This window comes from Streptomonospora sp. PA3, from assembly GCF_009728995.1.
Classification (GTDB): Bacteria; Actinomycetota; Actinomycetes; order Streptosporangiales; family Streptosporangiaceae; genus Streptomonospora.
In genome coordinates this window covers 57356-518728 of record NZ_VTZW01000010.1, presented here as the reverse complement: position 1 = coordinate 518728, position 461373 = coordinate 57356, and the positions used below count along the sequence as shown (strand labels likewise).

The window sequence follows — 461373 nt, the reverse complement described above, 5'->3', positions numbered from 1 at the left end:
GCCGGTGGTGCTGTGTGAGCGGGCCGGAGGGGCGCGGTGCGGTCTGGACCGACGAGCCCGCGGAGCGAGGCCCTGAGCGGGTCGGAGGGGTGCGGCGCCGTCTGGACCGACGAGCGCGGGAGCGAGGAACGAGCGACTGAGCGAGGAGGGAAGACGGCGCGTCGAAGCACCCCGTAGACCCGCGGGAAACAGAGGATCGGCGTGCCTGAGCGCGGTCCCCGCCGCCTCCGGTGGATACTTCGCGGGAAGGCGCATCCGCAGAGCGCTCGGACCGCTACGTTCGGTTGTGCGGGGTCCGCCCGCCCCGGCGTCCGGCAGCGGGCGCTCCCGCGGAGCGGCCGCCCCGGGCCGCGCCCGGGCGGGACGAGGGAAGGGGTTGACAGGCGTGGGGGCTCCCAGCTCGATGAGGCTGTACGTGGCGGGAGGCGCCGCCGCTCTGCTGGCGTCCACCGGGTGCGGCGTCGACTTCGTCGGCCGCTTCGGCGGCACGGCCGACCTCCCCGGTGAGGAGGGGGCCTCGGCCACGCTCAGCGTGGACGACGGCACCCTGGTCGGCGCCGTGGTGACCGACTCCGACGGCTACACGCTCTACAGCTACACCCGGGACAGCGCGCGGCCTTCGGAGTCGGCGTGCATCGGCGAGTGCGCCGAGCAGTGGCCGCCCGCGCCGGCGAAGGGCCGGATCTCCACGGACGGCGTCGACAAGAGCCTGGTCGGCCGGCTCAAGCGCGCCGACGGCGGCACCCAGCTCACCCTGGCCGGCTGGCCGCTGTACCGGTTCTCCGGCGACGTCGATCCGGGAGACGTCCACGGCCAAGGGGCCAACGGCACCTGGTTCGCCGTGAGACCGGGGGGCGGCCGCGCCGACGCCTTGCCTTACGGCACCGACGAGGGCACCGGCGGCCTGCACGAGGAGTAGGCCGCGGGGCGGCCCGGCAGGGGCGGCCCCCGGTACGCCACTGATGTGACACGAATCATGGCGCGCGGCGATCCGGTTTCGCGCCTGGGGTGCGGCGGCCGGGACCGCCCCTGGGGCAACCGCTTTCCGGCGCCTGGATGCGGCGGTCGCCGCGGCCCCCGGATGCGCTGCGGATCGTCGAAGAAATCGGCTGTGTCCAGGCGATATCCGTCCGCTTCGGGGTAGGCGCGCGGGCGGATCGCTCCCGCCGGCGGCGGTGCCGAGCCCCCACCGGCCGCGGCACGCCCTTCCGCGGGTTCGCGGCGGCGCGCACGGGAGTGGTCCGGGCGCCGCGGCCGCCGCTCGCCGATACGGGATTCCAGGTAGGGCGGGGCTGCCGCGAGAAAATAAACCATTGGTCTAAACCTGCTGTCTAGGCCAACTGGCCTGATCGCGGGGGCGTCGACGATGATGCGGACCTGACGTTGACGAAGGAGCCGCTGTGTCGCAACAAGTGACTGGCCCGAATGTGGCCCCCACGGACCACAAGGAACTGACCGACTGGGTTCGCGAGGTAGCGGACCTGACCCGGCCCGACCAGGTCGTGTGGTGCGACGGCTCGGAGGCCGAGTGGGAGCGACTCACCGGTCTATTGGTCGAGCAGGGCACGTTCGTCCGCCTGAACCCCGAGCTCCGGCCGAACAGCTTCTACTGCCGGTCGGATCCCAGCGACGTCGCGCGGGTCGAGGACCGCACCTTCATCTGCTCCGAGCGCGAGCAGGACGCCGGTCCCACCAACAACTGGGTCGACCCCGCGGAGATGCGGGCGACCTTCGCCGACATCTTCGACGGCTGTATGCGCGGCCGCACCATGTACGTCGTCCCGTTCTGCATGGGCCCGCTGGGCGGCAACATCTCCCAACTGGGCGTGGAGATCACCGACTCGCCCTACGTCGTCGTCTCCATGCGCATCATGGCCCGCATGGGCGAGCCGGCCCTGCGCCTCATCGAGGAGCGCGGATCGTTCGTCAAGGCCGTCCACTCCGTCGGCGCCCCGTTGGAGCCCGGCCAGCAGGACGTGCCCTGGCCGTGCAACAGCACCAAGTACATCTCGCACTTCCCGGAGACCCGCGAGATCTGGTCCTTCGGCTCCGGCTACGGCGGCAACGCCCTGCTGGGCAAGAAGTGCTACGCGCTGCGCATCGCCTCGGTGATGGCGCGCGACGAGGGCTGGCTGGCCGAGCACATGCTCATCCTCAAGGTCACCCCGCCCCAGGGCGAGCCCCGCTACATCGCCGCGGCCTTCCCCAGCGCGTGCGGCAAGACCAACCTCGCGATGCTGATGCCGACCATCCCCGGCTGGAAGGTCGAGACGGTCGGCGACGACATCGCCTGGATGCGCTTCGACGACGAGGGCCGACTGCGCGCCATCAACCCCGAGGCCGGGTTCTTCGGCGTCGCGCCCGGCACCGGCGAGTCCACCAACCTCAATGCCATCAAGGCGCTGTGGGGCAACAGCATCTTCACCAACGTCGCGCTGACCGACGACGGCGACGTGTGGTGGGAGGGGCTCACCGAGGAGCCCCCGGCGCACCTGACCGACTGGAAGGGCCGCGACTGGACCCCGGAGTCCGGCGAGCCCGCCGCCCACCCCAACGCCCGCTTCACCACCCCGGCCGGCCAGGCGCCGACCATCGCGCCGGAGTGGGAGGACCCCGCGGGCGTGCCGATCTCGGCCATCCTCTTCGGCGGCCGCCGCGCCACCGCTGTGCCGCTGGTCAACGAGTCCTTCGACTGGCAGCACGGCGTGTTCCTGGGCGCGAACGTCGCCTCGGAGAAGACGGCGGCGGCCGAGGGCACGGTCGGCGAGCTGCGCCGCGACCCCTTCGCGATGCTCCCGTTCTGCGGCTACAACATGGGCGACTACTTCGGCCACTGGCTGGAGGTCGGGCGTCAGACCGACCCCGAGAAGCTGCCGCGGATCTTCTACGTCAACTGGTTCCGCAAGGACGACGACGGGCGGATCGTCTGGCCGGGCTTCGGAGAGAACAGCCGGGTGCTCAAGTGGATCCTCGAGCGCCTCCAGGGCGCGGCCGAGGCGCGGCGCACGCCGATCGGCAACGTGCCCACACCCGAGTCGCTGGACACCAGCGGGCTCGACCTCTCGCGGGAGGAGCTGGACTTCCTGCTGTCGGTCGACCCGGACACCTGGCGCGAGGAGGCCTCGCTGATCCCGGAGTTCTTCAAGACCTTCGGCGACCAGCTCCCCGAGGAGCTGTGGGACGAGTACAACGCACTGGTCAAGCGGCTGGACCGATGAGAGCGCGGCCGGGCTCTCCCCGTCCCGAGTCGGCCGACCGGGACGGGGCTGCCCGGCCCCCGCAGCCGGCAGGGCCCCAAGCGCCGCACCGCCCCCGGCGGTGCGCACCAGGGGTGGGGCCGTGCCGCGCCGGGACGGCCCGGCCGCCCGGATCCGCCGCAGTGAAAACGGCCGGTGCGAACCGGCGGGGCGCCGCCCTCCGGTTCGCACCGGCCGCCGTACTCGGCGACGCCGGCGCGGATCCGCGAGGATCCCGCGCAGTGTCGGCGTCTGGCCGTAGGCTCGGGGGCGATGACCGCGCGCCGATCCGCGGCGGCGGCCGGCCCGAGGAGGCCCGATGGCCGATCTGTACTTCTCGATGATCGCGTCGCTGGACGGCTACATCGCCGACCCCGAGGGCCGCTTCGACTGGGCCGAGCCCGACGCCGAGGTCATGGCCTTCATCAACGACCAGGAGCGCCTGACCGGCACCTGCCTCTACGGCCGCCGCATGTACGAGACGATGGCGGTCTGGGAGACCGACCCGTCCCTGGCCGAGCACTCGCCCCTCATGCGCGACTTCGCGGACATCTGGCGGGCCGCCGAGAAGATCGTGTACTCCACCACGCTGGAGGCGCCCGCCACGGCCAGGACCAGCGTCGAGCGGAGCTTCGACCCCGACGCGCTCGCCCGCCTCAAGGCGCAGGCCGACCGCCCGCTCAGCATCTCCGGCCCCACCCTCGCCGCCCACGCCATCGCGGCCGGCCTGGTCGACGAGATCCGCCTGTTCCTCGTCCCGGCGATCGTGGGCGGCGGCACCCGCGCCCTTCCCGACGGCGTCCGCCTCGACCTCACCCTCGAAGAGGAGCACCGCTTCACCGGCGGAACGGTCTATCTGGGCTATACCGTCCGCAAGCCCTGAGGCGCCCGGTGTTCCGGGCCGGCCGCGGCGCGGGCGGCGGGATCGGGCCCGTCCCTACGCGGGCGGCTCCTCGTCCCCCTCCAGCTCGATGCGCTCCCTGCGGCGCTCACCGCGGACGGTCCGGTCCTCGGTGACCTCCTCCTTGCGGGCCCGCACCCGCTCCACGGGCACGGACTCCTTGGAGACCGTGGGGTGCTCCTCGTGCAGGACGATCTCCTCGTCCTCGGCCTCGATCCGCCCACCGGGCTCGGCGCCCTCCACGGGTTCGCGTTCGACCCTGACCTCCTCGTGCGTGACGGGGACCGTCTCCTCGAACTCCTCGGTCTCGACATGCTTGCGCAGGTGCACTCGGCCGCTCTCCGCGCGTTCCGAGCCGACGCTGACCCGCTCTTCGTACCGCGTCATCGAGACCTCGTCGGTGTCGGCGCCCGGCGCCTGGGCTCCCGAGGCCTCCTGACGGGCGGTCCCGCCCTCCTGCGCCCGGCTCTCCTCGCCGCTTGAGCGCGGTTCCGGGACGCCGGGGTAGGGGGCGTTGTAGTGCTCGTAGATCCGCCTCTCCTCATCGGGGGAGATGCGCTGGCCGACGTCGAAGTGCGGTGCGTCCTTGATCTCGTGCTTGCTGTAGGGGACCTGGACGTCGTCCTCCACCGTGTGCGCCCCCTGCAGCGGCACGAAGCTCTCCCGGTTGCCGAAGAGGCCCGTGCGAACCGTGACCCACTTGGCCTCGTTGGAACGATCGTCGTAGTAGACCTGGCCGATCCTGCCGACGCTGCTGCCGTCGCTGTCCAGGACTCGGCGGCCGACCAGCTGCTGCGACTCCATATTCATCGCCATGGCCTGTCCCCCCATTCGCTGTGTGGCGGCGGCACGCCCTACCGAGCGTGCCCGGAGTGCTACGGACTCCATAACCGCCCTGAACAGCGGCAATTCAGACATTGTGTGAGTAAAACCAACATTGGGGATGCCATTGAGGTGATCCGTGCCCGGGTCACAGCTGCGAGGACGGGCGTCAGGTCAACGCCGCCGCCATCGCCGCGGCGTTCTGGTACTCCCGGCAGTGGACGATGCGGCCGTCTCGGACGCGCAGGACCATGGCGAAGGCGCTGCGGAGAGTTCTGCCGGTGGCGACGTGCTCGGCGGCGAGGGAGTACTCGGCGACGGCGACCTCCGGGTCGGCTGTTTCGTGCAGGGTCACGTCGTGGACGCCGGTGAACCGCACGGGCAGCGCCGCGCGGCCGGCTCGGGCGAAGCGGAGGAACGCCTCGCGACCGCGGACGTCGCGCACGCCGCCTTCGGGGGCGAAGGGGAACTCGACCAGCACGTCTTCGGCGAGCATGTCGCCGGTGAAGCCTGCTCCGTCGTTGGCGAGCACGAGGCTGCGGAATCTGGCGAACGCCTCGGCGGGGCCGTCGAGCGGTCCGGTTCCGGTTGCTGTGGACATGCGGGCTCCCGTATTCGTCTGGCACCGGCCGGACGCGCCGGCGTGGGTAAGATGAGCGTCGACTCACGATGAGAATATGAGTGGACACTCATCTTGTCCAGGGTTTCTGTAGTCACCACCGCGAGAGGCACGATGACCGGCGGCGATCCCTCCTCCTCCCCTTCCTCCACGGGCAGCGGCGGTGCCGCGGACGGCGGCAGGCCGCTGCGCGCCGACGCCCGGCGCAACCGCGCGCGCATCCTGCGGGCAGCCGAGGAGGTCTTCGCCGAACAGGGCGCCTCCGCCGCCACCGAAGAGGTCGCCCGGCGCGCGGGAGTCGCGGTCGGCACCGTGTTCCGCCACTTTCCGACCAAGGACGACCTGCTCGCCGCCATCATGAAGGAGGCCAGGCGGCAGCTCGCCGACGAGGCCGACGCCTTGCTTGCCAGCGGTGACCCGGCCACGGCCCTGTTCGCCTTCTTCTCCCGGGTGCTCGCCCAGGCTTCCGCCAAGCGGACGGTGGTCGGCGCCCTCGCGGATGCGGGATCCCCCATCCGGGTCGCCGACCAGGTCGACGAGCTGCGGGCGGCCGTAGCGGCCCTGCTCGCCCGGGCGCAGGAGGCGGGCGCCGTCCGCCCCGACGCCCGGATCGACGAGGTGATGGCCCTGCTGACCGCCACCACCCAGGCCGCCGTCCAGTCGGCGTGGCCCCCCGACCTCCAGAGCCGCACCCTGGCCGTCATCGAAACGGGGCTGCGGCGGGAATGACGGCGGCCGGGCCGCCCATCTCCTCCGGGCGGCCCGGCCGATGTGCACGGGGGCTACTCCGTGCTCAGGGAGAACCCGCTCAGCCGCAGGTCCGCGGTGAAGACCAGGTAGACGTCGCGGTGCCGGCCGCCGGCCTTCTCCAGGTCGGCGGTGATCTGCGTGTACTCGTACTTCCCGCCGGTGGCGGGGACCTCGGCGGTGCCCAGCAGGCGGCCGTCCGGGGAGCCCAGGCGGATCTCCAGGGCGGCACCGCCCTCCTCGGCGCGGGCGGTGCGGGCGGTGAACGCAGTGAGGCCGCGCAGGTCGGAGTCGTCGAACGCGATCCAGCCGCCCGCCGAGCCCGCGACCGCGGTGCCCTCGGTCTTGCTCTCGTCGACCAGCTCGACACCCGCTGAGTAGCGGTCGAAGTCGGCGGCGCGGACGTCACCGGTGAGGTCGCGCGGCGGGATGCGCTCTCCCTCGACCTGGATGCGCGCCCGGTGCCGGATGTCGGCGGAGGAGGCCCCGACCAGCACGTCGTGGCCCGCCCGCTCGACCACCATCCTGCCGCGGGTGACGTCCCAGAACGCCAGGTCGGCGGCCTCGACCTCCAGTTCCACGGTGACCGTCTCGCCGGCCTCGATGTGCACCCGCTCGAAGTCGCGCAGCTCCTTGATCGGCTGCTCCACCCGCGAGCGGTTCTGCTGAGTGTAGAGCTGCACCACCTCGTCGCCGGCGCGGTCGCCGGTGTTGGTCACCGGTACCCGCACGGTCACGCTGCCGTCGGCGCCGATCCGCTTGCGGTCCAGCTCGGGCCTGCCGTACTCGAAGTCGGTGTAGGACAGCCCGTGCCCGAACGGGTACAGCGGCTCGCCCGGGAAGTACTGGTAGGTGTGCCCCGAGTCGATGACGTCGTAGTCGCGCATGTCCGGCAGGTCCTCGACCGAGCGGTACCAGGTCTGCGGCAGCCTGCCCGCGGGGTTGGCGTCGCCGAAGAGGACCGCGGCCAGCGCGTTGCCGGTTTCCTGCCCGGCGTGGGAGGTCCACAGCAGCGCCGGAACGTGCTCCTGGGCGCACGGCACCGCCTGCGGATAGCTGGACTCCAGCACGACGACGGTGTTCGGGTTGGCCTCCGCCACCGCCTGGACCAGCTCGCGCTGGGCCGCGGGCAGAGCGATGTCCTCGCGGTCGTCGGTCTCGCGCCCGTTGATGAAGGGCATGTTGCCCACCACGACCACCGCGGCGTCGGCGCCCGAAGCCGCTTCGACGGCCTGCTCGCCGCCGTCGGCGAGCGTCTCGACCTCGAAGCGGGCCGCCTCCTCGGGGGTGTCTGCGCCGACGGTCAGCGCGCCGTCCTGCCCGATCGACACGTACTTGCGGTTCCAGGTGTCGTATCCGTCGTACTTCAGCACCACCTGGCCGCCGCCGACCTCCTCGAAGCGGAACAGCTGCTGGACGAACCACCCGTTGGGCTGGTCCTGGTCGTTGAACAGCCGGTTGCCCTCGCCCAGGCCGACGACCTTGCCGTTGGCCTCGGTGCGCAGGGTGACCACACCCTCGCCCCACTCGAACACGCTGATGGCCTGGTCGCCGGCGCTGCCGCCGTCCTCGACGCGCAGCACCCCGCCGTCTTCGGCGGAGGAGGCCGTGACCGCGCCGCCGCCGGGCGTGGTCAGCCGGATCCGGTCGGCTCCGTCGGCCGTGGTCACCGAGCCCGCGTCGCCGAGCCGGTCGGCGATGCCCGAGGCCGGAGTCGCCTCGTAGGGCATGGTGCCGCTGTACCAGTCCTCGTACAGCGTGTCGGCGAGCGGCCCGACCACCGCGACGTCGGTGTCCTGCTGCGGGTCCAGCGGCAGTGCGCCGTCGTTCTTCAGCAGCGTCATCTGCGCGGTGGCGGCCTCCTGCGCCAGCTTCCGGTGCTCGGGGGAGTCGATGGCCGCGGGCGTGATGTCGGCGTAGGGGTTGCGCGAGTCGGGGTCGAACTCGCCCAGCCGGAACCGGATCGACAGGCTGTGGCTCAGGGCTCGGTCGATGTCGGCCTCGCTGATCAGGCCCTGTTCCAGCGCCGCGGTGACGGCCTGGATCGTCAGCGAGGAGTCGGTGCCCTGGTCGGTGAAGCTGTCGATGCCGGCCTTGAGCATCGCCGCGTGCGACTGCGCGTGGGTGTCGTAGTAGCCCTGGGTGTCGACCACGTTGGAGGGGCCGTAGGCGTCGCTGACGATCATGGCCTCGTGGTCGGACCAGGACCGCACGTCGTCCAGCAGCGGGGACAGGTGCGCCGGCCGACCGTTGATCAGGTTGTAGGCGGCCATCACCCCGGTGGCGTTGCCCGCCGCGATGGCCGGGCGGAACGCCGGGTAGACGTACTCGTGCAGCGCGCGCGGCGGGACGGTGACCGAGATCCGGTCACGCTTCTCCTCGATGTTGTAGCCGGCGAAGTGCTTCAGCGTCGGCGCGGTCTTGAGGTAGAAGTCGTGGTCTCCGCGCAGCCCGCCGGTGTAGGCGGTGGCCATCGCGCCGACCAGCGCGGGGTCCTCGGAGTAGCCCTCTTCGTTCCGCCCCCACCTGGGGTCGCGCAGCGGGTCGGCCACCGGCGCCCACACGTTGAGCCCGTGCGCCGCGGGGTCCTGGACGTGGAAGCCGCGCATCTCGGTGCCCACGGCGTCGCCGACGCGTCGCACGAGCCCGGTGTCCCAGGTGGCGCCCAGGCCCACCGACTGCGGGAACACCGTCGCCTCGCCCAGCCAGGCGACGCCGTGCAGCGCCTCGGTCCCGGTGCGGAACGCGCCGATGTCCAGCCGCGGGATCGCCGGCTGGTACTGGTGCAGCATCGCGATCTTCTCGTCGCGTGTCAGCCGCCCCAGCAGGTCGGCGACCCGCTCGTCGACGGGCAGATCGGGGTCGCGGAAGGGCAGGTCGTCGGCCGATGCCGGGGATGCAGCCGCGCCGGCGGCGAGCATCGCCGCAAGGACGAGCGCGGCCCCGCGCAGGGCGCGGGCCGCCGTTGCCCGCAGGGGCCCGATCAGGCCCGCGCGGGCGCGCGCGGGCGCGGAGGGGCGCGGGGGAGGGGAGGCGGAGGTCGGGGGAGGCGGATGGGGGATGCTCGGGTTCACCGTGCTACCTCGCTTCTTCCGGGGACGTTCCGGGGGTCGTGTCCTGCTCGGCTTCCATTCGGGTCGGGGTCGGGGTCGGAGGGCCGGCGGCCCGCGGGCCGCCGGAGGAGGCGCGCGGCCGCCGGAGGAGGCCGGCGCCCGCGCACCCGGTTCGGCCGTCCGCAGTGCGTCCGGCCGGGGATCGGGCCGGACTCAGCCGGCCACGGGGACCGAGGCCCCCGCGCGCACCAGCACCGGCACCCGGTCCAGCGGCGCGGCCAGGCGCACCCGGATCCCCCCGGGGAGCACGTCGCCGCTGTAGGGGTCCTCCCAGCGGGTGCCCTCCGGCAGGTACACGTCCTGCTCGCGCGCCCCGTACTCGGTCACCGGCGCCACCAGCACGTCGGGTCCGAACATGAACGCGTCGTCGACGTCCCAGGCGCGCTCGTCGCCGGGGAAGTCCACGAAAAGCGGGCGCATCGGCGGTGTGCCGCGCTCGTGGGCGGTGCGCATCTGCTCCATGACGTAGGGGCGCAGCCGCTCCCGCAGGAACAGCAGGCTGCGCAGGTGGCCGTAGACCTCCTCGCCGTAGGACCACACCTCGTTGGGCCCGCCCGACATCTGCGGGTGGAGGTGGTCGACGAAGGGTTCGCGGAACCCGTGCAGGCGCAGCAGAGGGCAGAACACCCCGTACTGGAACCAGCGCACCAGCAGTTCCCGGTACTCGGGGGAGTCCTGGTCGCCGCCGTGGAACCCGCCGATGTCGGTGGTCCACCACGGGATGCCCGACATCGCCACGTTGAGCCCCGCGCGGATCTGGGTGCGCAGCGACTCGAACGTCGCGGCGATGTCCCCCGACCACAGCGCGGCGCCGTAGCGCTGGCTGCCCGCCCAGGCCGAGCGGCACAGGGTGACGACCTCGCTCTCCCCGGCCTCGCGCATGCCCTCGTAGAATCCGCGCGCGTGCTCGGCCGGGTAGATGTTGGCCACCTCCTCGCCCGGCCCGGCGCGGTAGTGCAGGTTGTGCTGGTGCCCGGGCTTGATCTCGGGCTCGCAGCCGTCCAGCCACCACACCCGCACGCCCAGATCGTGGTAGTTGCGCCGCACCCTGTCCCACACGAACGCGCGCGCTTCGGGGTTGGTCGCGTCGTAGAAGGAGACCTGCACCTTGCCGTCGACGCCCTTGTCGGCCCAGTCGGCGTGCACGGGCGGCCCCTGCTCGGTGGCCACCAGCAGGCCGCGCCGCAGCATCTCGCCGAAGTTCTCCGACAGCGGGCTGACCGAGGGCCACACCGACACCATCAGCTCGGTGCCCATCTCGCGAAGCTCGCGCACCATGCCGGCGGGGTCGGGCCACTCGTCGGGATCGAACCGCCAGTCGCCCAGGTGGGTCCAGTGGAAGAAGTCGGCGACGATCACCGACAGCGGCAGGCCGCGGCGCTTGTACTCGCGCGCCACCTCCATCAGCTCCTGCTGGGTCTTGTAGCGCAGCTTGCACTGCCAGAAGCCCGAGGCCCACTCCGGCAGCATCGGCGCGTGGCCCGTGGCATCGGCGTAATTCGCCATGATCCCGGCCGGGTCGGCGCCGGTGGTGATCCAGTAGTCGATCTGGCGCGCGCTGTCGGAGACCCAGCGGGTGCCGTTGCCGGCCAGCTCCACCCGGCCCACCGCGGGGCTGTTCCACAGCAGGCCGTAGCCGCGCGAGGAGAACAGGAACGGGATGGAGACCTCGGCGTTGCGCTGCACCAGGTCGACCACCGCGCCCTTCTGGTCGAACAGGCCGTGGGTGTGCTGACCCAGGCCGAACACCCGTTCCCCGTCGTAGGCGCGAAAGCGCTGCTCGATGCGGTAGTAGCCGTTTCCGGTCGAGGTGTAGGCGCGCGGGCCCGGCCACCAGAAGTGCGCCCGCTGCTCGGCCAGCAGTTCACTGCGCGAGGAGGTGCGCAGGAACCGCAGCATGCCGTCGTCGCCGACCTCGGCGGTGATCTCTCCGTTGACCAGGTGGGCGGTGCCGCCCTCGATTCGGGGCTTGGCCGCGGTGTGGGGGCGTTCGCCCAGCGCACCGGGGATGTCGGAGCGCAGGCGGTAGAGCCCGGCCCGCACGCGGACGCTGTCGGCGCCCCAGGGTTCGACGCGCACGACCTGGTGGCCGCCGTGCCATTCGACGCCGCCGTCGATCTCGTGCAGCACGCGTTGTCCTTCCTTTTCGACCGGCTCGGCAGGAGCCGCCCCGGTCCTCGTCGTCGCGGGGCGGGTTCGTGGTTGGTGGGCGGTGGTCGGGCCCCGCTGCGGCGCCGTCCGGCGCCGCAGCGGGGCCGGCGGTCAGTCCTTGAGCGCGCCTCCGGTGACGCCGGCGGCGACGTAGCGCTGGGCGACGACGAGCAGGACGGCGGCGGGGATGGAGGCGATGACCCCGGTGGCCATGACGGCGTTCCAGTCGGCGGTGTGCGCGCCGATGAAGCGGTAGATGCCGACCGTGACCGGCATGACCGCCTCGTCGGAGTTCAGCGTCACCGCGAAGAGGAAGTCCGCCCACGAGAACAGGAACGCGAACAGCGCCGCCGTGATCATGGCGTTGCGGCTCACCGGCAGCACCACCGACCACAGCACGCGGCCGTGCCCGGCGCCGTCGACCATGGCCGCCTCTCCCAGTTCGGCGGGGATGGTGACCATGAACGCCCGCAGGATGAGCACCGCGAACGGCACGGCCACCGTGGAGTCGGCCAGGATCAGCGCCGGATAGGTGCTCAGCAGCCCGGTCCGGTTCATCACCGCATACAGCGAGTTGGCCATCACGATGCCCGGCACCATCTGCACCAGCAGCAGCGCGAACAGCAGCACGCCGGTCCCGCGCATGCGGAACCGGCTGAGCGCGTAGGCCGCCGGCACCGAAAGCGCCAGGGTCAGCGCCACCGTGCCCGCCGCGATGACGATGCTGTTCAGCAGTGGCCGCCCCTGGCTGGCGAGCGCCTGGCGGTAGCCGTCCAGGGTTCCGCCGGCGGGGAACCAGCGCGGCGGTGTCTCCAGCAGTCCGGTGGCCGGCTGCAGCGAGGCGTTGACCATCCAGTACAGCGGGAACAGCAGCACCCCCACGATCACCAGGGCGGTGACCGTGGTGAACGCGGTGCGGACTCTGCGGCGCACGGCCACGGCTACCTCCCCTTCCGCGCGGGCGAGGCGCCGAAGGTGCGCAGCCCGCGCAGGTAGAACAGGGCGAACACCAGCGCGATGATGATCAGCAGGTTGCCCACCGCCGCTCCGAGGCCGAAGTCCAGCTCCCCGAACGACAGCGAGTAGGACCACGTGGTCAGGGTCTGGGTGGCGTTGGCCGGCCCGCCCTGGGTGAGGACCATGATCACGTCGAAGACCTTCAGCGTGTAGACGAGCCCGAGCATCAGCACCACCGCGCTGACCGGCCGCAGTAGCGGCCAGGTGACGTGGCGGAACCGCTGCCAGGGGCCGGCGCCGTCCAGGGCCGCCGCCTCGTACAGGTGGGCGGGGATGCTCTGCAGCCCGCCGTAGAGGATGACCATGTTGAACGGGATGCCGACCCAGATGTTGGCGACGGTCACCGACGGCAGCGCCATCGCGGTGCTCGACAGCCACGGCACGGCGGAGTCGATCACGCCCAGTCCCAGCAGCGTCTGGTTGAGGACTCCGTACTCCTGGTCGAAGATCCACCGCCAGACCGTGCCCGAGACCACCAGCGGCAGCAGCCAGGGGATCAGCAGCAGCGACCGCAGAACCCCGTTCAGCGGGAAGTGCCGCTGGAAGAAGACGGCCAGCGCGAGCCCGATCCCGAACTGGAACGCCAGTGAGGCGGCGGTGAACACCGCCGTGTTGGCCATCGCCGTGCCGAAGACCGGATCGCTCAGCACCGCCGCGTAGTTCGCGAGCCCGACGAAGGGCGCCTCGCCGGTGTAGAACGACGCGGCGGTGTACTCCCGCATGGCCATCGTGATGTTGGCGACCAGCGGGTAGCCGAAGAAGGCGGCCAGGTAGACGACGATGGGTGCGAGGAACCCGATCCTGGCCGCCATCAGGCGTCCGGGACCGACTGCTGCGCCTGGGCCAGCGCCTCCTTCGCCGTGCCCGAACCGGCCAGGGCCTGCTGGATCGCGTCGGCGATGGCGGAGGAGACGTCGGGGTAGTGCTCGCCCAGTTCGGCGGTGCGCGCCCGCGCGGTGGGCACCGACTCCACGAAGGGGGCCATCTGCGGGTTCTCCTCGGCGAGCGCCCGGGCCAGGTCCTCCTTGGCCGGTACGTAGGCGTTCAGCTCGGCCCACTGGCGCATGTTGTCGTCGCTGAGCAGGCACTGCAGCACCTCGACGGCCTTCTGCTCGCGCTCGCCGCCGTTGCGCGCGATCGCCCAGACTTCGCCGCCCATGGGCGTGGCGGGGTCGGCGCCGGCCTCGGGGACCGGCAGCGGGACGACGTCGTAGTCGATGTCCTGTTCGTCGAGCACGGGCAGCTGCCAGGAGCCGTTGATCATCATCGCGGCCCGCTCACCCAGGAACTGGTCGTTGACGTCGGCCTGCGACCAGTTGACGACCGACTGCGAGACCGAGCCCTCCTCGACCAGGTCCGACCACAGCTCCAGCGCCTCGACCGCCTCGGGGGAGTCCAGCTCGGTCAGTGTGGCCCCGTTGCTCCACAGGAACGGCTCGAAGGTCCAGGTGCCCTCCTCGTGGCCGATGGCCGAGAAGGCGAACCCCTTGGTGTCGCCCCGGGTGAGCTCGGCGGCCGCATCGCGCAGCTCGCCCCAGGTCCGCGGCGGCTCGACGCCGGCGTCGTCCAGTACGGCGGTGTTGGTGAACAGCGCCAAGCCGTTCACCCCCGGCGCGATGCCGTAGAGGGTGTCGTCGTGGGTGCCGACCCGCAGCACGCTGGGGTAGAAGCCCTCGGTGCCGAAGCCGGCCTCGTCCAGCGGAAGCAGCGCCCCGGTGGCCGCGACCTGCGGCAGGTCGGGGTTGTCGATCAGCATCAGGTCGGGCAGCTCCTGCTGCGAGGCTCCCTGGAGGAGCTGGGGCATGAGCTGGTCGCGGGGCAGCGCCTCGCGTTCGATCTCCACCCCCGCCTGCTCGCCGCATTCCTGGAGCATCTTCTTCGTGGTGCCGTTCTGCGGCTCGGCGAGGTTGTAGTCCATGGCCGTGAGGGAGGTGACCTCCCCGCCCCCTCCGCCGCCGCAGGCGGTGGTGAGGGTGAGCAGGCCGGCGGCGGCCAGGGCGGAGGATCCGCGCAGGCGGTGCGTGCGGTGACCGGTGGGCATGGGGCGCTCCTTATGCGTGTCGAAGCGCTTCGACTGCGCTGACGGGCGGGAATGGGGACGGGGACGGCCGGAGCCGGCGAGCGGGGATCGGGGGTGGGACGGCTGGTCGGAGGTGGGCGGGGTCGGCGGCGGGTCGGGACGGGTCGACGTTCGGGTCAGGACGGGGCGGGTCGAGCGGCGGCGCTCGCCCGCGGCACGAGGCGCGGCGGAAGGAGTGTCACTTCCGGCGGGTCGATGTCGTCGAGCTTGTCCATGAGCAGCGAGACGGCGCGCCCGCCCACCTCCTCGGCGGGCAGGCTGACCGAGGTCAGCGGGGGCGAGACCTCCGTGGCGAGGTCGTCGGGTGCGATGGCCACCACCGACAGGTCGGCGGGGACCTCGCGGCCCAGGCCGCGCACGGCCTCCAGCAGCGGTGCGACGGCCGGCTCGTTGTGCACCACGATCCCGGTCAGCCCGGGGCGTTCGCGCAGCAGCCGGGTGACTGCGGCGGTGACCGCCGCGGGGGCCGCGTCGCAGGGCACGACGGTGTTCGCGACCCCGCGCTCGCGCGCTTCGGCCTCGAATCCGGCGACCGTGCGCTCGGCGAAGCCGGTGCGGCGCTCGTAGACCGAGGGCGGCTGCCCGATCAGTGCGACCTCGCGGTGGCCCAGCGCGGCCAGGTGGGCCACGCAGGCGCGCCCGGCCGCCTCGAAGTCGAGGTCGATGCACGTCAGCCCCTCGGTGTCGGCCGGGACGCCGATCAGGACCGAAGGGTGGGACAGCGAGCGCAGAGTGGGGATGCGGGCGTCGTCGACCTCGACGTCCATGACGATGATGCCGTCGACCATCGAGGTGCCGGCGACGCGGCGCAGCCCGCTTTCGCCCTCGGCCTGGGTGAGCAGCAGCACGTCGTGCTCGCGATCGCGGGCGCTGGTGACCACCGAGACGGCGAACTGCATGGCGACGGGGACGTGGATGCCCGGCCGCAGCGGGACGACCAGGGCGATCACGTTGGAGCGGTTGCTGGCCAGGGCGCGGGCTCCGGCGTGCGGCTGGTAGCCGAGCGTCTCGATGCTCTCCAGGACGCGTTCGCGGGTGGCCGCGGAGATCGAGCGCTTGCCGCTGAGAACATAGGAGACCGTGCTCGGTGACACCCCGGCGTGCCGGGCGACGTCGGAGATACGCACATCGGCCTCCTGAGTCGAACCGCTTCGACGGCCTGGATGTTACGCGTATCACACAGCGGGCGCAATGGGGGGAAGCGGGCCGATGGTGCGAAGCGGATCGGTGGGGTGAAGCGGATCGGCGGGGGAGCCGCTTGCTGCGTTCGCCGCGCCGCCCCGATGGGCGCGCGTCGGGATGAAGAGGCCGAGGCGGAATCCCGCAGGGATCCGGGCCGGCGGACGAACGGCCGCGTGCCCGGCCGTCGATCGCCGCAGCCGTAGGACGCCTTTCCGGATCGCGGACGGGGAAATCGTGGCGGGAAATGACCGGGAATACGAAGGACTTTTCCATTCGCCGACTGAACGGCGATTCGCCGCATATCCGGAGTCCACCTGGCGGCCAGGTCGATGCGCGCTGACATCCCTGCGTACATCGAGTCCGGCGGTCCCCGGTGAGCGGGCGAGCGGAGCGAAGTGACCGGAATTCCCGCGGCGGCCCGTGTTCGCCGAGGTGTCGCGATTGGAGCGCGCCTAGAACAGGCCACCGGCGACGGCCGGATCGCGGCGCCGCCGCGCGCCCCGGATTCCGCGAACGCGCACGGGGCTGAAGTGCCGCAAAAGCCGATGGTAAAGCATGAGCCGTCCACGCCGTTTTCGAATCGCCGATAGCCATCCGGTGCCGCTCGGCTCCGGTATCCCGAAGCCGGAGAACGGGAGAGCCAATGACAGTCAGCATCCTCGTGGTCTTCGTCGTCCTCGCCCTACTTCTGGTCGTCGGCATAGTGGTCGCGCGCAAGTTCGTCATCTCCGCCGACGACTCCGAAGGCCCCATCGGCATCCTCATCGCACCCTGCGTCCTGTCGATCTACCTCATTGCGCTGGCGATGGGCCTGGTCATCGGCTGGGAGAACAACCGCGGGGCGGCCGACGCCGCCGTCGAGGAGGCCGGCCACGCCACCGCCCTGTACTGGAACACCGCCGCCTTCCCCGCCGAGGAGGGCGCACGCGTGCGCGCCGACGTGCGCGACTACGTCCGCGCGGTCGTCCGCGCGGACTGGCCGGCGATGCGCGAGCGGCGCGAGCTCGCCCCGAGCGCATCGGCCGCGCTGGACCGCCTGCGCATCAGCGTGAACCGGGTGCCCTCGCAGGACCCCGCCGACGCCCTGGAGAAGCTGCAGGCCCGGCAGAACATCACCGACCTCGTCCAGGCCCGCGTGCAGCGCGCCGACTCCGCGGCCGACCACGTTCCCCGCTTCGTCACGCTGGCCACGGCCGTGAGCGGGCTCGCCGTCGTGGTGCTGCCCTTCGGCATGCAGGTGAGCCGGTCGCGGGCGCGGCTCTTCTGGGCCCTCGTGAACCTGGTTTTCGTCGCGGCGACGCTGGGGCTGCTGCTCTTCCTGGACAACCCCTATTCGGGCGTCCTGGCCACCGACTCCGGCGCGTTCCAGGACGCACTGGCGGGCTTCGACCGCATCGACGCCTCGGCAGCGGGCGGATGAGCCGCCCGGATCCGGCGGCCGGGCGGCCGGAGGCCAGCCGGCGCGGATCGGTTCGGGTGCCCGCCGGTCGGGCTTGCAACGGGGCGGCGATGGCCGACGGGGGTTGGGGTCGGCGGTCACCGGTTGCCGGCGGCGGACGGCGGGCCACCCGACGGGCGGCGACGACAGCGCAGGGCTTGGCCCGTGCCCATCGGTCCCGGTGCCCGCCGGTCGGGCGTGCGACGGTGCGGCGATGGGCGGCGGGGGTTGGGGTCGGCGATCATCGGTTCGGGTGCCCGCCGGTGGCCCATGCGACGAGGCAGCGACGGCCGACGACGGCTGGGCCGAGCGATCACCGGTTGCCGGCGGCGGTGGGAGCCGCCGACGTCGTGTTCAAGGAGTCGGTCACCACAGGAGGTTGCGGCAATGGGGCTGTGATGCGCGAAGCGCGGTGCGCCAGCTTGCCGCCGAGCGCACGGCGCACCTTTGCGCCGGAGGCCCGCCACCGGTGGTGCGGTTCCACCTGGGAAGGACTGCGTGCGCTCGGCGGCAAGCTGTGACCGCGCTTCGCGGGGCGCACCCATTGCCGCAGCCTCGGTGGTGGCCGCCCCAGGGGGTGCCCGGTGGGTTCCTGCAAAGCGGCCCCCGCCGTTCTTACACACCGCCCGGGCGCGGACGTTTCGGGCATTTCACTCCGGGTGGGGCCACGATGCCCGCCGATGGCGCGCGGTGGGTGCGTGCGGCGCACCCCAACCCCGGATCTTCCGGGATGCGGAAGGATACCGGGGTGGTTTGCCCGGAATGTCGGGCTGTGGCGGGGGTGGAGGCGGCCGGGGTGCCGCGAGGTGCGCGTTTGGATCGCTTCGGGTGCGGATCCCCGGTCCAAATGCCATGATCATCGCCGATCCGGGTCGTGCGGGCCGCCCCGGCGCCCCCGTATACCGGACATCGCGGGAGGAGTCGACGTCGCGGACGGCCCTCCGCGCGGCCGGAGTTCGCCCCGGCGGTCGCGGGGCGCGCCTCGTCGCCCCGCCGCCGCCCCGAAGGTGCCGAATGTCGGGGTTCCGTGTCCGGTTCCCGCGTCGAGGGTGTCGGTGGGGCCACACTCGGCGCCGAGTGTGGCCCCGACACCCTCGACGCGAACCGGGGGGCGGTCCGGCAGCCAACCCGGCGGACGAACCGGGACATCGGAGGCAACACCTCGCGGTCGGCGCTCCCAGCGGCGGCGATCTTGTACCTGCGGTCATTGTGAGCGTTCACAAGTGACCACAGATACAAGATCGCCGTTGGGGAGTTAGATTAAATCGGGCGTTCCGGGTTTCGGGGCGGACGCGTTGGTTGGTGGGGCGTACCGGAATGCTCGCCGGTCGCGCCGCCCGTCGCGCGCGCCACCGGCGCCCACCGAACCGATCCCCGCGGGCCGAGCCACCCGCCGACCTCGCCGCCCCCGTCGGGCGACCCGCCATCCGCCTCCAGCAGCCGGTGACCGCACAGCCCGAACCCCCGCTGCCGTCGCCGCCCCCCGTTGCCCACGGTCACCGGCGGGCACCGGGGCCGATCCGTGCGGGCTGAGCCCTCCGCGGTCGTCGCTGCCCCCGTTGCTTCCCGTCACCGGCGGGCATCCGAACCGACTCGGGCGGGCCCAACCCTTCGCCGACCTCGTCGCCCCCGTCGCTCACCGTCACCGGCGGGCACCCGGTCCGATTCGCGCGGGCTGAGCCCTGCGGTGTCGTCGCCGCCTTGTCAGGTGATCGGCCATGCACCGTCCTTGGCCGGTGGTCGCCGGCCCGAACCCCCGCCGCCGTCGCCGGCCCCCGTCGCTCACCGTCACCGGCGGGCACCCGGACCGTTTCGCGCGGGCTGAGCCCTGCGCTGTCGTCGCTGCCGCGTCGCCCGCTCGCCGTCCTCGCCGGGCGTTCCACCGGCGCTCACCCGCTCCGATCCGCGAGACGTGCCGAACGGGACCCGAGCCACGGGAGAGCTGACGAGCTAGCGGCGCGCGCTTGAGGCTCCGACGCCGGCTGCGACGGCGATCAGGACGGCGATCACCATGATCTGCAGCGGCTCGAACCCGTCGGGGCCGTCGCGTTGCGTGCTTTCGATCAGCGGGGCGCCGACGAACTCCGCCTCATCGGTCGGCCGCGGCCGGACCGGAACGGGCTCGGGTGACTCCGGCGGCTGCGGGGGCGCGGGGACCGGGGCCGGCGCCGCCGCCTCTTGGATGGCGGGAGCCTCCGGTTCGGCGGGCGCGGGAGGATCGGGCGGCGGCGGAGGCGCGGGCACCTGCGGCGGCTCGGGAGGCTCCTGGGGCGCCGGGGGATCCGGTTCCGGCGGCTCCGGGGGAAGCGGAGGTGCGGGAAGCGGAGGAGGCGAAGGTTCCGTGGGGGCGGGCTCGGGCGGTTCAGGGCAGTCCGGCGGCAGCGGCGGCTCCGGCGGGTCGGGAGGTTCCGGCGGTTCCGGTGGCGGGGGCGGTTGGGGAGGTTCCGGCGGCACGGGCGGGTTGGGCGGCTTGGGCGGCGCCGCCGGAGCCGGGGGATCAGCGGGGTCGGACGGTGGGTGCGGGCCGTGCTGTGCGGGCAGGCGCGGAGGTTCGGGTGCTGCCGGCGGCTCCGGCCGTGCCGGCGGCTCCGCGGGAACTGCGGCTCCCGCAGATGATGGCGGGGCGCCCGTGGCACCCGCCTGCTCCGTGTCCGCGGCGGCGGCTGGCTGTCCGCCGAGCGTGGAGCCGAGGGCGAAGACGGCCAGCGCACACGCGCACAACCGCGCGCGGCGCCGACCGCCGATGCGACTGCGTCCTGGGGCCATGGGCGTCGGATCCCCTCGTCCGGGCGGCTCTGGCTGGCCCTCTTGTAACACGCGATCGCAGGGACCGGCGGGGCCGCTGGGTCGGACGGTGCGCCCCGGCGGCGCCCGCACCGGCGATCCGACCGCTCGGCAGTGGACTTTGGCACCGGCCCGAAACAGCCTGACGTCGAAAGCCCCACGACAAAGCCGCCACACCTGCGGTAACCGCGTCCGATTCCCCGCACATCCCGAACCGGTCGATCGGCGCCCGACCAGGGGGCCAGGTCGGACACCGGCGGAGTGCCCGGCCCGCTCGCGGGCGACGTTGCGCCGCCCAGTCGGGCGGGTAGCAAGCGGGCATGGAACCGACCGAACCATCCACGCCCGCGACGGACACTCCCCGCGTCGCCGTGCTGGGCACCGGAATCATGGGCGCGCCCATGGCCCGCAACATCGCGGCCGCCGGCATCCCGGTAAAGGTGTGGAACCGCACCGCGGCCAAGGCCCGGCCGCTGGCCGACCACGGCTGCACCGTCGCCGAAAGCCCTGCGGACGCCGTCGCCGACGCCGAGGTCGTCGTCACGATGCTCACCGACGGCGACGCGGTCGAGTCCGTGATGGCCGGCGTCGCGCCTCCGCGGGGCGCGGTCTGGGCGCAGACCACCACGGCGGGCCTGGCCGCCACCGAGCGGCTGGCCGCGCGCGCCGCGAAGCTGGAGCTGGAGTTCGTCGACGCGCCGGTGCTGGGCACCCGCGCCCCTGCCGAGCAGGGGGCGCTCACCGTGCTGGCGGCGGGATCCGAACGGGCGCGCCGGCGCGCGGCGCCGGTCTTCGACGCGATCGGCTCGCGCACCGTCGCTCTGGACGAGATCGGGGCGGCGAGCCGGCTGAAACTCGTCGCCAACAGCTGGGTCCTGGCGCTGACCTCGGCAACCGGCGAGGCACTGGCGCTCGCCGAGGGCCTGGGAGTGGACCCGCGCAGCTTCCTCGACCTGGTTTCGGGCGGCCCGCTCGACAGCGGGTACCTGCACGCCAAGGCCGACGTCATCCTGGGCGGCGACTACACGCCCAGCTTCTCGGTCGCCAACGCCGCCAAGGACGCGCGGCTGGTGCGCGAAGCGGCCGAAGGCGTCGGCCTGCGCCTGGACCTCGCCGCCGCCACGGAGGACCGCATGCTGCGCGCCGCCGATTCCGGCCACGGCGGCGACGACATGGCCGCGGGGTACTACGCGAGCTTTCCTCAGGGGTAGCGCCCGAATCCGCGCCGCGAATCCGCGCTCGCCGCCGGAAAACCACGGCGGCGGCCCCGGCGGCGCCCGGCGGCCGCGGATGCGTCGTACGCGCGGAGGGCTCCGGGAGGCAGGACTCGGGCGCCTGTTACGGCCGTGTTCGCGGGCGGCCCGCCGGCCTGCTCGCCCGGCGGGCGGCGCACGGCCGCCGCAGCCGGGGCGCGCGAGCGGCGAGCCGCCGGACCGGCCCCTCCCGCCGACTACGCCGACTGGCCTGAACCGGCCGCGCCGGGCCGGTTTGGCGGCACGAGGATGCGGTTGCGCACGGCACAAACCCCGCTCAGCCAGCCGCACGGGCGCGTTCCGCGGTCGCTCACCGTGCCGAGGGGTGTCCCCGCTGTCATGGCCGGGTCATGTGCGGGTAAAAGGCGCCCATGGACGCACACATGTCGGGCATCCGTGTTCAATGCACCAGAATCGCGGCCTGTGCCGCTGCGGCGGCCGTCGCCGCGGCCGGGTGGAGCGCGACGGCGCACGCCGCCGCTCCTCCCGCGGCACCCCAGGCGGTCCAGGCCGCCCAGGCGGAGGAGGGCGCGCGGCCGCTGCTCAGCCTGGGCGACTCCGGTCCCGCGGTCCGCGAGGTCGAGCGGCGCCTGAAGGAGCTGGGGTACTGGCTGGGGCCGGTCGACGGCGAGTTCGACGTCCGCACCAGCCAGGCCGTCTTCGCCGTGCAGAAGGCGGCGGGAATCGCGCGCGACGGTGTGGTGGGCCCTGACACCCGCGCCGCGCTGGAGGAGGGGCCCCGCCCCGGGGCGGCCAGTTCGGCGGGCGAGGTCGTCGAGGTCGACCTGGACCGCCAACTGCTACTCGTGGTCCGCGACGGCGAGGTGCGCCACATCCTCAACACCTCCACCGGCTCGGGCGAGACCTACACCTCCCAGGGCCGGACCAGCGTCGCCGTCACCCCCGCCGGCGAGTACAGCGTCTTCCGCCACGTCGACGGCTGGGACGACGGCCCGCTCGGCTCGCTGTACCGGCCGGCCTACTTCAACGGCGGGATCGCCGTGCACGGCTACTCCTCCGTGCCGCCCTACCCCGCATCCCACGGCTGCGTCCGGGTGAGCATCCCCGCCATGGACTGGCTATGGGCCGAGGGCCACGTCGACAACGGCACGCCGGTCGTCGTGCGCTGATACGCGGCCTCTCGCCGGTCGCGGCGCCCGCGGGCCCTGTGGACCGGCGGGATGGGGCCCGCGCCTCGCATCCGCCAGAGTCCCGGTCGCCGCGGTGAATCGTTTCGATTCCGTTGCCGCAGGTCGCTCTGCGTATCCGATAAGAGACCGGTCGAGGCGGGTTGCCACGGTGTGTGTCCGTTGTCATACTCGCGGGCACCGGTAAGCGCTTACCAAGCGGTCCCACTGCGGTACTGCTCCCCTCCCCCTACCGACAGGAGTGAACGATGGGACTCCACAGCGCACGATCCGGCGCGCGCGCCAAGCCGGCGCTGCTCGCCGGCATCCTGGGTGCGACCTGCGCGCTCGCCCTCGCCGCCGCTCAGGCCCCCTTCAGCCCGGCCCCGGCCGCCCATGCCCAGCACGCCGGCTCGGCATCGGCGGCCCAGGCCGCCTGCGGCGACGGCTCCTACGACGCCGAGGCCGTGCACAGCGGCGGCACCTGGACGGCCCGCAACGGCGGTGAAACGGTTTATATCGGCGGCAGCATGCTTGCGGCGATGCGCGCCGCCGTGGGAAGCCTGACACCCGGACGCAGCTCGACGGAGGCCGTCGTGGTCCGCGGCTCGGGCTCGATGAGCGCCGGGCAGTCGCTCGACCTGCCCAGCTACACCTCCCTGGAGGTCTGCGGCACCATCGACGTGACCGGCACCCCGCGCGGCGACAACGCCGTGGTGCGCGCCCGCGGCGTACACGACGTCTCGGTCCCCCACCTCAGCGTCACCGGCGCGCCCTACTTCGGCATCTTCGTCCGCAACGGCGAGAACATCCACCTCGGCCGGATCGACCTGCGGCTCTCCGGCGGCCTGGGCGTCCGCATCGACAACCACAGCGACCGCAGCCGGCCCACGCGCAACGTCACGATCGACCACGTCTACGTCTCCGGCACGAACAACCACGGCGTCGAGACCTACGGGGTCGACCAGCTCGACATCGGCACGGTGATCGCCCGCGACACCGCCTACTCGGGCCTGCTGCTCAACGACACCACCAACGCCGATGTCGGCACGGTCGACGCCGAGGGAGCCGGCACCGGCACGGGCTACGCGGCCTTCCGCATGGCCAACCGCAACGGCCGGATCGGCGACTCCTACCCCACCAACATCCGCGTCGGCGAGGTGATCGCCCGCGGCGGCGGCCGCGGCGTGTTCTGCGTCTCGGAGAGCGGCGGCGCCGTGATCGACCGCGTCGACATCGCCGACACCGGCAGCAACGCCATGCTGCTGGAGAACTGCTACAACGTCACGATCGCCGCCGAGTCGGGCACGGTGTCGGGACCGGGCGACATCCGCATCGCCTCCCGCGACGAGTTCCCCGTCTCCCGCGACATCACCCTGCAGAACCTCACCATCAACGACTCGGCCATCAATGAGCGCCCCTGCGGCGTGAACATCACCGTCCGCAACAACACCTTCAACAACAGCAGCCGCAACGTCTGCTGACCCGCATCGGCGGCCGGGCCGCGCGGAACCGCTCCGCACGGCCCGGCCGCGCAGCAGGCGCGCAGGCGCTCCTGTCGGTGGGCCGTGGCAGGATCGGTGCCATGCGGACGCGCTTGCCGCGCCCGAACGCGCACAGACAGGGGGCTTCGCCCGTGTCCGACGACCCGCAGGTCTACGCACCCCGCCTGGCCGATGATCCGCGCGCCGACCCGCTTGAGGCGGTCGGCGAGCGCACGACGCTCACCGGGTTCCTCGACTGGCACCGCCACACCCTGGAGCTCAAGTGCGCAGGGCTGGACCCGGCCGCGATGGCTGAGCGCGCCGTGCCGCCGTCGGCCCTGTCGCTGCACGGGCTGGTGCGCCACCTCGCGGCGTGCGAGCGCTGGTGGTTCCGCATCCAGTTCGCCGGAGAGCAGGTGCCCAACCTCTACTACAGCGACGACGACCCCGACCTCGACTTCACCGCCACGGACGGCGACCCCGCCGAGGCGCTGGCCGTGTGGCGCGGCGAAGTCCAGCGCGCCCGGGAGATCGCGGCGGCGGCGCCGCTGGAGGCGACCGGAATGCGCAAACGCACCGGCGCCCCGGTCTCGCTGCGCGCCGTGCTGGTGCACATGATCGCCGAATACGCACGGCACAACGGGCATGCGGATCTGCTGCGGGAACGGTTGGACGGAACCACCGGAATGTGAGGACGAAACGGCCGGTCAGCCGCACGGAAATCATTTCGCCGGGTGGGCACGCGCTTTGCCGCGGGACCGGTTTTCACAGCAACGCTTAACGGCCCCGCAGGCTTCACATCCGGCGTGCGGAATGCGTCGTCCGGCGTTCGGAAATTCGCGGCACAGCGCGCGAGCGGCCCGCCCGGGTGCCGCCGGGCACCCGGACGGGCCGCGGAGCCCGCGAGGGGGATCAGGCGGCGCCGACGTTGACGTCGACGCAGGCGTAGAACGCGTTGGCGGTGTCGGCGACGTTCCACACCGCCAGGACCGTCTGGTGGCCGCTGTAGCCGCTCAGGTCGACATTGTGGGTGACGGTCGCCGGCGGCCGGGCGCCTCCGTCGTTGAAGGAGGCCAGCAGGTCGTTGCCGATGTAGTACTCCCAGGTCGCCGTGGCGTGCTGGGCGGTCAGCGACCAGGTGAAGTCGACGCTGCGGCCGACCGGCGTGACGGCCCAGCCCTTGCGGTCGTCGTCGAGCTCGGCGAAGCGGCTGTTACCGCCGCTGCAGCTGGTGAGGCCCTTGGGGCCCTCGACGCTCTGCGGTTCCCACTTGATCTGGCCGCAGTCGACCGTTCCCGCCGCGCACTGGGCCTGGCGGCTGGGCGGCGAGGAGATGTAGCCGTGCGCGCTGGCCACCCCGGCGGGCAGCAGCGCGAAGATCAGCGGGGTGGCGGCCGCGACGGCCGCGGTGGAGAAGCCGGCCTTCTTCAGGTTCATGGAAGCAAGTCCTTCGTGTCGGGAGGCGCCCCGCGCGGCCGGCCCGCAGGCCGGGCATCGGGTGGTCGGGGGCGCCGCCGTAGCGGGGTGGTCGGGGCGGGAGTACCCGATGCGGTTCTCCGCGCGGCGGATATTCCGCTGCGCGGCGGATTCTCCGCCCTCGGCGGCGAACGGCACCGTCCGGCGAATTCCACCGGCACAGGATGCGGATGGAATTCTCGTCCGCCGAGTGGTTCCGACCGTAAATGGCGCGGCACACGGCGTCAAGGAGCCGCCGCACCCGGTGACCGCACGCAATTCACGGTCGGTTTCCCGGCGTTTTCTCGGGCGGCGCACCGACCGGTATTGTCCGCCGGAAATTCGGAATTCGACTCCCAACCTGCGGCGGTGCGGCCGGTGGGCGCCAGCCGGTCTAGACCGCCCGTGCGGACCGGTCCGCCGACGCCCCTTCGGCCCGCCTGGCGCTGGGGTAAGGATGTTGTAACCACACGGTTAGCCTGTTGCCGCATCAGCGGGCAGGTAGACAGGAGAGGAAACATTTCCGGCGCGATGCCGTCCGCCATTCGGCGACCGCAGGCCGCCCGACACTCCCCGCCAGGCGCCCCGCCGATCGGGCCGCTCAGCTCCCCGTACCGACAACGGTGAAGCCGGTCGCCGTCCGATGCCGCACGGATGTCGCCATGGGAGGCCCGGGAGGTGCTCGGCGCCGTCCGGGTGTCGGCCGCGTGCGCCTGGTCGGCGGTCTTTCGACGGGAGGGGGAGGAATTGGCAAGCACGATCGGATCCGGAGACGCCGACGGCATCGAGACCGACGGCATCGAGATCGGCGGCATAGAGCAGCCGAGCGTCGACACCGCGCTGGTCGGCGCAGACGACCGGGCGCTCGCCAAGGCGTTCGCCGAGTACGCGCGCGACCTGCTCGCCCAGGACACGGTGCAGTCGACGCTGGAGGAGATCACCGCGCTCGCGGTCTCGGAGATCGAGGGCTGCGAGCATGCGGGGGTCTCCCTGGTGGAGAGGAAGAAGCACATCTCCACCCACGCGGCGACCTCCCCGCTCGTCCACCAGGTCGACGAGATCCAGTACAGCACCGGCGAGGGCCCGTGCCTGCAGGCCATCTGGGTACGCGAGGTGTTCTCCATCGACTCCTTCGAGGAGGAGACCCGCTGGCCCCGCTTCACCGCCCGGGCCTTTCCCCTCGGCGTGCAGAGCATGTGCTCGTTCCAGCTGTTCACCCACGACGACATCCTCGGCGGGCTGAACCTGTACTCCTCCAAGCCGCGGGCGTTCGGTGTCGAGGCCTACGAGATCGGCCAGATCCTCGCCGCCCACGCCGCCGTGGCCCTGGCCAACGCGCAGACCCAGTACAACCTGAAGCGGGCCGTCCGCACCCGCCAGCGCATCGGCGAGGCGACGGGGATCCTGATCGAGCGGTACAGGATCACCGACCGCCAGGCGTTCTCGCTCCTGGCCAAGGCGTCGCAGAACCTCAACGTGAAGTTGAGCGCGCTCGCCGACGAGCTGGTGGAGACCGGCAGCTTCCCCGACGGCGGCTGACCGGGTCCGCGGACCGGTCGGCAGGCTCACCGGCCCGTCGGCGGCGCGACCTCGATCGCGCGCTCGGTGGCCGCGGGGGTGGAGAACGCCAGCACCCCCGCGGCCTCGGCGCGCAGGTCGGACTCCTCCTCGGGCGCCAGGCGCCGGAACGGCCGCACGGTCAGGACCGCGCTGCGCTGCCGGACCGCGATGCGCCAGCCCGCTGCGGCGAACCCGTCGATCAGCACCAGCCCGGGGTCGACACCGTTCCTCGCGCCGAACCCGTGGTCCCGCAGGTCCACCGCTACCAGTCGGCCCAGGTCGGCATAGGACCAGCGCAGGTTGTCGAACTCGTAGAGGAAGCGCACGGGCGCCGGCGTGTCGGAGTCGGGGCGCGGGGCGCCGGGCAGGTCGAACAGCTCCCGCCCGTCCTCGGCGCGGAACACGGCGAGCCGCGGCCGCAGCGCGTCGACGACCTCGCCCAGGCGGGTCAGCCCGCACCACTTCTGGACGTCGAGCACCGACGCCGGGCCGAACGCCGCGAGGTAGCGCAGCACCAGCCGTTCGAGCGGCGGGTCGGCGGCAGGCGTGCGGCCCGGCCAGCTCTCGATCGGGGTGTGCGCGGCGCGGCCGCTGCGCCCCCATTGCCCCCGCGGCGGCACCTGCACCAGCGGGGCCAGCACGCGCACCCACTGCGCGAGCGCCTGCGGGTCGCGCTCGCCCCACCCTGCCGAGCGGCCGTGCTCGGCCAGCCTGCGGCCCAGTTCGCTGAAGGTCAGCGGCCCCTCCGCCAACGCGGCCCGGCCGGCCTTCTCCACCTCCGCGGGATCGAGCCCGGCCGTCTGCCGGCCGTAGGTCGCGCGGTAGCCGCGCTCGTGCACGGGCTGCACCAGGGGCCGCAGCCACAGCGCGTCCTCGGTGTTCACCAGGTGGAGGGTCGAGCGCATCAGCGACATCCGCACGGCGGCGCCGCTGCCCAGCAGCGCGGAGACGGCTTCGGCGGAGAAGCCCGCCAATCGCGACCACAGGCCCAGGTACCAGGTGTGCGTCGTCTGCGCCTGAAGGCCGACCAGGCGCTCCAGGGCCTCTTCGGGCCCGATGGCCGCGCGGCGCAGCAGGAGCTGGCGGGCCAGGGTGGCCCTGTTCAGGCTGCGGTGGTCGAGCACCGCGGGTCCGCTCACCGCATCAGATTACGGACATACGTGGCGAACCGGAAGGCCGGTGGCCTGCGGGCGCTTCGGCTCCCGCACGTGCCGCGCCGCTCAGGACTCCGAGTCGGCCGAGCGCTCGCGGGCCGCGGCGGAGCCGACCGCGTCGGTGACGATGGCGACGTCGGAGTCGGACTCGCGCAGCCGCCGCATCCGGTCGATGAACGCGCGCTTGCGGTGGGCCAGCCGCCGCTTCGTACTCACCCGCGCGTAGCGGGCGAGGTGGCCGGCCGACGGGCGCGGCGTCCCCGACAGCTCGTAGCCGTTCTCGCGCAGCCGCTTGGCCAGCACCGTCTCGGCGAGGGCGGCCTCCCACGGCTCCAGCCGCTCCTGCCAGGAACCCGAGCTGGCGGCGTTGACGTCGCGGCGGGTGTTCTGGTGCCAGGTCTTGAACTTGGGTACGGCCTTCTTGGCCACCCGGCGCGGCTCGCACATGACCGGGTCGAACTCCTCGCCCAGGAAGTCGCACAGCGCGGACAGCTCCCGGGCCGGATCGGCGACCAGGTCCTCGTAGCGCAGCTCGTAGAAGGTGTCGGGGCCGAGCCTGCGGGCGGCGGCGCGGCCGTAGTCGATCGCCTCGGCCCAGGTGGAGATCGCGTGGTAGACGGTCTGCTTGTACCACGGCATCTGCTTGAGGGAGCCGACGCAGTCGCGCCCGTCGCGGATGAGGTGCACGAACTGCGCATGGGGGAACATCCGCCGCAGCTCCTCGACCGCCTGGTAGTAGCCCGGCCGCTTGTCGCCCCAGCGCTCCTTGCCGAAGCGGCGCGCGTACTGGCGGAAGACGGTGCCCACCGCCGAACCTACGGTCGGCGGGCCGCCGACGATGGCCGCCACCGTCTCGTCCCGGTCGAGTTTCAGGTCGCGGTAGCGGGTGTTGCGCGGTCCCACGATCGCCTCGGCCAGCTTGCTGCGGTTGGCGGCCTCGCGCAGGTCGCCGAACTCGGCGCGGCGGCGGTAGACGTCCAGCGCGAACCGCGTCTCCGGCGGGATCGCGATCCGCGGGTGCGCGTGCAGCATCAGCTGCAGCAGCGTGGTGCCCGAGCGCGGGCATCCCAGGATGATGATCATCCGCTCGCCGGAGGAGGGCCAGCCGTCCACGGGTGAGCCACCGCCCATCGTTGCGAAACAGGAGTACGGGTGTGCTGCGGATCCCGCCCCGCCGGGCGGGGCGATCAGTTCACCCTATCCGTTCGCCCGTCCGCGGAGTGGAAGCGCGAACGCCGTGCCGCCGGCGCGGAAGGGGCCGCGGACCGAGCGTCGGGCGCCCGCAGGAAGCCGCGCGGCGGCGCCGCTCGGCATGGTCGCACACCTGCGGGCAGCGCGGAGCCCGCTGCCCCGGGACCCCGGTGCGTGCAGCGCCCCCGAACCATTCGGCGCCCCGCGGCATCTCCCCGGAGAGTCGCAGGCCGGGACGGAAGAAGCGGAGGCCGTGGTGGCGCGCAGGTCGATTGAAGGCGGTGCACGGTGACGGGTAGAACGCGGGAGGCGCGGAGCGTTCACTCCGCCGGCGCGACGGTGCGGGCGGCCACCCGCGCCGACTGGTTCAGCCTGCCGCAACTGCTGCGCTTCGCCTGGCAGGAGGGCCTTTCCTGCCTGTTCGCGGTGTGCCTGTTCGCCGGACTCGCGGTCTCGTCGCTGGTGCCGCTGCCCATCGCCCGCTACGACGCGCTGCTGCTCTACGGCATCGCCCTCACCGCGCTGTTCTGGGCCACCCGGCTGGAGACGGGGGCCGAGGCGGTGGCGGTGGCCGGGTTCCACGTGGTGGGACTCGTGTTCGAGCTGGTCAAGGTGCATATGGGGTCGTGGAGCTACCCCGAGGAGGCCCTGACGAAGTTCGGCGGCGTGCCGCTGTACAGCGGCTTCCTCTACGCCGCGGTGGGCAGCTACGTGTGCCAGGCCTGGCGCCGGTTCGACCTGGAGTTCGCCGGCTACCGCCGGCTCGCCACGGCCCTGGTCGCCGCCGGCATCTACGTCAACTTCCTGACCCACCACTGGCTGCCGGACCTGCGCATCGTGCTGGCCGCCGCCATGGTCGCCGCAACCTGGGGGGTCATGGTGCGGTTCACGGTCGGCGGGGTGCGCTACCGGATGCCGCTTGCGCTCTCGTTCGTGCTGATCGGCTTCTTCCTGTGGGTGGCCGAGAACATCGCGACCTTCCTGGGGGCCTGGGAGTACCCGCACCAGGCCGATGTGTGGCACCTCGTCCACCCGGCGAAGTTCGGGGCCTGGGCACTGCTGGTCACGGTGGCTTGCGTCATCGTGGCGACCTGGAAGTACGGCACCAGCCGCCGTCCGCCGGCCCGCTGAGCGCCGCGATCGCCGCCCTCGCGGCGGCGCGGTAGATTGCCCGGCGTGCGAACGAGCGGAGAGCAGGCCGCCCAGGGGCGGTCGGTGCAGATCTATACCGACGGCGCCTGCGCGGGCAACCCGGGCCCCGGCGGCTGGGGTGCGGTGCTGCGCTACGGCGAGCATGCCAAGGAGCTCTACGGCGGCGAGGCCGAGACGACGAACAACCGCATGGAGCTCATGGCCGCCATCATGGCGCTGGAGGCCCTCAAGCGCCCGCTGTCGGTGAGCCTGCACACCGACAGCACCTACGTGCGCAACGGCATCACCTCCTGGATCCACGGGTGGAAGCGGTCCGGCTGGATGACGCGCGGCAAGAAGCCGGTCAAGAACGCCGACCTGTGGCGGCGCCTGGACGCCGCCGCACTCAGGCACGACATCGAGTGGCACTGGGTCCGCGGCCACAGCGGGGACCGCGGCAACGAGCGCGCCGACGCCCTTGCCTGCCGGGGCAGGGACGAGGCCCGCCGGGCCTGACCGCGGGGCGCCGCGGGGCGCGGCTCTCTCCGGTGCGGCGGACTCCCGGCGCCCACTAGGATGCCGCGCCATGACCCCCCACCGCCGCAAGGCCGTCTCCCTCGCCGTGCTCGCGCCGACCGCCCTGATCGCGCTCGGCTACGGAATCGCCTGGGGCGGCCTCTTCCCGATCGCGGGTGTGGTCGGCGGGCTGGCGATGCTGGCGGCGGCCTGGCTGCTGGTCCACGCCGTCCTGCCTGGTATCGACGCGCGGAACGGACTGCCCGCTGTCTTCGTCCTCGGCTGGGGCGCCGTCACGCTTGCCGCTGCGGTCGGCGCCGCGTGCGCCTCCGTCACCGACAACGAGCTGCTCCAACGCAGCGGCACGGAGACGGCGTGGGACCGGTTCGAGGACGGGGACCCGGCCGCCCGTCCGGGCATCAGCATCACGAGTGCCGCGGAGTACCAGGATTCCGCGTCCTCCACCGCCTTGGTGGGGGTCGACTACGGCACCTCGGTGGTGCCCGACGGCACCGCCGCGGGCGCGCTGCTGACCGGTTGGCTGGCCGGCTGTGCGGGAGCCGCCGTCTATGCACGGACCCGTCCCAGCACGGCCTCGGCGTCCGCCGGCGGCGGAGGGGATGCGGGCGAGCCGGACGGGCCGGGGCCGGGACAGCGGAACGCCGCGAAGCCGGAGCGGCCTGACAGCGACGGGGACGAGAAGGGGTGGGGGGCGGAATAGGCCCGCCCGTCACCCGCCACCGCCCCAACGGAGACGCTTCGCGCCACGTGCCTGCTTGCCGCCGAGCGCACGCGGAACCTGTCGGGCGGAGCCGTGCCACCGGTGGCGAGACTCCGGCGCAAAGGTGTGCCGTGCGCTCGGCGGCATCGACTCGATCGAGCACGTGACGCGCAGCGTTGCATCCGGGTGGCGGTGGGTTGACGGGTGGGCGTACGGCGCTTCGCGCAATCCAGCCCCAGTGCCGATCGACGCAGCCGCTATGGTGTCCGGCTTCTCAAACAGGACGCAGGACCCGTACCCGTCAGGCGGAACCGCCTTCTGCGCTGCCCTGCTCGGCCGTGCTCTCCTGCTCCACCGCGTCCTCCGCGAGGGCGCGGTGCTTGCGGGCGACGACCACGGCCACGGCCGGCGGCACCGCAGCCAGCGCCGCCAGGCGCATCCACGGCCGGTCCAGCGCGTGGCCGGTCAGCTGGTCGAGCGACAGCCGGCCGGGGCCCTGGGCCACCAGCGCCATGGCGCTCAGCGCGATCAGCGCCGGATACTCCAGGCCGCCCTCGGTGTTGAAGAAGCCGTTGGGGGAGTGGGTCTCGGCCGCCACGCTCATGGCCCCGGCGACGGCCGCGCCGCCGGCCGGCGTCCCCAGGCCCGCCACCAGCGCCGCGCCGCCGGCCGTCTCGCACAGGCCCGCGACCGCGGCCATCTGCCTGCCGGGGCGGTAGCCCATGCTCTCGAACGCGCCGCCTGTGGCGTCCAGCCCGCCGCCGCCGAACCAGCCGAGGAGCTTCTGCGTGCCGTGGGCGAACAGGGTCGCTCCCAGTCCCGTGCGGATGGCCAGGGCGGCCACGTCCTTCGCCGTCACGCGTCCCATGGTGTGCACCTCCACGCGTCCTACTGCTGCGAGCCGTGAGCGGACCCGCCGGGCGCACGGGTCGGGTCCGCGCCTCCTCTACCCCTTTCCGCAGGTCCGAAAGGTGACGGCGAGTAGGAGGCGGGCTGTGCGGGGCCCCGGGCGAGCAGCGGCTGCACGCCGACCGGGAATGCGCTACCGGGCACGGGCGGGCGCGGTGGCCTCAGAGCGCCGCGGCGATGACCGCCAGCAGGGTGGCCACCGCGGCGAAGACCAGACCGAAGGCCACCGTCAGGATGGGCGCCAGCAGCAGGCGCGTCGGTCCGCCCACGGTGAACGATCCCGGGTCCGCCGGCTGGTAGGCCACCTCGACCTGCTGTCCGGGCCGATTGCGGTCCGAGGCGGGTTCGTCCGGCGCGCGCCGGTGCACCTGGCGGCCGTCGGGCAGGGCGAACCGGACGGCGTAGGGGTGGACGCGGCGCGTCGAAGGGCCGTCGTCGTTGGAGGAGCGGCGCACCTCGGTCCAGGTCTGGGTGATCACACCCGTCGCGGTGGCGGCGGTGCGGCGCTCGCGCATCCGCGCGGCGAGGCCGAGCAGACCCGCGCCGGCGACCGCCACCGCGGCCGCGTAGAACACCAGGCCGCACCCGGTGAGCATGGCGCCGGTGTAGGCCGGGGAGTCGGGCGGGTAGCCGGTCGCGGCCACGGCGATCAGCACGATCCCCCACACCAGCAGTACGGCCGCGGCGGCGACGACCGCGCCGACCAGCCACCGGCGCCGGGGCGGCGGCGCGGGCCTCTCGGCGCCGGCGACGCCGTGCACGTGGGGGTTGCCGGTGATCTCGACGTTCTCGGGGTCCTCCGGGTCGAACAGCACCTCCACCTGCCACCCCTCGGCGGGGACGATTCCGCCGAATCCGCTGGTGAACCGGCGCTCGTGCCGCCGCCCGGCAGGGTCGGCGAAGACCAGCACGAAGGGCTGCTCGGACCCGCCGCGGCCTTCGGGGATCGCCGGCTCCACCGCGGCCACCCTGGCCTGGGCGCGGATCCCGTGCTCCTCGCGGCGGAGCCGGCGCCGCCGGCTGCGGACGCCCAGCACGGTGAAGAGCACGCCGAAAAGCGCGAAGGCGGACGTCAGGGCTACGGCGACCACAACTCCGACGGACAAGCCGATCCCCTTCCCCAGCACCCGCGGACAGTAGGCTCCGGGCACCATACCGGTCGGCGCGTCCGGTCCCACCCGCCCTCAGCGGCGTGCGCGCGGGCCGGAGACCCCGCGCGGCGGTCGATCGCCGAACTCCGAGGCGGGTGCGGGACGGCCCGATCCGGCCACGCGGAATCCCGTGCCGCCGGCCCTCACCGCCCGGCGGCGCCCCCTCGTGCGGCGGCGTCGACGGCGTCGAGGACGTCGCGCCACGGCGGAAGCCGGTCGTCGGCCGGGGCCTCGGGGTCGTAGAGGACGCGGGCGCCCATGCTCCGCAGCGTCCGGATGCTCGGATCGACGGCCGGATGGCGCGCCAGCGGCGGGTTGAGGTGGGGGACGCAGACGGTGGGCACGCCGTAGCCGAGCATCTCGCAGACGAGCGCGACCGCCATGGTGTCGGCGAACCCGGCGGCGATCTTGTTCAGCGAGTTGAACGTCAGCGGGCACGCCAGCAGCGCGCCCGGCGGCAGCAGACGCTCCCCGGTTCCCGGCCGCCGGAAGTCCACGCGTACCTCGTTGCCGCTGGCGGAGGACAGCTCGCCGACGGCGTGGAAGCGTGTGCCCATCGGCGTGCAGACGACGGTCACCGCCCATCCCCGTTCCCGCGCGGACCCGATGAGTCCGGCCACGTTCTCGCGGGGTGTCGCGGCTCCGGTGACCACGAGGTACAGCGTGTGCTCGTCCATGGGCCGAGTCTAGGGACCGGCCCGCGCCGGCACGCTCGGCCGGAGGAGCCCCGCCCGAGGCAAAAGCGGCGCTTCAGGGCGGCGGATGCATCGTGAACCGGGACCGCCGCCTGCCGGCGGCCGTGTCGCACGGCTCGGCGCGCGAGCGGGGCAGGTCAGCCGCCGCCTCGCGGGCCCCGAGCGGTCGTGCGGCTTGGCCCCGGCGGTCCGGGCCGCGGCGAACCAGGAGGCGGCGCCGCCCGTCCGGCGCCCGGTCCCGTGCCGGAGAGCGGCACGGGACCGCATCCGCGGGACACGGGCGGACGCGGCGGAAGCGGTGCCATGCCGCAGCGCGGCCTCGCCGCCCGGGGGCCGCGTCTCCGCCGGCCCGCGGGCGGCCGAGGCGGCGCAGGCACGCCCTCACTATGCTGCGGGAGGGTCCCGGTGACCGACGCGGCCGTGATCGGTGTCCGCGGCGCGGCGCACCGGCGGCACCGTCCGGGCCGGCGGGGCCGCCGAGGACGGGCGCCGGGCACAGAGCCGACGGCCCGCCGCGGATCGGCCCGCGCCGGACACCGCTGCACACCGCCCCGGCCACCGAGCGAACGACGAGGGAGAACGATGGCGGACAGCACGCGCGCCGGTGTGACGGTGCACGAGACCCTTCCATGCCGGGTCCTCGTCGGACTCGGCGCCCGCCGGGAGATTCCGGGCGAGGTCGAGCGGCTCGGCGCCCGGCGGGTGCTGCTGATCGAGACCCCCTCGGCCAAGCCCGCCGCCGACGAACTCGCGGCAGCGCTGGGCTCCCGCCTGGCCGCGCGGTTCGACAGGCCCGTCGTGCACACCCCGGTGGAGGTCACAGCGCGGGCCATGGAGGTGGTCGACGACGCGGGCGCCGACTGCGTGGCGGCCATCGGCGGCGGCTCGGCGATCGGGCTGGCCAAGGCGCTTTCGGCGCGTACCGGCCTGCCCCAGATCGCCGTGCCGACCACCTACGCCGGATCGGAGGTCACCCCGACGCTGGGAGAGACCGACAACGGGGTGAAGACCACGCGGCGCGACCCGCTGCTGGCTCCCGGCACCGTCGTCTACGACGCCGAGCTGACGCTCACGATGCCCCCCGGCCTCACTCTGACCAGCGCCTTGAACGCCCTGGCGCACGCGGTGGAGGCGCTGTGGGCCCGCGACGCCACGGCCGCGACCGACGGGCTGGCCACGGAGTCGATCGACGGAATCCTCACCACGCTGCCGGCGGTGCTTGAGGACCCCGCCGCCGTCGCGCCCCGCGAGCGCCTCCAGGCGGCGGCCTGGCTCTCCGGCATGTGCCTCGCGCAGACCACGATGGGGCTGCACCACCAGTTGGCGCACGCGCTCGGCGGGGCCTACGACCTGCCCCACGCCGAACTACACGCACTGCTGCTGCCGCACGTCATGGCCTTCAACCTGCCCTCGGCGCCGCCTGCCGCCGCGCGGCTGACCCGCATCGCCGGCGGCGATCCGGTCGAGGCCGTGTCCCGGTTGTCGCGCAGCCACACGGGAGCCACAACCCTCGGCGCGCTGGGCGTGCCCCGCGACGGCCTGCGCGCCATCGCCGAGCGCGTCGCGGCCAAGCCCTACCCCAACCCGCGGCAGCCGGACGCCGACGCGGTCACCCGGCTCCTGGACGGCGCCTGGTAGAGCCGGTTTGCCGGGGCCTGGCCCCTGTGACCGCTCGGCAGGCTCCCGGCCACGGGCGAGGCGGGGCGGGGCGAGGCGGGTCCGCGGTCGGCGGCTCGCGCACGCGGGCGGCCGTCGCGGCTGTGCGGGGAGGGAGGGCGGGGCGACGCCGGGCGCGGCGCGGCTCGCCCTTTCGCGCGGACGCCTTTCGCCTGCCGTGGCGGGGAGCGGCCGCGGTGGGGAGCGGAAAGTCGCTCCCCGCCGCTTCCAACGAGGCGCGGGGTCGGGCCTGCGCGGATCGGTTCCGGTGCTCGTCGGCTGCGTTGGGCGGCGTGGGCAGCGAGGACGGCGGGTGGCCGGGCCGGGCGATCACCGGTTGCTGCGGGCGGATGGCTGATCGCCCGGCGAGGCGGCGACGGCAGCGGAGGGCTCGGGCCGCGTGGATCGGTTCGGGTGGGCGCCGGGTGAGCATGCAGCGAGGGGCAGCGAGGACAGCGCGGGGTTCGGGTCGGCGATCATCGGTTGCCGCCCTCGGATGGCCGGTCACCCGGCGAGGCGGCGACGGCGGCGAAGGGTTGGGCCCGCGCGAGTCGGTTCGGGTGCTCGCCGGTGTCGGTGAGCGACGGGGGCGGCGAGGACGCCGGGGGTCCGGGCCGGCGACCACCGGCTGGTGTGGGCGGATGGCTGGGCGTCCGGCGTGGCGGCGAGGTCGGCGGGTGGCTCGGCCCGCGGGGATCGGTTCGGTGGGCGCCGGTTGCGCGCGCGACGGGGCGGTGCGCCCCGGTGGCGTTCCGGTGCGCCCTACCCACCCACGCGCTCGATCCGAAACCCGGAACGCCCGATTTAATCTAACTCTCCATCGGCGATCTTGTATCTGTGGTCACTTGTGAACGCTCACAATGACCGCAGGTACAAGATCGCCGCCACTGGGAGCGGCGATCCCGAGCATTTGCCTCCGATGTCCCGGTTCGTCCGCCGGGTCGGCTGCCGCACCGCACCCCGGTTGCGTCGAGGGTGTCGGTGGGGCCACGCTCGGCGTCGAGTGTGGCCCCACCGACACCCTCGACGCGGGAACCGGGCACGGAAACCCGACATTCGGTGCTTTCGGGGCGGCGGCGGGACGAGGAGACGCACCCCGCGATCGCCCGGGCGGGGTCCGGCCGCGCGGAGGGTCGTCCGCGGCGTCGAATCCTCCCGTGATGTCCGGTATGCGGGGGCGCCGGGGCGGCTCGCGCGGCCGGGATCGGCGATGATCATGGCGTTTGGACCGGGGATCCGCGCCGAAACCGCTCCAAACGCGCACCTCGTGGCACCCCGGCCGGCTCCACCCCCCGCCGCATCCGGGCATTGCGGGCAAACCACCCCGGTTTCGTTCCGCATCCCGGAAGACCCGGGGTTGCGGTGCGCCGCACAGGCCCACCGCGCACCATCGGCGGGCATCGTCGACCCAACGCGAGGCGATATGCCCGGAACATCCCGCCCGAGCCGTGTCTCAGAACGGCGGGGGCCGCCTTGCAGGAACCCACCGGGCACCACCCGCGGCGGCCACCATCGGGGCTGCGGCAATGGGTGCGCCCCGCGAAGCGCGATCACAGCTTGCCGCCGAGCGCACGCAGCCCGTCTCAGGTGGAGCCGCACCACCGGTGGCGGGCCTCCGAAACACAGGTGCACCGCCGCTCGGCGGCAAGCTGGCGCACAGCGCTTCGCGCAACCCAGCCCCATTGCCGCAACCTCCTGTGGTGACCGACTCCTTAAACCCGACGTAGGCGGCTCCCACCACCGACCTCGCCGCCCCCGTCGGGCGGCCTGCCATCCGCCGCCGGCAACCGGTGATCGCTCGGCCCAGCCGTCGTCGGCCGTCGCTGCCTCGTCGCAAGCCCGACCGGCGGGCACCCGAACCGATCCGCGCGGGCTGAGCCACCCGCGGCCCTCGCCGCCCCCGTCGGGCGGCCCGCCGTCCGCCGCCGGCAACCGGTGGGCGCAGGCCCGAGCCCCGCGGACCTCGCCGCCCCGTCGCAAGCCCGACCGGCGGGCACCCGAACCGATCCGCGCGGGCCAAGCCCACCTCCGCCCTCGCCGCCCCCGTCGGGCGGCCCGCCGTCCGCCGCCGGCAACCGGTGGGCGCAGGCCCGAGCCCCGCCGCCCATCGCCGCACCGTCGCAAGCCCGACCGGCGGGCACCCGGACCGATCCGCGCGGGCCAAGCCCACCTCCGCCCTCGCCGCCCCCGTCGGGCGGCCCGCCGTCCGCCGCCGGCAACCGGTGGGCGCAGGCCCGAGCCCCGCCGCCCATCGCCGCACCGTCGCAAGCCCGACCGGCGGGCACCGGGACCGATGGGCACGGGCCAAGCCCTGTGCTGTCGCCGCCGCCCGTCGGGTGGCCAGCCATCCGCTTCCACCAACCGGTGAGCGCCGACCCGAACCTCCCACCGTCCTCGCCGCTCCGTCGGGTGGCGCACCGGGGGGCATGAGTACCGACCCGCACGGGTCGCGCTGTCCGCGGCGCTCGCCGCCCCGTTGCGTGTGCAACAGGCGGGAAGCGGATGCGGTGGGCGCGGATTGACCCTGTGAGATGTGGCCCTTGCCGAACCCGTCCGAGGGCGAACCGAACGGCATAGGGGTGAGGATGTGAACCGGCGTCTGATCGATCAGGTCACCGCGATCGGGGTCCGCTACGGCTTCGGCGAGGGGCACGAACCGCTCGGGCGGCGGATGCCCGACGTGGAGCTGAAGCGGGCGCCTGCACGAGCTGCCGCACGGTGGCCGCGGGCTGCTGCCCGACCAGGCCGGACGGCTTACGGCGGCAGGCTGGGCGGACCGTGCCGACCACGCCGTCGACACCGCCGCGGAGCTGAACACCGTCGTGGTCTTCCTGCGGCCGGACGGCCACGTGGCGTGGGTCGGTGGGTCGGTGGGTCGGTGGGTCGGCGAAGACCAGCGGGACCTGCTCGGCCGCCTGCCCGCATGGTTCGGCGCCGCCGGCCGGATCGCGGAGGTCGCCCGGCGCGCGGCGGCAGTCTCGCCGCCGGTGAATCGGGTGGCCCCAGGAGGATTCGAACCTCCGACACCCACTTTAGGAGAGTGGTGCTCTGTCCCCTGAGCTATGAGGCCGGAACCGGGCCCCAGCCTAGCGGAGGATGCGGCCGCGGTGTGCCGGGATCACGGGGGCACTGACTTGTACCCTTACTGGCGTTAAAGTTGCCATGGCCGAGGTGTGGCTTTGCTCACTATTGGTCTGAGGTGTGCTTTGTGGAGATCTTGGCGTTATATGGCGCCTAGCCTGGTACGCGTAGTTGAACACCCGGTGACCTGCCGTTTCGCATGGGCGTCGGCCCTGCACCGCGTTGCTCGACCCCTCGTATCCCCCCGTGTCCGCCCGGCCGATCCAGCTCGGTCGGTCCGATAGTGGACATGTAGTAACTTGCGATGCGGCTACGCGCACCACCGATTTACTCGCAACCGGAGGACCCTCGTGCCGTTTACTCTCGATTCGTCGCGGCGATGTGACCGCGTGCCGCGAATCGGGTCCTCCTCGTCTCCGTTGACGAAGCTTGCCCGCTTTGGCAAGCATGGCGGGCTCTCGGTGATCACCGTCCTCATCATCGCACTTCTCGTGGTGCCCGGTGTGCAGACGGCCTTTGCTCCGGTGACTTCTCCCGCCTCCGCCGACTCCGATCTGGAGAAGCTGAAGAAGAAGGCGGACGAGGCGAAGGAGGAACTGGAAAAGGCCACCAAGCGCTACACCGAGCAGGAGGAGGAGCTCAACGACGCGCAGGACGAGCTCGTCTCCACGTTGCACGACCTGCAGCAGACCGAACTGCGCCTCACGGAACTGCGCGAGCCGCTGGCCGAACTGGGCAGCACCCTCTACATGCAGCCCAACGCGGGCGTGCTGGGCATCCTGACCTCCGGAAAGCTCAACCAGGACCTCCAGGTCGAGTCGCACGTGCTCAAGCTGTCCGACGACCGCGAGGCGCTGCTGGAGGAGGCCAGCGATCTGCGCGAGAAGCAGACCGACCTGGCCACGCAGGCCCAGGAGCTGCAGACCGAGACGCAGCTCAAGCGCGTGCAACTGGAGGAGGACCTGGAGGACCTGCGGGCCAAGTCCAAGGAGAGCACCGAGGAGCTGACCAACGAGCTCGAGGAGCGCGGGCTGGACCCCGAGTCCTACTTCGCCGGCATCGAATGCGACCCCTCGATCGCGGACAACGCCGAGGGCTATCCCAACGGCCTGCTGCCGCAGAACGCCCTGTGCCAGCTGCACCTGGAGGGCGAGTCGCTGCGTGCCGACGCGGCCGTGGACTTCCTGAAGATGAACCAGGCCTACACCGAGCGGTTCGGCGAGAGCATGTGCGTGACCAGCTCGTACCGCAGCCTGTCCAAGCAGCAGTCCCTCTACGCCACCAAGCCGCCCGGCATGGCGGCGGTCCCCGGCACCAGCAACCACGGCTGGGGTCTGGCCGTCGACCTGTGCGGCGGCGTGCAGAACCAGGGGAGTCCCCAGTTCAACTGGCTGGAGGCCAACTCCCAGAGGTGGGGCTGGTTCCACCCGCAGTGGGCCTACTCCAACCCGTTCGAGCCCTGGCACTGGGAGTACGAAGCGGCCCGGTAGCCGCCGGACCGTCCGGGGGCGGCCTCGCAGCAGAGGCCGCCCCCGCATGCTCTCCTCTTCCGCACCCGGGAGACCCGCGGACAGGGCGGGGCGTTCTCCGGGCGCCCCACGGAGGCCGGTCGGGAGGCCGCCGCGATGGGCCGGGGCTGCGAGAACGCGCCGTGCTCTCCATTCGGAGCCGCGCCACCGGCCTCAACGCAATGCCACCGAGAGCCGCGAGGCGGCGGCGTGGCCCGCCAGCGCTCTTGCCTCGTCCGGGCGCACGGCCAGGACGACCAGGGCGCCTTGGGTGCCCGCGGCCGCATCGGGCTCGGAGACGGTGATCACCGGCCGGTCCTCGACGACGGTCCGCGCCGGCGGAGCCCCGCCGCCCAACCCGGCCATGTCCGCGTCGGGCGCGGCCAGGACGTCGATCCGGCTGCCCGGATGCAGCAGGCGCGGTGGCAGGGCCTGGGGCAGGCGCACGGGCGCCGCCACCAGTCCGGGGCCGTAGCCGCGTGCGGGTGGTTCGGCGATGCGGGCGCGGGTGATGACCTCGCCGCGGGCGACCGGCCCGGTGAGCGATCGTCCTGCCGGATCGTCACCCGGTCCCAGCGCCTGCTGGGGAACCGCGTCCAAGGGCAGCGCCCGCACGGCGAGGTCCCCGGGCGACAGCGGGGAGAGCGCGTCCAGGCTCCGGGCGGCGACCAGCACCTCGACGGAGGGTGCAGCCGGCGGCCGCAGGAGCAGGACCGCACCTGTCAGGGCGAGCGCGGCGCAGACGGCGCCCAGCGCCCGGCGGTACCGGGAGAGCGCGCGCAACGGGGCGGCGGTGCGCCCGGTCATGGCCCGGCCGCCGGGTGAGGACGGACCGCCGGCGAAGGGGACGGGGCGGTGCCGCGGGCGGCACGGGCGTCAGGAGAAGTCAGCTCGGCGCGGTGCGCCTTTCGCGCCGCTGGCCGAGGGGAACCAGGGGCCGCGGCGCCCAGCGTCTCGGTCGCGGGCGATGGCGCGCTACGGATGGTGCGCGGGGTGGCGCGGAGCGTCTCGGTCAGGGGTGGTGGCGGGTGACGGGTGATGAGGGGGATGGCGCGGAGCGTCTCGGTCAGTGGTGGTGGTGGGCGACGGGTGATGGGAGGGGTGGCGCGGAGCGTCTCCGTTGGGGGCGGTGGCGGGTGACGGGCGGGCAGGTAGGCATCCATACCCGTACCGTAGAGTCCCGCCGCGGCAGCGTGCGGTGGTTGTCCACAGGCGCCGGGGGTCGGTACCGAGCGGAGCGCGCGAACCGATCGGAGGTGGCCGGAAGCGCCGCCGCGCGCAGGGAGGTCCGCTTGCGCTCGGGGCGGGGTGTGGCGCCGATCGGGTGAGGCGGCCGGAATGCCGCCGCGCGAGCAAGGGTGCGCGCGCTCGGCGCCGAACGGGGTGCGCGGTGCCGACCGGGAGAGGCGAACTCGAACGCCGCCGCGCGAGAATGGGCGCGCTCGCACTCGGCTCGCGCGGCGATCGCGGCGGGGCCGTACCGCAAGGCGCCGCCGTCCGGCGCCGGCCCGCGGCCGGACCCTCGCCGATGCCGGATGACCGCCGCCGCGGCGCAGCACGACCCCCGGTCGGGGGTGCCTGCTCGGCAGTGCCACCCGAGGGCCTGCGTGATGGGCGGGAGCGCGTTCGGTGTCCGCGGCGGACGTCGAGGGGCGGGCGAGTTCTCCCGCCCCGTATCAGGCGTGTACCGCTGCAGCGGCGGGCGCCGGGCCGGAAGGAACCGCGGCGCGGGGAGTCACCCGTGAGGGCGACAGGCGGACCTCAGCTGCTCGCGGCGGCGGCGCCGGAGCCGGCCGGGGCCTTGCTGCTGCTCTTGCTCTCTGCCGAGCCGCTGGAGGAGCTGGAGGAGGAGTCCGACTTCGCCGGCGCGGAGTCCGAGCCGGAGGAGGCCGACTCGCTCTTCGCCGAGCCGTTGGAGTCGCTGCTGGAGCCGGAGGCCGCCGTCGAAGAGCGGTCCGACGAGGAGTTGCTGTCGGTGCGGTAGAAGCCCGAGCCCTTGAAGACGATGCCCACGGCGGAGTACACCTTGCGGAGCCGTCCCTGGCACTCGGGGCAGACGGTCAGCGAGTCGTCGCTGAAGCTCTGCACGACCTCCATCTCGGAGCCGCACTCGGTGCATGCGTACTGGTACGTCGGCACTGGGTCCTCCTTGCTGGCACTCTCACCCGTCGACTGCCAAATATTATGCGCTCGGGCAGCACAGCCGCGACATCGGGGGTGCTGCGCCGCAGAGATCCGGCGATCGCGCTGCCGACATGCTGCAACACCGCCCGGGTACCGGGTGTTCCCCCCGGGCCCCCGCGGGCCGCTCACGCGCCCGCGAGCATTCGTAGGCCCCCGCCCGGTGTCACCACACCGCCCACCGGCCGGTCATGCGGCTCGGCCGGAACGGACTCCACCAGCTCTGTGTCGTAAATCACCGCCAGGGTGAGCGTGTTTGGCCCCACCCGCGCCAGCGCCCTGTCGTAGCAGCCGGCCCCTCGGCCCAGCCGCAACCCCCGGCCGTCGACCGCGAGCGCCGGGCACACCACCGCAGCGGCCCGGCGCACCGCGTCGGGGCCGTAGCGGCGGCCGACCGGCTCCAGCAGGCCGTGCCGGGCCGGCTCCAGGCTGTCGGGTCCCTCATAGGCCGCCCAGTCCAGCTCGCCGCTGTCGAGGAACACAGGCAGCAGCACGTAGGTGCCGCGCTTCCACAGCGTCGCGATCAGCTTGCGGGTATCGGGCTCGGTGCCCACGGAGTAGTAGACGGCGACGGTACCGCCCGTCGTGAGCAGCGGATCCTGGCCCAGCGCGTCGCGGATCGCCGACCCGGCGGCCGCCCGATCGTCCTCGGGCATGGCCCGCCGCGCCGCGACGATGCGCCGGCGCATGTCCTGCTTGGTCTCCTGTGCGGTCACGGCACAGCAGTCTCGCAGGTCCGGGCGCGGCGCGCGGCGGCCGGGCGCACCCGGCGCCTCCGGTAGCAGGGGGACGCTCCCGCGGCCCCGCTGCACCCGCCGGGAATCGGCCACGCGCGCCGGACGCCGAGCGCCCGGCCGGTGTCCTAAAGTGCCGACATGACAGATACAGACCGCCGCTCCGGCGTCGCCAAGGCCGTCGTACCCGCGGCCGGGCTGGGCACCCGGTTCCTCCCGGCCACCAAGGCGACGCCCAAGGAGATGCTGCCCATCGTCGACAAGCCGGCCATCCAGTACGTCGTCGAAGAGGCCGTCGACGCCGGCCTGGACGACGTGCTCATGGTCACCGGCCGATCCAAGCGCTCCATCGAGGACCACTTCGACCGCGCCTATGAGCTGGAGGAGGCGCTGCGGGCCAAGAGCGACACCCAGCGCCTGCACTCCGTGCGCGAGTCCAGCGAGTTGGCGCAGGTCCACTACGTCCGCCAGGGCGAGCCGCGCGGTCTGGGCCACGCCGTGCTGTGCGCCTCGGCCCACGTCGGCGACGAGCCGTTCGCGGTGCTGCTCGGCGACGACCTCATCGGCAGGCGCGAGGCCCTGCTGCGGCGCATGATCCAGGTGCGCGACACCTACGGCGGCAGCGTCGTCGCCCTCATGGAGGTCGAACCCGAGCAGGTCTCCCTCTACGGCTGCGCCGCCATCGAACCCACCGGCGAGGACGACGTCGTCGCCGTCACCGACCTCGTCGAAAAGCCCGCACCCGACCAGGCGCCCAGCCGCTGGGCGGTCATCGGCCGCTACATCTGCGACCCCGCCGTCTTCGACGTCCTCCGGGAGACCCCTCCGGGGCGCGGCGGCGAGATCCAGCTCACCGACGCCCTGCTGGAGCTGGCCCGGCGCAAGCCCGCCGACGGCGGCCCGGTGCACGGCGTCCTCTTCCGCGGCCAGCGCTACGACACCGGAAACAAGGCCGACTATCTCCGGACTGTGGTGGAATTCGCCTGTGAGCGCCCGGACCTGGCCGCGGACTTCCTGCCGTGGCTGCGCGAGTTCGTCGACCGGCACTCCGCCGACGAGCGGGCCTGATCCCGCCGCCACCGCCTCCGCCGCGGCGGGACCGCGGCATTCTCCGGACAGTGGGTGAGGGAGCACGATGAAGACCGTCGAGCAGCACATCCGAGACGTCCTGGACCTGGTCGAGCCGCTCGAACCCATCGAGCTGGACCTGCTGCGCGCCCACGGCGGCGTGCTCGCCGAACCCGTGACGTCGGCGGTCTCGCTGCCGCAGTTCGACAACTCCTCGATGGACGGCTACGCGGTGAACGCCGACGACCTCGCCGGCGCCTCCTCGGACACCCCCGTGCGGCTGCCCGTGGTCGCCGACATCCCCGCCGGCGACGTGTCGCCCACCGCCGTGCGCCCCGGCCACTGCGCCAGGATCATGACCGGTGCGCCCCTACCCCGGGGCGCCGACGCGGTCGTGCCCGTGGAGTGGACCGACGGCGGCCAGGCGACGGTGGCCGTGGACCGGCCGGTGCGCCGCGGCAACGCGATCCGCCGGGCCGGCGAGGACGTCGAGAAGGGCTCCACCGTCCTGCAGCGCGGTGCGCGCCTGGGCGCCGGGGAGCTCGCGGTGCTGGCGGCCGTGGGACGCGCGTCAGCGCCCGTGCACCCCCGTCCGCGCGTGGTCGTGCTCTCCACCGGTGCGGAACTGGTCGAACCGGGCTCGCCGATCGGCCCCGGCCAGATCTGGGAGTCCAACAGCTACATGCTCACCGCCGCGGCGCTGGAGGCGGGCTGCGCCGCCTACCGACGCGGCTTCGTCGGCGACGACCCGGCCACGGTCCTGGAGACGATCGAGGACGCGCTGGTGGAGGCCGACATCGTCCTCACCACCGGCGGCGTGAGCATGGGCGCCTACGACGTGGTCAAAGAGGTGCTGTCGCGCCTGGGCACGGTGCGCTTCGACAAGGTCGCCATGCAGCCGGGAATGCCGCAGGGCGCGGGGACCGTGGGAGAGTCCGCCACCCCCATCCTGACCCTGCCCGGCAATCCCGTCAGCTCCTATGTCTCCTTCCAACTGTTCGTGCGGCCCGCGCTGCGCCGGCTGCGCGGACTGCCGCCCGACCCGCTGCCGGTCGTGCACGCCCGCCTGACCGCGCCCGTGCCGCACTCGCCCCGAGGGCGGCGCTCCTACCTGCGGGCGGTTCTGGAGTACGACAGCGGCGGCGGTTCCACCGCCTACACCGCGCAGCCCGCCACGCGGCAGGGCTCGCACCAGCTCTCCGCACTCGCGGATACCAACGCGCTGGTGGTGGTGCCCGAGGCGGTCACCGAGCTGCCCGAGGGCAGCGTGGTGGAGGTGCTGCAACTGCCCGCCCACCCGTGACCGAAGGCTGTACGACCCCGCCGAGGAGGACGAACCCATGGCAGAGGACCACCCCTCCGGGCTGAGCCACCTGGACTCCGCCGGCGCCGCGCGGATGGTCGACGTGTCGGCCAAGGCCGTCAGCGCCCGCACGGCCACCGCCACCGGGCGGGTGCGGTTGTCGGCCGAGACCGTCGCCGCGCTCCGCGGTGACGGGGTGCCCAAGGGCGACGCGCTCGCCGTCGCCCGGCTGGCCGGCATCCAGGGGGCCAAGCGCACCCCCGACCTGGTCCCGCTGTGCCATCCCATCGCGATCCACGGCGTCGACGTGGCGCTGGAGGTCGTCGACGACGGCGTGCTCATCAGCGCGACAGTGCGCACCGCCGACCGCACCGGGGTGGAGATGGAGGCGCTGACCAGCGTGATGACCGCCGCGCTGGGCCTGGTGGACATGGTCAAGGCGATCGACCCCGAAGCCGTGGTCACCGACGTCCGGGTGGAGGAGAAGACCGGCGGCAAGACGGGGGACTGGAGGCGGTCGCGGTGAGCGGCGGAGTGGAAGGCGCGGCCGATCCGCTGGCGCCCCGCTACCGCGTCGCCGTGATCACCGCCTCGAACCGCGCCGCTGCGGGCGTCTACCCCGACCGCTCCGGCGCGGTGCTGCGCGAGGAGTTGGTGCGCCTGGACGGCGTCGTGGTCGAAGGGCCGTGGGTGGTCCCCGACGGGCCGCCGGTCGGCGACGCCCTGCTGCGGGCCGCCGGCAAGGGGTGCGATGCGGCTCTGACGACGGGCGGCACCGGACTCAGCCCCACCGACGCCACCCCCGAGGCGACCCGCCCCCTGCTGGCCTACGAGATCCCCGGCATCGCCGAGGCGCTGCGCGAGGCGGGGCGCGCCAAGGGCGTCGCCTCCGCGGTGCTCTCCCGCGGACTCGCCGGGGTGGTCGAGCGCGACGGCCGGCGCATGCTGGTGGTCAACCTGCCCGGATCCAGCGGCGGAGTCCGGGACGGCATGGCCGTACTCGGCCCGATCCTCGCCCACGCCCTCGACCAGCTGCGCGGCGGCGACCACCCGGTACCCGGCACCTGACGGCGCGCCGACGGTGGTGGAATACTGGAAGACACAGAACGGGACACCACACGTTTCCCGCCCGTTTCCCCACGGGAGCGCAGACCGCACCCGTCGGCCCGCCACCGGATGCGCCGGGGGCCGGAGGCGCCGGAAGGACGCGACGTGAATCGGATCCGCGGGTGGCCGATCACCCTGACGGAGGGCCCGGTCGGCCTGCGCCCTCTGCGGCTGCGCGACGCCGCCGCGCTGCGCGAGACGCGTACCCGCAACGCCGAATGGCTGCGCCCGTGGGAGCCCACCTATCCCGAGATGCCGCTGCACACCTCGGGGCTCTCGCCGTATGTGGCGATGCTGCAGGCGATCCGCCGCGAGGCCCGCCACGGCGTCTCCATGCCCTGGGCCATCACCTACGACGGCGTCTTCGCCGGGCAGCTCACCATCAGCGCGATCGTGTGGGGCTCGGCGCGCTCGGGGCAGGTGGGCTACTGGATCGACCGGGCTTGCGCCGGTCGCGGTGCCACGCCGACCGCGGTGGCGCTCGCCGTCGACCACGCCTTCTTCACCGTAGGGCTCCACCGGATCGAGGCCAGTATCCGGCCGGAGAACCAGGCGAGCCGGCGGGTGGTGGAGAAGCTGGGCTTCCGCGAGGAGGGGCTGCGCAAGCGCCAGCTGCATATCGACGGCGCCTGGCGCGACCACATCTCCTACGCGCTGACCACCGAAGACGTCCCCGGCGGCCTGCTCGCGCGCTGGCGCCGCCGCCGCGGCCAGGTGGCCGGCTCGGACAGCGCGGCCGGCGGATCGTCCTAGCCGGGGGTCGGCCGCGGCTGCGGTGGTCGCGGCCGGTGTCGGCCGCTGCGACGGTCGGGGTCCGCAATTCGGTGTCGGCCGATCGCCGTTCGCGGGATAATCGCCGATACCCGGCCGGAAAACGTCGCCGGCGCGGCGTTCGCGCCGCCTTCGGTCGGCGTGTCCGGGCACCGGGCGGCGGCCGCGCCGTCCGGTACCGGGCGTCGATGCTGCCGCGCGACGCATCCGGTGCGTGACGTTTCCGGTGAGGCGCGTCGCGGGAGCGCGTGAACAGGTCTGTCGCCTGGTGCCTCTTTCGACGGTGGTGGTGGGTGACGGGCTGGGATTGGGCTCGGCGCGCAGCGCCACCGTTAGGGGTGGCGGTGGGTGACGGGCTGGAGAAGGGCTCGGCGCGCAGCGCCACCGTTAGGGAGGTGGTGGGCGACGGGCGGGAAGAGGAAAGACTGTAATCTCACGACACTCCGGTCCGAATACTGCGCATTTATGGACACCTGGTCGTACGGTGCGGAACGTAGACGCACCAACGATGCAGGCAACACGTGCATACGGCGCATGGGGGGCGGCGCATGACGAGTGGCACGATGTACGGCTCGGGCGCCGGATCGTGACCTCGGGGCGGTCCGCCGAGAGGCCGCCACCCGCCATGGGCCGTGAACGGAACTTGCCGCCGGAGCGTCTGGGGCTGTCCTGTGGTCGGCGGTACGAGGAGGGGTCATGAGCAGCTCTCCTCTGTATCTCGCCATCGTCGTCGTCTGGCTCATCGTGCTGGTGCCGATGCTGCTGCGCCGCGACGCCGCAGTGGACCACGAGGACGGCGCGGAGCTGGACGCCGACCTCGATGCCGACCTCGGCGCCGACCCGGACGCGGACGCCGCGGAGGACGCCGACGGCGACCCCGCCGCGAACGATGCGGACCCCGCGGACACCGAGCGGACCGGGACGGGCGCCGGCGCGCCCGAGGGCCGCGGCGACGCGGTGCCGGAGGCGGACTCGATGGAGCGCAGCGCACCCGTGCGGGAGCCCGAGGAGGACTCCGAGTACGAAGAGACGGCCGTGTACTCCGCAGCGCCGCCGCCGCGGCCGCGGGTCAGCCGCGCCAAGGTCATCGCGCGCCGCCGGCGCCGCACGTTCGGGCTGACGGCGCTGCTCGTGCTGAGCGGCGCCGGCGTCGCCGCCGGCCTGGGGCCGTGGTGGGTGCTGGCGCCGCCGGCCGTGCTGCTGGCGGGCCACCTGGTGCTCCTGCGCGAGGCGGCCAAGGCCGACGCCGAGCGGCGGGCCGCCGAGGCGCGCCGCCGCAGGCGGCTGGCCGAGCTGCGCCGGGCTCGCGAGGAGGCGAGAGCGGCGCGCGAGGCGCAGGTCATCGAGCTGATGGAGCGGCGCAACCAGGTCTACGACCAGTACACCGACGCCCATCAGCGTGCCGCGGGCGACTGAGCCGTGCTCGGTCGCCCGCGGCGGCCGCGCGGTTCGGACCACGCGCGCGAAGCTGCTAGTATTTGGAGCGTTGTTCAGGGGCTGTGGCGCAGTCCGGTAGCGCACCTCGTTCGCATCGAGGGGGTCAGGGGTTCAAATCCCCTCAGCTCCACACATATCGCGGATATCCGCCGAATCCGCTCTGGATCGGCGGAAGTCCGAATCAGATTAGTAAGGAGACCGCAGCGCGGTCTCCTTTTTGTGTGCACCCCATCTGTGTCGGCGACAAACCCGGTCAATGCGGACATGTGGTGACCTGGGGAAAACCGCGGCACACCCGGCCGGATGCGGGTATTGTGTGTGCAGGGGATTCCGGTGCCTCGCTGTCTGCCGCCCCGTCCGGCGATCCGTTCGGCGTCGGCGACTCTCGGCGGCTGTGCATTGCATTGGCTATCTTCCACTAAAATGGTGAACTCGATCAATGGCGGTCCGGCTCGTCCTCATTCGCGGCCCGCGGTCGGACCCCGGAATTTTCGACGGCGCGAGAATTCGCAGGTGGGGGTTGTTTCGAGGGCCCCGGCGCGCATGGGCCGCGCGTGTGGGATGCCTGCAGGAGTGTCCTGGGAGGGGCTCCTGGCTCTGCAGTAGTGTGTTTTTCCTGGTCAGGGCCTGGTTGGCGGTGAATCCGCAGGCCGCAGCCGATGTCGGTGGCCGACCGAGTGGGGTGGGGGCGGCGCCGACGGGTTCGGTGGCGCGGTGCATTGTTTATGCGTTTTTCCGCACTATAGACATATATAGCCGGTAGAAGCCTGGTAAACCCTGGTTTGGGGCTTGCGCGAAGTGTGGCCGGTGGCTTATCTTACGTTCCGGGGATGGATGATGATGCAATGGAAAGGTGCACTGTGTTAAAGAAGACCTGCGCGGTCATCGCACTCGCTGTCACCGCGGTTCTCGCGCCTTCGATTCCCGCCGCCACCGCCGACACGGCCGAGGCGGCGACTGCCGGCTTCAACTGGCTGTAACAGGCTGCCCGTCCACCGGTAGCCGAACGATTCGGCAACGCCGTTTCCCGGTACGTGCCCCCGGGCCGGGAAACGGCGTTTCTATGCGCTCTTTCGCCTGTCCTGCCTGGTCTTGCCGATGCGCTCGCGCGAACCGGCGCCGCGGGCCGCGGGGCGGGAGCACCGCGGCGGCGATCGGCGCGGCGCGGGGTTGCGGTGCGGCGCTTGGCGGGTAGGCAACAGAGAGTGATTCCGGGCCAGCGGCAGAAGGACGGCGAGACCCGTGCCCGACTATCCGGAGCAGCCCTCACCCGAACACCCTGCGTCGACCCCGCGCCCTGAGCGCGGCCGCTATCCGGGCGGCAGCGAGTTCCCGCCCGGCCACCACACCCCCGGCGGCTACCAGTTGCCCGCCGACGCCGCCCAGCCCGCGTGGCCGGCCGATCCGCAGCCGCCACCGCAGGAGCCCGCGACCGAGCCGGCCGGCGACGAGCGTGCGCCCGTGGCGGCAGAGCGGTTCCGCCGCGCCGAACGCGCCCGCCGCAAGGCAATCCCGGCGTTCGATCGCAGGAGGCACTGGCGCCTGTGGATATCCACGGTGCTGTTCGTCATGGTCACCGCCGGATCGGCGGACTACATCACACCGGCGACGCGTGCCGGGTGGCACGTGGCCTTCTGGGCGCTGCTGGGGCTCGCGGCCGTCGCGGCCGTGTTCCGGGAGCGCCGCAACGGCTGGGAGCCGTCGCCGCGCTGGCCCTGGCCCGCCGCCGCGGTGGCCGGCACGATCGCCGCGGAGGTTCTCGTGGCCACCGTCGGCTCGCCCGCTGTGATCGCGGGATCCGTCGTGGTCGGGGGAATCGGGCTGTTCCTGGTGATGATGTTCGGCTGAGGGCGGACGTGCGGCGTTCGCGGTCGTCCGGCTCCGGGTATGCCGACCGGCGGCCGGTGCCTCGCCGCCGCGACGGGCGGGCGCTGGACCGCGGCCGGCTCTCAGGTGGCCTCGCTGTCGAAGGGCGGCCGCTTGCCGTTCAGCCGAGCGGCGGGCCTGCGGCGGTCGGCGGGGTCGTCATCGTCGTCGGCCTCCCAGAAGTGCTTCTGCACGAACCGCCGCGGATTGAGGTCGTCGACGTCGAAGTCCTTGAACTCCGGCCCGAGGCCCTTGCGGATGTCGTCCTTGGCGCTGTCGGCCATGGTACGCAGCTGCCGCAGCACCCGCCCGATCTGCGCCGCGGCCTTGGGCAGCTGATCGGGGCCGAAGATCACCAATGCGAGCACGGCGAGTGCGATGAACTCGCCGGCCCCGATGTTGAACATGCGCGGGTCCTCCGATGGCCTGTGGTGGTTTCTCCGGCCTTCTAGCAGATTAACCGCTGTGGCACCGGCCGTGGGCAACGGCGGGCGGCCTGTGGATGACGACTGGCGGCCCACGGGCGCCCGCGGCGGCCCGACCCGGCCCTCCGTGCGCGGCATGGCCGAGCGCTATCGTTGTGGCGGTTGGCGATCAGGGGGTGGAGGGTGCCAGTGAGGTCCGCGGCGCGCAGCGCCTCCGCTGGGGACGATGGCGGGCGCACGGGCGGCAACCCGCTGCGCGGCTGGGCGCAGAGCGTCGTCGGCACCCGCTGGTTCCAGACGGCGATCGTGGGGCTGATCCTGCTCAACGCCGGCACGCTGGGGCTGGAGACCTATGTCGACGGTCCCCTCGCGGGTGCAGCGGGCCTGCTGTACGCAGCCGAGGTCTGCTTCGTCACCGCCTTCGCCGCCGAACTGGCGCTCAAGGTCGCCGCCTACGGCCGCGGCTTCTTCCGCGACCCCTGGAACTGGTTCGACATGGTCGTGGTCGGGATCGCGGTGGTTCCGGCGTCGTCGGGCTTCTCGGTGCTGCGGATGCTGCGCATCCTGCGGATCCTGCGGCTGGTCAGCGTTGTGCCGCAGATGCGCACGATCGTCACCGCGCTGTTCCGGTCGGTGCCCGGCATGGGGACGGTCATCGGCCTGCTGCTGATCATCGTCTACACGGCCGCGGTGCTGGGCGAGCGGCTCTTCCACGACATCGATCCCGAGCACTTCGGCGACCTGGGCACCACTCTGTACACGATGTTCGTGCTGCTCACCACCGAGGACTGGCCCGAGGTGGCCCAGCCGGTGATGGAGGGGCACCCGATGGCGTCGCTGTTCTTCATCGGCTACATCGTGCTGACGGCCTTCATCATGCTGAACCTGGTGATCGGCGTGATCGTCACCGCCCTGGAGCAGGAGGTCAACGCCGAGCGCTGGCAGGAGGACCAGGAGCTGGAGCTGGTCCAGCACCAGTCGGTGATGCGGCGGCTGGAGGAGCTGACCGAGCAGGTGAGCCGGCTCAGCGAGCAGGTGCGCTCCTTGGGCGCGGTCGGCGAGGCCGAAGGGCGCGAAGCGGAGGCCGCGCCGGCTGAGCGGGAGGCGGCGGAAGCGGGGGCGGGCCACACCGCTGCCGCGGATTCCGGACCTGCCGCATCGAACCGGCGACCAGACCAAAGTCCAGCGATGTAACCGAAAAAGGGACGCGCCCCGCACGCCCGCAGAAAACGGCAGCCCTTCGCCCGAAACCGAGCGAAGGGCCGAGAAAGGATTCAGGCGACGTCAGAGTGCGCGCACGTTGGACGCCTGCGGGCCCTTGGGGCCCTGGGTGATCTCGAACTCGACCGACTGGTCCTCTTCCAGGTTCCGGAAGCCGGTACCCGCGATCGCCGAGTAGTGCACGAACACGTCCGGTCCACCGCCCTCAACGGCGATGAAACCGAAACCCTTCTCAGAGTTGAACCACTTCACGGTGCCCTGAGCCATCTGCTCTCCCTTTGGGGACTACTTCGGGGCCGCACCCTGCTGGCCCCGGGTCGCTGAGCGCCCGCCCCAGGGAGTTTCCGCCCAACCGACAAGCGCCCACGTGAAGTTCCGTGAGGCGCCTGGGCCATCAATGGAAACTACAACCGCAACCGGATCATGAGACTACCAGGCGTGCACACGCTTGCCGAGCCTTTCCGGTGGCGGAATCAGTGTTCAACTTCCTGTCATCGAGGGGTGTCGCAACCGTCGATTCCGCCGCCCGCGCGTGTTTCCCGCGGGTGCGCGGGGCGCTTTGAGGCGCCGTCTTCCCTCCTCGCTCGGGGCCGCCGGGCGCCGCCGATGGCCGCGGCGACGCCCGGCGGCGCGGTCAGTCCGCGCCGCCGTTGCCGTAGATCCAGGTCTCGAACCACATCCGCTCGGCCCAGGAGTCGTAGGGGATCGTCTCGGCGCTGAGAACCGGGTACAGGTAGGCGAAGTTGGCGATCACCAGCAGCAGCACCACACCGAAGACCACGCCGCCGGCCACCCGCGCCCAGGGCGAGTACTCCGGGCGGGTCTCGCCCGCGCCCAGCGCCAGGCCCAGGGCGAGCACGATCGCCAGCACGACGAAGGGCAGCATCGGCAGCGCGTAGAAGACGAACATCGTCCGCTCGGGGTAGGCGAACCACGGCAGCCATCCGGCGGCCACGCCCAGCAGCACCGCGCCCGCGCGCCAGTCCCGGTAGGTCAGCCACCAGCTGAGCATCACCACCACGGCGATGATCCCCAGCCACCACACCGCCGGCGTGCCGATGCTCAGGATCGTCGTGGAGCAGTCGGGAGCGCCGCATGTGGAGGGCTGGTCGTCGTAGTAGAAGGCCACCGGGGTGCGCATGATGGGCCACTCCCACGGCTGCGACGCGTAGTCGTGGGGCTTGGACAGGCCGCTGTGGAAGGAGTACATCTGCTGGTGGTAGTGCACCAGGCTGCGCAGCCCGTTGACGGGCGCCTGCACCAGACCGGGGAGCCCCTCCAGCCACGCGGGCATGTGGGCCGCTCCCCAGCCGCGGGCGTAGCCGCCGGAGGTGGCGAACCAGCCGCTCCAGGTGGCCAGGTAGGCGAGCGCGGCGACCCCCACCGTCTGAAAGAACGCCGGGACCGCGTCGAAGGCGAACCAGCGCAGCGCCGTGCGGTCGTGCGCGGCGCTGCGCCGCGCGCCGTAGTCCCAGGCCACCGTCAGCAGCCCGAACGCCGCCAGGTAGAACAGCGCCGACCACTTGCACCCCACGGCCAGGCCCAGGCACACCCCGGCGCCGATCCGCCACCAGCGCATCCCCAGCCAGTTGGCCGCACCGGCTCCCTGCTCGGCCTTCTCTGCCAGCCGCAGCCGGGTGCGGTCGCGGTCGATCACCAGGCACCCCAAGCCCGCCAGGATGAAGAAGGTCAGGAAGATGTCGACCATGGCGATGCGGCTGAGCGTGAAGTGCAGTCCGTCCAGTGCCATGATCAGGCCCGCGGCGCAGCCGAGCAGCCACGACCGCGTCATGCGCTGGGCGATGCGCACCAGGAGCAGCACCGACACCGCGCCGAAGACCGCCGATGCCAGCCGCCAGCCCTCGGGATCCACCCCCGCGGTGCCCGGCAGCAGGCGCCACAGCTGATCGCCGGCCGCGATGAGCCATTTGGACAGGGGCGGGTGGACCACGAAGTCGGCGCCGCCGCTCCAGATGTCGCCGTTGCCCCGCGCCAGCATCGAGTCGGCGTTCTCCAGGGTCTCGTGCTCGTAGCCGAAGACCCACATCGACAGGGCGTTCTTGGCGTAGTAGGTCTCGTCGAAGTAGATCTCGCCCGGTCTGCCCAGACCGATCAGGCGCAGCGCTCCGGCGAACAGGGCGAGCGCCACCGCGCCGACCCACCCGGCCCAGGCGGGCCGGGGCATGGGCGGCACCAGGCGGGAGCGGACCGAGGCCCGCCAGCTCGGGTCGGGGTCGACGGTGGCTTCGGGTGCGGTGGTGGTCATGTCGGCTCTTAAGGTTGGGGCACGGGTGGACGGTCTTCGGATACCTCGCGGCGGAGCGGTGCCGATGGTGCCGCGCGGCCGTTCCGGCGCGCCGTCGGCCGGGCGGGCGCCGCGACCCGCCGCCGGGGCGGGGGTGCGCGCCGGTCCGGGCCCATCCGCGGAACACCCTTACCGTAGCGTCTAGGAAGCGGGTGCAACGTGACCGCAGGGCCGAGCGGGGCCGAGGAGCCGCGCGCCGCGCAGGCGCCGGGGACACTGACGCTCGCGGGGCTGCCCATCGGCAACAGCGACGACGCCCCGCCGCGGCTGCTGCATGCGCTGGAGGGCGCGCGGATCATCGCCGCGGAGGATACCCGGCGGCTGCGCCGGTTCGCCGCCCGCGCCGGTCTCCGCCTGGGTGGCGATGCGGGCGCGCGCGTGGTCTCCTACTTCGACGCCAACGAGCCGCGCCGGGCCGAGGAGCTGCTGGCAGAGCTGCTGGCGGGCCGCGACGTGCTGGTGGTGACCGATGCCGGCATGCCCGGCGTCTCCGACCCCGGATACCGGTTGGTGGCGGCCTGCGCCGACGCCGGGGTGCCGGTGACGGCGGTGCCCGGACCGACCGCGGTGACCACCGCCCTGGTCCTCTCCGGGCTGCCCACCGACCGGTTCTGCTTCGAAGGGTTCGCGCCCCGCAAGGGCCGGCGCGGCTACTTCGGCGCTCTGGCCGATGAGCCCCGCACCATGGTCTTCTTCGAGAGCCCGCACCGCCTGGCGGCCACGCTCGCGGCGATGGCCGAGGCGCTGGGCGCCGACCGTCGCGCGGCGGTGTGCCGGGAGCTGACCAAGACCTACGAGGAGGTGCGCCGCGCCCCGCTGGGCGAGCTCGCCGAGTGGGCCCGGGGCGAGGTGCGCGGGGAGATCACGGTCGTCGTGGCCGGCTCGGCGCCGGCGGAGGTGCCGCGCAGCCCCGAGGACCTGGCGGCCGCCGTCGCCGAGCGCGAGGCCGAGGGCGCCTCGCGCAAGGACGCGATCCGCGAGGTGGCCCGAGCGCTGGGTGTGCCCAAGCGCGACGTCTACGACGCCGCGCACCGCTGAGCGGCGGCGGACGGGGGTCCGCGCCCCCCGGCGGCCGCGGCGTGCGCGGAGACGAGAAGGCGGGGCCGGGCGCTGCCCGGCCCCGCCTTTCGGGGTCCGCCGACTACCGCGGTGGAGCTAGACCACGGCGCCGTCGCTCTGCTCGCGAGCGGTGCGCAGCTCCTTGCGCTGCTTGGTGCGCTTCTCGCGGATGACGTGCGGTGGAGGGGTCTTGTCCCACCGCTGCAGCCACGCCGCCAGCGGCGCCGCCACGAACACGGTGGAGAAGACACCCGATATCAGCCCGACCAGCATCGCCACGGAGAAGTCCCGCAGCGAGGACCCGCCGAACACCGCCAGCGTGGCCAGGATGAACACACCGCCGATCGTGGTGTTCACGGTCCGCGGGATGGTGTGCAGGATGGCCGTGTTGGCGATCCGGGCGAAGCCCGACTTGCTGTCGTTGGCCCATTCGTCGCGCACCCGGTCGAACACCACCACCGAGTCGTTCACCGAGAACCCGATGACGCTGAGGATGGCGGCGAGGAACACGCCGTCGATGGGCCGTCCCAACCAGCAGAAGAGGCCGATCACCAGGGTGATGTCGAAGGCCAGCGCCAGCATCGTCGACAGCCCGAAGGACCAGCGGAACCGCCAGGCCAGGTAGACCATCTGCAGGGCCAGGGCCGCCACGAGCGCGATGAGCGCCCGGTTGCGCAGCTCGTCGCCCATGCTGGGGCCGATCTTCTCGTCGGAGAGCAGCTCGGCGCCGCCCGCCTCATCGGCCAGCGCGTCCTCGATGGCACCGGCCTCGGAGTCGCTGATGGGGCCGGTGCGCACCGCGACGTCGCCGTCGCCCGACTCCTGCACCACCGCGTTGGGGAACCCGGCCTCGGTGACGGCGTCGCGGGCGTCGGTGACGCTGATGTCCTGCTGGGTCGTGTAGTCCATGACCCGGCCGCCGGTGAACTCCACACCGAAGTTGGGCGTGCGGATCAGCACGCCGGCCACCGCGGCGACGACGATGACGGCGGCGATGCCCAGCCACAGGCTGCTGCGCGACATCAGGTCGGGGTTGCGGCTGATCAGCCAGCTGCGCACCGCGCTGATCTTGGAGATGCCGGTGACGGCGGGGTGGTTGCGCACGACCCTGCGGCGCACCGCCCACTCCACCAGCACACGCGCGATGACCAGGGCCGAGACCATCGAGGCGATGGTGCCCAGGCCCAGCGTGACGCCGAAGCCGCGGACCGTGCCCGAGGCGAAGAAGAACAGCAGCGCCGCGGCGATGAGCGTGGTGATGTTGGTGTCCAGCACCGCGCTCCAGGCCTTCTGCGTGCCGGAGAGGAACGCCTTCTGCAGGTTGGGCGGGATCGCGCGGCGGCGCCGGCGCGAGAGCACGCCGGCCTCGGCCTGCTCGGTCTCGGCCTCGGTGGCGTCGACCATGCCCGCGGACTTGTTGGCCTTGTAGACCTTCTCCTGCTGCTGGTACTCCTCGCGCGCTCGTTCGAATATCAGCACGTTGGCGTCGATGGCCATGCCGATCGCGAGCACGAAGCCGGCGAGGCCCGGCAGGGTGAGCGTCGCGCTCAGCGCCACCAGCGACGCGTAGGCGATCAGCGTGTAGCAGGCCAGCGCCACCGCGGCCAGGAGGCCGACGAGGCGGTAGGCCACGATGATGTAGGCGGCGGTCAGCAGCAGGCCGACGGCACCGGCGATGAAGCTGGCCTTGATGGCCTCGGCGCCCAGGGTCGGCCCGACGGTCTGGCGCTGCACCTCGGCGACCGGCAGCGGCAGCGAGCCGCCCTCGATCAGCACCGCCAGGTCCTGCGCGCTCTCCTGGTCGAAGGAGGAGCTGGTGATGGTCGTCGAACCGCCGGTCTGGCCGACGTCGCAAGCGGTGTCCTGGTTGACCTCGGGCGAGGAGATGACCTCGTCGTCCAGGACGATGGCGATGCGCCGCTGCGGCTGGCCGGGGTCGTGGCAGGCGGCCTGGCCGGTGAGATTGGCCCAGGCGTCCTGGCCCCCGCCCTCGAACTCGACGTTGACCTGCCACTGGGTGTTGGTGGTGGGGTCCAGCACGGCCTCGGCGCTGGCGACCTGGTTGCCCTCGATCTTGGACTCGCCGAGCTGGAGCCGGTTGCCCTGCTCGTCGGGCAGCGTGCGGACGACCTTGCTGGGGTCCTCGGCCGGCTGGCCGGCCCCCGCGCCGCCCTGCTGCTGCAGCAGCTGCTGGAGCTGCTCCTGGGACATGCCGCCGGAGCCGCCTCCGCCCCCGGAGCCGCCTCCCTGGCCGCCCGAGCCGCCGCCTCCGCCGGAGCCGCCCTGGCCGTCGGTCGGAGCACGGGCCTCGTCGGCCGGCGCGTTGGCGAAGTCGCCCGAGGGCGCCTGCACACCGCTGCCCTGCGCGGGCGCGACGCCCAGCACGGGGTGGAAGGTGAGCTGCGCGGTCTGGCCGAGGATGTCGGCCGCCTCGGCGGGGTCCTGCACACCGGGCAGCTCGACGATGATGCGGTTCTCGCCGGACCGCGACATCGTGGCCTCGCTGACGCCGAGGCTGTCGATGCGCTCCCGCAGGACCTGGATCACCTGGTCGGTGTTCTCGGCGTTGGCCTCGGTGCCGTCAGGACCGTCCTGGGTCTCCAGGACGATCTGCGTGCCGCCGCTGAGGTCGAGCCCCAGCTTCGGCGGAATGAACCATGCGGCGCCGAACGCGCCGACGACGATCAGCAGGGAGACGATGCCGCGCAGCCAGCGCGTTCCGGCTCCCGATTGGGTGGACAATTGCTTACCTCTCACGAACGGGTCATGCGGCCTCTGCGGCAGGGCGGGGCGCCCTGCCGGCGGTGTATCGGGTCACACGTGTTCAGTGAGCGGCGGCGCGCGGCCGAAGGGCAGCGCGAACGCGTCGTCGAGGCGCGGGGCCTCGATCGAGCCGGGGGGCGGCACCCGCCCCCACGGGCCGCCGATGTCGCCCATCCAGGGCAGCACCGGGGTGTAGGCCTCGGGGAGGTCGCGCACGGGCGGCCGGTGGTCGGTGCTCCACCCCGGAAGGGCGACGGCGACCGCGCCGGACTCGCGTTCGACCAGCAGCGCCCGGTCGGCGCCGGAACCGTCGTGGGCGGAGCGCTCCTGCTGCCCAGCGGCCACGGCCAGCGGCGCGTGCGGGGGCGTCGGGGCGCTCAGCGCGGTGGCGCCCGGCGACAGCGGGGCACCGACCAGCAGGAGGGCCAGCACGGCGAGCGAGGCCAGGGCACGGGAAACCGTGGTGACCACCGCCTTCGTCGAACATGGGGCCGCGCCGGCCGCCTGAGGGGCCCGGAGGGGATCCGGGCGAGGGCTTACTCGGGTCACGAGCCTAGGTTCAAACACTACCGATGCGCGAGACCCGCGCGGTCCCTGTGAATACGCCGGACCGCCTTGTGGGCCCAACACCCCGGCCCCCGCGCGGTAATCCACAGGCACGGGAAAGAGGGTGAATCGGCGCCGCGGCCCCCTTAGGCTTGTGGCATGTCGTCGAAACGCCACATCCTGACCGCGGTGGCCTGGCCTTACGCCAACGGTCCCCGCCACATCGGGCACGTATCCGGGTTCGGGGTCCCCTCCGACGTCTTCGCGCGCTTCCAGCGAATGTCCGGGCACGAGGTCCTGATGGTCAGCGGCACCGACGAGCACGGTACGCCGGTGCTGGTCCTGGCCGACCAGGAGGGCGTCAGCGCGCGCGAACTCGCCGACCGCTACAACCGGGTCATCGTCGAGGACCTGGTCGCACTCGGGCTGTCCTACGACCTGTTCACCCGCACCACCACCGGCAACCACTACGCCGTGGCCCAGGAGCTGTTCACCGGGCTATACGAGAACGGCTACATCTTCACCCACACCACCAAGGGCGCCATCTCGCCCTCCACCGGCCGCACACTGCCCGACCGCTACATCGAGGGCACCTGCCCCATCTGCGGCTACGGCAACGCCCGCGGCGACCAGTGCGACAACTGCGGCAACCAGCTCGATCCCGTCGACCTGATCGAGCCGCGTTCCAAGGTCAACGGCGAGACCCCGGACTTCGTCGACACCGAGCACTTCATGCTGGACCTCCCGGCCTTCGCCGAGGCGCTGGGCTCCTGGCTGAAGTCCAAGGGCGGCCAATGGCGGCCCAACGTCCTGAAGTTCTCGCTGAACCTGCTCGACGAACTCCAGCCGCGCGCGGTCACCCGCGACCTCAACTGGGGGGTGCCGATCCCGCTGGAGGAATGGCGCGACAACCCCAACAAGCGGCTCTACGTGTGGTTCGACGCGGTCATCGGCTACCTCTCGGCGGCCGTGGAGTGGGCCCGGCGCACCGGCGACCCCGAGGCCTGGCGCCGCTGGTGGCAGCACCCGCAGGCCGAGGCCTACTACTTCATGGGCAAGGACAACATCGTCTTCCACTCCGAGATCTGGCCGGCGATGCTCATGGGCTACAACGGGCAGGGCGACCGCGGCGGCGACCCCGGTTCGCTGGGCGCGCTGAACCTGCCCACCGAGGTGGTCTCCAGCGAGTTCCTGACCATGGAGGGGCGCAAGTTCTCCTCGTCGCGGCGCGTGGCCGTCTACGTCCGCGACTTCCTGGAGCGCTACTCCGCAGACGCGCTGCGCTACTACATCATCGCGGCCGGCCCCGAGACCCAGGACACCGACTTCACCTGGGCCGAGTTCGTCCGCCGCAACAACGACGAACTGGTCGCCACCTGGGGCAACCTCGTCAACCGGTCGATCTCCATGGCCGCAAAGTACATCGGCGAGATCCCCGAGGCCGGCGAGTTCACCGACGACGACCGCCGCGTGCTGGCCGACTCCGCGGCCGCCTTCGAGACCGTCGGCGAGCACCTGAACCACTCCCGGTTCAAGGCGGGGCTGCAGGAGGTCATGCGCACCATCGCCGAGGCCAACAAGTACATCTCCGAGCAGGCGCCCTGGGCGCTGCGCAAGACCGACCCCGACCGCATGCGCACCGTGCTGCACGTGGCGCTGCAGCTGGTCAGCGACGCCAAGACGCTCATGACGCCGTTCCTGCCGGAGTCCTCCAACAAGGTCTACGCCATGCTCGGCGGCACCGGGGTGTGGACCGCCATGCCCCGGATCGAGACCGCGACCGACACCATCGGCGGCGACCCCGAGCCGTCGGAGTACTCGGTGATCACCGGCGACTACGCCGGCAACGAGGCCGAGTGGCGGTCGACGCCCATCCGGCCGGGCACCCCGCTGTCGGCCCCCACCCGGCTGTTTACCAAACTCGACCCCGCCGTGGCCGACGAGGAGCTGGCCCGCCTGGAGCAGGAGGCCGCCGGGTAGCGGCGCGGCGGCGAGCGCCGCCGCGCGCACGAGCGCTCGGCGGGCGCGCCCGCGGACCCACCGGCGGGTCGCCCGAGCGGCGGCCCGCCGCACCCGTGTCCGCCTCCGTCCGCACCCGGGGAGCCGGCCGGCCGGGCCGCGCGACCCGCGCACCAGCAAGCAACAGGGAGACCGCGATGGGCAAGCGAAGCGGCAGCGCCGTGCGCAACCGGAACGCGCAGACGCCGCCGGAACCGCCGGAGCCGCTGCGTGTGGCGGTCGGCGACAGCCACACCCACATGGACATGCAGACGCCCGACGTGCCCGAGATCATCGCGGCCGCCGAGGCGGTGGGCGTCACCCCATTGATGCAGGTGGGAGTGGACGTGTCCTCCTCGCGATGGGCCGCCGGGATCGCAGCCGAGCACCCGTCGGTGTGGGCGGCCGCGGCCCTGCACCCCAACGAGGCACCGCGCATCGTGCACGGCGACGGCGCGCCGGGGGTCGAGGCCGACGACACCGACTGGGCCGGCAAGGCCCGCCCGCCCCGCGGCCTGGCCGGCCTGGAGGACGCGCTGGCCGAGATCGACCGCCTCGCCGCGCTGCCCCAGGTCCGGGCGGTCGGCGAGACCGGCCTGGACTACTACCGCACCGGCGCCGAAGGCGTCGCGGCCCAGCAGGAGTCGTTCCGGCGGCACATCGCCATCGCCAAGCGGCACGGCCGGGCGCTGATGATCCACGACCGCGACGCGCACGAAGACGTGCTGCGCGTCCTCGCCGAAGAGGGCGCACCCGAGGCCGTGGTCTTCCACTGCTTCTCCGGCGACGCCGAGATGGCCAAGATCTGCGCCGACAACGGCTACTTCATGAGCTTCGCGGGAAACGTCACCTTCGCCAGCGCCGACCAGCTGCGCGAAGCCGCCGCGCTGGCCCCGCCCGAGCTGCTCCTGGTCGAGACCGACGCGCCGTTTCTGACCCCCAAGCCCTACCGCGGCCGACCCAACGCCCCCTACCTCGTCCCCTACACCCTGCGTGCCCTCGCCGCCGCAAAGGGACTGCCCGAGGACGAACTGGCCGCCGCCGTCGCCGCCAACGGGCGCCGTGCGTTCGGACTGGACTGACCGGCCGGGCCCGCCGCGGGGCGGACCACCGCACCGCCTGCTCTCCTCGCCGCTCGGCTCGGCCTGCGTGTTCCCTCCTCGCTCAGGTCGTGTTCCCGAACGGCGGAGGCGCGGCTTTCCAGGAACCCACCGGGCACCACCTGGGGCGGCCACCATCGAGGTTGCGGCAATGGGGCTGGAGTGCGCGAATCCCACCCGTCACCCGCCACCGCCCCTAACGGAGGCGCTGCGCGCCACGAGCCCATCGTGCCCGTCACCCGCCACCGCCCCTAACGGAGGCGCTTCGTGCCACGCATCTATTCAGAGCCGGCTTGCCGCCGAGCGGCGGTGCACCTTTGCGTCAACGGCCCACCACCGGTGGTACGGCTCCGCCTGACAGGTGCAGCGTGCGCTCGGCGGCAAGCCGCGGTCGCGCTACGCGAGACGCGCCCATTGCCGCAACCTCTGTGGTGACCGACTCCCCAGACACGACGTCGACGCCCCGCCTACCCGCTCGTTCCGGGATCGAGTCCCCACTCGGCCAGGGTCTCTTCCAGGGAGGGCGCGGGGAAGTCGGGGTCGCGGGTCGCACGGCCGGGGGTGCGGTCGAAGCGGGGAGCCGGGCCCGGGAAGAGCCGGCCGTCCTTGCGCACGATGGAACCGCGGGCGCGCACGTGCGGGTGGTCGGGCGCCTCGGCCATCGACAGCACCGGCTGCACGCAGGCCTCGGAATCCCCGAAGACCTCGGCCCACTCGTCGCGCGTGCGGGTGCGCAGGACCTCGGCGAAGCGCTCACGCAGCACCGGCCAGTTCTCCCTGTCCCACTGGTCGGGCAGATCGGCGCCGGAGAGCCCGACACCCTCCAGGAACGCGGCGTAGAACTGCGGTTCGATGCAGCCCACCGATACGTGGCGGCCGTCGGCGCACTCGTAGACGTCGTACCAGGGGGCGCCGGTGTCGAGGTAGTTGGTGCCGCGCTCGTCGGACCAGGCGCCGCGCTCGCGGTCTTCGTAGACCATGGACATCAGCAGTGCGCTGCCGTCGACCATGGCGGCGTCGACCACCTGGCCGCGCCCGGAGGACTGGCGCTCCACAAGGGCGCTGAGGATGCCGGTGACCACGAACATGGTGCCGCCGCCGAAGTCGCCGAGCAGGTTGACGGGCGGAACGGGCGGTCCGCCGCTGCGGCCGATGCTGTGCAGCGCGCCGTTGAGCGAAATGTAGTTCATGTCGTGCCCGGCGACCCGGGCCAGCGGCCCGTCCTGGCCCCAGCCGGTCATCCGGGCGTAGACCAGCCGCGGGTTGAGCTCCAGGCAGTCGTCGGGGCCGAGCCCGCGCCGCTCCATCACCCCGGGGCGGAACCCCTCCAGCAGCACGTCGGCCGCCGTGACCAGCTCGCGGGCGGTGGCCCGCCCCTCCTCCGACTTCAGATCGACCCCCAGCACCGGTCGCCCGGCGCTCATGTGCGGCCGCTCGCCCTGCCGGGCCGCCGCTGCGGCGGTGGGCCGATCCAGCCGGACCACCGACGCGCCGAGGTCGGCGAGCAGCATGGCGGCCATGGGACCGGGGCCGATCCCGGCGAACTCCACGACCCGGATTCCGTGCAGGGGACCCATGGGCGACCTTCCCGAGTGGACCGGTGCGACGGGCGGGAGCCGGTCCGCTCGCCGGGCGCGGGTCTGCGTCCGGCCGGGCCTGCCCGTGCGCGTTTCGGACATGAAACGAACCGCGTTCGGTTCTAGCGCTCATTCTGGTGGCATCCCGCCTGCCGGCGCCAACCCGCCGGCCGATGCGGCGGCGGGCTTCGCCGCCGAGGCGCGGCGCCGCCGCGCCTCGGCCCCTCCGGCCGATCCCGGCCGGGCGTGCGGATTCGGTCAGGACTGAAATCGGGCCGCGGGGGTGTGATAGCTTCCCGTACGCAGCCGTGGTCGGATGAGGCGCAGCCGCCCCCGACCCGCCGCGAGCTGCGCGCCGGAGGACTTCCCGCACCCCCCGGCCCGCTCGCCTGATACCCACCCCTTTCCGTCCGTGCGCGATCGCGAAGGCCGAGACCAACGTGCGTAGTCCGTCCAACCGCGGGTCCCACCGCGGCAGCCGCAGGGCATCGAACAACCCGGACCGCTCCGGCCGGCCGGACGCCCCCCACAACCACGCCCACGATCCCTACGCCCACCCCGGGGCGCCATCATCGGGCGGCCCCGGTGCCGAGTACGGCCGGACGGCCGCCATGCCCCCCGCGCCCCCGGGCCCGGCCGGCGCCGGGCACGGCCAGACCGCCGCCATGCCCCCCGCGCCTCCCGCGGGCGGGGGGCGCGGCGGCCGCGGAGCGGGCTCCGGCGGGCGCTCCGGCCGGTTCGCACTCCCCGCCCTGCCGCTGCTGCGCTCGCGCGGCGTCGTGATCGGCGCGGTCGCCGCGGCGGTGCTGCTCGTGGTCGGCGGGGGCACCGCCTTCGCCATGGACCAGCGCATCACACTCAGCGTCGACGGCGAGCGCAGCACCGTGCACACCTACGGCGCCACGGTGCAGGACGTCCTCGACTCCGCGGGAGTGACCCTGGGCGAGCACGACGTCGTGGCGCCCTCCCTCGACACGGAACTGGACCGCGGCGACAACGTGCTGGTCCGCTCCGGCCGTCCGCTGACCCTCACCGTCGACGGCAAGTCGAAGAAGCACTGGGTCACCGCGCTGACCGTCGGGGAGGCCCTGCAGCAGATCGGCAGGAACCCCGATTCGCTGAAGCTCTCGGTCTCCTCCGACAAGGCGATCCCCGAGTCGGGACTGGAGGTCGAGGCCACCGCCGCACGCCGGGTCGTCATCCTGCGCGACCGGGTCCGCATCGAGACCGCGACCACCGCGGAGACGGTGGCCCAGGTCCTTGAGGACAACGGGATCGACCTGGGCGAGCACGACAAGGTCAAGCCCAAGCGGGACGCCGAGCCCACGGACGGCATGGTCATCGAGGTCACCGAGCTCCTCACCGAGCCCAAGACCGAAGAGGTCCCCATCGAGGCCGAGGTCGAGGAGCGGGAGAACCCCGACCTGCCCGCGGGCGAGGAGAAGGTCGTTCAAAAGCCCAAGGACGGCGTCAAGAAGGTCACCACCGCCATGATCATGAAAGAGGGCGTGAAGACCGAGTACGTCGTCAAGGAGGAGGTCGTCAAGAAGCCGGTCAAGGGCATCACGGAGATCGGCACCAAGGAGGAGGCGGCGACGGTCGACACCTCCGCCGAGGCCTCCAGCCTCAACTGGGCGGCCCTGGCCGAGTGCGAGTCCGGCGGCGACCCCACCGCCGTGAACCCGGCCGGTTACTACGGGCTCTACCAGTTCTCCATGTCCACCTGGCAGTCCGCCGGAGGCTCGGGCAACCCGGCCGAGGCTCCCGCCAGCGAGCAGACCATGCGCGCTCAGAAGCTCTACGACATGGTCAACGGCAACTGGCAGAGCCAGTGGCCCGAATGCGGCGTGCACCTGTTCGACTAGCTAGGTCGTGTTTAAGAATGGCGGGGGCGCCGCTTTCCAGGAACCCACCGGGAACCGCAGGGAAGCCGCCACCACCGAGTTGCGGCAATGGGCGCGCCTCGCGAAGCGCGGACGCAGCTTGCCGCCGAGCGCACGCAGTTCTTCCCAGGTGGAGCCGCACCACCGGTGGCGGGCCTCCGGCGCAAAGGTGCGCCGTGCGCTCGGCGGCAAGCCGGCTCTGAATAGATGCGTGGCGCGCAGCGCCTCCGTTAGGGGCGGTGGCGGGTGACGGGCACGATGGGCTCGTGGCGCGCAGCGCCTCCGTTAGGGGCGGTGGCGGGTGACGGGTGGGATTCGCGCAACCAGCCCCATCGCCGCGACCTCCTGTGGTGACCGACTTCTTAAACAGGACGTAAGGGCGATGCCGCCCCGGCCGGCCCCTGGTGGGTTCGGCCGGGGCGGCGGGGCGGGCCCGCGAACCGCTGGGCACGGGCCGACCCCGCGCCGCCGTCGCCGCCCTTGCCGCATGCCATGCCGGCATGCCCAGCCATCGGGCACTCCGCACCCGCCTACGGTGCGACCGTGCTGGCACAATGATGCGGGTGACCGAATCCGCTCCCTCCGGCGACGCTCGCCTGCTCACCCCTGCCGACGTACGGCGGCTGGCCGAGCGCACCGGGATACGGCCGACCAAGACGCTCGGCCAGAACTTCGTCATCGACGCCGGAACCGTACGGCGCATCGTGCGCACCGCCGAGGTCGGCGCCGACGACGTCGTGCTGGAGGTCGGTCCCGGTCTGGGCTCGCTGACGCTCGCGCTGCTGCCGCACGTGCGCGCTGTCACCGCCGTCGAGATCGACCCGCGCCTGGCCGAGGTGCTGCCGGACACGGTCGCCGAGTTCGCCCCCGCCCGCGCCGACCGGCTGCGGGTCGTCGCCGCCGACGCCATGCGCATCACCGAGATCCCCGGACCCGCACCCACGGCGCTGGTGGCCAACCTGCCCTACAACGTCGCCGTTCCGGTGCTGCTGCACCTGCTGGAGCTGCTACCGAGCCTGCGCCGCGGCCTGGTCATGGTCCAGGCCGAGGTCGCCGACCGGCTCGCGGCCGGGCCGGGCAGCCGCACCTACGGAGCGCCCTCGGCCAAGGCGGCCTGGTACGCCGAGGTGCGCAGGGCCGGATCGGTGGGCCGCAACGTGTTCTGGCCCGCCCCCAACGTCGACTCGGGGCTCGTCGCGCTGCACCGCAGGAGCGCGCCGCCCGGTGCCTCCACAGGCCCCGGTCCCGCCGGTGCCGAATCCGCGCGCCCCGACCGCCGCGCGGTGTTCACCGTCGTCGACGCCGCCTTCGCCCAGCGGCGCAAGACGTTGCGCGCCGCCCTGGCCGGGTGGGCGGGATCGGCGCCGGCGGCCGAGCGCGTGCTGCGGGCCGCCGGGATCGACCCGAGCGCGCGCGGGGAGTCGCTCGACATCGCCGCCTTCACCCGGATCGCCGCCCACGCCGACCGCGCCGCGGACCCGCCGCGGTAGCGGCCGGGACCGGGGCGCCGAGCCAGGGCTGCGAGGGCACCGATCCCCGGGTACCGGCGAGCGCGCCGGGCGCCTCAGCCCGCCGCGGCGATGTCGGCGACCTCGATGACGGCGGGGGAGCCGCCTCCGCTGCTGAGGTGCAGCGCGCCGGACCGGGCCTCGGCCTCGTCGGCCACGAGGAACACCAGCTGGCCCTCGGCCTGCTCCCCGGCGGGGATCGAGCGCCACAGCGGCGCCTGGCTCTCGGTGACCGAGGGCTCCGACGCCGACAGGAACTCCTGCTCGCCCAGTGCCAGCCGCTGCTCGTCGTGTTCGAGCGTGATGCGGTCGGCGCTGATGTTCTGCACGCTCAGCGCGAAGACGCAGTAGGTGCCGTGGAGGGCGGTCGAGCGTCCCTCGACGTCGGGCGAGCACTCGTACTCGCGCACCTTGAACACCATGCGGCTGTCCTGGGCGGTGCCGGGGGCGGCGGTCTCCTCGGACTTCTGGCCTTCGGAGCCGCCGGGCGCGGCTTCGGCGCCCTTGTCGCCGGAACCGCCGCCGGTCTCGCCGCCGCCGTCGGAGCCCTCGGCCGCGCCCGGCCAGATCAGGTTCTGCACACCCAGCAGGGTGAGCGTGGTGAACAGCAGCAGCGCGAGGATGACGGCGGCCACCGCGGTGATCGCCACCCAGCGCTTGCGCCTGCCCGGCTGCATCGGCCGGTGCGGCGGCAGCGACGCGGGCGGCACGTAGGGCTGCGCGCGGGGCGGCGGGTTCTGGCCGCTCTGGTCGGGTCCGGGCGGCACCTGGGGGATGGGGCCGGTCTGCTGCGGCGAGACCGCCGGGAACTCGCCGGTGTGGCGTGCTTGCCCTCCCGGCGGCCCCTGCGGTGCCTGGTGCTGCTGCGGGGCGGGCGGTCCGCCCTGGCCCTGCGGAGGGCCGGGAGGGCCCTGCGGCGCCGGAGCGCCCTGGTAGGCCTGGCCGCCCTGGGGCCCGATGCCCGCCGGACGCGGCATGGGCTGGCTGTGGTGGGCGGGCTGAGCGGGCATGGGGGCCGGCTGGGGCGGCCCGTAGTGCTGCTGCCCGGGAGGTCCGCCGCCGCGCAACGGGCCGGGAGGGGCGGGCGGAGCCGGATGCGGCATCCCCGTGGCGGTCTGGTGCGGATTGGGCGGCGGGCCGGGCGGGGGCATGGGGGCCATCGGCGGGAGGTTGGGCCGCCAGGAGTTGTGCAGCGCGTGGCTGACCATCTCGTTGGCGTCGCCGCCGCCGGTGGAGACCTCCTCGCCGCCGGCCAGCTCCAAGAGCAGGTCCTGGGCCTTGGGGCGGCGGTCGGGCTCCTTGGCCAGCGCTTGGGCGACCAGCCGGTCCAGCGGGCTGTCGAGGTCGCCGATCTGCGGCTCGGCGAACAGCACGCGCTTGCCCAGGGTCATGGCGTCGCCGTTGCCGAAAGGGTGGACGCCGCTGCCCGCGAACGCCACCAGGCATCCCCAGGCGAAGATGTCGGCGGAGGTGGTGACCTTCTCCTCCAGCAGCTGCTCCGGCGCCATCCACCCGGGGCTGCCCATGACGATGCCGGTCTGGGTGTGGTTGGTGGCGGTGTTCATCGCCCGCGCGATGCCGAAGTCGATGACCCGCGGCCCCGACAGCGAGAGCAGCACGTTGGCCGGCTTGAGGTCGCGGTGCACCAGGCCGGTGCGGTGGATGGCCGCCAGCGCGGCGGCGACGCCGAGCGCGAAGCCGTGCAGGGTGCTGGAGTCCAGGGGGCCGTTCTCGGAGACGTGCTCGGCCAGCGCCGTGCCCGCGATGTACTCGGTGACCATGTAGGGGCGGCCCTCGAAGGTCCCGTGGTCGAGCACCTTCGCGGTGCAGAAGGAGGCGACCCTGCGGGCGTTCTCCATCTCGTCGCGGAAGCGGGCCCGGGTGGGTTCGTCGAAGGCGAGCTCGGGCCGGATGACCTTGATCGCGACTTGGGCACCCTTCTCGGGGGTACGGCCGAGATAGACCGTCCCCATTCCACCGCTGCCCAGGCGACCGGCCAGCACATAGGGCCCGATGGTCGCCGGATCTCCGGCAGCCAACGGTTCCAGGTTCTTCGGGAGCCCATCCGACGGCAAGCGACCCTCCCCGACGGTGTCCTAACTCCGCCTGGCCCCAAGGTAGCGGTGATCGAGCCCGGATACCCACCCGGGCAGGCCACGGCGCCCGCATCCGGACAGCCGGGACCCCGGCAGGGGCGTGAGACCGCCGACAAGCCGCCCACCGCCGTCAGCCGGCCGCACCGAGCGCAGGGGCGTTCGCGTGACGGCGGTTCACAGGAGCGGGGGTTCCTCTACGATCTAGGACTCGTGACCACTACGACCGCCGTGACCGTTCGGGTCCCCGCGAAGGTGAACCTCCAGCTGGCGGTGGGGCCGGCGCGCGAAGATGGATACCACGATCTGGTCAATGTCTTCCACGCAGTAGCGCTGTTCGACGAGGTTACCGTCACCGGCGCGCGGACGCGCGCAACAGGGGGCGCGGCGGGCCTCACCGCGGAGGACGCGAGCGGCGGCGGCCTGGCCTCCCACCTGGCCCGGGTGCCGCTGGACTCCTCGAACCTCGCCTGGCGCGCCGCCGATCTGCTCGCCCGCGAAACCGGAGCGCAGACGCCGGTGCACCTGCACCTGCGCAAGGCCATCCCCGTCGCCGGGGGGATGGCCGGGGGCAGTGCGGACGCCGCTGCGGCGCTGGTGGCCTGCAACGCCTTCTGGGGCAGCGGACTGGACCGCGCAGCGCTGCTGGATCCGGCCGCCAGGCTGGGCAGCGACGTGGCCTTTCCGCTGATCGGGGGCACAGCGGTGGGTACCGGTCGCGGCGAGGTGCTGAACCCGGCGCGCTGCTCGGCACGGCTGCACTGGGTCTTCGCCCTGTCGGAGGGCGGGCTGTCCACCCCCGAGGTCTTCGCCGCCTACGACCGCCTGCGGCCCGACGCGCCCGAACCCCAGGGCGATCCCGCGCTGATGGCGGCGCTGGCCGAGGGCGACGCCCGCGCCGTCGGGGCCGCGCTGAGCAACGACCTCCAGCCGGCCGCTCTGGCGCTGCGCCCGGTGCTCGCCGAGACCCTGGAGGCCGGGCGTGCCGCGGGGGCGCTGGGGGCCTTCGTCTCCGGTTCCGGACCGACGTGCGCGTTCCTGGCCGAGTCCGCCGAGCACGCCGAGCATGTGGCGGCCGCGGTGCGGACGGCGCCCGACTGCGCCGAGACCGTCACCGCCCACGGGGAGGTCCCGGGCGCGACCGTCCTCTGAGCCCGCCGGGGCCCCCGCGGCCTGGTAGCGGGGGAGTGCGGCATGTCACATGCGTGCTATCGGCGGGTGTGCGGGGCGCCGGCCCGCTCAGGGCCTCGCTCCTCGCTCGTCAGTCCAGACGGCGCCGCACCCCGCACACCCGCTCAGGGCTCGCTCCGCGGGCTCGTCGGTCCAGAGGGCGCTGCGCCTCTTGGGTCCGGGCCGGCGGGGTATTGACCTCAACTTCGGTTGAAGTATGAGGCTTGGGCCATGACGACAGCACCGCCACTGACCAGATACGCCGACCTGCCCGCTTTGATCGGGCTCATGACCGGGGACGAGAAGCACCAGATCGCGGCCGAGTCGACCCGCGAGGTGCTGTGGGTCCTCTACGACCGGGTCCTCGACGTCTCTCCCGAGACCGCCGACGACCCCGACCGCGACAGGTTCCTGCTGTCCAAGGGGCACGGCCCGATGCCCTACTACGCCGTGCTGGCCGCGAAGGGATTCATCGACCTGGCGACCCTGCGGAACTGGGCCGAGTTCGACTCACCGCTGGGCCACCACCCCGACCGGGTGCTGGTTCCCGGCGTGGAGATCAGCAGCGGGTCGCTCGGCCACGGCCTGGGCCTGGGCGTGGGCACGGCAATGGGGTTGCGCGCCCAGGGCCGCACCCGCCCGCGCGTGTTCGTGCTCCTGGGCGACGGCGAACTCGACGAGGGCAGCAACCACGAGGCAATCGCCGCCGCGGGCCGCCTGGGCCTGGACAACCTCACCGCCGTCGTCGTCGACAACGATTCCGCCACCCACGGATGGCCCGGCGGGATCGGCGGACGCTTCGCCCAGGAGGGCTGGGAGGCCCGTTCCGCGCCCGGCCGCGACCAGCCCGCCCTCTACGACGCACTCACCGACCCGCACCCCGGGCGGCCGCTCGCCGTGGTCGCCCGCGTCCGCCCGAAGGGATGACCGCCATGACCGCCGCACCGATTGAGCAGGCCGCGCCCGTGGTCGCGCAGCCGATGCGCGAGACGTTCACCGACCACGTCAGCGCCGCTCTGGACGCCGATCCGCGGTTGGCCGTCGTGCTGGCCGACATCTCCTCGGACCGCTTCGCGGCGGCCGCCCGGCGCCACCCCGACCGCGTCGTCAACCTCGGCATCCGCGAGCAGCTGATGATCGGGGTGGCCGGAGGCCTGGCGCTGACCGGCATGCGCCCCGTCGTCCACACCTTCGCGCCGTTCCTCGTCGAGCGCCCCTTCGAGCAGGTCAAGCTCGACCTCGGCCACCAGGGGGCGGGTGCGGTGCTGGTCAGCTCCGGAGCCTCCTACGACGGCTCCTACTACGGCCGCACCCACATGGCGCCCGGCGACGTCGCGGTGCTGGACTCGCTGCCCGACTGGACCGTGCACGTGCCCGGCCACGCCGCCGAGGTCGTACCGCTGCTGGATTCGGCGCTGCGCCAGGACGGCAACGTCTACATCCGGCTCAGCGAGCGCGGCAACGCCGCCGCCCGGCCGGTCGGGCCGGGGCTGGAGATCGTCCGGTCGGGGTCGGGGCGCTCCAGCGGCGTGGTGGTCGCCGTCGGCCCCATGCTGGACCGGGTGCTGGCCGCCACCGCGGACCTCGACGTGACCGTCGCCTACGCCGCCACCGTGCGCCCGTTCGACCGCGACGGGCTGAGCCGGCTGGCGGCGGGGGCCGGACAGGCCGACGTGCTCGTGGTCGAGCCCTACCTGGAAGGGACCTCGGCGCACGAGGTCGCCGCGGCGCTGGGCGACCGCCGCCACCGCCAGTGCTCGCTCGGCGTGCGCCGGGACACCGAGGTGCGCGGCTACGGAACCCCAGCCGACCACGACCGCGCCCACGGGCTGGACACCGCGGGCATCGCCGCCCGGGCGCGCGACTTCTTCCTCGTGTGATCCCCGGCCCCGCCCGGACGGGGGCGGGGCCGGCCCGGCCGCTGTGGACACTGGTCGCGGCAGCCTCCGCGGGCCACCACAATGGATTGCACGATGACGAATCTCGTGAACCTGCAAGACGTGTCCCTGGCGTACGGCCCGCTCGTGCTGCTCGACAGGGTCTCCCTCGGCGTCGACGAAGGCGACCGCATCGGCGTGGTCGGGCGCAACGGCGGCGGCAAATCGACCCTGGTCTCGGTCCTGTCGGGCCGCACCGCACCCGACTCCGGCCGGGTGGTGCACAGCCGCGGCCTGCGCATCGGGTTCCTTCAGCAGCGCGACACCTACCCCGAGGCCACCGTCGGCGGGTTCGTCCTGGGCGACCTCGCCGAACACGAGTGGGCGGGCGACGCCCGGGTGCGCGACGTGCTGCGCGGCCTGCTGGCCGGGTGGGACCTCGATGCGCCCATGGCCACGCTCTCCGGCGGCGAGCGCCGCCGCGCGGCGCTGGCGCGGCTGCTGATCGACAGCCACGACCTCGTCGTCCTGGACGAGCCGACCAACCACCTGGACATCGAGGCCATCGCGTGGCTGGCCGAGCACCTGCGCGGCCGCCGCGAGGCGCTCACCGTCGTCACCCACGACCGGTGGTTCCTCGACGCCGTCACCAACCGCACCTGGGAGGTCGTCGACGGCCGCGTCGAGCGCTACGAGGGCGGCTACGCGGCCTACGTGCTGGCCAAGGCCGAGCGCGAGCGGCTGGCCGCCGCGGCCGAGGAGCGGCGCCAGAACCTGATGCGCAAGGAGCTGGCCTGGCTGCGCCGCGGCCCGCCCGCCCGCACCTCCAAGCCCAAGTTCCGCATCGAGGCCGCCAACGCCCTGATCGCCGGCGAACCGCCGCCGCGCAACACCGTCGAGCTGGTGCGCTTCGCCAGCTCCCGCCTGGGCAAGACGGTCATCGACACCGACGACCTCACCCTCACCGCCGACGACACGGTGCTCATCGACCGCCTGAACTGGCAGCTGGGACCGGGCGACCGGATCGGACTCGTGGGCGTGAACGGCTCGGGCAAGACCACGCTGCTGCGGGCGCTGGCGGGCGAGCGCGAGCCCGACGGCGGGCGGGTGCGCCACGGCAAGACGGTCAATCTCGCCCACCTGTCGCAGAGCCTGGCCGAGCTGGCGCCGGACCGCAGGCCGCTGCAGGCGGTCGAGGAGGTGCGCCGGCACATCTCGATCGGCGGCCGGGAGTTCACCGCCAGCCAGATGCTGGAGCGCTTCGGGTTCCGCGGCGAGCGCCAGTGGACCCCCATCGGCGACCTCTCCGGCGGCGAGCGGCGGCGGCTGCAGCTGCTGCGGCTGCTGATGAACGAGCCCAACGTGCTGCTGCTCGACGAGCCCACCAACGACCTCGACATCGAGACCCTCACCGAGCTGGAGGACCTGCTCGACGGCTGGCCGGGTTCGCTGGTGGTGGTCAGCCACGACCGCTACTTCCTGGAGCGCATCTGCGACCGCGTGATGGCGCTGATGGGCGACGGCGACCTGCTCTTCCTGCCGGGCGGAGTCGAGGAGTACCTGCAGCGCCGCGCGCGCCAGAGCGACTCCGGCGCCACCGTGCCGGGGCGCGGCCCCGAGCCGGGAGCCCCCGCCGAGCCCGAGGAGGCCCCGGCGCTGTCGGCGGCCGAGCGCCGCGCCGTGCAGAAGGAGGCTCAGCGCATCGAGCGCCGCCTGGACCGCATCGGCACCCGCGAGGCCGAACTGCACGAGCAGATGGCCCAAGCCGCAGACGACTACGCCCGCCTCGCCGAACTCGACGCCGAACTCAAGACCCTCCAGGCCGAAAAGGAGGAACTCGAAGAACTCTGGCTCGCCGAGGCCGAGAAGATCAGCGACTGATCCGGAGCCGGCCCGGCGGCCCGAGAGCGCAGCGGCTTACGGTCTCCGCACCGCGACTTCGGCCCGTTTGGTGAATTCGGCGGGCGACAAGATGGCTCTGCCCTTCCCCCCCCGACGCCGCCCCAAGGAGAGCAGGTCGCTGTCGTTGCCGGCGATGACCGAAGCGCCGGAACAGTCGGCCGGATCGTGGTCGTTCTCCGGATCGCAGCAGTCGTGCCGGGTGCGGGGGACGCCCTCGTGGCAGTCCCCTCCGCAGAGTTCGGCCAGGTCGCAGCCGAGGTCGAGGCAGGAGCCGGCATCGGCTTCCCGCCGGCGGCTGCGCATCGCGAAGGGCACGCCGGTGCCGCGGTCCGGCGTCCCGACGGTGAGCGCCCTCTACAACGGCGCGCTGTTCGCCCTCCTCGCCCGACCCGCCGACCGGATCGACCCGGTAGCGGTCCGCGACCTCGCGGGCGCGATGGTGTGCGGAGTGGGCCAAAGGGCGGCCGGGCCCGCGGCCTGATCCTCGCCCGCGCCGTGTCCGAGAAGGCCGGAGCGCCCGGAGGGACGCCGGCCGGGGCAGGAACCTGCGCCTCGCCGCCGCGGCTTTCCGGTCGGCGCTAGGCCTTCACCTGTTCGGCGAAGGTCTCGGCGATTTCGGTGGCGCCCGCCTGGTTGGTGTGGATGTCGGGGCCGCGGGCGGTGTTGCACATCCAGGTGTAGTCGCAGATGCGCTGGACATTGGTCGGCATGCCGGTTTCGCTGTCCTCGGGGACCTCGGAGTCGGAGGACTGGAACGCCTCGGCCACGTCGGCGACGTCGATGCCGGCCTCGGTGTAGGACTCGGTGATGACCGCGTTCATCTCGGTGAAGACGCCCGTGGCGTAGTCGACCAGCTCGCTTTGCGCGCCGCCGCCGCCCGATTCCCCGCCGCTCTGCGCGCCCTCGCCCGGCGACCCGCCGCCGGCGGCGCCGTCCTCCAGCAGCAGGGCCGCCAGGAAGGGGTTGTAGTAATTCATGCCGATGATCTGCACGTCGGGGCCTGCCGCGTCGCGCAGCCGCGCGGCGATGACCGGCATCTCCGCGCGGAGGCGCCGCATGCCCTTGTCGACGCACTCGCGGTCCACCTCCAGGCGCTGCGCCGGCTCGGGCCCGCTCCCGGAGGCGGCGTCCGAGTCGCCGTGGCCGGAGCCCTCCCCGTCGGACTCCTGCGCGCCATCGGTGCCCTGCGCCCCGTCGAGGACGCAGCCGGTGAAGTTGTTGGCGCCGATTCCCACCGTCACCAGGGACGTGTGCGCGCGGTTGCGCCGGAGGAACCGCTCGGCCTGGGCCAGCTGCGAGCCCTCCTCGTAGCGCTCCGCGCAGCGCTCCAGGTTGCCGTGGACGAACGATGTGGTGTCCTCGCCGCCGCATCCCAGCCGCTTGTGGGCGAGCGTGGAGTCGCGGTCGTAGAGGATGCGGTAAAGCGCGTCGGGGTAGCCCTGCGACGTCTGCTCGGGCGTGCCGTCGGCCCGCGGCTGCACGCCCACGGCCAGCGAATCGCCGAGCGAGACGTAGAAGCGCTTGCGGGCGGCCTCCTGCCCGCCGTCGGAGGAGCAGGCCGTCAGCGTGCCTGCAAGGGCCAGGGCCGCCGCCGCTGCGGCGGCCGAACACCAGCGGTTGTCCACGTCGTCAACTCCGTCTCTCGCCCCCGGAACCGGCCGCGCCACAGGCGGCATCCCGGTGAGAACGGGGCGGATACCGCCGGGTAACAAGAGTGGCCGATGCGGCGGCTAGTCGTCGAGGGGGGACAGCACCGATCGGAGCAGGCCCGCCAGTGCCTGGCGGTCCTTGCGGGTGAGGCCGGCCAGCAGGGACTCCTCGTAGCTGAGGAGGGCCGCCAGCGCGGCGTCGACGCGCTCGCGCCCCTCGGGGGTGAGGCGCACCAGCACCCCGCGCTTGTCGGCGGGGTCGGGGCCGCGGCGGACCAGGCCGGCGGCGGCCAGCCGGTCGATGCGGTTGGTCATGGTTCCGGAGGTGACCAGCGTGGCTCGCAGCAGCCGCCCGGGGCTGAGCTCGTAGGGCGGGCCCGAGCGGCGCAGTTCGGCCAGGACGTCGAACTCCCAGGGCTCCAGCTCGTGCTCGGTGAAGACGGCGCGGCGCGCGCGGTCCAGGTGCCGGGCCAGTCGGGAGACCCGGCTGAGCACCTGAAGGGGCTCGATGTCGAGATCGGGGCGCTCGGCGCGCCACGCCTCGACCAGACCGTCGACCTCATCACGCATGCGCTCAGCATATCTCTTGATATCAAGATAGCCACGGCCCCGTGCGGAAGCGGGGTGCCTCCGCACGGGGCCGTGCAGTGGACCGGTCGGCGCCGGCCGCCCGGTCCGGGCGGACACCCACGGTCCGGCTGGTCCTGTTCAAGAAGTCGGGTGGTACCCGGCGGGTTCCTGGGAAGCAGCGCCCCCGCCGTTCTCGGGCACGGACCTAGCCGTCTCCCCGCCCGCGCCGGCCGTGGTCGAGCCGGGGCCGGGACTCCAGGTTGGACAGCCCGTTCCAGGCCAGGTTGACCAGGTGGGCGGCCACGATCTCGCGTTTGGGCTTGCGGACCTCCAGCCACCACTGGCCGGTCAGGGCCACCATGCCCACCAGCGACTGCGCGTACATCGGGGCGAGCTTGGGATCGTAGCCGCGGGCGCGGAACTCCTCGGCCAGGATGTGCTCGACCTGTGTTGCGATGTCGCTGATCAGGCTGGCGAAGCTGCCGGTGCCCGAGGCGGCGTGGGAGTCGCGCGCCAGGATGCGGAAGCCCTGGCTGTACTCCTCGACGTAGCGCAGCAGCGCCAGGGCCGCGTTCTCGATCTTGCCGCGCGGGGTGTCCGCGGTCAGCGAGTCGGCGATCATACCCAGCAGAGTCTGCATCTCGCGGTCGACGACGACCGCGTAGACGCCCTCTTTACCGCCGAAGTGCTCGTAGACGACGGGCTTGGACACGCCCGCCCGCGCCGCGATCTCCTCGACCGACGTGGCGTCGAAGCCGCGCTCGGCGAAGAGCTCGCGTCCGATGTCCAGGAGCTGCTCCCGGCGCTGTTTGCCGGTCATGCGCCTGCGGCGCGACCGTGTCTGCTGCTCGCTCTCGCTGACCGCTCCCATGATGGAAACTCACTCTAACTGTCAGCGCCGACGCGTTTGGCGGCCAGGCGCTCGGTGTTGGGCCACCGGACCTTGCTCGCCCAGCCGAGCTTCTCGAAGATCCAGATGACGCGTGCGGAGATGTCGATCTGGCCCTTGAGCACGCCGTGCCGCGCGCAGGTGGGGTCGGCGTGGTGCAGGTTGTGCCAGGACTCGCCGAAGGACGGGATGGCCAGCCACCACACGTTGCGCGAGCGGTCGCGGACCTCGAAGTTCTCCTCGCCGATGGTGTGGCAGATGGAGTTGATCGACCAGGTGACGTGGTGCAGCAGCGCGACCCGCACCAGGCCGGCCCAGAAGAACGCGGTGAGCGCGCCCCACCAGGACATGGTGGCCAGGCCGCCGATCAGCGCGGGGCCCAGCAGCGAGAACGCCACGATCGGGCCGAACCAGTTGTCGACGCGGCGGATGTCGCGGTCCTTGAGCAGGTCGGGCGCGAACCGCTTGGGCGAGGTCTTCTCCTCGTCGAGGTAGAGCCAGGCCATGTGCGCGTAGTACAGGCCCTTGGCCACCGAGCGCCAGTCGTCGCCGAAGCGCCACGGGGAGTGCGGGTCGCCCTCGGCGTCGGCGTACTTGTGGTGGCGCCGGTGGTCGGCCACCCACTTGATGACGGCGCCCTGGATGGCCAGGCTCCCGGCGATCGCCAGCGCGATGCGCAGCGGGCGGTTGGCCTTGAAGGAGCCGTGGGTGAAGTGCCGGTGGTAGCCGACCGTGATCCCCAGGCCGCTGACGATGTAGAAGGCCGCGCCGATCGCGATGTCGGTCAGCGTGAGCCCCCACCCCCAAGCGAAGGGCACGGCCGCGGCCAGCGCCAGGAGCGGGATGAAGACGAACGCGAAGACCGTGTAGCGCTCGACCCTGCCGCGGCCCTCGGGGTCGAGTTCGGGTTCGGGCGTGCGCTTGGTCGCCTGAGTGGGCGTCATCTCCGGTGCTGCGGTCATATGTCCACCTTGTTCGTGGGCCTTACTGCGGAAATCGGCGCGGAGTGGATCCCCGGCCGCACGACCGCAGGTCGTTCACCGGAACCCCTAACCTTCACCTACGTAACCGTAACCTACGGCCTCGTAAGTTCCAAGGAAAGCCGGGAACCGATCGCGGCCCCGCCGCCGAGCACAGGCGCGGATGTGCCGACGCGGCGGCGGAGCCGCTATCGTTGGCCTGCGGGCCGCGTCGCCCTCCGCAGGCGGCGGCACCGTCCATCCCGGGTGGTCTAATGGCAGGACACAGGCTTTTGGTGCCTTGAGGTGAGGGTTCGAATCCTTCCCCGGGAGCCGTGCTAGGGCAGGGGCCGCACGCCGCGGCCGCGGCGGTCCCCGCCGCTGAGACGCCGTGCCGCCGGGATCCCCGGCGCTCATCGGGTATGTCACACCCGCCGCTGCGCCGCGCCCCCCGGCACAGCGCCGAACGCACCCGCCGCACCGGGCTCGGCGGCGCGGTGCGCGCCCTGTGACGCGCGGCGCGGGTGCGACCTCCGCAGCCGCGCCGAACAAGGGCCACATGTATCCTTCCCATGTCGGCCCTGCACGTGCTGTTCGCGATTCCGTCAGGTGCCGTCAGCCGAACGGACACGTCGCGTCTACCCCGCCTCGCCCGCGGGGGCTCGGGCCGCGCCGCGTCCGCGCCACCCGCCCGCGCCGCCGCCGGCGCGGGGATCATCCGCATCCGCCAGCGACATGAGGAGTCTCCGCCAGTGAGCGTGAGCCGTCCGGCTGCCGTCATCGTCCTAGCGGCGGGCGAGGGCACCCGAATGAAGTCCCGGCTTCCCAAGGTCCTGCACGAGATCTGCGGCCGCAGCATGCTCGGCCACGTGCTGGCCGCGGCCGACGAGCTCGGGCCCGAGCGCACCGTCGTGGTCGTCGGGCACGCCCGCGAGCGGGTCGTCCAGCACCTCAAGGACACCGCGCCCGCCGTCTCCACCGCCGTCCAGGAGCAGCAGAACGGCACCGGCCACGCCGTTCGCATGGCCGTGGAGGAACTGGCCGCCCAGGGCGTCTCCCTATCGGGAACCGTGGTCCTGGCCTACGGCGACACGCCGCTGCTGCGCGGGCGCACCCTCGCCGACCTGGTCGAGGCCCACGAGTCCGCCGGCAACGCCGTCACCGTGCTCTCCGCCGAGGTGCCCGAGCCCGCCGGCTACGGCCGGGTCCTGCGCGACGCCTCCGGGGAGTTCACCTCCATCGTCGAGCACGCCGACGCCACCGCCGAGCAGCGGGCCGTCGACGAGATCAACTCCGGCATGTACGCCTTCGACGGCGCGCACCTTGCCTCGGTCGTGCAGCGCCTGTCCACCGACAACGCCAAGGGCGAGGAGTACATCACCGACGCCGTGGCGATCCTGCGCGGCGACGGCCACCGCGTCGGCGCCTCGCTCGCCCGCGAATGGACCGAGATCCAGGGCGTCAACGACCGCCTCCAGCTGGCCGAGGCGCGGCGGCTGCTCAACGACCGGCTGCTGGCCGAGCACATGCGCGCCGGGGTCACCATCGTCGACCCCGCCTCGACCTGGATCGACGCCGAAGTCGAGATCGGCCCCGACTCCGTCGTGGAGCCGCAGACCCAGTTGCTGGGCCGCACCAGCGTCGACGAGGGCGCGGTGGTGGGACCGGGCTGCCGCCTCGACACCACGCGGGTCGGCGCCGAGGCCGTCGTGCGCCACGTGGTCGCCGACGACGCCGAGATCGGCCCCGGCGCCTCTATCGGCCCCTACGCCTATCTGCGCCCCGGCACCGTCATCGAGCCGGGCGCGAAGATCGGTGCGTTCGTCGAGGTGAAGAACTCCGTCGTCGGCGAAGGCTCCAAGGTTCCGCACCTGACCTACGTGGGCGACGCCGACATCGGCGCGGGCGTCAACATCGGCGCCTCCTCGGTGTTCGTCAACTACAACGGTGTCAGCAAGAACCGCACCACCATCGGCGATCACGCCCGGACCGGCAGCGACAACACCTTCGTCGCGCCCGTGCACGTGGGCGACGGTGCCTACACCGGTGCCGGCACCGTGGTCCGCGAAGACGTCCCGCCCGGTGCGCTGGCGGTCTCGGCCGGAAAGCAGCGCAACATCGAGGGCTGGGTCGGGCGCAAGCGCCCCGGCACGGCCGCCGCCGAGGCGGCCGAACGGGCGCAGGGCGGGCGGTCCGAGCCCGCCGAGCGCCGCGATGAAGAGTGACTGCGTCAGTGTCTGTGGGGGATCTCTGAAGTGACCGGCATGAAGGCCGCGGGTCAGAAGAAGCTCATGCTGTTCGGGGGGCGCACGCACCCCGAACTGGCGGAGCAGGTGGCCGATCAGCTCGGCATCGAGGTCGCGCCGACGAAGTTCCAGGACTTCGCCAACGGCGAGATCTTCGTGCGCTACCTGGAGTCGGTGCGCGGGTGCGACGCCTTCGTGCTGCAGTGCCACTCCGACCCGATCAACGAGTCGATCATGGAGCAGCTGATCATGGTCGACGCTCTCAAGCGGGCCTCGGCCAAGCGCATCTCCGTCGTGACCCCGTTCCTGGGCTATGCCCGCCAGGACAAGAAGCACCGCGGCCGCGAGCCCATATCGGCGCGGCTGATGACCGACCTGTTCCGCACCGCGGGCGCCAACCGGCTGATGGCGGTCGATCTGCACACCGACCAGATCCAGGGCTTCTTCGACGGTCCGGTTGACCACCTCTTCGCGCTGCCGCTGCTGGCCGACTACGTGCAGTCGCGGGTGAGCGGGACCGAGGCGACGGTCGTCTCGCCCGACGCCGGCCGGGTGCGCACCGCCGACCGCTGGGCAGACCGGATGGGCGCGCCGCTGGCGATCATCCACAAGCGGCGCGACCCCGACGAGGCCAACGAGGTCAAGGTGCACGAGGTGGTCGGCCAGGTGCGCGACCGCACCTGCGTGCTGGTCGACGACATGATCGACACGGCGGGGACCATCGTCAAGGCGGCCGACGCGCTGTTCGAGCAGGGCGCCCGCGAGGTCATCGCGGCGGCCACGCACGGCGTGCTGTCGGGCCCGGCCGCCGAGCGGCTGCAGAACTCGCGCATCTCCGAGGTGGTGACCACCAACTCGCTGCCGGTGCCCAAGGACCGCCAGTTCGAGAAGCTCACCCAGCTGTCCATCGCCCCGCTGCTGGCGCGCGCCATCAGCGAGGTCTTCAGCGACGGTTCGGTCACGAGCCTGTTCGAGGGCTGAGGCGCCCGTTTCGGCGGGCGCGCCGGTCGCGCCCGCCGCCCGCGGTCCGAGGGGCCCGGCGGAGCCATTAGACTGGGTCGGGTGTCCCCAGCTCCCGCTGGAACGGGTTGGCATCAACGGACATGTGGCCGCACCGCCGCGGCCGGTGCGGCGCCGTCGGCGAGTATTCGCGCCCGGGCGGGTGCGCTCCACGCGGTCCGCTCCCGCCGTCGGCAGGCAGCGCCCTGAGGACGTCGCCGTCTACGCGGGAGCCGTTTTTACAGAAGTCGTGTTCCCCGCCCAGCGGGGACGATCCCGAGGAGTTTTGTCGTGTCCGAGGTACGCATCGCTGCCGAGCCGCGCACGGAATTCGGCAAGGGCGCCGCACGGCGCGTCCGCCGCGCGGGTAAGGTGCCGGCCGTCCTCTACGGCCACGGCACCGACCCTCGCCACATCACCCTGCCGGGCCACGAGCTGATGCTGGCCCTGAAGACCCCGAACGTGCTCCTGCGCGTCGACGGCCTCTCCGGCTCCGACAACCTGGCGCTGCCCAAGAGCGTCCAGCGCGACCCGATCAAGGGCTTCCTGGAGCACGTCGACCTGATCGTGGTGAAGAAGGGCGAGAAGGTCAACGTCGAGATCTCGGTGACGCTGACCGGCGACATCGCGCCGGGCGGCGTGCTCTACCAGGAGCTGGTCACCGTCGAGGTCCAGACCGAGGCCACCCACATCCCCGAGGGCGTCGAGCACAGCGTCGAGGGCCTGGAGGTGGGTGCCCACGTCACGGCCGGCGACCTGAACCTGCCGCGGGGCACCGAGCTGGTGACCGACCCCGAGGCCACCGTGCTGACGATCGCCCCCGAGCGCAGCGACGAGGAGGTCGAGGCGCTGGAGACGGCCGAGGCCGACGTCGCCGCTGAGGCGGCCGAGGAAGCCGCCGAAGAGGCGGGCCAGGCCGAGGAGCACGGCGGGTCCGGCGAGGGCGAGTCCTCCTCCTCGCAGTAGGCGACCGGCGGCCGGCCGGTGCGCCCGCTCGGAGCGGGCGCACCGGCCGACCCGGTGCGCCGTGCGCCCGCGGGCGCACGGCGCGCGACCCCAGGAACGGATGGCGGACGGCGATGCGCGCTCTCCTGCGGCGGATCCTGCCCGGCGGCGCGGCGCCGTCCTCCGGCGCGGCCGCGGATCCCGCGGCGGCGCCGGCCGAGAATCGGAGCGGTGAGGTGGCCCCGGTCGAGACGGAGCGGTGGCTGGTGGTGGGGCTGGGCAATCCGGGCCCCTCCTACGCCGGCAACCGGCACAACATCGGCTTCATGGTCGCCGACGCCCTGGCCGAGCGCGGCGGGCAGCGGTTCAAGGCCCACAAGTCCCGCGCCGAGGTCGCCGAGACCCGGATCCAGGGCGTGCCAGCCGTCCTGGCCAAGCCGCGCTCCTACATGAACCTCTCCGGCGGGCCCGTCGCGGCGCTCAGCCGCTTCTACAAGGTGCCCCTGGAGCGCATCCTCGTCGTCCACGACGAACTGGACATCCCCTTCGGCGCGCTGCGGCTCAAGCGCGGAGGCGGCGCGGGCGGGCACAACGGCCTGCGCTCGATCACCTCCTCGCTGTCCGACCCCGGCTACCTGCGGGTGCGCGTGGGCGTGGGCCGCCCGCCCGGCCGGATGGACGCGGCCGCCTACGTGCTCAAGGACTTCTCCGCCGCCGAGCGCAAGGACCTGGGCGTGGTCGTCGAACGCGCGGCCGACGCGGCCGGGACCGTCCTCACCGACGGCCTGGAGAAGGCGCAGAACACCTTCCACTCCGCGGCCTGATCCCAGCGGCGAGTGGGAGGCGGCGCCTGCGGCAACGGGTTCTGGAGTTCCCGGTCCGCGGGTTCCGTACCATGGTCGCCAGGGCGGAGCCCCCACGGGGCGGCGACCCGGACGTCCAGATCCTGTGGAAGACATGGTCAGCAGTTGTCCGCGGAGCGGGAGCGTACTAAGGCCGGTGAGCAGCATCCGAAACGATCACGAAGTGGCGCGCGACCTGGCGACCGAGGCGGGGCAGCAGTTGCTCCGGCTGCGGGCCCGGCAGGGATTCGACGAGCCCGAGGTCCTGCGCACACTCGGCGACCGCACGTCGCACGAGTTCCTCTTCTCCAGTCTGGGCCGCCTGCGCCCCAGCGACGCCGTCCTCTCCGAGGAGGGCGCCGACGACAAGGCGCGGCTGAGCGCCCGGCGGGTGTGGATCATCGACCCGCTCGACGGCACCCGGGAGTTCGCCGAGTCGGGCCGCACCGACTGGGCGGTGCACGTGGCGCTGTGGGAGAACGGAGAGCTCGCGGCGGGCGCGGTGTCGCTGCCCGCCCAGGGCACCACGGTCTCCACGGTCGACCCCCCGTGGCTGCCCGACGAGCGTCCCACCGAGCAGCGGTTGCGCATCACCACCAGCCGCACGCGGCCGCCGGAGTTCGTGCAGCGCCTGGCCACCCAGCTGGGTGCCGAGATCGTTCCCATGGGCTCGGCCGGCGCCAAGATCTGCGCGGTGCTGCTGGGCATCGCCGACATCTACGTGCACGCCGGCGGGCAGTACGAGTGGGACAGCGCCGCCCCGGTGGCGGTGGCGCACGCGGCGGGGCTGCACACCTCGCGTATCGACGGCAGTGAGCTGTCCTACAACAGGACCGATCCCTCGCTCCCGGATATCCTTGTCTGCCGTCCCGAATTGTCGAATATGTTGTTGGCTAGTATCCGCGGCGTTGCCGAACGCGACGGCGCGGACCCACACGCGGCGGGTTGAGTCCACAACCGCCCCTCGTGGGCGTCCTAGGAGCGTGAGGCGGGTTCATGAGTCAGGCCAGTACGGCACCGCTCGGCAGGTACCAGCTGTCCCAGCTGGACTTCCTGGAGGCCGAGGCGATCTACATCATGCGCGAGGTGGCCGCCGAGTTCGAGCGGCCCGTGCTGCTCTTCTCGGGCGGTAAGGACTCCCTCGTCATGCTGCGGCTCGCCGAGAAGGCCTTCTGGCCGGGCGCGATCCCCTTCCCGGTGATGCACGTCGACACCGGGCACAACTTCCCCGAGGTGATGGAGTTCCGCGACCGCCGCCTCGCGGAGGCGGGCGTGCGGCTCGTGGTCGCCTCGGTGCAGGAGCAGATCGACGCGGGCAAGGTCGTCGAGCCCACGGGCCGCTGGGCCAGCCGCAACCGGCTGCAGACCGCGGCGCTGCTGGAGGCCATGGAGGAGCACGGCTTCACGGCCGCGTTCGGCGGTGCCCGGCGCGACGAGGAGAAGGCCCGCGCCAAGGAGCGCGTGTTCTCCTTCCGCGACGAGTTCGGGCAGTGGGACCCCAAGCAGCAGCGCCCCGAGCTGTGGAACGTGTACAACACCATGATCAACCCGGGCGAGCACATCCGGGTGTTCCCGCTGTCCAACTGGACCGAGCTGGACGTGTGGGGCTACATCGCCCGCGAGCAGCTCGAACTGCCCGCGATCTACTACTCGCACCAGCGCACGGTCTTCGAGCGCGACGGGATCCTGCTCTCCGACAGCCCCTACATCAACCGCGGCGAGGACGAGGAGCTGTTCGAGGCCACCGTCCGCTACCGCACCGTGGGCGACATGACCTGCACCGGAGCGGTACGCTCCTCGGCCACGACGCTGGAGGAGATCATGGCCGAGATCGCCGCCACCCGGATCACCGAGCGCGGGCAGACCCGCGCCGACGACCGCTCCAGCGAGGCGGCCATGGAAGACCGCAAGCGCGAGGGCTACTTCTAAAGCCCCCTGCCTCCTGTCCCACACCCTTGGAACGCGTGCATATGAGTACAGACATTCTGCGGTTCGCCACGGCCGGCTCCGTCGACGACGGAAAGTCCACCCTGATCGGCCGCCTCCTGTTCGACTCCAAGTCGATCTTCGAGGACCAGCTCGACGCCGTGGAGCGCACCAGCCGCGGCCGCGGCGAGGAGCAGACCAACCTGGCGCTGCTCACCGACGGCCTGCGCGCCGAGCGCGAGCAGGGCATCACCATCGACGTCGCCTACCGCTACTTCGCGACGCCGCGGCGGACCTTCATCATCGCCGACACTCCCGGGCACATCCAGTACACCCGCAACATGGTCACCGGGGCATCGACCTCCGACCTGGCGGTCATCCTGGTCGACGCGCGCAAGGGCCTGCAGGAGCAGAGCCGCCGCCACGCCTTCCTGACCACCCTGCTGCAGGTGCCGCACCTGGTGGTGGCGGTCAACAAGATGGACCTCGTCGACTACTCCCAGGAGCGCTTCGAGGAGATCAAGCAGGAGTTCACGGCGTTCGCCACCAAGCTGGACGTCAACGACCTCACCTTCATCCCGATCTCCGCGCTGCACGGCGACAACGTGGTGGACCGCTCCATCAACATGCCCTGGTACGACGGCTCGTCGCTGCTGCACCACCTGGAGAACGTGCACATCGCCTCCGACCGGAACCTGATCGACGCCCGGTTCCCGGTGCAGTACGTCATCCGGCCGCAGCGCGCCGCCGACCCCGAGCTGCACGACTACCGCGGCTACGCGGGGACGGTCGCGGGCGGCGTGTTCAAGGCGGGCGACGAGGTCATGCACCTCCCCTCGGGGCTGACCACCCGCATCGCCAAGATCCTCACCGCCGACGGCGAGTTGGACGAGGTCTTCCCGCCGATGTCGGTGACCATGCTGCTCGAGGACGAGATCGACATCTCGCGCGGCGACATGCTGTGCCGGCCCAACAACCAGCCCGAGGTCTCCCAGGACATCGAGGCGATGGTCTGCTGGATGGCCGAGAGCCGCAAGCTGACGCCGCGCTCCCGGCTGGTCGTCAAGCACACCACCCGCACAGCCAAGGCGGTGGTGCGCGACGTGCGCTACCGGCTGGACGTCAACACGCTGCACCGCGACGAGGACGCCTCCGACCTCGCGCTGAACGAGATCGGGCGGGTGAGCCTGCGCGCCACCCAGCCGCTGTTCGCCGACGAGTACAAGGACAACCGGCTGACCGGCGGCTTCATCCTGATCGAAGAGGGCACCAACACCACCGTCGGTGCCGGGATGATCGTCCGGGCGGAGTGATCCGGCGCGGGGGCGCGGCGGTCACGCGGGGTCTGCGATCTCGCGGGCGGCGCGGTCCCGCAGTCCGGCCAGGGCCGGCAGCAGCCAGTCGTCGACGGCCGCCGGGCTCCCGCCGGCCTCGGCCTGCCGGTCGTGCAGGTAGCGCGTGGCCAGGTCGATCAGGTAGAGGGCCATGACCGCGGCCTCGGTGCCGGGCAGCAGGCCGGTGCCGGCGATCAGCGGGTCGCGCAGCAGGCGCGCCCCGGTGTCCAGCCAGCGGTGCACGCCGGGGTGCACGCCGCTCTGCACGCACTCGTTGAGCTCGTAGTGGAGCGCGTCGAAGCCGACGGGGACGCCGAAGGCGAGCCGCTCCCAATCCCACACGAACGCGCGCCGCGGCGTACCGGCGATGTTCCACCGGGTGAGGTCGCCGTGCCAGGCGCCGAAGGGCAGCCGGACATCGGGTAGCGCGTCCAGCGACGCGCGCAGCGGCGCGCTTTCGGGCCGCTCGCCCAGTGCGGCGATCCGATCGGCCAGCGCCGACCGGTACGGGCTCTGCGACAGCGGCAGTACCCGCACGGGCTCCAGGGCGCTGATCTGCACCACGCAGCGCAGCAGCTGGCGCCGTGTGGGCCGGTCGGTCTGGCGGCCGACCGGGAGCGGGTCCTGCACCAGCAGCGGGTGGCCGTTCCACTCGCCCTCGTGCAGCAGCCGGGGCACGGTGATGTCGGGCAGGCGGGACTCGGCCAGCAGGGCCAGTGCGCGGGTCTCGGCGCGCACCAGGCGGGAGGTGAGCTCGTTGACGCCGAGCTTGGCGTAGCCCACCGACCGCCCCGCCGGGGTGAGCACCAGCAGCACCGGTTTGCGGTTGGCCCGCGGCGGGCCGATGTGCACGGCGATGACGACCCGGCGCTCCAGCGCCTCCGACAGCTCGTGTTCGATGGTGCGGCCCGGGCCCACGTGCAGCCGGTCGCGCAGCAGCAGCGGCGCCAGCCCGCTCGCGAAGGCCGCGGTTAGCCCGGCCGCGCGCAGGCGATCGCGCAGCGAGTGCCGCTGAGCGAAGGCGGCGACGCCCCGGGCGGCGGCGTAGCGGTTGGCGGCCGGCAGGATCACCCGCGGATTGTGCGCGGAGGGGACGGGCAGGTACTCGCGGACGTCCCCGTCGCCCGCCGGAGAGGCTTCGCGGCGGAGGGTCCGCGCCTCGCCGCGCCCCAGCAGTCCGCCGCAAGGCCACAGCACCTCGGCGAGGCCGGTCAGATACGTCGTCTCGCCGTTCAACAGTCACCCCCCGAGTACTCAGCGTAGTCGTCGGGGAGGTGTCGGCGGCGGATCCACACGCGCCGCCGCCGATCGTGCCGCCGGGCGCACGCGAGCGACCGCCCGGCCCTCTGCCCGGCGGCCCGGCCCCGGCCGATCGCGCGGGCCGCTCTCCGGCGGGGCTCAGGCCGAGGCGGCCGCCCCCTTCTTCGCGGGCTCCAGCACGGCCTCGACGAGCTCCTGGCACCAGGTCAGCAGCTCCAGGTCGCGCAGCTGGCGGCCGCCCAGCCCGCCGGCCTTGGGCGCCGGCACGAGCAGGGTCTGCGCAGGCTCCTTGTAGACCGCCTTGGGGTAGAGCCGCCGCAGCCGCAGCCGCTGGGACTCGCGCAGCTCGACCGGCGCGAACCGGATCTGGCTGCCCTGCAGTACGACGTCGGTGAGCCCGGCGCTCTTGGCCAGCACCCGGAACCGGGCGACGGCCAGCAGGTTGTCCACCGCCTCGGGCGGCGGGCCGTACCGGTCGGCCAGCTCCTCGCGCGCGGCGGCGATGTCGGCCTCGCTGCCGACGCCGGCGATGCGCTTGTAGGCCTGCAGCCGCAGCCGCTCGCCGGGCACGTAGTCATGCGGGATGTGGGCGTCGATGGGCAGCTCGACCTTGGTCTCGGCCTCCTCGCCCGCGCCCGCCTCGGCGCCGCCCTTGAGCTCGCGAACGGCCTCGCCGACCATGCGCACGTACAGGTCGAACCCGACGCCGGCGATGCTGCCGGACTGCTCGGCGCCCAGGATGTTGCCGGCGCCGCGGATCTCCAGGTCCTTCATGGCGACGTACATGCCCGCGCCCGTCTCGGTGTGCTGGGAGACCGTGGCCAGCCGCTCGTAGGCGGTCTCGCTCAGCGGCTTCTCGGGCGGGTACAGGAAATAGGCGTAGGCGCGCTCGCGGCCCCGGCCCACGCGCCCGCGCAGCTGGTGCAACTGGGACAGGCCGTAGGTGTCGGCGCGGTCGACGATGAGGGTGTTGGCGTTGGGCACGTCCAGGCCGGACTCCACGATCGTGGTGCAGACCAGGACGTCGTAGTTCTTCTCCCAGAAGTCGATCATCACGCGTTCGAGCTGCTGCTCGTTCATCTGCCCGTGGGCATAGGCCACCCGGGCCTCGGGCACCAGCCGTGAGACCGACGCCGCGACCTTGTCGATCGAGGCCACCCGGTTGTGCACGAAGAACACCTGGCCCTCGCGCATCAGCTCGCGGCGGATGGCGGCGGCGATCTGCTTCTCCTCATAGGGCCCGACGAAGGTGAGCACCGGGTGGCGCTCCTCGGGCGGGGTGAGGATGGTGGTCATCTCCCGGATGCCGGTCATGCCCATCTCCAGCGTGCGCGGGATGGGCGTGGCCGACATCGCCAGCACGTCGACCTGCGTGCGCAGCCGCTTCAGGGTCTCCTTGTGCTCGACGCCGAAGCGCTGCTCCTCGTCGATGATGATCAGGCCCAGGTTCTTGAACTTGGTCTCGCTGGAGAGCAGCCGGTGGGTGCCGATCACGACGTCGATCTCGCCCTTGCGCAGCCCCTCGCGGGTGGCCTCGACCTCGCCGTCGGTCTGGAAGCGCGACATGGCCCGGACGGTCACCGGGAAGGAGGCGTAGCGCTCGGAGAAGGTGGACATGTGCTGCTGGACCAGCAGGGTGGTGGGCACCAGCACGGCCACCTGCTTGCCGTCCTGCACCGCCTTGAAGGCGGCGCGCACCGCGACCTCGGTCTTGCCGTATCCGACGTCGCCGCAGATGAGCCGGTCCATCGGAACCGGCTTCTCCATGTCCTGCTTGACCTCCTCGATCGCGGCGAGCTGGTCGGGGGTCTCGACGTAGGGGAAGGCGTCCTCCAGCTCGCGCTGCCAGGGGGTGTCGGGGCTGAACGCGTGTCCCGGCGAGGCCTGGCGGGCGCTGTAGAGCCGGATCAGGTCGCCGGCGATCTCGCGGACGGCCTTGCGGGCGCGGCTCTTGGTCTTGGCCCAGTCGGCGCCGCCCATCTTGGACAGGGTGGGCGCCTCGCCGCCGACGTAGCGGGTGACCTCGTCGAGCTGGTCGGTGGGCACGAACAGCCGGTCGCCGGGCTGGCCCCGCTTGGTGGGGGCGTACTCGATGACCAGGTAGTCGCGGGTGGCGCCTTGGATGTTGCGGCTGACCATCTCGATGTAGCGGCCCACGCCGTGCTGCTCGTGGACCACGTAGTCGCCCGACTTCAGCTGCAGCGGGTCGACGGTGCCGCGGCGCCTGCTGGGCATGCGGCGCATGTCGCGGGTGGAGGAGCGCTGCCCGGCGAGGTCGGTCTCGGTCAGCACCACCAGGCGCACCGAGCGCCATACGAACCCGTGCTCGATCACTCCGGTGGTGACCGTGGCCACGGCCGGCTCGGGCGCGGCGTCCAGCGCCGGGCGCAGCTGCGCGCCCAGCCCGGCGTCGCGCAGCATGGACACCAGCCGCTCGGCGGGGCCGTGGCCCGGAGTCAGCAGCACCACGCGCCAGCTGTCGTGCAGCCAGGACTTCACGTCGGCCAGCGCGCGCTCGGTGTCGCCGCGATAGGTGTCGGCGGCCGCGGCGCCCAGCTCCAGCTCGGTGCCGCCGCCGGTGTCGTCGTCGGCGGCGTCCTCGGGGGCGGTCGCGGCGGCGCCGGAGTCGAACGGCGAGATGGACCACCAGGGCAGGCCGCGCGCGTCGGCGTCGGCGCGCACCTCGGCGATGGACTTGTAGGCCGAGCCGCCCAGGTCGATGGGTGCCTCGCCGCCCGATGCGGCGCTGATCCAGGAGGCGTCCAGGAACTCGCGGCTGGTGGCCTCCAGCTCCAGGGCGCGGGTGCGGATGCGCTCGGGATCGCAGCCGACGATGTGCGCGCCTTCGGGCAGGTAGTCGAACAGCGGCTCCATCCCGTCGGCGAGCACCGGCGCGAAGGCCTCCATGCCCTCGACCGAGACGCCGTCGGCGAGCTTGTCCAGCACCTCGGCCAGGGCCGGGTACTGCTGGGCGAGCTCGCGGGCGCGCTCGCGCACCCGCTCGGTCAGCAGCAGCTCGCGGCACGGCGGAGCGAACAGCCCGGAGGCGGCCTCGGCCTGGGCGCCCTCGCCGATCGAGCGCTGGTCGGCCACCTGGAAGTAGCGGATCTCCTCGATCTGGTCGCCCCAGAACTCCAGGCGCAGCGGGTGCTCCTCGGTGGGCGGGAACACGTCGAGGATCCCGCCGCGCACGGCGAGGTCGCCGCGCTTCTCGACCAGGTCGACGCGGGCGTAGCCGGCGTCGACCAGCGACTGCACCAGCTCCTCCAGCTCGACCTCGTCGCCCGGGCGCACGCGCACCGGGGTCAGCTCGCCGAGCCCCGCCACCAGCGGCTGCAGAACGCTGCGTACCGGTGCCACCACGACACGCAGCGGTGCGGTCAGCGGGTCGGCGGGATCGGGGTGGGCCAGGCGTCGCAGCACGGCGAGCCGCTGGCCGACAGTGTCGGAGCGGGGCGAGAGCCGCTCGTGCGGCAGGGTCTCCCAGGCGGGGAAGAGCGCCACCGAATTCTCCGGCAGCAGCGTGCCCAGCGCCTCGGCGAGGTCGCCGGCCTCGCGCTCGGTCGCGGTGACCGCCAGCACCGGCCGCCCCGCGCCCTCAGGGGCATCGGCGGCCAGCGCCGCGATCACGAGCGGGCGCAGCGACGGCGGCGCGACGAGGTCGAGCCGGGGGTCGTGGCCGGCGCGGGCGGTCTCGACCGCCCGGCCGAGAGCGGGGTCCTCGGCGACGACCGCGAGCAGCCCGGACAGGGCGCCGCCGGAGGCGTGCGCGTCGAGGGCGCCGGGAGGCGCCGGGGTGCCGCCGCCACCTGGGGCGGCGGAGGACTGGGCGTTGTCGCCACGCGAAGCGTGGCCCTTGTGGGCGTCGGCGGGCGACGGGCGGGAAGGGCTCATATCACCAGAGGGAAGGCTGAGACAGGGTTTCGGCCGTGCTGTGCTTCGCGGCGCGCGGCCGTCGTGCGGCGCGCGGTCGGGGGAGCGGGCGCCCGGCGGGTCCGGCGGCCGGCCGCGGCGCACCGGCTGCGCGCCGTCGCTGCCGGATCCCCGGCCCGCGGATCGGCGGGCTGCTCCCCGTGGGCAAGCCTACGCCGCCCGCCGTCCGCGGGTGCACGGAGTGGCGTATCCGGGGTGTGTCCCAGGTCATGTCCCTCCTTCGCCCCGGGCGGCAGGCGGCGCCAGCGGGCGGAGCGCCGGCGCGTGCTTGGCGGGGTGAGCGGTCGGATCGGGCGGGCTGCCGGGGGCGCCGAACGGCTTCCGGCGCGGTGCCCGGGCGCGGCGCGGACGCGTCCCGCCGAGGCGGCCGGTGCGGCTTTCGCGACGTCACCTCTGGTAACGCCCTGCCCTCCCGGGGTGTTCCCGGGCGCGCCTGCGGCCGCGGCCGGAGCGGTGCCGGGTCTTGCGCCCGCACCGGGCGTGCCGGTGACCGGGTACCGGCGAATACGCTGTTGCGCAGGAAGTGGATGGCAGCAGAGGCGAGCATGTCGGGGAGGCCGGGTTGAGCGACAGCAGGGACCGCAGCGGGCACGAGGCGGCACCGGTGTTCGCGCCCGATCCGGTGAGCCTGGCCCACCTGGAGCTGATCCTGAGCGGCGCCTACCCCCTGGCCGGGTTCATGACCCGCGAGGCGACCGCCGGCGTCGTCAAGCACGGCCGGTTGCCCGACGGCTCACCGTGGCCGGTACCGGTCACCCTCCCGGTGCCCGACGAGCTCGCCGACGCCGACCGCCTGGTCCTGACCGATCCCGAGGGGGCTCCGCTGGCCGAGCTGAGCGTCGGTCAGCGCTGGTGGTCCGGTTCCGAGGGCGACGCCGACGACGCGGGCGCGCCCGGTCACCGCCTGGCCGGGGAGGTCCGCATCGTCCAGCCGCCCGTCTACGGCGCGCTGCGCCATCTGCGCCTGTCCCCCGAGCAGTTCCGGGGTCAGCGCGAATTCGCCGGCGACGGCGGGGCACCGGTGCTGGCCGTGGTCACCGGCCGGCCGCTGCACCACCGCGAGCTGCACCAGATCCGCGCGGCGGCCGACGAGCTCAGCGGCGAACACCGGGCCGAGGTGCTGGTGATCATCGACGCCCCGCTGGAGAGCGCGGGCATGGCGCCGGTGGTGCTGGCCGCCGAGCCGCTGCTGCCCGCCCCGGCCCGGTTCGTCGTGGTGAGCCTGCCGGGCGCCTGCTCCGAGGACTCCACCGCGCTGTCCCGTCAGCGCCGCGACCTGCTGCGCGCCCACGTCGCCCGGTCCTACGGGGCCACGCGCCTGCTCGTCGTCGACGGACCCGGCTCCGCGGCGGCCGAGCCCGCCGCCGAGGACGCGCCGATCCCGATCGTGCGGGCCCCGGAGTGGGTCTACGACACCACCGAGGACCTGTGGCGGCCGGCCGGCGAGGCGGCCCCGGAGGCGGCCGCCGCACTGCCGGGCGAGGCCGAGGTCGAGGAGATGCTGGCGCTGGGGCGCGGGCTGCCCGCCTGGTTCACTCCGGCGCGGGTGGCCGCGGAGCTGGCGCGCATCCGGCCGCCGCGCACCGAGCGCGGCCTCACCGTGTTCTTCACCGGGCTCTCGGGCTCGGGCAAGTCCACGATCGCCCGCGGCGTGGCCGAGGGCATCCGCCGGTCGGGGCGCACGCTGACCCTGCTCGACGGGGACGTGGTGCGCCGCATGCTCTCGGCGGGCCTGACGTTCTCGCGCGCCGACCGCGACCTCAACGTCCGGCGGATCGGCTACGTGGCCGCCGAGATCACCCGCCACGGCGGCGTCGCCGTCTGCGCGCCCATCGCCCCCTACGACGCCACGCGCGCCGAGGTCCGCGCGATGGTCGAGGAGGTCGGCGACTTCTTCCTGGTCCACGTGGCGACACCGCTGGAGGTGTGCGAGGCCCGCGACCGCAAGGGCCTCTACGCCAAGGCCCGCGCCGGCGAGATCCCCGAGTTCACCGGGATCTCCGACCCCTACGAGGAGCCCCGCGACGCCGAGCTGGTGCTCGACACCGCGGACCGCTCCATCGGCGAGTCGGTCGCCCAGGTGCTGGAGGCGCTGCGCGCGGGCGGCTGGCTGCCCGCCGAGTCGGCCTGAGGGCCCGATCGCAGGAACGCGCGCACCGGCGGCGGGGTGAGCGGCTCCGTGCGCCGGGCGGCGGTGGTGGGGGCCGACAGGCAGGAGCGGAAAGGGGATGCCGATGAGTACGGACGGCGGGGCCGGCGGCCGGGCCGAGGGCGCCGGGGGCGACCGGGTGCGGGGCAGCCGGGTCCTCGACCTGGTCGAGGTGATGGACGTGCTGCGGCGCGAGTGCCCGTGGGACGCCGCCCAGACCCATTCCTCGCTGGCCAAGTACCTCATCGAGGAGGCCTACGAGACGCTGGAGACCATCGAGCAGGGCGACCTCGACACGCTGTGCGAGGAGCTGGGCGACGTGCTGCTGCAGGTCGTCTTCCACGCCCGCGTGGCCGAGGACCGCGGCGCCGACGGGTTCACCGTCGACGACGTCGCCGCCGCCATCGTCGACAAGCTCACGCGGCGCCACCCGCATGTCTTCGGCGGGGTCGAGGTGGAGGGCGCCGACGAGGTCCGGGCGAACTGGGAGACGATCAAGGCGGCCGAGCGCGCCGAGAAGGGCGGCGGCGACTCGGTCCTGGAAGGGGTCCCCTTCGGCCAGCCCGCCGCCCTGCTCGCCTACGAGCTGCAGAAGCGCGCCGCGCGCAACGGCGTTCCCGAGGACCTGATCGGCGACGACGGCCAGGGCGGCGGCGCGCTCTTCGCCGGTGTCGCCGAGGAGCGCCGGGGCGGCGCCGATCCCGAGCTGGACCTGCGCGCGGCGGCGCGGCGCTTCGACGCGCGCGTGCGCGCGGCCGAGGCCCGAGCACGGTCCGAGGGGCGCGACCCGCGCTCCCTCACCCCCGAGCAGTGGCGGGCCTACTGGGACGGCTGAGCGCCTCACCGCGGCCCGAGCAGGGGCGGGCCCGCCCGGTGGGCGGTGTCGGGCATCCCGGCGGAGTCGCGGGCGGGCGCGGCGGGGCTGGGGCGGCGGGCGGCGTCGCTGAGCCGCAGCCACAGCCCCACGATCATCCACGTCGACACCAGCGAGGACCCGCCCGCCGACAGGAACGGCGTGGTCATGCCCGTCATCGGGATCAGCCGCGTCACCCCGCCCATCACCACGAACGTCTGGAAGGACAGCAGGAACGCGCTGCCCGACGCGGTGAGTTTGGCGAAGACGTCGCGCGAGGCCAGGGCGGTGCGGTAGCCGCGCTCGGTGAAGAGGACCAGCAGGAGGGACACGGCCGTCAGCCCGACCAGCCCGAACTTCTCGCCGATGGAGATGAGGATCAGGTCGCTGTCGGAGGCGAAGAGGGTGTCGGTGCGGCCCTGTCCGAACCCGGTGCCGGTCAGGCCGCCGTCGGCCAGCGCGAACAGGCCCTGCACCAGCTGCCGGCTGCCGCCGACGGCCCGGTAGACCTCCGGGTCGAAGGGGTCGAGCCAGATGGTGACGCGCTGGCGCACGTGCCAGAAGACCGCCCACGCCACCGCGGCCCCCGCCGTGAACATGGCCAGGCCGATGCCCACCCAGGACTTGCGCCGCGTGGCGACGTAGAGCATGGCCAAGAAGACGCTGAACAGCACGAGGGAGGTGCCCAGGTCCCGGGTGCCCACCAGCAGCAGGATGGCCACGGCCCACGCCGCGGTCATGGGTCCCAGATCGCGCATGCGCGGCAGGCTGAAGACCTTCACCGGTCCCACCCGCAGCTGGCGGGCCGCCAGCGCCAGGGCGTCGCGCTTGTGGCCGAGGTAGCCGGCCAGGAAGACGATCAGCAGGATGCGGGCGAACTCCGAGGGCTGCACGGTGTAGCCGCCGAACCCGATCCAGCGCCGGGCGCCGAAGACCTCGATGCCGATCCCCGGCAGCATCGGCAGCATGATCAGCGCGAGCCCGGCGGTCAGGGTCAGGTAGCGGTAGCGCTGCAGGCGCGGGGGACGGCGCACCGCGGCCAGGACGGCGGCGCAGGCGGCCGTGCCCAGCGCCGTCCACAGCAGCTGCCGGTCCGATTCGGCCGGGCCGTCGCCCGCGGCGGTGTGCAGGCCCCAGATCATGGTCAGGCCGATGCCGTTGAGCACGGTGGCCAGCGGCAGGATCAGGGGGTCGGACCAGGGGGCCAGAAAGCGCACGGCGATGTGGGCGGCGGTGGCCAGCCCGCCGAAGACGCAGGTGTAGAGGGGGAACCGCGCGGGGATGCGCCCCTCGGTCTGCAGGCCCGCCAGGCACAGGCTCAGCGCGAACACGCCGACCGCGAAGAGGGTCATCGCCAGCTCGGCGTTGCGGCGCCGGGCCGGGACGCTCGGCCGGGGAGCGTTCGCGCCGGATGCGAGTGTGGCCATTTCCGTCTCGCCTCGGACTCCTGGAACTGACTCGACAGTCGCCGGTGGGTCCCGCTCCGCGCGCCGGCGGCAGGACGAATGCCGCGGGGTGAGCGGGGCGGCGGGTCGCGAGGGACGGGCACCGGTCGGTGCGGATGGTTCAGGGCACTATAGGCGGACGCGGGTCCGCTGCCCCGCGGCAGGGAGCGGAAACTCGGCTTCGGGTTCCGCCGCGGCGGCACGCCCCCTCCTCGGACCGCCGCCCTGCTGCGCCGGGCCTGCCGCTTCGGGTCAGTCCGCGGCTTGGGCCGCGGCGAAGTGCTCGGGCGCGGTGGCCGCGAGCCGGCGCTCCCGCCGCTCCGCGAAGTGGGCGCGCAGCGACCACGCGACGGCACCCGCCCACACCAGCGCCACCAGGATGTAGACGGCCAGGGAGACGCCGGCGGAAGCGCCGACGGCGTCGCTGGTCAGCAGTACGCGGGTGTTGGTGAAGATGATCAGGCCGCCCACGGTCGAGCCGAGCATGCGCGCCGGGACCCGGCTGGCCAGCCACGCGGCGAGGGGCGCGGCCAGCAGGCCGCCCAGCAGCAGCACCGCCACCCAGGTGATCTTGATGCCGCCCAGGCCCAGACCCAGCGCGAACCCGATGCTGCCGGCGATCACCACCGCCGATTCGCCCACGCTGATGGAGCCGATGACCTTGCGCGGTTCCAGCCGCCCGCTGGCCAGCAGCGCCGAGGTGCCCACGGGGCCCCAGCCGCCGCCTCCGGTGGAGTTCATGAACCCGGCGAACAGCCCGACCGGGGCGAGGAAGCCGGCTCGCAGGGGGCGGCTGAGGTCGGGGTGGGGCAGTTCGCGGAAGGTGAATCGAGCCAGCAGGTAGCCGCCCAGGATGAGCAGGATCGTCGACATCAGCGGGCCGGCCGCCTCGGTGGAGAGCCGGCTGAGGAAGACCGCGCCGACGAAGGCGCCCAGGGCGCCGGGCACGGCGATGCGCCACACCACCGCCCAGTCGACGTTGCCGAACCGCCAGTGGGCGAACCCCGAGGCGATCTGGGAGCCCACCTGGGAGAGGTTGACGGTGGCGGAGGCCAGCGCCGGGGCCGTGCCGATCGCCAGCAGGGCGCTGGTGGTGCTGATGCCGTAGCCCATGCCCAGGCTGCCGTTGATGAGCTGCGCCAGGAGGCCGACGAAACCCAGGAGGACGAGGGTCTGCATAGCGGGCGGCCTTCCAGGTCCGGGTGTGAGAGCAACACCTCTATTTATACCTCTTTAGTAGGGATATGCGCCACGCATCCGCAGAAGGGCTGTCCGAGCGTGTTCCTCCCGGCCGATCCGGCGGGCGTGTCGCGGTCCGCTGCACCGGTCGTACCCGGTGAGGAGGCCGCGGGGCGGCCGTCCGGTGTGGACTAGACCAATTTCCGGCGGCGGGCACGACCCCGCCGCCCCCTACTCGCTAGGGTGGCGGGTGGACGGGCGCCGTACGCGCCGCGCACCGCGGGCGCCGCTGGAACGGGCGGCCGGCGGCACCGGCGGGCGCCCGCCGCACACGCCCGCGGCTCGGGCGGATCGCAACGGGGCGCGGGTGGGGCGCCAGGAGGCCGCACCTGCCATGTCCCATCCGCGTAAGGCTTGAGCCGGGTCCGCACGCGAAACGAAGGAGTTGCAACGTTGTCGTCGATCGAGGCAGTGCAGGCGAGGGAGATCCTCGACTCCCGCGGTAACCCCACGGTCGAGGTCGAGGTCCTCCTCGACGACGGGACCACCGCTCGCGCGGCGGTTCCCAGCGGCGCGTCGACCGGGCAGTTCGAGGCGGTCGAGCTGCGCGACGGCGGCGACCGCTTCGGCGGCAAGGGCGTCGAGAAGGCGGTGACCGCCGTCAACGACGACATCGCCGACGAGCTCATCGGTTTCGCGCCCGAGGAGCAGCGGCTCATCGACCGCTCGCTGATCGAGCTGGACGGCACCCCCGGCAAGTCCCGGCTGGGCGCCAACGCCATCCTCGGCGCGTCGCTGGCCACGGCCCACGCCGCCGCCGACAGCTCGGGTCTGCCCCTGTTCCGCTACATCGGCGGCCCCAACGCCCACGTGCTGCCGGTGCCGATGATGAACATCCTCAACGGGGGCGCCCACGCCGACACCAACGTCGACATCCAGGAGTTCATGATCGCGCCGGTGGGCGCGGCGAGCTTCCGCGAGGCCGTCCGCTGGGGCGCGGAGATCTACCAGGCGCTGAAGTCGGTGCTCAAGGCGCACGGCCTGGGCACGGGTGTGGGCGACGAGGGCGGGTTCGCCCCCAGCCTCGACAACAACCGCGCGGCGCTGGACCTCATCATCGAGGCCGTCCAGAAGGCCGGCTACACCCCGGGCCGCGACATCGCCCTGGCCCTGGACGTCGCCGCCACCGAGTTCTGCACCGACGGCGTCTACAACTTCGAGGGCAAGTCCCGCAGCGCCGAGGACATGGCCGCCTACTACAGCGACCTGGCCGACGCCTACCCGCTGGTCTCCATCGAGGACCCGCTGGACGAGGACGACTGGGACGGCTGGGCGAAGCTGACCTCCACCCTGGGCGCGCGCCTGCAGATCGTGGGCGACGACCTGTTCGTCACCAACCCCGAGCGCCTGCAGCGCGGCATCTCCGCGGGAGCGGCCAACTCGCTGCTGGTCAAGGTCAACCAGATCGGCACGCTCACCGAGACCCTGGACGCCGTCTCGCTGGCACAGCGCAGCGGCTACACCGCGATGATCTCGCACCGCTCCGGCGAGACCGAGGACACCACCATCGCCGACATCGCGGTCGCCACGAACGCCGGGCAGATCAAGACCGGCGCTCCCGCACGCAGCGAGCGCGTCGCCAAGTACAACCAGCTGCTGCGCATCGAGGAGGAGCTGGACGACGCCGCCCTCTACGCCGGCGTGTCGGCCTTCCCCCGCTTCCGCCCGCAGGGCTAGCCTGACGGCTTATGCCCGAGGTGCCGGAGGACCCCAGGCGGCCGCGCCCCGCGAAGGCGCGGCCGCCGTCCTCTGGCGCCTCGGGCGGCGACCGCGGCGGGCAGCGGCGCACGGTCGGCGCCGGCACGGGCAAGGCGGCAGCGGCGGGCACGGCCGCCAAGGGCAAGCGCGACTCGGCGGTGGTCCCGATCGACTCCGCCCCCTCGTCCAAGGGCCGCGGCGGCGCGGCCAAGAGCGGTGGGACCAAGACCGGCGGCGTGACTAAGACCGGCGGGACCAAGACGGGTGCCCGAAGCGGTGCCCCGGCCAAGGCCGCCTCCCGGACCGACCGCGGCGGCGGATCGGATTCGGGCTTCCGCCCGCCCGGCGGGCGGGGCGGCGGCCCGGCGGGATCCGGGGGGACCGGGGCCGGCGGCGGACGCACCCGTCCCGCACTGACCAGCCGCGCCGCGATCCTCGCCCTGGTGATCTGCGTGATCGCGCTCAGCCTGGCCTACCCGCTGCGGGAGTACCTGGCCCAGCGGGCCCGCATCGCCGAGCTGCGCGAAGAGCAGGCGCAGACCGAGCAGGCCGTCAACGAGCTGCAGCAGCGCCGCGAGGAGCTGCAGGACCCCGCCTACATCGAGCGCGAGGCCCGCACACGCCTGCACTACCAGTATCCGGGCGAGCGCGCCTACGTCGTCGTCTCCGACGAGGACGAGAAGGACGCCGGCGCCGACGCCGAGTCCACCGAGCCGTGGTTCACCCGGCTGTGGAAGTCGGTGCTGGAAGCCGACCGGCCGCAGGAGGCCCAGCAGATCCCCGAGGCGGAGCCGACCGGCTGAGCGGCCGCGCGGCGGAGCGGTGCCGCGGTTCAGCCGGCGATCTGCGCCTGCGGCGGGCCCTGGAGCGTGTGGAAGCCCGGAGTGGCGGCCACGAGCACCGTGCCGTCCCACAGCCGCCCGGCGCTCTCGCCGCGCGGCACCTCGGAGACCACGGGACCGAACACGGCGGCGCGCGTGCCGTCGGGCGCCGTCGCGGCCAGGACCGGGGTGCCCACATCGCCGCCGACGAGCCCGAAGCCCTCGTCGTGGGAGGCGCGCAGAGCGGCGTCGTAGGCTTCGGAGAACCCCGCCCGCGCCAGGTCGGCGGGCAGCCCGGCCCCCGCCAGCACCTCCTCGAACCCCGCGACCCAGTCCTCGCCGCCGCGCTCCCGGGACTCCCACAGCGCGTCGTAGAAGCGTCCCAGCGCGTCGTGCCCGTGCTCGGTCTGCACAGCGGCGCAGATGCGCGCGGGGATCCACAGGTAGCCCTCGGGGTCGCCTTCGGGATCGTCGTCGCGGCCCTCGTTGAGCACCGCCAGGCTCATCACGTGCCAGCGCAGGCTGATGGGGCGCACCTGCACCGCCTCCATCAGCCAGCGGGCGGTGAGGCGGCTGTAGGGGCACGAGGGGTCCACCCACAGATCCGCGGTCCAGGTGTCGGCCATGGGCCCATGCTAGGCGCGCGTGGTCGTGTGTGGCAGGCGGGCGTGCGCGGGCGATCACGCCGGCGGCTACTCTGGGCCGCGATGACTCCCGCCGAACAACCGTCCTGCGCAGACCGCTTCTCCGCCGCCGACGCCGCGGCGGTGCGCCGGCAGCTTGGCCGACCGCCGCGCGGTCTGCGGGCCGTGGCCCACCGCTGCCCGTGCGGCCTGCCCGATGTGGTGCGCACCGCGCCGCGCCTGGAGGACGGCACGCCGTTCCCCACGCTGTACTACCTCACCTGTCCGCGCGCCGCCTCCGCCATCGGCACCCTGGAGGCCGGGGGGGCGATGCGCCGGATGCAGGACCGCCTCGCCGACGACCCGGAGCTGCGCGCGCGCTACGAGCAGGCGCACCGGGACTACGTGGAGGAGCGCGCCGAGCAGACCCGCCGCGACGGCTCCGCCCCGCTGCCCGAGGGCATGCAGAGCGCCGGCGGCATGCCCGAGCGCGTCAAGTGCCTGCACGCGCTTGTCGCTCACGAACTGGCGCGCCCGGGGACCAACCCCTTCGGCCGCGAGGCGCTGGATTCGCTGCCCCGGTGGTGGGCAGAGGGGCCGTGCGTATGCGCCGGCGACGGGGGCGCGCACGCCGGCGCCGACGGGCCCGCGGCCGCGGGTGCGGGGGCGCCGGATCACGACGAGAGCGAGGGGACGACCAGGTGACGACCGTGGCGGCCGTGGACTGCGGCACCAATTCGATCCGGCTGCTGGTTTCGGCGCTGATCGGGGTGGAGGACGAGGAGGTCCAGCTGATCGACCTCGAACGGCGCATGGACGTGGTGCGGCTGGGCCAGGGCGTCGACCGCACCGGCGAGTTCGCACCCGAGGCGCTGGAGCGCACGTTCGCCGCGCTGCGCGAGTACGCCGACCTGATGCGCGAGAACGGTGTCGAGCTCGGCCCGGAGTCGGTGCGCATGGTCGCCACCAGCGCGACCCGCGACGCCGGCAACCGGGACCGGTTCGTCTCCGGCGTGCGGGAGATCATCGGCGTGGACCCCGAGGTGATCACCGGCGACGAGGAGGCGGAGCTGTCCTTCATCGGCGCGACCGCCGAGCTGGAGGAGGCCGAGACCGGCTTCGACACCCCGTTTCTGATCGTGGACATCGGCGGCGGCTCCACGGAGTTCGTACTCGGGTGGCCCGACCCGCAGAACGCGCCCGCCGGCGCCGGGGCCGTGCGCGCTTCCCGCTCGGTCGACATCGGCTGCGTGCGGCTGGCCGAGCGCCACCTGGCCGGCGACCCGCCCACGGCCGCGCAGATCGCCGCGGCCACGGCCGACATCGACGCCGCGCTGGAGGAGGCCGCCGCCACGGTGCCGCTGTCCGAGGCCGCCTCGCTGGTCTGCGTGGCCGGCACCGCCACCACGGTCGCGGGCATCGCGCTGGATCTCCCCGAATACGACCCCGAGCGGATCCACCACGCCTGGGTGCCGGCGGCCCGGGTGCACGAGATCGCCGAGGAGCTGCTGGCGATGAACCACGAGCAGAGGGCGGCGATCGGCGTCATGCACCCCGGCCGGGTCGACGTCATCGCGTCGGGCGCGCTGATCCTCTCCCGCGTGGTGGCGCGCACCGGTGCGCCCGGGTTCGTGGCCAGCGAGCACGACATCCTCGACGGCATCGCCTGGGGGCTGTGCCTGGGCGCCCAGGAGCGCGCCGCCGACGGCGCGGCGGACGGCGCCGCGGACTCGCTGTAGGCGGGGGCCTCGGCCGGGCGGGCGCGAGGCCGTGCGCTGCGGCGGAGCCTCCCGGGACCTGTGACGCCGGTCAGCGGCCCCGGTGAGACGCATCACCCGGCAACCGGCGCGTGAATCCCTTCACAAGGGCCCTGACCTGGACAAACGTCCGCCGAAGCGGGTCTATCATGGTCTAAACCTTTCCCTTGTCTCCCTTTAATGTTACGAGGGGCTTGTGAAAGAATGCACAAGCAAGGAGAGGGCGACCCCCTCGGCTCACCTGGCAAAGAAGAGCGTTCTTTCCTCTGAAAGCCGACCGGGAACATGCCAGTAAACGAAGAATTACCGATCTTGGCGCCCCGGACCGGGGGCGTGGAACGGGAACCAAGGGCGGATGCGCGATGACCGAAGGTAGGAACTACCGCCTGGTACACGGCGGCGGTGACGAGGCAGAGATCCCCCACGTGCTCATCGTCGGCGGTGGGTACCTCGGGATGTACACCGCGAAGCGGCTGGAGAAGAAGCTGGGGCCGGGCGAAGCCCGCATCACCGTCGTGGACCCCAACTCCTACATGACCTACCAGCCGTTCCTTCCCGAGATCGCGGCCGGCAGCATCTCTCCGCGCCACGTCGTCGTTCCGCTGCGCAAGGTCTTCGACCGCGTGCGCGTGCTGACCGGCCGGGTCATCCGCGTGGACCACGCGTCGCGCTCGGTCGACTTCGAGCCCGCGGTCGGCGATCCCCGCAGGATCTCCTACGACTACATCGTGATGGCCACCGGCGCCGTCTCCCGCACCCTGCCCATCCCCGGGCTGGCCGAGTGGGGGATCGGCATCAAGACCGTCGAGGAGGCCGTGTTCCTGCGCAACCACGTGCTGGAGCAGCTGAACGTCGCCGACTCCACCGACGATCCCGAGATCCGGCGCAAGGCGCTGAACTTCGTCTTCGTCGGGGGCGGTTTCGCGGGCGCCGAGGCGATCGCCGAGCTGGAGGACCTGGCTCGCGACGCCACGCGGCTCTACCCCTCCATCGGCGTCGACGACCTGCGCTTCTACCTGATCGAGGCCGCCGACAGGATCCTGCCCGAGGTCGGCCCCGACGTCGGCGAGAAGGCGCTGAACCAGCTGAAGCGGCGCGGGATCGACGTCCGCCTCTCCACTTTCCTGGAGTCGGCCGTCGACCAGCGCATCAAGCTCAGCGACGGCACCGAGTTCGACGCGGGCACCCTGGTGTGGACCGCCGGCGTCAAGCCGAGCCCGGTCGTGCAGGCCGGCGACCTGCCGCTGGGCCCCAAGGGCCACATCGACACCTCGGAGCACCTCACCGTCAACGGCGTGGACAACGCCTTCGCCGGCGGCGACAACGCCCAGGTGCCCGACGGGCGTGGCGGCTTCTACCCGCCCAACGCGCAGAACGCGGTGCGCCAGGCCCCGGTGCTGGCCGACAACGTCATCGCCGCGCTCCGCGGCAAGGAGATGACCCGCTACTCCCACAGCAACCTGGGTGCTGTGGCCGGCCTGGGCCTGCACAAGGGCGCGGCGCAGCTCTTCGGCAAGATCAAGCTGACCGGTCGGCTCGCCTGGTACGCCCACCGCTCCTACCACCTCTACGCGGTGCCGACCTTCAACCGGAAGGCCCGCGTGCTGGCGGACTGGGTCGTCGGCTTCTTCCTGCGGCGCGACTTCGCCGCCCTGCCGGAGATGGACGAGCCGCGCCAGGCGTTCGAGGACGCCAGCAAGCCGCAGGTGGAGAACGGGCAACTGCTGCGCCGGGTCAGCTGAGCGCGCGGCCAACCGACCGACGGCCGGCCCCTGGCGGGGGGCCGGCCGTTTTCGTCGCTACGCGGAGAGCCGGCGCGGGGGCGCCGGGCGGGTCGGGCGACCGCGCGAAGCGGTGTCCGCCGCCGGGCGGATCGGCCGTTTCGCCAGTTGGCAGGCCGAAGCGGTGCGAATCCCGCTGAAACGGCCGACCCCGGTATGATGGTGCCGCCCTCGTAGCCCAATGGTAGAGGCAGGCCCCCTAAAAGGGTCACAAGTGTCGGTTCGAATCCGACCGGGGGTACCGCCAGTCCGCCCGCCGGAAGCGGCCTCCGGTCCCGGTGCCCGCTGCGGTGGGGCGGCCTCCCACCGGGCCTGCTTCGGCGTCTGGTCGGCCGCGTCGCCCCTTTTCTCCATTGCCAGCGGCATCCGCTTCCGCCTGCGCGGCCCTGCCTATTCCCGCACGACACGCCCGGCCGGCCCGATGGCCGAAGGCGGTCGGCGCCGTTGACAGCCCCCTGTGCCTCGGATTGGATTCTTCGCGTGCCGATCGCCGCTGGGGCCGAATGCAGCGAGCGGGCGGCACCTGAGCGCCGAAGGGGATGATGTCGTGAGCCGCCGTTTCACAGAGGCCGTCTGAGCCGGCCCTGCGCGTCGTCCCGGCCTCCGGCCGCCGCCCTCGCGGATCCCGTCTTCCGCGCGCATCGGCCGCAGACGCCCGCATCCGCGCCGCGTGCGCGATCCCGCGCCCGGTCCGCCCGACCGTCCGCGCGGCTCCGCCGGCGTGCCGAGCCATGATCCCGCCGCGCCGCGCCGCGACTCGTCGGCGCCGTGCCGACGCGCCCTGCCGATCACCTCTTCCCCGCGCGCCCGCTCCGGTGAGTCCGGGGCCGGTCCTGCGCGCCTTCCGCCGCGACCGCAACAGCGCGAGAGCGCGTTCACCATGCTTGGAGCAATCGCCTTGAGCGAAGAGACCGTCGATTTCAACCAGTCCGTCATCGAGGAGTTCCGCGCCAACCGCGGCCGGGTCGGCGGCATGTTCGAAGGAGCCCGCCTCCTGCTGCTGACCACCACCGGCGCCCGCAGCGGCGAGCGCCGTACCGTCCCGCTGGCCTACCACCCCGACGGGGAGCGCACCGTGGTCGTCGCCTCCGCGGGCGGAGCGCCCGGCCACCCGGCGTGGTTCCACAACCTGCGCGCCAACCCCCGGGTCACCGTCGAGAACGGCGTCTTCACCATGGAGGCCGACGCGGTGGTGCTGGAGGGCGCGGAGCGCGACGAGCTGTTCGCCCGCATCGCCGAAACCGACCCCGCCTGGAACGAGTACGCGGCCCAGGCCGGCCGGACCATTCCCGTCGTCGCCCTCGTCCCGGTCGGCGGCGAGCCCGTCGAGAAGCGGATGGGCGACGGCCTGGTGGCGGTGCACGACGCCTTCCGCCGGGAGCTGGCCCTGATCCGCACCGAGATCGCCGGCGCGGGCCCCGCCCTGGGCGCCCAGCTGCGCGTCAACTGCCTGACCGTCTGCCAGGGGCTGGGCTTCCACCACACCATGGAGGACAGCGGCCTGTTCCCGTCGCTCGCGGAGTCCCACCCAGAACTCGCCGGCGTCATCGCCCGCCTGTCCGAGGAGCACAAGCGAGTCGAGGCCCTGCTGGAAGAGCTCCGTGCCCGGCTCGACGGCACCGCCCCCGGCTCCGCCGAGGTCCGCACCGAGGTCGACCGCCTCATCACCGAACTGGAGGCCCACCTCGACTACGAGGAGGAGCAGCTGGTGCCGGTCCTCAACGCCATGGCGGACTAGGCTACGAGCCGCCCCTGCGGCCGCGGGGGCGGAACGCGTTCACACCGGGAACACCCGGGTGCCGTGGTCGTGCAGCGCCGCCAGGTAGGCGCAGACGTCGTCGGGATCGCTGGTGAAAACGACGGCCTCGATGTGCTTCATCGCAGTCCATGCCACCGAGGCGTCCACGGCATCCGGGCGCTTCTTCGGCGGCAGCTCGGCGGTTCCCAGAGCCGCGCCGATGCGCCGGATGTCCTTGACGTCGGGCGCGGTGGAGCAGGCTACGCAATCGAACCTTCCGGCACTTGTATGCCGAAGAGGCGGAGGCGACGACCTCGCCAGGGGCACTGTGCAGTCCTTCAGCAATGTGCTCAAGGAATGAGCGAGCCGCGGGGCGGGACGCCACGCTTGGGCGAGGACGAGGGCGGGGATGATCGGGCGGTGCACGGACCTGTCGCGTATGCCCCGGTGGATCTCCCGCGCCTCGGCCTTGCCCGAAGCCAAGGCGATGAGCATTCCCGTGTCATACACCGCGACGCGTTCGGTCACGCGGCCGCGTTCCCGGGCGAAGCGTCGTCCTCTGTTCCCAGCACGAGCCCCACGGCCGTCTCGACGCGACGGCGCTCGTCCTCGGTCAGTGCCGCGGAATCGGCGCCGTCGTCGGAAGGCTGCTTCAGTTCGCGGCCCTCCGCCTCCACGCTGTCGATGAGCGCGTCGATCTCACGGAACTTGTCCTCGATCGCCTCGGTTTCGGCCATCTGGCGCGTGGCCGCGTTGACGAAGTAGGCCGAGACGTCCATGCCGGCTCGCTCTGCATGTGCCCTGATGCGTTCAGCTTGCTCAGGATCGAGGCTGATACTGATCCGTACTTTGCTCACGTCCCAAGTATAATACGGGTATTACGTCTCGTCAGGCGGTTCGCGGCTCAGCGGCGTCGCGTCGGACCTGTCTTCTAGCTGTCCAGGTCCTCGAACATCGCGCCGATGTCGTCATGGGCCGTGGTCTTCCCGGCGGCGATCTCCTGGGAGGCCTCCCGCTCTCCCCGCTGCCACTCCTCGGTCCAGAACCACCGCTGGTCCGCCGGGATCCCTTCGGGGCCGGGAGGTGTCATGTTCCTCGCTCCATGAGCAGTTGCAGGTGGGTGAACAGCCGCTGCGTCGGGTCGGCCAGGTCGATGCCGCTGACCTGCTCGGCGCGGCGGACGCGGTAGCGCAGGGTGTTGGGGTGGATGTGCAGGCGGGCGGCCGCGGTGCGGACGTCGCCGAAGTCCTCCAGGTAGGCCAGCAGCGACACGACCAGCTCCGAGCCCTGGGCGGCGTCGTGCTCGGCCAGGGCGGTGACGCGCGGGTCGCGCAGGGCGGGCGTGCCGCGCAGGTAGGCCAGGGTCTCGCTGATGAGCACCTGCGTGCGCACATCCGGCATCGTGGCGACGTCCCGGGCCAGGTCGCGGCCCATCGCGTCCAGGATCCGGTCGGCCTCGGCGCGGGAGTCGGGGATGGCGGCCAGGGAGTCCACCGGCGAACCCACGGCGCCCTGCACCGCCACGCCCAGGGTGGCGCGCGCGGCCTCGACCGCCTTGCGGGTCAGCGCCAGCACCGACGACTCCGCCGAGCGGCGGGCGGAGCCGCCCGCGGAGTCGGCTCCGCCGCCTCCCGCTCGGGCCAGATCGGGCAGCAGCACATAGATCCGCCCGCCCACGGCCGTGACCAGCGACGTTCGCCGGTAGGCCGCGGTATGCACGGTGATCAGCTCCACCAGCCGCCGCCGGTTCAGCTCCCGGCCCGAGCGGTCGGCCTCCTCCGGCCGCCCGCCTTGGGACCGGCCGCCCGCACCTGCCGGCGACAGCGCGAACGCCACCACCAGCGCCGGCCGGTCGGCGGTGACCTCGATGGTGTCGGCCAGCGCCGCCGCCTCGATGCGCCCTTCCAGCAGACTGGCCAGCAGGTCGTCGCGCAGGCGCAGCCCCACCGCGGTCTCGGTACGGTGGCGCACCATGTGCAGCGCGGCCGTCCGCGCCGCGCCCAGCAGGGCCTCCTCGGCGCCGCCGGCGAGCGGCTGGGAGCCCTCCTGCACCCAGATCGTGCCCAGCGGCTGCGACCCCGCGTGAATGCCCACCGCCAGCCGGCGCCGGATCCCCAGCTGCGGGTGCTCGTCGATGTGCACGACCTCCTCGCCCGCGCGCAGCCGGGAGAACACCCCCCAGTCGCGCAGCAGCGCGAGGTACTGCTCGGGCCCCCGCCGCCCCAGCACCGAGAGCCGGCGCAGCTCGTCGACCTCCTCGCCGCTGGAGTGGGCCAGCACCCGGCTCGCCGAGTCCTCGATGGTCACCAGCCCGCCGGTCAGGGCCGCGATCGTCTGCGCCAGCGAGTACAGGTCGCCGCCCGACTCGTCCAGGTCGGCCGCGGCGGTCAGCCGGGCGTCGTCGAGCACGCTGCGGCACAGCGACTGCAACTGGTCCCAGCGCACCTCCGGGCGCACCCCCAGCAGTGCCACCCCCGCCTCGCTGGCCTCGCTGCGCAGCAGCGCGACCTCGTCCCCGCCGCGCCGCACCGGGGGAGCGCCCCAGCCCTGCGGCGGCGGGTAGGCGGGTTCGTCGGAGTGCACCTTCACCGCCACGGCCGCCGCACCGCGCCGGGCCGCGGCGCGCACCAGGTGCCGGGCGGCGCTGCCGCGCGCGCCGATCAGCAGCACGAGGTCGCCGGCGAACGCCTCGGCCTCGTCCTCGGGGTCGACGATGACCACGTTGTCCACCCGCACATCCAACCCCGCCGGAGCGGCGAGGACGTCCACGAGCGGGTCGCCCACCGCCAGCAGCAGCCGGCGCAGCGGGATGCCCGCGCTCTCACCTGCGGACTCGGCCGCGGCGGGCGCGCCGTAGGGTTCCGATGGCACGTCCATGGACGTCCATTGTGGCCCATCGGGCTTTGTCTTATCGGCCAACGGCGGCGCGCGAATCGTGGCTTCCGCGACAAGGCAGCGCCGGGGGCCGGTCTTCTAGGTTTGTCCGGTTCCAGCAGGACGGATCGAGGGAGGGCCCATGGACGCCGTGACGAACGTCCCCGCACCGGTGAACGAGCCGGTTCTGACCTACGCGCCCGGGAGCCCGGAGCGAAAGGAGCTGACCGCCAAGCTCACCGAGCTGGCCGAGGAGCCCGTCGAGCTGACGATGACCATCGGCGGTGAGCGCCGCATGGGCGGCGGCGCGCGGGTGGACGTCGTGCAGCCGCACAACCACGCCCACGTGCTGGGCACCCTCGGCACCGCCACCACCGACGACGCCCGCGCGGCCGTGGCCGCCGCCAAGCAGGCGGCGCCCGCCTGGCGCGCCATGCCCTTCGACGAGCGCGCCGCGATCCTGCTGCGCGCCGCCGACCTGCTCGCGGGCCCCTGGCGGCAGACCCTCAACGCCGCCACCATGCTCGGCCAGTCCAAGACCGCGATCCAGGCCGAGATCGACGCCGCCTGCGAGCTCATCGACTTCTGGCGCTTCAACGTCTCCTACGCCCGCAAGCTCATGGCCGAGCAGCCCTACAGCCCCGCAGGCCAGTGGAACCGGGTGGAGCAGCGCCCGCTGGAGGGCTTCGTCTACGCGGTGACGCCCTTCAACTTCACCGCCATCGCCGGCAACCTGCCCACCGCGCCCGCGCTGATGGGCAACGTCGTGGTGTGGAAGCCGGCCGTCACCCAGCAGTTCTCAGCGCACCTGCTGATGCGCCTGCTGGAGGAGGCGGGCATGCCTCCCGGCGTCATCAACATGGTCACCGGCGACGGCAAGGACGTCTCCGAGGTCGTCATGGCCGACCCGGATCTGGCGGGGGTCCACTTCACCGGATCCACCCGCGTCTTCCAGCAGTTCTGGCGCACCGTCGGCGAGAACATCGAGAACTACCGCTCCTACCCGCGGGTGGTGGGCGAGACCGGCGGCAAGGACTTCATCGTCGCCCACTCCTCGGCCGACCCCGACGTGGTGCGCACCGCCATCGTGCGCGGCGCCTTCGAGTTCCAGGGGCAGAAGTGCTCGGCCGCCTCGCGCGCCTTCATCGCCCGCTCGGTCTGGGAGCGGATCCGCGACGACCTGGTCGCCGAGGTCGAGGCCCTGCCCATGGGCGACGTCACCGACCTGGGCAACTTCCTGGGCGCCGTCATCGACCGACGCTCCTTCGACAAGCTGGCCGGCGTCCTGGAGCGGGCGCGCACCGACGAGACGCTGGAGGTCGTCGCCGGCGGCACCGCCGACGACTCCACCGGCTACTTCGTGCGGCCCACGGTGCTGGTGGGCACCGATCCCGGCAACGACGTGTTCCGCACCGAGTACTTCGGCCCGATCATCGCCGTGCACGTCTACGAGGACGGCGACTACGAGCGCATCCTCTCCGTCGTCGACCGGGGCTCGCCCTACGCGCTGACGGGCGCGGTCATCGCCACCGACCGCGAGGCGATCACCGCCGCCCACGAGGCGCTGCGCTTCGCCGCGGGCAACTTCTACGTCAACGACAAGCCGACCGGTTCGGTCGTGGGCCAGCAGCCCTTCGGGGGCGCCCGCGCCTCGGGCACCAACGACAAGGCCGGCAGCGCGCAGAACCTCGCCCGCTGGACGAGCCCGCGCTCGATCAAGGAGACCTTCGTCCCGCCGAAGTCCTCGGCCTACCCCCACCAGGGCTGATCAGGCGCACCCGCCGGCGCGCGCGGCCCGACCGGTCGCGCGCGCCGGCGGCCCCGCTCCCGCCGAACCGCCGGACGGCGACCCCGGCCCGGCGCGCACGAACCCCAAGCGAGGTCACACATGCTTCGTACGACACTGCTGGCCGCCGCGCGGTCGAGCGCCTGCCGCACGCTCGTGGAGCGCGCGCCCGTGACCCGCGGGCTGGTGGCCAGGTACGTCGCCGGCTCCACCCTGGACGCGGCGCTTCCGGTCGTCGATCGGCTCGCCGCCGACCGCCTGGTCACGCTGGACCACCTGGGCGAGGACACCGCCGACGCCGACCAGGCCCGGGACACCGTCGACGCCTACACCCGGCTGCTGGCCGAGCTGGGGCGCACCGGTCTGGCCGAGCGCGCCGAGGTCTCGGTGAAGCTGTCGGCGGTGGGCCAGTTCCTGCCGCACGACGGCGAGAAGATCGCCCTGGAGAACGCCCGGCGCATCTGCGAGGCCGCCGCCCGCGCCGGCACCACCGTGACCCTGGACATGGAGGACCACACCACCGTGGACTCCACGCTGTCGGTGCTGGCCGAGCTGCGGATGGACTTCCCGTGGGTGGGCGCGGTGCTGCAGGCCTACCTGCGCCGCACCGAGGCCGACTGCCGCGACCTCGCCGGCGCCGGATCGCGCGTGCGGCTGTGCAAGGGCGCCTACGACGAGCCGGCCTCGGTGGCCTACCGCGACAAGGCCGAGGTGGACCGCTCCTACGTGCGCTGCCTGCGCATCCTCATGGCGGGAGAGGGCTACCCGATGGTCGCCTCGCACGATCCGCGGCTGGTGTCCATCGCCGGCGCGCTGGCCGAGTCCTGCGGGCGCGGACCCGAGGACTACGAGCACCAGATGCTCTACGGAATCCGCGACGGCGAGCAGCGGCGCCTCGCGGCCCGGGGCCGTCGGATGCGGGTCTATGTCCCCTACGGCGACGAGTGGTACGGCTACTTCATGCGCCGCCTGGCGGAGCGCCCGGCCAACGTCGCCTTCTTCGCGCGCTCGCTGCTGACCCGGGGCTGAGCGCCGGCGCCTGCCTGCGGCCGCGGCGGCCGTCCTCCGGCGCAGCCGCAGGCAGGCGCACGTCCGCGGGCGCGGCGCGAATCCGAGCTGTGATATGGAACGGGAACGCGATCGCCGCGTCGTGCGTTAAGTTGACGGCAGAAACGTTCCGCCCTGGAAAGGCTTGCGCAGACATGCGGATGAGGAGTTCGAACCCCGTTCTCAAGCGGGCGATGCGGTCCGGCCAGGCCGGATACGGCCAGGCGCCGTACGGCCAGGGCGCCCCCTATCAGGCGGGTTACGCCCAGCCCTACGGCCCTTCGCCCCAGGCCGGCTACGGCTACCCGCAGCCCGGCTACGCCCCCCAGGCACCGGCGGCCGCCGACCGGCTGACCATCGACGACGTGGTGGTGCGCACCGCCATGACGCTGGGCCTGGTCGTGCTCACCGCCGTGCCAACCTACTTCCTGGCCGTGTCGGGCAACCCGCTGGGCTTCGGCCTGGCGCTGGTCGGCGCCCTGGGCGGGCTCGTGCTGGGCCTGGTCATCGCGTTCCGCCAGTCGACCAACCCGGTGCTCATCCTGCTCTACGGCGCCCTCGAAGGGCTGCTCGTCGGCGGCCTCAGCGGCGTCTTCGAGATGTCGCTGATGGCGCAGAACGGCACGGCCATGGGATCGCTGGTGACCCAGGCGGTCTTCGGCACGCTCTTCGCCGCCGGCTCGGTCCTGGCGGTCTACCGCCTGCGGATCATCCGGGTGACCAACACCTTCGTCAAGGTCGTCACCGCCGCCGCGCTGGGCCTGCTGGTGCTGCTGCTGGCCAACTTCGTCGCGGCGCTGTTCATCCCCGGCGGCTTCGGCCTGCGCGAGCCCTCGCTGCTGGGCCTGGGCATCTCGCTGCTGGCGGTCACCCTGGCCGCGGCCATGCTCATGATCGAGTTCCGCCAGGTCGAGGACGCCCTGAACATGGGGCTGCCGCGGAGGTACTCCTGGCAGCTCGCGTTCGGCCTGACGGTCACGCTGGTCTGGCTCTACATCGAGATCCTGCGCCTCCTGTGGATCCTGAAGTCGATGTTCAGCGAGTAGCGGAGTTCCGTACGATCCCGCGCCCCTGCGCCGCGGACGCCGAAACAACGACGCCCCGCCCGGTCGGACCGGGCGGGGCGTCGCCGTGCTGCGGCAGCCGGCGCGGGCGCAGGGGTGCAGCGGTCATCAGGTGGTGCGCTGGTTCGGGATGGGCGTACGGTTGCGGCGGCGCCGGTCGTATTCCTGGACGATCGCCTGGGCGTAGCCGTGGCTGAGGTTGTACTCGTCGGCCAGCCAGTTGGTGCGTTCCAGGCATCGGGAGAGACCGGGGCCCTGTTCCAGAGTGTCGAACCACTCGCTGAGTTCGCGGCCGGTGACGGTCGGGATCCGGGCGATTAGCTGCGCGTGCATCTCCGGCGAGTGGGTTACCGACATTGGCACCTCCGTAGTTGGGTGGCACTTACCTGCGACACTGCATCAGGATCACGGTTTGGACAAGACCTTGAGACGGTCTTTTACGCCTGGTTTTGTCGGTGCACCGTCCCGGTTCCGTCACTCACCGTTGACCTGCGCGCCACCCCGGCGCCGTCTGCGCACGCAGGCCGCGGCGCCGCCCGCCGCGGCCGGGGGCCGCGCGCCGCCCCCGGCCGCGCCCGGCGCTCCCGCCGGCCGGCGCGCTCAGCTGAGCCGCTCGAAGACGGCCGCCATGCCCTGGCCGCCGCCGACGCACATGGCCTCCAAGCCGAAGGTCTTGTCGTGGAAGCTGAGCCCGTTGAGCAGGGTGCCGGTGATGCGGGCGCCGGTCATGCCGAAGGGGTGGCCCACGGCGATCGCGCCGCCGTTGACGTTGAGCTGGGAGTCGATGTCGATGCCCAGGTCGTCGGCCGAGGGCAGCACCTGCGCGGCGAAGGCCTCGTTGATCTCGACGAGGTCGATGTCGCCGATGCTCATGTTCGCCCGCGCCAGCGCCTGGCGGGACGCCTCGACCGGGCCCAGGCCCATGATCTCCGGCGAGAGCGCGCTGACGCCGGTCGAGACGATGCGCGCGATGGGGGTCAGGCCCAGCTGGGCGGCCTTGGTGTCGCTCATGACGACCACAGCGGCGGCGCCGTCGTTGAGCGGGCAGCAGTTGCCCGCGGTGACCGTGCCGTCGGGGCGGAAGACCGGCTGCAGCTCGGAGACCTTCTCGTAGGTGGTCCCCCGGCGCGGGCCGTCGTCGGTCTCGGCCACACTGCCGTCGGGCAGGGTGACCGGGGTGATCTCCCGGTTCCAGAACCCGTTGTCGATGGAGCGCTCGGCCAGGTTCTGGGAGCGGACCCCGAACTCGTCCTGGCGCTGCCGCGAGACGCCGCGGAGCTGGGCGACGTTCTCGGCGGTCTGGCCCATGGCGATGTAGATGTCGGGCAGCCGCCCGTCCTCGCGCGGGTCCCGCCAGGTCTCGGCGCCGCCCTCGGCGCGCTTGGCGGTGCGCTCCTCGGCCTCGCCGAAGACCGGGTTCTTGGTCTCGGGCAGCGAGTCGCTGTTGCCCTTGGTGAACCGGCTGACCATCTCCACGCCCGCCGAGACGAAGACGTCCCCCTCGCCGGCCTTGATGGCGTGGTAGGCCATGCGGGTGGTCTGCAGCGACGAGGAGCAGTAACGGGTCAGCGTGGTCCCGGGCACGCCGTCCAGGCCCAGCTGCACCGCGACCACGCGGGCGAGGTTGTGGCCCTGCTCGCCGCCGGGCAGCCCGCAGCCCAGCATGAGGTCGTCGATGCTGGAGGGGTCCAGCTCGGGCACCTTGGACAGCGCGGCGGAGACGATCTGCGCGGTGATGTCGTCGGGGCGGATGTCCTTGAGCGAGCCTTTGAATGCGCGTCCGATCGGGGAACGCGCGGTTGCGACGATGACGGCTTCGGGCATGTCCGCGGCCTTTCTGGTACGAGTCTGGCACGAGGCGGTTACCGACCAGTAGGTCGGTCGCTGTGATACCCGACGTTAACCTGTCGCGGAGCCTTCGCTCATCTCCGGGGCCGGATTGCCGGGCGGGTCCTGACCGCTACCCGCCGGCGCGGCTGCGCTACCTTCGTCCGCCTGCTCCGCGGCCGCGGAATCCGCGCCGCCGCGCTCCTCGGAGCCGGGCCGCCACGGCCGCCGGATGAACGCCGACCAGCGTCCCCGCGGTCCCCGCTCGCCGCCGGCGCGGCTGACCTCGCTGCCGCCCTCCTCGGCGGCCGCGGCGGCGGCCCGGTGCACCGGCAGCGCGCCCTCGGCGAGCTCCGCACCGGGCTGCTCGGCCGGTTCGGGCATCAGGCCCAGGGCCGCGCACGCCGAAGGGAGCACGGCGGCCGAGGCGTAGGCGTATCCCTCCGCCGACGGATGAAAGCGGTCGGGCCCGAAAAGCTCCTCTGGACGAGCCAGAAAGTCGGCGGCCAGGAGGTTGCCCAGCGACACCGTCCTGCCGCCCTCCTCCACGACCGCGATCGTCTGGGCGGCGGCCAGCTGGCGCGAGGCACGGCGGGCGATCGAGCGCAGCGGCTGGCCGATCGGCTGGACGGTGCCCAGGTCCGGGCAGGTGCCGACCACCACCGCCGTGCCAGCGGCGACGAGTTCGCGTACGACCTCGCGGAGGTGGCCCACCGAGTCGGCCGGCCGCAGGCGGTGGATGACGTCGTTGGCGCCGATGAAGATCACCGCGAGGTGGGGCGGGCGGCCGCGCAGCTTCTCCAGCTGCGCGGGCAGCTCGGCGGAGGTGGCGCCGATCCTGGCCACGCGGCGCAGCCGCACGGGCCGCTCGGCCACAGCCGCGATACCGGAGGCCAGCATGCTGCCGGGGGTCTGCGCGGCTTCGGCGACGGCGAAGCCGACCGCGGTGGAGTCGCCCATCATCGCGAAGGTCAGCGGCTCGCCCTCGCCGCGTCCGTAGACGCCGTTGACCTTGGGCGCCTTCCAGTCGGTGAAGCCCACGGCCTTCACCGCCAGGCGCGCCTGCAGGTACAGCAGTCCGACGGTGGTGGCGCCCAGCAGGGTCAGCCCGCCTCCGCCGAAGGCCGTGGCCGTGGCGATACGCCTGGCGCGTGCGGCGCGCAGCACCATGTCCGCCTCCTCGCGTCGCGCGTTCGGTTGTCGCGGCCCGCCCGGCGGATGCCCGCACCGGCGGTGCGGGTCGCCGAGCACCGCAGCGGGCGTGCGCCCCCTGCGGCGGGCGGGCGTCCGCGGCGTCCGCCCGCTGAGGAAACGACCGCTCCTGGAACCGGTGTTCCCGCTGCCGGAACCGTTCACATCCCGTGCCGCGCCCCGCTTCCGGCGTGTCACCGCCCCTTCAGCCGGGTAGCGGGAAAGCCCCGCGGCGGCCGGCGCGGGCGGGACCGATTCGCCTGGTCGGCCGGGGCGCGCGGCGGCGCGGCCCGTTACAGTCGGGGCAGCGGCCGACGCGCCCCGATCGGGCACGCGGCCGGGTGAAGGCGCTGCACGTGAGAGGGGCTCGGCAATGCGGGTGCACAACACACTGATCGACCTCGTCGGGGACACCCCCCTGCTGCGGTTGAACAAGGTGACCAGCGCGGTCGCGCCGACGGTCCTGGCCAAGGTCGAGTACTTCAACCCGGGCGGATCGGTCAAGGACCGCATCGCCCTGCGCATGGTCGAGGAGGCGGAGAAGAGCGGCGCGCTGCGCCCGGGCGGCACCATCGTCGAGCCCACCTCGGGCAACACCGGAGTGGGGCTGGCCATCGTCGCCGCGGAGAAGGGGTACCGCTGCGTGTTCGTGTGCCCCGACAAGGTGGGCAACGACAAGCTGGCGGTGCTGCGCGCCTACGGGGCGGAGGTCGTGGTCTGCCCGACCACGGTGGCCCCCGACCACCCCGACTCCTACTACTCGGTCTCCGACCGCATGGCCCAGACCATCCCCGGCGCCTGGAAGCCCAACCAGTACGCCAACCGGGCCAACCCCGAGTCCCACTACCGCAGCACCGGCCCGGAGATCTGGGAGCAGACCGAGGGCCGCATCACCCACTTCGTCGCCGGCATCGGCACCGGCGGCACCATCACCGGGGCCGGGCGCTACCTCAAGGAGGTCTCGGGCGGGCGGGTCGAGGTCATCGGCGCCGACCCGGAGGGCTCGGTCTACTCCGGCGGCAGCGGGCGCCCCTATCTGGTCGAGGGCGTGGGCGAGGACATCTGGCCCGAGACCTACGACCCCTCGGTCTGCGACGAGGTCATCGCGGTGAGCGACAAGGAGTCCTTCCTGATGACCCGCCGCCTGGCCCGCGACGAGACCCTGCTGGTCGGCGGCTCCTGCGGGCTGGCTGTGGTGGCGGCGCTGCGTGTGGCCGAGCGGGCCGGCCCCGACGACGTCATCGTGGTCCTGCTGCCCGACGGCGGCCGCGGCTATCTCGGCAAGATCTTCAACGACGAGTGGATGGCCGACTTCGGCTTCCTCGCCGAGGAGACCGAGGAGCCCACCGCGGGCGACGTGCTGGCGGCCAAGGGCCGCGACCTGCCGGAGTTCGTACACATCCACCCGCACGAGACCGTGGGCACGGCCATCTCGATCATGCGGGAGTACGGGGTCTCCCAGCTTCCGGTGATGAAGGAGGAGCCGCCGGTCATGGCCGCCGAGGTCGTGGGCGCCATCGCCGAGCGGGACGTGCTCGACGCGCTGTTCAGCCGCAGGGCCGACCAGGACGAGCCCGTCGAGCGGCACATGAGCCGGGCGCTGCCGGTGGTCGGTTCGGGAGAGCCGGTCAGCCGGTGCGTCGAGCTGCTGCAGCAGGCCGGTGCGGTGGTGGTGCTGATGGACGGCAAGCCCTCGGGGGTGCTGACCCGCCAGGACGTGCTCAAGCACCTCTCGGGCTGACCCGCAGGAGCAGCGGGCGCGGCGGGCGGCGGTCGGCCGGGGCGCGCGTTTCTCCGGTCCGAGGGCAGTGGATAAATTGGGACACCGCTTCGTTACCGATCAGTAGATGTGGGGATGCGGGTGTCACGACTGGTGTCCTGGATGCTGCGCGGGCTGTGGTCCTGGGCGCGGCGCCACGCCGACGTCCGCTCCGGATCCCGGGCGGCGCGCCGCTTCGCCGCCTACGGACCGGGTACCTCGATCGCCTTCCCGCCCGCCACGATCTTCGGTGAACCGTGGATCGCCCTGGGTGCGCACACTCTCGTGGGCGCCGACATCACGCTCACCGCGGGGATGGTGCCCGGCCAGCAACTGGGCGAGGCCGGGCCCGTCATCCGCATCGGCGACGGCTGCACGATCGGGCGGGGCTCGCACGTGGTCGCCCACCGCTCCATCGAGCTGGGCGACGACGTCTTCACCGGCCCCTACGTCTACATCACCGACCAGAACCACGTCTACGCCGACGTCGAGGTTCCGGTGGGCCGCCAATGGCCCGCCGACGACCCCGTGCGCATCGGTGACGGCACCTGGATCGGCGCCAACGCCGTCGTACTGCCCGGAGTGCGGCTGGGCCGCAACTGCGTGGTGGCCGCCAGCTCGGTCGTGCGGCCCGGCGACTACCCCGACCACAGCGTCGTCGCCGGCGTCCCCGGCCGGATCGTGCGCCGCTACGACCCCGAGGCCGGCTGGGTGCCGCCGCTGCGCAGCGGCGAGACCCCCCGCGGTGAGAACGCCTCAGCGCACCTGGACGGCGGCAGCATGGCGCCGCCGGAGGTCTGACGGCCCACGCGCGTACCGGCGAGCGGAGCAGCGCGGCCTCAGTGCTCGGCTGAGCAGCCGGCGTGCGGCCAGGCTCCCTCGCGGACCAGCGCCAGCACCAGGGCCGCGATGTTCCAGGCGTCGTCCGCGCCGCGGTGGTGGCGGCCTTCCAGCGGAAGCCCGGCGATCTCCAGCGCCCGATCCATGCCCGGCCGCGTGCGCAGGCCGCGGGCCCGGGCGAAGACGGCCTTGGCGTTGGTGTGCCGCCGGCCGAAGGGATAAGGCACAGCGGTGGCGCGGCACTGGCGCTCGAACTGCTTGCGGTCGTAGTCGCCCCAGCTCGCCCAGGGGCGCCGCCGCGCGTCGTGCTCGGCGGCGAGTCGGCGGCACGCCTCGGCGAAGCCGGCGCCGCGCTCCACCTGTTCGGGGGCCAGGCCGGTCAGTTCGGTGCAGAAGGCGCTCACGGATGAGCGCGCTGGACGGACCAGGATGCCGCGGCGCTCGACACGTTCACCGGCGCTGAGGTCGACCACTGTCAGCCCGATCTCGATGATCTCGCTGGTCTCGCCTGGCGGCGGTTCGCCTTCCCAGCAGGTGGCCTCGACGTCGACGACGTTGAGCAGGTGTCGCGGGGAGTCCACGGCCCCAGTCTAGATTCCGCCGCTTGCTGATCGCGCCGGGAGGCGGACCGGGGCCCGCCCGAGATGGCGTGCCGGCGGTCGCGGTGCGCCGTCATCCCGCCGGGTGCCCCTTCGCGGCCGCGGACGAGCGGGTGGCCAGCAGGGCGCCGCCGGCCCACAGCAGGTCCGCGGCGGTCATCAGCAGCCGCGACAGCGCGGCCACGATCAGCGCGGAGCCGGGGTCGAGGACCGGAGCCAGGCCCACCACCAGCACCAGTTCGCGCACGCCCAACCCTGCGGGAGCGAAGACCACCAGCACGCCCAGCGTCCAGGCCAGCGCATAGGCTCCGGCGGCAGCCGGCAGCGCACGGGCGTCGCCGCCTGCGCCCGCGGCGGCCACCAGCACCCACACGTGCAGCGACAGCGGAACCCACGCCGCCAGCGACCAGCCCAGCGCACCGGCCATCCCGCGTCCGGAGACGCGCTCCAGCTCGGGATTGTCCCGCAGCGGCCGGGGGCCCGCTGGGCTTCCCGGATCCCGGGCGCCGCCGTCGGGTCCGCCGGAATCCCCTCGGCTCTCCGCGCACTTCCCCCGATCAGGGCCGGGCGCTACGCGGCGCGCCACCCGCTGGGCCGTGTGGATCAGCGCGGTCACCGCGCGCGGGTGCAGCAGGGCCGGCAGCACCGGAGCCAGCGCCAGCACCCACCACCACCGGCGCGCGGCATCGGCGCTGACGAAAGGCAGCGTGGCCGCGGCCACCGCCAGGTTCACCGTCAGCGTCACGGCCACGGCGAGTACGGTCGCGGCGATGCCCCGCTGCCGCGCCACGTCGTGGTCGCGAGCCAGCTCCACCTGGGCGACGAACGCCCACACCGACCCCGGCAGGTACTTGCCGAGCTGGCCCAGGAACATCACCCGCGCTGCCGTGCCGACCGGCAGGCGCGACCCCAGGTCCGCCAGCACCGCGCGCCAGGCCATCATCTGGGCGCCCAGCCCCGCCAGCGCGGCCAGCCCCGATCCGGCCACGGCCCAGGGAGACAGCGCCGCGAGCGCGTCGCGTGCCTCCCCCCACCGGCTGTACAGCGCGGCACCGGCGCACGCCAGCACGACCAGCACGATGGCCAGCCGCACCCACCGGTTGGCACGAAGGCGGTTCAGCACCCGGCCAGCCTAGGTCGTGTTTGGTGGGTTCGTCCGTAGCGAGCGGCGCACTCGTGTGCGCCCCGCGCCCGATGGCGCGAAGCGCCGCCCTGGTGCGGGGCGTTGCGATAGGGCCTCCCCTGCGCCCCTACTCGGCGGGCTTCGCCATTATCGCCGAGCGGGGGCCCTGGCGGGCTTGGCCATTATCGCCGAGCGGGGGCCCGGTGCCGCTCTCGCAAGGCCGAGGAAGGAGTTCCCCTACTGCGCGGGCTCCGCAGGCTCCGCATCATCGCGCAGCGGGGGCCCGGGGCGGGCCCCTGCCGACTGCCCCTGACAGGCGGCTTCGCCATGGTGCCTGTCAGGGGCCCAGAGAACGCAGCGAGAGCGCGAAGCCCACCCGTCACCCGCCACCACCCCGGCGGCCGCGCAGTAGGACAGCGACCCACCGAACACGGCCTGGGCCGACCAGCCCTTCCCGGCCTCCATGCACGTCCTGAAGGCGCCGATCCTGCTGCCGCCGCCGCGCTCGCCGGCGTGCCGCGGCGGTAACTGCACGATCCCCGGGCGGACCGGACCGCCGCGGCCGGTGCTCCGCGGGCTTACCCGGCGATGCCCTCCAGGAAGGACTCGATCGCCTCGGCCACGGCCGCGGGGCGGGTGACGTGGGCAGGGGGAGGGGCGTCGAGTGCCCGGACGGTGCGGCGGGGACGGGGTGCGGCGAGTTCGTGGGCGGCCTGGGCCGCGAGCATCGCGCTGAAGCGGGCGGGGGCGCCGGGGATCGGCGGCAGAGGGCGGCAGGTGACCAGTGCCAGCGCCGGGACGGGAAGGGCGCGGGCCGGCGCGTCGGTGTCGTAGCGGTCGAGGTCGGCGCACAGCGCCCGAACCGCGCGCGGACCCGGGCGCAGCGAGACCAGGCGGTCGTCGCGCAGCGCCGCCCGCAGCGCCATCGCCTCCAGCACCGGTCCGGGGAGGCCGAAGGCGCCGGCGCGGAAGCTCGCCAGCTGCCGCTCGAAGACCTCGGCGGGCATCGGCGAGCAGGCCGCCGCGAACTGGTCCAGGACGAAGGCGCGGGCGGCCCCCACATTGGCCGCGGCTTCGTCGGGCCCGAGCCCCAGCCGCTCGGCGACCACGCCCGGTCGCGGCCATCCGTAGGCGTCGATGCCCACGGCGGCCGAGGCGCCGCCGTGCCGGGAGGCGAAGAGGGTGGCCACGAGGCCGCCGAAGCCGTGACCCGCCACCACCGGTGCCCGCAGGTCCAACCGGTCGAGCACCCGGCCGAGGTCGGCCATGTGGCCCTCGACGGTCCAGGCGCCGTCGGCGGAGCGGCCGTGGCCGCGCAGGTCGAAGGCGTAGACCGGGCGGCGCGGCGCGAGCCGGTCGGCCAGCGGCTCCCACTCCTCCACGGTGCCGCCCAGCCCGTGCACCAGGACCAGGGGAGCACCGGCGCCGTCGCGGCCGCGAACGGCCAGGTCCGGGGCGTGTGGACCGCCCTCGACCACGGTCTCCCAGGGCGGCGCTGTCGCCGTCGCCATCGCACACTCCCCGATCGCAGGCGCCGCCCGCCACCGGCGGCACTTCCCGGAAGGCTAGGTGCCGCCGCTGCCGGAGCCCTGACAGATCGCTGATGCGGTGCGGACCGCAGCGGGGCCGCGGGCGGCCCCGCTGCGGTCGGAACCGGTGCACAGGCGCCTTCCCGTAGGCTGTGGCGCGTGGGAATGCCTGACGTCGTCGCCTTCGCCGGTCACCAGGTCCATGTCTGCCGCTACCGCGAGGCCAACACCCTGCTGCGGTGGCTGGGCTCCGACCTGCACGGCAAACGCGTGCTGGACGTCGCCGGGGGCGACGGCTACTGGGCCGGCCAGGCCCGGCGGCGCGGAGCCGACGCCGTCTCCGTCGATCTGGCCCGCGGCAAGATGCTGCGCGGCGCGAAGCTGCGCCATGCGCCCGCGCTCGTGGAAGGCGACGCGCTGCGGCTGCCGCTGCGCGACGCCTCGGTGGACAAGGTGCTGTCCATCTGCGCGATCGAGCACTTCGACGACGGCCCCGCGGCGCTGGGCGAGATGGCGCGGGTGCTCAAGTCCGGTGGCGAGCTGGTGATGTCGGCCGACTGCCTGTCCCGCCGCGACCGGTGGCCGCACCTGTTCGCCGCGCACAGCCGCCGCTACCACGTCAAGCGCACCTACACCCACGAGTCGCTCGCCTGCCTGCTGGATGCGCAAGGGCTGGAGGTCCTGGAGCACAGCTACCAGTTCCGCGGCCCGCTGGCCGAGCGCACCTACCTGTCGGTCTCGGCCCGCGGCGGCCGGGTCGGCTTCAACGCCGCCGCACCGCTGGTCCCCCTCATCGCGCTGGGCGACGCCCGCAGTCCCAACACCCGCGGCAGCATCGTGCTGATCCGCGCCCGCAAGCGCGGCGCCGCCTGAGCCGCCGGGGCGGGCCGTCACCCGGCGGGAGCCCCGTCCAGCGCCTTGCGCATCAATGTGCACACGGTCTCGTATCGGCGGACGCTTCCGTCCGCGTCCTGGACGTCCCACGACTCGGGACGGGTACCGCACGGCGTGTACCCCAGGCGGGCGTAGAGCGCGCGGGCCCGGTGGTTGTCCTGCTCCACGCTCAACCGCGCCCAGCCGCGGTTCCGGGCGCGGATGCGCTGCTCGGCGGCGCCGACGAGCCGCGTGCCCAGGCCCAGCGAGCGCAGCGCGGGATGGACGGCCAACTGCCACAGGGTGCCGGCGTCCGGATCGGGTGCGTAGTCGACGCCGCCGATGGCCACGGGTAGATCCGAAGGCGGGCACACGGCCAGGTACTCCACGTCGCCGCTGCGGGCGCGCTCAAGCGCCGCGCGAACCGCCTCCAGATGCGGGGGAGCACCCGACCACCCGCAGTAGGCCAGGTCGGCCTCGCTCAGGTCGCGCACCCGCACGGGCACGGTGATGCGACCCGCCTCCGCCACCGCATCCCCGCCCTTGTGCGGCCCGCCCGGCCGCTCGACCGCGTCTGCCGACCTTCCGCGTCCCCCAGCTCTCCACGGCACCGCTTCTTCGCTCATGCGGTCATCATGCCGCGCCCGTGTCCCGCCGCCCCTTGCGCAGAGCCCGGCGGTGAGCCCGGGCGCGGCCGCCTGGTGCGGTACGGCGGGTCCGCCCCGACGGCATCCGGCGCGCACCGAGGACGCAGACCACGGCGCCGACCGCGCGTTGCCCGCCGCCGGCGGGCCTGACGCGGGCACCCGCGGGTTCGGGCACACCCGGCGGGCGCGCGGCGGGGCGGACCGAGCGGCGCCCGGGCGCCGCCGTATCGTGCGGGCCATGACTCGTGCCGGACACCGGAACAGCGAAACGACCGAATCCGTCCCCGCACCCTCGTCCATGCGCCGCGCGCTGGCCCGGGCCCGCGACGGCAAGACCCTGGACCCGGCCGAAGCCGAGGTCCTGCTGCACGCCCGCGGCGACGACCTCGACGCCCTCCTCGACCACGCCGGCCGGGTCCGCGACGCCGGGCTGGAGGCCGCCGGGCGCCCCGGAATGATCACCTACAGCCGCAAGGTGTTCGTCCCGCTCACCCGGCTGTGCCGCGACCGGTGCCACTACTGCACCTTCGCCACCGCCCCCGCCCACCTGGACGCCCCCTACCTCGAACCCGGCGAGGTGCTGCGGATCGCCCGCGAGGGCGCCGCACTCGGCTGCAAGGAGGCCCTGTTCACCCTCGGGGACCGCCCCGAGGACCGCTGGCCGCAGGCCGCCCGGTGGCTGGACGAGCGCGGCTACGAGGACACCCTCTCCTACGTGCGCGCCATGGCGATCATGGTCCTGGAGGAGACCGGCCTGCTGCCCCACCTCAACCCCGGGGTGCTGAGCTGGTCGGACTTCCAGCGGCTCAAACCCGTCGCGCCGTCCATGGGCATGATGCTGGAGACGACCTCCCGGCGGCTGTTCACCGAGCGCGGCATGCCCCACTACGGCAGCCCCGATAAGGATCCCGCCGTGCGGCTGCGCGTGCTGGAGGACGCCGGCCGCTGCACCGTGCCGTTCACCACCGGCATCCTGATCGGGATCGGCGAGACCGCCGCCGAACGCGCCGACTCGGTGTTCGCCCTGCGCCGGGCGTCCCGCGAGTACGGCGCAATCCAAGAGGTCATCGTGCAGAACTTCCGGGCCAAGCCCGGCACCGCGATGAAGCACCGGCCCGACGCCGAGATCGCCGAACTGGCCGCCGCCGTCGCCGTGACCCGCCTGGTCCTGGGCGCCAAGGCGCGCGTGCAGGCGCCACCCAACCTGATCGGCGACCAGTACGGCCTCATGCTGCGGGCCGGGATCGACGACTGGGGCGGGGTGTCCCCGCTGACCCCCGACCACGTCAACCCCGAGCGCCCCTGGCCGCAGATCGAGGAACTGGCCCAACGCACCGCCGAGGCGGGGTTCCGGCTGCGTGAACGGCTCACCGTCTACCCGGAGTACGTCCGCCGGGGTGAGCCGTGGCTGGACCCGCGGGTGGCCGGCCACGTCGCCGCGCTGGCCGAGCCCGGCACCGGCCTGGCGCGCGAGGACGCCGAGGTCGTCGGCCGGCCCTGGCAGGAGCCCGAGCCCCAGCAGGCCGCCGGCGGCCGCACCGACCTGCACACCGCCATCGACACCGAGGGCCGCACCGCCGAGCGGCGCGGCGACTTCGACGCCGTCTACGGCGACTGGGAGCGGTTGCGCGAGCGCATGTCCCGCCCCGCCCTGGGCACGGGCGCGCCGCGCCGCTTCGATCCCCACATCCGCGACGCACTCCGGCACGCCGAGCGCGACCCGGCCGGGCTCGGCGACGAGGAGGCGCTGGCCCTGCTGCACGCCCACGGCGAGGAGCTGGAGGAGCTGGCGGCCCTGGCCGACGCGGTGCGCCGCGACACGGTCGGCGACGCGGTGACCTTCGTCGTCACCCGCAACATCAACTTCACCAACGTCTGCTACACCGGCTGCCGCTTCTGCGCCTTCGCCCAGCGCCGCACCGACGCCGACGCCTACACCCTGTCCCTGGACCAGGTCGCCGACCGCGCCGCCGAGGCCTGGGAGGCGGGCGCGAGCGAGGTCTGCATGCAGGGCGGCATCCACCCCGACCTGCCCGGGACCGCCTACTTCGACCTCGCCCGCTCGGTCAAGGAGCGTGTGCCGGACATCCACGTGCACGCCTTCAGCCCCATGGAGGTGGTCAACGGCGCCGCCCGCACCGACTCGTCCGTGCGGGCGTGGCTGGAGCGGGCGCGCGAGGCGGGCGTGGACTCGCTGCCGGGCACCGCCGCCGAGATCCTCGACGACGACGTCCGCTGGGTACTGACCAAGGGGAAGCTGCCCGCATCGGCGTGGATCGACGTCGTCACCACGGCCCACGACCTGGGCATCCCCACCACCTCGACGATGATGTACGGCCACGTGGACACCCCCGAGCACTGGGTCGCCCACATCAGGCTGCTGCGCTCCCTGCAGCTGCGCTGCCTGGAGCACAACGGCCGGCCGGGCTTCACCGAGTTCGTCCCGCTGCCGTTCGTGCACACCAGCGCGCCGATCTACCTGGCAGGGCTGGCGCGCACGGGACCCACGGTGCGCGAGAACCGGGCGGTGCACGCGCTGGCGCGGCTGCTGCTGCACGGCGCGATCGACAACATCCAGTGCTCGTGGGTGAAGCTGGCCGAGGACACGTGCCGGCAGCTGCTGGCGGGCGGTGTCAACGACGTGGGCGGCACGCTGATGGAGGAGACCATCAGCCGCATGGCCGGCTCCGACAACGGCTCGTTCAAGACCATCGGCGACATCCGCGCCCTCGTCGAGCCCACCGGCCGCCCGCTGCGGCAGCGCACCACGCTGTACGGGGAGGTTCCGGCCGAGCGCCGCGCGGTAGCCGAGGCCAACGACGGAGTGGCCGCGAGCATCCGCGGGACGCGGCTGCCGGTCGTCTGAGCGCCGAGGGCCGCGGCCCGCCGTATCCGGCCGCAGGCTCCGGATCCGGCGCCCGGCTGCGGCCCCCGGGCGCGGTCCCTGATCCCGTCCGCGGGACCGCCCGCGACCGGCGCCGGTAACGCCTCGCCCCCCGGCGGCCAAGTACCCGTGAACGCAGGCGGAAGCCGACGAGGATGCTGAGAGAGGCGCCAAGTGGCAGGTGAGAGCAGACGCGCGGGCCCGCGGGAGGCGGCGCGCGACCCGGATGCCTTCGAGGAGTTCTACCGGCGGCACATCGACGCGGTCACCCGGTTCGTGGCCCGGCGGGTCGACGACCCGCACACCGCCGCGGACCTGACCGCCGACGTGTTCCTGGCGGTGATCGACTCGGCGCGCACCTACCGGCCCGAGTTGGGCAACGAGTCCGCCTGGCTGTTCGGGATCGCGCGCAACGTGGTCTCGGCCGAGCGCAGGAGGGCGGCCCGCGAGGCCGACAGCGGCAGCCGGGTCGCGGGCCGCAGGCTGCTGGAGTCCGACGACATCGGCCGCCTGGAGGACCGGATCCTCGCTGAAAACGAGGGGCGCAGGCTGCTGGAGTCGCTGGCCGACCTGCCCGAGGGCGAGCGGCAGGTGCTCGAACTGGTGGCGGTCGACCAGCTCACCGTCACCGAGGCCGCTGCGGCCCTCGGCATCCGCAAGGTGACCGCCCGCGTGCGGCTGTACCGGGCGCGCAAAGCCCTGCGCGCCCGGGCGCAGCGCACGGCGGAGGCGTCCGCGGACCTCTCGGCCGCCGACCGGCAGGCCGCCCCGGCCGGGACACCCGGGCAGAGCCCGGTCCGGATGGCCGCCTACGCACGCCAAGCACACGGAGCACAGGGAGAGGCATGACAACGGACAAGACGGCACGGTTCGAGGACCGGCTGCTGAGCGAGCTGCAGCGGGAGGTCGCCCTCAACGCGGCCGAGCTGGACGCGGAGGAGCGCGCGCCCGCCCCCCGGCGGCGCCTGTTCACCGCCCCGCGCCTGGGGCTGGCCGCGGCGGGCGGCGCGGCGGTCGCCGCGGGGTTCGTGCTGGTGCCCGGGGCGATGGCGCCGCCGGCCTACGCCATCGAGGAGAAGCCGGACGGCAGCGTCCAGGTGAGCATCCAGGACCTGACGCTGGACAAGGAGCAGCAGCAGGAACTGGCCGCCGACCTGCGCGCGGCGGGGGTGACCGTCGAGACCCGGAGTCCGGATCCGGGCATGCGGTGCACCGCCGACCTGCGGGTGGGCAGCTTGACCGTGCTTCCCGGGAAGAACGGCGACGGCGTGTTCACGGTGGGGAGCGCCTACTCGCCGAAGCCGGGTTCGGTCGACGCGCCGGAGCCGCCGGGGGACGTGGGCTCGAAGGTGCCGTGGTCGTTCGCGGTGGACGCGGAGGACTCCATGGTCATCGAGAACTACGTGCCCAAGGAAGGCGGGCAGCACCGCACGTCGTTCTACATCGCCCAGGGCGAGCCGGAGCCGTGCGAGCCCGTGCCTGCCGACCAGTGGTGACACGGTGACGCGGTGATGCCGGCCGCGCGCTGACCGCGGCGGGCCGGAGGAGGCCGCGCCGGAGCACCGGAAGAAGAACGGGAAGAGAGGGTGCGGCGCCAGGGGATGACCGGCGCGCCGCACCCTCTCGGGCGTTCCCGGTCCGGGTGGGCCGCCGGTGCGGCCGGCGGGTGGAGGACCGGGAGGGATGGCGAACAGGGGAGGGGCCGTGTATCGGCGGTGTGGCGGTGGCCGGCCCCGGCGCGTGGAGCTGCCGGGACCGGCCGCCTCCTCCGGCGGGGTCAGGGCCGGACGGCCCGCCCGCGCCCCGCGCGGCGCCGCGGATGCGGCTGATCGGCGGTGCGGCCGATCAGCCGGTCCCCAGCCGGGCGCCGAGCGCGTCGGCGAAGGCGTAGCCGTTCGTGGCGTCCCAGTTGATCGACCACGTCATCGCGCCGCCGATCGGCCCGTAGGGCTCGCTCGGGGTGAAGGCGCCGCAGTTGCGCCCCTGCTCCAGGCAGTCCAAGGCGCGGATGACGTTGGACGCCGGCTGGTAGCCGCCGCCCGCCGCGTCGGGGGTGGCGGGCAGCCCCAGCCCCACCTGGTCGGGGCGCAGTCCCAGCTCCAGCTGGATGCAGGCCTGGGCGGTGAGGAAGTCGACCGTGCCCTGCGAGTAGACCTGCTGGTCGCAGCCCAGCATCGAGCCGGAGTTGTAGTACTGCATGTTGACGATCGTCAGGATGTCGCCGATGTTCTGCGCGAGCTGGTAGTAGGCGTAGCTGGGGGCCTGGAAGTCGATGGTCTGCGGCGCCATCGTGATGATCAGGTCCGAGCCGGCCTTGGCCCGCAGCGACCGCAGCGCCTCCTCCATGTACCGGGCGTTCATGCCGTGTTCGAGGTCGATGTCGATGCCGTCGAACCCGAACTCCTGCATCAGCGCGTAGGCGGAGTCGGCGAAATTGGCCGCCTCGGCGGAGTCGGTGACGTCGACGTGGCCGTTCTGGCCCCCGATGGACAGCACGACCTTGCGGCCTTCGGCCTGGACGGCGGCGACGTCCTCCTTGAACTGCTGGTTGGTGTAGCCGCCGAGTTCACCGCCGGCGACGTCGAAGGTGATGCCGCCGGGAGTGCCGGCCTTGTTGCCGGCGAAGGCCACGGCGATGAGGTTGTAGGCGGAGGGGACCTCGCTGATCGGCATCGTGGTCGAGCCGTTGTCGAAGTTGTGCCAGTACCCGGTGAGCCACCGGCCCTCCGCCGCGACAGGGGATGCGGAGGCGGCCTCGGGGCCCTCGAGCACAGCGGGGGCGGCGGCCGCCGCCATGCCGAGGGTGGACAGCACGGCGGCGCCGGCCAGTGCCGCGGAGAGCCGCGGGAACCGGGCGAAGGGGCCGGCGAACCGGCCGCGGCGGCGGGTGTGTCGGGGATGTCGGGGAGCGTTCACGAAAGGGGGCTCCTTCCAGGTGTCCGTGCGTCCATGAGCGGGGAAAGGACGCAAACCCGGGTGCATGCCGACCGGGTTCGCTCTCAGTGTTCGGATCCGCACCTGAAGTGTTAAGAAACCTAAGAGTTGCCGTCCGGCCCGTCAACCCGATCTGGAAGGAATATTTTCAAAAACTCGGCGTCCCGGACCGGAAACGCTGCGCAAGCGCGCGCCCCTGCCCAGGTGGGGGCGAAGGTGCGCGTGAGGCGGGTGAGCGGGGCTCGCCCGGTGTGAGGTGTCCGACACCAAAGATCGGTCCGCCGGAGTAAGGCTTCATCCGGTGCGCGCCGGGGGAAGCCTTTCTTCATCGCCCCGGAGGCGGTTCCGGACTCCCCATCAGGGGAAAGCTGCCGCCATGACCCTCCCCACAGAAGCCCCGCGGCAGCGTCGCCGCATGAGCGGGTCCGGCCCTGCCCAGGGCGGCAACCGCACCGAAGCCGCCGAGGTCCTCGACGCTTCGCCGTTCCGCTTCCGCAAGTCGAGCTACTCGTTCAAGGAGAACTGCCTGGAGGTCGCTGAGGGCCCGGGCGCCGGCGTCGCCGTCCGCGACTCGTTGAACACCGCAGCGGGGCACCTGGTGTTCACCGCCGCCGCGTGGGCGGCCCTCCTCGGCCTCGTGAAGGCGGGGACCCTCTAGCGGGCGAGCCGCTCACATGTGGAACGGCAGGTGCCGCCACGGACTCTGGGGGTGCGTCATCATCACGTGGTGCACCTCCAGCGGCGTCGTGTACCAGTGGCCGAACTCGCCGTCGTCGAAGTGCAGGCACCGGCCCAGGATGTAGCCCGCGGAGAAGTCGGCCCAGGTGGGGTAGTACCGGCGCGCCTGGGCGCCCGCCCGCACGGCGTACCACTGCGCCGTCTGCATGTCGGTGTAGCCGCACTGCACGCCCCAGCGCGCCATGTTCGCGCCGCGGCCGAAATCCCAGGCTTTGATCGCGTAGACGACTCCGCCGGGCGGCAGCAGGCCGTCGGCCGCGAAGCGCTTCTCGTAGTGCAGGATCATGCCGGCCAGGGCGACGAACCGCTCGTAGACCGCCTGCTCGATCCCGCGCTGCCGGCACATCCGCGCGATGGCCTCGCGCCACAGCCCGGGCTCGACCGGCCGCCCGATGGCCTGCGAGGCCGCCTTGCGCAGGTCCAGCAGCACGCCGGCGGCGGGGTTGCTGTCCTCGTCGTCGATCAACGACTCGGTCTGGCGCCGCCAGTCCGCCGCGGACTCGATCCCCCAGTCCTCCCGCAGCCCGGCACGCTTCTCCTCGGGCGTGCAGCAGGAGCAGCCGCCGGGGCTGTTCCACGCGGCGTCGTTGGCGACCTGGATGTGCACCGCGCATGCGTAGGCGTGGGCGAGCGGACCGTGGAAGGGTCCCTGGGGATCGGCGTTCAATCCGAGTCTGCTGCCCTGCACCGCGGCTCCCTGCCCACCGGCCGCCGCCCACCGGCCGGCGGCACCCGTTCGTCGGTCGAAGGCCCGGTATACCACGCCGCGGCCGCCGCCGCAGTACCGAATCAAGCGTCGTCGGGGAACAACCGGAACGCCTTGTGCGGGGAGGCGGCGACGGGAGCCAGCCGAGTCGGAGCTGCGGAACCGCGCCCGGCCGTGCGCGGGAAGGGGAGGCGCCGGGGGAGTTCTCACGACAGGCGGACCCGCCCGGTGTCGAGGGAGTAGTAGCCTCCGGCGACGTCGAGCGCCCCTTGGTCGATCAGCGGGGCCAGCAAGGCGTCGCGCTTCAACGATTCCACGGTGCGGCGGCTGTTCGCGCGGATCATCCGGTCGACGCGGTTCGGGCCGCCTCGGCCGTCCACCTCGTCGTAGGCCGGCCGCAGCGCCTCGGCGATGTCCTGCAGGTGCCCGGGCAGCGGCTCGCCTTCGCGGAGCGCGGCCTCGGCCGCCGTCACCGCACCGCAGCGCTGGTGGCCGAGGACCACGACCAGCGGCGTGCTCAGCTTGGCCGGCCCGTACTGCACGCTGCCCGTCGCGATCGCGTCCAGGAGCTGTGCGGCGGTGCGCACGACGAACAGGTCGCCGATTCCGGTGTCGAAGATCAGCTCCGGCGTGACCCGGGAGTCGATGCACACGACCACGACGGCGAACGGGCGCTGGCCCTCGGCCACCTCCTCCCGGCGCTCGACCGACTGGTGGGGGTGTCTCAGCCGTCCTGAGACCCAGCGGGCGTTGCCCTTGAGCAGCCGCCGGCGTGCGCCCTCGGGGGTGTAGACGCCGCGGTCGTCGTCGTCGAAGTCGCGGTCGTCGTCGGAGCCGCGGGCGCTCGCGGGTGCGGCGCCCAGCAGAGACAGCCCGACCCCGCCGACCGTCGCTCCTCCACCGCGGAGCAGCCCTCGCCTGGTCACCCCCGGAGGCCGGGAGGAGGCCGGGGCGCCGCCGTCGGTGCGGAATCCGTCCTGTCGCATGGGGACACCTATTCCTCGATGGATACTGGATTCTGTATACAGAGCCGAATCCACCGGGTAAAGGTGTCAATTTCCTGGCGCCGACGGCTATGGACACGCTCCTGGGCAGCTCAGGACCGGCGTCCCGGTACCCCGGGGCCGCGGTCACCACGTGGGACTCCGGTGGGCTACCGCCTGAGAGGGCCAAGTCGTTGATCCATTGCCATGGCCGCCTCATCCTTGGCGCGTATACTGGTACCAGTCTAGGTACCAAGGGAGGTGTGGGCATGCCCGCACTCAACATCGAGTTCACCGCCGAGGAGATGGAAGAGATCCGTCAGGCGGCTGCTGCTGAAGACACCAGTGTCAAGAAGCTGGCTCGGGAAAGTGTCCTTGCGAGTATTCACCGGCGTCGCGTCATGGAGGCGGCAGCCAGGGTCACACAGGCGTCCGCCGGGCTGAACGAGCGGCTCGCCCGGTAGATGCCAACTGCGAACATCATCTATCTCACCACGGACTTGGTGGTCGACATCACCGCTATGGCGCTTCGGCAGAACGGCCAGTACCAAGTCGTGGTCCGCGATTACGGCCTGTTGGAGAGCGCGGTGCACCGACCGCGCTCCTCAACTTTCGGCGTGGAGCACTACCCGGGTCTCTTCGACAAAGGCGCGGCACTCATGCAGTCCCTGGCGCGCAACCATGTCTTCGTCGATGGGAACAAGCGTGCCGCCTGGAACTGCACCGCGGTGTTCTTAGAGGTCAACGGGGCGCCCTTGAGAACTCCCGTCGACGAAGACCGAGCCGAGCGCTTCGTTCTCGATGTGACGACGGGAGCTGAATCCACCGTCGCCGCCATCGCGACCAGACTGCAGGACTTCCACGGCGATACCTCGCATGCTTAGAGCCGGTGCACTGCCGTGGAGCTCAATCGGGCCCCCTCCGCGACTCAGCATTCGATCACGTTGACCGCCAGCCCGCCCCTGCTGGTCTCCTTGTACTTGTCCATCATGTCGCGGCCGGTGTCGCGCATGGTGCGGATGACCTTGTCCAGGGACACGAAGTGGCTGCCGTCGCCGCGCAGGGCGATGCGGGCGGCGCTGATCGCCTTGACCGCGGCCAGGGCGTTGCGCTCGATGCAGGGGACCTGGACCAGGCCGCCGATGGGGTCGCAGGTCAGGCCGAGGTTGTGCTCCATCGCGATCTCGGCGGCGTTCTCCACCTGGGCCGGGGTGGCGCCCAGGGCCTCGGCCAGGCCGGCGGCGGCCATGGACGACGCCGAGCCGACCTCGCCCTGGCAGCCGACCTCGGCGCCGGAGATCGAGGCGTTCTGCTTGTAGAGGATGCCGATCGCGCCGGCCGTCAGCAGGAAGCGCACCGCCCCCTCGTCGCCCGCGCCCTGGGTGAAGTGGGTGTAGTAGTGCAGGACGGCCGGGACGATGCCCGCCGCGCCGTTGGTGGGGGCGGTGACCACGCGGCCGCCGGCGGCGTTCTCCTCGTTGACCGCCAGGGCGTAGAGCGTGATCCAGTCGGTGCCGCGCATCGGGTCGCCCGGGTCGCCGCGGCCGGGCCCGGCCAGCCCCTCGGGGTCGCAGTGGCCGCCGAGCTGGCGGTAGAGCCGGTGCGCGCGGCGGGGGACCTTGAGGCCGCCGGGCAGGGTGCCCTCGGTCGTCACGCCCCGGCGCACCGACTCGCGCATCGCCCGCCAGATCTCCAGCAGGCCCTCGCGGATCTCGGCGTCGGTGCGGCCGAACGCCCGCTCGTTGGCGAGCGTGACCGAGCTGATGGACATGCCCGTCTCGCGGCAGGTCTCCAGCAGCTCGGCGGCGGTCGCGAACGGATAGGGCTGCGGGGTGTCGTCGGAGGTGATCCGGTCGGCGCCCACGGCCTCCTCGTCGACGACGAAGCCCCCGCCCACCGAGAAGTAGGTGCGCGAGCGCAGCTCGGTCCCCTCGGCGTCGAAGGCGGCGAAGCGCATCCCGTTGGGGTGGCCGGGCAGCGTCTCCTTGCGGCGGAAGTCCAGCTGCGCCTCGGGGTCGAAGTCGACCTCGTGCGTGCCGCCCAGCGCCAGCCGGTGCTGCGTGCGCACCCGCTCCACCATCGCGGGAGCGGCGTCGATGTCGACGTCCTCGGGCGTCTCGCCGAGCAGCCCCAGCATCACCGCGCGGTCGCTGCCGTGGCCCTTTCCGGTCAGTGCCAGCGAGCCGTACAGCTCGGCGCGCACGGCGGCGGTCTTCTCCAGGAGCCCGGACTCGCCCAGACCGGTCGCGAACATGCGGGCCGCCCGCATCGGACCGACCGTGTGCGAGCTCGACGGGCCGATCCCGATCGTGAACAGGTCGAAAACACTGATTGCCATGTCCTGCCCTCCTTAGCGGGCACAGGAGCGATGTTGGTGTTCGGTGCGGCCGGACGCCAGCGCGACGCGCGGCCCGGCCGCACCAGGAGGGCAGGGTCCTGCCCTCTACAGCTCCGGGTAGAGCGGGTTCTTGCGTACGAGCGCCTCGACGCGGCCCCGCAGCGCCGCGGCGTCGTACTCCGGCTTGAGCGCCTCGGCGATGACGTCGGAGACCTCGGCGAAGTCCTCGTCGCCGAACCCGCGCGTGGCCAGCGCGGGGGTGCCGATGCGCAGGCCGGAGGTCACCATGGGCGGCCGCGGGTCGTTCGGCACCGCGTTGCGGTTGACCGTGATGCCGATCTCGTGCAGCCGGTCCTCGGCCTCCTTGCCGTTGAGCTCGGAGTTGACCAGGTCGACCAGTACCAGGTGGACGTCGGTGCCGCCGCTGAGCACCCGCACCCCGGACTGCACGGCGTCCTCGCGCATCAGCCGCTCGGCCAGGATCTTGGCGCCGGAGACGGTGCGCCGCTGCCGGTCGGCGAACTCCTCGCCCGCGGCGACCTTCAGCGCGACGGCCTTGCCGGCGATGACGTGCTCCAGCGGGCCGCCCTGCATGCCGGGGAACACCGCGGAGTTGATCTTCTTGCCGAACTCCTCCTTGCTCAGGATGAGCCCGCCGCGGGGGCCGCCCAGCGTCTTGTGGGTGGTGGTGGTCACCACGTCGGCGTGGGGCACCGGGCTGGGGTGCAGCCCGGCCGCCACCAGGCCGGCGAAGTGCGCCATGTCCACCATGAACAGCGCATCGACGTCGTCGGCGATCTTGCGGAACCGCGCGAAGTCGAGCTGGCGCGGGTAGGCCGACCACCCGGCGACGATCATCTTCGGCCGGTGCTCCCTGGCCAGCGCCTCGACCTCGTCGTAGTCGACGGTGCCGTCCTCCGGGCGCACATGGTAGGCGACCGCGTTGAGGATCTTGCCGGAGTAGTTCAGCTTCATGCCGTGGGTCAGGTGGCCGCCGTGCGCCAGATCCAGGCCCAGGATGGTGTCGCCCGGCTTGAGCAGCGAGAAGTACACGGCCGTGTTGGCCTGCGCGCCCGAGTGCGGCTGGACGTTGGCGTGCTCGGCGCCGAACAGCTCCTTGGCCCGGTCGATCGCCAGCTGCTCGACGACGTCGACGTGCTCGCAGCCCCCGTAGTACCGCTTGCCGGGGTAGCCCTCGGCGTACTTGTTGGTCAGGACCGTGCCCTGGGCCTCCAGCACCGCCTGCGGAGCGAAGTTCTCCGAGGCGATCATCTCCAGGGTGTCGCGCTGCCGGTTCAGCTCGGCCTGGACGGCGGCGGCGACCTCCGGGTCGAGCTGGTCGAGGGTCTGATCGAGCAGATTCCGCTGAGAGGGCATGTGATTAACCTTCGCCTTCGGTCAACTGCGTGTACTGCTCAGGGCTGAGCAGCTCGGACGGTTCCTCGGTGACCTCCACCTTGAAGAGCCACCCCTGGCCGTAGGGATCGGTCCCGATGACCTCGGGGTTGTCCACCGCCGCCTGGTTGACGTCGACGACCTCGCCGTTCACGGGCGAGTACAGGTCGCTGACGGACTTGGTGGACTCCACCTCCCCGCAGGTCTCGCCGACGGCGACGGTGGTGCCCGTCTCCGGCGGTTCGACGTAGACGATGTCGCCGAGCGCCTCGGCGGCGAAGGCGGTAATGCCCACCGTTGCGACACCGTCGCTGATCGCCACCCACTCGTGCTCGCTCGTGTAGTTCAGCTCCGCGGGAACGCTCAATTCAACTCTCCAGGAGGTCGTCGTTGTCCGGGTACGGCGGGCGCCGTCGCGCGCGGCCGCCCGACCTGTTCGGCGTGTGGACCGCCGGCGGTTCCACCTCGTCGAATTCTGCCGCCTCGGCCTGCGGGCCCGCACGCGGTATGCGCGGTTCCGGCTGCCGGGGGAGTCAGCGCTCCCGCCGGTAGAAGGGCAGGTCGACGACGTCGACGGCCTCGGCGCGGCCGCGCACGTCGACCGCCGCCTCGCCCGCCCCGGGGTCGGCCCCGCTGTCGATGTAGGCCATGGCGACGGGCTTGCCCAGCGTGGGCGAAGGCGCCCCGCTGGTGACCGCGCCCACGGGCGCGCCGTCGAGCAGCACGGTGTTGCCCTTGCGCAGCGGGCGGCGGCCGCGGGAGACCAGGCCGACCAGGCGGCGGCGCGGTCCGTCGTCGGCGACGCGCTGCAGGGCCTCGCGGCCCACGAAGTCGCCGGGCTTGTCCAGCTTGACGACGCGGCCGAGGTTGGCCTCGAAGGGGGTGGTCTGCGCGTCGAGTTCGTTGCCGTAGAGGGGCATTCCGGCTTCGAGGCGCAGCGTGTCGCGCGCGGACAGGCCCGCCGGCACCAGGCCGTGCGGCTCGCCGGACTCCAGCAGCGCCTCCCACACGGCGGGGGCGGCGCTTCCGGGGGTGAGGAAGATCTCGAAGCCGTCCTCGCCGGTGTAGCCGGTGCGCGCCAGCAGCGCCGGGTGCCCGGCGACGTGGTGGGAGTAGCCCGCGTAGTACTTGATCCCGCTCAGATCGGCGTCGGTGAGGGGCGCCAGGATCGCCGCGGCGGCCGGGCCCTGTACGGCGATCAGCGCGTAGTCGGGGGAGCGGTCCTCCACGAGGGCCCCGAAGCCCGCCGCGCGCTCGCTGAGGGCGGCCAGCACGGTCTCGGCGTTGGCGGCGTTGGCCACGACGAGGTACTCCTCGTCGCCGAGCCGGTAGACGATCAGGTCGTCGAGGACGCCGCCGTCGGCGGCGGTGATCATGGTGTAGCGGGCGCGCCCCGGGGTGACCTTGGACAGGTGGCCGACCAGCGCGTAGTCGAGCATGTCGGCGGCCTGGGGCCCGGTGACGTGGATCTCGCCCATGTGGGAGAGGTCGAAGAGGCCGGCGGTCTCGCGCACGGCCGTGTGCTCGCCGCGTTCGCCGCCGTAGCGCAGCGGCATCTCCCAGCCGGCGAAGTCGACCAGGGTGGCCCCGGCCCGCTGGTGGACGGCGTGCAGCGGTGTGGTTCGCAGTGCCGATCCCTGGTCCGGCGCAGTCATGCTCACTCCCGAGAGGATGGACGTCGTTTCGTGACAGCCGTTGCCATCCTCCCCCTCTGTCATGGTGCCTGAGAGCTTCGCCGCGCAGCCGCGGCTTGCACCTTCGGCGAGGGGCCCCGGGCCCCTGCTTTCCAGAGTGGTCTCGACCGTACGGTCCGGCGCGCCTGAGAGGTTCTCTGGGGAGGAATTGCTCCTTCGGCGGCCCGTACCGGCTGCACGGACTCTCTCCCGTACGGATTCAGCGACCGTTTCCAGGCTAACAGCGGGGGCTTCGCGCGAACAGACAAGGGCATGCAAAGCGCTGCCACCGGCGCTGTGACCGGGGAAGACGCGGGATCACGCCGAGCGGCGCTTGCGCACCGCCTCGGCCAGCCCGCCCAGGACGTCCTCGGTGGTGGACCAGCTCATGCACTTGTCGGTGATCGAGCGCCCGTAGACCAGGTTCGCCGGGTCGCCGAGGTGCTGGGCGCCCTCCTCGATGAAGCTCTCCAGCATCACGCCGATGACGCCCCGCTGGCCGTCGGCGACCTGGGCGGCGATCGCCTCGGCGACGGCGGGCTGGCGGGTGTGGTCCTTGCCGCTGTTGGCGTGGCTGGCGTCGATCATCAGCCGCCGCGGCAGCCCCGAGCCCTCCACGACATCCAGCGCCGAGGCGACGCTCGCGGCTTCGTAGTTGGGCCCGCTGCGCCCGCCGCGCAGGATGACGTGGCAGTCGGGGTTGCCCGCCGTCACCACGACGGATCCCGCGCCCGAGGGGTCGACGCCGAAGAAGGTGTGCGAGGCCGCCGAGGCGCCGCAGGCGTCCACGGCCACCTGCACGTCGCCGTCGGTGCCGTTCTTGAAGCCCACGGGCATGCTCAGGCCGCTGCCGAGCTGGCGGTGCACCTGGCTCTCGGTGGTGCGGGCGCCGATCGCGCCCCAGGCGACCGCGTCGGCGATGTACTGCGGCGTGATGGGGTCGAGGAACTCCGTGCCCGCCGGCACCCCGATGGAGCCGATGTCCAGCAGCAGCTTGCGAGCCGTGCGCAGGCCGCGGTGCACGTCGTAGCTCTCGTCGAGGCCCGGGTCGTTGATGAGCCCCTTCCAGCCCAGCGTGGTGCGGGGCTTCTCGAAGTAGACGCGCATGACCAGGCACAGGTCCTCGCGCAGCGACGGCGTCAGCGCCTTGAGCCGCTCGGCGTAGTCCAGGGCCGCGTCCGGGTCGTGCACCGAGCAGGGGCCCACGATCACCAGCAGGCGGTCGTCGGCGCCGTCGAGCACCCGCTTGACCTCGGTGCGGGCGTCCTCGACCAGTCCCGCGCGCTCGGGACCCATCGGGAGCTCGGCCAAGAGGTCCTGCGGCGCGATCAGCGGCTGGTAGCTGGCGACGCGCGTGTCGTTGGTGTTGGGCATGCTTTTCGTGTCCCTCTTCCGTCTCCCCTGCGGACCCACCTAGAACACTAACGCGGCCCAGGCGCGAGTTCGGTGCCGGAGGGCCTACCGGCGCGGCCGCGCGCCCCGCGTCCCGGCCGGCCGTGTCGCCGCGGCGGTGGGGCGCGCGGGCGCCCGCGCGCCCGGCAAGGCCGCGCGCAGGGCCGACGCGTTTACTGTGACCCTGGTCACTTCCCCGGCGGGGGCGGCGGCGCGCGGCGGTGCGGCCGCCCGGGGCGCGCGCCCGCCACCCGGTCGCCGTGCGGCGCCGGGGCCGCGAGCGCGGCCCCGTGCGCTGGAGTGATCTTGGTCGCCCCGCCCGGCGCGGGCACCGAAACCCCGGCGGTCGCGGAATTGCGGGCGCATTGCCGCGGCGCCCGCATCGCCCGCTCAGCGGCGGCTTCGCGGCACCGCGCCCGCCCCGCCCGGTTCTAGGATTGGCCCCGGCCACATCTGCGACGAAGGACCCGTTACCCATGCGCACGCTGTACCCGCCCATCGAGCCCTACGACTCCGGCATGCTCGACGTGGGCGATGGACACCGGATCTACTGGGAGCTGTGCGGGAATCCGGCGGGCAAGCCTGCGGTGTTCCTGCACGGAGGCCCCGGGGCCGGCTGCTCCCCCGACCACCGCCGCCTGTTCGACCCCGAGCGCTACCGGGTGCTGCTGTTCGACCAGCGCAACTGCGGCCGCAGCACCCCCCACGCCAGCGGCATGGACGTCGACCTGAAGACCAACACCACCTGGGCCCTGGTCGAGGACATCGAACGGCTGCGGGTCATGGCCGGGGTGGACCGCTGGCAGGTCTTCGGGGGCTCGTGGGGGAGCGCACTGGCGCTCGCCTACGCCGAGGAGCACCCCCGGCGGGTGAGCGAGCTGGTGCTGCGCGGCGTCTTCACCCTGCGCAACGAGGAGCTGCGCTGGTTCTACCAGAACGGGGCGTCCTTCCTCTTCCCCGACCTGTGGGAGGACTACCTGGCGCCCATCCCCGAGGAGGAGCGCGAAGACCTCATCGGCGCCTATGCCGACCGACTCGCCTCGCCCGATCCCGGCGTCCGGTTGACCGCCGCCCGCGCGTGGAGCACGTGGGAAGGCTCGACCATCACTCTCCTGCCCGACGAGCGGATCCGCGCCCAGCACGCCGAGGACGAGTACGCGCTGGCCTTCGCCCGCATCGAGAACCACTACTTCGTCCACGGAGGGTTCTTCACCCCGGGCCAGCTCATCGCCAACGCCGACCGGCTGCGCGGCATCCCCGGCGTCATCGTGCAGGGCCGCTACGACGTGTGCACACCGGCCAAGACCGCCTTCGACCTGCACCGGGCCTGGCCCGAGGCGCAGTTCCACCTGGTCGACGACGCCGGACACGCCTTCAGTGAGCCGGGCATCCTCCACCACCTCATCGAGGCGACGGACGCCTTCGCCGGCACCTGAGCCGCGGCCCGGCCCGGCGCGCGAAGGCGGCGGATCCCGCCTCCGGCGGGCCGTCCGGGGCACGACGGCCCGCCGGAGGCGGCGCTAGGGTCGGACGGGACAGCGGCCGAGGATCGCAGAGCGAGGAGAACCATGCGGGTCAACGTCGACTTCGACCTGTGCGAGAGCAACGCGGTGTGCATGGGCGTGGTGCCGGAGGTCTTCGAGGTACGCGAGGACGACTTCCTCTACGTCCTGCAGGAGGAGCCCCCCGAAGACCTGCGGGCCGAGGTCGAGGAGGCCGCCCGCATGTGCCCCAAGCAGGCCATCAGGATCGAGGGCTGACCTCGGCCAGCGCGTCCTGCCAGGTGGTGGGCTCGCTGAGCAGCCGGCGGTAGCGCATCACCTTGGGCGTGGAGCGCAGCCCCAGCACACCGACCAGCATCCCGGCGCGGCCGAGGAACGCGACGAACTTGCGGTCCTCGGCCGACCCGTGCACGATCTCGGCGGTGTCGGCCGGCGCCGCCTGCCCCAGCAGCTGGATCTTCATGCCGTACTGGTCGGACCAGAAGTAGGGGACCGGTGTGTAGGGAGTGCCGGCGCCCTCGCCCGCCAGCAGGTTGCCCACCGCGGCCGCCGCCTGCTCGCCGGCGTTGGTCCAGTGCTCCAGGCGCATCCGGCCGCCGTAGCGCGGATGCGGCCAGGCCGCGATGTCGCCGGCCGCATACACGCCGGGCAGCGCGGTCCGGCAGTACTCGTCGCAGAGCACCCCGCCGGTCCCGGCGGCGACCTCGACGCCCGAGCCCTCAAGCCACTCGGTGTTGGGCAGGGCTCCCAGGCCGGCCACCACCAGGGGCGCCTCGACCGCGCTGCCGTCGTCGAGCCGCACCCGCTCGACCCGCCCGCGGCCCTCGAAGCCGGTGACGCCTGAGCCCAGCCGCACGTCCACGCCGTTGTCGCGGTGCAGCTCGGTGAGGACGCTGCCGATGCGGGGGTCCACGACACGGGTCAGCGGAGTGGGTGCTGCCTCGATCAGCACCACCTCCAGCCCTGCCGTGCGTGCGCTGGAGGCGATCTCGGCGCCGATGAATCCGGCTCCCACGACGACGACGCGGTCGTGGGCCTTGAAGGCGTCGCGCACCGCCTCGGCGTCCTCGACCGTCCGCAGGGCGTGCACGCCGGGCAGAGCGGTGCCGGGGCGGCGGGCGCGGGACCCGGTGGCGATGACGACGCCGTCGGCGGTGACCGCGGAGCCGTCGTCGAGCTCGATCGCGCGTTCGCGCGGGCGCAGCCGCCGGGCGCGCCGGCCCAGGCGCCAGTCGAGGTCCAGGGCGCCGAAGGCGGCGTCCTCGCGCAGATCGAGGCCGGCGGGCGCGCCCTTGCCCGTCAGGAACTCCTTCGACAGCGGCGGGCGGGAGTAGGGGCGGTGCCCCTCCTCGCCGATCAGCGTGATGCGGCCGTCGAACCCGGCCTCGCGCAGGGACTCGGCCGCGTGCAGACCGGCCATCCCCGCCCCGGCGATCGCGATGTCGCGCATGTGCCGCCCTTCGTCGATGGAGGTCGAACAGGTCGAACGTGTCGGACGCCGCGCCCGGGTACCCGACCCGGGCCGCGCGCCGCGACCCTCGTCTGCTGGAAACGTAGCCCGGCCCGCCGCGATTCCGCCGCGGGCGTCCACAGCCCCCGCTGGAGCGGTGATCGGTCGGCCGCCACCGCGGTGGGCGAGCGCCCCGGCCCCGCGCCGGCGGCCGGCGGGCTCAGCGGACGGATGCCCCGGCGGGGACCGGCCGCAGCGCGCCGACGGGTGCGCCGCCGCCGCGGACCTCGGCCGCTCCCACGTCGCGCACCGGCTCGACGTCCACGCCGAGAGCCTCCAGCGCCTCCAGTGCGGCCATGGTGCGCGCCCGGAACAGCGGGTCGCCGTCGCTCAGCTTCACCGCGGCGACCTCGCCGCCGGGCGCGGCCACGACCAGCACTCCCTCGGCGCCCATCTTGGCCACCGACCCGGGCAGCCGCCGCATCAGCACGGTGTCGGTGCGCCCCTCGCCCGCGACGTATTCGGGGCAGTCCCGCATGGCTCGCAGCACGGCGGCCTCGGGCGAGGCGTCCTCGGCCCGCACCATCGCGTGCAGGCCGCGGGCCAGGCCCAGCAGCGAGACCGCGAGCTGGGGTGCGCCGCAGCCGTCCACGGTGGTGTGGGAGATCCGCTCGCCGCACATCTCCTCGACCTCCCGGCGGACGAGCTGCTGCACGCGGTGGCGGGGATCGAGGTAGTCGGTAGTGCTCCAGCCCTGTGCGACACAGGCGGCGAGCATGGCCGCGTGCTTGCCCGAGCAGTTCATCAGCAGCGGCGCGGGCGAGCCGCCCGCCTTCAGCAGCCGGTCGCGCTCGGCCCGGTCCAGCGGCCAGTCGGGCGGGCAGCCCAGGTCGTCGGAGTCCAGCCCTGCCTCCGCCAGCATCTCGACCACCGCTTCGACGTGGCGCAGCTCGCCGCTGTGGCTGCCCGCGGCGATCGCGATCTGCGCCGGCTGCAGGCGGGCGCCGCCGCGCAGCGCGGCCGCCGCCTGGAACGGCTTGGCGGCCGACCGCGGCAGCATCGGGGCGGCCGCGTCGCCGCGCCGGTAGCCGATCTCACCCTCGGATGTGAGCCCCACGGCCGTGCCGAAGTGCGTCCCCTCGCAAAATCCCGACCGGACCACCTCGACCAGCGGGACGTACTGCGGCGGCTGCGGACTCTCGGGCATGGGCACTCCTCGGTCGGGGGCTCTGCGTAACTCTCTCGTGCGGGGGCGCGGGCCCGCGGTCGTGCGGGCGGGGCCGGTGGTGCAACGCGGCCGGAGGCGCCGGTCTTCCCCCGCGTGTCGTAGTGTCGGCCCCGCGGGGGTGCCGCGATGACGATCGGACGGGGAGGGACGCCGGTGCTGGACGCCGAACCCGACGCCGGGCGGGTGGTCCGTATGGGGGCCCTGACCCGCCGCCGCGGCGCGGCCCGCAGCGCCCGCGAGCTCGACTACGCCGTGGTGGACGTGGAGACGACGGGACTCTACCCCGGGGAGGGCGCCCGGATCTGCGAGATCGCGGTGGTGCGGATGCGGGGCGACGGCACGCTGCTGCGCGAGTTCACCACCCTGGTCGACCCCGGCGTCCCGGTCGCCGGCCAGGAGTTCCACGGCATCGCCGCGGGCGATGTCGTCGGCGCGCCCAAGGCCGCCGAGCTGGTGGGCGTGCTCACCGGCCTCTTCTCGGGCGCGGTGGTGGTCGGCCACAAGCTCGGCTTCGAGGGCCGCTTCCTGGCCTCGGAGCTGCTGCCCGCCGGCCTGCCGGGCGGCCTGCCGGGGCTGTGCACGCTGCTGGCGCTGCGCTCCCAGCTGGACCTGCCCCGCTACTCGCTGCCGCGCGCCTGCCACACGCTCAGCGGGCACTGGCCCACCGGCCAGCACACCGCGCTGGGCGACGCCCGCGCGTGCGCCCAGCTGCTGACCGAGCTGCTGGCCAACGCCCCCGGAACGCTGCGCTACACCGGACCGGATCCGGTCGAGTTCGATTCGGGCGAGCCGGATCAGGGCGGCTGGAAGCCGCGGACCGCGTATGCGGCCTCGCCCTCGGCAGCCGCGCTGCGCGGTCACCCCGAGCGCCCGCCGGCCGTGTGGCCGCACCGCTGGCGGCCGCTGGAGCTGGACCCGCGCGACTGCGGCGGCAGCTTCAGCGCCCAGCAGCGCGCCGCGGCCGAGCGCGACGCGGAGTGCCGCAGCGCGGCGCTCGACGCGGCGGCGGCCTCGGCGGCGCTCGCCTCGGCCCTGGCGGCCACGAGCGCCGTGCGCCTGCTGGCCCGCCGGGTGCGTTCGGGCCTGGCCTGAGCCTCCTGGGCGGCCGAGCCTGAGGCGGCGGGAAGCTCAGATCCCGGACAGCGCCAGGAAGAAGGCGATGATCAGCGCACTGCCGCCCACGGCGGTGAGCGCGGCCCGGCCCGCCTCGGTCAACCGCGCGCGGACCAGCTGGGGAGCGCCGCCTGCCTGGATCCGCGGCACGCGGTTGAACATCGCGACGGCGACCAGGGCGGCGCCGGCCAGGATCAGCATCAGGGACACCGGGGGCACCTCCAGGGGGGCGGAAGCTGGGCCGGTGTTCGATTGTGCCGCACCCCGCGGCCGGGCGCGGCGCGGGCGGACGGCCGCGACCGGTTCCGGTCGCGCCGGTATCACTTCAGGTGAGCAGCGGTGACGCGGTGTCGCCGGCGGGGGTCTCGCGGGCGCCCAGAGCGCGCAGGGTGAACACGGCCACCAGCCGTCCGGCGTCCTCGGGGGTGGTCTCGCCGCGCAGCAGCGGCACCCGCTGCGCCCCGAGCATCGCCAGCACCAGCCGGGCCGTCGACTCCACCGGCAGGGCGGCGAACTCGCCGTCGTCGACCCCTTGGCGCAGGATTCCGGTGAGCAGCCGGTGCATCGGCGCGACATGCTCGGCCAGGGCCTGGTAGGCGTCGGGGCCCAGACTCGCCCCCAGCTCGGCGGCCGCGGGGTGGGGGTGCTCGGCCAGCGCCTCGACCTGCAACCGGATGAAGGTCTCCAGCCGCTCGGCCGCCGCGGCGCCGGCCGGAAGGTCGCTGCGGAAGCGGTCGACGAAGCCGGCGGTGGCCTGCTCGGTGAAGGCCAGCAGCAGCGCCGGCTTGTCGGGGAAGTAGTTGTACAGCGCGGTGCGGGTGATTCCCGCCTCGGCCGCCACATCGGTCATGGAGATCTCGTCGATGCCCTGGACGCGCGTGAGCGCCGCGACCGCCTCCAGGATGCGCTCGCGGGTCTGGGCGCGGTGTGCCGCGATCGTCGGCGCCGAGATCTTGGGCATGGCTCCCATGGTGGCACGCGGCGGCGCGTGCGGGTGGACGCCGCCGGAGGCCGGTTCGAGCGGGTGGCGGGCGTGCGGGGGCGCGCAAGCACGCCCGCCGCGGCCCGGTTCAGGCCGCGGCCTCGCCCGCGAACGTGTGGCCGAGGTCGGCCAGCACGGCCACGTTGAGGCGGTAGGCCGCCCGCGTTTCGCGGACGATGTGCTCGCGCTCGGCCTCGTCCAGCCGAAGGGCGTCCAGGCGCGCGCGGTAGCCGGCCTTGAACCGCGGCAGGCTGCCGAGGGCGGAGAAGTCGTAGAAGGCGGTGCCGCCGCGTTCGTCGATCCCGTAGGCGCGTGCCGCGGCGGTGCGGATGAACTGGCCCCCGGAGAGGTCGCCGAGGTAGCGGGTGTAGTGATGTGCGACATAGCCCGCGGGGTCGCCTTCCGTCCGCTCGATGCGGGCGGTGTAGGCGCGCGTGGCCTCGGTGGGGGCGATGCGCTCGGGCCAGTCGGCGCCGTAGAGGGCGGCGAGGTCGCGCCGCAGCGCGGGGACCCGGAACAGCGCGGGGTCGACGACGCGCCCGGCCACCGGGTCCTCGGCCAGCGAGCGGCCCACGTCCTCCAGTGCGGTGTAGGCGAAGTAGTGCTGGGCGACCATCGCCGCGTACCCCTCGCGGGGCAGGGTGCCCTCCAGCAGTGCGCGGGTGAATCCGTGCTGCTCGGCGTCTTCGTGCGCGGACCAGGTGGCCTGCTTCAGCCGCTCGGAGAACGGCGTGCCCGCGGCCGCGCCGGTGGGCTCGGAGTGGTCGGTGTGCTGGTCGGGGAGTTCGGCGGTGTGGCGGTCGGCTGCGGGACCAGTGGGCACACGCCCTCCTTTGTCGCCTTTCGTCCCAATCGGGATACTGACATGATGTCAGCACGTTTGCGGGCGGGCAAGGCGCGGCGCCGTCCGGACTGACGAGCGAGGGAGCGAGGAGGGAAGACGGCGCCGCGCCCCGCACACACGCGGGGAAACACGGTCGAGAAGGCATGTGGGTCAAGGGCGGGTAACCTGGGGGTGCACGCCGGTGCGATCCTGCGTACCGAAGGGCGGTGCCCCCGCTGCCGTCGAATCCCTCCCGTGCAATCCCGCTAGCGACAGAACGTGCAGGGCGATTATCGTTTGACTGCCACAACGGCTGACGACGTGCGCCGCTCACCGGTCGACGTAGAGGCGATGTGTGGATACCAGCAAACCAGGGCACGAGCCCGTGACCATGACCGATACCGAGCAAACGCGGCCGGCCGACGCCGGCCGCGCTGAGGCTGTCATGGAACGGCACTCCCCCTCCACCGCCGAGGCGGTGGACGTCCTGCTCATCGAGGACGACACCCAAGACGCGTTCCTGGTCGAGGAACTGCTCGCCGACACCGCACTGGACACCCGCATCACCTGGGTGAGCACCCTCGCCGACGCCCGCAAGCACTTCGCCGGCTTCCGCGGCTGCGTGCTGCTCGACCTCAACCTGCCCGACGCCCGGGGCATGAGCCTGCTGCGCGAGGTCCTGACCACCGCCTCCTCGGCCGCCGTCGTCGTGCTGACCGGATTCAACGACGAGCACGAGGGCATCGCCGCCGTCGCGGCGGGCGCCCAGGACTACCTGGTCAAGGGCCAGGTCGACGGCTCCCTGCTGGCCCGCAGCCTGCGCTACTCCGTCGAGCGCCAGCGCGCCGACGAGAACGCCCGCCAACTGCGCGAGGCCGAGCTGTACGCCCGCGAGAACATGCGCCTGGAACGCGGCCTGCTGCCCCAGGTGCTCCTGGACAGCTCCCCCCTGAGCCACCGCTCCTTCTATCGGCCGGGCCGCAAGCGCGCCCTGGTGGGCGGCGACTTCTACGACGCGGTGCAGAAGGGCGGCACCACCCACGTCATCGTCGGCGACGTCAGCGGGCACGGGCCCGACGAGGCCGCGCTGGGCGTCAGCCTGCGCATCGCCTGGCGCGCCCTGGTCATGGGCGGCGTGGCAGAGGCCGACGTGCTGCCCGCGCTGGAGGAGATCCTCGTCAGCGAACGGGCGCAGGATGAGATGTACGCCACCCTGTGCCAGACCAGCCTGGACACCGGCAGTGAGGAGGCCAGGATCCGGCTGTACGGGCACCCGCCGCCGCTGGTGCTGCACGAGGGCGAGGTCGAGGAGGTCGCCGTGGCACCCCAGCCGCCGCTCGGCGTCTTCCCCGAGGACGAGACCGGGGTCGACGGCTTCCGGCTGCCCCGCGGCGCCACCCTGATGCTCTACACCGACGGCCTGGTCGACGCCTACGACGGCACGCCTCCCGGCCGCCTGGAGGTCGTCGGGCTGCGCCGCATGGTCAAGGACGTGCTGGCGCGCGGAATCTCCATCGTCGACCTGCCCGAGCACCTCGTCGACGAGGCCGAGCGCTACAACGGCGGCCCGCTGCAGGACGACGTCGCCATGCTGCTGATCACCCACGAGGACCGGAGTTGAGAGGGTGGCCGCTGCGCCGCCGGGTGACCGTCCTGCTCGCCTCGGTCGCGGTGGTGCTGGTCGCCTCCGTCTCGACGATCACCCTCGCCGCCTTCAACGCCCGCGAAGCCCTGGACCGCCAGGTCGACGAGCTCACCCCGGCACAAAGCGCCGTCCGCCAGACCATGTCGGCCTACCTCAACATGGACAACGGCATCCGCGGCTACGCGCTCACCAACGACATCAGCTTCCTCGCCCCCTACCAGCAGGGCAAGCAGGATCTCAGTGAGAGCCTGCCCCAGTTGCGCGCCGTCGCCGCCCAGAACAGCGACATCGACGGCTACATCAACCGGCTGATCGAGGCCGGCGAGGACTGGCAGGAGGACTTCGCCGAGCCCACCCTGGAGAAGGTCCACGCCGGCCAGGAGATCACCGCCTCCGACTACCAGCTGGGCCGCGACCGCTTCGAGGACCTGCGCGCGGCCGGCGCCCGCGCCGAGCAGCGCATCGACGAGGAGCTGAGCCAGGCCCGCGACGGCCTGACCCTGGCCACCCAGCAGGTCGTGGCGCTGCTGGTGCTGGTCGGCGCGGTCGTGGTGGTGCTGTGCTGCTTCCTGTGGGTGATGCTGCAGAACTGGGTGCTGCGCCCGCTCGACGAACTCGGCCGCCACCTCGTCCAGGTCTCCGAGGGCTACTACGGCCACCGCATCGAGCTGCACGGCCCACCGGAGATCCAGCGCGTCGGGCGCGACGTGGACGCCATGCGCGAGCGCATCGTCCGCGACCTGGACGAGGTCGGCACCGCCCGCCGCACCCTGCAGGAGCAGTCGGAGCTGCTGGAGCGCCAGACCGCCGAGCTGCGCCGCTCCAACCTGGAGCTGGAGCAGTTCGCCTACGTCGCCTCGCACGATCTGCAGGAGCCGCTGCGCAAGGTCGCCAGCTTCTGCCAGCTGCTCCAGCGGCGCTACCGGGGGCAGCTGGACGAACGCGCCGACGCCTACATCGACTACGCGGTCGAGGGCGCCAAGCGCATGCAGACCCTCATCAACGACCTGCTGGCCTTCTCCCGCGTGGGCCGCACCAAGGACGACGCGCCCGTCGACCTCGGCGAGGCGCTCGCCGACGCTCTCAGCAGCCTGGAGACCCGCCTGGAGGAGGCCGAGGCGGTGGTCACCGCCGACGACCTGCCCACCGTGCGGGGCGACCGCACCCTGCTCACCCAGGTGTTCTTCAACCTCATCGGCAACGCCGTGAAGTTCCGCGGCCAGGACCCGCCGCGTGTCCACGTCAGCGCCGAGCGCAGCGCCGGCGCCGACGAGTGGGTGTTCTGCTGCGCCGACAACGGCATCGGCATCGAACCCCAGTACGCCGACCGGGTGTTCGTGATCTTCCAGCGGCTGCACACCCGCGACAAGTACGGCGGCACCGGCATCGGGCTCGCCATGTGCAAGAAGATCGTGGACTTCCACGGCGGACGCATCTGGCTGGACACCGCCTCATCCGCCGGTGGAGAGGGCCTCCCCGAACGGCAGCAGGGCACCCGCATATGCTGGTCGCTGCCTGTCGACGACGGCGGGGCCGAATCCGCCGCCGAGGCGGCCGAGCCCGCCGGCGGCGTGCAGGCTCCCCGCGGCGAGCAGGACCCTGACACCGGTGCCGCCGAGCCCGGCGAGCGGGACGCGGGCGGCGGATCCGCCGAGGCCGGCTCCGGCGGCCCGCCGACAGAACCAGGCGAAGACGACGGAACCCCGGGCGCCTCCGGGGCCGGCTCCGGAGGGGAGGAACGGGATTGAGCGAGGCCGACTCGGGGCACGCCATCGAGGTGCTGCTGGTCGAGGACGACCCCGGCGATGTCCTGATGACCACGGAGGCGTTCCGCGAGCACAAGGTGGGCAACCGCCTGCACGTGGTCTCCGATGGCGTGGAGGCGCTGCGCTTCCTGCGCCGCGAGGGCGAGTACGCCGACGCGCCCACGCCGCATCTCATCCTGCTCGACCTCAACCTGCCCCGCAAGGACGGGCGCGAGGTGCTGGAGGAGGTCAAGAACGACGAGGCGCTCTCCCCCATCCCGGTCGTGGTGCTGACCACCTCCGAGGCGGAGGAGGACATCCTGCGCAGCTACCGGCTGCACGCCAACGCCTACGTCGCCAAGCCCGTCGACTTCGACCAGTTCATCAACGTCGTCCGGCAGATCGACGACTTCTTCGTCACCGTGGTGCGCCTGCCCAAGAGCTGACTTCCCAGCCGGGCTCGGCCGCACCGCGCCGGGCGCCCCGACCCTCGACTACGGTGGTGATCATGAGCCTGCCAGATCCCCTCGATCCCGCGGGGCCCTACCGCATCGCACTGGTGTGCCTGGGCAACATCTGCCGTTCGCCGATGGCCGAGAAGGTCCTGGCGGGCGACCTCGCGCGCGCCGGGCTGGCCGGCACGGTGGTCGTGGACAGCTCGGGTACCGGCAGCTGGCACATCGGGTCGGGCATGGATCCGCGGGCCGCCGCCGCGCTGCGGCTGCACGGCTTCCCCACCAACCACACCGCGCGCCGGTTCGACGCGGCCTGGTTCGCCGAGCGCGACCTGATCCTGGCGATGGACCTGGACAACCTGGAAGAACTGGTGCAGCTCGCACCCGACCCGGCGGCCGTGGGAGACCGGCTGCGGCTCTTCCGCTCCTTCGCGCCCGGAGGCGGCGGCGGGCCCAATCCGGAGGTCCCCGACCCCTACTACGGGGGCGACGACGGCTTCAGCACCGTGCTCAGCATGCTCGAAGCCGCGTCCAAGGGCCTCACCGCCGAACTCGCCGCCCGGTTCGGCCCGCAGGCCGCGCGCTGACCGGCCGACCCGCCCGGCCGCGGTCGCGCCGCGCTCACGCGCCGGAGTGCTCGGCCTCCAGCTCCAGCAGGCGGCGCTTGGCCTGCGTGCCGCCCGAGTAGGGGCCCACGTCCTCGGGGTAGTCGTCGGCGACGACCCGGTGGCAGGGCAGGAACAGGCACAGCGGGTTCTCGGCGAGAGTGCTGGCGATGGCGCGGCGGGCGTTGGGCCGGCCGATCCGCGCGGCCAGCTCGCCCAGCGCGATGGTTGAGCCGTAGGGCACATCCAGCAGCGAGCGCAGCACCACGCGCCCGAAGTCGCCGGTCAACCGCAGGTCCAGCGGGATGGTGAAGGTGCTCAGCCGCCCGGCGAAGTAGGCGCCCAGCTCGCGCCGGACCGGCTCCAGATGGGCGTCGTGGGGGCCGACGTTGGGCGAGACGGCGCGGTGCAGCCGTTCGACCACCGTCTCCTCCGGGGCGAACGAGCACGCCGCCAGCCCCGTCTCGGTCATCGCGCAGAACAGGAAACCGACGGGGGTCTCGGCGACACCGGTGACGACGTCGAAGGGAACGGAGCGCGACGCCGGAGCGGCAGCGGAGGCGCGCGGGCCGGCGCGGCCCTCCGCGGCCGCCGGCGACGTCGCGCGGACGAGGGCGTCGATGTCGTCCGCGTCGGCCTGGTCGGTGCCCTGGAAATCGGCGTAAAGGTCGCCGTGCCACATGCCGGCCATGATCCTCCCGCGTCGTGCGTGCCCGGATCGAGGATGCCACGGCGGCGCGGCGCTGTCGCTCCGGCGGGCCGGGGCCGGCCGATTCAGCCCGAGACGCCCGCGGAGGCGCGCTCGGGTGCCCGCGCGGACGCGGGCGGCCGCGGTCGGCGCCGGATGCGGCCGAACGGTTTGACCGTGGACAGCAGGGTGGTCGCCACCAGGACCGACAGCGACACCGAGAGCGCGGCGACCAGGCTGAAGCGGTCGGCATAAGGCGGCAGCACGCTGCCGCCCTCGGTAGCCGCGGCCAGCTCGGCCGCCGCCGGCACCAGCAGCAGGTTGCTGCCGGCCACCAGCACCGCGGTGAGCACCAGCTTGGCGGCCACCCAGTAGTGGCGGAACAGCCCCCAGGGCGTGCCCAGCGCGCAGACCAACCCGGTGACCAGGGCCGTCGCGCTGAGCGGCAGCACCAGCATCCCCGCCAGCGCCGCAGCCGCCTCATACAGGGTCCCGGCCCGCTCCGGGCGGTCGGCGGCCAGGCCGGCGGCGACCAGCGCCAGCACACCGGCGTGCACGCCCAGCCAGCCCACCGAGGCGATGACGTGCACGCTCAGCAGCGCCTTGCGGGGACCTCCCGGCGGGATCCTCACTTGGGCCCGCCCTCCCGCGCGCCGGGCGTCCAGTTCAGCACGCTCGCGCGCTCCAGGAACTCGTCGACGGTGATGTCGCCGCGGGCGAAGCGCTCGGCGAGTACCTTGCGGGCGGCGTACTCGGGGGGCTCGTGGGCGGCTCCCGCCCACGGCGGCCTGCGGCCCTTGAACCGCGTGATCAGCAGGTAGGCGAGCACGCCCAGCAGTAGCAGTACGAGCAGCATTGCGGCTCCGATCATCGGGAACGGCGGACCGTGGTGGAAGCGGGCGGCGGGCTCGGCGAGGAAGGCCGGTTCGGCGGCCCGGCCGGCCGCCGCCGTCAGTGCGGTTCTCATGCCCCTCAGCCTGCGCCGTCGGACGCCCGCCGCGCGTCGCCCCGGCGGCGGCGATCGCGCTACGCACCGGGCACCAGCCGGGCTACGCCCGCGGGCCGACCCCGCTGCGTCCGCCGTGGCCGCCGGTGCGCGGGATGTGTCCCTGCGCCACACCGCGCGGCGGCGCCGGAGGGCGGCCGGGACCGCGCGCACATGGGTCCGGGGGAAGATGTGTGCTCCGCCGACATGTGAACGGGGTCACCGCGGATCTAGGTTCGTGGACAGCCACCCCGGCCGGGCGTCCCCCGATCGGGCCGCCCGGTTCCGCACATCCCCTTGGAGACCCCCATGCGACCATTCCCCCGAGGGGGCCTCGCCGCCGCGGCGCTGTGCACCGCCCTGCTGGCGACCTCCTGCGGCTCCCCCGCCTCCACGGCCGCCGGCCAGGAGGGCGGCCCCATCAAGGTGGGCGTCGTCTACTCCGCTTCGGGCCCGCTGGCCACCTACGGCGAGCAGTACTGGCAGGGCTTCCAGGCCGGCCTCGACTACGCCACCGACGGCACCATGGAGATCGACGGCCGCCCCATCGAGGTCACCGAGATGGACGACGCCGGCGACCCCGCCACGGCGGTCTCGGCGGCCCGCGAACTGGTCGGCGACGGCCACACCATCCTCGCCGGGTCCACCTCGTCGGGCGTCGCGGTTCAGGTGGCCCCGGTGGCCAAGCAGAACAAGGTCCTGTTCGTATCCGGAGCCGCGGCCACCGACGCCATCACCGGGATCAACGACTACACCTTCCGATCGGGCCGCCAGACCTACCAGGACATCCTCACCGCGGCCACGTTCATGGACGACCCCGAGGGCGCGAAGGTCACCGTCTTCGCCCAGCAGAACGCCTTCGGCCAGGACAACGTCGACGCGGTCACCGCGGTGCTGGAGGAGCAGGGCGCCACCGTCGACTCCGTGCTCGCGCCGCCCGACTCCACGGACCTGACCCCCTTCGCCCAGCAGGCCAAGCAGGCCGACCCCGACCTGCTGTTCGTCGCCTGGGCCGGCGAGACGGCCTCGGCGATGTGGAAGGCGCTGGACCAGCAGGGCGTGCTGGACTCCACCGACGTGGTCACCGGCCTGGACATCAAGGCGTCCTACCCGGTCTTCGGCCAGAGCAAGGGCAAGATCGACTTCCTGTCGCACTACTTCGACGGCGCGGCCGGCACCGAGGTGGAGGAAGCCATGCGCACCCGCGTGGAGGAGGCCGGCGGCACCGTCGACCTGTTCACCCCCGACGGCTTCACCGCGGCGCAGCTGGTCGTGCGCGCGGCCTCCGCGGGAGACGGCGTGGACGAGCGCATCGCCGCGCTGGAGGGGTGGACCTTCGACGGCGTCAAGGGCGAGCTGACGGTACGCGCCGAGGACCACGCGCTGCTGCAGCCGATGTACCAGGCGCGGCTGACCGGCTCCGGCGAGGACGCCCGGCCCGAACTGGTCGCGACGGTCCCGGCCGCGGACGTCGAGCCTCCGGTGAGCGGGTAGCCGGCGATGCCGACAGCACCCACCCCGGCGGGCGCCGCCGCCGATGCGGCGCCCGCCCCCGCTCTGGCGCTGGAGGACCTGTCGTGGTCGGTCGGCGGCGCCGTCATCGTCGACGGCGTCACGCTGGCCGTGCGCGGCAACGAGTTCGTCGCGGTCATCGGTCCCAACGGGGCGGGCAAGACCTCGCTGTTCAACCTCGTCTCGGGACTGACCCGGCCCACGCGCGGACGCGTGCTGCTGGGCGGCGCCGACGTCACCCGCGAGCGCCCCTACCGGCGCACCCGCCGGGGGCTGGGCCGCACGTTCCAGACGTCCAGCGTCTTCGCCGACCTCAGCGTCGAGGAGAACGTGGGCCTGGCGGCCCAGGCGCGCAGCGGGGAGTCCCACCGCTTCTGGCGCCGCGCGTCCTCGGCCGCGGGGCCCGAGACCGCCGAGGTGCTGGAGCTGGTGCGGCTGTCCCACCGGCGCGGCGCCGAGGCCGGCGGGCTCTCCCACGGCGACAAGCGCAAGCTGGAGCTGGCGCTGCTGCTGGCGCGCGAGCCCGAGCTCATCCTGCTGGACGAGCCGATGGCCGGGGTCAGCGCCGGCGAGGTCGGCGAGCTGACCGGCGTCATCCGCACCGTGCAGCGCGAGCGCCGCTGCACCGTGCTGATGGTGGAGCACCACATGGAGGTGCTGCTGGAGCTGGCCGACCGGCTGGCCGTGATGCACCACGGCGCGCTGCTCGCCTTCGCCGACCCCGAGACCGCCATGGCCGACCCGCAGGTACAGGCCGCCTACCTGGGGGAGTCGCTGTGACCGAGAAACCGGGTGCCGCCGCGGCGGCCGCGGAGGGCGGCGCCCTGCCCGGCGAGCCGCTGCTGCGGGTGCGCGGCCTGCACGTGTGGATCGAGGGCTCGCACATCCTGCAGGGCGTGGACCTGGCCGTGCCCGCCAGCGGCGTGACCGCGCTGCTGGGCAGGAACGGCGTCGGCAAGACGACCGCCGTCAAGGCGGTCCTGGGGCTCGTGCCCCGCACCGGCGAGGTGCTGCTGGAGGGGCGCGACATCACCGCGCGCCCCACACACGAGATCACCGCGTCGGGTGTGGGCTACGTGCCCGAGGACCGCGGTGTGTTCAACGGCCTGACCGTCGCGGAGAACCTGCGGCTGGCCGAGCGGCCCCGCGGCCGCCCGCGCTACGGCCTGGTCCACGAGCTTTTCCCCGAGCTGCGGAAGCGCGCCGGCCAGGCCGCCGGCACGCTTTCCGGCGGCCAGCAGCAGATGCTGGCGATCGGGCGGGCGCTGCTGAACGAGAACCGGCTGCTGGTCGTCGACGAGCCCACCAAGGGGCTGGCGCCCCGGGTGGTCGCCGAGGTCGCCGACGCCGTGGCCCGCGCGGCGGCCGGTGTGCCGGTGCTGCTGGTCGAGCAGAACCTCGCGCTGGTGCGGCGCGTCGCCGACGAGGCCGTGGTGCTGGACGCGGGCCGCGTCGTGCACACCGGGCCCGCCGCCGAGCTGCTGGAGGACGCCGAGCGCACCCGGGAGCTGCTGGGGGTCTCCCGCGCGCACAACGCCGAGGAGGGCGAGGGCCGATGAGTACCGTCGTGCTGCTGCTGGCCACCGGCCTGGGCCTGGGGGCGCTGTACTTCCTCATCGCCTCGGGGCTGTCGCTGATCTTCGGCCTGATGGACGTGCTCAACTTCGCCCACGGCGCGTTTTTGACCGTGGGCGGCTACGCCGCGTGGTGGGCCTCGGTGCACCTGCCCTTCGCCGCGGGCGGCGGATGGGGCTTCCTGGGCGCGGTGGCGTTCGGCACCGCGGCCGGCACCGCGGCCGCGTTCCTGGTCGAACTGCTGGCCATCCGGCCGCTCTACGGCCGGCACCGCGAGCAGATCCTGGTCACCGTGGGGCTGAGCCTGGCGGTTCCGGCGCTGGTGCAGGGCATCTGGGGTGCGGATCCGCTGACCTTCCCGCGCCCGGACATCGCCCGCGGAACCGTCGGCGTGCTGGGTGCGGCGGTGCCCCGCGACCGGCTGCTGCTGGTGGCCGTGGCCGCCGCGGTGCTGGGCGGGCTGCTGCTGTTCGTGCGCCGCACGCGCTACGGGCTGATCGTGCGGGCCGGTGTGGAGGACCGGGCCATGGTCACCGCGCTGGGGATCGACGTGCGCAAGGCCTTCACACTCGTCTTCGCGATCGGAGGCGCGGCGGCGTCGCTGGCCGGCGCGCTGGGCGGGTTGTACTTCGGCGTCGTCACCCCCACGCAGGGGGTGTCGCTGCTCATCTTCGCCTTCATCGTGGTCGTGATCGGCGGCACGGCCTCCATCACCGGCTGCGCCCTCGCCTCGGTCGCCGTCGCCATGATCCAGCAGTTCGCCAACTACTACACCGTCGCCGGGCTCGGGGACATCGCGGTCGTCGCCGTGCTCGCCGCGGTACTGCTGACCCGGCAGGGCGGGCTGACCACGAGGACCGCAGAGAGGGTGGCGTGAGCATGGACACCCCGCAGAGCACCGCCGCCGCACCCGCCGGCGGCGCGGCGCCCGCGGTGGGCGGCGCCGAAGAAGCGGCGCCCCGCACCCCGGCCGGCGCGCCCGCGGACGGGCCCCCGGGCGCCGAGGGGACCCGGCGGCGCCGGATACCGCGCTGGGCGGTGCCCGCCGCGGCGGTCGTCCTCCTGGCGCTGCTGCCGTTTTCGACGCTGCCGGTCCCCGGCGTCTTCGAGGGGCCGCTCAACAGCCCCGCCACACTGCAGCTGCTGGCCACCTGCCTGGTGTTCGCGGGCCTGGCCACCAGCTACGACCTGCTGTACGGGCGGCTGGGGCTGCTGTCCTTCGGCCATGCGCTCTACTTCGCCTCCGGCGCCTACTTCGCTGCGCTGCTGATGGAGCTGCTGCGGCTGCCGCTGGCTGCCGCCGCCCCCCTCGCGGTGGCCGGCGGGACCCTGCTCGCACTGCTGCTGGGCGCCGTGTCGCTGCGGGTGTCGGGCATCGCCCTGGCCATGGTCACCCTCGCCTTCGCCCAGGCCGGGTCGATCCTGGTCGTCCGCGATCCGGGGCGGGCCACCGGCGGCGAAGAGGGCCTGTCCCTGGAGGCCGACCTGGTGCCCGACGCCCTGGTGGGCGTGTTCAACACCGCGAACCTGTACTGGCTGGCCGCCGCCTACGCGGTACTGGCGGCGGGCGCGGTGTGGTGGCTGGACTCCACGCCCACCGGCCGGGTCTGGCGGGGCATCCGGGCCAACGAGCGGCGGGTCGCCGTGCTGGGCCTCAACCCCTACCCCTACAAGCTGGCCGCCTTCACCGTGGCCGGAGGCCTGGCCTCGCTCGGCGGCGTGGCCTACCTGGTCGTCTCCGGCGGGGTGACCCCGGTGGTGACCACCGCCGAGTTCACCCTGACCCTGCTGGTGATGGTCGCCCTGGGCGGGGCCGGCACCCGGTGGGGCCCGGTGCTGGGGGCCGTCCTCTACACCTACCTCGACCACCGGCTGCTGGACGTGGCCGCCTCCGACGGGTTCGAGCGGCTGCCCGCGGCGGTGCAGGCGCCGCTGTCCCAACCGCTGTTCATCCTGGGCATGCTGTTCGTGGCGATGGTCTACTTCTTCCCCGGCGGGCTGGCGGCCCTGCCGGCCCGCATCGGCGCCGCCGTCGCCCGCCGCCGGCGCCGCGGCCCCCCGCCGGACTGACCCGCACCCGCATCCGCCGATCTTGTACCTGTGGTCATTGTGCGCGATCACAGCTGACCACAGGTACAAGATCGGCGGTGGGGAGGGGTGGGGGAGCGGGCAGGTAGGACCGATCGACCGGAAGGAGCCGTGAGTGAGCGTGCAGGAGACCCCCGCCCCCGACGAACTGCGCATCCCCGTCGCCGGGGGAGACCTGGCCGTGCTGCGCTGGCCCGGCGACGCCGCCGCCGGCGGCGCGCCCGGCGGCACCGGCGAGCCGCCCGTCCTGGCCGTCCACGGCATCACCGCCAACGGCCTGTCCTTCGGCGCCGTGGCCGCCCGCCTGGCGCGCCGCACCACCGTCATCGCCCCCGACCTGCGCGGGCGCGGCGCCAGCGGGCACCTGCCGGGCCCCTACGGTATCGGCGCGCACGTCGACGACCTGGTCGCGGTGCTGGACCACCTGGGCATCGAGCGGGCCGTGCTCGCCGGGCACTCCATGGGGGCGTTCGTCTCCTGCCTGGCCGCCGTGCGCCGCCCCGACCGGTTCGCCGCCGCCCTGCTCATCGACGGCGGCTTCGGGCTGGCCGCTCCGCCGGGTACCGACGTGGAGGACGTGATCGGACCGGCCATGGCCCGGCTGCGCATGGAGTTCGCCGACCGCGACGCCTACCGCGACTTCTGGCGCGCCCACCCGGCCTTCGGCGGCGGGCTGTCCGCGGAGGCCGACGCCTACATCCAGCGCGACCTCGTCGGCGCCGAGCCGCACCTGCGCTCGGCCTGCGCGCAGGAGGCGGTGCGCACCGACGGCGCGCAGATCTTCGGCGACTCCGACGTGCTGGAGGCGGTCCACCGACTGCCGTGCCCGGCGCGCCTGCTGTGGGCGCCGCGCGGCCTGCTCGACGAGGAGCCCGGCCTCTACACCCGCGAGCGGCTGGCACCGCTCGCCGAGGCGGGCGTGGCCGTCGAGCAGGTGCCCGACACCAACCACTACAGCCTGCTGCTGGATCCCGACGCCGCCCAGACGGTGGCCGACCGCGTCCGCGACCTGCAACATGAGGCGATGCGAGGCTGAACCCGGCCGCCCGTGAGAACACGCCAGATCCGGCCCAACCCTCCGCCGCCGATCTTGTACCTGGGGTCATTGTGAGCGATCACAAGTGACCACAGGTACAAGATCACCGCTGTTGGGGGCGTCGACTCCGCCCGTCCGATCTAGGGCCGGAGCATCAGCCCAGGCCCGAACCGGGTTCCTCGGGTTCGGTCAGGCCGCCCTCCAGCAGCGCGTGCAGCCGCAGGGCGAGCTGGATCTCCAAGGCGCGGCCGGGTTCGTGCCAGTCGGCGCCGATGAGCCGCCCGACGCGGTCCAGCCGCTGGGCGACGGTGTTGACGTGCACGTGCAGGTCGTCCTTGGCCCGGGACATGCTGCCGCCGCAGGCGAAGTAGGCGCGCAGGGTCTCCACCAGCGCCGTCTCGCGGCGCCGGTCGTAGTCGATCAGCGGGCCCAGCACCGAGTCGACGAATCCGGCCACGTCGCGGTCGCCGCCCAGCAGCAGGCCCAGGAACCCCAGGTCCTCGGGGGAGGCCACCTCCCCGGACCGCCCCAGCGACACCAGGGTCCGCAGGCAGCGCCGCGCCTCGGCGAAGCGGGCGGCGAAACTCGCCAGCCCGGAGGTGGGGCCGGAGGCGCCCGCGGTGACCTCGGCGTTGACGGCGGCCGCCAGGGCGGCGACGGCCTTGCGGCCCACCTCCGCCGGCCGCGGTCCGGGCAGCACCAGTACGGTCGTGCCCGCCCGGGTGCCCGCGAGGCCCCCCGAGGTCTCGGCCAGGTGCATGGCCGCCGAGCGCAGCCTGCCCGGATGGGCGCCCGGTGCTTCGGCGACCACGACCGCGTGCTCGGCCTCCAGGTCGGCGCCCAGCCGCTCGGCGCGGCGGCGCAGCGTGTCGGGGTCGCGCCCGGGCGCGTCCAGCACCGCGTCGAGCAGGTCGCCGCGGACGCGGTTCTCCGCCTCGCTGGCCGAGCGGCGCATGACCAGCAGCAGCGCGATCACCATGGCCGCGCGCTCCAGGATGCGCTGGTCGGCCGGGTCCAGGTCGACGCCCTCCAGGACCACGGCGCCCAGCGGTTCGCCGCCGGCCACGGCGGCGGCCACCCACCCGTTGCCGGTGCGCACCGCGCGACCGCTGGACTGCGAGGCTCCCACCGCCTCGGCGAGCCGGGGCGCGGCCAGCCGCTCTGCGTGCACGGAGGCGTCGTAGACGGTGACCGCGCCGCCCAGCACAGCGCTGACCGCCGCCTCCACCTCCTCCACACCGCCGCCGCGCAGTACCAGGTCGGTGAGCCGGTCGTGGGCGTCGGCGGCGCGCTCGACCGCACCGCTGTGGTCGGTCAGCCGCTGGTTGACCTCGTTCAGCTCCTCCAGGGCCGCCCGGGTGCCCTCCAGCAGGTTCGCGCTGTCGATGGCGATGGAGGCGTGCGTGGCCAGCGACCCCAGCAGCGCGACCTCCGCGTGGGAGAAGGGGCGCTCGCGCCGGTTGGCCGCGAACAGCACCCCGATGACCCTGCCGTTGAGCTGGAGGGGGACGCCCAGAATCGCCACCAGTCCCTCGTCGAGCACGCCGGCGTCGATGGCGGCGGTGTGCTCGAAGCGGGTGTCGGCGAAGTAGTTGGCCGTGACGTAGGGCAGCGCGGTCTGGGCCACCAGTCCGCCCAGGCCCTCGCCGGGCCCCAGCCGCAGCTGCTGGAACTTCGCCGAGACCGAACCGGAGGTGACCCGCATGACCGTGTCGCCGCCCTCGACGGCGGTGTCGCGCAGGGTCAGATAGGCGGTGTCGGTGCCCAGCAGGTTGCGGGCGCGGTCGACGATGGCGCGCAGCACCTGGTCGAGGTCGCGCATGCCCGCCAGGTCGTTGGCGGTCTCGAACAGCGCGCTCAGCTCCGACTCGCGCCTGCGCCGGTCGGAGAGCACCGTGCGCACCCGCAGCGCCAGGACCTTGGCCTCCTCCAGGTCGGCCAGTCGGTCAGGGTCCGCGCCGAGGGCACGGGCCTGCACCAGCGGGCGCTCGTACTCCACGGCCGGGGCGTCGCGCAGCAGCAGCCGCAGGAACTGCGCCTGGGCGCCGCCGCGCTCGTCCGCCTCGGGCCGGGTCTCCTCGCTCAGGTCGCGCTCCATGCTCCGTCCATGACCAGGGAGGCCCCGTTGATGTAGGAGGCCTCGGGCGTGCACAGGTAGGCCGCCATGGCCGCGACCTCGCTCGGCTCGATGAGCCGCTTGAGCGGGCTGCGCGCCAGCAGCACCGAGTCGACCACCTCGTCCTCGCCGATGCCGTGCGCGCGCGCCTGGTCGGCGATCTGGCGCTCCACCAGGGGCGTGCGCACATAGCCCGGGTTGATGCAGTTGGACGTGACGCCGCGGGCGGCCCCCTCGACCGCGGCGACCTTGGACAAGCCCTCCAGGCCGTGCTTGGCCGCGACGTAGGCCGATTTGTAGGCCGAGGCCCGCAGCCCGTGCACCGAGGAGATGTTGACGATCCGTCCCCAGCCCTGGGCGTACATGTGCGGCAGGGCCGCCTGCGCCAGGCGGAAGGGCGCCTCCAGCATCAGCCGCAGGATGAGCGAGAAGCGCTCGGGCGGGAACTCCTCGATCGGCGCCACGGTCTGCACGCCGGCGTTGTTGACCAGGATGTCGGCGCCGCGGGCGACCTCGGCCGCCGCGTCCAGGTCGGTGAGGTCGACCTGCGCGGCGGTCCCCGTGCCCGCCTCCTCCAGCGCCCGGAGCCCGGCGGCGTCGCGGTCGACCAGCCGCACATCGGCGCCCGCTGCGTGGAGCCGCTCGGCGCAGGCCCGGCCGATGCCGCCGGCCGCACCGGTGACCACGGCGGTGCGGCCGCGCAGATCCGGTCCGGCGGCGGGCAGCGGCACGGCCGCGGAATCGCTGCCTGCAGCGGGGGGCGCGGGCGCGGAGGACACCGCCCGGGGGGATTCGCGGGTCGTCATGGAACACAATCTAGGCTCCCCCTTCCCGGCGGCGGATAGCCGTCGCGCCCACACGAGCGGCCGTGCCCATGTAGAGGAACACCATAGCCTCGGCCGTGCTGTCGGCGGCACCCATATCACCCGGGGAGGGACGGGCGGCGGCGCACATGTCGACCGCCCCGCGGGCGCTCCTAGCATGCGTGATGCTCGTCACAACCGGATGAAGGAGGCACGCCGTGCCCCGCCCGCTCTGGCTCCGATCCCCCTCCGCGCTGCCCGCACTTCTCGCGCTCGCGGCCGTCCTGGCCACCGCCGCCGGCGTCCTCGCGCTGACCGGCACCCGCGCCGACGCCGCCGCCCTCCAGCGCGTCACCTCATTCGGCGCCAACCCCGGCTCCCTGGACATGTACGCCTACGTCCCCGACAGCGCCGCACCGGGCGCGCCGCTGGTCGTGCTGCTGCACGGCTGCACCCAGGACGCCGCCGCCTACCACGCCGGGTCCGGATGGGACGGCGTGGCCGACGACCGCGGCGCCGTGCTCGTCTACGCCCAGCAGCGCGGCGCGAACAACGCCAACTCCTGCTTCAACTGGTTCCGTCCCGGCGACACGGCGCGCGGTTCCGGTGAGGCCGCCTCGATCCGGCAGATGGCCGCCTACGCGGCCCGGGAGTTCGGCGCCACCGGCGAAGCCTACGTCTCGGGCCTGTCGGCCGGCGGCGCCATGGCCTCGGAGATGCTCTCGGCCTACCCCGACGTCTTCGCCGGCGGCAGCATCGTCGCCGGGCTGCCCACCGGCTGCGCCGGCAGCCTCCTTGAGGCCACCACCTGCATGAACTCCGGAAAGCAGCAGAGCGCCGAGCAGTGGGGCGACGAGGTGCGGGCCAAGAACCCGGGATACAGCGGGCCGTGGCCGCGCGTGGAGATCTGGCACGGCTCGGCCGACTACACGGTGCGGCCCGTCAACGCCGAAGCCTCCCGCGACCAGTGGGTCGACGTCCACGGCGCCTCGGCCGCCCCCGACCGCACCGAGGAGCGGCCCGCGGGCACGGTGACCGAGTTCCACGAGGTGGGCGGAGTGCCGGTGGTGGCGCTCAACACCGTCTCCGCGATGGGCCACGGAACCCCCGTCGACCCCTCGGCCGGCTGCGGCAGCGCGGGTGCCTACTTCCTGGACACCCTGTGCTCGGCGGAGTACACCGCCGACTTCCTCGGCATCGGCGCGGGCCAGAGCCCCGACCCCGACCCGACGCCCTCGCCCGACCCCACGCCCACGCCCGATCCCACCGACCCGCCGGAGGAGGGCGCCTGCGTGACCTCGAACAACTACGAGCACGTCGCCGCCGGGCGCGCCGAGCACCGGATGGGCCACGCCTACACCGTCGGCGCGGGAGACGACCTCGGCCTGTGGAGCCTGGGCGTGACCACGTCCGTCCGCGAGACCGCGCCCGGGTACTGGGAAGAGGTCTCCGGCTGCTGAGGCCCGCCCGGCACGGCCGCCCGCGGGGAGCACCGCTCGCGCTCCCCGCGGGCGCGCCCGCGCTCCCGTCCGGCCCGGCCCGGCCCGGCCGCCGGAGTGTGCCCCGTCCACACCCGCCTGCCGCCCGGTCCGTGCCCGGCGACTATGGTCCGGATCACACCCCGCTCCTAGGCTTTCGGCAGCGAATCTCCCATACGAGCGGAAGACGGTCTCATGTCTGTGCCAAACTCCCCCTCGGGCGCCCCGTCGGCGGCGCCCCGCGGGTCGTTCGCGAAGGTCGTCACCTCCAGCCTGATCGGTACCACCGTGGAGTGGTACGACTTCTTCCTCTACGGCTCGGCGGCGGCCCTGGTCTTCGGGGCCGTCTTCTTCCCCGAGTCCGACCCCCTGACCGGCGTCCTGCTCGCCTTCGGCACCTACGCCATCGGGTTCGTGGCGCGCCCGATGGGCGGCCTGGTCTTCGGCCACTTCGGCGACCGCGTGGGCCGCAAGAAGCTCCTGGTCATCAGCCTGCTGATGATGGGCGGCGCCACCTTCGCCATCGGCCTGCTGCCCGGCCACGCCACCATCGGCACGGCCGCGCCCCTGCTGCTGATCGCGCTGCGGCTGATCCAGGGCTTCGCGCTGGGCGGCGAATGGGGCGGCGCGGTGCTGCTGGTCTCCGAGCACGGCAGCCCCAGGCACCGCGGCTTCTGGGCGTCCTGGCCGCAGGCCGGAGTGCCCTGCGGCAACCTGCTGGCCACCGCCGTGCTGGCGGTCCTGGCCGCCACCATGTCCGACCCCGCCTTCGAGTCCTGGGGCTGGCGGATTCCGTTCCTGCTGTCGGGGATCCTGGTGATCGTGGGCCTCTACGTCCGGCTCGCCGTGGAGGAGTCGCCGGTCTTCCAGGCCGCTGCCGCCCGCGCGGCCCAGGCGCGCGCCGAAGGCGCGGAGCGCGCGCCCGTCGTCGAGGTCGTGCGCCGGCACTGGCGGGAGATCCTGGTGGCCATGGGCGTGCGCATGGCCGAGAACATCTCCTACTACGTCATCACGGCCTTCATCCTCGTCTACGCGGTCCAAGAGGCGGGAGTCGAGCGCGGCACGGTCCTCAACGCCCTGCTGGCGGCCGCCGCGGTGCAACTGGTGGTCATCCCGGTCTGGGGGATCCTCTCCGACCGCTTCGGCCGCCGCCCGGTCATCGCCTTCGGCGCGATCGGCACCGGTCTGTGGGCCTTCGCGTTCTTCCCGATCATCGACGCCGGCGGGTTCGGGATGGTGCTGGCCGCGGCCGGGGTCGGCCTGGTGCTGCACGCGGCCATGTACGGGCCGCAGGCGGCGTTCTTCTCCGAGCTGTTCGGCACGCGCACGCGCTACTCCGGCGCGTCCATCGGCTACCAGCTGGCGTCGATCGTGGCGGGCGGACTGGCGCCGCTGATCGCCACCTGGCTGCTGTCGACGTTCGGCAGCTCGGTGCCGGTGTCCGCGTATGTCGCGGCCGCCTGCGTGCTGACGGTGGTGGCCGTGGCCGCCTCGCGCGAGACCCGCGGCCGCGACCTGGACGACCCGGCCTTCGCCCGGGAGGACACCGCGAAGACGGGCTGAGCGGCGCCCGGAGCCCCGCGGCGGGTGGACCGGCGCCGCCGCGGGGCTCGGGGCGCGCGCCTGCCCGCGGCCTGCGGCTGCGCGCGCGGCACCAGGGGGAATACGTTCCCGAGCGGACGCCGCGGGCCGCCCCCGCACACTAGTGTCGGGCCTGTGAGCCGACCCACTGTGCGGCGCGTCCTGGCCCTGGACGTCCCACTCGCCCTGTTCGTGGGGGTCGTGTCGCTGGCCGCCGTCCACGCCCAGGCCGCCTGGACGGGTTCCCCGCCGGGCCCGCCGTGGGGCCCCGGCGGCGGTCCGCCGGGCGGACCGCCCTGGGCGAAGGGCGGCGCCGACTTCACCGCCCTGCCGCCGGCGGCCTATGTGTGCATCGCGGTGGTGGCCGGGTGCGTGGCCGTGCGCCGCCTGCGTCCCCGCTGGGCCTTCACCGGCGCCATGGCCGCCGTCGCCGCCTTCTCCGCCCTCGGCCTGGAGGCCGGCCTCCTGCGCCTGGGGCCAATGGTGCTGGTCTACACGATGGCCGCGCTGCTGCCGCTGCGCAGTTGGACGCCCTGGACGGCGCTGGTCGTGCCGGTGTTCCTGGCCGGGCGCACCGACCTGCCTTATCTCGGGCTGGTGGCCCCCGGCGCCGCCGGGGACCTGGTGGCGGCGCTGACGCTGCTGCTGGTGCCGGCCGCGCTGGGCGTCATCGTGCGTTCGCGGCGCGAGAACGCCCGCCGCGAACGCGACGACGAGCTGCGCCGCTCGGTCTACGAGGAGCGGCTGCGCATCGCCCGGGAGGTGCACGACCTGGTGGGACACAGCCTCTCGGTGATCAACATGCAGGCCGGTGTCGCCCTGCACGTGCTGGGCAGGCGCCCGGAGCAGGCCGAGCCCGCGCTGCAGGCGATCCGCCAGACCAGCAAGGACGCGCTGGAGGAGCTGCGGGGCACGCTGGCGGTGTTCCGCGGCGCGGGCGCATCCCGCGGCGACGGCGAGGGGGCCGGCGACGGCGGGGAGGCCGACGGCGGCGTCCGCGAACCCGTGCCCGGGCTGGACCGTCTCGGCGACCTCGCAGCGGGTATCGACCCCACAGGAGAGCGCGTGGCGGTGCGCACCGAAGGGGAGCCCGCGGCGCTGCCGGCGGCGGTCGACCACGCCGCCTACCGCATCGCCCAGGAGGCGCTGACCAACGCGGTGCGCCACGGCGGCGGCGCCGCGGCCGTCGTCATCGGCTACCACCCCGAGGAGTTGACCGTGGAGATCACCGACAGCGGCCCGGCCCGCCCGGGCCGGGCCTACCAGGAGGGCAGCGGGATCGCCGGCATGCGCGAGCGCGCCCGCGCCGTCGGCGGGCGGCTGCTGGCCGGACCGCGCCCCGAGGGCGGATTCCGGGTCCGTGCCGAGCTTCCGGTGGGGGAGCGGTGAGCGCGGTCCGGGTGGCCCTCGCCGACGACCAGGCCCTGGTACGCATGGGCCTGCGCGTACTGATCGAGGCCGAGGAGGACATGGAGCCGGCAGGCGAGGCCGCCGACGGGCGCACGGCCGTCGACCTGGTGCGCCGCGAGCGCCCCGACGTCGTCCTGATGGACGTGCGCATGCCGGGTATGGACGGCATCGCCGCACTGCGCGAGATCGCGGCCGACGACTCGCTGGCCTGCACCCGCGTCGTCGTGCTGACGACCTTCGAGCTGGACGAGTACGTCTTCGACGCGCTGCGCGCCGGCGCCGCCGGTTTCCTGATCAAGGACAGCGACCCCGCCGAACTGCTGCGCGCGATCCGGTTGGCGGCGGCGGGGGAGTCGCTGCTCTCACCCTCGGTCACCCGCAGCGTCATCGCCCACTTCGCCTCGCGCGCGCCGTCGAGCACCCCGCGCCCCGACCTGGGCGAGCTGACCGAGCGCGAGCGCGAGGTGCTCGCCCTGGTCGGCGAGGGGCTGTCCAACGCCGAGATCGCCGAACGCCTCGTCGTCAGCCCCGCCACGGCCCGCACCCACGTCAGCCGCGCCATGGTCAAACTCCACGCCCGCGACCGCGCCCAACTGGTCGTCATCGCCTACCGGGCGGGGCTGGTGCGCTGAAGCGTGCACTGGAGACCGAACGATCATCGATCGCTCACGGCGAACACAGCAGGGGGAACAAACGGGGACTCTCGTTTATTGAGTGATAGTGACTCAACAAGGAGGGTCTGATGACTGAAGCGCAGTCCAACGCGACGTTCCCCGTGCTTCCCCTCGACGACGACGTGGTCCTGCCCGGCATGGTCGTGCCGGTGGACCTCTCCGACTCCGAAGTGCGCGCCGCCGTCGAGGCCGCGCGTGCCGGGGGCGAGGGCGCGGCGAAGGGTCCGGGAGTCCGCTCCACGGGCAAGCCGCGAGTGCTGATCGTCCCCCGCACCGAAGGCAGCTACGCGGCGATCGGCACCGTCGCGGTCATCGAGCAGGTCGGCCGCACCCCCGATGGCGAGCCGGCGGCGGTCGTGCGGGGCACGGCGCGCGCCCGCGTCGGCAGCGGCACCACCGGGCCGGGCGCCGCCCTGTGGGTCTCGGCCGAGGTGCACGACGAGCGGGCGCCCGAGGGCGGCTACCCCGGCAAGGTCCACGAGCAGGCCCGCGAGTTCAAGTCGCTGCTGACCACCTACCTGCAGAAGCGCGGCGCCTGGCAGATCCTGGACGGCATCCAGCAGCTGGACGACCCCGGCGCCCTGGCGGACCGGGGAGGCTACTCCCCCTTCCTCAAGACCGCGCAGAAGATGCAGCTGCTGGAGACCTACGACGTGGCCGAGCGGCTGCGGCTGCTCAACGAGTGGACCCGCGAATACCTGGCCGAGCTCGACGTGGCCGAGACCATCGACCAGGACGTCCAGGAGGGCGTCGAGAAGCAGCAGCGCGAGTTCCTGCTGCGCCGCCAGATGGAGGCCATCCGCAAGGAGCTCAACGAGCTCGACGGCAAGCCCGGCAGCGAGGAGGAGGACTACCGCGAGCGCGTGGAGGCCGCCGACCTGCCCGACCACGTGCGCAAGGCCGCGCTGGCCGAGGTGGACAAGCTGGAGCGGGCCGGCGACTCCTCGCCGGAGTCGGGCTGGATCCGCACCTGGCTGGACACCGTCCTGGACATGCCGTGGAACACCCGCACCGAGGACGCCTACGACATCGCGGGCGCCCGCGGGATCCTCGACGCCGACCACTCCGGCCTCGACGACGTCAAGGAGCGCATCGTCGAGTACCTCGCCGTGCGCAAGCGGCGCGAGGACAAGGGCCTGGGCGTGATCGGCGGGCGGCGCAGCGGGGCGGTGCTCGCGCTCGTCGGCCCGCCCGGCGTCGGCAAGACCTCGCTGGGCGAGTCCGTGGCGCGCTCCATGGGCCGCACGTTCACCCGGGTGGCCCTGGGCGGGGTGCGCGACGAGGCCGAGATCCGCGGCCACCGGCGCACCTACGTCGGCGCGCTGCCCGGCCGCATCGTCCGCGCCGTCAAGGAGGCCGGGTCGATGAACCCCGTCGTGCTGCTCGACGAGATCGACAAGGTCGGCGCCGACTTCCGCGGCGACCCCACGTCGGCGCTGCTGGAGGTGCTCGACCCGGCGCAGAACCACACGTTCCGCGACCACTACCTGGAGGTCGACCTCGACCTGTCCGACGTCGTCTTCCTGGCCACCGCCAACGCGCTGGAGACCATCCCCGGCCCGCTGCTGGACCGCATGGAGGTGGTGCAGCTCGACGGCTACACCGAGGACGAGAAGGTGACCATCGCCCGCGACCACCTGCTCCCGCGCCAGCTGGAGCGGGCCGGTCTGGAATCCGGCGAGGTGGATGTCGCCGACGACGCGCTGCGCCGGATCGCCGCCGAGTACACCCGCGAGGCGGGGGTGCGCGAGCTGGAGCGCACCATCGCGCGGGTGCTGCGCAAGGTGGCCTCGGGCGTCGCGCTGGGCGAGCGCGAGCTGCCGGTGTCGGTCGGGGCCCAGGACCTGACCGGGTTCATCGGGCGGCCCAAGCACACTCCCGAAACGGCCGAGCGCACCTCGGTTCCGGGGGTGGCCACCGGCCTGGCGGTCACCGGGACCGGCGGCGACGTGCTCTTCGTCGAGGCGTCCCTGGCCGACCCCGAGTCCGGCGCGAGCGGGCTGACCCTGACGGGCCAGCTGGGCGACGTGATGAAGGAGTCCGCGCAGATCGCCCTGTCCTACCTGCGCTCGCGCGGCGCGGAGCTGGAGCTGCCGGTGGGCGACCTCAAGGAGCGCGGCATCCACCTGCACGTCCCCGCGGGAGCGATCCCCAAGGACGGGCCCAGCGCCGGCGTCACCATGACCACGGCGCTCGCCTCGCTCCTGTCGGGCCGCCCCGCCCGCTCCGACGTCGCCATGACCGGCGAGGTCTCGCTGACCGGCCGGGTGCTGCCCATCGGGGGTGTCAAGCAGAAGCTGCTGGCCGCGCACCGGGCGGGGATCACCACGGTCCTCATCCCCGCGCGCAACGAGCCCGACCTGGACGACGTCCCCGAGGACATCCGCGAACAGCTCGCCGTCCACCCGGTCAGCGACGTCCGCGAGGTCCTCGACCTGGCGCTGAGCCCGGCCCAGGCCCGGGAGCCGCTGGCCGCGTGACCTTCCGCGGGCACGGAGTGCGGGCCGCCCCGGCGGGGCGGCCCGCCTCGTGTCAGGGGTCCTTGTAGATCGAGTGGTCGCCGATCCGGCGCCAGACCAGGGACGGCTGCCCGGCTTCGTCCTGGCGGATGTGGAATGTGGCGCGGCCCTCCGGGGTGTCTGGGGCCCAGCGGAGCGAGTAGACCTCGCGGCCGGCGAGCCGGTGCGCGCAGGTGCGCCCGGAGCGGACGGGCGAGGAGGCTCCGGCGTCGGCGTCGCGGATGAGGCGGCGGACCGTGGCCATGAACTGCAGCTGGCGCTTGACCGGAAGCCTGCGGAACTCCCGGTCGAACCCGGCGAGGGTCTGGTGCTTCATACGTACCTACCCGCTTTGTCGCAGGTGAGCGCGTCCAGGTGGGCGAGGAACTCCTCGCCGGCCATCGGCGGGCGGATCTCGCCGCGGGCGATCTCCTCCTCCGCCTCCTGCTCCGCGTGCTGCTGCCCGGGCTCCCAGAACCAGGGGAAGTCGGGGTGGACGAGGACGCGCGGCCGGATCGCCACCTCGCCGTCGCGCCCGACGAACTCCAGGACGGTGTGCGGCGTGTCCAGGCCCAGCGTGTCCCACACCTCCTTGGGAATCCGCAGCGCGTACTCGGGATCGGGGAAACCGAAGCCCAGATGCTGGTGAAGATGACCGCGATCCGCGGGCTGCTGAAGAACTGACATCCCTGCCTTCACGGGTGCTCGCGTTTTTGACAACGGAAAGCTATCACTTGGTAACGCAGCGTGCTTGGCCTTTCGGGTGGAGTCCGCCCGCGTGATCACGAACCGCCCGCGTGGCTACGGTGGAAACATGACCTCTGCGAACGACGCCGGACGAGAACTGCAGGTCGCCGTCATCGGCTACGGCAAGGGCGGCGAGGTGTTCCACGCGCCGCTCGTCGACGCCACGCCCGGACTGCGGCTCGCGGCGGTGGTGACCGGCAATCCCGAACGGCAGGCGGCCGTGCACGAGCGCTACCCCGGCGCCGAGGTGATCCCCTCGGCCGAGGAGCTGTGGAAGCGTACCGGCGACATCGACATCGCGGTGGTCACCACGCCCAACGAGACGCACGCTCCGCTGGCGCGGGCCGCGCTGGAGGCCGGGTTCGCCGCGGTGGTCGACAAGCCGTTCGCGCTGAACGCCGTGCAGGCGCGGGAGCTGGCCGAGGACGCCCGGCGGCTGGGCCAGGTGCTGACCGTCTACCAGAACCGGCGCTGGGACTCCGACTTCCTGACGCTGTGGAAGCTTGTCGACGAGGGCGCGCTCGGCAGGGTGCACCGGTTCGAGTCGCGCTTCGAGCGCTGGCGCCCCGAGGCCAGGGGTACCTGGCGCGACAGCGGGTCCCCCGAGACCGGAGCGGGCATCCTCTACGACCTCGGACCTCACCTGATCGACCAGGCGGTCAATCTGTTCGGCCCGGTCGAGTCGGTCTATGCCGAGCTGGACGCCCGGCGCGGAGCCGCCGCCGACGACGACTCCTTCCTCGCGCTGACCCACACCGGCGGCGTGCGCTCGCACCTGTGGATGAGCGCCGTGTCGGCCCAGCTGGGGCCGCGCTTCCGGGTGCTGGGCGACAAGGCGGCCTTCACCATCAGCGGGCTCGACTCCCAGGAGGGGCGCCTGGACAGCGGGGAGCGGCCCGACGCGCCCGACTGGGGCGTCGAGCCCGACTCCGCGTGGGGGCGGCTGGGCACCGACGAGGAGTCGGTCCCCGTTCGCAGCGAGCGCGGCGACTACCCCGCGTTCTACCGGGGCGTGCGCGACGCCGTCGGCGAGGGCGAGCCGCTTCCGGTCGAACTGCACGAGGTCGTCCACGGCCTGGAGGTCATCGAGGCCGCCCGCCGCAGCGCCGCGGGCGGGCGGACGGAGAAGGTGGATCGGGAGGAGACCTGATGGCGCGTTCGGAGCGCCGACCCGGGAGATCCCGCCCGGACGCGGCGGGCGGCCGCGCGTATACGCAGGGGCACCGTCGCGGCTTCCGGTGCGGGGGAAGGACTGGGCCGTATTGAAGAACGGCGGGGGCGCCGCTTCCCAGGAACCCACCGGGTACCGCCTGGGGCGGCCGCCGTCGGGGTTGCGGCAATGGGCGCGGTTCGCGTAGCGCGGTCGCAGCTTGCCGCCGAGCGCACGCTGTGCTTTCAGTCGGAGCCGCGGCACCGGTGGTTGCTTTCCAGCGCAAAGGGTGCGCCGTGCGCTCGGCGGCAAGCTGGCGCGCGGCGCTTCGCGCACCTCAGCCCCATTGCCGCAGCCGCTGTGGTGCTTGCCCTGGGTGGTCCCCGGTGGGTTCCTCGGGTCGGCAGGGAGAGGAACCCACTGGGAACCGCAGAGAACCCGCCACCACCGAGGCTGCGGCAATGGGCGCGCCTCGCGAAGCGCGGTCGCAGCTTGCCGCCGAGCGCACGCGGTGCTTTCAGTCGGAGCCGCGGCACCGGTGGTTGCTTTCCAGCGCAAAGGGTGCGCCGTGCGCTCGGCGGCAAGCTGGCCCACAGCGCTTCGCGCATCTCAGCCCCATTGCCGCAGCCTCTGTGGTACCTGCCCTGGGCGGTTCCCGGTGGGTTCCTCGGGTCGCCAAGGCAGAGGAACCCACTGGGAACCGCAGGGAAGCCGCCACCACCGAGGCTGCGGCAATGGGCGCGCCTCGCGAAGCGCGGACGCAGCTTGCCGCCGAGCGCACGCGGTGCCTGCCAGGTGGAGTGGGACCACCGGTGGCGGGCCTCCGGTACGAAGGTGCGCCGTGCGCTCGGCGGCAAGCCGGCGCAGAACAGGTACGTGGCGCGAAGCGCCTCCGTTAGGGGCGGCGGCGGGTGACGGGTGGGATTCGCGCATCTCGGCCCCATTGCCGCAGCCTCTGTGGTGCTTGCCCTGGGTGGTCCCCGGTGGGTTCCTCGGGTCGGCAGGGAGAGGAACCCACCGGGAACCGCAGGGAACCCGCCACCACCCCCGCGGAGACGCTTCGCGTCACGAGTTTCCTGGCCGCCGAGCGCGCGCGGTACCTGCCGGATAGAGCCGTACCACCGGTGGCCGGGTTCCGGCGCATGAAGGCGTAACGTCGGATGGGTGGATGAGGGGATCTCGGTAGGCGGTGATTCCGGCCATCGGGCCGGCAGCAGCGGGTACCGGCGCATCGTCGTGGCGATGACCGCCGCCGGCATCGCCACGTTCGCCCAGCTCTACGCCGTCCAGGCGGTGCTGCCCGGACTGGCCGACAGCTTCGCCGCCTCGGCCTCCCGGGTGGCGCTGAGCGTCTCCTTCGCCACCGGGGGCCTGGCGGCCTTCGTCCTGGTGTGGAGCGGTATCGCCGACCGCATCGGCCGCGTCCGGGTGATGGCGATCTCCCTGACGGTCTCCACCGCGCTGGGGCTGGCGGCACCCTTCGCCCCGGACATGTGGACGCTGCTGGCGGTGCGCGGCCTGCAGGGCGCGGCCCTGGGCGGCGTGCCGGCCGTGGCCATGGCCTACCTCGCCGAAGAGGTGCACCGCGCCCACCTCTCCCGGGTGGCCGGGATCTACATCGCGGGCAACACCGTCGGCGGGATGAGCGGGCGGCTGGTGGCGGGCGCAGTGGCCGACCTCGGAGGGTGGCGCTGGGGCGTGGCGGCCGACTCCCTGCTGGCGCTGGCCGCGCTGCTCGTCTTCGCCGCCGCGATCCCGCGCACCCGCGGCTTCACACCCAAGCCGCGCGGGTCGGCAGGGCCCGGACTGGCCCGGCGGCTGCTCTCCGCCGTCGCCGACCCCGGTCTGCTCGCGCTCTACTGCCAGGGGCTGTTCCTGATGGGTGCGTTCGTCACCGTCTACAACTACCTGGGCTTCCGGATGACCGGCCCGCCTTTCGGCCTGTCCCAGACGGTCGTGGCCTTCCTGTTCGCCGCCTACCTCGCCGGCACCGCCGGATCGGCCGCCGCCGGCCGCCTGGCCGAGCGGCTGGGGCGGCGCACAGTGCTGCTGTGGGGCGTGGGGGCGATGGCCGGATCGGCCGCGGTGCTGCTGGCACCCTCCCTCGCGGCGGTCGCCGCCGGCCTGCTGCTGTTCACCTTCGGCTTCTTCGCCGCCCACGCCACCGCCTCGGGTTGGGTGGGCCACCGGGCCACGGTCGCGCGCGCCCAGGCCGCGGCCCTCTACACCCTGGCCTACTATCTGGGCTCCAGCACCTTCGGCTGGCTCGGCGGGATCTGGTATGACACCGTCGGCTGGACCGGCGTGGTGGTCTACGTCCTCGCGCTGTGCGCCGCCTCGGCGCTGGCCGGAACGGGGTTGCGCGAGCGCCGGGGATGAGAGGCTCGTAACGCGGGGCCGCCGCCCCGGCGCAGCGCAGCCCAGCGGGAAGGGGAGGAAGCCGTGGCCCAGGTTCTCGTCGTCGCCGACGACCTCACCGGCGCCAACGCCACCGGCGCCCGGTTCGCACGCGCCGGGATGCGGGTCACCACCGTCACCCCCGAGCACGTGACCGCGGTGGCCGAGGAGTACGACGTGGTGGTGGCCAACCTCGACAGCCGCCACGCCTCGGCCGAGCAGGCCGCCGACCTGGTGACCGATGTCGTCGAGGCGATCTGGCCGGTGGGCCTGGTCGTCAAGCGCCTCGACAGCACCCTGCGCGGCAACGTCGGCGCCGAGCTGGAGGCGGCCTGGCGCGCCGTGCGCGACCGGGTCCCGGCCCGGTGGGCCGTACGCGCGCTGGTGGTACCGGCCTTCCCCACCGGCGGCCGGACCACGGTCGACGGCGTCCAGCTGCTCGGCGGCCGGCCCCTGGAGCAGACCGAGCTCGCCCGCGACCCCTTCTGCCCGATGGACACCGGCGACGTCGCGGCGATCCTGGCGCGCCAGTGCCGCCTGGCCGTGCGCCACGTGCCCGCACGCCAGGTCACCCAGAGCATGCTCACCGCGGAGCTGCGCTCCGGCGACGAGCCGGTGCTGGTGTGCGACGCCTCCGACGAGCAGCGCATCGAAGACCTCGCCCAGGCCGCCGCCGAGGCCCACCGCGAGGACGGGACGGTGTGGGTGGCCGCCGACCCGGGGCCCAGCGGGGCGCTGCTGGCCTATGCGCTGCGCCTGCGCGGCCAGGCGGGCGCTCCGGGGCCGCTGCTGGCCGTCGCGGGCAGCACCACGGACCTGACAAGGCGCCAGGTCGCGGCCCTGGCCCGATCCGGCCCGGTCCGCTTCGTCGACGCCGACCCCGGCCGCCTGGGCGCCGGCGACCGCGAACACGCCCGCGAGGTCGCCCGGCAGCTCGTCGACCGGCTGACGTCGGCGGTCTTTCCCGACGTCGTCGCGCTGCGGCTGCTCGAACCCGCTGCCGAAGCCCACCCGGCCGAGCGCGCCCTGCCGGCGCGCCTGGCCGAGCTGCTGGCGGGGGTGGTGGAGGCCGTGGAGGAGGAGGCGGGCACCCACGCCCTGCCCAGCGGCCTGTTCCTCACCGGCGGCGACCTCACCTCCAGCGTGTTCGACGCCCTGGGCGTCCACGGCTTCGAGGTCGCCGGCGAGGTGCTGCCGCTGGCCGTGCACGGCACCCTCAGCGGCGGCCCGCTCGAAGGGACGCCCGCGGTGGTCAAAGGCGGGCTGGTGGGCGACGAGTCGGCGGCGGTGGAGTGCCTGGGACGGCTGCGCCGCGCCGCCCGCGCCCGGCTCCAGCAGGTGCACTCGGAGGTCTCCGAGCACGTGCTGCCCCCGGCCGGCCGCTCGGCGCAGAGCCCCGTCTGAAGCGCCGGTCCTCCGCCGCCGGACCGGGCGAGACGGGGATCACCGCCGCCGGCCGGTGCCGTTCCGCGGGTGCTCGTCTAGACTGCCGGGCAATTTACCCACATGCGGGCCTGCCGCGCGGCGGCCGGCCCGCAGACCCCGGCATCGAGGAGGACGATGACACCACTGGGCCACGAGACCATCCGGCGCCTGCCCAAGGTGCTGCTGCACGATCACCTGGTGGGCGGCCTGCGCGCGGGCACCGTGCTCGACCTCGCCGCCCCGGCCGGCGGCGCCGGGCTGCCCGCCGCGGACCCCGACCGGCTGCGCGCCTGGTTCGGCGCCCCGGCGCCCACCCCCGAGGAGCGGGCCCGCCGCCTGGACCCGGTGGTCGCCCTGCTGCAGGACACCGCTTCCCTGACACGCGCGGCGGCCGAATGCGCACAGGACCTCGCCGCCGACGGCGTGGTCTACGCCGAGGTCAAGCTCGCCCCCGAGCAGCACACCGAAGGCGGCCTCACCCGTGAGCAGGTCGTCGACGCGGTCCTGGAGGGGCTTCGGGTCGGGCGGGCCAAGGCCCGCCTGTTCGGCCTGAGGACCGACGTGCGGCTGCTGCTGACGGCGATGCGCCAGGCCGCCGACTCCCTGGAGATCGCCGACCTGGCCGTGCGCTACCGCCACCGCGGCGTGGTGGGCTTCGACATCGCCGGGCCCGAGGCGGGCTATCCGCCCACCCGCCACATCTCCGCCTGCGAGCACGTCAAGCGCGCCAACTTCCACCTCACCCTGCACGCGGGCGAGGGGTTCGGGCTCTCCTCGATCTGGGAGGCCATCCAGTGGTGCGGCGCCGACCGGCTCGGCCAGGGCGTGCGCATCTTCGACGACATCGCCGCGGCCGAGGACGGCTCGGCCAAACTGGGCGAGCTGGCCGCCTACATCCGCGACAAGCGGATCCCGGTGGAGCTGTGCCCCACCTCCAACGTCAACACCGGCGTGCTGCCGTCGCTGGCCGCCCACCCCGTCGACACGCTGCGCCGGCTGCGGTTCCGCGTCACCGTCAACACCGACAACCGGCTGCTGGACAGCGCCACGCTCAGCGAGGAGCTGGCGCGGCTGTGCGCGGAGTTCGGCTACACCGCCGAGACGCTGCGCTGGTTCACCGTCAACGCCATGAAGTCGGCGTTCATCGGCCACGACGAGCGGCTGGCGCTCATCGAGCAGGTGATCAAACCCGGGTACGCCGACGAGCGCGCCCGGTGGGCGAGCGCGGCCTTCTTCCGCCAGGAGGACCCCTGGTAGCGGCCGCCGGCGCGCGGCACCGCGCGCCCCGCGCCCGCCGCAGCGAGCGCAGGGCGCATCGGCGCGCTCCGGTGAGCGGACGGTCCCCTCTTGTCGATCCGCTCCCGGACGATTCGGGTCCCGCCGGGCCCGGTCAGACCGGTTCGTCGTCGTCCGGCGCGACCCGCGGCACCGCGAACGGGGGAGTGCCGGTGCCCACGATCCGGTAGCCGCCCCAGACGTTGGCCTCGGCGAGCCTTCCCTCGGCCTCGTGGCCGTCGGGGGTGCGCAGCACGACCGCGGTGTCGCCGGCCGTGAACGCCGCGTCGGCGGCCGGGTCGCCGGAGACGCGGCCCCTCCAGGTGTAGGCGCCCACCAGCGGGTCGAAGTGCCCGGCGAGGTGCGCCTCGACCGCGGCCTCGACGCCGCCGGCGACCAGGGTCGCCGGCCCGTGGTACTCCTCCTCGTCGTCGCCCATACCGCTCACGGCGACCTCCTTCCCGCTGCCGCGGCGGGCCGCGTCCGTGCCCGCCGCCGCGGGCGCCCGGCGCCGGGCGCGGTGCGCAGGCGGTAGTTGCGGGCGTCGAACCGGCTGGTGCGCAGCTTGTAGTCCCAGGTGAAGCCGGGCCACAGGGTGGTGTTGCGGCCCTGGTCGTTGAGATACCAGCTGTCGCAGCCCCCCGAGACCCACACGGTGCCGAGCATCTTGTCCTGCACCCACCGGGTGTAGGCCTCCTCCGCCTCGGCGCGCGGCTCCAGCCGGTCGGCGCCGTGGTCGTGGGCGTAGCGCAGCGCGGCCATGGTGTAGGCGATCTGCGCCTCCAGCATGAACAGCTGCGAGGTGTGGCCCAGCCCGGTGTTGGGGCCGGCGAGCACGAACAGGTTGGGGTAGCCGGCGACGGTGGTGCCCCGCAGCGCCTGCATGCGCCGCCCCCGGTCCCAGCGGTCGGCCAGCAGCACGCCCTCGGCGTTGCGGATGCGCTGGGCGATGGGGCTGTCGGTGACGTGGAAGCCGGTGCCGAAGATCAGCGTGTCCACCTCGTGGCGGGTGCCGTCGCGGGTGATCACCGCGTCGGCCCGGATCTCGGCGATGGGGTCGGTGACCACGTCGGTGTTGGGGGCGTCCAGCGCCGGATAGTAGTCGTTGGACAGCAGGATGCGCTTGCAGCCGATGGTGTAGTCGGGCACCAGCTTGCGGCGCAGCTCGGGGTCCTTGACCCCGTGCCGCAGGTTGGCCAGCGCGAGCTTCTCCACGAGCTTGAGCAGCCGCGGGTTCTTGGCGAACCCGATGACGTAGTTCTCCCGCCCCCAGTAGATGCAGGTGCGCGCCAGGCGCTGGGCCGCGGGCACGGCGTTGAACAGCCGCCGTTCCAGGGCGGTGATGTCGCGGTCGTGCCGGGGGATCACCCAGGGCGGAGTGCGCTGGAACACCCGCAGCTCGCTCACCGCGGGCTGGATCTCGGGGATGAACTGGATGGCCGAGGCGCCCGTGCCCACCACGCCGACCCGCCGGCCGGCGAGGTCGTGGCCGTGGTCCCAGTCGGCCGAATGGAAGACGGCGCCCTCGAAGGAGTCGAGTCCGGGGATGTCGGGGTAGGAGGGGTCGGCCAGCGGCCCGCAGGCGCTCACGAGGAACTGCGCGGTGACCGTGCCGCCGGTGGTGCGCACCCGCCAGCGGTTGCCCTCCGGCTCCCAGCGCGCCTCGGTGACCTCGTGGCCGAAGCGGACGTGGCGCACCACGTCGTAGTCCTTGGCGACCCGGCGCAGGTAGTCCCAGATCTCGGGCTGCGGCGAGAAGCTGCGGCTCCAGTCGGGGTTGGGGGCGAAGGAGAAGGAGTACAGGTGGGAGGGGACGTCGCAGGCGGCGCCGGGGTAGGTGTTGTCGCGCCAGGTGCCGCCGACGTCCTCGGCGCGCTCCAGCAGCACGATGTCGTCGAGCCCGGCCTGCTTGAGCCGGACCGCCATGCCGATCCCGGCGAACCCGGTGCCGATGACGGCGACGCGGTAGTGGGCGGGCGCGGTCTCCCGGTCCTCGGTGGGGGCCTGGTCGTGGGTCACGTCAGCCGATCCTTTCCGGCCGGTCGGGCTGGTGGCGTGTCCCGCGGGCCCGCGCCGTGCGCGGACCCGCGGGAGGGCCGGCGGGGAGCCGGCCCGGTTGCTCAGGCGCGTTGAGCCTCCGGGCCGGCCGTCGAGGGGGCGGGTGCGCCGCGGCGGCCCAGCAGTCCGGCCTTGCGCCAGAAGTACCTGCCGGGGCCGGAGATGGCGCCCGCGCGGTCGAGGGTCGCCACGACCTTGCGGGCCGCCCAGGTCTTGGTGTCGATCCAGTGCGGGTTGCGGCGGGCGGCCTTGCGGGCGGCGCGCGGGTCCAGGCCGACGCGCTCGTAGACCTTGGGGCTGATCAGGCGGGTCGCGGAGTAGTACACGACCAGGCCCAGCACGAACCGGCTGTAGTGCTGGATGAGCGGCCCGCGCCGCTGCCAGTCGCGCGCGAACTCCTCGCGGGCGTAGCGCATGTGCCGGGCCTCCTCCACGACATGGATGCGCGAGACCGCGCGCGTGAGCGGCTCCAGCTCGTCGTCGGCCATGATCTCCCGCTGGAGCTGGTCCAGGATCTCCTCGACGAACAGGGCGCCGCTGAAGGTCAGCGGTCCGTTGGAGATGGTCTTGAAGACCTTGCCGAGGAAGTGCGTGACCGGGTCGAGCCGGTAGAAGGGGGCGTCGAGCTTCTCGATGAGCTTGGCGAACATCACCGAGTGGCGGCACTCGTCGCCGATCTCGGTGTAGGCGTACTGGACGTGGTTGGTGGTGGGATCGCGGTCGTAGGCGTGGCGCACCAGCATCTGCATCAGGATCGTCTCGAACCAGATCCCGATGCTGGCCACGCTGGCGATCTCCTGGCGGCTGAGCTCCTTGCGCTGCTCCTCGGTGAGCGTCTCCCACAGCTCGGTGCCGTAGAGGGACAGGCGCTCGGGCCGGATCGCGTAGCGGTCCCGGTCGACGGGGGCGTCCCAGTCGATCTCGACGAGGGGGTCGAAGGACGCCTTGGCCGAGGAGCGCAGCAGGCGCCTGGCGATGTCCTCGCGGTCGGTCGTGCGGGTCTGCGGCTCGACGGTCATGCCCGGTCCTCCTTGTCCTCATCCGGCGGCGGCCCGGCGGATGCCGGCGGGAAACCCGGAGGTGAGCCGCCGGACCGCGCCCTGAGGGGCGGATGTGATCTCGTCCACACCGTGGATGCCGAAACATTACAACGACCATTGTCACAATTCAACCGGTAGTCGGAAGGCGGAGGGGAGCGCCGCCGCCCGCCCGCGGACCGCCGGCGACCCGCGCCCGCGGCCGCCCGGCAGCGAGCCGACCGGCCTCCGCCAGAAGCCCTAGGCTTGGGGCATGGCCGAATACCGCATCGACGAGTTGGCGCGGCTCGCGGGTACCACGGTGCGAAACGTCCGCGTCTACCAGGACCGGGGGCTGCTCTCCCCGCCCCGCCGCGAGGGCCGGGTGGGCATCTACACCGAAGCCCACCTGGCGCGGCTGCGGCTGATCGGCCAGCTGCTCAAGCGCGGCTACACCTTCGCCAACATCAGCGAGCTCATCACCGTCTGGGAGCGCGGCGGCGACCTCAACGACATCCTGGGGTTCGAGTCGGCGATCGGCGACCCCTGGTCCGACGAGATCGCCGGCTACATCACCATGGGCGAGCTGCGCGAGCTGTTCCCCGGCCAGGTCGACGCGCCCAACATCACCCGGGCGCTGCGGCTGGGCCTGGTGGAGCGCGAAGGGCTGCGCTTCCGCGTGCCCAGCCCGCGGCTGCTCAACGCCGGCGCCGAGCTGGTGGCCGCCGGCATGGAGCTGAGCACCGTGCTGGACATCTCCGAGCGGCTCAAGGAGCGCGTGGGCTCCCTCGCCGGCGAGCTGGTGCGCGCGGTGGCCGACCACATCCTCGCCGAGCACGCTCCCCAGGGCATCCTGCAGGGCGAGGAGATCGCCGAGACCGCCGCCCTGGTGCGCCGGCTGCGGCCGCTGGCCCAGACGGCCGTGGACGCCATGCTCGCCGACGCAATGTCCCAGAGCCTCCAGGAAGTGCTGGGGGAGCACTTCGCCGAGGTGCTGGAGCACATCAACGAGCGCAAGGGCGCCTCCGGCGGCGCGCCGGGTGCGCACCCCGGCGGCGGAGCGGTCGGCGCCTCCGCGGTCGAAGGGTAGGGCGGGCCGGGGGCCCGGCTCACTCCGGGTGCGCCCGCCGTGCGGCCCGGCACAGCTCGGCGAGTTCCTCGCCGACCGCATCGGGCGCCTCCAGCGGGAGCATGTGCCCGCAGGCGGGCAGGACCCGCAGCCGCGCCTGCGGCAGCGCGCGGCACAGCTCCCGGGCGTGGCGCAGGGCGACCAGCCTGTCGCGCCCGCCCGCGATCACGCGCACCGGGACACCGCCCAGCGCGCCCAGACCGCCGGAGAGGTCCTGCCCCGCCAGCGACGCGTAGCACCCGGCGACGACCCCGCTCGGCGTGTTGTGGATGAGTTGGGCGCACTCCCGCACGTGCAGGGGATCGGGCGCGGCGCCGAACACCGCCCGCCGCACCGCGGCCCGGTAGGCGCCCGAGTGGGGTGGCACCAGGCCGTGCAGGCGGTCGGCGACGGCGGGTGCCGTGAGCAGCGCCCGCAGCACGGCGCGCTTGGCGCCGCCCGCCATCCGCGCGCCGAGAGGCCGGCCCGGGTCGGTGCCCTCCAGCCGGCCCGCGGCGGTCGCCGCCAGCAGCACGCCCGCGACCCGTTCGGCGACGAAGCCGGGATGCGCCGCCGCCAGGGCGAGGACCGCCCGACCGCCCATGGCGTGCCCCGCGAGCACCACCGGCCCCTCCGGCGCGCAGGCCTCCAGCACCCGCATCAGGTCGTCGCCGAGCACGGCGCCGCCGAGCGGGCGGGTGCCCAGGGTGGAGCCGCCGTGGCCGCGCTGGTCCCAGCGCACGGTGCGCACGGCACCTTGGGGCTCGGCGGCCAGGCGGGTGGCCTGCAGGCGCCAGGCGTCGGAGGCCAGCGCCTGGCCGTGGGCCAGTACCGCCGTCACCGGCGCCCGATCGGTGCCGCGGACGTGGACCCGCAGTTCGGCGCCGTCGGGCGTGCGCACGATCCGGGCGCGGTCGGCGGCGTGGCTCAGGGGGATCACGGGTGCCTCCTCGGCGCGTGGTCCGGGGCGGCCGCGGGCGCGGGGGCCGTGCGGCCGCCCCGGACGGTCACAGCTGCTCCGCCTCCGCGCGGTCGGCCGCGGACTCCCGGGAGTCCACCACGCTCAGCGGCAGCGGGGCGGTGAAGCGCAGTTCGGCGCTCGCGCCCGCCGGGACGGCCGGGTGGCGGGGGAACACCGGCTCGACGCGCCGGTAGGGCTCCTCCGGCGCGGGGCGGGGGTCCTCCTCGCCCTTGTTGGGCCACATCGACATCGCCCGCTCCGCCTGGGCCGTGATCGTCAGCGACGGGTTGACGCCCAGGTTCGCCGAGACCGCCGCGCCGTCGACGACGTGCACGCCGGGGTGGCCGTAGAGCCGGTGGTAGGGATCGATCACGCCCGTCTCCGGCGAGGAGCCGATCGGGCAGCCGCCCAGGAAGTGGGCGGTGAGCGGGATGTCCAGCACCTCGCCGATCGTGCCGCCCGCGTGGCCGTCGATCTCCTCGGCCAGGCGCGTCATGACCTCCTGGCCCTGGGGGATCCAGGTGGGGTTGGGTTCGCCGTGGCCCTGGCGCGACGTCAGCACGCGCCGCCCCAGCAGTCCGCGCCGGGTGTAGGTGGTCAGCGAGTTGTCCAGGGACTGCATGACCAGGCCGATGATCGTGCGCTCGGAGAAGCGGCGCACCGACAGGCTGCGCGCGAAGACGTAGGGGTGGCGTGCGACCAGTCCGAGGAAGCGCAGCCAGCGCGGCACCCGGCCGCCGCCGGGCACCTGGATCGTCGCCAGCAGCCCCATCGCGTTGGAGCCCTTGCCGTAGCGGACCGGCTCCACGTGGGTGTGGGAGTCGGGGTGCATCGAGGAGGTGATGGCCACGCCCCGGGAGAAGTCCTCGGCGGGCTCGACGCTCTTGCTCATCGCCCCGGCCAGCGACTCGGAGTTGGTCCGCGTCAGCGTCCCCAGCCGCTCCGAGAGCCGCGGCAGCAGTCCGGTGTCGCGCATGCGGTGCAGCAGCGCCTGCGTGCCGTAGGCGCCGGCGGCGACCACCACCTGGCGGGCGGTGAACGTGCGCGCGTGTTCGCGCTTGCGCGGCGCGCCGGTGGCCAGCGTGTCCACGGCGTAGCCGGCGGGCCGCCCGCCGGCGGCGGGCAGTTCGCGCAGCCGCTCGACCGTGGTCATCGGATGGACGACCGCGCCGTCGCGTTCGGCGAAGTAGAGGTAGTTCTCGGTGAGCGTGTTCTTGGCGCCGTGGCGGCAGCCGGTCATGCACGAGCCGCACTCCAGACAGGCGCGCCGCCGCGGGCCCGCGCCGCCGAAATAGGGGTCGCCGCCGTCCTCGCCCGGGGCCGCGCGGTGCTCGCCGTCGCCGTCCTGGCCGTCGCCGAAGTAGACGCCCACGGGCGCCAGGTGGAAGGTCTCGCCCACGCCCATGTCCTCGGCCACCTTCTTCAGGTGCGCGTCGGCGGGGGTCGTGGTCGGGTTGGTGCGCACGCCCAGCATGCGGCGCGCCTGGTCGTAGTAGGGCGCCAGTTCGCTGCGCCAGTCGGTGATGTCGCGCCACTGGGGGTCGTCGTAGAAGTCGTCGAGCGGGGTGTAGAGGGTGTTGGCGTAGTTCAGCGAGCCGCCGCCCACACCGGCGCCCGCCAGGATCATGACATCGCGCAGCAGGTGGATGCGCTGGATGCCGTACATGCCCAGTGCGGGTGCCCAGATGAAGTTGCGCAGGTCCCAGGAGGTCTCGGGGAGGGTCTCCGGGGTGAAGCGGCGGCCGGCTTCCAGGACGCCGACGCGGTAGCCCTTTTCGGTCAGTCGAAGGGCGCTGACTGCACCGCCGAAACCCGAGCCGATGACGACCACGTCATAGTCGAAGCCGTCTGCACCGGGGGGCGCCGACGTCTCGTCGGGGGAGGTTCTGCTTGAATTGTCCGTTGCCACGGCCTCGCCTTCCTGAGCCGTCCGTGCTGCTGAGGGCCGCCCTCGCGGCGGAATCCGCCTCTGAGTCGGGCGATTGGAAATGTGACATCAACTATTGTAATGTTCCTCACCTACCAGCGGGTAAGGTGTCCTGGTTAACACACCGAAGCGCACACCTCACAATCCCTCGCCCCCGTGACGGACCCCGCGAGCGGTGTCCGTAAAGGAGGAAGTCCTATGGCAGCGGAGACGCAAGCGGAGGCCCCGCGGGCGTCCGGCGGCACCGCCTGGAAGCGGTTCGCGCTCGCCCTCATCCCGGCGCTGGGCGCCGCGGGCGTCCTGGCGGGCATGACCGCCCAGGGTGCCCTCGCCTCGTCCTTCGCCGTCTCAGGCGAAAGCTTCAAGGTCTCGGCCGACCAGCTCAAGGGCACCGGCTTCGCCCAGTTCCCCGACACCGCGACCTCCGCCGACGGCACCAAGCACCCCGTCGCGCTCTCGGTCATCGACAAGGTCGAACTGACCAACCTCTGCCAGTCCGTGCTGATGGACACCGCGGTCGGCAAGGTGACGCTGCTGGTGAAGGCCGGCCAGGGCGACCAGCCCGCCACCGCCGAGAACATGGTCATCGACGTCCAGCAGCTCTCCGGCAACGCCAAGTTCACCGAGATGGAGATCGGCCGCGACGCCAGCACCGTCGAGAACGCCAGCGGCGAGACCGGAGAGGCCGGCGTCTTCGGCCAGCAGGCCGACACCATCACCATCGACGGGCTGAAGCAGACGGCGTGGTCGGTCAACGCCGGTACGTTCCGCCTGACCGGCCTGCACCTGAGCGTGAAGCCCGGCGACCACGAGTGCTACTGATTCGATGACCCGACACGGCGCCTCCGGCGTGTGGCAGTCCGCGCGCCCGGCCTTCCGGGGATGGCGCAGGAGCCGGCCCTTCTGGGGCGGCCTGCTGATCACCCTCGCCGGGATCGTGATCATCGCGGCGCCCGCGCTCAACCCCCTCGACCTGATCGTGCAGCAGGGCATCGCCGGCATCTCCGGCTACTTCGTCGGCGTGCTGCTTATGGCCGTGGGCGTGCTGGTGTGGCTCCAGCCGCCGCAGCGGTTCTTCTACGGCATCGCCGCGGTCCTGCTCTCCCTCATCTCCTTCGTCACCTCCAACTTCGGCGGCTTCGTCTTCGGCATGCTCTTCGGCATGGTCGGCGGCGCGCTGGCGATCGCCTGGGTGCCCGACCGCGCGCGCAAAACGCCGGTGGTCCCGGGGCGCCGCGGGCGGGGACGCCGCCGCGGCGCACCGGTCCCCGAGGAGGCCGGAGACGAGGACGCGGGCGAACGCGGGACCGCGCCGGCGGCCGCCCACGAGACCGGTCCCGCGCGGGAGATAGGGGATTCCGCGCCGGATCGCGGAGAGGACGCCTCGGACCCGGACGGGGACGGGGCGTCCTCACCCGCCGTTCCCAAGAGCGGCGCGACCTACTTCACCTCCGAGGACGCCGAACCGGGCGGTGCGGCCGCGCCCGGCCAGCATCGGCGGGCGGACGCGGACAGAACCGGCGAGGACGGTGCCGAGCGCGGCGGAACCGGCGGAGCGCAGGGCGGCGACCGGCTGCACTCCCTCGCCGCCTTCGCAGCGGCGCTCGTCCTGGCCGTCCCCGCCCCCGCCACCATCACCTGGCCCTGGGACGACTGGTTCGGCGGCGGCGAGCAGGAGACGCCCGCCCCCGACACCCCTTCCTCCGGGCCGACGCCCACGCCCTCCCCGTCGGCATCCCCGGGCACCGGCGACGGCGCAGGCGGCGGGGCCCAGGACGACGGCCAGCAGGAGGACGACCCGGCCCAGGAGGAGGACGGCGAGCCGGAGACCGCAGCGGAATGCACGGTGCAGGAAGGCGCCGCCTCCATGAGCGAGGAGGAGTACCGCGCCCTCCTGGAAGCCTGCCGGCAGGCCAAGGAGGACGGCAAGCGGCCCGAATTCGAGGTGCAGCAGGGCCAGCAGAGCGACGGCCGCTGGCTCGCCCACACCGAGCCCTCCGGGCTCACCGCCGACTCGCTCAGCATGGAGGGCGCCGCCTTCGAGGGGGTCGTGGAGTACCCGGTCAAGGGCGGTTCGGTGCGTTACCTCAAGATCACCATGGACCGGGCCGAGCTCGCCGGCGCGCGGCAGTGGACCGAGCACGGCGGTGCCACGACGTCGCTGGAGATCCCGGAGATGACCATGTCCGGCGACGTCGTCATGCACGTCACCCGGATGAAGGTGCGGATCCTGGGGATTCCGCTGGAGTTCACCCCCGACTTCCCGCCGCCGCTGCTGCTGCCCTCCATGACGGTCACCGACCTGGAGGCCGACCAGCCGCTGGCCCAGGCGCAGACGGTCACCATCACCGGACTCGACGAGCGGGTCGAGCGCTGACCGGCCGGCTCCGTGGCCCCGCAGGCGGCGGCGTGCCGCCGAGCGGTGCGGCACCGCTCGGCGGCACGCCGGATTCGCCCCGCTGCCGCCGCGCGGCAGAGGCGGGCAGCGATTCCTAGACGGCCGACAGGGCGTCGGCGGGCTCGTCGAGGTCGGCTTCGAGGCCGGTGCCGCCCGCCTGGGGCAGCATCCGGCTGGGTGCGCCGACGTAGGACACATAGAGCGCGTCGCGGGCGCGGGTGCAGGCGACGAACAGCAGATTGCGCTCCTGCTGGTAGACCTGCTCCAGCGCGACGGGATCGCCCTCGGCGGAGTCGACGGCGGCCCTGGGCGGCAGCAGCGGCTCGCTCATGCCGACGATCGCCAGGCACCGGAACTCCTGGCCCTTGAGCTTGTGCAGCGTGCCCACCCGGACCGCGCGGACGTCCTCGGCGGAGTCGAGCGGAGCGGTGCGGATGCCGCGGGCCTGCAGCTCCTTGGCGATGTGGCGCACGATCCAGTGGTTGCGCCCGGCAACCGCGATCGACGCCGGGTTGACGCCGGCCTCCAGCCAGACGCGCACCCAGTCGCCCATGGCGGTGCGCTCCTCGGCCCGCGACGCGCAGCCGCGCACCACGGGCTCGGGGCCGTGCAGCAGGGACCGGTAGCCGGCGAGGGTGTCGGCGTTGTCGTCCATGCCCAGGGCCGAGTGGCGGCGCAGCACCGGCATGGCCCAGTCGAGGATCTCCTGGGTGACGCGGTAGCTGACCCGCAGCCGGTGGCTGCGCCCGCGCACGTTGATCCCCAGCGACGCCAGCGACACCCGGCTGTCGTAGAGGCGCTGGTGGGGGTCGCCGACGACGAAGATGTCGTCGGGTCCGATGGGCACGGCGGCGCGCAGCATCCGCCACTGCGCCGAGTGCAGGTCCTGGGCCTCGTCGACGATGACGTGGCGGTAGCGCGGGCCGGTGGTGCGCCCGAGGACGCGCGCGGCCTCCAGCGCGACCTGGGGATAGGACCACTCGTTGGCGATCTCCATCGCCCCCGTGTAGCGCTGGATGGTCTCCCACACGTGGGCGCGGTGCTCGGGTGCCAGGTGCAGCACCCGGCCGCTGCGCTCGCAGCGGATGTAGTCGGCCGGTCCGGTGATGTTCTGGGCGAGGATGACCTGCTCCCACTCGTCGGCGAGGAACCGGCCGGAGTAGGGGAGCCCCTCGGCGCGTGCGGCGTCGCGCCAGCGCTCGCTCAGGGCGTCGCGCCCCAGCGTCTCGGGGCTGCGTCCGGTCTGCTCCTGGACGAGCGAGCGGGCGAGGCTGTCGACGGTGGTGACCTCGACGCGGTCGCGCAGGCGGCGTTCGGGCAGGATGCGGTCGAGCTGCTGGGCCAGGGTCTGGGCCAGCACGCGGTTGAACGTGGTCAGCAGGATGCTGCGCCGCTGGTCGCGGGGGTGCCGGGCGGCGTCGCGGCGGGCCAGCTGGGCGGCCCGGTGCAGGGCCAGCACGGTCTTGCCGGTGCCGGGGCCGCCGGTGACCTGGGCGGAGCCGGCGAAGTGCGCATCGGCGATGCGCTGCTGCCGCGGATGCAGGGTGACCTGCCATTCGGCGAAAGACTTGCCGAGGTCGGCGGAGAGTTCGTCGGGGCCGGTGACGTGGGGGAGCGCGCCGATGGCGGCCGCCTCGTCGGAGCCGGGCTCGACGAGCTCGACCCGCGTGCCGGCGGACGGCGGCGCGACCGCGGCCGGCAGGGGCAGCTCCCGCGCGAACGCGACCGCTTCGGCGTGCGGGCGGATCGCGATCAGCCACTCGGAGCCTTCCGCGCCGGGCGCGACGACTCCGGTCCACTCCTGACCGATGCGCAGCAGGCGGACCCGGGGGTCGGAGGCGTCGGCGACGGGGTCGAGCCGGGCGCCTTCGCCCGTGGTGTAGGCCTGCACGGCGGCGAGGGCCGCGGTTTGGATCCCGTGGTCGAGTCGGGAGAATTCGGAGAGGAACGTCGGGGAAATGGCGAGCTTGGGCACGTCTGCGTATTCCTCCGGTCGCAGTGCTGGCGTGGTGTCGCGCGATGGGGCGGGGAGTGGGGGACGGGAGTCGGGCGGAGCGGTCGGCGGACACGGCGGACACGGCGGTGACGGCGGTGACGGCGGTGGATCCGGCCGCCGACCAGTGCGTTCACTTCGAAACATGCTCGGTTGCGAATTTGGGCAAACGCGACAGGAATCCGGATTCCCGGCCGGAGTCGGCCCGTCGTGCCGCGGAGAGAACTTGCAGGTCATGCGGGTGGTTTCCAACGTGTTTTCGAGCGGGGTCGAGGCGTTGGCCGAAGACCCGGCCGGAAAGGCGGTTCTGGAAGGGATTGCCAGTCGCCGAAAACGGGTTATCAGTCGGTCCGAAAACGGGTCCGTCTTCCGGGAAAAGCCTCTCTACGAGGCAGAAGAGTCGCGGGGCCGTGGCGGTGCGGGAGTGGTGGAGGGGGTGTCCGTTACCGGTGGGAGCGGGCGAAGTCCGCGGGACGGTCGAGGCGCCCGCCCGGCGCCCGTAGCGCGGCTCAGGTCCCTGCCGGGGCCCGTCCTACCCCGGCAGGGGCCTCAGCCGGCACCCCGAGCGCACGGGCCGCCGCCGATCGCGTCCGGGCACCGCCCGACCCGGTGCCACGGGTGCCGCGAACCCGGCGGCCGATCGTGGGAAGGAGGCGGGCCGCGTGGCGTTTCGAAGCGGGGAGAGCGATAACCGCACGTCGCGCCCCGGGCGAATCGGCGACCAATCATCGCACGGACGGTGGAACTCTGAGCACCTTTCTTCAGGTCTTGTTTTGCTTACCTTGGGATGATTCAGTCCGTCTATGGTTTCTGCGATGATTAACCGCAATGCGGGGCATTGACGCGATCGATGGTTTCGGCGGGCACGCTCTCCTGCCCGCGGCCCGCGGAGCGGGCGCAGGGTGACAGGCACGAAAAGCACTGGGGCGATGGGAAGCAGCGTGGGTCCAGACGGTGACGCGCGAAGTATGCGCGCCTCGGACGGCGACCGCGACAGGGTGGCGCGGATCCTCCAGGACGCGGTCGCCGAGGGCCGCATCACTCTCGACGAACTGGGCGAGCGCCTCGACCGGACCTACCGCGCCCGCACCTACGCCGACCTCGCCCCCATCACCGCCGACCTCCCGGCGGCCCAAGCGGCGCCCCCGTCGCCGGTACCCCGCCGGACCGCAGCACCCGGCGCCGGCGCCCCGGCCCCGCTGGTGATCCGCTCGACCGCCGGTACCGTCGTCCGCCGCGGCAACTGGCGTGTGCCCCAGCGGGTCGAGGTGAGCAATCCCTACGGCGACACCCGGCTGGACTTCCACGAGGCGACCCTGCTCGCCGGCACCGTCGACGTGCTGGTGCACTGCCCGTGGGGCCACGCCAAGATCGTGCTGCCGGACGGGGCCACCGCGGTCGCCGGGGTGGACACATCGTGGTTCGGCAGTTTCGACTCCGCGGTTCCCGACACCCCCGCGCCTCCCGCCCCGCATTTCCGGATCACCGGCAACGTCAAAGGCGGCGCATTGAAAGTGCGCTATCGGCGGCGTGTGGACGACTGGGCCGACTGGGACCTCTGGGGTTAGGCGGCCGGACCCCGTCGGCGCCTGCGCGAACCGCCTGGTGGACGAGCCGCGCGGCGGTGCGCTGGATGTCGGCGGTGCCGAATCGGACCGGTCGTGCGTGGTTAGGGTAGGCGCCATGACAGGTAGCGATAGCGCACGAGTGGACCAAGACCACACAGGAATGCGGGACACGGAGGACAAGACCACGGTCCTGGGCGACAACAGCGTCGTCTCCAAGGGCGATCCGCGCGTGGGCGCCCTGGCGTGCTGCGACGACGCCGCTGCCACGATCGGGCTGGTGATCGCCTTCGGGGGCGCGCTGCCCGAGGTGATGGTCAACCTGCTGGCCGGCCTGCAGAACGACCTGCTCGACGTGTACGCGGATCTGCACACTCCCACCACGTCCGACGATGCGGCCCAGGTGCGGATCACCCAGGCCTACATCGACCGGGTCCAGGGCCTCTACGACGCCTACACCCGGGAGGTCGACGAGGTCCCCGGCGCGGTGATCCCCGGCGGCACGGCCAGCGCCGCGTTCCTGCACAAGGCGCGCGCGTCGGTGCGCATGGCCGAGCACTACGCGTGGATCGCCGTGGAGGAGAACGGCGCCTCCATGAACACCCTGGCGCCCAGTTACCTCAACCAGCTGTCCGCACTGCTGTTCGTGCTTGCCCGCAGCGCCAACGCCGAGCACGGCGACCTGCTGTGGCAGCCCGGGCTGACCCTCACCGCGACCGAGGAGTCCGTCCAGAGCTGAGACCCCGCACGGCCGCGTGAACGGGCCGGTCGGTTTCGAGTCCGTCGAAACCGACCGGCCCGTTCACGTGCTCGGCGGAGACTCTAGGAGTCGCGCCGCTGCGAGGAGGAGGTCCCGTCTTCGCTGCCGCCTTGGCCGGACTGCCGGCCGCTTTCGCTGTTTCCGGCCACGCCCTGGGCCTCCAGCACGTCGCGCGGGGTGACCACACCGGTGATCAGGCCGTAGGAGCCCGGCGACGGCGTGATCCCGCGCACGGGCGCGGGCCGGCGCTCCCGGAGCGGATCGATGCGCAGGTCGGCGTACAGCGCCCAGCACAGCCCGACCATCACCAGCACGAACGGGCAGGCGATGATGATCGTGAACGTCTGCAGTGCTTCGAGGCCGCCCACATAGAGCAGCACCCCGGCCACGGCCGCGCTCAGGGCCGCCCACAGGGCGACCAGCCATTTGTTCGGCTCCACGGTCCCGTGCGAGGACAGCGTGGCGAGGACGAGCGCACTGGCGTCGGCGCCGCTGACCCAGAAGATGGCCACGAGGAACATCACCAGGATTCCGGTGGCGGTGAAGCCCGGGTACTCCTGCAGAGCGGTGAAGAACGCCACGGCCTCGTTGTTGGCACCCGCGATGTCGACGCCGTTCAACTGCAGGTCCATGCCGGCGCCGCCGAGGAAGATGAACCACAGCGCCGACACGACGGTGGGCACGAGCAGCACGCCGAGCACGAACTCCCGGATGGTGCGGCCGCGGGAGATGCGCGCGATGAACGTGCTGACGAACGGCGCCCAGGAGATCCACCACGCCCAGTAGAAGATCGTCCACCCGGCGAACCAGTCGACGTGGCCGAACAGGGGAGCGCGGAAGCTCATCGGGATCAGGTCGGAGATATAGGCTCCGATCGCCTCGGGGATGAGGTTGAGCAGAAACACCGTGGGGCCGACGATGAACACGAAGACCACCAGCAGCGCGGCCAGCACCATGTTGGTGTTGGACAGCCACTTGATGCCGCGTCCGACACCGCTGACCGCGGAGACGATGGCGAGGGCCACCAGCACGATGATGATCACCAGCGCGACGTTCAGCGCTTCGGTGCTCTCGCTGGCGAAGCTGCCCCCGATGCCGGTGAACAGGTAGAAGCCGCCCCCGATCTGCAGGGCGCCCAGGCCGAGGGAGGTGGCACCGCCGAACTTGGTGGCGATGATGGCCCAGATGTTGATGAACCTGCCCCACCAGGTGTACTCGACGTCCTTCTTCGACAGGGCCTGGAAGGGGGAGCTGATGAGGTTGCCGCGGCCCTTGCGGAACATGGAGTAGGCCAGCGCCAGGGCCACGACCGCGTAGACGGCCCAGGGGTGCAGTCCCCAGTGGAACAGCGTGAAGGCCATGGAGGTGGTGACCGCCTCCTGGCTGCCGTCGGCGGCGCCGCTGTCGGGAGGGGTGTTGGCCATGTGCCATACCGGCTCGTAGATGCCGAAGAAGATCAGGCCGATGCCCATGCCGGCGCTGAACATCATGGCGACCCACGAGACCGTGGAGAACTCCGGGGCCTCTCCGTTCTGGGACAGCGGGATCCGGCCGTAGCGGCTGAACGCGAGCACGAGGGCGAAGATCACGAACCCCGAAGCGGCGAGCACGAACACCCAGCCGACGTTGCCGACGATCCAGTTCAGTGCCGCGGTGCCGGCGGTTCCCATCGCGCCGGGCCACACGGAGCCGACGATGCAGAACACCGCGACGAGTACGATCGACACCCCGAAGACGATGGGGTCGATCCGCTGATCGGGCTCCGTTTCTTCTCGGGGGGTCGGTGTCTCACTTGTGGTTGCCATAGTCATCCCAATTGGACGTCAATCCCTGCATACGCCCGCCGGGCACGCGCGACTCACGCGACGCCCGCGTGCGTGCGACCGAGCGGATCCGGGGAAATCACAAAGCAAACTTATGTGTGTGCCAGAGAATACGGAGAACCGGCGCAATGGCGTGTTCTTGCGCACATGCGGCGTGGTCAGGGCCGTGCTCCGGGATGCTGTCCGAGTGGTGCCGCGGCAGGCGACCGCCGCCGCGGCGGGCGAAGAGCGGTCGCACTCGAATAACCGTTCTCTAACACCGCTTTGTTTTGTCCTGAATAGTCGTTTTGGGTTTTTGTAACGCTCAGGGGCTTCCCGATGCACGGCGCGTTAAACCGGCCCTTGCGGTGGGACACGCAACCCCGCGCCGCCCGCGGTGGGAACCGCGGCAGGCGGCCCCTGAGCCCGGGCGCGACACCGGCGACCGTATCGATGCGGTTCCGCATCGCCGCCTCGACTCAGGCGGCGGCGCGCAGCCTCAGCGCCGGACGCCTCCGGTGTCCTGCCCGGAGTTCCACTGCCCACTACCCGCGCGGTGCATCCCCAGCGCCGTGGCCGTGAGCTCGGGTTCGGGGAACCGCGCGGGGTCCAGGCGGACCTCCGCCACCAGACCGGGCTCTGCCAGCCAGAACACGAGTCCGTCGGTGCGGTGCCCCGGTGCTCGGCCGTGGCGGAAGGGGCGCAGAGCCCATTCGGCGGGATCGCGTTCGTGGTACTCGGCGAGGAAGGCGCGCGCCGCCGGGAGGTCGGCCAGGCGATCTCCGCGCATGACGTTGACCTTGAGATCGACGCTGTAGCCGCCGTCGGGCAGCTCGCGCTCCCACACCCGCGAGGCGAAGGCGACACCGCCCCACTCGGTGCGGAAGTCCGTGACCTGGTCGCCGATCCCGGCGGGCAGGTGATCGAGGGTGAATCCCGCCAGCTCGTGCATTCCGACCTCCTTGACCGCGCCGCCGGCCGGCGGAGGCGGTAGGAGCCCGGTGCCGGCGGCGATCACCGTGAAGACGAGCACAGTCGACAGGACGCGGGCGGTCAAGCCCATGGGCACCTCCGAAGGAGCCGCGGGCACCCCCTGCGGGCGCCCGGTCATCTCCATGCTCGAAGTCCTGCGGCCCGGCCCGCCAACCCGATTCGACGCCTGTGGACAACCGCCCCCGAACGGGCCCCGCCTACCGCTGAGCGGGTGTCGGCGCGGCGCCGTCTGGACCGACGAGCGAGGAAGCGAGGCCCCGAGCGGGGGTGCGGGGCGCGGCGCCGTCTGGACTGACGAGCGAGGAAGCGAGGAACGAGCGACCGAGCGAGGAGGGAAGGCGGCGCCTCAAGGCGCCCCGCGCACCCGCGGAAAACAGGCGCGACCGAGCGAGGAGGGAAGGCGGTGTGTCTACGTGCTGTTCAAGAAGCCGAGGCGGTACCCGGGGACGGTTCCGCCCCTGCCGCCGCCCCGCTCGGGTCAGACCCGCAGGGCCCGCGCGTACCAGCCCTCTCGGCCCGCGAGCTCCTCGTGCGTTCCGTGCTCGACGACCTCGCCCTCGGCGACCACGTAGATGTCGTCCACGCGGTCCAGCCCGGCGAGGTCGTGGGTGATCAGCAGCGTCGAGTAGCCCTCGGCCGCCGCCAGGAGGTCGGCCACCACGGCGTCGCGGGTGTCGGGGTCCAGGTGCGCGGTCGGCTCGTCCAGCACCAGCGTCCGCGGCGCCGCCAGCAGTGCTCTCGCCAGCGCGAGCCGCTGCCGCATGCCGCCGCTCAGCCGCATGCCGTGCGAACCCACCTCGGTGCCCAGCCCGCCCGGCATCGCCCGCACCTCCTCGGCGAGCCGGGCCCGCTCAAGCGCCTCCCAGAGCCGGTCGTCGTCCGCCTCCGGGGCTGCCAGGCGGAGGTTCTCCCGCACCGTGCTCGCGAAGATGTGCGGATCCTGCGGCACCCCGGTGATCGCGCCGCGGACCTCCTCCGCGGGACAGGCGGTGATGTCGGCGCCGTCGAGCCGCACCGTCCCCGTATCGGGATCGCGGAACCGCAGCAGCACCGCGGCGAGTGTGCTCTTTCCGGCGCCGCTGGGGCCGACCACCGCGACAGTGCGCCCCGGCGGCACGTCGATGTCCACCCCCTTCAGCGCCCACGGCTCGTCGGGCGCGTAGCGCACGCACAGCGACCGCACGCGCAGGCCGCTCTCCGGCGCACCGGCGGCGCCAGGGGCGGGAAGTCGGCGCGCCGGGTCCGCCGGCGGCGCGATCGACGGCGGCGTGTCCAGGACGCCGAACAGCCGCTCTCCGCCGGCGCGGATGGCGCCCAACCGCGCCGCGACAGCGGGGAGCGGGGCCACGATCTCGAACGCCGCCAGCACCGTGAGCACCAGCACCGCCAGGGAGACCGCGCTGAGCGAACCGCCATCCACCGCAGCGACGCCGAGCAGCAGCGCGCCCCAGACCGTCAGGCCGGTGATCAGCGAGGTCGCCCCCGCCCCGAACCCCAGCACGGCGGCGTCGCGCCGGGCGATCCGCGTCAGCTCCGCGTCGGCGTCGTGCACCCGCTGCACCGCACGCTCCATGGCGCCGTAGGCCACCAGGTCGGGAGCCCCGTACAGGGTGTCCACCAGGGCCGTGGACAGCTCGCCGCGCGCGGCGGCCTGCCGCCTGCCCGGCCGCCGCCCGAGCGCAGCCGCGGCCAGCGGCACGGCCAGCCCGGCCAGCACCAGCCCCGCGCCCAGCAGCAGTCCGCCCGGCGCCAGCACGGACGTGCAGAACAGCACCGCCGCCCCGCCTGTCAGCACCGCCGCCAGCGGCGGGGTCAGCCCGCGCACCAGCAGATCCTGAGTGGCGTCGGTATCGCTGACCAGCCGCGAAACCAGATCGCCCGAGCGGAAGCGCCGCACCGGCTCCGTGCGGGCCAGCCGCCGGTAGACCCGCACGCGCACGTCGGCCAGCGTGTGGAACGCGGCGTCGTGGGTCACCAGCCGTTCCAGGTAGCGGGTGACACCGCGGGAGATGCCCAGCGCCCGCGTGGCGACCACGGCGACGCTCAGCGCGGTGATGGGCGGGTGCTCCGCAGCCCGCGCGATGAGCCAGGCGGCGACGCTCAGCAGCGCCACCCCCGATCCCGTCGCGAGAGCGCCCAGCAGCACCCCCAGCAGGAACCGGGCGCTGCGCGGACGCGCCAGCGCGATCATCCGCCACAGCGGGTCCCGGCCGGGCGCGGCGGGCGGACCGCCGCCACCGGTCGCGGCTTCCCGCGGGCTCTGCGCAGAGGCTCCGGTACCGATCATGGGGCCACCCCCGACTCGACGCGCCCGGCGCGCACCGGCACCACCTCGTCGACGGCGTCTGCCCAGCGGGTGTCGTGGGCGACCACGACGCCGGTGCGTCCGCGAAGCAGCCGGATCACAGCGGTCCGGACCGCGGCGGCGTTGTCCGGATCGAGATGGGCGGTGGGTTCGTCCAGCAGCACGATGGGCGCGTCGCGCAGGAACGCGCGCGCCACGGCGATGCGCTGCCGCTGGCCCGCGGACAGGCGGGCGCCGCGCTCACCCAGGCGGGTCCCGTACCCGTCGGGCAGCGCGCGGATGAAGCCGTCGGCCTCGGCGCGCTCGGCGGCCGCTCGGACCTCGTCCATGCCGGCGTCGGGCGCTCCCAGCCGGATGTTGTCGGCGACGGTGTCGTCGAACAGGTACGGCGACTGCGGCACCCACGCGATGCGCCGACGCCATTCCTCGACGGGGACGCTCTGTAGGGGCACCCATTCGGCGCCGGAGCCGGACGCGCCGAGCCCCGCCGGGCCGCCCTCGGCGGCGCGCACCAGGATGCGCCCGGACACGGGCTCGGTGAACCGCAGCAGCAGGGAGAGCAGCGAGCTCTTGCCGGATCCGCTCGGTCCCGCCAGCAGCACGGATCGCCCGGGCGCGATCAGCAGCTCGACGCCGTTGAGCGCGGGCGCCTCCCGCCCCGGGTAGACGAGCCGCACGTCCTCCATCCGGATCCAGACCGCACCGTCCCCGATGGCACGGCGGCCGTCCGCACGGCGGTCCCCCGACTCCGTTCGGCCCGGCGGTGGCCGGGTGTCGCCTTCGGTGTCGCCGGCGTCCACTCCGCTCGCTCGTCGCCTCTCCAACGGGGTGTTTTCTGGGAGCGTTCGGCTTCTCGCTCGGCTGCGCGGACGCCGGGTGTCGCCTTCGGTGTCGCCGACGTCCACTCCGCTCGCTCGTCGCCTCTCCAACGGGGTGTTTTCTGGGAGCGTTCGGCTTCTCGCTCGGCTGCGCGGACCCCGGGTGTCGCCTTCGGTGTCGCCGGCGTCCACTCCGCTCGCTCGTCGCCTCTCCAGCTCTGTGAACACCTGCTCTGCGGCCGCCACCCCCTCCATGCTGGCGTGGAAGCGCGCGCCCACCTCGCGCAGCGGGAGGTAGGCCTCAGGGGCGAGGATCAGCACCAGCAGCGCCGTCTGGTAGTCGAGTAGGCCGTACATGAGCCGGATCCCGATCTCCACGGCCACCAGGGCCACCGCCAGAGTCGAGAGCAGCTCCAGCACGAACGCCGACAGGAACGCCACCCGCAGCGTCGCCATGGTGGTGCGCCGGTGCTCGTCGGTGATGCGCCTGATGATCGCGGCCTGCGCCTTGGCCCGGCGGAAGATCGCCAGTGTCGGCAGCCCCTCCACCACGTCCAGGAAGTGGCCGCCCAACCGGTTCAGCAGGTGCCACTGGCGCTCGGTCCGCGCCCGGGTGTGCCAGCCCACCAAGGCCATGAACAGGGGGATCAGCGGCAGAGTCACCGCGATTACGGCCGCCGAGATCCAGTCCGCCCCCGCCACGACGACGAGGACGGCGGCGGGGACGAGCACCGCCAGCACCAGCTGCGGGAGATACCGGGCGAAGTAGTCGTCCAGCGCATCGAGGCCACGAGTGGCGAGCGTGACCAACTCGCCGGCGCGTGGCGTGCTCGTCCCCTCGTCGGAACCGGCCTGCCCTGACAACCAGACCGCTTCCGCCCCCGAGGACCTCGCGGGCCCGGGGGAGTCCGCGCCACCCGCGTGTTCCGGGGGACGCCCGTCTTCCTCTGCCGCTCCGCCCGTGCCGGTGACGTGGGCCACCAGCCGCCGGCGCAGCTGCGACTTGGCCATCGCGGCCGAGCGCAGCGCAGCGGTCTCCGCGCCGTAGGCCATGGCCGCCCGCGCCAGTGCCACGACGGAGACCGCGGTGATCGCCCAGCCCAGCTCCGCCGTGCCCATCCCCGCCGCCGCCCCGGAGATCACCCGCGACAGCAGCCACGCCTGCGCCAGCACGAACCCGGTCACGGCCACGCCGGTGACCACGGTGACGGCGAGGTGCACCCGGACGGCGCGCGCCGTCCGCACCAGGCGCGGGTCGAGGGGCTTCATAGGCCAGGTCCTCCCGGGGTTCAGTCGCCGGCCGCGCGGGGCGCCGGGGCCGGACCCCGCGGCGCGCCGCCCGGAGCGGCGCCCGCACCGCCTCCGCCGCCGGCCGGGGGCGGCTCACTGCCACCATAGGCGGGGGTCGGGTCGATCTGCTCGCGGCTCACCCGCTTGCGGAACACCCAGTAGCTCCAGGTCTGGTAGACGAGGACGACCGGCAGGAAGACCGCCCCCACCCAGGAGATCACCGTCAGCGTGTAGGGGGCCGACGACGCGTTCCGCACCGTCAGGTCGAATGCGGCGTCGGTCGTCGAGGGCAGCACGGCCGGGTACAGCGACCCGAACAGGGTGACCACCGCCGTGCCGACGGCGACCGCCGTCGCGGCGAACGACCACCCCTCGCGCCCGCCGGCGGCCAGCCAGGCACCGGCGGCCAGCGCAGCCGCGGACACCGCCGCGATCGGCAGCGTCCAGCCGGCGCCGAAGCCCACCTGGGTCCAGGCCAGGAACACCGCGCCGACCGGCACCGCGACCACGGCGGCGCGCGTCGCCGCCGCGCGAGCGCGCGCCCGCACCGGGCCGGCGGTCTTGAGGGTCAGGAAGACGGCGCCGTGCAGGGTGAACAGCGCGAGCGTGGTCAGCCCGCCCAGCAGGGCGTAGGGGTTGATCAGGTCCGCGGTCCCGCCGGTGACGATGCCGTCGGCGTTCATCGGGACCCCGCGCACGATGTTTCCGAAGACGACACCCCACAGCAGCGCCGGCACCGCGCTGCCGAAGAAGATCGCCCGGTCCCACCAGGCGCGCCAGCGGTCGGTGTCGCCCTTGCCCCGGTACTCGAAGGCCACACCGCGCACGATCAGGGCGAGCAGGATGAGCAGCAGCGGCAGGTAGAAGCCGCTGAACGTCGAGGCGTACCAGGCGGGGAACGCGGCGAACATCGCGCCCGCCGCGGTGATCAGCCAGACCTCGTTGCCGTCCCAGATCGGGCCGATCGCGTTGATCATGACCCGCCGGTCGGTGTCGTCCCTGCCGATGAACGGGAGCAGCACGCCCACGCCGAAGTCGAAGCCTTCGAGCACGAAGTAGCCGGTCCACAGGACGGCGATGGCGATGAACCAGATGTCGGGGAGTTCCATGGTCGTCGGCTCCTAGTAGACGAAGGCCGGGACGTGGGTGCCGGCCTGCCCGCCCGGCTCCTCGTCGTCGCGGTCGGGGACGACGTGGGAGGGGCCGGCCTTGATGTAGCGCCACAGCAGCGCGGCCTCGACGACGGCCAGGACGCCGTAGATCGCCGTGAACGCCGCCAGGGAGAAGGCGACCGTCCCGAGGCTGACGCCGGGGGAGACGCTGGCGGCGGTCAGCAGTTCGCCGTGCACGGTCCAGGGCTGGCGGCCCATCTCGGTGAGGATCCAGCCGAGGATGTTGGCGGCCAGTGCCGCGGGCAGCGCGAGCACGGCGGCGCGGTAGAACCAGGGGGACTCGGGCAGCCGGCGACCCCGGGTCAGCCACAGGCCCAGCGCCGAGACCGCCACCCCGAACAGGCCGAGCCCGATCATCAGCCGGAACGCCCAGTAGAGGACGAAGACGTTGGGCGTGTAGTCGCCCTCGCCGTACATCTCCTCGTAGTCGTGCTGGAGGTCGTTGATGCCCTGCACGGTGCCGTCGATCTCGCCGGTGGCCAGGAAGCTCAGCACGTGCGGCACGTCGACGTCGATGACGTTGAGCCGCTCGTCGGTGTCGCCCACGGCGAACGTCGAGAAGGAGGCGCCCTCCTCGGTCTCCCAGTGGGCCTCCGCCGCGGCCAGTTTCATCGGTTCGTAGGCGGCGGCCAGTTTGGCCTGGTGGTCGCCGGAGTAGACGGCCAGTACGCCGGCGACCAGGGTGACCACCATGCCCGCCCGCAGGGTGGTGCGGAACAGCTCCCGCTCGCGCCCGGCCGGCGTGCTGGGAGCGGCGCCGTCCCCGCCGACCTCGCGGCCCGCCGCCCCGGCCGCGTGTCCGGCGGCCCGTGCCGGCCGGTTGCTCCACAGCTTGTAGGCGCTGACCGCGGCCACGAACATCCCCGCCGTGATGAAGGCCGCGGCCACGACGTGCAGGTAGGTGGACCACGCCTGGGTGTTGCCCAGTACCGCCCAGATGTCGGTGAGCTGGGCGCGGCCGGTATCGGGGTTGCGCGTGAAGCCGACGGGGTGCCGCATCCAGGCGTTGGCCGCGAGGATGAAGTAGGCCGACAGGTTGGTGCCGATGGCCGCGGCCCAGATGCAGGCGAGGTGGACCCGGCGCGGCAGCCGGTCCCAGCCGAAGATCCACAGGCCGATGAAGGTCGACTCCAGGAAGAAGGCGAGCAGCGCCTCCATGGCCAGGGGCGCGCCGAAGACGTCGCCGACGAATCGCGAGTACTCGCTCCAGTTCATCCCGAACTGGAACTCCTGCACGATTCCGGTGACCACGCCCATGGCGAAGTTGATCAGGAACAGCTTGCCGAAGAACTTGGTGGCCTGGAGGTACTGGTGCTTGCCGGTGCGGTGCCAGGCGGTCTGCAGCGAGGCGACGATCACCGAGAGCCCGATCGTCAGGGGCACGAACAGGAAGTGGTAGATGGTCGTGATGCCGAACTGCCACCGTGCGAGATCCAGAGCGTCCATGCCCGCCTCTCCAAGCGCCTTCTTTAGACGGCCCGTAGTACTACAAACTGTAGTTCTACACGGCGTCGTAGTCGACCGCGGTCGGAGAGGCACACATCACCCGAACCCGCGGCCCTGCGGGGCGATCGCAGCTCCGGCGGCGCGCAGGGGGCGGAGCGCAGCGGTGCGGGCGCAGGGTGCCGCGGACGCGAGCCCGCGGCACCGGGGCGCTACTCCGGCTCGACGCCCCGGTCGCGCAGCATCCGCTCCATCAGCTCGATCTCGCTGCGCTGGGTCTCGGCCATCCCGGCGGCGAAGTCGACCACCATCTGCTCGCCGCCCAGCCGGGCCTCGGCCTCGGCCATCTCGACGCCGCCCTCGTGGTGGTCGATCATCAGCTGCAGGAAGAGCGTCTCGGCCCTCTCGTCTTCGGCTGCGCGGAGTTCGTCCATCTCCGCCTCGGAGGCCATGCCCATCATCCGCTCCGGCGAGTCGCCTCCCGCGTCGTGGCCGCCGTGGCCCTGCATCCAGGCCATCCGGGGCTGCGCCCCGCGCGCGGGCAGGTCCCACTGCACCAGCCAGCCCTGCATCCGGCCGATCTGCTCCTGCTGGGTGCGCAGGATGTCGGTGGCCAGGGTCCGCAGGACCCGGTCGTCCGCCTCCTCCAGGACGATCAGCGACATGTCCACCGCCTGCGAGTGGTGCACGCTCATGTCCCGCAGGAAGCCGGCGTCGGCGGAGCCGTCCACCGGGTGGGCCGGCCGCCCGAGCAGGTAGCCGCCGATCAGGGCCGCGACCACCAGGGGGACGGCGATCAGCAGGGGCACCGACCGCCGGCGCCGGGCGGCGGCGTGGCCATCCTCGTGGCTACGCGAGGTGTCTTCGTCCACCGTCTCTGTCATATGCTCTTCCCCACCAATGGGAACCATTCTGGCGAATCGGGCGTTCGGGATGGCGCACCCTGCTCTCTGAGCGTAGCGGTGCATGACGCGTGACGATCCACCCCCGGGAGAAGCACAGTGGCCAAAAACGCAGCCGAACGCCGCCGCAAGGCCGAAGAGCGGCGCCGCCAGCGGGAGCGCGAGGAGCGGCGGAGCCGCATCCTGCGCGTCACCGCCTTCACGGGTGCGGGAGTGCTGCTCGCCGGACTGGTGGGCTTCGGAATCTGGACCGCCTACGACCGCGGCCTCGGGGGAGGCGGCGTTCAGGCGTCCGACATCGAGAACCTCAAGACCTACGACGGACTGACCAACCAGCACGTCACCCAGCCCGTCGACTACAAGATGACCCCGCCCGCCGGAGGCGACCACCACGCCGTCTGGCAGAACTGCGGAGTCTACGACGCGCCCGTGTCGACGATGAACGCGGTGCACTCCCTGGAGCACGGCGCGGTCTGGATCACCTACAAGCCCGGCCTGGCCGAGTCCAAGGTGGAGAAGCTGGAATCCCTCTACAACCAGGGCAGCTACGTCATGGTCAGCCCCTACGACGAGGCGGAGATGCCCGCGCCGATCGTGGCCAGCGCCTGGGGCAACCAGATCGAGGTGAAGTCGCCCGGCGACGAGCGCCTCTCCCAGTTCCTGCGCGCCTTCGAGCGCAGCCCCAACGTGCCGGAGCCGGGCGCGGCCTGCACGGGCGGCCTGGACATGACCGCCGCGGAGCTGGAGGAGGCCGGCGGCCTCGACGCCCTGACCGGCGGCATGCAGCGCTGAGGCGGGGCGGTGCCGCCCGAGCGCCCGGCGCTCGGGCGGCACCGCCGCTTCAGAGTTCGCCGAGAGGCAGGGCGGGGATCTCCTGGGCGATCAGGTCGCTGATCGGCACCAGCCCCTCGCCGGGCGCGCCGTAGGAGTGCGGGACCGTCATCTCCACGTACGCCTCGCGGCCGACCGCGGTGAACAGGTCGGGGCGCTCGGCCGGCTCGGGCAGCCAGGCGATCTCGTTGACGACCATCAGCTCGGAGTCGGGCCGCAGCTCCGGCGGGCGGCCCACACCGCAGCGGAGCGCGATCGGGGGATCGCCCCACGCCGCCGCGTAGGGGGTCTCGGGGCGGACCTCGATGCGCTCCTGGCCGAACAGGGTCTGCGGCACCCGGTCCACCAGTGCGCGGCACAGGTCGTCGGCCGCCGGGGGAGGCGAGGGCGCGGGCATCTGCACCGCCTGCGCCGAGCAGCCCGCGAGCAGGCCCGCTGCGCCGAGCGCGGCCAGCGCCGCGGCGGCGCGCCGTCGTGTCCTTGCCACCGGACCCCCGTGCCGTGTCTGGTCGCCCCTCAGATGTTCACGATGGGGCAGGTGAGCGTGCGGGCGATGCCGTCGAGCCGCTGGATCCGCGCCACGACCAGGCGTCCCAGCGCGTCGACGTCCTCGGCCTGCGCGCGCACGATCACATCGTAGGGGCCGGTGACGTCCTCCGCCTGGGTGACCCCGTCGATCCCCTTGATATCCCGCGCGACGTCGGCCGCCCGGCCCGCGTCGGTCTGGACCAACACGTATGCCTGCACCATGGAACCCTCCGTTGCTCATCGCTCGCCGGCCGTGCCGATCCCGCCGGTCCGTCCGTCCTCGTGCCTGTTCCTCGCTCCTGCCGCCCGGCGCCGCGCACAGCGGGCACCGCAGGACGCAGGACCGCATCGCCGCGTGCAGGGTCTAGACCAGTGGTACCGAGGCGTCACCGTACCCTGAGAGCTGTGTGGAGCACCATTGGGGAACTCGGCGAATTCGGGCTGATCGAGCGCGTGACGGCCAGATTCCCGGGAACAGGCGACGTAATCCTCGGCCCCGGCGACGACGCCGCGATCGTCAACGCCCCGGACCGGCGGGTCGTGGCCACGACGGATCTGCTGGTCGAGACCAGGCACTTCCGCCGCGAGTGGTCCTCGGCCGAGGACGTCGGGCACAAGGCCGCGGCGCAGAACCTCGCCGACATCGCGGCCATGGGCGCCCGCCCCACCGCCTTGCTCGTCGGACTCGCCGCGCCGCCGGAGCTGCCCGTCGAATGGGCCGACGGCCTGGCCGAAGGGGTGCGGGCCGAGTGCGCGCTCGCCGGGGCCGCCGTGGTCGGCGGCGACACCGTGGCCGCCGACGCGATCACCGTGGCCATCACCGCTCTGGGCGACCTGGCGGGACGGCCCGCCCTGCGCCGCGACGGCGCGCTGCCGGGCGATGTCATCGCGGTCGCCGGTAACCTCGGCCTGTCCTCGGCCGGCTTCGCGCTGCTGGAGGCCGGCGTGCGCGGAGCCGAGGACGCCCCCCGCGCGCGTGCGGCGCGCAGCGAGCCGGCCGACCGGGAGGGCGGGGCCCCGCAGGAGCCCGGCTGGCTGCCGTGCGTGCACGAGCACCGCAGGCCGCGCCCGCCCTACGCCGAGGGCCCCGAGGCGGTGCGCCTGGGTGCCCGCGCGATGCTCGACGTCAGCGACGGGCTGGTGCAGGACCTGGGACACATCGCCCGCGCCAGCAAGGCCGCGATCGATGTCGACTCGACCGCGCTGGTGCCCGACCCCGCACTGCGCGAGGCGGTGGCCCTGCTGGAGGAGCTGGGCCGGGCCGGGCGCGGCGCCGTGGAGCGCATGCTCTTCGGCGGCGAGGACCACGCCCTGGCCGCCGCCTTCCCGCCCGGTGCCGCGCTGCCGCCGCAGTGGCGCCCGATCGGTACCGTGGCCGCTGCGGGCGCGGCGGGACCGCGCGTCACCGTCGACGGGGCCCCGGCGCAGCCCCGAGGCTGGGACCACTTCCGCTGACCGCTCCGCGGCCCCCTCGCAGACAAGCCCTGAGCGCGGAGCGCTTCCGTCGGGGCGGTGGCGGGCGGGCCGTGGCGCATAGCGCCTCCGGTCGGACGGCGCCGGGTGAGGGGTTCGGGAGACGCACGGCGCCGGGCCCCTGCCTCCGGGTGACCGGAGGGCGATGTGATCCCCCCGCCCGCGGGGCTAAGATGTCGGTTTTGAAGGCCAATCCAAGCGAAGCTCTGGCTGCTTCATCAGTCTGCACCGGAACGGGGTCACCGTGCGGCCACGTGGAACGGAGAACCGGTCCCAGTCGGGGCCGCGGGAGCCGCGGCCGGACATCTCCGAGCGCATGAGGTCCGGCCGCCGCGATCCGCTCGCCGAGCGGCCGCACCGCGGGGCGCACCGCTCCGAGCCCGCCGAGAAGGGCCGCCTGGCCGCGGTCGGCTACTTCCTCGGCAGCACCGTGCCCAAGCGCGTCCAGCCGCCCCGCCTGCTCAACGTCCTGCTCATCTCGGGTGTGACCATCGCACTGACGCTCTTCGGCTACAGCACGACCCAGATCTACCTGCGCTTCAGCGAACCGCCGGCGGCGCAGGGCGGCGGCACCGCCCCCGGAGCCAGCGAGCAGCTCGCCCCCAGCGGCGGCAGCGCGCCACCCGCTCCCGAGGAGGACTCCTCAGGCGGCGACGCCCCCCGCGCGGACATGGTCAGCGTGGTCTCCTACCAGGCGGTGGAGTCCTCGGCCACCCAGTTCACCGGCGAGGTCACCGTCACCAACACCGGATCGGCGGTGCTGGAGGACTGGCAGCTCGTGCTGGAGTTCGCCGACGCCGAGGTCACCTCGGTCGAGGACGCCCAGTGGCGGGCCACCGAGAACGGGATCATCGCGAGTGAACCCGAGCGGTCGGGCGGCCTGGGCCCCGGCGAGTCGGTGACGCTCGGCTTCACCGCCGACGGCCGTGCACAGAACCCCGTCGCCTGCTCGCTCAACGGCCACCCCTGCGACTGGGCCCAGGCCGACCCCGCCGCAGGGGCCGGAGCCGGCTGACAGGTCCGCGGACCGCGCCGGCGGCCGCGCGCCCGAAGCGTCAGCGGGGCCGACGCCGAAAAGCGCCACGGCACGAAGCCGTGGCGCTCATGGACGCCGTGGATCGCGGAGCTGCTCCGCGGTCAGCGATCGACCTTGCCGGCCTTGATGCAGGAGGTGCACACCTGCATGCGCTTGGGCGTACCGCCCACGCGGGTGCGCACGGTCTGGATGTTGGGGTTCCAGCGGCGGCGGGTGCGGCGGTGCGAGTGGGAAACACTGTTACCGAACCCTGGTCCCTTGCCGCAGACGTCGCAGACGGAAGCCACGGTAACTCCATTCAAGCGCTCGGACCCGCACGCGTCTCAGCGGTGCGGGCAACCCGAGAGAGGTCTGATGAGCAGGCTGGCACGGCGCGCCAACCGTCGGAGCGTACACGACGACCTGCGCAGACTTCCAATCGCGGAAGCGGTGCAGGACGTGGATGCGTACGCGGGAGCGGGTCGCCGGAGAGTCCGGCCCCGGCCGGGGCCCGGCTCGGACACCGCGCGTCCGCCCTCCACTATACCGGCTCCGCCCGACCCGAAGGACCCGAAGGACCGGGAGGCTCGAGCGTGCGCGCCCGTGCGCGTCGGTCCCCGGGTGTAGAAACGCTCTAACGTGTCCGATGAGGGGCAGCCGCCACCGGGGAGAGGGGAGACCCGAGTGATCAGCTGGGACCGGCCGCTGCGCGACAAGTTCCTCGACCCCAAGACGGCCAAGAAGGTCGCCGACGAGCTCGGCGTGCACACCGTGGGCGACCTGCTGCGCTACTACCCGCGCCGCCACGCCGCCCGGGGCGAGCTCACCGACCTGTCCTCCCTGGCCGAAGGCGAGCAGGCGACCGTCGTCGCCGAGGTGTACTCGGTGCACAAGCGCGACCTGCGCCGGGGCCCCGGCGGCAAGCCGCGCAGCCTGCTGGAGGTCGTCATCACCGACGGCACCGGCCGCCTCACCCTCGCCTTCTTCGCCAAGGTCGGCTACCACCAGCGCGAACTGGTCACCGGTCGGCGCGGCATGTTCGCCGGCCGGGTCTCCACCTACCGCGGCCGCAAGCAGCTGGCGCACCCGGAATACCGGATGCTGCCCGACGACACCGCCGCCGACGACGAGAGCGCCCGCGAGTTCGCCGAGCGCCCCATCCCCATCTATCCGGCGACCAAGGACCTGTCGTCGATGGCCATCGCCCGGTGCGTCGGCCAGGTGCTGGACCAGGTGCCCGGCGAGGGCGGAATCCCCGATCCGCTGCCCCCGGACCTGCGCGCCCGCCACCGCCTGCTGGGCCTGCACGAGGCGCTGGAGCGCATCCACCGGCCCGCCGACCCCGACGAGATCCCCCGCGCACGCCTCCGCCTGAAGTGGGACGAGGCGTTCGTGCTCCAGCTCGCCCTCGCCCGCCGCCGGCGCGAGGCCGCCGAGGTCGCCGCCCGGCCGCGCCCGGGACGCCCCGGCGGACTCCTCGAAGCCTTCGACGCGGCCCTGCCCTTCGACCTCACCGCAGGCCAGCGCGAGGTCGGCGCGACCCTCGCCGAGGGCCTGGCCTCCACGCACCCCATGCACCGGCTGCTGCAGGGCGACGTCGGCGCCGGCAAGACGCTCGTCGCGCTGCGGGCGATGCTGCAGGTCGTCGACTCCGGCGGGCAGGCCGCCCTGCTCGCGCCCACCGAGGTGCTCGCCCAGCAGCACCACCGGTCCATCACCGCCATGCTCGGGCCCCTCGCCCGGGCCGGTCAGCTCGGCGGCGCCGACAACGCCACCCGGGTGGCCCTGCTGACCGGGTCCCAGGGCGCCGCGGCCCGCCGCGAGGCCCTGCTCGACGCCGCGTCCGGCGCGGCGGGGATCGTCGTGGGCACCCACGCGCTGCTGCAGGAGCACGTCTCCTTCGCCGATCTCGGCTTCATCGTCGTCGACGAGCAGCACCGCTTCGGCGTCGAGCAGCGCGACGCCCTGCGCGAGAAGTCCGCCGAGGGGCGCCCGCACGTGCTCGTGATGACCGCCACCCCCATCCCGCGCACCGTGGCCATGACCGTCTACGGCGACCTCGACGTGGTGGCGCTGAACCAGCTCCCGGCCGGCCGCGCGCCGGTGTCCACCCACGTCGTCCCCGCGCTGGACAAGCCCCACTACCTGGAGCGGGCCTGGCAGCGCATCCGCGAGGAAGCCGAGCAGCACCGGCAGGTCTACATCGTCTGCCCGCGCATCGGCGACGGCGACTCCGGCGCCGGCGACGAGCCGGCCGATCCCGCCGAGGCCGGCGCCGAGAACGCCGAAGGCGCCCGGCGCCCGCCGCTGGCCGTGACCGAGGTGGCGGCCGAACTCGCCGCCGGCCCGCTGTCCGGACTGCGGGTGGAACCGCTGCACGGCCGCCTGTCGCCGGAGGACAAGGACGCCGCCATGCGCCGCTTCGCCGAGGGGCGGACCGACGTCCTGGTGGCCACCACCGTGATCGAGGTCGGTGTGGACGTCCCCAACGCCACGGCCATGGTGATCATGGACGCCGACCGCTTCGGCGTCTCCCAGCTGCACCAGCTGCGCGGACGCGTGGGCCGCGGCGGGCTGCCCGGCCTGTGCCTGCTGGTCACCGAAGCCGAGGAGGGCACGCCGGCGCGCGAGCGGCTGGACGCGGTGGCCGCCACCGCCGACGGCTTCGAACTCTCGCGCGTGGACCTGGAGCAGCGCCGCGAAGGCGACGTGCTCGGCGGCGCCCAGTCCGGGCGGCGGTCCTCGCTGCGCATGCTCACCCTGCTGCGCGACGAGGAGCTGATCGGCCGGGCGCGCGAGGAGGCCGCCCGCTACATCGACGCCGACCCCGACCTCTCCGGCCACCCGCCGCTGGCCGAGGCCCTGGACGCGCTGGTGACACAGGAGCGCGCGGAGTATTTGGAGAAGACCTGACGCCGGCGCCGCACGTGCGTCCGCGCCGCGCGCACCGCTCCCGCGCTAACGTGACCGGCATGACCCGCATCATCGCCGGCGCCGCCCGCGGGCGCCGGATCGCCGTTCCCGGCGGACGCACCACCCGGCCCACCAGCGACCGCGCCCGCGAGGCGCTGTTCGCCTCGGCACTGTCGGACCTGGGCAGTTTCGAAGGGCTGCGGGTGCTCGACCTCTACGCCGGCTCGGGCGCGATCGGGCTGGAGGCGCTCTCGCGCGGGGCCGAGCACGCGCTGCTGGTGGAGTCCGACCGCAAGGCGGTTGCCACCCTCCGCGCCAACATCTCCGCGCTGGGGCTGCCCGGCGCCCGCGTGGCCGCCGGGCGGGTGCGCCGCGTCCTGGAGGAGGGGCCGCGCGACGGCGCCTACGACGTCGCGGTGGCCGATCCGCCCTATGCCCTGGGTGCCGCCGACATCTCCGCGGTGCTGGAGGCGCTTCGCGACGGCGGCTGGCTGCGGCCGTCGGCGCTGGTGGTCGTCGAACGCGCCAACCGCGACGAAGACCTGGTCTGGCCCGAGGGATACACGCCCGACCGGGTCCGCCGATACGGCGAGGCGGCCCTTTGGTACGGTCGCGCAGCAAGCCGTCCCGATCCGCGCTGAGCGCCGCGGCACACCCCGCGAACACCGCTTGCGCCGCAGCCCGTGCTCGTCGAGAGGAAGATCCAGTGCGTCGCGTCGTCTGCCCCGGGTCGTTCGACCCGGTCACCAACGGACACATCGACATCATCGGGCGCGCCGCGCGGCAGTACGACGAGGTGGTGGCGGCCGTGCTCACCAACGTCAACAAGCGGGGCCTGTTCACCGTCGAGGAGAAGACGGCCATGCTCCGCGAGTGCACCGCGGACATGGGCAACGTGGTGATCTCGCAGTTCAACGGCCTGCTGGTGGACTTCTGCCGCGACAACGGCATCGGCTCGATCATCCGCAGCCTCCGCTCGGTCAGCGACTTCGACTACGAGCTGCAGATCGCCCAGATGAACTACCGGCTGGCCGGGGTGGAGACGCTGTTCATGACGGCCAACCCCCAGTACTCCTTCCTCAGCTCCAGCCTCGTGCGCGAGATCGCCCAGTACGGCGGCGATGTCAGCAGCCTGGTCACGCCCAACGTCGAGCAGCGGCTGCGCGAGAAGTACAAGACCCGCGGCGAGGACGGCTGAGGGGCCGGGGCCGGCCGGCGCCCGCCCCCGGCCGTTCGACGGATTTGGGCCGGGTCTCGGACGGTAGCTATACTGGTTGATCGGCTACGCCTTCGTTCCGGGTGTGGCCGCTCTTCCTTGTCCGAAAGTCGTCCGGGAAACCGCTCCGGAGACCACCGACCCGCCGCCCCCGCTGCGCGGGGCGGCACTGCTGAAAGCGCGATCACTCTGACTCGTCTAGACGCCCGGGCCCCGCTGGTGGTCGATACCCGGCCACTGGGGCGCCAGCCCGGATCCATGCGCACCGTCGAGCGATCCGTGCCCGCTCCCGCGCACCTCGCCACGGGGATGGCGCGGGTGCCCGAGGGCGCGCCGATCGAACTCGACCTGCGGCTTGAGGCCGTGATGGAGGGAGTCCTCGTCACCGGCCGGGCACGTGTCGACTACGAGGCCGAGTGCGCCCGGTGCCTGGACCCCATCCGCGACACCGTCGAGGCCGGGTTCCAGGAGCTGTTCCGCTACCCCGGCGAGGAGGGTCTCGGGCCCGCGGACACGGACACCGAGGACGAGGAGGAGGATTACTATCTAGAGGGCGAACTCCTCGACCTCGAACAAGTGGTGCGCGATGCCGTCGTGCTCGCGCTGCCGCTGTCGCCGCTGTGCCGGGAGGACTGCCCGGGGCTGTGCGTCGAGTGCGGGGCGAAACTCGCCGAGGCCGGCCCCGAGCACGGCCACGGCGAGCGCGTCGACCCCCGCTGGGAGGCGCTGCGGAACCTCGGCGAGGAGTTCGGCGACCGATGATGAGCCCCGCCCCGCGCGGGTGGAGCACCCCGGTGCCCCCGCGCAGACGGGGTGCGCCCCTGCCAGTAACGCTCCCGCGACCGCGCGGGTGACCCAGGAGGATTGAAGTGGCTGTCCCGAAGCGGAAGATGTCGCGGAGCAACACCCGCAAGCGCCGTTCGCAGTGGAAGGCCTCGCGCCCGGTGCTCGTCACCTGCCCGCGCTGCCGCGACCCCAAGCTCCCGCACACCGCCTGCCCGACGTGCGGCACCTACAACAACCGCCAGGTCCTCGACGTCTCCTGACGCCGTAGGCACAGGAGCCCTGGCCACTCGGCCGTCGGCGCACCGCCGGGCGGCCACCGGGCCGGCACGCAGGAAGCCGCGGCGCGCGGACTCGTGCCGGGGATCGCGCGGGTGGATCCCGCGGGCGCCCCGACCCGAGTCCCGCCCCGGCTCCCTGCTTGGCGACAACCGAAGACGACCGCGCCGGTTCGGGCATATCCCGAGGCCGTGGTGGCCGCCGGGCAGGGGCAGCGCCCCTCCGCGACGCTCACCTCGCCCTCGAGCGTCCCTGATCGGCTCAGTCGAGCACAGCCGCGCGATCGACCGCGCGCCTGGGCGAACGGCGCTGGAGATCAGGAGTGTGAACGTCGAGTGGCCCCACAACTCAACGCGGCCGAGGCCCGCGAGTTCTATCGTGCGATCGGCGTCGAGATCGACGCCAAGGTGCTGGCGCGGGCGCTGACCCACCGCTCCTACGCCTATGAGAAGGGCGGTCTGCCCACCAACGAGCGCCTGGAGTTCCTCGGCGACTCCGTACTGGGCCTGATCGTCACCGACACCCTCTTCCGCGAGCACCCCGACCTGCCCGAGGGCCAGCTCGCCAAGCTGCGCGCTGCGGTGGTCAACATGCGCGCGCTCGCCGACGTCGCCCGCGACCTGGGCATCGGCGACTACATCCGGCTGGGCCGCGGCGAGGAGGGCACCGGGGGACGCGACAAGTCCTCGATCCTGGCCGACACGCTGGAGGCCATCATCGGGGCGGTCTACCTGGACCGCGGCCTGGACGTCGCCTCCGACTTCGTGCACCGGTTGTTCGACCCGCTGATCGCCACAGCCTCGGGGCTGGGCGCGGGACTGGACTGGAAGACATCCCTGCAGGAGCTCACCGCCTCGGAGATGCTCGGGGTGCCCGAGTACCACGTCGAGGAGAGCGGCCCGGACCACCAGAAGACCTTCCGCGCGACCGTGCGCGTCGCCGGCGAGGACTACGGCATGGGCGAGGGGCGCAGCAAGAAGGAGGCCGAGCAGCAGGCGGCCGAGTCGGCCTGGAAGGCCATCCGCGGGGCGTCGGCCAAGACCCGCGCCGGCGAGGCCGACGCGCTCGGCGAAGAGTGAGCGGCCCGTGCCCGAGCTTCCCGAGGTCGAGGTCGTACGCGCGGGCCTGGAGCACTGGGTGTGCGGCCGCACCGTCGACGAGGTCGCGGTGCTGCACCCCCGCTCGGTCCGCCGCCACGCCGCGGGCGCCGAGGACTTCTCCGCGCGGCTGAAGGCGCGCACCGTCTCCGGGGTCCGCCGCCGCGGCAAGTACCTGTGGTTGTCGCTGGACTCCGGCGACGCGCTGCTGGCGCACCTGGGTATGAGCGGCCAGCTGCTGATGCAGCCGCGCGAGAGGGCCGCGGAGCGGCACCAGCGGGTGCGCATCGGGCTGGGCCCCGCGGAGCGGGAGCTGCGCTTCGTCGATCAGCGGACGTTCGGCCACCTCATGGTCGACCCGCTGGTGGACGACGCGCGGGGGCGCTCGGCCGGGGTGCCTTCGGTGATCGGCCACATCGCGCTGGACCCGCTGGACCCCGCCTTCGACGACGAGGCGTTCTCCGCCCTGCTGCGGCGCCGGCGCACCGAGGTCAAGCGCGCGCTGCTGGATCAGTCCCTTATCAGCGGGGTAGGCAACATCTACGCGGATGAGGCGCTGTGGCGGGCGCGGCTGCACTGGGCGCGTCCAACGGCCACGTTGCGCCGCGCGCAGGTGAGCACCCTGCTGGAGCGGTTGCGCGACGTGCTGCGCGAGGCGCTGGCGGCCGGCGGCACCTCGTTCGACAGCCTGTATGTGAACGTCAACGGCGAGAGCGGCTACTTCGAGCGCGGACTGAAGGCCTACGGGCGGCGCGGCATGCCGTGCGAGCGCTGCGGGACCCCGATCCGGCGCGACGCCTTCATGAACCGCTCGTCCTACAGCTGCCCGCGCTGCCAGCGCGCTCCGCGCACGTGAGACCGAGCACAGAGTGGGGGGAGTCCCGTGGCAGGCGACGAAGGCGAGCAGGACACCGCCGCACGGCTGACCGCGTGGGTGCGCGGCCGGGTGCAGGGAGTGGGTTTCCGCTGGTGGGTGCGCTCCCGCGCGCTGGAACTGGGGCTGACCGGCGCCGCGACCAACCTGGGCGACGGCAGGGTCGAGGTCGTGGCCGAGGGGCCCCGCAAGAGCTGCGAGCGGCTGCTGGCCCTGCTGCACAGCGCCGAGACGCCCGGAGAGGTGGCGGGGGTCGTCGAGAGATGGGAGAATCCCCGGGGCACGTTCTCCGGATTCACCGAGCGGTGAGTATCCTTAGAGGAGCAACGCGATCCGCGGGCACCTGTCTCGGCGCCGCCTATCGGCAGCTGGACGCGCGCATGGGGTGCCCCTTGTTCGGGTCGTGTGTTGCGACCTGCCCGATTACAGTGTGTTACTGACTGATTCATACAACCTTGACCAGCAACGCCCATGGTGAGATTCTGGAAAGCAGACCGCGCGCCTTTCCCATCCGGGGGCAGCCGAGCACGAGCGGCGCTCCCGAAGCTCATATGTGCGTGAATCGAATCTGGTCACTCAGTGTGGAGGACCCACATCATGGCGAAGGCTCTGTTTGGCCACGTCGGAGGTCCTGACCCTCAGATGGTTCAGGAGATGCGCCGGCTGCAGAAACGAGTACGTGACCTCGAAGACGAGATCAGTCGGCTTCAGGCGCGAAACGACCGGCTCTCCGCGGCTGTGACCGATGTCGCTGTTCCCGCGACCGACCGCGAGCCCGCGCTCGCCTGAAGTCCCGCGAGCACCCGCGACGTGAAAAAGGGACGCCTGCTTCGACCGGCGTCCCTGCGCGGGGCATCGGGGGACTGATCCCCGACCGAACGAACCCGTTCACCTGATCCGCATCCCGTGTTCATCCGGGCGTGCGGTCAGCCGATCCCCTCAGGCGGACGCTTCGGGCCGCGTGCCGGCCGCGAACGCCGCCCGCGACACTCACGGGGGAGACCCGGCGCCGCGTCTTCGGCGCCATCGCCGCCCGGCGCCTCTCCCGACGAACCGCCCGCGCGCCCCGTCGCCCCAGGCGCTTCGGGGCGCTCTCGGGCGGGTCGCGCCGCAGGCGGCGGCGTACCGACACCGGGGCGGTTGCGCAGACGGACGCCTCCGGTTCATGGCACCCTTGATCCCCGGGCCGTGCGAGCGCGGCCCGGCGACCGGACAGGCAAGGGGGGCCAGTGGCGTGTACCTGAAGAAGCTCACGCTGCGCGGCTTCAAGTCCTTCGCCTCGGCGACCACCCTGCGCTTCGAGCCCGGCATCACCACCGTCGTGGGGCCCAACGGCTCGGGCAAGTCCAACGTCGTCGACGCACTGGCCTGGGTCATGGGCGAGCAGGGCGCGAAATCCCTGCGCGGCGGCAAGATGGACGACGTCATCTTCGCCGGCACCTCCTCCCGCCCCGCGCTCGGCCGCGCCGAGGTCAGCCTGACCATCGACAACTCCGACGGCGCGCTGCCCATCGACTACACCGAGGTCACCATCAGGCGGACCATGTTCCGCAGCGGCGGCTCGGAGTACGCCATCAACGGCGACACCTGCCGGCTGCTGGACATCCAGGACCTGCTCAGCGACTCGGGAATCGGCCGGGAGATGCACGTCATCGTCGGCCAGGGCCAGCTCGACACTGTGCTGCACGCCGGGCCCGAGGAGCGCCGCGCCCTCATCGAGGAGGCCGCGGGCATCCTCAAACACCGCAAGCGCAAGGAGAAGGCGCTGCGCAAGCTGGATGCGATGCAGGGCAACCTCGACCGCGTCACCGACCTCACCTCCGAGCTGCGCCGCCAGCTCAAACCGCTGGGCAGGCAGGCCGAGCTCGCCCGGCGCGCCGCGGTGATCCAGGCCGACCTGCGCGACGCCCGGCTGCGCCTGCTCGCCGACGACATCGTCACCCTGCGCGAGGCTCTGGAGAAGGAGGAGGCCGACGAGGCGGCCGTGCGCACCCGCCGCGAGGCGGCCGAGAAGGCGCTGGCCGACGCCCAGGCGCGCGAGACCGCGCTGGACGCCGCCGCCGGCGAGGCGGCGCCGGTCCTCGCCCGCCTCCAGGACACCTACCACGGCCTCTCCCGCCTCAAGGAGCGCCTCAGCGCCGTGGCCTCGCTGGCGGCCGAACGCCACCGCAACCTCGCCGCCGAACCCGACTCCGACCAGGAGCGCTCCGGGCGCGACCCCGCCGAGCTGGAGCGCGAGGCCGAGGAGGCGCGCGCCCAGGAGGAGGAGCTGCAGTATCGGCTCGACGACGCCCGCGAGAACCTGGAAAGCGCCGTCGGCGAGCGCACCGTCGCCGAAGAGGAGCTGAAGGCGGAGGAGGAGCGCATCGCGGCCGCCTCCCGCGCCGCCGCCGACCGCCGCGAGGGCCTGGCCAAGCTCCGCGGGCGCGTCGACGCGCTGCGCAGCAGGCTCGCCGCCAGTGAGGCCGAGGTCGAGCGGCTCGACGCCGCGGCGGTGGAGGCCCGCGAACGCGCCGAGGAGGCCACGGCCGAGTACGAGCGCGCCCAAGCCGAGTCCGCCGGCCTCGACCAGGGCGACGCCGAGCTCGACACCGCCCAGGAGGACGCCAAGCGGCGCCTGGCCGAGATGGACGCCCGCCTCAACGAGCTGCGCGAGACCGAACGCGGCGCCGAGCGCGAGCGCGCCGCCCTCGCCGCCCGCAAGGAGGCCCTGGAGATGGGCCTCAATCGCAAGGACGGCGCCGCTGCCCTGCTTGCCGCCCAGGACCGCCTGCCCGGCCTGCTGGGGTCCCTGGCCGCCCTGGTCGAGGTCGAGCCCGGGCACGAGACGGCCGTCGCCGCCGCGTTCGGGGCCGCCTCCGAGGCCGTCGCCGCCGCGGACCCCGACACGGCGCGGCACGCCGTCGAGCTGCTCAAGAGCGAGGACGCCGGACGCGCGAGCGTCGTCATCGGCGGCTCCGCCGGAGCGGGCGGCGCCGAGCGCGCGGACTGGCCGCCGCTGCCGGGCGGACTGCGCTACGCCGCCGACGCCGTGACGCCGCCCGAGCGACTGCGGCCGGCCGTCACCGCGCTGCTGGAGCGCGTGGTGCTCGTCTCCGACGCCGACCAGGCCCGCGACCTGCTCGCCGCCCACCCGCGGCTGCGCGCCGTCACCGCCGACGGCGACCTCTACAGCACCGGCCTGGTCGAGGGAGGTTCGGCCACCGCACCCAGTCTGCTGGAGGTGCAGGCGGCCGTGGACGAGGCCGCCGAGCGGCTCGCCGCCGCCACCGGTGCGGCCGAGGAGGCCGCCGAGCGCCTGGCCGCGGCCAAGAGCGAGCGCGGCGAGCTCGCGGCCGCCCTCGACGAGGTCACGGCGCGGCGCCGGGCCGCCGACAAGCAGCGCAACGACGTCGCCCAGCAGCTGGGCAAGCTCGGCGGCCAGGCCCGCGCCGCCGCCGCCGAGGTCGAGCGCTACACCGCCGCCGCGGCCAAGGCCGCCGCCGGCCGGCAGAGCGACCTGGACGACCTCGCGGCGCTGGAGGAGCGGCTCGCCGAGGCCGAGGCCGAGCCGGTCGACGACGGCGAGCCCGACACCGGCCACCGCGACGAGCTGGCCGAGCGGGCCAGCGCCGCCCGCGCCGCCGAGACCGAGGCGCGCCTGGCCGTGCGCACCGCCGAGGAGCGGGTGCGCTCGATCTCCGGCCGCGCCGACAGCCTGCTGCGGGCCGCCGCGGCCGAGCGCGAGGCGCGCCGCAGGGCCGCCGAGCGCCGCGCCCGACGCCGCAGCCAGTCGCGGATCGCCGAGGCCGTCGCCGAGTCGGCGGCCCGGGCGCTGGAGCGCATCGAGTACTCGCTGGCCGACGCCGACGCCCAGCGCAAGCAGGCCGATGAGGAGCGGGCCGCGCGCGACGCCGAGCTGAAGACGGTGCGCGCCCGGGTGCGCGAGCTGTCGGTCGAACTGGAGAAGCTCGTCAACGTCGTCCACGGCAGCGAGGTCGCGCGCGCCGAGCGCAAACTGCGCCTGGAGCAGCTGGAGACCAAGGCCGTGGAGGAGATGGGCATCGAGGTGTCCGTGCTCGTCGCCGAGTACGGCCCCCGGGTGCCCGTTCCGCCGCCGGCCGACGCCAAGGAGGACGAGGCCGTCGCCGTGCCCTATGTGCGCGAGGTGCAGGAGAAGCGCGCCCGCAGCGCCGAGCGCCAGCTCAACCAGCTCGGCAAGATCAACCCCCTGGCGCTGGAGGAGTACGCCGCGCTGGAGGAGCGCCACGCCTTCCTCAACGCCCAGTTGGAGGACCTCAAGAAGACCCGGCGCGACCTGCTGTCCGTGGTCGAGCAGGTCGACGCGCGGGTGCAGGAGGTGTTCTCGGCGGCCTTCGCCGACGTCGAGCGGGAGTTCGCGCAGATCTTCGGTCGGCTCTTCCCCGGCGGCGAGGGCCGGCTGGTGCTCAGCGAACCCGGCGACATGCTCACCACCGGAGTCGAGGTGGAGGCCCGCCCGCCGGGCAAGAAGGTCAAGCGGCTCTCGCTGCTCTCGGGCGGCGAGCGCTCGCTGACCGCGGTGGCCTTCCTCGCCGCCATCTTCAAGGCCAGGCCCTCGCCGTTCTACGTCATGGACGAGGTCGAGGCCGCGCTCGACGACACCAACCTGCAGCGGTTGCTGGTGATCTTCGACGAGCTGCGGGAGTCCTCCCAGCTCATCGTGATCACCCACCAGAAGCGCACCATGGAGGCGGCCGACGCGCTGTACGGCGTGACCATGCACAACGACGGGATCTCCCAGGTCATCAGCCAGAAGCTGGACCGCGACACCCCGGGGCCGTGAGCCCGGCGCCGAGCGGGCGGCGAGGGACCCCCGGGAACCACGGGGGGCGCCACCACAGCGGTTGCGGCAATGGGGCTGGGTTGCGCGTAGCGCCCGCCCGTCACCCGCCACCGCCCCAACGGAGGCGCTTCGCGCCACGTATCTATTCAGAGCCGGCTTGCCGCCGAGTGCACGGTGCACCTTTTGTTCTGGAACCCGGCCACCGGTGGCGCGGCTCCATCCGAGAGGTACCGCGTGCGCTCGGCGGCAAGCCGCGACCGCGCTGCGCGAGGCGCGCCCATTGCCGCAGCTCGGTGGTGGCGGGTTCCCTGTGGTGCCCGGTGGGTTCCTGGGAAGCGAGGCCTCCGCAGTTCTCGAACACGGCCTCCGGTGCAGGTGACCGGGGCCGCCGGTACCCCCGTCCGGTGATCACGGTGCGAAGCGGTTAAAGTGGACATAGCGCCCTGCGGTCCGATTCCGCAGGGCAACGGCACCGAGCGAGCGAAGTCCGGTGCGGTCTCCGGCCCCGGCCGGCCCCGCGAATCCGGCGCTGCCCCGCAACTGTGAGACCCGCCCTTCGGGGCGGGCAAGCCAGGTCGCCTCTTCGGTGCCGCGGCCCACTGTCCTCGCGGGAGGGCGGACCGCACCGCGCCGCGCGCGGGCTCCGCTTCTCTGCCGCGCCCATCGAGACCCCAGAAGGAGTCCCGTGCCAAGCGCACGCCGCCTGCCCGCAGCACTGCTGCTGGCGGCACTCACTCTCTCCGCCTGCGGCGGCCCGCAGAACGCCGGCCAGAACCAGCAGGAGGCGGGCGACCAGGACACCGGCGCGTTCCCCGTGACCGTCGAGGACGCCTCCGGCAAGGTCGCCATCGAGTCCCCGCCGCGGCGCATCGTCTCGCTGTCGCCGACGGCCACCGAGATGCTGTTCGCGGTCGGCGCGGGCGACGAGGTCGTCGCCGCCGACGAGTACTCCGACCACCCGAAGGAAGCGCCGACCACCGACCTGTCCGGGTTCACGCCCAGCGTCGAGGCCATCAGCGAGTACAACCCCGACCTGGTGGTGCTCGCGCGCGACGCCGCCGACGCCGCCGAGCAGCTGCGCAAGGTCGACGTCCCCGTGCTGCTGATCCCCGCCGCGACCACCCTCGACGAGGCCTACGGGCAGATGCGCATGCTCGGCAAGGCGACCGGACACGCCCAGCAGGCCGACAAGGTCGCCGACCGGGTCGAGTCCGACGTCGAGGAGATCGTCGAGGAGACCACCGCCGAGGTCGGCGACACCGACCTCAGCGTCTACCACGAGCTGGACGAGGGCATGTACTCGGCGACCTCCGACACGTTCATCGGGCAGGTCTACGACCGCTTCGGCCTGGAGAACATCGCCGACTCCGCCGAGGACGCCGCCGGCGGCTACCCGCAGCTGTCCTCGGAGTACATCGTCGAGGAGAACCCCGACCTGATCTTCCTGTCCTACGGCGGCGACGGCGCCGTCGAGGCGCTGCGCGAGCGCCCCGCCTTCGACAGCGTCACCGCCGTCCGCAACGGCGACGTCGTCCAGCTCGACCCCGACGTCTCCTCGCGCTGGGGTCCGCGCGTGGTCGACCTGGCCGAGAGCGTCTCCGAAGCCGTCACAGCCGCCGCCCAGGAGGGGTAGCGCAGCGGTGAGGGTCAAGCGGGCGGCCTGGCTGTGGCCGCCGCTGGGGCTGGCGCTGCTCGCCGCCTGCGCGCTGGTTGGCGTGGCGGCGGGCGCGGCGTCCATCGGCCCCGTCGAAATCGCCGCCGCGCTGCTGGGGCGCCTTCCCTTCAGCCCGGTGGACTCGCCGCTGAGCGGGCTTCAAGAGGCGGTGCTCGTCGAGCTCAGGCTGCCCCGCGTGGTGCTGGGTGCGCTCGTCGGCGGGCTGCTGGCCAGCGCCGGAGCCGCCTACCAGGGAGTCTTCCGCAACCCGCTGGCCGACCCCTACCTGCTGGGGGCGGCCGGCGGCGCTGGGCTGGGCGCCACGCTCGTGCTGGCCTTCGGCGCCGACCTGGTCGACGCGCCGCGCGCCATCGTGCCGGTGGCGGCCTTCGCCGGGGCGCTGGCCGGGGTGGCCGCGGCCTATGCGTTGGGCGCCGTGGCGGGCGGCGGCGGCACGGCGACGCTGGTGCTCGCCGGGGTCGCGGTGTCGTCCTTCCTCTCCGCGGCGCAAAACCTGGTGCAGATGGTCCGGGTGGAGGAGCTGCGCCGCATCTACGCCTGGATGCTGGGCGGGCTGGGCCGCGGCGGCTGGGACGACGTGGCGATGATCGCGCCCTATGCGGCGGTGAGCGTGCTGGTGCTGATGGGCTGCGGCTATCTGCTCGACCTGCTGGCGCTGGGCGACGAGAAGGCGCTCAGCCTCGGACTCAACGCCACGGCGGCGCGGCTGCTGGTGGTCGCCGCGGCCTCCCTGGCCACCGCCGCGGCCGTATCGGTCAGCGGGCTGATCGGATTCGTGGGGATCGTCGTTCCCCACATCGTCCGGCGCCTGGTGGGTACCGGCTACCGGATGATCCTGCCGATGTCGCTGCTGAGCGGCGCCGCCTTCCTGGTCCTGGTCGATGTGGCCGCCCGCACCCTGATCGCGCCCGCCGAACTCCCGCTGGGAGTGGTGACCGCCTTCCTCGGCGCCCCGTTCTTCGTGTTCATCCTGCGGACGACACGCAACAGAGCCGGCTGAGACACCGGCGCGTGACCTGATCGACAGGCGCGATCTGGGAGACTGGAATCCGTTGCTCCTCCCACGTCCGAGGCTTGAGCGCGGCATCGGCTTCCAGGGCGCACGCACACGCTAGGAGACTGATGGACTACACGATCTTCGCCGTAATCATCTTCGTCGTCGCCCTCCTGGTGGTCGGCGGCGCCTTCCTGATCCGGCCGCGCCGGCCCGAGGCGCCGCCGGAGGAGCGCGAGGGCGGCCCCGCGGGCACGACCACGGCGGAGCCCGACGAGGAGGTCGCGGAGCGCGAGCGTGCCCCCGCCCCCGAAGCCGCGCCCGCGGCGCCGGAGATCGAGACCCCGCCCCCGTCGGCGGGCCGGCTGGTGCGGCTGCGCGCCCGCCTCGCGCGCTCCCAGAACGTCTTCGGCCAGGGCCTGCTGAGCCTGCTGTCGTCCGACCGGCTCGACGAGACCGCCTGGGAGGAGATCGAGGACACCCTGATCACCGCCGACGTGGGCGTCACGTCGGCCTCCCAGATCGTCGACGGCCTGCGCACCAAGGTCAAAGTCCTCGGCAGCCGCACCCCCGAGGAGGTGCGCGGGCTGCTCCGCTCCGAGCTGCTCCAGCACATCACCACCGACCAGGACCGCACCGTCCACACCGAACCGCACCCGGCCGCTCCCGCGGTGATCATGGTCGTCGGCGTCAACGGCACCGGTAAGACCACCACCGCCGGCAAGCTCGCCAGGGTGCTCGTGGGTGACGGCCGCAGCGTCGTGCTGGGTGCGGCCGACACCTTCCGCGCAGCGGCCGCCGACCAGCTGGAGACCTGGGGCTCGCGAGTGGGCGCCCCCGTGGTCCGCAGGGACGAGGGGGCCGACCCGGCCAGCGTGGCCTTCGAGGCGGTCAGCCGCGGCATGGATGACGGCGCCGACACCGTCATCATCGACACCGCCGGGCGGCTGCACACCAAGACCGGTCTGATGGACGAGCTCGGCAAGGTCAAGCGCGTCATCGAGAAGAAGACCCAGGTCGCCGACGTGCTGCTGGTGCTGGACGCCACCACCGGGCAGAACGGGCTGCGCCAGGCGCGGGTGTTCGCCGAGGTGGTCGACATCTCCGGCATCGTGCTCACCAAGCTCGACGGCACCGCCAAGGGCGGCATCGTCATCCAGGTCCAGCGCGAGCTGGGTGTGCCGGTCAAGCTCGTCGGCCTGGGCGAGGGGCCCGACGACCTGGCGCCCTTCGACCCCGAGGCGTTCGTCGACGCCATCCTCGACGACCAGGCCGCGCAGTAGGCCGGCCCGACCGGCCCGACCGGCCCGGCCGAACGGAGGACCTCCGATCGGCCGGGCCGTTTGCCAGGTTCACCGCACCGCCCGCGCGGCTACACGAGCACGTCGCGCCGGGCGAACCGGGCGGTGCCCAGTGCGGCCAGCGCCAGCGGGATCGCCACCAGCACCGCCGTGTAGCCGGCGTCGATGCCGTTGATCAGCGGCTCGGGATCGAGCGCGTAGTAGAACGGCGAGAGGAACCGCATCCACTCCAGCTCCTCCTGCTGCAGCGCGAAGGTGTTGCCCAGGTAGCCCACCACCGCGAGGACGGCGGCTCCGCCGATGGCGTAGGCCCGGCGGCCGGTGATTGCGCCGATCGCCAGCGCCAGCGCGCCGTAGCAGAACCCGATCAGCGCCGTCGCCAGCGCCGCCGCCGCGAGCCTGCCCACGGGGATGCCCAGATCCAGCGCCGGACCCAGCGCCACCAGCACCACCCAGATGGTCGCGCCCAGCAGCGCGACGAAGACCGCGAGGGCGGCGAAGCGCTGGAGGATCACGCGGTAGCGGCTGACGGGGTGGGACAGCACCAGCTCCAGCGCCCCCTCCTCCTCTTCCCCGGCGACGGCGCGGGTGCCGAAGGCGATCGCCGCGATCGAGACGAGGATCGGCGTGAGCAGGCCGAAGACCGTGCTGCCCAGGTAGCCCTCGGCCGTGGACAGGTCGGACCAGCCCATGGACTCCGCGAGCCGGGGCATCTGCTCCATGAAGGCCCGCATCGCCTCGCCGCTGGCCTCCATCGAGGGCCAGAAGGAGCTGTAGAGCGCCGTCACCGCCCCCACGCCGATCATCCAGCCGAGAATGCCGCGGCGGCTGTCCATCAGGAACTTGCCGAAGATGTCACGCACCGGCATCGGAGCCCTCCTCCTGCGGCGCCGGGCCGCGGCCGTTGTTGTAGTGGGTGAAGAACAGCTCCTCCAAGTCGGGTTCCTCGCTGGTGAGTCCCAGCACGGTATGCGACGCGGCGGCCTTGACCAGCGCGTCGGGGCTTCCCTCGACGGTGCAGGTCAGCGTCGTGCCCTCCACCGACGCGTCGCGCACGTGCTCCAGCCGGGAGAACTCCTCGGCGTCGACCGGCTCGGCGAAGGTCAGCGTGACCCGGCGCAGCGCCCGCTCGCGCAGGTCGTCCATGTCCTCCAGCGCCACGATCCGCCCGGCCCGGATGATCGCCGCCTGGTCGGCGACGTCCTGGACCTCGCTGAGGACGTGGGAGGACATGAACACGGTGCGGCCCTCGGCGCGGACCTCGCGCACCAGGTCCAGGAACTGCTGCTGCAGCAGCGGGTCCAGTCCGCTGGTGGGCTCGTCGAGGATGAGCAGCCGCGGCCGGTGCATGAACGCCTGCACCAGGCCCACCTTCTGCTTGTTGCCTTTGGACAGGCCGCGCACCGGGCGGTTCAGGTCCAGGCCGAAGCGCTCGGCCAGCGCCTCGATCTCGCGCCGGTCGACGCCGCCGCGCAGGCGGCCCAGGAAGGTCAGCAGCTCCCGCGCGGGGCGCCTGCTGGTCATGGGCAGTTCACCGGGAAGGTAGCCGATGTCGCGGCGCAGGCGCACGCCGTCGCGGCGGGGGTCGCCGCCCAGCAGGGTCACCTCGCCGGAGTCGCGCCGGATCAGATCCAGCAGGATGCGGATCGTGGTGGTCTTGCCGGCCCCGTTGGGACCGAGGAAGCCGAAGACGTCGCCTTGCGCGACGGTGAGGTCGACTCCCGACAGGGCGCGGTGGCGCCCGTAGCTCTTGGTCAGCCCTCGGCAGCTGATGACCGGTAGGGGATCGGCGGTCATGGCATATCTCGATTCTGCGCTTGCCACTGGTTCCCGGCTCGTGTTCCGGGAGGTTCGCATGGTCGTTCGCGTGGCGGTGCGGCGCACACCGGGCCGCGTGCGCCCCGCGAGCGCGGGACGGCTGCGCGGGCGCGCCGAGGCGCGAAGACGCGCAGGCCGCCGGGCCGGCAGGCCCGCGCCGCCGCGGCACCGGGACACGCCCGCAGGCGGGAGTCTCCGCATGCGGGTACGGCCCCGCTCGGCCGGATCCGCCGTCGCCGATGACGCCGGCCGGGCGGTGGCCGGGCTGCGTGGTGCGGCAGGCGCCCGCGGCCCCGCCGGCGCACCGGAGGAAGCCGGGTCGCGGCGGGAGCCGCCGTCTCGCGAAGCGGTGAAAGGCAGGCGCTCAGGCGCCGCGCCGAAGTGAACGACCCGTTGCCGACCCATGCGGGGAAGACGGCGTTGCCGCGCACCGGCGCACCGCACCGGGCGCGTCAGCGCGCCATGCCTCCCGCGTGTACGCGGGTCGGCCTGTAGGACGCGGGGGAGCGGCGGGCCGTCTCGGACGGCGCCGCGTGCCCCACTGCGGTGGCGGGGGGCGGATCCCGGGGGCTCTCTTCGGCCTTGAGCATCGCACTTCGCGTTCGTTCGAGCGGATGGACGTGCGCGATCCCACCATTCCCCATCGGGGGCCGTCTCAGGCCCGACCTAGCGCATTCTTAACGAGACTCCGCCGGCACCGAGGGCGCCGGGTGTGCCCCCAGTCGCCCCGACTGCCCCCGGCGACCGCTCTGACCAGTTCATTCACCATCCCGTAACACCGCTCGCCATCTCTTTACGCCGGCGCAACACATGCTGCGGCGCGGGGAAACACGCGGCCCCGAAGGTGGCGGTCGTGGTGATCTTCGTCGAGCCCGATGGCGTGCTCGCCGATCCATCCCTCGGACGAACGCAGCAATCCCCCGCCCGATCTATGGAGGCGACACAATGGAAGGCATCGACAGCGGCACCACGGCGTGGCTGCTGATCTCCTCTGCGCTGGTGATGCTCATGACTCCGGGGCTGGCCTTCTTCTACGGAGGCATGTCCCGGGCCAAGAGCGTGCTGAACATGATGCTGATGAGCTTCGCGAGCATCGCGCTCGTCAGCGTGCTGTGGGTCGTCGCGGGGTATTCCCTGGCCTATGACACGGCCGGGCCTCTCGTCGGCGGCCTCGGCTACCTGGGCGTCACGGGGCTCATCGGCGAGGTCGACGGCGGCATTCCCGTGCTGCTCGACGTCGGCTTCCAGATGATGTTCGCCGTCATCACCGTGGCCCTGATCAGCGGCGCCATCGCCGACCGCGCCAAGTTCGGCGCGTGGCTGCTCTTCGTGCCCCTGTGGTCGCTGCTGGTCTACTCGCCGGTGGCCTACTGGGTGTGGGGCGACGGCTGGATCGGCGCCCTGGAGATCGGCGGCTACGGGGTCGTCGACTTCGCCGGCGGCACCGCCGTGCACATCAACGCCGGCGCCGCCGCGCTCGCGCTCACCTTCGTGTTGGGCCGCCGCAAGGGCTTCGGCTCGGAGTCGATGCGGCCGCACAACCTTCCGTTCGTGCTGCTGGGCGCCGCTCTGCTGTGGTTCGGCTGGTTCGGCTTCAACGCGGGCTCGGCCTACGCCGCCGACGGCACCGCCGCGCTCGCCCTGCTCAACACCCAGGTCGCCACGGCAGCCGCCACCGGGGCCTGGATGCTGGTCGAGCGCATCCGCTACGGCAAGGCCACCGCACTGGGCTTCGCCTCCGGCGCCGTCGCCGGCCTCGTCGCCATCACCCCGGCCGCGGCCGACCTCACGCCGCTGGGCTCGATCGCGCTGGGCCTGATCGCCGGCGGCGTCTGCGCCTACGCGATCAGCTGGAAGTACAAGTTCAAGTACGACGACGCCCTGGACGTGGTCGGCATCCACATGGTGGGCGGCATCATCGGCTCGCTGCTCATCGGGCTGCTGGCCGCCTCCTCCGCCAACGGCTCGGCGGGCCTCCTCTACGGCGGCACGTTCGGCCTGCTGGCGGTCCAGGCGGTCGGTGTCGTCGGCGTCCTCGTCTACTCGTTCGCGGTCACCTACATCATCGCCAAGCTCATCGACCTGGTGATGGGCTTCCGGATCCCCGAGCACGTCGAGACCAACGGCCTCGACGCGGAACTGCACGCCGAAACCGCTTACGCCTTCGACGAGCTCGACGAGCTCGAAGGCGCCGAGCCCTCCTCGCCGACGCCTCCGGGCGAGGAGGTGGCCTCACAGCAGGCCCGGTCCTAACCAACCCGGCTCAACGTGGAGGCGGTGCGACCGAGTCGGCAGGTGCCGTGAGGCGAACGCCGGGCCGGCGGGGACGACCCCCGCCGGCCCGGACGCGTGTGCGCACCTGTGGCCTCACTCACCCGCGCCGGTCCGGCGCGGCGGCGCGGCGGCGGGGCGGGGTCCCGCGCACAGGGGGCCTCCGCGACCGGATCCGGCCGCCGGGTCCCCACCGGGCACGCGGCCCGGCCTCGCCTCCTGCACCCGGCGGGTTGGGTACGCTTGGGCGGCACGAGGGCGCCGGACACGCACCGCGGCCCCCGCCCGTTCTCCGCCCGGGCCCGCGCCCTTCCTCCCACAGCGTGCCCGGAGCCCGGTCGGCGCCCGTGCGCCGGGATCCATCCAGCCAGTTCCGCAGACACACGTGCACCCCGTGGCAGGGGGCCAGGAGGCAAGATGTCGCCGGTTCATCCCAACACACGACGATCACGCGGACCCCTGGCGTTCGCCGCAGCGGCGGCCGCTGTCGTGATCGGCGCTTCCGGCTGCTCCATCGACCTCAGCGAGTTCCGCCCGGGCGGCGGCGAGGAGGCCTCTCCCTCCCCCACGCCGGCCAAGGCGGCCCCGCTGCTGGAATCGGCGCTGGAGAAGCTGCGCTCCCGGTCGGCGGTGACCGTGCAGGGCCAGATCTCGGAGGCTGAGGGGAGCGTGGTCAGCGACATCTCGCTCACCACCACCAGCGCCGGCACCGCCAGCGGCACGGTGCAGACCAACGAGAACGAGGCCCAGGTCATGCAGGCCGACGGCAAGCTCTTCGCCAACGCCCCCGAAGCCTTCTGGCTGGACAAGAGCATCGCCAACCCCGACTCCGCCGACTACGCGAGCAGCTGGGTGCGCCTCTCCGGCGACCAGCTGGGGGTCGACCCCTCGTCGATGCTGGCGCCCTCGCAGCTGGCCGACATCATCGGCGGTATGGCCCCCAGCGGGGGCAAGGCCCGGCTGGAGAACCTCGACGGCACCACCGCCTACCGGGTCGACCTGCAGGGCGGCGAACACAACCGGGTCTGGATCGGCGAGGAGTCCGGCCGGCTGCTGCGCGCCGAGATCGAGCAGCTGACCCCCGAGGGCGCCGAGTCCGGCCCGCGCACCCGCCTGGACTTCACCGTCCCCGAGTCCGGCGAGGTCGAGTCCCTCTACGAGGAGGTGCTGACCGTCGCCCAGGAGGAGCTCGAAGGCTCGCCCGACGCGCGCCTGTCGGTGGGCTGGAGCGAGCAGCTCGACCTGAAGTGCGAGACCGGCGGCGCCTGCACGGTCTCCGGCACCGTCCAGGACTCCTCCGAGAACGGCTCCGGCGGCGACGCCAGCGTCATCGTGCGCATGAACGCCACGGTGAAGAACGACGAGCTCGGCTCCAAGAAGTGCGAGGACTCCGGCTCCCTCAAGTCCGGCGGGACCGTCGACCTCTCCTGCGGCGTCGACTACGACCTCGCGCCGAGCACCTCGCCGAAGACCTACCAGATGGGCGGCGACGCCCGCCTGTCCACCAGCGCCCTCAGCGGCGACGCCCGCGAAGAGCTCGTCGCGGCCATCGAGGAGCAGCGCGACGCCGTGCTGGCGGGCTCCTCGCCCTCGGCGAGCCCCTCGGAGTCGCCGGCCGCGCAGGAGTCGGCCGGCGACTGATCGCGGAGCGGGCGCCGAACGTTTCCCGCCGGGGCGCGCGCGGCGCGTCCCGGCAGGTAACCTAGGAAGCCAATCCCGAGACGAAGGACTGGCCACACTCGTGTTCGAGACGCTATCCGACCGGCTGACCTCGGTCTTCTCCTCGCTGCGCGGCAAGGGGCGGTTGTCCGAGGAGGACATCAACGCGACCGCGCGCGAGATCCGTCTCGCGCTGTTGGAGGCCGATGTCGCGCTGCCAGTCGTCCGCGCCTTCATCGCGCGGATCAAGGAGCGCGCCCAGGGCGCCGAGGTCTCCAAGGCGCTGAACCCGGCGCAGCAGGTCATCAAGATCGTCAACGAGGAGCTCGTCGAGATCCTCGGCGGCGAGACGCGCGAGATCCGTTTCGCCAAGACCCCTCCGACCGTCATCATGCTCGCCGGCCTCCAGGGCTCGGGTAAGACCACTCTGGCGGGCAAGCTCGGGCGCTGGCTGGCGGGCGAGCGCAACACTCCGCTGCTGGTGGCCGCCGACCTCCAGCGGCCCAACGCCGTCACCCAGCTGCAGGTGGTGGGCGAGCGCGCCGGCGTGCCCGTGTTCGCGCCCGAGCCCGGAAACGGCGTGGGCGACCCCGTCGAGGTCGCGCGCGCCTCGGTCGAGCAGGCCGAGCGCAACAACCACAACGTGGTCATCATCGACACCGCCGGCCGCCTCGGCGTCGACAGCGAGATGATGCAGCAGGCCGCCGACATCCGCGACGCGGTCCGCCCCGACGAGATCCTCTTCGTCGTCGACGCGATGATCGGCCAGGACGCGGTGAACACCGCCCAGGCGTTCCTCGACGGCGTCGGCTACGACGCGGTGGCGCTGACCAAGCTCGACGGCGACGCCCGCGGCGGTGCCGCGCTGTCGATCCGGCACATCACCGGCCGGCCGATCATGTTCGCCTCCACCGGCGAGAAGCTCGAAGATTTCGACCTCTTCCACCCCGACCGGATGGCCTCGCGCATCCTCGACATGGGTGACGTCCTCACCCTCATCGAGCAGGCGCAGCGCACGTTCGAGGAGGACGAGGTCGCCAAGATGGCCAGCACGCTGGCCTCCGACGAGGACTTCACCCTCGACGACTTCCTGCAGCAGATGGGCATGCTGCGCCGGATGGGTCCCATCAGCAACCTGCTCGGCATGATGCCGGGCATGGCGCAGATGAAGGACCAGATCAGCAACGTCGACGAGAAGGACCTCGACCGCATCACGGCGATCATCAGGTCGATGACCCCGGCCGAGCGCGGCAACCCCAAGATCATCAACGGCTCGCGGCGGCTGCGGATCGCCAACGGCTCCGGTACCGAGGTCAGCGACGTCAACGGGCTGGTCACCCGCTTCTTCGAGGCGCAGAAGATGATGCGCCAGATGAAGAACAGCGGCATGGGCGGCATGCCGGGAATGCCCGGGATGCCGGGCGGAGGCGGCGGCCGCAAGAAGGCCAAGGCCCAGGCGAAGAAGGCCAAGAAGGGCAAGCAGCGCAGCGGCAACCCGCTCAAGGCCAAGCAGCAGGAGGCCGAGCGCGAGGAGGAGCGCCGGCGCCGCCGCGAAGAGGGCGGCGACGAGCAGCAGGCTCCCCAGCTGCCTCCCGGCCTGGGCGGCGGCGGGCAGCTGCCGCCTGGATTGGGCGGCGGCTCCATGCCCGACCTGTCGAACTTCAAACTGCCCAAGAAGTGACGCGCGGCCGGCGTCCCGGCGGGTGCCGGGCGCCCGGCAGGGCGGGGCCGAACCGGCTCCGGGGCGCGCATCGGCCTGCCGCCGGTCCGGGTGAGACGGCCGTCATGCGGGCCGGACCCGCCGAAGGCCTCCGCAACGCGCGTTGCGTACGCCGAGATCTGGCACAATGGGTAGTTGACCAACGGTGTGATGGGCCGGCCCTCTAACTTGCCCGGGCACCTAACGTCCCCGCCTGAACACTCCGCCGCATCCCCACGCGGCGCGATGACAGGCAATCGCATCGCAACTGGGAGAATCCACACCCGTGGCTGTCAAGATCAAACTCAAGCGTATGGGCAAGATCCGTACGCCGCAGTACCGCATCATCGTCGCCGACGCCCGCACCAAGCGCGATGGCAGGGCCATCGAGGAGATCGGGAAGTACCACCCGAAGGAAGAGCCGAGCTTCATCGAGGTGAACTCGGAGCGGGCGCAGCACTGGCTCTCTGTGGGGGCGCAGCCCACCGGCCCGGTCAAGAACATCCTGAAGCTGACCGGTGACTGGCAGCGTTTCAAGGGGCTGCCGGAGCCGGGGCCGCTGAAGGTCGCCGAGCCGAGGGACAAGGAGGCCGAGGAGGCCGCCTTCCAGGCCGTGCTCAAGGAGCTCGTCCTCCCGGACAACGAGTCCACCAAGGGCGGCGGCAAGTCCAAGAAGTCCTCGGGCTCGGAGAAGAAGTCCGAAAAGGCCGAGAAGACCGAGAAGTCCGGCGAAGACACGACCACGGAGCCTGAGGGCGAGGCCTGACGTGCTTGAAGAGGCGCTAGAGCACCTGGTTCGGGGCATCGTCGTCAACGGCGACGATGTCCAGGTGAGAGCCCGGAGGCTCCGCAAGGGCAAGGTGCTCGAAGTCCGGGTCCATCCCGACGACCTCGGGAAGGTCATCGGCCGCAACGGGCGCACCGCCAAGGCGCTGCGCACCGTTGTCGGTTCGCTGGCGGGCGACCGCTACGTCCGCGTCGACCTGCTGGACCTGAACGAGGTGCGCTGAGCGCCGGTCCCGGCCCCCGCTGCGCGCCCGCCCGCGCGGACGCCGCGGCGGGAGCCGGGACCTTCGCGCCGTTCCCGGCGAGCGGCGCGATGCAGTCGTGTGCGCGCAGACCCGGCGCGCCTACAACCGCAGGAGGACGATGCGTCTCGTTGTCGGCCGGATCGGCCGCGCCCACGGGATCCGCGGCGAGGTGGCCGTGGACGTGCGCACCGACGACCCCGGCTCGCGCTTCGCACCGGGCGCCCTCCTGCACACCGACCCCGCCGGCGCCGGCCCGCTCACCGTGGCATCGGCGCGCAGGCACTCGGGCCGGCTGCTGGTCCGCTTCGAGAAGGTCGGCGACCGCACCGCCGCCGAGGAGCTGCGCGGAGTCGCGCTCCTCGTCGACTCCGCCGACGTGCCGCCGGCCGACGACCCCGACGAGTTCAACGACCACGAGCTCATCGGGCTGCGGGCCGAGACCACCGAGGGCACCGAGGTCGGCACCGTGGCCGACGTGCTGCACAACGCCCAGGACGTCCTGGTGATCACCGACTCCGCGGGCGGCGAGGTGCTGGTGCCGTTCGTCCGCGCCCTCGTACCCGAGGTCGACACCGGGGCCGGCCGCCTGGTGATCGATCCGCCTCCCGGCCTGCTGGAGCTGGGCCGCTGATCCCCGCGCGGCCCGCCGCCCGCGCCCGCCGTCCCGTCCGCCCACACCCGCCTCGCCGGCGCCCGCGTGCCGGAACCGCCGCCGGAGCACCCGCACACCTATGCGCATCGACATCATCACCATCTTCCCCGACTACTTCGCGCCGCTGGAGCTGTCGCTGATCGGCAAGGCGCGGGCGGCGGGCATCCTCGACATCAGACTGCACGATCTGCGGTCGTGGACCCACGACCGGCACAACACCGTCGACGACACCCCCTACGGCGGCGGTCCCGGCATGGTCATGAAGCCCGAGCCGTGGGGCGAGGCGCTGGACGCGGTGACCGCGGGCGCCCAGGCCCCGCCGCGACTGGTGCTGCCCACCCCCAGCGGAACCCCCTTCGACCAGGAGGGCGCCAAGCGGCTCTCGCGGGAGCCGTGGCTGGTGTTCGCCTGCGGGCGCTACGAGGGCATCGACGCGCGGGTGGCCGCCGACGCCGCGCGGCGCATGCCGGTGGAGGAGCTGAGCATCGGCGACTACGTGCTGGCCGGCGGGGAGTCGGCCACGCTGGTCGTCGTCGAGACGGTGTCGCGGCTGCTGCCCGGCGTCCTGGGCAACGCGGAGTCGGTCGTGCAGGATTCGTTTGCGGCCGGCGCCATGGAGAACCTCCTCGAAGGGCCCGTGTACACCAAGCCGGCGCACTGGCGGGGCCAGGAGGTGCCGCCCGTGCTGCTGTCGGGCGACCACGGCGCGGTGGACCGCTGGCGGCGCCACGAGGCGCTGCGCAAGACCGCCCGCAACCGCCCCGAGCTGCTGCGCGAGCTGGCGGCCCGGCGGTTGGACGAGCTCGACCGCAGCGACCGGGAGCTGGTCCTGGCACTGCTGGAGCAGGCGCCGCCGGAGTGAGCGCGGGGCCGCATCCCCGTGAGGGCGGCGGTTCGCGGGCTGTGCGCAGGCGTGCGGCCCGGGGGATCGGCGGCCTCGGTTACAGACCGGGCCCCAACGTGTGGCAGACTAGGGGAGTTGCCCCTGCCGTCGCGCTTTGTTCTCATGCCGCCGCACCCGCTGACCGCGGCCGCGCAGACCGGGCAGAGGCGCACCCGAAGGACCCCAGCAGCAGATCCGCCCGCGCGAACCGCACTGTCCGTCGCCGCGGCGCGCAATCGATGAGGAACCGCTGAGATGCACACCGCAATTCAGGAAATTGAGAAGGCCCAACTGCGCTCGGACATTCCCGATTTCCGCCCGGGCGACACGCTGAACGTGCACGTGCGCGTCACCGAGGGCACGCGCTCGCGTGTCCAGGTCTTCAAGGGTGTCGTGATCCGGCGCCAGGGGGCCGCCAACCGCGAGACGTTCACGGTCCGCAAGATCAGCTACGGCGTCGGCGTGGAGCGCACCTTCCCGGTGCACAGCCCGGTGATCGAGAAGATCGAGGTCGTCTCCCGCGGCCGGGTGCGCCGTGCCAAGCTGTACTACCTGCGCAACCTGCGCGGGAAGGCCGCCCGCATCCCCGAGCGCCGCTGACCGCCGATCCCGGTCCGGTCGCGCGGCGCATGAATCGCTGCTGTGGCTTTTCCGACACGCAGCGCTGCGCTCGGATAGGCTTCGGTTCCGATGACCAATGACGAAGCGGCCTCCGGCGCGGCGGCGCATCCACCCGTCCGCGTCGGCGGCACCCGCTCCGGCGGCTCTGGCTCTCCTGCGCCCCTGCGCAGGGGAGCCAGAGTCGTGTCGGGACGGTGCCGGAGGTTCGGGCCGGTGAGGCCGGGGCGGCCGAGAGCGGGGGTTCGATGAACGCCAAGAGAGAGCACACCGAGGAGAAGGCGCAGAAGTCGGGATCGTTCTGGAAGGAACTGCCGATCCTGATCGTCATCGCGCTGGTCTTGGCCTTCGTCATCCGCACGTGGATCGCGCAGCCGTTCTACATCCCCTCCGGGTCGATGGAGAACACGCTGCTCGTCGGCGACCGGGTGCTCGTCAACAAGCTGGTCTACCAGGTACGCGAGATCGAGCGCGGCGACGTCGTCGTGTTCAACGGCGGCGGGTCCTGGGACGAGCCCGGCACGGTGGCCGTCGACGAGTCCGCCAACCCCGTGTCCCGCGCGTTCACCTGGGTCGGCCAGCAGTTCGGACTGGCCCCCACAGGTCGCGACTACATCAAGCGGGTGATCGGCGTCCCGGGCGACACCGTCCAGTGCTGCGACGCCCAGAACCGGGTCACGGTCAACGGAGTGCCGCTGGACGAGCCCTACCTCTTCCCGGGCAGCCTCGCCACCCCCAGGGAGTTCGGGCCGGTGACCGTGCCCGAGGGGCGGCTGTGGGTCATGGGGGACCACCGGGTCGCCTCCAACGACTCGCGTACGCACCAGAAGGAGCCGGGCGGGGGCTCGGTGCCCATCGACCACGTGGTGGGGCGGGCGTTCGTGATCATCTGGCCGGTCGACCGCTGGGCCACCCTGTCCACGCCGGAGACCTTCGAGAAGCTCAACGAGGGCGGCAGCTCCGAGAAGGCCGACGGCGGCGGTGCGGGCACCCAGGGCGCCGCGGGCCCCGCGCCCGCGGAGGCCGCCGAGGCGTCGGCGGCGCTGCCGCTGCTGCTGGGCGCGGCCGCGGCCGTACCCGCGGGATTCACCGGCCGCCGGCAGCGGCCGGTCGCGGAGCCGTCGGGGGCCGCCGCGCGGCCGCTGGGCAGCGGCGGCGAATGAGCCGCGGACGGGGTAGTGGACCCGGGGCGGGGCCGTTTCCAGACGGTTGACACGTGCCGCATCATGGTTCTGTAGTCGATTGATCAAGGCGGGATCTCGACCTTCCCGCGAGACCCCATAGGCGAAGGGGGCCGGGCCGCTCAACCGGGACTGCACGACGAAAGCGAGCGCGAAATGAGTTCTGAGGACCTGGAGAAGTACGAGGCCGAGATGGAGCTGCAGCTCTATCGCGAGTACCGCGACGTCGTCGGCCTCTTCAGCTACGTGGTCGAGACCGAGCGCCGGTTCTACCTCACCAACCACGTGGACCTGCAGCCGCGCAGCACTGAGAACGGCGAGATGTACTTCGAGGTCACGATGGAGGACGCCTGGGTGTGGGACATGTACCGCCCGGCCAGGTTCGTCCGCAACGTGCGCGTGGTGACGTTCAAGGACGTCAACGTCGAGGAGATCACCAAGTCCGACCTGGAGGTCCCGGCCACCGGCAAGCCGCACTGACCGGGCCCGCCCCGCCCGCCCGGGCGGAGGCGCCCCCGGCTCCCGCCGCCGGGCAGCGGATCCGTCCGCCGCCCGGCGGCGTCGTCTTGCGGGCCGCGGTGATGTGGCGCGACGCGCGATCCGGACGCGGGGGGAGGCGAGCGCGGCGGCGCTTGGCCTGCGCGGATCGGTTCCGGTGCCGTCGGTTGCGCACGCGACGAGGGCGGCGACGGTAGCAGATGGCCGGGCCCGCGCCCACCGGTTCCGGTGCCCGCGGGCCCGGCCCTTCGCCGGCCTTTTTCGGCCGGTTGTCCACAGGCGGCGAATCCGCGTGGAGCGGTGCGTGTCCGGCGATCACCCTGGGTGCATGAGCTCCTTCCGCCGCTCCGTACGCCCCGCCCTCCGCCGCGACCGCCTCCAGCCGCCCGCGTCCGCCCCGCCCGCCGCGGCGTCCCGCAGAACCGCACTCGGCTCGCGCGGGGAGGAGGTGGCCGCCGCCTACCTTGCGCGCGCCGGGCTGCGCATCCTCGCGCGCAACTGGCGCTGCCCCGAGGGCGAGATCGACATCGTGGCCGGCCAGGGCCCCACCATCGTCGTCGCCGAGGTCAAGACCCGCACCAGCCTGCGGTTCGGGTCGCCGCTGGAGGCGGTGACCGAACCCAAGCGCCGGCGGCTGCGGCGGCTGGCGCGGCGGTGGGCCGCCGCGCACCGGGCCGGGGGCAGGCCCATGCGGGTCGACGTGGTCTGCGTGCTCGTGCTTCCAGGAGACCGCGTCTTCGTCCGGCACCACCAGGGGGTGGCCTGATGGCCCTCGCCCGCACCCGCTCCATGGCGCTCATCGGCGTCGACGGCCACATCATCGAGATCGAGGCCCATCTCGGCGACGGACCCGCCGGGCTGACCCTGGTCGGCCTGCCCGACACCGCGCTGCGCGAGGCGCGCGACCGCATCCGGGCCGCCGTCGTCAACTCCGGGGAGCACTGGCCCGAGGGCCACATCACGGTCAGCCTGTCACCGGCCAGCCTGCCCAAACGCGGCAGCGGCTTCGACCTCGCGATCGCCGCGGCGGTGCTGGCGGCCGACGGTGCCGTGCCGGCGATGCCGCTGCACACCGCCGTCGTACTGGCCGAGCTCGGGCTCGACGGCCGCACCCGCCCGGTGAGCGGCGTGCTGCCCGCCGTCCTGGCCGGTGCCCGCTGCGGGCACACGACCGTCGTCGTGGCCCGCGGCAACGCCGAAGAGGCCGGTCTCGTGCCGGGAGTCACGGTGGTCGCGGTGTCCTCGCTGCGGGAGCTGCTGGCGCGGCTGCGCGGCGAGCCGGTCGCCGAACAACTTCCCGAGGAGGCCCCGGCCGATCCGGTGCACGAGCCGGAGGAGGCCGCCGACTCCGCCGGCGCGCGCAGGCCCGATCTCGCCGACGTGCTGGGCCAGCCGGTGGCCCGCCGCGCACTGGAGATCGCCGCGGCCGGCGGGCATCACCTGATGATGGTCGGCCCGCCCGGCACGGGCAAGAGCCTGCTCGCCGAACGCCTGCCCACGGTGCTGCCGCGGCTGACCTCCGCGGAGTCCATCGAGGTCACCGCCGTGCACTCGGTCGCGGGTGCGCTGCCCGACCGGTCGCCGCTGATCGTCGAGCCGCCCTTCTGCGCACCCCACCACACCGCCACCCGCGCCGCCATCGTCGGCGGCGGCAGCACCCGGTTGCGTCCGGGCTGCGTATCGCTGGCCCACCGCGGCGCGCTGTTCCTCGACGAAGCGCCCGAGTTCGCCCGCGGCGTCCTCGATTCGCTGCGCCAGCCGCTGGAGACGGGCGAGGTCGTCGTCGCGCGCTCCGCGGCGACGGTGCGCTTCCCCGCCCGCTTTCTGCTCGTCCTCGCCGCCAACCCGTGCCCCTGCGGCAAGTCCGGAAACGCCTGCACCTGCTCCTCCACCCAGCGCCGCCGCTATCTCGGCCGCCTCTCGGGGCCGCTGCTGGACCGGGTCGACCTCAAGGTGGAGCTGCAGCCCGTCGCCCATGCCGAACTGCTGGCCGACCGCGCCTATGCGGAGTCCTCGGCCACCGTCGCCCAGCGGGTCGCCAGGGCCCGCGAGCACGCGGCGAAACGCCTCGCGGGCACGCCATGGAGCACCAATGCGGCCGTCCCCGGTGCGGAGCTGCGGCGGCACTTCCCCGTGGCGTCCGAAGCGCTGCGCATCCTCGCCACGGCCCTGGAACGCGGCGAGATCAGCGCCCGCGGCCTCGACCGCGCCCTCCGGGTCTCCTGGACCCTCGCCGACCTGGCCGACCGCCCGGGACCCACGGCGGAGGACACCGCCTACGCCTACGCGCTGTGGACCGGGCGCCTCCGATGACCTGCCGGCGCTTGCCCACCGCGAAGGTCCGCCCCAAGCAGCGGGCCGCCGAGTGCGGAAGCGGCGACTCGGCCTTGGGGACCGCGCCGCGGCCGCACGCCCGCGGAACACGCACCGGCCCGCACGGACGGCCGGACCGCCCGGCACCCCGGCCGCCGGCGGAACCCGGACGCCTCCCCGCGCGGAGGCGGCGGGGTCCCGACGGGCGACCGCGGCTGCCCGCCGCTGCCGGCGGCGCGGGGCCCGTCACCGTCGCCGCCCTCGCCGCAGGGGCGTCGCCGGCGCGAGGGTGCGATGGCCTTCTCTGCGTGTTCCGGCTCGTGTGCTGCGGCCGGAGTCCTCTTCGCCCTTCCTGCGAAAGGAGGAAGGCGGCGCCCTCGCCGGCCCTGGCCGGCCTCCTGGACGCCGCCGTGATCATGACCCGCCTCGACTCCTCATCCGACCCTCCGCTCCCCGATGCCGGGGAACCTGCCGCTTCCCCCGCGCCGGCGCTCGGCGACGACGCCACGGCCCGGGCTTGCCTGACAGCGGTGGCCGAACCCGGCGATCCCGCCCTCGGCCTGCTGCTCGACGAGCACGGCGCCGCCGCCGTCTGGCAGGCGCTGCGCGACGGCGGGACCCCGCAGCCGCCGCCGGGCGTCCGCCCACAGGACCTCGCCAAGCGTGCCGCGCGCTGGCGCGGCCGGGCGGCCGGACTGGACCCCGACACGCTGCTCGGGGCCACCGCCGAGCTGGGCAGCCGCCTGATCGTGCCCGGAGACCCGGGCTGGCCCACCCAGCTCGACCAGCTCGGGCAGCGCCGCCCCTACGCGTTGTGGGTCCGCGGCGCCCACGACCTGCGCCACGCCTGCCTGCGCTCGGTCGCGATCGTGGGAGCCCGCGCGGCCTCGGCCTACGGCCTGCACGTGGCCGCCGATCTCGCCTGGGGCCTGGGGCAGCGCTCGTGGGCGGTGGTCTCCGGGGGCGCCTACGGCATCGACTCCGCCGCACACCGCGGCAGCCTCGCCGCCGGCGCGCCGGCCGTCGCGGTTCTGGCCTGCGGCCTCGACCTCGCCTACCCGCGCGGAAACGAGAACCTGTTCGCCGACATCGCCGCACGCGGGGCGCTCGTCAGCGAGCACCCGCCGGGCGCCCCGCCCAGCAGGCACGGGTTCCTGGTGCGCAACAGGATCATCGCCGCCCTCACACCCGGGACCGTGATCGTCGAAGCCGGATTGCGCAGCGGAGCCCTCAACACCGCCCGCCACGGGCAGGACCTGCACCGCGCGGTCATGGCCGTGCCGGGTCCGATCACCTCGGCGCTCTCGGCCGGCTGCCACCGGCTGCTGCGCGACGGCGCCGCCGTCTGCGTCACCGGCACCGACGACGTCGTCGAGCAGGTCGGCCGGATCGGCGCCGATCTGCGCCCCGAGCACGGCGGTACCGCGCTCGATCCCGACTCCCTCGACGGCACCGCCCGCCGGGTCCTCGACGCGGTTCCCGACCGCGCCTGCGCCGGCACGGCATCCATCGCCCAGACCTGCGGCCTCGACCTCGACACGGCCCTGAGCAGCCTCGGCCTGCTCGCCGCCGCGGGCTTCATCGAACGCGGCCCCTCGGGCTGGCGCGCCAGACGCCCGCCCCGCCGGCCCTCCGGGTGACGACGCCTACGTCCTGTGTGAGAAGCCGGTCACCACGGAGGTTGCGGCAATGGGGCTGGGTTGCGCGAATCCCGCCCGCCGCCGCCCCTAACGGAGGCGCGGATGCGCCACGTGCCTATTCGGAGTCGGTTTGCCTCCGAGCGCACGGCGCACTTTTGCGCCGGAGGCCCGCTACCGATGGTGCGGCTCCACCTGGCAAGGACTGCGTGCGCTCGGCGGCAAGCTGCGACCGCGCTWCGCGAGGCGCGCCCATTGCCGCAACCCCGCTGGTGGCCGCCCCAGGTGGTGTCCGGGGGGTTCCGCTGTCCTGGCGAGCGGAGGAACCCTCCGGGGGCTACCCACGGCGGGCACCACAGCGGCTGCGGCAATGGGGCTGTGATGCGCGAAGCGCTGTGCGCCGGCTTGCCGCCGAGCGCACGGCGCACTTTCGCGCGGGAGGCCCGCTACCGATGGTGCGGCTCCATCTGGAAAGGACTGCGTGCGCTCGGCGGCAAGGAAACACGTGACGCGAAGCGTCTCCGTTGGGGTGGTGGCGGGCTGACGGGCGGGCACGTGACGCGCAGCGTCTCCGATGGGGCGGTGGCGGGCGGATCGCGCTGCGCGGGGCGCACAAATTGCCCGCAACCCCGATGGTGGCCCCCAGGTAGTAAGCCGGGGGGTTCCTGGGAAGCGGCGCCCCTGCCGTTCTCAAACACGGCCTGACCGGCGGTCCCGAGGCCGCGGCCACCGCCGCGCCGACGCCTCTGTCCGGCTGCGGGCGGCGTCTGTATGGTCGAGCCATGTCTGGACCCGACGAGGGGCTTTTGGCCGAGCAGATGGCCTACTACCGGGCGGCCGCGCCCGAGTACGACCGGCAGTACGCCCGGAGCGAGGACCTGCGGACGGTGCTGGCCGAGGTCGAGGGCCTGCCGATCGCCGGGGACGTCTTGGAGCTGGCGTGCGGGACGGGCCAGTGGACCGCGCGGCTCGCGGCGCGGGCGCGTTCGGTGACCGCCGTCGACGCCTCGGCCGAGGTGCTGGCCATCGCCCGCGAACGCACGGCGTCCCCGGGAGTCCGGTTCGTGCAGGCCGACGTGTTCGAGTGGCGGGCGCCGCGGCGCTACGACACGGTGTTCTTCGCCTTCTGGCTTTCCCATGTGCCGCCGGCGCGGCTGCCCGCCTTCTGGGACACCGTGGCCGCCGCACTCGCGCCGGGCGGCAGAGCAGTCTTCGTCGACGACGGCCCCGGTGCGGTCGCGGTCGAGGAGGTCCTGGCGGATCAGCCCGCGCCCGCGACGATGCGCCGCCTCGCCGACGGCAGCCGGTACCGCGTCGTGAAGGTGTTCCACGACGCCCGGGGCCTCACGGACGATCTTGCGGCGCTGGGCTGGTCGGCTCGGATCAGGTCGGTGGCCGGGAAACTGGTCGGTGTTGCGCAACCTCCGGCCGCGACCGGCTGATCAGGGGCCGCCGCGGCGGCCCCTGATCAGCCGGTCGCGGCGGCGCCCCGCCGTCCCCGCGAACGCCGAACAGGCGCGGCGCTCGCGGGGTACTCCGGGAAAAGGGTTGCACCGGCGGGGCCGGGTATTCCAGGTTTGACCCCGACGGGGCCCGAAGCAGGCGAGAGGGGGAGCGGATGGTCCACAGGTACAGCAGCGCCGTGGTGGCCGAGGGGCCGCTGGTCTTCGTCTCGGGCCAGGTGCCGCTGGACGCCGACGGCATGGTCGCCGACGGCGACGCCGTCACCCAGGCCCGCCAGGCGCTGCGCAACGTCGACGCCGCGCTGGCCGAGCACGGCAGCGATGCCCGCCACCTGGTCAAACTCACCTACTACCTGCGCCACATGGCCGATTTGGAGGATGTGCGCCGGGTCCTGGACGAGTACCTGGTCCACGAACCCCGGCCCGCGAGCACCCTGGTGGAGGTGAGCGGACTCGTGGACCCGCGCTTCCTGATCGAGGTCGACGCCGTGGCGCGGCTGCCGCGCGGGCAGCGCTCCGCCGAGGCGCGATGAGCACGGGGCCGGACAAGCACCGGGAGCTGATCGAGGACCTGCGCGGCCACCTGGCGGTCGACCGGTCGCCGCACACGGTGCGCGCCTACCTCGGCGACGCCCGGGCGCTGCTGGACTACCTCGACGAGACCGGCCGCGGCCTCGGCGGCCTCGACCTCGCGGCGCTGCGCGGATGGCTGGCCCGCATGCGCGACCGGGGCGCCGGGCGCTCGACGATGGCGCGGCGGGTGGCCGCCGCCCGGGTGTTCACCGCGTTCCTGCACAGCACCGGCCGGATCGCCCAGGACCCCGGGCCGCAGCTTTCCGCGCCCCGCCCGAACCGGCCGCTGCCCGCGGTCCTCAGTGAGCGCGAGACCGCCGCCGCACTCGCCCCGGAGCAGGCGGCGCCCGCCGGCACGAGCGCGGTGGGGCTGCGCGGCCGCGCGGTGGTCGAGGTGCTCTACGCCACCGGGATCCGCGTGGCCGAGCTGTGCGGCCTCGATGTGGACGACGTCGACCGGGAGCGCCGCACCCTCCGCGTCCGCGGCAAAGGCGGCAAGGAGCGCGTGGTGCCCGTGGGAGCGCCCGCCCTGGAGGCCGTGGGCGCCTGGCTGCTGGAGGGCCGCCCGCGGCTGGCCGCGCCCGCCGGCGGCCCCGCGCTGTTCCTCGGGGCCAGAGGCGGTCGGCTGGGCACCCGTTCGGCGCGTCGCGACGTGCACGCCTACCTCCGCGCCCACGGCACGGACTCCGCGCCGCACGGCCTTCGCCACAGCGCCGCCACCCACCTGCTGAACGGGGGCGCCGACCTGCGCAGCGTGCAGGAGATCCTCGGCCACGCCTCGCTGTCCAGCACCCAGATCTACACCCACGTCTCGATCGAGCGCCTGACCCGCACCTACAACCGGGCCCACCCGCGGGCCTGACCCCGGCCCGCGGCCGCCGCGCGGCCGGGTGGGGCAGCAACCGCACCGGCGCCCGCCCCAGCAGCGCGAGCGGATCGAGGTAGGCCGGGCCGCTGCGCAGCCCCCAGTGCAGGCACGGCCGCCCGCCGCAGTGCCGGCGCGCCCCCGCGACGACGCCCACCACCGTGCCCGCCGCCACCCGCCGGCCGCGCTCCACCCGCGGCCGGACCGGCAGGTAGGTGGTGCGCAGGCCGCCGTGGTCGATGCTGACGACACCCGTACCGGCCACCGTCCCGGCGAAGGCCACCCGCCCGCCGGCGGCCGCGTAGACCTCGCCGCCCGGTTCGGCCGCCAGATCGACCCCGCGGTGGCCCGGCAACCAGCGCTGCGCGGGCGGATCGAAGGGCCGCAGCACGCGCACGGGCTCGGGCAGCGGCCGGTGCCAGGGGCCCGCCCGCGCGCGGGCGGGCGCGGCCGCCCAGACCAGCACGAGCGCAAGGGCGGCCAGACCCGACAGGAGGGCGAGGGCGGGGACGCGGTGCTGAGGCGGCATGGGTCCAGGCTCGACTGTGCGCACCCCTGCCGCCAGCCGGATCCGCGGGCTGTGGACGGCAGCGCGGACCGCCGCGGACGAGGCGACGCACCCGTCAGCCGCGCCGGAAACCCGCTCGCGCGGTCCTTGACACGAGCGGGCGCCCGTCGATAGGCGCCGACGCGGCCCGAGGGCGGCTAGAATTCCTAGAGGCTCACTGCGAGCCGACCAATACGCACGCTTCCGTGCCTTCCCAGGGAGGGGCCGCTCTCACGGTCCATGCCGCCTCGGCGGTGTGGCGGAGCGGTCGGGGCGTCAGGAGCAACCGGAAGGCGGGTCCGCCCGCCGTACTAGGAGGACCGAGTCATGGCCACAGTCGTGACGATCCGTCAGCTGCTGGAAAGCGGTGTGCACTTCGGGCACCAGACGCGGCGCTGGAACCCGAAGATGAAGCGCTTCATCTTCACCGAGCGCAACGGCATCTACATCATCGACCTGCAGAAGTCGCTGGCCTACATCGACCGCGCCTACGAGTTCGTCAAGGAGACGGTCGCCCACGGCGGCACCATCCTCTTCGTCGGCACCAAGAAGCAGGCGCAGGAGGCCATCGACGAGCAGGCCCGCCGGGTCGGGATGCCGTTCGTGAACCAGCGCTGGCTGGGCGGCATGCTCACCAACTTCTCCACCGTCCACAAGCGGCTTCAGCGCCTCAAGGAGCTCGAGGAGATCGACTTCGACGACGTCGCCGCCTCGGGGCTGACCAAGAAGGAGCTGCTCGGGCTGCGCCGCGAGAAGGAGAAGCTGGAGCGCACCCTCGGCGGTATCCGCGACATGTCCCGCGTGCCCAGCGCGGTGTGGATCGTGGACACCAAGAAGGAGCACATCGCGATCAGCGAGGCCCGCAAGCTGAACATCCCGGTCGTGGCGATCCTGGACACCAACTGCGACCCCGACGAGGTCGACTACCCGATCCCGGGCAACGACGACGCGATCCGCAGCGTCAGCCTGCTCACCCGCGTCGTCGCCGACGCCGTCGCCGACGGCCTGCTCGCCCGGTCGGGCGCCTCTACCGCCGGCGCCGAGAAGTCCGGCGAGGAGCCGCTGGCCGAGTGGGAGCGCGAGCTGCTGGAGAAGGGCGAGGCCGCCGAGGCCCCGGCCGCCCAGCCGGAGCAGGAGCAGCCCGGGACCGAGGTTCCCGCCGCGGCCCAGGCTCCGGCGGCTGAGGCCGAGGCCCCCGCGCCTGCGGCCGAGGCTCCCGCGGCTGAGGCCGAGGGCTCGAAGGAAGCCTGACGCCCCTCAGGTGATCGCCGGCCCCCGCGCCCCGCACCAGGCGCGGGGGCCATCCCGGGCCGCCCGCGGTCCGGGGACCCGTGAGACCCGTCGACCCAACCAAGGGGATTTGAGAAACCGCCATGGCGAACTACACCGCCGCTGACGTGAAGAGGCTCCGCGACATGACCGGCGCGGGCATGATGGACTGCAAGAAGGCGCTGGAGGACAGCGACGGCGACTTCGACAAGGCCGTCGAGTTCCTGCGCGTCAAAGGCGCCAAGGCCGTCGGCAAGCGCGCCGAGCGCTCCACCACCAACGGCCTGGTGGCGCTGAAGCAGGACGACGACACCTCGGCCGTGCTGGTCGAGCTGGGCTGCGAGACCGACTTCGTGGCCAAGAACGAGCAGTTCCAGCAGCTCGCCGCCGACATCGCCGACTTCGCCGCGGCCGCCGACGTCGAGGACCTCGCCGGGCTGGCCAACAGCCAGTTCTCCGAGGGCAAGACCGTGCAGACCGTCATCGAGGAACGCAGCGCCGTCATCGGCGAGAAGCTGGAGCTGCGGCGCTTCGCCAAGTTCGCGGGCGCCTACGTCGCCAGCTACCTGCACAAGTCCGACCCCGACCTGCCGCCGACGATGGGCGTCCTGGTCGAGCTGGACAAGGCCGACGCCGAGGTCGGAAAGGACCTCGCCCAGCAGATCGCCGCGCTCGCCCCGGCCTACGTCAGCAAGGACGACGTCCCCGAGGAGACCGTCGCCAGCGAGCGCCGCATCGCCGAGGCCACCGCCCGCGAGGAGGGCAAGCCCGAGCAGGCGCTGCCCAAGATCATCGAGGGCCGGGTGAACGGCTTCTTCAAGGACGCCACCCTGCTCGCCCAGCCTTTCGTCAAGGACAACAAGAAGACGGTCCAGCAGATCGTCGACGAAGCCGGTGTCACGGTGCTCCGCTTCGTGCGCTTCAAGGTCGGCCAGTCCTAGTCCGTTTGACATGATGGAGGTGTCGGGGCCCAGCCGCCCCGGCACCTTCGGTGGATCAGGCGGGGTTCGGCCCGGCGGAGTTCGGCCGCCCCGCACCGCAAAACCACTCGGGGGAACCAGAAGGAGGCCGAGCGCCGTGTCGGAGACCGAAGGCCATACCGCCGCGGAGGCCCCAGCCATGCACGACTCTGGCTGGAAGCGTGTCGTTTTGAAGCTGTCCGGCGAGGCGTTCGCCGGCGGTGAGGACCTCGGGATCGACGCCGCGGTGGTCGAGTACCTCGCCGAGTCGATCGCCGCCGCCGTGGCCGAGGGGATCGAGGTCGCCGTGGTCGTCGGCGGCGGCAACATGTTCCGCGGCGCAGCGCTGTCCCAGCGCGGCATGGAACGCGGCCGGGCCGACTACATGGGGATGCTGGGCACGGTCATCAACTGCCTCGCGCTGCAGGACTTCCTGGAGCGCCAGGGGGTCGAAACCCGCGTGCAGACCGCCATCCACATGAGCCAGGTCGCCGAGGCCTACATCCCGCGCCGGGCCGTCCGCCACCTGGAGAAGGGCCGCGTCGTCATCTTCGGCGCCGGCCTGGGCGCCCCGTTCTTCTCCACCGACACCACGGCCGCCCAGCGCGCCCTGGAGATCGGTGCGCAGGCCGTGCTCAAGGGCACCCAGGTCGACGGGGTCTACGACTCCGACCCGCAGCGCAACCCCAACGCGGTCAAGTTCGACCGCCTGGACTACAACGAGGTGCTGACCACCGGCCTGAAATTCATGGACGCCACCGCGGTGAGCCTGTGCATGGACAACGGCCTGCCCATCGTGGTCTTCGACCTGATGGCCGAGGGCAACATCGTCCGCGCGGTGCGCGGCGAGAAGATCGGCACCATCGTGTGCCGGTCCGACCACTGACACGGCGCCGACCTCCGACAGCCGACAGATGGACTGAAGCGACACACGGGAGCCCCAATGATCGAAGAGACCCTCCTCGAAGCCGAGGAGAAGATGGAGAAGGCCGTCGTGGTCGCCAAGGAGGACTTCGCCGCGATCCGCACCGGCCGCCCCGGACCGGCGACCTTCAACAAGATCACGGCCGAGTACTACGGCACCCAGACTCCGATCAACCAGCTCGCGTCGTTCTCGGTTCCCGAACCGCGCATGGTGGTCGTCTCCCCGTTCGACAAGACGTCGATGCAGGCGGTCGAGAAGGCCATCCGCGACAGTGACCTGGGCGTCAACCCGGCCAACGACGGCAACATCATCCGCGTGGTGTTCCCCGAGCTGTCCGAGGAGCGCCGCAAGGACTACATCAAGCTCGCGCGCAGCAAGGCCGAGGACGCCCGCGTGTCCATCCGCAACATCCGGCGCCATGCCAAGGACTCCATCGACAAGGCCGTCAAGGCCGGCGACATCGGCGAGGACGAGGGCCACCGCGCGCAGGAGGAGCTGGAGGAGACCACGCACAAGTACGTCGCCGAGGTCGACGAGCTGCTGAAGCACAAGGAATCCGAACTGCTCGAGGTCTAGCTCCTGTGACGTTCATAGAGCCCGGATCCGAGCAGGACGACGATCGCGGGAGGACCCAACCGCCGCCCGTCGAGCCCGGCGCGTCCGAGGACGCCGGGGCCGCCGGGGGCGCCTCGGACACGGATCCGCACACCGGCCGCGGTGTGCCGCTCGACGGCGCCTCGCCCAACGGGGCGGCGCCGGGCGGCGAGCCCCCCGGGGACGGCGGCGAGGGCGCGCGGCAGCGCTTCACGCTGCACAAGCCCGACGGCGAACCCGTGCGCACCGGGCGCAACCTGCCGGTGGCCATCGCCAGCGGGGTGGCGCTGGGCGCGCTCGTCCTCCTGTCCATCTACCCCTTCTCGGCCGGGTTCGTCGCCATCACCTCCGCGGCGACGCTGATCTGCCTGCGCGAGCTGAACCGGGGCCTGGGCGCCCGCGGCGGGCGGCTCGCGCTGTGGCCGCTGGCGCTGGGCGGCGTGGCCATGCAGGTCTGCGCCTACTTCGGCGGCGCCCAGTGGCTCGTGGGGGCCGCGGCGCTGACGGCCATCGCGGCGCTGTCGTGGCGGCTGCGCGACGGAGCCGACGGCTATGTCCGCGACGCCGGCGCGAACCTGCTCGTTCTCGTCTACGTCCCGTTCCTGCTGGGCACCTGGCAGCTGCTGATCGCCACACCCGGCGACGGGCAGGAGCGGCTGATCGCGTTCATCATCGTCACCATCAGCAGCGACATCGGCGGCTACTTCGCCGGGATCCTCATGGGCCGGCACAAGATGGCGCCGGTGATCAGCCCGAACAAGACCTGGGAGGGCTTCGCGGGCTCGGTCCTGGCGTGCATGCTCGCGGGGGCCCTGACCGTGTCGCTCATGCTCGACGGCGCGGTGTGGGCGGGCGCGGTGCTGGGCGTGGCCGTGGTGGTGGCGGCCACCGTCGGCGACCTGATCGAGTCCCTCGTCAAACGCGACCTCGGGGTCAAGGACATGGGCCGGTTCATGCCCGGCCACGGCGGCCTACTCGACCGGGTCGACTCGCTGCTGATCGCCGGGCCGGTGGCCTGGGTCGTGCTGACGCTGCTGGTGCCCTGACTCCGCCCGCCGGGCCCGCCGCCCGCGCCCTCAGGCGCGGGTCAGCCTGCGCACGCCGGGCACGCTGACGGCGGCCAGGCACGCCAGCACGATGAGCACGGCGCCGCCCGCCAGCGTCGGGCGCAGGCCCGCCAGCGCCGCCAGCGGACCGGCCGCGGCCTCGCCGAGCGGCAGGGCGACGAAGGAGCCCAGCGCGTCGTAGGAGTAGACCCGCGCGAGCTTGTCGGCCGGGATGTTCTGCTGGACCGAAACCTCCCAGGCCACGCCGAACTGCTCCAGGGCGACCCCGGTGAGGAACATCGCCGGCAGCAGGAACGGCACCGCGGGCGCATAGCCCAGGGTCAGCAGCGGCAGCGCGTCCAGCGCGGTGAGCGACACCCCGAACAGCAGCGCGCGGCGCGGCTGCCAGCGGGCCGCCAGCAGCCCGCCCACCACGGCGCCCGCCGTCTCCGCGGAGAGGACCACGCCCCACAGCCCGCGCCCGATCGTCTCGTCGGCGACGGCGGGGCCTAGCACCTTCACCCCGCCCGCCCAGACCGCGTTGACGATCATGAACTGCAGCACCACGACCCACACCCACGGCCGGGCGGTGAACTCGCTCCACCCCTCGGCGAGGTCGCGCAGCGGGCGGCCGGACCCGCTGGGCGCCGGCGCAGCGACCCGCACGAAGTGGAACGCCGCACCGGCGGCGGCGAAGACCGCCGCGTTGCCCGCCAGCGACCACCCCGGCCCCGCCAGGCCCACCGCGCCGCCGCCCGCCGACATCCCGACGGCCATGCCGAGCATGATGCCCATCCGCGCCACCGCGTTGGCCTGGCGCAGCAGGTGCGCGGGGACCGTCTGGGGCGTCAGGGAGACGGCGGCGGGCAGGCCCACGGCCGCCACCGCGCCGTTGACCAGGCTCAGCGCGGCCAGGAACGGGACCGAGGCGAATCCGGTCAGCACGCCGGCGGCGATGGCCGCCTGCGAGGCCGCCGCCACGGCGCAGGCGCCCTGCAGGATCACCGTGCGCGGCAGCCGGTCGGCCAGGACTCCGCCCATCAGCGCGAAGACCACCAGGGCCAGCGACCGCGCACCCAGCACCAGTCCCAGGTCCACCGGCGAGCCGGTGAGGTCGAGGACGGCGAAGGCCAGTGCGACCGTGGCCAGCGCGTTGCCGAAGTACATCAGGGACCGCCCGGCGGCCAGTCCGCGGAAGTCGCGGTAGCGCAGCGGTGCGCGCACGCCCTCGCCGCCCCGCGGCGGGCGCGTGAGCCCGGCCGGATCCTCGGTCGCGCTCACCGGTCCCCGCCGGGGGCTTCGCGGTCGCCGTCTTCGGGCTCGTCGGAGGCGAGCGCGAACATGACGAGGGTGGTGCTGGTGGGGATCGTGCCGGGGGTATGCGGAGGACGGGCGGCGGTGTGCAGCCGGTCGGCGGCGTCGGAGACGGTTCGGACCAATCGGTCCCATTCCTCGCGGTCGACCCACACCTCCGCGTCCGTGAGGTGGTCGGGGCCCTGGCCGAGCCCCTGCGCGGCGCGCCGCTGCAGCTCCGCGGCAAGGGCGGTGACGGCCTCGGGGTGGCCGGCGCCGGCCGGTCCCGCCGCCAGCGCCGCCGGGCCGTCGGCCGGATCGTGCCGGTAGCGCCGCGCGAGACCGCCCGAGATCCGCACCTCCTCGGCGACCCGCACCAGTCCGCCCTCGTGCAGCCGCCGCAGGTGGTAGCTGACGTTGGCCTGGGTCTCGCCGAGCTCGCGCGCGGCCTCGGCCGCGCTCAGCGCCTGGGCGGTGAGCAGCGAGAGCAGCCGCAGCCGCAGCGGGTGGGCGAGCAGCCGCAGCCCGGTCAGGTCCGGGGAGTGGGAGTGGGCAGGCATGGCGGGAACGCTACGCCGCCGCCGGCCAACCGTCAAAGGAATATTTGAGGGTTGGCAGGGAGGGCCGAGAGGTCGCCGCGGGGCGGTCGGCGGCCGCCGGATGCGCGGAAGTCGCCGACGCCGGAGCGGCGGTCCTGGCACGCTGGTGCCAGAAGGACGGGAGGAGAGCCCATGGAGTCCTGGCCGCTGCGGGACACGCTGGGCAGGATCCTGATGGATCTGGCCGGGTTGAAGATCATCGACTACCACAGCACCGAGGAGACGCCGCAAGGCCGCGTCCACCGCATCACCACCGCGCACGGCTACGAGGTGGCCCTGACCGACGCCGACGTGGCGCCGTTCGCGCTGGGCGCGGGCGCCGCGGACTTCAACCGGACCCACACCTACAACGCCGTCTCCGACCTCGTCGACGACGTCGTAGCGCAGCGCTGGCCCTGACGCCGCGCCGGTGCCGCGGCGTCCGTCAGCCCAGGATCCAGCTGCGCCCCTCGGCGGCGAGCTTGTCGAGCAGGGTCGCCGAGTCGTGTTCCTTGGCGAAGAGGTGCTCGGGGCGCGTGATCGGGACGATCCACAGCCACGTGACGGGATCGCCGTGGAACGTCAGCCCGGAGGTGTCGGGCGGAAGCTGCCCCGACGGCCCGCTCAGCGGCCCGGGGTCGGCCACCAGCAGCACCGCCGCGCTGTTGCCGCGCATGGCCGTGTCCTCCGGGTTGTCCAGCCACTTGACGCTGTGCCCGGCGCCGAACCAGGTGACCGCCCGCCAGGGGAAGGCGCCGATCCAGCGGAAGATGCGCGCCGCCACGTGGGCCCGGGTGGTGGTGGCCAGCGCCAGCTCGATGCGGGCATAGGCCGAGGTGTCGGCCATGTAGCGGTCCAGCGTGGGCATCCGCTGCCCGCACATGCCCACCGTGCTCAGCACGGTGTAGGGCCGGTCGCCGGAGGGCGGCCGCTCGGAGACGCGGATCAGCGGGGCGTGGCCGTCGGAGACGTCCCAGTAGTGCCCGGCGGGCCCGACGGTGCGGGTGAGGTGGTTGAACACGGTGCGCTGCACGCTGCGCCAGGCGTTGGGCGCGGCCCGCCAGTCCCAGTAGGCCTCGGCGTGCACCACCCGCGGCCACAGCTGCTCGGCCACCGGATCCAGCGCCCAGGCATAGGGGGTGCGCCCGATGGCCTCGCGCGCGTAGCCGGGCAGACCGCTGTCGGCCTCGGCCCACCCCGGGATGATCGCCAGCAGGCCGTCGTCGTCGAGGAGCGCCACGCCGTCGCCCTCCTCGAACCACACCGCGCGCAGCGCGGACTCGTCGAAGGGCGCGCGCCCCTGCGGATGCTTGGTCTGGGCGGCCGGCATCAGGGGCGCCTGACCGCGGTACAGGCCCTCCGGGGCGCTGGACTCCGGAGCCATCTCGTGGTTGGCCAGCCACACGGGCACGCGGATGGAGCCTCGGGCGTCCAGGAGGTAGGCGGCCGTGGTGCGGGAGTCGTACTCGACGATGACGCGGCGGCTGCGGTAGGGGCTGAACTGGTCGAGGAGGACGCGCGCCTTGGCCACCTGCCCTCCTTGTCGGCTCTCGTCGCTGCGGCTGCGGCGGGAGGGCCCGGGAGGTCCGCGGGGGCACGGGACCGGGCGCCACCGGACGGCGCCGCGCGGACGCCGCATAGTATGAACCGTAGTGCCCGACCGGGCGGCGCCCGGCGGTACCACGGCTTCCGCCGCCAATGGCCGTATAGGCCCCTAAAGTACCGCGCCTGGCCGGTTCCGTCTCCGGCCGCCGCCTCCTTCCGATCCGCCTTGGACACCGATGCCTGCCGAGCTCACCTTCGCCGCGCCCCGCAGGGCCGCGCCGCCCCGCCATCTCGCCGACCTCGCCCCCGACGAGCGCAGCGGCGCCGTCGCCGAACTCGGCGAGAAGCCGTTCCGTGCCAAGCAGATCGCCCAGCACTACTTCGGCCGGCTGGAGTCGGACACCGCAGCGATGACCGACCTGCCGGCCGCGGTGCGCGAGAGGCTCGGCGAGGCGCTGCTGCCACCCCTGCTCACTCCGGTGCGCCATGTCACCTGCGATAACGGGATGACCCGCAAGACGCTGTGGCGCGCGTTCGACGGCGTGCTGTTCGAGTCGGTGCTGATGCGCTACCCCGACCGGATCACGCTGTGCGTCTCCTCCCAGGCCGGCTGCGGCATGAACTGCCCCTTCTGCGCGACCGGGCAGAACGGGCTCACCCGCAACCTCTCCACCGGCGAGATCGTGGACCAGGTCGTCTCGGTCGCGCGCGACCTCGCCCGCGGCGAGGTCGCCGGCGGCCCCGGGCGCATCAGCAACATCGTGTTCATGGGCATGGGCGAGCCGCTGGCCAACTACCGGCGCGTGCTCGACTCCGTGCGCCGCATGACCGACCCCGTGCCCGGCGGGCTGGGCATGTCCCAGCGCGGTGTCACCGTCTCGACGGTGGGGCTGGTGCCGGCGATCGACAAGCTGATCGCCGAGCGCATGCAGGTCCGGCTGGCCATCTCGCTGCACGCCCCCGACGACGAGCTGCGCGACGAGCTGGTTCCGGTGAACAACCGCTGGAAGGTGGCCGAGGTGCTCGACGCCGCCTGGCGCTACGCCGGCACCACCGGCCGCCGGGTCTCGGTGGAGTACGCCCTGATCCGCGACATCAACGACCAGGCCTGGCGGGCCGATCTGCTGGGCCGGCTGCTCAAGGGGCGCCTGGCGCACGTCAATCTGATCCCGCTGAACCCCACCCCGGGTTCCAAGTGGACCGCCTCGCGGCCGGAGGACGAACGCGAGTTCGTGCGCCGCCTTGAGGCGCACGGGGTTCCGGTCACCATCCGCGACACCCGCGGGCAGGAGATCGACGGTGCCTGCGGCCAGCTCGCCGCCGCCGAGCGCTAGCCCGGCCCCGGCCGGCGAGAACCGGAGCTGAGGCCGTGACCGAATCCCTCACCCAGACCGCGCTCGCCTTCCTGTTCGGCGCGGCCTCGGCGCTGGTTCCGGTGCTCAACGTGGAGCTGTACCTGGTGGGCATGGGGACGCTCAGGGGCGGGGTGCTGTTCGCCATGGCGGTGGCGGCCGGAATCGGCCAGACGGCGGGGAAGATCCTGTACTTCTACATCGGCCGCGGCGCGCTGAACATCCCCTGGCTCAAGCGGCGGTCGGAGGCCCCGTCGCGCTGGAAGGAGCGCGCGGAGCGCTGGCGCGCCAAGGCCGAGGGCCGGCCGCTGTGGACCGCCGGCCTGGTGGGTGTCAGCTCGCTGACCAGCATCCCGCCGTTCATGGTGGTGGCCGTGCTCGCGGGCACGCTGCGGATGCCGCTGGCGGCCTTCACCGCGGTGACGTTCGTGACCCGCACGGCCCGGTTCGCGGTCCTGGTCTATGCGCCGGGGCTTGCGCTGGGGCTGCTTTAGGCCGCGCGCCCTCAGCGGGTGCCCCAGGCGTAGGTCTGCTTGTGCAGGCGCAGGTACAGGAAGGTCTCGGTGCCGGTGACGGTGGGCACGGCGCGGATGGCGCTGAGCAGCGCGAGCAGCTGCTCGTCGTCGGCCGCCACCACCTCCACGAGGATGTCGAAGGAGCCGGCGGTGACCACCACGTAGTCGACGCCCTCCAGCTCGGAGATCTGGTCGGCCACCGCGGTCAGGTCGCCGTTGGAGCGCACCGCGATCATGGCCTGGCGGCTGAATCCGAGCATCATCGGGTCGGTCACGCCCACGACCTGCACGACCCCGGCCTCCAGCAGGCGCTGGACGCGCTGGCGCACGGCCGCTTCCGAGAGGCCCACGGCCTTGCCGATGGCGGCGTAGGAGCGCCGTCCGTCCTGCTGCAGCTGCTCGATGATGCGCTTGGCCGTCGCGTCGAGGTGGGCGCTCTTCCGGGCGGCCGGCGCCGTATCACCGTGGTCGGTCACAGAGTCCTCCGATTGGCATTAATGATTGTTCGCGCGCCACTTATCTCGTGAATCGGTGGTGATGGGGCTTCAATCCAACTGAATCAAGATACTCCAGGGGGATGTCGACGGCGGGACGCCTCAGGAGGAGAGTCTGCCCCGGACCGAGTCCAACGACAGTAGCGCCACATGCAGCGAGAGGCAGGTCTCGACGGAGTCGAGATCGACCTGGAGCACGTGGGAGATGCGGCGCAGCCGCTCGTAGAACGCCGGACGCGACAGGTGGGCGTTGGCCGCGGCCAGTGCCTTGTTGCGGCCTGAGGAGAGGTACTGGCGCAGCATCTCGGTCAGGTCGCTGCCGTGGCGGGCGTCGTAGTCCAGCAGCGGCCCCAGTTCCCGCTCGACATAGGTCTGCAGCCGCTCGTCGTCGCGGAACAGGTGCAGCAGCCCCCGCAGATGCAGGTCGGGCAGGCGGTAGAACGCGCGGCCGCCGTCGTCGCCCTGCTGGTGCAGCGCGACGTCGCCGACCTGCCGCGCCTCCAGGAACGACCTCCGCACGTCGCGGACTCCCTCGGCCGTGGAGCCCACCGCCAGTACCGCCTCCGCGCCGACCCGCTCGCGGATGCCCTCGGCCAGCCGGTGCAGATGGGACTCCAGACCGCCGGAGTCCGGAACGGCCAGCAGCACGCCCACGCGCATGTCGTCGATCGAGCCCACCAGCGCCGTCAGCCGCAGCGCCCGGCAGGTGCGCGCCACCCCTTCGGCGGTGTCGGACAGCCGCGCCTGAGCGGCTAGGCCGGTGCCCGGCTCCCGCAGCCGCAGCACCAGCCCCACCAGGCGGCGGCCGGACAGCGGGACGCCCACCGCGCGGGCGCGCACCAGCGCCTCCTCGGGGTCGGAGTAGGCGCGGTCGATGATCCCGGCGATGATGGTGCGGTGGGTCTGCCGCTCCAGGCTCTCCTGGTGGCGCTCCAGCAGCCGCCCCAGCGCCAGCGTGGTGGCCGCCCGCTCGATCAGCATGGTCTGGCGCGGGGTGGGCGCGGCGCCGGTGATGAGGATCAGCCGCCCCCAGTCCTGGCCGCGGGCGCCCACCATGGTGACCAGCCACCCCGTGGGGGCGTCGTGGGCGGTGCGCCCGCTGACGCGCACGCCGCGCGAGCGGCTCTCCCAGGAGGCCAGCAGCCGCCCGGGGTCCTCGCCGTTGAGGTCGCACACGAGCACCTGGTGCGCCAGGTTCTCCAGCACCACCGGACACCCGGAGAGCTCGGCGATCTCCCGCAGTACGCGGGCGGGGTGCGCGCCCTCGACCGAGAGCTCGGTGAAGACCTCGTGCAGCCGCTCGGACTCGCGCAGCTCCTCCAGCTGCCGGTTGACGACGCGGATGTGCACGGCCTCGGTGATCTCCACGAACCGGGCCTCGCGCTCCAGGGCCACCACGCAGATGCCGGCGTCGCGGGCCGGGCGCAGCAGTTCCTCGGGCAGCTGCGTCCGATACTTGCGGCCCAGTTCGACCGCGATGCCGGCCACCCCCGCCGAGGCGAGGCCGTCGATATAGGCTTGCAGGGACTCCGGGTCGTCGGGCATCGCGATGCCGGTGGTGAGCACCAGCTCCCCGCCGCGCAGCAGGTGCGCCAGATCGGTGACCTCGGCGATGTGCACCCAGCGCACGGCCACGTCGAGCCGGTCGGCGCCGACCACGACCCGCGGGCGTGCGCGTTGCACGGCCGGCAGTTCGAGCACGTCGGCGAGGGTGGGCAGCACGCCCCCAGTCTAGGGCCGGGCCCGCCGCCGGCCCGGGGAAACGGCCGGAACCGCCCGTCGGCCGCCCCGGCTCCGGCGGAACACCGATGATGACACCTTGTCAATCAGCGGCCTGTGAAACCGACACCATGCCGCTGGCCACCCGGCCGCGCGCGGAGTGAGACTGAACTCATGTCGGAACTGCTCGCTCGCCACCGCGCTGTCATGCCCTCGTGGCTCGCCCTCTACTACGACGAACCGATCGAGATCGCCGGCGGCAAAGGGGTCCGCCTCACCGACGCCGACGGCAACACCTACCTCGACTTCTTCGCCGGCATCCTCACCAACATGCTCGGCTACGACGTGGCCGAGGTCCGCGAGGCGGTGGAGCGCCAGCTGGCCACCGGCGTCGTGCACACCTCCACCCTCTACCTCCTGCGCGGCCAGGTCGAGCTCGCCGAGAAGATCGCCCGGCTCTCCGGCATCCCCGACGCCAAGGTCTTCTTCGCCAACTCCGGGACCGAGGCCAACGAGACCGCGCTGCTCCTGGCCACCTGCGCGCGCGGCAGCGATCAGGTGCTGGCCATGCGCAACAGCTACCACGGCCGCTCCTACGGCACCGTCGCCGTCACCGGCAACCGCGGGTGGAAGAACTCCGCGCTGTCCCCGCTCAACGTGCACTACCTGCACGGCACCGACCGCGACGCCCCCGCCTTCCGCGGCATGTCCGACGCCGACTACATCGACGCCTGCGTGGCCGACCTGCGCGACGTGCTGGCCACCGCGGCCGCCCCGGACGTCGCCTGCCTGATCGCCGAGCCGGTCCAGGGCGTCGGCGGCTTCACCATGCCGCCGCCGGGACTCTTCGCCGCCTACAAGGAGGTCCTCGACGAGGAGGGCGTGCTCTTCATCTCCGACGAGGTGCAGACCGGCTGGGGGCGCACCGGCACCGGCTTCTGGGGCATCAGCGAGCACGGCGTCACCCCTGACGCCATGACCTTCGCCAAGGGCCTGGGCAACGGGTTCGCCGTCGGCGGCGTCGTGGCGCGCGGCGATCTGATGGACGGGCTTACCGCCAACGGCGTCTCCACCTTCGGGGGCAACCCCGTGGCCATGGCCGCCGCCAACGCCACGCTCGACTACGTCCTCGACCACGACCTGCAGGCCAACGCCGCGCGCCTGGGGCCCATCGTGCTCGACGGGCTGCGGCCGCTGGCCCAGCTGCCCGCCGTGGGCGCGGTGCGCGGCAAGGGCCTGATGTTCTCGGTGGACATGGTCGACCCCGGCAGCGGGGCCCCCGCGCCCGACCTGGCATCGGCGGTGCTGGAGGCCGCCCGCCGCCGCGGGCTGCTGATCGGCAAGGGCGGGCTGCGCGGCAACGTGCTGCGCGCGGCCCCGCCGCTGACCGTCGAGGAGTCCGACGTCCGCGAGGCCCGCGACATCCTCGTCGAGGCCGTCACCGAGGTCGACGCCCAGGCGCGCTGACCCCGGCCCGGCCGACGACGGGGCCTTGTGGCCCGTCCCGCCGCGCGGCCGCCGCACCGGCGCGCCCCGCGGCGGCCGCCCCTGCCCGCGCCCGCCGCGTCTTCCCCCCGTTCCCGCCCGCCCCGACAGAGGACTCCGTCATGAGCAAGCACGTCACCCACTGGATCGGCGGCAAGCCCTTCGACGCCGCCGGCGCCGACCAGCGCCGCGCCGACATCGCCGACCCCGCCACCGGCGCCGTGGCCGGGACCGTCGACCTGGCCGGCCCCGCCGAGGTCGACGCCGCGGTCGCGGCCGCCCGCGCCGCCTTCCCGGCATGGCGCGACACCTCGCTGTCCGGACGCGCCTCGGTGCTCTTCCGCTTCCGCGAACTGGTGGCCGCCGGCAGCGGCGAACTGGCCCGCATCATCAGCGCCGAGCACGGCAAGGTCGTCTCCGACGCCGCCGGGGAGGTGGCGCGCGGCCTGGAGGTCGTCGAGTTCGCCTGCGGCATCCCGCACCTGCTCAAGGGCGCCTTCTCGGAGAACGTGTCCTCGCGGGTGGACGCCTACTCGATTCCCCAGCCGCTCGGGGTCGTCGCCGCGATCACCCCGTTCAACTTCCCGGCGATGGTGCCGATGTGGATGTTCCCCGTCGCGATCGCCTGCGGCAACACCGTGGTGCTCAAGCCCAGCGAGAAGGACCCTTCGGCCGCGGTGCGCCTCGCGGAGCTGTGGGCCCAGGCCGGGCTTCCCGACGGGGTGTTCAACGTCGTCCACGGCGACCGCGCCGCCGTGGACGCCCTGCTGGAGCACCGCGACGTCAAGGCGGTCAGCTTCGTGGGCTCCACACCCGTGGCCCGCTCCATCTACGCCACCGCCGCCGCCCGCGGCAAGCGCGTGCAGGCGCTGGGCGGTGCGAAGAACCACATGCTCGTGCTGCCCGACGCCGACCTCGACGCCGCGGCCGACGCCGCCGTCTCCGCGGGCTTCGGTTCGGCCGGCGAGCGGTGCATGGCCATCTCGGCGGTGGTGGCCACCGAGCCGATCGCCGACGAGCTGCTGGAGCGCATCAGGGAGCGCGTGGCGCGCCTGCGAGTGGGCCCGGGCGACGACGAGCGCAGCGAGATGGGGCCGCTGGTCACCAGAGAGCACCGCGACCGGGTCGCCGGCTATCTGGAGTCGGGCGTGCGCGAAGGCGCGACGCTGGCCATCGACGGGCGGACCCACCCGGTGCTGGGCGGGGGCGCCGACGGCTTCTGGCTGGGGCCGTCGCTGCTGGACCACGTCACCCCGCAGATGAGCTGCTACACCGACGAGATCTTCGGTCCCGTGCTGAGCATGCTGCGGGTGCCCGACCTGGACGCCGGGCTGGAGCTGATCAACGCCAACCCTTACGGCAACGGCACCGCCGTGTTCACCGGGGACGGCGCCGCCGCGCGCCGCTTCCAGAACGAGGTGGAGGTAGGCATGGTCGGGATCAATGTGCCCATCCCGGTGCCGATGGCCTACTACTCCTTCGGCGGGTGGAAGGACTCGCTGTTCGGCGACTCGCACATGCACGGCACCGAAGGCGTGCACTTCTACACCCGCACCAAGGCGGTGACGGCCCGCTGGCGCGCGGCTGCGGGCGGCCCCTCCGCCGCGACCGCGGCGGCCGGGCGCAGCGGGGTGAATCTGGGGTTTCCCACGAGCGGATGAGCGCGCACGGGCCGCGGCCGGCGATTCCGCTGAGAATATTCCGCCTACACGGGGTTTCGAGTCCGTCGCAGCCAGTATGGTGGAGGGGTAGCCGCCGCGGTGCCCGATCCGGCGCCGCGGCAGGCGATGCGGACGGCTTCCGGACGCGCGCTCATTCCCCTCCTCCCCCCGGAGCCGAGCGCGCCGGTGGCGGCGCTCCGGGGGCGGTTCCCCGGCCCCGGAGCGCGCCATTCGCCGGAACCGGCGGGGCGACCCCTGACCCTGCCGGAGTCCGCGCCGCCGCGCCTCACGCCGGCCTCGAACCGGCCGTGCGGGAGGCAGGTGACCCTGAGTGGCGGCGGTGCCGGCGGACTCCGGCCGGCGGGCGTCCCGCCGAGGTCAGTGGGCGGCCAAGGCGTGGTGGAGGGTGCTGGAGGCGTAGTCGGCGGCGAAGCCGGCGCACTCCTCGCACCCGAACAGCGGGCCGCCCTCGGAGGACGCTCCGAGGCGGCGGCGGGGCCGCGGCCACCGCGCGTGGCATACGGCGCAGGCGTCTCCCATCACCTGCGCGAACGTGAGTGCCCCCGCGTCAAAGAGGTGAATGTCGGTTGTGTCCGTATTTTCGATGTCTGAATCGCACATAATGCTCAGACCGCTCAACGTCCCTGCTCCCCCCGTGGTTTAGGACAGTCTGGCGGGCTTGCCGTGATCGCGTCTTATTGAATCAGAAGCGGTCTGCAACCGGAATAGCCCAGGCCGATTTTTGTTACGGAGAGACGAACATCGATCACCATCTGTGATGATCGGGTGAATGCGCAGCAGTGCGATCGGGGAGGAGAAAGGAGTTTTCGGACACCTGAAGGTCAGGGTGCGGCGGTCACGGTGAACCTGCGGAGCCGCAGCGCCGGGTTGGTCGACCGGACTTGTGCCACGCGGTCCGCGGAAATAGGTGCGACCGCAACCCCGTCCTGCTCACCGAGCGCTACGATACGGGTGCCCATGGGATCGACGATCATGCTGTTGCCGGCTCCTGTCGGGGCGTTCTGGCCGGCCGCCGCGACGTAGAGGGTGTTCTCGATCGCGCGGGCGCGCACCAGCGTGTCCCAGTGGTCCTCCTTCAGCGGCCCGGGGACCCATTCGGCCGCCAGCAGCAGCACGTGCGCCCCCGCGTCGGCGATGCGCCGGGTCACCTCGGGGAAGCGCAGGTCGTAGCACGTCTGCAGGCCGAAGGTCACTCCGCCGAGGGTGAACGTCTGCGGCTCCTCGATCGGCCCGGGCTCCACCACCTCCGACTCGGTCACACCGAAGGCGTCGTAGAGGTGCAGCTTGCGGTAGAGGGCCGTGATCCGGCCGCCCGGTTCCACGGCCACCAGCGTGTTGCGGAAGCGATCCGCGCCGGGCACCTCCTCGTTGACGCCCGCGACGACGACCGCCCCCGACTCGGCCGCCAGGCGGGCGAGTCCGCTGACGAACGCGCCGTCCAGGGGCTCGGCCGCGTCGACGAACCGCCGGTCGGTGCGGGGGGCGGTGAACATCGCGTACTCGGGCAGCAGCACGACGCCGGCACCGCGCTCGGCGGCCTCGGCGACCAGGCGGCCCGCCGTCGCCAGGTTCTCCAGCTTGTCCTCGCCGGGGGCGAACTGCGCGACTGCGACGTCGACCATGGGGACTCCCTACCTCTGACTCGGCACCCCCGGCGGTTCGCAGGCCGCGGGCCGGGAGTCCGCGCCGCGCGGTGCGGACCCGCCCGCCGGATACGGGGATGACCTGATTGTCCCCGAAGCGCGGGCCGCCGACCCATCCGGGGCCGCGGCGGGGCACGACCGGTCCGCGCACGGGCGCAGGCGGGTGCGGGTGGGCAGGCGGGGGCACGGGGCCAGGAGCCCGTGCGCGCGGGCGCCGGCGGACACCGGCGCCCGCGCAGGGACGCCGCAGAGGCGTATGGGCCGGCCGTTCGCCGGTCGGCGGGGGTCAGCCTCCGACGGGGTACTCCTGGCGGATCCTGACGTCGTTCTCGCTCTCGAACGCGGTGAGGAGGCGCTCGGCCTCGGCCTCGGTGTCGGCGTCCTCCAGTTCCTCGTGGACGGCGATCAGCTCGCGGGTCTGCTCCTCGACGTCGGCGGCGCGCAGCGCCTCGGCGGTGTCGGCGCTCAGGGCGCCGAACTGGCGGACGGCCGAGTAGTAGATGTCGGCGGTGCCCCGGCACAGCCAGTCGCCGTCGCAGATGGAGTACAGGTCGTCGCGGAAGTTCCGGTCGATGGCCAGTCTGTTGGACTCGGTGAAGCGGTTCTGCAGCTTGTAGTTGCGGTAGCCGAAGTCGTGCCGCTTGCAGCCGGGGTCGAAGTCGTAGCCGATCGGCTGATCGGGCGACCAGCTGCAGGAGTCGCTGCTCCAGTCGAGCTGGTCGCTGTAGGGGGCTTGGCCGCGAATGCCGATGAAGCTGTTCAGGGAGATTCCGAAGAGGTATTCGTCGGTGACGCGCCGGAGTTCGTCGGGTGGCAGGTCGGCGGCACTGGCGATCCCGGATCCGGTGAGGGCGAGCATGCCGGCGGCCGAAACGGCGATCACGGATTGTCCGATACGTCGAGCGGGATGACGCATGGGGGATTCCCTTTCGGGTGGTGCGGACGAGGCGACTACAGATTGATATGCGACTGTGCACGCACCGCGAAAGGGAGACGCGGCGAATGGGAAGTGATGGTTGTGTAACCGTCCGGATACCTGATGTGGCCGCCCCGGTCAGGTGCGGCGAAAACCCGGAATTCGACGGAACCGGAATACGGGAGCACGGGATCGCCGAGGGCGTCGCCCGCCTCCGGCGGCGAGCGTCCGATCCCGGCGGGCCGCGTGCGGAGCCCGCCCGCGGATCAGTCCGCCGGCTGGACGCGGCGGCCGATGACGCCTTCGGTCAGGGCGCGGACGATCTCGTCCAGGTCGCCCAGGTGGCCGACGTGGCCGGTGCGGCGGCGCACCTCGGCGCGGATCGCCGACGCGACGGGGTCGCTGCACAGGACCTCGGCCAGCGGCTCGGGCTCCATGGCGGCGCGCCAGGCGCGCAGCTCCTCCAGGCGGCCGCGGGCCACGGCGTCGCGCGAGAGCGGGACGAGGGCGTCGACGCGCGTCGTCAGAGGGGTGTCGGCGAGCAGGTCGACGTCGACGACGATTCCCGTGCCGTCGTCGCCCTCGCCGCCGCCGACGTGGTGCACCTGCCACACCCGGCCGTTGGTCAGCACGACCCATGCGACGCCCTCGGCGCCGGCGTGCAGCTTCGCCTGGCGCAGGTTGCGGGCGTCGAGTTCGGTGGCGCACGGCTTGACCTCGATGAAGGCGAAGAGGTCGCCGTCCAGCCGGATTCCGTAATCGACGGATTCGCCCTTGGTCCGGTATTCCGTGGTGAGTTCGCCGTACTTGTCGAACCCCAGACCCTCACTCAGGAAATCGGTCACCAAAAACCGGGTGTCGCCCTCGTTGGCGTCGCGGTCCAGCAGTTCGGTGAGGGGGCCGGTGAAACGCTCGACGGCGCCGGTGAGGCGGGAGCGGGCCGCGGCCTCCCATTCCGGAACGGAGTCGCCGAATTCGGGGAATTCCGCGGTCCTGTGCAGGATCTGCGTAGCATCCGAGTCCATGGGGTGCCGTTCCCGTTCCGTGTTCGCCGGCCCGAGCATCAGCCGGGGTGATGACCGCCGAAGGGGAACGATAACCGCCGCCGGTGATCTTGGCAAAGCGGGGCCGTGCCGGAGGACCGCCCCGGTGATCACCGGGACCGCCGCACCGCTGCTGTCTTTCCGCGTGCCGTTGTCACGGCCCCGCCATGCCCCGCTTCGGGTGCCGCACCGCCGCGCCGCGGGGCGGGCGGCGCGGCGCCGCCGTCGCCCCCCGTGCCGCGGTTCTCGCAGCACATCCCATGATCAGGCATTGACCCTGCAGCGGGGGCGTTCCTAACATCCCAGGGGAAGGTGAATCGGTTCAGTAGCTCGGGGCCGCCCCCGGGCGGCCGCTGCTGGGCCTTTCGATCACAGGAGCCGAGAAGGGTGGGCGTGGCCGCAAGTGCGAGCAGTGCCGGTGTGCGCGGTCGCGGCATCCGGCGTCCCTCCCGGCTCCCTCCTGGTCCGCGCCCGACCCCGCGGCGGCCGTGCCGCTCGTGCGGGACCGCAAGGGCGGGGCGGGAGTCCACGGCCGGAATCCCGGCTCTCCTGGCTGTTTGGGAGCGCTCCCAATGCGTTCCGGACCCGCCCACCGGCGGCGTCCCCGCTGCGGCGACAGCACGCCCCGATCCGCGCCCGCCGCGCCGACCGCGCGGCGGGCAGACGACGACTGAGGACACACGACCATGACTGCGAACGGACTCCCCGAACTGCCCCCCGATTTCCTGTTCGGCGCCGCCACGGCCTCCTACCAGATCGAGGGGGCCGTCGACGAGGGTGGCCGCGGCCCCTCCATCTGGGACACCTACAGCCACACGCCCGGAGCCGTCGACCGCGGCGAAACCGGTGACATCGCCTGCGACCACTACCACCGCTACCGCGAGGACGTCGCGCTGCTCGAGGAGCTGGGCGTCGACGCCTACCGCTTCTCCATCGCCTGGCCGCGGATCCTGCCCGCCGGCAGGGGGCCCGCCAACGCCGAGGGGCTGGCCTTCTACGATCGCCTGGTCGACGAGCTGCTGGGCGCGGGCATCGAGCCCGTCGCGACCCTCTACCACTGGGACCTGCCCCAGGCGCTGGAGGACGAGGGCGGCTGGCGCGTCCGCGGCACCGCGGAGGCTTTCGCGGAGTACGCCCGCATCGCCGCCGACCGCCTCGGCGACCGGGTGACCAGGTGGATCACGCTCAACGAGCCGTTCTGCTCGGCGTTCATCGGCCACGCCATCGGCCGCCACGCCCCCGGCACCCGCGAGGGCACCCCCGCGCTGGCCACCGCGCACCACCTGCTGCTGGCCCACGGCCTGGCTACGCACGAGCTGCGGGCCTCGGCGGTCGAGCACGGCCGCAGCGCCGAGGTCGGCATCACGCTGAACCTGGACCGGCTGATCCCGGCCACCGACTCCGCCGAGGACCACGCGGCCGTGGACCGCGCCGAGACGATGCACAACCGGGTCTGGCTGGACCCGCTGCTGGGCGGCCGCTATCCGCACAACGAGCAGGAGACCTGGGGCGAGCTCGCGGACGGCTCCTACCGCCGCGAGGGCGACCTGGAGATCATCGGCCGGCCCCTGGACTTCCTCGGCATCAACTACTACCGGCCGGGCAAGCTCAAGGACGCGCCCCACGACGAGCCGGACCCGGCACGGCGCACCGCGGCCGACATCCGCGTGGCCGACGTGCCCTTCGACGGTGTCCGGCACACGCAGATGGGCTGGCCCGTGGTGCCCGAGTCCTTCACCGACCTGCTGGTCGACGTCCACCGCCGCTACCCGAACCTGCCTCCCATCCTCATCACGGAGAACGGCTCGGCGGAGGCGGACGAGGACCGCACCGGCGCCCGGGTCCACGACAGCGACCGGATCGACTACATCCGCGAGCACCTCCTGGCGGTCGCCGCGGCGATCGAGGCGGGCGTGGACGTGCGCGGCTACTTCGTGTGGTCGCTGATGGACAACTTCGAATGGGCCTTCGGCTACGACCGCCGCTTCGGCATCGTCCGGGTCGACTACGACACCCTGGAGCGCACACCCAAGGACAGCTACCACTGGTACCGCGCGCTCATCCGGGAGCACGCCGCCAAGCGCGGCTGAGCACGCGCCGCGGCGCCCCGCGCCGCACACGGTCCACCGGCCCCGCGGACGGCGATGGCAGCGCCGCCGCGCGGGGCCGGTGCCGCCCCGGCGGGGCGGCCCGCGATGCGGCCTAGTACATCGGGCGGAGGGAGGCCGCCATCGTGTCGAGGACGCCGCTGTCGGGCGCCAGCGGTCCGCTGACGTCGGCGAAGGCGATGAAGTTGTAGACGGCGCCGCCCGCGGGCGAGAGGAACGACACCACCCGTACCACCGCCTGCCTGGGGTAGCAGTCGTACTCGGGCGCCTGGACCTTGACGGTGACCTGGTGGCCGGTCAGGCCGTTGGCGGCGAAGGCGACGACCGGGCCGGCGGACAGCTCGGCCGCGCCGTTCTCGTTGCTGTAGCCCAGCCGGGCCCACTTCTTCGCGGTCCCCAGAGCGGTCTGCGCGGTGTCTGCCGCCCCCTCCACCGTCGCGATCCCGCTGCGGCCGGGGTCGGGCGGGTAGCTGTAGCAGGGGCCCTGCCGGGCGCCGTAGACGGCGCTGCCGCCCATCATGACCCCGTCGGAGTCGCCGTCGCCGGTGAACCCGGTCACCACGCTCGGCGGCTCCGCGAACCAGGTCTCGGGAACGTCGTAGGCGACGCCGTGCTCCTCGACGGCGACGCCCTTCCAGCCCGCGGTGATGGCGGGGACCAGCGCCTCGGAGGCGTCGGCGGTCGGTGTGCTGATGGCCACCGGCGAGGGCTCGGGGCTCGCGGATGCGCCGCCGTCTCCGTCGTCCCCACCGCCGCCGGCGGCGGGCATGTCCGGCAGGCTCGGCACGGACAGGCCCTGGGCCATGATCACGACCAGGACGACGACGCCGACGCCCAGCAGGGAGACCGCCGACATGACGGCCACCGCGATACCGCGGCCCTGCTGCGGCCGGAACGGGACGGACTGCGGCGAAGCCGGGGGCTCGGGAGAAGGGGGTGTCATAGCGCTTCCGACGGTCGTGGTGGTCGCTTCGGTTCCCGCCGCGGAGCGGGCCGGGGCCCGGCCATTGTCGCGGACGGCCCGCTCGCGGGCGAGCCGGGGCCGCCCCGGAGCATGACACCTGTCATGGCCGATCCCTGACATCGCCGACTACAGCGCGCGTGCGGGGCTCGGCGAGTCTGGGGGCATGCACAGCGATCCCTCCGCGGCCCCGCCCGCGGCGCACCCCCGGTCTCCGTCCGACACGCCCCGGCGACGCCCCCGGCGCCCACTGCCTCCGCGCGCGCCGGGCCGCGTGTGGGCGGTGGCCGCAGCGATCGGTGCCGCGGCGGCGGTGGCCGCCTATACGGTCATGCCGGGCACGCCGCCCCCGCCTGCCGGCGGCCCCGGCTTCGAGGGCGATCCCGGGGTCCAGGACTCGGTGGCGGCGAGCATCGAAGGGCGCGAGAACCGCGTGCAGGGGCTCTCGGTCCTGGAGATCGACGGAGAGCAGACGCGGCGCCTGGTGGGCGGCACGACCGGCGGCGGCTCCGCGATGACCGCGCAGACGCCGTTCGAGACGGGATCGGTGTTCAAGGTCTTCACCGCGATGACCCTGGCCGACCTCGCGGCCGATGGCGAGACCTCCCTGGACCGCACGCTGGGCGAGGTCTTCGGCCACATCGAGTTCGCCTCGCCGAGGACGGCCGCGATCACCCTGGAGGAGCTGGCGACCCACCGCTCGGGCCTGCCGCGCATTCCCCCCGCGGGGATGGCCGCCGGCGTGCTCACCCCCTTCACCCTCACCGATCCCTACCGGGGACTTCCGCCGATCGAGGAGTCGCTGGCCGCGGTCGTGCCGGCCCGGGGCGGCCCGGAGTGGAGCTACTCCAACTTCGGCTACGCGGTCCTGGGCGCCGCCCTGGCCGAGGAGACCGGTATCCCGTTCCCGCGGCTGGTGCGCGAGCGCGTCTTCGCCCCGCTGGGCATGGACGACACCGTCATGCGCGGCGCCGATCTCGAAGGGCTGCCCGAGGGGGCCGCGCTGCCGCACGCGACGCCGGGCAAGCGCGTGCAACCGTGGAAGGCCGAGCACTACCTGCCGGTGGGCATCGGCACCTGGACCACCACGGCCGATCTCGAGCGGTTCCTGCGCGCGGTCATGGACGGCACCGCGCCGGGGATGGCGGCCATCGAGCCGGCCCGCGACGGCCCGGTGCCGGAGACCCGCATCGGACTGGGCTGGCTCACCACCGACTTCGGCGACGGCGTGGAAGTGGTGCAGCACAGCGGCGCGACCTACGGGTCCAGTGCCTTCATCGGCTTCCAGGGCGACCACGGCGCGATCGTGCTCTCCAACAGCTTCACCGCCGACGCATCCTACATCGGGCCGCGCCTGCTGGGCGCACCCGATGTGCCCCCCATGGCCGAGTCGCCGACCGTGCCCTCGACGGCCCTGGCGCTGGCGACCACTCTGCCGTTCGTGCTGCTGCCCGCGGTGCTCCCGCTCGCCCTCATGCTGCGCCGGCGCACCCTGGTGGGGCAGCGCCCGCTGGACCGGCTGCGTGTGGTGTCGATGACGGCGGGGGCGTCCGCGCTGCTGCTGGCCGGGCTGATGGTCGGCGACTGGGTCGCCACGCCGCCGGCGCTGTGGGCGGCGGCGGTCGGGGCGGTCGCCGCGGCGGCCGCGGTCGGCGTGTGGTTCTGGCCGCGTCTGGCCACCGAGGCGGGGCGGTGGCGGTGGCTGCACGTCGCCTGCTTCATCCTGTCGTTGGCGGCCTCGGGCGCGCTGGCGGCGACCGCGGCGCACTCCCTGCTGACCGTTTACGGCTAGGTCGCGTTCAAGAACGGCGGGGGTGCGGCTTTCCAAGAACCCACCGGGTGCCACCTGGGGCGGCCGCCATCGGGGTTGCGGCAATGGGCGCGGTTCGCGTAGCGCGGTCGCAGCTTGCCGCCGAGCGCACGCTGAACCTGCCAGATGGGACCGTGCCACTGGTGGCGCGGCTCGGGTGTGAAGGTGTTCCGTGCGCTCGGCGGCAAGCTGGCGCGCGGCGCTTCGCGCATCTCAGCCCCATTGCCGCAGCCGCTGTGGTGCCCGCCCTGGGTGGTCCCCGGGGGGTTCCTCCGGTCGCCAGGGCAGAGGAACCCCCCGGGTACCACGTGGGGCGGCCACGATCGGGGTTGCGGCAATGGGCGCGGTTCGCGTAGCGCGGTCGCAGCTTGCCGCCGAGCGCACGCTGAACCTGCCAGATGGGACCGTGCCACTGGTGGCGCGGCTCGGGTGTGAAGGGGTTCCGTGCGCTCGGCGGCAAGCTGGCGCGCGGCGCTTCGCGCATCTCAGCCCCATTGCCGCAGCCGCTGTGGTGTCCGCCCTGGGTGGTCCCCGGGGGGTTCCTCCGGTCGCCAGGGCAGAGGAACCCACCGGGTACCACGTGGGGCGGCCACGATCGGGGTTGCGGCAATGGGCGCGGTTCGCGTAGCGCGGCCCGCCCGCCGGCCCGCCACCACCCCAACGGAGACGCTTCGCGGTCAAGTGTTCCTGGCCGCCGAGCGCACGCCGGACTTCTTAGGCGAGACCGTGCCACCGGTGGCGGGCCTCCGCCGCAAAAGTGCGCCGTGCGCTCGGCGTCTGTGGTGACCGGCTTCTTAACCACGACGCTCCCGGCGCCGGGAGCGGCCCGCCGGACTCCCGCGCCGCGGGCTCGGCTCAGCCCGCGGCGAGCCGGTCGCAGACCTCCAGCAGCCGCTCGCGCAGCCCGCGGGCGCGCTCGGCGAACACGCGCTGCGCCTCGACGTAGGCGGCCTTGCCCTCCGGCGTCTCGATCTCGACCGGCTCGTAGCCGTGGTCGCGAAGGTCGTAGGGGGAGGCGCGCATGTCCAGCTCGCGGATGTCGCGGGCCAGTTCGAAGCAGTCGGCCACCAGCTCGCCGGGTACGCCGGGCGAGAGCTTGTAGGCCCACTTGTACAGGTCCATGTTCGCGTGCAGGCAGCCCGGCTGGTCCAGGTCGGCCTGGGACTCGCGGGTGGGCTGAAGCCGGTTGCGCGGGCGTGCGGCGTCGGTGAAGAACCGGAAGGCGTCGAAGTGGGAGCAGCGGATCCGGTGCGATTCCACGACGCGGTCGGTGCCTTCGGCGCCCAGCCGCAGCGGCACCTGGGAGTGGCGCACCTCCTCGGGCGGCAGCCGGTAGACCATGGCCCACTCGTGCAGCCCGAAGCAGCCCAGGTGGGCGGGCCGCCGCTGCACGGCGCTCAGCAGCGCGCGCACGAAATCCACCGTCGCGCCGCGCTTGGCGGCGAACGCGGTGAGGTCCAGCGTCGTGCCGCGCACGGTGCGCCCGGCGGTGTCGGCGGCTTCGGCCCGGCGGTACCAGTCGCCGGCCGGCGGGTCGTCCGCGGCTTCGGTCAGCAGCACGCCGGGGCCGGGGTGCCAGCGCCGCAGCTGGGCGGGCCGGTGGCTGTAGTAGGTGAACAGGAAGTCCTCCACCGGGTGCGCGACTCCGCGGCGGCGCCGGTCGAGGTGGTCGGCCAGCAGTGCGTCGACCCTCTCGTGGTGGCGCCGCTCGCGCTCGCGCCAGGCGGCGGGGTCGAGCACGTCGAGGCCGCCGGGGTGGGCGGCGGCCGTCGTCGGGGCGGCGGTCTCCATCGCCTACCAGGGTAGGGCGGCGATCCGCCCGGACCGCCCCGGCGGCGCGGGACCGGCCCCCGGCGCCCGCGTCAGCAGGTGCCCGCCCAGGTGCACTCCAGGTCGGCCTCCGGCGCGTGCGGCGCGACGCGCTCGGCGGCCATCGCCTGTGCGACCGGCGCGGGGTGTGCGCGGGTGAACTCGGCCAGGCGCACGGCGATCGCATCCTGGATCCCGCGCGGTGCGCCGCCCTCGTAGCCGTTGTTGATGATCGAGAACACCAGCAGCTCGCCGTCGGCGGCGGTCACATACCCCGACAGCGCGCTGACGCCGGTGAGGGTGCCGGTCTTGGCGCGCACGTTGCCCGCGGCCGGGGTGTCGCGCATGCGCCGCGACAGCGTGCCTCCGACCATGCGGTCGGTGGCTCCGGCCAGCGGCAGCGCCTCCTGCCAGGTGTCGAACCAGGGCCGGCGGCGGACGCGCTCAAGCAGCCGGACGGCCGTGGCGGGGCTCAGCCGGTCGGCGCGCGCCAGGCCGGAGCCGTCGACCAGCTCCACGTCGTGGGTGCTGACACCGAGCCGGTGCAGCGCCAGGGTGGCCACCGCGGTGCCGGCGTCCCAGCTGCCCCGGCCGAGGGCCTCGCGCCCCATCGCCTTCGTCAGGATCTCGGCGTGGCCGTTGTTGGACAGCTTCATGAAGGGGACCAGCAGCTCGCCCAGCTCCATCGAGGAGCGCTCGGCGACGGGGTCGGCCCACGGCGGCGCGGTGCCGCGGCCCACCTCGCCGGACACCTTCACGCCGTGCTCGCGCAGGGATGCGGCGAAGAGGTGGGCGGCGTGGTCGGTGGGCTCGTGGACGGTGCGCAGCGTGGAGTAGGCGGTGCCACTCGGCAGCGTGCCGCGGGCGGTGAACTCGTTGGTGCCCGGTGCGCGGTCCACGCCGAAGGTGGATTCGCTGCCGGGGGCGCCTGTCGCGCCCCGGTTGACCAGGTCGAGGTTGGCGGTCATCGGGTGCAGGGTGACGTCGACGGGGTCGCCGGCAGCGGCGCCGGGGGCGGCGTCGACGTCGACCACGCCGGTGTCGTAGTCGGAGTTGGCCGCCAGCGTGAGCGCCGAGATCTGCGCGGCGTAGTAGTAGGGCCGGTCGGCGGGGGCCCAGGCGGGGGAGTAGCGCTGGTCGTCGAACCAGGTGTCGTCGGCGAGCAGGTCGCCGGTGACCTCGTTGACGCCGGAGGAGGCCACCTCGGCGGCCAGGTCGTCGACGGCGTCGGCGGTGAGCGTGGGGTCGCCGGTGCCGACGAGGTAGAGGTCGCCGTCGACGACGCCGTCGCCGGGGTCCTCGCCGGCCGACACGGTGGTGGTGAACCGGTAGTCGGGCCCCAGCACCTCCATCGCCGCCGCCGAGGTGAGCAGCTTGGCGTTGGAGGCCGGCACGAGTTCGGTGCGGGCGTTGCTGCGGTAGAGCACGTCGCCGCGGCTGAGGCTGCGCACGAAGACGCCCGAGGAGGCCCCTTCGAGCCGGGGGTCGGCGAGCAGGGCGTCGATGTCAGAGCGCAGGTCGGCGACGCCGGCGGCGGTCCCGGCGGCCGCGGGCGAGGCCCCGGCGGCCAGCAGGGCGGCGGTCGCGGCGGTGGCCAGAGCGGCCGAACCGGCGCGGAAGGCGGCGCGGTGCGGACGCGGCGTACCGGCCGGGGCGGGCGGTGCCGGGTGGCTACGGTTCGGCATAGCGCCGTAACCTACAGCAGCCGCAAGCGCCGCGAAAGCCGCCGCACCGGGCGATCCCGGCCCCGCCGGGGCCGGTCGGCGGGCCCGTGTACGCATGCGCGGCCGGCACGGCGGCCGCGGCCGAGGTCAGAACGACTGGGCGCGCTCGTAGATCCTGCGGGCGGCGGGGCCGAGGTGGGGGCCGTATTGGGTGCGGGTGTCGTCGGCGTATTTGAAGCTGATCACCGAGACCACGGTGCCCTTGCCCGACTTCTCGTCGAAGTCGTTCAGCCACGGGCCGCCGCTGGAGCCCTCGGTCATGGCGCAGGCCATGCCGTTGGCGGTGGTGCCCCCGCTGTCGTCGGTGGTGGCACCCGAGCAGTAGTGCAGCCGCCGCCCCTCGAAGCGGCCGGTCGCCGGGTAGCCGAAGGCGTAGGTGGGGTCCTCGGGCTCGGCGCCGAAGGCGATGGTCTGGGCGCCGACACGGTCCTGCACGTGCTTGCCGCCGGAGCGGTTGAGTACCGCCATCCCGAAGTCGTAGCTGTCGTCGGCGCCGTCGGCCCACTGCGGGGCCACGAACATCTGCCGCGCGGTGTAGCGCCCGTGCGGGCTCTGGCCGTCGGCGTAGCCGGGGACGAAGACCCACTTGCCCGCCCACGGCCCGCTGCCGTCCTTCAGGCAGTGCCCGGCGGTGATGACGGTGTCGCGGTTGTCGGCCGAGACCACCGCGGCCGAGCAGGTGAAGTCCCGGCCGTCGAGGGTGAGGAAGACCTTTCCGGTGGTGCGTGCCACGCGCCCGCCGCCGCTCCAGGGCTCGCCGGTGCTGCCCGGGGCCGCGGCCTGCGGGTCGGCGCCGGAGCCGGGCAGCAGGCCGGCGGCGAGCTCGCCCAGGCCCGGCACCAGCGGCGCCGCTTCGGCCATGCGCTGCGGCGTCCAGTAGTCCAGTACCTCCCGGTGCTCCGCCTCGCCCACGGCGGCGGCCTGCCGGACGACGCCGGGCGCGTCGAGTCCGGCGGGCGCGGCCCGGCCCTCGTCCTGCGGCGCGGAAGGGGCGGCGGCCTGCGCCGAGGACACCGCGGCCGCGGGGCCGCCACCCTCGGCGGGTGCTGCGCCGGGGCCGGGCTCGTGCGCGGGCTCGGCCGGGGACAGGCCGGTCAGTGCGGTGACCGCACTGAGGAGGGTGCCGATGAGCTTGTGGGAGACGGGTGAACGCATGGCTCCGGATCATGCCACACTTTGCGTAATCGGGTGACTACTTTGGGAATGGGTGGCGGGTCGGGCGGTCATCGCGGGCTTCGGCCGGTGGCGCCCGCTCCTGTGGACGGCGCCGTCGGCACCCCGGCGATCGGCGACAATGGCAGGGTGCGAATCGCGGAGCAGCTTCTTGCGGACGTCCCTGGCCAGCGCCGGCGCGAGGTCGTGATCCTCGGCTCCACCGGCTCCATCGGAACCCAGGCGATCGAGGTCGTCACCGCCGACCCCGACCGCTTCCGCGTGGTCGGCCTGGCCGCCGGCGGGGGCCGGCCGGACCTGCTGGCCGACCAGGCCGCGGCGCTGGGCGCCGAGGCGGTGGCCGTCGCCGATCCGCGCGCCGCCGACGGGGTGGCCGCGCGCCTGCGCGAGCGGGGGGCGGCCGCCAAGGTCCTGGCCGGGGCCGAGGGCGTGGCCGAACTCGCGGCCTGGCAGTGCGACGTCGTCCTCAACGGCATCACCGGCGCGCTGGGCCTGGAGTCCACGCTGGCCGCGCTGCGGGCCGGGCGGCTGCTGGCGCTGGCCAACAAGGAGTCGCTGATCATCGGGGGCCCGCTGGTGCGCGAGGTCGCCGAGCCCGGGCAGATCGTGCCGGTCGACTCCGAGCACTTCGCGCTGGCCCAGTGCTTCCCGCGGGCGGCCCCCGGCGAGCTCACGAGCCTCGCTCAGGGGCAGGTCGCCGCGCCGCTGGCGGAGGTGCGGCGGCTGGTCATCACCGCCAGCGGCGGGCCCTTCCGCGCCCGCAGCCGCGACCAGCTGGCACACGTCACCCCGGCCGAGGCCATGAACCACCCCACCTGGGACATGGGCCCGGTGATCACCGTCAACTCGGCGACGCTGGTCAACAAGGGGCTGGAGGTCATCGAGGCCCACCTGCTCTTCGACATCCCCTTCGACCGCATCGAAGTGGTGGTACATCCGCAGTCGGTGGTCCACTCCATGGTCGAGTACGTCGACGGCTCCACCCTGGCCCAGGCGAGCCCGCCCAGCATGCGCATCCCCATCGCCTACGGAATCGGCTGGCCCGAGCGGGTGGCCGCCGCCGCGCCGCCCATCGACTGGACCAGCGCCCACACCTGGACCTTCGCGCCGCTCGACCACGACGCCTTCCCCGCCGTGTCGCTGGCCTGCGAGGTCGGTGCGGCCGGGGGCACCGCGCCCGCCGTCTACAACGCCGCCAACGAGGAGGCCGTGGCGGCGTTCCTCGGCGGAACCCTGGCATTCCCCGCGATCGTGGACACGGTGGCACAGGTAGTCTCGGAACATCGGGTGCCGGCCGCCGCGTCAGACCTGTCGCCCGCCGAGCTGTACGCCGCCGACGCATGGGCGCGCCGCCGGGCCCGGGAGCTGATCGCGCGGCGGGCATGAGGAGAGGTACGGGGAGAGTTCCATGGTCACGCTACTGACCGCGCTCGGGATCGTGCTGTTCTTCCTCGGGCTGCTCTTCTCCATCGCCTGGCACGAGCTGGGCCACCTCGCCACCGCCAAGATGTTCGGCATCCGCTGCACCCAGTACATGGTCGGCTTCGGCAAGACCCTGTGGTCGCGCAAGTGGGGCGACACCGAATACGGCCTCAAGCTGGTGCCGCTGGGCGGCTACGTGCGGCTGGTGGGCATGATCCCGCCGGCCGCCAAGCCCCGCGACACCTCGGGCAAGCCGATGTCGCGCTGGCGGGCGATGATCGAGGACGCGCGCGAGGCCAACAGCGTCGAGCTCGAACCCGGCGACGAGGACCGCCAGTTCTACCAGCGCGCGCCGTGGAAGCGGGTCATCGTCATGGTGGCCGGCCCGGCGATGAACCTCATCCTGGCCGTGGTGCTGTTCGCCGTCATCATGATGGGCATCGGCCTGCCGCAGAACACCACCACCGTCGACACCGTGGTCAAGTGCGTGCTGCCGGCGACCGCCACCGGCTCCGACTGCCCGCCGGACGCCCCGCCCAGCCCGGCCATGGAGGCCGGTATCCGCCCCGGCGACCGGATCGTGGCCGTCGCCGGCGAGCCCACGCCCGACTGGCAGGCGGCCAACTCCGCCATCCGCGAGCACATCGGGCCCACCGACATCACCGTCGAGCGCGACGGCGAGCGGCGCACGCTCCGGGTCGACCTCATGGAGAACAAGGTGGTCGCCCGCAACGCCGAGGGCGAGGTCGTCTACAAGAAGGGCCCCGACGGCGAACCGGTGACCGACTCCCGCGGCTACCGGGTCTTCGCCACCGAATCGGCTGGATTCCTGGGCATCACCTTCGACCAGGAGCGCCGGCCGCTGAGCCTGGGCGAGTCGGCCGAGCGGATGTGGATGTCGGTCGTGGGGGTGGCCGATGCGCTGGTCGAGCTGCCCTCCAAGGTCGACGACGTCTTCCGCGCCGCCTTCCTGGGCGAGCAGCGCGGCGTGGACTCCCCAGTGGGCATCGTGGGCGCCTCGCGCATCGGCGGCGAGGTCCTCTCCCAGCCGATCCCGATGACCGACCGCGTCGTGTTCCTGGTGAACATGCTCGCCGGGGTCAACCTGTTCCTGTTCGCCTTCAACATGGTGCCGATCCTGCCGCTGGACGGCGGGCACATCTTCGGGGCGCTGTGGGAGTCGGTGCGCCGGCGACTGGCCAAGCTGTTCCGGCGGCCCGACCCCGGCCCGTTCGACGTCGCCCAGCTCATGCCCGTCGCCTACATCGTGGTGGCCTGCTTCGTGGTCTTCAGCCTGATGCTGCTGGTCGCCGACGTGGTCAACCCGGTGCGGATCACCCAGTGACCCCCGGGGGCGGGCCGCGTCGCGCGCCCGGCCCCGGCGGTACCGACCCGCCGGATCGGCGGCCTATGTCGACGGTGTCTGCGATGCCCGCTATCGTGCGCCCTGTGGCGCGTGGGGCCGGTGGGGCGGCAGTGGTCGCCGCGCATCGGATCCGCACTTCCCGCTTGCCCCGCTTCGCCGGTGATCTCCCGAATGCGATGCGGGGCGAATCGCCGCAATCACGCTGCGAACGGTCACCCTCTGTTCTCTCGGCCACGGCGTAACGTCCTGCTCAATACGGGTAGCCTTGGCAGCGTGTCGGAGCGCCTGGTCTGATCCGGCGCCCCCGGCGGCGGCTCCACGCTGTCGCTGCCCAGATTTCAAACCGACTTCTAACGACGCTGCCGGCCGAGCCCCCGGCAGCCGTGAGGTGAAAACGCGTGACCGTCGATCTTGGAATCCCCGCCGCCCGGCCCCGACCGCTCGCCCAGCGGCGGAAATCGCGGCAGATCATGGTCGGCAACGTCCCGGTCGGTGGGGACGCCCCGGTATCCGTGCAGTCGATGACGACCACCGTCACGTCCGACATCAACGCCACCCTCCAGCAGATCGCCGAGCTGACCGCCTCGGGGTGCCAGATCGTGCGCGTCGCGGTGCCCAGCGCCGACGACGCCGAGGCCCTGCCGATCATCGCCAAGAAGTCCCAGATCCCGGTCATCGCCGACATCCACTTCCAGCCCAAGTACGTCTTCGCCGCGATCGACGCCGGCTGCGCCGCCGTGCGCGTCAACCCCGGCAACATCCGCAAGTTCGACGACCGCGTCGGCGAGATCGCCAAGGCCGCGAGCGACGCCGGCGTGCCCATCCGCATCGGCGTCAACGCCGGCTCGCTGGACAAGCGGCTGCTGGAGAAGCACGGCAAGGCCACGCCCGAGGCACTGGTCGAGTCGGCGCTGTGGGAGTGCTCGCTGTTCGAGGAGCACGGCTTCCGCGACATCAAGATCTCGGTCAAGCACAACGACCCGGTCGTGATGATCAACGCCTACCGGCTGCTCGCCGAGCAGTGCGAGTACCCGCTGCACCTGGGCGTCACCGAGGCCGGACCCGCCTTCCAGGGCACCGTCAAATCCGCGGTCGCCTTCGGCGCGCTGCTGGCCGAGGGCATCGGCGACACCATCCGGGTGTCGCTGTCGGCGCCGCCCGCCGAGGAGGTCAAGGTCGGCAACCAGATCCTGGAGTCGCTGGGCCTGCGCGAGCGCGGGCTGGAGATCGTCTCCTGCCCCAGCTGCGGACGTGCCCAGGTCGACGTCTACAAGCTGGCCGACGAGGTCACCGCGGGCCTTGAGGGCATGGAGGTCCCGCTGCGCGTGGCCGTCATGGGCTGCGTGGTCAACGGCCCGGGCGAGGCCCGCGACGCCGACCTCGGTGTCGCCTCCGGCAACGGCAAGGGCCAGATCTTCGTCAAGGGCGAGGTCATCAAGACGGTCCCCGAGTCCCAGATCGTCGAGACGCTGATCGACGAGGCCATGCGTATCGCCGAGGAGATGCAGGCCGACGGCGCCGAGTCCGGCGCCCCCTCGGTCTCCGTCGCCGGCTGACCGGCGACCGCACCGCAGCGCACACCCCGGCGAGCCCCGTGCTCGCCGGGGTGTGCGCGTTCGCGGCCCCGGCCGCCGGGGGCGAGCGCGGCGGGTGCCGTGTCGCTTAGCCTGTTCCGCACCGACTACGGAGAGAATTCACCCGACGGCGTGCGGTTGAAGGAGGATGACGCGTGGCCTCACCTCGGTGGGTCGCCGCTGCGGCGCAGGCCGCGGCGCTGGCGACGGCGGCGGTGGCGGTGGTTCCCGGGCCCGCCGCGGCCGATGGCGGCACCCGGCAGCGCCTGGAATGGGGCGAGTGCACCGGTGTCGAGGCGGCGGGAGCCCCGATGCGCTGCGCCAGGCTCACCGTCCCCCTCGACCCTGGTCGGCAGGCCGAGGACGGCCCGTCCGTCGAACTGGCGCTCTCGCGGGTGGCCGCCCGCGAAGAGCGCAGGGGAGTGCTGGTCGTCAATCCCGGCGGCCCCGGCAGCCCGGGCCGCGTCTGGGCCGCGCGCACGGCGGCGGCCCTGCCCCGGGACCTGCGCGACCACTACGACGTGATCGGCTTCGACCCCCGAGGCACCGGCGCCAGCACCCCCGCCGTCTCCTGCGATCCCACCTACTTCCAAGCGCCCCGCCCCGACACCGTTCCGCAGACCCCCGCCGAGTCCGCCCGGCTCGTCGAGCGCGCCGCCGGCTACGCCGCCGCCTGCGCCGACAACACCGGCGCGCTGCTGGAGCACATGACCACCGCCGACTCCGCGGCCGACATCGACGCCATCCGCGCCGCCCTGGGCGCCGAGCGCATCGACTTCCTCGGCTACTCCTACGGCACCCTGCTCGGCGCCGTCTACGCCACCCGCTACCCCGACCGGGTGCGCCGCCTGGTGCTGGACAGCGTCGTCCACCCGGGCCGGCCCTGGTATGCGAGCAACCTGCGCCAGACCCGCTCACTGGACGACGCCGCACAGAACTTCTTCGCCTGGACCGCCCGCCACCACGACGCCTACGGCCTCGGCGACACCCGCGGCGAGACGGCCGCGGCCTACTACGCCGCCCGCGAGCGCCTGGCGGAGCGGCCCGCCGAAGGCGCGGTCGGGCCGACCGAGCTGGAGAACGCCTACCTCACCGCTGCCTTCTCGGCCGCCACCTGGCCTGATCTGGCCCGCGCACTGTCGGACTACACCCGCGGCGCAGACACCGCCGGACTGATGGCGGTCCACGCGAGGTACGGCGAGAGCGCCGGGAACGACCAGCCCTACGGCGCCTACCTGGCCACCCAGTGCACCGACTCCCACTGGCCCAAGGACCGGGAGACCTGGCTGGAGGACGGCGCCAAGGCGCACGCCGAGGCCCCGTTCCAGGGCTGGAACAACACCTGGTACAACATGCCTTGCGCATTCTGGTCGGCACCCAGCCGCGGCTGGCTCCAGGTCGACGGCAGCGGGGTCTCCGGCGCCCTGCTGCTGCACGCAGCCGAGGACGGCCCCACCCCCGTCGAGGGCGCCTTCGCCATGCGCGACCGCTTCCCCGGCTCGCGGCTCGTCGTGGAGGAGGGCGGGGTCTCCCACGGTGTATCGCTGAGCGGCAGCGCCTGCATCGACTCCGCCCTCGCCGACTACCTGCGCGACGGCACGCTGCCTCCCGCGGGCGGCGACCCGGACGAGGCCGACCTCACCTGCTCCTCCCGCCCCCGACCGGCCCCCGAGCCCGCCGCCGAGGGCGGCGCGGCCGGCTCCGACTCCCGCGACGCCCAGGCCGCGCCCCGGCCGCTCCTCGGGTGACGGGCCGCCTCGCCCGGGCGCCCGCCGGCCGAGTGGGCCCGCCGGGCTTCCGGACCGCGGCGGGGAGCGGGAAGCCCGGCTCCGTCCGGGGTCGATTAGTCTGGGAAAGCGAGGAACATGACTGTTCACGGCGCGGGCCCGACCCTTCGGGCCGCCACCCGGCGGCCCCGTGCACGCGGCGGGACCGCCCGCTACCGGACGGGGTGATGCAGGTGCTGCGGACCTCATCGGTGCGCGTGCTCGACGAGCGCGACCGCGACTCCGTCCACGCCCTGCTCGATGCGGACCCCGTCGGGAACGTCTTCGTCAGCTCCCGGCTGCGCAGCGCCGGCATCGACTCCGGCAGGCTCGGCGCCGAGCTGTGGGGCTACATCGAGCACGGCCGCATCAGCGCGCTGTGCTACTCCGGCGCCAACCTCGTCCCGGTCAACGCCGGCCCCAAGGCCATCCGCCAGTTCTCCGAGCACGCCCGCTGGCAGGGCCGGCGCTGCTCCTCGATCGTGGGTCCCGTCGAGGCGGTCGCCGACTTGTGGGCCCGCCTCAGCCCTTCCTGGGGACCGGCGCGGGTCATCCGCGAACGCCAGCCGGTCATGGAGATCTCCCGGCCGCCCCGGGCCGAGCCCGATCCGCTGGTGCGCCGGGTGCGCCCCGCCGAGATCGGGATCCTGCTGCCGGCGTGTGTGGCCATGTTCACCGAGGAGGTCGGTATCCCGCCCGACTCCGGCGACGGCGGATCGCTCTACCGCGCCCGCATCGAGGAGCTGGTGCGCACCGGCCGGGCCTTCGCCCGCATCGAGGACGGCCGCGTGGTTTTCAAGGCCGAGATCGGCGCCGTCACCCCGCACGCCTGCCAGGTTCAGGGCGTGTGGGTGCATCCCGAACTGCGCGGGCGCGGACTCTCGGTCGCGGGCATGGCCGCGGTCGTGCGCTACGCCCTCGCCGAGATCGCCCCGCGCGTCACGCTCTACGTCAACGACTTCAACGCCCCCGCCCGCGCCGCCTACCGCCGTGTGGGCTTCCGCGAGGTGGGCGCGGTGCGCTCGGTGCTGTTCTAGGGGCGGGGCCGCTCGCGGCGCCACCGCGCCGGGCAGCGCCGGCACCGCGGCGACCACCGCCGTCCGGACCCAGGCGGCCCAGCAGGAGGAGGCAAGCCGCGATGAGCCACGTCCTCGTCGTCAACAGCGGGTCGTCGTCGATCAAGTACCGGCTGCTGGACATGGACGGCAGGCGGACGCGAGCCCGCGGCGCGGTCACGCGAATCGGCGAGGAGGGCGCCGAGCTGGCCCACAGCAGCGGGCGGGGCGATCCGGTCACCCGCTCGGGCCCCTTCCCCGACCACGAGTCGGGCCTGCGTGCGGTGCTGGACGCCTTCGCCGAGGCGGGCCCCGACCTCGCCGGCATCGACCTGGCCGCGGTGGGCCACCGGGTGGTGCACGGCGGAGCGCGGTTCAGCCGCCCCGTCCTCGTCGACGACGCCGTCACCGAGGTCATCGCCGGGTTCGGCCCGCTCGCGCCGCTGCACAACCCGGCCGCAGCGGAAGGCGTCCGGGTGGCCCGCCGGATGCTGCCGGACCCGCCGCACGTCGCCGTGTTCGACACCGCCTTCCACCACACCCTGCCCGAGGCCGCCTACACCTACGCGGTGCCGGACTCCTGGCGCAGCGAGCACGGCGTGCGCCGCTACGGCTTCCACGGCACCTCGTGCGCCTACGTGGCGCGGCGGGCCGCGGCGTGGCTGGGCGCCGATCCCGCCGAGGCGAACCTCATCGTGCTCCACCTGGGCAACGGCGCGAGCGCCACCGCGGTCGAGGGCGGGCGCAGCGTGGACACCTCCATGGGCATGACGCCGCTGGAGGGGCTGGTGATGGGCACCCGCAGCGGCGATCTGGACCCCTCGGTCGCCAACTACCTGCGCACCGCCGCCGGCCTCGGCCCCGGCGAGGTCGACGCGCTGCTCAACCACGAGAGCGGGATCCGCGCCCTGGCCGGGGACAACGACATGCGCGAGGTCTGGCGCCGCGCCGACGCCGGCGAGCACGGCGCACGGCTGGCCGTGGACGTCTACTGCCACCGGCTGCGCAAGTACATCGGCGCCTACCTCGCGGTGCTGGGCGGCCGGGTGGACGCGCTGGTGTTCACCGCGGGGGTCGGCGAGAACGACGCCCGCACCCGCGAACGGGCGCTGGCCGGACTGGAGGGCCTGGGACTGGGCGTCGATCCCGAGCGCAACGCCGCACCGGAGTCGGGGGAGCGGGAGATCTCGCCCGAGGGAGCGGAGATCGCGGTGCTCGTGGTGCCTACCGAGGAGGAGTGGGAGATCGCCGACCAGGTGATGGAGCTGCTGGGCGGCCGCGGCTGAGCGGCCGCGGCCGCCCGCACCGCCGCCCGAGCGGGCGTGCGGCCGGCCGGATGGCGCGTCGGGCGGCCGGTGCGTCCCCGGCACCGGCCGCCCGGCTCACGCCCGCTGCGCCTCCAGCGCCTCGGGGCCCATCACGAACTCCGGGTCGATCTGCGCCTCCAGGTCGGCGCCGGTCGCGGCGTTGGCCCACGCGCGGGCGTTGCGGGCGTGGAACTGGGCACTCTGCCGGGTGAAGCGCGCCCAGTCCTTCGGTGTGGCGTCGACGCTGTCGCGCATCCAGGCCAGTGTCTTGACGTTCTCCTCCTCCAGCTCCGACAGGTCGGGGTGGCGGCCCTTCTCCATGGCGCGCACGAAGGGCGAGTAGGCGAAGCACGCCGCCAGTGCGGAGCCCACGTGCTCGCGCAGGAACTCCACATCGCTCTCGTCCTGCACCTTGTTGCCGATGACGCGGATCTCCACGTCGTGGTCGCGGGCGTACTCGGCGTACTGGCGGTAGACCCCCACGCCGCGCAGCGTGGGCTCGGCCACCAGGAAGGTGACGTCGAAGCGGGTGAACAGGCCCGAGGCGAAGGAGTCGGCGCCGGCGGTCATGTCCACCACCGCGTACTCGCCGGGACCGTCGACCAGGTGGTTGAGGTACATCTCGGCGGCGCCGACCTTGGAGTGGTAGCAGGACACGCCCAGGTCGTCCTCGCTGAAGGGGCCGGTCACCATTAGCGTGGCGCCGGCGGCCGGGCGGCCGAAGCGGCGGTGGACGGGGTTGTCGGGGCCCATGTCCAGCAGGCGGGAGCCGCGTCCGGGCGGGGTGGTCTTGACCATGGACGCGGCCGAGGCGATGCGGGGGTTGCTGCCCCGCAGGATCTCCTTGATCTCGGTGAGGTGCGAACCCAGCGGCGGGATCCGCGCCAGGTCCTCGGGCGCCAGCCCCAGGGCTGCGCCCAGGTTCTGGTTGATGTCGGCGTCGACGGCGGCGACGGTGGCGCCGGCGGCGGCCAGGTAGCGGGTGAACAGGGCGGACAGCGTCGTCTTGCCGCTGCCTCCCTTGCCGGCGAATGCGATCTTCACAGGCGGCCTCCTGGTGTCTGCGGTGGTCGTTGCGGCCGCAGGGCGGCTGTGCGCCGCGGCGGCGCGCATGGTTATGGAAACGATTATCGTTGCACGGCAGTCGGCCTGTCAGGTAATTCACCCGATCGTGTCCTGGCGGCCCGGTGGCGGGCGCGGCGGAGCGGCGCCGCGACTCCCGCCCGGGCACCCTTCAGCGGCGTCTACCATGAATGTGCAGGTCAAAGGGTCTCTTGGGGTGTCGTTGACCATCCCTTGCCGGAATTCGGCCCGACACGGGGCCGCCTTTTGCGGGGTATGCGGGAGTCACCGCGGCCGGATGTGCTGTCCTGGTGGAGGTGTGGCGTTGTCTAAGGTGAGGCCGTCGGCTGTCGCCCGGTGGTGATGGGGAGTGAGACGGGAATGAGCGAATCGCAGCGACTCCGAGAACACGCCGCTGCCGACACGGTCCCCGCCGACGTCCGCCGCGGCGCCTGGGAGCGCGACGAGGCCGAGGAGCCCGCCGAAGCGCTTGAGGCCGCGGCGCTGGAGGCCGGCGAGCACGCCGCGACCGCCACCGACCACACCGTCTGGAGCTGCGTCGGCAACCTCACCGCCGTCCGCTCGATCCGCGCGCGCGTGCGCGGCTTCCTCGAGCGCGCCAAGCCGCCCCAGTCCGTTCTGGACGACGCCGAACTCGCCTCCAGCGAACTCGCCACCAACGCCCTGCTGCACTCCCGCTCCGGCCAGACCGGCGGGGTGATGACCCTGTTCATCCGCTCGGCCCGCGACCGCGTCCGGGTCGCGGTCGCCGACCAGGGCGAGAAGCAGCAGGACCCCGGCTCCGGCGACGCCTCCCGCACCGACAACGACGACTACGGCCGCGGCAAGCTCATCATCGAAAGCTGCACCAGCCGCAGTGGGGAGTACTGGACCGACACCACCCACGTGGCGTGGTTCGAGATCGACATCGAGTCCGGCGACTGAGCCACAACGCCGTTCGGCGACCGCCCAGCGGCACCCCGACAGCGGGAGCGCGCCCGCTCAGCCGGCCGCGTGGCCGACGGCCACCCGCTGGGGCGCGGGGGAGCTGCGCACCGTGGCCGCGTGGGCCTCGACCACCGCGGCGATCTCGTCTTCGTCCTCAGCGCTGGTGATCACGACCGAGGCGCCCGCCCACAGCGCGGCCGCGCCCAGGACGGCCCGCTCGGACTCGTCGCAGGCGGAGTCCAGCACGACCGTGTCCCGGCAGGTGAGCGCGAGTTCGTGGCTGACGGCGTGGAACCGGCGCAGCAGCTCGCGGTGGCCGTGCAGCGTGCTCTCGATCCCCGCCTCGGCGGCGGAGCAGTCGAGGATCCCGTTGTCGAAGAGCCCGCGCGCGGGGTCGTAGCCGCTGCCGTCGGGACTGGGCTGCAGCAGTTCGCTGAAAGGCGTGGTCTCGGGAGCCTCGCCGAACGCGACGACCTGGCGCACCCGGGAGCGGTCGGCCAGCTCGCGCGCGATGCCCGCCAGCGGCGCCGTCACCAGGATCATCCGGGCGTCCACGGTGGTGAGGATCTCGGTGATCGTCTCCAGGTCGGAGTCGAGGTCCAGGGGCAGGGCCAGCCCGCCCATCGCCATCACGGTGTAGACGGCGGTCAACCGGTCGGGGCCGACCGGTGCCAGGACCCCGATGATGTCGTCGGGGCACATGCCACGCCGGCCCAGCCCGGCGGCGGCCCGTTCGACGGTCGCCGCGAAGGCCGCGGCCTCCACAGCGGGGCCGCCGGCCGCGGACACGGTCGGCCGCGCCTCGGTGCGGCGCAGCCGGGCCCAGAGCCCGCCGGTCAGCGAACCCACCGGTGCGGCGCCGCCGAGGAAGGGCGGCCGGTCGTCGTCGGCCCTCATCGGTCCCCCATCTAACCGCGGTCGAGTGCCGGGCTCGTCACGCCCCCTCCACGTGGCGAGCCCGGCACCTCCGTGCGGAGGGCGTCGTGGGCGCCTCCCCTCTGCGCGCCCACGACCCCGCACGGTTCCAGCGATGCTCTGGAATCCCGCTGCCGGCACCCCGCTCCATCGCCCCCGATCGGCACGGAGCGGGGCGTGGTCGGGGACGACCGCCGGCGCGGCCTCCACAGCGTTCCGGAGGGTTCTCCGGAAGGTCGGGGTCGCGTCCGCTCCGGCCGCAGCGGGGCTGCGGCCCCGGGCGCGATCCCATGTCTCCGACTCTAGCGTTTTACCGACCGTTTGCACATGCATAAACGTGTGCACCTGCATATGTAGTTTCCGGGTATTCCCTATGTAGGGACTGGTCGGGCCGGGCGTGCGGTCAGGACGAGACGGCGTGCCGGTTGACCCACGCCGCGATCTGCCGCCGGGATTTGAAGCCCATCTTGCGGTTGATGTTGGCGACGTGGCGCGCGACGGTGGCGGGGGTGATGAACAGGCGCTCGGAGATGGCGCGATTGCTGAGCCCCTCGCCGATGAGCTGGGCGACCTCGCGTTCACGCGGGGTGAGGGCCTTCTGCGGCGGCCGGGAGAGCGGAGCCGGCGCCGGGCGCGGGCGCGCGAGCCGGCCGGACTCGGCGATGCCCGCGGCCAGCTCCACCGCGTCCTCCACGCTGAGGCGGCGGCCCTCCTCCCAGAAGGCGCGGGTCTCCTCGGCGGCGCCGAGGCCGATGACGTCGGCGGTCAGCGGGAACCGGGGTGAACCGGGCCCCGACCATCCGCTGGTGTCCAGCAGTGCGGCGGCCGCACCGGCGCACCGGGCCGCATCTTCGCTGAGTCCTTGGGCGCCGGCGACGCTCGCGATCGAGGCGAGGGCCTCGGCCAGTCCGCCGCGCTGGCCGGTGGCGTGGCTGAGCAGCAGGCTCTCGCCGAGGTAGTCGTAGGCCTGGGTCACCGACCCCAGTCGCCGGGCCACCCGGCCCACCCCGGCCAGGCAGGCGGCCAGCTCCGGGGCGGCGCCGAGAGTGCGGTGGATGTCCATCGCCTCGCGGTAGCAGCGGTCGGCGGCCGGCACGTCGTCTTGGGCCTCGGCCGCGGCTCCCTGAGCCAGCAGCGTGGATCCCACGCCCCAGCGGTGGTCCATGCCGCGCATGATCATCAGCGCGGTGTTGAAGCGCATGTCGGCCTCGGCGAAGGCGCCGGCCCGCGCCGCCATCGCGCCCTGGATGTTGAGCGCGATCGCCTCGTACCAGAGGTTCCCCGTGTCGCGGGCGAGCTCCAGCACCGCGGCGACGCGCCGGGCGGCCGCCTCGCCGTCGCCGCGGACGCTGTCGAGCATGGCGAGCAGGTTCTCGGCCAGGCACACCGATTCCCAGTCGCCGGCCGCCCTGCACAGCGCGGCGCCTTCGCGCACCCGCTCCGCGGCCTCGTCGAAGCGCTTCCGGGGCCAGGCGAGTTCGGCGTGCTGAACCATGACCTTGCCCCGCAGCGCAGCGAGGGCGGGGCCGCCGTCGTCCGGGTCGCGGCCGTCCTGAGCCGCGCCGTCGGCCAGGGCCAGGAACGCCTCCGCCCACTCCTGGCCCTCGGTGAACTGGCAGCCGGTGTACCACAGCGGACGCAGCCCGGCGCAGAGCCGCAGTCCGTCGCGGACGCGGCCGTGCCGCGCCGACCAGTGCAGTGCCGAGCGCAGGTTGTCGTACTCCGAGGCGGCTCGGTCCCAGTAGGCGAACCGCTCTTTCCAGGGGATCGCCCGGCTGGACAGCGCCGCACCGCTCAGGTCTTCGGCGATGGCGACCATCCGGGCGGTGTGGCGGCTGCGAATCCGGTCCAGTTCGCCCGCCTCGGCCAGCCGGGCGCGGGCGTGGGCGCGCACGGGCTCGGGCAGGCGGTAGCGGACCCGGTTCTGGTGCTCGCCGGTCAGTGTGATCAGGGAGCGGTCGAGCAGGGTGGAGAGCAGGTCGAGGACGTCGGCCTCGGCCAGCGGCGCCTCCGCGCAGACGTGTTCGGCCAGTTCCAGGCACCAGTTGGGAAACACCGACAGCCGGCGCAGCAGCACGCGCTCGGGCTCGCTCAGCAGCGAGTGGGCCCAGCCGACGACGGCGTCGAGCACCTGCGCCCGGGGCGAGCCGTTGCGGTCGGCGGCGACCCCGGCCGCGTGCAGCGCCGCGGCCAGGCCCGCGTCGATCTCTGCGGGGTCCAGGCGCCCGGCCCACGCGGCGGCGAGTTCGACGGCCAGCGGGATGCCGTCCAGCCGCCGGCAGATGCGGTTGACGGCCGCCAGGTCGGCGGCGGCGGGCGTGTAGTCGGGCGCTGCCGCGCGCGCCCGGTCCAGGAACAGCCGCACCGCGCCGTCGCCGGCGGGCTCGGCGCCCTCGGCGGTCGGCGGCACGGGCAGCGGCGGCACCCGCCAGACGGTCTCGCCCGCGATGCGCAGCGGCTCGCGCCCGGTCAGCAGCAGCGCCACCGAAGGACAGGAGGACACCAGCGCCGAGCCGATGTCGGCCACCGGCCCGGCCACCTCGTCGAAGCCGTCGAGCACCAGCAGCAGCGCGCGCCCGCGCAGCGCGTCGCACAGGGTCTCCACCGGGTCGCGCCGGCCCTCCTCGGTGATGCCGAGCGCGCCGCAGATCCGCGCGGCGACCTCGGCGCGGGAGGAGACGTCGGAGAGGGCGGCCAGCCACACGCCGTCGGAGAAGGAGGCCGTGGCCTGGGCGGCCAGCCGCAGCGCCAGCCGGGTCTTGCCGATGCCGCCGGCACCGGTGAGCGTGAGCACGCGATCGGACTCCAGGAGCCTGAGCAGGTCGCTGAGATCGCGGTCGCGGCCGACGAGGCTATCGGATTCGACGGGGAGGTTCTGCCGCGCGGGCGCGGTCTGAGGTGCCATGGCCTTCACGCGAATAGGCGGTTCGGGGGCCGCGCTCACCTTGCCTGGGGGTAAGGGCGGGGTCAGGGGTCCGGGGGGTGGTGCGTGCTCGTGCCTAGGGCTCTGTCTTATTAGGTGCACTCTCGGTATGCAAGCGGTACAGCGGAATCGATGGCCGCTGATTCGCCTCCGCGGCGGTGAGAGCGCGGCCCGCGGCGACCGCCACCGGGGGATCAGTCCTCCAGACCGTGCTCGGCCACCCACGCGGCGAGCTGCGCGCGCGAGGTGATCAGCAGCTTGCGGAAGATGTTGGCCACGTGGCGGGCCACGGTCGCCTGGCTGATGATCAGCTCGTCGGCGATCTGCCGGTTGGACAGCCGCGCGCCGATCAGCACGGCGATCTCGCGCTCGCGGCGGGTCAGCTGCGAGGGCAGCGGACGGCGCGGCGCGGGGAAGGACACGGCCTGCTCCACGACCTGGTCCAGCGGCAGAGTGCGCCAGGCCTTCCACGCCTTGACCGCGACGTCGGCGGGCAGCGCCTGCTCGGCCTGCTCGTACAGGCGCTCCGCGTGCGGCGAAGGCTGCTGCAGCGCGGAGTACAGCCGGGCGGCGACCCCGGCCAGGGACGCCGCGCGCTCGGGCTGCTCCTCGGTGATCGCCAGCTCGGCGAGCGCCTCCAGCGCCCGCGCCACGGCGCCGCGCCGGCCCGAGGCGGCGCTGATGCGCAGTGCGCCGGAGAAGTGGCGCCGCGCTCCGGAGATGTCGCCGCGGGCCAGTTCGAGATAGCCCATCGACGCGGTGCAGCGGGAGGTCTCGGGGGAGACGCCCATCTCCGTGAAGATCCGCAGCGCCCGGTCGAGCCGCCGCGCCGCGGTCTCCAGTTCGCCGCGCCGGGTGGCCAGCTCCCCCAGCGCGTTGAGGCAGCGCGCCACGCACCAGCGGTCGTCCAGCCGTTCGGCGACCGCGATGCTGCGCTTGAGGTAGCCCTCGGCGGTGCAGACGTCGCCGCGGCGGCGGGCCAGCCGGCCCAGCGTCCCCAGCGCGGAGACCTCGGTGAAGTGGTCGCAGACCTGCTCGGCCGCAGCCAGGGCCATGTGGGCGTGGCCGCTGCAGACGTCGTCCTCGCCGGTGCGCAGCGCGGCGGCGGCCAGCACGCCCAGCGCGATGGCCTCGGCCGGGCCGTCGTCGCAGTCGCGGGCGGTCTCCAGCGCGGCGGCGGCGATGGAGGAGGCCGTGCCGGCGCCCTCGACGTCCAGGCACAGCTCGGCGTGCACGGCCATGGCGCGGGCGCGGACCCGGGGCGGCTGGGTCTCGGGCGAGACCCACAGCAGCTGGCGCAGCGACCGGGTGCCGTCGATGAACAGCCCCCGGACGAACCAGTAGGGCCGCAGCGCCACGCACAGCCGCAGCCCCTCTTCGGTGCGCCCATTGTGCTGCGCCCAGGTCAGCAGCCGCGCGATGCTCTCGCGGTGGTGGTCGAGCAGGTGCAGGCAGTCAAGCCGCCGCGACCAGGGCAGCGGGCGGGCGATGGCCGCGGCGATCGACTCCATGCGGTCCACGGCCTCGTCCAGGCACCGCTGCCAGGAGTCGACCTCCTCGCCCGCCGCCGCCAGGCGCTCGGCCGCGTAGGCGCGCACGGTATCGGAGAGCCGGTAGTAGGCGGTGCCGTCGAGTTCGGCGTCGAGCATCACCAGGGACTTGTCCAGCAGCGAGGACAGCAGTTCCAGCACGTCGCCGGGATCGACCTCGCCGTGCCCGCACACCCGCTCGGCCTGCTCCAGGTTCCAGGTGCCGAAGACCGCGAGCCGGCGCAGCAGCACCTGCTCGGGACGGGTGAGCAGGTCGTGGCTCCACTCCAGCACCGCCCGCAGCGTCCGCTGCCGGGCCGGCAGCTCGTTGCCCGCCGCGACGAGCAGCCGGAACCGGTCGTCGAGGCGGTTGAGGATCTGCTGGACCGACAGCACCCGCGCCCGTGCCGCGGCGAGCTCGATCGCCAGCGGCACGCCGTCGAGCATGCGGCAGATCTTGGCGATGTCGTCGGCGTTCTCGGCGGTCATGCAGAACCCCGGGCGGGCCTGCTGCGCGCGGGCGGCGAAGAGCCGCACCGCCTCGAAGCGCCGCGCGTGCTCGGGCGGCATCGCCCCGGGGCGGGCGCCGTCGCCGCGCGGATGCGGCGGCGGGGGCAGCGACAGCGGCGGCACGCGCCAGACGGTCTCGCCGGGAGCCCGCAGCGGTTGGCGGCTGGTGGCGAGGATGTGCACACCCGGGCATGCGGCGAGCAGCTCGCGGCACAGCTCGGCCAGCGGATCCACCGCGCGTTCGCAGGTGTCCAGCAGCACCAGGGCCCGCTTGGTGCGCAGGTCGGTGATGATGGCCTCCAGCGGCGGCTTGTCGCTGTTCTCCAGCACCCGCAGCGAGCGGGCGACCGCGCGCGCGACCTGGTCGGGAGAGACGGCTTCGCCGAGGTCGACGAACCGGACGCCGTCGGTGAAGCGCGGCGCGACCAGTTCGCTGACGCGCAGCGCCAGCCGGGTCTTGCCCATCCCTCCGATGCCGTTGAGGGAGACGAGGCGGCTGCCGCCGACGACTCGGCACAGGTCGGCGATGTCGCGTTCGCGGCCGATGAGTTCGCCGGCCGCGGGGGGCGGGGTGGGGCGCGGGGTGGTCATGGCCTCGTTCGCTAGGCGGCCGCGTCGTCGGGCCGCACCGGGGTGCTCGGGGCACCGGCGCCGGTATCGGCCCTGCCCAGCAGTCTTGCACGCGGGTCCGCGGTTGTCTCGCGTCTGGCCGGTTTCGGCACTCGGTGTGAACGGCCGGAACGGCGCTGTGACCCGTGGTAGGGCGCCGTCCCGGCCCGGTCGGGGGTCAGGGGCGCCAGAGTGCCGGGTCGGCGGTGGCCTGCTCGCCGCTGCCGAGGTCCTTGACCTCGTGGTCCTTGCCGTCCTCGAACGGCGGGAACCACACGTAGGGGATGCCCTTGCGCGAGGCGTACTGGATCTGCTTGCCCAGCTTGGCGGCCTGATGGAAGACCTCGGTGTTGATGCCGCGCCCGCGCAGCAGCGCACCCGTGCGCAGCGCCTCGCCGCGGCGCTCGGCCGAAGGCACGGCCACCAGGACCTCGGTGGGGCAGGAGCGCCCCGGTGCGATGCGGCCCTCGGCCACCAGCTTGGCGAAGATGCGGGTCAGCCCGATGGAGATGCCCACACCGGGCAGCCGGCGCCGGATGAACTGCCCGGCCAGGTCCTCGTAGCGGCCCCCCGCGCAGATGCTGCCGTATCCGGGGTCGTCGTCGAAGGCGGCCTCGTAGACGGTGCCGGTGTAGTAGTCCAGTCCGCGCGCGATGGACAGGTCGGCCACCACGCTCCCCGCGGGCAGGTCGGCCAGCGAACCGAGCACGAAGCCCAGCTCCTCCAGGCCCTCCTCCAGCAGCTCCGACCGCACGCCCAGCCGCTTGACCTCGGCCGCCACCTCGGCGGCGTCGGCGCCGCCGACCGCGGCCAGCTCCAGGCAGGCCGCCGCCTGCTCGGGAGTGGCGCCCGCCTGCTCCAGCAGGATGTCGCGCACGCCCTCGGCGCCGATCTTGTGCAGCTTGTCCACGGCGCGGATGACCGTGATCGGGTCGGCGATGCCCAGGCCCTCGTAGAAGCCCTGCAGCACCTTGCGGTTGTTCACGCGCAGCGTCCAGGAGGGCAGGTCGAGCCCGCTGAGCACCTCGTGCACGATGCGCGGCAGTTCGGCGTCGAAGTGCAGCGGCACCTGGTCGACGTTGATCACGTCGATGTCGCACTGGGTGAACTCGCGGAAGCGGCCCTCCTGCGGGCGCTCGCCGCGCCAGACCCGCTGCATCTGGTAGCGCTTGAACGGGAACGACAGCTCGTTGAAGTGCTGGGCGACGTAGCGCGCGAACGGCACCGTCAGGTCGAAATGCAGGCCCAGGCGGGCGTCGGAGCCCTCGCCGGCGTCCTCCTGCAGCCGGTGCAGGGTGTAGACCTCCTGGGAGGTCTCGCCCTTGGCCATCAGCACGTCGAGGCTCTCCACCGACGGGGTCTCGATCGAGGCGAAGCCGTACCGCTCGAACCCGGTGCGGATATGGTCCAGCCAGGCCAGCTCCACGGACCGGATCTCCGGCGACCACTCGGGGAAGCCGCTGATGGGTGTGGGGCGGAGGACGCGCTGGTCGGACATCGGTTCGGGTGGCTCCTTGCGGCCGGGGCCGCCTCGGCCCGCTCTCCCGGCCCGGGACCGGGGAAGAGCAGGCGGCGGCAGGCTGGTCGGTGCGATCGCGCCGGGCGGCGGTGCCGACCGCCTCGCGCGCACCGCCGGGCGGCGGGGTCGGCGCAGGCCGGTACCGCGGGTGCCGCGGCGCTCGGGTCAATGGTAGGCCCTCCGCGCCTCCCGGGCGGAATCCCGCACCTTCCGGCCCTGCGCACACCGCCGCGGCAGGCGCCGTGCCGCGGCCGGCTAGCCGGCGGCCGGCAGAGTCGGCGCCTCGGCCGCGAGGGCGGCCAGCGCCGCGGTGAAGCACTCGGCCGGCGGGGTGACCAGGCCCGCGCCCACCTGACCGGTTCCGGGCACGCGCCCGGCCATTCCGGTGTTGATCTGCGGCAGGATCCCGGTGCGCACCACACGCGTCGCGTCGATCCCGGTCGGCGCGCCGCGGAAGTCCAGGATGGGCAGCTGGAAGGCGGGGTTCTCGGCCAGCGTGATCTCGTACATGCTGCGCGTGGTGCGCAGGGCGAAGTCGGCGTCGCCGCCGACGAACCGCACGATCGCCGGCGCCGCGGCCATCGCGAACCCGCCGATCCCGCAGGTCTCGGTGATGGTGGAGTCGCCGATGTCGGGGTTGGCGTCCTCGGGGCCGAAGGAGCCCAGGAACAGCCCCTCGGGGGTGAGCGCCGGCGCGGTGAACCACCGGTCGCCGCAGCCGGAGACCTGGATCCCGAACTCCGTGCCGTTGCGGGCCATGGCCACCACCATGGTGCAGCCGGGGATGCCGCGGGCCGCGTCCATCATGAGCTTGCCGGCGGGCATGGCCAGGTTCAGGAAGAAGTGGTCGTTGCCGCCGATGAAGTCGGCCGCCGCGGCGACGTCGCCCGCCGGCGCGCCGCCCGCGAGCAGGTCGGGCAGCAGAGTCCGCAGCAGCATCAGGGTGCCCGACCTGTTGCGGTTGTGGCCTTCGTCGCCCATCTGCAGCATCTGCGCGAGGATCGCGCCGATGTCGACCGGGCCGTGCGCGCGCACCGCGTCGCGCAGCAGCGGGCCCAGCACCCGCGACATCCAGCGCAGGCGCTCGATGACATCGGGGCCGTAGGCGCCGTAGCGCAGCACCGCGCCCAGGCCCTCGTTGAGCGAGCACCACGACCGGCGGCCGGTGTCGGCGTCGGCCAGTTCGAACACCCACATCGACGGGCTCACCACGCCCGCCATGGGGCCCACGGCGCCGCGGTGGTGGCAGGGCTCCAGTTCGGCGCCGCCGCGGCGCAGCGCGGCCTCGGCGTCCTCGGGGGTGTCGGCCAGGCCTTCGAAGACCATCGCGCCCATCAGCGCGCCGCGCAGCGGACCCGAGGCGTGCTCCCAGTCCACCGGCGGGCCGGCGTGCAGGAAGGAACCGGGGCGCAACTCCAGCGCCTCGCCCGCCGGGCGCACGTCGACCAGCTGCGGGCGCACGCCCAGCACCCGCCGCACGGCCTCGGCGTTGGCGGCGCCGCGCCGCGGGTCGGCCAGGACGCGCACCAGGTCGCCGGCGGTGTCCCCGCCGCCGGGTGCGGCCATCGGCGGGTGGAAGTCGGTGTCGGCGACCGGGACGGCCTGGGCCTCCAGCGCCTCCGACAGCAGCCGCGCGCCGGAGGCGACCACGACGGGGTCGTCGGTGAGGAGTCGGGACCTGCTCATCTCGTCCTGCCCTTCGCGAGACTCCGCCCGCAGCGGGCGGCTGGTGTGTGCCGGGGCGGGCGGGCCATCAGGCCGGCTCCGCGCCCGCGGCCAGGGATGCGGCGCGGCGGGCGGCGGCTGAGTTCGAGGCGTAGACCTCGGCGCCTGCCCGGCGCAGCCGCTCGGCCTGGTCGTCCCTGCCCTGCACGTCCCCCGCGGAGCCGCACAGGGACACCAGGACGTGGGGACGCTGCGGGCCCGCATGCGCCAGCGCCTCGACGAGGCCGGCCGCCGGGTCGGGATGGGCGCCGTGGCCCAGCACCACGTCCACCAGCACCGCGGCGGCGGCCGGGTCGGCGAGCTCGGCGGCGAAGCGCTCGGTGCGCGCCGCGGGATCGATCATGGGGTGCGGCCGGTCCAGCGTGAAGGCGTCGTCGCCGAAGTCGGTCACCAGGTGGCCGCCCGCGCTCCCGCCGCCGGATCCGTCCCCGGCCCCGACCCGCACCGGACCCAGCGTGCGCGACGCGACGGCGGCGGCCTCCTCGGCGAGGGTGCCGCCGCAGAACAGGCCGCGCAGCGCCCCGGGCGGCCGCTGCGGCGCCGAGTCCGGAAGCCACTCGGGCCAGCGGAACCCGCCGGCGCCCGCCGCGGCGGCGACCTCGGCCACTGCCGCGCTGATGTCGGAGTCCCCGGTGCCCACCAGCACCGTGTGCACCGGTGTCGCCAGCCCCGCGGCCAGCTCCCGCACCTCCTCGGCCACCCGCGGCGCCGCCGGCTTGGAGACCAGGACGATGCGCTCGGTGGCCGGGTCCTCGTCCAGCAGCCGCAGCGCCCGGCGCGTGGAGGCGCCGCCCACCGCCGCCGACAGGTCGCGCCCGCCCACACCGAGGCAGTGGCTGACACCCAGCCCGGCGGCGTCCAGCAGGCACATGACCTGCTGTGCCCCGGTGCCCGAGGCGGCGACGACGCCCACCGGTCCGGGCCGCACCGCGTTGGCGAAGCCGAACCCGGCGCCGCCCACGACCGCGGTGCCGCAGTCGGGGCCCATGACCAGAAGGTCCAGCTCCTCGGCCGTGCGCTTGAGCGCCGCCTCCTGCTCGACGGGCACGTTGTCGCTGAAGACCAGCACGTCCAGTCCCGCCTCCAGCGCGTCGAACGCCTCGGCGGCGGCGTAGCGGCCCGGCACGGACACCAGCGCGAGGGTGGCCGGGCGTCCCTGCGCCTCGGCCCGCCGGGCGGCGGTGCGCAGCGTGCGCGGCGGGACGTCCGCGGGCGCCGCGCCGTCCCCGCCCCGCGACATCGCCGCCAGTGCGGACTCGGCGGCGCCCAGGGCGCGCTCCAGCGCCGCGCCGTCGGCCGCCCGCACCGCGATCAGCAGGTCGTCGGGCCCGGTCCCCGCGGGTGCGGCGCAGCCCATCTCCGCGAGGATGCCCAGGTTCAGGTCGGTGGCCATCGCCACCAGGGCCGCGTCCACGCCCGCGACGTCGGCGACCTCGCGGGTGACGCGCATCAGCGCGACCGAGTCGCGGTAGGCGCCCTTGCGCACCTCCACCCGCGTCGCGCTCGCCGGTTCCGTGGTCATCGGGGCCTCCCCAGATCGTCGGGCCTTGGGCGGAGAAGCGCCGCCCGGGCGCCTGCCAGCATGCCCAGCGCCAGGTCGGTGCCGGAGGTGTGGCCGATGCGGCGCAGCTCCTCCAGTGCGGGTGCGAGGGGCCCGTGGCCGCCCAGCGCGTCCAGCACCTCCACCGCCTGGGGGCAGGCCCTGCCGGCGGCGGCATGGCGCACCAGGTCGGCCGAGAGGGCCGTGGTGGCGGGTGCGGCCCGCTCGGCGGCGGCGGCCAGGGCGGCGGCCGCCGCCGACGCGCCGAGATGGCGGGCGGCGAGCAGGTAGCCGCAGATGAGATCGTCGCCGCTGGGCGTGAGGCCGGGGCCGCGTCCGATCAGCCGTCGGCAGGCGTCGCCGGCCGCGCCTGCGCGGGCCGCATCGCCTTCCAGCGCCGCGACGGCGTCGCCGGGCAGGCCGCCGGCCGCGCCGCGCAGCGCGCGGCCGAGTTCGGCCACCGCCGCGGGCACGCGCTCGGCGCGCGGCGGACGGGGCAGGGGCGGACGCCACCACCGGCCCGCGCGGACGGTACACGGGCCGGTGGGGCCGTCGAACACCGCGGAGCATCGACCGATGCGGACCGACGTCGCCGCGGCGACGTCGGCGAACGGCCCCACGCTCTGCGTGCCGACGAGGACCAGCCCGTTGGGCAACCGGACGGCGTCTCGTGCCAGGAGAGCGATCACCGTCGCCTCGTGCGGGCCCTCGACTTCAAGGTAGACCGCCAGAGGGGACACGCCCAGTATTCGCGACGGCCGAAATGGGCCGCTCACAATGTCATAAAGAGCCGAGGACGCCGCCGCAGGCAGGTGCCGCTCCGCCGCGGGCGCGCCCGCGACGCGGGCCCCAGGGCCCGCACCGGCGCGCTCGGGCGGGGCCGGGGCCGCCGCGCAGAAGGGCCGTGCCGCCATGGCCCCTCCCTTCGCTCCGCGGTGTCTCCGTGGCGCCGCCCACCGCCGCCCCGGTGGGCCCGGAAGCGACGCTATGCCGACGGCTATCGTCGACCCATGGAAAACCTTGCCAACGATGGGTCCGGACCTGGACAGGATCTGCCGAGCGCCGATCATGTGCACTCGGCGAGCACGTTGGCGCGCGGCCTTTCCGTGGCCGACGCACTCAGCCTGTCGAGCCTGGCCGGCGCCGAGGTGCTGGCCGGGGCGGAGGGCCTGGACCGGGTGATCCAGCGGCTCAACGTCATGGAGGTGCCCGACATCCTCCCCTGGGTCAAGCCCAACGAGCTGCTGCTGACGACCGGCTACCCGCTGCGCAGCGCCGGCGACCTGGCGGGGCTGGTGCGCGACCTCGACGAGCGGGGGCTGGCCGCGGTCGCGATCAAGCTCGGCCGCTACGTCGACACCCTGCCGCCGGAGGTGCTGGGCACGGCCGACTCCCTGGGCCTGCCCCTGCTCCGCCTGAGCGGGGCGGTGGCCTTCGACGACGTGCTCAACCAGCTGCTCACCGACATCCTCAACCGCCAGGCGGCCACGCTGGCCCGCGCCGAGGAGGTGCACCGCGTCCTGGTCGACGTCATCCTCGCCGGCGGCGGCCTGGCGGCGATCACGAGCAAGCTCCCCGAACTGCTCGACGGCAGCGTCATGGTCACCACTCCCGACGGCCGCGTGCTGGCCCGCTCGGGTATGGACGAGGCGGTGCTGGCCGACCCGCGCTGCTTCGACCCCGCCGGCGGCCGCTTCCAGGTGGAGAACTTCAAGCACGGGGCGCACGCGCTGGACGACGAGGACCCGCGCGTGGTCCAGGTGCCCATCCTCGCCGGCAACCTCGACCACGGCCGCGTCGTGCTGATCACCCGCGGCCGCAGCGCCGAGGCGGCCGACGTGCACCTGCTGGAGCGGGCCGCGGCGACCGCGGCCTTGGTCATCACCCGCGACCTGGCGGTGTCGGCGGTGGAGGGCAAGTACCAGGGCGACTTTCTGCGCGACCTGCTGGCCGGACGCGCCGGCGACGACGACCACGCCGTCCGCCACTGCGCGAGCCTGGGCTGGGACATCGACCGCCCCCTGGTCGTCGTGGTGGCCGAGCTCGACGCCGAGCCGGGCGCCCCGGTGCCGGCGGCGGGCGACCTCAGACCCGCGCACGAGCGCTTCGCCGGGGCGTGGAGCATGGTGGTGCGCGAGCGCGACCCCCGCGCGGCCGTGGTCGGCTACAGCCAGGAGGTCGTGGTGCTGATGGGCGCCGACAGCGGCGGGAACGGCGCAGCCGGCGGCGCGCCGGGTCGGCTGGTGCGCTCGGTCATCGCCCAGGTCGCCGGGGACGGCGGAGGCGGGCGGCGGCCCTTCGCCACCGGCATCAGCCGCGTGGCGCACGGTCCGGCCGAGCTGCCCCGCGCCTACGAGCAGGCCCGCCAGGCCGCTCGGGTGGGCCGGCGCATGAACGGTCCGGGATCGGTGGCCGAGTTCGACGACCTGGGCGTCTACCGGCTGCTCAGTCAGATCCCCGATACCGCCGAACTGCGCTCCTTCACCGCCGAGACCCTGGGCGAGCTGGCCGAGACCGGGACGCCGGAGAAGGACGACCTGCGCAGCACGCTGGAGACGCTGCTGGACAACAACCTCAACGTCGCCGAGACCGCGCGGCTGCTGCACTTCCACTACAACACCCTGCGCTACCGGATCGGCAAGCTGGAGCGCATGCTGGGCCCCTTCAGCACCGATCCGCACCTGCGGCTGAACATCATGGTGGCCCTCCGCGCGGTGCGCATGCGCGACCTGCGGGATTAGAGCCCGCGCGGCGCACGGGGCGACCGGGTGCCGCGCGGGCGGCCGGAGCCTCAGGCGCCGGGGAAGGAGACGTCGCTGCAGGCGTAGAACACCTGGTCGTAGTGGCTGGCCTGCCACACCATGTAGACGATGTGGTGCCCGGTCCGGCCGGGTGCGCTCACGTCGATGTCGATGGAGACCCCGTTGAGCGACGGCGCGTCGGAAGGCCGGCCCTCGCCGGGCGGGATGGTGCCGGTGTCGGCCACCAGCTCCAGGTCGCCCCAGCCCAGCCGCTGGGTCTCGGGGTCGAAGCCCTGCTCGGTGACGTAGATGCGGATGTAGTCCGCACCGTGCAGGGCCTGGTCGTGCACGGTGACGGTGAAGTCGTTGGGCACCGGGGTGGTGTGCCAGGGGCCGGGCTCGTCCAGCGCGGCGTAGCGGTCGCCGCCGGTGCGCCCGGCGCTGCAGAGCTGCCCGTCGGGGATGGCGGCCCGGTGGTCGCCGCCGACGTTCTCGCGGTAGAGCCCGTTCCAGTTCCACATGGCCGTGCTGTCGGCCTGCCAGGCCTGCCAGCACATGGGGTCCTCGGTGGCCATGTCGGGGTTCTGGAAGTCGTCGCCCCAGCGCTGCCAGCAGCCGTAGTTGCGGGAGGCGGGGTCGACGGTGGAGCCGTGGGCGAAGGCGTTCGCGGTGAACAGGGTGGTGAGCGCGAGCGGAACCGCGGCGCTCAGGACGAGGGCGCGCCGCAGCGCGGTCCGGGCGGCGGATGGCGGACGGGGTGCACGGGGGGATTGCGCAGACATGGGACCTCGAAGCGATTCGATTGGAGGGATTGAAGCGGTTCGATTCGACGGCTGGATCGAGGCAGCGCACAGCGCTGCGATGGCGGTCGGCCTCGCCTCCGGGGCCCATATCACGCGGACCCGTATCGTAATCCCGGCACAGTGCGCGAGCAAGAGGGTGCGGACGGTGTTCCGGGTGCCGGGGGCCGGCCCGGCGGCGCCCGGGCGGGGCAGCGGTTACCGCTGCGCAACCGGGCGGCGACAGTGCCGTCATACGGCTGTGCAGGACTGTTGGGGTACATGCGACCGGGGGCGAACGGGGCCGGACTTCGCCAACGATCGAGCCCGCCTTTGGCAGATCTCGCCCGTGCCGCCGCCCGGTGAGGCCCCTAGGGTTGCCCGGAAGTGAAGTGGATCACGTCCGCGTTGACCCGCCGATCCGAGCGCGTGCCCGTGCCAGTCCCTCCGGTCGGGCCCGCCTGCGCCCCCGGTCGCTTCGGACACGTCAGGTGTGGAGGCCCCAGTGAACCTCGGCTTGCGGTGGAAGCTCTACGGCGACGGCAGCGCCCCGCCCCCCGGCGAGGTGGTGCGCCCCCAGGAGCGCCTCTCCTGGGGGCGCACCACCGGCCTGGGCGCCCAGCACGTCGTCGCCATGTTCGGTGCGACGTTCGTCTTCCCCGTCATCATGGGCCTGGACCCCAACCTGGCGATCATGATGTCGGGCGTCGCCACCATCCTCTTCCTGCTCATCGTGCAGGGGCGCGTGCCCAGCTACCTGGGCACCAGCGCCTCCTTCGTGGCCGCGGCGGCCGCCATCTCCCCCGAGGGCGCCAACCCGGCCCTGCTCACCGGCGCGATCCTGGTCGCCGGGCTGGTGCTCGCCCTCGCCGGCGTCGCCATCCACCTGCTGGGGCCCAACGCCGTGCTCGCCGCGTTCCCGCCCGCGGTCACCGGCGCGGTCGTCATGCTGATCGGCTTCAACCTCGCTCCGGTGGTCGCCGAGAACTACTGGCCCTTTGACCAGTGGATCGGCCTGCTGACCATGGCCTTCGTCATCCTGGCCACCGTGCTGCTGCGCGGCTTCCTGGGTCGCATCACCATCCTGCTGGGGCTGGTGTTCGGATTCGCGCTGTCGTGGCTGTTCGACCTGGCTTTCGGCCCGGCCCCGCTGCCCGAGGGCCAGGGCGGCGGCGCGGCCCCGCGGGTGGACCTCAGCGCGGTGGCCGACGCGCCCTGGATCGGGCTGCCCGACTTCCACGCGCCGGCCTTCGAGACCTCGGCGGTCCTGATCGCGCTGCCCGCGGTCATCGCGCTGATCGCGGAGAACGCCGGCCACGTCAAGGCCGTCCAGGAGATGACCGGCGACGACCTCGACCCCTACATGGGCCGCGCCATCTTCGCCGACGGTCTGGCCACCTCCCTGGCCAGCGCGGTCGGCGGCGCGCCCACCACCACCTACGCCGAGAACATCGGCGTCATGGCCGCCACGCGCGTCTACTCCACCGCCGCCTACTACATCGCCGCGCTCGCGGCCATCCTCTTCGGGCTGTGCCCCAAGTTCGGGGAACTGGTCGCCGCCACGCCCGCCGGCGTCCTCGGCGGCATCACCGTCGTGCTCTACGGCATGATCGGCCTGCTCGGCGCGAAGATCTGGGTGGAGAACCGGGTCGACTTCGGCAACCCGATCGTGCTGGTCCCCCTCGCCGCGGGGCTGATCGCGGGAATCGGCGGGGTGAGCCTGCACATCACCGAGGGTTTCTCCCTGGAGGGCATCGCGCTGGGCACGATCATCATCCTGCTCGGCTACCACCTGCTCTACCGCCTGGCGCCCGCCGACATGCGGCCCGCGCCGGCACCCGACGGAGACGGCGCCGGGCACTCGGCCGCCGGCTCCGGCGCCGGCATCGTCCTGGGCAGCGGTGTGGAGGCCGAGGCCCTGGGCACCGAAACCGAGGACACCGGCGGCGGTGAGAGCGCCGATACCGGGAAGGAAGGCCCCCGAGGGGGCGGGCCGAGCGCCTGACCTGGAGGGAAAGACCACCCACCGGCCCCTCCCACCGCCGGGGCCGCGGGCGCGCAGCGAAAGGAGATCCGTGAAGCCACCGCCGTTCGCCTATCACGCGCCCACCGACCTGGACGAGGCCGTCGGCCTGCTGGCCGAGGCGGGCGACGAGGGCAAGGTCCTGGCCGGCGGGCAGAGCCTGATCCCGCTGCTGAACATGCGGCTGGCCGCCCCGCGCGTCCTGGTCGACATCAACGCGGTGGCCGGGCTGGAGGACATCCGCGTGGACGCCGCCGGAGTGCGCGTGGGCGCCCGGGTGCGGCATGCGGAACTGGAGGCCGACACCGCCGCGGCCGAGGCCGTCCCGCTGCTTGGCCAGGGCCTGCGGCTGGTGGCCCACCCCGTCATCCGCAACCGGGGGACGACCGTCGGCAGCATCGCCCACGCCGACCCCTCTGCCGAGATGCCCGCCGTGCTGGCGCTGCTGGAGGGGGCCGTCGAGGTGCGCGGCCGCGCGGGCACCCGCACGGTGCCCGCCGCCGAGTTCGTCACCGGACCCATGGAGACGGCCCTGGCCCCCGGCGAGATCGCGGTGGCCGCGCGGTTTCCGCGGCCGCGGCCGGGCACCGGGACCGCGTTCGTCGAGACCGCCCGCCGCAACGGCGACTACGCGCTGTGCGGGGCGGCGGCAGCGGTGACCCTCGGCGCCGACGGGCGGATCACCGCCGCCCGGTGCTGCCTGATCTCGGTGGCCCCCGTCCCCCTGGTGGTCGACCTCACCGACCACCTGGCGGGCCGCACCGCCCGCCTCGGCGACCTGGACGGGGCCGCCGCGGCGGCGGCCGAACAGGCCGACCCCGAGGACGACATCCACGCCGGCGCCGATTACCGCCGCCACCTGGCGCGGGTGCTGACCGCGCGGGCCCTGGCCCGGGCGGCCGCCGCCGCGCCCGCCGCCGTCGCCGACACCTACACCGGAGCGAGCCGATGACCGAGGACGTGCACGACATCCGGCTGCGGGTGAACGGGATCCAGCACACCGCCCGGGTGCCCGCCCGCCGCCTGCTGTCGGACTGCCTGCGCCACGACCTGGGGCTCACCGGCACCCACGTCGGCTGCGAGCACGGGGTCTGCGGCGCATGCACCGTACTGGTGGACGGGCGGCCGGTGCGCTCCTGCCTGATGCTGGCCGTCAGCGCCGCCCAGCACGCCGACATCACCACCGTCGAAGGGCTGGCCGCCGCCGACGGCACTCCGCACCCGGTCCAGCAGGCCTTCGCCGAGTGCCACGCGCTGCAGTGCGGCTTCTGCACCCCCGGCTTCCTCACCCTGGTCGCGGCCTACCTGCGCGACAACCCCGACCCCGGCGAGGACGACGCGCGCGAGGCCGTCACGGGCAACCTGTGCCGCTGCACCGGGTACCAGAACATCGTCGCCGCCGTGCTGCGCGCCGCGGAGATCACCCGCGGGCAGGACGGCGTCCCCAGGGCCCGCCCGCCGGCCGAAGAGGGACGGGTCCCCGAGGCGGGGGGAGGCCGCCCGTGAGCACCCGCATGTTCGGCGCGCCCGTCCAGCGCAGCGAGGACGCGCGCCTGGTCGCCGGACGCGGCGCGTTCCTGGACGACCTGGGCGCCGGAGCCTGCGCCGCGGCGTTCGTCCGCAGCCCGCACGCCCGGGCCCGCATCCGCGACATCGACGCGACGGACGCCGTCGACGTCGCGGGGATCATCGCCGTGTTCACCTACGAGGATTTGTCCGGGGCCATGGCCGAGCCGCTGCCCCTGCTGATCCCCCATCCCTGCATCGTCGACGGCCGCACCCCCTACGCGCTGGCCCGCGAGCACGTGCACTACGTCGGCGAGCCCGTCGCCATGGTCGTGGCCGCCGACCGCTACGCCGCCGAGGACGCCGCCGCCCGGATCCGGGTGGACTACGAGGTCGGCGAGGCCGTGGTCGGCGTCGACGCCGCGGTGTCGGCCGAGCGCACGGTCCACGCCGGCATGGCCGACAACGTCGCCGCCCATCTGGTCCAGGAGGTCGGCGACGCCCGCGCCGCTGTGGCCGCCGCGCCCAACTCCCTGGAGCTGGAGCTGGACATCGAGCGTTCGGCCGCCACCCCGCTGGAGGGGCGCGGGGTCTACGCCCGCTGGGAACCCGCGACCAGCGCCACGGGCACCGACGACGGCCGGCTGCGCGTCTACAGCTCCACCCAGACCGCCACCGGCGTGCGGGCCGCCGTGGCCGCCAAGCTGGAGCTGGCCCTGGGCCAGGTCGACGTGGTCGTGCCCGATGTCGGCGGCGGGTTCGGCGTGAAGATCGTGCACCCCTGGCCCGAGGAGGTCATGGTGCCCTGGGCGGCGCGCCGGCTGGGCCGCGAGGTCAAGTGGGTCGAGGACCGCCGCGAGCATTTCGTGGCCGCCGCCCACGAGCGCGCGCAGCGCCAGCGGGTGCGGGTCGGCTTCGACGACAGCGGGCGGATCCTGGGCCTCGACGTCGACATCCTGCACGACAACGGCGCCTACCTGCCCTACGGCGTCATCGTGCCCATCGTGACCTCCACGCAGCTGCTCGGCCCCTACAAGCCCGGCGCCTACCGCGTGGAGTTCCGCAGCCTCTACACCACCACCGCCGTCGTCACCCCCTACCGCGGGGCCGGGCGGCCGCAGGGCGTCTTCGCGATGGAGCGGACCATGGACGCCGTCGCCGACCACCTGGGCCTGGACCGGCTCCAGGTGCGCGCGGCCAACGTCATCCGGCCCGAGGAGATGCCCTACGACCAGGGGCTGATGTTCCAGGACGGCCGCCCGCTGATCTACGACTCCGGCGACTACCCGCGCATGCTGGAGATGATCGCCGAGCTGGTGGACTGGCCCGGCTTCGCGGAGTACCGCGAGCGGGCCCGGCGCGAGGGCAGGCGCGTGGGCATCGGCGTGGCCTGCTACGTCGAGGGCACCGGCCCCGGGCCCTACGAGGGCGGGCACGTGCAGGTCGAGACCAGCGGCAAGGTACGGGTGGCCACCGGGCTGACCAGCCAGGGCCAGGGGCACGGCACCGTGCTCGCCCAGATCGTGGCCGACGAGCTGGACGTCCCCATCGCCGACGTGGAGGTCACCACGGGCGACACCCGGCGCATGGCCTACTCGGTGGGCACCTTCGCCTCCCGCGGCGCCGTCACCAGCGGCAGCGCCGTCGCGCTGGCGGCCCGCAGGCTCAAGGAGAAGGCGCTGCGCATCGCCGCCGAAGCCCTGGAGGCCGACGCCGGCGACCTGGAGTTCGCCGACGGGCGCATCCAGGTCAAGGGCAGCCCGGCCCACGGTATCGAGCTGGGCACCGTCGCGGTGCTGTCCAACCCGCTGCGCTACGCCTTCGACGCCGCATCGGCGGCGGCCACCCAGTTCAGCGGCGCCGCCGACCACGAGAGCCCGCCGGTGGCCGAGGGCGAGGCGCCCGGCCTGGAGGGCACCGACTACCACTCGCCGCTGCGCTGCACCTTCGCCAACGGCGCGCATGCGGCCGTCGTCGAGACCGATCCCGACACCGCCGAGATCCGCATCCTGCGCTACTGCGTCGTCCACGACTGCGGCAACCTGATCAATCCGCGCATCGTGGAGGGCCAGGTGCACGGCGGCGTGGCCCAGGGCGTGGCCGGCGCGCTGTATGAGCGCATGGCCTACGACTCCGACGGCCAGCTGCTCAACGCCTCGCTGATGGACTTCCTGATGCCCTATGCCAGCGAGGTCCCGACCGTGGAGATCGCGCACATGCAGACGCCCAGCCCGCTCAACCCGCTGGGCGTCAAGGGTGCGGGGGAGGCCGGCGTCATCCCCGGTTCGGCCGTGCTGGCGGCGGCGGTGGAGGACGCCGAGGGATTCCGCGTCGATCGGATGCCCATCTCGCCCTCGGAGCTGTTCGAGCTGCGCAACCGCCACGCGGCGGGGGAGGTGGCGTCCGTGCCTCCCCGCCCGTCACCCGCCACCGCCTCCGACACATCCGTCCCGTCCGCGAGGGAGCCCCGATGAAGATCACCGGCAGCGCCACACTGCAGGCCCCCGCGGAGCGGGTCTGGGAGCGCATGCTCGACCCCGAGGCACTGGCCCGGGCCATCCCCGGCTGCGAGGGACTGGAGCAGACCGGGCCCGACGAGTACCGCGGCACCGTCAGCGCCGGCATCGGCTCGATCAAGGGCACCTTCCAGGGCGAGGTGCGGCTGCGGGATCTGCGGCCCGCCGAGTCGCTGACGATGCACGCCCAGGGCGCGGGCGCGCCCGGCACCGTCACCGCCGAGATCGGGGTTCGCCTGTCCGATCTGGGCGACGGCCGCACCGAGCTTTCCTACGACGCCGACGCCGTGGTGGGCGGCATGGTCGGCGGCGTCGGGCAGCGCATGCTCAAGGGCGTCGCCAGGAAGATGGCCGGGGAGTTCCTCGGCCGCCTCGACGAGGAGGTCGCCGGGCGCCCCTCGGCGAGCGGCGCGGTCCCGCAGCAGCCGGGTCCGGGGGCGGCCGCGGTCGGGGCCCCCGCCGAGGACGCGTCCGCCCCCGCCCCATCCCCGCCCCGGCCTGCCGCGCCCGCGGCGGCCGGCGACGGCGCTGCGGCGTTCATGCGCGGTGCCGTATTCGGCGCCGCGGCGGCGCTGGCGGGGGTGCTCGTGGGCGCGTGGGCGGGGCGCCGCGCGCGCTGAAACCCCGCGCCGCCGAAGCGCCCTCCGGTCGGCGGCGCGATGCCCGCGAATGGGCGGTTCCAGGCGCTTTAGGGCCGACTGTCGCTCTCTCGTGACCTTGATCGGTAGTCGAGTGGTCACCTCGCGGCGCCGGGCGGTGCTAGGTTCACTCAGTGGTGTCCGAGAGCCCCTGTCAGGACCCGCATCTCCGTAGCTGCAGGCGTTCTCGCATCGTCTGGCACCGTCCGCTACGAACGCCCTGCTTTGGCCCAGCGTCGTGAGGGAGCCGAGATCCACGTGAGCGAAGCACCGAAACTCTCAACGAAGATCATCGTCGCCGGCGGGTTCGGCGTGGGGAAGACGACCTTCGTCGGCGCGGTCTCGGAAATCCCGCCGGTCCGGACCGAGGCGGCCGTCACCGCCGCCAGCGCCGGCGTCGACGACCTGTCCCACACCCCCGACAAGACCAGCACGACCGTCGCCATGGACTTCGGCCGCATCTCGCTGGAGACCGACCTGACCCTCTACCTGTTCGGTACGCCGGGCCAGCAGCGGTTCTACTTCATGTGGGACGACCTGGTGCGCGGTGCCCTGGGCGCGGTCGTCCTGGCCGACACCAGACGCCTGGAGGACTGCTTCCAGGCGCTGGACTACTTCGAGAAGCAGTACCGGCTGCCCTTCCTGCTCGCACTGAACTCCTTCGACGGCGACCCCGGCTACACCGACGAGGACCTGCGCGACGCCCTCGACCTCAGCCCCGAGGTCCCCATCGTGCGCTGCGACGCCCGGGACCGGAACTCGGTCGTGGAGGTCCTGGTCGCGCTGGTGCGCCACGCCATGGCCATGGAGGCCGCCCAGCGGAGTTCGCAGCGGGGCCAGCTCGTCCGCTGAGCGGCCCGCTCCCGCCCACCGCGCGGGGCTCGCGGCGGGCGCCGCCGGCCTGCCGCAGCGATGCGCGCCGGCTCTACCCCCGCCGAGCGGGGCCGACACATTCCGTCCCCGCCGAATGGAACTGCGGGACGCTCGGCAGCGTTACCCTTGCGTGGTGTTCGGACGAATGGCTGATAGCGTCCGCCGTCTGCTGGGCAAGCCCGGCGCGGTGGATTTGCGGCCCTATACCAAGCTTCTGGAATCAATCGAGGCCCGCGAGCCCGACCTGCGCGACCTCAGCGACGCCGAGCTGACCGACAGGGCGACGGAGCTGGGCAGCGCCGATCTGCCCTACGACCGGCACGACCTCGTCGAGCTGTGCGCGGTGGGCCGCGAGGCGGCACGCCGCACGCTCGACGAGCGCCCCTTCGACGTGCAGCTCCTGGGGGTCATGGCGCTGCTGGACGGCCACATCGCCGAGATGGCCACCGGCGAGGGCAAGACCCTCTCCGGTGCGCTGGCCGCCGCCGGGTTCGCCCTGCGCGGGCAGCGGGTGCACGTGCTCAGCGTCAACGACTACCTCGCGCGCCGCGACGCCGAGTGGATGGCGCCCCTCTACGACATGCTCGGCGTCGCCGTGGCGTGGATCGGCGAGGAGTCAACCGCCGAGGAGCGCCGCGCCGCCTACTCCGCCGACGTCACCTACGCCTCGGTCAGCGAGCTGGGCTTCGACGTGCTGCGCGACCGCATGGTCACCGACATCGAGCAGCGCGTCGTGCCCGAGCCCAGCATCGCGCTGATCGACGAGGCCGACTCCGTCCTGGTCGACGAGGCCCGCGTGCCGCTGGTGCTGGCGGGCGCGGCCGAGACCACCGACGCCGACGTCGAGATGGCCGAGCTGGTCCGCCACCTGACTCCCGGCACCGACTACGAGATCGATCCCGAGGGTCGGAACGTCCAGCTCACCGAGGCCGGCATCGACCGGGTCGAGAAGGAGCTGGGCGGCGTCGACCTCTACGACGAGGACGACACCTCCGTGCTGCCGCGGGTGAACCTGGCCCTGCACGCGCACGCGCTGCTCCAGCGCGACGTGCACTACGTCGTCCGCGACGGCGAGGTCCGGCTGATCAACGAGTCGCGCGGCCGCATCGCCCTCCTTCAGCGCTGGCCCGACGGCCTGCAGGCCGCGGTCGAGGCCAAGGAGCGCGTGGCGGTCTCCGACACCGGCGAGGTCCTCGACTCCATCACCGTGCAGTCCCTGGTGCTGCGCTATCCCACGCGCTGCGGCATGACGGGCACGGCCATGGCGGTGGCCGACCAGCTGCGCGAGTTCTACGAGCTCGAGGTCGCGGTCATCCCGCCGAACAAGCCGTGCATCCGCGAGGACGAAGGCACCCGCCTCTACGCCACCCGCGAGGAGAAGGAGGACGCCCTCGTCGAGGAGATCGCCGAGGTGCACGCCACCGGGCGGCCCATCCTCATCGGCACCCAGGACGTCGCCGAGTCCGAGCTGCTGGCCAAGCGCCTGGGCGCCGACGGCCTCGAATGCGTCGTCCTCAACGCCAAGAACGACGCCGACGAGGCGGCCATCATCGCCGAGGCCGGCACCTACGGCGCCATCACCGTCTCCACTCAGATGGCCGGTCGCGGCACCGACATCCGGCTGGGCGGCAGCGACATGGCCGACCGCGACCGGGTGGTCGAGAAGGGCGGCCTCTACGTCATGGGCTACGGCCGCTACCCCAGCAGCCGGCTCGACGACCAGCTCCGCGGGCGCGCCGGCCGCCAGGGCGATCCCGGCGCCTCGGCCTACTTCGTCTCCGTCGAGGACGACCTGGTGGCCAACAACGCCCCCGAGACCCGCGGCTACGAGGCCCAGGGCGACGGCGCCATCACCGACGAGAGCTGGCTGCGGATGGTCGACCACGCGCAGCGCGTCTCCGAAGGCAAGCTGCTGGAGGTCCACCGCAACACCTGGCGCTACAACCAGCTGATCGACGTCCAGCGCGGTGTCGTGCTGGAGCACCGCGAGGCGGTGCTGCGCGACGACCTGGGCGACCGCCAGCTCAGCATCGACTGCCCGGCCCACCACGCCGAGCTCGTCGAGGCCGCCGGTGCCGAGGAGACCGCCCGGGCCGCGCGGCTGATCACGCTCTACCACCTCGACCGCGGCTGGACCGACCACAACGCGTTCCTGGCCGAGCTCCGCGAAGGCATCCACCTGCGCTTCCTGGGCCGCCGCGACCCGCTGGACGAGTTCAACCGCGACGCCGTCCCCGCGTTCAAGGGCTTCCTGGACGAGGCGCGCGCCCGCGCCGCCGAGACCTTCGCCGAGGCCGAGGTCGGCGAGGACGGCACCATCGACGTGGCCGAGGTCGGGGTCAAGCGGCCCACGATGACCTGGACCTACATGGTGCACGACCACCCGTTCTCCTCCGGCCTGGAAACCGCCATCGGCCGCTTCCGCGGCAAGCTCTCGGCTTCCGGCCAGATGGCCTGAGGACCCCCGCGAACACCGGCACGGGGCCGGGGTCGGCTGCCGAATCCGCAGCCGATTCCGGCCCCGAATGCTGTTTGGCTCGCCGAAGCCTTCGGCGACCCCCGAAACCGAAGTGAAATCCCCTCACGCTACGGTGCTGTGCGCAAGCGCCCGGTACAGGCGCGGTACTCATCGGGCAGAGCCGTGCCCCCGGTGGCGGGTCTGCGGTGGCCGAGCACTCGAACACGACGTCGGCGTGTCGAAGAGCAGCGGGGGCGCCGCTTTCCAGGAACCCCCGGGCAGCACCCGGGACGGCCACCACCGAGGCTGCGGCAATGGGCGCGCCTCGCGAAGCGCGGGCGCAGCTTGCCGCCGAGCGCACGCGCAACCTGCCATGCGGAGCCGCACCACCGGCGGCGGCCCCGCCGACCGGCACCGCCCCTACGCGTGCCGCCCCGCCCACGAAGAAACCGCTCAGGTGTTGGCAGATCTTGCTGATTCACCACACCGCCCGCGCCCAGTTGAATCCCTAGTGCGGCACCGCGCCCCCGTGCGGCGGCCGCAAGAGATCCGGCGACACGCGAGGGCGGGTGCATGGCGGGGCAGCGCAGAGTCCGCATCGGCATCGACACCGGCGGCACGTTCACCGACATCGTCGCGCTCGACGAGGACACCGGTGCGCTGCTGGCCACCAAGACGCCCTCCACGCCCGCCGACCCCTCCGCCGCATTCATGGACGGCGTGGCCAAGGCCCTGGACCTGCTCGGCCCCGGAACCGCGGTCAGCGCCCTCTCCCACGGCACCACCGTGGCGACGAACCTGCTGCTGGAGGGCAGGACCGGGCGACTCGGCTTCATCACCGCTGAGGGCTACGAGTTCATCCTGGAGATCGCCCGCCAGGCCGTGCCCGACGGTTACGGCAACTCCTACTTCTGGGTCAAGCCCGAGCGCATCGTGCCCGCAGACCTGGTGCGCACGGTCGGCGGCCGGCTCGACCACACCGGCGCCGAGATCCGGCCCCTGGACGAGGAGCAGGCCGCCGCGGCCGCCCGCTGGTTCCGCGACCGCGGCATCGACACCATCGGCATCTGCCTGCTGCACTCCTACGCCGACCCCGCCCACGAGCGGCGGCTGCGCGAGATCCTGCGCGCCGAACACCCCGGCGCGACCGTCTCCATCAGCTCCGACGTGCTGCGGGAGTACCGCGAGTACGAGCGCTCCGCGACGACCCTCGTCGACGCCGCGGTCAAACCCGGCGTCACCCGCTACATCGGCGACATCGCCGCCCGGCTGGAGAAGGCCGAAGCCGGTCCCGGCGGGCAGCGGCCCCCGTTCCTGGTGATGAAGTCCAACGGCGGTGTGGTCTCCGCCGAGGAGGTCGTGCACCAGCCCATCAGCACCGTGATGTCGGGCCCGGCCGCCGGAGCGCTCGGTGCGGCGCTGCTGGCCGGGCGCGCCGGCTACGACCGCGTCCTCACCCTCGACGGCGGCGGCACCTCCACCGACGTCTCGGTGGTCCTCGACGGCGAACCCGGGCTGACCACCGAAGGCTCCATCGGGCGCTACCCCTCCAAGATCCCCATGGTCGACGTGGTCACCGTGGGAGCCGGAGGCGGTTCGATCGCGCGGATCTCGCCGGAGGGCCAGCTCAAGGTCGGCCCCGCCTCGGCCGGCGCCGAACCGGGCCCGGTCTGCTACGGCAAGGGCGGCGGCGAACCGACGGTCACCGACGCCCACGCCGCGCTCGGCCGCATCCCGCCGCACCTGCTGGGCGGGGAGGTGCCCCTGGACGTCGCCGCGGCCGAGGATGCGCTTGCCGCGCTCGGCGCGCGGCTGGGGATGGGCGCCGCGGAGGCGGCCGAGGGCATCCTGCGGATATCGGCGTGGAACCAGGCCAACGCGCTGCGGCAGATCACCGTCCAGCGCGGGCTGGACGTGCGCGACTTCCACCTCGTGGCCTTCGGCGGGTCGGGTTCGCTCCTGCTGTGCCCGCTGCTGGACATCCTGCGTCCCGCGGGCGCGTTCGTGCCGCCCGACCCCGCCAACGTCTCGGCGTTCGGGCTGCTGAGCGTGGACGTGCGCAACGACTACGTGCGCACCCGCGTGGCCCGCCACGCCGACCTCGACCCGGCCGCCGCCGAAGCCGTCTTCGCCGAGCTGTCCGCCGAGGCGGCCGCCGCACTGCGCGACGACGGCTTCGCGGGCGAGGGCGGGCCCGACGGGATCGGCGGCGTGCGCCTGGAGCGCAGCGCCGACCTGCGCTACTTCGGTCAGGCCTACGAGGTCCGGGTACCCGTGCCCGGCGGAGTGCTCGACGCCGCAGCCGCCGACGCCGTCGCCGCCGCGTTCCACACCGCCCACCGCGAGCTCTACGGCTACGACCTGCGCGAGGACCCCAGGCAGCGGGTGGAGTGGGTGAACCTGCGCGTCACCGGCATCGGCCGCATCCGCCGCCCCGCGCCGCGCGCGCCGGCCGCCGCGGAAGGCGGGGCCCCCGCCGCCCGCACCGGCGTGCGCGACGTGCGCTTCGACGGCGCCGTGCACCGCGGCACCCCGGTGTACCGGCGCGACGCGCTCGCGCCGGGGCAGACCGTCGCCGGCCCCGCGGTCATCGAGGAGTACGCGGCCACCCTGCCGCTGCACCCCGGCTTCACCGCCCGCGTGCACCCCGACGGCGGCATCGCCGTCACCGCCGACACCCCACCCCCGGCCCAGGAGGCGCAGCGTTGAACACCCCGGACGCGCTTCACGCAGCAGACGCCGGCGCCGAGCGGCCGCCGGCGGACCCGGTGCTGGTCGAGATCGTCGAGGGCACCCTCGCCTCGGTGGAGAAGGAAGTGGAGACCGCCATCGCGCGCACCTCCCGCTCGCCCATGATCCGCGACGCCCACGACTTCCGCGTCGGCATCCACGACCGGCGGTTGCGCAAACTCACCGGCCGCTCCTACTCCGCGCTCGTGCATCCGGTGGCGCGGGACTTCCCGCTGGAGACCATGCGCCCCGGCGACGTGTTCTTCCACAACGACGTCTACGAGTCCGAAGGCGGCATCGGCCACCTGCCCGACCTGTGCGTCACCGTCCCGGTCTTCCACGACGGCGGCGACGGGCCGCAGGTGGTCGCGTTCGTGCAGGCGTTCGGCCACCACGACGACATCGGCGGCGCATGCCCCGGCTCGATGCCGCCCAAGGCCACCTCGGTGTTCGAGGAAGGCCTGATGGTGCCGCCCATCAAGTTGTGGGACCAGGGCGTGCCCAACCGCGCGGCCCTGCGCATCATGGTGCGCAACTCCCGCATGCCCGACTCGCTGGCCGCCGACCTGGACGCCGAGTGCTCGGCCTGCCTGATGGGGGCGCGCCGGCTCGCCGACCTGTTCTCCCGCTACGGCCGCGCCGCCGTCGAGCGGTGCTTCGACGCCGTGCTGGAGGCCACCACCGAGACCTACCGGCGGGAGATCCTCGCCAAGATCCCCGACGGCACCTACGTCTGGGAGGACTACGCCGAGCACGACGGCGTGGACGAACCGCGGCTGCACCGCCAGCGCATCACCCTGACCAAGGAGCCCGACCGGCTGATCATCGACTTCTCCGGCACATCGCCGCAGGCCAAGGGGCCCATCAACCACTGCGGCGACTACGCCGACGGCAACTTCCTGAAGAAGTGGCTGGCCCCCATCCTGCGCAATCTCGCCGACAGCCCGGAACGGATGGCCGAGCTCGACGTCAACGAGGGTGTGGTGCCGCTCATCGAGATGCGCTTCCCCGAGAAGGGCACACTGCTGACCCCCGTCTTCCCGGCGCCCACCAACGCGCGCACCTTCGTCATCCTGCGCCTGCTGGGCGTGCTCGCGGGCGCGCTCGCCAAGGCGGTGGACGGGTACATGCCCGCCGACCAGGAGACGATCCGCTACACCGGGGTATTCGGCACCGGCCTCGACGGCGAGCCCTACCTGATGCGCGAAGTCCTGGGGGGCGGCTCAGGCGGGCGGCACTACGCCGACGGCGAGGACACCATCCACGTGGTCCCCGACTCGCGCAACCTGCCCACCGAGTTCACCGAGTCGCGGTTCCCCTTCATCGTGGAGCGGCTCGGGCTGGCCACCGACTCCGGCGGAGCCGGCAGGTTCCGCGGCGGGCTGGGCTACGAGAAGCACATCCGGATGCTGCGCGACGCGTCGTTCATGTCCGTCGCCGACCGCTCGATCCTCTCCTGCTGGGGAGTCAAGGGCGGCCGCGCGGGAGCGCCCTTCCAGGTGACCATCGACCCCGGCGGGCCCGCCGAGCGGGAGCCGGGCGGGCTGGTGGAGGCCGAACCGGTGCGCGCCGGCGAGGTCATCCGCATCCGCACCACCGGCGGCGGGGGCTGGGGCGACCCGCTGGAGCGGGAGGTCGCGGCGGTGCTGGCCGACGTGCGCTGCGGCAAGGTCTCCCGGCGTGCCGCTCGCGACGACTACGGCGTGCCGGTCGAGGGCCCCGCCGACGATCCGGCGGCCGACCCGGCCGAGGTCGAGCGGCTGCGCGCCGAGCTGAGCCGCGCCCGGCCCGGCGACGCGCCCTTCTTCGACCGCGGCCCGGGATACGCCGTCCTGGCCGGCGGAGAGGCGTTCCCGGAGGTCGATCGCCGATGATCCCCTCCCGCGCGGTGATCGCGCTGGGCGGCAACGCCATGACCGCCCCCGACGGCAGCGCCCGCCCCGACGACCAGCGCAGCGCCCTGACAGCGGCCATGGAACACGTCGCCGACCTGATCGCCGGCGGCACGGAGGTCGTGATCACCCACGGCAACGGCCCCCAGGTCGGCAACCTGCTCGTCAAAAACGAGCTCGCCGCCGACGTGGTGCCGCCGGTGACGCTGGACTGGTGCGGCGCCCAGACCCAGGCCACCATCGGGTTCACCATCGCCGACGCCCTGGAGTCGGCACTGGCCCGCCGCGGCCGGCCCCGCCCCGTCAGCGCCGTGGTCACCCGCACGCTCGTCGACGCCGCGGACCCCGCCTTCGACCGGCCCGCCAAACCGGTGGGCCGCTATCTGCCGCGGCGGGAGGCCGAGCGCTTCGCCGCACTCGGCCAGGACTGGGCCGACTTCGGCGAGCGCGGATGGCGGCGGGTGGTGCCCTCGCCTCAGCCGCGCGAGATCCTGGACGCGCCCGCCGTTCGGGCGCTGCTGGCGGCCGGCGTGGTGCCGGTGGCCGCGGGCGGCGGGGGAGTGCCGGTCGCGCGCGACGGCTCCGGCACCCTGCACGGCGTGCAGGCGGTGCTCGACAAGGACCGCACGGCCGCGCTCCTGGCCTGCGCGCTCGGGGCCGAAGCACTGGTCATCGCCACCGACGTGCCCTGCGCCGTGCTGGACTACGGCACCGCCGCCGCGCGCCCCATCGGGCGGACCACGGCCGGCGAGCTGCGCGCCCACCTCACCGGCGGGCACTTCGCCGAAGGCAGCATGGGCCCGAAGGTGGAGGCGGCCGTGCGGTTCGTGGAAGCGGGCGGGCGGCGGGCCGTCATCACCGGACTCGACGGTGTCGCCGCCGGTCTGGCCGGGCGCGCGGGTACGGTCGTCGAACCGGATCCGCGGCCCTGAGCAGCAGCCGAGAAACCGCAACGAGAGGTGGACCCAGATGCCCACGCCCATCGAGGTGCACAAGGTGGCGATCGAAAGCGTCACGGACGCGTCCGGGCTGGCGCGGCTGATCGACGACGGCGCCGTGAGCGCCGACGACGTGCTGGCCGTGATCGGCAAGACCGAGGGCAACGGAGGCGTCAACGACTACACCCGGATCCTGGCGGACCGGGCGTTTCGCGAGGTGCTGCTGGACAAGGGCACCCGCGGCGAGGACGCCGTCAAGCAGATCCCGCTGGTGTGGTCGGGCGGAACCGACGGCGTGCTCTCCCCGCACGCCACCGTCTTCGCCCGCGCGCCCGAGGGGCGCTACGCGCCCACCGACGAGCCGCGGCTGGTGGTGGGCATCGCCATGAGCGAGGAGATCCTGCCCGAGGACATCGGCCGCCCGGCGATGGTGCGCAAGGTCGCGGCGGGGGTGCGCGCGGCGATGGCCGAGGCGGGCGTCACCGACCCCTCCGACGTGCACTACGTGCAGACCAAGACCCCGCTGCTGGTGCTGGAGACCATCAACGACGCCAAGGCACGCGGCCACGACGTCGTCACCGAGGACACCCTGAAGTCCATGGACATCTCCAACTCCACCACCGCCCTGGGCATCGCCACGGCGCTGGGCGAGATCGCCGAGCCCGCCGCCGAGCAGATCCACGCCGACCTCGGGCTGTACTCGTCGGTGGCCTCCTGCTCTTCGGGCGTGGAGCTGGACAGGGCCCAGATCGTGGTGGTGGGCAACGCGCGCGGCGTGGGCGGCAGGTTCCGCGCCGGCCACGGGGTCATGACCGACGCGCTGGACTCCGACGGGATCTGGTCGGCCATCCGCTCGGCCGGGATCAAGCTGCCGGAGAGGCCCCACCCCGAGGACCTCGGCGACAAGCTGGTCAACGTGTTCATCAAGTGCGAGGCCGACCCCTCCGGACGGGTCCGCGGGCGGCGCAACATCATGCTCGACGACTCCGACGTGCACTGGCACCGCCAGATCAAGGCGACGGTCGGCGGGGTCGCGGCATCGGTGACCGGCGACCCGGCGGTCTTCGTTTCGGTGGCGGCGGTCCACCAGGGGCCCTCGGGAGGAGGAACCGTCGCGGCCATCGCCGATCTGGGTGAATGACTCCCGCCCGCCGGCCCACCACCACCCCGACGGGGACGCTGCGCGTCGCGTGCTTTCCGCCCGCGGGCCCACCACCACCCCGACGGGGACGCTGCGCGTCGCGAGTTTGTCTGTTTCGGATAGGGGCGATTCCAGGTTCGGTTGGTGACGAATCCAGATCCCGACGAGTCGAATTTCTCCGCGAGTGATGTTCCACGCACCCCGACCGGTTCCGGTTCGCTGTGCGTCCGTGTCCTCCCGGAATGATCCGCGGAGTATTCCAGCCTGCATGCAATTGCACGGCGGGCAGGGTAAGGTTCGGTACACCTTAGGGCGCGACACCCTATCGGGGCGCGCCCCACCGCGGCATGGGCGCGACCCGGAACTTCTCGCAACGACGGGAGACGGTCGGACGTGGAACACGAGATCGGCGCGGAAGAGAAGATCACCTATGGCCGCAACGACCGCTTCGTCGGCGGTCCCGTGGGCGGCGGGCGGTTCTGGCTCGAGGAGGACGGCTCGCCCGCGGCAAAGCTCGGTGGCCCGGCGGAATGGAGCGACCAGGGCATGATCGACGTCCGCACGGGCGACACGTTCACCGTCGGCGGACAGACGTGGCGCATAACCGACATCGTCAACGCCGACTCCGACGACGCCTACCTCACGGCGGTCCGAGTGAGCTGACGCGCCACGTCCTCACCCTTTCACCGCTCTCCCGCCGCCTGTTCCGTCGAGGCGGCGGGAGAGCGGTGTGTGTGCGGGCGGTCGGTCGTGTTCCGTATCCGCTTGCGACGCAGGCCGCCGGAGTCGGAGCCGGCGGGAAGCCGAGAAAGGGCGCTTTCGCCGCTTCTGGGCGCTGAAGGCGGAGCAGGTCCTTCGTCCCGGAGTGCAATTCAGGCGCCAAGGGGAGAATCCCCCCGCATATTCGCCCCGATGAGAGTTTCCATACCGCACGGTTGGAGTAACCGTGTAAATACGTTGTGTGTCGGCCGGGAGAAACGCGTCCGCGGCGCCGTACCGACGGCGGTGCAGGGCCGCACGTCCCCGTAGGCGACCGCGCCCCCGGGACACGGCGGTGGCGAACCGTCTCGCCGGTCCCGGCCGAGGCCGGTGGTCCCGTCTTGCCCGGGGCGATGGGCCGCCTGAGTCGGGGCCGGGGCCGGTGGGACGCGTGGTGCGGCTGCCGCCCTCTGCTGCTTATGTCCGGTTTATTCGTCCAGGTCAATCCGCCCAGGTCGGCAGCCCTCAATGGGCAATCGAGACATTCCGGTTACCTGATTAGACCGTCGGCGTGACCGAACGGCGGTTACGGTCGTCACCGACGCGGTGCCCCACCGCCCGGCCTTGTCCCCGACCCGCACAGTCACAAGGCCGTGCGACCGCGGTTCATCCCCCTTTGGCCGGCCCCAGGAGCTGTCCCCCGCCCCTGGGGCCGGAATCGTGCCCGGCGCGGCGGCTTGCCGCCGAGCGCACGGTGCATTCTTTGTGCTGGAACCCGGCCACCGGTGGTGCGGCCCCATCTGGCAGGTACCGCGTGCTGCTCGGCGGCAAGCTGCGACTGCGCTGCGCGAGGCGCGCCCATTGCCGCAACCCCGACGGCGGCCGCCTCCAGGTGGTACCCGGTGGGTTCCTCGACAGCGGGTCCCCGCCGCTTTTAAGCACGACGTAGTAGCTTCATGCCATGGCACTCCGGCATATCGCACTGTTCCGCTGGTCCGAGGGCGTCACGCCCGAGCAGGTCGCCGAGGTCGAGCGGACGCTGTCGCGGCTGCCCGCCGCGATCCCGCAGCTCGACGGCTACTCCTTCGGTCCCGACCTCGGAATCGGCCCCGACACCTTCGACTTCGCGGTCGTCGCCGACGTCGCGGACGAGGACGCCTACGCGGCCTACCGCGACCACCCCGAGCACCAGGCCGCCCTGGACGTCATCCGGCCGCTGATCGCCGAGCGTGCGGCGGCGCAGTTCCGCACCGACCGCGCGGCGACCTGAACGCTCCACCGCTCCGCAGGCCGACGGGGCGCCGCCGACCGCCCGGGTAGATCGCGTTCTCGCTCGGTCGCGGCGCCCGCGGCGGACCGGCCTCGTGCGTTCCCGGAGAGTCGCCCGGTATTGCGGTGAAACCTGTTCTAGAAATATCCTCGGCGCCGAGGCCCGGCATGGTGAGAGCCCGCGGCGGACCTCCGCCGCGCGGCCCCGGACACCGGGCGCCTGCGCGTCACCTGCCGGCGGTGGATCGCGCCCCGCCGCCGGCGGGTGGCGCCGCGAGCACCGCGTGAACTGCGCGCCGGTTCGCCGGCCGTCAGTCCAGCAGCCGCGCCATCTCGCGGAGAGTGGGGCAGGGCCACCGCAGCATGCAGCACCGGCACCGCTGCGCCGGCGGCGCGCCCCCGCTGCTCAGGGCGCCGGCATCGCGCGGGCCGTGGGTCTCCAGCAGCGCCAGGCAGAAGTCGGCGAAGGCCATGATCTCCTGGCGGGCGTTGGCGTAGAAGGCGATGTCGTTGATCCGCAGGAGCGCGTTCTCGGCGGCCTGCGGGGGCAGCCCGACGGTGTCGGGCCCCCACGGCACCGCCTTGGCCGCGCGTTCGCGGATGCCTTCGATGTAGATGCGCAACCGCTCGCGGTCGTCCAGTTGCCCGGCGGCGGACGTGAAGATGTCCGAGATCGACATGCGGCCTCCCCGTGCGGCGCCGACCGCGCACGGCGCGCGGTCGCCGGCGGTGTTCCCCAGACCGGGATTGTCCCAAGGCACCGGGCGTGTCGGGGCGCGGACGCGCCGTGTCTGCCGGATTCGGCGTCCGGAGACACCGGCGAGCGCGCTACGTCCACGGCGGCCGCCGGCCCCGCGGGCCGGCGACCGGCGGCGCTGAGCGGTCAGCCGCAGCTTCCGCCGCAGTTGCACGGACCGCCGCTCTGGCAGCCGCAGCCGCAGCTGGAACCGCAGTTGCACCCGCCGGGCGCGGGCGGCTTGGGGGCGGAATCGGGCATGGTGCCTCCTCGGAGCGGGTCGGCGGATGCCCTCGGGGGACGGCATCCCACTGCATCCGGACAGGTGCCCGCTGCACAGGACCGCCAACCCGGCCGCGAGGTTCGATAAGGGTTGCCCGCCCGCCTCCCACCGCGCTCCCGGGGGACAGGCCGACGCGCGGGGTCAGGCGAAGAACCCCGACTCCACCGCGGGTCGGCGCAGCATCCGGTACAGCCAGACCTGGCCCAGGACCATGAACGGCACGACCGGTGCCATGGCCGCCCAGAACAGCACCGCGATGCCGTCCGGAACCGGGGCGACGGGCAGGTCCACCGACGCGGCGATCAGCAGCGGAACCGCCGCCATCGCCGCCGCCGACGTGTGCCGCGACAGCCGCGGTCCCGACAGCCCCGACGTCGCGGCCAGCACCCCCAGCACGACCAGGGCGGCGGCCGCCGCGGCCAGCGGGCGGTCCGCGACCGCGCCGCCCGGCAGCAGCGACGCCCCGGCCGCCAACACGCCCGCGCCCAGAGCCGCACGCGCGAGGGGGCGCGTCGCGCGGGCGGCCGCGTCGGCGGCCACGGCCGAGTCCGCCTCGGCCGGTGCGGCGCGGTCGCGGACCGCCGCCTCCACGGGTGCCCCCGCGCCGCCGGCACCGGCCGCGGAGCCGACCGGGCCCGCGGCGGCCAGATCTCCGCCGGTGGGTGCGCCACCGCCCCCGGCGAGCACGTCGACGGTGCCTGTGCGCTCCGCCGGGGCAAGCCTGCGCCCGGCTTCCGGCCGGGCCGCCGCCGGCACGAGGCGCTCGGCGCCGAAGGCCGCCCCGCGCAGCGCGAACATCCCGGCGGCGACCAGCGCGCAGGCGATCGCGAACGGGCTCAGCAACCGACCGCCGCTGAGCAGCCCTCCGACGACCAGCCCCCAGCTCAGCGCCAGCGCCCAACTGCCGCCCACGATCCACACGTCGCAGACGGCCCGCCCGGCGCGCCCGCGCATGCGCCCGCGCAGCCACAGGCCCGCGTCGCGGAACAGCCACCCGGCCAGCAGGGCGACGAAGACCGGCCACAACCCGGTGATCACCGCGGTCTTCAGCGCGGGGAACAGTCCCATGGCCACGCCGATCGCACCGAGCAGCCACACCTCGCTCCCCAGGAAGTAGGGCGCCATGGCCGACACGGCCCGCCGCCGCTCGGCGCCCGTGCGGGCCAGATACGGCATCAGCATGCCCAGCCCGATGTCGCACCCGGCGAGCACCAGGTATCCCGCCACCAGACCGGCGAGCAGGGCAACGGCAAGGATCTCCACGGTCGGCTCCTTCGATGAGGGCGGGGAAGTGGGCGGGTTTGTCGGCGGACGGGCCGCGAGGCCCCTAGAAGGTGTGCACCGGCGGCCGCCCGTCCGCCTCGCCGGCGATCGGCCCGCCCGTGCGCGCCGGAGCGAGCGGACCGCCCTCCGGCCCGAGCCGGGCGAAGCGCACCAGCAGCACATAGGTGACGGCGGCCAGCACCGCGAACGCGAGAGTGAACAGCGAGAACGAGAGCACGGCCATCCCCGGCGTCATGTCGGTCACGGCGTCGGCGGTGGTCAGCAGATCCTCCACCGCCCAGGGCTGGCGTTGGGTCTCGCGCGCCAGCCACCCGCCGACGCTGGCCGCATACGGCAGGAACGGCAGCAGCACCAGCGGCCACAGCACACCCCGCCAGCGGTCCAGGCGGCGCACCAGCCAGGTCAGCAGCAGCACGGGGACGATGAAGAACATCAGCGCCCAGGCGCTGAACATCACCACCTCGCCGACCGCGCCGATGGACCCGGCGCCGCCGCTGCCCGCCTCGATGGCCTCGATCTCCTCCGGGCTGTAGGTCAGCCCGCTCGCGGGCGGCGTCTTGTCGTAGAGGGAGAACTGCATCCCGCCGATGTGGGCGGTGGGCTCCAGGGCCAGCGCGAACACGACGATCCCCCAGCGGATGCCGCGCCCGAAGATCCGGTCGGGATCGTTGCGCCGGGCCAGGTGGTAGGCGCTGACCGCGATCACCACGCTCGATCCCAGCAGCAGTGCGCCGGCGGTGATGTGCCCCAACGCCATCAGCGTCGAGGGGTTGGCCATCAGCGCCGCCGGGTCGCTGACCCGCGCCGTGCCGTCCTCGATCCGCAGCCCGCCCACGGGGTAGCGCAGGAAGCCGTTGGCCACCAGCACCCAGAAGGCCGACAGGTAGGCGGTGGCGGTGACCACCGCGAAGCACATCAGGTGCGCCCATCGGCTCATCCGGTCCCAGCCGAAGATCCACAGGCCCAGGAAGGTCGATTCCACGAAGAACGCGCCCATCGTCTCCACCGCCAGCGGAGCGCCGAAGGCGTAGCCGAACATGTCGCTCAGCCCGCTCCAGTTCAGCGCCAGCTGAAGCTCCATCACCAGGCCCGACAGCACGCCCATCGCATAGTTGACGACGTAGAGCCCGCCCCAGAAGCGGACCGCGCGCATCCGCGCCTCATCGCGCCGCAGAGTGGCGCTGAGCTGGCCGAACAGGATGAACGGAGCCAGGCCCAACGTCAGGGCCACGAAAAGGTAGTGGACGCTCGCGGTCAGTGCGAACTGCGCGCGTGCCAGCAGCAGCGGGTCCTCGAACATGTCGGCGGCGCCTCACGGGGTCGGCGGGCTGTGATCCGACACGAGCATGGCCGCGCGACCCGCCGCGCGGCATCGCCCGGCGGGAGGCAATGCGGATACGCCTTCGGGCGCGGGCCGCAGGCGCGGCTTACCGCGTCCGGCGTAGGGGTGGCCCCGCAGGCGCCTCAGGGATCCCCGGAGGGCCGGGCCCCCTCCCGGTCGGGCGCCGCCGGCGGTGTCAGTCGATCCAGCCGGGCGTGACCAGCGAGCTCTCGTAGGCGATGACCACGAGCTGGGCGCGGTCGCGCACGCGCAGCTTGACCATGGTCCTGCTGACGTGGGTCTTCGCCGTGGCCGGGCTGACGACGAGCCGCTGGGCGATCTCCTCGTTGGACAGCCCGGCGCCCACCAGCGCCAGCACCTCCCGCTCGCGCTCGGTCAGCTCCTCCAGCCGCGCCGAGGGTACGGGGCGCCGCGGCCGCTTGGCGTAGTCGGCGATCAGCCGCCGCGTCACCGTGGGCGAGAGCAGCGCGTCCCCGCGCGCCACCACCCGCACGCCCTGCAGCAGGTCCTCGGGTTCGGTGTCTTTGACCAGAAACCCGCTGGCGCCCATGCGCAGTGCGTCGAAGATGTACTCGTCCAGGTCGAAGGTCGTCAGGATGACGATGCGCACGTCGGCGAGCGCGGGATCGGCGAGGATCCGCTCGGTGGCGGCCAGCCCGTCGAGTCCGGGCATGCGGATGTCCATGAGCACCACGTCGGGGCGCTCGGCCGCGGCGAGCCGCACCGCTTCGCGGCCGTCGGCGGCTTCGGCCGCGACCGAGATGTCGGGGGCGCTGTCCAGCAGAGCCCGGAACCCGGCGCGGACCAGCGCCTGGTCGTCGGCGAGCAGAACCCTGATCACCCGCGCCGCTCCCTTCCCGGTCGGCGCGGTGGCCGACCGCCGTCCGCGCCGCCGTCCTCCCCGCCTTGTGTACCGCGTCCGGCGGCCGAAGGCACGCCCGGCTCCCCGCCGTCCGCGGGTACGGGCACGGGAAGCGCGGCCCGCACGGCGAATCCGCCTTCGGGGTGCGGCCCCGCCGCGATCTCGCCCCCCAGCGCGGCCACCCGTTCGCGCATCCCGACGATGCCGTTGCCGGGCGAGAAGCCGTCCGCCCCCGCGCCGTCGTCGCGCACCAGCAACCGCACGCGGCCGGGGAGGCACTCCACTTCGACGGCGACCGCGGTGGCACCCGCGTGCCGCACGACGTTGGTCAGCGCCTCCTGGACGATGCGGTAGGCGGCGGCCTCGACGTTGGGCGAACCCGGCGGCGGCCCTCCGCTGCGTTCCACCCGCACGTCGAGCCCGGCGCCGCGGGCGCCTTCGGCCAGCTCCTCGATGCGGTCGAGCCCGGGCGCGGGCGAGCGCGGCGCCTGCTCGTCGACGGACCGCAGCACGTTCAGCGTCGCGCGCAGCTCCTGCAGCGTGTCCTTGCTGGTCCGCTTGATGGTGGCCAGTGCTTCGGCGGCCCTCTCGGGCTCGGAATCGATCAGGTAGAGCGCGGTGCCCGCCTGCACGTTGATCAGCGAGATGTTGTGCGCGACCGCGTCGTGCACCTCGCGGGCCAGCCGCACCCGCTCCTCCGAGGCGCGGCGCAGGACCGCCTCCTCGCGGGTGCGCAGCGCCTCATCGGCGCGCTCGCTCGCCAGCCTGCGGTTCTCCCGGCGCCGGCGCACCACTTCGCCGCCGATGAGCACGACCAGCACCATCTCCAGCACGGCGATGGCCGAATCCAGGCGCGGAGAGCCGTAGACCACCGCCTCCCAGAGGTGGATCACCAGGAACTGCGACAGCCCCAGGGTCCAGGCCTGCCAGCGGTACCCGTCGGCGGCGACGCCGAACAGGGCTACCACCCCCGCCAGCCCCGCGGGCCCGTCGGGAAAGCCCAGGGGATAGTACAGCGTGGAGGCGACGACGGAGACGACGGCCACGGCCACCGGGAACCGGCTGCGCCAGGCCAGCGGGACGATCGCCGCCGCCATGAACACCAGGCCCCACGGCGCCAGCGGCCGTGCGGCCGGGGGCGGGTCGGGCAGCAGCTGCGCCGCGACGGACCAGCCGACTATGAGCGCCGCCGCCGCCGATGCGATCCATACGTCGCCGCGGCGCGGTGTGAGTCGGGACAGCACGTATCGACATTACGCGCCGGCCGCCCGGACGCCCGTCATCCTCCGGGAGGCTCCGCGAGCGCTGCGGGTACGCCCTGCGGAGTAGCGCCGCCTCCCGCGGGAGCGGAGCGGCGTGCGGCGGGCGCCCTCAGCGCGGCGCCCGCCGCCGCGCCGCGCGCCGCCTGCGCCGGCGGTGCAGTACGCCGGCCGCGTAGTCGGTGCCCATCGCGGCGGCCAGCAGCACGGCGCCGACCGCACCGATCGGCGTCATGTCCTCGCCAAGCAGCGCCATCGACAGCAGCGCCGCGGTCAGCGGCTCGGCGATCGTGCCCACGGCCGCCCCGGCGTCGGAGGCCCTGCTGACGCCGCCGAAGTAGGCGAGGTAGGCGAGGACCGTGGGCACCAGCGCCAGATACAGCAGCAGGCCCAGCGGTGCGGGCTCCAGCGGCACCGCCATGCCCGCGGCCAGGCCCGCCGGAGCCAGGAGCAGTCCGCCGACCAGCAGTCCCAGCCCGGCGTTGGCCAGCGGGTCCAGCCCGGCCACCGGCGTCCGGTTGACCAGGGTCATCACCGAGAACGTCAGTCCGGCGCCGAGCGCGCAGGCCATCCCCAGTGCCAGGTCGGCGGCGCTCGCACCGGTGGCGGGGAACCCGATCAGCAGCGCCAGCCCGCTCACCGCGAGCAGCACCGAGACCACCAGACGCGCCGCGGGCGCGCGCCGCGCGGCCAGGCAGATCCCCGCGGCCACGAACACCGGCACGCTGCCGATCTTGACCAGAGTCGCCAGGCCCACGGGTATCAGCGTCAGGGAGGCGAAGTAGCAGTACTGGAAGACCGCGTGCAGCAGGCCGTTGACCAGCAGGCGCACCATCAGCGGGCGGGTGCGCGGCAGGCGGGCGAGGCGGCCCGACAGCGCGAGGAAGCCGCCGATCACCGCGCCCGCGACCAGCAGCCGGTAGCAGGCGACCGCCGAAACGGTCACGCCGGCGGCCTGCAGGCCGTGGCCGGCCAACCCGCTGGTGCCCCACAGCAGGCCCGCGGCCACCAGCAGGGCGAACCCGCGCCGCGTGCCGCCGGAACGCTCCCGTCCGTCGCCGGAGGAGGGGGACTCGGGCGGCGGGGGCGCCGGCGAACGGGGATCAGCGGAGTCGGAGGAGGGCAGGGCGGAGGAGAAGTGGTCGGACACGGTCGAGTACTCCGGCGGCGACGGTGGTGGACGAGGACGTCGTCGGCGCGGGGCGGCGCAGCGGGCCGGGCGCACCGCGGTGCACTCGGCGCGCCCGAGCGCGCGGCAGACGCGCGCCCGGTCCCGGGCGCGCGGCGAACACCCCGCTCAGCGCCGGGGCGGGGGAGTGGAGAAGCGCCGTGTCCGATACCGCATGCCTGCGAGGCTAGCGCACCGCACGGGGCCGCCCGGAGGCCGGGGCGCCGGTCCGGACCGGCGTGCCTGCGGCGGAAACGCCCTGTGCCACCCGCGATCGCCGGTGATCGCGGCGCGCCGGCCCGCCGTCGCCGGGGCGGAAGTGGCGCGCCGGTGGGATACTGCCGCACAATGCCGATTCCGGTCCCGGCCGAGTCGGCCCGGCCGCGATCCCGCCGGCGCCGCCACCGGGCCGCTCCGACCACACCCACGAGCCGGTGCCCGGTCCCGCCAGGCGCGGACCCGCCGGCCGCAGCACGTCAGGACTCCCACCTGCGATGAACGCCCCCTACCCCCCGCACGGCCGCCCCGGCCCGCCGGCCTCCGACGTGCACAGCCGCCTGCTCGCCGAGCCCTACGCGGCCGCGCAGCCCTACCTGCGGATCGTCCTCACCGGCGACCCTTCGGGGCTGGGCGGCGACAAGCTGGCGTACTCGATCAGTCCGCACCTGACCGCTCTGCTGTGCTACCGGACCAATCCCGAAAACTACGAGGCGGCCGTGCTGGACGTGCGCCACGCGCGGGCGTGGGGACTGGGCAAGCAGGACCTGTGGTTCGCCGCCATGCGCAACCTTGCCTACGAGCCCTACGACCTGCAGACCTTCCAGACGAACGCCGATACCCCGGTGCACGTGCTGCACGGCATCGGCTGGCCGGGGTCGGCGCACGTGATGCGCCTGGTCGAGGTGGCCCAGGAGCCCCTGCCCTACGGCGCGGTGGTCATGCTGCCCTCGCCCAACACCATGCTCTTCGCCGTGCTGCGCAGCCGGCGGTCCGTCTCGCTGCTGCCGTTCCTCTACCAGACCTTCCAGAGCCTGACCAGGGACGGCGACCCGGTCACCGACCAGATCATCTGGTGGCGCAACGGGCGGGTCACCGCGATGAGCACCCAGCCCGATCCCGGCGGCGGCGTCGCCGTCAAGCAGACGCCGGAGTTCTCCTTCCTGCTGGACCACGAACTCCCCGGCTGACGGGCCGCCCCCGGGAGCGGGTCAGCGCGCGAACACGTCGTCGGGCGGCAGGGGCGAGTCGGTGGCGGTGGCGTCGCGCACCGGGGCGGCTCCGGCGACGAACCGCTCCAGCAGCTCGCCCGCCAGCACCCGCGCCATGTCCGGATCGCGGTGGGCGCGCCGCGTGAGCTCGTCGACGGGCAGCGGGCGCTGCGATCCCAGCAGCACGAAGTTGCCGAAGCGGCGGCCGCGCAGCACCCCCGGCGCGGCGATCAGCGCCGTGTGGGCGAAGACGGCGCCGAGCGTGGCGGCCTGCGCGCGCACGTGGCGCAGGCGGCGGCCGTCCCCGACGTTGGCCGCGCAGATCCCGCCGCCGCCGAGCACCCGGTCGGCGTCGGTGAAGAACTCCACCGAGGTCAGCGCCGCGGGCGTCTGCGCGCCCGCGAACACGTCGGAGACGATCAGGTCGGCGCTGTCATCGCGGCGCCGGGACAGCCACTCCCGGGCGTCGGCGATCCCCACCCGCAGGTCGGCGCGGCGGTCCCACGGCAGCGACTCGCGGACCAGCTCGATCAACCGGGGGTTGTCGTCCACGGCCCGCTGGCGCGAGCCGGGGCGGGTGGCGGCGATGTAGCGGGCCAGCGTCAGCGCGCCCGCGCCCAGGTGCAGGGCCCGGATCGGCTCGCCGCGCGGGGCGGCCAGGTCGGCGACGTGCCCGATGCGCTGCACGTACTCGAAGTCCAGATAGGTGGGGTCCGAAAGGTCCACGTGCGACTGCGGGGTGCCGTCGACCAGCAGCAGCCAGGAGTCGGGCCGATCTGCGTCGCGCATCAGCTCGACCTCCGGGCGCCGCGTTCCCGGCCCCGCCTCATGCGCAGTCATGGCAAACCCGCCCGATCGTGTCCTCGCGTGCCGATCCGCCCTCAACGGTACGGGCAGGCGGGGCCTACAGGAGCAGCCGGTTGCCGACAGCCCGAGCCCTGCTCCCGGACCCGTTCGCGGCACATGTGCCCGGGCACCGTCGGCGAACGCTAGCCTGGAACTCCTCTCACGTGTCGCCCGCGGCGAGCGGGCGGACCGCGGTTCGAGCGAGTCCGCGCTCGCGGGTCCCGGCAGGCGCGGGCCCGACCGGACGAGCCGACCCCGTACATCTGACTGGACCTATAGGAGTGGCCGTGCTGCGGATGTCGACCCTGTTCCTGCGCACCCTGCGCGAGGACCCGGCGGACGCCGAGGTGCCGAGTCACAAGCTGATGGTGCGCGGGGGCTATGTCCGCCGCGCCGCGCCCGGCGTCTACTCCTGGATGCCGCTGGGCAAGATCGTGCTCGACAACGTCGCGGCGGTGATCCGCGAGGAGATGAACCGCATCGGCGCCCAGGAGATGCTGCTGCCCACTCTGCTGCCGCGCGAGTACTACGACGCCACCGGGCGCAGCAGCGAGTACGGCGACGCGCTCTTCCGGCTGCACGACCGCAAGGGGGCCGACTACGCGCTCACCCCCACCCACGAGGAGCTGTTCACGGTCCTGGTGAAGGGCGAGTACACCTCCTACAAGGACTTCCCGGTGATCCTGTACCAGATCCAGGAGAAGTTCCGCGACGAGCCCCGCCCGCGCGCCGGGGTGCTGCGCGGCCGGGAGTTCCACATGAAGGACTCCTACTCCTTCGACATCGACGACGAGGGCCTGCAGCACTCCTACGACCTGCACCGCCAGGCCTACATCCGCATCTTCGACCGGCTGGGCCTGCGGTTCGTGGCCGTCTCGGCGATGTCGGGCGCCATGGGCGGGTCGGTCTCCGAGGAGTTCCTGGCCGAGACCCCCACCGGCGAGGACGTCTTCGTCCGCAGCACCGCCTCGGACTACGCCGCCAACGTCGAGGCCGTGCACACCCCGGCGCCGCCCGCCAAGCCGATCGAGGGCCTGCCCGAGGCGCAGGTGCACCACACCCCCGACACCCCCACCATCGAGACCCTGGTGGAGTTCTTCAACGCCGCCGGGCTCGGACGCACCTTCACCGCCGCCGACACCCTGAAGAACGTGCTGATCAAGACGCGCGCCCCGGGCTCCGCGGAGTGGGAGATCATGGGCGTCGGCGTGCCCGGCGACCGCGAGGTCGACATGAAGCGCCTGGAGGCCTCGCTGCACCCCGCCGAGGTGCAGCTGCTCGACGACGCCGACTTCGCGGCCCACCCGTTCCTGGTCAAGGGCTACGTGGGCCCCAACGCGCTGCTCGGCAACAAGCTGCGCTACCTCGTCGACCCCCGCGTCGTCGAGGGCACCGCCTGGATCACCGGGGCCGACAAGCCCGACCACCACGTGATGAACCTGGTCTGCGGCCGCGACTTCACCCCCGACGGCACCGTCGAGGCCGCCGAGGTCCGCGAGGGCGACCCCTCGCCCGACGGGCAGGGCACCCTCTACCCCGCCCGCGGCATCGAGATCGGCCACATCTTCCAGCTCGGCCGCAAGTACACCGACGCCTTCGAGCTGGACGCGCTGGGCGCCGACGGCAAACCCAAGCGCGTCACCATGGGCTCCTACGGGATCGGCGTCTCGCGCGTGGTCGCGGCCATCGTCGAGCAGTCCCACGACGACAAGGGCATCGTGTGGCCCCGCGAGGTCGCGCCGGCCGACGTCCACGTGATCGGCACCGGCAAGGGCGAGCAGGTGGAGGTCGCGCTGCGCATCGCCGAGCAGCTGGAGCAGCGCGGGGTGCGGGTCCTGGTCGACGACCGCAAGGGCGTGTCCCCCGGCGTGAAGTTCACCGACGCCGAGCTGCTGGGCGTGCCCACCTGCCTCATCGTGGGCAAGGGCCTGTCCGAGGGCAGGCTGGAGCTGCGCGACCGCACCTCGGGCGAGCGCGAGGACATCGGGGTGGACGAGGCGGTCGACCGCGTCGCCGCGGTCGTGGCCGCCGGCTGAGGCCCGGCCCGCCCGCGGGCGCGTCCTCAGCCGCCCCGCGGCGGGGGAGCGTCCGCGGCGAAGCCCGGGAACGCCGCCAGCTCGCCTCCCCACTCCATGCGGCGCAGCGTCGCGTCCTGCAGGGATCGCAGCGCCAGGTCCCGCACCGCGGTGTCGGGGGAGGCCGCCAGCTCCAGATAGGCCTGCGCGGTCTGGCGCTCGACGCCGCGGGCATAGCCGTCCAGCGCCGCGCCGCCGTCGCCCTCGGGCAGGTCGTAGGCCGGTTCGCCCGGAACGGGCCGGGCGCCGCGATCGCGCAGCCGGGCCCGCAGCGTGTCGCGCTGCGCCCGGTGCGCCTCCAGGTGCTCGTAGCAGCGTTCGCGCCGCCGGTCCTCGGAGCGGGCGCCGATGTAGCCGTAGGCGTAGACGGCGGCGTGTTCGGTGCGCAGCGCCGCCTGCAGGGCGGGCACGGTGCCGAACTCGTCCTCTGCAAGCGGGGTTCCGATGCCGGGGTTCTCAGGCGGCTGGGTCATCAGGCCTCCGCGAGGAGTCGGGCGTGGCCGGTCTCGCAGGCGCCGATGGAGGCGATGAGCTGGGCCAGACCGGAATCGGACAGGCGGGCGAGCTGGCGGGCGCGCGAGGCGGCGGCGCTCTGCTCGGCCACCTGCAGGTCCGCCGCGGGCACCGGGTCGTCGCCGACGGGCGCCGGGCTGGGCCCGCTCGGGCTCGGCGAAGCCTCCGGCTCGCGTCCGGGCCGCTCGGGCAGCCGCTCGCGCAGCGCCGCGACGTGGTCCCGGTGGTGGCCCAGCAGCCGCTCCAGCAGGCCGATCGGTCCCTCGCCGGCGGCGATGCTCGCCTCGTAGCGCGCGATCATGCGCTCCTTCTCGGTGATCGCCGAGCGCAGCACGTACTCGTCGGGGCTGATCTCACTCGGATACCACCGGGGTCCCCGGCAGCCGCTCAGCGCTGCGGCGGCCATGCCCGCGAGCGCGCCGACGACGACCGTACGGCGGCTGATGGCGCCGTCGTCGTTGCCCACCTTCCCTCCTCACCAGGAGACCCCCGTTCACGTCCGGGGTGAGACCGTTCGCCGTGCCAGCGGGGCTCCGCTCCCGTCGGCGGCCGCGGTCGGCACCGCGCGGCGCGGACCGCCCACGGCCGCGCCCGGGGCCGGCCGGCGTCGGGCGTCGGCGACATCCCGGACACCGGGGTGCGGATCGGTCCCCCATCTTTCCATGATCCGGGCAGTGGACGCGCGAAGGCGACACGTGCGCCCGGCGCCCCGCCCGGTGCCCGGGCGCCGCCGCCGGGCCGCACCGCCCGACGCCGGTGCGGCCCGGCGGGCCCTCCGCTGACAAGGACCGATGTTCGGGCATGGGAGACCGCCGACAGTGGATACCCTTGACAGCACACGACGTCGCCGCGACGTGCGGCCGACGACCGCTATAGCTGGACCGCCCCGGATCCGCGGATCCGCGGGCGGAATTCGCCGAGGAGGATCACCGATGGGCGCGCAGGCTCGCCACGACCGTCTCGCCGAGCTGGTCGAGCCCGTCCTGGCCGAGGCCGGCCTGGAGCTGGAGGCGATCGAGGTCACCCCGGCGGGCAAGCGGCGGCTGCTGCGGGTGGTGGTCGACTCCGACGACGGCGTCGACCTCGACTCCGTGGGCGAGGTCAGCCAGGAGATCTCCGCGGCGCTCGACGGGTCCGACGCCATGGGCAAGGCGCCCTACGTACTGGAGGTGACGTCGCCGGGTGTCGACCGTCCGCTCACCCTGCCCCGCCACTGGCGGCGGGCGCGCGGCCGGCTCGTGCGCGCTGCGACCGCCGACGGGGGCGAGGTCGAGGGCCGTGTGGCCGACGCCGACGAATCCGGCGTCACCCTGGAGGTCGACGGGCAGAATCGCTCCTATGGCTATTCTGACCTGGGGCGCGGCAAGGTCCAGGTGGAATTCCGCCGCGGAACCGGCGTGGACGCGGCGGACTAGAGGGGGAGCCCCGTGGATATCGATATGAGTGTCCTGCGCAGTCTTGAGCGCGAGAAGGACATCTCGGTTGACCTCGTCGTCAAGGCGATCGAGGACGCTCTGCTGATCGCCTACCACCGCCAGGAGGGCACCGAGTCCCGCGCGCGCGTCGAGCTGGACCGCTCCAGCGGGCATGTGACCGTGTGGGCGGCCGAGACCGACGACGACGGCACCGTCGTGCGCGAGTACGACGCCACGCCCACCGGCTTCGGCCGCATCGCGACCTCGACCGCCAAGCAGGTGATCCTGCAGCGCCTGCGCGACGCCGAGGACGAGCTGACCCTGGGCGAGTTCGCCGGACGCGAGTACGAGGTCGTCTCCGGCCTGATCCAGCAGGGCAAGGACCCCCGCAACGTGCTCGTCGACCTCGGCAAGGTCGAGGCGATCCTGCCGCCCCAGGAGCAGGTGCCCGGCGAGGCCTACACCCACGGCGAGCGGCTGCGCGCCTATGTGGTGCAGGTGCGCAAGGGCCACCGCGGCCCCTCGGTCACGCTCTCGCGCACCCACCCCAACCTGGTGCGCAAGCTCTTCGAGCTGGAGGTGCCCGAGATCGCCGACGGCACGGTGGAGATCTCGGCGATCGCCCGCGAGGCCGGCCACCGCACCAAGATGGCGGTGCGCTCCAACAAGTCCGGCGTCAACGCCAAGGGCGCCTGCATCGGCCCCCTGGGCAGCCGGGTCCGCAACGTGATGGCCGAGCTGAACGGCGAGAAGATCGACATCATCGACCACTCCGACGACCCCGCGGTCTTCGTGGGCAACGCGCTGTCCCCGGCGCGGGTCAGCCACGTCGAGGTGCTCGACGAGGCGGGCAAGGTCGCCCGCGTCATCGTGCCCGACTACCAGCAGTCGCTGGCGATCGGCAAAGAGGGGCAGAACGCCCGGCTGGCGGCTCGCCTGACCGGGTGGCGGATCGACATCCGCTCCGACGCCGACCCCGGCGACCCCGAGGAGACGTCGATCGACGCCTCGCCCGACGACGATCCGGGAAGGCCCACCGGGCACGCAGATGCGCCGACACGCTAGAATGGGGGTTCGCGGCCCATCCCGTCCCGTTCGCACGTGTGTCGGGTGCAGGTCGCGGGCAGCTCAGTCCGACCTGATGCGGCTGGTGGCCTCGTCCGGTGCAGTGCTACCGGATCCCGCCGGGCGCATGCCTGGTCGTGGTGCGTACCTGCACGCGGACCCCCGCTGCTGGGAGTCGGCGAAGCGGCGGCGGGTGTGGTCACGGGCGTTCCGGACCGCGCAGAGCCTCGACACTTCACACGTCGACGCCCTGTTCGGCGGGCCTGCGCGCGTTGGCGGCGCACCGGGTTCCAGATAGGGTTGGAATGATCACGCCGCCCCGTTGGTTGTAAAAACCGTACGGCGGCGGGTCTTGCCATGTCGGCATGAAGACGTGGCCGACCCATTGTTGTGTAACGACGAGGAAGCGGGTCGAGATTGCGATGAGCGCTCGATGAGTACGCAGCGATGAGTACGTCAAGCTAGCGACGGTCCGGAACAAGCCCATGTCCCGGACCGAGTAGAGGAGAGCAGTGGCGAAGGTCCGGGTATACGAACTCGCAAAGGAGTTCGGGGTAGAGAGCAAGGCTGTTCTGGCCAAGCTCAACGAGATGGGCGAATTCGTCCGGTCGGCGTCGTCGACCATCGAGGCGCCCGTCGTTCGTCGACTCAAAGAAGCTTTCAACAACGGTTCCGGCGACTCCCGCGGCCAGCAGCAGGCCGGCGGCGGTGAGCGCAAGCCGCGCCCGCAGGCACCCGCGAACGGGGCCGAGGCGGGCGCTTCCACCACGCGTCCGGCGGCGCCCAAGCCGGGCCCCAAGCCCGGTCCGCGTCCGGAATCCCCGCGCGGCGGCCAGGCCGAGCGCAGCGGCCAGGCGCCGCAGTCGGGTTCGCGCTCCGGCGCGGGCGCGGGGTCCGGCCCGCCCAAGGGCGGTGCGCCCAAGCCCGGCCCCAAGCCGGGTCCGCGTCCGGGCGCGGCACCCAAGTCCGAGAAGCCCGGCGGCCGCTCCGACCGGAGCGAGCGTCCCGCGGCCCCGTCCGAGAGCGGCAAGGCGCCGCGTCCGGGTCCGCGCCCGACCGGTCCGCGCCCCGGCAACAACCCGTTCGCCTCGACGGCCACCGGCATGGGCTCCAAGCCCGCGCCGCGTCCGGGGCCGCGCCCCGGCGGCCAGCAGGGCGGCGGCCAAGGCGGCCAGGGCGGCACGGGATCGCGTTCCGGCGGCGGTGAGCGCGGCGGTGCGCCGCGTCCCCAGGCGCCGCGTCCGGGTCCTCCCGGCGGCGGCGGTCCCCGGCCCAATCCGGCCAACGTCGGCCCGCGGCCCGGCGGTCCGCGGCCCAGCCCGATGAACATGCCCTCGTCCCGTCCGGCGCCGTCCGGCGGCGGCGGTGGCGGCCGTCCCGGCGGCGGCCGCCCCGGTGGCGGCGGCCGCGGCCGCGGTGCCCCCGCGGGTACCGGCGCGGGTCCGCGCCCCGGCAGCGGTGGCGGCGGCGGTCGTCCGGGCGGCTTCGCCGGCCGCCCCGGCGGCGGCCGCGGACGCGGCGGCGGCACAGCCGGAGCGTTCGGCCGTCCCGGCGGTCGCCCGGGACGTCAGCGCAAGTCCAAGAAGCAGCGGCGCCAAGAGTTCAACGACATGCAGGCGCCGTCGTTCGGCGGCGTGAAGATCCCCAGCGGCAACGGGCAGACCATCCGGCTGTCGCGCGGGGCGTCGCTGTCGGACTTCGGCGACAAGATCGATGTCAACCCGGCGTCGCTGGTGCAGGTGCTGCTGCACCTGGGCGAGATGGTCACGGCCACCCAGTCGCTGAGCGACGAGACGCTGCAGCTGCTCGGTGACGAGCTGAAGTACAACGTCGAGGTCGTCAGCCCCGAGGACGAGGACCGCGAACTCCTGGAGTCCTTCTCCATCGAGTTCGGCGAGGACGTCGGCACCGACGCCGATCTGCGTCCGCGCCCGCCGGTGGTCACCGTCATGGGCCACGTCGACCACGGCAAGACCAAGCTGCTCGACACCATCCGCAGCTCCAACGTGGTCGGCGGCGAGGCCGGCGGGATCACCCAGCACATCGGCGCCTACCAGGTCTCCACCGAGGTCGACGAAGAAGACCGCAAGATCACCTTCATCGACACCCCGGGCCACGAGGCGTTCACCGCCATGCGTGCGCGCGGAGCCCAGGCAACCGACATCGCCGTGCTGGTGGTCGCGGCCGACGACGGCGTCAAGCCGCAGACCGCCGAGGCCATCGACCACGCCAAGGCGGCCGACGTCCCGATCGTCGTCGCGATCAACAAGATCGACGTCGAGGGCGCCGACCCGCAGCGGGTCCGCGCGCAGCTGACCGAGTACGGCGTGGTGGCCGAGGAGTTCGGCGGCGACGTGCAGTGCGTCGAGATCTCCGCGCTGCGGGGGCAGAACCTCGACGCCCTGCTGGAGGCGGTCGTGCTGACCTCCGACGCGGCGCTGGACCTGCGGGCCAACCCGGACATGGACGCCCAGGGGCTGGCGATCGAGGCCTACCTCGACCGCGGCCGCGGCTCCATGGCCACGGTCCTGGTGCAGCGCGGCACGCTCAACGTGGGCGACTCCATCGTCTGCGGCGACGCCTACGGCCGCGTTCGCGCCATGCTCGACGAGCACGGCGCGAACGTGAAGAGCGCGGAGCCCTCGCGCCCGGTGCAGGTGCTGGGACTGACCAACGTCCCCAGCGCCGGCGACAGCTTCCTGGTGGTCAAGGACGACCGGGTCGCCCGCCAGATCGCCCAGCAGCGCGAGGCGCGCGAGCGCTTCGCCCAGCAGAGCCGCGCCACGCGCCGGGTCACCATCGACACCTGGAAGGACGCGCTGGCCGAAGGCGAGCGCAACGAGCTGCTGCTGATCGTCAAGGGCGACATGTCCGGGTCGGTCGAGGCGCTCGAGGAGTCGCTGTCCAAGATCGACGTCGGCGGTGAAGAGGTCGACATCCGCGTCATCGGGCGCGGTGTCGGCGCGATCACCCAGAACGACATCAACCTGGCGGCGTCCTCCGGTGCGATCATCGTCGGGTTCAACGTCCGGCCTGAGGGCAAGAACAGCGAACTCGCCGACCGCATGGGCGTCGACATCCGCTACTACTCGGTCATCTACCAGGCGATCGACGAGATCGAAGCGGCGGTCAAGGGGCTCCTCAAGCCCATCTACGAGGAGGTCCAGCTCGGCTCCGCCGAGATCCGCGAGGTCTTCAAGGTCCCGCGGGTCGGCAACGTCGCCGGTTCGATCGTGCGCGGCGGCACCATCCGGCGCAACACCAAGGCACGGCTCATCCGCGAGGGGATCGTCATCTCCGAGAACCTCAACGTGGAGTCGCTGCGGCGGTTCAAGGACGATGCCACCGAGGTCCGCGAGGGCTTCGAGTGCGGTATCGGCCTGGGCTACAACGACGTCCGCATCGGCGACACGATCGAGACCTACGAGATGCGCGAGAAGCCGCGCGACTGATCCCGGTCCGAACCCGCCCCGGACCCCGGCCGCCCAGGCCGGGGTCCGGGCTCCGGGCCCGGTCCCCGCACCCACTCACCGGCCCGGCCGCTCCGTCATGCGGCCCCACATGACACCTGAATCGCGATCCGCGGCGCGCGGCACACGGGGTGAGCGCATGTTCGTCGGGGCTCTGACGCTGGACATCCTCCTGGGGGACGTACGCTCCCTGAAGCAGAAGCGCTCGGTGGTCCGGCCCATCGTGGCCGAGCTGCAGCGCGCGTGCTCCGCGTCGGTCGCCGAGACCGGCGACCAGGACCTGTACCGCAGGTCCGAGATCGGTGTGGCCGTGGTGGCCGCAACCGCCGCGCACTGTTCGCACCTGCTCGACACCTGCGAGCGGCTCGTCGCGGAGCGCCCCGAGGTCGAGCTGCTCTCCGCGAGGCAGCGGCTCTTCAGCCCAGAGGAAGACTGAGAACGATGGTTGACGCCGCACGAGCGCGCAAACTCGCCGACCGCATCCAGCGGATCGTGGCCGAGATGCTGGAGCGCCGGGTCAAGGACCCGCGCCTGGGCTTCGTCACCGTGACCGACGCGCGGCTCACCAACGACCTGCGCGACGCCACGGTGTTCTACACGGTGTTCGGCTCCGACGAGGAGAAGGCCGGCACCGCGGCGGCCCTGGAAAGCGCCAAGGGCATCATCCGCACCGAGGTCGGCCGCCAGACCGGGCTCCGGCACACGCCGAGCCTGACGTTCAAGAGCGACGATGTGCAGCGCAACGCCGAGCACATCGAGTCGCTGCTGGCGCAGGCCCGCATGTCCGACGCCGAGGTGGCACGGGCCGCCTCGGGCGCCACGCCCGCGGGCGAGCCCGACCCCTACAAGGCCCCGCGGCAACCCGAGGACGAGGAAGAATGATTTCCCGGTAGGAGGCGCTTCGTCTCGCGCACGCCGGTGCCGCCGGGAACCTCCGGGAACCATCCGGAGTCAGCAACCACTGAGGCTGCGGCAATGGGGCTTGATGCGCGTAGCGCTGCGCGCCAGCTTGCCGCCGAGCGCACGCTGTGCCCGTCAGGTGGAACCGCACCATTGGTGGCGGGTCTCCGCCGCAAAGGTGATCCGTGCGCTCGGCGGCAAGCTGGCATCGGCGCTTCGCGCTTTTCAGCCCCATTGCCGCAGCCCACCCCCTGGACAACCGCATACCGGGAATGTGTATCCCCACCCCTGAACAACCGCGCCCGGAAGAGTCCTCGTCCGCCTGAGCAAGGAAGCCCGAGCCCCATGACCGACAGCGGCGTCGTTATCGTCGACAAGCCGGCCGACTGGACCTCCCACGATGTGGTCGGCCGTACCCGCAGGCTGGCCGGTACCCGCAAGGTCGGCCACGCGGGCACGCTCGACCCCATGGCCACGGGGGTGCTGGTGCTCGGGATCGGCAAGGCCACCCGACTGCTGGGCCATCTCACCCTCACCGAGAAGGCCTATACCGCGACGCTGCGCCTGGGCCTGACCACCAACACCGACGACGCCGAGGGCGAGCCGGGGGTGCGCACCGACGCCTCCGGCGTGGCCGAGGACGCGGTGCGGGCCGGCGCCGCCGCGCTGACGGGCACCGTCGTCCAGGTCCCGCCGCAGGTCAGTGCGATCAAGGTCGACGGCAAGCGGGCCTACAAGTCCGCGCGTCGGGGCGAGGAGGTCGAACTGGCCGCCCGCGAGGTGACCGTTTCGGAGTTCGCCGTCGACGCCGTCCGCCGCGTCGACGACCCCGGCGGCGCGTTCGTCGACGTCGACGCCCGCGTGACCTGCTCCAGCGGCACCTACATCCGTGCGCTGGCCCGCGACCTGGGTGCCGCGCTCGGCGTGGGCGGCCACCTCACCGCGCTGCGCCGCACCCGCGTCGGCCCCTACGACCTCTCCCAGGCCCGCACCCTGGAGGACCTGGCCGCGGAGTTCTCCGTGCTGCCCCTGGCCCAGGCCGTGGCGGCGGCGTTCCCGGTGCGCATCCTCGACGCCGACGAGGCGCGCAAGGTCGCCCACGGCAACCGGATCTCCCCCGGGGACGGTCAACCGGGCCCGGTGGGCCTGTTCGCGCCGGACGGCACGGTGGTCGCGCTGGCCGAGGACCGGCCGGGCTACGCCAAACCGATCGTGGTCTTCGCGGCTGCCTGAGGGACAGCGTGTGAGCGGAGCCACGGCCCGGCGTGCCCGGGGGCCGCGGCGGCCGTGCGACCCTGGTGAGCGGACGTTCGGCGACGCGCCTGAGGGGAGCTGTTCGACGTGCGGACTTGGCACGGTCTGGAGGAGGTGCCCCGCGACTGGGGCCGGTCCGTGGTGACCATCGGTGTCTTCGACGGCGTGCACCGCGGCCACCAGGCCATCGTGCGCACCGCCGCGGAACGCGCCCGCGGCTTGGGGCTGCCCGTCGTGGTGGTCACGTTCGACCCCCACCCCGACGCCGTGGTGCGCGGCGGCGAGCCGCCCGCGGTGCTGACCCCGCATCCGCGCAGGGCCGAGCTGCTGGGCGAGTACGGGGCCGATGCGGTTTGCGTGCTGCCCTTCACGGCCGAGCTTTCCCGCCTGGAGGCCGAGGAGTTCGTCCGCCGAGTGCTGGTGGAGGGCCTGGGCGCCGCGGCCGTGGTCGTCGGCGAGGACTTCCGCTTCGGCTGCCGGGCCGCCGGCAGCGTCGAGACGCTGCGCACCCTGGGGGAGAAGTACGACTTCACCGCCGAGGGCCTGCCGCTGGTGGCCGCGGCCGACACCCTCACCTCCACCCGCATCCGCGCCTGCCTGGAGGCCGGCGACGTCGAGGGCGCCCGGTCGGCCCTGGGCCGCCCCCACCGGGTCGAGGGCCTGGTCGTGCACGGCGCCGCGCGCGGCCGGGAGCTGCTGGGCTTTCCCACCGCCAACCTGGACTGCGCTCCGGGCACCGCCGTGCCCGCAGACGGGGTCTACGCCGGGCGCATGCTGCTGCTCGAAGCCGAGCCGGGCGCGGAGTCGGCCTGGCCCGCCGCGGTCTCCGTGGGCACCAACCCCACCTTCGAGGGGGCGGCGCGCACCGTCGAGGGCTACGCGCTCGACCGCGACGACCTCGCCCTCTACGGCCGGCGCGTGGCCATCGAGTTCACCCACCGCATCCGCGGGCAGCTGCGCTTCGACAGCGTCGAGGAGCTGATCGCGGCCATGGCGCGCGACGTCGACAGGGCGCGCGAGCTGGCCGCCGGATCCTGAGCGCGGCGGGCCCGCGGCCGCGTCCTGCACAGCGGCCGTCCGCGCAGTGGCGGCGCGGGGTGCGCGGTGCTGTAAACTGCAGGGACAAGTCCGCATGAGCGCGCCCGCACGCCGGGCGGAAGCGGTCGGATGCGGCGCCCGCCGGGTAACCGCGGGCGATCCCGGACCGCTGACGGTGACTGTTCGTACGCGTGGTCACCGGCCCGCGCCCGATTCGCCGACCGGATCGATCCGGTCGGCCGTCGTGTGCCCGGGGTCAACGACATCTGCGTACCGACGACGAGAAGGAGCGACGTGTCGATCGACACCGCCACCAAGCAGCAGATCATCGCCGACTTCGCCACGCAGGAAGGCGACACCGGCTCCCCTGACGTCCAGGTCGCGCTGCTGACGCACCGGATCACGGAGCTGACCGAGCACCTGAAGACCCACAAGCAGGACCACCACAGCCGCCGCGGGCTGCTGCTGATGGTCGGTCGGCGCCGCCGCCTGCTCAAGTACATCCAGAAGCAGGACATCAACCGCTACCGCCGACTCATCCAGCGACTGGGTCTGCGCCGCTGAAAAAGCCGCGAACGGGGAGTGGCCTCGGCCACTCCCCTTCTTAGTAGTGTGGACTCAGCGGCCACTGCCGTGGCCAGCGGGTATCGTCCCCAGTGGCGACCCGCCTGACAAACCGATACACAACCGCACCGACCGCGAAGGTCGCAGCAGAGCGCTCCCGCGCTCCCGACTCGGCTAGCCGCGTCGAGGCCGGTCCTCGGTAGTGGTCTGCGGAACGCCTGGTCCAGGCGCCCCGCAGGCTTCGATCGATGGCCGGCCGCTGGCGGTCCTGCTGCGCCGGCAGGCATGTGCACTGCCCGCGCCGCCGGGCGGCAGCGACTCTCGACGACTCCTCCGGGCTACGGGCGCGGGACAACCGAATACCCGTAATCCGTATGAGGAGGACGCCCATGGAGGGCGCGTATTCCGCCGAAGCCGTCATCGACAACGGCTCTTTCGGCTCCCGGACCATCCGATTCGAGACCGGCCGCCTGGCCCGCCAGGCCGCCGGCTCCGCCGTCGCCTACCTCGACGACGAGACCATGGTGCTCTCGGCCACCACGGCTTCCAAGCGCCCGAAGGAGACACTGGACTTCTTCCCGCTCACGGTCGACGTCGAGGAGCGCATGTACGCCGCGGGCCGCATCCCCGGCTCGTTCTTCCGGCGCGAGGGCCGTCCCTCCGAGGACGCCATCCTGACCTGCCGGCTGATCGACCGCCCGCTGCGGCCGTCGTTCAAGCACGGGCTGCGCAACGAGATCCAGGTCGTCGAGACGATCATGTCGCTCGACCCCGAGCACCTCTACGACGTCGTCGCCATCAACGCCGCGTCGATGTCCACCCAGCTCGCCGGCCTGCCCTTCTCGGGCCCCATCGGCGGCGTGCGCGTGGCGCTCATCCGCGGCCAGTGGGTGGCCTTCCCCACCCACAGCGAGCTGCAGGAGGCCACCTTCGACATGGTGGTCGCCGGGCGCGTGCTCGACGACGGCGACGTGGCCATCATGATGGTCGAGGCCGAGTCCACGGTGCACACGCTGCAGCTGGTGGCCGACGGCGCCGTGGGCCCCAACGAGCAGACGGTCGCCGAGGGCCTTGAGGCGGCCAAGCCGTTCATCAAGGTGCTGTGCCGGGCCCAGCAGGCGCTGGCCGACCAGGCCGCCAAGGAGACCGCCGAGTTCCCGATCTTCCTCGACTACGAGGACGACGTCTACGGCGCCGTCGAGACCGCGGTGCGCGACCAGCTCGCCCAGGCGCTGACCATCGCCGAGAAGCAGGACCGCGAGGACGAGCTGGAGCGCGTCAAGGCGCTGGCCGCCGAGAAGCTCGGCGAGGACTTCGAGGGCCGCGAGAAGGAGATCGGCGCGGCGTTCCGCTCGCTGACCAAGCAGCTGATGCGCGAGCGCGTGCTGCGCGACAAGGTCCGCATCGACGGCCGCGGCCCCAAGGACATCCGCCAGCTCAGCGCCGAGGTCGGCGTGGTGCCGCGGGTGCACGGCTCGGCGCTGTTCGAGCGCGGCGAGACCCAGATCCTGGGGATCACGACGCTGAACATGCTGCGCATGGAGCAGATCGTCGACACGCTGAACCCCGAGCGCACCAAGCGCTACATGCACAACTACAACTTCCCGCCCTACTCCACCGGCGAGACCGGCCGGGTGGGCTCGCCCAAGCGCCGCGAGATCGGCCACGGCGCGCTCGCCGAGCGGGCGCTCCTGCCGGTGCTGCCCTCGCGTGAGGAGTTCCCCTACGCGATCCGGCAGGTCTCCGAGGCGGTCGGCTCCAACGGCTCGACCTCCATGGGGTCGGTGTGCGCCTCGACCATGTCGCTGATGCAGGCGGGCGTGCCGCTGAAGGAGATGGTCTCGGGCATCGCGATGGGCCTGATCAGCGAGGGTGACGAGTACGTCACGCTGACCGACATCCTCGGTGCCGAGGACGCCTTCGGCGACATGGACTTCAAGGTCGCCGGCACCCGTGAGCTGATCACCGCGCTGCAGCTGGACACCAAGCTCGACGGCATCCCCGCCTCGCAGCTGGCCCAGGCGCTGCAGCAGGCGCGCGGCGCGCGGCTGGCCATCCTGGACGTCATGCAGGAGGCCATCACGCGGCCGGCCGAGATGAGCCCGTATGCGCCGCGCATCCTCACCGTGAAGGTCCCGGTCGACAAGATCGGCGAGGTCATCGGCCCCAAGGGCAAGATGATCAACTCGATCCAGGACGACACCGGCGCCGACATCACCATCGAGGACGACGGCACGATCTACATCGGCGCCACCGACGGCCCCTCGGCCGAGGCGGCGCGCGACACGATCAACAGCATCGCCAACCCCACCATGCCGGAGGTCGGCGACCGCTATCTGGGCACGGTCGTCAAGACCACCGCCTTCGGCGCGTTCGTGTCGCTGCTTCCGGGCAAGGACGGGCTCCTGCACATCTCGCAGATCCGCAAGCTGCACGGCGGCAAGCGGATCGAGAACCTGGAGGACGTCGTCAGCATCGGCGAGAAGATCCAGGTCGAGATCCGCGAGATCGACGACCGCGGCAAGCTCTCGCTCGTTCCGGTCGAGGTCGTCGAGGCCGAGTCCGGCTCGGCCAACGGGGCCGAGCCCGAGTCGGGCGAGGAGCCCGAGGGCGAGTCGGCCGAGTCCGCCTCCTCCGGCGGCGGCTCGGGTACGCGCAGGCGGCGCCGCACCCGCAGCGGCGGCGGTGAGAACACCTGACGCCCGCCTATGATCGATGGGGCGGTCGCACCTCGCGGTGCGGCCGCCCCGTGTCGTTTACGCGGCTGCGCGGCGGCGCAGGCGCCGGGAGCGGACGAAAAAAGCACGCGAGTCGTCGAGGAAGGCGAGAGAAGCGAGTATGAGCTCTGTGCCCATCGCCGCCGAGCAGGAGCCCGGCAGCACCATCACCCTGCTGGAACCGGGCGACGGTTCCGGGCTGGTGCGGCGAACCGTCCTGCCCGGCGGGCTGCGGGTGGTGACCGAGGCGATGCCCGGCGTGCGTTCTGCGGCCTTCGGCATCTCGGCCACGACCGGCTCGCGCGACGAGGACCGCGTGCACGCGGGCTCCGCGCACTTCCTGGAGCACCTGCTGTTCAAGGGCACCCGGCAGCGCGACGCGATGGAGATCTCGGCGCTGCTCGACGGTGTGGGCGCCGACCACAACGCCTACACCACCAAGGAGCACACCTGCTACTACGCCAAGGTCCTGGACCGGGACCTGCCGCTGGCGATCGACGTGGTGGGCGACATGGTGGCCGGCTCGGTGCTCGACCCGGCCGAGGTCGAGACCGAGCGGGGGGTCATCCTCGAAGAGATCGCGATGAACGAGGACGAGCCCGCCGACCTCATCGACGACGTCTTCGCCGAGCACGTCTACGCCGATTCCACGTTGGGCCGCCCCATCCTGGGCACCAACGAGACCATCGCCGGGCTGACCCGCGACCGCATCTTCGAGCAGTACCGCGCCGCCTACGTGCCCGGTGAGCTGATCGTCGCGGCCGCGGGCAACCTGGACCACGACGCCGTCGTGGAGCAGGTGCGGGCCGTCTTCGCCGAGCAGTCGGCGGCCGCGGGCGACGCCCGGCCCGCCCGCCCGCGCATCGGCGGAGACCCGGTACGGGCCTACAGCGGGACCCGCCTGGTCGCCCGCGACACCGAGCAGGCACACCTGATCCTGGGCCGCGAGGGCCTGCCGCGCACCGACGAGCGCTGGTACGCGCTGCGCGTCCTCGGCTCGGCCCTGGGCGGCGGAATGTCCTCCCGGCTGTTCCAGGAGGTGCGGGAGAAGCGGGGGCTGGCCTACGCCGTCCAGGCCTTCCACAGCTCCTATGCCGAGACCGGCCTCTTCCAGGTGTATGCGGGCTGCCTGCCCGACAAGATCGACGAGGTGCTGGGCGTGTGCCGCGAGGAGCTGGCCAAGGCGGCGGCCACCGGGATCACCGGCGAGGAGCTGGAGCGGGCCAAGGGCCAGATCAAGGGCTCGTGGGTGCTGGGCAGCGAAGGCAGCAACTCGCGCATGGGCCGGCTGACGGTGCACGAGCTGGGCTACCCGCGGCACTTCTCGCTGGACGACGACCTGGCCCTGTTCGACGCGGTGACGGCCGAGGACGTGGCCGAGGTCGCCGCGGACATCCTGGGCCGCCCCGAGGCGCTGGCGGTCATCGGCCCCTACGACGAGGGACGGGTCTTCTAGACGGGCCGGATGCGCACGAAGGCGCCCGGCCGAGCGGATCGGCCGGGCGCCTTCGCATGTCGCAGCGGGTGCGACGGTTCGATCAGCGCTGCTTCTTCTTGCTCTGCACCTGGATCCGGCTCGGCCCCTCGGCGTTGGCCGCACCGGCGACGCGGACCGTCAGCAGGCCGTCGTCGAAGGTGGCCTCGATGTCGTTCTCGTCGGTGCCCTCCGGCAGAACGACCTCCCGGCGGAAGGTGCCGAGGAAGCGCTCCGAGGCGTAGTAGACGACGTCGGAGTCGTCGCGCTCCCGCTCACCGGAGATGGTCAGCGTCCCGTTGGAGAACGCGACCTCGACGTTCTCGGGGAGCACACCCGGCAGGTCGCACCGGATGTAGATGTCCTCGCCGCGGGCGAAGATGTCGGTGGCCGGGCTCCAGGCGTCGGAGTAGCCGCGTGGCGTCGTGGGCGCCGAGCTGGTCTCCAGGTTGGACATGGTGTCGGAGATGCGGTTCATCTCGCTCATCATGTCCAGCACGCCGCGGAACGGGTTCGACATTCGCTTCTTCGTGGGCATGCCCGTCACTCCTCACTGAGTCTCAAGCACCGCTGTCGCTGCTGTCGCCGGACGAGCCCGAACCCTTGGTCCTGGCGCCGGAGCCCGACTTGGCCGCCGGCCGCTCAACGTCCCCGGGCGGGGCGGTGTTCCCCGTGGGCGCCGAACCGCGAGAGGGCGGCGTGGTCCCGGGGACCAGGACCCGCGTGTCCTCGCTCTGGAACGCCTTGCGCAGGGCGAAGCAGATGACGATGAGGACGACGGCGAACGGAAGCCCGGTGAGCAGGGACGCCGACTGCAGTGTCGCCAGGGGATCGGCGTCGCCTTCGGCCATGCCGATGCCCGCCAGCAGCAGCACGATGGTCACCAGGCCCTCGGTGACGGCCCAGAAGAACCGCTGCGCCTTGACCGGGTGCGGGTCGCCGCCGTTGGTGAGCATGTCCACGACCAGCGAGCCCGAGTCGGAAGAGGTGGCGAAGAACAGCACGACCACCACGACCGTCAGCGCCGACATCAGCCCCGTCATGATGGCCGGGAGGGGCAGCTCGTTGAGCAGCGCGAACAGCGACAGCTCCGCCGGCTGGTCGGCGATACCTGCATTGCGCAGGTTGTCGTAGAACAGCCCGGCGCCGCCGAAGACGCTGAACCACACGATCGATGCGCCGACCGGGGCGAACAGGGTGCCGGTGATGAACTGGCGGATCGTGCGCCCGTAGGAGATGCGGGCGATGAACATGCCGACGAACGGCGACCAGGAGATCCACCAGCCCCAGTAGAACAGCGTCCAGGCCTGCTGGAAGTCGAAGCCGTTGGGATCGGTGGCCGGGTTGGCGACGTACAGGCTGGTCTCCGGCAGGTGCTGCAGGTAGTAGCCGGTGAAGTCGGCCAGGCCGGTGAGGATGTACAGCCGCGGGCCGAACAGGAAGACCACGACCATGAGGATGACGGCCAGCCAGAGGTTGATCACCGAAAGCCGGCGGATGCCCTTGTCGATGCCCAGCATCACACTGAGCACCGCGACGCTGGTGATCGCGGCCACGATGAGCACCTGCATCCACCAGATGTTGGGCAGTCCGAACAGCTCGGAGAGCCCGGCGTTGACCTGGCGGGCGCCGATGCCCAGGGAGGTGGCCAGGCCGAACAGGGTGCCGAACACCGCCAGGATGTCGACCAGGTTGCCGATCCAGCCGTAGATGCGGTTGCCGATCAGCGGGTACAGGGCCGAGGCGGGCCGCATCGGCAGGCCCTTGCGGAAGCAGAAGTAGCCCAGGGCCAGCCCGAGCACGATGTAGATCGCCCACGGGTGGAAGCCCCAGTGGAACAGCGTGAAGTTCATCGCCTCGTAGGCGGACTCCTGGCTGTTGGCGTTGATCTCGTTGGGGTGCGCCGGATTCGCGTTGTAGTAGACCGGCTCGTTCACGCCGTAGAAGACCAGGCCGATGCCCATACCGGCGGTGAACAGCATGGCGAACCACGCGGTCGTCCCGAACTCCGGCCGGGACGAGTCCGGGCCGAGGCGGATGTTACCGAATCGGCTGAACATCACCCAGAGGACGAAGATCAGGAAGAAAGTGGCCGCGATAATGTAAAACCACCCGAAATACGTGGTGATCCACGTGAGGATGGCACCCGCGACGGTCGAGAGCGCGCTGGTGAAGATCGCGCCGAGGATCAGGAACACCAGGACGATGGCGCCCGATATGAAGAAGACCGGCGGGTTCGTGTGCTCTTGTATGTAGGACCTGAATCGAGAGATGACAACTCCTTCCCGAGGTCCGGACCGGGAGTCCCGGGGCAGGTACCGTCGTCGTGACGCCTTCGCTGTGCAGGGCCTGGCCCTCTCCTCCCGACCCCGTGAAGGTGCCTGCACGGGACCGCTGATGGTGCCGGAGTAGAATCCGATGCGCTATTCGCAGTCCTCGACCGGAAACTCTACGGCCAAACGGTGCATACCACGCTTATGCGCACCGAATGGTTATAGGATATTGATCCCGGCGCCGTCGTGCCGGGACAATTGGTGGATCCGCTCGTGCGTGATGACGTTAGCGCAGCGGCTGTCGCGCGCCGCGGTTGCGACACGGAGTCATAATCACGAGATACGTCATTCGTCTTTCGCTTTTTCAACGCTCCTCTCCCGTAGCCTCCGATCACTGCTCCGACCCGCGGCGGGCGGCCGCGGGCCGAGCGGCCGGTGGCCGCCGAGGCGCCATGATAGGGGTGCGGCGGTGGCCGGTGCGCCGTCGGCGAAGCGGCCGCGCCCCTGAAAGCGCCGCGTCCCTCCCGAACGGGTGCGGGGCTGGGAGGGATCGTCCCTGCGCAGCAGGCCGTGGAGATCGTGCCTGTGCGCTCTTTACCCCGTACTCATCGGTTCATGTCGGATCGGTTGCGACATTCGGGCCGTGCCGAGGGCGCGCCGCCTCGCAGCCGGCGCCGACGGAGTGCTCAGGAGGGGCGGTGGTAGCGGCGCTGCAACTCGCGGACCTGCTCGGCCAGGGGCGGCACCGGGCCCTCCACCACGGCGCCGGGCACGATCTCGGTGACGGGCAGGGCCCGCACCGGCGGCGCGGGAACGTCCAGCTCGGCCAGCCAGGCCGCCAGCTGCGCGGAGGAACTGGCGTAGACGATGCGGCCCAGGCCGACCCACCCGTGGGCCGCCGCGCACATCGGGCAGTGCTCACCGGAGGTGTAGACGGTCGCGGCCGCGCGGTCGGCCAAAGCCAGGTTCGCCGCGGCCAAGCGCGCCAGTGCGAACTCGGGGTGGCGGGTGCGGTCGCCGCCTGCCACCCGGTTGCGGTCCTCGCCGAGCACGGTGCCGTCGCCGGCGACCAGCACGGAGCCGAAGGGCTCGTCGCCCTCGGCCAGCGCCTCGGCGGCCAGCTCGACGCATCGGCTCAGGTGCTGCAAATCGGTGTCGTCGACCACGGGAGCCTTTCTGCGGACGGCGGGCCGGGGGCGGGCCTTCTTCTGGTCACCAGTCGGGCAGCTCCCGCCGCATCAGCTCCGACCACAGCTCCTCGACGCGTGCGGCGTCCAGTTCGACGGCGCGCGCGGCCCGCGCCGGCCGCACGGCGTAGTCGCCGGCCGCTCCCGCGCACAGCGCGTCGGCGGGGAGGATGGGGCACAGCCAGGCCCCGCCCATCAGCAGGCGGCGCACCGCCGAGCGAAGGGACTCCAGGGTCAACGAGGGCAGCATGCCGGGTTTTTACCCGCTGGGTCCGAGTCGATTCACTCGATCGCGCGTAGTCGCCGGACATGCGCGAGCCGGCGCGCGGGCCGGTGCGCCGGCGCCCGCCCGGAGGCGCACCCCCGGGCGGGCGCCGGCGTGCGGGCACCCGGCCGCCTGCACCCGCAACCGTCCCGCCTCCCCGTCCGGGGCGTCCCATCGGCCGCCCGAGAGGCGGGGCGGGTGTCAGCCCTCCTGCACGAGCCCGAGCACGTTGCCCGCGGGATCGCGGAACCACGCGTTGCGCGGGCGGCCGTAGGTGATGCCCTTCGCGTCGTGGTCGAAGGCGTCGTAGCGCAGGAACTCCACGCCGCGCTCGGCCAGAGCGTCGACGGCCTTCTCGATGTCGTCGACGGGGAAGTGCAGCACGGTGTAGGTCGCGGGAACGAAGTCGGCCTTGGGGTAGATCAGCACCCCGTCGTGCTCGCCCAGGTGCAGGGTGAGCAGGCCGTACTCCTCCATCCCCGCGACGGGTGACACGGTGAGCCCCAGGGTCCGGGTGTAGAACCGCTCCGCGGCGGCCGTGTCGTCGACCGCGAAACTGCTGAAAGCCCTGCTCGCGTCGAGCATCGCTGCTCGCCTCCTTCTCCCGCCGCGCGGTGCGGCGCTCGGCTACATCGAGTTCTTGGCCTCTTCGCTCAGCTGGACGACCTGCACGTAGTTGCCGTCGGGGTCGGTCGCGGTGGCGAACAGGCTCCCGTCGCGGTCCTCGACCGGGGCGACCCACCGGGTGCCGGCGTCGTCGATCCGCTTGGCGACGGCGCGGGCGTCCTCGACGTCGAAGTTGAGGATGACCCGGGCGGGGTCGGGGTTGGCGGCGGCGACGTCGTCGCGGCTGTCGATGATCAGATAGAAGTCGCGGAACTTCAGGACCCGGTACTGGTCGGCCGCGGAGTCCTCCTGCGGCTCCAAGGCGGCGGAGTACCAGTCGGCCAGGCGCTTGGGGTCCCGGCTGGCCAGCAGCATCCCGCTCAGGCCGGTCGTGTTCGCCATCGTGATCGTCCCCTTCTTCGACTTGCTGTCGGTGCCGCGTCCGCGGGCTACGCAGCCCGTCCCCGGCGGTTCAGGTAGGTGGACCCGTGCCGGGACCGAAAGTCATCGGTCCGCGGGCACCGATTCCGGCCAGGAGGCGGGAACTGCTTCGGGCGCCGGTTCGGCGGCGTCCCCCGAGTCCTCGGGCCCGCCCGCCCCGGCTTCCGCGGGCTGGGGCGGGCGCGTGCGCAGCAGCAGGATCGCCACCAGTCCGAAGGCCCCCAGCACGGCGGCGCCCAGCAGCGCGGTGGCTTGCAGGCTGTGCGTGAACGCCTCGCGCGCGGGGGCGAGCAGCTGCGCGGCGGCCCCGGCCGGCAGTTCCGCGGCTGCGGCCACGGCCGCCGCGAGGCTGTCGCGGGCAGCGGCCGCGGCATCGGCCGGAACGCCGTCGGGAACGGTGACCCGCCCGCGGTAGACGGCCGTGCTCAGGCTGCCGAGCAGCGCCACGCCCATGGCGATGCCGAACTCCCCGCTCGTCTCCGACATCGATGCCGCCGAGCCGGCCTTGTGCGGCGGTGCCGCACCCACCACCACGTCGGTCACCAGCGCCGCCCCCGGGCCCAGTCCGAGGGAGGCCGCCGCGAGGGCGACGATGGCGAGCAGGGTGCCGCCGGCGGGGGCGGCCTGCGTCAGCAGCAGCATGCCGGCGGCCGCCAGCACCATGCCGCCGCCGATCACGTTGGCGCCGCCCAGTTTCCGGGCGGCCCACGGCCCCAGCATGGTGGCCGCGATCATCAGGACCGAGGGCGCGACCAGGCGCAGTCCCGCCTCCAGGGGGGTCAGACCGCCCACGAGCTGGAGGTACTGCGAGAGCAGCAGGAACATGCCGCCCATCGCCAGTGCGCCGAGCATCATCACGCCCAGACCGGTGGAGAAGCCGCGGTCGGTGAACAGGCGGAGGTCCAGCAGGGGGTCGGGCATGCGCAGCTGGCGGCGCACGAAGAACGCGCCGATCGCGGCGCCGGCCGCGATCGCGGCGAAGGCACCGGCGCCGGGGCCGTCGGCGGCGACCTGCTTCAGGCCGTAGACCACGGGCAGGATCGCCGCCAGCGAGAGGGCGACGCTGAACAGGTCGAGCCGCCCCGCGCGGGGATCCCGGTGCTCGGGCAGCAGGAACGGCGCGGTGGCCAGCAGCAGCACCATGACCGGCACGCCGAGCAGGAAGACCGAGCCCCACCAGAACCACTCCAGCAGCAGCCCGCCCACGACCGGTCCGATGGCGGTGCCGCCCATGAAGCAGCTCGCCCACATCGCGATGGCGGTCGCGCGCTGGCGGGGGTCCTGGAACATGTTGCTGATCAGCGCCAGCGTCGAGGGCATCAGGGTCGCACCGGCGATCCCCAGCACGGTGCGGGCGGCGATCAGCATCGCCGGTGTCTGGGCGTAGGCGGCGGCGACCGAAGCGGCGCCGAAGGCCGCCGCCCCGATCAGCAGCAGCCGCCGGCGCCCGATCCGGTCCCCGAGCGTGCCCATGGTGATCAGGAACCCGGCGATCATGAAGCCGTAGACGTCCATGATCCACAGCAGCTCGCTGCTGCTGGGCCGCAGGTCGGCGGCCAGGTGCGGCAGGGCCAGGTGCAGCACGCTCATGTCGAGCGACAGCAGCAGTGTCGGCAGCGCGAGCACCGCCATCCCCAGCCATTCCCGTCGCCCGGCACGTAGGGGCGAACGGGTCGGTGCGGTCGTGTCCATGTCGGTCCTCTCCGGTTCCGCGGGCGAACGTGTGTTCGTCGCAGGGGCAGACCGAGGGGAACCGGAGAACTCATCGCCGCGAGCACGATCAGCGAGTGGTGCGCCTCACTTCCGGGGGATCGGGTGCAAGGTGCGGTCGGACCGCCATGCATCATATAAGTGCGCATATACGCACACGTCTGTTATGTTGGCGCCGTCGGCCGCTGGAGGGTTCGCGTGGGGAGGACGCGCCATGCTCGGGTTGCTGCTGCGAGCGGGGAGCTACCGGCGGCTGCTGGCCGCGCAGGTGGTCGCCCTGGTGGGGACGGGACTGGCCACCGTCGCGCTGGGGCTGCTGGCCTTCCGGCTCGCGGGGGAGGGCGCCTCGCAGGTCGTGGCCACCGCGCTGACCGTCAAGATGGTGGCCTACGTCGTGGCCGGGCCGCTGCTCACCGGCCTCACGCTGCGCCTGCCGCGCCGGGCCGTCCTCGTCGGCTCGGACGCGGTGCGGGCCGCGGCCGTGGCGGTGCTGCCCTGGGCCGACCAGGTCTGGCACGTCTATGCGCTGGTGGCGCTGCTGCAGACCGCCTCGGCCGCGTTCACCCCGGCCTTCCAGGCGCTCATCCCCGAGATCGTCGACGACGCCGACTACACCGCCGCGCTCGCGCTGTCGCGGCTGGCCTACGACCTGGAGGCACTGGCCTCGCCGGTGCTCGCCGCGGCGCTGCTGCTGCTCGTGCCGTTTAGCGGACTGTTCGCCTGCACCGCTGCCGGGTTCGCCGCGTCGGCACTGGTGGTCGCCCGCACGCCGCTGCCGGAATCGGCCGGTCGCGGGTCGCCGTCGCGGCTCGCGGGGGCGCTGGCGGGCATGCGGGCCTTCGCCCTCCGCCCGCCGCTGCGGGCGCTGGCGGCCCTGAACCTGGCCGTGGCGGCACCGACCGCGATGGTGCTGGTCAACACCGTCGTCTACGTTCGCGGGCCGCTCGGCGGGACCGATACGGGAGTTGCGCTCGCCCTGGCCTGCTTCGGCGCCGGATCGATGGCGGCGGCACTCACCCTGCCCCGCCTGCCGATGCGCTCGGGCGTGCGGCCGGCGATGCTGGCGGGCCCGGCGCTGCTTGCGGCAGCGGGGGCCGCCTTCGCGGTGGGATGGCCGCTGGCGCCCGCGCCCGCACTCCTGGCCGCCGCCTGGGCCGCGCTGGGGGCGGGCTGCTCACTCGTCGCAACCCTCACCGGCCGCCTCCTGCGCGACAACGCGGCCGGAACCGGGCTGCCGCCGCTGTTCGCCGCGCAGTTCTCCCTCTCCCACGCCTGCTTCCTCGCCGCCTACCCCCTCGCCGGCTGGGCGGGCACCCGCCTGCCGCCGGAGGCGGCGTTCGCCGGGACCGCCGCCGTCTGCGCCCTGGCGGGAGGAGGCGCCGCCCTCCTCTGGCGCCAGCCGCGCACGCGGGCGCCCTCGCCCGCCGAACCGGTTCCGGCGGGACGGCGCTGACCGCTGATCGGGGCCGTTCGCGAGGGCCGAACCGGCCGCCGGGCCCGGAGGCACCGCCCCGCCCGTCCGCAGCGCGCGCCCCTCGGTCCCACCACACGGATCTAGACTGCCCCCATGGAGACCCGAGAGACCGCGGCCCCGAGCCTGTCCCACGAGGCGCCGCCCGAAGCCGAGCGCCTGGCCGTGGCCGCCGACGTCTTCCGGCTGCTCTCCGACCCCACCCGGCTGCACCTGCTGTGGGTGCTGGGCCACCGCGAGGCCGACGTCACCGAACTCACCGAGGCCTGCGCCGCCTCGCGCACCGCCGTCTCCCAGCACCTGGCCAAGCTCCGCCTGGCCGGGCTGGTGGAGTCGCGCAAGCGGTCGCGGCACGCGATCTACCGCCTGCGCGACGGCCACCTGCGCCGCCTCGTGCTGGAGGCCCTCAATCACGCCGACCACGTGGTGACCGGGGAACCGCCGCACAGCTGAGCGGCGGCTCCACCGCGCCCCCGTCCTCAGGACACCCTGCGCAGGTCCTCGGCCAGCTCGGCGGCGTACTCGCGCAGCTCGACGATCTCCCGCTGCTGGCGGTTGACGATCCGGTTCATCTCCCAGGCCGCGTACGACGACGTGAGCACCCAGCCCGCGGCGAATCCGCAGACGAACGCCGCGGCCGCGACTATCAGCACAGCCATCGCGTCTCTCCCTTCCCTGACGGGACCGGTGGGCTCCTACCGCCTGGCCGCCGTTGGACATTCGGGTGGAGACCATCTGAAACGAGGACACCACGGCCGCACCCTGCTTGCCGATAGGCCAGTTTCCGCAACAAGCAAGCAAGTCTCAGCAAGCAAGACCGGCAAGCAAGCGGGACCAGGATTCCGCCGCCTCCGGCCGCCCTCCCGAGGCGCGGACCGAGGCCGGGGCGACTACCCGGGATGTGGCGCTGTACAGCAGCGGCCACATCTCCAACGTGGAGAACGGCCACACGATGCCCTCGACCGGACCGGTGTACTACTACGTGACCGAGTTCCTGCGACGAACACCTGGCGCGCCGGGTACTGCTCAAGCCCGGGAAGTCAGCGAGGAGCGGCGGCGCACCCAGCGGCTCAACCAGCGGCAGCAGAACAGGCATTCAGTGCCGTTGACCGCCCCACCAGGCGCATCGGGCGACACGATCCGACAAGGGTACGAAGTGCGCGAAACCGAAGACTGTCACCATGTCGCCGGTGGCGATGTGAATACGGAAGTCGATGTCATTAGGAGCGTCGTTCCGCTTTACCCTGGAGTCTCCCTGGTTTCAGCGGCCTACAACTATCACCGCGACACCGGCACGGGAGTGTTGACGATCGAGCCGGGAATAGGGTGTAGCGTTGCTGCCGTTCGCGAGACCGGGTCCGGGCACCTTTCTGCAGTGCTCCGGATTGATCGCGAACGGGATCCTCGAGACGGCGAACCCTTCTCGTTCAGCTACCGGGTGCTCGTGGGCAGCTTGATTCCCACGGCCCATGCTCCGCTACAGGGCGAGGCCGGGGAGTGGGCGTTATGCACTGCGCGTCCGCATCACGCCTCCTAAGCGGACCACCAGGGAAGCCGGCTCCTAAGTCGGCAGAAGGGGCCCGTTGGACTGGCGGTCGGGCGGGTCCCTTCGCCCCGGCGCCCGTTTCGGCGCAGTTCAGTCAGTGCGGCCGCACGGGATGCCGCGCCAGAGTCTACAAGCTGGAGTGTGCGGTCGTTTCACCGACAGGCGCAGGCATAACTCCCTGACCAGTCCGAAGTGCGGACGTCCCGCTCCTGGAACGTCGACCGGATCAAGAGTGTCCGGCGGGGTAGCCGAATCCGGACTTGTTCCGATCCGGGACCCTAGGTCTGGATAATGAGCGGATGACTTCGAGAGAGCCGGGGCCGTCGCGCGACCGCGTACCTGTCAGCGAGGAGCACCGCAGACTCGGGGGCATCCTCCGAGAGGCGCGGATTGAGGCCGGGGCGACGACCCGGGACGTGGCGCTGTACAGCAGCGGCCACATCTCCAATGTGGAGAACGGCCACACGATGCCCTCGACCGAACTGGTGTACTACTACGTGACCGAGTTCGGTTGCGACGAGCACTTGGCCCGGCGTGCGCTGGACCAAGCGCGCAAGGTGACCGAGGAGCGGCGGCGCACCCAGCGGCTCAACCAGCGGCAGCAGAACAGACATTCAGTGCCGTTCACCGTCACACCGGACGCATCGGCCGATACGATCAGGCAAGGGTACGAAGTACGCGAAACCGAAGCTTATTATCATATCGACGGTCGCGGTGTGATTACGGAAGTCGATGTCATTAGGAGCGTCGTTCCGCTTTACCCTGGAGTCTCCCTGGTTTCAGCGGCCTACAACTATCACCGCGACACCGGCACGGGAGTGTTGACGATCGAGCCGGGAATAGGGTGTAGTGTTGCTGCCGTTCGCGAGACCGGGTTCGGATACCTGTCTGCGGTACTCCAGTTGGACCGGGAACTGGATCCTCGAGAAGGCGAACCCTTCTCGTTCAGCTACCGGGTGCTCGTGCGCAGCTCGATTCCCGCCCGGCCCATGCTCCGCTACAGGGCGAGGCCGGGGAGCAGGCGCTATGCACTGCGCGTCCGCTTCACGCCTCCTGCGCTGCCCAAAGCGGCCTGGTGGTTCCGCGAGCGAGACGTATTCGAAACCGAGGGGGCTGCGCCCCTGAAATCGGATCACTTGTTTCCGTCAAATTCCAATGGCTTCTATTTCCGGGATTTTCTCGACGTGGACAAGTGGCATACGGGAATCACGTGGGAATGGCAGGACGACATGCACGGGCGAGAATAGTAGGGGTGGTGTCGGTGGATGACGAGTAGTGCGTCCGCATGTCATCTGTTTTCCTGTGCGGTCGATTGTCGGCGAGCCTGCGCCGGATGATCCTGCCCGGGAGTCGAACTACGCTGGCCGACTCTCCGGGAAGAGGCGGATTCAGGGGCGGATGACGGCCCCTGGTGTGCCGCCAGGGGTCTTTTTCTTTTAACCGTCGTCGTCCACGATCACCTCCCGGGGGCGATGGGAGCGCGCGGGGTACCGCGCACCCCATCGGAGTAGGCGGATCGGAATCATCGGAATGAATCCGGTCATCAGGGGACTGTCGGCGGGGGCTCCGTTGCCGAGGGCGGTCATCTCACCGGAATAGTTACCCCGTTTCCGGTTTCCTGATTCCAGCGCCATTGCAAACGGCATTCGACCTGCTGCCGAATCTGCCGACTCGGCGGCCGTGAGCTGCGCAGACACCCCCTGCCAGGGCCGATGGCCGGATCAGGCGCGGGTGCGGCGGGGTGTACGCGGAGTTACTCGGCCATGTCGAAGCCGGCCACGACCTTGGTCGGGCGCAGGCGGACCACCAGTTCGCCGGGGGCGCCGTTGCGGTGGCCGTACTCCTCGGCGCGGTCTTCGCCCATGTAGCGGCCGCCGATGGCGGTGGCGGTGCGCAGCAGTTCGCCGGGGTCCTCCGAGACCTCCGCGACGCCCTGGACCTGGACGAAGCCATAGGGCGGGGTCTCGATGTCCACGACCAGCGCCAGGCGGGGGTCCCGCGCGATCGCTCTGCCCTTGGCCGTGTGCTTGCCGGTGTTGAAGACGATCACGTCGCCCTCGACGATGAACCAGACGGGCGCGGCCAAGGGGCGGCCGTCCGAGGCGGTGTAGGCGAGCGTTCCCGTGCGCGTCCCCTCCTGCAGGAGTGCGCGCACCTCCGGGTCGGTGATCGAAGCCACGCCGCCACCCTAGCGGCGGCCGATCCGACCGCTAGGTGCCGAGTCGGCGTGTCGCGCGGCCCGCGCGGCCCGATCCGGGCGGAGCCGCGCTCCCGGCTCCGGACACGGCGGAGCCCGGCGGCCGGGGGCGGCCGCCGGGCTCGCGCTGCGCGTGGGCGGGCGTCAGCCCACCTGGGCCGTGTACTCGTTGCCCATCACGTCGGTGTGCGTGACACTCACCGGCTCGGCGGTGCCGGGGAAGACGACGACGCCGCTCTCGCTGTCGCCGTTCGCCAGTTCCAGCGCCTCGAAGCTGTCGTCCTGGCCGGCCGACTCCATCAGGTCGGCGTCCTTGGTCTCGCCGTTGGCGTCTTCCATGGTGAAGTACAGCGGGTTCACCGAGACGGTCTCGTCGCCGTTGTTGGTGATCGTGACGTGCACCGCCACGTAGTCCCCGCCGTCCCCCAGCACGGAGGGGGAGTACTCCGCGGGCTCGGCCACGATCTGGACGGGACCGCCCGCGTCGGCGGGCGCGGTCTCCTCGCCGTCGCCGCCTTCGGGGGACGAGCCGGCGGAGGGCTGGTCGCCGGCCGTGCCTCCCGAATCGTCGCCGCTGTTCACGACGACCAGGATGATGGCGATGATGCCGGCGACGAGGGCCAGCGCGCCGCCGCAGCCGAAGCATCCCACCAGCCAGTAATTGGGCTTCTTCTCGGGCTGGGGCGGCGGGTAGGGCTGGGGCTGAGGATACTGAGAGTACACGGGGGTCCCTGTCGGTTGATGTGCAGCTTTTGTCGCTTATGCGAGTTCAGGGGGCCAGGAAAGCGTACAGCGGGCCGGGCCGCCGCGACGCTGAAGAGGCCGGTGCGGTACCGGCCGCAACGGGCCGCCGGTCCGCCGCTGCGCGCCCCCTCGGCGTTCCGGCCTCCGTTATGACGGACTCCGCCCGGCGGCGGTTCCGCCCATTCCGGGCTCCGTCTCCGCCCGATTGCGCGCGCCCTCCCGGACTCCTCCGGTGGCGGGCGCCGCGGTGCTGGCCGCTTCCGGCCAGGGCGATCGCGCGGCATGCTCCTCGCCGGATTCTGCGTCCCCCGCGGCCGATCGAGGCCGGCGGCCGGCTCCCTCGGCCCGGGGTCGCTCCTGGGGGCCGGAAGCAGGCTGTTACCGTTGGATCGCCCGGCGTCCGGGCGGCCCGCTGCTCCCCTCAACGGGCCGCCCGGACGCCGTTTCCACCGCCGGCCCCGGCCCGGCCGGGCCTCCACACGGTCGGCTCGCTCCGCCACCGATGACGGCAGGCGGGCCGCCCCCGCCCCGGTCGTCGCCGCTAGCGCGCCTCGCCGAACGCCGCGAGTTCGCCCGCCGTGGGCGGGTCGGCGCCGGGGCGGGTGCAGTTGAGGGCGGCGCCCGCGGCCGCGGAGGACAGCAGCGCCTCCAGTGCCGCGGCGGAGGCCGGGACACCGCCGGCAGCGGCGCATCCGCTGACCAGGGCGGCCATGAACGTGTCGCCCGCCCCGATCGTGTCGTGTACCCGCACCGGGGGAGCCGCCACCTCGGCGCGCCCCTCGGGGCTGAGCGCGAACGCGCCCTCGCCGCCGCGCGTGACCACCACCGCCCGGGGGCCCAGCTCCAGCAGGCGCTGCGCCGCCGCCTCGGCGGGCGTGTCCGGATACAGCTCGGCGAGGTCGTCGTCGCTGGCCTTGACCAGGTGGCTGACGCGGCAGAAGTCCTCCACGCGCCCGCGTGCGTGCTCACGCCCGGGCAGTGCCGCCATGCGCACGTTCGGGTCGAAGGTGACGGTGCGGCGCTCCCGCTCGCGGCGGGCCAGTTCCAGCAGCTCGGCGTCGCCGGGCGGGCGCAGCGCCGCGATCGAGCCCAGGTGCAGCACCCGCACCGACTCGGGCAGCGCGCCCGCCAGCTCCCGGCGGGACCAGGACCAGTCGGGGGCGTCCTCCAGCCAGAAGTCGTAGCGGGCCGAGCCGTCGGCGGCGAGGGTCGCCACGGCCAGGGCCGAGGACCCCAGACCGGTGGGGCAGCGGCTCAGGTCGACCGCCTCGGCCGCCATCCGGGCGCGCAGCCGCTCGGCGAAGGCGTCGGCGCCGAACCGGGACAGCAGCATGGTCGGTGTGCCCAGCCGGGCGCAGGCCACGGCGATGTTGGCCGGGCCGCCGCCGGGCACCGGCCGCAGCAGTCCGCCGTCCTCGGGCAGCAGGTCCATGACGTGCTCGCCGGCGATCGCCGCCTGCGGCGCCGCCGAGGCCGGCGGCGGGCCCTGCTCGTCGTGCTCGGTGCTCACGCGTTCGCGCTCCCTTCGGCTGCGCTCGGGGTGCCGACCACCGCGTATCCGGGGATCGGCCGGCCCGCGGCGAAAGACAGGGCCGTGTAGGCGTGGTAGACGTCGGGCCGCCCGCTCCAGACGGTGGCGCTGGGGCGGTTGCGCGCGTCGAGTTCATGGCGCCAGTTCTTTGTCCCGTCGACGAAGGAGGCGCGCAGGTGGCTCCACCACCTGCGGGCGAGGTCGGCGTAGTCGGCGCTGCCGGTGCGGGTGTGCAGGGCGTGGGCCGCCGCGACCGCCTCTGTCGCCACCCAGTGCATGCGCTCGCGGATCACCGGCTGATCGTCCCAGTCCAGCGTGTAGCAGAACCCGTCGGCGCCGTCGCGGGCCCACGCGGCGGCCACGGCGGTGGCGAACAGGGACTCGGCGGCGGGCAGCAGCCACGCTGGCGGCTCGTCCAGGGCCGCCTCGACGTGCAGCAGCAGGCGCGCCCACTCCAGGGAGTGGCCCGGCGTCCAGCCGTAGGGGCGGAACGGGTCGCCCGGCCGGTCCCGGTTGTACTCGGGCAGCACGCGCCACTGCGCGGTGTAGTGCTCGGGCAGCCGGTAGCCGTGCGCGGCGGCCCGGTCGCGGATGAGGAAGTCGGCGATGCCCAGCGCGCGCCGCGCCCAGGCGGGGTCGCCGGTGGCGGCGCCTGCGGCCAGGAAGGCCTCGACCATGTGCATGTTGCTATTGGCGCCGCGGTAGTTCTCGCCGCGGGTGAAGGTGCGGTCGAAGGACTCGGCGGCGAGTCCCGCATCGGCGTCCCAGAACCGGTCGAGCACGGTCGCCGCGGCGTCGTCGAGCAGGTCGGCGCCGCCCGCGATGCCGGCGGCGGTCGCGGTGGAGGCCGCCAGGAGGACGAAGGCGTGCTGGTAGCCGGCCTTGCCGGAGTCGGCGGGTGAGCCGTCGAAGGCCACGGTGGAGAACCAGCCGCCGTGCCGGGGGTCGCGCAGCGACTCGCGCAGGCTGCGCACCCCGTGTTCGGCGAGGTCGCGCGCCGCGCCGCCGTGCTCGCGCGCGTACAGCGCGCTGACGTGCGTGGTGCGGGCGGTGATCCAGGTCTGCACGCCCTGGGCCTCGCGCGGCCGTCCGTCGTCGTCCAGCCAGGCGAACCCGTGCGCCTGCCGGGAGCGCCCGGCCCAGTCGAGCAGGGCCGCGCTCTGCTCCCGCGTCCACTCCCGGGGAGCGGGATCGTCGGCGGAGAACTCCATGGCGACTCCCTTCACGGCCGGCGCGGGCGCCCGCCGGGCCGGTGCGGCGGTGTTCCGCCGGGTGGCGGCGGCCGGACGGCGGCGGCGGTGCGCGGCCGCCATACGGCTCCGGACGCACCGGAAAACACCATCACTGAACCGGTTAAGTGTCAAGCTTCCTCAGGTCAGCGCCCTGCCCGGCCGGTCGACGTCCACCGGCCCGGTGCTCGGCGGGCCGCGCCTGCCCCCGGCGCCCTCAGGAGACTACACCGCCCCTGGCGCCGCCCCCGGTGCGGGCGGTCACCGGCCGCGCTCGGCCGCAGGCGGGCGCCCCGTGCTCTCGCGGGGGACGAGCCGGGCGTCGGCCGCCCGCCGGTGCGGCGGGGTCCGGCCCGACAGCACCTCCAGCAGCACCCGGGCGGCCTGCTCACCGAAGCCCTTCACGTCGCGTCCGATCGCGGTCAGCGCCGGGCGGGTCATGCGGCACAGCGGGGAGTCGTCCCAGGCGATCACCGACACGTCGGCGGGGACCGAGAACCCCATCTCCTGGGCGACGCTCAGCCCGGACACCGCCATCAGGTCGTTGTCGAACATCAGCGCGGTCGGGCGCGGCTCGTGGCGCAGCAGCCGCCGGGTCGCCTGGGCCCCGGCCTCGTCGGAGTAGTCGGCGTGCACGATCGAGTGCCCGTCCACGCCGATGCCGACCGCCGCCTCGGCGAACGCCGCCGACCGCCGGGACGTGTGCAGCAGGGCCTGCGGCCCGGCGACCCGGGCGATGCGCCGGTGGCCCAGGCCGGCGAGGTGGCGCATGGCCATCGCCATCGACGCGGCGTCGTCGGACCACACGCAGGGCTGGGCGGCGTCGGCGAGCGGTCCGCCCACCAGGACGGCCGGCAGGCCCATCTCGGCCAGGGCCGCGGGACGCTTGTCGCCGTCGAGCAGGTCGACGACCAGCACCCCGTCCACGCGCCGCTGCGCATGCCACTGGCGGTAGGTGCGGATCTCGTGCTCCTGGTCGGCGGCCACCTGCAGCAGCAGCGACGTGGAGACCTCCGACAGCGCCGTCTGCACCCCCGACATCAGCTCCATGAAGAACGGCTCCAGCCCCAGCGACCGCGCCGGCCGGTCGACGACCAGCCCGATGGCGTCGGCGCGCCCGTCGGAGAGCGCGCGCGCCGCGGTGCTCGGCGCCCAGCCCAGCTCCTCGGCGATGGCCAGCACCCGCAGCCGGGTGCTCTCCGACACCCCGGGCTTGCCGTTGAGCGCGTAGGAGACCGATCCCTTGGAGACTCCCGCTGCCTGGGCGATATCGGCGATGGTGGGACGGCGCACGGCGTACTTCCTTTGCGTCTGGGCGGGCCGACGGTACCGGAGGCGGCATGGCCGCACACCGGTCGGGGCCGGTCCGTGCCCACCGGCCCGATCGAAAATACCCCGCACGGCGCGAGCGCACTCCCCGGCACCCGGAAATCCACGGCCCGCCGCCCGCGCCTGCCGCCCCCGCCTACACCACCCCCGCGTGCACCCCCGGCCGCGCGGTGCTGCCGCGGGGGGTGATGCGGGCCGGGGGCGAGTGCCGCTCGGCGACGGGCAGGCCGTCGACGGCCTCCAGCACCGACTCCGCCACCGCGATCCCGTACTGGTGGACGTCCACGCTCATCGTGGTCAGCGGCGGCGAGGCGAGGCGGCACTGGGTGGAGTCGTCCCAGGCGATGAGGCTCAGCCCGTCGGGCACCGCCACGCCCAGCTCCTCCGCCGCCTGCAGACCGGCCACCGCCATGGCGTCGTTGTCGTAGAGGACGGCGGTGGGCGCCTGCGGCCGCCGCAGCAGCGCGGTCGTCAGCTCGGCCCCGGACTCCCCGGAGTAGTCGCCCTCGACGGTGGTCGGGGGCTCGATCCCGGCCGCGCGGCAGCCCTCCTCCAGCGCCGCGGTGCGCCTGCGGGTGTGCAGCAGGGCGGCGGGCCCGCTGACCCGGGCCACCCGGCGGTGGCCCAACTCCAGCAGGTGCCGCAGGGCCTCGTGCACCGGCGCGGCGTCGTCGGTGCGCACGGTCGGGGCGGCGGGGCTGCCGTCCCAGTCGCCCACGAGCACAGCGGGCAGGCCCAGCTCGGCCAGCACCCGCGGGCGCTCGTCGCCGGCGGTCAGGTTGACCACGGCGACGGCGTCCACGAGCCCGCGCTGGGACCAGCGGCGGTAGGCGTCCAGCTCGGCCTGCTGATCGGGCACGATCTGCAGCAGCACCGACATGTCGCGTTCGGCCAGGCGCTCCTCGATCCCGCCGATGAACTCCATGAAGAACGGCTCGACGCTGAGCAGGCGGGCCGGCCGGGCGAGGACCAGCCCGATCGCGCCCGCTGCCGAGCCGGGGCGCGGCGGTGCGCCGGCCGGCACGCTCATGCCGCCCCGGCCGTCCGCTCGCGCAGGCCGTTGGCGCAGCGCAGCACCCGCGGGCCGGTCAGCTCCGCGGGATCGATCCGGGCGCCGGTGCGCACGGTGAACGAGCGGGTCTCGCCGGCGAGGAGGGGCACGAGCATGTCGTCGGCCTCGGCGTCGGGCGCGACCCGGTCGGCGAGCACCGCGACGTCGCGCGCGAAGGAGCGTGCGTGCACGTCCACACGGTAGCCCCCGGGCACGGGGGCGGCCGCCGCGCTGAGGGGATCGGGGTCGTAGGCCAGCTCGACGTCCTCGCCGAAGAGGTGGAGGGCGCGCACCCCGCCCGCGTCGGCGGTGAGCAGCTCCCGGGCCGGATCGGCCGCGGACAGCAGCGAGGCGGCCGGGTCGATGCGCGCGGCCGACCGGGCCGGCACCGCCAGTTCGGTCTCGGCCTCCGCGCGCACCTCGCCCGCGAAGTCCTGCCGCTGGAGGAGTACGCGGCCGGTCCAGGGCTCGTCGGTGTCGTTGACGGCGATCAGCGCGAGAGCGCCGTCGCGCGGTTGGAAGGTGAGCAGGCGCGGCGCGTAGGCGCGGCGCAGGGCGTAGTACAGCGGCTTGGGCCGCCCGTCGCCGTCCACCGCGGCCCAGGAGGTGACCGGCCAGCAGTCGTTGAGCTGCCAGACGAGGGTGCCGGAGGTGCGCGGCCACCAGGACCGGTAGTGCTCGACGCCGAAGGCGACGGCCCGCGCCTGGTTGAGCTGGGTGGCCCAGTGCCAGTCGGCGAAGTCCGCGGGCACGGGCAGGTGCCCCTCCATGCCGCGGTGCAGCTTGCCGTTGCCGTCGTTGGCCTTCTGGTGCAGCAGGAACGCCGGCGAGGTGGGGGTGAGCGGGTCGTCGTGGATCCAGGTGGTCAGGGTCGACCAGGTGGGCGGGCCCTGGAAGCCGAACTCCGCGCAGAACCGCGGCACGATGGCGCGGTAGTGGGTGTAGTCGGTGTTGTTCCACACGTCCCACTCGTGGCGGCAGCCGTGGTCGGGGTCGTTGGGGTGCAGGCCGCCGGGCCGGTGGCCGGGGCTGCACGGGCTGCCGTCGACGTAGGGGCGGGTGGGGTCGAGTTCGGCGACGATGCGCGGGAACAGGTCGTAGTAGTAGTACTCCCCCCAGGTGCGGCCGGCCAGCTCCTCGGGCCAGCCCCAGTCGGCGTAGCCCCACAGGTTCTCGTTGCCGCCGTTCCACACGGCCAGCGAGGGGTGGGAGCTGAGCCGGGCGACGTTCTCCCGCGCCTCGGCCTCGAACTCGGCGGCCAGCGGCTCCTCCTCGGGGTAGGCGGCGCAGGCCAGCGCGAAGTCCTGCCACACCAGCACGCCGCGTTCGTCGCAGACGTCGTAGAAGTCGTCGGTCTCGTAGATGCCGCCGCCCCACACGCGCAGCATGTTCATGTGCGCCCCGACGGCCTGGTCGACGCGGCGGATCAGCCGGTCGCGGGTGATGCGGGTGAGGAAGTGGTCGTCGGGGATCCAGTTGGCGCCCTTGACCGCGATGGGCCGGCCGTTGACGGTGACGGTGAACCGGGCGCCGATCTCGTCGGGGGCGGTGTCCACGGCCACGGTGCGAAAGCCGATCCGCCGGTGGGCGGAGTCCAGTTCCCGCGCCTGCGGCCCGCCGGGGGAGCCCGCGGAGAGCGCGACGTCGAGGTCGTAGAGGGGCTGGCCGCCGTAGCCCGCGGGCCACCACAGCTCGGCGCGGGGCACCTCGACGACCACCACCGCCTCGCGGGCCCCGGCGGGCACGCTGACGGCCGACTCCCGCCCACCTGTGCGTGCCGCCAGGACCAGACCGCCGCCCGCGCCCCCGTCCGGATCGGCGTGCTCGATGCCGACATGGGCCTCGACGCGCCCGGTGCCGTCCTCGCCGACGGTGACCAGGGTCCGCAACCCGGCGATGCGGGCCGTGCGCCACCGCTCCAGTCGGACCGGCTTCCAGATGCCGGCGGTCTGCAGGTCGGGGCCCCAGTCCCAGCCGAAGGAGCAGGCCATCTTGCGGACCATGTTGTAGGGGTGGGTGTTGGTGTGGGGGCGGTGGCCGAGCCGCTCGCGCTCCCGCTCGGCGTGGTCCAGCGCGGGGGAGAAGTCGACGGTGAGCTCGTTGGCTCCGCCGCGCAGCGCCGCGCGGGCGTCGAAGCGGTAGGCGCGGTGCATGTTGGCGCTCTCGCCGAGCCGGTGGCCGTTCAGGTGCACGGTGGCGACGGTGTCCAGCCCGTCGAAGGCCAGGTCGACCCGCTCGCCCGGCTCGGGTGCGGCGGCGTCGAAGGTGAGCGTGTAGCGCCAGGAGGTGCGGTGGGCCCAGGCGAGGCCGGTCTCGGCGGTGTCGAGGTAGGGGTCGGCGATCAGGCCGGCGGCGAGCAGGTCGACGTGGGCGCTTCCCGGGACCTGCGCGGGAACCGTGCGCCCGGCGATCTCCTCGGGCACCGGGCCTGCCGTCGTCGACAGCAGCCAGTCCTCGTGCAGGGTCCGACGCATCATCTGCGATCACTCCAGGCTGGGGCCGCCGCGGTGGCGGCTCGGGGAAGGGGCGGGGTTCGTCGGGGATCGGGCGGGAACGTGCGAAGGATTCTTACGTCAGCGAATTAAGTAAGTCAACCAGCGGCACAGCCAGGGGACAAGCCGGAGCCCTGTGCGTCGGCCGGCTTCATCGCTGCTGCCCGCCGGCGAGTGCCGCGCCGGCGGGCAGCGGTTCCGCCGCCCGCGCTCGGAGGGGCGGCCGTGCCGGAGGGACCCCGCACACAGCGGCCGCCCCGCCCCGCGCGGTCGGTTCGACCGGGCGGGACGGGGCGGCGGGAGCGGCTGCGGAGGCTATCCCTCGCAGACGGAGCCGTTGACGCGGAACTCGGTGGGAGCCGGGTTGGCGCCGCTGAACTCGGCCTGGACGCCGAACCGGCGGGAGCCGCCCGGGGAGATCACGCTGTTCCAGCCCAGGTCGGTGGCCGAGACCGTGGAGCCGTCCTGCGTGACCTCGGCCTGCCAGGCGTTGGTGACCTGCTGGTCGCCCGGGTAGTCCCATTCCACGGTCCAGCCGTCGACGGGGTCCTCGCCGGTGTTGGTCACCACCACCGACGCGGTGAACCCGCTGCCCCAGTCGCTGTCCACGGTGTAGTCGACGGTGCAGTACACCGGCGGCGGCAGCGCCTCGAATCCGAGCCGGTGCAGGCCGCCGGGCAGGTCGTTGACCGCGTACAGCTCGCCCGAGGCGTCGGCGCCGAACGCGGTGACCTGGGTGGGCAGTACGCCGATGTGCGCGACGTCGTACTCGCCGCTGTCCGTGGGCCGGACGCCCCAGGTGTTGGAGCTGCAGTAGTCGGTCACGATGTAGGTGCCGCCGGCCAGGTCGGCGTACTCGTCGCCGCGGTAGACGACGCCGCCGGTCACCGAGCAGTTGGTGCCCTCGTGGGTGTAGGAGAACACCGGGTCGGTGTAGTCGGCTGCGGAGTCGCAGCGCTCCGCGTCGTACTCGTCGGGCCCTTCGCGGCAGGGCCAGCCGAAGTTGTGTCCGCCTTCGCCGGCCCCGATGTGGTTGACCTCCTCGTGGACGCCCTGGCCGACGTCGGCGATCCACATCGACCCGTCGACGGGGTCGAAGGAGAACCGCCACGGGTTGCGCAGGCCGTAGGCCCAGATCTCCGGGCGGGCGTCGGGCACCGAGACGAACGGATTGTCCTCGGGGATGCAGTAGGGCAGGTCGCCGCAGGCGCTGCTCACGTCGATGCGCACGATGGTGCCCAGCAGGGTGCTCAGGTTCTGCCCGTTGTTCAGGCTGTCCCCGGCGTTGCCGCCGTCGCCGAGGCTCCAGTAGAGGTGGCCGTCCGGGCCGAACTCCACCTCGCCGCCGTTGTGGTTGGTGTACTCGCTGTGCTCCTCGGTGAGCAGCACCTCTTCGCTGGATGCGGGGATGCTCGCCTGGCCGGGGCTGTCCATCGGGAAGCGCGAGAGCGTGACCGCGCCCTCGTCGGCGCTGGTGTAGGCGACGTAGACCTCGGGGTCGGTCGCGAAGTCGGGCGGGGTGGCGATGCCCAGCAGCCCCTGCTCGTTGCCGCCGGTGGCGATGCGGTCGCCGATGTCGAGCAGCGGGTCGGCGGCGAGCCCGGTGTCGGGGTGGTAGATGCGGACCCGGCCCACCTCCTTCTCCGTGATGAACAGGCGGCCGCTGCCGTCGCCGACCGCCTCGATGTCCGTGGGCCGGTCCAGGCGGTCGGCGTCGGTGCGCGTGCTCGTGATCTCCAGCCGCTCCAGCGGGAGCTGCGCCTGGGCCGAGGCCGCCTGCTCCGGGCTCTGGCTCTCGGCGGAACCGGCCTCATCCGCCGCGGCCGGCCCGACCTGGGTCAGCGCTGCGAAAACGAGCGAGCTTGCGGCCGCGGACAACCTCCGCGGCCATCGATGGTTCGACATTTACGGCTCCTGGGAAAATACGGAATCCACCCACTCGGCACGCGAATCCCCCAGTGTGTGCCACCTCGCCTGGAGTGGTTGTGCAGCCTAGAGGGTAAACCGGTAAAGCTCCCGGCCGCCAGACATGATCGCCAATCCATGGGAGGGCTCCCACGATCATGCCTGGTCGATTCGCATAAACGCGCGGAAAACGAAAGTACCGGCGGAGGCTCCACCGCTGCCCGGAGCCTCCGCCGGTCCGCGGGGCGGCCGCGCGGCCGCCCCGTCCGAGGCGGTCAGGCGAGGTTGCGTTGCCGGACCTCCCATTCGGTCGAGCACAGTCCGCAGTCCGGGCCGGCGAACTGCTGCCGGGCCTGCTGGTCGCCCTTGAGCCGCCACTTCAGCCACAGCGCGCCCACGCGGCCGTACTCGCCGCCGTCGGGCTGACCGAAGGTGCCGGTGTGGCCGACGTCCAGGCTGCCCAGGAACGCGGGCAGGTCCGAGGGGATGCGGTCCCAGTCGTCCAGGGCGTTGGCGTGGGCGATGTCGCTCTCGCCGCCGGTGAAGTAGGCGATGGGGGCGTGCAGCCGGCGCAGGCGCCAGTTGTCCAGGTCGCTGAGCATGCCGCTGTTCCACAGCACCGTGGTGTCCACGCGGTCGTCGGCGGAGGCCTCGTAGGCCTCGATGCCGCCGCAGGACTGGCCCATGACGGCGATCGCGCCGGTGTCGAGGTGGCCGCGATAAGGGCTGAACCAGCGGTCGTTCTCCTCGACCGCCCAGTCGATCGCCTCGGTGAGCATGTCGGCGTCGGTGCGTCCGGACCCGCCCGGACGCCCGTTGGCGATCACCAGGAACCCGTGCGAGGCGATCTCCAGCAGGAACTCCTCGAACATCGTGCCGTCGGCCAGGCAGCCCCCGTTGCCCCACACGACGACGGGCAGGTCCTCGTCCTCGGGCAAATCCGCGGGCCGGTAGATCGTGTGGTCGTAGAGGCGGAGGGTGGTGGTGTATTCGGCGTCGTAGGGGCCGGTGCCGGCGGCCGAGGCGGGCCCCGCCGGAACCGCGGCGAGTGCGGCGGACGCCAGCAGCGCGGTCATCGCCGCGGAAATCCGGCCGGCGATTCTTCGTGATCTCATGTCATCGCTCCTTGAGAGCCATGTCGGGGGAGGTGAGACGCTCGGCGTCGGGTCGGAAATTCAGCGCGCTGGTAACGAAATATTCTCCCTGGGAGTAGGCGGGTCAATACGGAATCGCGAATACGGGTGATATCCCCGATCCCGGCGCATTCCTTGGGGGCGTTTTTCCGCGGTGGTAATCCGGGCCGCCGCGGCCGCCCGGAGGCACGGCACGGGCGCCGCCTCCGCGGGCGGTAAACTGCGCAGACGCCGAAGGCATCCGCGCGCCCTCAGCGCAGGTGCGGCGGGTCGCGACGGGGGAGTGAAGCGGAGGTTCCAGGTGGGCGCGCCGGCTCGGGCCATACCGCATGCGAGTAGCCGGGCCGCCGTGCTCGACGTGATCCGGGCCGCGGGCACCATCAGCCGCGTCGGCCTCATCCAGGCCACCGGGTTCACCGGCGCGACCATCTCCACGGTCGTCCGCAAGCTCATCGAGGACGGCCTGGTGGTCGAGACCGGGCGCGCGGAGTCCACCGGCGGCAAGCCGCGCGTACTCCTCCAGCTCAAGGCGTCCTCGCGCTACGCGGTGGGTGTGCACCTGGACCACTCCGGCATCGCCTACGTGCTCACCGATCTCAGCGGCGCCGTCGTCGCCCGGATGACCCGCGCGGGCGCGGGTACCGACGACCCGCCCGCGGTCGTGGAGCGCATGGCCGCCGAGGTGTCCACCCTGATCGAGGGCGCGGGGATCGACCGGGCGCGCGTCCTCGGCATCGGCCTGGTCTCGCCCGGACCGCTCACCCCCGCCAGCGGCATGCGGCTGGCCCCGCCCGTCATGCGGCACTGGGCGGACTTCCCGTTGGACGAGCGAGTGCAGCGCGCAACCGGGCTGCCGGTCGTACTGGGCAACGACGCAACCGCCGCGGCGCTGGGGGAGTACTGGTCCGGTGCGGTCAGCGGCTCCTCGACGTTCGCCGCGGTCTACGTCTGCACCGGCATCGGCTCCGGCATCCTCATCAACGGCATCCCCTACAACGGCAGCAGCGGCAACGCCGGCGAGATCGGCCACATCTGCCTAGACGCCGACGGCCCCGAGTGCTGGTGCGGGGCGCGCGGGTGCACCGAGGTGCTGGCGGGGCCGGCCGCGGTCGTCGCCCGGGCCCGCGAGGACGCCGGGGTCGCGCGTGCCGCCGGGCTCGCCGGCGGGAACGGGCGCGGACACTCCTCGGTGGCGGCCGACTTCGCCGCCGTGGCACGCGCCGCGCGGCGCGGCGAGCCGGGCGCCCGCGCGATCGTCGACCGATCCGCGCGCTACCTGGCGGTGGCCACCCGCACCCTGGCCAACGTGCTCGACCTGGACCGCGTCGTGCTCACCGGGCAGAGCCTCGCCGTGGCCGGATCGATGTATCAGCCGGTCGTCCAGGAGGAGCTGGACCGGGCGTTCTTCTCCCGCGCCACCCACCCGGTCGCCGTGCAGGTCTCGACCTCGGCAGCCACGGCCCCGGCCATCGGCGCGGCCACCATGGTCCTGCAGTCCGAACTGGTGCCGCTGCAGCCGGGCACCCGCATCCCCGGCGGCCTCGCCCGCCCCGAACAGGCGGCCGCCCGCCCGTCCGGCACCTGAGGAGCGGTCCGGGGCGGGCCGGGGCGGCGAGGGCGGCGGAGGGCTCGGGCCGCGTGGATCGGTTCGGATGGGCGACGGGGGTGGCGCCCCGGAACGCGTCCCCGGGGGCGCGTTCCGGGGCGCCTCATCCACTCGCGCAGCCGGACCGGAACCCCCAATGACCGATTTAATTTAACTCGCTCCCGCGCCGGTCGCGTCGGGGGTGTCCGTGGGGCCACGCTCGACGCAGAAGCTGGGCACGGAACCCGGACATTCGGTACTTTCGGGGTGGCGATGGGGCGACGAGGTGCGCCGCGCGACCGCCGGGGCGGGCTCCGGCCGCGGGGAGGGTCGTCCGCGGCGTCGAATCCTCCCGCGATGTCCGGTATGCGGGGGCGCCGGGGCGGCCCGCGCGGCCCGGATCGGCGATGATCATGGCGTTTGGACCGGGGGATCCGCGCCCGAAGCGATCCAAACGCGCACCTCGTGGCACCCCGGCCGCCTCCACTTCCCGCCACAGGCGGGCATTGCGGGCAAAACACCCCGGTTTCCTTCCGCATCCCGGAAGATCCGGGGTTGGGGTGGGCCGCTCCGCCCCGCCGCGCGCCATCGGCGGGCATCGTCGACCCAACGCGAGGCGAAATGCCAGAAACGCCCCCGCCCAGGCCGTGTGCAAGAACGGCGGGGGCCGCCTTCCAGGAACCCACCGGGCACCACCCGCGGCGGCCACCACCGAGGCTGCGGCAATGGGTGCGCCCCGCGAAGCGCGGTCACAGCTTGCCGCCGAGCGCACGCTGCACCCGTCAGACGGAGCCGCACCACCGGTGGCGGGCCTCCGAGGCAAAGGTGCGCCGTGCGCTCGGCGGCAAGCTGGCGCACCGCGCTTCGCGCATCACAGCCCCATTGCCGCAACCTCCTGTGGTGACCGACTTCTTAATCAGGACGTAGGCGGCCCCCACCTCCGACCTCGCCGCCGCGTCGTGCGACCCGCCACCCACCTTCGGCAACCGGTGACCGCCGACCCCGGCCATCCGCCGACCTCGCCGCCCCCGTCTCCCACCGCAACCGGCGGGCACCCGAACCGATGATCGCCGACCCGGCCATCCGCCGCCCTCGCCGCCTCGTCTCATCCTGCACCGGCGGGCACCCGCACCGATCCGCGCGGGCTGAGCCCCTCGCCGTCCTCGCCGCCGCGTCGGGCGACCCGCCATCCGCCGCCGGCAACCGGTGACCGCCCACCCCAGCCCTCGTCGGCCGTCGCCGCCTCGTCGCATCCTGCACCGGCGGGCACCCGAACCGATCCGCGCGGGCCGAGCCATCGGCCGCCCTCGTCGCATCCTGCACCGGCGGGCACCCGAACCGATCCGCGCAGGTCGCGCACTCCGCCGCCCCCGAGGCCGACGCCTCAGCCGATCCGCAGAATCTCGCCGGATTCCAGCAGCGTCTTCAGGTTGGACAGGATCGCCGGCCAGCCCTCGCTGACGCTGGCCAGCATCGCGCTGCCCGGCTCGAAGTCGTCGTGAACGACGGTGAGCTTCACCGCCGCCCCCGCGGGCTCGATGTCGAAGGTGACCTTGGAGCGCCGCTCGCCGCGCCGCTGCTCCAGCTCCTCTCGGCTCCAGCCCGTGTGCTCGGCCATCTCGGGCTCGTAGCCGTGCCAGCTGTAGGAGAGCCGGCGCGGCGGATCGGCCTCCAGCACCCGCTGCCCCCAGTCATGGGATTCGTCGTCGGCGCTCATCTTCCACAGCACGGGCGAGCCGACCCGCCAGTCGGACCGGGGCCCGCCGCCCTCGAAGTAGCGGCTGATGAACGCCTGGTCGGTCAGCGCCGCCCAGAGCCGCTCCGGCGTGGTGTCGATGTAGGTGACGTAGACGAAGCGCGTCTGGCCGCCGTCCGCGCCGGTGTCGTCGCTGCCGCTCATGGGACTCTCCTCCAGGGCTTGTTTGAGGTCGGCGAGGGCGCGCGCCCTCGCGCGGTCGTAGCGGTGGATCCAGCGGTCGGCGATGTCGTTGATGGGTGCGGCGTTGAGGAAGTGCAGCTTCTCCCGCCCCTGCCGGGCGGTGGCCACCAGCCCGGCCTCCTCCAGCACCGCCAGGTGCTTGGCGACGGCCTGGCGCGTCATGTCCAGGTCGGCGCACAGCTCGCGCAGGCTCTGCCCGTTGCGCGAGTTCAGCGCGTCCAGCAGGCGCCGCCGACTGGGATCGGCCAGCGCCTTGAAGACCGCGTCCATCTCCATCGGCAACCACGTCTCGAATCGGACCGAAATGCAACCGATCGGTTGCCTGTCAATTTATGCAACCGCAGGGTTGCATGTCAATGCCGACTGCGGCGCCCGGTGCCGCCCCCTGGAGGCCGGCGGCACCGGGGCCGGGGCTCAGACCGTCACCAGCGGTGGTGCACCTGCGGGCGGATCAGCTCGTCGTAGATCCCGCGTACGGCGGTGTGCACATCCTGCGAGAGGGGAGCCATGAAGGCGGCCGCCGCGTTGCCGCGCGCCTGCTCGGCGTTGCGGGCGCCCGGGATCACCGTGCTCACGCCGGGCTGGTCCAGGATCCACCGCAGCGCGAACTGCGCCATGGTCATGCCCTCGGGCACCAGCTCGCGGATGCGCTCGACCGCCGCCAGCCCGGTCTCGTAGTCGACGCCGGAGAACGTCTCGCCCACGTCGAAGGCCGCGCCCGCGCGGTTGAAGTTGCGGTGGTCGTCCTCGCCGAAGGAGGTGTGGGCGGTGTAGCGGCCCGACAGCAGACCGCTGGCCAGCGGCACCCGCGCGATGATCCCGACACCGGCCTCGCGCGCGGCGGGCAGGACCTCCTCCAGCGGCTTGTGCCGGAAGGCGTTGAGGATGATCTGCACACTGGCCACCCCCGGCCGCTCGATCGCGGCCAGCGCCTGCGCGCAGGTCTCCACGCTCACGCCGTAGGCGCGGATGCGGCCCTCGGAGACCATCGCGTCCAGGTCGTCGAAGACCGCGTCGGTGGCGTAGACGGCATCGGGCGGGCAGTGCAGCTGCACCAGGTCGATGGTCTCCACGCCCAGGTTGGCGCGCGAATCGTCGTTCCAGGAGCGGAAGTTGTCCGGGTTGTAGTTGGCCGGCTCCTGCGGCACCCGCCGCCCCATCTTGGTCGCCACGGTCAGGTGCGGGTACTCCTTGAGCACCTGCCCCACCAGCCGCTCACTGCGCCCGTCGCCGTAGACGTCGGCGGTGTCGATGAAGCTGACCCCCGCCTCCACCGCCGTCCGCAGCGCCGAGAGGGCGTCGTCCTCACTGACGTCCCCCCAGGCCGCCCCGATCTGCCACGCCCCGAACCCCACGGTGCTGACGTTCCTACCGGTCTTGCCGAGCTTGCGTTCTTCCATGGCCACCGAGCCTAGCGGCCCTGGTACCGCTCCCGACGGCCGCACGGGTCCGCGTTCTCGAGCCGCCGATTCCTGGCTGTACGCAGGCGATGGCGATACACTGAATCAACGACGGCAAGAGTGATTCAGTGCAGGGAGGGGTGGCCGGCGGTGTCGGATGTCGGCGCGCGGATCGAGCGCGCCCGTGCGGACGCGGGGCTGAGTCAGCGTGCTCTCGCTGAAAGAGCGGGGATGTCCCAACCGACCCTCTCGCGCATCGTCTCCGGCGATCGTGCTGCGAAGATCCCCGAGATCCTCGCGATCGCATGGGCGACAGGGCATACGTATGCCGAACTCGCGGGGCTCACCAAAGTGGCAGACCGGGTGCAGTGCGTGGCTCGGGCCACAAACGGCTCGGACATGGAAGGCATGCGGCAGAAGCTGCTGGCCTACATCGAGTTGAACGACTACCTGGACGACCAGGCCATCCCCGCCACGGTAAGCCGTGAGACCGAGGAACATGAACGCTGAAGAGGAAGGCCGCGTCGCCGCCGGACAGTTCCGCCGGGAGCATCGCCTGGGCACGCAGCCGCTTGGTGACCTCGTGGCTCTCATCGAGCAGGTGACCGGGTTCGATGTGGCGGTCCTCGATGTCGGACCAGACGAACACGGCCTGACGATGCGCGACCCGAAGGGCGGCGCCGTGTTCATCGGTGTTGCCCGCACCCGCAAACCGATGCGACAGCGCAGCACACTGGCCCACGAACTCGGTCACGTGCGCTTCGAGGACTGGATCGACAGCCAGGCCGGCGACTGGGCCGCTCGACGCTTCGAGGAGATCCGAGCCGACGCGTTCGCCCGGCATCTGCTCGTGCCGAAGGAAGGGTTGCTGGATTTCCTGGGTGATCGCGGGGCCCTATCCGTGGCGGATCTCTCCGCGGTGGTGCAGCGATTCGTCGTCTCGCCGTCGATCGCCGCAATCGCACTGCACGACGCGGGATACATCGATGTCGCCCTCAAACGGGAATGGATGAACCTCAGCACACCGCAGTTGGCGTTCCGGTTCGGCTGGATCGACCACTACCGCGCCCTGCAGGCCGATTCCCAGCACAGCAGAGCGCCGCAACGACTGCTCACCCGTGCCATCACCGCCTATGCCGAGGGTGTGCTGTCCGTCCAGGCCGTCGCCAACCTCCGTGGCATCCCCGCAGAGGACGCCAAGGCGGAACTCGATGAGGCGGGGATGACACCGGCCGAGCGCCCGATCGCATGGTCCGCCGCCGACGACCTGCCGGACGTGGACGTCGATCTGAGCTCCTTGGACGAACTCCTGAACGCCCTTGATCCCGATGGCGATCCCGCGAATGGGACAGCGAAAGACGACGGATGAACCACCGGCCCATCATCGATGCCGGTCCCGGCCTCAATTTCCTTGCTATTAACAAGGAACGTCTCCTCATCGGGACTCTGGGCAAGCTCAGTGCACCGGAGACCGTAGAGCGGGAGATCCTCGCCAAGGCGAGGCGCGACCGGCGCTTTGGCGCTGCCGGGAAGAGCTGGCCGAAGCTCACCCCGAAGTGGGTGGAGGTCCTTTCGGATGACATGGCGAACGTCGAACTCAGCGCCGTCGTACAACGGATCGCTGTTGAACCGATGTGCGTGCGAATGAACAGCGGGAAGGATCTGGGCGAAATCATGGTCGTCGCCCATGCGGTCGTAGCGGCCGAAGCGGGCACCGCGGTGACCGTGGTCATCGACGACGGCAAAGGAGCCCACCTGGCCGCCTCGGAAACGAGGCGGTTGGAACGGCTCCGCTCCGCCGGATGCGCGGTCGGAAGGATCCGGCTGGTGGGAACGCTGACGGTCTTGGAGCGTGCGGCCGGCAGCGAGCATCTCCCGGACAAGTCTGAGATGCGCGACGTCTACAAGAGGCTGCGCGAAGTCGATGACGGACTGCCGCCGATCGAGATGACCCGCCTGCTGGATCCGGTGCTCTGGGGCTGATTGGAGGTGGCCGGCTGCCTCGGCCATCTCCATCGCCCGCCTGCTCCCGGTACCCGTCGCGCTCCCCGCGTTTGGGGGCTTTTCTCCCGACGCCCGACACCTCAGGACCTTACTCGATGCTTGCGAGGGGGAAACGCTCCATCACTTTGGCCGCCAGGGTCTTCGTTCGTTCTTCGATGTCGTCGGCCATCCACGTCTCCCGCTCGGCGAGGTCGGCGTTCAACGGCAACCCATTGCGGTATCCGATCGGCCTGCCCTGAGAATCCTGGCGGTCCCGCTTCTCGAGGAAGGACTTGTTGCCGAGGTTGCTGTTGTAGGCGGTGATCGTCAGGTTGCCGAGCCTGTGCCGCTGCTCCTTCTGCGCCTTGTAGGCGATCTCTTCGCCCCCGAGCATCTCGTGCCACGCCGACGGCAGGTTGTCGCCTTGCGGAAGAATGTGTTCGATCGTCCAGACGTAGTGATTCGACTCCTGGCGCCACAGATCGACAGTTGTCTCCTTGGTCATCGCGTCCTCGGTCAGGGTGGTGAGAATGTAGCGCGCGACGTCCGTGTTCTCCTCATAGATCGGCCCCAGCAGACGCTTCTGAAACTCCTCATCGGGTGCCGAAACCTCCGTCAAGCGCTTGGTGATGACTCTCAGAACAGCGTCGCCTTTCGCGCCGTCGATGCCCTCTATCGTCTTCATGAACAGCTTGTCCAGCTCATACGTCTGCGGCATGCCGGTGAGGTTGCGACGGACGAAGAAGCTGATCAGCCGGTCCACGACCTGCTTCATATGGGCATCCGTCAGCTCCAGTTCACGCTGCTTCGACATCAGCCACATCATTAGGGCGTGGGACGGCGCACCCTGGGCACGCATCAATCGCTGAAACGCGTGATCAAGTGATGCCGGCTGGTCGAACTCCACCACACAGTTGATTCGCCCGTAGATCCGGCTGGCTTCGACTAGTTGGCCAACGACTCCCTGAAGGTCGTGACCGAGAAGAGTCTCGTAGATGCGGATAAGATTAGATTTCTTCGCCACAGATGCGTCCGTCAGCGTCGGCAGTTCGGCCTTGAACGCGTTGTAGTAGTGGCGCAGGAAACGCTCCTGAACAGCATAGTTGTCGCCCAGGCTGGTGAGTATGGTGTTCCAGTTATTGAACGCCTCGTCGACGCTCATGACCTGCTTCTTATCGGACTCGGCGAGCAGGTGGTTCTTGATGAGATCGACTGGTGAGAGGGGCATTCCGCGGTTGTTGAGCGACTCGAAGAGCTTGAAGGCGTCAGCGTGGTTGGCGACCTCGATTTTCACGATCACTGCGCGCAGTGCCGCATCGCGGACCCTCTGTGCAGCCTCCGCCTCCGTGATCTGTTCTGTACGGGAGAGCTTCGCGATGGCTGATCGGAAGTGGTGATAACACTTCGCGATCCTGCGGATGGGATAGTACGGTTTCTTTTCGCCCTGGACCGGCAATCCGGCCTCCTCCAGAGCACACCCGTAGTCGTCGAAATTATGTCCTTGCCTCTGCGGTGTCACCCTCGGCTTCTTGTCGGTCTTGCGCACAAGTTGCCGACTCAAGTTCGTCATGTCAAGTCGAGTATCGTCGTCGATTTGATCGAAGTTTTCCTTGAGTGCTGAATGCACCGCGGCGAGCAGTAGCGCAAGCGTCGTCAGTCTCTGCTGACCGTCGATGACCTGCAGAATGTTGCTGTCGAGCGGGTCCGTGGTCTGGTCCAGGGTGATGATCGTCCCCAGGAAGTGCGGCCCGTCAGCCTCGATGAGGTCTTCGAAGAGGGCCTCCCACTGCGGTTTGTACCAGGAGTATTCGCGCTGATACGGCGGCACGCTGTACATCACATTGCTCTCATGGCTGAGCAGCGTATGCACGGGGTACTGGTTGGCTGACTTGATCATTGGGCACCCTCCGAACTGTCGACGATGTCTAGAGGAGGCGGGATCTGCCCGATCCTCCTTGCTGCCACTGACACGCTGAGGTCCAGCCGCCGGTCACCCCGCCGTGGGCAGCAGCGGGCTCGGTTTGCCCTGCCAGGTGACGCTGAGGAGTTCGCGGGCGCGCGTGCAGGCCACGAAGAGGAGGCAGCGCTCGCGCTGGAGGTCGTGGGCGTGGGCGACGGGGTCCTCGGACTCCGCGGTGACCGCCTTGGGTGCGGGGACCTGGTCGGCGTCGGCGCCCACCACCGCCAGGCAGCGGAACTCCAGGCCCTTCATCCGGTGCATGGTGCCCACCGAGACCGCCTCCTCCTCGGCGCGGCCGCCGCGCAGCATGCGGGCGGGCACGCCGGCGCCGACCAGGGCGTCGGCGGCCTCCTCGGCCAGCCGGTTGGAGCGCGCGGCGATGCCGATCTCGCCCGGCAGCACGTCGGAGCCCAGCCACTCCCGCACCGTGTCGGCCAGTGCGCGCAGCTCGGCGCTGCGGTTGGCGTGGCCCTTGAGCTGCGGCGGGAACCCGCTGACCTCGGAGCGGCAGCCGGCCAGGGTCTCCAGGCCGCCGTCCATGTCGTCGATGCTCTCGCCGTGCAGCAGCTCCAGGCTCCAGGCCAGGATCTCGGCCGTGGTGCGGTAGTTGATCCGCAGCCGACGCGAGCGCCCGGCCACGTCGACGCCGACCTCGCGCAGGCTGACCCGGCTGGCGTAGATGCGCTGGTGGGTGTCGCCGGCGATGAAGATGTCGTCGGGGACCTCGGGCACGGCGGCGCGCAGCAGCCGCCACTTCTCCGGGCCGAGGTCCTGGGCCTCGTCGACGACCACGTGCCGGTAGGGCTTGTCGTCGCGCTCGGCGAGGATGCGCGCGGCCTCGGCGCACACCGACTCGTGGGTCCACAGGCCGCGTTCGCGCAGCTCGCGCTGGAAGTCGCAGACGGTCTGCCACACCCGGGCCTTCTGCACGGCGCCCAGCCGCCGCCCGCGCCCGGTGCGCTTGGCCGCCAGGTAGGCGTCGGCGGACTCGATCCGCTGGGCCAGGACGACCTGACGCCACTCCTCGGCCAGGAACGCCGGGCTGAACTCGGCCCCGCTGCGCTCGGCCGCCGCGCTCCACAGCTCCCGCTCGGCCGGGCCCTGCAGCAGCCGCGGCTGGCCGTGCACTTCGCGGAAGACCCGGTGGGCGAGCTTGTCGACGTGCTCGACGGTGACCGCCTCCAGCACCTCCGGGGACTCGGCCAGCACCTTCAGGCCCGCTGACAGCGAGTCCGCCAGGGTCGAGGTGAACGTGGTCACCAGTACCGGCCCCTCGCCGCGCTCGGCCAGGGCGCGGGCGCGGTGCAGGGCGACGACGGTCTTGCCGGTGCCGGGGCCGCCCGTCACCCGCGCCGGGCCGCTGTGGCGGGCCTCGACGGCCTCGCGCTGCATCGGGTGCAGGTAGACCCGCCACAGGTCGAAGGGCCGCGCGAAGACCGCCATCAGCTCGCGCGGACCGTCCACCAGCACGACGCGGTCGGGGCTGCGCCGCACGGCGGCGTCGAGGTCCTCGGGGTCGATCTCCTCTTCGGTGATGGCGGCGCCCAGTTCCTCCCAGACCTCCTCGGGGCTCATGCCCGAGGCCAGGCCGTAGAGCACCTGCCACTGCGTCGGCGGCAGGAACGCCTTGGCCGTCTCCAACTGCACCGGGTCGGTGAGCACCCGCGCGAACTCCAGGGTCTGCGGGTCGACGCCGAGCCTGCGCAGGTCGGCGTCGGAGACGTCGGAGAACAGCGCGGCCGACTCCTCGGGCGGCTGCGTGGCGGCCATCCGCTCCAGGTGGGGGCGCACGGAGTCGATGGCCTCGCTGTCGCGGATCTCGATGCGGCCGGTGGCGGAGTTGACCGACGCGGTGCGCCGCTGGGCCCAGGCGTAGGCGTCGTCGTGCGGCAGCACCTTCAGCAGCGTGTAGATGTCGCCGGACTCCGGCGCCAGCACCACGCCGCGGTAGGACTTGTCGATGCGGATGGTGCGGAACCGCCGGTCGCGGGCGTGGGTGATCTTCTCCAGGTGCAGCCCGGCGTGTGTGGCGTGGTCGAACTTGGCGAACACCTCCTCCACCCGCTCCTGGACGGGCTTCTCCAGGGCGGCGAACTCGCGGAGGAAGTCGCGGTCGATGGCGAGCTTGGGCAACGGGGGCGCTCCTTCAGCGGGGGGACGGGCGCGGCGTGCGGCCGCCGGGTTCAATCGGTGCCGGGCTCGCCCAGCGGGCTCTCCAGCAGGGCGACCACCTGGGCGAGCGCCGGGTGGTCGGGGCCGTGGATCCGTCTCAGGTCGCGGGCCAGGGAGCGCAGCGTGCGCTCGGCGTTCTCGTGCCGGCCGGAGCCCCGTTCCAGCAGGCCGATCTGGCGGCGCAGCTCCAGCGGGCGCTGGTCGTCGGGCCCGTAGACGCGCTCCTCGTCGGCCAGCAGGTGGCGCAGCGTCTCCAGGGCCGCGTCCGTCTCGCCCATCAGCGCCCGGCAGGTGGCGTGCTGCAGGCGGCAGCGGAACACCAGCGAGTCGTCGGGGCCCTCGCGGCCGGCCAGGTCGTCGGCCAGGTCGGCGTAGACCGGTGCGGCGCCGCGGAAGTCGCCGCCCTCGAAGAGCACGTTGGCCCAGTCCATGCGCAGGTCCACCACGTCGCTGTCGGCCTCGCCGAACGCGGCGGCGGAGCTGCGCACGGCCGCCTTCAGCACGTCGGCTGCCTGGCGGTAGCGCGACGACGACGCCAGCTCCGCCGCACGCTCGCGGGCTGCGGCGATGTCGGTCCGCGCGATGGCCGCGCGGTTCGCGGAGGGGGCGGGGGAGTCGGGCGTGGGCGCCGTCGGCCCCGCGTGCGCGGCCGAGCGGCCCCCGCCCTCCGGCGCGGCCGCCGCCGATGCGGGCACGTCACCGCCCCGGTCCGTGCGGGCGCCGCCCGGCCCGCCGGTCTCCTCGGCGAAGACCCGGTCGAGCACCGCCGCCTGCATCCGCACCGGGCTGGGGATCGCCGGCGGGTGCAGCACCCCCGGGATCGGCCCCAGCTCCACGGCGTGGGGCAGCAGCGCGCGGTAGGCCTGCGCGGCGTCCGCGGGCCGGTCCTCGGGGGCCTTCGCCAGCAGGGCCGACACCACCCCGCGCAGGCCCGCCGGCACGTCCGGCCGCAGCTGCTCCAGCGGCGGCGGGTGCTCACCGACCTGCTTGGACATCACCGCATAGGGCGTCGAGCCGGTGAAGGCGCGCGAGCCGGTCAGCATCTCATAGAGCACGCATCCCAGGGCGTAGAGGTCGCTGCGCGGGGTGCCGGCGCCGGTCATCAGCTGCTCGGGCGCCATGTAGGCCGGTGTGCCGGGGGTGTCGCCGCTGCGGGTGATGCGGGATGCGTCCGAGCCCTCCAGCGCGACCGCCAGCCCGAAGTCCAGCACCTTCACGGTGCCGTCGGGCTCCAGCATCATGTTGGTGGGCTTGAGGTCGCGGTGCACCAGCGAGGCGTTGTGGGCGGCGGTGAGCACCGAGCACACCTGCGCCGCGATCGCCGCCGCCCATCCCGGTTCCAGGCGCTCCTGCTCGGCCACCAGGTCGGCGACGCTGATACCGCGGATGCGCTGCATGACCAGGTAGGGGCGGCCCTCGTGGTGGCCGGCGTCGTAGACCGCCGGCACTCCGGGGTGGCGCAGCCGCGCGGTGATGCGGGACTCGCGCACGAACCGCCGCACCATCTCGTCGTCGCGCTCGCCGTCGGGGAACCGCACGAACTTGACGGCGACCTCGCGGTCCAGGCGGGTGTCGTGGCCCTCCCACACCTCGCCCATCCCGCCGCGCGCCAGCGGCATGCGTCTGAGTTCATAGCGCCCGTCCAGAGTCGTGCCGTGGGGCTCGGGCGCGTTCACCGGGCTCATCGGTGCGCCTCCTGGGGGACGTGCTGGCGGACGGGGACGGGGTGCCGTGCGGGCGGCCGCGGGGCCCGCGGCGGTGGCGGATGACGGCGCAGCGGGGCGGCCCGCGGCCCGAACTCGCAGGTACGGCACGGGGACAACGAATCTCGGACGCCCGCGGGCGCGACCGGAAGCAGGGCCGGCCTGGCGGCCGGCCGGGAGCCGCCGCCGCGGTGGCTCCCGCGGTCGCCGCCGCCGTCGCCGGGCACACGCCGTCGGCGGTGCGGCTCCATCCGCGGGGTTCGACGGGCACGCGCTGCTTCGCGCCGCCCGGCCCTGCCGTCGCGGCGCGCGCGACGGCGGGTGATGGGTGCAGCCCGAAGGTGCCGCCGCTTCGCCGGGGCCGCGCGGTCCCGTCCGGAAGCAGCGGGAGCGGCAGCCGACCGGACTCCGGCAGCGGGGCCGTGCCGCGCGCGGTGCCGCCGCCCTCCGGCCGGCCCGCCGCTGCCCGGACGCAGCCGCGTCGCGTCCCGCGGCCTTCGGCCCCCCGAGTGCGCGGACCGCCTTTCCACTGAGAGCCCGCCTCCCGCCCTCCGGCCGGAGGACACGCGATACACCCGGGAAAAGCGGAGGCCCCGCGGCCCGTCACGTCTCCTCCTCCACGGCCAGGTACCCGGTCGCCAGGCCGTGGCCGCCCAGGCGCGCCAGGCGGTCGCCGAGGGCGGCCAGGCGGGCGAGCTGCTCGCGGGTCTCGGCGAGCCGGAGCATCGCCGCGGCGCAGGCGCGCTGGCGCTCCACCGGGATCGCGGGCACGCGCACCGCACGCGGGTCGAAGCGCGCCGAGCGCGAGCGCCGGGCGTCCTCGTCGGCGGCGGCCGCGGCGGTGAGGACGCCGGCGAGGTAGCCCGGGTCGACGCGTTCGGCGTCGCAGCGCAGCAGCACCAGGCGCGGACCCAGGGCGGCCCCCTGCTCCGCCTCGCCCGCGACCCGCGCCACGGCGCGCCCGCCCACGGCCGCCACCACGTCGCCGGGACGGATCACCACCCGGCCCGGCACCTCCTGGCCGCGGCCGCTGGGCGCCGTCCGCTCGCGCAGGTCCCGGTGCGTGAGCACGGCGAGGGGGCCGCGGTCCACCGCCGCACCCAGCGGTGCATGGTGGATCTCCACGGCCCCCGAGGCGGCCAGCTCGGCGACCGTCGGCGCGGCGTCGCCCGCGGTCGGAGCCGTCGGCGCCGCGGCCAGCTCGGGCGGCAGTCCAGCGACCATGTCGAGAGCATCGGCCAGTTCCGTGCGCAGTCCGGCGTAGGCGCTCCCGGCGGCGCGGTCGTCCTCGCGCGGCGGGGCGGGGCGCAGGTCCATATCGCTGTCGACGAGCTCGGCGACGGTGACCGCCACCGCGGCCGGACCGCCGGCCCCGCGCCCGCCCGAGTCCGCCGACCGCCCGCGCCGCCCCCACAGGCGCACCAGGTCGCCCGGATCGCCGACACCGGCCACCGTCAGCACCGGTTCCCCCGCGCCGTGCTCGGAACGCGGATCCGGGCTCTCCAGCACCCACAGGTGGGCGGTGGCCGGCCCGTCGCCCGGCAGCTCGGCCACCATGCGCAGCACCCCCGCGGACACCAGCGCGGCGCGCACCCGCCGCCCGGAGGGCCGGTCGGCCGCCGCGGCGGGCATCCGCACCACCGCCAGGCCGCCGGGGCGCACCCGCGCAAGACAGTGCTGCACCCACGCCAGCTCGCCCTCTCCGCGCGGCGGCAGCCCGTAGACCCACCGCTCGTCCTCCGCCAGCTCCGCGTGCCCCCAGTGCCTGTCGCGGAACGGGGGATCGCACAGCACGGCGTCGGCCCGGCGGTCGGCGAAGGCGTCGGCGAGCAGGGTGTCGCCCGCGGCCGTCTCGCAGTCACCGCCGGCCAGCCGGATCCGGGAGCGGGCGATGACCGCGTGCGCGGCGTCGAGGTCCTGCCCCCACAGGGTGTGGGCGCCACGCTCGGCGGCGGCCCGCAGCAGCGCCCCCGTCCCGCAGGCCGGATCCAGTACGCGGGTGCCCGGCCCCGCGCCGGCGATCTCGGCCATCGCCGCGGCGACACGCTCGTCCAGCGCGCCGGCGCGCTCGCGCGCGGCGGTGAACCGGGCGCACAGCCGCTCGTACAGCTCGTGCGGCGGGTAGCCGGCGGCGGCCTCGGCGACGTCGGCCAGCAGCCGCTCCCACCGCGCGTCGGGTTCGGCCAGCCCCGATCCGGCCGCCGAGCCGCCGGTCAGCGCCAGGCCGGCGTGCGCCAGGAACTCGGCGGTGCGCACCCCGTCCACGCCCGCCTGCACCCGCTGCCACAGCCGTTCGGCCGCGTCGGCCTCGAACGGCTTGCCGTGGTCGCGGCACCACCGCTCGACCTCCTCCAGCAGGAAGAGCGGATTGGCCGCGCTGCCCGACACCGGGCGGGGAAAGTCGGCGTAGCGGCGCCGCCAGTTGCTCACCGCCGGCCGGCGCACCCCGGCCAGCCGCGCGATGTCGGCCGACCCGAGCACGCCCCGCTCCCCGCTGACGCCGCTCATCGCGGCCTCCCGCCCGGGCGCGCGCCCCTTTCCGCGCCCCTTTCCGCGCCGATCTTGTACCCGTGGTCATATGTGATCGCGCACAGTGACCACAGGTACAAGATCGCCGGGTGCGGGGTGGCGGCGGTCATCGGCTCCCACCCCCGTACAGCGGGGCCAGGACGCCCCGGGTGCGCAGTTCGGCGACGTGTTCGGCGATGCGGCGGGGCGCCTCGCCGCCGCGCACCAGCAGGCCCGCCTCGATGTTGTCGGAGACCCCCGACTGCGTCAGGTTCGCGCTGGAGACCAGCAGCACCCGGCGGTCGGCCGCCGCCAGCTTCGCGTGGGCCTTGGCCTGCCCCTGCTCGCGCCGGGCGAGTGGCCAGTGCCACAGCTCAACCCCCGCCAGCCCGGCGAACGCCGCCGCGGGTTCGGCGCCGCTGATGGCACCGCCCGCGCCCTGCAGGGTCTCCACGACCACATCCACCCGCACCCCGCGCTCGGCCGCCTCCGCCAGCGCCGCGCGGATGCGCGCGTGCGGGCGGGCCGAGTAGGTCATCAACACCAGCTCGTGCTCGGCCTCGGCGACGACCTCCAGCAGCGCCTGCGCGGTGGCGCGCACCGGGACGGCGTGACTCGCGGGCCCGCTCCACACCGTCTCCACGCGCACCTCGCCGGTGCCGCGCGCATACCCCGCCGCCAGCCCGCGCAGGTACGCGGCGGCCCGACCGCCGCCGACCCCCGCCCGCCTGCGGGCGTTCAGCACGTCGGCCACCGCCTCCTCGTCGCGCACGGCGGCCAGGATCGCCTGGTCGGGCCAGCCCGCACCGATGCGCGCCGCCAGCTCGCGCAGCGCGGCGCCGCCCAGCGCGGGCGCGGCCTGCTCGGCCGCCCGCTCGAAGACCGCGCCCGCCTCCGGTGAGCCGGCCTCGCCACCCACGTCGGGCCCGCCGGCGCCCCACTCATCCACCGCCATCGCAGCGCCCCCTACGGCAGCTCGCGGTAGAGCGCGAGGCCGGTGTCGTCGATCGGCACCACGAAGCGCCGGTCCAGGAACCGGTTGCCGCGTTCGCAGGTCGTCTCGGAGACGAACAGGCACACGTGGCAGGCCGCGCCGTGCAGGAAGTCGGCGTGGGGCTGGGGCAGCCGCTCCGCGCACAGCGGGTCCGACGAGCAGCGCATCGCATCCCGCAGCGCCCGCCGGACCAGCCGCACCAGCCGCTCGGGTTCGGCCTGCGACACCAGCCCGCCCAGCGTGCCCTCCGCGTCGGGCACCGCCGTGTAGACGAGGATGCCGCCGCGCGGGTCCTCCTCCGTGCCGGCGTAGATGCGCTCCGACAGGCTCGCCGCGCTGTAGCCGCACTCGGCGGCGATCGCCCGGATGATCAGGTGGGACAGCGTATGCAGCGCGATGTAGCGGGCGCCCGGCCAGTGCCGCATCGGGTCGAACCCGCCCGGCAGCCGGTCGGAGTAGCGGTTCTTGCGGAACTGCCGGTAGGCCTCCTGGTGCAGCTCCAGCGCGGCCGAGTCCGCCACCCGCCTCTCCCAGTCGCGCAGCAGGTCCTCGCCCACCCGCAGGAACACCCCTTCGCCGCGCACCTCGCTGGCCGGAACCCAGGTGGTCTCCGAGCGCGACAGCGGGGCGCGCGCGACCAGGTCGGGGTCGTCGGGGTCGGGCGCGTCCAGGCGAGTGAACGCCGTCAGCGCCCGCACCTCCCGCAGCCGCTCGGCCTGCACCACGTCGGTGAAGACGCCGCGCAGCGGCTCGGGCACCCCGCCGGGGTCGCGCCGCAGCGCGAAGTCGGCGGTGGGCTCGGGCGCCTCGGGCGCCGAGAACACCTCCCACTCGGGTTTGCGCAGGTCGGTGTCGTCGTCCGGGGCGCCGTCGCCGCCGGCCTTGCGCGCCCGCACCTTCTCGATCATCGCCAGCAGTTCGTCGTCGCCCCAGCGGGTGAAGGCGCGCATCTGCGGGAGTGTGTCGCGCGCGAACGCCAGCAGCGGTCCCTCGATCTTCTGGAGCAGTTCCCAGTGCTCCTCGACCGTGCTCTCCAGTTCTCCCGCACCGGTCTGCGGCACCGCCAGCACCGACAGGGTCTGGGCGAACCACTGGTTGGACGCGCCCACCACCAGCACCGCGGGCCGGGCCGCGCACCCGTCGGGCTCGAAGGTGCCCAGGTGCGGGTGCCGCCCCCGGCAGCGGGGCAGGTTCTCCTGGCCGCGCGCACCCAGCGCGTCGCGCATGTTGCGCTGGTCGCCGCAGTTGACGCACTGGATGGCGACGTTGGCGCCGATGTTGCCGCCCCGGTCGTCCATCCTCAGCTTGGGGTGGCTGGCCTTGGGGCACGGCGCCCCGCGGTGCACGAAGTGCGCATACGGGAAGTCGTCCAGGTGTCCGGACGTGCAGGCCAGCAGGAACCGCGCGGCCACCGCCAGCGGCCGGTCCGCGCCCCGCTTGACCTTGCACCCCTCGTGCACGAACCGGGCCTCGTGCGGCGCCCGCGGCCGGTCGTTCTTGAACGCGAACAGCCGCGAGTCCAGCCCCGCCAGCTCGTTGCACGCGGTGCAGCGGAACCACGCCGGAAACGGCGCGGTGGGCACCCCCACCCGCGACGCCTGCCCGTTGGGGTCGGTGTCGACGCCCTCCAGCCACGGCGCCGGCCACAGCGAGGTGACGCGCCGGTGCTGCCGGGCCACGGCCGCCAGCAGCCGCGGCTCGGTGATCTCCCTCTGCTGCGTCTGGGAGTAGTTCCACTCGTCCAGCCCGCGCACCAGCACCGAGAAGTTCGGCAGGTCCACCAGCGCGCCCACGCCGCCGGTGAACATCAGATGGCTGGGGCGCACCGCGCCCACCCGGCGGCGGTACTGCCCGCCGTCCTCGCTCCGCGCGGTCATCGCCGCCCCTTCCCGCCGCCCGGCTGCGAGAAGGCGGAGTCGCCCATCTCGTCGCCGTCGGTCTCCTCGTCGCCGGATCCGGCCCCGTCCGCGCCGCCGGGCAGCGCGAACGACCACTCCGGCGCGCCGGCCACCGGCTGGAAGAACCCGCCGTCGCCGTCCACCAGCAGGTTCACCTCGTTCTCGGTCTCGCGCATGGACATGCCGACGGTGGTCTCGTCCCAGCGCCCCTCGCCGGGCCGGTGCAGCAGCTCCACGAGCCGCTGCTTGGCGGAGTTCTCCCGCCGGTAGCCCAGCCGCGTCGACCCCTGGCGCGCGCGGTCCCAGGCGTCCTTGAGCGTGTTGATGCGCTCGCCCAGGTAGTCGCGCCCGCGCTCGCCGGCCACGTACTCCGCCCGCGCCAGCATCCGCTCGGCGACCCGCTCCACGACCGGGCCGTCCAGGTCCACGTCGTGGGCGTCGCCGTTGCGCGAGTACTCCTCGACCGCGTTGCGCACGGCGGCGACGAACGCCGCCGCCGTGCCCCGGTCCAGCGCCCGCCGGGTGTAGGGCGTCACCGACAGCGCCTCCACCCGCCGGTAGAAGGACGCGTGGTAGCTGCGGAAGTCCTCGAAGTGCGCCAGGTCGCGCGGGCGGGTCCAGTTGTACAGCGTCACCACCAGGCCCGGCCGCGCCGCGTCGCGGCCCACCCGCGAGGACGCCTGGATGTACTCGGCGGTGCTCTTGGGCTGGCCGGTGACCATCATCAGCCCGAACCGGGACACGTCCACGCCCACCTGCAGCATGGAGGTGGCCAGCACGACGTCGACGGGCACCTGCTCCTCGCGGCGGCGCTGCGACCACTCCTCGGCCACCGGGTGGAACCTCGGCTGCGAGGGCCGCGACGAGCCGCGCGGCCGCCGGTTCAGCGTGTCGGAGACGCTGGCGCGGATGGCCTTGGTGCGCGCGCTGGTGTCCAGCTCCGGGTCGAAGCCCACCTCCAGCCGCCGTAGCACCCGGCTGATCTCGCCCGAGGAGATGCGCGAGGTCAGCTCCTGGACCTCCAGCATCGAGGCGCGCCCGTGCAGCCGGTCCGACAGCCCCTTGCTGTGCCCGTGCCTGCGCACCCGCGTGACCACGTCGTCGTCGACGTAGCGGCGCATGCCCGCCAGCTCGCGGGTGGCGTTGAAGTAGCCCACCAGCGTCATGTACGGGTCGGCGGCCGCGCCGTGGGCGTCGAACATGGTCTGCCCGGCGATCAGCAGGATCTCCGCCAGCCGGATCTCCGCCGACTTCAGCCGCACCCCGTGGGCGCACACCCCCAGGTAGCGCCGCCCCGGCGTCTGCTCACTCACCGGCACCTGCCGGGAGAAGAACGTGTCGGAGACGTCGGTGACCTGCGGCGGGAAGATCTCCAGCCCGCGCCCGAACACCCCGCGCACCTGGTCGCGGGCGTTCTTGGTGGTGGCGGTGGAGGCCACGATCTTGGGCGCGGCCCGGCCGCCGCTCGGTGTGGTCCACGTGCACAACTGGTCCACCGCCGACTCGAACAGCCCCACCGTGGTGCCCAGCGCACCCGAGATCAGGTGCAGCTCGTCCTGGATGATCAGGTCGGGCGGGCGCAGCCGCACCACCGGGCGCCCGGTCACGGCGGGCAGCGCGCCCTTGGCGTTGTGCCGGCCGCGGCAGCCGGTGCGCGCGTCCAGGTCGTCGTGGCGGTAGCCGTGCCGCGGGCAGCGCCGGCTCACCCGCCCGAACAGCATGCCCGCGTACCCCTGCCAGGGGAGCTGCGCCAGCTTGTCCACGGTGGCGATGACCAGGCCGGGGGTGTAGCGGTAGATCTCCTCGTCCACGGTGAGGATCGGCAGGCCCTCGCTCGTGCGGGTGCGGGAGAACGGGCAGGCGTCGGTGCCCTCGCCGTTGGGGCAGAACAGCAGCACCCGCCGGGTGTCGGGGTTGGGCTCCAGGTCGCGGTGGGCGGCCAGCGCCGCGCCGCACCAGGGGCAGGCCAGCGTCTGCAAGACGGTGGAGCGCTGCCGCCCGCCCTGCTCGCGGGCCTGGGCGATCTCGGACTCGGCGTCGTCGTACCAGTTGGGCGAGACCCGGCCGCCCACCCATAGGCCGATGCGGAAGGGCTCCTCGCCCCACGTGCCGGGGTCCTCGCGGCGGGCGACCTCGGCCGCGCACACCAGCGCGGCGGCGCGCTGGAACTGCTGGGCGGTCAAAAGCCGCAGGGTGTAGCGCATCAGCACCGCCACCCCGGACTCGCCGCTGCGCGCATCCGCGCCCGCGCCCACGACGCCCCACAGGCGGCGGGCGGCGAAGGTGAACGCGGTCAGCCCCAGGTAGGCCTCGGTCTTGCCGCCGCCGGTGGGGAAGAACAGCAGGTCCACGGTCGCCTCGGGCGAGGCGGCGCGCTCGGGGTGGTCGGGGTCGTTCAGCGACGGCAGGTTCAGCAGTACGAACGCGAGCTGGAACGGCCGCCACGAGGCGACGGCGGCGCCCTTGGCGCGCACCTCCCGCTCGGCCTCGGCGTAGGCCACCGACGGGTCCTCGCGGCGCCGCGCGATCTCGGTGTGGCGGCGCTGGTCGGCCATCACCCGGTTGGCGAAGCGGAACGCCCGCAGCGCGTCGGCGTGGCCGGGGGCGGAGGCGTCGCACAGCAGGTCGATCCCGGCGCGGATGCGCGCGGCGGCCCGGCGCGCGGTGAACACCGCGCTCTCGGCGGTCTCGCGCAGGTGCGCGGGCAGCGCGTCCTTCTCGGCGTCGCGCTCGTCCAGCCAGGCGGTATAGCCCTCGGCCAGCGGCGCCAGGCCGGCCCGCAGCTCCTCGGGCTCGGCGACGGCCAGGGCGTCCATGCTCAGCTCGGTTCCGGCCAGCGGCGTGCCCTCGCCCATCGGCGCGACCGTGGCCGGGACCTCGTAGGAGGGCAGCCAGGTGGTCTCCAGCCTGCGGGCGCGGCGCAGCTCGGGGTCGGCGTCCTCGCGCACGGCGACGTTGCGGCCCTGGGCGTAGGAGAGCCGGTCGCGGTAGAGCAGGCGCAGGTGCAGCTCCTCGGAGCTCACGGCGCCCTCGGGGGCGCCGGAGTCGGTCGAGGCCGCGGAGTCGGGGTCCAGCGGGTCGTCGACCGGCAGGAAGACGGGGGAGTCGCCGTCGAGCGCGGTCACCGCCAGCTTGGCCTGGAACAGCCAGGCGGTGTCGGAGTTGGAGGCCGGTTCGAGCTGGTTGTTGACCAGCGTCAGCTCCACGGTCCGCCGCCCGCCGCGCGGGCGCACGGCCACGTCCAGGTAGACGCCGGGGGAGGACGTGTCGTCGGGGGTGGGGGTGGTGAGCCCGATGCGCTGGTCGCGGGCCTCGGGGCCGGTGCCGTCGAGCCGGACCTCGCGGGTGAACTCGCGGGGTTCGCGGCCCCAGGTGAGGCGCTTGCGGTCGTCCTCGTCGCCGCCGGCCTCGCGGCGCCCGTACTCGCCCCAGGAGGCGGCGACCACGACGGCGTCGGTGTCGGTGCCGACGCTGAAGGCCATGCCCATGGAGGATGCCCAGATGCGGCCGAGGTTCTGCGTGGTGACGACCTCGGGCAGCTCACTCGCGCCCTCGCCGCCGGGGTCGCCCTCGGCCTGGGCCTCCGGGTCGGGCGCCTCGCCGGCACCGGCGACAGAGGTCTTGGGCTGGTGCTTGGGGCCGAGCATCCCGACGAGGTAGCGCTCGCGGGGGCCCCGGGCGTTGGGGTTGAACTCCTCGCGCTCACCGCCCCAGGGGCCGAGGAGGTCCAGTTCGACGATCTGCTGGAACTCGTCGCGGACGTGGTAGGAGTTCTTGCCGCTGAAGTGCTGGGGGGCTTCGAGGCGGGAGGTGATCTCCGCGGTTTTGGCCTGGGCTTCGGCTTGGGCGTCGTCCTCGGGGGTTTTGGCGGTGGGGTCGGGGGTGGTGTCGAGGGACTGCTGTTCGCCGTTGGGGTTGGCGAAGAGAGCGTCGCCGCCGTCGGAGGTCATCAGAACAGCGTCCCTTCGTCGCCGGCCTTGTTCTTGGACTTCTTGTTCTTCTTGTCGTGCAGGCCCTGGGCGACTTCTTCCTCATAGCGCTCGTGGTTGAGTTCGAGCAGGCTGTCGAGGATTTCCCGCTGGGCGGCGGGGCCGATTGTGTAGCGGGTCTGCCGGCCGCCGACCTGGTGGAAGCCGTGGTCCAGTCCGCCGACGGATTCGATCCGGTCCTCCCAGCCGTAGGCGCGGATCGTGGCCTCGTCGATGGCGCGGTGGATATCGCGGAGTTCTTGGATATCGGAGTCCGTGACGGTGGGGTCGAAGACCATGTTGTAGGTCTTGGTCAGCCCGGAGTTCCGGGAGAGCATGAGGTCCCGGCGGAAGGTGTCGAGGCGGTCGCCGAGGGTGCGCAGTTCTTCGGTGAGGGGCGGGAGGGGGAAGGTCTCGAAGACGTCGGACGGGGTGTATCGAATCCCCGCTCCGACCCCTAGCGTTGACGCGCGAGACTTAGTCCACCAAAAGTGCGGTGAACTGGAAAGCAACGCGAGCATTGCAGTATCTTCGGTGGCGAATACTCCCAGCATGTGAGAGAAAACCTGTCCCGTTGGAACCATCACCGGCATTACGGTGTTACTCACGAGTGTGAGTGCTACCGCCCGCTGCAGCGCCGTAATGCTGTTATACAAGGCCGGCCTTTTGTCTGCATATTGCCAGTAGCGCTGTGGAAGTGGCTTTCTGAGGGCATACTCGCCGTTTACGTCTTTTCTTTGGCGCTCGGGTTTAACGTATTCATTGATCTGTCGGTAAGGGGAAGTGTAGCTCTTGGCTGTATCTTCCGTCCAATTGTGGAAATTTATTATCCACCGACTTCCCGTGCAATCGGGTCGGCTATTTAGATCTTGCCCGTTAAGGTAAGGAGATAGAACCTCCTTGTTTCGTGGGTCATGCTTGAGCATTTCCGCTGCCTTTTCGGGTGTTAGTGTGAATCCCTTGCCTGAAACATAGGATCCGATGAATGATAGACCCCGGTTGGTTGCAAGTTGGTGTGGGTTCCCGGTGACCCGAGAGGCGGCCTCCAATGACGGGGTGATCCCGCCTACGGGAATTCCGTCGAGAATCTTTTCGGACGCTATTTCGGGATCGGCGCAGCTCGTCCACACTGCGCAGTACTCCAACAGGGCGTTTTTCGAAGGCCACGGCTTACTCCGCGTTGCCTGCCGAATAGTGATACCGCTCGCTGTTATCTGGTCCAAGCCAACTTCGCGTGTGTCCCCTTGGGTAAGCGTGCTAGTTGCAAGTAGCCCACTCTCACCTTTTTCGTTGAGGACGGCGTGTACGCAAAGCACAAAATATGCGATTAAGTCAGCATGCCCACGAACACCATTGCCTGCGCCATTGACTAGATACTCGCGGTAGGCGGTGCCTAGAGAACCCGTGATCTTCTTGCCGCCCAAGAACGGCGGGTTCCCGATCACCGCATCGAACCCACCCTTCTCGAAAACCTCCGGGAACACCAGCGGCCAGTGAAGCGGCATCCGTCGGAAGCTTCCCTCCGGACGGTCAGTGTCCAGCCACTTGAACATCCTGGTGATCGCCTCCGCGGCATCCCCCTCCGCCGCACGCTGTCCCAGTTCCGCTGCCTCCAGCGATCCCCGCGCCAACGCCCGGTCACCATGTCCGGCATTCGCCAAGGCAGCACCTACGGTCAGGGTCGCCAAAAGCTGCGCCTGCGACGTCTTCTTCTCCGCCTCTTCCAGCGCCTCGCGCTTTCGCCGCAGACCATCCAGCGACGTACCGTCGATCTCAGCCAGTTCGCGGCGTTTCTCTGCGACCTCGCTCACCAACTCCCGGATTCCCGCCGTGAAGTCGATCAGCGTCCCCTCGGCGTCATGCAGCTCCCGACCCTTCTTCGGGTCCATGTGCATGTACTCAAGCTGCTCCAGCGAGGTAATCCCCAGCAGCGAGTCCCCGGCAGCCAACCGGTCGTCCAAAAATGTGAACGGCCGCTGCGGATCCATCGACACCAACCACAGCGACAGCTTCGCCATCTCCACCGCCATGGGGTTGATGTCCACCCCGTACAGGCAGTGCTCGATCACCTGCCGCCGCGCATCGATCACCAGCGGGTCCTCGTCCGCGCTCGCGCCCGCACCGGCGCTCGCGCCCTCGCGCGCGGCACCGCCTACGCCCGCGTCCGTACCCGCGTGCTCGCGCACGCGCGGGTCGTCCTCGGCCGTCCACGCCTCGATCAGCTTCGCGCCCAGGTACCGCGCCGCCGCCACCAGGAACGCCGCCGACCCCATCGCGATGTCCGCGACCTTCAGGTCCAGGATCTCCGCGCTCGACTTCAGCCGCCACTGGTCCTTATCCGCCGTCTGCAGCGGTCCCGGCTCATAAACCAGCGGTTCCAGCGCGCCCTCCACGACCTTCTCGGCCAGGAACCGGGGCGTGTAGTGCGTCCCCGTGTTCTTCCGCAGCGCCGACTCGGTCACGTACAGCTCGCCGGCCAGCACCACCACCGGCAGGCCCCGCAGGTCCGTGCGCAGCACGCCCTGGAACGGCAGCAGCCGCTCGGCCAGCGGGTAGTCCCCGCGCGTGACCGCGAGCAGCCGCTTGCGCGCCTCCTCCTGCTCCTGGCCGGACAGCGGCTTCAGCTTCTTCTCCAGCGCCCGCTGCGACCCGATGCCCGAGTCCTTGAACTCGTCGGCCAGCGCCGCAGCCAGCGCCGGAACATCGGCGCTTTGGGCCGCCAACTCCTCCAGCCGCCGCAGCGGCACCTCGGCTTCGCGGCCCTCCTTGCCGGTCAGCCCCACGACCAGTTCACCGGCCCGGAACCCGTCGTAGGACAGCAGGCCCTCATACACGTAGCCGATCTGCTCGACGTCCAGCGCCCGGAACGACAGCCTCCGCCGCTCCTTGTTCTTGCCGGCGCCGACCTCCACGTACTGCACCGAGCTGAGCATGTGCAGCACGGTCCGGTCGTCGATGATCAGCGGCATCCACGGGAACGCCCCCGGATCGAACAGCGACCCGTCGTGGGCGTGCATGCGCAGCCGCGGGTGCTCCACTCCCGCATAGACCGCCTGGAACAGCGCCAGCAGCCGGTGCCAGGCCGTGTAGGTGCTCTCCAGCTCGTCCTCGCTGCCCTCCAGCGCGCGCCGCTCCAGCTCCGCGCACAGCCGACCGGCCGAGTACGCCTTGGCGTACAGCTCGTTGTCGGAGGGCAGCAGCCCGCGCTCCTCGGCGAAGAGCAGGAACACCACCCGCATCATCACCGACACCGCGCCCCGGTAGACCTCGTGGGCGTCCACCTCGGACAGGTCGGGCTCGCCGCGCGAGCGCAGCTCGGTGTCGGCGCGGCCGAAGGCGGCGACCAGCAGTTCCACGGCCTGGCGCACCTGCACGCCCAGGGCCTCGGTGATGTCCTCCTGGGAGTCCTGGCTCTTGGCCAGCAGCTTGGGCAGCCGCTCCTCCTCGGGCACGCCGAAGAAGCGGGTGCGGCACAGCAGCGAATAGAAAGCGTCGAGCACGTCGCGCTCGGCCCGCTCCGGCCACACCGCCGCGTCGAAGACCGCCGTCGTGGTGACACTGCCGCGCGGCGCCCACACCAGCGTCCACCAGCGGCCGTCGGTGGCCAGGCCCAGCTCGACGCCGTGGTGGCGGCACAGTTGCGCGAGCCGGTCGGCCGGGGTCGCGGCCCAGGACTCGCCGGCGATGCGCGCCGTGGGGCGCTGCCCCGGCGCGCACAGCAGGCCCAGCACCCGCACGGTGTCGGGCTTGACCGCCTCGCCGGGGTCGGTGAGCACGAACGACGGCACCACCCGCGCGTCGTGCTCGGGCACCTCCAGCGCGAGCGCGTCCAGCGAGTGACCCGAAGTAGGAACCCCCCGAGAACCCCCGGAGTCGAGCACCGCAGAGGTTGCGGCAATGGGGCTGCGTGCGCGAAGCGCCGTGGGCCGGCTTGCCGCCGAGCGCACGCCGCGCTCGCCCTCCGGAGCCGCCTCCGAAGCGGACCGCGGCTCTGCGGCGCCGGCGGGATCGCTGCCGCTCTCTCCATCGTCCATGTGCAGGTCGCCGCCCCACCCCAGCAGCTCGCCCAGCACATAGCCGACCCATTCGCGCTGCATGCCGGCGGTGTCGGCCATCCAGCGGACGTGGCGCTTGCGCAGCTCGGCGCGCTGCTCCTTGTCCACCGGGTCCAGCCGGACGGGCCAGGTGGCGCGCAGCACCGGCAGGGCCAGGAACGGCCCGCTGACCTCGATCAGGTCGAGCCAGTTGCGGTGCTGGTCGGCACTGTCGCCGCCGCTGCGGCGGGAACGGGCGTTGCGGATCATCGGGTGGCCTCCCGCTGGGGAACGACGAAGACGACGGCGACGGGGAAGGAGTGCGGCTCCTGGCGGCTGTAGCGGGCGGCGACCGCGTCCAGCTCGCGCCGGCGCTCGGTGTCCAGCTCGGCCAGCCTGCGCTCCCAGTTGGCCCGGTCCTTGCGGTACTGCTCGCGCTCCTCGCGCGTCTGGTTGGTCTCGCGCACGTCGGCGGCGCTGAACAGGGCGTCCTCGGCGTCGTCGGAGCCCTCGGCCAGCGCTTCGCGCAGCGTGGCGGCGAAGTGGTCGATGACGCTGTTCACGCGGTCGCGCTCGGCCTGCTCGCGCTGCTCCAGGCGCTTGTGCAGCGACTCCTGCCGCGTCTGCTTGCGCCATTCGATGGCGTTGAGCAGCCCGTCGTCCACCCGCGGCCAGCGCTTGGCGATGCGGCGCCACACCGGCTCGGGCAGCGGGCGGCCCTCGGTCAGCGCCCGGTCGAGGATGCCGCGCAGCGTGCCCAGGTTCTCCAGCCGCCGGAAGCGGCCCTCGGCGGGCGCCCAGCCGCCGGCCTCCAGCACCTCCTCGTGCAGCCGCACGCCGTCCGCGCCGACCAGCACGAACCGGGAGTAGGCGCCCACGAGCACGTCCTCCAGCGCCGGGTCGTCGCTGACCACGGCGGTGACCCGGTCCAGGCCGACCCGGTCGTTGGAGACGGCGGCGCGCAGCAGCCGGGTGGACATCGCGACCAGCGGGTGGTTGAGGTGGGCCAGCACGACGTCGTCGCGGCCGCGCGCGACCTCCTGGTCGAAGGTCACCGGAAGCTGGCGCGGCTGCGCGCGCTTGGCGCCGCGGGCACCGCCGTCGCCGGTGCCGTTCCGCTTCCCGTCGCCGGTCCCGGAAGCCGCCGCGGAGTCCGGCCCGGAGTCCGCCCCGGATCCGGCCTCGGGCCTCGCCCCCGCCAGCTTCTCCGTCAGCCCGGCGGTGGCGCGCACCCACGAGCCGGTCAGCGCCGGGACCTCGTACAGCCCCTCCGCCAGGTGCTTCTCGTCCACGTGGGGGCGCAGCGGCTGCTGGCGGGCCAGTTCCAGGGCCGTGTCGACCACCCGCTTGACCCGCTGCGGGCGCAGCCCCAGCTCGTCCACCGTCCGCTCCAGCTCGGCGCGCACCCGGCGCACCTGCTCGCTGACGTTCGACTCGGCGGGCAGGTTGTCCCTGCCCTTGCCCGCGGCGGCCACGTCCACGTCCGCGCGCTGGCCCAGCATGCGCCGCTGCACCGCCTCCGACAGCACGGCGTTGACCGAGCCCAGGTCCTCCTCCATCCGCGCGACCTTGGTGGCCACGCGGGACAGGAACTCCAGGTCGGCCTCGTAGGAGTCGACGGCGCCCTCCCAGCCGGTGCCCACGAAGTGGCGCACCTCGGGCCGCTGCGTCTGGCCGTAGCGGTCGATGCGGCCGATCCGCTGCTCCAGCTTGTTCGGGTTGAACGGGATGTCGTAGTTCACCAGCCGGTGGCAGTGCCGCTGGAGGTCGATGCCCTCGCTGGCGGCGTCGGTGGCCAGCAGGATGCGCACCGGGTGCTCGGCGGGGTCCTTCTGGAACGCCAGCCGCAGCCGCTCGCGCTCGTCGGTGGCTATGCCGCCGTGCAGCACCTCCACCCGGTCGCCGCCCAGGCCCTGTTGGCGCAGCAGGTCGCGCAGCCAGTCCAGGGTGTCGCGGTACTCGGTGAAGACCACCACGCGCTCGTCGGTCCAGTGGTCGCCGGGCTTGCACACGGCGGTGAGGTAGGTGATCAGCTCCCGCGCCTTGGCGTCGGGCTGGGCCTCGTGGGCCAGCGCCCAGTCCAGCATCCGGCCCAGCAGCGACTCCTCGTCCTCGTCGGCGTCGGGCTGGAGGGGGCGGGTGCGGTCCAGCGCGTCGTCCTCGGCCTGGGCCAGCTCCTCGTCGTCGTAGGCGGCGACGTCGTCGAAGAAGTCGTCCAGCCACTCGGGCGGCTCGTCGTCGACGAGGCCGGCCTGCCCGCGGGTGCGCGAGCGCAGCGTCTCCAGGTAGACCTGCACGGTGTGCGCGAACGCCGCGGGGCTGGAGAACAGCCGCTTCTTCAGCAGCAGCGTGACCAGGTCGATGGCCTTGCGCCCGCCCTTGGTGGTGAGCTTGTCGCGGCGCAGCCGGGCGAAGCGGGTCAGCAGGCCGTGGATCTCGCGCTCGTCGTCGGGGTAGGCGACCGGGATCGCGCGGGCGTCGCGCTCGGCGAAGCGCGGGTTGCCGTCGGCGTCGGTGATGTCGCGCTTGAGGCGGCGCACCACCGTCTCCTTGATCGCGGCGCGGTCCGCGGGCACGCCGCGGGCGAAGCGCTGGTCGTCCAGGATCTCCAGCAGTGCGGTGAACGACGCCTGGTAGCCGTTGTGCGGGGTGGCCGACAGGAACAGCCGGTGGGTGAAGTGCGGGGCCAGGCGGCGGATGAGCTTGGTCTGCTGGGAGTCCACCGCGTAGACCTGCTTGGGCGCGGCGGGGGCGACGTGGTGCGCCTCGTCCAGGATGAGCAGGTCGAACGCGCGCTCGTGGGCGGGTCCGGCGGAGTCGTGGCCGGCGGGCAGTACCTCGTCGAGCAGGCGCTGGGCCTTGGCGCCGCGCAGCCAGGGCAGGCTGACGATGGTCAGCGGGTAGACCTTGAAGGGGTTGGCGGCGCTGCCGAGGTCCTTGCGCACCTGGGCGCAGCGGTCGGAGTCGATGATCGTGAAGTCCAGACCGAACTTCTCGAACATCTCGTCCTTCCACTTCGCCGTGAGTCCGGCGGGGCAGACGATCATGATGCGCTGGCTGCGGTGGCGCAGCAGCAGCTCTTGGGCGACCAGCCCGGCTTCGATGGTCTTGCCCAGGCCGACGTCGTCGGCCAGCAGCAGGTTCACGCGGGGCGCGGCGACGGCGCGGGCGACCGGCTCCAGTTGGTAGTCCTCGATCGCCACCCCGGAGCGGAAGGGCGCCTGGAGGGTGCGCACGTCGGCGGAGGTGACGGCCGACCAGCGCACCGAGTCCAGGAACGCGGCCAGGCGCTCGGGCGGGTCGTAGTGGTCGGGGGAGACGTCGGGCAGCGATCCGCTGGGGAGGATCTGGCGGCCGGGCTCGATCTCCCAGATGACGTCGAGGGTGTCGCCGTAGCGGCCGTCCTCGACGCTCTGCAGGGTGACGACGGTGCGCCGGGCGTCCGGGTTGGCGTCGGCGTCGGCGTCGGGGCCGGGTTCGACGCTGCTGACGACCCATTTCTGCCCGCGCACGGCGACGAGGGAGTCGGGCTCGGGCAGGGGCTGGGTCGGCTGGGCTGTTTGGGGCATGGAGGGCTTCCTGCTGACGCTCTCTGCGGCTGCCGACCGCGCGGGGTGCAGTGAGCGCCGCGGCCACGGACCGGCCGGGCCGAACTGCGGGCGCGGTCGGAGGGTGGGGGCGGGCCTGGATACCGGCGGTAGTCGAGCCTTGGAGGGTCAAAGCTAGCGACTGTTAACCGGATTAACAACCGATTCGGGAAAGTCTGAGAAGGCTGTGAAGCCCGGGCACGCCGCCGGTCCGGGGGTTCCGGGCGCCCGGATGGGCGGCGCCCGGTGCCGTGCGCAGGAGCGTTGGGCCAGCTCGGCCGACGTCTTCCCAGGAAGACGCCCCCCGAGGCGCCGGGGTTTACCCGCCGCGCCATCCCGATCATTCCCACCCGGCCGGACCCGGCCACCTTCTTCTCGTGTCGCGCGTTGGCCGTCTCCCTCGTCAACGGACGGTGGGTGGCTGCGCCGGACGGCCACCGCGGTTCTTCGGGCGCGACTGTGACAGGCGGAGCCGGATGAGCGCGGCGGCGTTCGGCCGGGGCGGGGTGCCGGACAGGCGAGGAGTAGGGTTTCGGCGCGTCAGCCCTCTGGGTGCCGAGCATGGAGTGGTCCCGCCGTCGATTTGGAGGAGACGTGGCCCCCACGACCCTGATACCCGGCTTCCACGCGGCCGAGATCGCTGCCGGGGACGGCATCGGGATCCGCGCGGCCATCGGCGGCAGCGGGCCGCCGGTCCTGCTGCTGCACGGGCACCCGCAGACGCACGCCACCTGGCGGGCCGTGGCGCCCGTGCTGGCGGAGCGGTTCACCGTCGTCGCGACCGACCTACGGGGCTACGGCGACTCCGCCAAGCCCGACAGCGGCGGCGACCACGCCCCCTACAGCAAGCGGGCGATGGCCGCGGACCAGGTGGCGGTGATGTGGGAGCTCGGCCACCGGCACTTCGCCGTGGTCGGGCACGACCGGGGCGGGCGGGTCGCGCACCGGATGGCGCTGGACCACCCCGACGCGGTCGAGCGGCTGGCGGTGCTCGACATCGCACCCACCGCGACCATGTACGCGCGCGCCGACCGCGACTTCGCCACCCGGTACTTCTGGTGGTTCTTCCTGATCCAGCCCGAGCCGCTGCCCGAGGAGATGATCGCCGGGGCCACCGAGACCTACCTGCGCATGCACCTGAGCGGGCAGAGCCGTACGGAAGGCGTGCCAGCGGAGGACCTGGTGCAGGAGTACCTGCGCTGCTACCGCGACCCGCGCATGGTGCACGCGGTCTGCGAGGACTACCGCGCCGCCGCGGGCATCGATCTCGACCACGACCGCGAGGACGGGGAGGCGGGCCGGCTGCTGACACAGCCCTTGCTGGCGCTGTGGGGCGCGAACGGCACGGTGGGCCGGACCTACGACGTGCTGGAGACCTGGCGCGAGGTGTCGACCGGATCGGTGGACGGCCACGGTTTGGCCTGCGGGCACACCCTCCAAGAGGAGCTGCCCGACCAGGTGGCCGACCACCTCACCGGGTTTCTCGCGGGGTAGGGGAGTGGAGGCGGGTCGGGCTACAGCTCGGCGGCCTTGGCGGCGGTGAGGAAGGCCGCCCACTCGGAGGCGGGGAAGTCCAGGTGGCCGAGGGGGCGGTGCTGGGTGTCGCGGATGAGGACGGAGGAGGTGGGAGTGGCCACCTCGACGCAGTTGGCGCCTGTCCCGTTGCTGTGGCTGGACTTGTGCCAGCTCGCCTCCAGGCAGTTGCCGGTGCTCCCACCGCTGTAGCTGCTCTTATGCCACTGCATCTCTCTCATGTAGCGACATCCTCTCTGATCGTCTTGATCATCTTCGCAGAGTCCGTGGGTGATAGGGCCTCGGCCTGCAATGCGCCGAACAGGCTTCTGCACTTGCGTACCGGGTCAGCTCTCTGGATGACCTCCTCACCCATCAGATGCTCGACGAGTGCCACAGGATTCCGGTCTTCGAAGTCCAATATGCGAACCGGACCGCTCATGCCGGGGTGGTGTGGGGCAGGCTGTGTGATGACTTGGAAGCGGACCCTGTTGTCCTCTATGGCTGTCAGGATGTGATCTAGCTGCGAGGACATGACCCGTTCACTGCCGACCACTCTGGTGAGGGCATACTCATCCACCACGAACCACAGGCATACATCGTCCCGAAGCTGTGAGAATCGGGCTGCTCGGGCTTCGACGTCACGATCGATGACTGACTGGGGATCCCACCGGCGGCCGAGGCGCATTGATGTACGGGCGTATTCAGGGGTCTGCAGGAGACCCGGGATCAAGGTCATGTGGTATTCGCTGATCTCGATCGCTTCGCGTTCGAGCAGGCTGATGTTGCGCCACCACTCCGGAACGTCCAGCGAGTCGTTGATGTCTAGCCACAGGCGTGTAAGTCGTCCGCCTGTGGAGAATGCTGTGTCCAGAATTTCCGCATGGGACCGTTTCGGGGTTCTTGTTCCCGTCTCGATCGCGGAAAGCAGCGAACTCGACATCTGAGTTGCCTTACCGAGCCTGACCTGCGTAAACCCAGACTGAGAGCGCAGCTTCCTCACCTCAGATCGGAAGCTCGCCCACGGGTCCTGCCCGTCGTAATCCATGCCACATTGTTGCCCAGAGCGGCCACAGAATTCCACACGTTCCGCGGAATTACATAGTGCTGTAGTGGTTATGGCCGTCCGATACGCCGGAAGGCATTGTGGAGCCCATCAGGAAAACGGCCCCGGCCGGTGCAGCCACACCGACCAGGGCCTTGACCCCCAACCTGCAAACACCAGGTGGAGACCCATGTGCAACCCTATCGGCCCAATTCGGACCCGAACCGCTCAACCACCGCCACCGTCGCCACAACCGCCCCGCTCCCGCCGCCGCTACCGGCCGCGGCACGCTCTCTCCTCCCGGATCCGGCCCTATGTCCTGCTCATCCAGGAGCGCGGCGAGCTGTTCGTCTCGGGCTTCTCCCGCCTCCCCGACTTCACGCTGTTCTGGGGAGGTGTGCGATGACCGCCGCCGCCCGCACCCGCAATCCCTCCCGCACGCGCGTCCGCTCCCGTACGCGCACCCGCAGCCGCACGTTCCCCGGACGCCGCACCGGCGTCTCCGACGCACGCCACTGGCTGGAGTGCCTTCTCTCCCGGGCGAGTGACCCGCCGGTACCGGAGTCGACCGCCTCCACCGCCGCGCTGCTGCTGTCGGAGGCCGCCACCAACGCCGTGCGCCACACGGCGTCGGGAAGCCGGCCGGGCGGCACGTTCACCGTCCGGGTGCACATAGGCGGCGACGCGCTCACCGTCGACGTCGAGGACGAGGGCGCCGCCACCGTCCCCACTCTCGGCACACCCGGCGGCGACGACGAGTCCGGGCGCGGCCTCCTGCTGATCGACGCCTTCGCCGACACCTGGGGCGTCCGGCCCGAGGGGTGCGGCCTCTCCTTCACGCTCGCCCGATGCCCGTCCCCGGCACCCGCGATACCCCCGGTACCCCAGGCGGTGATGCGCCCATGACCGCCCCACAGCCCGAGGGCGCCCCGCACGGCGACCACCACGAACCCACGGTCATCGACAGCCCGCACACCGACGGACTCGACATCTGCTTCGACGCGCCGAGCCGGGTCTTCACCATCACGCTCGCCCCGGGTGTCCAGGCCCGGCTGCGCATGGGCGCCGCCGACGTCCACGAGCAGCGGCGCTGGCTCATCGAGCTGATCAACCACCTGACCGTCACCGAGCGGTCCCTGCGCTGGGGCTGGGTCCCCCCGTCCCTGCGCACGCCCCGAGGGTGACACCCCGGCCCCGGCGCGGCCGGCTCGGAGGGGTAGCCGGCCGCGCCGGGGCGCCCCCGACCCATGGAGAGCGCCCACCGCGCCGGGGCACCGCCGTGCGGCGCCACGGCGCGGTGCAGGGGATCAGGTCGTCACGCGTCGGTGTCGGTGATCTCCCAGCGCTGGTTGGGGCCCGAGGTGGGCTGCCAGACCGAGACCTCCGAGCCGTCCTCGGTCGCCTGGCCGGCGACGTCGATCAGCTCGCCCGTGGCCCGGTTGACGAAGGTCCAGGAGCCGTCGCCGGTCGTGGACATGGTCCACTGGGCGACCGCGCCCGCCCGGCCGTGGGCCGGCTTGAGGACCAGGGAGTCGCCGCGCACGGCCAGGCGCCGGCCGGTGGCCTCGTTGGTCAGCACGTAGCGCTGGCGGTTGTCGGTGCCCTCGGTCACCTTCGCGATGTCCCAGAGCTGCGCCTCGTCGCCGGGCTCGGTGCCGCGGATGACGGCGGCGGTGCCGTCGTCGGTCGCGGTGAGCGCCTTGCCGCTCTGCACGCCGGTCAGCCGGTAGTCGTGGCCCGGCTGGACGAGCGCGGCGTCCTCGGCGACACCGGACACCCCTTCGACCACGAAGGTGGTCACCGACTCGGCCGGCACGGTGTACGCGGCGCTGCCGTCCTCGATCTCGACGGGGTCCTGGCGCACCAGCCCGCCGCCGGCGTCGGTGACGACCGGGGTCATGGCCGCGTCGCCGGCGATGTGGCCGAACTTCGACAGGTCGACGGTGACGGTGCGGGGCCGGTCGGAGTCGTTGACGTGGACGACGGTGGCCGCGTCCCCCGCCCCAGACACCGCGGCGACGCTGGAGCCGTCGTCGGTGGCGACGAAGTGGTCGCCGGGCCGGATGTAGTGGGTGAAGTTGCGCGCCGTGTGGTACTTGGTGTTGGTGCGGATCGGGCAGGTCTCCAGGGTGTCCTCGGCGGTGCAGCTGAAGGGGATCTGGATGCTGCCCCAGTTGCCGCCCACGTCGGACTCCCCGCCGGGCGCCATGTTGTCGTAGTCCTCGACCGGCTGCCAGAAGACCCAGGCGGAGGGCTCCAGCTCGCGCAGGTCGTCGACCATGAGGTTGGCCAGGCCGAGGCCGGTGGACATGGTCTCGAAGTCCTGCCCGCCACCTCCCCAGCGCTTGCCGTCTCCCCAGTCGCCGCCGGTCTCGCTCATCCACAGCGGCTTCTTGGCGGCCTTGGCCAGGTCGCGCACTGTCGTGCGGCCATCGGTGCCGTAGGTGTGCACGTTGAGCTGGGCGACCAGCTCCCGCACGTCCTCGGGGTAGGACTGCCAGTTCTGCGCGAAGCGGCCGGGGTTGGTCTCGTCCATCGCGGCGATGACCGCCTCGGTCTCGGCGTCGGACAGCTCGGCGGCCAGCGCGCGGATGACGTCCTGCTGGAGCTGCGGCCCCATGTGGGCGCCCTCCTGGCGGCCGCCGGTGGGGTTGCCGTCGGGGCCCAGCGTGGTGCCCCAGTAGTCGGTGTTGGGCTCGTTGAACGGCTCGACGGTGTCGACCTCGATGCCGTGCGCCTGCTCCAGCCGCTCGGAGACCCCGACCATGTAGGCGGCGAAGTCGTCCACGGACTCGGGCTTGAGCTGGTTCTGGTCGGGGTCGAAGCCGCCGGAGACGTAGCCGCTTTCGGTCATGAAGTAGGGCGGGGAGTTGCTGAACACCTCCCAGTGGGTGACGTCGTCCTTGATCCGGTCGACCCACCAGCGCTGGGTCGCATCGGCGTCGGGGTTCCAGTCGGCGGGGTCGTCGGCGCTCCACCAGTCGGTGTCCTCGCGGGTGGTGCCCTCGGGGGCCTGCCACCAGCCCTCGACGGCGCCGCCGGCGCGCAGGTAGTCGGGGACATCGGGGGCGTTGCCGCCGCCGGCGTTGTAGCGGGCGATGTTCAGGTTGAGCCCCTGGTCACCGAAGACCATGCGGGCGAGTTCCGTGCGGATCTCGTCGGGGTAGCCGCCGGTCGCGTTGGCGAACCAGGCCAGGCTCGTGCCCCAGCCCTGGAACTCCTGGCCCTGGTAGGAGGGGTCGGGGGTGATCGTGACGGCGCCTGCGGCGGTGTCCGCGGTGTCGGCCTGGGCGGGTGCGGCCGCGCCGGCGGCCAGCAGGCAGCCGGACAGCAGGGACGCGGCCAGGGCGGTGTGCGGGCGGGGGCGATGGGGGTTGGGGCGGGGTTTTCCTGTCATGGGCTGTCCTTCTCGGGGGTGGTGACATTGCCATGCGGAAGGAGGTGCGGGGCGGAGCGTCGGCGGCCGGGGCGCGCGCGGCGCGGTCAGGTTCGGCCGCCGGGTCGGGGCCGGGCGCGGACGAGGGCCGGGGCGCAGGCGCCTGCGCCGTGCGGGGCGGGCGGGCGGCGCGCGCGTCGCGGACGGCGCGTCCGGGCTGGGAGGCGTCCCGCCGTCGGGGGCGGGGGGAACGTCGGCATGGGAGGTTCCTCGCTCCTGGTCGCTCCGGGATGTTTACGTAAACATCGCGAGGCTGCGGAACCCCGGGGGCTATGTTTACGTAAACATCAGGTTTCGTGATACTTGCACCGGCTCCTGGCGACCGTCAAGGGATGCCGAGCGGGACGGGGCGCGGCCGCGGCCCGCCGCGCGGCGGGCCGGCACCCGGACGCACCTCTGCGACCAGCGGGGATGCGGTCCGCGCACAGCGACGGGGAGGCCGCGCGGCGCCGGGAACCGGGTCGGCGGTCGCGCGGCGCTGCCCGTCGAGCGGGTCGGCCGGCCGCCGTTGCGGGCATGCGGGCTCCACGCGTCGCCTGACGGAGCCGGAGCCGGCTCCGTTGTCGGCGGCTCGGTGCGGCGGCTGAATCGGGGGCCGCCTGCTCGCGGCCGGACCGGCGTCGTCCACGGGTCAGGGCAGGCCGGTCGGGGCGGCCTCACTCCGGCTCACTCCAGCGCCCCGATCTCCGCCTCGACCTCCTCGGCCCTCGGGTCCTCCATGGAGTGCAGGATGTCCAGTGCCGCGCCGAGCTGGGCGCGCGCCTCGTCGGTGCGGCCCGCGGAGGCGTACGCACGCCCGGCGCCCATGCGGGCCAGTGCCACACCCTCCAGGTTCTGCTGCTCCTCGAAGACCGCGATCGCCGACCGGTACTCCGCGACGGCCTCCTCCAGCCGCCCGGAGGCGGCGAGGATCCCGGCGAGCGTGCGGCCGGCCCAGGCCGTCGTCCAGGTATCGGCGATCCCGGCGAACAGGTCCACGGCCGCGCGGGCGCGCCGCTCCGCGGTTTCGAGGACGCCGTGCTCGCGCTCGTACTCGGCCAGGCTCAGCAGAGCCATGCCCTCGCCGCGCCGCTCGCCGGCGCCGCGGAACACCTCGACCGCCTCCCACAGCAGGTCGTGCGCCCGGTCGCCGTCGTGATCCAGCCGGAGTACGCCGAGCTGGCGCAGCGCGAACCCCTCGCTCCAGCCGTCGCCCGCCTCGCGCGCGGCGGCGAGTGCGGCCTCGAAGCGGCCCAGAGCGGTGTCGTTCTCGCCCCGCGACCACTCGGCGTCGCCCAACCCGACCAGGTTGCGGGCCTCGCCGTGCCGGTCGCCCAGCGACCGCGCGGCCTCCAGGCCCACGAGGTGGATCTCGCGCCAATCGGCCCAGTACCAGCCGTACTCGAACAAGGGGTAGACGGTCGCCGGAAGCCGCCAGGCGAGGTCGTCGAGCCGGAGATCCCGCGCGGCGCGGACCGTCTGCACGATGTTCTCCCGCTCGGCGGTGAACCAGGCGAGCGCTTCGGCGGTGGAGGCGAACTCCGGCGGTTCGACGTGTTCGTAGTCGCCGAGGTCCACGAAACGGAAGTTCGGCAGCACCGCGCGTACCGCGTTGCGTGCGGAGGTCGCGTACCAGGCGCCGATGCGGCCGAGCACCGCCGCCTCCTGGCCGGCGGGCTCCTCGGCGCGGAAGCGCTCGACGGCGTAGACCCGCAGCAGGTCGTGCATGCGGTACCGGTCGGAGGCCAGTCGCTGGATGAGGCTCGCCCCGGCCAGGTGCTCCAGGAGGCGCCGGGTCCGGGCCTGCGGGAGCCCCGCGGCGGCCGCGCACAGGGCCGCGGTGAAGTCGCCGCCCGGGTGGGCGCCCAGGATGCGGAACACCTGCGCGGCCTCGTCCGGCAGTGCACCGTAGGAGGCGGAGAAGACCGCGCGGACGTCGCTCAGCTCGTCGCCGGTGATCCCGAGCGCGTCGAGCCGCTCGTCCTCGGCGGCCAGCTCTGCGGCCACGGTGCTCAGCGGGGTGTCGGGCAGCTCGTTGAGCCGCTCGGCGAGGACCCGCAGGGCCAGCGGCAGCCGCGCGCAGTGGTCCACCAGCGCCCGCGCGGCCTCGGGTTCGGCACCGATCCGCTCGGCCCCCAGGTGCTCGCGCAGCAGCGCCAGCGACTCGTCGACCGAAAGCATCTCCAACGTCATCCGACGCGCCCCCTCCCGGGCCACCAGGCCGGCGAGCGTGCTGCGGCTGGTGACCAGCACTAGGCAGGAAGGCGACGCAGGCAGCAGCGGCCGAACCTGCGCAGCCGAGACGGCGTCGTCGAGAACGATCAGCATGCGCCTGCCGTCCAGACGCGACCGGAACAGCGCCGCCCGCCCGTCGAGATCGAGCGGGATCCGCTCGGGCGCGACACCGAGCGCCCGCAGCAGCGATTCCAACGCCGCCGCCGCATCCAGTCGCGGTCCGGGACCGTGGCCGTGCAGGTTGACGTAGAGGTCGCCGTCGGGAAACCGGGAGCGGACGCGATGCGCCCAGTGCAGGGCCAGCGCCGTCTTGCCGATGCCCGGCGCACCCCCGATCGCGGAGATGACCACGGCCTCGGGCGCGCCGTCGGCGGCCGCGCGCTCCCAGGACGAGAGCAGGGAGTCGAGGAGGGAGAGTTCGGCGCTGCGGTTGACGAACCCGGAGGCGGCCAGCGGGAGCTGCCGGAGGACGGCGGGTTCCTCGGGTTTCCCGGCGCTGATGTGCACGTCTCCGTGGATCGCGCCGGCCTGTACGGCGGCTCCGACGTCGCCGTGGATGCTGTTGTCCGTGCCGCCTGCGCGGGAAGCGTTGGCGCCGTCAGCGCAGTCGGCCGGGGGGTTGGTGCCGCGGTCTGCCATCGCCGCCTTTCAGCGCGGGCGCATGAAGGCGTCGAACCGCGCTTCGTACTCGGTGTAGGGAACCGACAGGCGAAGTGCCCGGTCGCGCCAGGCCTCGGCCGCCGCGACGGTCTGGGGGTCGTCGACCAGTTCGGTGGATTCGAGCACGCCGCCGTCGCTGTAGTTCATCACCAGCATGAGCCGGGAGTCGAACAGCCAGTAGTCGAGGCGGGGGACACCCTCGGGCCAGCGGCCCTCCTCGACGGCGAGGATGCGGATGTCTTCGCCCGCCGCGGCGTTGCTGCGATAGGCCCAGGCGCACTCGAACCGCACGTAGTCGGTCAGCGGCTCGGTGACGACATGGACCCGGCGGTAGGAGCGCCCTCTGCGGATGCCCTCGCGGAGTTCGGCGTGCCAATCGTCCAGATCCGGCGATCCGGGGATATCGCCGGCGAGGAAATTCTGAAAGGCGGCCTTCTCGGTCGGAGCCTCATACCGCTGGAGGGTCTCCAGGCGAAAAACGGTGGATCGGAATTCGGCGAATAGGTGTTCGACTTCGTCCCAGCCGATGGGCTTTCCCCGCTGCAGGGTGTTCATGGCGCTGCGCTCCTCCGGTACTGCTCGACCGCCTCGATCACGATCGTCGGGTCGATGCGCACGGCGGTCTCACCGTTGAGGGGGTTCTGCAGCGAGGGCATCTCGGATTCGGTCAGTTCCAGGCCCTGGACGACCAGTTCACCCGTGTCCGCCACGTAGACGGAGGGACAGTCCTTGACGCCGGACTTTCCGTCCTTGGCGAGTAAGGTGAGCTTCATGTTTCTCCTGTTCATAGGGGAATCGGAGAATCATCCCTCCACGCTAACACGGGGCAGTGGAGCCCACCAGAAAAATGACCGACTCCGGCTATTCCGGCAGATAGGTCTCGCGCACTCGGGAAACCGTGTCCTCGTCGTTTTCCCGGGAAGCCCGCACAAGCCGCTTCAGATCGGCCGCGAAGAGCGCGTCGCCGATGCCCTCCGGAGGCCGGTCGGGCGTGTCGTAGGGGCGATCGTCGGCGGACATGTCAACCTCCCGCGCGAAGATGCGGCTGCGGATCCTTCTACCCGCAACCCGTCGGCTTAGTCCGGTCCGCACCGCAGGAGCGAACAGGCGGCTACAGTACCCGGATGCTGAATCTGCGCCCCACCACGGAAGCCGACCTCCCGCAGCTGACGCGCTGGGAGGCCGACGCGGGCACGTCCGTGTGGCTCGGGACGACCGGGGCCGACTGGCATGCCGAGGCGCTGGCCGATCCGGACCAGGAGCACGTCGTGGCCGTGGACGGCGAGGCCGCGGTGGGATTCGCCGTGCTCGCCGGCCTGCTCGGCGGCGAGGGTGTCGAGCTGCGCCGCATGGTCGTCGCCGGGCCCCTGCGCGGGGCGGGGCGCGGCAGGGGACTGCTCAGGGCGGTGCTCGCCCGGGCCTTCGGGCACCATGGCGCGCACCGCGTCTGGCTGGACGTCAAAGCGCACAACCATCGCGCCCGTGCCCTGTACGAGTCGGAGGGGTTCGGCCACGCCACGACCCTCGCCGGCGCGGTCGCCGAGGACGACGGCACGTTCTCCGACCTCGTCGTCATGGAGCGGCGGCCGGATCCGGACAGCGTGCCGGTCTGAATCCCGGCGGCTACCCCGCCGCCCGCTGGTCCCTGGCCCACAGGTGGGCGGTGATCGTCGCGGCCATCATCAGGGCCGCCGCTCCCTCCTTGCCCTCGTCGCACAGGAGGCAGGACAGGTCGTGCTTGGGCTTGGTGATCTCCGTGCGGACCGCCTCGGTGGTGGTCACCCGCATGTGGCCGTACTCCCAGCCGTCCGAGGGGACCCACTCGACGCCGGTGACGTCGGCCAGCGCGATCTCACGGCGGTGCGCCTTCTTCTTGCGCGATGACGCCTCCGACCCGGTCCAGATCAATCGGACCGCGGAGCCGTCGAAGGAGGCCGTGCCCTCGCCCGTCTGGATGTGCAGCGGCAGCGGCGGAACCAGGCGCGTGGCGATCTGCGCGGTCGGGTCGGAGGCGGCGGCCCGCTCGGCGGCGAAGCGGATCTGGTCGGCCGCGTACTCGGCGACCAGTTCCGTGGATGCGGGCCCGAGGAGCCGGAACGGCTGGGCGCCCTGGTCGAGCATCGCTCCCACGGCCGCGTACGGATCGGCTCCCTCGCGCATCCGCAACTGCAGCGCCCAGCGTTTGCGCTTGCTCTCGAACAGGTCGAAGTCGACCTCGGATACGGCCGAGACCGGGACGGTGATACGGCCGAGCTCCTTGAGCATCGCGTTCTTGAACGCGCCCGTGCGGTACCGGATCCGGACGGTTTCCCCGTCGAATCGCCAGTCCGCTCGATCGCCGCGCAGCTCGTCCATGGCAGGGATCCTAGACGCGATCCGCCGGACGCGCCGCCCGGCGCCGGGGCACCACCGCGGCCGCTCCCGGCCGCGCGGCGCCGCCCTGCGCTACGTCCGCGGCCAGCGGGCCTTGCAGAAGCAGTACAGCCCGTAGGAGGCCAGGCCGGCGGCGATGCCGCTCAGCAGCCACGGCCCCGCGGGCGCCTGGCTGACACTGCGCAGGGTGTCGTCCAGGCCCTGGGTGTGGTCCGGCGCTCCGTCCAGGGCGGCCCAGACCACGAAACCGCCGGCTAGCGTGACGATCGCGACCCGCGAGAGGTTTCCGGCGACGTTGAGCGCGACCACCGCCGGGCGCAGCCGGCGCGGCATCGCGGCGAAGTCGACGTCGTGGGTGTAGGCGTTGCGGCGGAACATGGTGAACACCAGCGCCACCCCGAACCCGACCAGCGTCAGCCCGATCAGCGCCACCAGCACCCGTCCCAGCGGCAGGCCCAGCAGCAGCGCGGTGAGGTGCTCGCTCTGGCGGTCCTGGCTGCCCCCGCCTGTCGCCGCGCCGATCGCGACCCGCAGGACCGTGGCGAACAGCAGGCTGTAGACGACGGTGCGGCCGACCGCGGCGACGCGCTGGGTGGCCCAGGCCCCCATCCGGCCGCCGAAGACGACCAGCGCCGCCTGCCGCAGCGCCAGCCCGCCCAGGCCGCCCGCCACCAGCCACAGCAGCACCGCGCCGAGCGGGGTGGCGGCCACCAGCTCCAGCGCGCCGCGGGCGGTGGCCTGCTCGTCTGCGTGGCGGGTCGCGGCGATGTGGGCGCAGATGTAGCCGACCAGCACATAGAGCAGGCCGGTGGCCACCGTGCCGACGCGGGCCGCGAGCTCCAAACTCCTGCTGCGGGCGGCTTCGCGGGCGGCGGCCCGGGCCCTTCTCTCGGCCTCCTTCGCCATGTTCCCGGCTTCACCGACGATGTCTGCGCGGGTTTCGGTCCGGCGGTCGGCGCTGTCGGTGCTCGGGGCGCCGCTCGGGGCCGCGCGTCCGTCGTCCCTGCCCCCGTCCCTGCGGAGAGCGAACATCCCCGCCCGCTTACCGCGATCCGGGTGGGCAAACGCCGCCCAGGTCGAAGGCGCATGGGCGCGGCTGCCGCCGGGCGCCGGGTCCGGGCGGCGTGGACCGGGGTTGCGGTCGGTCCCGGGCAGGGGAGCAGGAGACCGAAACAGCGCGGTGACCTGGTATTCCAGGATCGCGGCGGGTGTTTGGCGCGAGGCGGACCCGAGCAGAACGGCCACGGCGAGCGCCCGCGCGGTGACCGAGCGGAGTCGGCGGCGCCGGTTGGAGCCTCCGGCCCCCCACCCCGCGACACCGGCTTCCGCCGGCCCGGCCCCCGAGCCCGCGGCCGCTCGCCAGGAGACCTTCCGCCGCGCGTCAAGGAGGCCGCACCATGGCCATGGACTACCACGACTTCGCCCAGGAGCTCAGGGACCTGGGCGACCCCCTCGCCGACGAGGTCGTCCGCGAACTGCTGGACGAGGATCGCATCAACACCGTCAACGACCTGTTCCGCGACATCGAGACGGCCGACTCCCGCATCCCGCCGCAGACCCCGGGCGTGCTGCGCGAGTACTTCGAGGCGACCCGCGAGTTCCCCGACTGGGTGGAGGAGCGGCGCCTGCGCGACACCGCGGCCTTCTTCCGCCACCACCACCTGGCCGCCTCCGCGATGCAGGCGACCGTGGGCCTGGTCGGCACCTACCTCTCCCCGGTGGGCGCCTACACGCTGCACTCCACCCACCAGTTGTCCCACCAGCCGCACCGCCGCCTCTCCCAGTCGACCCGGATCTTCATGGGCATGGGCGACTCCGACGCCTTCACCGCCCACTCCAAGCTGGTGCCCACCTGCCAGAAGGTGCGGCTGGTGCACGCGGCCATCCGCGAGCTGCACCGGCGCTCGGGCGAGTGGGACTACGAGGGCATGGGCATGCCCGTCTCCCAGCTCTACACGGCGGGCGCGGCGCTGGTGTTCTCCGTGGGAGTGCTCGACGGCATGGAGAACATCGGCCTGACCGTCGAGCCCGACGAGGCCGAGGGCTTCATGTACGCCTGGGCGATCGTCGCCCACTTCCTCGGAGTCCCCGACACCTACATCAAGGAGGCGATGCCCTCCCACGCGCGCGCCGCCGAACTCTGGCACGAGGGGCGCGAGCACGAGTGGGCCCCCAGCCGCGAGGGCATCCTGCTCACCCGCGAGTGCATCGACCTCTACCAGTCCTACATGCCGCCCGGCTTCGACGGCGCGGTGCCGGCGTTCCTGCGCAAGGCGCTGTCCGACCGGTTCGCCGACATGGTCGAGGTGCCCACCTCCGTCTTCGACCTGGGCGCCGACGCCGCCTCGCTGGGAGCCTCCGCGCTGCTGGGCTCCCCGGTCGGGCACAACCCCGTGGCCGACGAGGTGATCGGCCACCTGGGCAAGGCCGTCGAGCGGGTCTGCCGCGAAGCCTTCACCGCCGGGCAGGAGACCGAGCCGCAGATGGCCGACCGCATCCGCTGAGTCCCGGACGAGAAGTCGCGGCGGCGGGGTGGTTCCCGCTCCTTCGGGGACCGCTGGTGCGGGAACCACCCCTGGTGCGGCCGCGCGCGGCGTTTCGCGCCTTCCCGCCGTTTAGGGGCGGCGGCAGGTGTCAGCGTGACCAGGGAGGCGGTCCGGGTTCGGCGCGTCCCCGACGGGCGCGAACGCGCCGCTCCGCCGTTGCGGGGAGCGGCCTCCCGAGCCGCTCGGTACCGCGCCGGCGACGGCGCCGTGCCCTGGTGTGACCGCGACCTGCCGAGAGGGAGCCGCCGTGACCGAACCCGCGCCCGAACCGGCCCCGCAGCAAGCCCGCTCGGCTTCCTCGGCCGTGCGGATCATTCTGCGCCCCGTCGCCAGCTCCGCCCCGGTGGGGTTCATGGCGCTGGCCGTGGCCACCTTGATGCTCAGCTCCCTGCAACTGGGCTGGCTGCCCCAGAGCGAGCGCAACCCCGTGGCCCTGGTGCTCATCGCGTTCGCCTTCCCACTGCAGCTCCTCGGCTGCGTGTTCGGCTTCCTGGCACGCGACACCGTGGTGGGCACCGGAATGGGCATCCTCAGCGCCACCTGGCTCTCGACCGCGGTCGTGACCCTGACGTCCCCGCCCGGCACGACCACGACGCCCACCCTCGGCGTGCTGATGCTGGCCGTCGCGGTCGGCCTGCTCGTGCCCGCGGCGGGCGCGGCCACGGGCAAGCCCCTGGCCGCGGTCGTCCTGGCGGCCGCATCGGTGCGGTTCGGCCTTACAGCCGGCTATGAGCTCACCGGCGCGCCGCAGTGGGCCGCGGTCTCCGGCGCCGCCGGGGTGGTGCTGTGCGCCATAGCCCTCTACGGCTCTTTGGCCCTGCTCATCGAGGACGTCCTCAAGCGCCCGGTGCTGCCGGTCTTCCGCCGCGGGGCCGGCCGCGCGTCCATGCGGGGCAACCTGCACGAGCAGCTGAGCACCATCGAGAGCGAAGCGGGCGTGCGTCGGCAGCTCTAGGTCGTGTCTAAGGACGGCGGGGCGCTGGCTTTTTCAGGAACCCGCCGGGTTCCACCTGGGGCGGCCGCCATCGAGGTTGCGGCAATGGGCGCTCTTCGCGTAGCGCGGCCCGCCCGCCCGTCAGCCCGCCACCGCCCCAGCGGAGACGCTGCGCGTCACGTGCCCGCCCGTCAGCCCGCCGCCGCCCCAGCGGAGACGCTGCGCGTCACGTGTTTGCTTGCCGCCGAGCGCACGCGGTTCTTTGCAGGTGGAGCCGCACTATCGGTGGCGGGGCTCCGGCGCGAAGGTGGGCCGTGCGCTCGGCGGCAAGCTGGCGCACAGCGCTTCGCGCAGCTCAGCCCCATTGCCGCAACCTCCGTGGTGACCGGCCACTTGAACAGGACGTAGAGCCGTTCGAGGGCGCCGTTTTCGAGGAACCCGCCGGGTTCCACCTGGGGCGGCCGCCATCGAGGTTGCGGCAATGGGCGCTCTTCGCGTAGCGCGGCCCGCCCGTCAGCCCGCCGCCACCCCGACGGAGACGCTGCGCGTCACGTGTTTGCTTGCCGCCGAGCGCACGCGGTTCTTTGCAGGTGGAGCCGCACTATCGGTGGCGGGGCTCCGGCGCGAAGGTGTGCCGTGCGCTCGGCGGCAAGCCGGCCCGGAACAAGTACGTGGCGCAGAGCGCCTCCGTCGTTCCTGCGTCGAGCGGATCGCCGGTGTTGACCGAGAAACGGATACGGGAGGACGCTAATGCGGATTATGGCTCTCCTGAACAGGGAAAGTTGAGAAAAGCAATTGCAGCGCCGTTAATTTCTCGGGGATGAATCGGGCGAGCACTGACGTTTCCGGCCCAGTTGCCATTGGCGGCAAAACCGAGCGAACGCGGCGCCAATCCAGGGTTTTTCCGGTGGTTTGTTCCGGATTGGCGTAAGTCCTGTGCCCGGGTCGGGCGGGCGCCACGAGAATTCCCGGAAATTCGCTATTGCATCGGCTGTCGGGCCAGGTGAGTGCGATGGTAGCGTAATTCATGCGAAGCTTCGCTTGCCCGGTTCCGCGGTATCCCCAGGTTCCGGGTGTCCACCGCTCATTTTATTGAGAGGTCAATAATGGCGAGCAATGTGAAAGAGCGCGAACGCCTCAACGAGCGGTTCGCCTTCTGGGACAACAACGGCGACGGCACCATCGACCGATCCGACTTCGAGGCCGAGGCGCGCGAGATCATGCGCAACCTGGGCGAGGACGACACCACCCCCCGCGGCCGCGCGGTCTTCGACGCCTACACGCAGATGTGGGACTACCTGGCGAGCAAGGCGGGCAAGAGCTCGCTGAACGCCGACGAGTTCGCCGCGGTGGCCGAGGCGGAGATCATCAGCCAGGGCGACGCCGGCTTCAGCCGCGTGCTGCGTCCGACCATCCGCGCCATCGTCGACCTCCTCGACAACGACGGCGACGGCCGGGTCAGCCCCGACGAGTTCAAGCGGTGGCTCGACGCCGTCGGCGTCTCCACCAACACCCAATCGATCTTCCAGAGCATCGACACCAACGGCAACGGCTACCTCACGGTAGACGAACTCATGGCGGCCGTGCGCGACTACCACCTGGGACGCTCCGACGTTCCTCTCCTCGGCCGGTAGCGCCCACGGCCGTGCCGGGGCCGCCCGCAGCACACGGGCGGCCCCGGCCCCGCTGCCGCCGGGCGCGCCCCGCTCGGGGACGGGGGCGCGCCCGGCTCCGCCGACCCGCCGACCCGCTGGCCGCGGAAACCGGCCCGCCCCCCGCCGGCCGCGGATCAGCCCGGCCGCCCCCGTTCCCGAGCCGCCGCCGGCGCATCCTCGTGCGGGGGCGGTGCGAACTCCACGCGGTCCTCGGGACGCAGGTCCAGTTCCGCGCCGGTCAGCGGAGCGTCGGCGTGCACGAGGATGTTGTAGTGGTTGGGGAAGTGGCAGCCGTCGAATCCCAGCACCGTGCCCACGACCCGCCCGTTCACCCGCATCTCGTCGCCGCGGTCGACGACCCCCGCACGGCCGATCTCGACGAAGCCGAGGAACGCCACCCGGTCGATCCGCGCGCCGGCCGCCGTCTCGGTGTGATCGGTGGCGACCAGTTCGTGCACCTCGCCGACGCGCACGCAGCGGCTCGCATACGGCAGCAGCTCCATCCCGCGGTCGCCGCGCCGGTGGATCAGCACCTTGACCAGGGTTCCCGTGATCACTCGCTTGGCCCCGTCCTCGCCGATCACCGGCCTCCTCCTTGTGCATCAGCCCGGCTCGGCGGCACCGGTTCCCCGGCCGGCCGCACCCCGCGCTCGGCCCGGTAGGCCGCGTCCACCAGCGCGAGGGCGGCGGGCCCGCCCTCGTCCACCGGGGCCCCGGCGCCGCGCACCCGCCGCTCGAAGTCCTCCAGCACGCCCGCGTACTCGTGCCACAGCGATTCCTTGAACCCGGGGAAGCCGTCGAGCATGTCGGCGGAGTCGGTGCGGCCGTCGGCCAGACGCACCCAGACGTCCGTGGCGCTCGCCCGCATAGGACCAGTCCAACTCCACCGCGGCCGCGGCCCCGCCGGGAGAGTGCAGCCGCACCAGCGCACGCCGATCCACCCCGGCGGCATCGCGCGCGATGCTCGCCCCACTCACCGACACCGGCCCCAGCAGCACGCGCACCAGGTCGAAGGCGTTGGGGCCGTTGTCGGCCACACAGCCCCCGCCGCAGCGGCCGGGGTCCAGGTACCAGGAGTCGCGGCCGATGTGCTCCTCGATCCTCTCCAGGTAGCGCACGCGCACCGCGGTCACCGGCACCCCGGCGGGCAGCCGGTCGACGAGCGCGCGCACCGGGCGGTTGTAGCGGCGGTGGAACGCGGTGAACAGCGTGATTTTGCGCAGCCGGGCCTCGGCCTGCAGCGCCGCACCGTCGGCGGGGAGCGTGGCCAGCGGTTTTTCCACGCAGACCGGCAGACCGGCGGCCAGCACGTCGCGGCACAGCGGAGCGTGCATGTGATTGGGCGCGCAGACGACCACCGCGTCCAGCCCGCCCTCGGCCAGCAGCTCCCGATGGTCCAGATAGCAGGGGACGCGGCCGCGCAGCGGGGAGAGCGCATCGGGATCGCGGTCGCACACGGCCGCCAGGTGCAGCGACGGCGCGCGCTCCAGCGCGGCCAGGTAGAAGCGGGAGATGGCGCCCAGGCCGATCAGGCCGATGCGCAGTCGCGGTCGAGGTGGCATCAGCTCCCTCCGATCCCGGGCGGCGCCGCGATCCCGGCGGCGTCGGCGACCGCGCGCAGTTCGCGGCGGAGCGACGAGGGCAGGGGCAGGCCGTCGCGGCGGTGGCGCGCCGCGAGTTCCGCCTCGGGCCGGCCGGGATAGCGCACCGGCCGTGCGCCGTCGACCGGCGGGCAGGCCAGGACCGCCGAGAACATGGCGCGGGCGTCGCCGCCGAATCCCGTGCGCAGCCGGTGCGGCGCGATCGCCGCGGCGAGGAACCCGATGTCGTCGTCGCGGCCGCCCGCCGCCGTATCGACGCAGGAGGGCCCCAGCCCGGCCCCGGGCAGCAGCGCCGCCAGCACCTCGACGGCCAGCGCCAGCCCGAACCCCTTGTAGGCGCTTCCGGAGTCGGGGGACTCGCCCGCGCCCAGCCACAGCAGGTGCGCCTCGCCCCGCTCGAAGGCGGCCGGGTCGGTGACGGGCGCGCCGCCGGCATCGGCCAGCCAGCCCGGGGGAACGCTGCGCCCCGCCCGCGCGGCCTCGCGCAGGCGGCCGGTCGGCGCCGCGGTGGTACTCATGTCGAGCACGAACGGGTGACCGGGCAGGGCCGGCGCCGCGACGCTGAGCGGGTTGGTGCCCAGGAGCGGAACCCGCCCGCCCGGCGGCGGTGCGATGCGCTGCCGACCGCAGTTGGCGGCCACGATCCCGACCATGCCGTGCTCGGCGGCCCGCGCCGCATGGTGTCCGGCGCAGCCGAAATGGGTGGCACCGCGCACGGACACCAGCCCGACACCGTGGAGGCGCGCCCGCTCGACGGCGGTGTCCATCGCCGCGCCGGCCTGCCACAGGCCGGGCGCCCGGCGGGCGTCGAGGAGGACGGCGGCGCCGCGGTCGGCGAGCGTGCGGGGCCTGGCGATCGGGTCGATCCGGCCGTCGGCGAGAGCGGGCAGGTAGATGCGGGTGAGGTTGGCCAGTCCGTGGGAGGGATGTCCGCACAGGTCGCCGTAGCACAGCGCCTCGGCGGCGGGGCGGGCGCGCTCGGGCGGCATGCCGTGGGCGGTGAAGACCGCCTCGGCGAAGGCGAGCAGGTCGGCGGGGGAGACGCGCGGGAGGTCGCCGCACTGATCGGCCGGGGGCGGCTCGCTGGTGCCGGAGGAGTCAGCGGTGGGCGGGGCGCCGCTGAGCAGGCCCGGACTCGGCCCGGGGGAGGACCGCTGTTTCTCTGTCACGGTCGGGTACCGCCTTTCCTGGTCAGTCGTGGTGGCCGGCGTGGCCGGTGTGCGCACGGGTTCGGGAGCGTTCGAGCGCAGGTGGCGTGTCGGGATGCCGCGGGGATGTCGTCGAGAGCCCCGCGGGGGCGGCCACCCGGGTGGCCGCGGCACTGAGGCTGTGGTGTGGGCAGCGCTGCGGGTGGGCGTGCCGGAGATTGCGGGATGTGCCTCCGCCTTGGTGGACCGCCATCGGCGGTGCGGCTCCGCCCCGGCGGGTACCGCGTGCGCTCGGTGGCAGAGGAACCGGGCGACGCGCAGCGTCTCCGTCGAGGGCGGCGGGTGACGGGCGGGCGCGCGGAGCAGACCGCGCCCATCGCCGCAACCTCGCTGGTGGCCGCTTGTGCGTGGTTCGCGGTGGAAAGCCTTGCCGCCTTGGGTCGGGAGCCGCAGCCGGGATTGTCCGGGGGCTTCGCTCCTTCGCGGTGGCGGCTTGCGCGCGGTTGTCGGCGGCGTATTCCGACCCGAGGCAGCTCCCGGGGGGCTGTGCGGAAACCGGCCGCGGATGTCATGGCTGTCCTTGCCGCTTCGGGGTCCCGGCCGAGGCCGCGGACGTGGCGCGGAACTCGCGGGCGAAGCCGGTGAGGACGCGCGCGACCGCCCCGGCGAAGTCCTCGAGTTCGGCGAGGTCGGCGAACTCGCCGTCGGCGTGGGCGTTGTTGGCCGCCAGGTCGCCGGGGCCGAGCACCGCCGTGCAGGTGCCGGGCACACCGTCCATCCAGACGGCGTCGCAGGTGAAGGCCGGTTGGTCGTCGGGCCAGCGGTCCAGGCCGGCATGCTCGCCCAGCAGGCGGTGCAGCCACGGGTCGGTGCAGTGCAGCGTCGGCAGGCCGCGCTTGAGCCACTCCAGGCGGGTGATCTGCGGCGCCTGGGCGGCGGTGAGCGCGAAGCCGGGCACGTCGGCGAACCGGGCGGAGAACTCCGCGAGCCCGTCGGCGAGGGCGGACTCGACGGCTTCGCCGAGGCGCGGTGCCGCCCGCGCGTCGGCGTAGGGCAGGTTCAGCAGGAGGTCGCCGCTGCCGTAGACCCGGTTGTGCCGGGTGCCGGTGTGCAGGCCAGCGACGCACACGGGAGCGGCGCCGCCGGTCCGCTCCGGCAGGGCGTGCGCCAGGTGCTGGGCCAAAAAGCCCAGCAGCACGGTGGCGTTGTGGCCGCGGTCGGGGCGGTCGTCGACGGCGTCGCGCCCGGCCGCCCGGATGCGGGCGGTCATGGCCGCGGTGGAGCGAGGCAGGTAGCGCAGGGAGGTGGGTTCGCAGAACAGGTTCAGCCGTCCCACGAAGCCGTGCTCGATGAGGGGGCGCGTACCGAAGGAGCCCATGGCGCCGCCCTCCTCGCCGGCCACCGCCTGGACGACTACGCCGATGCCCGAGCCGGTGCCGATGCCGGGATCGCCGCGCAGCGCCGCTCGGACTCCCGCGAGCAGCGCGACGGCGGGGCCCTTGGCGTCGGCGGAGCCGCGGCCGTGGAAGCGCGCGCCGTCGAATCGCGGCGGCTCCCAGCCCGCGACGGTGTCGAGGTGGACGTTGAACATGGCCGTCGCCTCGCGCGGGCGCGGCGGGCCCAGCCGCAGCACCAGGCTGGGTTCGGCGGCGAGGAATCCGGGGTGGGCCGCGGCGGCTTCGCGCACGGCCAGGGGGGTGTCGGGGCGGTCGAGCGCGGCCGGGTCGGGCGCGGCGTGGTGGACGGCGGTGAATCCGAGGTCGCAGGCGGCGCGGGCGTAGGCGTCCTGGGCCTCGCGCAGCCGGGGCGGCGCCGTGCCGGATCCGGTCTCCAGGTAGCCGGCCGTGGGCAGCTCGAGCAGGCGCAGGAGGAGCCGCCGATCGGAGTCGGTCAGGGGTGCGGCGCTCACAGTCCCTCCGCCCGTCCGGGATCGGGTACCGGACGCGGCCGCGCGGGGGCGAGCTCGGCCGCGACGCGCTGCAGCGCCTCTCCCGCGGCGACGAAGCCGTCGGCGTCGCCGGGGCCGCCGGCGGTGCCCAGGTGGGGGCGCAGCGACAGGTGCGGCTCGATGGACCAGGCGCCCCGGTAACCGCGTTCCAGCAGGATCCGCAGGCACTCGGCGACGCCCGCGCGGCCCTGTCCGGGCACCGTGTACACGGGTTCGCCCCCGCCGGAGCCGGGCAGGGCGTCCTTGACGTGCACGTGGGCGACGTGCTCGGCGATGGCGCGGAGCAGCGCGGGGGCGTCGTAGCCGTGGGCGATCCCGTTGCCGGTGTCGAACAGCAGGCCCAGGGCAGGGCTGTCGACCGTCGCGAGCATGTCGAGCATGCGTTCGGCGTCGTCGGCCGCCCACCCCGCGCAGTTCTCGGCCAGCAGTACGACGCCGTGGCTCTCGGCGATGGAGCACAGTTCGCGCACCCGCGCCAGGGCGCGGCGGCGCCACTCGCGCTCGCCCAGGCCGCCGCTGGGATAGGTCATGATGCGGATCGCGCGGGTGCCCAGGGGCACGCAGCGCGCGGCGAGCACCTCCAGCTCGTGCCGGTCGGCGCCGAAGCCGCCGGTGACGGGCCGGGCCCAGTTGCCGATGCGGGAGTCCAGGCAGCACACGCCGACCCCGTGCGCCGCCACCGTGGCGGCCAGCCGGCCGAAGGCGTCCTCGCCGAGGTCGGCGACGGCCCGGCCGCCGACAGTGCGCAGCTCCAGGTATCGCCAGCCGAGCCGGCCGAGCGCGGCGAGCTGGTCGCCGAGGGTGCTGCCGGCTTCGTCGCCGATGCCGGCGTAGGCGATGCCGGGCGCGGGACCGGCCGGTGCGGCCGAAGCCTCAGGCCGGGTCGGCATGGCGGACCATCCCTTCGCCGCGGGCGGGGCCGCACACGGGCGGCGCGGGCGGGCCGGAGCACAGCGCCTTGGCGGCCGAGAGCAGGCGCACCGTGCGCACCTGAAGGCCGAAGGTCTCCTGGACGGGCCTCCGGCGCAGCCCGGCGAAGTGCTCGTAGGCGCCGAGCATGAAGTCGGCCAGCGCGTCGTCGTGGAAGACCAGCCGGGCCGAGCCGTCCTCGGTCGTGCTGCGCAGCTGCGCGGTGTCGTCGTCCTCGCTGCAGGGGTAGTGGCCGACCAGCGTGCCGTGGTCGAACTCCAGGGTGATGCGGCGCTCGCGGGTGGGCGCGGTCAGGTCGGAGAAGATCTCGGTGCGGGTGCCGGTCTCGTGGCGCAGCACCAGGGCGGCCTGGCCCAGGCGGGGGACTTCGACGTTGCCCAGAGCCATGTCGCTCCAGGAGGCCGAGCACACCCGGGCACCGCCGGCCAGGGCCAGCGCCACCCCCACCGAGTGGGGGAGTTCGACGTCGAAGACGGTGGCGTGGGCGCGACTGGTCAGCGAGCGCACGAACCGGGGCTTGCGCTGCACGACGGAGACGCTGCGCAGGCGGCCCAGCTCGGGCGCGGGGGCGGGCGCGCCGCCGGAGTACAACTGGAGCCCGTGCAGCCTGCCGTCGCGGACCGCGGCCCGCAGGCGGTGGGTGAGTGCGCTGGTGAGCCACTGGGCGACCACGACCAGCTGCAGGCCGTGGCGGCGGCGCAGACGCAGCACGGCGGCCAGTTCGCGCTCGTCGGCGGCCAGCGGTTTCTCGACGAGGATGCGCCGGTAGCCCAGCAGGGCGAGTTCCTCCAGGACGTGGGCGCGCACGCCCGGCGGGGTGCATACGTGGACGACGGTGTGCGCGGGGTCGGCCGCCGCGGCGGCCGCCTGCAGCGACGCGACGGGGCGCATGCCGGCAGTGGGCGGGACGCCGGTGGGATGGTGGGGGTCGAAGGAGAGAGCGGGGCCGGGGGCGAAGACGCGGCGCCGGCCGGCCTGGGCCCCGGCCCGCGCCAGGGCGGGCAGGTGCAGGCCGCGGCCCGCCCGGCCCAGGCCCACGACGAGCGTGTGCAGCATGGCGGCTACATCACCTCTCCAGATCTGCGTATCGTGTTCCGGGCGCGCGGCTGTCACCGCGCGCATACGGGAATCGGAAAAAGGCCCGTGCGGGGGCGGTGGCGCTCATACGAATTCGTGGATCGGGACGGCCGCGCCGCGAATAAATCCAGGTTCACGCCGCGGTGCCGCGCTTGTCAACCATTCTTTTTCGCTGTGTATAAGAGGCCGTGATTGTTCCGGTGCAATTGCTTCCCGGGCTGCGGTGAACTGCGGTGAAGTGCGGTTTCTGTCAGGTCTGTACTGGAATAGGGTGAAATGATCCCTGTCCGGTGTCCCACTCTGGAGTTGGGTGCACGGTTTTCTCGGATTCCCGGGTTAACTCCGCCGAGTGCGGGGAATAACCGCGACCGCCCTGGAAATCCGGCGACCGGAAAACGCGGCCCCCCGCAGTTCGAGTCGTTTCCGCCGGCCCTGATATTTCGATTAAGGGTGACGTATGGACGTGCCTCCTCCCGCCGCCGCTGCCCACCTTCCTCCCGCCCCCCGCGATCCCGTCCGAGCCTGTGCCCGGGATCCGGCCCCGCACCCGCCTGCGGAGCCGGACCCTTCGGCGATCCCCTTCTTCAGCCAGCGCGCGGCCTTCCTGCGGCTGTGGCCCGACATCCGCCGCCACTGCCGCGACGTGCTGGACGACGGCAAGTTCTCCCACGGGCGCAAGGTCGCCGAGTTCGAGGCCGCGCTCGCCGAGTGGACCGGCGCCCGCCACGTCGTCGGGGTCAACTCCGCCACCGACGCCCTCGTCCTGCTGCTGCGCGCCGCCGGCCTGCGACCCGGTGACGAGGTCGTGGTCCCGGCCTTCAGTTTCATCGCCTCGGCCTCGGCTGTCGCGCTCGCGCGCGGCCGGCCGGTCTTCGCCGACATCGATCCCCTCACCTACGCCCTCGACCCCGCATCCGCCGCCGAGGCCGTCACCGAGCGCACGCGCGCCCTGATGCCCGTCCACCTGTTCTGCCAGCCGGCCGACATGGCGGCCCTGGGCTCGCTGGCCGAGCGCCGCGGCCTGGTCGTGGTCGAGGACAGCGCCGAGGCCATCGGCATGCGCTGGGACGGCGTGCACGCCGGACTCCTCCGCGCCGGCGGAGTGCTCTCGTTCTTCCCGGCCAAGACACTGGGCGCCCTCGGCGACGCGGGGGCGGTGATCACCGACGATCCCGCCATCGCCGACACCGCCGCGGCCCTGCGCCACCACGGGCGGCGCGGCCACACCGTCGCCGACTTCTCCCGCATCGCCACAGCCACCAGCCTGCCCGGCCACAACAGCAAGATGGACGATCTCCAAGCGGCGGTGCTGCTGGCCAAACTGCCCGGCCTGGCCGCGGACATCCGGCGCCGCGCCGAACTCGCCGCCGCCTACACCGAGCGGCTGCGCGGCCTGCCGGGCGTCGTCCGCCTGCCCACCCCGGTCCCCCGCGCCGTGCCGACCGATCCCGTGTTCTACGTGTATCTGGCCGAGTTCGAGCGGCGCGACGCCCTCGCGGACCACCTCGCCGCGCACGGCGTGGGCACCGAGACCTACTACCCGCTGCCCCTGCATCTGCAGCCCTGCTTCGCCCACCTGGGATACCGGACCGGCGACTTCCCCAACGCCGAGGCCGCCTGCGCCCGCGCGCTCGCGCTGCCGTTGTACCCCGATCTCACCCTCGCCCAGATCGACCGGGTCTGCGCGCTCATCGGCCGCTTCTACACCGGGAGGGAGCCGGCGTGATCCCGTTCTTCCCGCCCGATGTGTTCGCGGCGGACCGCGAGGAGCTGCTGGAGATCGTGCACACCGTGGGCACCGATCCCGACCAGCGGTTCATCCTCGGCCGGCGTACCGCGGCGTTCGAGGACGAGCTGCGCCTCCGGCTGGGCGCGGCCGAGGTCGTGGCCTGCTCCAGCGGCACGAGTGCGCTGAGCCTGGTGCTGACGGCGATGGGCGTCGGCCCCGGCGACGAGGTCGTGGTGCCGGCTTTGGGCTGCGCGCCGCTGGCCGCCTCCGTGTGCGGGCTCGGCGCCGTCCCGGTCTTCGCCGACATCGACCCCTGGCGGCTGGTCGCCGACCCCGTCTCCGCCGAGGCCGCCGTCACCGACCGCACCCGGGCCCTGATGCCCGCGCACCTGTTCTCGGTCATGGCCGACATGCCGCGCTTCGCCGACATCGCCCGCCGCCGCGGACTGCGACTGGTCGAGGACTCCGCCGTGGCCCAGGGCGGAGTCCTCGGCGGGCGGCCCGCGGGCCTGTGGGGCGAGGCCGGGGTGTTCTCGTTCGTCCAGGTCAAAACGTTCGGCACCGCCGGCGAGGGCGGCGCGGTCGTCACCGGAGACCCCGAACTCGGCCGGGCCGTGCGGATGCTGCGCAACCACGGGCAGAACGGCGCGCAGCGCTTCGTCCACCACCGCGTGGGCTACAACAGCCGCTTCGACGAGATCCTCGCCGCCTTCCAACTCCACCGGCTGCCCGGACTCCCCGACCGGCTGGAGCGCCGCGCGCGGATCGCCGACTACTACACCGGCCGCTTCGCCGAGCTGGGCGAGCACGGCGTCGTCGCGCCGCCGCCCGGCCGCGAGGGGCGCTGCTTCTACGTCTACACGCTGCTGGCCGAGCGCCGCGACGGCCTGCGGGCGCACCTGGCCCGCGCGGGAGTCGGCAGCCACGTCTACTACCCCAGCCCGCTGCCGCACCAGCCCGCGTTCACATCCTGCGCCCCGCCGGGCGCCCGGTGGCCGAACGCCGAGTCCGCCGCCCGGCGGATCCTGTCCATCCCGCTCTACCCGCATCTCAGCGACGCCCAGGTCGAGCACATCGCCGACTCCGTATGCGCCTTCGCCCGGTCCAGCCGGCGCGCGACCCCTGCCCCGGGCCGCCGAACAACCTAGGAGGCACCCATGGCCCCCGACGACCCCCCGCGCACAGCACCAGCCCACCGACCCGCCCACCGCACCTCCCGCCTGGCCAAGGCCGGCGCCTACGCGCGGCTGGCCAAACTCGACATCGTCGACTACTACCTCGGCCTGCTCATCGTGTGGAGCCTGCTGGCGCCCGCCGCGCGCACCGAACCCGCGGTGCTGGGCGCACTGGCTCTGCTGCTGGCCGGCGAACTTTGCATGGTCGCGGCCATGACCTCGTTCGACGACGTCACCGGACTGCGCGACGGCAGCGACGCCGCCAACTACGGCCCCGACGCCCCCCGGCGCAAACTGGTTCGCAAGCCGCTTATCGCCGGCACGCTCAGCGAGGCCGAGGCCGTCCGCTTCGGGTGGGCCGCTGTCGGGGCGGCCGCGCTGCTGTGGGCGGCGGCGGTGGCCCTCGCGCCGCATTCCCCGCTGTGGGCGGTCGCCGCGCTCGCGCTGTGCCTGGCCTGCGCGGTGCAGTACTCCTGGGGGCTGAAGATCAGCTACCGCGGGTGGCAGGAGGTCTTCCTCGTCGCCCTGGGCGTGGGGCTGCTGGCCGCGCCCTACGGGCTGCTCGCCGGCACCGCCGACGCCTTCGTGCTCACGCAGGCGGTCCTCTTCGGGCTCGGGCCGCTGCTGTTCGGCGTCTACTCCAACACCAACGACATCCCCGGCGACGCCAGGGTGCACCGCCGAACGGTGGCGGTGCTGGCTTCGCCGCGCGGCAACGCCGCCTTCGTCGCCGCGGTCTCGGCGGCCGAGGCGGCGATCATCGCCGGCGCGGCCGTCCTGCAGATCGCCCCCTGGTGGTTCCCCCTCGCCATGGCCCCAGTCGTCGTCCTGCGCGCGGCCCAGTGGGCGATCGGCTTCCTGCGCGGCGACATCCTGCGCGCCCGCAACCTGGGCATTCTCATCCACCGGGTGGCCGTCGCCCTGCTGGTCGCCGTCAACCTGGTCCGCCCCCTGGCTCCCGGAGGCAGCCTGTGACGCACCGGCATCCCACGCACCGCGCCTGCGGCACCCCCCGACCGCGTCCGGTACGGCGGGCCGGCGTGCGGTCGGCGGTGCCCCCCGACATCGACGTCGCAGTGGTGGGCGCCGGCATCGGCGGGCTGGCGGCCGCTCGCGTCCTGGCCCGCGCGGGCCGCCGGGTGCACGTCTTCGAGGCGGCCGACGCCGTCGGCGGCCGAATGCGCACCCTGCGCCGCGACGGGTGGATCACCGACACCGGTGCCGAGATGATCCCCTCCACCGGCTACCCGGCCACGTGGGCGCTGATCCGCGAACTGGGGCTGGTGCGAAGCGAGGTACCGCGCGTCCCCGGGGCGCTGTCGCTCTGGCGCGGCGGACGCGCCCACCCCCACCTGGGTCGGCCCCTGGGGCTGCTCACCGGTGCGGGACTCTCGCCGCGCGCCCGCCTGGAGCTGGTCCGGCTGCTGGCGGGCGCTGCCGAACCTCCGGCCGCCGGCGCCCGCGGCACGGTCCCGGCCACGCTCGGGGAGTTCGCCGCCGAGTGCAGCCCCGAGCTGCGCGACCGGTTCCTTGAGCCGCTCGCCGCCGGCTTCTTCGGGTGGCGCCCGGACCGCTCGGCGGCCGCACCCTTGATCGACCACCTGCGCGGCACCGGCAGCAGCGCCCGGTGGCGCACCTATCGCGGCGGCATGGACTCCCTCGCCCGCCGGCTCGCCGAAGACCTGGACGTCTCCACCGGTTGCGGCGTGCACGAGGTCGCCGCCGTGCCCGGCGGCGCGCGCATCACCCTGCACAGCCGCGCGGTCACGGCGCGCTCGGCCGTGCTCGCGGTGCCCGCGCCGGTGGCCGCGCGGCTGCACCCCGGCGCCCCGCCGGAGGAGCGCGACTTCCTCCGGGCCTGCTCCTTCGCACCGATGCTGCGGGTCAGCCTCGCCCTGGAGCGCAGGCCGCGCACCGCCGGAGGACTGCGCGGCTTCGCGACCCTGGTGCCCGGCGCCGAGGACGACCTGGTCAACGTCGTCACGCTGGACCACAACAAACACCCCGACCGCGCCCCCGCCGGGCGCGGCCTGGTCTCGCTGGTGGCCGCACCGCAGGCGACCGCCGCGCTCATCGGCGCCTCCGATACCGAGGCCGCCGCCGTGCTGACCGAGCGGGCGGAACGCTACCTGCCGGGGCTGGGCGACCTCGTGCTGCGGGCCGACGTCCACCGGTTCCCCCACGGCCTGCCCGAGGCCCCACCCGCGGCGCTGCGGGCCCACCGCGCCTTCCGCGCGAGGCCCGCCCGCGCGATCGACTACGCCGGCGACTGGGTGCAGCTGCGCCCCTGCAGCGAGGGCGCGATCGCCTCCGCCCTGGCCGCAGCCCACCGGGTCCTCGCCCACAGCGACGAACCGGCCCCCGTCCTCGCCCCCAGCCCACCCGGGAAGGACCGCACATGACCGCTTCACCAGCCCGAACCCGGCGATCCGGCCGCCACGGGCCGATCCCGCCTTCCGAGCACCCGTCGCGCACCGGCGGCCGGGGACGCCGGCGCCCCCAGCGCTCGCAGGCGCCCCGGACCCCCATGTGGGGAACGCGGGAGAACCGCCCCCCGAAGGCGGGGCCGGCCGCGGAGGGGGACCGATGACCCGGCTCGACGCCGGAACGCTGTTCGACACGCTCGCCGACCGGCACAGCCCCACACTCGTCCAGCTCAGCCGCCCGCTCGACATCGACCCAGATGGCGGTTCCACCCGCAGCGTCGCCGACGCCGCCGCCCTCGTCGAGGACGCCGCCGGCTGGCTGGCGGCGGCGGGCGCCCGTCCCGGCGACCGCATCGCCCTGGTCAAGAACAACCACTGGGACATCGTGCTGCTCGCCATGGCGGCCATCCGGATCGGAGCCGTCCCCGCCCCCGTTTCGGCCCACCTCGCGCCGCCCGTGCTGACCGCGCTGCTGTCGCGGCTGCAGCCGGAGCTGCTGGTGCTCGACGGCGACACCGCCCAGCGCCTGCGCACTGCCGAGACCGAGGTCTGCGCCCGGCGCCGGCTCCTGCTCGACGGCGCGGCCGAGTCCGTCCCCGGCGCGGTGCCGCTGGCCGACGTCCGCGGCCGCCGCGCGCCCGCGCCCCGGCGGCGGCGCGACGACGAACCGCTGATCATCGTGCACACGTCGGGCACCACCGGCACACCCAAACTGGTGGCCCACTCCACGGCCACGATCCTGCGCCGGCTCGCCGGTTTCGAGGCCCACCGCTGGCCCGTTCTCAGCAGCCGCCCCGACGACACGGTCGCCGCCGCCACCTCCTTCGTGCACGGCCGCGCGTTCGCCTGGACCGCGAGCGTGTTCTGGCTCAGGCCGCGCGAAGTGGCGGTCGTCGCCGACCACGCGCCCCAGGCCGCCGAGCCGTTCCTGCGCGAGCACCCGCCCACCACGCTGGAGGCGCTGCCGGCCGCCTACGTGCGCTGGCAGCCCCTGGCGCGCGAGGAACCGGGCACCAACGTCTTCCGCCGCGTGCGGCTCTACATCAGCACCTTCGACGCCATGCACCCGCCCGCGGTGCGCACCTTCCTGGCCGCCAGCGGGCACCGCCGCCCCGTATGGCTGCAGGGCTGGGGGCAGAGCGAGACCGGCCCGCTGACTTTCCGCCTGCTGACCCGCAAGGCCGTGGCCGCCGCGGGCGAGCGCCGCCCCACCACTCGCGACCTGGGCCGCCCGGTACCCGGGCGCACTCGGCTGAAGGTGGTCGACCCGGCCACTCTGCGGCCGCTGCCGCGCGGGCGCGCGGGGCTGCTGCTGGCCCGCACCAAGGCGCTGGGACTGGGCTATGTGGGTGAACCGGAACGCTGGGAGGCCAAGGCGCTGGGCCGGTGGTGGAACACCGAGGACATCGGCGTGCGGACGCCCTGGGGTTCCGTGCGGGTCCTGGACCGCGAGATCGACTCCGTGGCGGGCATGAGCTGCGTCGAGATCGAGGACGTCATCGACGACCGCATCCCCGAGGTCGTGGAGTGCGTCGTGCTGCGCCCCAAGCAGGGCCCACCGGTACCCGTCGTCGTCACCGAGTCCGGCCGCCTCCACCCCGATACCTGGCGCCGCGCCACCGCCGACCTGCCGCCGCTGGCCGAACCCGTGGTCATGGCCTGGTCCCGGCTCCCGCGCACCGCGACCGGCAAGGTCCGCCGCACGGAACTGCGCACCCGCCTGCTCGGCGTCGGCTCCGCGATCCCACGCCCCCGCGCGGAAGCGGCCGACCAATGACGGAAAGGGGCTGCGTCGTGTTGCCGGGCACCACCAGGGCCGCGGCAGTGCGCTTCGCGGAGCGCGGCCCGCCTACCCGCCGCACGCGAACGCAGACGCGTCGCGCCACGTGCCGATTCGAGCCGCGCGCGTCTCAGCCCCGTTGCCGCCACCCGGTGCGGCCGGCCCCGGGTGGTTCCCGGCGGTGGCCGGCAAGCGGTGCCTCCGCCCTTTTCGGACCCGGGCCCCGGTCCGCATCGCCCGACGCGTCGGCAGCGGGGCCGCGGCGCATCCACCGTGCAGGAGAGGAGCCAGCGCGTTGACTGCCGAGCCGACCCAACCATGGGGATCAACCCCTGTGCACCATCAGTTGCTCCCGGGGCCGCCGCCCCGCATCGCCGGTCGGCGACACCGGCACACCCCGCGGTCTCGCGCGGCCGCCCGGAGCACCGCCCTGAGCCGGCCCGGCGGCAGACCCCGCCCGCGACGCGGTCGCCGACCGCACGGTGCCGACGCCGGTGTTCTTGCGATCCGGCAACGCGCAGTGGTGCCGATCGTGTGCGCCGACCCGCCGCGGCGGCCGATCGCCGTCGCCCGCCCTGCCGTCCCGGGGGTGCGTCACCGGTTCCGCACCCGCCCGGCGGCGCCGGTGTCCGCGGAGGGGGTGCGATGACCGTTCCCACGCGAGGCGCCGCCACCGCGTGCACGGCGGCGCCACTGGCCGGATTCGGCGCGGCGCGGTCCGGCACCTCCGCGGCCGCGCGGATCGCCGAGCGGCACCTGCGGTTGCTGGGGGCCGGCCGCTCCGGGCCCGCGAAGCCCGCTTCGAGCGCAGGCGCAGCGGCGGAGGAGCCCGCCGGCTCCGCCGGCCGCCTGGTCCTCACCGCCCCCGGCGCCGTCGCCGACTGCGCCCTGGACTGGAGTGGGCCCATCGCCGCACCGCTGGACGACGAGACCGGCGTCCAGGCCGCCTGCGGCATCATGCACGTGCACGGTCGCTCGGCCGGTTCCCCCCGCCCGCTCGGAGTGGACTACGCATCGGCGGTGAGCGGCGTGCTGGCCGTCCACGGCCTGCTCGCGGCGGCGATCGGGCGGATGCGCGGCGGCGGCCCAGCGGGCGTGCGCACCTCGGCGGCCCAGGCCGCGCTGCTCAGCGTCGGCCAGTACCTGGCGGCGGCGACCGCCCCCGACGACTGCCGGCCCGAGGAGCCGGGTCCCGGCGGCCCGCCGTTCACCTCCGCCGACGGGGTGCTCTTCGAGATCGAGACGTTCGACGCGCAGACCTGGCAGCGGTTCTGGTCGCTGCTGGGCGCCGACCGCGCCGTGCTCGCCCGCGCGTGGCGGCCCTTCCTGCACCGCTACGCCACCGCCGCGTGCCCGCTGCCTGCGGAACTGCACCGCACCGCCGCCGCGCACGTGTTCCGCGAGACCGCCGGCGCGGCCCAGGCCGCCGGGATCAGCCTCGTGCGGGTGCGCGGGGGCGCCGACGCGCCCGCGGCCGGCGGCCCCGGCGCCGCGTCCCGCCCGCCCTGGCGCTTCACCGCCCCGGAGGGCGCGGGCCCGCCGGCCGAGCCCCCGCCGCCGCACCGCCCCCGGGCCGCCCTGCCGCTGGAGGGGCTGGTGGTCGTGGAGTCCACCCGGCGGGTCCAGGGACCGCTGGCCGGGCACCTGCTGCGGCTGCTCGGAGCCGACGTCGTGCGCATCGAGCCGCCCGGGGGCGACCCGCTGCGCTGGATGCCGCCGATGGTCGGCACCTGCTCGGCCCGGTTCCTGGCGCTCAACCGCGGCAAGCACGTCCTCGAGATCGACATCAAGACCGCGGCCGGGCAGCGCGAGGTGCGCGAACTCGCGGCCGGCGCCGACGTCTTCCTGCACAACTGGGCACCGCGGAAAGCCGCCGCCTTCGGACTGGACCACGCCGACCTGCTGGCGGTGCATCCCGGCCTCGTCTACGCGCACGCCTCGGGCTGGGGCGGTGCCGAAGGGGCGGGTGCCGCCATGGGCGGCGCGGAGCCGCTGGGCACCGACTTCCTGGTCCAGGCGCACAGCGGCCTGGGCGCACTGGTGCGCCCGCACGGCGAGCGGCCCGCCCCGTCGCTGATGACCCTGACCGACGTGCTGGGCGGCCTGGTCAGCGCCGAAGGCGTCCTCGCCGGCCTGCTGGCGCGCTGCCGCGGCCGAGGCGGCGGCCGGGTCGACTCCTCCCTCTACGACGCCGCGCTCGTGCTCGCCTCGGCGGGCGCCTGCGGCGACGGCCCCGCCGAGCAGCCGCTCACCCGGCGCCCGCTGTGGGGGCCGCTGCACGCGCCCCTTTCCACCGCCGACGGCTACCTCGCGCTCGGCCCGCGTGCCCGCAGCGCCCCCGGCGAAGCCGCCCGCGCGCTGGGCGCCGCCGGCCGGCACGCCGACCCCTGCGCCGCCGTCGCGGCGCACTGCCGCGACCGCACCGCCGCGGAGTCGGCCGAGCGGCTGCGCCGCGCCGGGCTGAGCGCCACGCCCGTATGCACCGACCTGGCGGCGCTCGCCACCGACCCCCGCTTCGCCGGCGCCCTGGAGACCGACGGCGCCGCCTTCGTCCGCTCGCCTTGGGAGTTCACACCGTGACCGACGCCTGGACCTCCGACAACGGGATCGTGCTGGCCGACCTCGTACCCCGCCGGCTGCGCCGCGCCTGGGTCGAGCAGGGACACTGCCCCGACACCGACCTCTACACGCTCTTCCACCGCCGGGCGGTCGACCACCCGCACCGCGACGCCCTCGTCGACGCCGAGGGCAGCCTCGACTACGCCGCCCTGGACGCGCGTGTTCGCCGGATCGCCGCGGCGCTGGCGGGCGCGGGGTTGGGGGCGGGCGACATCATCGCGGTTCAGCTGCCCAACGGCTGGCGGGCCGCCGCGGCCGAGCTCGCGGTCGCCGCAGTCGGGGCGGTGTCGCTGCCCTACCCGCCCATGCGCGGGCGCGCCGGCATCGCTGCGCTGCTTCGGCGCTCGCGCGCGAGCGCGGTGATCGCCGGCGACCCCACCGGGCGCACCGACCCCCTCGGCGAGCTTTCTCGGCTGCGCCCGCATCTGCCGCATCGGGTCGCGGTGTTCCCGTTCGGCGCCCGCGGCCGCCCCGGTGCCGACGCTCCCGCGCTGGACCACACCGCCGAGGACGGCGACGCAGGCGCCTTCCGCCGCCCGCCCGCACCGCACCCCGAGGCGCCGGCCCGGATCCTGGTGACGTCCGGCTCGGAGGCCGAGCCCAAGTTGATCGCCTACTCCCACAACGCGATCGCCGGCGGGCGGGCGAACTACGTCGCCGCGCTGCACGACGGCTCGACGCCCATGCGCAACCTGGTGCTGGTGCCGCTGGCGTCCTCCTACGGCTCGCTCGGGGTCCCGGTGACACTGGCGGGACTGGGCGGCACGCTGCTGGTGCTGGACGCATTCGACCCCGCCGCGGCGCTGCGGGCGGTGTCCGCGCACCGCCCCACCCATGTCTTCGCCGTGCCCACCATGCTGCGGCGCATGACCGCCCTTCCCCGCCTGCCCGGCGAGGACGCCTCCTCGCTGCATGCCGTGGTGACCAGCTCGGCGGTGCTGGAGGCCGACGTCATCGACGCCGCGCGCCGCCGCTTCGGGCGTCCGGTGCTCAACGTGTACGGGTCGGCCGACGGCATGAACTGCCACACCCCCCGCGGATCCGATGCGCGGCCCGGCGGCGTCACCGGGCCGCCCGATCCGGCCGTGGCCGAGATCCGCATCATGGGCCCCGCAGGCGATGCGGCTCGGGGCGAGGAGGGCGAGATCTGGGCGCGGGGCCCGATGAGCCCCCTGTGCTACGTGAACGCGCCCCAACTCGACGCCCGTTACCGCGCGGACGGCGGCTGGGTGCGCAGCGGCGACCGCGGCCGGTTCGAGGCCGACGGCGCCCTGCGGGTGATCGACCGGCTGAAACGGGTCGTCAAGCGCGGCGGCTACACGATCAGCCCCCGCGAGGTGGAACGGCACGTCGCCGCCCATCCCGATGTCGCCGAGGCCGTGTGCGTGGGCGTACCAGACCCCGACCTGGGCGAACGGCTGGGCGCGTGCGTGGTGCAGCGGCCCCAGGCACCGCCGCTGACCCTGCCGGCGCTGAGCCGCTACCTGGAGAACCGGCTCGGGGTGGAGCGGGCGAAGCTGCCCGAGGTGCTGCTGCGGCTGGGCGAGCTGCCGCTGGGGGCGACGGGCAAGGTCTGCCACCGCACGCTGGCCGAATGGGCCGCCTCCGGCGGTGAGCGGGCGGTGCCGCCCGTCGCGGCGTCCCCCGGTGCGCCCCCGGCCCGGCGCAGTGGGCAGGGGTGAGGGCGTTGGCGGAGGCGGGAACGGGGACGGGCGGCACCGCGCCTGCCCGCGCACCGGAACGGCGCGGCGGCCGGGGCTATGCGTTCGACAACGACGGCGACCACGCCGCCGAGCAGCACGAGTGCCTGGCAGCCGCCTACGACCCGGTCACCACCCGGCGGCTGGCCCGAACCGGCGTCGGAGCCGGGTGGCGGTGCCTGGAGGTGGGCGCCGGCGGGGGAAGCGTGGGCGTGTGGCTGGCCCGCCGCGTGGCTCCGGAGGGCCGGGCGGTGGTCACCGACATCAAGCCCGCCCGCATCCCGCGGGAACCGGCCATGGCGGTGCGGCGGCACGACATCGTCCGCGACGCGCTGCCCGAGCGCGCTTTCGACCTGATCCACGCGCGGTTGGTGCTGATGCACCTGCCCGAGCGCGAGGACGTGCTGGCGCGGCTGTTCCGCGCCCTGCGGCCCGGCGGGTGGCTGCAACTGGACGAGTTGGACGCCACCCGCGCGCCCGGTCTGCTGATGCCGGATGCGGCGGCCGGACGGCTCTTCGACACCTTCCAGCGCGCCAAGCTCCGCGCGCTTGAGGCGTCGGGAGCCGATCCGGCCTGGGGCGCCCGCGCACCCGCGGCGATGCGCCGGGCCGGGTTCGCCGAGGTCGACCCGCAGCCGCACGTGACCGCGTGGCGGGCCGGGTCGCCGGGCGCGCGCCTGCAGGCCCATCACACCCGCCACCTGCGCGACGCCCTGATCGGTGCGGGCATGACCGAGGCCGAACTCCGGCAGCTGCGCCGCCTGTTCTCGTGCCCCGACTTCTGCGCCTGCTCACCCGTCTTCTACACGGTCCAGGGCCGGCGCCCATAGGCGGCGCGCCCGCCCGACCGCTCGGTGCCGGCCGCGAAAACCGTTCCCCGCCCCGGGAGGATGGGGCGGGGAACGGCTCCATGGGGGAGCCGGGTCATCCGATGCCGAAACTGAACGGCCCGGTTATCCCGCTCGGCGGCGCGTGCCAGCCGTGGTCGGGCTGGACCGGGACTCCGGGGAACATGCAGTTGGGGTCGGCGTGGATGGTAACTTCGGTGTCGGTCTGATTCAGCAGAATGTGCACGGTGCCGGGAAGCGGATAGCATTCCCCGTTCGGTGGATTCGAGTAGGTCTCCAGGCGCTGGAGTTCGGATTTGTAGATGACGACCTCACCGGTCGCGGCCAGCGCGGTCCCGGCCGTCGCCAGCACCAGCGCGCCTGTCAGCGCTGCGGCGGATAGAGCGGAAAGAACAGCGGAAATGGGGCGCATTATGTCTCCGATGTACTCAATCGGGCATATCCGGACGTGCGCTGGACTCCGCGCCCGGCCCGGAGTAGCGACATTGAGATTTTGTCCCCCGTCCACCGGTGGCGTCAACGGGAAGCATAATTCCGGCGGCAATCCGCTGAACCCGTACTTTCTTGCGGTCGACCAAAACGAATCCCGGAGAAATCCCGGACGGCGCACCCCGGCCGTGCATTCCCGGCTGCCCCGGCGCCGCTCAGCAGCACACGGACAAGGCGGAGTCGCAGCGCCGGCCGGTGCAGGCGTGATCCGATTCCCCAGGTTTCCGTTTCGCCGGATCCCTCCTCTTTCGCCGCAGGCGGCGGCGGTTTTCGCCCGGTCGGCCTCCGGTGCCGGCGGCGCACATCGGCAGGCTGTGTGCAAAGATCCTTTCACGTGCATCCGTACGTGATTCCGAACATGCATTCTCCGATCGGACGCTCAGCTTCGCGAATGTGACCGATATCCCCATCCGCAGCCGCCCGGGAAGGCGCCGCCACCGCGCGCAGCACCCTGCGGAAACCGGTGTGCTGTCCGGAATATCCAAAAAGGATCACTCTTTTGTGTATGGATCCGTTGGATTCGCGGTGTGACCATGGTCCGCGGGAGGAGTGGTGGCCCGTGGAGATCAGATTGCTCGGGCCGGCGGTGCGCGTCATGATCGACGGGCGGTCCGCAGACGCCGGCACGCTCAAAGAGCGTTCGATTCTGGCGCTCCTCGCACTCACCCCCGGAAAAGCCGTGCCGACCGCCACGCTGATCGACCGCGTTTGGGGCCCTTCACCCTCGGCCGCCGTGCGCTCCAGCCTCTACTCCTGCGTCGCGCGCATCCGCTCGCGGCTGGTAGCGGCGGGTGCCGGAGTCGGCCTGCGCAAACTCTCCCACGGCTACACCCTGGAGATCGCCCCCGATGCCGTGGACTGGCACCGTGTGCAGAACATGCGCCTGCGGGCGCGGGACCTGGCCGAATCGGGCGAGCACAGCTCGGCCGCCGTCCTGCTCTGGGAGGCCCTGAGTCTGTGGGAGGGCGAACCGCTCGCGGAGATCCCGGGAGAGTGGACCCACGGCCACCGCGCCTCCATGAACCAGACCCGGCTGGTCCTGGTGGACGGCTGGGCGCGCTCGTGCCTGCGGATCGGGCAGCACGAAGACGTCATCGCGCGCGTGTCCGAGGAGGCCGCCCGGCACCGCACGAACGAACAGCTCTGCGCGCGGCTCATGGAGGCCCTGGCCGGTGTCGGCCGCCACGCGGAGGCCGTGGAGACCTACCACGGGCTGCGCGCCGTGCTCGCCGAAGAGGGCGGCGTTCCGGGCGGGCCCACACAAGACGTCTTCCAACGCGTGCTCGCCGCACAGGCCCGGGCCGCGGACCGGGCCCCCGAGCCGGGGGCGCCCGAAGCCCCCGCCGCCCAGGTCTCCCCGGCGCCGCCGGTGCCCGCCTCGTCCGCACCGCCCCGCGTCCACGACAGCCTCGCCCGCGACATCGGCGACTTCACGGCGCGCGGGCCCGAGTTGACCGAAGTCCTCACCCGAGCCCGGGCACGATCCCACGGGACCACGGTGGTGGTCGTCAACGGTCTCGCCGGAGTCGGCAAGACCGCGCTCGCGGTCCGCGCCGCCCACCTGCTGCGTGCGGAGTTCGACGTCCGCGTCCAGCTCGATCTGCACGGCCACAGCGCCGCGCGGGCTCCGCTGGAGCCGGAGGAGGCGCTGCATACGCTGCTGCGCGAGCTGCACGTCGACGCAGACCACATCCCGGCCGAACCGCAGGCGCGCGCGGCCCTGTGGTCCAGTCGCCTGGCGGGACGGCGGGTGCTGCTCGTCCTCGACGACGCCGTGCCCGGCCGGATCGCCCCGCTGCTGCCGGGCACGCCCGGCTGCGTCGCGCTGGTGACGAGCCGGTGGAAGCTGACCGAGCTCGACGGCGTACACCACCTCCGCCTGCCCGAGCCGAGCCCGGCCGAGGCGACCGCGATGCTCGCCGCGTTCGCCGGCCTGGGGCCGGACCGTCGAGGCGAGCCCGACCTGGAGCGGATAGCGGCCGCGTGCGGGAACCTGCCGATCGCGATTCGAGTGGCGGGCGGCCGGCTGCGCCACCGCCCGACCTGGCCGCCGGGGCATCTCGCCGACCGCCTCGAACGCGACGGCCTGTCGGAGATGCGTTCCTTCGGCCGCGACGTGGCCGCTGTCTTCGAGATGTCCGTGCAGGCGCTGGGGGAGTCCGCCCGCGCGGCCTTCCTGCGGTTCGGCGTGCATCCTGTCGCCGAGTCGACGCTGCCGGTGCTCGCCGCGGCGCTGGGCGAGGGCCCCGGGGGGCGCGCAGCCGCGGAGTCGGCGGTGGAGGAGCTGCTGGAGGCCAACCTGCTCGATGAGATCGCTCCCGGCCGCTACCGCATGCACGGCCTGCTCCACGCGTTCGCCCGGCGGCGCGCCGCCGAGCTGATGCCCGCCGAGGAGCGGCGCGGTGCCCTGGTCCGGATGCTCGAGCACTACCGGGCGGCCGCCGACGCCGCCGACGCGGTCGCCCACCCCTGGCGCCGCCGTCCCCAGGAGCGGTCGGACACCCTCGTCGCCCCGCAGCCGTTCACCGACGCCGCACAGGCCCGCCGCTGGTTCGCCGAGGAGTACCCGGTGCTCGACGCCGTGACCGCCGACGCCTGCGACGGCGAGTTCGCCCCATGGCCCGAGGTGCGCCGATACGCGGTTGCGCTGCCCCTGGTGATGGCGGGCCTCACCCGGTCCGACGGCCCGTGGGAGCGCTCCGAGCACCATCTGGCCGTCTGTCTGGAGCTGTGCGGGCAGGACGGCGACGAGCCGAACCGGGCCCTGGCGGCGCTGGAGCTGAGCCGCGTGCAGCGACGGCTGCGCCGACTCGACGACGCCAGGGCGAACGCGGAGACGGCGCTGGAGCACTGGCGCAGCGGGGGAGACGCCGCGGGCGAGGCCCTGGCGCACGACGAGCTGGGTTCGATCCACTTCGACGCCGCGCGCAACACGGCCGCCCTCCGCGAGCACGAGGCGGCACTGGAGCTCTTCACCGCGATCGGCGACTGCCGCGGCCGCGCCGTCGCCCTGAACCATGTCGGCACGTGCCTGGCACAGCTGGGGGACCTGGACGGGGCCGAGACCGCGTGCGCCGAAGCGGTGGCGAGCCTGCGGGAGCTGGGCGATCGCGGGACCGAGGCCCGCGCGTTGGCCAACCTGTCCGGAGTCCTGCACCTGCGCGGCTACCACCGCGACGCTCAGCGCATCGGCGAGCAGGCGCTCGCCGTGTTCGACGAGATCGGCGACCGCCTCAACAGCGGGAGCCTGGCCCACAACCTGGCCGAGGTGCTGGCCTACCGCGGGCTCTTCGAAGAGGCCGCCGAGCGCTACCGGCGTGCCCGGGAGTTGCTGTCGGCCGCCGGAGCCGATGTGGAGGCGATTCGCGCGCTGGTGGGCCTGGGGTCCGCTCAGCTCGCGCTGGGGCGGCGGCACCGGGCGTGGACGGCGCTCGAAGAGGCGATCACGCTCGTGGGGCCGCTGTCCGATCCGGTGACCGAGTCCCAGGTGATGCTGGCCCGCGGCGACGTGCTGCGGGCGTTCGACAGGTCGGCGGAGGCCCGGATGCACTACCGCAGCGCCCGCGGGCTCGCGGGCAGCGGGGCGTCGGCGATCGATGAGGCCCTGGCACACGACCGCCTCGGAGACCTGTGCGCCGGCGAAGGGCGCCGGGCTGAAGCTGTCGAGCATTGGCGGCGCGCGGCTCTGGCAACGCCGGCGAATTCGCATCATGCGACCGCGGTGAGGGTCAAAATGGAGGCATTGGGGCAAACCGTCGTTTCCGGACCAATCTCCGGTTTGGTTTGATTCACGATTTCTCAGATGATCTGCTAGAGTCCACCCATCTAGGGCGAGGTGGCCCTGGCCGGGTGGAATGCCATCCCAATGCCGAATTTGTATTGCGCCGCAATCATTGCCATTGCCGTGCGCCGAAATCGAGGAGAACACCGTTGTTCCCCGTCATTCCCATGTTCGTTATCCGGTCCCTCGCCCTTTTCTGGTTCTCCGGATCGGGGGCGGATCTCTCGCTGCCGGCGGCGCGGACTTCCGGGTGGATCTGGCTGCATGCGGCCCCGGTGGTGCACGCGCTGCTGCCGCGGTAGCCCTGCCGGTCTGAGCTGCGACCGCAAGGTTTCTGCAATCTCTCGCAGGCAATCCCCAAGCCTACCGGCAAGCTCATCGGTCCACCGTCGATTCCGCAGAGGGAACCCGGCGAAGGGAGAATCCGATGGCCGACGAAGCCGACGTCAGCGCATGCGAGGCCAGGTCGGGCGCATGGAGCGACACCGGTCCGCTAGCGCCCCTGACGTGGCCGGTGCAGCGCCGCGTGCTTGCATTGGCGCACTCCTGGCAGGCGGGCGACCGCCTGGCCGACATCGTTCCCGCGGCTCTGGAGGGCGACCCGCGGTTGCAGACGGTATACACCGTTCCCGACGGTTCCGCCTTCGCCCCTTCCGGTGCCGAGTTCCTTCGCCGGACCGGCGCGGTCGTGCTGCCGTGGGACCGGGCGCGGGCACACCGGTTCGATCTGGCGGTCGCGACGCACCTGGGCGGGCTGGACGACGTGCGGGCTCCGGTGCTCTTCCTGCCGCACGGCGTCGGCTTCTCCAAGCTCGTTCCGCGGCGGCCCGGCTACGGTCCGCCGGCCCGCAGACCGGTCGGCGGCGCGGTGGCCGGTGCCCTGGTGCGCTACGGCCGCGTCGCACCCGCGGTGATCGGCATCGCCCACGAGCGCCAGTGCGACGTCATCTCCGCCGAGGTCCCCGAGGCCGCCCGGATCTGCCGGGTGATCGGCGATCCCGCGCTGGACCGGATGCTCGCGAGCCGAGCGCTGCGCAGCGCCTACCGCCGCGCGCTGGGCGTGAGCGAACACCAGCGCCTGATCGTGGCATCCAGCACATGGGGCGGCTCCGGCCTCGTCGGCAGGCACCCGGAACTGCTCACCCGCCTGCCTGAAGAACTGGGCGGCGACTACGTCGCGGCCGCGGTGCTGCACCCCGCCATCTGGTGGGTCCACGGGCCGCGACAGATCGCCGCGTGGCTGGCCGGGGCGCAGGAGGCCGGGTTGCGGCTACTGGCCCCCGGCGCCGCATGGCAGGCGGCACTCGTGGCCGCCGACGCCGTGGTCGGAGACAACGGGTCGGTCACCGTGTACGGCGCTGCGCTGGGACATCCGACGCTGCTGGCGGCCGGTGACCCCGCCGACGTCGTCCCCGGATCGCAGGTCGCCGAGCTTTACCGGCGCGCTCGCCGCCTGCGCCCCGACGAACCGCTGCGCGAGCAGATCGAGGTGGCCGCCGAGCGCCGGGACCCTGAGCACGGCCGCGTGATCGCGGGACTGCTGACCTCGGCGCCGGGCTGCTCGGCGCGGTTGCTGGGTGAGTGCGCCTATGCCCTCATGGACTGCGCGGAACCGGCCCGCCCACCTGTGGCGCAGCGGCTGCCCGAACCTCAGGTCCTCCGCCGCCTTGTCCAGCCGCCCGCGAGCGGTGATGCACCGGGGCGGGTTTCGTGAGCGCGCCGCGCAGCGCACGGGTCCGCCTGGAGCTGGACATGGCTCCGCTCGGGGGTGCGCCCGAGCGGCTGCTGACGGATCACCAGGTGTGGGCAGCGCAGGAGGCGGAACGGTCCTGGCTGCTGGCGGCCGATGTCGTGACGGTGCGGCGGTCGCAATCCCCGCCTCCGGCGCCGGGCCCTCCGGCGGGGGAGGCGAGGACGGGAATGTCCGCACTCTGGGCCCCGGCCTGCCGCGTCCTCGCCGAGGTGGGACCCTGCCCCGCTGTCCGCGTGGACGGCGGGGCGTTCCTCCTGCCCGCGCGATCCGCGTGGGACGCCCGGGTGCTCGGTGCCGTGGCGCACTCCTGGCTCGCGGCCGGGTTGGACGTGGGCGACCTCGCCCGGGCCTGGCCCGAACGCGCGATCACCGGTTTCCGTGCGGCGGCGGGGAGCCGATCCGTCGGCCTATCTCTGCGGCTTGGGGTGCACCGAGCCTGCTGTAGATGGACAATGCTGTGCTGAGGGCCGCGAACTCGTCTGCGGCGCGCCCCTCGGCGGCAGCGATGTCGGCCAGCAGCACCTGTATGTTCGCCACCTCGGCATCGGCGCCCAGACCGGTGGCGATCCGCAGCGCCTCCGTCAGGGGGGCACGGGCATCGGTCCCGGCGGCCAGGCGGTCGGCGCCCAGGCCGACGAGCGTACGCAGCCGCATGTACGGCTCCGCGGACTCGGTGAAGAAGTCGAGAGCCTGCTGGAAGTGCTTCGCCGCCGCGGCGTGGTCGCCGCGGTCGCGGGCCGCCTCGCCCAGGCGGCGCCGCATCAGCGCCATCCCGCGCCGCCGGCCCAGCCGCCGGTGGATCCGCAGCGCCCATGCGAAGTGCTCCGCGGCGGCCGCGGGAGCGCCCATGGCCAGCTCCGCCACCCCCAAGTCCTCCAGCGCCGATGCCCGGCCGAGCTGGTGGCCCGCGCGCGTCCACAGCTCCAGGGCCGCGCGTGACCGCTCGCGCGCGGCGGCGGCCTCGCCCCGGTAGAGCCGCCGCGCGCCCAGCCCTTCGAGCATGAAAGCCTGGGCCGCCGGATCGCCCAGGGTGCGCGCCGCGGCCAGGCCCGTACCGTAGGTCTCGCCCCAGGCGTCGAAGTGGCGGCGCAACGTGAACAGGTTCCGCAGCGCCTCGCACAGCTGCCAGGCGGTCTCGTGGCGGCCCTCAGCGTAGGAGGCCGCGATCCAGGCGCGCAGGTTGGCCAGTTCGGCCTCCAGCCAGGCGAGCGCGGCGGCGCGGTCGGTGAAGCTCTCTCCACGGCGCTCGGCGAAGTAGCGCGGGCCCAGATGCCAGCGGCCCGGATTGAGCACCAGGTCGGCGTTGACCGCCGAATCCAGGTAGTGGCCGCTCAACCGCTCGCGGGCGCCCCGGCGCCGGGAGGCGGCCTCCCGGTCTTCCAGCAGGCGGCGCGAGTGCAGCCGGTTCAGGTCGTGCTGGCGGAAACGGCCGGAGGCGTGCTCCTCCAGCAGGTGGGCCGCCACCAGCTCGTCGGCGGCCTCCTCGGTCTCGTCTGGGGAGGCCCCCAGCAGGGCCGCCATCGCCGGGAGCGCCGTGTCGGGGCCGCCGATGTGGCCCAGCCCGCGGTAGAGGCGCCGCGCCGGTTCGCTCAACGCGGCATAGGACGCGTCCAGGGCGGCCCGCACGGACAGCTCCTCCTCCTTGCGGAGCCGGTCCAGCCGCCTGCGCTCGTCGGCGAGCCGATCCGCCAGCCGTGCGACGCTCTGGCGGGGGCGCAGCGCCAGCGGGCTCGCGGCCGCGCACAGCGCCAGGGGCAACCGACCGCACAGCACCACCAGCCGCCGCACCGCCTCCTCCTCGCCGCGGGCGCGGTCGGTGCCCAGTACCCGCTCCACCAGGTGCGCGGCCGCCGCGTCGGCCAATGGGGACACCTCCATGAAGGCGGCGCCGTCGGCGGCCAGCCCCGCCGGCCGAAGCCGGGTGGTGACCAGCACGACGTGAGCGCCGGCGCCGGGCAGCAGCAGCCGCACCTGTGCGGCGGAGGCGGCGCTGTCCAGCAGGAACGCCATGCTGCGGCCTGCCGTGCGGGAGCGGAACTGGGCGGCGCGGCCGGCGGTGTCCAGTGCGATCCCCGCCGGGTCGGTGTGCAGGGCGCGCAGGAAGCCGTCGAGCACGCCCCCCGGATCGAGCGGAGCCCCCTGGGCGAACCCGCGGAGGTCGGCGTAGAGCAGGCCGTCGGGGAACCCGTCGGCGGCGATGTGCAGGAAGCTGGTGGCAAGGGCGGTCTTGCCCACTCCTCCGGGGCCGCCGAGTACGACGATCTGCGGGCGCCCTTCCCGCCGGGCGGCGTCGGCGGCGGTCTCCAGGCGGTCCAATTCCGATTCGCGGTCGGTGAAATGCCGCGGCGGCAGCGGAATCTGGTGCGGGGTTTCCGGTGCGGGGTGCGAATACACGTGCACGTCGCCGTGGACGGAGCCCGCCTGCACGACAGCTCCGACGTTTCCGCCCGATACGGCCGTGTCGTTGCGCGGACCGGCGGGCGTGCGCGGTCGATCGGGCGCGTTCGGGCCCGCCGCGCCGCGGCCGTCGAAGCCGTGGGGGGATGCGCGCATCGGCGTTCTTTCTTCGAACCGGCGGAGAATCGAGGATAACACCCGGTTTCCGGATGATCACCGGCCGGATTCCCCGCCCCCTCCGTGCCCGATGGGCATCGTGCCAACGGAGCCGGCTCCTTGCCGCCGTCCGCCTCTGCGCCCATCCCGGCGGTCCGCGAATGAGCGGGCGGCGGTCCGCCCGGGCGGCCGGACCGGTCCGGCCGCCCGGGCGGTGGGGGTCAGCCCAGGACGTCGACGACGACCTCGGCCGACTCGGCCAGCAGGGCGTCGTCGTGCTCGGCGTCGGCGGTGTCGCGCGTGGACATCACCGCAACGACGATGGGCTCCTCCTCCTCAGGCGGCCACAGGACGGCGATGTCGTTGCGGGTGCCGTAGTTGCCGGTGCCCGTCTTGTCGCCGACCGTCCAGTCGTCGGGGACGCCGGCGCGGATGGTGTCGTCGCCGGTGGTGTTGCGCACCATCATGTCCACGAGGATCTCGCGCTTCTCCTGGGGCAGGACGTCGCCCAGGGCGTAGGCGCGCAGGCTGGAGACCATCGCCTGCGGTGTACTGGTGTCGCGGAGATCGCCCGGCTCGGTGTAGCTCAGGTCGGGCTCGATCCGGTCGAAGCGGATGGTCTCGTCGCCGATCGCGCGCATCTCCTCCTGCAGCGCGGCGGGGCCGCCCAGCTCCTCGAAGAGCAGGTTGGCCGCCGTGTTGTCGCTGTAGCGGACCGCCGCGTCGATCACGTCGAGCAGCTCCATGCCCTCGTCGACGTGCTTCTCGGTGATGGGCGCCCACTCCAGCAGGTCGTCCTCGGTGTAGGTGATGCGCTTGTCCAAATCCTCCATCGGGGTCTGGTCCAGCACCGCGCCCGCGGAGAACACCTTGTGCGTGGAGCAGAAGAGGAACCGGTCGCCGGCGTTGAACGCGACGGTCTCGCCGGTACCGGTGTCCAGGGCGTAGACGCCCAGCGTGGCGTCGTACTCCTTCTCCAGCTTCCGGAAGTCGGGCACGTACTCGCCGCGAGCGACTCCGGGGTGTTCGGCGGCCGACCCGGGGGCCGACTCCGCGCCCGCGGTGGGTACGGCGCTCTCGCCGGCCGCGGTGCATGCGGCGAGCGGAACGAGGGCGAGTGCGGCGGCCGCGGCGAACCGCGCGCCCCGAAGGGACGGGATGGTCATCGGCGGATTCCTCCTGTCATGGGACAGCGCGCCCGCGGCCGGTGCCGCGACGCGCACCCGCGGGCGGCCCGAACCGCCCGGCGGAAGGCCGCCGCTCGGCGGCCTCGCGGCAGAGTCTTGCCCCTCGGGCCGATACCGTCGAAGACGGAAATGACGAATGCAATGCGTTTTCGGCATAAGCTGCCGTCATGGACCTCGTCGGCGCCTGCATCGCCTTCGTGCACGTGAGCGAGCGCGGCAGCTTCACCCTCGGCGCCGCCGCCGCCCGCATCCCCCAGCCGGTCGCCAGTCGCCGCATCGCCGCGCTGGAGCGGCACCTGGGCGGCCGGCTGTTCGACCGATCGACGCGCCACGCCACCCTCACACCCTTCGGACGCGACATGCTTCCCTCGGCCAAGCGCCTGATCAGCCTCGCTGAGGCGATGGAGCACGACGCCGAACGGGCCAGGCTCGCGCCGGTGCGCCTGGCCGTCCCCGACATCTGCGGCACTCGCGAGCTGGCGCTGCTGGCCGCGGCGGCCCAGCGCCAGGGCCTCAACCTGGACCTGCACCCCGCATCCCCGCCGGAGCGCGACGACCTGCTGCGCACCCGGCAGGTCCGCGCGGCCGTCGCCGCCGTTCCGCCCGGCGACGCCCACTGGGCGGTGCCCCTCGGGCTGGCCGGCAGGCGCGAACCCCGCGCCGCGGTACTGCACCTGGAGACCCTGCGCCCGGGCCGCGGCGACGGCGAGGCGCAGCGGCGCCGCGTGTGGATCCAGCCCGAGGACGACGTCCCCCACATCCGCGACCCGTTCCGGCGCCTGGCCGACGCGGTGGGACTGCAGCCCGCCCAGGTCGCCGCGGCCGGCTCGCTGGCCTCGGCGGCCGGGCGGGTGCTGGACTCGGCCGACCTGCTGCTGTGCTCGCCGCGGCAGGCGGCCGAGCTCGGCCTGCACTGGCGGCCGGTGGGTGGCCTCGACGCCGTGCGCGGCTACACCGTCGCCGCGGTGCCCGGCGAGGACACGGCGCGCATCGAGCAGGGCGTCGCCGAGGACATGGCACGCTGCCTGGGCGTTCCGGCGGAAGGGGAGGCGTGAGCACGATCGACAGCGGCGAGGCGGCCCTGCTCCGCGACATCCGCCGCGAACTCGGCGACGGCGGTCTGGACGGCGCGTTCCTGGTACGCGACCTGGACACCGGCGAGGAGGTCGGCATCGAGCCCGATCTGGTCTTTCCCGTGGCGTCGCTGGTGAAGGTGCCCCTGGCCGCGGCCACGCTGGAGCGGGTACGCCGCGGCGAACTGGACGGCGCCCAGTGCCTGCGCGTCGAGCCGGGCCGGGTGAGCACGCCCGGGCCCGTGGGCCTGACCCGGTTCCGCCACCCCGCGTGGGTCGCGCTGGAGGACCTCGTCTACCTGAGCACCTGCCTCAGCGACAGCGCGGCCGCCGACGCGCTGTTCGCGCTCACCCCTCCCGCCGACGTCGCCCGCTGGCTGGAGTCGGCGGGACTGCGCGGCATCACCGTGCGCCACACCCTGAGCGACCTCAACGTGACCCCGGCCGAGCGCCTGGAGCCCCAAGAGGCGCACCTGGCGCACACCTTGGCGATCGAGGCGGGCACCCCCGGGCGCGGCCACGGCCTCGCGCTGCTCGACACCACCCGCGCCAGCTCCGCTTCGGCGCGCTCCCTGGTCGATCTGCTGCATGCGCTGTGGCGCCCCGCCGCGGTCGACACCGAGGTGGCCGAGCGGGTGCGCGAGCTGATGGGCGCCAACGTGCTGCGGCAGCGGCTGGCCCCCGACTTCGCCTCCGACGCGGCGCGGTGGTCGTCCAAGACCGGCACGCTGCTGAACCTGCGCCACGAATTCGGCGTGGTCGAGCACGCCGACGGCCAGTCCTTCGCCGTCGCCGCGCTGACGGCCTCGCGCGTGCCGGCCACGGTCCAGCCCGCGGCCGAGGCGCTGATGGGCCGCGCCGCCCGCCGCCTGCGCGACCACCTGCGCGGCGGTTAGGCCGTGTTTAAGAACAGCGGGGGCGCTGGCTTTTTCAGGAATCCACCGGGCACCACCCGGTGCGGCCACCATCGAGTTGCGGCAATGGGTGCGCCTCGCGAAGCGCGGCCCGTCAGCCCGCCACCACCCCAGCGGAGACGCTGCGCGTCACGTGCCCGCCCGTCAGCCCGCCGCCGCCCCAGCGGGGACGCTTCGCGTCACGTGTTTGCTTGCCGCCGAGCGCACGCGGTTCTTCGCAGGTGGAGCCGCACCATCGGTGGCGGGACTCCAGCGCATAGGTGCGCCGTGCGCTCGGCGGCAAGCCGGCCCGGAACAGGTACGTGGTGCGCAGCGCCTCCGTTAGGGGCGGTGGCGGGTGACGGGCACGATGGGCTCGTGGTGCGCAGCGCCTCCGTTAGGGGCGGTGGCGGGTGACGGGCGGGATTCGCGCATCCCAGCCCCATTGCCGCAACCTCCTGTGGTGACCGACTTCTTAATCAGGACGTAGGCCGACCGCCGGGCGGCGGCGCGCGGACGGGCACGACGACGGAATCCGCGGATTCGGCGGATCAAGGCATTTGCACGGGTTGCCCTGGATGGGGGAATGTCGTGGAATCGCACTATGCTGCGGCAGCCTCACCCCGTGCGACGACCTTGAAGGGATTCACGTGGCGCAGAAGGAGCAAGTGGAACAGCGCAAACCGAGCTGGAGACTCATCGGTCCGGGAATCGTCGTCGCGGCCACCGGCGTGGGGTCGGGCGACCTGGTGGCCAGCCTCGTCGCGGGGGAGCGGTTCGGCTACGCCCTGCTGTGGGCGGTCGTCCTCGGCTGCATCGTGAAGATCGCGCTGGCCGAGGCCACCGGCCGCTGGCACCTGGCCTCCGGCCGGACCATCTTCGACGGCTGGCGCAGCATGGGCCTGTGGACGTTCGTCTTCTTCGGCCCCTACGTGGTGCTCTGGGGCTTCGTCTACGGCGCGACCGCGATGTCGGCGAGCGCCCTGCCCCTGCAGGCGCTCTTCCCCGCCGTTCCGCTGTGGGTGTTCGCCGTCCTGGCCGGGATCTCGGGCCTGGGTTTCGTCTGGTTCAACCGCTACCCCGCCCTGGAGCGGGCGATGACGGTGCTGATCGGGGTCCTGTTCGTGACCGTCGTCGGCCTCGCGATATACCTCCTGCCCGATCTGGGGGAGATGGCCACGGGCCTGGTCCCCACCGCCCCGCCGGACTCACTCTTCTACACCCTCGGCCTGATCGGCGGTGTCGGCGGCACGATCACCATGGCCTGCTACGGCTTCTGGGTCAACGCCAAGGGCTGGCGTGACTCCCGGTGGATCAGGATGATGCGCCTGGACAACCGCGTCGCCTACATCACCACCGGCGTGTTCGTCGTCGCGATGCTGATCGTCGGCGCCGAGCTGCTGCACACCGCCCAGATCGCGCTCGCCGAGGGCGACGAGGGGCTGCTCATGCTCGGCGAGGTGCTGCGGGACCGGTTCGGCACCTTCGTCTCGGTGGTGTTCCTCATCGGCTTCTTCGCCGCCGCCTACTCCTCGCTGCTGGGCGTCTGGCACGGCGTCAGCCTGATGTTCGCCGACTTCGTGGGCAACATCCGGGGGCTCACGGAGCGGCCGGTGGAGGAGCGCGAGGCCAGCTGGGAGTTCCGCGGCTACCTGCTGTGGCTGACGTTCCCGCCCATGCTCCTGCTGCTGCTGGGCAAGCCGATCACGCTGATCATCGCCTACGGCGTGCTGGGGTCGGCGTTCATGCCCTTCCTCGCCTTCACGCTGATGTGGCTGCTGAACACCGGGCGCACCCCGCGCGAGTGGCGCAACGGCATCGTCAGCAACGTGGGCCTGACCATCGCCGGCGGGTTGTTCCTGGTGCTGTGCGGCAACGAGATCTGGAGCCAGATCACCGGCGCGTAGGCGCCGCCGCGCTCGCTACTCCTCGGTCAGCACCGACTCCTCCACCAGTTCGCGCAGGCGGTCGTTGGCGTCCTCCAGGGCCTCGACGACCGCCTCGCGCTGCTCGGGCGCCAGAGCGCCCAGGGTCTCCTCGGCGAGCTCGTCCCAGGCGGCCTCGATCCCGGGGACGAGTCCGCGGGCCTGCTCGGTCAGCACGATCCGCACCTGCCGGCGGTCGGCGGGCACGGGCACGCGGCGGAAGAGCTCGCGCCTCTCCATGCGGGCAAGGGTGCGCGTGGCCGTCGGCGGCTCGATCCCCAGCCGCTCGGCGAGCTGGGAGACGGTCATCCCCTCTTCCTCCTGCGCGAGCACCCACAGCAGCACATCCTGCCCCGGATGCAGGCCCAAGGCGGCCAGCTTGCGGGACTTCACCTCCCGGTAGAGCTTGCTCATCTTGTTCAGCGCGCGGTTGGCGCGTCTCGCCTCTTCGCTTTCCACCCGCCCATGCTAATGGCGTATAGTCGGCTAAAAATTAGTCGGCTATGTAGTTAGGAGAGTGGCATGGACCTCGGGCTTGACGGCACGACCGTCCTCGTCACCGGGGGCTCCGGCGCCATCGGCCGCGCCGTCGTCTCCGCGTTCGCGTCCGAGGGGGCCGCCGTCGCGGTCGGTTGGCACAGCGATGGCGACGGCGCCCGCAAGGCGGTGCGCGACGTCGCGGAGGCGGGCGGCCGGGCCGCGGACGTGCGCATCGACCAGAGCGATCCGGACTCCATCGCCGGGGCCGTCGCAGCGGCCGAGGAGGCGCTGGGCGGCATCGGTGTTCTCGTGGCCAACGCCGTGGCCTGGCCCCCGTGGGGCGACGAGAGCCGGGAGTCGCTGATCGCGGGGCTCACCGCGAACGCCGCCGGCACACTTTCGCTGGTGGAAGCCGTGCTGCCCGGGATGCGCCGCGCGGGATGGGGGCGCGTGGTGCTGGTGTCCACCGACATCGTCGACCAGCCGCTGCCTGGCCCGACCGCCTATCCGGCCGCCAAGGGGGCGATCGAAGCGGCCGCGCGCGTGTTCGCCGTGCGGGAGGCCCGCCACGGCGTCCTCACCAACGTCGTGCGGCCCGGCTTCACGTTCACCGAGCGCGCGCGGACCGTCGAGTGGCAGGGCCGCTCCGCGGTCGAGGTCGAGGCCGAGCAGACGCCGACGGGCCGCATCTGCACTCCCGAGGACGTCGCAAGCGTCGTCGCCTACCTCGGCTCGGGCGCCAACGGGCACGTCAACGGCGAGGCGGTCTCCGTGGCCGGAGGGCGGCAGCTGACACGCTGAGTCACCGCCGGGGCGGCATCGGCGGCCGGTACTCCTCCCGGCGGGTGAACGGCGGAGTGGCGCGCAATCCCGTTGCTGCAAGGGATCGCGGGATCGAGGGCTGCTGTCTAAAGTGGGCCCGTCCGGTGATTTCCTCCCGCATCGACGAGTTCGCCCAACTACGCACGGAAACGGGTTACGCCATGACCGACGCGTCCTTTTCCCCCGAAGCCGCCGCACCCGCCGGGATCGACACCAGCGTGCCCAGTCCGGCCCGGCTCTACGACTACTACCTGGGCGGCAAGAACAACTACGCCGTCGACCGGGAGATGGGCGACCGGATCATGCAGGCGCTTCCCGAGACCCGGCAGAGCGCCGTCGCCAACCGGCTGTTCCTCGGGCGGGCCGTGGACTTCCTCTGCGAGCAGGGCATCGACCAGTTCGTCGACATCGGTTCGGGGCTGCCCACCCAGGACCCCGTCCACCGGGTGGCCCGCCGGCACCACCCCCGCGCCCGCGTCGTCTACGTCGACCACGACCCCGCCGTGCGGGTGCACGCCGAGGCGCTGCTGGCCGAGGACCCCGAGCTGACGGGCGTCGTGCAGGCCGACCTGCGCGAGCCCGAGGAGATCTACACCCACCCGCAGCTGGCCTCGCGCCTGGACCTGAGCCGCCCGGTGGGCCTGCTGATGCTGGCCGTGCTGCACTTCGTCACCGACGACCAGCAGCCCTACGCGCTGGTGCGCCGCCACCTCGACCACCTTGCTCCGGGCTCCTACCTGGCCATCAGCCACGCCGAATCCGACACCCACCCCGACCGGGCCGGCTGGGCCAGCGAGAAGTACCGCGCCACCAGCGCGAACCTGCGGGTGCGCACCCAGGAGGAGATCAGGCGCTTCTTCGCCGACGTCGCCCCCGTGCCGCCCGGAGTGGTGCACCTGAGCGACTGGCGCCCGCGTGACAACCAGCCCTACTACACCTCCCAGCAGGTCTCGGGACTGGCCGGCGTCGCCCGCTGGGACGGCCCGCCCGAGCGGAGCTGAGGCGGCGGCGGGTCCGGACGGCCGATCGCCCGGACCGCTCGGACCCGCCCGCCGGAGCTCATCCGGCCGCCTGCGCCGATCGGGCGATCCGGAACCCGAGGTCGTCGGTGCGCAGCATCGGATGGCTCTTGCGGCGGCAGGAGGCGCGGCAAGCGCGGGGAAGGTCGTTCCAGCCTCCCCCGCGGAAGACGCGGTAGGGGCCGTAGACCCGGGGATCGTAGAGGTCCCAGCACCACTCCCACACGTTGCCGATGGTGTCGTGCAGCCCCCATTCGTTGGGCGCCCGGGTCGCCACGGCGCGCACCCCGCCGCCGGAGTTCTCCCGGTACCAGGCGATGTCCTCCAGTTCCCCGTAGCGGACACCGGAGGACCCGGCGCGGCAGGCGTACTCCCACTCCGCCTCGGAGGGCAGGCGATAGCCGGGCGCGGAGAAGTCGCAGACCGCGTCCGCGAAGTCGGGGTCCGCACCCGCCGAATAGCAGGGGCGCAGGCCCTCGGCCCGCGAAAGCAGGTCGCAGAACCGCACCGCCTCGCTCCAGGACACACCCGTCACCGGCGCATGCGGGTGCTCCGCCGATTCCGCGGGCCGCTCGCCGCAGACGGCGCGGTACTGATCGACCGTGACCGGGTGGGACGCGATGCGGAAGGCGCCGACCGCCACGCGCCAGTCGCGCCGGGTGCCCTCGTCGCGCAGCACGATCTCGCCCTGCGCAACCGTGATCAGCTGCGGGCGAGCCGCCGCGCGGCGCGGGGCGGGTGCGGGCTCGTTCACGCTCCTCCTTGCGGGGCCGGTCGGGCGGGCGGATCCGCCCAGCCGGGGACCGGGTCCATGCCGCGGTCCACCAGGTAGGTCGGGATCAGGTAGTTCGCCGGTGCCGACCGCGGGCCGTTCAGGCGCCGGAAGACCAGTTCGGCCGCCAGGCGCCCCAGCGCGCGGGTGTCGTAGCCAACGACGGTCACCGGATGGGGCAGCAGGCGCGCGAACTCGAAGTCGTCGAAGGCGGCCAGGCGCAGGCGGGTGCGCCGCCTGGCCAGCTCCTCGACCGCCCCGAGCAGGATGCGGTTGTTGCCGCAGAACAGCGCGGTGGGCGGGTCGCGGGCGTCCAGCATGGCCGCGACGGCGTCGCCCGCGGTGTGCGGGCAGTCGGAGTAGATCCGCATGAAGTGCCGGCCGGGGTCCGCGCCCGCCTCCTCCAGTGCCTCGGCGGCACCGGCCAGGCGCTCGCTCATCGTGAAGTCGTTGAGCGAGTCGGTGATCACCCCGATGTCGCGGTGGCCCTCGGCGAGCAGGCGGCGGACGATGTCGCGGGTGCCGGTGCGGTTGTCGATGACCACGGTGTCGGCCTGGCAGCCCGCGGGCGGGCTGTCGATGAACACCGCAGGCGTGCCCCGCTCGATCTCGGGGCGCAGATAGGATTGGTCGTCGCCGGTGGGCACGATGATCAGGCCGTCGACCCGGCGTTCGCACAGGTCCAGCACCAGCTCGCGCTCGCGGGAGGGCTCCCAGCCGGAGCTGGCCGTGATGAGCTGGGTGTCGAAGCGCTCCGCGACCGCGGCGGCCGCGGCGGCGATGGTGGAGTAGAACGGGTTGGCCAGGTCGAGGATGATCAGGCCGATGGTGGCCGTGGCCTGCCCGCTGCGCAGGTTCGCGGCCACGTTGTTGCGCTGGAAGCCCAGCTCCGACATTGCCGCGCGCACCCGCTCGGCCAGATCCGGGCGCACGGTCGGGACCCCGTTGGCCACCCGCGAGACGGTCTTCAGACTGACCCCGGCGGCCCGCGCGACGTCGACCATGGTGGGTCGGCGCCCCGGCTGCCCGGCGGCCTGGTCGGTCATGGGCGGGGCTCCCTCGGTGTGGTCGGCGACGCGGAGTCGTCGGCGGATCCGAGCCCGCGCCCCGGCGCGCGGCGCCGGATCGGGACTCGCGCCGTGCGGGACCGCCCGCAGCGGCGTCGGTGCCGTCAAGCTACTGGATCCGTACCGCCGAGGCAACGTTGTCTCGAAACGGCGGGAATCCACGGGGATCCCGCTCACCGAGCGTGGCCGAGAGTGCGCAGAAACCCATCCAAGCTGCACAAATAACCGCAGACCCCTTGACACCCGCGAGTGACTCGGCTCACTGTACTGGGGACAACGTTGTCTCCCCCCGGAGGAGCCGATGGGCCCACAGCGGATGCCGGTCGCGGTGATGGAGCACTTCTACCGCGGCGGTGCGGCGATCGCCGAGCTGCGCGGCGGCCCGCCGCGATGTGAGCGCTCACCCGAGGAGTGGCTGGCATCGGCGACCCCGCGGTTCGGCGCCGCTCCGGCCGGGCTCAGCAGGCTGGAGGACGGCTCGCTGCTGCGCGACGCTATCACCGCGGCCCCCGAGGCCTGGCTCGGCCCGGCGCACCTGGCGCGGTTCGGCGCCCAGCCCGAGCTGCTGGCCAAGCTGCTGCACGCCGGCGAGCGCCTGCCCGTCCACCTGCACCCCGACCGCGCGTTCGCGCGGCGCCACCTCTCCTGCGGCCACGGCAAGACCGAGGCCTGGGTGGTGCTCGGCGCCGAACCCTCCACCACCGTCCACCTCGGGTTCTCCGCCCCAGTGGAACGCGGCGAACTCGCCGGCCTGGTCGAGCGCCAGGACACCGCCGGCCTGCTGGCGCGGATGCACGAGGTCCCGCTGGAGCGCGGCGACACGGTCGTGGTGCCCGCCGGGGTCCCCCACGCCCTCGGCGCGGGGGCGTTCGTGCTGGAGGTGCAGGAGCCCACCGACTTCTCCATCCTCCTCGACTGGCGCGACTACGCGCTCGACGGTGCCCGCGAGGGGCACCTCGGGCTCGGCTTCGACACCGCCCTGGACGCGGTGCGCCGCACTCCGCTGAGCCGCGCCGAGGTCGAGGCGCTGCGCGTCCCCGGCGCCCTGTCCGCCGAAGCCGCCGACCGGCCCCGCCCCCTGCTCGTCGCGGAGGCCGCGCCCTACTTCCGCGCCGACCTCCTGCGGCCCCCGCAGCAGGCCGCCGTCACCGTGCCCGCCGGGTTCGGCGTCCTCGTCGTGCTCGACGGCCGCGGCGAACTGCACGGCTTCGGCACCGGCGCGTTCGAGACCGCCCGCGGCGACGTGCTGGCACTGCCCTATGCGGCCGGGCCCCTGCGGCTGAGCGGCCCGGTCACCGCCGTGCTGTGCCGTCCCCCCGGTCCCTCCGCGGAACCCGCCGCCGCGCCCGGCGGCCGACCGTCCCCCTAGACCGCGCGCCGCACCGACCGCGGCGCGCCCGCCGTCCCGCCCCGCGCGGGACCGATTTCCCCGACCCGCCGACCCCTGCCGACCCTCCCCGCGCCGGAACCCGACTCCGGCGCAGCACACCCAAGGAGTCCCATGTACCGCCACCTCCGTACCAAGGCCCTGCTCGCCGCCCTGGCCGCGGGCACGCTCGTCCTCTCCGGATGCAGCGAGCAGAGCCCCGTCGAGAGCGCCGAGAACGGCGGCGAGATCGAGACCATCGGCCTCATGGTCCAGGACCTGAGCAACCCCTTCTTCACCGCCATGCAGACCGGCGTGGAGGAAGCCGCCAAGGAGATGGGCGCCGAGGTCATCACCGAGGACGGGCGCCAGGACCTCGGTGCGCAGAACGAGCAGATCGACGCCTTCATCCAGCAGCAGATCGACGTGCTGCTGATCAACGCCGTCGACTCCGAGGGCATCGGTCCGGCCGTGCAGCGCGCCGTCGACGCCGGCATCACCGTGGTCGCCGTCGACGTCACCGCCAAGAACGCCCAGGCCTTCATCACCTCCGACAACGTGCAGGCCGGCCGGCTGGCCTGCGAGCACCTGTTCGAGGCCATCGGCGGCGAGGGCAGCATCCTGATCGTCGACGGCACGCCCATCTCCTCGATCCAGGACCGGGTCACCGGCTGCGAGCAGGTCATGGAGGACTACCCCGACATCGAGGTGGCCGGCCACCAGCACGGCGACAACAACCGCGAGGAGGCGCTGACGGTCGCCACCGACATGCTCACCGCCAACTCCGACGTGGACGGGATCTTCGCCGTCAACGACCCCACGGCGCTGGGCGCCAACCTGGCCGCCCAGCAGACCGGCGTCGAGGACCTGGTGATCGTCGGCGTGGACGGCTCGCCCGCCGCCGAGAAGGAGCTGGCCAAGCCCGACTCGATGTTCCAGGCCACCGCGGCGCAGGACCCCAAGCAGCTCGGCGTCACGGGTCTGGAGATGGCCACCAAGCTGTTCAACGGCGAGAAGCTGGAGGAGTCCGAGCGGCTGGTGGAGACCGAGCTGATCACCGCTGACAACCTCGACCAGTACGAGGGCTGGGAGTGAGCACGCCGCCGCTGCTTCGCATGACCGGGGTCGGCAAGGCCTTCCCCGGCGTGCAGGCGCTCACCGACGTCCACTTCGAGCTGCACGCGGGCGAGGTGCACGCGCTGATGGGCGAGAACGGCGCCGGCAAGTCCACGCTGATCAAGATGCTCGCCGGGGTGCACACCCCCGATTCGGGCACCATCGAGATCGACGGGCGGCCGGTGTCGATCACCAACCCCCAGCGCGCGGTGGATCTGGGCATCGCGGTGATCCACCAGGAGCTCAACCTCGCCCCCAACCTCACGGTCGCGCAGAACCTGGCGCTGGGGCGCGAACCGCGCACCCGGCTGGGGCTGCTCGACCGCTCGCGGATCCGGCGCGAGGCCCACGCCAAGCTGGACCGCGTCGGAGGCGGCATCGACCCCGACGCGGTCCTGGGCACCCTCAGCGTCGGCATGCAGCAGGTCGTCGAGATCGCCCGGGCGGTCGCCCAGAACGCCCGGGTGCTCGTGCTCGACGAGCCCACCGCCGCGCTCTCCGAAGCCGAGGCGCAGCGCCTGTTCTCGCTGGTGGAGGAGATGCGCGGCGCGGGGATGGGCCTTGTCTACATCAGCCACCGCATGGAGGAGGTCTACCGCCTGGCCGATCGCATCACCGTCTTCCGCGACGGCCACTGGGTGGGCACCTCCCCGCGCGCCGAGCTGGAGCCCGAGGACATCGTCGCCCGCATGGTCGGGCGCACGCTCGACGACCTGTACGTGCGCGAGCGGCACGACCCCGGCGAGGTGGTGCTGGAGGCCGAGGGGATCGGCGACGGCGCCGGAATCGGCCCGGTGGACCTGCGGCTGCGCGCCGGCGAGGTCGTCGGGCTGGGCGGGCTGATCGGGGCGGGCCGCTCCGAGCTGGCCCAGTTGCTCTTCGGCGCCCAGCGCGTCAGGACCGGTCGGCTGCGCGTCGGCGGCAGGGCCGTCGTCAACCGCAGCCCGCTCGACGGCATCCGCAACGGCATCGGGTACGTGCCCGAGAGCCGCAAGGAGCAGGCGCTGTTCCTGGATATGTCCATCCGCGACAACGTCGTCACCACCGGGCTCGGCCTGGACCAGGTCAGCGACTTCGGCGTACTGCGGCGCGGCCGCATGACCCGGCGCGTGGCCACGCAGATCGACGCGCTGCGGGTCCGCTGCTCCTCCGCGCTGCAGCGGGTGGCCGAGCTCTCGGGCGGCAACCAGCAGAAGGTCGTGCTGGGCCGGTGGCTGGCCATCGCCCCGCGGGTGCTGCTGCTGGACGAGCCCACCCGCGGCGTCGACATCGGCGCCAAGCACGAGATCTACCGGATCATCGACCGGCTGGCGCGCGAAGGCGTCGCCGTCCTCGTCATCTCCTCCGACCTGCCGGAACTGCTGGGGATCAGCGACCGGGTGCTGGTCATGCGCAACGGGGCCGTCGCCGCGGAGCTGCCGCGCGAGGAGGCGACCGAGGAGGCCGTCATGCTGCACGCCACGGGCGTGGCCGCGGGCAGCGGCTAGGCCGCCCGACCGCCCCCGTCCCCCCGACTCCCACCCTCCCGACAACCAAGGATCACTATGACCGAGACGAGTCGTGCCGGGAAGCCGGCACCGACCACCGAGGCGGCCGGCATAGCCCCTCCGCGCGCGGGCCGGCCGCGGTTCGCGAGGCTGTGGGACCGCTACGGCATCCTCGGCGTGCTGGTGCTGATGATCGTGCTGATGGCGGTGCTCGCACCCAACTTCCTGACGTTCACCAACGTCTTCAACATCGCGCGGGCGGCCTCGATCAACGCGATCCTGGCCGCGGGGATGACCCTGGTCATCCTCACCCGCGGGATCGACCTGTCCGTGGGCTCCAACCTGGCGGTGTGCGGCATCGTCTCGGTCCTGCTGTGGACCGCGGGGCTGCCCTCGGTGCTGTGCGTGGCGGGCGGGATCGCCGTCGGCGCGCTGTTCGGCCTGCTCAACGGCGCACTCATCGCCTACCTCGCGCTGCCGGCGTTCATCGTCACCCTCGGCGGCCTGACCTACCTGCGCGGTACCGCCTACCTGCTCACCGACGGCCAGCCGCTGCTGGCCGACGACCTCGGTTTCCGGCTCATGGGCAGCGGCTTCATCGCGGGCGTGCCCGTTCCGGTGGTGGTGATGCTGGGCCTCTACCTCGTGCTGTGGTTCGTGCTGCGCCACACGCGCTTCGGCACCGAGGTCTACGCCATCGGCGGCAACCCGGAGGCGGCCCGGCTGGCCGGGATCAAGGTGAAGTGGACGCTGGTGCGGGTCTACGTCATCGCCGGCGCCTGCGCCGGCCTGGCCGGGGTCATCTTCTCCGCACGCGTGATGTCGGGCCAGCCCACGGCCGGCGAGACCTACGAGCTGGACGCGATCGCCGCGGTCGTCCTCGGCGGGACGAGCCTCATGGGCGGTATCGGCACCGTCCAGCGCACCCTGATCGGCGCCATGATCATGGGCGTGCTCAGCAACGGCCTGCTGCTGATGAACGTGCCCTACTTCTACCAGCTCATCATCAAGGGCGGCGTGATCGTCCTCGCCGTGGCCATCGACAGCCTGAAGAACTGGAAGCGGGCCTGACCGCACGGATCCGCACGCACCACCGGCCCCGCCTCCCCGCACGAAGGGAGGCGGGGCGGCGGCCGGTTCGGGCGGCGGCCGGGTTGGCCGGCGGCTCGGGCCGGGGGTCAGCGGGCGTTGCCGGCGCCGGCCTTGGCTTCGACCAGGGCGGGCACAGCGCGGGCGGGGTGGACGACGCCGTGCAGCGGCGGGGTCCAGCTGGTGTCCTCGGCGAGCGCGGTGTCGGGGTTGGCGGCGTTGTAGGCGGCCAGCAGGTCGGTGCGCCGGCCGTTGAACACGCTGCCCTCCTCGTGGATGACGGTGCCGCGCCAGGACTGGATCACCTCGCCGGGCGCGACGCCCTCCAGCCGGAAGCTGTTGTTCTGGGCGTAGAGGTGGGACTCCACGCCCGCGCCGAGGGAGTACTGGTAGTCGTAGGGCGCGCCGGCGGTGTGGGTGTAGAGGTTGTTGTAGACGTGCACCTGGCCGTAGCGCACGCGCGGGGCCCGCTGAGTGACGTTGTGGAAGCGGTTGTGGTGCACCGTGACGCGCAGCTTGTCCCACTCGTCGTAGCGGTCGCTGTCGGTGTTGCCGATCAGCATCGTCTTGTCGTGGCCTTCGAGGCGGTTCCAGGAGATGGTCACCATGTCGCTGGCGCGCACCACGTCGAGCAGGCCGTCGTGGTGCTCGACCCGCCGGCCGTGGACGACGGGGAAGCCGCTGTCGTAGTTGCCGCCGTCGGAGAGCGAGAGGTGGTCCAGCCACACGTGCTCGGTGCGCGAGACCTCCAGGTTGTCGTACTGGGCGTCCCAGGCCTCTCCGTCCCAGTTGGGGAAGCAGTCGTAGGCGTCGTGGATGCCGAGGTTGCGGATGATGACGTTCCGCACACTCTCCAGCAGCACGAACCCGTCGCTGATCGAGGCCTCGCCGACGCCGACGACGGTGGTGTTGGATCCCGGCCGCAGCATCACGTGGGAGCGGTGGGCGTCATAGGAGCGCTGCCGGGCCTCCTCCAGCGGGCCGGCGGCCTCGCCCTCCCAGCCCGCGGCGGGGTCGTAGGTCTCGACGTACTCCTCCCAGCTGTAGGCCGGATCGTCGAAGTCGGAGCAGGAGAGGGCGTCGCCGTCCGCGTCGGTCATGGCGCTGATGTCGCCCTCGACGTAGACGATCTTGGGTTGGTCGCCCCGGACGGCCTGCTGCAGTTCCGCCCAGGTATCGACGGTGAAGACGTTGTCGGCGTCGGCCGCGGCGCCGCCGGTGGTCCCGCCCTCGGCGGCGCCCCACCCGTCGCGGGGCCCCAGCACCTCGCGCCCGAGGTCGCGGCCGTGGTGCCCGTGCCCGGGGCGGTCCTGGTGCCCGCCGTCGGCAGGCGATGCGGCGGCGGGTAGTGCGGTGGCCACCAGCGCCGCCCCGGCGGCGGTGGCGAGGAGGCCGGCTGCTCTGTTCACTCGGATTCCCTCCGACGGTGGGTGGACGGCACCCCCCGATTTCGGTAAGCGATTTCCGGCTCTTTTGCGAACTTTGTGGATATTCCAGGGATATACCGGGGGATGATAAGGGGAAATCGCTTACCGAGCTACCTTGACCCGTCCCCCCGGCCCCGTCAAGGGGGTTCCAGGCGTGCTTCCCACGGAGACGCACGACAGGCGAATTGACCGCGGGGGGCCGGGTAGCGGCCGACGCACACCGGGTCCGCGTTCCCCAACCGCCACGGACGGCGATTGCGCGGACATCCCAGGTCGACCTCAGGGGGAGTCGCCTGTGTTTCGTCACACCAGCGAACTGCAGTTCACCGCCAAGCCCGAGAAGCCCGACGCGCTCTACGCCATGAAGCTCCAGGAGCTCATCGGCGGTGCGTGGGGCGAGATGACGGTGACCATGCAATACCTGTTCCAGGGCTGGAACTGCCGCATGGAGGGCAAGTACAAGGACCTCATCATGGACGTGGCCACCGAGGAGATCGGCCACGTCGAGATGCTGGCCACGATGGTGGGCCGGCTGCTCGAAGGCGCTCCGGACGACATCACCGCCGAAGCGGTCAAGGACCCGGCCGTGGCGGCCGTGGTGGGCGGCATGAATCCCCAGCACGCCATCGTCGGCGGCGGGGGAGCGGTGCCCGCCGACTCCGCGGGGACGCCCTGGAACGGCAAGTACATCATCGCCAGCGGCAACCTGATGGCCGACTTCCGCGCCAACGTCGCAGCCGAGGCCCAGGGGCGGCTGCAGACCGCGCGGCTCTACCACATGACCGACGACCCCGGTGTCAAGGAGATGCTGCGGTTCAACCTGGCGCGCGACACCGTGCACCAGAACCAGTGGCTGGCCGCCATCGAGCAGCTGCAGGAGGACGGAGTGGAGGGCCCCATCGCGCCCGACGCCCTGTTCGACGAGGAGAACCAGGAACACGCCCGCACCCAGTGGCACCTCTCCGACGGCGCCGAGGCCGACCAGGGGCCCTGGGCGTCCGGGCAGGCGCCCGACGGCCGCCACTCCTTCGAGTTCATGGCCGACCCCGCGCCGCTGGGCGGCAAGGCGTCGGCTCCCGCGCCCCAGCCGCACCAGTACGTGACCTCGCGCGGGGACTCGGGCGAGGCGCCCAAGCAGCCGCCGCAGGCCAAACCGGCCGGAGAGAAGCTGAAGGACACCTTCCGGTAACCGCCGGCCCGGTCCGCGTGCGCTGCGCCCACCGGGGCCACCGCTGAATGCGCGGGCGCTCTCCGGCCGCTCGGAGGCGCCCGCGCCTCGTCGCGCGGTCCACCCGCGCGGATACCGGGGGGAATGGAGGGAATAGGGTCGCAGGGGGCGGTGTCCGCACTGATCGCGCCCGTTCGCTGAAGCGTTTGCCGGCGCGCCGGTGCGCGGACACAGCGCCCAGAGCGGTTCCGGCGAAGGAAGGCAGAGAGGCGCATATGACGGCGAGACCATCGGACGGCGACGGCCTGCGGCTGACCGCAAAGGTGTTCTCCGACATCGAAGAGCGCGACTACGACCAGCCGGAGTTCCGCCAGGCCGTGCACGAGGTGCTGGAGTCGCTGGAGCCGGCCCTGGAGCGGCACGGCGAGTACCTGGACAGCCGGGTGCTGGAGCGGCTGTGCGAGCCCGAGCGGCAGATCATCTTCCGGGTGCCCTGGACCGACGACAACGGCGACATCCGGGTCAACCGCGGCTTCCGGGTGGAGTTCAACTCCGCCCTGGGACCCTACAAGGGCGGACTGCGCTTCCACCCTTCGGTGAACCTGGGCATCGTCAAGTTCCTCGGCTTCGAGCAGACCCTCAAGAACGCGCTTACCGGGCTGCCCATCGGGGGCGGCAAGGGCGGCTCGGACTTCGACCCCAAGGGCAGGTCCGACGCCGAGGTGATGCGCTTCTGCCAGTCGTTCATGACCGAGCTGCACCGCCACCTCGGCGAGTACACCGACGTGCCCGCCGGAGACGTCGGCGTGGGGCGCCGCGAGATCGGCTACCTGTTCGGCCAGTACAAGCGGATCACCAACCGCTACGAGTCCGGCGTGCTCACCGGCAAGGGCCTGAACTGGGGCGGTTCGCAGGTGCGGACCGAGGCCACGGGCTACGGAACCGTCTACTTCGTCGAGGCGATGCTGCGCGAGCGCGGCGAGGGCTTCGACGGGCGGCGGGTCGTGGTCTCCGGCTCCGGCAACGTCGCGATCTACGCCGCGCAGAAGGCCGCCGAGCTCGGCGGCACGGTGGTGGCCATGTCGGACTCCAGCGGATACATCGTCGACGACGCCGGGGTCGACCTGGACCTGATCCGCGACATCAAGGAGGCCCGGTCCGGCCGCATCAAGGAGTACGCCGACCGGTGCGGGCGCGCCAAGTTCGTCGAGGGCGGGACGATCTGGGACGTCCCCTGCGAGATCGCCCTGCCGTGCGCCACGCAGAACGAGTTGGACGGCCGCTCGGCCCAGGAGCTGGTGCGCAACGGCCTCGTCGCCGTCGGCGAGGGGGCCAACATGCCGGCGACCCCCGCGGCAGTCAAGGCGTTCTCCGACGCCGGTGTGGCCTTCGGTCCCGGCAAGGCCGCCAACGCGGGCGGCGTGGCCACCTCGGGCCTGGAGATGCAGCAGAACGCCTCGCGCGACTCCTGGCACTTCGACTACACGGATCGGCGGCTGTCGGAGATCATGACCGACATCCACACCATGTGCCGCGAGACGGCCGAGGTCTACGGCGCCCCCGGCAACTACGTCCTGGGCGCCAACATCGCCGGCTTCATCAAGGTCGCCGACACGATGCGGGACCTCGGCGTGATCTGACCCCGCCTGTGCGGCGGGGCGGCCGCTACGTCCTGTTTGAGAAGCGGGTGCACGGCGGGTTTCTGGCAAGCCGCGCCGCCCGCCCGCGCGCGGGCCGCTATGTGGAGCCGTAGTCCGGCCCGGCTGCGTCGATGACGCCGTGCACCGCCGCCCTGATGCGCTCGGCGGCGGTGCCGGGATCGGGCCGGCCGGAGTCCAGCCAGGCGATGACCGACTCGATCGCCACAGCCGGTACCAGCCGCGAGGCCCAGTCGGTCCAGGGTCCCTCGGGCAGCCGCGCGGCGAGGCTCTTGCGCGTGATGTCGGCGGAGGCGGCGGCCAGGGAGTCGGTGAAGTCGCGGAACTCCGGCTCGCGGGCGGCGTGGCGGAACAGCAGCCGGAAGCCGTCGGGGTCGGCGGCCGCCGCGTCCAGCAGGGTCGGGATCGAGGCGTCGTCATAGTCGCCCGCCCCGACCTGCTCCAGCAGGCGCTCGCAGGCGCGCTCCAGGACCGCCCGGTACAGGGCCGCCTTGGACTCGAAGTGCCGGTAAAGCAGCACGCGGGTGACGCCGGCTTCGGTGGCGACGTCGTCCAGGCCGGTGGCGGCGAACCCGGAGCGCGCGAACGCGCGGGTGGCCGCGTCCAGGATCTGCTCGCGCCGCTCGGCGCGGCCCAGGCGGCGTACCGTCCGGTCGGCCTGTGGCCGGGCGTCCGCCTTCTTCGCGGCGTCTCCCACAAGCACTCCCTTCTTTGTTGACATACGAGTATACACGTGCTCTTGTTTAAGTATGGGTATACAAAGCGAAGTAAACACCGGAGGCGGTGCCGCGCCTCCCGTTCGGCTGCCGTTCGACCAGCCCGACCCGCTGCACTCGCCTCCCGTGCAGCGCGAACTCCTGGCCCGCGGCCCGGTGCACTGGGTACGCACCGCGGTCGGCGACGCGGCGTGGCTGGTCACCGACCACGCGCTGGTCCGCGACCTGCTGGACGACGCCCGGCTCGGCCGCTCCCACCCCGCCCCGGACGGCGCCGCCCGGGTGGGGGAGTCGGTGCTCTTCGGCGGACCCGTCGGCGACTACGGCACCGAGCACTCCGACCACGCCCGCATGCGCGCCCTCCTGCAGCCGCACTTCTCGCCCAAGCGCATGCGGGCGCTGCGGCCCCGCGTGGAAGCGCTCACCGCCGAGCTGATCGACGATCTCGCCCGGCAGGCACCGCCCGCCGACCTGCACCGGGCTGTGGCCCTGCCGCTGCCGATCGCGGTCATCTGCGAACTGCTCGGCGTGCCCTACGCCGACCGCGAACGCTTCCGCGCCTGGACGCAGGCGGCCGCGGACGCGACCGACCGCGCCCGCTCGGAGCAGGGGATGGCCGAGCTGTTCGGCTACGGCAAGGACCTCGTGGCCCGTAAGCGCCGCGATCCCGGCGACGACGTGGTCTCGCGGCTGTGCGCGACCGAGGGGGTCGGCGACGACGAGGCGGCCATGCTGAGCATGGCCCTGCTGTTCGCCGGGCACGAGACCACGGTCGTGGCCATCGGCCGGGGTGCGCTGCTGCTGCTGGCCGAGCCCGGCCGGTGGCGGCGGCTGCGCGACGACCCCGACCTGGTCGGCACCGCTGTGGAGGAGATCCTGCGCGCGCCGGGCAAGAACACCGGAGGAATCCCCCGCTACGCCCGCGCCGACTTCGACCTGGCCGGTGCGCCCGTGCGCGCCGGCGACCTCGTGCTGCTCGACACCGGGGCGGCCAACCACGACCCCGCCGTCTTCCCCGACCCCGAGCGGTTCGACCCCGGGCGCCGCGCCGCCGCCCACCTCGCCTTCGGCCACGGCGCCCGGCACTGCATCGGCGCGCCCCTGGCGCGCATCGAGCTGCACGCCGTGTTCACCCGGCTCCCCGCCCGCTTTCCGGACATGCGCCTGGCCGCGGAGGTCGGGGAGCTGGACTGGAACCGCCGAACGGTGACCGGCGGCCTGACCGAGCTGCCCGTCGCCTGGTGAGGCCCGCGCCCGCACCCCGCCGGAGCGCTCAGCCGATCCGGCCGACGCCGCCGAAGAGGTAGACCTCGGGCGGCGTGCCGATGTCGGTCGCGTCGGGGCGCCAGCGCGAGCAGGAGACCACCCCCGGCTCCAGCAGTTCGGTGCCGTCGAAATAGCGCTCGATGCGTCGCCGGTCCCGCGCGGTGATCGGGGTGCCGCCCCGTTCGTTCATCTCGCGCATGACCTGCAGCATCGGCTCACCGTGGACCTCGGCCGTGGAGTGGGTCAGGGCCATGTGGCTGCCCGCGGGCAGGGCCCGGACCAGGCGGGAGACGGCGGAGTAGGACTCGTCGTCGTCCACGATGTGGTTCACCACGCCCAGCAGCATCAGACCGATCGGTTGGTCGAAGTCCAGCGTCCGCGCGCTCCGGGACAGGATGGTCTCCGGGTCGCGCAGGTCGGCCTCGATGTAGTCGGTCGCCCCTTCGCACGTGCTGGTCAGCAGTGCCTGGGCGTGCGCCATCACCAACGGGTCGTTGTCGACGTAGACGACCCGGCACTCCGGCGCCAGCCGCTGGGCCGCCTCGTGGGTGTTGTCCATGGTCGGCAGGCCGGTGCCGATATCCAGGAACTGGCGGATTCCGGCCTCGGCGACGAGATGGCGGATCACCCGGACCAGGAACGCCCGCTCGGCGCGCGCCCCGTCGGCGATGTCGGGCAGGCGCGCCAGGACGTCGTCGCCGGCGGCCCGATCGACCGCGTAGTTGTCCTTGCCGCCGAGCCAGTAGTTCCACACCCGGGCCGAGTGCGGCACGGTCAGGTCGATCGCGGCGCCGCCGGGGCCCTGGGGCACGGCGGGATCCTGCTCGTTCACGGGTGGCTCCTGGAGGGTGGGACGCGACGCTGCGCCCCGAGAATCGCGCGCCGCGCGGTGCCGGTCAAGCCTGGGCCCGCTCGGTCTTCGGTTCCGGCCCGGCAGGGCCCGGGTGCGCGTCACTGTGCGCGCTGCTGCAGCCAGGCGTAGCCGAACTGGAGCCAGTCGGAGAGTCCGACGGCGGTCATCGTGGCGGCGCCCAAGCGCGTGGCGCGCGGCGCGAAGACCAGCCCGGCCACGTGCGCGGTCGCCACCCACTGGGCGACGCAGAACGGGCAGGTGATCAGCTCGCCGATCGCGTGCCGCGCCCCCTTGCCGCGCACCTCCTCGTGCAGTTCCGCCGGGGCGGAGGCGCCCTTGAAGCGGGTGAAGGGGAAGCGCAGCGGACTGGCGACCGGATCCTTGGCGATCAGCCGCGAGAGCTTGTGCGTCGAGGCGGAGACCAGGGCGAGGTCCCACGGCGACACCGACTCCGGCAGCGGCCGCCCGCGCCTGCGCGCGAGCGCGCCGAGCGCGGCGACGCACGCCCCGTAGGCCGCCAGAGTCACGACGTAGGACCCGGTGGGCCGGGACGCGTCGCCCTCGTATTCGCGCTCCTCTTCGCTCACCGTGTGCACGATGGAGGTCATCATCGTCCTTTCGCGGGGGCCCGATGGCGCTGGTGGATCGCTACCGCAACCCGGCCCGCCCAAACGTCGCCGCGGTGCATCGCGGCCGCTGCCCGCGGAGCGCTCATCCGGTCGGGTCCGCGGCCCGCTCCTGGAGGTTCTGCAGCAGGTCGCGGCTGGCGCCGCTGATCAGCGGCGCTACGCCCAGGTCGGTGAGCATGTCGGCCGCGGCCCGCATCTCGTCGGTGCGGCGGGCGGCGTGGACGCGGCTGCCCTCGACCAGGCGGCGGACCGTTCCGGCGTCGGCCCGGACCAGCTCGTCGGCGATGTTCTCGCGCAGCCACTCCTCGCAGCCGGCGGCGCGCCCCGCCTCCAGCGCCTCGACGACGGCCGCGGCGAGCCCTTTGAAGAAGACGCTGCGCAGCAGCTTGCGTTCGGCGGCCAGGCCCGCCGGCCCCTCCATCGGCTCGACGTCGGCGCCCAGCGGGCCCATCAGGTCGGCGTAGCGGGCCGCTCCGGGGCCGGAGGCCAGCATCGGGGTGCGCAGGCCGCGGCCGGGCACCGGGGACATCAGGGAGACGTCGGCGAAGGCGATTCCGGCGTCGGCGGCGATCTCGCCGAGCCGGCGCTTGAGCTGGGGCGCGGCGGTGTTGAGGTCGGCCCACAGGGTGCCGGGGCCGGCGCCGGCGAGGCCGGCCCGCAGCGCGTCGCCGGCCGCCTTGGCGCTGTTGACGCTGAGCACCAGGTCGCACCCTGTCACTGCGGCGGCCTCGCCGGGCATGTCGGCGACGCCCGCCGGGGCGCTCTTGACCGGGTCGTAGCCCTGCACCCGCGCTCCGGCGGCGTGCAGGTCGGCGGCGATATGCCCGCCCGCCTCGCCCAGCCCCAGCACGGCGATCCGGACACTCGGCCCTTGCTCAACGCTCACGGTCTGCTCCCCACGGTCGTCGGTCCAACCCCGTCTACACTAATCTGACAACGAAATTGGCGACAATATTGCCGTCGGGCTCGCGGGGCCGGCGGAGCACTGGGGAAGCGAGGGAATGTGGCTACGAACCGCGGAGAGTCGCGCTCGCAGCGTACGGCGACGGGTCGGGAGAGGGGTTCGGGGGGCTCCGTCGCCGCGGCGATCCGCGAGGCCATCACCAGCGGCGAGTTCGCCCCGGAGCAGCGGCTGGTCGAGGCCGACCTGTCGGCCCGGTTCGGCGTCAGCCGCAGCGCGGTGCGCTCGGCGCTGCTCCAGCTCACCGAGGAGGGGCTGGTCGAGCGGGAGCAGAACCGCGGCGCCCGGGTCCGCGCGGTGTCGCTGGAGGAGGCCGTGGAGATCTGCGAGGTGCGGATGATGCTGGAGGCGCTCTGCGCCGCCAAGGCGGCCGAGCGGGTCGACGAGGAGGAGGCCGCCGAGCTGCGCGCGATCGGCGCCCGGATGGAGCGGCTGGTCGCCGAGGGCAACGTGCTGGGCTACTCCGAGGCCAACCAGCTGCTGCATCGCCGGATCCGCGAGCTCAGCGGGCAGCAGACCGCGGGAGCCGTGCTGGAGCGGCTGCGCGCGCAGAGCGTGCGCCACCAGTTCCGGCTGTCCCTGCAGCCCGGCCGGCCCGGAGTCTCGCTCCCCGAGCACCTCGCCATCATCGACGCCATCGGCTCCCACGACCCCGACGCCGCCGAGCGCGCGATGCGCGCCCACCTGGGCAGCGTGATCGAGGCGCTGAAAGGGGCCGGCACCCCGGTAAGCAACCTGCGCGTCTGATCGCGCCCGATCTCCCGTACTGCGCGGTCGGCGCGGCCCCCTCGCGGGGCCCGGCGGCCGCGCTGCCGTGTCCCGGAGCCGCGGAGTAGCGGTCCGACCAGCGACGATCCGCATATCGTGACCCTTGACACGTGTCGGCAAAATTGTTAACAATTTCTTCAGTCATTATGTCGACACTGATTCGAGGCGGTATGACCGAGCATCCGACGCCCTCGTCCCGGGCGCGGGACCTCGTCGCAGGGGCCTACGACACCCACATCCACGTCGCACCCGACGTGATGCGGCGGCGGATCGACGACCTCGCCCTGGCTCCGCGCTTCGCCGCGGTCGGCCTGGCCGGATTCGTCCTGAAATCGCACTACGTCCCCACGGCCGAGCGCGCCGCGGTGGTCAACGCGGCGGTCCCCGCCTGCCACGCGGTCGGCGCGATCACCCTCAACGGCTCGGTGGGCGGCCTCAACCCCATCGCGGTCGACATCGCCGGCCGCGGCGGAGCCCAGGTCGTCTGGCTGCCGACGGTCGACAGCTCCAACCAGCGCGCGTGCACGGCCTCCGCGCCCGAGGGCGCCACACCCCCGATGTGGGCCCAGCTCCAGGACGAGCTGCGCGCCGAGGGCATGGCGGCCGACCCCGTCGAGGTCCTCGACGAGCAGGGCGCCGTCCGCGGCCTCACCCGGCAGGTGCTGCGGGTGATCGCCAAGCACGACATGACCCTGGCGACCGGCCACCTCAGCACCTCCGAGATCGAGGTCGTGGCGCGGGCCGCCCTGGAGGAGGGCGTGCGGCGCGTGGTCGTCACCCACCCCGAGTTCACGTCCCAGCGCGTGGAGGCCGAGCGGCAGCGGCACCTGGCCGAGCAGGGCGTGCTGCTGGAGCGGTGCTTCACCACCCCCTACACCGGCAAGGTCGCCTGGACCACCTGGATGGACAACATCCGCGCCGCCGGCCCGGAGAACTCCGTGCTCTCCAGCGACCTCGGCCAACCGTTCAATCCCCCCGTCGAGGACGGCCTGGCGATCCTGGCCGACCGGCTCCTCGCCGAGGGCTTCACCGAAGACGAGATCGGCACCATGGCGGTGCACAACTCCCGCTGGCTGGCCGGTGCCGACAGCGAGCGGGCGGGCGCCGGTGCCGCCGCCAAGGAGGGAGCCCGATGAGCAACCGCCGCATGATGGTCGTCGGCGCGCACAGCGCCGACTTCGTATGGCGCGCCGCCGGCGCGGTCGCCTGCCACACCGAGGCGGGCGGCGAGGCGGTCGTGGTCGCGCTGTCCTACGGCGAGCGCGGGGAGTCCGGCAAGCTGTGGGAGCAGCCGGGCCAGACCGAGGAGAACGTCAAGCGCATCCGCCACACCGAGGCCGAGAAGGCCGCGGCCGCGGTCGGCGCCCGGTTCGAGGCGCTCGACCTGGGCGACTATCCGTTGCACGTGGGCCCCGAGGCGGTCGACCGCCTGGCCGAGATGATGCGCGACTTCGCGCCGAACGTGGTGCTCACCCACCCCGAGCACGACCCCTTCAACCCCGACCACCCCGCGGCCCACGCCGCCGTGGCCAAGGCCCGGCTGCTCACCTCCGGTGCCGGGGTGGCCAGCGGCTTCCGCACCGCGCCCCCCTCGGAGTTCCTCGTCTTCGAGCCCCACCAGCCCGAGCTGTGCGGGTTCGTGCCCTCGGTCTACGTCGACATCACCCCGGTGTTCGAGCGCAAGGTCGAGGCCATGGCGGCCATGCAGGCCCAGCAGTACCTGCAGGACTACTACCGCCAGCGTGCCGAGCAGCGCGGCAACCACGCGCGCAAGGTCACCGGCGACTCCGGGATCCGCCAGGCCGAGGCCTTCCAGCGCCTGCTGCCGAATGCGGTGACGGCGCTGTGAGCGGGCGGCAGGATCCAGCCGTGGCCGAGCTCGCCGAGGCGGGCGTGGCCACCGTCTACGAGGCGGCCGGGCGCAGGGGACTGCTCGACATCGACGTCGAGCCGCTGCTGCCCGGAGCCCGGGTGGCCGGCCCCGCCCGCATCGCGCTGTGCGGCCAGGACGACAACCGGGCCGTGCACGAGGTGATGGCCGGCCTGCAGCCGGGCGAGGTCCTGGTGCTGACCATGCCCGAACCGCGCCCGGTGGCGCTGTTCGGCGACCTGCTCGCCACCCAGGCCAAGGCCCGCGGCGCGGCGGGGGTGCTGGTCGACGCCTCGGTGCGCGACGTGGCCGACCTGCGGGAGATGGGGCTGCCGGTGTGGACGCGCTGGCGCCGGGTCCGCGGCGCGACCAAGGACGTCCGCGGCTCGATCGACGTGCCGGTACGCATCGGCGGCACCGCTGTCGCCCCGGGTGACGTCATCGTGCTCGACGACGACGGGGCGGCGGTGGTCCCGGCCGAGCGGATCGCGCCCACGGTGGAGGCGGTCAGGCAGCGCATCGCCAAGGAGGACGGCCTGCGGGAGCGCTGGCGCGCGGGCGAACTGAGCTACGACGCCTACGGCCTGCGGGCCCAGGACGAGACGGCGGGCGGAGTCCGGACATGAGCACGCTTTTGGACGTACAGGGCCTGACCAAGCAGTTCGTCAAGGACGACACCGGGATCGTCGCCCTGCGCGACTTCAACCTCCAGGTCGAGAAGGGCAGCTTCGTCACCATCCTGGGGCGCAGCGGCTGCGGCAAGTCCACCGCCCTCAACCTGCTCTCCGGCCTGATCCGGCCCACATCCGGCACGGTGACCTACCACGGCAGCCCGATCACCGGTCCCCGGACCGAGATCAGCTACCTCACCCAGAGCGACACCCTGATGCCCTGGCGCGACGTGCGCCGCAATATCGAGATGCCCATGGAGATCAGCGGTGCGCCCGCCCAGGAGCGGCGGGCGCGCGCCATGGACCTCATCGAGCGCGTGGGGCTGACCGGGTTCGAGCGCCACTACCCGCGCGAGCTCTCCGGCGGCATGCGGCGCCGGGTTAGCCTGGCTCGGATGCTGGTCGGCGACCCCGAGACCCTGCTGATGGACGAGCCGTTCGGGGCGCTGGACGCCCAGCTGCGCACCGACCTGCAGGCCGAGCTGCTGCGCCTGTGGCAGGACAGCGGCCAGACGGTGGTGTTCGTGACCCACGACATCGAGGAGGCGCTCCTGCTGGGCGACCGCGTCGTGGTGCTGGGGCTGCGCGGACGCTGCGTCCTCGACCGCGAGATCGACCTGCCGCGCCCGCGGGACCCCGACGAGCTGCGGGTGGAGTCGAACTTCGTCGCGCTGCACCGGGAGATGACCGAAGCGCTGCGAAAGGGGGCGAGATGAGCACCATGACCGAATCGCCGAAGACCGACTCCGCCGGCCGGGCCGATGTCGTGGCCCTGCAGCGCTCCTGGTGGGAGCGCAACGGCCGCA

General features: G+C 73.3%; 378 protein-coding genes, 4 tRNA genes, 2 pseudogenes and 1 riboswitch (1 of these 385 running past the window's edge). Of the genes and pseudogenes, 213 read left to right on the top strand and 171 right to left on the bottom strand.

Features of this window, described 5'->3' with window-relative positions:
- Positions 1 to 385 precede the first annotated feature (385 nt).
- The 3 genes from FZ103_RS14450 (at position 386) to FZ103_RS14440 (ending at position 4119) form a co-directional block, all read left to right on the top strand.
- A complete protein-coding gene (locus FZ103_RS14450; protein WP_156001649.1) occupies positions 386 to 919 on the top strand; it encodes a hypothetical protein in 534 nt (177 codons plus the stop codon).
- Positions 920 to 1400: 481 nt separating this feature from the next.
- A complete protein-coding gene (locus FZ103_RS14445; RefSeq protein ID WP_186356297.1) occupies positions 1401 to 3218 on the top strand; it encodes a phosphoenolpyruvate carboxykinase (GTP) in 1818 nt (605 codons plus the stop codon).
- Positions 3219 to 3555: 337 nt separating this feature from the next.
- Positions 3556 to 4119, top strand: coding sequence for a dihydrofolate reductase family protein (locus FZ103_RS14440; protein WP_156001648.1), 564 nt, complete (start codon positions 3556 to 3558; stop codon positions 4117 to 4119).
- A gap of 54 nt (positions 4120 to 4173) precedes the next feature.
- Here FZ103_RS14440 and FZ103_RS14435 read toward each other — a convergent pair whose 3' ends face one another.
- Together FZ103_RS14435 and FZ103_RS14430 are read right to left on the bottom strand one after the other, a co-directional pair.
- Positions 4174 to 4953 (bottom strand): PRC and DUF2382 domain-containing protein, encoded by a 780-nt coding sequence (locus tag FZ103_RS14435; RefSeq protein WP_156001647.1) that lies wholly within the window; start codon positions 4951 to 4953, stop codon positions 4174 to 4176.
- A 175-nt stretch (positions 4954 to 5128) separates the two neighbouring features.
- Positions 5129 to 5560, bottom strand: coding sequence for a nuclear transport factor 2 family protein (locus FZ103_RS14430; RefSeq protein ID WP_156001646.1), 432 nt, complete (start codon positions 5558 to 5560; stop codon positions 5129 to 5131).
- Between the two features lie 132 nt (positions 5561 to 5692).
- Between FZ103_RS14430 and FZ103_RS14425 the strand changes: the two genes are divergently transcribed.
- Complete coding sequence (locus FZ103_RS14425) at positions 5693 to 6307, top strand: TetR/AcrR family transcriptional regulator (protein WP_156001645.1); 615 nt, start codon at positions 5693 to 5695, stop codon at positions 6305 to 6307.
- Positions 6308 to 6360: 53 nt separating this feature from the next.
- On the opposite strand, the gene FZ103_RS14420 is transcribed toward FZ103_RS14425, so the two are convergent.
- The 6 genes from FZ103_RS14420 to FZ103_RS14395 form a co-directional block, all read right to left on the bottom strand.
- Positions 6361 to 9246, bottom strand: coding sequence for a glycoside hydrolase family 3 protein (locus FZ103_RS14420; protein WP_156001838.1), 2886 nt, complete (start codon positions 9244 to 9246; stop codon positions 6361 to 6363).
- A 345-nt stretch (positions 9247 to 9591) separates the two neighbouring features.
- Positions 9592 to 11568: a TIM-barrel domain-containing protein gene (locus FZ103_RS14415; protein ID WP_186356296.1), complete on the bottom strand. Its 1977-nt coding sequence runs from the start codon at positions 11566 to 11568 to the stop codon at positions 9592 to 9594.
- A 132-nt stretch (positions 11569 to 11700) separates the two neighbouring features.
- Positions 11701 to 12522: a carbohydrate ABC transporter permease gene (locus FZ103_RS14410; RefSeq protein WP_186356295.1), complete on the bottom strand. Its 822-nt coding sequence runs from the start codon at positions 12520 to 12522 to the stop codon at positions 11701 to 11703.
- Between the two features lie 8 nt (positions 12523 to 12530).
- On the bottom strand, positions 12531 to 13418 hold the full coding sequence (locus FZ103_RS14405) for a carbohydrate ABC transporter permease (protein WP_156001644.1): 888 nt from the start codon (positions 13416 to 13418) through the stop codon (positions 12531 to 12533).
- Complete coding sequence (locus FZ103_RS14400) at positions 13418 to 14647, bottom strand: extracellular solute-binding protein (protein WP_156001643.1); 1230 nt, start codon at positions 14645 to 14647, stop codon at positions 13418 to 13420. The genes FZ103_RS14405 and FZ103_RS14400 overlap by 1 nt, the downstream gene beginning before the upstream one ends.
- Positions 14648 to 14802: 155 nt before the next feature.
- On the bottom strand, positions 14803 to 15813 hold the full coding sequence (locus FZ103_RS14395) for a LacI family DNA-binding transcriptional regulator (RefSeq protein ID WP_186356294.1): 1011 nt from the start codon (positions 15811 to 15813) through the stop codon (positions 14803 to 14805).
- 698 nt (positions 15814 to 16511) lie between these two features.
- Here FZ103_RS14395 and FZ103_RS14390 point away from each other — a divergent pair.
- Positions 16512 to 17288 (top strand): DUF4239 domain-containing protein, encoded by a 777-nt coding sequence (locus FZ103_RS14390; protein WP_156001642.1) that lies wholly within the window; start codon positions 16512 to 16514, stop codon positions 17286 to 17288.
- A gap of 1968 nt (positions 17289 to 19256) precedes the next feature.
- On the opposite strand, the gene FZ103_RS14385 is transcribed toward FZ103_RS14390, so the two are convergent.
- The gene (locus FZ103_RS14385) at positions 19257 to 19550 is read right to left on the bottom strand and encodes a hypothetical protein (RefSeq protein ID WP_156001641.1); all 294 of its coding nucleotides are present in this window, start codon (positions 19548 to 19550) and stop codon (positions 19257 to 19259) included.
- A gap of 860 nt (positions 19551 to 20410) precedes the next feature.
- Here FZ103_RS14385 and FZ103_RS14380 point away from each other — a divergent pair.
- The 4 genes from FZ103_RS14380 to FZ103_RS14365 all read left to right on the top strand — a co-directional run bounded on the left by FZ103_RS14380 (position 20411) and on the right by FZ103_RS14365 (position 24646).
- Positions 20411 to 21301: an NAD(P)-dependent oxidoreductase gene (locus FZ103_RS14380; RefSeq protein WP_156001640.1), complete on the top strand. Its 891-nt coding sequence runs from the start codon at positions 20411 to 20413 to the stop codon at positions 21299 to 21301.
- A gap of 413 nt (positions 21302 to 21714) precedes the next feature.
- Positions 21715 to 22473 (top strand): L,D-transpeptidase family protein, encoded by a 759-nt coding sequence (locus tag FZ103_RS14375; protein WP_255429976.1) that lies wholly within the window; start codon positions 21715 to 21717, stop codon positions 22471 to 22473.
- 266 nt (positions 22474 to 22739) lie between these two features.
- Entirely contained in the window at positions 22740 to 23954 is a 1215-nt protein-coding gene (locus FZ103_RS14370; protein WP_255429975.1) for a right-handed parallel beta-helix repeat-containing protein, read from the top strand.
- Between the two features lie 152 nt (positions 23955 to 24106).
- On the top strand, positions 24107 to 24646 hold the full coding sequence (locus FZ103_RS14365) for a DinB family protein (RefSeq protein ID WP_343233532.1): 540 nt from the start codon (positions 24107 to 24109) through the stop codon (positions 24644 to 24646).
- A 220-nt stretch (positions 24647 to 24866) separates the two neighbouring features.
- Here the strand turns inward: FZ103_RS14365 and FZ103_RS14360 are convergent, their stop codons facing one another.
- The gene (locus FZ103_RS14360; RefSeq protein WP_156001638.1) at positions 24867 to 25391 is read right to left on the bottom strand and encodes a lytic polysaccharide monooxygenase auxiliary activity family 9 protein; all 525 of its coding nucleotides are present in this window, start codon (positions 25389 to 25391) and stop codon (positions 24867 to 24869) included.
- Positions 25392 to 26156: 765 nt separating this feature from the next.
- On the opposite strand from FZ103_RS14360, the gene FZ103_RS14355 reads away from it, so the two are divergent.
- Positions 26157 to 26948, top strand: a complete 792-nt coding sequence (locus FZ103_RS14355) for a GAF and ANTAR domain-containing protein (protein WP_222936759.1) — start codon at positions 26157 to 26159, stop codon at positions 26946 to 26948.
- A gap of 26 nt (positions 26949 to 26974) precedes the next feature.
- Here FZ103_RS14355 and FZ103_RS14350 read toward each other — a convergent pair whose 3' ends face one another.
- Both FZ103_RS14350 and FZ103_RS14345 read right to left on the bottom strand, forming a co-directional pair.
- A complete protein-coding gene (locus FZ103_RS14350) occupies positions 26975 to 28108 on the bottom strand; it encodes a winged helix DNA-binding domain-containing protein (protein WP_343233531.1) in 1134 nt (377 codons plus the stop codon).
- An 81-nt stretch (positions 28109 to 28189) separates the two neighbouring features.
- Complete coding sequence (locus tag FZ103_RS14345) at positions 28190 to 29236, bottom strand: sulfotransferase (RefSeq protein ID WP_343233530.1); 1047 nt, start codon at positions 29234 to 29236, stop codon at positions 28190 to 28192.
- Between the two features lie 366 nt (positions 29237 to 29602).
- Between FZ103_RS14345 and FZ103_RS14340 the strand changes: the two genes are divergently transcribed.
- The 3 genes from FZ103_RS14340 (at position 29603) to FZ103_RS14330 (ending at position 31682) form a co-directional block, all read left to right on the top strand.
- A complete protein-coding gene (locus tag FZ103_RS14340) occupies positions 29603 to 30445 on the top strand; it encodes a DUF817 domain-containing protein (protein WP_343233529.1) in 843 nt (280 codons plus the stop codon).
- Between the two features lie 45 nt (positions 30446 to 30490).
- Positions 30491 to 30961, top strand: a complete 471-nt coding sequence (gene rnhA / locus FZ103_RS14335) for a ribonuclease HI (protein WP_394350106.1) — start codon at positions 30491 to 30493, stop codon at positions 30959 to 30961.
- Between the two features lie 70 nt (positions 30962 to 31031).
- Complete coding sequence (locus FZ103_RS14330; protein WP_156001634.1) at positions 31032 to 31682, top strand: hypothetical protein; 651 nt, start codon at positions 31032 to 31034, stop codon at positions 31680 to 31682.
- Positions 31683 to 31983: 301 nt separating this feature from the next.
- Here FZ103_RS14330 and FZ103_RS14325 read toward each other — a convergent pair whose 3' ends face one another.
- From FZ103_RS14325 to FZ103_RS14315, 3 genes are all read right to left on the bottom strand, one after another.
- Positions 31984 to 32550, bottom strand: coding sequence for a DoxX family protein (locus FZ103_RS14325; RefSeq protein ID WP_156001633.1), 567 nt, complete (start codon positions 32548 to 32550; stop codon positions 31984 to 31986).
- Positions 32551 to 32752: 202 nt separating this feature from the next.
- The gene (locus tag FZ103_RS14320; protein ID WP_186356293.1) at positions 32753 to 33697 is read right to left on the bottom strand and encodes a DUF3592 domain-containing protein; all 945 of its coding nucleotides are present in this window, start codon (positions 33695 to 33697) and stop codon (positions 32753 to 32755) included.
- A 188-nt stretch (positions 33698 to 33885) separates the two neighbouring features.
- Positions 33886 to 34419 (bottom strand): flavoprotein, encoded by a 534-nt coding sequence (locus tag FZ103_RS14315; RefSeq protein WP_156001631.1) that lies wholly within the window; start codon positions 34417 to 34419, stop codon positions 33886 to 33888.
- 600 nt (positions 34420 to 35019) lie between these two features.
- On the opposite strand from FZ103_RS14315, the gene FZ103_RS14310 reads away from it, so the two are divergent.
- Positions 35020 to 36075 (top strand): maleylacetate reductase, encoded by a 1056-nt coding sequence (locus FZ103_RS14310; RefSeq protein ID WP_156001630.1) that lies wholly within the window; start codon positions 35020 to 35022, stop codon positions 36073 to 36075.
- Positions 36076 to 38674: 2599 nt separating this feature from the next.
- Positions 38675 to 39032, top strand: a pseudogene (locus tag FZ103_RS25550) (FAD-dependent oxidoreductase); the annotation flags it as partial.
- 58 nt (positions 39033 to 39090) lie between these two features.
- Here the strand turns inward: FZ103_RS25550 and FZ103_RS14305 are convergent.
- Positions 39091 to 39163: transfer RNA gene (locus tag FZ103_RS14305), tRNA-Arg, on the bottom strand.
- A 472-nt stretch (positions 39164 to 39635) separates the two neighbouring features.
- On the opposite strand from FZ103_RS14305, the gene FZ103_RS14300 reads away from it, so the two are divergent.
- Positions 39636 to 40664 carry a D-alanyl-D-alanine carboxypeptidase family protein gene (locus FZ103_RS14300; protein ID WP_343233528.1) on the top strand — a complete coding sequence of 343 codons (1029 nt, stop codon included), beginning with the start codon at positions 39636 to 39638 and terminating at the stop codon, positions 40662 to 40664.
- Between the two features lie 192 nt (positions 40665 to 40856).
- On the opposite strand, the gene FZ103_RS14295 is transcribed toward FZ103_RS14300, so the two are convergent.
- From FZ103_RS14295 to FZ103_RS14285, 3 genes are all read right to left on the bottom strand, one after another.
- Positions 40857 to 41489: an SAF domain-containing protein gene (locus FZ103_RS14295; RefSeq protein WP_156001628.1), complete on the bottom strand. Its 633-nt coding sequence runs from the start codon at positions 41487 to 41489 to the stop codon at positions 40857 to 40859.
- 954 nt (positions 41490 to 42443) lie between these two features.
- Entirely contained in the window at positions 42444 to 42821 is a 378-nt protein-coding gene (locus FZ103_RS14290; RefSeq protein WP_186356291.1) for an FmdB family zinc ribbon protein, read from the bottom strand.
- 170 nt (positions 42822 to 42991) lie between these two features.
- On the bottom strand, positions 42992 to 43552 hold the full coding sequence (locus FZ103_RS14285; protein WP_156001822.1) for a 5-formyltetrahydrofolate cyclo-ligase: 561 nt from the start codon (positions 43550 to 43552) through the stop codon (positions 42992 to 42994).
- 186 nt (positions 43553 to 43738) lie between these two features.
- Between FZ103_RS14285 and galU the strand changes: the two genes are divergently transcribed.
- The 9 genes from galU to FZ103_RS14240 all read left to right on the top strand — a co-directional run bounded on the left by galU (position 43739) and on the right by FZ103_RS14240 (position 51131).
- Complete coding sequence (gene galU / locus FZ103_RS14280; RefSeq protein WP_156001627.1) at positions 43739 to 44665, top strand: UTP--glucose-1-phosphate uridylyltransferase GalU; 927 nt, start codon at positions 43739 to 43741, stop codon at positions 44663 to 44665.
- 67 nt (positions 44666 to 44732) lie between these two features.
- Positions 44733 to 45968 carry a gephyrin-like molybdotransferase Glp gene (glp, locus tag FZ103_RS14275; protein WP_156001626.1) on the top strand — a complete coding sequence of 412 codons (1236 nt, stop codon included), beginning with the start codon at positions 44733 to 44735 and terminating at the stop codon, positions 45966 to 45968.
- Between the two features lie 37 nt (positions 45969 to 46005).
- Entirely contained in the window at positions 46006 to 46494 is a 489-nt protein-coding gene (gene moaC / locus FZ103_RS14270) for a cyclic pyranopterin monophosphate synthase MoaC (RefSeq protein WP_156001625.1), read from the top strand.
- On the top strand, positions 46491 to 47036 hold the full coding sequence (locus FZ103_RS14265; protein ID WP_343233527.1) for a MogA/MoaB family molybdenum cofactor biosynthesis protein: 546 nt from the start codon (positions 46491 to 46493) through the stop codon (positions 47034 to 47036). Before moaC ends, FZ103_RS14265 begins: the two co-directional genes overlap by 4 nt.
- Before the next feature lie 144 nt (positions 47037 to 47180).
- Positions 47181 to 47828, top strand: coding sequence for a GNAT family N-acetyltransferase (locus FZ103_RS14260; RefSeq protein WP_186356290.1), 648 nt, complete (start codon positions 47181 to 47183; stop codon positions 47826 to 47828).
- A 714-nt stretch (positions 47829 to 48542) separates the two neighbouring features.
- A complete protein-coding gene (locus tag FZ103_RS14255) occupies positions 48543 to 49262 on the top strand; it encodes a hypothetical protein (RefSeq protein WP_156001623.1) in 720 nt (239 codons plus the stop codon).
- A 77-nt stretch (positions 49263 to 49339) separates the two neighbouring features.
- A tRNA-Ala gene (locus tag FZ103_RS14250) sits at positions 49340 to 49413 on the top strand.
- Between the two features lie 700 nt (positions 49414 to 50113).
- Positions 50114 to 50263: a hypothetical protein gene (locus FZ103_RS14245; RefSeq protein WP_156001622.1), complete on the top strand. Its 150-nt coding sequence runs from the start codon at positions 50114 to 50116 to the stop codon at positions 50261 to 50263.
- A gap of 262 nt (positions 50264 to 50525) precedes the next feature.
- A complete protein-coding gene (locus FZ103_RS14240; protein ID WP_343233526.1) occupies positions 50526 to 51131 on the top strand; it encodes a hypothetical protein in 606 nt (201 codons plus the stop codon).
- Positions 51132 to 51232: 101 nt separating this feature from the next.
- On the opposite strand, the gene FZ103_RS14235 is transcribed toward FZ103_RS14240, so the two are convergent.
- On the bottom strand, positions 51233 to 51556 hold the full coding sequence (locus tag FZ103_RS14235; RefSeq protein ID WP_156001621.1) for a sec-independent translocase: 324 nt from the start codon (positions 51554 to 51556) through the stop codon (positions 51233 to 51235).
- A 207-nt stretch (positions 51557 to 51763) separates the two neighbouring features.
- Between FZ103_RS14235 and FZ103_RS14230 the strand changes: the two genes are divergently transcribed.
- On the top strand, positions 51764 to 52768 hold the full coding sequence (locus FZ103_RS14230) for an ion transporter (RefSeq protein ID WP_394350105.1): 1005 nt from the start codon (positions 51764 to 51766) through the stop codon (positions 52766 to 52768).
- A gap of 90 nt (positions 52769 to 52858) precedes the next feature.
- Here the strand turns inward: FZ103_RS14230 and FZ103_RS14225 are convergent, their stop codons facing one another.
- Both FZ103_RS14225 and FZ103_RS14220 read right to left on the bottom strand, forming a co-directional pair.
- The gene (locus tag FZ103_RS14225) at positions 52859 to 53062 is read right to left on the bottom strand and encodes a cold-shock protein (protein ID WP_067975405.1); all 204 of its coding nucleotides are present in this window, start codon (positions 53060 to 53062) and stop codon (positions 52859 to 52861) included.
- Between the two features lie 367 nt (positions 53063 to 53429).
- Complete coding sequence (locus tag FZ103_RS14220) at positions 53430 to 55061, bottom strand: dolichyl-phosphate-mannose--protein mannosyltransferase (protein ID WP_156001620.1); 1632 nt, start codon at positions 55059 to 55061, stop codon at positions 53430 to 53432.
- Between the two features lie 255 nt (positions 55062 to 55316).
- On the opposite strand from FZ103_RS14220, the gene rsmI reads away from it, so the two are divergent.
- Positions 55317 to 56138, top strand: a complete 822-nt coding sequence (rsmI, locus tag FZ103_RS14215; protein ID WP_156001814.1) for a 16S rRNA (cytidine(1402)-2'-O)-methyltransferase — start codon at positions 55317 to 55319, stop codon at positions 56136 to 56138.
- Positions 56139 to 56255: 117 nt separating this feature from the next.
- On the opposite strand, the gene secD is transcribed toward rsmI, so the two are convergent.
- Both secD and FZ103_RS14205 read right to left on the bottom strand, forming a co-directional pair.
- Positions 56256 to 58901 carry a protein translocase subunit SecD gene (gene secD, locus FZ103_RS14210; protein ID WP_156001619.1) on the bottom strand — a complete coding sequence of 882 codons (2646 nt, stop codon included), beginning with the start codon at positions 58899 to 58901 and terminating at the stop codon, positions 56256 to 56258.
- Positions 58902 to 58973: 72 nt separating this feature from the next.
- The gene (locus FZ103_RS14205) at positions 58974 to 59393 is read right to left on the bottom strand and encodes a hypothetical protein (RefSeq protein ID WP_156001618.1); all 420 of its coding nucleotides are present in this window, start codon (positions 59391 to 59393) and stop codon (positions 58974 to 58976) included.
- Between the two features lie 234 nt (positions 59394 to 59627).
- Between FZ103_RS14205 and metG the strand changes: the two genes are divergently transcribed.
- Together metG and FZ103_RS14195 are read left to right on the top strand one after the other, a co-directional pair.
- The gene (metG, locus tag FZ103_RS14200; RefSeq protein ID WP_156001617.1) at positions 59628 to 61448 is read left to right on the top strand and encodes a methionine--tRNA ligase; all 1821 of its coding nucleotides are present in this window, start codon (positions 59628 to 59630) and stop codon (positions 61446 to 61448) included.
- Between the two features lie 176 nt (positions 61449 to 61624).
- The gene (locus FZ103_RS14195; RefSeq protein WP_156001616.1) at positions 61625 to 62548 is read left to right on the top strand and encodes a TatD family hydrolase; all 924 of its coding nucleotides are present in this window, start codon (positions 61625 to 61627) and stop codon (positions 62546 to 62548) included.
- 485 nt (positions 62549 to 63033) lie between these two features.
- Here the strand turns inward: FZ103_RS14195 and FZ103_RS14190 are convergent, their stop codons facing one another.
- Positions 63034 to 64143 carry a CaiB/BaiF CoA-transferase family protein gene (locus tag FZ103_RS14190; RefSeq protein WP_156001615.1) on the bottom strand — a complete coding sequence of 370 codons (1110 nt, stop codon included), beginning with the start codon at positions 64141 to 64143 and terminating at the stop codon, positions 63034 to 63036.
- 665 nt (positions 64144 to 64808) lie between these two features.
- Between FZ103_RS14190 and FZ103_RS14185 the strand changes: the two genes are divergently transcribed.
- Together FZ103_RS14185 and rsmA are read left to right on the top strand one after the other, a co-directional pair.
- Positions 64809 to 66008: a resuscitation-promoting factor gene (locus FZ103_RS14185; protein ID WP_156001614.1), complete on the top strand. Its 1200-nt coding sequence runs from the start codon at positions 64809 to 64811 to the stop codon at positions 66006 to 66008.
- 581 nt (positions 66009 to 66589) lie between these two features.
- The gene (gene rsmA, locus FZ103_RS14180) at positions 66590 to 67516 is read left to right on the top strand and encodes a 16S rRNA (adenine(1518)-N(6)/adenine(1519)-N(6))-dimethyltransferase RsmA (protein WP_186356289.1); all 927 of its coding nucleotides are present in this window, start codon (positions 66590 to 66592) and stop codon (positions 67514 to 67516) included.
- 74 nt (positions 67517 to 67590) lie between these two features.
- Here the strand turns inward: rsmA and FZ103_RS14175 are convergent, their stop codons facing one another.
- A complete protein-coding gene (locus FZ103_RS14175; protein WP_156001613.1) occupies positions 67591 to 69609 on the bottom strand; it encodes a serine/threonine-protein kinase in 2019 nt (672 codons plus the stop codon).
- Between the two features lie 231 nt (positions 69610 to 69840).
- Here FZ103_RS14175 and FZ103_RS14170 point away from each other — a divergent pair, with 231 nt between their 5' ends.
- The 5 genes from FZ103_RS14170 (at position 69841) to FZ103_RS14150 (ending at position 75057) form a co-directional block, all read left to right on the top strand.
- Complete coding sequence (locus FZ103_RS14170) at positions 69841 to 70779, top strand: 4-(cytidine 5'-diphospho)-2-C-methyl-D-erythritol kinase (RefSeq protein WP_186356288.1); 939 nt, start codon at positions 69841 to 69843, stop codon at positions 70777 to 70779.
- Between the two features lie 249 nt (positions 70780 to 71028).
- Positions 71029 to 71724, top strand: a complete 696-nt coding sequence (locus FZ103_RS14165) for a transketolase (RefSeq protein ID WP_156001612.1) — start codon at positions 71029 to 71031, stop codon at positions 71722 to 71724.
- A gap of 53 nt (positions 71725 to 71777) precedes the next feature.
- Positions 71778 to 72677 (top strand): transketolase family protein, encoded by a 900-nt coding sequence (locus tag FZ103_RS14160; protein WP_156001810.1) that lies wholly within the window; start codon positions 71778 to 71780, stop codon positions 72675 to 72677.
- Positions 72678 to 72770: 93 nt separating this feature from the next.
- Entirely contained in the window at positions 72771 to 74555 is a 1785-nt protein-coding gene (locus FZ103_RS14155) for an ABC-F family ATP-binding cassette domain-containing protein (protein WP_156001611.1), read from the top strand.
- A gap of 364 nt (positions 74556 to 74919) precedes the next feature.
- On the top strand, positions 74920 to 75057 hold the full coding sequence (locus FZ103_RS14150) for a hypothetical protein (protein WP_156001610.1): 138 nt from the start codon (positions 74920 to 74922) through the stop codon (positions 75055 to 75057).
- Positions 75058 to 75154: 97 nt separating this feature from the next.
- On the opposite strand, the gene FZ103_RS14145 is transcribed toward FZ103_RS14150, so the two are convergent.
- From FZ103_RS14145 to FZ103_RS14130, 4 genes are all read right to left on the bottom strand, one after another.
- A complete protein-coding gene (locus tag FZ103_RS14145; protein ID WP_343233525.1) occupies positions 75155 to 76201 on the bottom strand; it encodes a GDSL-type esterase/lipase family protein in 1047 nt (348 codons plus the stop codon).
- A 105-nt stretch (positions 76202 to 76306) separates the two neighbouring features.
- On the bottom strand, positions 76307 to 76795 hold the full coding sequence (locus FZ103_RS14140) for a MarR family winged helix-turn-helix transcriptional regulator (RefSeq protein WP_156001608.1): 489 nt from the start codon (positions 76793 to 76795) through the stop codon (positions 76307 to 76309).
- Positions 76796 to 77000: 205 nt separating this feature from the next.
- On the bottom strand, positions 77001 to 77666 hold the full coding sequence (locus FZ103_RS14135) for a TetR/AcrR family transcriptional regulator (RefSeq protein WP_156001607.1): 666 nt from the start codon (positions 77664 to 77666) through the stop codon (positions 77001 to 77003).
- Between the two features lie 14 nt (positions 77667 to 77680).
- A complete protein-coding gene (locus FZ103_RS14130) occupies positions 77681 to 78646 on the bottom strand; it encodes an acyl-CoA desaturase (protein ID WP_156001606.1) in 966 nt (321 codons plus the stop codon).
- A 258-nt stretch (positions 78647 to 78904) separates the two neighbouring features.
- Between FZ103_RS14130 and FZ103_RS14125 the strand changes: the two genes are divergently transcribed.
- The 8 genes from FZ103_RS14125 (at position 78905) to cysN (ending at position 86914) form a co-directional block, all read left to right on the top strand.
- Positions 78905 to 78976, top strand: a tRNA-Gln gene (locus FZ103_RS14125).
- Positions 78977 to 79395: 419 nt separating this feature from the next.
- Entirely contained in the window at positions 79396 to 80868 is a 1473-nt protein-coding gene (glmU, locus tag FZ103_RS14120; protein WP_186356287.1) for a bifunctional UDP-N-acetylglucosamine diphosphorylase/glucosamine-1-phosphate N-acetyltransferase GlmU, read from the top strand.
- Positions 80869 to 80898: 30 nt separating this feature from the next.
- Positions 80899 to 81870 carry a ribose-phosphate diphosphokinase gene (locus FZ103_RS14115; protein ID WP_186356286.1) on the top strand — a complete coding sequence of 324 codons (972 nt, stop codon included), beginning with the start codon at positions 80899 to 80901 and terminating at the stop codon, positions 81868 to 81870.
- A gap of 309 nt (positions 81871 to 82179) precedes the next feature.
- Complete coding sequence (locus FZ103_RS14110; RefSeq protein ID WP_186356285.1) at positions 82180 to 82854, top strand: 50S ribosomal protein L25/general stress protein Ctc; 675 nt, start codon at positions 82180 to 82182, stop codon at positions 82852 to 82854.
- A gap of 113 nt (positions 82855 to 82967) precedes the next feature.
- Entirely contained in the window at positions 82968 to 83657 is a 690-nt protein-coding gene (pth, locus tag FZ103_RS14105) for an aminoacyl-tRNA hydrolase (RefSeq protein ID WP_156001604.1), read from the top strand.
- A gap of 175 nt (positions 83658 to 83832) precedes the next feature.
- Positions 83833 to 84624, top strand: coding sequence for a 3'(2'),5'-bisphosphate nucleotidase CysQ (locus FZ103_RS14100; RefSeq protein ID WP_343233524.1), 792 nt, complete (start codon positions 83833 to 83835; stop codon positions 84622 to 84624).
- Between the two features lie 47 nt (positions 84625 to 84671).
- Positions 84672 to 85604, top strand: a complete 933-nt coding sequence (gene cysD / locus FZ103_RS14095) for a sulfate adenylyltransferase subunit CysD (RefSeq protein ID WP_156001602.1) — start codon at positions 84672 to 84674, stop codon at positions 85602 to 85604.
- 41 nt (positions 85605 to 85645) lie between these two features.
- Complete coding sequence (gene cysN / locus FZ103_RS14090; RefSeq protein ID WP_156001601.1) at positions 85646 to 86914, top strand: sulfate adenylyltransferase subunit CysN; 1269 nt, start codon at positions 85646 to 85648, stop codon at positions 86912 to 86914.
- Positions 86915 to 86935: 21 nt separating this feature from the next.
- Here cysN and FZ103_RS14085 read toward each other — a convergent pair whose 3' ends face one another.
- Positions 86936 to 88171 (bottom strand): phosphotransferase, encoded by a 1236-nt coding sequence (locus tag FZ103_RS14085; protein WP_156001600.1) that lies wholly within the window; start codon positions 88169 to 88171, stop codon positions 86936 to 86938.
- Between the two features lie 162 nt (positions 88172 to 88333).
- Positions 88334 to 92089 carry a transcription-repair coupling factor gene (gene mfd / locus FZ103_RS14080; protein WP_156001599.1) on the bottom strand — a complete coding sequence of 1252 codons (3756 nt, stop codon included), beginning with the start codon at positions 92087 to 92089 and terminating at the stop codon, positions 88334 to 88336.
- 601 nt (positions 92090 to 92690) lie between these two features.
- On the opposite strand from mfd, the gene cysC reads away from it, so the two are divergent.
- Together cysC and FZ103_RS14070 are read left to right on the top strand one after the other, a co-directional pair.
- Entirely contained in the window at positions 92691 to 94259 is a 1569-nt protein-coding gene (gene cysC / locus FZ103_RS14075) for an adenylyl-sulfate kinase (protein ID WP_255429973.1), read from the top strand.
- Positions 94260 to 94362: 103 nt separating this feature from the next.
- Positions 94363 to 95112, top strand: a complete 750-nt coding sequence (locus FZ103_RS14070; RefSeq protein WP_156001598.1) for a MazG family protein — start codon at positions 94363 to 94365, stop codon at positions 95110 to 95112.
- A 5-nt stretch (positions 95113 to 95117) separates the two neighbouring features.
- Here FZ103_RS14070 and FZ103_RS14065 read toward each other — a convergent pair whose 3' ends face one another.
- Together FZ103_RS14065 and FZ103_RS14060 are read right to left on the bottom strand one after the other, a co-directional pair.
- Entirely contained in the window at positions 95118 to 96557 is a 1440-nt protein-coding gene (locus FZ103_RS14065; protein WP_156001597.1) for an FtsW/RodA/SpoVE family cell cycle protein, read from the bottom strand.
- 270 nt (positions 96558 to 96827) lie between these two features.
- Complete coding sequence (locus FZ103_RS14060; protein WP_156001596.1) at positions 96828 to 97754, bottom strand: sulfite exporter TauE/SafE family protein; 927 nt, start codon at positions 97752 to 97754, stop codon at positions 96828 to 96830.
- A gap of 453 nt (positions 97755 to 98207) precedes the next feature.
- Between FZ103_RS14060 and eno the strand changes: the two genes are divergently transcribed.
- Positions 98208 to 99491: a phosphopyruvate hydratase gene (eno, locus tag FZ103_RS14055; protein WP_156001595.1), complete on the top strand. Its 1284-nt coding sequence runs from the start codon at positions 98208 to 98210 to the stop codon at positions 99489 to 99491.
- Between the two features lie 11 nt (positions 99492 to 99502).
- Entirely contained in the window at positions 99503 to 100315 is an 813-nt protein-coding gene (locus tag FZ103_RS26060) for a septum formation initiator family protein (protein WP_156001594.1), read from the top strand.
- Between the two features lie 29 nt (positions 100316 to 100344).
- On the opposite strand, the gene FZ103_RS14045 is transcribed toward FZ103_RS26060, so the two are convergent.
- Positions 100345 to 100959, bottom strand: coding sequence for a disulfide bond formation protein DsbA (locus FZ103_RS14045; protein ID WP_156001593.1), 615 nt, complete (start codon positions 100957 to 100959; stop codon positions 100345 to 100347).
- Positions 100960 to 101040: 81 nt separating this feature from the next.
- Between FZ103_RS14045 and FZ103_RS14040 the strand changes: the two genes are divergently transcribed.
- The 5 genes from FZ103_RS14040 to FZ103_RS14020 all read left to right on the top strand — a co-directional run bounded on the left by FZ103_RS14040 (position 101041) and on the right by FZ103_RS14020 (position 106232).
- Positions 101041 to 101661: a DUF501 domain-containing protein gene (locus tag FZ103_RS14040; protein ID WP_156001592.1), complete on the top strand. Its 621-nt coding sequence runs from the start codon at positions 101041 to 101043 to the stop codon at positions 101659 to 101661.
- Positions 101658 to 102695, top strand: a complete 1038-nt coding sequence (locus FZ103_RS14035; protein ID WP_186356284.1) for a Ppx/GppA phosphatase family protein — start codon at positions 101658 to 101660, stop codon at positions 102693 to 102695. Before FZ103_RS14040 ends, FZ103_RS14035 begins: the two co-directional genes overlap by 4 nt.
- A 380-nt stretch (positions 102696 to 103075) precedes the next feature.
- The gene (locus tag FZ103_RS14030; RefSeq protein WP_156001590.1) at positions 103076 to 104455 is read left to right on the top strand and encodes an NAD(P)/FAD-dependent oxidoreductase; all 1380 of its coding nucleotides are present in this window, start codon (positions 103076 to 103078) and stop codon (positions 104453 to 104455) included.
- Positions 104456 to 104661: 206 nt separating this feature from the next.
- Positions 104662 to 104735: transfer RNA gene (locus FZ103_RS14025), tRNA-Leu, on the top strand.
- A 657-nt stretch (positions 104736 to 105392) separates the two neighbouring features.
- Positions 105393 to 106232 (top strand): nitroreductase/quinone reductase family protein, encoded by an 840-nt coding sequence (locus FZ103_RS14020; protein ID WP_255429972.1) that lies wholly within the window; start codon positions 105393 to 105395, stop codon positions 106230 to 106232.
- 39 nt (positions 106233 to 106271) lie between these two features.
- Here FZ103_RS14020 and FZ103_RS14015 read toward each other — a convergent pair whose 3' ends face one another.
- From FZ103_RS14015 to FZ103_RS14000, 4 genes are all read right to left on the bottom strand, one after another.
- On the bottom strand, positions 106272 to 106760 hold the full coding sequence (locus FZ103_RS14015; RefSeq protein ID WP_186356283.1) for a hypothetical protein: 489 nt from the start codon (positions 106758 to 106760) through the stop codon (positions 106272 to 106274).
- On the bottom strand, positions 106757 to 107089 hold the full coding sequence (locus tag FZ103_RS14010; RefSeq protein ID WP_186356282.1) for a plasmid mobilization protein: 333 nt from the start codon (positions 107087 to 107089) through the stop codon (positions 106757 to 106759). Before FZ103_RS14010 ends, FZ103_RS14015 begins: the two co-directional genes overlap by 4 nt.
- A gap of 74 nt (positions 107090 to 107163) precedes the next feature.
- Positions 107164 to 107322 (bottom strand): hypothetical protein, encoded by a 159-nt coding sequence (locus tag FZ103_RS14005; RefSeq protein WP_156001588.1) that lies wholly within the window; start codon positions 107320 to 107322, stop codon positions 107164 to 107166.
- The gene (locus FZ103_RS14000; RefSeq protein WP_156001587.1) at positions 107319 to 109109 is read right to left on the bottom strand and encodes a CdaR family transcriptional regulator; all 1791 of its coding nucleotides are present in this window, start codon (positions 109107 to 109109) and stop codon (positions 107319 to 107321) included. Before FZ103_RS14000 ends, FZ103_RS14005 begins: the two co-directional genes overlap by 4 nt.
- Before the next feature lie 139 nt (positions 109110 to 109248).
- On the opposite strand from FZ103_RS14000, the gene pruA reads away from it, so the two are divergent.
- From pruA to FZ103_RS13985, 3 genes are all read left to right on the top strand, one after another.
- Positions 109249 to 110874: an L-glutamate gamma-semialdehyde dehydrogenase gene (gene pruA / locus FZ103_RS13995; RefSeq protein WP_156001586.1), complete on the top strand. Its 1626-nt coding sequence runs from the start codon at positions 109249 to 109251 to the stop codon at positions 110872 to 110874.
- Positions 110875 to 110994: 120 nt separating this feature from the next.
- Complete coding sequence (locus tag FZ103_RS13990) at positions 110995 to 111921, top strand: proline dehydrogenase family protein (protein WP_156001585.1); 927 nt, start codon at positions 110995 to 110997, stop codon at positions 111919 to 111921.
- Between the two features lie 173 nt (positions 111922 to 112094).
- Complete coding sequence (locus tag FZ103_RS13985) at positions 112095 to 112985, top strand: Bax inhibitor-1/YccA family protein (protein WP_156001584.1); 891 nt, start codon at positions 112095 to 112097, stop codon at positions 112983 to 112985.
- 126 nt (positions 112986 to 113111) lie between these two features.
- Here FZ103_RS13985 and FZ103_RS13980 read toward each other — a convergent pair whose 3' ends face one another.
- The 3 genes from FZ103_RS13980 to FZ103_RS13970 form a co-directional block, all read right to left on the bottom strand.
- Entirely contained in the window at positions 113112 to 113360 is a 249-nt protein-coding gene (locus tag FZ103_RS13980) for a DUF4287 domain-containing protein (RefSeq protein WP_156001583.1), read from the bottom strand.
- A 243-nt stretch (positions 113361 to 113603) separates the two neighbouring features.
- Positions 113604 to 114827 (bottom strand): acetyl-CoA C-acetyltransferase, encoded by a 1224-nt coding sequence (locus FZ103_RS13975; protein ID WP_156001582.1) that lies wholly within the window; start codon positions 114825 to 114827, stop codon positions 113604 to 113606.
- A 75-nt stretch (positions 114828 to 114902) separates the two neighbouring features.
- The gene (locus FZ103_RS13970; protein WP_186356331.1) at positions 114903 to 115997 is read right to left on the bottom strand and encodes an SGNH/GDSL hydrolase family protein; all 1095 of its coding nucleotides are present in this window, start codon (positions 115995 to 115997) and stop codon (positions 114903 to 114905) included.
- A 397-nt stretch (positions 115998 to 116394) separates the two neighbouring features.
- Between FZ103_RS13970 and FZ103_RS13965 the strand changes: the two genes are divergently transcribed.
- Together FZ103_RS13965 and FZ103_RS13960 are read left to right on the top strand one after the other, a co-directional pair.
- On the top strand, positions 116395 to 117762 hold the full coding sequence (locus tag FZ103_RS13965; RefSeq protein WP_156001580.1) for a cystathionine beta-synthase: 1368 nt from the start codon (positions 116395 to 116397) through the stop codon (positions 117760 to 117762).
- Positions 117763 to 117876: 114 nt separating this feature from the next.
- Positions 117877 to 118581, top strand: a complete 705-nt coding sequence (locus tag FZ103_RS13960; RefSeq protein ID WP_156001579.1) for an acyltransferase — start codon at positions 117877 to 117879, stop codon at positions 118579 to 118581.
- A 38-nt stretch (positions 118582 to 118619) separates the two neighbouring features.
- Here FZ103_RS13960 and FZ103_RS13955 read toward each other — a convergent pair whose 3' ends face one another.
- The 3 genes from FZ103_RS13955 to FZ103_RS13945 all read right to left on the bottom strand — a co-directional run bounded on the left by FZ103_RS13955 (position 118620) and on the right by FZ103_RS13945 (position 121853).
- Complete coding sequence (locus FZ103_RS13955) at positions 118620 to 119201, bottom strand: 3'-5' exonuclease (protein ID WP_186356281.1); 582 nt, start codon at positions 119199 to 119201, stop codon at positions 118620 to 118622.
- 91 nt (positions 119202 to 119292) lie between these two features.
- Entirely contained in the window at positions 119293 to 120342 is a 1050-nt protein-coding gene (locus tag FZ103_RS13950; RefSeq protein WP_186356280.1) for a lysylphosphatidylglycerol synthase transmembrane domain-containing protein, read from the bottom strand.
- Positions 120343 to 120920: 578 nt separating this feature from the next.
- The gene (locus FZ103_RS13945) at positions 120921 to 121853 is read right to left on the bottom strand and encodes an alpha/beta fold hydrolase (protein ID WP_156001578.1); all 933 of its coding nucleotides are present in this window, start codon (positions 121851 to 121853) and stop codon (positions 120921 to 120923) included.
- A gap of 183 nt (positions 121854 to 122036) precedes the next feature.
- Here FZ103_RS13945 and FZ103_RS13940 point away from each other — a divergent pair, with 183 nt between their 5' ends.
- A complete protein-coding gene (locus tag FZ103_RS13940) occupies positions 122037 to 122744 on the top strand; it encodes a class I SAM-dependent methyltransferase (protein WP_156001800.1) in 708 nt (235 codons plus the stop codon).
- Between the two features lie 17 nt (positions 122745 to 122761).
- On the opposite strand, the gene FZ103_RS13935 is transcribed toward FZ103_RS13940, so the two are convergent.
- A complete protein-coding gene (locus FZ103_RS13935) occupies positions 122762 to 123274 on the bottom strand; it encodes a GNAT family N-acetyltransferase (RefSeq protein ID WP_222936758.1) in 513 nt (170 codons plus the stop codon).
- A 355-nt stretch (positions 123275 to 123629) separates the two neighbouring features.
- Between FZ103_RS13935 and FZ103_RS13930 the strand changes: the two genes are divergently transcribed.
- The 3 genes from FZ103_RS13930 to FZ103_RS13920 all read left to right on the top strand — a co-directional run bounded on the left by FZ103_RS13930 (position 123630) and on the right by FZ103_RS13920 (position 127771).
- Positions 123630 to 126257 carry a bifunctional FO biosynthesis protein CofGH gene (locus FZ103_RS13930; RefSeq protein ID WP_156001576.1) on the top strand — a complete coding sequence of 876 codons (2628 nt, stop codon included), beginning with the start codon at positions 123630 to 123632 and terminating at the stop codon, positions 126255 to 126257.
- 192 nt (positions 126258 to 126449) lie between these two features.
- The gene (locus FZ103_RS13925; RefSeq protein WP_186356279.1) at positions 126450 to 127124 is read left to right on the top strand and encodes a sigma-70 family RNA polymerase sigma factor; all 675 of its coding nucleotides are present in this window, start codon (positions 126450 to 126452) and stop codon (positions 127122 to 127124) included.
- Positions 127121 to 127771: a hypothetical protein gene (locus tag FZ103_RS13920; protein WP_156001575.1), complete on the top strand. Its 651-nt coding sequence runs from the start codon at positions 127121 to 127123 to the stop codon at positions 127769 to 127771. Before FZ103_RS13925 ends, FZ103_RS13920 begins: the two co-directional genes overlap by 4 nt.
- A gap of 349 nt (positions 127772 to 128120) precedes the next feature.
- Here the strand turns inward: FZ103_RS13920 and FZ103_RS13915 are convergent, their stop codons facing one another.
- On the bottom strand, positions 128121 to 129071 hold the full coding sequence (locus FZ103_RS13915; protein ID WP_186356330.1) for a chitinase: 951 nt from the start codon (positions 129069 to 129071) through the stop codon (positions 128121 to 128123).
- A gap of 553 nt (positions 129072 to 129624) precedes the next feature.
- Between FZ103_RS13915 and FZ103_RS13910 the strand changes: the two genes are divergently transcribed.
- Positions 129625 to 129867 carry a DUF397 domain-containing protein gene (locus tag FZ103_RS13910; RefSeq protein ID WP_156001573.1) on the top strand — a complete coding sequence of 81 codons (243 nt, stop codon included), beginning with the start codon at positions 129625 to 129627 and terminating at the stop codon, positions 129865 to 129867.
- A gap of 12 nt (positions 129868 to 129879) precedes the next feature.
- On the opposite strand, the gene FZ103_RS13905 is transcribed toward FZ103_RS13910, so the two are convergent.
- A complete protein-coding gene (locus tag FZ103_RS13905; protein ID WP_186356278.1) occupies positions 129880 to 130635 on the bottom strand; it encodes a DUF1266 domain-containing protein in 756 nt (251 codons plus the stop codon).
- A gap of 224 nt (positions 130636 to 130859) precedes the next feature.
- Positions 130860 to 131639, bottom strand: a complete 780-nt coding sequence (locus FZ103_RS13900; protein ID WP_156001571.1) for a carbonic anhydrase — start codon at positions 131637 to 131639, stop codon at positions 130860 to 130862.
- A gap of 266 nt (positions 131640 to 131905) precedes the next feature.
- Here FZ103_RS13900 and FZ103_RS13895 point away from each other — a divergent pair, with 266 nt between their 5' ends.
- Together FZ103_RS13895 and FZ103_RS13890 are read left to right on the top strand one after the other, a co-directional pair.
- Positions 131906 to 132100: a hypothetical protein gene (locus tag FZ103_RS13895; RefSeq protein WP_156001570.1), complete on the top strand. Its 195-nt coding sequence runs from the start codon at positions 131906 to 131908 to the stop codon at positions 132098 to 132100.
- Complete coding sequence (locus tag FZ103_RS13890; protein WP_156001569.1) at positions 132101 to 132520, top strand: type II toxin-antitoxin system death-on-curing family toxin; 420 nt, start codon at positions 132101 to 132103, stop codon at positions 132518 to 132520.
- Positions 132521 to 132564: 44 nt separating this feature from the next.
- Here the strand turns inward: FZ103_RS13890 and FZ103_RS13885 are convergent, their stop codons facing one another.
- The 5 genes from FZ103_RS13885 to FZ103_RS13865 form a co-directional block, all read right to left on the bottom strand.
- Complete coding sequence (locus FZ103_RS13885) at positions 132565 to 133974, bottom strand: L-serine ammonia-lyase (RefSeq protein WP_156001568.1); 1410 nt, start codon at positions 133972 to 133974, stop codon at positions 132565 to 132567.
- 105 nt (positions 133975 to 134079) lie between these two features.
- Positions 134080 to 135351, bottom strand: a complete 1272-nt coding sequence (glyA, locus tag FZ103_RS13880) for a serine hydroxymethyltransferase (RefSeq protein ID WP_156001567.1) — start codon at positions 135349 to 135351, stop codon at positions 134080 to 134082.
- A 4-nt stretch (positions 135352 to 135355) separates the two neighbouring features.
- Positions 135356 to 135736 carry a glycine cleavage system protein GcvH gene (gene gcvH / locus FZ103_RS13875; RefSeq protein ID WP_156001566.1) on the bottom strand — a complete coding sequence of 127 codons (381 nt, stop codon included), beginning with the start codon at positions 135734 to 135736 and terminating at the stop codon, positions 135356 to 135358.
- A 166-nt stretch (positions 135737 to 135902) separates the two neighbouring features.
- Positions 135903 to 137024 carry a glycine cleavage system aminomethyltransferase GcvT gene (gcvT, locus tag FZ103_RS13870; RefSeq protein WP_156001565.1) on the bottom strand — a complete coding sequence of 374 codons (1122 nt, stop codon included), beginning with the start codon at positions 137022 to 137024 and terminating at the stop codon, positions 135903 to 135905.
- A 141-nt stretch (positions 137025 to 137165) separates the two neighbouring features.
- A riboswitch (glycine riboswitch) is annotated at positions 137166 to 137265 on the bottom strand.
- Positions 137266 to 137360: 95 nt separating this feature from the next.
- Positions 137361 to 138416 (bottom strand): 3-deoxy-7-phosphoheptulonate synthase, encoded by a 1056-nt coding sequence (locus tag FZ103_RS13865; protein ID WP_156001564.1) that lies wholly within the window; start codon positions 138414 to 138416, stop codon positions 137361 to 137363.
- A gap of 494 nt (positions 138417 to 138910) precedes the next feature.
- On the opposite strand from FZ103_RS13865, the gene pip reads away from it, so the two are divergent.
- Together pip and FZ103_RS13855 are read left to right on the top strand one after the other, a co-directional pair.
- On the top strand, positions 138911 to 139870 hold the full coding sequence (gene pip / locus FZ103_RS13860; RefSeq protein WP_156001563.1) for a prolyl aminopeptidase: 960 nt from the start codon (positions 138911 to 138913) through the stop codon (positions 139868 to 139870).
- A gap of 132 nt (positions 139871 to 140002) precedes the next feature.
- Positions 140003 to 140194 (top strand): ferredoxin, encoded by a 192-nt coding sequence (locus tag FZ103_RS13855; protein ID WP_156001562.1) that lies wholly within the window; start codon positions 140003 to 140005, stop codon positions 140192 to 140194.
- Here FZ103_RS13855 and FZ103_RS13850 read toward each other — a convergent pair.
- Positions 140178 to 141386 (bottom strand): NAD(P)/FAD-dependent oxidoreductase, encoded by a 1209-nt coding sequence (locus tag FZ103_RS13850; RefSeq protein ID WP_156001561.1) that lies wholly within the window; start codon positions 141384 to 141386, stop codon positions 140178 to 140180. The genes FZ103_RS13855 and FZ103_RS13850 overlap by 17 nt on opposite strands.
- A gap of 220 nt (positions 141387 to 141606) precedes the next feature.
- Positions 141607 to 142593: an asparaginase gene (locus FZ103_RS13845; protein WP_156001560.1), complete on the bottom strand. Its 987-nt coding sequence runs from the start codon at positions 142591 to 142593 to the stop codon at positions 141607 to 141609.
- A 147-nt stretch (positions 142594 to 142740) separates the two neighbouring features.
- Between FZ103_RS13845 and FZ103_RS13840 the strand changes: the two genes are divergently transcribed.
- Entirely contained in the window at positions 142741 to 143706 is a 966-nt protein-coding gene (locus FZ103_RS13840) for a 3'-5' exonuclease (RefSeq protein WP_156001559.1), read from the top strand.
- Positions 143707 to 143742: 36 nt separating this feature from the next.
- On the opposite strand, the gene FZ103_RS13835 is transcribed toward FZ103_RS13840, so the two are convergent.
- The 3 genes from FZ103_RS13835 to FZ103_RS13825 all read right to left on the bottom strand — a co-directional run bounded on the left by FZ103_RS13835 (position 143743) and on the right by FZ103_RS13825 (position 145424).
- Positions 143743 to 143937, bottom strand: a complete 195-nt coding sequence (locus tag FZ103_RS13835) for a hypothetical protein (RefSeq protein WP_186356277.1) — start codon at positions 143935 to 143937, stop codon at positions 143743 to 143745.
- 115 nt (positions 143938 to 144052) lie between these two features.
- Entirely contained in the window at positions 144053 to 144688 is a 636-nt protein-coding gene (locus FZ103_RS13830; protein ID WP_156001558.1) for a TetR/AcrR family transcriptional regulator, read from the bottom strand.
- Between the two features lie 109 nt (positions 144689 to 144797).
- Positions 144798 to 145424: a biliverdin-producing heme oxygenase gene (locus tag FZ103_RS13825; RefSeq protein WP_156001796.1), complete on the bottom strand. Its 627-nt coding sequence runs from the start codon at positions 145422 to 145424 to the stop codon at positions 144798 to 144800.
- A gap of 553 nt (positions 145425 to 145977) precedes the next feature.
- On the opposite strand from FZ103_RS13825, the gene FZ103_RS13820 reads away from it, so the two are divergent.
- The 4 genes from FZ103_RS13820 to FZ103_RS13805 all read left to right on the top strand — a co-directional run bounded on the left by FZ103_RS13820 (position 145978) and on the right by FZ103_RS13805 (position 149964).
- Positions 145978 to 147153 carry a PP2C family protein-serine/threonine phosphatase gene (locus FZ103_RS13820; RefSeq protein ID WP_255429970.1) on the top strand — a complete coding sequence of 392 codons (1176 nt, stop codon included), beginning with the start codon at positions 145978 to 145980 and terminating at the stop codon, positions 147151 to 147153.
- Complete coding sequence (locus FZ103_RS13815; protein ID WP_156001556.1) at positions 147150 to 148925, top strand: ATP-binding protein; 1776 nt, start codon at positions 147150 to 147152, stop codon at positions 148923 to 148925. Before FZ103_RS13820 ends, FZ103_RS13815 begins: the two co-directional genes overlap by 4 nt.
- Before the next feature lie 65 nt (positions 148926 to 148990).
- Positions 148991 to 149368 carry a response regulator gene (locus FZ103_RS13810; protein WP_255430012.1) on the top strand — a complete coding sequence of 126 codons (378 nt, stop codon included), beginning with the start codon at positions 148991 to 148993 and terminating at the stop codon, positions 149366 to 149368.
- A gap of 62 nt (positions 149369 to 149430) precedes the next feature.
- Complete coding sequence (locus tag FZ103_RS13805; RefSeq protein ID WP_156001554.1) at positions 149431 to 149964, top strand: low molecular weight protein-tyrosine-phosphatase; 534 nt, start codon at positions 149431 to 149433, stop codon at positions 149962 to 149964.
- A gap of 34 nt (positions 149965 to 149998) precedes the next feature.
- Here FZ103_RS13805 and FZ103_RS13800 read toward each other — a convergent pair whose 3' ends face one another.
- The 3 genes from FZ103_RS13800 to FZ103_RS13790 form a co-directional block, all read right to left on the bottom strand.
- Complete coding sequence (locus tag FZ103_RS13800) at positions 149999 to 150673, bottom strand: methylated-DNA--[protein]-cysteine S-methyltransferase (protein ID WP_156001553.1); 675 nt, start codon at positions 150671 to 150673, stop codon at positions 149999 to 150001.
- Between the two features lie 83 nt (positions 150674 to 150756).
- Positions 150757 to 151302 carry a hypothetical protein gene (locus FZ103_RS13795; protein ID WP_186356275.1) on the bottom strand — a complete coding sequence of 182 codons (546 nt, stop codon included), beginning with the start codon at positions 151300 to 151302 and terminating at the stop codon, positions 150757 to 150759.
- The gene (locus FZ103_RS13790; RefSeq protein ID WP_186356274.1) at positions 151299 to 151637 is read right to left on the bottom strand and encodes an SHOCT domain-containing protein; all 339 of its coding nucleotides are present in this window, start codon (positions 151635 to 151637) and stop codon (positions 151299 to 151301) included. The genes FZ103_RS13795 and FZ103_RS13790 overlap by 4 nt, the downstream gene beginning before the upstream one ends.
- 327 nt (positions 151638 to 151964) lie before the next feature.
- On the opposite strand from FZ103_RS13790, the gene FZ103_RS13785 reads away from it, so the two are divergent.
- From FZ103_RS13785 to FZ103_RS13760, 6 genes are all read left to right on the top strand, one after another.
- Positions 151965 to 153149, top strand: a complete 1185-nt coding sequence (locus tag FZ103_RS13785; RefSeq protein ID WP_156001552.1) for a substrate-binding domain-containing protein — start codon at positions 151965 to 151967, stop codon at positions 153147 to 153149.
- A 6-nt stretch (positions 153150 to 153155) separates the two neighbouring features.
- On the top strand, positions 153156 to 153947 hold the full coding sequence (locus FZ103_RS13780; protein ID WP_156001551.1) for an ABC transporter ATP-binding protein: 792 nt from the start codon (positions 153156 to 153158) through the stop codon (positions 153945 to 153947).
- Positions 153944 to 154726 (top strand): ABC transporter ATP-binding protein, encoded by a 783-nt coding sequence (locus FZ103_RS13775; RefSeq protein WP_394350104.1) that lies wholly within the window; start codon positions 153944 to 153946, stop codon positions 154724 to 154726. Before FZ103_RS13780 ends, FZ103_RS13775 begins: the two co-directional genes overlap by 4 nt.
- Positions 154723 to 155619, top strand: a complete 897-nt coding sequence (locus tag FZ103_RS13770) for a branched-chain amino acid ABC transporter permease (RefSeq protein ID WP_156001550.1) — start codon at positions 154723 to 154725, stop codon at positions 155617 to 155619. The genes FZ103_RS13775 and FZ103_RS13770 overlap by 4 nt, the downstream gene beginning before the upstream one ends.
- Positions 155616 to 156812: a branched-chain amino acid ABC transporter permease gene (locus tag FZ103_RS13765; RefSeq protein WP_343233523.1), complete on the top strand. Its 1197-nt coding sequence runs from the start codon at positions 155616 to 155618 to the stop codon at positions 156810 to 156812. The genes FZ103_RS13770 and FZ103_RS13765 overlap by 4 nt, the downstream gene beginning before the upstream one ends.
- 133 nt (positions 156813 to 156945) lie before the next feature.
- On the top strand, positions 156946 to 157866 hold the full coding sequence (locus tag FZ103_RS13760; RefSeq protein ID WP_343233522.1) for an alpha/beta hydrolase: 921 nt from the start codon (positions 156946 to 156948) through the stop codon (positions 157864 to 157866).
- Positions 157867 to 158020: 154 nt separating this feature from the next.
- Here the strand turns inward: FZ103_RS13760 and FZ103_RS13755 are convergent, their stop codons facing one another.
- Both FZ103_RS13755 and FZ103_RS13750 read right to left on the bottom strand, forming a co-directional pair.
- Positions 158021 to 159964: a GAF domain-containing protein gene (locus FZ103_RS13755; RefSeq protein WP_156001549.1), complete on the bottom strand. Its 1944-nt coding sequence runs from the start codon at positions 159962 to 159964 to the stop codon at positions 158021 to 158023.
- Positions 159949 to 160788, bottom strand: coding sequence for a 3-hydroxybutyrate dehydrogenase (locus FZ103_RS13750; protein WP_156001548.1), 840 nt, complete (start codon positions 160786 to 160788; stop codon positions 159949 to 159951). The genes FZ103_RS13755 and FZ103_RS13750 overlap by 16 nt, the downstream gene beginning before the upstream one ends.
- 215 nt (positions 160789 to 161003) lie before the next feature.
- On the opposite strand from FZ103_RS13750, the gene FZ103_RS13745 reads away from it, so the two are divergent.
- The 5 genes from FZ103_RS13745 (at position 161004) to lon (ending at position 168408) form a co-directional block, all read left to right on the top strand.
- Positions 161004 to 162245, top strand: coding sequence for a PHB depolymerase family esterase (locus FZ103_RS13745; RefSeq protein WP_343233521.1), 1242 nt, complete (start codon positions 161004 to 161006; stop codon positions 162243 to 162245).
- Between the two features lie 213 nt (positions 162246 to 162458).
- On the top strand, positions 162459 to 163826 hold the full coding sequence (locus FZ103_RS13740; RefSeq protein WP_156001547.1) for an MFS transporter: 1368 nt from the start codon (positions 162459 to 162461) through the stop codon (positions 163824 to 163826).
- 153 nt (positions 163827 to 163979) lie between these two features.
- Positions 163980 to 165233: a histidine kinase gene (locus FZ103_RS13735; RefSeq protein WP_343233520.1), complete on the top strand. Its 1254-nt coding sequence runs from the start codon at positions 163980 to 163982 to the stop codon at positions 165231 to 165233.
- Positions 165230 to 165886 (top strand): response regulator transcription factor, encoded by a 657-nt coding sequence (locus FZ103_RS13730; RefSeq protein WP_186356273.1) that lies wholly within the window; start codon positions 165230 to 165232, stop codon positions 165884 to 165886. Before FZ103_RS13735 ends, FZ103_RS13730 begins: the two co-directional genes overlap by 4 nt.
- 110 nt (positions 165887 to 165996) lie before the next feature.
- Entirely contained in the window at positions 165997 to 168408 is a 2412-nt protein-coding gene (gene lon / locus FZ103_RS13725) for an endopeptidase La (protein ID WP_186356272.1), read from the top strand.
- Between the two features lie 52 nt (positions 168409 to 168460).
- Here the strand turns inward: lon and FZ103_RS13720 are convergent, their stop codons facing one another.
- Both FZ103_RS13720 and FZ103_RS13715 read right to left on the bottom strand, forming a co-directional pair.
- Entirely contained in the window at positions 168461 to 168763 is a 303-nt protein-coding gene (locus FZ103_RS13720) for a hypothetical protein (RefSeq protein ID WP_156001545.1), read from the bottom strand.
- Entirely contained in the window at positions 168760 to 169113 is a 354-nt protein-coding gene (locus FZ103_RS13715) for an AbrB/MazE/SpoVT family DNA-binding domain-containing protein (protein ID WP_156001544.1), read from the bottom strand. Before FZ103_RS13715 ends, FZ103_RS13720 begins: the two co-directional genes overlap by 4 nt.
- A gap of 127 nt (positions 169114 to 169240) precedes the next feature.
- On the opposite strand from FZ103_RS13715, the gene FZ103_RS13710 reads away from it, so the two are divergent.
- The 4 genes from FZ103_RS13710 (at position 169241) to FZ103_RS13695 (ending at position 175402) form a co-directional block, all read left to right on the top strand.
- Positions 169241 to 170323, top strand: coding sequence for a Gfo/Idh/MocA family oxidoreductase (locus tag FZ103_RS13710; RefSeq protein WP_156001543.1), 1083 nt, complete (start codon positions 169241 to 169243; stop codon positions 170321 to 170323).
- Between the two features lie 1176 nt (positions 170324 to 171499).
- Positions 171500 to 172702 (top strand): MFS transporter, encoded by a 1203-nt coding sequence (locus FZ103_RS13705; protein ID WP_186356326.1) that lies wholly within the window; start codon positions 171500 to 171502, stop codon positions 172700 to 172702.
- 63 nt (positions 172703 to 172765) lie between these two features.
- Positions 172766 to 174124: a four-carbon acid sugar kinase family protein gene (locus FZ103_RS13700; protein ID WP_186356271.1), complete on the top strand. Its 1359-nt coding sequence runs from the start codon at positions 172766 to 172768 to the stop codon at positions 174122 to 174124.
- 156 nt (positions 174125 to 174280) lie between these two features.
- Positions 174281 to 175402: an adenosine deaminase gene (locus FZ103_RS13695; protein WP_156001542.1), complete on the top strand. Its 1122-nt coding sequence runs from the start codon at positions 174281 to 174283 to the stop codon at positions 175400 to 175402.
- Between the two features lie 133 nt (positions 175403 to 175535).
- Here FZ103_RS13695 and FZ103_RS13690 read toward each other — a convergent pair whose 3' ends face one another.
- From FZ103_RS13690 to FZ103_RS13680, 3 genes are all read right to left on the bottom strand, one after another.
- The gene (locus FZ103_RS13690) at positions 175536 to 175859 is read right to left on the bottom strand and encodes a DUF4873 domain-containing protein (protein WP_156001778.1); all 324 of its coding nucleotides are present in this window, start codon (positions 175857 to 175859) and stop codon (positions 175536 to 175538) included.
- A gap of 5 nt (positions 175860 to 175864) precedes the next feature.
- Positions 175865 to 177439 (bottom strand): NAD(P)/FAD-dependent oxidoreductase, encoded by a 1575-nt coding sequence (locus FZ103_RS13685; protein ID WP_343233519.1) that lies wholly within the window; start codon positions 177437 to 177439, stop codon positions 175865 to 175867.
- A gap of 101 nt (positions 177440 to 177540) precedes the next feature.
- Positions 177541 to 178497, bottom strand: coding sequence for a diiron oxygenase (locus tag FZ103_RS13680; protein WP_156001541.1), 957 nt, complete (start codon positions 178495 to 178497; stop codon positions 177541 to 177543).
- Positions 178498 to 178768: 271 nt separating this feature from the next.
- On the opposite strand from FZ103_RS13680, the gene FZ103_RS13675 reads away from it, so the two are divergent.
- A complete protein-coding gene (locus FZ103_RS13675; protein WP_156001540.1) occupies positions 178769 to 179584 on the top strand; it encodes a MerR family transcriptional regulator in 816 nt (271 codons plus the stop codon).
- A 19-nt stretch (positions 179585 to 179603) separates the two neighbouring features.
- Here the strand turns inward: FZ103_RS13675 and FZ103_RS13670 are convergent, their stop codons facing one another.
- Entirely contained in the window at positions 179604 to 180542 is a 939-nt protein-coding gene (locus FZ103_RS13670) for an alpha/beta fold hydrolase (RefSeq protein WP_186356269.1), read from the bottom strand.
- Between the two features lie 67 nt (positions 180543 to 180609).
- Positions 180610 to 182472 carry a GMC family oxidoreductase gene (locus tag FZ103_RS13665; protein ID WP_186356268.1) on the bottom strand — a complete coding sequence of 621 codons (1863 nt, stop codon included), beginning with the start codon at positions 182470 to 182472 and terminating at the stop codon, positions 180610 to 180612.
- A 216-nt stretch (positions 182473 to 182688) separates the two neighbouring features.
- On the opposite strand from FZ103_RS13665, the gene FZ103_RS13660 reads away from it, so the two are divergent.
- Together FZ103_RS13660 and FZ103_RS25880 are read left to right on the top strand one after the other, a co-directional pair.
- Positions 182689 to 183312, top strand: a complete 624-nt coding sequence (locus FZ103_RS13660; RefSeq protein WP_156001539.1) for a DUF6230 family protein — start codon at positions 182689 to 182691, stop codon at positions 183310 to 183312.
- Positions 183313 to 183316: 4 nt separating this feature from the next.
- Positions 183317 to 184867, top strand: a complete 1551-nt coding sequence (locus tag FZ103_RS25880) for a DUF6114 domain-containing protein (protein WP_156001538.1) — start codon at positions 183317 to 183319, stop codon at positions 184865 to 184867.
- Positions 184868 to 184982: 115 nt separating this feature from the next.
- Here the strand turns inward: FZ103_RS25880 and FZ103_RS13650 are convergent, their stop codons facing one another.
- Positions 184983 to 186863 carry a UvrD-helicase domain-containing protein gene (locus FZ103_RS13650; protein ID WP_186356267.1) on the bottom strand — a complete coding sequence of 627 codons (1881 nt, stop codon included), beginning with the start codon at positions 186861 to 186863 and terminating at the stop codon, positions 184983 to 184985.
- A 986-nt stretch (positions 186864 to 187849) separates the two neighbouring features.
- Between FZ103_RS13650 and FZ103_RS13645 the strand changes: the two genes are divergently transcribed.
- Both FZ103_RS13645 and FZ103_RS13640 read left to right on the top strand, forming a co-directional pair.
- On the top strand, positions 187850 to 188449 hold the full coding sequence (locus FZ103_RS13645) for a DUF1707 domain-containing protein (protein ID WP_156001536.1): 600 nt from the start codon (positions 187850 to 187852) through the stop codon (positions 188447 to 188449).
- A 160-nt stretch (positions 188450 to 188609) separates the two neighbouring features.
- Positions 188610 to 189185, top strand: a complete 576-nt coding sequence (locus tag FZ103_RS13640; protein WP_186356266.1) for a cob(I)yrinic acid a c-diamide adenosyltransferase — start codon at positions 188610 to 188612, stop codon at positions 189183 to 189185.
- Positions 189186 to 189268: 83 nt separating this feature from the next.
- Here FZ103_RS13640 and FZ103_RS13635 read toward each other — a convergent pair whose 3' ends face one another.
- From FZ103_RS13635 to FZ103_RS13605, 7 genes are all read right to left on the bottom strand, one after another.
- Positions 189269 to 191011, bottom strand: coding sequence for a BCCT family transporter (locus FZ103_RS13635; RefSeq protein ID WP_222936757.1), 1743 nt, complete (start codon positions 191009 to 191011; stop codon positions 189269 to 189271).
- Positions 191012 to 191507: 496 nt separating this feature from the next.
- Positions 191508 to 192125, bottom strand: coding sequence for a hypothetical protein (locus FZ103_RS13630; RefSeq protein WP_255429968.1), 618 nt, complete (start codon positions 192123 to 192125; stop codon positions 191508 to 191510).
- A 354-nt stretch (positions 192126 to 192479) separates the two neighbouring features.
- A complete protein-coding gene (gene cydC / locus FZ103_RS13625; RefSeq protein ID WP_255430007.1) occupies positions 192480 to 194192 on the bottom strand; it encodes a thiol reductant ABC exporter subunit CydC in 1713 nt (570 codons plus the stop codon).
- A 92-nt stretch (positions 194193 to 194284) separates the two neighbouring features.
- Entirely contained in the window at positions 194285 to 196393 is a 2109-nt protein-coding gene (locus tag FZ103_RS25535; RefSeq protein ID WP_255429967.1) for an ABC transporter ATP-binding protein/permease, read from the bottom strand.
- 20 nt (positions 196394 to 196413) lie between these two features.
- The gene (cydB, locus tag FZ103_RS13615; RefSeq protein WP_156001532.1) at positions 196414 to 197523 is read right to left on the bottom strand and encodes a cytochrome d ubiquinol oxidase subunit II; all 1110 of its coding nucleotides are present in this window, start codon (positions 197521 to 197523) and stop codon (positions 196414 to 196416) included.
- A 12-nt stretch (positions 197524 to 197535) separates the two neighbouring features.
- Entirely contained in the window at positions 197536 to 199032 is a 1497-nt protein-coding gene (locus tag FZ103_RS13610) for a cytochrome ubiquinol oxidase subunit I (RefSeq protein WP_156001531.1), read from the bottom strand.
- Between the two features lie 209 nt (positions 199033 to 199241).
- Positions 199242 to 199913 carry a DUF305 domain-containing protein gene (locus FZ103_RS13605; RefSeq protein ID WP_186356265.1) on the bottom strand — a complete coding sequence of 224 codons (672 nt, stop codon included), beginning with the start codon at positions 199911 to 199913 and terminating at the stop codon, positions 199242 to 199244.
- A 117-nt stretch (positions 199914 to 200030) separates the two neighbouring features.
- Here FZ103_RS13605 and FZ103_RS13600 point away from each other — a divergent pair, with 117 nt between their 5' ends.
- Positions 200031 to 200723, top strand: coding sequence for a DUF3105 domain-containing protein (locus FZ103_RS13600; protein WP_186356264.1), 693 nt, complete (start codon positions 200031 to 200033; stop codon positions 200721 to 200723).
- A gap of 49 nt (positions 200724 to 200772) precedes the next feature.
- Here the strand turns inward: FZ103_RS13600 and FZ103_RS13595 are convergent, their stop codons facing one another.
- Entirely contained in the window at positions 200773 to 201249 is a 477-nt protein-coding gene (locus FZ103_RS13595; protein ID WP_343233518.1) for a DUF3515 domain-containing protein, read from the bottom strand.
- A 29-nt stretch (positions 201250 to 201278) separates the two neighbouring features.
- Positions 201279 to 201512, bottom strand: coding sequence for an Lrp/AsnC family transcriptional regulator (locus FZ103_RS13590; RefSeq protein WP_156001529.1), 234 nt, complete (start codon positions 201510 to 201512; stop codon positions 201279 to 201281).
- A gap of 183 nt (positions 201513 to 201695) precedes the next feature.
- On the opposite strand from FZ103_RS13590, the gene FZ103_RS13585 reads away from it, so the two are divergent.
- Both FZ103_RS13585 and FZ103_RS13580 read left to right on the top strand, forming a co-directional pair.
- Positions 201696 to 202745 carry a thiamine-phosphate kinase gene (locus FZ103_RS13585; protein WP_186356263.1) on the top strand — a complete coding sequence of 350 codons (1050 nt, stop codon included), beginning with the start codon at positions 201696 to 201698 and terminating at the stop codon, positions 202743 to 202745.
- Between the two features lie 334 nt (positions 202746 to 203079).
- Entirely contained in the window at positions 203080 to 203778 is a 699-nt protein-coding gene (locus tag FZ103_RS13580; RefSeq protein ID WP_156001528.1) for a cellulose binding domain-containing protein, read from the top strand.
- 122 nt (positions 203779 to 203900) lie between these two features.
- Here the strand turns inward: FZ103_RS13580 and rpmB are convergent, their stop codons facing one another.
- A complete protein-coding gene (gene rpmB, locus FZ103_RS13575; RefSeq protein WP_184636557.1) occupies positions 203901 to 204086 on the bottom strand; it encodes a 50S ribosomal protein L28 in 186 nt (61 codons plus the stop codon).
- Positions 204087 to 204462: 376 nt separating this feature from the next.
- Between rpmB and recG the strand changes: the two genes are divergently transcribed.
- The 13 genes from recG to ftsY all read left to right on the top strand — a co-directional run bounded on the left by recG (position 204463) and on the right by ftsY (position 219696).
- Positions 204463 to 206691 (top strand): ATP-dependent DNA helicase RecG, encoded by a 2229-nt coding sequence (gene recG / locus FZ103_RS13570; RefSeq protein ID WP_186356262.1) that lies wholly within the window; start codon positions 204463 to 204465, stop codon positions 206689 to 206691.
- 59 nt (positions 206692 to 206750) lie between these two features.
- A complete protein-coding gene (gene rsmD, locus FZ103_RS13565; RefSeq protein ID WP_156001526.1) occupies positions 206751 to 207332 on the top strand; it encodes a 16S rRNA (guanine(966)-N(2))-methyltransferase RsmD in 582 nt (193 codons plus the stop codon).
- 65 nt (positions 207333 to 207397) lie between these two features.
- The gene (gene coaD, locus FZ103_RS13560) at positions 207398 to 207889 is read left to right on the top strand and encodes a pantetheine-phosphate adenylyltransferase (protein ID WP_186356261.1); all 492 of its coding nucleotides are present in this window, start codon (positions 207398 to 207400) and stop codon (positions 207887 to 207889) included.
- Between the two features lie 201 nt (positions 207890 to 208090).
- Positions 208091 to 208669 (top strand): DUF177 domain-containing protein, encoded by a 579-nt coding sequence (locus FZ103_RS13555; protein ID WP_186356324.1) that lies wholly within the window; start codon positions 208091 to 208093, stop codon positions 208667 to 208669.
- Positions 208670 to 208776: 107 nt separating this feature from the next.
- On the top strand, positions 208777 to 208953 hold the full coding sequence (rpmF, locus tag FZ103_RS13550) for a 50S ribosomal protein L32 (protein ID WP_186356260.1): 177 nt from the start codon (positions 208777 to 208779) through the stop codon (positions 208951 to 208953).
- A 351-nt stretch (positions 208954 to 209304) separates the two neighbouring features.
- A complete protein-coding gene (gene rnc, locus FZ103_RS13545) occupies positions 209305 to 210048 on the top strand; it encodes a ribonuclease III (RefSeq protein ID WP_186356259.1) in 744 nt (247 codons plus the stop codon).
- 7 nt (positions 210049 to 210055) lie between these two features.
- The gene (mutM, locus tag FZ103_RS13540) at positions 210056 to 210922 is read left to right on the top strand and encodes a bifunctional DNA-formamidopyrimidine glycosylase/DNA-(apurinic or apyrimidinic site) lyase (protein ID WP_186356258.1); all 867 of its coding nucleotides are present in this window, start codon (positions 210056 to 210058) and stop codon (positions 210920 to 210922) included.
- Positions 210923 to 210949: 27 nt separating this feature from the next.
- Entirely contained in the window at positions 210950 to 211249 is a 300-nt protein-coding gene (locus tag FZ103_RS13535) for an acylphosphatase (RefSeq protein WP_186356257.1), read from the top strand.
- Between the two features lie 288 nt (positions 211250 to 211537).
- Positions 211538 to 211729 (top strand): hypothetical protein, encoded by a 192-nt coding sequence (locus FZ103_RS13530; protein WP_156001524.1) that lies wholly within the window; start codon positions 211538 to 211540, stop codon positions 211727 to 211729.
- Positions 211730 to 212174: 445 nt separating this feature from the next.
- A complete protein-coding gene (smc, locus tag FZ103_RS13525) occupies positions 212175 to 215744 on the top strand; it encodes a chromosome segregation protein SMC (protein WP_186356256.1) in 3570 nt (1189 codons plus the stop codon).
- A gap of 685 nt (positions 215745 to 216429) precedes the next feature.
- The gene (locus FZ103_RS13520; protein ID WP_186356255.1) at positions 216430 to 217377 is read left to right on the top strand and encodes an ABC transporter substrate-binding protein; all 948 of its coding nucleotides are present in this window, start codon (positions 216430 to 216432) and stop codon (positions 217375 to 217377) included.
- A 7-nt stretch (positions 217378 to 217384) separates the two neighbouring features.
- Positions 217385 to 218419 (top strand): iron ABC transporter permease, encoded by a 1035-nt coding sequence (locus FZ103_RS13515; protein WP_186356254.1) that lies wholly within the window; start codon positions 217385 to 217387, stop codon positions 218417 to 218419.
- Positions 218420 to 218541: 122 nt separating this feature from the next.
- Positions 218542 to 219696 carry a signal recognition particle-docking protein FtsY gene (ftsY, locus tag FZ103_RS13510; protein ID WP_156001522.1) on the top strand — a complete coding sequence of 385 codons (1155 nt, stop codon included), beginning with the start codon at positions 218542 to 218544 and terminating at the stop codon, positions 219694 to 219696.
- Between the two features lie 89 nt (positions 219697 to 219785).
- On the opposite strand, the gene FZ103_RS13505 is transcribed toward ftsY, so the two are convergent.
- Both FZ103_RS13505 and FZ103_RS13500 read right to left on the bottom strand, forming a co-directional pair.
- The gene (locus tag FZ103_RS13505) at positions 219786 to 220583 is read right to left on the bottom strand and encodes an ABC transporter permease subunit (RefSeq protein ID WP_156001521.1); all 798 of its coding nucleotides are present in this window, start codon (positions 220581 to 220583) and stop codon (positions 219786 to 219788) included.
- Complete coding sequence (locus FZ103_RS13500) at positions 220570 to 221511, bottom strand: ABC transporter ATP-binding protein (RefSeq protein ID WP_156001520.1); 942 nt, start codon at positions 221509 to 221511, stop codon at positions 220570 to 220572. Before FZ103_RS13500 ends, FZ103_RS13505 begins: the two co-directional genes overlap by 14 nt.
- Before the next feature lie 966 nt (positions 221512 to 222477).
- Between FZ103_RS13500 and FZ103_RS13495 the strand changes: the two genes are divergently transcribed.
- The 16 genes from FZ103_RS13495 to FZ103_RS13420 all read left to right on the top strand — a co-directional run bounded on the left by FZ103_RS13495 (position 222478) and on the right by FZ103_RS13420 (position 238872).
- On the top strand, positions 222478 to 223785 hold the full coding sequence (locus FZ103_RS13495) for an ammonium transporter (RefSeq protein ID WP_156001519.1): 1308 nt from the start codon (positions 222478 to 222480) through the stop codon (positions 223783 to 223785).
- A 435-nt stretch (positions 223786 to 224220) separates the two neighbouring features.
- Positions 224221 to 225444: a hypothetical protein gene (locus FZ103_RS13490; protein ID WP_156001518.1), complete on the top strand. Its 1224-nt coding sequence runs from the start codon at positions 224221 to 224223 to the stop codon at positions 225442 to 225444.
- Positions 225445 to 225544: 100 nt separating this feature from the next.
- On the top strand, positions 225545 to 227143 hold the full coding sequence (ffh, locus tag FZ103_RS13485; RefSeq protein ID WP_186356253.1) for a signal recognition particle protein: 1599 nt from the start codon (positions 225545 to 225547) through the stop codon (positions 227141 to 227143).
- A 304-nt stretch (positions 227144 to 227447) separates the two neighbouring features.
- Positions 227448 to 227927 carry a 30S ribosomal protein S16 gene (gene rpsP, locus FZ103_RS13480; RefSeq protein ID WP_186356252.1) on the top strand — a complete coding sequence of 160 codons (480 nt, stop codon included), beginning with the start codon at positions 227448 to 227450 and terminating at the stop codon, positions 227925 to 227927.
- 1 nt (position 227928) lies between these two features.
- Positions 227929 to 228171: an RNA-binding protein gene (locus FZ103_RS13475; RefSeq protein WP_186356251.1), complete on the top strand. Its 243-nt coding sequence runs from the start codon at positions 227929 to 227931 to the stop codon at positions 228169 to 228171.
- A 139-nt stretch (positions 228172 to 228310) separates the two neighbouring features.
- Entirely contained in the window at positions 228311 to 228823 is a 513-nt protein-coding gene (gene rimM, locus FZ103_RS13470) for a ribosome maturation factor RimM (protein ID WP_156001514.1), read from the top strand.
- Positions 228824 to 228923: 100 nt separating this feature from the next.
- The gene (gene trmD / locus FZ103_RS13465) at positions 228924 to 229706 is read left to right on the top strand and encodes a tRNA (guanosine(37)-N1)-methyltransferase TrmD (RefSeq protein WP_156001513.1); all 783 of its coding nucleotides are present in this window, start codon (positions 228924 to 228926) and stop codon (positions 229704 to 229706) included.
- A gap of 276 nt (positions 229707 to 229982) precedes the next feature.
- Positions 229983 to 230327 carry a 50S ribosomal protein L19 gene (rplS, locus tag FZ103_RS13460; RefSeq protein WP_156001512.1) on the top strand — a complete coding sequence of 115 codons (345 nt, stop codon included), beginning with the start codon at positions 229983 to 229985 and terminating at the stop codon, positions 230325 to 230327.
- Positions 230328 to 230542: 215 nt separating this feature from the next.
- Positions 230543 to 231508: a signal peptidase I gene (gene lepB, locus FZ103_RS13455; RefSeq protein WP_394350103.1), complete on the top strand. Its 966-nt coding sequence runs from the start codon at positions 230543 to 230545 to the stop codon at positions 231506 to 231508.
- Between the two features lie 174 nt (positions 231509 to 231682).
- The gene (locus tag FZ103_RS13450) at positions 231683 to 232006 is read left to right on the top strand and encodes a DUF2469 domain-containing protein (protein ID WP_156001510.1); all 324 of its coding nucleotides are present in this window, start codon (positions 231683 to 231685) and stop codon (positions 232004 to 232006) included.
- A gap of 346 nt (positions 232007 to 232352) precedes the next feature.
- On the top strand, positions 232353 to 232790 hold the full coding sequence (locus FZ103_RS13445) for a YraN family protein (protein WP_156001509.1): 438 nt from the start codon (positions 232353 to 232355) through the stop codon (positions 232788 to 232790).
- Positions 232790 to 234337 (top strand): YifB family Mg chelatase-like AAA ATPase, encoded by a 1548-nt coding sequence (locus tag FZ103_RS13440; protein WP_156001508.1) that lies wholly within the window; start codon positions 232790 to 232792, stop codon positions 234335 to 234337. Before FZ103_RS13445 ends, FZ103_RS13440 begins: the two co-directional genes overlap by 1 nt.
- A 530-nt stretch (positions 234338 to 234867) precedes the next feature.
- Positions 234868 to 235977: a DNA-processing protein DprA gene (gene dprA, locus FZ103_RS13435; RefSeq protein WP_343233517.1), complete on the top strand. Its 1110-nt coding sequence runs from the start codon at positions 234868 to 234870 to the stop codon at positions 235975 to 235977.
- 779 nt (positions 235978 to 236756) lie between these two features.
- A complete protein-coding gene (locus FZ103_RS13430) occupies positions 236757 to 237416 on the top strand; it encodes a trans-aconitate 2-methyltransferase (protein WP_156001507.1) in 660 nt (219 codons plus the stop codon).
- A 176-nt stretch (positions 237417 to 237592) separates the two neighbouring features.
- Positions 237593 to 237970, top strand: a complete 378-nt coding sequence (locus tag FZ103_RS13425; protein WP_156001506.1) for a RidA family protein — start codon at positions 237593 to 237595, stop codon at positions 237968 to 237970.
- Entirely contained in the window at positions 237967 to 238872 is a 906-nt protein-coding gene (locus FZ103_RS13420; protein WP_156001505.1) for a tyrosine recombinase XerC, read from the top strand. Before FZ103_RS13425 ends, FZ103_RS13420 begins: the two co-directional genes overlap by 4 nt.
- A 130-nt stretch (positions 238873 to 239002) precedes the next feature.
- On the opposite strand, the pseudogene FZ103_RS13415 reads toward FZ103_RS13420, so the two are convergent.
- Positions 239003 to 239404 (bottom strand): annotated as a pseudogene (locus FZ103_RS13415) (peptidoglycan DD-metalloendopeptidase family protein); the annotation flags it as partial.
- Between the two features lie 345 nt (positions 239405 to 239749).
- Between FZ103_RS13415 and rpsB the strand changes: the two are divergent.
- The 5 genes from rpsB (at position 239750) to FZ103_RS13390 (ending at position 244215) form a co-directional block, all read left to right on the top strand.
- On the top strand, positions 239750 to 240673 hold the full coding sequence (gene rpsB, locus FZ103_RS13410) for a 30S ribosomal protein S2 (RefSeq protein WP_156001504.1): 924 nt from the start codon (positions 239750 to 239752) through the stop codon (positions 240671 to 240673).
- A 122-nt stretch (positions 240674 to 240795) separates the two neighbouring features.
- Positions 240796 to 241632, top strand: coding sequence for a translation elongation factor Ts (tsf, locus tag FZ103_RS13405; RefSeq protein ID WP_156001503.1), 837 nt, complete (start codon positions 240796 to 240798; stop codon positions 241630 to 241632).
- Between the two features lie 178 nt (positions 241633 to 241810).
- Positions 241811 to 242536, top strand: coding sequence for a UMP kinase (pyrH, locus tag FZ103_RS13400; protein WP_222936752.1), 726 nt, complete (start codon positions 241811 to 241813; stop codon positions 242534 to 242536).
- A 57-nt stretch (positions 242537 to 242593) separates the two neighbouring features.
- Complete coding sequence (frr, locus tag FZ103_RS13395; RefSeq protein WP_156001502.1) at positions 242594 to 243151, top strand: ribosome recycling factor; 558 nt, start codon at positions 242594 to 242596, stop codon at positions 243149 to 243151.
- Positions 243152 to 243384: 233 nt separating this feature from the next.
- On the top strand, positions 243385 to 244215 hold the full coding sequence (locus FZ103_RS13390) for a phosphatidate cytidylyltransferase (RefSeq protein ID WP_156001757.1): 831 nt from the start codon (positions 243385 to 243387) through the stop codon (positions 244213 to 244215).
- A gap of 30 nt (positions 244216 to 244245) precedes the next feature.
- On the opposite strand, the gene FZ103_RS13385 is transcribed toward FZ103_RS13390, so the two are convergent.
- Both FZ103_RS13385 and FZ103_RS13380 read right to left on the bottom strand, forming a co-directional pair.
- Positions 244246 to 245496 (bottom strand): MFS transporter, encoded by a 1251-nt coding sequence (locus tag FZ103_RS13385; RefSeq protein ID WP_186356250.1) that lies wholly within the window; start codon positions 245494 to 245496, stop codon positions 244246 to 244248.
- Positions 245493 to 246068 (bottom strand): helix-turn-helix domain-containing protein, encoded by a 576-nt coding sequence (locus FZ103_RS13380; protein WP_156001501.1) that lies wholly within the window; start codon positions 246066 to 246068, stop codon positions 245493 to 245495. Before FZ103_RS13380 ends, FZ103_RS13385 begins: the two co-directional genes overlap by 4 nt.
- A 171-nt stretch (positions 246069 to 246239) precedes the next feature.
- Between FZ103_RS13380 and FZ103_RS13375 the strand changes: the two genes are divergently transcribed.
- Positions 246240 to 246506, top strand: a complete 267-nt coding sequence (locus tag FZ103_RS13375) for a hypothetical protein (protein ID WP_156001755.1) — start codon at positions 246240 to 246242, stop codon at positions 246504 to 246506.
- 25 nt (positions 246507 to 246531) lie between these two features.
- On the opposite strand, the gene FZ103_RS13370 is transcribed toward FZ103_RS13375, so the two are convergent.
- Positions 246532 to 247617 (bottom strand): suppressor of fused domain protein, encoded by a 1086-nt coding sequence (locus FZ103_RS13370; RefSeq protein ID WP_186356249.1) that lies wholly within the window; start codon positions 247615 to 247617, stop codon positions 246532 to 246534.
- Positions 247618 to 247867: 250 nt separating this feature from the next.
- Between FZ103_RS13370 and rlmN the strand changes: the two genes are divergently transcribed.
- Both rlmN and FZ103_RS13360 read left to right on the top strand, forming a co-directional pair.
- On the top strand, positions 247868 to 248965 hold the full coding sequence (rlmN, locus tag FZ103_RS13365) for a 23S rRNA (adenine(2503)-C(2))-methyltransferase RlmN (protein ID WP_156001499.1): 1098 nt from the start codon (positions 247868 to 247870) through the stop codon (positions 248963 to 248965).
- A gap of 35 nt (positions 248966 to 249000) precedes the next feature.
- On the top strand, positions 249001 to 249477 hold the full coding sequence (locus tag FZ103_RS13360) for a VTT domain-containing protein (RefSeq protein ID WP_343233516.1): 477 nt from the start codon (positions 249001 to 249003) through the stop codon (positions 249475 to 249477).
- Positions 249478 to 249488: 11 nt separating this feature from the next.
- Here FZ103_RS13360 and FZ103_RS13355 read toward each other — a convergent pair whose 3' ends face one another.
- Together FZ103_RS13355 and FZ103_RS13350 are read right to left on the bottom strand one after the other, a co-directional pair.
- Positions 249489 to 249974, bottom strand: coding sequence for an Lrp/AsnC family transcriptional regulator (locus FZ103_RS13355; protein WP_186356248.1), 486 nt, complete (start codon positions 249972 to 249974; stop codon positions 249489 to 249491).
- A gap of 120 nt (positions 249975 to 250094) precedes the next feature.
- Positions 250095 to 251714, bottom strand: coding sequence for a PucR family transcriptional regulator ligand-binding domain-containing protein (locus tag FZ103_RS13350; RefSeq protein WP_186356247.1), 1620 nt, complete (start codon positions 251712 to 251714; stop codon positions 250095 to 250097).
- Positions 251715 to 251885: 171 nt separating this feature from the next.
- Here FZ103_RS13350 and FZ103_RS13345 point away from each other — a divergent pair, with 171 nt between their 5' ends.
- Positions 251886 to 253178: an aspartate aminotransferase family protein gene (locus FZ103_RS13345; RefSeq protein WP_156001498.1), complete on the top strand. Its 1293-nt coding sequence runs from the start codon at positions 251886 to 251888 to the stop codon at positions 253176 to 253178.
- A 140-nt stretch (positions 253179 to 253318) separates the two neighbouring features.
- A complete protein-coding gene (locus FZ103_RS13340; protein WP_156001497.1) occupies positions 253319 to 254857 on the top strand; it encodes a CoA-acylating methylmalonate-semialdehyde dehydrogenase in 1539 nt (512 codons plus the stop codon).
- 378 nt (positions 254858 to 255235) lie between these two features.
- On the opposite strand, the gene FZ103_RS13335 is transcribed toward FZ103_RS13340, so the two are convergent.
- From FZ103_RS13335 to FZ103_RS13320, 4 genes are all read right to left on the bottom strand, one after another.
- Complete coding sequence (locus tag FZ103_RS13335) at positions 255236 to 255397, bottom strand: hypothetical protein (protein WP_343233515.1); 162 nt, start codon at positions 255395 to 255397, stop codon at positions 255236 to 255238.
- A 302-nt stretch (positions 255398 to 255699) separates the two neighbouring features.
- On the bottom strand, positions 255700 to 256500 hold the full coding sequence (locus FZ103_RS13330; protein WP_156001496.1) for a carbon-nitrogen hydrolase family protein: 801 nt from the start codon (positions 256498 to 256500) through the stop codon (positions 255700 to 255702).
- Positions 256501 to 256807: 307 nt separating this feature from the next.
- Positions 256808 to 257404 carry a phospholipase gene (locus FZ103_RS13325; protein ID WP_343233514.1) on the bottom strand — a complete coding sequence of 199 codons (597 nt, stop codon included), beginning with the start codon at positions 257402 to 257404 and terminating at the stop codon, positions 256808 to 256810.
- A gap of 299 nt (positions 257405 to 257703) precedes the next feature.
- Positions 257704 to 258462 carry a hypothetical protein gene (locus FZ103_RS13320; protein ID WP_156001494.1) on the bottom strand — a complete coding sequence of 253 codons (759 nt, stop codon included), beginning with the start codon at positions 258460 to 258462 and terminating at the stop codon, positions 257704 to 257706.
- A gap of 704 nt (positions 258463 to 259166) precedes the next feature.
- Here FZ103_RS13320 and FZ103_RS13315 point away from each other — a divergent pair.
- Positions 259167 to 260570: a GH1 family beta-glucosidase gene (locus FZ103_RS13315; RefSeq protein ID WP_156001493.1), complete on the top strand. Its 1404-nt coding sequence runs from the start codon at positions 259167 to 259169 to the stop codon at positions 260568 to 260570.
- Positions 260571 to 260682: 112 nt separating this feature from the next.
- Here the strand turns inward: FZ103_RS13315 and FZ103_RS13310 are convergent, their stop codons facing one another.
- Positions 260683 to 261531 carry a hypothetical protein gene (locus FZ103_RS13310; RefSeq protein WP_156001492.1) on the bottom strand — a complete coding sequence of 283 codons (849 nt, stop codon included), beginning with the start codon at positions 261529 to 261531 and terminating at the stop codon, positions 260683 to 260685.
- A 301-nt stretch (positions 261532 to 261832) separates the two neighbouring features.
- Here FZ103_RS13310 and FZ103_RS13305 point away from each other — a divergent pair, with 301 nt between their 5' ends.
- Positions 261833 to 263341, top strand: a complete 1509-nt coding sequence (locus FZ103_RS13305; protein ID WP_186356246.1) for a serine hydrolase domain-containing protein — start codon at positions 261833 to 261835, stop codon at positions 263339 to 263341.
- A gap of 873 nt (positions 263342 to 264214) precedes the next feature.
- On the opposite strand, the gene FZ103_RS13300 is transcribed toward FZ103_RS13305, so the two are convergent.
- The 3 genes from FZ103_RS13300 to FZ103_RS13290 all read right to left on the bottom strand — a co-directional run bounded on the left by FZ103_RS13300 (position 264215) and on the right by FZ103_RS13290 (position 268047).
- Positions 264215 to 265150: a 3-methyladenine DNA glycosylase gene (locus FZ103_RS13300; protein ID WP_156001490.1), complete on the bottom strand. Its 936-nt coding sequence runs from the start codon at positions 265148 to 265150 to the stop codon at positions 264215 to 264217.
- Between the two features lie 71 nt (positions 265151 to 265221).
- Positions 265222 to 266853, bottom strand: coding sequence for a D-alanyl-D-alanine carboxypeptidase/D-alanyl-D-alanine-endopeptidase (gene dacB, locus FZ103_RS13295; RefSeq protein WP_156001489.1), 1632 nt, complete (start codon positions 266851 to 266853; stop codon positions 265222 to 265224).
- A gap of 126 nt (positions 266854 to 266979) precedes the next feature.
- Positions 266980 to 268047, bottom strand: a complete 1068-nt coding sequence (locus FZ103_RS13290) for a serine protease (RefSeq protein ID WP_156001488.1) — start codon at positions 268045 to 268047, stop codon at positions 266980 to 266982.
- Positions 268048 to 268251: 204 nt separating this feature from the next.
- Here FZ103_RS13290 and dxr point away from each other — a divergent pair, with 204 nt between their 5' ends.
- The 6 genes from dxr to FZ103_RS13260 all read left to right on the top strand — a co-directional run bounded on the left by dxr (position 268252) and on the right by FZ103_RS13260 (position 276534).
- On the top strand, positions 268252 to 269451 hold the full coding sequence (gene dxr, locus FZ103_RS13285; RefSeq protein ID WP_186356321.1) for a 1-deoxy-D-xylulose-5-phosphate reductoisomerase: 1200 nt from the start codon (positions 268252 to 268254) through the stop codon (positions 269449 to 269451).
- A gap of 22 nt (positions 269452 to 269473) precedes the next feature.
- Positions 269474 to 270832, top strand: a complete 1359-nt coding sequence (locus tag FZ103_RS13280; RefSeq protein WP_156001487.1) for an RIP metalloprotease — start codon at positions 269474 to 269476, stop codon at positions 270830 to 270832.
- A 419-nt stretch (positions 270833 to 271251) separates the two neighbouring features.
- A complete protein-coding gene (gene ispG, locus FZ103_RS13275) occupies positions 271252 to 272409 on the top strand; it encodes a flavodoxin-dependent (E)-4-hydroxy-3-methylbut-2-enyl-diphosphate synthase (RefSeq protein ID WP_186356245.1) in 1158 nt (385 codons plus the stop codon).
- 173 nt (positions 272410 to 272582) lie between these two features.
- On the top strand, positions 272583 to 274175 hold the full coding sequence (locus tag FZ103_RS13270; protein ID WP_343233513.1) for an alpha/beta hydrolase: 1593 nt from the start codon (positions 272583 to 272585) through the stop codon (positions 274173 to 274175).
- Positions 274176 to 274387: 212 nt separating this feature from the next.
- Positions 274388 to 275230: a GNAT family N-acetyltransferase gene (locus FZ103_RS13265; RefSeq protein ID WP_186356244.1), complete on the top strand. Its 843-nt coding sequence runs from the start codon at positions 274388 to 274390 to the stop codon at positions 275228 to 275230.
- 101 nt (positions 275231 to 275331) lie between these two features.
- Positions 275332 to 276534 (top strand): acetate/propionate family kinase, encoded by a 1203-nt coding sequence (locus FZ103_RS13260; protein WP_156001485.1) that lies wholly within the window; start codon positions 275332 to 275334, stop codon positions 276532 to 276534.
- Between the two features lie 96 nt (positions 276535 to 276630).
- On the opposite strand, the gene FZ103_RS13255 is transcribed toward FZ103_RS13260, so the two are convergent.
- Positions 276631 to 277599: an AAA family ATPase gene (locus tag FZ103_RS13255; RefSeq protein WP_186356243.1), complete on the bottom strand. Its 969-nt coding sequence runs from the start codon at positions 277597 to 277599 to the stop codon at positions 276631 to 276633.
- 399 nt (positions 277600 to 277998) lie between these two features.
- Between FZ103_RS13255 and FZ103_RS13250 the strand changes: the two genes are divergently transcribed.
- Positions 277999 to 278562 (top strand): ATP-binding protein, encoded by a 564-nt coding sequence (locus tag FZ103_RS13250; RefSeq protein WP_156001483.1) that lies wholly within the window; start codon positions 277999 to 278001, stop codon positions 278560 to 278562.
- Between the two features lie 57 nt (positions 278563 to 278619).
- Here the strand turns inward: FZ103_RS13250 and FZ103_RS13245 are convergent, their stop codons facing one another.
- From FZ103_RS13245 to FZ103_RS13215, 7 genes are all read right to left on the bottom strand, one after another.
- Positions 278620 to 279462: an AMP-binding protein gene (locus tag FZ103_RS13245; protein ID WP_156001482.1), complete on the bottom strand. Its 843-nt coding sequence runs from the start codon at positions 279460 to 279462 to the stop codon at positions 278620 to 278622.
- A gap of 421 nt (positions 279463 to 279883) precedes the next feature.
- The gene (locus tag FZ103_RS13240; RefSeq protein WP_156001481.1) at positions 279884 to 282385 is read right to left on the bottom strand and encodes a LuxR C-terminal-related transcriptional regulator; all 2502 of its coding nucleotides are present in this window, start codon (positions 282383 to 282385) and stop codon (positions 279884 to 279886) included.
- A gap of 212 nt (positions 282386 to 282597) precedes the next feature.
- Positions 282598 to 285033: a LuxR C-terminal-related transcriptional regulator gene (locus tag FZ103_RS13235; protein WP_156001480.1), complete on the bottom strand. Its 2436-nt coding sequence runs from the start codon at positions 285031 to 285033 to the stop codon at positions 282598 to 282600.
- 196 nt (positions 285034 to 285229) lie between these two features.
- Positions 285230 to 286549: a histidine--tRNA ligase gene (hisS, locus tag FZ103_RS13230; protein WP_156001479.1), complete on the bottom strand. Its 1320-nt coding sequence runs from the start codon at positions 286547 to 286549 to the stop codon at positions 285230 to 285232.
- Between the two features lie 276 nt (positions 286550 to 286825).
- Positions 286826 to 288256, bottom strand: a complete 1431-nt coding sequence (locus FZ103_RS13225; protein WP_156001478.1) for a DUF1116 domain-containing protein — start codon at positions 288254 to 288256, stop codon at positions 286826 to 286828.
- A gap of 67 nt (positions 288257 to 288323) precedes the next feature.
- On the bottom strand, positions 288324 to 289817 hold the full coding sequence (locus FZ103_RS13220; protein ID WP_156001477.1) for an FdrA family protein: 1494 nt from the start codon (positions 289815 to 289817) through the stop codon (positions 288324 to 288326).
- Positions 289814 to 290575, bottom strand: a complete 762-nt coding sequence (locus FZ103_RS13215) for a DUF2877 domain-containing protein (RefSeq protein ID WP_186356242.1) — start codon at positions 290573 to 290575, stop codon at positions 289814 to 289816. Before FZ103_RS13215 ends, FZ103_RS13220 begins: the two co-directional genes overlap by 4 nt.
- Positions 290576 to 290941: 366 nt before the next feature.
- Between FZ103_RS13215 and FZ103_RS13210 the strand changes: the two genes are divergently transcribed.
- Complete coding sequence (locus FZ103_RS13210; protein WP_343233512.1) at positions 290942 to 292576, top strand: PucR family transcriptional regulator ligand-binding domain-containing protein; 1635 nt, start codon at positions 290942 to 290944, stop codon at positions 292574 to 292576.
- Positions 292577 to 292626: 50 nt separating this feature from the next.
- Here FZ103_RS13210 and FZ103_RS13205 read toward each other — a convergent pair whose 3' ends face one another.
- Complete coding sequence (locus FZ103_RS13205; protein WP_156001474.1) at positions 292627 to 293358, bottom strand: lytic polysaccharide monooxygenase; 732 nt, start codon at positions 293356 to 293358, stop codon at positions 292627 to 292629.
- A 502-nt stretch (positions 293359 to 293860) separates the two neighbouring features.
- On the opposite strand from FZ103_RS13205, the gene FZ103_RS13200 reads away from it, so the two are divergent.
- From FZ103_RS13200 to FZ103_RS13140, 13 genes are all read left to right on the top strand, one after another.
- Complete coding sequence (locus tag FZ103_RS13200; protein WP_186356241.1) at positions 293861 to 295360, top strand: solute carrier family 23 protein; 1500 nt, start codon at positions 293861 to 293863, stop codon at positions 295358 to 295360.
- A 70-nt stretch (positions 295361 to 295430) separates the two neighbouring features.
- Complete coding sequence (locus FZ103_RS13195; protein ID WP_186356240.1) at positions 295431 to 296330, top strand: xanthine dehydrogenase family protein subunit M; 900 nt, start codon at positions 295431 to 295433, stop codon at positions 296328 to 296330.
- Complete coding sequence (locus tag FZ103_RS13190) at positions 296327 to 296884, top strand: (2Fe-2S)-binding protein (protein WP_156001472.1); 558 nt, start codon at positions 296327 to 296329, stop codon at positions 296882 to 296884. The genes FZ103_RS13195 and FZ103_RS13190 overlap by 4 nt, the downstream gene beginning before the upstream one ends.
- Positions 296881 to 299358, top strand: a complete 2478-nt coding sequence (gene cutA / locus FZ103_RS13185) for an aerobic carbon-monoxide dehydrogenase large subunit (protein WP_186356239.1) — start codon at positions 296881 to 296883, stop codon at positions 299356 to 299358. Before FZ103_RS13190 ends, cutA begins: the two co-directional genes overlap by 4 nt.
- Positions 299355 to 300020 carry a carbon monoxide dehydrogenase subunit G gene (locus tag FZ103_RS13180; RefSeq protein ID WP_156001470.1) on the top strand — a complete coding sequence of 222 codons (666 nt, stop codon included), beginning with the start codon at positions 299355 to 299357 and terminating at the stop codon, positions 300018 to 300020. The genes cutA and FZ103_RS13180 overlap by 4 nt, the downstream gene beginning before the upstream one ends.
- Before the next feature lie 276 nt (positions 300021 to 300296).
- Complete coding sequence (locus FZ103_RS13175; RefSeq protein ID WP_186356238.1) at positions 300297 to 300890, top strand: ATP/GTP-binding protein; 594 nt, start codon at positions 300297 to 300299, stop codon at positions 300888 to 300890.
- A 166-nt stretch (positions 300891 to 301056) separates the two neighbouring features.
- Positions 301057 to 303369 (top strand): accessory Sec system translocase SecA2, encoded by a 2313-nt coding sequence (gene secA2, locus FZ103_RS13170; RefSeq protein ID WP_156001466.1) that lies wholly within the window; start codon positions 301057 to 301059, stop codon positions 303367 to 303369.
- A gap of 573 nt (positions 303370 to 303942) precedes the next feature.
- Positions 303943 to 306078 (top strand): hydantoinase/oxoprolinase family protein, encoded by a 2136-nt coding sequence (locus tag FZ103_RS13165; RefSeq protein WP_156001464.1) that lies wholly within the window; start codon positions 303943 to 303945, stop codon positions 306076 to 306078.
- The gene (locus FZ103_RS13160; protein ID WP_156001462.1) at positions 306075 to 307973 is read left to right on the top strand and encodes a hydantoinase B/oxoprolinase family protein; all 1899 of its coding nucleotides are present in this window, start codon (positions 306075 to 306077) and stop codon (positions 307971 to 307973) included. The genes FZ103_RS13165 and FZ103_RS13160 overlap by 4 nt, the downstream gene beginning before the upstream one ends.
- The gene (locus tag FZ103_RS13155) at positions 307970 to 308923 is read left to right on the top strand and encodes a carbamate kinase (RefSeq protein WP_156001460.1); all 954 of its coding nucleotides are present in this window, start codon (positions 307970 to 307972) and stop codon (positions 308921 to 308923) included. The genes FZ103_RS13160 and FZ103_RS13155 overlap by 4 nt, the downstream gene beginning before the upstream one ends.
- Positions 308924 to 308960: 37 nt before the next feature.
- Positions 308961 to 310070, top strand: a complete 1110-nt coding sequence (locus FZ103_RS13150; RefSeq protein WP_156001458.1) for a ring-opening amidohydrolase — start codon at positions 308961 to 308963, stop codon at positions 310068 to 310070.
- A 393-nt stretch (positions 310071 to 310463) separates the two neighbouring features.
- Positions 310464 to 310733, top strand: a complete 270-nt coding sequence (locus tag FZ103_RS13145; protein WP_186356237.1) for a DUF6406 domain-containing protein — start codon at positions 310464 to 310466, stop codon at positions 310731 to 310733.
- Between the two features lie 997 nt (positions 310734 to 311730).
- Entirely contained in the window at positions 311731 to 312039 is a 309-nt protein-coding gene (locus tag FZ103_RS13140; protein ID WP_156001456.1) for a Dabb family protein, read from the top strand.
- 310 nt (positions 312040 to 312349) lie between these two features.
- Here FZ103_RS13140 and FZ103_RS13135 read toward each other — a convergent pair whose 3' ends face one another.
- The 6 genes from FZ103_RS13135 to FZ103_RS13110 form a co-directional block, all read right to left on the bottom strand.
- A complete protein-coding gene (locus FZ103_RS13135; RefSeq protein ID WP_156001454.1) occupies positions 312350 to 312718 on the bottom strand; it encodes a hypothetical protein in 369 nt (122 codons plus the stop codon).
- Between the two features lie 480 nt (positions 312719 to 313198).
- Positions 313199 to 314320: a cytochrome d ubiquinol oxidase subunit II gene (locus FZ103_RS13130; protein WP_186356236.1), complete on the bottom strand. Its 1122-nt coding sequence runs from the start codon at positions 314318 to 314320 to the stop codon at positions 313199 to 313201.
- Between the two features lie 64 nt (positions 314321 to 314384).
- Positions 314385 to 315641, bottom strand: coding sequence for a cytochrome ubiquinol oxidase subunit I (locus FZ103_RS13125; protein WP_156001451.1), 1257 nt, complete (start codon positions 315639 to 315641; stop codon positions 314385 to 314387).
- Positions 315642 to 315858: 217 nt separating this feature from the next.
- Complete coding sequence (locus tag FZ103_RS13120; RefSeq protein WP_186356235.1) at positions 315859 to 316524, bottom strand: response regulator transcription factor; 666 nt, start codon at positions 316522 to 316524, stop codon at positions 315859 to 315861.
- Positions 316521 to 317789 carry a sensor histidine kinase gene (locus FZ103_RS13115; RefSeq protein WP_343233511.1) on the bottom strand — a complete coding sequence of 423 codons (1269 nt, stop codon included), beginning with the start codon at positions 317787 to 317789 and terminating at the stop codon, positions 316521 to 316523. The genes FZ103_RS13120 and FZ103_RS13115 overlap by 4 nt, the downstream gene beginning before the upstream one ends.
- Before the next feature lie 127 nt (positions 317790 to 317916).
- On the bottom strand, positions 317917 to 318954 hold the full coding sequence (locus FZ103_RS13110) for a DMT family transporter (protein ID WP_343233510.1): 1038 nt from the start codon (positions 318952 to 318954) through the stop codon (positions 317917 to 317919).
- A gap of 512 nt (positions 318955 to 319466) precedes the next feature.
- Here FZ103_RS13110 and FZ103_RS13105 point away from each other — a divergent pair.
- Complete coding sequence (locus FZ103_RS13105) at positions 319467 to 320159, top strand: hypothetical protein (protein WP_156001449.1); 693 nt, start codon at positions 319467 to 319469, stop codon at positions 320157 to 320159.
- Between the two features lie 21 nt (positions 320160 to 320180).
- Here FZ103_RS13105 and FZ103_RS13100 read toward each other — a convergent pair whose 3' ends face one another.
- Positions 320181 to 320969, bottom strand: a complete 789-nt coding sequence (locus FZ103_RS13100; protein ID WP_343233509.1) for a fused MFS/spermidine synthase — start codon at positions 320967 to 320969, stop codon at positions 320181 to 320183.
- A gap of 353 nt (positions 320970 to 321322) precedes the next feature.
- On the opposite strand from FZ103_RS13100, the gene FZ103_RS13095 reads away from it, so the two are divergent.
- Entirely contained in the window at positions 321323 to 323062 is a 1740-nt protein-coding gene (locus tag FZ103_RS13095; protein ID WP_156001741.1) for a proline--tRNA ligase, read from the top strand.
- 26 nt (positions 323063 to 323088) lie between these two features.
- Here FZ103_RS13095 and FZ103_RS13090 read toward each other — a convergent pair whose 3' ends face one another.
- Positions 323089 to 323574 (bottom strand): ferritin-like domain-containing protein, encoded by a 486-nt coding sequence (locus FZ103_RS13090; RefSeq protein ID WP_156001445.1) that lies wholly within the window; start codon positions 323572 to 323574, stop codon positions 323089 to 323091.
- The gene (locus FZ103_RS13085; RefSeq protein WP_343233508.1) at positions 323574 to 324080 is read right to left on the bottom strand and encodes a hypothetical protein; all 507 of its coding nucleotides are present in this window, start codon (positions 324078 to 324080) and stop codon (positions 323574 to 323576) included. The genes FZ103_RS13090 and FZ103_RS13085 overlap by 1 nt, the downstream gene beginning before the upstream one ends.
- Positions 324081 to 324546: 466 nt before the next feature.
- Here FZ103_RS13085 and rimP point away from each other — a divergent pair, with 466 nt between their 5' ends.
- The 11 genes from rimP to FZ103_RS13030 all read left to right on the top strand — a co-directional run bounded on the left by rimP (position 324547) and on the right by FZ103_RS13030 (position 337493).
- Entirely contained in the window at positions 324547 to 325029 is a 483-nt protein-coding gene (gene rimP / locus FZ103_RS13080) for a ribosome maturation factor RimP (protein ID WP_156001443.1), read from the top strand.
- Between the two features lie 24 nt (positions 325030 to 325053).
- Positions 325054 to 326094 carry a transcription termination factor NusA gene (gene nusA, locus FZ103_RS13075; RefSeq protein ID WP_156001441.1) on the top strand — a complete coding sequence of 347 codons (1041 nt, stop codon included), beginning with the start codon at positions 325054 to 325056 and terminating at the stop codon, positions 326092 to 326094.
- The gene (locus FZ103_RS13070; RefSeq protein WP_343233507.1) at positions 326078 to 326392 is read left to right on the top strand and encodes a YlxR family protein; all 315 of its coding nucleotides are present in this window, start codon (positions 326078 to 326080) and stop codon (positions 326390 to 326392) included. The genes nusA and FZ103_RS13070 overlap by 17 nt, the downstream gene beginning before the upstream one ends.
- 214 nt (positions 326393 to 326606) lie before the next feature.
- Complete coding sequence (gene infB / locus FZ103_RS13065) at positions 326607 to 329546, top strand: translation initiation factor IF-2 (protein WP_186356234.1); 2940 nt, start codon at positions 326607 to 326609, stop codon at positions 329544 to 329546.
- A 157-nt stretch (positions 329547 to 329703) separates the two neighbouring features.
- A complete protein-coding gene (locus FZ103_RS13060) occupies positions 329704 to 330000 on the top strand; it encodes a DUF503 domain-containing protein (RefSeq protein ID WP_156001739.1) in 297 nt (98 codons plus the stop codon).
- A 5-nt stretch (positions 330001 to 330005) separates the two neighbouring features.
- Positions 330006 to 330446 (top strand): 30S ribosome-binding factor RbfA, encoded by a 441-nt coding sequence (rbfA, locus tag FZ103_RS13055; RefSeq protein WP_186356233.1) that lies wholly within the window; start codon positions 330006 to 330008, stop codon positions 330444 to 330446.
- Positions 330447 to 330809: 363 nt separating this feature from the next.
- Positions 330810 to 331697, top strand: coding sequence for a tRNA pseudouridine(55) synthase TruB (gene truB / locus FZ103_RS13050; RefSeq protein WP_156001437.1), 888 nt, complete (start codon positions 330810 to 330812; stop codon positions 331695 to 331697).
- Positions 331698 to 331805: 108 nt separating this feature from the next.
- Positions 331806 to 332756, top strand: a complete 951-nt coding sequence (locus FZ103_RS13045) for a bifunctional riboflavin kinase/FAD synthetase (RefSeq protein ID WP_186356232.1) — start codon at positions 331806 to 331808, stop codon at positions 332754 to 332756.
- Positions 332757 to 333050: 294 nt separating this feature from the next.
- Positions 333051 to 333320, top strand: a complete 270-nt coding sequence (gene rpsO / locus FZ103_RS25530; RefSeq protein ID WP_186356231.1) for a 30S ribosomal protein S15 — start codon at positions 333051 to 333053, stop codon at positions 333318 to 333320.
- 389 nt (positions 333321 to 333709) lie between these two features.
- Positions 333710 to 336019, top strand: coding sequence for a polyribonucleotide nucleotidyltransferase (locus FZ103_RS13035; RefSeq protein WP_156001431.1), 2310 nt, complete (start codon positions 333710 to 333712; stop codon positions 336017 to 336019).
- Between the two features lie 139 nt (positions 336020 to 336158).
- The gene (locus tag FZ103_RS13030) at positions 336159 to 337493 is read left to right on the top strand and encodes a pitrilysin family protein (RefSeq protein ID WP_156001429.1); all 1335 of its coding nucleotides are present in this window, start codon (positions 336159 to 336161) and stop codon (positions 337491 to 337493) included.
- 82 nt (positions 337494 to 337575) lie between these two features.
- Here FZ103_RS13030 and FZ103_RS13025 read toward each other — a convergent pair whose 3' ends face one another.
- The 7 genes from FZ103_RS13025 to FZ103_RS12995 form a co-directional block, all read right to left on the bottom strand.
- Positions 337576 to 338049, bottom strand: coding sequence for an Hsp20/alpha crystallin family protein (locus FZ103_RS13025; RefSeq protein WP_156001427.1), 474 nt, complete (start codon positions 338047 to 338049; stop codon positions 337576 to 337578).
- A 22-nt stretch (positions 338050 to 338071) separates the two neighbouring features.
- Positions 338072 to 339718 carry a BCCT family transporter gene (locus FZ103_RS13020; RefSeq protein WP_394350107.1) on the bottom strand — a complete coding sequence of 549 codons (1647 nt, stop codon included), beginning with the start codon at positions 339716 to 339718 and terminating at the stop codon, positions 338072 to 338074.
- Between the two features lie 752 nt (positions 339719 to 340470).
- The gene (locus FZ103_RS13015) at positions 340471 to 340950 is read right to left on the bottom strand and encodes a nucleoside deaminase (protein WP_186356230.1); all 480 of its coding nucleotides are present in this window, start codon (positions 340948 to 340950) and stop codon (positions 340471 to 340473) included.
- A 46-nt stretch (positions 340951 to 340996) separates the two neighbouring features.
- The gene (locus tag FZ103_RS13010; RefSeq protein WP_156001425.1) at positions 340997 to 341221 is read right to left on the bottom strand and encodes a hypothetical protein; all 225 of its coding nucleotides are present in this window, start codon (positions 341219 to 341221) and stop codon (positions 340997 to 340999) included.
- Between the two features lie 216 nt (positions 341222 to 341437).
- Positions 341438 to 341821, bottom strand: a complete 384-nt coding sequence (locus FZ103_RS13005) for a VOC family protein (protein WP_156001424.1) — start codon at positions 341819 to 341821, stop codon at positions 341438 to 341440.
- A gap of 42 nt (positions 341822 to 341863) precedes the next feature.
- A complete protein-coding gene (locus FZ103_RS13000; RefSeq protein WP_156001422.1) occupies positions 341864 to 342244 on the bottom strand; it encodes a VOC family protein in 381 nt (126 codons plus the stop codon).
- Between the two features lie 102 nt (positions 342245 to 342346).
- Positions 342347 to 343975, bottom strand: a complete 1629-nt coding sequence (locus tag FZ103_RS12995) for an MFS transporter (protein ID WP_156001420.1) — start codon at positions 343973 to 343975, stop codon at positions 342347 to 342349.
- Positions 343976 to 344207: 232 nt separating this feature from the next.
- Here FZ103_RS12995 and FZ103_RS12990 point away from each other — a divergent pair, with 232 nt between their 5' ends.
- Positions 344208 to 345446: an MFS transporter gene (locus FZ103_RS12990; protein WP_156001418.1), complete on the top strand. Its 1239-nt coding sequence runs from the start codon at positions 344208 to 344210 to the stop codon at positions 345444 to 345446.
- A 114-nt stretch (positions 345447 to 345560) separates the two neighbouring features.
- The gene (locus FZ103_RS12985; protein WP_156001417.1) at positions 345561 to 345917 is read left to right on the top strand and encodes a metalloregulator ArsR/SmtB family transcription factor; all 357 of its coding nucleotides are present in this window, start codon (positions 345561 to 345563) and stop codon (positions 345915 to 345917) included.
- Positions 345918 to 345943: 26 nt separating this feature from the next.
- Here FZ103_RS12985 and FZ103_RS12980 read toward each other — a convergent pair whose 3' ends face one another.
- Positions 345944 to 346123, bottom strand: a complete 180-nt coding sequence (locus tag FZ103_RS12980; protein ID WP_156001415.1) for a hypothetical protein — start codon at positions 346121 to 346123, stop codon at positions 345944 to 345946.
- Between the two features lie 242 nt (positions 346124 to 346365).
- Between FZ103_RS12980 and FZ103_RS12975 the strand changes: the two genes are divergently transcribed.
- Both FZ103_RS12975 and FZ103_RS12970 read left to right on the top strand, forming a co-directional pair.
- Positions 346366 to 347001 (top strand): hypothetical protein, encoded by a 636-nt coding sequence (locus tag FZ103_RS12975; protein ID WP_156001413.1) that lies wholly within the window; start codon positions 346366 to 346368, stop codon positions 346999 to 347001.
- Positions 347002 to 347309: 308 nt separating this feature from the next.
- Positions 347310 to 348257 carry a helix-turn-helix domain-containing protein gene (locus FZ103_RS12970; RefSeq protein ID WP_156001411.1) on the top strand — a complete coding sequence of 316 codons (948 nt, stop codon included), beginning with the start codon at positions 347310 to 347312 and terminating at the stop codon, positions 348255 to 348257.
- A gap of 506 nt (positions 348258 to 348763) precedes the next feature.
- Here the strand turns inward: FZ103_RS12970 and FZ103_RS12965 are convergent.
- From FZ103_RS12965 to FZ103_RS12925, 9 genes are all read right to left on the bottom strand, one after another.
- On the bottom strand, positions 348764 to 349189 hold the full coding sequence (locus tag FZ103_RS12965; protein ID WP_186356229.1) for a PPOX class F420-dependent oxidoreductase: 426 nt from the start codon (positions 349187 to 349189) through the stop codon (positions 348764 to 348766).
- A 162-nt stretch (positions 349190 to 349351) separates the two neighbouring features.
- On the bottom strand, positions 349352 to 349930 hold the full coding sequence (locus FZ103_RS26055; RefSeq protein WP_156001409.1) for a DUF4352 domain-containing protein: 579 nt from the start codon (positions 349928 to 349930) through the stop codon (positions 349352 to 349354).
- Between the two features lie 562 nt (positions 349931 to 350492).
- Complete coding sequence (locus FZ103_RS12955) at positions 350493 to 351461, bottom strand: PfkB family carbohydrate kinase (protein WP_343233506.1); 969 nt, start codon at positions 351459 to 351461, stop codon at positions 350493 to 350495.
- Positions 351458 to 352693, bottom strand: a complete 1236-nt coding sequence (locus tag FZ103_RS12950) for an AGE family epimerase/isomerase (protein WP_156001407.1) — start codon at positions 352691 to 352693, stop codon at positions 351458 to 351460. Before FZ103_RS12950 ends, FZ103_RS12955 begins: the two co-directional genes overlap by 4 nt.
- Positions 352694 to 352972: 279 nt before the next feature.
- Positions 352973 to 354004 (bottom strand): LacI family DNA-binding transcriptional regulator, encoded by a 1032-nt coding sequence (locus FZ103_RS12945; RefSeq protein ID WP_186356228.1) that lies wholly within the window; start codon positions 354002 to 354004, stop codon positions 352973 to 352975.
- 172 nt (positions 354005 to 354176) lie between these two features.
- Positions 354177 to 355070: a LacI family DNA-binding transcriptional regulator gene (locus FZ103_RS12940; protein WP_156001405.1), complete on the bottom strand. Its 894-nt coding sequence runs from the start codon at positions 355068 to 355070 to the stop codon at positions 354177 to 354179.
- The gene (locus tag FZ103_RS12935) at positions 355067 to 357568 is read right to left on the bottom strand and encodes a glycoside hydrolase family 2 protein (protein WP_156001403.1); all 2502 of its coding nucleotides are present in this window, start codon (positions 357566 to 357568) and stop codon (positions 355067 to 355069) included. Before FZ103_RS12935 ends, FZ103_RS12940 begins: the two co-directional genes overlap by 4 nt.
- A 330-nt stretch (positions 357569 to 357898) precedes the next feature.
- On the bottom strand, positions 357899 to 359488 hold the full coding sequence (locus tag FZ103_RS12930) for a PQQ-dependent sugar dehydrogenase (protein ID WP_186356227.1): 1590 nt from the start codon (positions 359486 to 359488) through the stop codon (positions 357899 to 357901).
- Between the two features lie 275 nt (positions 359489 to 359763).
- Complete coding sequence (locus FZ103_RS12925; RefSeq protein WP_156001401.1) at positions 359764 to 360603, bottom strand: alpha/beta hydrolase; 840 nt, start codon at positions 360601 to 360603, stop codon at positions 359764 to 359766.
- Between the two features lie 367 nt (positions 360604 to 360970).
- Here FZ103_RS12925 and FZ103_RS12920 point away from each other — a divergent pair, with 367 nt between their 5' ends.
- Positions 360971 to 362206 carry an ROK family protein gene (locus FZ103_RS12920; protein ID WP_343233505.1) on the top strand — a complete coding sequence of 412 codons (1236 nt, stop codon included), beginning with the start codon at positions 360971 to 360973 and terminating at the stop codon, positions 362204 to 362206.
- Positions 362207 to 363590: 1384 nt separating this feature from the next.
- On the opposite strand, the gene FZ103_RS12915 is transcribed toward FZ103_RS12920, so the two are convergent.
- Positions 363591 to 364421, bottom strand: a complete 831-nt coding sequence (locus tag FZ103_RS12915; protein ID WP_255429965.1) for a metalloregulator ArsR/SmtB family transcription factor — start codon at positions 364419 to 364421, stop codon at positions 363591 to 363593.
- A 146-nt stretch (positions 364422 to 364567) separates the two neighbouring features.
- Positions 364568 to 365545 (bottom strand): aldo/keto reductase, encoded by a 978-nt coding sequence (locus FZ103_RS12910; protein WP_156001398.1) that lies wholly within the window; start codon positions 365543 to 365545, stop codon positions 364568 to 364570.
- A gap of 120 nt (positions 365546 to 365665) precedes the next feature.
- Between FZ103_RS12910 and FZ103_RS12905 the strand changes: the two genes are divergently transcribed.
- Genes FZ103_RS12905 through FZ103_RS12895 form a run of 3 tightly spaced genes read left to right on the top strand, consistent with a single transcriptional unit; the run spans position 365666 to position 367528 of the window.
- Complete coding sequence (locus tag FZ103_RS12905; protein ID WP_343233504.1) at positions 365666 to 366055, top strand: helix-turn-helix transcriptional regulator; 390 nt, start codon at positions 365666 to 365668, stop codon at positions 366053 to 366055.
- Positions 366045 to 366914, top strand: coding sequence for an ImmA/IrrE family metallo-endopeptidase (locus tag FZ103_RS12900; protein ID WP_156001394.1), 870 nt, complete (start codon positions 366045 to 366047; stop codon positions 366912 to 366914). Before FZ103_RS12905 ends, FZ103_RS12900 begins: the two co-directional genes overlap by 11 nt.
- Positions 366911 to 367528 (top strand): hypothetical protein, encoded by a 618-nt coding sequence (locus FZ103_RS12895; RefSeq protein WP_156001392.1) that lies wholly within the window; start codon positions 366911 to 366913, stop codon positions 367526 to 367528. The genes FZ103_RS12900 and FZ103_RS12895 overlap by 4 nt, the downstream gene beginning before the upstream one ends.
- 109 nt (positions 367529 to 367637) lie before the next feature.
- Here FZ103_RS12895 and FZ103_RS12890 read toward each other — a convergent pair whose 3' ends face one another.
- The 9 genes from FZ103_RS12890 to drmD form a co-directional block, all read right to left on the bottom strand.
- The gene (locus FZ103_RS12890; RefSeq protein ID WP_156001390.1) at positions 367638 to 369425 is read right to left on the bottom strand and encodes a DUF262 domain-containing protein; all 1788 of its coding nucleotides are present in this window, start codon (positions 369423 to 369425) and stop codon (positions 367638 to 367640) included.
- 93 nt (positions 369426 to 369518) lie between these two features.
- A complete protein-coding gene (locus FZ103_RS12885; RefSeq protein ID WP_156001388.1) occupies positions 369519 to 371621 on the bottom strand; it encodes a UvrD-helicase domain-containing protein in 2103 nt (700 codons plus the stop codon).
- Between the two features lie 50 nt (positions 371622 to 371671).
- Positions 371672 to 373345, bottom strand: a complete 1674-nt coding sequence (locus tag FZ103_RS12880) for a serine/threonine-protein kinase (RefSeq protein ID WP_222936735.1) — start codon at positions 373343 to 373345, stop codon at positions 371672 to 371674.
- A gap of 621 nt (positions 373346 to 373966) precedes the next feature.
- A complete protein-coding gene (locus tag FZ103_RS12875; protein ID WP_156001386.1) occupies positions 373967 to 375871 on the bottom strand; it encodes an N-6 DNA methylase in 1905 nt (634 codons plus the stop codon).
- 127 nt (positions 375872 to 375998) lie between these two features.
- Entirely contained in the window at positions 375999 to 376826 is an 828-nt protein-coding gene (drmC, locus tag FZ103_RS12870; protein ID WP_156001384.1) for a DISARM system phospholipase D-like protein DrmC, read from the bottom strand.
- 11 nt (positions 376827 to 376837) lie between these two features.
- On the bottom strand, positions 376838 to 378742 hold the full coding sequence (drmB, locus tag FZ103_RS12865; protein WP_156001382.1) for a DUF1998 domain-containing protein: 1905 nt from the start codon (positions 378740 to 378742) through the stop codon (positions 376838 to 376840).
- The gene (drmA, locus tag FZ103_RS12860; protein WP_156001380.1) at positions 378739 to 382713 is read right to left on the bottom strand and encodes a DISARM system helicase DrmA; all 3975 of its coding nucleotides are present in this window, start codon (positions 382711 to 382713) and stop codon (positions 378739 to 378741) included. The genes drmB and drmA overlap by 4 nt, the downstream gene beginning before the upstream one ends.
- Positions 382713 to 387035, bottom strand: a complete 4323-nt coding sequence (locus FZ103_RS12855) for an Eco57I restriction-modification methylase domain-containing protein (protein WP_156001378.1) — start codon at positions 387033 to 387035, stop codon at positions 382713 to 382715. The genes drmA and FZ103_RS12855 overlap by 1 nt, the downstream gene beginning before the upstream one ends.
- Positions 387032 to 390334, bottom strand: coding sequence for a DISARM system SNF2-like helicase DrmD (gene drmD, locus FZ103_RS12850; protein ID WP_156001376.1), 3303 nt, complete (start codon positions 390332 to 390334; stop codon positions 387032 to 387034). Before drmD ends, FZ103_RS12855 begins: the two co-directional genes overlap by 4 nt.
- 612 nt (positions 390335 to 390946) lie before the next feature.
- On the opposite strand from drmD, the gene FZ103_RS12845 reads away from it, so the two are divergent.
- On the top strand, positions 390947 to 391846 hold the full coding sequence (locus tag FZ103_RS12845; protein ID WP_343233503.1) for an alpha/beta hydrolase: 900 nt from the start codon (positions 390947 to 390949) through the stop codon (positions 391844 to 391846).
- A 20-nt stretch (positions 391847 to 391866) separates the two neighbouring features.
- Here FZ103_RS12845 and FZ103_RS12840 read toward each other — a convergent pair whose 3' ends face one another.
- Both FZ103_RS12840 and FZ103_RS12835 read right to left on the bottom strand, forming a co-directional pair.
- A complete protein-coding gene (locus FZ103_RS12840) occupies positions 391867 to 392106 on the bottom strand; it encodes a DUF397 domain-containing protein (RefSeq protein WP_156001372.1) in 240 nt (79 codons plus the stop codon).
- Positions 392103 to 392912 carry a Scr1 family TA system antitoxin-like transcriptional regulator gene (locus FZ103_RS12835; protein ID WP_156001370.1) on the bottom strand — a complete coding sequence of 270 codons (810 nt, stop codon included), beginning with the start codon at positions 392910 to 392912 and terminating at the stop codon, positions 392103 to 392105. The genes FZ103_RS12840 and FZ103_RS12835 overlap by 4 nt, the downstream gene beginning before the upstream one ends.
- Positions 392913 to 393311: 399 nt before the next feature.
- On the opposite strand from FZ103_RS12835, the gene FZ103_RS12830 reads away from it, so the two are divergent.
- Positions 393312 to 393815: an ATP-binding protein gene (locus FZ103_RS12830; protein ID WP_156001367.1), complete on the top strand. Its 504-nt coding sequence runs from the start codon at positions 393312 to 393314 to the stop codon at positions 393813 to 393815.
- Positions 393812 to 394093 (top strand): hypothetical protein, encoded by a 282-nt coding sequence (locus FZ103_RS12825; protein WP_156001364.1) that lies wholly within the window; start codon positions 393812 to 393814, stop codon positions 394091 to 394093. Before FZ103_RS12830 ends, FZ103_RS12825 begins: the two co-directional genes overlap by 4 nt.
- 131 nt (positions 394094 to 394224) lie before the next feature.
- Here the strand turns inward: FZ103_RS12825 and FZ103_RS12820 are convergent, their stop codons facing one another.
- The 5 genes from FZ103_RS12820 to FZ103_RS24890 all read right to left on the bottom strand — a co-directional run bounded on the left by FZ103_RS12820 (position 394225) and on the right by FZ103_RS24890 (position 400239).
- Complete coding sequence (locus tag FZ103_RS12820; protein ID WP_156001361.1) at positions 394225 to 396306, bottom strand: RICIN domain-containing protein; 2082 nt, start codon at positions 396304 to 396306, stop codon at positions 394225 to 394227.
- Positions 396307 to 397011: 705 nt separating this feature from the next.
- Entirely contained in the window at positions 397012 to 399198 is a 2187-nt protein-coding gene (locus tag FZ103_RS12815; RefSeq protein ID WP_156001358.1) for an NB-ARC domain-containing protein, read from the bottom strand.
- 9 nt (positions 399199 to 399207) lie between these two features.
- Positions 399208 to 399774: a DUF6879 family protein gene (locus tag FZ103_RS12810; protein ID WP_156001355.1), complete on the bottom strand. Its 567-nt coding sequence runs from the start codon at positions 399772 to 399774 to the stop codon at positions 399208 to 399210.
- Entirely contained in the window at positions 399771 to 399992 is a 222-nt protein-coding gene (locus FZ103_RS12805) for a hypothetical protein (protein WP_156001352.1), read from the bottom strand. Before FZ103_RS12805 ends, FZ103_RS12810 begins: the two co-directional genes overlap by 4 nt.
- An 88-nt stretch (positions 399993 to 400080) precedes the next feature.
- A complete protein-coding gene (locus FZ103_RS24890; protein ID WP_186356224.1) occupies positions 400081 to 400239 on the bottom strand; it encodes a hypothetical protein in 159 nt (52 codons plus the stop codon).
- Positions 400240 to 400343: 104 nt separating this feature from the next.
- Between FZ103_RS24890 and FZ103_RS12800 the strand changes: the two genes are divergently transcribed.
- Positions 400344 to 400832: a GNAT family N-acetyltransferase gene (locus tag FZ103_RS12800; RefSeq protein WP_156001349.1), complete on the top strand. Its 489-nt coding sequence runs from the start codon at positions 400344 to 400346 to the stop codon at positions 400830 to 400832.
- A gap of 10 nt (positions 400833 to 400842) precedes the next feature.
- Here FZ103_RS12800 and FZ103_RS12795 read toward each other — a convergent pair whose 3' ends face one another.
- A complete protein-coding gene (locus FZ103_RS12795) occupies positions 400843 to 401574 on the bottom strand; it encodes a DUF4429 domain-containing protein (RefSeq protein ID WP_156001346.1) in 732 nt (243 codons plus the stop codon).
- A gap of 90 nt (positions 401575 to 401664) precedes the next feature.
- Positions 401665 to 402498, bottom strand: a complete 834-nt coding sequence (locus FZ103_RS12790) for a DUF1206 domain-containing protein (RefSeq protein WP_186356223.1) — start codon at positions 402496 to 402498, stop codon at positions 401665 to 401667.
- A 491-nt stretch (positions 402499 to 402989) separates the two neighbouring features.
- Here FZ103_RS12790 and FZ103_RS12785 point away from each other — a divergent pair, with 491 nt between their 5' ends.
- Positions 402990 to 404096, top strand: a complete 1107-nt coding sequence (locus tag FZ103_RS12785; protein ID WP_156001340.1) for an oxygenase MpaB family protein — start codon at positions 402990 to 402992, stop codon at positions 404094 to 404096.
- 289 nt (positions 404097 to 404385) lie between these two features.
- Complete coding sequence (locus FZ103_RS12780) at positions 404386 to 405093, top strand: GPR1/FUN34/YaaH family transporter (protein WP_156001337.1); 708 nt, start codon at positions 404386 to 404388, stop codon at positions 405091 to 405093.
- A gap of 726 nt (positions 405094 to 405819) precedes the next feature.
- On the opposite strand, the gene FZ103_RS24885 is transcribed toward FZ103_RS12780, so the two are convergent.
- Entirely contained in the window at positions 405820 to 406101 is a 282-nt protein-coding gene (locus FZ103_RS24885) for a hypothetical protein (protein ID WP_186356222.1), read from the bottom strand.
- A 77-nt stretch (positions 406102 to 406178) separates the two neighbouring features.
- Between FZ103_RS24885 and FZ103_RS12775 the strand changes: the two genes are divergently transcribed.
- Positions 406179 to 406706, top strand: coding sequence for an EF-hand domain-containing protein (locus FZ103_RS12775; RefSeq protein WP_156001334.1), 528 nt, complete (start codon positions 406179 to 406181; stop codon positions 406704 to 406706).
- 155 nt (positions 406707 to 406861) lie between these two features.
- Here the strand turns inward: FZ103_RS12775 and FZ103_RS12770 are convergent, their stop codons facing one another.
- The 6 genes from FZ103_RS12770 to FZ103_RS12745 form a co-directional block, all read right to left on the bottom strand.
- Positions 406862 to 407311, bottom strand: a complete 450-nt coding sequence (locus tag FZ103_RS12770; protein ID WP_186356221.1) for a DUF6917 domain-containing protein — start codon at positions 407309 to 407311, stop codon at positions 406862 to 406864.
- A gap of 18 nt (positions 407312 to 407329) precedes the next feature.
- Positions 407330 to 408289 (bottom strand): Gfo/Idh/MocA family protein, encoded by a 960-nt coding sequence (locus FZ103_RS12765; protein ID WP_255429964.1) that lies wholly within the window; start codon positions 408287 to 408289, stop codon positions 407330 to 407332.
- On the bottom strand, positions 408289 to 409497 hold the full coding sequence (locus FZ103_RS12760; RefSeq protein WP_343233502.1) for an Ldh family oxidoreductase: 1209 nt from the start codon (positions 409495 to 409497) through the stop codon (positions 408289 to 408291). Before FZ103_RS12760 ends, FZ103_RS12765 begins: the two co-directional genes overlap by 1 nt.
- Before the next feature lie 547 nt (positions 409498 to 410044).
- Positions 410045 to 411385, bottom strand: a complete 1341-nt coding sequence (locus tag FZ103_RS12755) for a M20/M25/M40 family metallo-hydrolase (RefSeq protein ID WP_186356220.1) — start codon at positions 411383 to 411385, stop codon at positions 410045 to 410047.
- Entirely contained in the window at positions 411382 to 412314 is a 933-nt protein-coding gene (locus FZ103_RS12750) for a sugar phosphate isomerase/epimerase (protein ID WP_156001331.1), read from the bottom strand. The genes FZ103_RS12755 and FZ103_RS12750 overlap by 4 nt, the downstream gene beginning before the upstream one ends.
- Positions 412298 to 413410, bottom strand: a complete 1113-nt coding sequence (locus FZ103_RS12745; protein ID WP_156001328.1) for a Gfo/Idh/MocA family oxidoreductase — start codon at positions 413408 to 413410, stop codon at positions 412298 to 412300. The genes FZ103_RS12750 and FZ103_RS12745 overlap by 17 nt, the downstream gene beginning before the upstream one ends.
- 478 nt (positions 413411 to 413888) lie before the next feature.
- Here FZ103_RS12745 and FZ103_RS12740 point away from each other — a divergent pair, with 478 nt between their 5' ends.
- The 8 genes from FZ103_RS12740 to FZ103_RS12705 all read left to right on the top strand — a co-directional run bounded on the left by FZ103_RS12740 (position 413889) and on the right by FZ103_RS12705 (position 425690).
- Entirely contained in the window at positions 413889 to 415157 is a 1269-nt protein-coding gene (locus tag FZ103_RS12740) for a DegT/DnrJ/EryC1/StrS aminotransferase family protein (protein WP_156001325.1), read from the top strand.
- Entirely contained in the window at positions 415154 to 416308 is a 1155-nt protein-coding gene (locus FZ103_RS12735; protein WP_186356219.1) for a DegT/DnrJ/EryC1/StrS family aminotransferase, read from the top strand. The genes FZ103_RS12740 and FZ103_RS12735 overlap by 4 nt, the downstream gene beginning before the upstream one ends.
- Positions 416309 to 416317: 9 nt before the next feature.
- Entirely contained in the window at positions 416318 to 417310 is a 993-nt protein-coding gene (locus FZ103_RS12730) for a UbiA family prenyltransferase (RefSeq protein ID WP_156001319.1), read from the top strand.
- Positions 417311 to 417387: 77 nt separating this feature from the next.
- On the top strand, positions 417388 to 418737 hold the full coding sequence (locus tag FZ103_RS12725) for an FAD-dependent oxidoreductase (protein WP_186356218.1): 1350 nt from the start codon (positions 417388 to 417390) through the stop codon (positions 418735 to 418737).
- A 184-nt stretch (positions 418738 to 418921) separates the two neighbouring features.
- Positions 418922 to 420538 (top strand): AMP-binding protein, encoded by a 1617-nt coding sequence (locus tag FZ103_RS12720; RefSeq protein ID WP_156001316.1) that lies wholly within the window; start codon positions 418922 to 418924, stop codon positions 420536 to 420538.
- A gap of 648 nt (positions 420539 to 421186) precedes the next feature.
- The gene (locus tag FZ103_RS12715; protein WP_156001313.1) at positions 421187 to 423121 is read left to right on the top strand and encodes a CoA transferase; all 1935 of its coding nucleotides are present in this window, start codon (positions 421187 to 421189) and stop codon (positions 423119 to 423121) included.
- Complete coding sequence (locus FZ103_RS12710; RefSeq protein ID WP_186356217.1) at positions 423118 to 424842, top strand: fatty acid--CoA ligase family protein; 1725 nt, start codon at positions 423118 to 423120, stop codon at positions 424840 to 424842. Before FZ103_RS12715 ends, FZ103_RS12710 begins: the two co-directional genes overlap by 4 nt.
- A gap of 5 nt (positions 424843 to 424847) precedes the next feature.
- Positions 424848 to 425690 carry a trans-aconitate 2-methyltransferase gene (locus FZ103_RS12705; RefSeq protein WP_156001726.1) on the top strand — a complete coding sequence of 281 codons (843 nt, stop codon included), beginning with the start codon at positions 424848 to 424850 and terminating at the stop codon, positions 425688 to 425690.
- A 94-nt stretch (positions 425691 to 425784) separates the two neighbouring features.
- Here FZ103_RS12705 and FZ103_RS12700 read toward each other — a convergent pair whose 3' ends face one another.
- Positions 425785 to 426120 (bottom strand): hypothetical protein, encoded by a 336-nt coding sequence (locus FZ103_RS12700; RefSeq protein WP_255429963.1) that lies wholly within the window; start codon positions 426118 to 426120, stop codon positions 425785 to 425787.
- Between the two features lie 636 nt (positions 426121 to 426756).
- Here FZ103_RS12700 and FZ103_RS12695 point away from each other — a divergent pair.
- Positions 426757 to 429984 carry a BTAD domain-containing putative transcriptional regulator gene (locus tag FZ103_RS12695; protein ID WP_186356216.1) on the top strand — a complete coding sequence of 1076 codons (3228 nt, stop codon included), beginning with the start codon at positions 426757 to 426759 and terminating at the stop codon, positions 429982 to 429984.
- A 421-nt stretch (positions 429985 to 430405) separates the two neighbouring features.
- On the top strand, positions 430406 to 431692 hold the full coding sequence (locus FZ103_RS12690) for a hypothetical protein (protein WP_156001304.1): 1287 nt from the start codon (positions 430406 to 430408) through the stop codon (positions 431690 to 431692).
- 405 nt (positions 431693 to 432097) lie between these two features.
- Here FZ103_RS12690 and FZ103_RS12685 read toward each other — a convergent pair whose 3' ends face one another.
- Both FZ103_RS12685 and bla read right to left on the bottom strand, forming a co-directional pair.
- On the bottom strand, positions 432098 to 434284 hold the full coding sequence (locus tag FZ103_RS12685) for an AAA family ATPase (RefSeq protein ID WP_156001301.1): 2187 nt from the start codon (positions 434282 to 434284) through the stop codon (positions 432098 to 432100).
- Between the two features lie 221 nt (positions 434285 to 434505).
- Positions 434506 to 435450, bottom strand: a complete 945-nt coding sequence (gene bla / locus FZ103_RS12680; RefSeq protein ID WP_156001298.1) for a class A beta-lactamase — start codon at positions 435448 to 435450, stop codon at positions 434506 to 434508.
- A gap of 188 nt (positions 435451 to 435638) precedes the next feature.
- On the opposite strand from bla, the gene FZ103_RS12675 reads away from it, so the two are divergent.
- From FZ103_RS12675 to FZ103_RS12665, 3 genes are all read left to right on the top strand, one after another.
- Positions 435639 to 436526: a LysR family transcriptional regulator gene (locus FZ103_RS12675; protein ID WP_156001295.1), complete on the top strand. Its 888-nt coding sequence runs from the start codon at positions 435639 to 435641 to the stop codon at positions 436524 to 436526.
- The gene (locus tag FZ103_RS12670) at positions 436523 to 437440 is read left to right on the top strand and encodes a serine hydrolase (protein WP_343233501.1); all 918 of its coding nucleotides are present in this window, start codon (positions 436523 to 436525) and stop codon (positions 437438 to 437440) included. Before FZ103_RS12675 ends, FZ103_RS12670 begins: the two co-directional genes overlap by 4 nt.
- Positions 437441 to 438105: 665 nt before the next feature.
- A complete protein-coding gene (locus FZ103_RS12665) occupies positions 438106 to 439344 on the top strand; it encodes an Nramp family divalent metal transporter (protein WP_343233500.1) in 1239 nt (412 codons plus the stop codon).
- Between the two features lie 15 nt (positions 439345 to 439359).
- Here the strand turns inward: FZ103_RS12665 and FZ103_RS12660 are convergent, their stop codons facing one another.
- The gene (locus FZ103_RS12660; RefSeq protein ID WP_186356215.1) at positions 439360 to 439821 is read right to left on the bottom strand and encodes a MarR family transcriptional regulator; all 462 of its coding nucleotides are present in this window, start codon (positions 439819 to 439821) and stop codon (positions 439360 to 439362) included.
- A gap of 63 nt (positions 439822 to 439884) precedes the next feature.
- On the opposite strand from FZ103_RS12660, the gene FZ103_RS12655 reads away from it, so the two are divergent.
- Both FZ103_RS12655 and FZ103_RS12650 read left to right on the top strand, forming a co-directional pair.
- Positions 439885 to 440643 (top strand): SDR family NAD(P)-dependent oxidoreductase, encoded by a 759-nt coding sequence (locus tag FZ103_RS12655; protein WP_156001289.1) that lies wholly within the window; start codon positions 439885 to 439887, stop codon positions 440641 to 440643.
- A 125-nt stretch (positions 440644 to 440768) separates the two neighbouring features.
- Positions 440769 to 441665, top strand: a complete 897-nt coding sequence (locus FZ103_RS12650) for an SAM-dependent methyltransferase (protein WP_343233499.1) — start codon at positions 440769 to 440771, stop codon at positions 441663 to 441665.
- Positions 441666 to 441723: 58 nt separating this feature from the next.
- Here FZ103_RS12650 and FZ103_RS12645 read toward each other — a convergent pair whose 3' ends face one another.
- The gene (locus FZ103_RS12645; RefSeq protein ID WP_394350102.1) at positions 441724 to 442437 is read right to left on the bottom strand and encodes a formylglycine-generating enzyme family protein; all 714 of its coding nucleotides are present in this window, start codon (positions 442435 to 442437) and stop codon (positions 441724 to 441726) included.
- Positions 442434 to 443501, bottom strand: coding sequence for a LacI family DNA-binding transcriptional regulator (locus FZ103_RS12640; protein ID WP_255429962.1), 1068 nt, complete (start codon positions 443499 to 443501; stop codon positions 442434 to 442436). Before FZ103_RS12640 ends, FZ103_RS12645 begins: the two co-directional genes overlap by 4 nt.
- Before the next feature lie 322 nt (positions 443502 to 443823).
- On the opposite strand from FZ103_RS12640, the gene FZ103_RS12635 reads away from it, so the two are divergent.
- From FZ103_RS12635 to FZ103_RS12620, 4 genes are all read left to right on the top strand, one after another.
- Positions 443824 to 444891 carry a class I mannose-6-phosphate isomerase gene (locus tag FZ103_RS12635; RefSeq protein WP_156001286.1) on the top strand — a complete coding sequence of 356 codons (1068 nt, stop codon included), beginning with the start codon at positions 443824 to 443826 and terminating at the stop codon, positions 444889 to 444891.
- Positions 444892 to 445023: 132 nt separating this feature from the next.
- Complete coding sequence (locus FZ103_RS12630; RefSeq protein ID WP_156001283.1) at positions 445024 to 445983, top strand: ABC transporter substrate-binding protein; 960 nt, start codon at positions 445024 to 445026, stop codon at positions 445981 to 445983.
- Positions 445980 to 447491: a sugar ABC transporter ATP-binding protein gene (locus FZ103_RS12625; protein ID WP_222936727.1), complete on the top strand. Its 1512-nt coding sequence runs from the start codon at positions 445980 to 445982 to the stop codon at positions 447489 to 447491. Before FZ103_RS12630 ends, FZ103_RS12625 begins: the two co-directional genes overlap by 4 nt.
- Positions 447492 to 447548: 57 nt before the next feature.
- On the top strand, positions 447549 to 448562 hold the full coding sequence (locus FZ103_RS12620; RefSeq protein ID WP_156001280.1) for an ABC transporter permease: 1014 nt from the start codon (positions 447549 to 447551) through the stop codon (positions 448560 to 448562).
- Positions 448563 to 448669: 107 nt separating this feature from the next.
- Here the strand turns inward: FZ103_RS12620 and FZ103_RS12615 are convergent, their stop codons facing one another.
- Positions 448670 to 449989, bottom strand: coding sequence for a hypothetical protein (locus tag FZ103_RS12615; RefSeq protein WP_186356214.1), 1320 nt, complete (start codon positions 449987 to 449989; stop codon positions 448670 to 448672).
- 313 nt (positions 449990 to 450302) lie between these two features.
- On the opposite strand from FZ103_RS12615, the gene FZ103_RS12610 reads away from it, so the two are divergent.
- Both FZ103_RS12610 and gdhA read left to right on the top strand, forming a co-directional pair.
- Positions 450303 to 451196: a manganese catalase family protein gene (locus tag FZ103_RS12610; protein WP_186356213.1), complete on the top strand. Its 894-nt coding sequence runs from the start codon at positions 450303 to 450305 to the stop codon at positions 451194 to 451196.
- Between the two features lie 254 nt (positions 451197 to 451450).
- Positions 451451 to 452815: an NADP-specific glutamate dehydrogenase gene (gene gdhA / locus FZ103_RS12605; protein WP_156001274.1), complete on the top strand. Its 1365-nt coding sequence runs from the start codon at positions 451451 to 451453 to the stop codon at positions 452813 to 452815.
- A gap of 97 nt (positions 452816 to 452912) precedes the next feature.
- Here gdhA and FZ103_RS12600 read toward each other — a convergent pair whose 3' ends face one another.
- Positions 452913 to 453530, bottom strand: coding sequence for a TetR family transcriptional regulator (locus FZ103_RS12600; RefSeq protein WP_343233498.1), 618 nt, complete (start codon positions 453528 to 453530; stop codon positions 452913 to 452915).
- A gap of 52 nt (positions 453531 to 453582) precedes the next feature.
- Here FZ103_RS12600 and FZ103_RS12595 point away from each other — a divergent pair, with 52 nt between their 5' ends.
- The gene (locus FZ103_RS12595) at positions 453583 to 454794 is read left to right on the top strand and encodes a cytochrome P450 (protein ID WP_156001268.1); all 1212 of its coding nucleotides are present in this window, start codon (positions 453583 to 453585) and stop codon (positions 454792 to 454794) included.
- A gap of 28 nt (positions 454795 to 454822) precedes the next feature.
- On the opposite strand, the gene FZ103_RS12590 is transcribed toward FZ103_RS12595, so the two are convergent.
- From FZ103_RS12590 to FZ103_RS12580, 3 genes are all read right to left on the bottom strand, one after another.
- Entirely contained in the window at positions 454823 to 455647 is an 825-nt protein-coding gene (locus FZ103_RS12590) for an SAM-dependent methyltransferase (RefSeq protein ID WP_186356212.1), read from the bottom strand.
- 119 nt (positions 455648 to 455766) lie between these two features.
- Positions 455767 to 456276, bottom strand: a complete 510-nt coding sequence (locus FZ103_RS12585) for a DUF1360 domain-containing protein (RefSeq protein WP_156001716.1) — start codon at positions 456274 to 456276, stop codon at positions 455767 to 455769.
- 103 nt (positions 456277 to 456379) lie between these two features.
- On the bottom strand, positions 456380 to 457183 hold the full coding sequence (locus tag FZ103_RS12580; RefSeq protein ID WP_186356211.1) for an NAD(P)-dependent oxidoreductase: 804 nt from the start codon (positions 457181 to 457183) through the stop codon (positions 456380 to 456382).
- 117 nt (positions 457184 to 457300) lie between these two features.
- Here FZ103_RS12580 and FZ103_RS12575 point away from each other — a divergent pair, with 117 nt between their 5' ends.
- The 6 genes from FZ103_RS12575 to FZ103_RS12550 all read left to right on the top strand — a co-directional run.
- A complete protein-coding gene (locus tag FZ103_RS12575; protein WP_186356210.1) occupies positions 457301 to 458005 on the top strand; it encodes a GntR family transcriptional regulator in 705 nt (234 codons plus the stop codon).
- Between the two features lie 191 nt (positions 458006 to 458196).
- On the top strand, positions 458197 to 459162 hold the full coding sequence (locus FZ103_RS12570) for a DUF6282 family protein (RefSeq protein ID WP_156001262.1): 966 nt from the start codon (positions 458197 to 458199) through the stop codon (positions 459160 to 459162).
- A complete protein-coding gene (locus tag FZ103_RS12565; RefSeq protein WP_156001259.1) occupies positions 459159 to 459875 on the top strand; it encodes a PIG-L deacetylase family protein in 717 nt (238 codons plus the stop codon). The genes FZ103_RS12570 and FZ103_RS12565 overlap by 4 nt, the downstream gene beginning before the upstream one ends.
- 20 nt (positions 459876 to 459895) lie before the next feature.
- The gene (locus FZ103_RS12560; RefSeq protein ID WP_343233497.1) at positions 459896 to 460522 is read left to right on the top strand and encodes a 4-carboxy-4-hydroxy-2-oxoadipate aldolase/oxaloacetate decarboxylase; all 627 of its coding nucleotides are present in this window, start codon (positions 459896 to 459898) and stop codon (positions 460520 to 460522) included.
- On the top strand, positions 460519 to 461283 hold the full coding sequence (locus FZ103_RS12555) for an ABC transporter ATP-binding protein (protein ID WP_156001256.1): 765 nt from the start codon (positions 460519 to 460521) through the stop codon (positions 461281 to 461283). The genes FZ103_RS12560 and FZ103_RS12555 overlap by 4 nt, the downstream gene beginning before the upstream one ends.
- Positions 461280 to 461373, top strand: partial view of an ABC transporter permease gene (locus FZ103_RS12550; protein WP_222936719.1) — the 5' end (the start) only. Its footprint extends 758 nt past the window's final position; only the first 94 of its 852 coding nucleotides appear in the window; its start codon is at positions 461280 to 461282; its stop codon lies off the right edge, out of view. Before FZ103_RS12555 ends, FZ103_RS12550 begins: the two co-directional genes overlap by 4 nt.

What these genes read in the sequence shown, in the direction of transcription:
- FZ103_RS13635 (WP_222936757.1), bottom strand. Translation starts at nt 191,011, where the DNA reads ATGGCAACCACAAGTGAGACACCGACCCCCCGAGAAGAAACGGAGCCC.
- FZ103_RS12985 (WP_156001417.1), top strand. Translation starts at nt 345,561, where the DNA reads ATGGAGACCCGAGAGACCGCGGCCCCGAGCCTGTCCCACGAGGCGCCG.
- FZ103_RS13965 (WP_156001580.1), top strand. Translation starts at nt 116,395, where the DNA reads ATGCGGGTGCACAACACACTGATCGACCTCGTCGGGGACACCCCCCTG.
- FZ103_RS12775 (WP_156001334.1), top strand. Translation starts at nt 406,179, where the DNA reads ATGGCGAGCAATGTGAAAGAGCGCGAACGCCTCAACGAGCGGTTCGCC.
- FZ103_RS14135 (WP_156001607.1), bottom strand. Translation starts at nt 77,666, where the DNA reads ATGGGAGCGGTCAGCGAGAGCGAGCAGCAGACACGGTCGCGCCGCAGG.
- FZ103_RS13345 (WP_156001498.1), top strand. Translation starts at nt 251,886, where the DNA reads ATGTCGGAACTGCTCGCTCGCCACCGCGCTGTCATGCCCTCGTGGCTC.
- FZ103_RS14000 (WP_156001587.1), bottom strand. Translation starts at nt 109,109, where the DNA reads ATGGACGTGCCATCGGAACCCTACGGCGCGCCCGCCGCGGCCGAGTCC.
- FZ103_RS25880 (WP_156001538.1), top strand. Translation starts at nt 183,317, where the DNA reads ATGACCCGACACGGCGCCTCCGGCGTGTGGCAGTCCGCGCGCCCGGCC.
- FZ103_RS13495 (WP_156001519.1), top strand. Translation starts at nt 222,478, where the DNA reads ATGGAAGGCATCGACAGCGGCACCACGGCGTGGCTGCTGATCTCCTCT.
- FZ103_RS13980 (WP_156001583.1), bottom strand. Translation starts at nt 113,360, where the DNA reads ATGTCGGTAACCCACTCGCCGGAGATGCACGCGCAGCTAATCGCCCGG.
- galU (WP_156001627.1), top strand. Translation starts at nt 43,739, where the DNA reads ATGACAGATACAGACCGCCGCTCCGGCGTCGCCAAGGCCGTCGTACCC.
- FZ103_RS13010 (WP_156001425.1), bottom strand. Translation starts at nt 341,221, where the DNA reads ATGCTGCCCTCGTTGACCCTGGAGTCCCTTCGCTCGGCGGTGCGCCGC.
- FZ103_RS13450 (WP_156001510.1), top strand. Translation starts at nt 231,683, where the DNA reads ATGAGTTCTGAGGACCTGGAGAAGTACGAGGCCGAGATGGAGCTGCAG.
- FZ103_RS13320 (WP_156001494.1), bottom strand. Translation starts at nt 258,462, where the DNA reads ATGGACTCGGATGCTACGCAGATCCTGCACAGGACCGCGGAATTCCCC.
- FZ103_RS12675 (WP_156001295.1), top strand. Translation starts at nt 435,639, where the DNA reads ATGGACCTCGTCGGCGCCTGCATCGCCTTCGTGCACGTGAGCGAGCGC.
- FZ103_RS13800 (WP_156001553.1), bottom strand. Translation starts at nt 150,673, where the DNA reads ATGGCCGGCATGTGGCACGGCGACCTTTACGCCGATTTCCAGGGCACC.
- pyrH (WP_222936752.1), top strand. Translation starts at nt 241,811, where the DNA reads ATGCACGACTCTGGCTGGAAGCGTGTCGTTTTGAAGCTGTCCGGCGAG.
- FZ103_RS13220 (WP_156001477.1), bottom strand. Translation starts at nt 289,817, where the DNA reads ATGACCACGGAACCGGCGAGCGCGACGCGGGTGGAGGTGCGCAAGGGC.
- FZ103_RS13380 (WP_156001501.1), bottom strand. Translation starts at nt 246,068, where the DNA reads ATGCCTGCCCACTCCCACTCCCCGGACCTGACCGGGCTGCGGCTGCTC.
- FZ103_RS13440 (WP_156001508.1), top strand. Translation starts at nt 232,790, where the DNA reads ATGGCCCTCGCCCGCACCCGCTCCATGGCGCTCATCGGCGTCGACGGC.
- FZ103_RS12910 (WP_156001398.1), bottom strand. Translation starts at nt 365,545, where the DNA reads ATGGAAGAACGCAAGCTCGGCAAGACCGGTAGGAACGTCAGCACCGTG.
- pth (WP_156001604.1), top strand. Translation starts at nt 82,968, where the DNA reads ATGCGCGCTCTCCTGCGGCGGATCCTGCCCGGCGGCGCGGCGCCGTCC.
- FZ103_RS12840 (WP_156001372.1), bottom strand. Translation starts at nt 392,106, where the DNA reads ATGAGAGAGATGCAGTGGCATAAGAGCAGCTACAGCGGTGGGAGCACC.
- FZ103_RS14220 (WP_156001620.1), bottom strand. Translation starts at nt 55,061, where the DNA reads ATGACCACCACCGCACCCGAAGCCACCGTCGACCCCGACCCGAGCTGG.
- FZ103_RS13985 (WP_156001584.1), top strand. Translation starts at nt 112,095, where the DNA reads ATGCGGATGAGGAGTTCGAACCCCGTTCTCAAGCGGGCGATGCGGTCC.
- FZ103_RS13660 (WP_156001539.1), top strand. Translation starts at nt 182,689, where the DNA reads ATGGCAGCGGAGACGCAAGCGGAGGCCCCGCGGGCGTCCGGCGGCACC.
- FZ103_RS14390 (WP_156001642.1), top strand. Translation starts at nt 16,512, where the DNA reads ATGACAGTCAGCATCCTCGTGGTCTTCGTCGTCCTCGCCCTACTTCTG.
- FZ103_RS12995 (WP_156001420.1), bottom strand. Translation starts at nt 343,975, where the DNA reads ATGGACACGACCGCACCGACCCGTTCGCCCCTACGTGCCGGGCGACGG.
- cysN (WP_156001601.1), top strand. Translation starts at nt 85,646, where the DNA reads ATGAGTACAGACATTCTGCGGTTCGCCACGGCCGGCTCCGTCGACGAC.
- FZ103_RS14420 (WP_156001838.1), bottom strand. Translation starts at nt 9,246, where the DNA reads ATGCTCGCCGCCGGCGCGGCTGCATCCCCGGCATCGGCCGACGACCTG.
- FZ103_RS13190 (WP_156001472.1), top strand. Translation starts at nt 296,327, where the DNA reads ATGACCGAGGACGTGCACGACATCCGGCTGCGGGTGAACGGGATCCAG.
- truB (WP_156001437.1), top strand. Translation starts at nt 330,810, where the DNA reads ATGACCGACAGCGGCGTCGTTATCGTCGACAAGCCGGCCGACTGGACC.
- FZ103_RS13855 (WP_156001562.1), top strand. Translation starts at nt 140,003, where the DNA reads ATGCGGGTCAACGTCGACTTCGACCTGTGCGAGAGCAACGCGGTGTGC.
- FZ103_RS14165 (WP_156001612.1), top strand. Translation starts at nt 71,029, where the DNA reads ATGACGACAGCACCGCCACTGACCAGATACGCCGACCTGCCCGCTTTG.
- FZ103_RS14140 (WP_156001608.1), bottom strand. Translation starts at nt 76,795, where the DNA reads ATGCGTGATGAGGTCGACGGTCTGGTCGAGGCGTGGCGCGCCGAGCGC.
- FZ103_RS13790 (WP_186356274.1), bottom strand. Translation starts at nt 151,637, where the DNA reads ATGAGAACCGCACTGACGGCGGCGGCCGGCCGGGCCGCCGAACCGGCC.
- FZ103_RS13095 (WP_156001741.1), top strand. Translation starts at nt 321,323, where the DNA reads ATGTCGACCCTGTTCCTGCGCACCCTGCGCGAGGACCCGGCGGACGCC.
- cydC (WP_255430007.1), bottom strand. Translation starts at nt 194,192, where the DNA reads ATGATCGCGCTGGCGCGTCCGCGCAGCGCCCGGTTCCTGCTGGGGGTG.
- cysD (WP_156001602.1), top strand. Translation starts at nt 84,672, where the DNA reads ATGAGTCAGGCCAGTACGGCACCGCTCGGCAGGTACCAGCTGTCCCAG.
- nusA (WP_156001441.1), top strand. Translation starts at nt 325,054, where the DNA reads ATGAGTGTCCTGCGCAGTCTTGAGCGCGAGAAGGACATCTCGGTTGAC.
- FZ103_RS13750 (WP_156001548.1), bottom strand. Translation starts at nt 160,788, where the DNA reads ATGACGACCCGCGAATCCCCCCGGGCGGTGTCCTCCGCGCCCGCGCCC.
- FZ103_RS13315 (WP_156001493.1), top strand. Translation starts at nt 259,167, where the DNA reads ATGACTGCGAACGGACTCCCCGAACTGCCCCCCGATTTCCTGTTCGGC.
- FZ103_RS14190 (WP_156001615.1), bottom strand. Translation starts at nt 64,143, where the DNA reads ATGGGTCCCCTGCACGGAATCCGGGTCGTGGAGTTCGCCGGGATCGGC.
- FZ103_RS13960 (WP_156001579.1), top strand. Translation starts at nt 117,877, where the DNA reads ATGCGGGTGTCACGACTGGTGTCCTGGATGCTGCGCGGGCTGTGGTCC.
- FZ103_RS12820 (WP_156001361.1), bottom strand. Translation starts at nt 396,306, where the DNA reads ATGACAGGAAAACCCCGCCCCAACCCCCATCGCCCCCGCCCGCACACC.
- FZ103_RS12900 (WP_156001394.1), top strand. Translation starts at nt 366,045, where the DNA reads ATGAACGCTGAAGAGGAAGGCCGCGTCGCCGCCGGACAGTTCCGCCGG.
- FZ103_RS14045 (WP_156001593.1), bottom strand. Translation starts at nt 100,959, where the DNA reads ATGGCCGACACCTGGACCGCGGATCTGTGGGTGGACCCCTCGTGCCCC.
- FZ103_RS12880 (WP_222936735.1), bottom strand. Translation starts at nt 373,345, where the DNA reads ATGAGCCCGGTGAACGCGCCCGAGCCCCACGGCACGACTCTGGACGGG.
- FZ103_RS14440 (WP_156001648.1), top strand. Translation starts at nt 3,556, where the DNA reads ATGGCCGATCTGTACTTCTCGATGATCGCGTCGCTGGACGGCTACATC.
- FZ103_RS13500 (WP_156001520.1), bottom strand. Translation starts at nt 221,511, where the DNA reads ATGACCGCCGATCCCCTACCGGTCATCAGCTGCCGAGGGCTGACCAAG.
- FZ103_RS13740 (WP_156001547.1), top strand. Translation starts at nt 162,459, where the DNA reads ATGTCTGTGCCAAACTCCCCCTCGGGCGCCCCGTCGGCGGCGCCCCGC.
- FZ103_RS13375 (WP_156001755.1), top strand. Translation starts at nt 246,240, where the DNA reads ATGGAGTCCTGGCCGCTGCGGGACACGCTGGGCAGGATCCTGATGGAT.
- FZ103_RS14195 (WP_156001616.1), top strand. Translation starts at nt 61,625, where the DNA reads ATGGGCAAGCGAAGCGGCAGCGCCGTGCGCAACCGGAACGCGCAGACG.
- FZ103_RS12970 (WP_156001411.1), top strand. Translation starts at nt 347,310, where the DNA reads ATGACTTCGAGAGAGCCGGGGCCGTCGCGCGACCGCGTACCTGTCAGC.
- FZ103_RS12950 (WP_156001407.1), bottom strand. Translation starts at nt 352,693, where the DNA reads ATGGAGTTCTCCGCCGACGATCCCGCTCCCCGGGAGTGGACGCGGGAG.
- drmD (WP_156001376.1), bottom strand. Translation starts at nt 390,334, where the DNA reads ATGCCCCAAACAGCCCAGCCGACCCAGCCCCTGCCCGAGCCCGACTCC.
- FZ103_RS14155 (WP_156001611.1), top strand. Translation starts at nt 72,771, where the DNA reads ATGACGAATCTCGTGAACCTGCAAGACGTGTCCCTGGCGTACGGCCCG.
- FZ103_RS12585 (WP_156001716.1), bottom strand. Translation starts at nt 456,276, where the DNA reads ATGACCTCCATCGTGCACACGGTGAGCGAAGAGGAGCGCGAATACGAG.
- glyA (WP_156001567.1), bottom strand. Translation starts at nt 135,351, where the DNA reads ATGCCCTCTCAGCGGAATCTGCTCGATCAGACCCTCGACCAGCTCGAC.
- FZ103_RS13245 (WP_156001482.1), bottom strand. Translation starts at nt 279,462, where the DNA reads ATGAGGGCCGACGACGACCGGCCGCCCTTCCTCGGCGGCGCCGCACCG.
- FZ103_RS13900 (WP_156001571.1), bottom strand. Translation starts at nt 131,639, where the DNA reads ATGCGACAGGACGGATTCCGCACCGACGGCGGCGCCCCGGCCTCCTCC.
- FZ103_RS13150 (WP_156001458.1), top strand. Translation starts at nt 308,961, where the DNA reads ATGCCCACGCCCATCGAGGTGCACAAGGTGGCGATCGAAAGCGTCACG.
- FZ103_RS13135 (WP_156001454.1), bottom strand. Translation starts at nt 312,718, where the DNA reads ATGTCGATCTCGGACATCTTCACGTCCGCCGCCGGGCAACTGGACGAC.
- FZ103_RS12835 (WP_156001370.1), bottom strand. Translation starts at nt 392,912, where the DNA reads ATGGATTACGACGGGCAGGACCCGTGGGCGAGCTTCCGATCTGAGGTG.
- FZ103_RS12830 (WP_156001367.1), top strand. Translation starts at nt 393,312, where the DNA reads ATGACCGCCGCCGCCCGCACCCGCAATCCCTCCCGCACGCGCGTCCGC.
- FZ103_RS13895 (WP_156001570.1), top strand. Translation starts at nt 131,906, where the DNA reads ATGCCCGCACTCAACATCGAGTTCACCGCCGAGGAGATGGAAGAGATC.
- FZ103_RS13890 (WP_156001569.1), top strand. Translation starts at nt 132,101, where the DNA reads ATGCCAACTGCGAACATCATCTATCTCACCACGGACTTGGTGGTCGAC.
- FZ103_RS12635 (WP_156001286.1), top strand. Translation starts at nt 443,824, where the DNA reads ATGGGCCCACAGCGGATGCCGGTCGCGGTGATGGAGCACTTCTACCGC.
- FZ103_RS12700 (WP_255429963.1), bottom strand. Translation starts at nt 426,120, where the DNA reads ATGCGCCCCATTTCCGCTGTTCTTTCCGCTCTATCCGCCGCAGCGCTG.
- FZ103_RS13310 (WP_156001492.1), bottom strand. Translation starts at nt 261,531, where the DNA reads ATGACACCCCCTTCTCCCGAGCCCCCGGCTTCGCCGCAGTCCGTCCCG.
- FZ103_RS12990 (WP_156001418.1), top strand. Translation starts at nt 344,208, where the DNA reads ATGCTCGGGTTGCTGCTGCGAGCGGGGAGCTACCGGCGGCTGCTGGCC.
- FZ103_RS12940 (WP_156001405.1), bottom strand. Translation starts at nt 355,070, where the DNA reads ATGAGCGTGCCGGCCGGCGCACCGCCGCGCCCCGGCTCGGCAGCGGGC.
- FZ103_RS13720 (WP_156001545.1), bottom strand. Translation starts at nt 168,763, where the DNA reads ATGAAGCACCAGACCCTCGCCGGGTTCGACCGGGAGTTCCGCAGGCTT.
- FZ103_RS14315 (WP_156001631.1), bottom strand. Translation starts at nt 34,419, where the DNA reads ATGGACGAGCACACGCTGTACCTCGTGGTCACCGGAGCCGCGACACCC.
- FZ103_RS13060 (WP_156001739.1), top strand. Translation starts at nt 329,704, where the DNA reads ATGTTCGTCGGGGCTCTGACGCTGGACATCCTCCTGGGGGACGTACGC.
- FZ103_RS14435 (WP_156001647.1), bottom strand. Translation starts at nt 4,953, where the DNA reads ATGGCGATGAATATGGAGTCGCAGCAGCTGGTCGGCCGCCGAGTCCTG.
- FZ103_RS12570 (WP_156001262.1), top strand. Translation starts at nt 458,197, where the DNA reads ATGACCGAGCATCCGACGCCCTCGTCCCGGGCGCGGGACCTCGTCGCA.
- FZ103_RS13290 (WP_156001488.1), bottom strand. Translation starts at nt 268,047, where the DNA reads ATGCGTTCACCCGTCTCCCACAAGCTCATCGGCACCCTCCTCAGTGCG.
- FZ103_RS13070 (WP_343233507.1), top strand. Translation starts at nt 326,078, where the DNA reads ATGCGCCGACACGCTAGAATGGGGGTTCGCGGCCCATCCCGTCCCGTT.
- hisS (WP_156001479.1), bottom strand. Translation starts at nt 286,549, where the DNA reads ATGTCCGACCAGCGCGTCCTCCGCCCCACACCCATCAGCGGCTTCCCC.
- FZ103_RS12925 (WP_156001401.1), bottom strand. Translation starts at nt 360,603, where the DNA reads ATGAGATCACGAAGAATCGCCGGCCGGATTTCCGCGGCGATGACCGCG.
- FZ103_RS13610 (WP_156001531.1), bottom strand. Translation starts at nt 199,032, where the DNA reads ATGGACGCTCTGGATCTCGCACGGTGGCAGTTCGGCATCACGACCATC.
- FZ103_RS12805 (WP_156001352.1), bottom strand. Translation starts at nt 399,992, where the DNA reads ATGAAGCTCACCTTACTCGCCAAGGACGGAAAGTCCGGCGTCAAGGAC.
- FZ103_RS26060 (WP_156001594.1), top strand. Translation starts at nt 99,503, where the DNA reads ATGCCCGAGGTGCCGGAGGACCCCAGGCGGCCGCGCCCCGCGAAGGCG.
- FZ103_RS13105 (WP_156001449.1), top strand. Translation starts at nt 319,467, where the DNA reads ATGAACGCCCCCTACCCCCCGCACGGCCGCCCCGGCCCGCCGGCCTCC.
- FZ103_RS14040 (WP_156001592.1), top strand. Translation starts at nt 101,041, where the DNA reads ATGACTCCCGCCGAACAACCGTCCTGCGCAGACCGCTTCTCCGCCGCC.
- FZ103_RS13920 (WP_156001575.1), top strand. Translation starts at nt 127,121, where the DNA reads ATGACAACGGACAAGACGGCACGGTTCGAGGACCGGCTGCTGAGCGAG.
- drmA (WP_156001380.1), bottom strand. Translation starts at nt 382,713, where the DNA reads ATGACCTCCGACGGCGGCGACGCTCTCTTCGCCAACCCCAACGGCGAA.
- FZ103_RS12790 (WP_186356223.1), bottom strand. Translation starts at nt 402,498, where the DNA reads ATGGCGAAGGAGGCCGAGAGAAGGGCCCGGGCCGCCGCCCGCGAAGCC.
- FZ103_RS13940 (WP_156001800.1), top strand. Translation starts at nt 122,037, where the DNA reads ATGCCTGACGTCGTCGCCTTCGCCGGTCACCAGGTCCATGTCTGCCGC.
- FZ103_RS14225 (WP_067975405.1), bottom strand. Translation starts at nt 53,062, where the DNA reads ATGGCTCAGGGCACCGTGAAGTGGTTCAACTCTGAGAAGGGTTTCGGT.
- FZ103_RS12685 (WP_156001301.1), bottom strand. Translation starts at nt 434,284, where the DNA reads ATGCGCGCATCCCCCCACGGCTTCGACGGCCGCGGCGCGGCGGGCCCG.
- lon (WP_186356272.1), top strand. Translation starts at nt 165,997, where the DNA reads ATGACTGAAGCGCAGTCCAACGCGACGTTCCCCGTGCTTCCCCTCGAC.
- FZ103_RS12815 (WP_156001358.1), bottom strand. Translation starts at nt 399,198, where the DNA reads ATGGCAGACCGCGGCACCAACCCCCCGGCCGACTGCGCTGACGGCGCC.
- FZ103_RS13805 (WP_156001554.1), top strand. Translation starts at nt 149,431, where the DNA reads ATGAGCCTGCCAGATCCCCTCGATCCCGCGGGGCCCTACCGCATCGCA.
- trmD (WP_156001513.1), top strand. Translation starts at nt 228,924, where the DNA reads ATGCGCATCGACATCATCACCATCTTCCCCGACTACTTCGCGCCGCTG.
- mfd (WP_156001599.1), bottom strand. Translation starts at nt 92,089, where the DNA reads ATGAGCCCTTCCCGCCCGTCGCCCGCCGACGCCCACAAGGGCCACGCT.
- FZ103_RS12730 (WP_156001319.1), top strand. Translation starts at nt 416,318, where the DNA reads ATGGCCCCCGACGACCCCCCGCGCACAGCACCAGCCCACCGACCCGCC.
- FZ103_RS12855 (WP_156001378.1), bottom strand. Translation starts at nt 387,035, where the DNA reads ATGATCCGCAACGCCCGTTCCCGCCGCAGCGGCGGCGACAGTGCCGAC.
- pip (WP_156001563.1), top strand. Translation starts at nt 138,911, where the DNA reads ATGCGCACGCTGTACCCGCCCATCGAGCCCTACGACTCCGGCATGCTC.
- FZ103_RS13770 (WP_156001550.1), top strand. Translation starts at nt 154,723, where the DNA reads ATGAGTACCGTCGTGCTGCTGCTGGCCACCGGCCTGGGCCTGGGGGCG.
- FZ103_RS13445 (WP_156001509.1), top strand. Translation starts at nt 232,353, where the DNA reads ATGAGCTCCTTCCGCCGCTCCGTACGCCCCGCCCTCCGCCGCGACCGC.
- gdhA (WP_156001274.1), top strand. Translation starts at nt 451,451, where the DNA reads ATGACGGCGAGACCATCGGACGGCGACGGCCTGCGGCTGACCGCAAAG.
- FZ103_RS13300 (WP_156001490.1), bottom strand. Translation starts at nt 265,150, where the DNA reads ATGGAGACCGCCGCCCCGACGACGGCCGCCGCCCACCCCGGCGGCCTC.
- FZ103_RS12715 (WP_156001313.1), top strand. Translation starts at nt 421,187, where the DNA reads ATGACCGTTCCCACGCGAGGCGCCGCCACCGCGTGCACGGCGGCGCCA.
- FZ103_RS13035 (WP_156001431.1), top strand. Translation starts at nt 333,710, where the DNA reads ATGGAGGGCGCGTATTCCGCCGAAGCCGTCATCGACAACGGCTCTTTC.
- FZ103_RS13780 (WP_156001551.1), top strand. Translation starts at nt 153,156, where the DNA reads ATGCCGACAGCACCCACCCCGGCGGGCGCCGCCGCCGATGCGGCGCCC.
- FZ103_RS13530 (WP_156001524.1), top strand. Translation starts at nt 211,538, where the DNA reads ATGGCGAAGGCTCTGTTTGGCCACGTCGGAGGTCCTGACCCTCAGATG.
- FZ103_RS13505 (WP_156001521.1), bottom strand. Translation starts at nt 220,583, where the DNA reads ATGCCGGTGCGTGACATCTTCGGCAAGTTCCTGATGGACAGCCGCCGC.
- FZ103_RS14295 (WP_156001628.1), bottom strand. Translation starts at nt 41,489, where the DNA reads ATGACCGGGCGCACCGCCGCCCCGTTGCGCGCGCTCTCCCGGTACCGC.
- FZ103_RS12595 (WP_156001268.1), top strand. Translation starts at nt 453,583, where the DNA reads ATGGGTATACAAAGCGAAGTAAACACCGGAGGCGGTGCCGCGCCTCCC.
- drmB (WP_156001382.1), bottom strand. Translation starts at nt 378,742, where the DNA reads ATGACCGCGCGGAGCGAGGACGGCGGGCAGTACCGCCGCCGGGTGGGC.
- FZ103_RS13005 (WP_156001424.1), bottom strand. Translation starts at nt 341,821, where the DNA reads ATGCTCGACGCGAGCAGGGCTTTCAGCAGTTTCGCGGTCGACGACACG.
- rimM (WP_156001514.1), top strand. Translation starts at nt 228,311, where the DNA reads ATGCGTCTCGTTGTCGGCCGGATCGGCCGCGCCCACGGGATCCGCGGC.
- FZ103_RS13335 (WP_343233515.1), bottom strand. Translation starts at nt 255,397, where the DNA reads ATGGGAGACGCCTGCGCCGTATGCCACGCGCGGTGGCCGCGGCCCCGC.
- FZ103_RS13605 (WP_186356265.1), bottom strand. Translation starts at nt 199,913, where the DNA reads ATGACAGAGACGGTGGACGAAGACACCTCGCGTAGCCACGAGGATGGC.
- FZ103_RS14060 (WP_156001596.1), bottom strand. Translation starts at nt 97,754, where the DNA reads ATGCAGACCCTCGTCCTCCTGGGTTTCGTCGGCCTCCTGGCGCAGCTC.
- gcvT (WP_156001565.1), bottom strand. Translation starts at nt 137,024, where the DNA reads ATGACTGCGCCGGACCAGGGATCGGCACTGCGAACCACACCGCTGCAC.
- FZ103_RS13710 (WP_156001543.1), top strand. Translation starts at nt 169,241, where the DNA reads ATGACCTCTGCGAACGACGCCGGACGAGAACTGCAGGTCGCCGTCATC.
- FZ103_RS13675 (WP_156001540.1), top strand. Translation starts at nt 178,769, where the DNA reads ATGGCCGAATACCGCATCGACGAGTTGGCGCGGCTCGCGGGTACCACG.
- FZ103_RS12785 (WP_156001340.1), top strand. Translation starts at nt 402,990, where the DNA reads ATGGCCATGGACTACCACGACTTCGCCCAGGAGCTCAGGGACCTGGGC.
- FZ103_RS14005 (WP_156001588.1), bottom strand. Translation starts at nt 107,322, where the DNA reads ATGACACCTCCCGGCCCCGAAGGGATCCCGGCGGACCAGCGGTGGTTC.
- FZ103_RS13280 (WP_156001487.1), top strand. Translation starts at nt 269,474, where the DNA reads ATGGTCACGCTACTGACCGCGCTCGGGATCGTGCTGTTCTTCCTCGGG.
- FZ103_RS13125 (WP_156001451.1), bottom strand. Translation starts at nt 315,641, where the DNA reads ATGTTCGAGGACCCGCTGCTGCTGGCACGCGCGCAGTTCGCACTGACC.
- glp (WP_156001626.1), top strand. Translation starts at nt 44,733, where the DNA reads ATGAAGACCGTCGAGCAGCACATCCGAGACGTCCTGGACCTGGTCGAG.
- FZ103_RS24890 (WP_186356224.1), bottom strand. Translation starts at nt 400,239, where the DNA reads ATGTCCGCCGACGATCGCCCCTACGACACGCCCGACCGGCCTCCGGAG.
- FZ103_RS13820 (WP_255429970.1), top strand. Translation starts at nt 145,978, where the DNA reads ATGGAACGGCACTCCCCCTCCACCGCCGAGGCGGTGGACGTCCTGCTC.
- FZ103_RS13865 (WP_156001564.1), bottom strand. Translation starts at nt 138,416, where the DNA reads ATGCCCAACACCAACGACACGCGCGTCGCCAGCTACCAGCCGCTGATC.
- FZ103_RS13100 (WP_343233509.1), bottom strand. Translation starts at nt 320,969, where the DNA reads ATGCGCGACGCAGATCGGCCCGACTCCTGGCTGCTGCTGGTCGACGGC.
- FZ103_RS14160 (WP_156001810.1), top strand. Translation starts at nt 71,778, where the DNA reads ATGCGCGAGACGTTCACCGACCACGTCAGCGCCGCTCTGGACGCCGAT.
- FZ103_RS13945 (WP_156001578.1), bottom strand. Translation starts at nt 121,853, where the DNA reads ATGGCGACGGCGACAGCGCCGCCCTGGGAGACCGTGGTCGAGGGCGGT.
- FZ103_RS14330 (WP_156001634.1), top strand. Translation starts at nt 31,032, where the DNA reads ATGACCCCCCACCGCCGCAAGGCCGTCTCCCTCGCCGTGCTCGCGCCG.
- FZ103_RS13850 (WP_156001561.1), bottom strand. Translation starts at nt 141,386, where the DNA reads ATGCGCGACATCGCGATCGCCGGGGCGGGGATGGCCGGTCTGCACGCG.
- FZ103_RS13680 (WP_156001541.1), bottom strand. Translation starts at nt 178,497, where the DNA reads ATGACCGTCGAGCCGCAGACCCGCACGACCGACCGCGAGGACATCGCC.
- drmC (WP_156001384.1), bottom strand. Translation starts at nt 376,826, where the DNA reads ATGGCGGTGGATGAGTGGGGCGCCGGCGGGCCCGACGTGGGTGGCGAG.
- FZ103_RS12810 (WP_156001355.1), bottom strand. Translation starts at nt 399,774, where the DNA reads ATGAACACCCTGCAGCGGGGAAAGCCCATCGGCTGGGACGAAGTCGAA.
- FZ103_RS13165 (WP_156001464.1), top strand. Translation starts at nt 303,943, where the DNA reads ATGGCGGGGCAGCGCAGAGTCCGCATCGGCATCGACACCGGCGGCACG.
- FZ103_RS25535 (WP_255429967.1), bottom strand. Translation starts at nt 196,393, where the DNA reads ATGAAGCCCCTCGACCCGCGCCTGGTGCGGACGGCGCGCGCCGTCCGG.
- FZ103_RS13205 (WP_156001474.1), bottom strand. Translation starts at nt 293,358, where the DNA reads ATGTCTGCGCAATCCCCCCGTGCACCCCGTCCGCCATCCGCCGCCCGG.
- FZ103_RS14255 (WP_156001623.1), top strand. Translation starts at nt 48,543, where the DNA reads ATGAGCAGCTCTCCTCTGTATCTCGCCATCGTCGTCGTCTGGCTCATC.
- moaC (WP_156001625.1), top strand. Translation starts at nt 46,006, where the DNA reads ATGGCAGAGGACCACCCCTCCGGGCTGAGCCACCTGGACTCCGCCGGC.
- FZ103_RS14285 (WP_156001822.1), bottom strand. Translation starts at nt 43,552, where the DNA reads ATGCGCCGGCGCATCGTCGCGGCGCGGCGGGCCATGCCCGAGGACGAT.
- FZ103_RS12915 (WP_255429965.1), bottom strand. Translation starts at nt 364,421, where the DNA reads ATGGAGATGGACGCGGTCTTCAAGGCGCTGGCCGATCCCAGTCGGCGG.
- FZ103_RS13645 (WP_156001536.1), top strand. Translation starts at nt 187,850, where the DNA reads ATGCGCGCCTCGGACGGCGACCGCGACAGGGTGGCGCGGATCCTCCAG.
- FZ103_RS24885 (WP_186356222.1), bottom strand. Translation starts at nt 406,101, where the DNA reads ATGAATTACGCTACCATCGCACTCACCTGGCCCGACAGCCGATGCAAT.
- FZ103_RS14360 (WP_156001638.1), bottom strand. Translation starts at nt 25,391, where the DNA reads ATGAACCTGAAGAAGGCCGGCTTCTCCACCGCGGCCGTCGCGGCCGCC.
- FZ103_RS13990 (WP_156001585.1), top strand. Translation starts at nt 110,995, where the DNA reads ATGCTTCGTACGACACTGCTGGCCGCCGCGCGGTCGAGCGCCTGCCGC.
- FZ103_RS13590 (WP_156001529.1), bottom strand. Translation starts at nt 201,512, where the DNA reads ATGGTGCAGGCATACGTGTTGGTCCAGACCGACGCGGGCCGGGCGGCC.
- FZ103_RS12750 (WP_156001331.1), bottom strand. Translation starts at nt 412,314, where the DNA reads ATGCCGACCCGGCCTGAGGCTTCGGCCGCACCGGCCGGTCCCGCGCCC.
- FZ103_RS14030 (WP_156001590.1), top strand. Translation starts at nt 103,076, where the DNA reads ATGACCGAAGGTAGGAACTACCGCCTGGTACACGGCGGCGGTGACGAG.
- pruA (WP_156001586.1), top strand. Translation starts at nt 109,249, where the DNA reads ATGGACGCCGTGACGAACGTCCCCGCACCGGTGAACGAGCCGGTTCTG.
- FZ103_RS13430 (WP_156001507.1), top strand. Translation starts at nt 236,757, where the DNA reads ATGTCTGGACCCGACGAGGGGCTTTTGGCCGAGCAGATGGCCTACTAC.
- FZ103_RS13885 (WP_156001568.1), bottom strand. Translation starts at nt 133,974, where the DNA reads ATGGCAATCAGTGTTTTCGACCTGTTCACGATCGGGATCGGCCCGTCG.
- FZ103_RS13260 (WP_156001485.1), top strand. Translation starts at nt 275,332, where the DNA reads ATGAGCCACGTCCTCGTCGTCAACAGCGGGTCGTCGTCGATCAAGTAC.
- FZ103_RS13225 (WP_156001478.1), bottom strand. Translation starts at nt 288,256, where the DNA reads ATGAGCAGGTCCCGACTCCTCACCGACGACCCCGTCGTGGTCGCCTCC.
- ftsY (WP_156001522.1), top strand. Translation starts at nt 218,542, where the DNA reads ATGGACTACACGATCTTCGCCGTAATCATCTTCGTCGTCGCCCTCCTG.
- FZ103_RS13155 (WP_156001460.1), top strand. Translation starts at nt 307,970, where the DNA reads ATGATCCCCTCCCGCGCGGTGATCGCGCTGGGCGGCAACGCCATGACC.
- FZ103_RS13845 (WP_156001560.1), bottom strand. Translation starts at nt 142,593, where the DNA reads ATGCCCGAGAGTCCGCAGCCGCCGCAGTACGTCCCGCTGGTCGAGGTG.
- FZ103_RS13975 (WP_156001582.1), bottom strand. Translation starts at nt 114,827, where the DNA reads ATGCCCGAAGCCGTCATCGTCGCAACCGCGCGTTCCCCGATCGGACGC.
- FZ103_RS12800 (WP_156001349.1), top strand. Translation starts at nt 400,344, where the DNA reads ATGCTGAATCTGCGCCCCACCACGGAAGCCGACCTCCCGCAGCTGACG.
- FZ103_RS13025 (WP_156001427.1), bottom strand. Translation starts at nt 338,049, where the DNA reads ATGCCCACGAAGAAGCGAATGTCGAACCCGTTCCGCGGCGTGCTGGAC.
- FZ103_RS13915 (WP_186356330.1), bottom strand. Translation starts at nt 129,071, where the DNA reads ATGGCGGCGGCCGCCGCCCCCGCTGTGCTCGAGGGCCCCGAGGCCGCC.
- FZ103_RS12935 (WP_156001403.1), bottom strand. Translation starts at nt 357,568, where the DNA reads ATGATGCGTCGGACCCTGCACGAGGACTGGCTGCTGTCGACGACGGCA.
- rsmD (WP_156001526.1), top strand. Translation starts at nt 206,751, where the DNA reads ATGACCCGCATCATCGCCGGCGCCGCCCGCGGGCGCCGGATCGCCGTT.
- FZ103_RS12740 (WP_156001325.1), top strand. Translation starts at nt 413,889, where the DNA reads ATGGACGTGCCTCCTCCCGCCGCCGCTGCCCACCTTCCTCCCGCCCCC.
- FZ103_RS13830 (WP_156001558.1), bottom strand. Translation starts at nt 144,688, where the DNA reads ATGCCCAAGATCTCGGCGCCGACGATCGCGGCACACCGCGCCCAGACC.
- frr (WP_156001502.1), top strand. Translation starts at nt 242,594, where the DNA reads ATGATCGAAGAGACCCTCCTCGAAGCCGAGGAGAAGATGGAGAAGGCC.
- FZ103_RS13240 (WP_156001481.1), bottom strand. Translation starts at nt 282,385, where the DNA reads ATGGCACCTCAGACCGCGCCCGCGCGGCAGAACCTCCCCGTCGAATCC.
- cydB (WP_156001532.1), bottom strand. Translation starts at nt 197,523, where the DNA reads ATGGAACTCCCCGACATCTGGTTCATCGCCATCGCCGTCCTGTGGACC.
- FZ103_RS13030 (WP_156001429.1), top strand. Translation starts at nt 336,159, where the DNA reads ATGAGCTCTGTGCCCATCGCCGCCGAGCAGGAGCCCGGCAGCACCATC.
- FZ103_RS12980 (WP_156001415.1), bottom strand. Translation starts at nt 346,123, where the DNA reads ATGGCTGTGCTGATAGTCGCGGCCGCGGCGTTCGTCTGCGGATTCGCC.
- FZ103_RS14185 (WP_156001614.1), top strand. Translation starts at nt 64,809, where the DNA reads ATGCCCCCCGCGCCTCCCGCGGGCGGGGGGCGCGGCGGCCGCGGAGCG.
- rlmN (WP_156001499.1), top strand. Translation starts at nt 247,868, where the DNA reads ATGCCTGCCGAGCTCACCTTCGCCGCGCCCCGCAGGGCCGCGCCGCCC.
- FZ103_RS13425 (WP_156001506.1), top strand. Translation starts at nt 237,593, where the DNA reads ATGGTCCACAGGTACAGCAGCGCCGTGGTGGCCGAGGGGCCGCTGGTC.
- FZ103_RS12795 (WP_156001346.1), bottom strand. Translation starts at nt 401,574, where the DNA reads ATGGACGAGCTGCGCGGCGATCGAGCGGACTGGCGATTCGACGGGGAA.
- FZ103_RS13090 (WP_156001445.1), bottom strand. Translation starts at nt 323,574, where the DNA reads ATGACCCAGCCGCCTGAGAACCCCGGCATCGGAACCCCGCTTGCAGAG.
- FZ103_RS13000 (WP_156001422.1), bottom strand. Translation starts at nt 342,244, where the DNA reads ATGGCGAACACGACCGGCCTGAGCGGGATGCTGCTGGCCAGCCGGGAC.
- FZ103_RS13785 (WP_156001552.1), top strand. Translation starts at nt 151,965, where the DNA reads ATGCGACCATTCCCCCGAGGGGGCCTCGCCGCCGCGGCGCTGTGCACC.
- FZ103_RS14065 (WP_156001597.1), bottom strand. Translation starts at nt 96,557, where the DNA reads ATGGCCACACTCGCATCCGGCGCGAACGCTCCCCGGCCGAGCGTCCCG.
- FZ103_RS12930 (WP_186356227.1), bottom strand. Translation starts at nt 359,488, where the DNA reads ATGTCGAACCATCGATGGCCGCGGAGGTTGTCCGCGGCCGCAAGCTCG.
- FZ103_RS14235 (WP_156001621.1), bottom strand. Translation starts at nt 51,556, where the DNA reads ATGTTCAACATCGGGGCCGGCGAGTTCATCGCACTCGCCGTGCTCGCA.
- tsf (WP_156001503.1), top strand. Translation starts at nt 240,796, where the DNA reads ATGGCGAACTACACCGCCGCTGACGTGAAGAGGCTCCGCGACATGACC.
- FZ103_RS14245 (WP_156001622.1), top strand. Translation starts at nt 50,114, where the DNA reads ATGGATGATGATGCAATGGAAAGGTGCACTGTGTTAAAGAAGACCTGC.
- FZ103_RS13235 (WP_156001480.1), bottom strand. Translation starts at nt 285,033, where the DNA reads ATGACCACCCCGCGCCCCACCCCGCCCCCCGCGGCCGGCGAACTCATC.
- rbfA (WP_186356233.1), top strand. Translation starts at nt 330,006, where the DNA reads ATGGTTGACGCCGCACGAGCGCGCAAACTCGCCGACCGCATCCAGCGG.
- FZ103_RS12640 (WP_255429962.1), bottom strand. Translation starts at nt 443,501, where the DNA reads ATGACCGACCAGGCCGCCGGGCAGCCGGGGCGCCGACCCACCATGGTC.
- FZ103_RS14375 (WP_255429976.1), top strand. Translation starts at nt 21,715, where the DNA reads ATGGACGCACACATGTCGGGCATCCGTGTTCAATGCACCAGAATCGCG.
- FZ103_RS14430 (WP_156001646.1), bottom strand. Translation starts at nt 5,560, where the DNA reads ATGTCCACAGCAACCGGAACCGGACCGCTCGACGGCCCCGCCGAGGCG.
- FZ103_RS13340 (WP_156001497.1), top strand. Translation starts at nt 253,319, where the DNA reads ATGAGCAAGCACGTCACCCACTGGATCGGCGGCAAGCCCTTCGACGCC.
- FZ103_RS14310 (WP_156001630.1), top strand. Translation starts at nt 35,020, where the DNA reads ATGGCGGACAGCACGCGCGCCGGTGTGACGGTGCACGAGACCCTTCCA.
- FZ103_RS14070 (WP_156001598.1), top strand. Translation starts at nt 94,363, where the DNA reads ATGAGTACGGACGGCGGGGCCGGCGGCCGGGCCGAGGGCGCCGGGGGC.
- FZ103_RS13695 (WP_156001542.1), top strand. Translation starts at nt 174,281, where the DNA reads ATGACACCACTGGGCCACGAGACCATCCGGCGCCTGCCCAAGGTGCTG.
- FZ103_RS13910 (WP_156001573.1), top strand. Translation starts at nt 129,625, where the DNA reads ATGAGCGGGTCCGGCCCTGCCCAGGGCGGCAACCGCACCGAAGCCGCC.
- bla (WP_156001298.1), bottom strand. Translation starts at nt 435,450, where the DNA reads ATGACCATCCCGTCCCTTCGGGGCGCGCGGTTCGCCGCGGCCGCCGCA.
- FZ103_RS14130 (WP_156001606.1), bottom strand. Translation starts at nt 78,646, where the DNA reads ATGACCGCAGCACCGGAGATGACGCCCACTCAGGCGACCAAGCGCACG.
- FZ103_RS13930 (WP_156001576.1), top strand. Translation starts at nt 123,630, where the DNA reads ATGACTCGTGCCGGACACCGGAACAGCGAAACGACCGAATCCGTCCCC.
- FZ103_RS13840 (WP_156001559.1), top strand. Translation starts at nt 142,741, where the DNA reads ATGACGATCGGACGGGGAGGGACGCCGGTGCTGGACGCCGAACCCGAC.
- rimP (WP_156001443.1), top strand. Translation starts at nt 324,547, where the DNA reads ATGGGCGCGCAGGCTCGCCACGACCGTCTCGCCGAGCTGGTCGAGCCC.
- FZ103_RS12620 (WP_156001280.1), top strand. Translation starts at nt 447,549, where the DNA reads ATGACCGAGACGAGTCGTGCCGGGAAGCCGGCACCGACCACCGAGGCG.
- FZ103_RS13580 (WP_156001528.1), top strand. Translation starts at nt 203,080, where the DNA reads ATGAGGTCCGGCCGCCGCGATCCGCTCGCCGAGCGGCCGCACCGCGGG.
- FZ103_RS12555 (WP_156001256.1), top strand. Translation starts at nt 460,519, where the DNA reads ATGAGCACGCTTTTGGACGTACAGGGCCTGACCAAGCAGTTCGTCAAG.
- FZ103_RS14425 (WP_156001645.1), top strand. Translation starts at nt 5,693, where the DNA reads ATGACCGGCGGCGATCCCTCCTCCTCCCCTTCCTCCACGGGCAGCGGC.
- FZ103_RS12890 (WP_156001390.1), bottom strand. Translation starts at nt 369,425, where the DNA reads ATGATCAAGTCAGCCAACCAGTACCCCGTGCATACGCTGCTCAGCCAT.
- FZ103_RS14370 (WP_255429975.1), top strand. Translation starts at nt 22,740, where the DNA reads ATGGGACTCCACAGCGCACGATCCGGCGCGCGCGCCAAGCCGGCGCTG.
- FZ103_RS12565 (WP_156001259.1), top strand. Translation starts at nt 459,159, where the DNA reads ATGAGCAACCGCCGCATGATGGTCGTCGGCGCGCACAGCGCCGACTTC.
- FZ103_RS13755 (WP_156001549.1), bottom strand. Translation starts at nt 159,964, where the DNA reads ATGGAGCGCGACCTGAGCGAGGAGACCCGGCCCGAGGCGGACGAGCGC.
- FZ103_RS12720 (WP_156001316.1), top strand. Translation starts at nt 418,922, where the DNA reads ATGACCCGGCTCGACGCCGGAACGCTGTTCGACACGCTCGCCGACCGG.
- FZ103_RS12655 (WP_156001289.1), top strand. Translation starts at nt 439,885, where the DNA reads ATGGACCTCGGGCTTGACGGCACGACCGTCCTCGTCACCGGGGGCTCC.
- FZ103_RS14400 (WP_156001643.1), bottom strand. Translation starts at nt 14,647, where the DNA reads ATGCCCACCGGTCACCGCACGCACCGCCTGCGCGGATCCTCCGCCCTG.
- FZ103_RS13250 (WP_156001483.1), top strand. Translation starts at nt 277,999, where the DNA reads ATGAGCGAATCGCAGCGACTCCGAGAACACGCCGCTGCCGACACGGTC.
- FZ103_RS13715 (WP_156001544.1), bottom strand. Translation starts at nt 169,113, where the DNA reads ATGTCAGTTCTTCAGCAGCCCGCGGATCGCGGTCATCTTCACCAGCAT.
- FZ103_RS13180 (WP_156001470.1), top strand. Translation starts at nt 299,355, where the DNA reads ATGAAGATCACCGGCAGCGCCACACTGCAGGCCCCCGCGGAGCGGGTC.
- FZ103_RS13640 (WP_186356266.1), top strand. Translation starts at nt 188,610, where the DNA reads ATGCGGGACACGGAGGACAAGACCACGGTCCTGGGCGACAACAGCGTC.
- dacB (WP_156001489.1), bottom strand. Translation starts at nt 266,853, where the DNA reads ATGCCGAACCGTAGCCACCCGGCACCGCCCGCCCCGGCCGGTACGCCG.
- FZ103_RS12825 (WP_156001364.1), top strand. Translation starts at nt 393,812, where the DNA reads ATGACCGCCCCACAGCCCGAGGGCGCCCCGCACGGCGACCACCACGAA.
- metG (WP_156001617.1), top strand. Translation starts at nt 59,628, where the DNA reads ATGTCGTCGAAACGCCACATCCTGACCGCGGTGGCCTGGCCTTACGCC.
- FZ103_RS13330 (WP_156001496.1), bottom strand. Translation starts at nt 256,500, where the DNA reads ATGGTCGACGTCGCAGTCGCGCAGTTCGCCCCCGGCGAGGACAAGCTG.
- FZ103_RS12690 (WP_156001304.1), top strand. Translation starts at nt 430,406, where the DNA reads ATGGCCGACGAAGCCGACGTCAGCGCATGCGAGGCCAGGTCGGGCGCA.
- FZ103_RS13630 (WP_255429968.1), bottom strand. Translation starts at nt 192,125, where the DNA reads ATGGAGATGACCGGGCGCCCGCAGGGGGTGCCCGCGGCTCCTTCGGAG.
- FZ103_RS12765 (WP_255429964.1), bottom strand. Translation starts at nt 408,289, where the DNA reads ATGCCACCTCGACCGCGACTGCGCATCGGCCTGATCGGCCTGGGCGCC.
- FZ103_RS13490 (WP_156001518.1), top strand. Translation starts at nt 224,221, where the DNA reads ATGTCGCCGGTTCATCCCAACACACGACGATCACGCGGACCCCTGGCG.
- FZ103_RS13690 (WP_156001778.1), bottom strand. Translation starts at nt 175,859, where the DNA reads ATGGGCGACGACGAGGAGGAGTACCACGGGCCGGCGACCCTGGTCGCC.
- FZ103_RS14380 (WP_156001640.1), top strand. Translation starts at nt 20,411, where the DNA reads ATGGAACCGACCGAACCATCCACGCCCGCGACGGACACTCCCCGCGTC.
- FZ103_RS13420 (WP_156001505.1), top strand. Translation starts at nt 237,967, where the DNA reads ATGAGCACGGGGCCGGACAAGCACCGGGAGCTGATCGAGGACCTGCGC.
- FZ103_RS14405 (WP_156001644.1), bottom strand. Translation starts at nt 13,418, where the DNA reads ATGGCGGCCAGGATCGGGTTCCTCGCACCCATCGTCGTCTACCTGGCC.
- secA2 (WP_156001466.1), top strand. Translation starts at nt 301,057, where the DNA reads ATGGCTGATAGCGTCCGCCGTCTGCTGGGCAAGCCCGGCGCGGTGGAT.
- FZ103_RS13140 (WP_156001456.1), top strand. Translation starts at nt 311,731, where the DNA reads ATGGCACTCCGGCATATCGCACTGTTCCGCTGGTCCGAGGGCGTCACG.
- rplS (WP_156001512.1), top strand. Translation starts at nt 229,983, where the DNA reads ATGCACACCGCAATTCAGGAAATTGAGAAGGCCCAACTGCGCTCGGAC.
- FZ103_RS12630 (WP_156001283.1), top strand. Translation starts at nt 445,024, where the DNA reads ATGTACCGCCACCTCCGTACCAAGGCCCTGCTCGCCGCCCTGGCCGCG.
- FZ103_RS13810 (WP_255430012.1), top strand. Translation starts at nt 148,991, where the DNA reads ATGACCACGGAGGCGTTCCGCGAGCACAAGGTGGGCAACCGCCTGCAC.
- FZ103_RS14325 (WP_156001633.1), bottom strand. Translation starts at nt 32,550, where the DNA reads ATGGGACGCGTGACGGCGAAGGACGTGGCCGCCCTGGCCATCCGCACG.
- FZ103_RS12745 (WP_156001328.1), bottom strand. Translation starts at nt 413,410, where the DNA reads ATGCTGCACACGCTCGTCGTGGGCCTGGGCCGGGCGGGCCGCGGCCTG.
- rpsB (WP_156001504.1), top strand. Translation starts at nt 239,750, where the DNA reads ATGGCCACAGTCGTGACGATCCGTCAGCTGCTGGAAAGCGGTGTGCAC.
- FZ103_RS12895 (WP_156001392.1), top strand. Translation starts at nt 366,911, where the DNA reads ATGAACCACCGGCCCATCATCGATGCCGGTCCCGGCCTCAATTTCCTT.
- FZ103_RS12875 (WP_156001386.1), bottom strand. Translation starts at nt 375,871, where the DNA reads ATGAGCGGCGTCAGCGGGGAGCGGGGCGTGCTCGGGTCGGCCGACATC.